General features: G+C 55.3%; 442 protein-coding genes, 2 tRNA genes, 1 other RNA gene, 9 pseudogenes and 1 other annotated feature (1 of these 455 running past the window's edge). Of the genes and pseudogenes, 228 read left to right on the top strand and 226 right to left on the bottom strand.

Annotated features, from left to right (window positions below):
• Positions 1-213: 213 nt before the first annotated feature.
• The gene (locus O1723_RS12855; protein WP_045350086.1) at positions 214-480 is read right to left on the bottom strand and encodes a hypothetical protein; all 267 of its coding nucleotides are present in this window, start codon (positions 478-480) and stop codon (positions 214-216) included.
• 295 nt (positions 481-775) lie between these two features.
• Positions 776-1,186, bottom strand: a complete 411-nt coding sequence (locus O1723_RS12850) for a helix-turn-helix domain-containing protein (protein ID WP_045350084.1) — start codon at positions 1,184-1,186, stop codon at positions 776-778.
• Between the two features lie 131 nt (positions 1,187-1,317).
• Between O1723_RS12850 and O1723_RS12845 the strand changes: the two genes are divergently transcribed.
• The 9 genes from O1723_RS12845 (at position 1,318) to O1723_RS12805 (ending at position 6,963) form a co-directional block, all read left to right on the top strand.
• Positions 1,318-1,545 (top strand): transcriptional regulator, encoded by a 228-nt coding sequence (locus tag O1723_RS12845; protein WP_029485136.1) that lies wholly within the window; start codon positions 1,318-1,320, stop codon positions 1,543-1,545.
• 2 nt (positions 1,546-1,547) lie between these two features.
• The gene (locus O1723_RS12840; RefSeq protein ID WP_045350080.1) at positions 1,548-2,102 is read left to right on the top strand and encodes a toxin YdaT family protein; all 555 of its coding nucleotides are present in this window, start codon (positions 1,548-1,550) and stop codon (positions 2,100-2,102) included.
• Between the two features lie 36 nt (positions 2,103-2,138).
• Positions 2,139-3,197, top strand: coding sequence for a DnaT-like ssDNA-binding domain-containing protein (locus O1723_RS12835; RefSeq protein ID WP_045350078.1), 1,059 nt, complete (start codon positions 2,139-2,141; stop codon positions 3,195-3,197).
• A complete protein-coding gene (locus O1723_RS12830) occupies positions 3,109-3,654 on the top strand; it encodes a replication protein P (RefSeq protein ID WP_122974555.1) in 546 nt (181 codons plus the stop codon). Before O1723_RS12835 ends, O1723_RS12830 begins: the two co-directional genes overlap by 89 nt.
• A gap of 14 nt (positions 3,655-3,668) precedes the next feature.
• A complete protein-coding gene (locus tag O1723_RS12825) occupies positions 3,669-4,088 on the top strand; it encodes a PerC family transcriptional regulator (RefSeq protein ID WP_045350075.1) in 420 nt (139 codons plus the stop codon).
• A gap of 3 nt (positions 4,089-4,091) precedes the next feature.
• Positions 4,092-4,349, top strand: a complete 258-nt coding sequence (locus tag O1723_RS12820; RefSeq protein WP_045350074.1) for a DUF977 family protein — start codon at positions 4,092-4,094, stop codon at positions 4,347-4,349.
• A 247-nt stretch (positions 4,350-4,596) separates the two neighbouring features.
• Positions 4,597-5,294, top strand: a protein-coding gene (locus O1723_RS12815) for an IS1-like element IS1A family transposase (RefSeq protein WP_223826526.1) whose coding sequence is annotated in 2 segments (ribosomal slippage) — positions 4,597-4,846 and positions 4,846-5,294 — 699 coding nt in all. Because the reading frame shifts where the segments join, the coding sequence is not laid out codon by codon here.
• A 195-nt stretch (positions 5,295-5,489) separates the two neighbouring features.
• Entirely contained in the window at positions 5,490-6,434 is a 945-nt protein-coding gene (locus tag O1723_RS12810; protein ID WP_479983835.1) for a diguanylate cyclase, read from the top strand.
• A gap of 280 nt (positions 6,435-6,714) precedes the next feature.
• Complete coding sequence (locus O1723_RS12805; RefSeq protein WP_008500746.1) at positions 6,715-6,963, top strand: GlsB/YeaQ/YmgE family stress response membrane protein; 249 nt, start codon at positions 6,715-6,717, stop codon at positions 6,961-6,963.
• A 127-nt stretch (positions 6,964-7,090) separates the two neighbouring features.
• Here O1723_RS12805 and O1723_RS12800 read toward each other — a convergent pair whose 3' ends face one another.
• Together O1723_RS12800 and O1723_RS12795 are read right to left on the bottom strand one after the other, a co-directional pair.
• On the bottom strand, positions 7,091-7,189 hold the full coding sequence (locus tag O1723_RS12800) for a YoaK family small membrane protein (protein WP_014883431.1): 99 nt from the start codon (positions 7,187-7,189) through the stop codon (positions 7,091-7,093).
• Positions 7,190-7,232: 43 nt separating this feature from the next.
• Entirely contained in the window at positions 7,233-8,252 is a 1,020-nt protein-coding gene (locus O1723_RS12795; protein WP_032645358.1) for a sensor domain-containing diguanylate cyclase, read from the bottom strand.
• A 163-nt stretch (positions 8,253-8,415) separates the two neighbouring features.
• Here O1723_RS12795 and O1723_RS12790 point away from each other — a divergent pair, with 163 nt between their 5' ends.
• Complete coding sequence (locus O1723_RS12790; RefSeq protein ID WP_014883433.1) at positions 8,416-8,670, top strand: putative hemolysin; 255 nt, start codon at positions 8,416-8,418, stop codon at positions 8,668-8,670.
• Between the two features lie 80 nt (positions 8,671-8,750).
• Positions 8,751-9,056, top strand: coding sequence for a nuclear transport factor 2 family protein (locus O1723_RS12785; protein ID WP_014883434.1), 306 nt, complete (start codon positions 8,751-8,753; stop codon positions 9,054-9,056).
• Here O1723_RS12785 and O1723_RS12780 read toward each other — a convergent pair whose 3' ends face one another.
• Positions 9,057-9,401, bottom strand: a complete 345-nt coding sequence (locus O1723_RS12780) for a DUF488 domain-containing protein (protein ID WP_014883435.1) — start codon at positions 9,399-9,401, stop codon at positions 9,057-9,059. It abuts the gene before it with no gap.
• A gap of 101 nt (positions 9,402-9,502) precedes the next feature.
• Between O1723_RS12780 and O1723_RS12775 the strand changes: the two genes are divergently transcribed.
• Positions 9,503-10,210, top strand: coding sequence for a CTP synthase C-terminal region-related (seleno)protein (locus O1723_RS12775; protein WP_023332733.1), 708 nt, complete (start codon positions 9,503-9,505; stop codon positions 10,208-10,210).
• 32 nt (positions 10,211-10,242) lie between these two features.
• On the opposite strand, the gene O1723_RS12770 is transcribed toward O1723_RS12775, so the two are convergent.
• Entirely contained in the window at positions 10,243-11,430 is a 1,188-nt protein-coding gene (locus tag O1723_RS12770) for a CynX/NimT family MFS transporter (RefSeq protein WP_248191093.1), read from the bottom strand.
• A 99-nt stretch (positions 11,431-11,529) separates the two neighbouring features.
• Between O1723_RS12770 and O1723_RS12765 the strand changes: the two genes are divergently transcribed.
• Positions 11,530-12,321: an AraC family transcriptional regulator gene (locus O1723_RS12765; protein WP_014883438.1), complete on the top strand. Its 792-nt coding sequence runs from the start codon at positions 11,530-11,532 to the stop codon at positions 12,319-12,321.
• Here O1723_RS12765 and O1723_RS12760 read toward each other — a convergent pair.
• Positions 12,305-12,751, bottom strand: a complete 447-nt coding sequence (locus O1723_RS12760) for a DUF441 domain-containing protein (protein WP_014883439.1) — start codon at positions 12,749-12,751, stop codon at positions 12,305-12,307. The genes O1723_RS12765 and O1723_RS12760 overlap by 17 nt on opposite strands.
• A 144-nt stretch (positions 12,752-12,895) precedes the next feature.
• On the opposite strand from O1723_RS12760, the gene yoaI reads away from it, so the two are divergent.
• Positions 12,896-13,000, top strand: coding sequence for a small membrane protein YoaI (gene yoaI, locus O1723_RS12755; RefSeq protein WP_248191097.1), 105 nt, complete (start codon positions 12,896-12,898; stop codon positions 12,998-13,000).
• A 16-nt stretch (positions 13,001-13,016) separates the two neighbouring features.
• On the opposite strand, the gene O1723_RS12750 is transcribed toward yoaI, so the two are convergent.
• The 3 genes from O1723_RS12750 to yeaG all read right to left on the bottom strand — a co-directional run bounded on the left by O1723_RS12750 (position 13,017) and on the right by yeaG (position 16,909).
• Complete coding sequence (locus O1723_RS12750) at positions 13,017-13,517, bottom strand: YbaK/prolyl-tRNA synthetase associated domain-containing protein (RefSeq protein WP_023332738.1); 501 nt, start codon at positions 13,515-13,517, stop codon at positions 13,017-13,019.
• Positions 13,518-13,616: 99 nt separating this feature from the next.
• Positions 13,617-14,900 carry a YeaH/YhbH family protein gene (locus O1723_RS12745; protein ID WP_014883442.1) on the bottom strand — a complete coding sequence of 428 codons (1,284 nt, stop codon included), beginning with the start codon at positions 14,898-14,900 and terminating at the stop codon, positions 13,617-13,619.
• 74 nt (positions 14,901-14,974) lie between these two features.
• The gene (yeaG, locus tag O1723_RS12740) at positions 14,975-16,909 is read right to left on the bottom strand and encodes a protein kinase YeaG (protein WP_014883443.1); all 1,935 of its coding nucleotides are present in this window, start codon (positions 16,907-16,909) and stop codon (positions 14,975-14,977) included.
• A gap of 431 nt (positions 16,910-17,340) precedes the next feature.
• Between yeaG and O1723_RS12735 the strand changes: the two genes are divergently transcribed.
• Positions 17,341-18,087, top strand: coding sequence for a MipA/OmpV family protein (locus tag O1723_RS12735; RefSeq protein ID WP_014883444.1), 747 nt, complete (start codon positions 17,341-17,343; stop codon positions 18,085-18,087).
• Positions 18,088-18,165: 78 nt separating this feature from the next.
• Here O1723_RS12735 and O1723_RS12730 read toward each other — a convergent pair whose 3' ends face one another.
• Complete coding sequence (locus O1723_RS12730) at positions 18,166-19,050, bottom strand: D-hexose-6-phosphate mutarotase (RefSeq protein WP_023337142.1); 885 nt, start codon at positions 19,048-19,050, stop codon at positions 18,166-18,168.
• A gap of 75 nt (positions 19,051-19,125) precedes the next feature.
• Complete coding sequence (gene gapA, locus O1723_RS12725; RefSeq protein ID WP_014831506.1) at positions 19,126-20,121, bottom strand: glyceraldehyde-3-phosphate dehydrogenase; 996 nt, start codon at positions 20,119-20,121, stop codon at positions 19,126-19,128.
• 341 nt (positions 20,122-20,462) lie between these two features.
• Between gapA and msrB the strand changes: the two genes are divergently transcribed.
• Together msrB and O1723_RS12715 are read left to right on the top strand one after the other, a co-directional pair.
• On the top strand, positions 20,463-20,876 hold the full coding sequence (gene msrB / locus O1723_RS12720; protein ID WP_014883446.1) for a peptide-methionine (R)-S-oxide reductase MsrB: 414 nt from the start codon (positions 20,463-20,465) through the stop codon (positions 20,874-20,876).
• 41 nt (positions 20,877-20,917) lie between these two features.
• Positions 20,918-21,196: a YeaC family protein gene (locus tag O1723_RS12715; protein WP_479983834.1), complete on the top strand. Its 279-nt coding sequence runs from the start codon at positions 20,918-20,920 to the stop codon at positions 21,194-21,196.
• A gap of 60 nt (positions 21,197-21,256) precedes the next feature.
• Here the strand turns inward: O1723_RS12715 and chiD are convergent, their stop codons facing one another.
• The 4 genes from chiD to sppA all read right to left on the bottom strand — a co-directional run bounded on the left by chiD (position 21,257) and on the right by sppA (position 26,303).
• Positions 21,257-22,513: a chitinase ChiD gene (gene chiD / locus O1723_RS12710; protein ID WP_023337143.1), complete on the bottom strand. Its 1,257-nt coding sequence runs from the start codon at positions 22,511-22,513 to the stop codon at positions 21,257-21,259.
• A gap of 202 nt (positions 22,514-22,715) precedes the next feature.
• Complete coding sequence (gene pncA, locus O1723_RS12705) at positions 22,716-23,357, bottom strand: bifunctional nicotinamidase/pyrazinamidase (protein ID WP_014883449.1); 642 nt, start codon at positions 23,355-23,357, stop codon at positions 22,716-22,718.
• A gap of 9 nt (positions 23,358-23,366) precedes the next feature.
• Complete coding sequence (ansA, locus tag O1723_RS12700) at positions 23,367-24,383, bottom strand: asparaginase (RefSeq protein ID WP_014883450.1); 1,017 nt, start codon at positions 24,381-24,383, stop codon at positions 23,367-23,369.
• A 63-nt stretch (positions 24,384-24,446) separates the two neighbouring features.
• Positions 24,447-26,303, bottom strand: a complete 1,857-nt coding sequence (gene sppA, locus O1723_RS12695; protein ID WP_479983833.1) for a signal peptide peptidase SppA — start codon at positions 26,301-26,303, stop codon at positions 24,447-24,449.
• A gap of 167 nt (positions 26,304-26,470) precedes the next feature.
• Between sppA and O1723_RS12690 the strand changes: the two genes are divergently transcribed.
• The 3 genes from O1723_RS12690 to O1723_RS12680 all read left to right on the top strand — a co-directional run bounded on the left by O1723_RS12690 (position 26,471) and on the right by O1723_RS12680 (position 30,100).
• Positions 26,471-27,022 carry an NAD(P)H nitroreductase gene (locus tag O1723_RS12690; RefSeq protein WP_023337145.1) on the top strand — a complete coding sequence of 184 codons (552 nt, stop codon included), beginning with the start codon at positions 26,471-26,473 and terminating at the stop codon, positions 27,020-27,022.
• Positions 27,023-27,138: 116 nt separating this feature from the next.
• Positions 27,139-28,182: a selenide, water dikinase SelD gene (gene selD, locus O1723_RS12685; protein ID WP_014883453.1), complete on the top strand. Its 1,044-nt coding sequence runs from the start codon at positions 27,139-27,141 to the stop codon at positions 28,180-28,182.
• A 4-nt stretch (positions 28,183-28,186) separates the two neighbouring features.
• Positions 28,187-30,100 carry a DNA topoisomerase III gene (locus O1723_RS12680; RefSeq protein ID WP_014883454.1) on the top strand — a complete coding sequence of 638 codons (1,914 nt, stop codon included), beginning with the start codon at positions 28,187-28,189 and terminating at the stop codon, positions 30,098-30,100.
• Positions 30,101-30,217: 117 nt separating this feature from the next.
• On the opposite strand, the gene gdhA is transcribed toward O1723_RS12680, so the two are convergent.
• Positions 30,218-31,561 carry an NADP-specific glutamate dehydrogenase gene (gdhA, locus tag O1723_RS12675; protein WP_325824592.1) on the bottom strand — a complete coding sequence of 448 codons (1,344 nt, stop codon included), beginning with the start codon at positions 31,559-31,561 and terminating at the stop codon, positions 30,218-30,220.
• Positions 31,562-31,788: 227 nt separating this feature from the next.
• On the opposite strand from gdhA, the gene O1723_RS12670 reads away from it, so the two are divergent.
• A complete protein-coding gene (locus O1723_RS12670) occupies positions 31,789-32,061 on the top strand; it encodes a YnjH family protein (protein ID WP_014883456.1) in 273 nt (90 codons plus the stop codon).
• On the opposite strand, the gene O1723_RS12665 is transcribed toward O1723_RS12670, so the two are convergent.
• Positions 32,021-32,437, bottom strand: coding sequence for a pyrimidine (deoxy)nucleoside triphosphate diphosphatase (locus O1723_RS12665; RefSeq protein WP_023332750.1), 417 nt, complete (start codon positions 32,435-32,437; stop codon positions 32,021-32,023). The genes O1723_RS12670 and O1723_RS12665 overlap by 41 nt on opposite strands.
• Before the next feature lie 75 nt (positions 32,438-32,512).
• Here O1723_RS12665 and O1723_RS12660 point away from each other — a divergent pair, with 75 nt between their 5' ends.
• Positions 32,513-33,082, top strand: coding sequence for a carboxymuconolactone decarboxylase family protein (locus O1723_RS12660; protein ID WP_014883458.1), 570 nt, complete (start codon positions 32,513-32,515; stop codon positions 33,080-33,082).
• Positions 33,075-33,692, top strand: a complete 618-nt coding sequence (locus tag O1723_RS12655; RefSeq protein ID WP_014883459.1) for a CDP-alcohol phosphatidyltransferase family protein — start codon at positions 33,075-33,077, stop codon at positions 33,690-33,692. Before O1723_RS12660 ends, O1723_RS12655 begins: the two co-directional genes overlap by 8 nt.
• Here the strand turns inward: O1723_RS12655 and O1723_RS12650 are convergent.
• The 6 genes from O1723_RS12650 to xthA form a co-directional block, all read right to left on the bottom strand.
• Positions 33,689-34,996, bottom strand: a complete 1,308-nt coding sequence (locus tag O1723_RS12650; RefSeq protein WP_248191102.1) for a sulfurtransferase — start codon at positions 34,994-34,996, stop codon at positions 33,689-33,691. The two genes, O1723_RS12655 and O1723_RS12650, sit on opposite strands and share 4 nt — an antisense overlap.
• Positions 34,997-35,069: 73 nt before the next feature.
• On the bottom strand, positions 35,070-35,690 hold the full coding sequence (locus tag O1723_RS12645) for an ATP-binding cassette domain-containing protein (protein ID WP_479983832.1): 621 nt from the start codon (positions 35,688-35,690) through the stop codon (positions 35,070-35,072).
• Positions 35,690-37,219 carry an ABC transporter permease family protein gene (locus tag O1723_RS12640; protein WP_248191104.1) on the bottom strand — a complete coding sequence of 510 codons (1,530 nt, stop codon included), beginning with the start codon at positions 37,217-37,219 and terminating at the stop codon, positions 35,690-35,692. The genes O1723_RS12645 and O1723_RS12640 overlap by 1 nt, the downstream gene beginning before the upstream one ends.
• Positions 37,192-38,352 (bottom strand): ABC transporter substrate-binding protein, encoded by a 1,161-nt coding sequence (locus O1723_RS12635; protein WP_121528309.1) that lies wholly within the window; start codon positions 38,350-38,352, stop codon positions 37,192-37,194. The genes O1723_RS12640 and O1723_RS12635 overlap by 28 nt, the downstream gene beginning before the upstream one ends.
• A 15-nt stretch (positions 38,353-38,367) precedes the next feature.
• Positions 38,368-39,051, bottom strand: coding sequence for a TVP38/TMEM64 family protein (locus tag O1723_RS12630; protein WP_032645241.1), 684 nt, complete (start codon positions 39,049-39,051; stop codon positions 38,368-38,370).
• Positions 39,052-39,057: 6 nt separating this feature from the next.
• Positions 39,058-39,864, bottom strand: a complete 807-nt coding sequence (xthA, locus tag O1723_RS12625; RefSeq protein WP_023337150.1) for an exodeoxyribonuclease III — start codon at positions 39,862-39,864, stop codon at positions 39,058-39,060.
• Positions 39,865-40,297: 433 nt separating this feature from the next.
• Between xthA and astC the strand changes: the two genes are divergently transcribed.
• The 7 genes from astC (at position 40,298) to ves (ending at position 48,005) form a co-directional block, all read left to right on the top strand.
• Positions 40,298-41,518 carry a succinylornithine/acetylornithine transaminase gene (astC, locus tag O1723_RS12620; protein ID WP_023332757.1) on the top strand — a complete coding sequence of 407 codons (1,221 nt, stop codon included), beginning with the start codon at positions 40,298-40,300 and terminating at the stop codon, positions 41,516-41,518.
• Positions 41,515-42,549 carry an arginine N-succinyltransferase gene (gene astA, locus O1723_RS12615; protein ID WP_023332758.1) on the top strand — a complete coding sequence of 345 codons (1,035 nt, stop codon included), beginning with the start codon at positions 41,515-41,517 and terminating at the stop codon, positions 42,547-42,549. Before astC ends, astA begins: the two co-directional genes overlap by 4 nt.
• A complete protein-coding gene (gene astD, locus O1723_RS12610; protein ID WP_023337151.1) occupies positions 42,546-44,033 on the top strand; it encodes a succinylglutamate-semialdehyde dehydrogenase in 1,488 nt (495 codons plus the stop codon). Before astA ends, astD begins: the two co-directional genes overlap by 4 nt.
• Positions 44,020-45,345, top strand: a complete 1,326-nt coding sequence (gene astB / locus O1723_RS12605; RefSeq protein ID WP_023337152.1) for an N-succinylarginine dihydrolase — start codon at positions 44,020-44,022, stop codon at positions 45,343-45,345. The genes astD and astB overlap by 14 nt, the downstream gene beginning before the upstream one ends.
• A gap of 10 nt (positions 45,346-45,355) precedes the next feature.
• Positions 45,356-46,321, top strand: a complete 966-nt coding sequence (gene astE / locus O1723_RS12600) for a succinylglutamate desuccinylase (protein ID WP_023337153.1) — start codon at positions 45,356-45,358, stop codon at positions 46,319-46,321.
• 337 nt (positions 46,322-46,658) lie between these two features.
• Positions 46,659-47,150, top strand: coding sequence for an ATP-independent periplasmic protein-refolding chaperone Spy (spy, locus tag O1723_RS12595; protein ID WP_014883470.1), 492 nt, complete (start codon positions 46,659-46,661; stop codon positions 47,148-47,150).
• A gap of 297 nt (positions 47,151-47,447) precedes the next feature.
• Complete coding sequence (gene ves, locus O1723_RS12590) at positions 47,448-48,005, top strand: environmental stress-induced protein Ves (RefSeq protein WP_014883471.1); 558 nt, start codon at positions 47,448-47,450, stop codon at positions 48,003-48,005.
• On the opposite strand, the gene cho is transcribed toward ves, so the two are convergent.
• Positions 47,983-48,861 (bottom strand): excinuclease Cho, encoded by an 879-nt coding sequence (gene cho, locus O1723_RS12585; protein WP_014883472.1) that lies wholly within the window; start codon positions 48,859-48,861, stop codon positions 47,983-47,985. The two genes, ves and cho, sit on opposite strands and share 23 nt — an antisense overlap.
• 179 nt (positions 48,862-49,040) lie before the next feature.
• Positions 49,041-49,865 (bottom strand): ammonia-dependent NAD(+) synthetase, encoded by an 825-nt coding sequence (gene nadE, locus O1723_RS12580; RefSeq protein WP_014883473.1) that lies wholly within the window; start codon positions 49,863-49,865, stop codon positions 49,041-49,043.
• Between the two features lie 232 nt (positions 49,866-50,097).
• Here nadE and osmE point away from each other — a divergent pair, with 232 nt between their 5' ends.
• The 7 genes from osmE (at position 50,098) to chbG (ending at position 55,949) form a co-directional block, all read left to right on the top strand.
• Entirely contained in the window at positions 50,098-50,442 is a 345-nt protein-coding gene (gene osmE, locus O1723_RS12575; RefSeq protein WP_010430142.1) for an osmotically-inducible lipoprotein OsmE, read from the top strand.
• Positions 50,443-50,723: 281 nt separating this feature from the next.
• Complete coding sequence (gene chbB / locus O1723_RS12570; RefSeq protein ID WP_014883474.1) at positions 50,724-51,041, top strand: PTS N,N'-diacetylchitobiose transporter subunit IIB; 318 nt, start codon at positions 50,724-50,726, stop codon at positions 51,039-51,041.
• A gap of 79 nt (positions 51,042-51,120) precedes the next feature.
• Positions 51,121-52,479 carry a PTS N,N'-diacetylchitobiose transporter subunit IIC gene (chbC, locus tag O1723_RS12565; RefSeq protein ID WP_479983831.1) on the top strand — a complete coding sequence of 453 codons (1,359 nt, stop codon included), beginning with the start codon at positions 51,121-51,123 and terminating at the stop codon, positions 52,477-52,479.
• Between the two features lie 47 nt (positions 52,480-52,526).
• Positions 52,527-52,874, top strand: coding sequence for a PTS N,N'-diacetylchitobiose transporter subunit IIA (gene chbA, locus O1723_RS12560; protein WP_014883476.1), 348 nt, complete (start codon positions 52,527-52,529; stop codon positions 52,872-52,874).
• Between the two features lie 5 nt (positions 52,875-52,879).
• Positions 52,880-53,722: a transcriptional regulator ChbR gene (gene chbR / locus O1723_RS12555; RefSeq protein WP_071819744.1), complete on the top strand. Its 843-nt coding sequence runs from the start codon at positions 52,880-52,882 to the stop codon at positions 53,720-53,722.
• A gap of 110 nt (positions 53,723-53,832) precedes the next feature.
• On the top strand, positions 53,833-55,188 hold the full coding sequence (locus O1723_RS12550) for a 6-phospho-beta-glucosidase (RefSeq protein WP_248191106.1): 1,356 nt from the start codon (positions 53,833-53,835) through the stop codon (positions 55,186-55,188).
• An 11-nt stretch (positions 55,189-55,199) separates the two neighbouring features.
• Positions 55,200-55,949, top strand: coding sequence for a chitin disaccharide deacetylase (gene chbG, locus O1723_RS12545; protein WP_014883479.1), 750 nt, complete (start codon positions 55,200-55,202; stop codon positions 55,947-55,949).
• Between the two features lie 92 nt (positions 55,950-56,041).
• Here the strand turns inward: chbG and katE are convergent, their stop codons facing one another.
• A complete protein-coding gene (gene katE, locus O1723_RS12540) occupies positions 56,042-58,291 on the bottom strand; it encodes a catalase HPII (protein ID WP_023337156.1) in 2,250 nt (749 codons plus the stop codon).
• Positions 58,292-58,494: 203 nt separating this feature from the next.
• Here katE and cedA point away from each other — a divergent pair, with 203 nt between their 5' ends.
• Entirely contained in the window at positions 58,495-58,734 is a 240-nt protein-coding gene (gene cedA / locus O1723_RS12535; RefSeq protein ID WP_014883481.1) for a cell division activator CedA, read from the top strand.
• 47 nt (positions 58,735-58,781) lie between these two features.
• On the opposite strand, the gene tcyP is transcribed toward cedA, so the two are convergent.
• From tcyP to hxpB, 3 genes are all read right to left on the bottom strand, one after another.
• Positions 58,782-60,173 (bottom strand): cystine/sulfocysteine:cation symporter, encoded by a 1,392-nt coding sequence (gene tcyP, locus O1723_RS12530; RefSeq protein WP_014883482.1) that lies wholly within the window; start codon positions 60,171-60,173, stop codon positions 58,782-58,784.
• 127 nt (positions 60,174-60,300) lie between these two features.
• Positions 60,301-60,891, bottom strand: coding sequence for a metal-dependent hydrolase (locus tag O1723_RS12525; RefSeq protein ID WP_014883483.1), 591 nt, complete (start codon positions 60,889-60,891; stop codon positions 60,301-60,303).
• A gap of 100 nt (positions 60,892-60,991) precedes the next feature.
• A complete protein-coding gene (hxpB, locus tag O1723_RS12520; RefSeq protein ID WP_014883484.1) occupies positions 60,992-61,663 on the bottom strand; it encodes a hexitol phosphatase HxpB in 672 nt (223 codons plus the stop codon).
• A 148-nt stretch (positions 61,664-61,811) separates the two neighbouring features.
• Between hxpB and O1723_RS12515 the strand changes: the two genes are divergently transcribed.
• Complete coding sequence (locus O1723_RS12515) at positions 61,812-62,348, top strand: YniB family protein (protein ID WP_014883485.1); 537 nt, start codon at positions 61,812-61,814, stop codon at positions 62,346-62,348.
• Between the two features lie 36 nt (positions 62,349-62,384).
• Here the strand turns inward: O1723_RS12515 and O1723_RS12510 are convergent, their stop codons facing one another.
• The 3 genes from O1723_RS12510 to pfkB all read right to left on the bottom strand — a co-directional run bounded on the left by O1723_RS12510 (position 62,385) and on the right by pfkB (position 64,677).
• A complete protein-coding gene (locus tag O1723_RS12510) occupies positions 62,385-63,245 on the bottom strand; it encodes a fructosamine kinase family protein (RefSeq protein ID WP_014883486.1) in 861 nt (286 codons plus the stop codon).
• Positions 63,246-63,350: 105 nt separating this feature from the next.
• Positions 63,351-63,641, bottom strand: coding sequence for a type V toxin-antitoxin system endoribonuclease antitoxin GhoS (gene ghoS / locus O1723_RS12505; RefSeq protein WP_014883487.1), 291 nt, complete (start codon positions 63,639-63,641; stop codon positions 63,351-63,353).
• Between the two features lie 103 nt (positions 63,642-63,744).
• Positions 63,745-64,677 (bottom strand): 6-phosphofructokinase II, encoded by a 933-nt coding sequence (gene pfkB, locus O1723_RS12500; RefSeq protein WP_014883488.1) that lies wholly within the window; start codon positions 64,675-64,677, stop codon positions 63,745-63,747.
• 296 nt (positions 64,678-64,973) lie between these two features.
• Here pfkB and O1723_RS12495 point away from each other — a divergent pair, with 296 nt between their 5' ends.
• A complete protein-coding gene (locus O1723_RS12495; protein ID WP_014883489.1) occupies positions 64,974-65,732 on the top strand; it encodes a DUF481 domain-containing protein in 759 nt (252 codons plus the stop codon).
• A gap of 61 nt (positions 65,733-65,793) precedes the next feature.
• Here O1723_RS12495 and yniD read toward each other — a convergent pair whose 3' ends face one another.
• The gene (gene yniD / locus O1723_RS12490; RefSeq protein ID WP_008500658.1) at positions 65,794-65,901 is read right to left on the bottom strand and encodes a small membrane protein YniD; all 108 of its coding nucleotides are present in this window, start codon (positions 65,899-65,901) and stop codon (positions 65,794-65,796) included.
• A 98-nt stretch (positions 65,902-65,999) separates the two neighbouring features.
• On the bottom strand, positions 66,000-66,092 hold the full coding sequence (gene yncL / locus O1723_RS12485; protein WP_071819746.1) for a stress response membrane protein YncL: 93 nt from the start codon (positions 66,090-66,092) through the stop codon (positions 66,000-66,002).
• Positions 66,093-66,413: 321 nt separating this feature from the next.
• On the opposite strand from yncL, the gene thrS reads away from it, so the two are divergent.
• The 14 genes from thrS to selO all read left to right on the top strand — a co-directional run bounded on the left by thrS (position 66,414) and on the right by selO (position 79,061).
• Positions 66,414-68,342: a threonine--tRNA ligase gene (thrS, locus tag O1723_RS12480; RefSeq protein WP_014883490.1), complete on the top strand. Its 1,929-nt coding sequence runs from the start codon at positions 66,414-66,416 to the stop codon at positions 68,340-68,342.
• 3 nt (positions 68,343-68,345) lie between these two features.
• Positions 68,346-68,888, top strand: a complete 543-nt coding sequence (infC, locus tag O1723_RS12475) for a translation initiation factor IF-3 (protein ID WP_059287945.1) — start codon at positions 68,346-68,348, stop codon at positions 68,886-68,888.
• 97 nt (positions 68,889-68,985) lie between these two features.
• Positions 68,986-69,183, top strand: a complete 198-nt coding sequence (rpmI, locus tag O1723_RS12470) for a 50S ribosomal protein L35 (protein WP_001124225.1) — start codon at positions 68,986-68,988, stop codon at positions 69,181-69,183.
• Between the two features lie 50 nt (positions 69,184-69,233).
• On the top strand, positions 69,234-69,590 hold the full coding sequence (rplT, locus tag O1723_RS12465; RefSeq protein ID WP_000124850.1) for a 50S ribosomal protein L20: 357 nt from the start codon (positions 69,234-69,236) through the stop codon (positions 69,588-69,590).
• Positions 69,591-69,707: 117 nt separating this feature from the next.
• Positions 69,708-69,832 (top strand) — a sequence feature (Phe leader region).
• Positions 69,713-69,757, top strand: a complete 45-nt coding sequence (pheM, locus tag O1723_RS12460; protein WP_001386830.1) for a pheST operon leader peptide PheM — start codon at positions 69,713-69,715, stop codon at positions 69,755-69,757. Its footprint overlaps the feature before it by 45 nt.
• A gap of 62 nt (positions 69,833-69,894) precedes the next feature.
• Positions 69,895-70,878 (top strand): phenylalanine--tRNA ligase subunit alpha, encoded by a 984-nt coding sequence (gene pheS, locus O1723_RS12455; protein WP_010426091.1) that lies wholly within the window; start codon positions 69,895-69,897, stop codon positions 70,876-70,878.
• A gap of 15 nt (positions 70,879-70,893) precedes the next feature.
• The gene (pheT, locus tag O1723_RS12450; protein WP_014883491.1) at positions 70,894-73,281 is read left to right on the top strand and encodes a phenylalanine--tRNA ligase subunit beta; all 2,388 of its coding nucleotides are present in this window, start codon (positions 70,894-70,896) and stop codon (positions 73,279-73,281) included.
• 4 nt (positions 73,282-73,285) lie between these two features.
• Entirely contained in the window at positions 73,286-73,585 is a 300-nt protein-coding gene (ihfA, locus tag O1723_RS12445) for an integration host factor subunit alpha (RefSeq protein ID WP_003857805.1), read from the top strand.
• A 103-nt stretch (positions 73,586-73,688) separates the two neighbouring features.
• A complete protein-coding gene (btuC, locus tag O1723_RS12440; RefSeq protein WP_014883492.1) occupies positions 73,689-74,669 on the top strand; it encodes a vitamin B12 ABC transporter permease BtuC in 981 nt (326 codons plus the stop codon).
• A gap of 33 nt (positions 74,670-74,702) precedes the next feature.
• The gene (locus O1723_RS12435; protein ID WP_014883493.1) at positions 74,703-75,254 is read left to right on the top strand and encodes a glutathione peroxidase; all 552 of its coding nucleotides are present in this window, start codon (positions 74,703-74,705) and stop codon (positions 75,252-75,254) included.
• Positions 75,254-76,009, top strand: coding sequence for a vitamin B12 ABC transporter ATP-binding protein BtuD (btuD, locus tag O1723_RS12430; RefSeq protein WP_014883494.1), 756 nt, complete (start codon positions 75,254-75,256; stop codon positions 76,007-76,009). The genes O1723_RS12435 and btuD overlap by 1 nt, the downstream gene beginning before the upstream one ends.
• Before the next feature lie 74 nt (positions 76,010-76,083).
• Complete coding sequence (locus O1723_RS12425) at positions 76,084-76,548, top strand: C40 family peptidase (RefSeq protein ID WP_014883495.1); 465 nt, start codon at positions 76,084-76,086, stop codon at positions 76,546-76,548.
• A 292-nt stretch (positions 76,549-76,840) separates the two neighbouring features.
• Positions 76,841-77,551 carry an EAL domain-containing protein gene (locus O1723_RS12420; protein ID WP_014883496.1) on the top strand — a complete coding sequence of 237 codons (711 nt, stop codon included), beginning with the start codon at positions 76,841-76,843 and terminating at the stop codon, positions 77,549-77,551.
• A 67-nt stretch (positions 77,552-77,618) separates the two neighbouring features.
• Positions 77,619-79,061: a protein adenylyltransferase SelO gene (selO, locus tag O1723_RS12415; protein ID WP_023338257.1), complete on the top strand. Its 1,443-nt coding sequence runs from the start codon at positions 77,619-77,621 to the stop codon at positions 79,059-79,061.
• Positions 79,062-79,105: 44 nt separating this feature from the next.
• On the opposite strand, the gene O1723_RS12410 is transcribed toward selO, so the two are convergent.
• The 5 genes from O1723_RS12410 to O1723_RS12390 are packed head-to-tail and all read right to left on the bottom strand — an operon-like array spanning position 79,106 to position 83,865.
• Positions 79,106-79,861 carry a 3-hydroxybutyrate dehydrogenase gene (locus O1723_RS12410; protein ID WP_248191108.1) on the bottom strand — a complete coding sequence of 252 codons (756 nt, stop codon included), beginning with the start codon at positions 79,859-79,861 and terminating at the stop codon, positions 79,106-79,108.
• Positions 79,862-79,871: 10 nt separating this feature from the next.
• The gene (locus O1723_RS12405) at positions 79,872-81,263 is read right to left on the bottom strand and encodes a GntP family permease (protein WP_014883498.1); all 1,392 of its coding nucleotides are present in this window, start codon (positions 81,261-81,263) and stop codon (positions 79,872-79,874) included.
• 44 nt (positions 81,264-81,307) lie between these two features.
• The gene (locus O1723_RS12400) at positions 81,308-82,489 is read right to left on the bottom strand and encodes an acetyl-CoA C-acetyltransferase (RefSeq protein ID WP_014883499.1); all 1,182 of its coding nucleotides are present in this window, start codon (positions 82,487-82,489) and stop codon (positions 81,308-81,310) included.
• 9 nt (positions 82,490-82,498) lie between these two features.
• Positions 82,499-83,155: a 3-oxoacid CoA-transferase subunit B gene (locus tag O1723_RS12395; RefSeq protein WP_014883500.1), complete on the bottom strand. Its 657-nt coding sequence runs from the start codon at positions 83,153-83,155 to the stop codon at positions 82,499-82,501.
• A 2-nt stretch (positions 83,156-83,157) separates the two neighbouring features.
• A complete protein-coding gene (locus O1723_RS12390) occupies positions 83,158-83,865 on the bottom strand; it encodes a CoA transferase subunit A (RefSeq protein WP_014883501.1) in 708 nt (235 codons plus the stop codon).
• A gap of 140 nt (positions 83,866-84,005) precedes the next feature.
• Here O1723_RS12390 and O1723_RS12385 point away from each other — a divergent pair, with 140 nt between their 5' ends.
• Complete coding sequence (locus tag O1723_RS12385; protein ID WP_023337160.1) at positions 84,006-84,929, top strand: LysR family transcriptional regulator; 924 nt, start codon at positions 84,006-84,008, stop codon at positions 84,927-84,929.
• On the opposite strand, the gene O1723_RS12380 is transcribed toward O1723_RS12385, so the two are convergent.
• The 8 genes from O1723_RS12380 to ppsR all read right to left on the bottom strand — a co-directional run bounded on the left by O1723_RS12380 (position 84,896) and on the right by ppsR (position 93,026).
• Complete coding sequence (locus tag O1723_RS12380; protein WP_014883503.1) at positions 84,896-85,675, bottom strand: heme ABC transporter ATP-binding protein; 780 nt, start codon at positions 85,673-85,675, stop codon at positions 84,896-84,898. The genes O1723_RS12385 and O1723_RS12380 overlap by 34 nt on opposite strands.
• Positions 85,668-86,660, bottom strand: a complete 993-nt coding sequence (locus O1723_RS12375) for a FecCD family ABC transporter permease (RefSeq protein ID WP_023337161.1) — start codon at positions 86,658-86,660, stop codon at positions 85,668-85,670. Before O1723_RS12375 ends, O1723_RS12380 begins: the two co-directional genes overlap by 8 nt.
• Positions 86,660-87,481: a heme/hemin ABC transporter substrate-binding protein gene (locus O1723_RS12370; protein WP_014883505.1), complete on the bottom strand. Its 822-nt coding sequence runs from the start codon at positions 87,479-87,481 to the stop codon at positions 86,660-86,662. The genes O1723_RS12375 and O1723_RS12370 overlap by 1 nt, the downstream gene beginning before the upstream one ends.
• Entirely contained in the window at positions 87,478-88,506 is a 1,029-nt protein-coding gene (locus O1723_RS12365; protein WP_014883506.1) for a hemin-degrading factor, read from the bottom strand. Before O1723_RS12365 ends, O1723_RS12370 begins: the two co-directional genes overlap by 4 nt.
• Before the next feature lie 35 nt (positions 88,507-88,541).
• Entirely contained in the window at positions 88,542-90,524 is a 1,983-nt protein-coding gene (locus O1723_RS12360) for a TonB-dependent hemoglobin/transferrin/lactoferrin family receptor (RefSeq protein WP_248191111.1), read from the bottom strand.
• 72 nt (positions 90,525-90,596) lie between these two features.
• Complete coding sequence (hemP, locus tag O1723_RS12355; protein WP_014883508.1) at positions 90,597-90,785, bottom strand: hemin uptake protein HemP; 189 nt, start codon at positions 90,783-90,785, stop codon at positions 90,597-90,599.
• Between the two features lie 208 nt (positions 90,786-90,993).
• Positions 90,994-92,040, bottom strand: a complete 1,047-nt coding sequence (aroH, locus tag O1723_RS12350; RefSeq protein ID WP_014883509.1) for a 3-deoxy-7-phosphoheptulonate synthase AroH — start codon at positions 92,038-92,040, stop codon at positions 90,994-90,996.
• Positions 92,041-92,192: 152 nt separating this feature from the next.
• Positions 92,193-93,026, bottom strand: coding sequence for a posphoenolpyruvate synthetase regulatory kinase/phosphorylase PpsR (ppsR, locus tag O1723_RS12345; RefSeq protein WP_014883510.1), 834 nt, complete (start codon positions 93,024-93,026; stop codon positions 92,193-92,195).
• A gap of 335 nt (positions 93,027-93,361) precedes the next feature.
• Here ppsR and ppsA point away from each other — a divergent pair, with 335 nt between their 5' ends.
• The 3 genes from ppsA to O1723_RS12330 all read left to right on the top strand — a co-directional run bounded on the left by ppsA (position 93,362) and on the right by O1723_RS12330 (position 99,753).
• Entirely contained in the window at positions 93,362-95,740 is a 2,379-nt protein-coding gene (gene ppsA / locus O1723_RS12340) for a phosphoenolpyruvate synthase (RefSeq protein WP_014883511.1), read from the top strand.
• 233 nt (positions 95,741-95,973) lie between these two features.
• The gene (locus O1723_RS12335; RefSeq protein ID WP_023337162.1) at positions 95,974-97,374 is read left to right on the top strand and encodes an MFS transporter; all 1,401 of its coding nucleotides are present in this window, start codon (positions 95,974-95,976) and stop codon (positions 97,372-97,374) included.
• Positions 97,375-97,377: 3 nt separating this feature from the next.
• Entirely contained in the window at positions 97,378-99,753 is a 2,376-nt protein-coding gene (locus O1723_RS12330) for a glycoside hydrolase family 3 N-terminal domain-containing protein (RefSeq protein WP_023338260.1), read from the top strand.
• A gap of 5 nt (positions 99,754-99,758) precedes the next feature.
• On the opposite strand, the gene rprA is transcribed toward O1723_RS12330, so the two are convergent.
• An RNA gene (gene rprA, locus O1723_RS12325) (antisense sRNA RprA) lies at positions 99,759-99,866 on the bottom strand.
• A 70-nt stretch (positions 99,867-99,936) separates the two neighbouring features.
• Between rprA and O1723_RS12320 the strand changes: the two genes are divergently transcribed.
• Positions 99,937-100,634, top strand: a protein-coding gene (locus tag O1723_RS12320) for an IS1-like element IS1A family transposase (protein ID WP_223826526.1) whose coding sequence is annotated in 2 segments (ribosomal slippage) — positions 99,937-100,186 and positions 100,186-100,634 — 699 coding nt in all. Because the reading frame shifts where the segments join, the coding sequence is not laid out codon by codon here.
• 218 nt (positions 100,635-100,852) lie between these two features.
• Here the strand turns inward: O1723_RS12320 and ydiK are convergent.
• On the bottom strand, positions 100,853-101,968 hold the full coding sequence (ydiK, locus tag O1723_RS12315; RefSeq protein WP_014883514.1) for an AI-2E family transporter YdiK: 1,116 nt from the start codon (positions 101,966-101,968) through the stop codon (positions 100,853-100,855).
• A 200-nt stretch (positions 101,969-102,168) separates the two neighbouring features.
• Between ydiK and ydiJ the strand changes: the two genes are divergently transcribed.
• The 3 genes from ydiJ (at position 102,169) to O1723_RS12300 (ending at position 105,912) form a co-directional block, all read left to right on the top strand.
• A complete protein-coding gene (gene ydiJ / locus O1723_RS12310) occupies positions 102,169-105,225 on the top strand; it encodes a D-2-hydroxyglutarate dehydrogenase YdiJ (protein WP_023337164.1) in 3,057 nt (1,018 codons plus the stop codon).
• Entirely contained in the window at positions 105,222-105,632 is a 411-nt protein-coding gene (gene menI / locus O1723_RS12305) for a 1,4-dihydroxy-2-naphthoyl-CoA hydrolase (RefSeq protein WP_014883516.1), read from the top strand. Before ydiJ ends, menI begins: the two co-directional genes overlap by 4 nt.
• An 85-nt stretch (positions 105,633-105,717) precedes the next feature.
• Positions 105,718-105,912: a YdiH family protein gene (locus tag O1723_RS12300; protein WP_003857766.1), complete on the top strand. Its 195-nt coding sequence runs from the start codon at positions 105,718-105,720 to the stop codon at positions 105,910-105,912.
• A 50-nt stretch (positions 105,913-105,962) separates the two neighbouring features.
• On the opposite strand, the gene O1723_RS12295 is transcribed toward O1723_RS12300, so the two are convergent.
• Complete coding sequence (locus tag O1723_RS12295) at positions 105,963-106,592, bottom strand: helix-turn-helix domain-containing protein (RefSeq protein ID WP_023332791.1); 630 nt, start codon at positions 106,590-106,592, stop codon at positions 105,963-105,965.
• A 69-nt stretch (positions 106,593-106,661) separates the two neighbouring features.
• Positions 106,662-107,321, bottom strand: a complete 660-nt coding sequence (locus O1723_RS12290; protein ID WP_014883518.1) for a helix-turn-helix domain-containing protein — start codon at positions 107,319-107,321, stop codon at positions 106,662-106,664.
• A gap of 418 nt (positions 107,322-107,739) precedes the next feature.
• Between O1723_RS12290 and O1723_RS12285 the strand changes: the two genes are divergently transcribed.
• The gene (locus tag O1723_RS12285) at positions 107,740-108,270 is read left to right on the top strand and encodes a fimbrial protein (protein WP_032645360.1); all 531 of its coding nucleotides are present in this window, start codon (positions 107,740-107,742) and stop codon (positions 108,268-108,270) included.
• Between the two features lie 217 nt (positions 108,271-108,487).
• Here O1723_RS12285 and O1723_RS12280 read toward each other — a convergent pair whose 3' ends face one another.
• Complete coding sequence (locus O1723_RS12280) at positions 108,488-109,456, bottom strand: IS5-like element IS903B family transposase (RefSeq protein ID WP_000654804.1); 969 nt, start codon at positions 109,454-109,456, stop codon at positions 108,488-108,490.
• Here O1723_RS12280 and O1723_RS12275 point away from each other — a divergent pair.
• Together O1723_RS12275 and O1723_RS12270 are read left to right on the top strand one after the other, a co-directional pair.
• Complete coding sequence (locus O1723_RS12275) at positions 109,436-110,092, top strand: fimbrial biogenesis chaperone (RefSeq protein ID WP_248190522.1); 657 nt, start codon at positions 109,436-109,438, stop codon at positions 110,090-110,092. The two genes, O1723_RS12280 and O1723_RS12275, sit on opposite strands and share 21 nt — an antisense overlap.
• A gap of 39 nt (positions 110,093-110,131) precedes the next feature.
• Complete coding sequence (locus tag O1723_RS12270) at positions 110,132-110,482, top strand: FimD/PapC N-terminal domain-containing protein (RefSeq protein WP_479983830.1); 351 nt, start codon at positions 110,132-110,134, stop codon at positions 110,480-110,482.
• On the opposite strand, the gene O1723_RS12265 is transcribed toward O1723_RS12270, so the two are convergent.
• Positions 110,417-111,114, bottom strand: a protein-coding gene (locus tag O1723_RS12265; RefSeq protein ID WP_223826526.1) for an IS1-like element IS1A family transposase whose coding sequence is annotated in 2 segments (ribosomal slippage) — positions 110,417-110,865 and positions 110,865-111,114 — 699 coding nt in all. Because the reading frame shifts where the segments join, the coding sequence is not laid out codon by codon here. The two genes, O1723_RS12270 and O1723_RS12265, sit on opposite strands and share 66 nt — an antisense overlap.
• A gap of 67 nt (positions 111,115-111,181) precedes the next feature.
• Here O1723_RS12265 and O1723_RS12260 point away from each other — a divergent pair.
• From O1723_RS12260 to O1723_RS12245, 4 genes and pseudogenes are all read left to right on the top strand, one after another.
• Positions 111,182-113,443 (top strand): annotated as a pseudogene (locus O1723_RS12260) (fimbria/pilus outer membrane usher protein); the annotation flags it as partial.
• Positions 113,444-113,454: 11 nt separating this feature from the next.
• Positions 113,455-114,402: a fimbrial protein gene (locus O1723_RS12255; RefSeq protein ID WP_038421352.1), complete on the top strand. Its 948-nt coding sequence runs from the start codon at positions 113,455-113,457 to the stop codon at positions 114,400-114,402.
• 11 nt (positions 114,403-114,413) lie between these two features.
• Positions 114,414-114,926 carry a fimbrial protein gene (locus tag O1723_RS12250; RefSeq protein ID WP_023337169.1) on the top strand — a complete coding sequence of 171 codons (513 nt, stop codon included), beginning with the start codon at positions 114,414-114,416 and terminating at the stop codon, positions 114,924-114,926.
• Position 114,927: 1 nt separating this feature from the next.
• Positions 114,928-115,569, top strand: coding sequence for a helix-turn-helix transcriptional regulator (locus O1723_RS12245; RefSeq protein WP_014883524.1), 642 nt, complete (start codon positions 114,928-114,930; stop codon positions 115,567-115,569).
• Between the two features lie 94 nt (positions 115,570-115,663).
• Here O1723_RS12245 and fdhF read toward each other — a convergent pair whose 3' ends face one another.
• The 4 genes from fdhF to ycgZ form a co-directional block, all read right to left on the bottom strand.
• On the bottom strand, positions 115,664-117,814 hold the full coding sequence (gene fdhF, locus O1723_RS12240; RefSeq protein ID WP_014883525.1) for a formate dehydrogenase subunit alpha: 2,151 nt from the start codon (positions 117,812-117,814) through the stop codon (positions 115,664-115,666).
• Between the two features lie 181 nt (positions 117,815-117,995).
• Positions 117,996-118,274 (bottom strand): biofilm/acid-resistance regulator YmgB/AriR, encoded by a 279-nt coding sequence (locus O1723_RS12235; RefSeq protein ID WP_014883526.1) that lies wholly within the window; start codon positions 118,272-118,274, stop codon positions 117,996-117,998.
• Between the two features lie 29 nt (positions 118,275-118,303).
• Entirely contained in the window at positions 118,304-118,624 is a 321-nt protein-coding gene (locus O1723_RS12230) for a hypothetical protein (RefSeq protein ID WP_248190524.1), read from the bottom strand.
• A 4-nt stretch (positions 118,625-118,628) separates the two neighbouring features.
• The gene (gene ycgZ / locus O1723_RS12225) at positions 118,629-118,868 is read right to left on the bottom strand and encodes a regulatory protein YcgZ (protein WP_008500634.1); all 240 of its coding nucleotides are present in this window, start codon (positions 118,866-118,868) and stop codon (positions 118,629-118,631) included.
• Between the two features lie 341 nt (positions 118,869-119,209).
• Here ycgZ and O1723_RS12220 point away from each other — a divergent pair, with 341 nt between their 5' ends.
• The 9 genes from O1723_RS12220 (at position 119,210) to ldtE (ending at position 128,288) form a co-directional block, all read left to right on the top strand.
• Entirely contained in the window at positions 119,210-120,430 is a 1,221-nt protein-coding gene (locus O1723_RS12220) for a diguanylate phosphodiesterase (protein WP_014883528.1), read from the top strand.
• A gap of 188 nt (positions 120,431-120,618) precedes the next feature.
• Complete coding sequence (locus tag O1723_RS12215) at positions 120,619-121,347, top strand: MerR family transcriptional regulator (protein WP_014883529.1); 729 nt, start codon at positions 120,619-120,621, stop codon at positions 121,345-121,347.
• A 314-nt stretch (positions 121,348-121,661) separates the two neighbouring features.
• Complete coding sequence (gene sufA, locus O1723_RS12210) at positions 121,662-122,030, top strand: Fe-S cluster assembly scaffold SufA (RefSeq protein WP_008500631.1); 369 nt, start codon at positions 121,662-121,664, stop codon at positions 122,028-122,030.
• A gap of 8 nt (positions 122,031-122,038) precedes the next feature.
• Positions 122,039-123,529, top strand: a complete 1,491-nt coding sequence (gene sufB / locus O1723_RS12205; protein ID WP_014883530.1) for a Fe-S cluster assembly protein SufB — start codon at positions 122,039-122,041, stop codon at positions 123,527-123,529.
• Between the two features lie 10 nt (positions 123,530-123,539).
• Complete coding sequence (sufC, locus tag O1723_RS12200) at positions 123,540-124,286, top strand: Fe-S cluster assembly ATPase SufC (protein ID WP_014883531.1); 747 nt, start codon at positions 123,540-123,542, stop codon at positions 124,284-124,286.
• The gene (sufD, locus tag O1723_RS12195; RefSeq protein WP_014883532.1) at positions 124,261-125,529 is read left to right on the top strand and encodes a Fe-S cluster assembly protein SufD; all 1,269 of its coding nucleotides are present in this window, start codon (positions 124,261-124,263) and stop codon (positions 125,527-125,529) included. The genes sufC and sufD overlap by 26 nt, the downstream gene beginning before the upstream one ends.
• Complete coding sequence (sufS, locus tag O1723_RS12190; RefSeq protein ID WP_023338265.1) at positions 125,526-126,746, top strand: cysteine desulfurase SufS; 1,221 nt, start codon at positions 125,526-125,528, stop codon at positions 126,744-126,746. The genes sufD and sufS overlap by 4 nt, the downstream gene beginning before the upstream one ends.
• Positions 126,747-126,760: 14 nt before the next feature.
• Complete coding sequence (gene sufE, locus O1723_RS12185) at positions 126,761-127,177, top strand: cysteine desulfuration protein SufE (protein WP_023337174.1); 417 nt, start codon at positions 126,761-126,763, stop codon at positions 127,175-127,177.
• A 97-nt stretch (positions 127,178-127,274) separates the two neighbouring features.
• The gene (gene ldtE / locus O1723_RS12180; protein WP_479983829.1) at positions 127,275-128,288 is read left to right on the top strand and encodes a L,D-transpeptidase LdtE; all 1,014 of its coding nucleotides are present in this window, start codon (positions 127,275-127,277) and stop codon (positions 128,286-128,288) included.
• A 62-nt stretch (positions 128,289-128,350) separates the two neighbouring features.
• On the opposite strand, the gene lpp is transcribed toward ldtE, so the two are convergent.
• The 5 genes from lpp to O1723_RS12155 form a co-directional block, all read right to left on the bottom strand.
• Positions 128,351-128,587: a murein lipoprotein Lpp gene (gene lpp / locus O1723_RS12175; RefSeq protein WP_001082307.1), complete on the bottom strand. Its 237-nt coding sequence runs from the start codon at positions 128,585-128,587 to the stop codon at positions 128,351-128,353.
• A gap of 309 nt (positions 128,588-128,896) precedes the next feature.
• Positions 128,897-130,309: a pyruvate kinase PykF gene (gene pykF / locus O1723_RS12170; RefSeq protein ID WP_014883536.1), complete on the bottom strand. Its 1,413-nt coding sequence runs from the start codon at positions 130,307-130,309 to the stop codon at positions 128,897-128,899.
• 7 nt (positions 130,310-130,316) lie between these two features.
• Positions 130,317-130,511, bottom strand: a complete 195-nt coding sequence (gene ynhH, locus O1723_RS12165; protein WP_418251742.1) for a protein YnhH — start codon at positions 130,509-130,511, stop codon at positions 130,317-130,319.
• Positions 130,512-130,686: 175 nt separating this feature from the next.
• Positions 130,687-131,832, bottom strand: coding sequence for a trans-sulfuration enzyme family protein (locus O1723_RS12160; protein WP_023338267.1), 1,146 nt, complete (start codon positions 131,830-131,832; stop codon positions 130,687-130,689).
• Between the two features lie 10 nt (positions 131,833-131,842).
• Positions 131,843-133,213: a pyridoxal-phosphate dependent enzyme gene (locus O1723_RS12155; protein ID WP_023337177.1), complete on the bottom strand. Its 1,371-nt coding sequence runs from the start codon at positions 133,211-133,213 to the stop codon at positions 131,843-131,845.
• 400 nt (positions 133,214-133,613) lie between these two features.
• Between O1723_RS12155 and O1723_RS12150 the strand changes: the two genes are divergently transcribed.
• From O1723_RS12150 to O1723_RS12125, 6 genes are all read left to right on the top strand, one after another.
• Positions 133,614-134,636, top strand: coding sequence for a methionine ABC transporter ATP-binding protein (locus tag O1723_RS12150; protein WP_023337178.1), 1,023 nt, complete (start codon positions 133,614-133,616; stop codon positions 134,634-134,636).
• A complete protein-coding gene (locus tag O1723_RS12145) occupies positions 134,629-135,297 on the top strand; it encodes a methionine ABC transporter permease (RefSeq protein ID WP_023337179.1) in 669 nt (222 codons plus the stop codon). The genes O1723_RS12150 and O1723_RS12145 overlap by 8 nt, the downstream gene beginning before the upstream one ends.
• Positions 135,298-135,320: 23 nt before the next feature.
• The gene (locus O1723_RS12140) at positions 135,321-136,133 is read left to right on the top strand and encodes a MetQ/NlpA family ABC transporter substrate-binding protein (protein ID WP_003857677.1); all 813 of its coding nucleotides are present in this window, start codon (positions 135,321-135,323) and stop codon (positions 136,131-136,133) included.
• A gap of 110 nt (positions 136,134-136,243) precedes the next feature.
• Complete coding sequence (gene fumD / locus O1723_RS12135; protein ID WP_023337180.1) at positions 136,244-136,453, top strand: fumarate hydratase FumD; 210 nt, start codon at positions 136,244-136,246, stop codon at positions 136,451-136,453.
• A gap of 108 nt (positions 136,454-136,561) precedes the next feature.
• The gene (locus O1723_RS12130; protein WP_014883542.1) at positions 136,562-136,729 is read left to right on the top strand and encodes a hypothetical protein; all 168 of its coding nucleotides are present in this window, start codon (positions 136,562-136,564) and stop codon (positions 136,727-136,729) included.
• 145 nt (positions 136,730-136,874) lie between these two features.
• Positions 136,875-138,281: a DUF1996 domain-containing protein gene (locus O1723_RS12125; protein ID WP_023337181.1), complete on the top strand. Its 1,407-nt coding sequence runs from the start codon at positions 136,875-136,877 to the stop codon at positions 138,279-138,281.
• 48 nt (positions 138,282-138,329) lie between these two features.
• Here O1723_RS12125 and O1723_RS12120 read toward each other — a convergent pair whose 3' ends face one another.
• Positions 138,330-138,470, bottom strand: a complete 141-nt coding sequence (locus O1723_RS12120; RefSeq protein ID WP_003857665.1) for a hypothetical protein — start codon at positions 138,468-138,470, stop codon at positions 138,330-138,332.
• 125 nt (positions 138,471-138,595) lie between these two features.
• On the opposite strand from O1723_RS12120, the gene O1723_RS12115 reads away from it, so the two are divergent.
• Together O1723_RS12115 and O1723_RS12110 are read left to right on the top strand one after the other, a co-directional pair.
• A complete protein-coding gene (locus tag O1723_RS12115; protein WP_023337182.1) occupies positions 138,596-139,378 on the top strand; it encodes an MBL fold metallo-hydrolase in 783 nt (260 codons plus the stop codon).
• Positions 139,379-139,450: 72 nt separating this feature from the next.
• A complete protein-coding gene (locus O1723_RS12110) occupies positions 139,451-140,086 on the top strand; it encodes a carbonic anhydrase (RefSeq protein ID WP_014883545.1) in 636 nt (211 codons plus the stop codon).
• Between the two features lie 28 nt (positions 140,087-140,114).
• On the opposite strand, the gene O1723_RS12105 is transcribed toward O1723_RS12110, so the two are convergent.
• The 4 genes from O1723_RS12105 to mdtK form a co-directional block, all read right to left on the bottom strand.
• Positions 140,115-141,710 carry an FAD-NAD(P)-binding protein gene (locus O1723_RS12105; RefSeq protein ID WP_023337183.1) on the bottom strand — a complete coding sequence of 532 codons (1,596 nt, stop codon included), beginning with the start codon at positions 141,708-141,710 and terminating at the stop codon, positions 140,115-140,117.
• A 118-nt stretch (positions 141,711-141,828) separates the two neighbouring features.
• Positions 141,829-141,905: transfer RNA gene (locus O1723_RS12100), tRNA-Val, on the bottom strand.
• A 4-nt stretch (positions 141,906-141,909) separates the two neighbouring features.
• A tRNA-Val gene (locus tag O1723_RS12095) sits at positions 141,910-141,986 on the bottom strand.
• A 153-nt stretch (positions 141,987-142,139) separates the two neighbouring features.
• On the bottom strand, positions 142,140-143,513 hold the full coding sequence (gene mdtK / locus O1723_RS12090; RefSeq protein ID WP_014883547.1) for an MdtK family multidrug efflux MATE transporter: 1,374 nt from the start codon (positions 143,511-143,513) through the stop codon (positions 142,140-142,142).
• A gap of 224 nt (positions 143,514-143,737) precedes the next feature.
• Between mdtK and O1723_RS12085 the strand changes: the two genes are divergently transcribed.
• The gene (locus tag O1723_RS12085) at positions 143,738-144,379 is read left to right on the top strand and encodes a riboflavin synthase (protein WP_014883548.1); all 642 of its coding nucleotides are present in this window, start codon (positions 143,738-143,740) and stop codon (positions 144,377-144,379) included.
• 31 nt (positions 144,380-144,410) lie between these two features.
• Here O1723_RS12085 and cfa read toward each other — a convergent pair whose 3' ends face one another.
• Both cfa and punC read right to left on the bottom strand, forming a co-directional pair.
• Positions 144,411-145,559 carry a cyclopropane fatty acyl phospholipid synthase gene (gene cfa / locus O1723_RS12080; RefSeq protein ID WP_014883549.1) on the bottom strand — a complete coding sequence of 383 codons (1,149 nt, stop codon included), beginning with the start codon at positions 145,557-145,559 and terminating at the stop codon, positions 144,411-144,413.
• Between the two features lie 298 nt (positions 145,560-145,857).
• Positions 145,858-147,057, bottom strand: a complete 1,200-nt coding sequence (gene punC / locus O1723_RS12075; protein WP_014883550.1) for a purine nucleoside transporter PunC — start codon at positions 147,055-147,057, stop codon at positions 145,858-145,860.
• Positions 147,058-147,171: 114 nt separating this feature from the next.
• Between punC and punR the strand changes: the two genes are divergently transcribed.
• A complete protein-coding gene (punR, locus tag O1723_RS12070) occupies positions 147,172-148,083 on the top strand; it encodes a DNA-binding transcriptional activator PunR (RefSeq protein WP_014883551.1) in 912 nt (303 codons plus the stop codon).
• 17 nt (positions 148,084-148,100) lie between these two features.
• Here punR and purR read toward each other — a convergent pair whose 3' ends face one another.
• Positions 148,101-149,126 (bottom strand): HTH-type transcriptional repressor PurR, encoded by a 1,026-nt coding sequence (purR, locus tag O1723_RS12065; protein ID WP_014883552.1) that lies wholly within the window; start codon positions 149,124-149,126, stop codon positions 148,101-148,103.
• Between the two features lie 297 nt (positions 149,127-149,423).
• On the opposite strand from purR, the gene cydH reads away from it, so the two are divergent.
• Both cydH and O1723_RS12055 read left to right on the top strand, forming a co-directional pair.
• Positions 149,424-149,513 (top strand): cytochrome bd-I oxidase subunit CydH, encoded by a 90-nt coding sequence (gene cydH / locus O1723_RS12060; protein WP_014883553.1) that lies wholly within the window; start codon positions 149,424-149,426, stop codon positions 149,511-149,513.
• A 163-nt stretch (positions 149,514-149,676) separates the two neighbouring features.
• Positions 149,677-150,843 carry an MFS transporter gene (locus O1723_RS12055; RefSeq protein WP_014883554.1) on the top strand — a complete coding sequence of 389 codons (1,167 nt, stop codon included), beginning with the start codon at positions 149,677-149,679 and terminating at the stop codon, positions 150,841-150,843.
• A gap of 39 nt (positions 150,844-150,882) precedes the next feature.
• On the opposite strand, the gene sodB is transcribed toward O1723_RS12055, so the two are convergent.
• Together sodB and O1723_RS12045 are read right to left on the bottom strand one after the other, a co-directional pair.
• Positions 150,883-151,464, bottom strand: a complete 582-nt coding sequence (sodB, locus tag O1723_RS12050) for a superoxide dismutase [Fe] (RefSeq protein ID WP_014883555.1) — start codon at positions 151,462-151,464, stop codon at positions 150,883-150,885.
• Between the two features lie 122 nt (positions 151,465-151,586).
• A complete protein-coding gene (locus tag O1723_RS12045; RefSeq protein ID WP_014883556.1) occupies positions 151,587-152,360 on the bottom strand; it encodes a C40 family peptidase in 774 nt (257 codons plus the stop codon).
• Positions 152,361-152,698: 338 nt separating this feature from the next.
• Between O1723_RS12045 and grxD the strand changes: the two genes are divergently transcribed.
• A complete protein-coding gene (grxD, locus tag O1723_RS12040; RefSeq protein ID WP_003832760.1) occupies positions 152,699-153,046 on the top strand; it encodes a monothiol glutaredoxin 4 in 348 nt (115 codons plus the stop codon).
• A 44-nt stretch (positions 153,047-153,090) separates the two neighbouring features.
• Here the strand turns inward: grxD and rnt are convergent, their stop codons facing one another.
• The 5 genes from rnt to eptA form a co-directional block, all read right to left on the bottom strand.
• The gene (gene rnt, locus O1723_RS12035; RefSeq protein WP_014883557.1) at positions 153,091-153,741 is read right to left on the bottom strand and encodes a ribonuclease T; all 651 of its coding nucleotides are present in this window, start codon (positions 153,739-153,741) and stop codon (positions 153,091-153,093) included.
• A gap of 95 nt (positions 153,742-153,836) precedes the next feature.
• On the bottom strand, positions 153,837-154,244 hold the full coding sequence (gene gloA, locus O1723_RS12030; RefSeq protein WP_014883558.1) for a lactoylglutathione lyase: 408 nt from the start codon (positions 154,242-154,244) through the stop codon (positions 153,837-153,839).
• Positions 154,245-154,344: 100 nt separating this feature from the next.
• Positions 154,345-155,442, bottom strand: coding sequence for an alkene reductase (gene nemA, locus O1723_RS12025; protein ID WP_014883559.1), 1,098 nt, complete (start codon positions 155,440-155,442; stop codon positions 154,345-154,347).
• Positions 155,443-155,495: 53 nt separating this feature from the next.
• Positions 155,496-156,095: a TetR/AcrR family transcriptional regulator gene (locus O1723_RS12020; RefSeq protein WP_014883560.1), complete on the bottom strand. Its 600-nt coding sequence runs from the start codon at positions 156,093-156,095 to the stop codon at positions 155,496-155,498.
• Positions 156,096-156,136: 41 nt separating this feature from the next.
• Complete coding sequence (eptA, locus tag O1723_RS12015) at positions 156,137-157,762, bottom strand: phosphoethanolamine transferase EptA (RefSeq protein WP_014883561.1); 1,626 nt, start codon at positions 157,760-157,762, stop codon at positions 156,137-156,139.
• Between the two features lie 149 nt (positions 157,763-157,911).
• On the opposite strand from eptA, the gene O1723_RS12010 reads away from it, so the two are divergent.
• The 3 genes from O1723_RS12010 (at position 157,912) to sodC (ending at position 159,695) form a co-directional block, all read left to right on the top strand.
• Positions 157,912-158,151, top strand: coding sequence for a DUF1289 domain-containing protein (locus O1723_RS12010; protein WP_014883562.1), 240 nt, complete (start codon positions 157,912-157,914; stop codon positions 158,149-158,151).
• A gap of 48 nt (positions 158,152-158,199) precedes the next feature.
• Positions 158,200-159,096, top strand: a complete 897-nt coding sequence (locus O1723_RS12005) for an aldo/keto reductase (protein ID WP_014883563.1) — start codon at positions 158,200-158,202, stop codon at positions 159,094-159,096.
• 80 nt (positions 159,097-159,176) lie between these two features.
• Positions 159,177-159,695, top strand: coding sequence for a superoxide dismutase [Cu-Zn] SodC (sodC, locus tag O1723_RS12000; protein WP_038421183.1), 519 nt, complete (start codon positions 159,177-159,179; stop codon positions 159,693-159,695).
• On the opposite strand, the gene O1723_RS11995 is transcribed toward sodC, so the two are convergent.
• From O1723_RS11995 to O1723_RS11985, 3 genes are read right to left on the bottom strand one after another with little or no spacing between them, the layout of a single operon-like run.
• On the bottom strand, positions 159,674-161,707 hold the full coding sequence (locus O1723_RS11995; protein ID WP_014883565.1) for an FUSC family protein: 2,034 nt from the start codon (positions 161,705-161,707) through the stop codon (positions 159,674-159,676). The two genes, sodC and O1723_RS11995, sit on opposite strands and share 22 nt — an antisense overlap.
• Positions 161,707-162,567 carry an efflux RND transporter periplasmic adaptor subunit gene (locus tag O1723_RS11990; RefSeq protein WP_014883566.1) on the bottom strand — a complete coding sequence of 287 codons (861 nt, stop codon included), beginning with the start codon at positions 162,565-162,567 and terminating at the stop codon, positions 161,707-161,709. The genes O1723_RS11995 and O1723_RS11990 overlap by 1 nt, the downstream gene beginning before the upstream one ends.
• A gap of 2 nt (positions 162,568-162,569) precedes the next feature.
• Positions 162,570-162,806 (bottom strand): DUF1656 domain-containing protein, encoded by a 237-nt coding sequence (locus tag O1723_RS11985; protein ID WP_014883567.1) that lies wholly within the window; start codon positions 162,804-162,806, stop codon positions 162,570-162,572.
• A gap of 186 nt (positions 162,807-162,992) precedes the next feature.
• Between O1723_RS11985 and slyA the strand changes: the two genes are divergently transcribed.
• Positions 162,993-163,433, top strand: coding sequence for a transcriptional regulator SlyA (gene slyA, locus O1723_RS11980; protein ID WP_021241135.1), 441 nt, complete (start codon positions 162,993-162,995; stop codon positions 163,431-163,433).
• A gap of 37 nt (positions 163,434-163,470) precedes the next feature.
• Here the strand turns inward: slyA and O1723_RS11975 are convergent, their stop codons facing one another.
• Both O1723_RS11975 and slyB read right to left on the bottom strand, forming a co-directional pair.
• Positions 163,471-164,832: a sensor domain-containing diguanylate cyclase gene (locus O1723_RS11975; protein ID WP_023337187.1), complete on the bottom strand. Its 1,362-nt coding sequence runs from the start codon at positions 164,830-164,832 to the stop codon at positions 163,471-163,473.
• 200 nt (positions 164,833-165,032) lie between these two features.
• Complete coding sequence (gene slyB, locus O1723_RS11970) at positions 165,033-165,500, bottom strand: outer membrane lipoprotein SlyB (RefSeq protein WP_014883569.1); 468 nt, start codon at positions 165,498-165,500, stop codon at positions 165,033-165,035.
• Positions 165,501-165,755: 255 nt separating this feature from the next.
• Here slyB and anmK point away from each other — a divergent pair, with 255 nt between their 5' ends.
• The 5 genes from anmK to pdxY all read left to right on the top strand — a co-directional run bounded on the left by anmK (position 165,756) and on the right by pdxY (position 170,338).
• Complete coding sequence (anmK, locus tag O1723_RS11965) at positions 165,756-166,880, top strand: anhydro-N-acetylmuramic acid kinase (protein ID WP_014883570.1); 1,125 nt, start codon at positions 165,756-165,758, stop codon at positions 166,878-166,880.
• Between the two features lie 93 nt (positions 166,881-166,973).
• Positions 166,974-167,297 (top strand): C-type lysozyme inhibitor, encoded by a 324-nt coding sequence (gene mliC, locus O1723_RS11960; RefSeq protein ID WP_014883571.1) that lies wholly within the window; start codon positions 166,974-166,976, stop codon positions 167,295-167,297.
• A gap of 57 nt (positions 167,298-167,354) precedes the next feature.
• Positions 167,355-168,011, top strand: coding sequence for a pyridoxamine 5'-phosphate oxidase (gene pdxH, locus O1723_RS11955; RefSeq protein ID WP_008500575.1), 657 nt, complete (start codon positions 167,355-167,357; stop codon positions 168,009-168,011).
• A 125-nt stretch (positions 168,012-168,136) separates the two neighbouring features.
• Entirely contained in the window at positions 168,137-169,411 is a 1,275-nt protein-coding gene (tyrS, locus tag O1723_RS11950) for a tyrosine--tRNA ligase (protein WP_014883572.1), read from the top strand.
• Between the two features lie 66 nt (positions 169,412-169,477).
• On the top strand, positions 169,478-170,338 hold the full coding sequence (gene pdxY, locus O1723_RS11945) for a pyridoxal kinase PdxY (RefSeq protein WP_014883573.1): 861 nt from the start codon (positions 169,478-169,480) through the stop codon (positions 170,336-170,338).
• Between the two features lie 77 nt (positions 170,339-170,415).
• On the opposite strand, the gene gstA is transcribed toward pdxY, so the two are convergent.
• The 12 genes from gstA to blr form a co-directional block, all read right to left on the bottom strand.
• A complete protein-coding gene (gene gstA, locus O1723_RS11940) occupies positions 170,416-171,021 on the bottom strand; it encodes a glutathione transferase GstA (protein ID WP_014883574.1) in 606 nt (201 codons plus the stop codon).
• Positions 171,022-171,126: 105 nt separating this feature from the next.
• Positions 171,127-172,635, bottom strand: coding sequence for a dipeptide/tripeptide permease DtpA (gene dtpA, locus O1723_RS11935; RefSeq protein WP_014883575.1), 1,509 nt, complete (start codon positions 172,633-172,635; stop codon positions 171,127-171,129).
• Between the two features lie 605 nt (positions 172,636-173,240).
• On the bottom strand, positions 173,241-173,876 hold the full coding sequence (gene nth / locus O1723_RS11930; protein ID WP_008500570.1) for an endonuclease III: 636 nt from the start codon (positions 173,874-173,876) through the stop codon (positions 173,241-173,243).
• The gene (locus O1723_RS11925; RefSeq protein ID WP_023337188.1) at positions 173,873-174,559 is read right to left on the bottom strand and encodes an electron transport complex subunit E; all 687 of its coding nucleotides are present in this window, start codon (positions 174,557-174,559) and stop codon (positions 173,873-173,875) included. The genes nth and O1723_RS11925 overlap by 4 nt, the downstream gene beginning before the upstream one ends.
• Positions 174,560-174,561: 2 nt before the next feature.
• Positions 174,562-175,182, bottom strand: a complete 621-nt coding sequence (gene rsxG / locus O1723_RS11920; protein ID WP_023337189.1) for an electron transport complex subunit RsxG — start codon at positions 175,180-175,182, stop codon at positions 174,562-174,564.
• 10 nt (positions 175,183-175,192) lie between these two features.
• Entirely contained in the window at positions 175,193-176,245 is a 1,053-nt protein-coding gene (gene rsxD / locus O1723_RS11915; protein ID WP_023332821.1) for an electron transport complex subunit RsxD, read from the bottom strand.
• Positions 176,246-178,363 carry an electron transport complex subunit RsxC gene (gene rsxC, locus O1723_RS11910; RefSeq protein ID WP_248190527.1) on the bottom strand — a complete coding sequence of 706 codons (2,118 nt, stop codon included), beginning with the start codon at positions 178,361-178,363 and terminating at the stop codon, positions 176,246-176,248.
• Positions 178,356-178,934 (bottom strand): electron transport complex subunit RsxB, encoded by a 579-nt coding sequence (gene rsxB / locus O1723_RS11905; RefSeq protein WP_023337191.1) that lies wholly within the window; start codon positions 178,932-178,934, stop codon positions 178,356-178,358. The genes rsxC and rsxB overlap by 8 nt, the downstream gene beginning before the upstream one ends.
• Complete coding sequence (gene rsxA / locus O1723_RS11900; RefSeq protein ID WP_014883581.1) at positions 178,934-179,515, bottom strand: electron transport complex subunit RsxA; 582 nt, start codon at positions 179,513-179,515, stop codon at positions 178,934-178,936. The genes rsxB and rsxA overlap by 1 nt, the downstream gene beginning before the upstream one ends.
• A gap of 76 nt (positions 179,516-179,591) precedes the next feature.
• Positions 179,592-180,032 (bottom strand): DUF2569 domain-containing protein, encoded by a 441-nt coding sequence (locus tag O1723_RS11895; protein ID WP_023337192.1) that lies wholly within the window; start codon positions 180,030-180,032, stop codon positions 179,592-179,594.
• An 86-nt stretch (positions 180,033-180,118) separates the two neighbouring features.
• On the bottom strand, positions 180,119-180,334 hold the full coding sequence (gene ydgT, locus O1723_RS11890) for a transcription modulator YdgT (RefSeq protein WP_013096896.1): 216 nt from the start codon (positions 180,332-180,334) through the stop codon (positions 180,119-180,121).
• A 231-nt stretch (positions 180,335-180,565) separates the two neighbouring features.
• On the bottom strand, positions 180,566-180,691 hold the full coding sequence (gene blr / locus O1723_RS11885) for a division septum protein Blr (protein ID WP_168112406.1): 126 nt from the start codon (positions 180,689-180,691) through the stop codon (positions 180,566-180,568).
• Between the two features lie 243 nt (positions 180,692-180,934).
• Between blr and O1723_RS11880 the strand changes: the two genes are divergently transcribed.
• Positions 180,935-181,975 (top strand): oxidoreductase, encoded by a 1,041-nt coding sequence (locus O1723_RS11880; RefSeq protein ID WP_023337193.1) that lies wholly within the window; start codon positions 180,935-180,937, stop codon positions 181,973-181,975.
• A gap of 52 nt (positions 181,976-182,027) precedes the next feature.
• Here the strand turns inward: O1723_RS11880 and add are convergent, their stop codons facing one another.
• From add to malX, 3 genes are all read right to left on the bottom strand, one after another.
• Positions 182,028-183,029, bottom strand: coding sequence for an adenosine deaminase (gene add / locus O1723_RS11875; protein WP_023337194.1), 1,002 nt, complete (start codon positions 183,027-183,029; stop codon positions 182,028-182,030).
• Between the two features lie 96 nt (positions 183,030-183,125).
• Positions 183,126-184,298 carry a MalY/PatB family protein gene (locus O1723_RS11870; RefSeq protein WP_248190529.1) on the bottom strand — a complete coding sequence of 391 codons (1,173 nt, stop codon included), beginning with the start codon at positions 184,296-184,298 and terminating at the stop codon, positions 183,126-183,128.
• A 48-nt stretch (positions 184,299-184,346) separates the two neighbouring features.
• A complete protein-coding gene (gene malX / locus O1723_RS11865; RefSeq protein ID WP_023337196.1) occupies positions 184,347-185,939 on the bottom strand; it encodes a maltose/glucose-specific PTS transporter subunit IIBC in 1,593 nt (530 codons plus the stop codon).
• A gap of 177 nt (positions 185,940-186,116) precedes the next feature.
• On the opposite strand from malX, the gene O1723_RS11860 reads away from it, so the two are divergent.
• The gene (locus tag O1723_RS11860; protein ID WP_014883587.1) at positions 186,117-187,145 is read left to right on the top strand and encodes a Mal regulon transcriptional regulator MalI; all 1,029 of its coding nucleotides are present in this window, start codon (positions 186,117-186,119) and stop codon (positions 187,143-187,145) included.
• Positions 187,146-187,249: 104 nt separating this feature from the next.
• Here the strand turns inward: O1723_RS11860 and O1723_RS11855 are convergent, their stop codons facing one another.
• Complete coding sequence (locus O1723_RS11855; protein WP_023337197.1) at positions 187,250-188,782, bottom strand: YdgA family protein; 1,533 nt, start codon at positions 188,780-188,782, stop codon at positions 187,250-187,252.
• A gap of 99 nt (positions 188,783-188,881) precedes the next feature.
• Positions 188,882-190,057, bottom strand: coding sequence for a mannose-6-phosphate isomerase (gene manA / locus O1723_RS11850; RefSeq protein WP_014883589.1), 1,176 nt, complete (start codon positions 190,055-190,057; stop codon positions 188,882-188,884).
• A gap of 199 nt (positions 190,058-190,256) precedes the next feature.
• On the opposite strand from manA, the gene fumA reads away from it, so the two are divergent.
• Positions 190,257-191,903: a class I fumarate hydratase FumA gene (gene fumA / locus O1723_RS11845; protein ID WP_014883590.1), complete on the top strand. Its 1,647-nt coding sequence runs from the start codon at positions 190,257-190,259 to the stop codon at positions 191,901-191,903.
• 139 nt (positions 191,904-192,042) lie between these two features.
• Positions 192,043-193,437, top strand: a complete 1,395-nt coding sequence (fumC, locus tag O1723_RS11840; protein WP_023337198.1) for a class II fumarate hydratase — start codon at positions 192,043-192,045, stop codon at positions 193,435-193,437.
• Here the strand turns inward: fumC and tus are convergent, their stop codons facing one another.
• The 4 genes from tus to rstA all read right to left on the bottom strand — a co-directional run bounded on the left by tus (position 193,438) and on the right by rstA (position 197,029).
• Complete coding sequence (tus, locus tag O1723_RS11835; protein WP_023337199.1) at positions 193,438-194,367, bottom strand: DNA replication terminus site-binding protein; 930 nt, start codon at positions 194,365-194,367, stop codon at positions 193,438-193,440. It abuts the gene before it with no gap.
• A 73-nt stretch (positions 194,368-194,440) separates the two neighbouring features.
• A complete protein-coding gene (gene rstB, locus O1723_RS11830) occupies positions 194,441-195,739 on the bottom strand; it encodes a two-component system sensor histidine kinase RstB (RefSeq protein WP_014883593.1) in 1,299 nt (432 codons plus the stop codon).
• 75 nt (positions 195,740-195,814) lie between these two features.
• Complete coding sequence (locus O1723_RS11825) at positions 195,815-196,075, bottom strand: hypothetical protein (RefSeq protein ID WP_014883594.1); 261 nt, start codon at positions 196,073-196,075, stop codon at positions 195,815-195,817.
• Between the two features lie 237 nt (positions 196,076-196,312).
• A complete protein-coding gene (gene rstA / locus O1723_RS11820) occupies positions 196,313-197,029 on the bottom strand; it encodes a two-component system response regulator RstA (RefSeq protein WP_032636775.1) in 717 nt (238 codons plus the stop codon).
• 128 nt (positions 197,030-197,157) lie between these two features.
• Here rstA and O1723_RS11815 point away from each other — a divergent pair, with 128 nt between their 5' ends.
• The gene (locus tag O1723_RS11815; protein ID WP_193067322.1) at positions 197,158-197,493 is read left to right on the top strand and encodes a GlpM family protein; all 336 of its coding nucleotides are present in this window, start codon (positions 197,158-197,160) and stop codon (positions 197,491-197,493) included.
• Here the strand turns inward: O1723_RS11815 and folM are convergent.
• From folM to ydgH, 3 genes are all read right to left on the bottom strand, one after another.
• Positions 197,490-198,212: a dihydromonapterin reductase gene (gene folM / locus O1723_RS11810; RefSeq protein ID WP_014883597.1), complete on the bottom strand. Its 723-nt coding sequence runs from the start codon at positions 198,210-198,212 to the stop codon at positions 197,490-197,492. The two genes, O1723_RS11815 and folM, sit on opposite strands and share 4 nt — an antisense overlap.
• 40 nt (positions 198,213-198,252) lie before the next feature.
• Positions 198,253-199,635, bottom strand: a complete 1,383-nt coding sequence (locus O1723_RS11805) for an amino acid permease (protein ID WP_248190531.1) — start codon at positions 199,633-199,635, stop codon at positions 198,253-198,255.
• 185 nt (positions 199,636-199,820) lie between these two features.
• Entirely contained in the window at positions 199,821-200,765 is a 945-nt protein-coding gene (ydgH, locus tag O1723_RS11800; protein ID WP_014883599.1) for a DUF1471 family protein YdgH, read from the bottom strand.
• A gap of 535 nt (positions 200,766-201,300) precedes the next feature.
• Between ydgH and pntA the strand changes: the two genes are divergently transcribed.
• The 3 genes from pntA to O1723_RS11785 all read left to right on the top strand — a co-directional run bounded on the left by pntA (position 201,301) and on the right by O1723_RS11785 (position 205,446).
• Positions 201,301-202,830, top strand: a complete 1,530-nt coding sequence (gene pntA, locus O1723_RS11795; protein ID WP_023330268.1) for a Re/Si-specific NAD(P)(+) transhydrogenase subunit alpha — start codon at positions 201,301-201,303, stop codon at positions 202,828-202,830.
• 10 nt (positions 202,831-202,840) lie between these two features.
• Complete coding sequence (gene pntB / locus O1723_RS11790) at positions 202,841-204,229, top strand: Re/Si-specific NAD(P)(+) transhydrogenase subunit beta (protein WP_023330269.1); 1,389 nt, start codon at positions 202,841-202,843, stop codon at positions 204,227-204,229.
• Between the two features lie 107 nt (positions 204,230-204,336).
• A complete protein-coding gene (locus O1723_RS11785) occupies positions 204,337-205,446 on the top strand; it encodes a mechanosensitive ion channel family protein (protein WP_023337201.1) in 1,110 nt (369 codons plus the stop codon).
• A 40-nt stretch (positions 205,447-205,486) separates the two neighbouring features.
• Here O1723_RS11785 and uspE read toward each other — a convergent pair whose 3' ends face one another.
• From uspE to O1723_RS11750, 7 genes are all read right to left on the bottom strand, one after another.
• Positions 205,487-206,437 carry a universal stress protein UspE gene (gene uspE / locus O1723_RS11780; RefSeq protein WP_014883603.1) on the bottom strand — a complete coding sequence of 317 codons (951 nt, stop codon included), beginning with the start codon at positions 206,435-206,437 and terminating at the stop codon, positions 205,487-205,489.
• A gap of 109 nt (positions 206,438-206,546) precedes the next feature.
• Complete coding sequence (locus tag O1723_RS11775) at positions 206,547-206,729, bottom strand: hypothetical protein (protein ID WP_014883604.1); 183 nt, start codon at positions 206,727-206,729, stop codon at positions 206,547-206,549.
• A 146-nt stretch (positions 206,730-206,875) separates the two neighbouring features.
• A complete protein-coding gene (fnr, locus tag O1723_RS11770; RefSeq protein WP_006174991.1) occupies positions 206,876-207,628 on the bottom strand; it encodes a fumarate/nitrate reduction transcriptional regulator Fnr in 753 nt (250 codons plus the stop codon).
• Positions 207,629-207,811: 183 nt separating this feature from the next.
• Positions 207,812-208,327, bottom strand: coding sequence for a methylated-DNA--[protein]-cysteine S-methyltransferase (ogt, locus tag O1723_RS11765; RefSeq protein ID WP_023337202.1), 516 nt, complete (start codon positions 208,325-208,327; stop codon positions 207,812-207,814).
• Between the two features lie 10 nt (positions 208,328-208,337).
• Positions 208,338-209,864 (bottom strand): p-aminobenzoyl-glutamate transporter, encoded by a 1,527-nt coding sequence (gene abgT, locus O1723_RS11760; protein WP_023337203.1) that lies wholly within the window; start codon positions 209,862-209,864, stop codon positions 208,338-208,340.
• A 41-nt stretch (positions 209,865-209,905) separates the two neighbouring features.
• Positions 209,906-211,351 (bottom strand): M20 family metallopeptidase, encoded by a 1,446-nt coding sequence (locus tag O1723_RS11755; RefSeq protein WP_023337204.1) that lies wholly within the window; start codon positions 211,349-211,351, stop codon positions 209,906-209,908.
• Complete coding sequence (locus tag O1723_RS11750; RefSeq protein WP_023337205.1) at positions 211,351-212,661, bottom strand: M20 family metallo-hydrolase; 1,311 nt, start codon at positions 212,659-212,661, stop codon at positions 211,351-211,353. The genes O1723_RS11755 and O1723_RS11750 overlap by 1 nt, the downstream gene beginning before the upstream one ends.
• 175 nt (positions 212,662-212,836) lie before the next feature.
• Between O1723_RS11750 and O1723_RS11745 the strand changes: the two genes are divergently transcribed.
• The gene (locus O1723_RS11745) at positions 212,837-213,760 is read left to right on the top strand and encodes a LysR family transcriptional regulator (RefSeq protein ID WP_014883609.1); all 924 of its coding nucleotides are present in this window, start codon (positions 212,837-212,839) and stop codon (positions 213,758-213,760) included.
• A gap of 340 nt (positions 213,761-214,100) precedes the next feature.
• Complete coding sequence (smrA, locus tag O1723_RS11740; protein ID WP_023337206.1) at positions 214,101-214,664, top strand: DNA endonuclease SmrA; 564 nt, start codon at positions 214,101-214,103, stop codon at positions 214,662-214,664.
• Between the two features lie 38 nt (positions 214,665-214,702).
• Here the strand turns inward: smrA and tcp are convergent, their stop codons facing one another.
• The gene (gene tcp, locus O1723_RS11735) at positions 214,703-216,364 is read right to left on the bottom strand and encodes a methyl-accepting chemotaxis citrate transducer (protein ID WP_023337207.1); all 1,662 of its coding nucleotides are present in this window, start codon (positions 216,362-216,364) and stop codon (positions 214,703-214,705) included.
• A 144-nt stretch (positions 216,365-216,508) separates the two neighbouring features.
• Here tcp and O1723_RS11730 point away from each other — a divergent pair, with 144 nt between their 5' ends.
• The 4 genes from O1723_RS11730 to O1723_RS11715 all read left to right on the top strand — a co-directional run bounded on the left by O1723_RS11730 (position 216,509) and on the right by O1723_RS11715 (position 219,692).
• Positions 216,509-217,387: an aldo/keto reductase family oxidoreductase gene (locus O1723_RS11730; protein WP_248190533.1), complete on the top strand. Its 879-nt coding sequence runs from the start codon at positions 216,509-216,511 to the stop codon at positions 217,385-217,387.
• A 109-nt stretch (positions 217,388-217,496) separates the two neighbouring features.
• A complete protein-coding gene (umuD, locus tag O1723_RS11725) occupies positions 217,497-217,931 on the top strand; it encodes a translesion error-prone DNA polymerase V autoproteolytic subunit (protein WP_014883613.1) in 435 nt (144 codons plus the stop codon).
• A complete protein-coding gene (gene umuC / locus O1723_RS11720; RefSeq protein WP_014883614.1) occupies positions 217,915-219,177 on the top strand; it encodes a translesion error-prone DNA polymerase V subunit UmuC in 1,263 nt (420 codons plus the stop codon). Before umuD ends, umuC begins: the two co-directional genes overlap by 17 nt.
• A 68-nt stretch (positions 219,178-219,245) precedes the next feature.
• Positions 219,246-219,692: a hypothetical protein gene (locus O1723_RS11715; RefSeq protein WP_032645245.1), complete on the top strand. Its 447-nt coding sequence runs from the start codon at positions 219,246-219,248 to the stop codon at positions 219,690-219,692.
• Between the two features lie 17 nt (positions 219,693-219,709).
• On the opposite strand, the gene O1723_RS11710 is transcribed toward O1723_RS11715, so the two are convergent.
• Positions 219,710-221,146 (bottom strand): aminotransferase-like domain-containing protein, encoded by a 1,437-nt coding sequence (locus tag O1723_RS11710; protein ID WP_014883616.1) that lies wholly within the window; start codon positions 221,144-221,146, stop codon positions 219,710-219,712.
• Positions 221,147-221,241: 95 nt separating this feature from the next.
• Between O1723_RS11710 and O1723_RS11705 the strand changes: the two genes are divergently transcribed.
• Positions 221,242-222,009, top strand: a complete 768-nt coding sequence (locus O1723_RS11705; RefSeq protein WP_014883617.1) for an arylamine N-acetyltransferase family protein — start codon at positions 221,242-221,244, stop codon at positions 222,007-222,009.
• Positions 222,010-222,059: 50 nt separating this feature from the next.
• On the opposite strand, the gene yajD is transcribed toward O1723_RS11705, so the two are convergent.
• Together yajD and O1723_RS11695 are read right to left on the bottom strand one after the other, a co-directional pair.
• Entirely contained in the window at positions 222,060-222,407 is a 348-nt protein-coding gene (yajD, locus tag O1723_RS11700) for an HNH nuclease YajD (protein ID WP_006808895.1), read from the bottom strand.
• Positions 222,408-222,484: 77 nt separating this feature from the next.
• Positions 222,485-223,378 (bottom strand): annotated as a pseudogene (locus O1723_RS11695) (PhzF family phenazine biosynthesis protein).
• Between the two features lie 195 nt (positions 223,379-223,573).
• Here O1723_RS11695 and O1723_RS11690 point away from each other — a divergent pair.
• Positions 223,574-224,598: pseudogene (locus O1723_RS11690) on the top strand (LLM class flavin-dependent oxidoreductase).
• A gap of 110 nt (positions 224,599-224,708) precedes the next feature.
• On the opposite strand, the gene O1723_RS11685 reads toward O1723_RS11690, so the two are convergent.
• A complete protein-coding gene (locus O1723_RS11685; protein WP_014883620.1) occupies positions 224,709-225,743 on the bottom strand; it encodes an AI-2E family transporter in 1,035 nt (344 codons plus the stop codon).
• A gap of 133 nt (positions 225,744-225,876) precedes the next feature.
• Between O1723_RS11685 and O1723_RS11680 the strand changes: the two genes are divergently transcribed.
• From O1723_RS11680 to mdtI, 3 genes are all read left to right on the top strand, one after another.
• On the top strand, positions 225,877-226,047 hold the full coding sequence (locus tag O1723_RS11680; RefSeq protein WP_086527785.1) for a protein YdgV: 171 nt from the start codon (positions 225,877-225,879) through the stop codon (positions 226,045-226,047).
• A 119-nt stretch (positions 226,048-226,166) separates the two neighbouring features.
• Positions 226,167-226,529 (top strand): multidrug/spermidine efflux SMR transporter subunit MdtJ, encoded by a 363-nt coding sequence (gene mdtJ, locus O1723_RS11675; protein ID WP_023337211.1) that lies wholly within the window; start codon positions 226,167-226,169, stop codon positions 226,527-226,529.
• The gene (mdtI, locus tag O1723_RS11670) at positions 226,516-226,845 is read left to right on the top strand and encodes a multidrug/spermidine efflux SMR transporter subunit MdtI (protein ID WP_014883622.1); all 330 of its coding nucleotides are present in this window, start codon (positions 226,516-226,518) and stop codon (positions 226,843-226,845) included. Before mdtJ ends, mdtI begins: the two co-directional genes overlap by 14 nt.
• Before the next feature lie 38 nt (positions 226,846-226,883).
• Here mdtI and O1723_RS11665 read toward each other — a convergent pair whose 3' ends face one another.
• The 9 genes from O1723_RS11665 to puuD form a co-directional block, all read right to left on the bottom strand.
• Positions 226,884-227,705, bottom strand: coding sequence for a trypsin-like serine peptidase (locus O1723_RS11665; protein ID WP_014883623.1), 822 nt, complete (start codon positions 227,703-227,705; stop codon positions 226,884-226,886).
• Positions 227,706-227,807: 102 nt separating this feature from the next.
• A complete protein-coding gene (gene ydgU / locus O1723_RS11660) occupies positions 227,808-227,891 on the bottom strand; it encodes a small membrane protein YdgU (protein WP_086527784.1) in 84 nt (27 codons plus the stop codon).
• Positions 227,892-227,982: 91 nt separating this feature from the next.
• Positions 227,983-228,300, bottom strand: a complete 318-nt coding sequence (gene asr / locus O1723_RS11655) for an acid resistance repetitive basic protein Asr (RefSeq protein WP_032665469.1) — start codon at positions 228,298-228,300, stop codon at positions 227,983-227,985.
• 149 nt (positions 228,301-228,449) lie between these two features.
• Positions 228,450-229,937, bottom strand: a complete 1,488-nt coding sequence (locus O1723_RS11650; RefSeq protein ID WP_023337212.1) for a carboxypeptidase M32 — start codon at positions 229,935-229,937, stop codon at positions 228,450-228,452.
• 150 nt (positions 229,938-230,087) lie between these two features.
• Positions 230,088-231,359, bottom strand: coding sequence for a 4-aminobutyrate transaminase (puuE, locus tag O1723_RS11645; protein ID WP_248190535.1), 1,272 nt, complete (start codon positions 231,357-231,359; stop codon positions 230,088-230,090).
• Positions 231,360-231,383: 24 nt separating this feature from the next.
• Positions 231,384-232,664 carry an NAD(P)/FAD-dependent oxidoreductase gene (locus O1723_RS11640; protein ID WP_023337214.1) on the bottom strand — a complete coding sequence of 427 codons (1,281 nt, stop codon included), beginning with the start codon at positions 232,662-232,664 and terminating at the stop codon, positions 231,384-231,386.
• Positions 232,661-234,154: an aldehyde dehydrogenase PuuC gene (gene puuC, locus O1723_RS11635; protein ID WP_023337215.1), complete on the bottom strand. Its 1,494-nt coding sequence runs from the start codon at positions 234,152-234,154 to the stop codon at positions 232,661-232,663. The genes O1723_RS11640 and puuC overlap by 4 nt, the downstream gene beginning before the upstream one ends.
• Positions 234,155-234,309: 155 nt before the next feature.
• Positions 234,310-234,867 carry an HTH-type transcriptional regulator PuuR gene (gene puuR, locus O1723_RS11630; protein WP_013096835.1) on the bottom strand — a complete coding sequence of 186 codons (558 nt, stop codon included), beginning with the start codon at positions 234,865-234,867 and terminating at the stop codon, positions 234,310-234,312.
• Positions 234,868-234,892: 25 nt separating this feature from the next.
• On the bottom strand, positions 234,893-235,645 hold the full coding sequence (gene puuD, locus O1723_RS11625) for a gamma-glutamyl-gamma-aminobutyrate hydrolase (protein WP_196238017.1): 753 nt from the start codon (positions 235,643-235,645) through the stop codon (positions 234,893-234,895).
• Between the two features lie 226 nt (positions 235,646-235,871).
• On the opposite strand from puuD, the gene O1723_RS11620 reads away from it, so the two are divergent.
• The 3 genes from O1723_RS11620 (at position 235,872) to O1723_RS11610 (ending at position 239,038) form a co-directional block, all read left to right on the top strand.
• On the top strand, positions 235,872-237,290 hold the full coding sequence (locus O1723_RS11620) for a glutamine synthetase family protein (protein ID WP_023337216.1): 1,419 nt from the start codon (positions 235,872-235,874) through the stop codon (positions 237,288-237,290).
• A gap of 172 nt (positions 237,291-237,462) precedes the next feature.
• On the top strand, positions 237,463-237,657 hold the full coding sequence (locus tag O1723_RS11615; RefSeq protein WP_023330285.1) for a YmjE family protein: 195 nt from the start codon (positions 237,463-237,465) through the stop codon (positions 237,655-237,657).
• Positions 237,647-239,038 (top strand): APC family permease, encoded by a 1,392-nt coding sequence (locus O1723_RS11610; protein WP_014883631.1) that lies wholly within the window; start codon positions 237,647-237,649, stop codon positions 239,036-239,038. The genes O1723_RS11615 and O1723_RS11610 overlap by 11 nt, the downstream gene beginning before the upstream one ends.
• Before the next feature lie 75 nt (positions 239,039-239,113).
• Here O1723_RS11610 and O1723_RS11605 read toward each other — a convergent pair whose 3' ends face one another.
• Entirely contained in the window at positions 239,114-240,367 is a 1,254-nt protein-coding gene (locus tag O1723_RS11605) for an MFS transporter (RefSeq protein WP_023337217.1), read from the bottom strand.
• A gap of 121 nt (positions 240,368-240,488) precedes the next feature.
• Here O1723_RS11605 and O1723_RS11600 point away from each other — a divergent pair, with 121 nt between their 5' ends.
• The 3 genes from O1723_RS11600 (at position 240,489) to bioD (ending at position 243,561) form a co-directional block, all read left to right on the top strand.
• On the top strand, positions 240,489-241,394 hold the full coding sequence (locus O1723_RS11600; RefSeq protein ID WP_014883633.1) for a LysR family transcriptional regulator: 906 nt from the start codon (positions 240,489-240,491) through the stop codon (positions 241,392-241,394).
• Positions 241,395-241,514: 120 nt separating this feature from the next.
• Entirely contained in the window at positions 241,515-242,735 is a 1,221-nt protein-coding gene (gene mlc / locus O1723_RS11595) for a sugar metabolism global transcriptional regulator Mlc (RefSeq protein ID WP_023337218.1), read from the top strand.
• 130 nt (positions 242,736-242,865) lie between these two features.
• Positions 242,866-243,561, top strand: a complete 696-nt coding sequence (bioD, locus tag O1723_RS11590) for a dethiobiotin synthase (protein ID WP_014883635.1) — start codon at positions 242,866-242,868, stop codon at positions 243,559-243,561.
• Here the strand turns inward: bioD and clcB are convergent.
• From clcB to O1723_RS11550, 8 genes are all read right to left on the bottom strand, one after another.
• Positions 243,496-244,806 carry a voltage-gated ClC-type chloride channel ClcB gene (gene clcB, locus O1723_RS11585; protein WP_479983828.1) on the bottom strand — a complete coding sequence of 437 codons (1,311 nt, stop codon included), beginning with the start codon at positions 244,804-244,806 and terminating at the stop codon, positions 243,496-243,498. The genes bioD and clcB overlap by 66 nt on opposite strands.
• A gap of 102 nt (positions 244,807-244,908) precedes the next feature.
• Complete coding sequence (gene osmV, locus O1723_RS11580; RefSeq protein WP_014883637.1) at positions 244,909-246,057, bottom strand: osmoprotectant ABC transporter ATP-binding protein OsmV; 1,149 nt, start codon at positions 246,055-246,057, stop codon at positions 244,909-244,911.
• On the bottom strand, positions 246,057-246,704 hold the full coding sequence (gene osmW / locus O1723_RS11575; RefSeq protein WP_014883638.1) for an osmoprotectant ABC transporter permease OsmW: 648 nt from the start codon (positions 246,702-246,704) through the stop codon (positions 246,057-246,059). Before osmW ends, osmV begins: the two co-directional genes overlap by 1 nt.
• Before the next feature lie 8 nt (positions 246,705-246,712).
• A complete protein-coding gene (gene osmX, locus O1723_RS11570; RefSeq protein ID WP_023330290.1) occupies positions 246,713-247,612 on the bottom strand; it encodes an osmoprotectant ABC transporter substrate-binding protein OsmX in 900 nt (299 codons plus the stop codon).
• A gap of 18 nt (positions 247,613-247,630) precedes the next feature.
• On the bottom strand, positions 247,631-248,341 hold the full coding sequence (gene osmY, locus O1723_RS11565) for an osmoprotectant ABC transporter permease OsmY (RefSeq protein WP_014883640.1): 711 nt from the start codon (positions 248,339-248,341) through the stop codon (positions 247,631-247,633).
• Between the two features lie 273 nt (positions 248,342-248,614).
• A complete protein-coding gene (locus O1723_RS11560; protein ID WP_014883641.1) occupies positions 248,615-249,358 on the bottom strand; it encodes a YoaK family protein in 744 nt (247 codons plus the stop codon).
• Between the two features lie 175 nt (positions 249,359-249,533).
• Positions 249,534-250,727 (bottom strand): MFS transporter, encoded by a 1,194-nt coding sequence (locus tag O1723_RS11555; protein ID WP_014883642.1) that lies wholly within the window; start codon positions 250,725-250,727, stop codon positions 249,534-249,536.
• A 50-nt stretch (positions 250,728-250,777) separates the two neighbouring features.
• A complete protein-coding gene (locus O1723_RS11550) occupies positions 250,778-251,905 on the bottom strand; it encodes an alpha/beta hydrolase (RefSeq protein WP_032645247.1) in 1,128 nt (375 codons plus the stop codon).
• Between the two features lie 114 nt (positions 251,906-252,019).
• Here O1723_RS11550 and O1723_RS11545 point away from each other — a divergent pair, with 114 nt between their 5' ends.
• Both O1723_RS11545 and catA read left to right on the top strand, forming a co-directional pair.
• Positions 252,020-252,904: a LysR family transcriptional regulator gene (locus O1723_RS11545; protein WP_014883644.1), complete on the top strand. Its 885-nt coding sequence runs from the start codon at positions 252,020-252,022 to the stop codon at positions 252,902-252,904.
• A 112-nt stretch (positions 252,905-253,016) separates the two neighbouring features.
• On the top strand, positions 253,017-253,691 hold the full coding sequence (gene catA, locus O1723_RS11540) for a type A chloramphenicol O-acetyltransferase (protein ID WP_014883645.1): 675 nt from the start codon (positions 253,017-253,019) through the stop codon (positions 253,689-253,691).
• An 11-nt stretch (positions 253,692-253,702) separates the two neighbouring features.
• Here catA and O1723_RS11535 read toward each other — a convergent pair whose 3' ends face one another.
• Positions 253,703-254,017, bottom strand: a complete 315-nt coding sequence (locus tag O1723_RS11535) for a YebG family protein (RefSeq protein WP_014883646.1) — start codon at positions 254,015-254,017, stop codon at positions 253,703-253,705.
• A gap of 69 nt (positions 254,018-254,086) precedes the next feature.
• The gene (locus O1723_RS11530; RefSeq protein WP_014883647.1) at positions 254,087-254,440 is read right to left on the bottom strand and encodes a helix-turn-helix domain-containing protein; all 354 of its coding nucleotides are present in this window, start codon (positions 254,438-254,440) and stop codon (positions 254,087-254,089) included.
• Positions 254,441-254,776: 336 nt separating this feature from the next.
• On the opposite strand from O1723_RS11530, the gene oqxA reads away from it, so the two are divergent.
• Together oqxA and oqxB are read left to right on the top strand one after the other, a co-directional pair.
• Positions 254,777-255,952, top strand: coding sequence for a multidrug efflux RND transporter periplasmic adaptor subunit OqxA (oqxA, locus tag O1723_RS11525; protein ID WP_014883648.1), 1,176 nt, complete (start codon positions 254,777-254,779; stop codon positions 255,950-255,952).
• 24 nt (positions 255,953-255,976) lie between these two features.
• A complete protein-coding gene (oqxB, locus tag O1723_RS11520; RefSeq protein WP_014883649.1) occupies positions 255,977-259,129 on the top strand; it encodes a multidrug efflux RND transporter permease subunit OqxB in 3,153 nt (1,050 codons plus the stop codon).
• A 66-nt stretch (positions 259,130-259,195) separates the two neighbouring features.
• On the opposite strand, the gene oqxR is transcribed toward oqxB, so the two are convergent.
• Entirely contained in the window at positions 259,196-259,675 is a 480-nt protein-coding gene (gene oqxR, locus O1723_RS11515; RefSeq protein WP_023330297.1) for an efflux pump transcriptional repressor OqxR, read from the bottom strand.
• A gap of 198 nt (positions 259,676-259,873) precedes the next feature.
• Positions 259,874-260,086: pseudogene (locus O1723_RS11510) on the bottom strand (sensor histidine kinase); the annotation flags it as partial.
• Positions 260,087-260,131: 45 nt separating this feature from the next.
• Between O1723_RS11510 and O1723_RS11505 the strand changes: the two are divergent.
• Positions 260,132-260,413 (top strand): annotated as a pseudogene (locus tag O1723_RS11505) (MipA/OmpV family protein); the annotation flags it as partial.
• A 1-nt stretch (position 260,414) separates the two neighbouring features.
• On the opposite strand, the gene O1723_RS11500 reads toward O1723_RS11505, so the two are convergent.
• The 5 genes from O1723_RS11500 to O1723_RS11480 form a co-directional block, all read right to left on the bottom strand.
• Positions 260,415-260,639: a hypothetical protein gene (locus tag O1723_RS11500; RefSeq protein WP_071847083.1), complete on the bottom strand. Its 225-nt coding sequence runs from the start codon at positions 260,637-260,639 to the stop codon at positions 260,415-260,417.
• Between the two features lie 149 nt (positions 260,640-260,788).
• Positions 260,789-261,907: an aspartate-semialdehyde dehydrogenase gene (gene asd, locus O1723_RS11495; protein WP_023338279.1), complete on the bottom strand. Its 1,119-nt coding sequence runs from the start codon at positions 261,905-261,907 to the stop codon at positions 260,789-260,791.
• A gap of 438 nt (positions 261,908-262,345) precedes the next feature.
• Positions 262,346-262,960, bottom strand: coding sequence for a Tat proofreading chaperone DmsD (gene dmsD, locus O1723_RS11490; RefSeq protein WP_014883669.1), 615 nt, complete (start codon positions 262,958-262,960; stop codon positions 262,346-262,348).
• A gap of 93 nt (positions 262,961-263,053) precedes the next feature.
• Positions 263,054-265,492, bottom strand: coding sequence for a selenate/tellurate reductase subunit YnfE (gene ynfE, locus O1723_RS11485; protein ID WP_248190539.1), 2,439 nt, complete (start codon positions 265,490-265,492; stop codon positions 263,054-263,056).
• A gap of 131 nt (positions 265,493-265,623) precedes the next feature.
• Positions 265,624-265,917, bottom strand: coding sequence for a DUF1161 domain-containing protein (locus O1723_RS11480; protein ID WP_014883671.1), 294 nt, complete (start codon positions 265,915-265,917; stop codon positions 265,624-265,626).
• 106 nt (positions 265,918-266,023) lie between these two features.
• Between O1723_RS11480 and O1723_RS11475 the strand changes: the two genes are divergently transcribed.
• Positions 266,024-266,734 (top strand): YnfC family lipoprotein, encoded by a 711-nt coding sequence (locus O1723_RS11475; RefSeq protein WP_014883672.1) that lies wholly within the window; start codon positions 266,024-266,026, stop codon positions 266,732-266,734.
• A gap of 100 nt (positions 266,735-266,834) precedes the next feature.
• Here the strand turns inward: O1723_RS11475 and speG are convergent, their stop codons facing one another.
• Entirely contained in the window at positions 266,835-267,395 is a 561-nt protein-coding gene (gene speG / locus O1723_RS11470) for a spermidine N1-acetyltransferase (protein ID WP_014883673.1), read from the bottom strand.
• Positions 267,395-267,733: a DUF1283 family protein gene (locus O1723_RS11465; protein ID WP_008502414.1), complete on the bottom strand. Its 339-nt coding sequence runs from the start codon at positions 267,731-267,733 to the stop codon at positions 267,395-267,397. Before O1723_RS11465 ends, speG begins: the two co-directional genes overlap by 1 nt.
• Positions 267,734-267,885: 152 nt before the next feature.
• On the opposite strand from O1723_RS11465, the gene O1723_RS11460 reads away from it, so the two are divergent.
• From O1723_RS11460 to O1723_RS11440, 5 genes are all read left to right on the top strand, one after another.
• Positions 267,886-268,212 carry a YnfA family protein gene (locus tag O1723_RS11460; RefSeq protein WP_014883674.1) on the top strand — a complete coding sequence of 109 codons (327 nt, stop codon included), beginning with the start codon at positions 267,886-267,888 and terminating at the stop codon, positions 268,210-268,212.
• Between the two features lie 110 nt (positions 268,213-268,322).
• On the top strand, positions 268,323-269,537 hold the full coding sequence (gene rspA / locus O1723_RS11455) for a starvation-sensing protein RspA (RefSeq protein ID WP_014883675.1): 1,215 nt from the start codon (positions 268,323-268,325) through the stop codon (positions 269,535-269,537).
• A 14-nt stretch (positions 269,538-269,551) separates the two neighbouring features.
• The gene (locus O1723_RS11450) at positions 269,552-270,574 is read left to right on the top strand and encodes a Zn-dependent oxidoreductase (protein ID WP_248190542.1); all 1,023 of its coding nucleotides are present in this window, start codon (positions 269,552-269,554) and stop codon (positions 270,572-270,574) included.
• Positions 270,575-270,644: 70 nt separating this feature from the next.
• Entirely contained in the window at positions 270,645-272,012 is a 1,368-nt protein-coding gene (locus O1723_RS11445; protein ID WP_014883677.1) for an MFS transporter, read from the top strand.
• Between the two features lie 219 nt (positions 272,013-272,231).
• Positions 272,232-273,695, top strand: a complete 1,464-nt coding sequence (locus O1723_RS11440) for a mannitol dehydrogenase family protein (RefSeq protein ID WP_014883678.1) — start codon at positions 272,232-272,234, stop codon at positions 273,693-273,695.
• Between the two features lie 43 nt (positions 273,696-273,738).
• Here O1723_RS11440 and ydfZ read toward each other — a convergent pair whose 3' ends face one another.
• Positions 273,739-273,942 (bottom strand): putative selenium delivery protein YdfZ, encoded by a 204-nt coding sequence (ydfZ, locus tag O1723_RS11435; RefSeq protein WP_014883679.1) that lies wholly within the window; start codon positions 273,940-273,942, stop codon positions 273,739-273,741.
• A gap of 288 nt (positions 273,943-274,230) precedes the next feature.
• Here ydfZ and O1723_RS11430 point away from each other — a divergent pair, with 288 nt between their 5' ends.
• Complete coding sequence (locus tag O1723_RS11430) at positions 274,231-274,662, top strand: universal stress protein (RefSeq protein WP_014883680.1); 432 nt, start codon at positions 274,231-274,233, stop codon at positions 274,660-274,662.
• A gap of 34 nt (positions 274,663-274,696) precedes the next feature.
• Here O1723_RS11430 and O1723_RS11425 read toward each other — a convergent pair whose 3' ends face one another.
• Complete coding sequence (locus O1723_RS11425) at positions 274,697-275,383, bottom strand: GntR family transcriptional regulator (protein WP_014883681.1); 687 nt, start codon at positions 275,381-275,383, stop codon at positions 274,697-274,699.
• A gap of 91 nt (positions 275,384-275,474) precedes the next feature.
• Positions 275,475-276,221, bottom strand: a complete 747-nt coding sequence (gene ydfG, locus O1723_RS11420) for a bifunctional NADP-dependent 3-hydroxy acid dehydrogenase/3-hydroxypropionate dehydrogenase YdfG (protein ID WP_014883682.1) — start codon at positions 276,219-276,221, stop codon at positions 275,475-275,477.
• A gap of 142 nt (positions 276,222-276,363) precedes the next feature.
• On the opposite strand from ydfG, the gene dcp reads away from it, so the two are divergent.
• Together dcp and O1723_RS11410 are read left to right on the top strand one after the other, a co-directional pair.
• The gene (gene dcp / locus O1723_RS11415; protein WP_014883683.1) at positions 276,364-278,397 is read left to right on the top strand and encodes a peptidyl-dipeptidase Dcp; all 2,034 of its coding nucleotides are present in this window, start codon (positions 276,364-276,366) and stop codon (positions 278,395-278,397) included.
• A gap of 297 nt (positions 278,398-278,694) precedes the next feature.
• Positions 278,695-281,265: a bifunctional diguanylate cyclase/phosphodiesterase gene (locus O1723_RS11410; protein WP_014883684.1), complete on the top strand. Its 2,571-nt coding sequence runs from the start codon at positions 278,695-278,697 to the stop codon at positions 281,263-281,265.
• A 78-nt stretch (positions 281,266-281,343) separates the two neighbouring features.
• On the opposite strand, the gene uspF is transcribed toward O1723_RS11410, so the two are convergent.
• Complete coding sequence (uspF, locus tag O1723_RS11405; RefSeq protein WP_014883685.1) at positions 281,344-281,778, bottom strand: universal stress protein UspF; 435 nt, start codon at positions 281,776-281,778, stop codon at positions 281,344-281,346.
• A 145-nt stretch (positions 281,779-281,923) separates the two neighbouring features.
• Complete coding sequence (locus O1723_RS11400; RefSeq protein WP_014883686.1) at positions 281,924-282,214, bottom strand: DUF1330 domain-containing protein; 291 nt, start codon at positions 282,212-282,214, stop codon at positions 281,924-281,926.
• A 71-nt stretch (positions 282,215-282,285) separates the two neighbouring features.
• On the opposite strand from O1723_RS11400, the gene O1723_RS11395 reads away from it, so the two are divergent.
• Together O1723_RS11395 and O1723_RS11390 are read left to right on the top strand one after the other, a co-directional pair.
• Entirely contained in the window at positions 282,286-282,738 is a 453-nt protein-coding gene (locus O1723_RS11395) for a MarR family winged helix-turn-helix transcriptional regulator (protein WP_014883687.1), read from the top strand.
• A 108-nt stretch (positions 282,739-282,846) separates the two neighbouring features.
• On the top strand, positions 282,847-284,055 hold the full coding sequence (locus O1723_RS11390) for an MFS transporter (RefSeq protein WP_014883688.1): 1,209 nt from the start codon (positions 282,847-282,849) through the stop codon (positions 284,053-284,055).
• 19 nt (positions 284,056-284,074) lie between these two features.
• On the opposite strand, the gene O1723_RS11385 is transcribed toward O1723_RS11390, so the two are convergent.
• Entirely contained in the window at positions 284,075-285,064 is a 990-nt protein-coding gene (locus O1723_RS11385) for a 2-hydroxyacid dehydrogenase (RefSeq protein ID WP_014883689.1), read from the bottom strand.
• A 642-nt stretch (positions 285,065-285,706) separates the two neighbouring features.
• Here O1723_RS11385 and O1723_RS11380 point away from each other — a divergent pair.
• Genes O1723_RS11380 through O1723_RS11370 form a run of 3 tightly spaced genes read left to right on the top strand, consistent with a single transcriptional unit; the run spans position 285,707 to position 288,859 of the window.
• Entirely contained in the window at positions 285,707-288,346 is a 2,640-nt protein-coding gene (locus O1723_RS11380; RefSeq protein WP_014883691.1) for a YdbH family protein, read from the top strand.
• Positions 288,343-288,534 (top strand): YnbE family lipoprotein, encoded by a 192-nt coding sequence (locus O1723_RS11375; RefSeq protein WP_010430706.1) that lies wholly within the window; start codon positions 288,343-288,345, stop codon positions 288,532-288,534. Before O1723_RS11380 ends, O1723_RS11375 begins: the two co-directional genes overlap by 4 nt.
• A gap of 7 nt (positions 288,535-288,541) precedes the next feature.
• The gene (locus tag O1723_RS11370) at positions 288,542-288,859 is read left to right on the top strand and encodes a YdbL family probable chaperone protein (protein ID WP_014883692.1); all 318 of its coding nucleotides are present in this window, start codon (positions 288,542-288,544) and stop codon (positions 288,857-288,859) included.
• Here the strand turns inward: O1723_RS11370 and feaR are convergent, their stop codons facing one another.
• Entirely contained in the window at positions 288,860-289,768 is a 909-nt protein-coding gene (gene feaR, locus O1723_RS11365; RefSeq protein WP_014883693.1) for a transcriptional regulator FeaR, read from the bottom strand.
• Positions 289,769-290,008: 240 nt separating this feature from the next.
• Between feaR and O1723_RS11360 the strand changes: the two are divergent.
• A pseudogene (locus O1723_RS11360) lies at positions 290,009-291,507 on the top strand (aldehyde dehydrogenase family protein).
• 87 nt (positions 291,508-291,594) lie between these two features.
• Here O1723_RS11360 and O1723_RS11355 read toward each other — a convergent pair.
• Entirely contained in the window at positions 291,595-292,701 is a 1,107-nt protein-coding gene (locus tag O1723_RS11355; protein WP_023330317.1) for a GGDEF domain-containing protein, read from the bottom strand.
• A gap of 118 nt (positions 292,702-292,819) precedes the next feature.
• Positions 292,820-294,646, bottom strand: a pseudogene (gene tynA / locus O1723_RS11350) (primary-amine oxidase); the annotation flags it as partial.
• Between tynA and O1723_RS11345 the strand changes: the two are divergent.
• Positions 294,600-294,980, top strand: a complete 381-nt coding sequence (locus tag O1723_RS11345) for a dienelactone hydrolase family protein (protein ID WP_248190544.1) — start codon at positions 294,600-294,602, stop codon at positions 294,978-294,980. The pseudogene tynA and the gene O1723_RS11345 sit on opposite strands and share 47 nt — an antisense overlap.
• A 19-nt stretch (positions 294,981-294,999) precedes the next feature.
• Here O1723_RS11345 and O1723_RS11340 read toward each other — a convergent pair whose 3' ends face one another.
• Together O1723_RS11340 and O1723_RS11335 are read right to left on the bottom strand one after the other, a co-directional pair.
• A complete protein-coding gene (locus O1723_RS11340) occupies positions 295,000-295,803 on the bottom strand; it encodes an SDR family NAD(P)-dependent oxidoreductase (protein WP_023337241.1) in 804 nt (267 codons plus the stop codon).
• 68 nt (positions 295,804-295,871) lie between these two features.
• Entirely contained in the window at positions 295,872-296,756 is an 885-nt protein-coding gene (locus O1723_RS11335) for an NAD-dependent epimerase/dehydratase family protein (protein WP_014883717.1), read from the bottom strand.
• A gap of 358 nt (positions 296,757-297,114) precedes the next feature.
• On the opposite strand from O1723_RS11335, the pseudogene O1723_RS11330 reads away from it, so the two are divergent.
• From O1723_RS11330 to O1723_RS11320, 3 genes and pseudogenes are all read left to right on the top strand, one after another.
• Positions 297,115-297,531 (top strand): annotated as a pseudogene (locus O1723_RS11330) (DinB family protein); the annotation flags it as partial.
• Between the two features lie 59 nt (positions 297,532-297,590).
• Complete coding sequence (locus O1723_RS11325) at positions 297,591-298,073, top strand: glutathione peroxidase (RefSeq protein WP_248190546.1); 483 nt, start codon at positions 297,591-297,593, stop codon at positions 298,071-298,073.
• Between the two features lie 155 nt (positions 298,074-298,228).
• A complete protein-coding gene (locus O1723_RS11320; protein WP_086527780.1) occupies positions 298,229-298,663 on the top strand; it encodes a cell envelope integrity TolA C-terminal domain-containing protein in 435 nt (144 codons plus the stop codon).
• A gap of 115 nt (positions 298,664-298,778) precedes the next feature.
• Here the strand turns inward: O1723_RS11320 and O1723_RS11315 are convergent, their stop codons facing one another.
• Positions 298,779-299,180 carry a RidA family protein gene (locus O1723_RS11315; protein WP_023330338.1) on the bottom strand — a complete coding sequence of 134 codons (402 nt, stop codon included), beginning with the start codon at positions 299,178-299,180 and terminating at the stop codon, positions 298,779-298,781.
• Between the two features lie 139 nt (positions 299,181-299,319).
• Between O1723_RS11315 and O1723_RS11310 the strand changes: the two genes are divergently transcribed.
• Positions 299,320-299,934 (top strand): TetR/AcrR family transcriptional regulator, encoded by a 615-nt coding sequence (locus O1723_RS11310; protein ID WP_014883722.1) that lies wholly within the window; start codon positions 299,320-299,322, stop codon positions 299,932-299,934.
• On the opposite strand, the gene O1723_RS11305 is transcribed toward O1723_RS11310, so the two are convergent.
• Positions 299,909-300,349, bottom strand: a complete 441-nt coding sequence (locus tag O1723_RS11305) for a VOC family protein (protein ID WP_014883723.1) — start codon at positions 300,347-300,349, stop codon at positions 299,909-299,911. The genes O1723_RS11310 and O1723_RS11305 overlap by 26 nt on opposite strands.
• A gap of 91 nt (positions 300,350-300,440) precedes the next feature.
• Positions 300,441-301,589, bottom strand: coding sequence for an MFS transporter (locus O1723_RS11300; RefSeq protein ID WP_023337243.1), 1,149 nt, complete (start codon positions 301,587-301,589; stop codon positions 300,441-300,443).
• A 133-nt stretch (positions 301,590-301,722) separates the two neighbouring features.
• On the opposite strand from O1723_RS11300, the gene O1723_RS11295 reads away from it, so the two are divergent.
• Positions 301,723-302,226, top strand: coding sequence for a MarR family winged helix-turn-helix transcriptional regulator (locus O1723_RS11295; protein WP_032645249.1), 504 nt, complete (start codon positions 301,723-301,725; stop codon positions 302,224-302,226).
• Between the two features lie 54 nt (positions 302,227-302,280).
• The gene (locus tag O1723_RS11290; RefSeq protein ID WP_023337244.1) at positions 302,281-303,204 is read left to right on the top strand and encodes a LysR substrate-binding domain-containing protein; all 924 of its coding nucleotides are present in this window, start codon (positions 302,281-302,283) and stop codon (positions 303,202-303,204) included.
• 47 nt (positions 303,205-303,251) lie between these two features.
• On the opposite strand, the gene O1723_RS11285 is transcribed toward O1723_RS11290, so the two are convergent.
• On the bottom strand, positions 303,252-303,722 hold the full coding sequence (locus O1723_RS11285) for a hypothetical protein (RefSeq protein ID WP_023337245.1): 471 nt from the start codon (positions 303,720-303,722) through the stop codon (positions 303,252-303,254).
• A 267-nt stretch (positions 303,723-303,989) separates the two neighbouring features.
• Between O1723_RS11285 and O1723_RS11280 the strand changes: the two genes are divergently transcribed.
• The gene (locus O1723_RS11280) at positions 303,990-304,466 is read left to right on the top strand and encodes a WbuC family cupin fold metalloprotein (protein ID WP_014883727.1); all 477 of its coding nucleotides are present in this window, start codon (positions 303,990-303,992) and stop codon (positions 304,464-304,466) included.
• 64 nt (positions 304,467-304,530) lie between these two features.
• On the opposite strand, the gene O1723_RS11275 is transcribed toward O1723_RS11280, so the two are convergent.
• The 7 genes from O1723_RS11275 to O1723_RS11245 form a co-directional block, all read right to left on the bottom strand.
• Positions 304,531-305,070 (bottom strand): cysteine hydrolase family protein, encoded by a 540-nt coding sequence (locus tag O1723_RS11275; protein ID WP_248190549.1) that lies wholly within the window; start codon positions 305,068-305,070, stop codon positions 304,531-304,533.
• A gap of 337 nt (positions 305,071-305,407) precedes the next feature.
• Complete coding sequence (locus tag O1723_RS11270) at positions 305,408-306,007, bottom strand: NAD(P)H-dependent oxidoreductase (protein ID WP_023337247.1); 600 nt, start codon at positions 306,005-306,007, stop codon at positions 305,408-305,410.
• A gap of 73 nt (positions 306,008-306,080) precedes the next feature.
• Positions 306,081-306,674, bottom strand: a complete 594-nt coding sequence (locus O1723_RS11265; protein WP_023337248.1) for a TetR/AcrR family transcriptional regulator — start codon at positions 306,672-306,674, stop codon at positions 306,081-306,083.
• Between the two features lie 34 nt (positions 306,675-306,708).
• The gene (locus O1723_RS11260; protein ID WP_023337249.1) at positions 306,709-309,798 is read right to left on the bottom strand and encodes an efflux RND transporter permease subunit; all 3,090 of its coding nucleotides are present in this window, start codon (positions 309,796-309,798) and stop codon (positions 306,709-306,711) included.
• Entirely contained in the window at positions 309,795-310,904 is a 1,110-nt protein-coding gene (locus O1723_RS11255) for an efflux RND transporter periplasmic adaptor subunit (RefSeq protein ID WP_023337250.1), read from the bottom strand. The genes O1723_RS11260 and O1723_RS11255 overlap by 4 nt, the downstream gene beginning before the upstream one ends.
• Positions 310,905-310,979: 75 nt before the next feature.
• Positions 310,980-311,594 carry a TetR/AcrR family transcriptional regulator gene (locus O1723_RS11250; RefSeq protein ID WP_014883733.1) on the bottom strand — a complete coding sequence of 205 codons (615 nt, stop codon included), beginning with the start codon at positions 311,592-311,594 and terminating at the stop codon, positions 310,980-310,982.
• A 194-nt stretch (positions 311,595-311,788) separates the two neighbouring features.
• Positions 311,789-312,583, bottom strand: a complete 795-nt coding sequence (locus O1723_RS11245; protein ID WP_014883734.1) for an SDR family NAD(P)-dependent oxidoreductase — start codon at positions 312,581-312,583, stop codon at positions 311,789-311,791.
• A gap of 96 nt (positions 312,584-312,679) precedes the next feature.
• Here O1723_RS11245 and O1723_RS11240 point away from each other — a divergent pair, with 96 nt between their 5' ends.
• The gene (locus O1723_RS11240) at positions 312,680-313,048 is read left to right on the top strand and encodes a MerR family transcriptional regulator (RefSeq protein WP_248190550.1); all 369 of its coding nucleotides are present in this window, start codon (positions 312,680-312,682) and stop codon (positions 313,046-313,048) included.
• Positions 313,049-313,070: 22 nt separating this feature from the next.
• Here the strand turns inward: O1723_RS11240 and O1723_RS11235 are convergent, their stop codons facing one another.
• Positions 313,071-313,982, bottom strand: a complete 912-nt coding sequence (locus O1723_RS11235; protein ID WP_014883736.1) for a LysR family transcriptional regulator — start codon at positions 313,980-313,982, stop codon at positions 313,071-313,073.
• 99 nt (positions 313,983-314,081) lie between these two features.
• On the opposite strand from O1723_RS11235, the gene O1723_RS11230 reads away from it, so the two are divergent.
• On the top strand, positions 314,082-315,185 hold the full coding sequence (locus O1723_RS11230; protein ID WP_014883737.1) for an alkene reductase: 1,104 nt from the start codon (positions 314,082-314,084) through the stop codon (positions 315,183-315,185).
• A gap of 20 nt (positions 315,186-315,205) precedes the next feature.
• Positions 315,206-315,745 (top strand): ester cyclase, encoded by a 540-nt coding sequence (locus O1723_RS11225; protein ID WP_032645364.1) that lies wholly within the window; start codon positions 315,206-315,208, stop codon positions 315,743-315,745.
• 40 nt (positions 315,746-315,785) lie between these two features.
• Here the strand turns inward: O1723_RS11225 and O1723_RS11220 are convergent, their stop codons facing one another.
• Positions 315,786-316,253 carry a nuclear transport factor 2 family protein gene (locus tag O1723_RS11220; protein WP_014883739.1) on the bottom strand — a complete coding sequence of 156 codons (468 nt, stop codon included), beginning with the start codon at positions 316,251-316,253 and terminating at the stop codon, positions 315,786-315,788.
• Positions 316,254-316,357: 104 nt separating this feature from the next.
• Between O1723_RS11220 and O1723_RS11215 the strand changes: the two genes are divergently transcribed.
• Positions 316,358-316,942 (top strand): TetR/AcrR family transcriptional regulator, encoded by a 585-nt coding sequence (locus O1723_RS11215; protein ID WP_014883740.1) that lies wholly within the window; start codon positions 316,358-316,360, stop codon positions 316,940-316,942.
• 102 nt (positions 316,943-317,044) lie between these two features.
• On the opposite strand, the gene O1723_RS11210 is transcribed toward O1723_RS11215, so the two are convergent.
• Positions 317,045-317,815 (bottom strand): hypothetical protein, encoded by a 771-nt coding sequence (locus O1723_RS11210; protein ID WP_014883741.1) that lies wholly within the window; start codon positions 317,813-317,815, stop codon positions 317,045-317,047.
• 1 nt (position 317,816) lies between these two features.
• Complete coding sequence (locus tag O1723_RS11205) at positions 317,817-318,014, bottom strand: hypothetical protein (protein ID WP_014883742.1); 198 nt, start codon at positions 318,012-318,014, stop codon at positions 317,817-317,819.
• Positions 318,015-318,274: 260 nt separating this feature from the next.
• On the opposite strand from O1723_RS11205, the gene O1723_RS11200 reads away from it, so the two are divergent.
• The 8 genes from O1723_RS11200 to O1723_RS11165 are packed head-to-tail and all read left to right on the top strand — an operon-like array spanning position 318,275 to position 324,149.
• A complete protein-coding gene (locus tag O1723_RS11200; protein ID WP_014883743.1) occupies positions 318,275-318,709 on the top strand; it encodes a nuclear transport factor 2 family protein in 435 nt (144 codons plus the stop codon).
• On the top strand, positions 318,706-319,425 hold the full coding sequence (locus O1723_RS11195) for an SDR family NAD(P)-dependent oxidoreductase (RefSeq protein ID WP_014883744.1): 720 nt from the start codon (positions 318,706-318,708) through the stop codon (positions 319,423-319,425). The genes O1723_RS11200 and O1723_RS11195 overlap by 4 nt, the downstream gene beginning before the upstream one ends.
• Positions 319,422-320,681 (top strand): NAD(P)/FAD-dependent oxidoreductase, encoded by a 1,260-nt coding sequence (locus tag O1723_RS11190; protein WP_014883745.1) that lies wholly within the window; start codon positions 319,422-319,424, stop codon positions 320,679-320,681. Before O1723_RS11195 ends, O1723_RS11190 begins: the two co-directional genes overlap by 4 nt.
• A gap of 1 nt (position 320,682) precedes the next feature.
• Positions 320,683-321,405, top strand: coding sequence for a DUF1365 domain-containing protein (locus O1723_RS11185; RefSeq protein ID WP_014883746.1), 723 nt, complete (start codon positions 320,683-320,685; stop codon positions 321,403-321,405).
• Positions 321,402-322,622 (top strand): SAM-dependent methyltransferase, encoded by a 1,221-nt coding sequence (locus O1723_RS11180; protein ID WP_014883747.1) that lies wholly within the window; start codon positions 321,402-321,404, stop codon positions 322,620-322,622. The genes O1723_RS11185 and O1723_RS11180 overlap by 4 nt, the downstream gene beginning before the upstream one ends.
• Positions 322,619-323,104, top strand: a complete 486-nt coding sequence (locus O1723_RS11175; protein ID WP_014883748.1) for a DUF2878 domain-containing protein — start codon at positions 322,619-322,621, stop codon at positions 323,102-323,104. Before O1723_RS11180 ends, O1723_RS11175 begins: the two co-directional genes overlap by 4 nt.
• Positions 323,101-323,625 carry a hypothetical protein gene (locus O1723_RS11170; RefSeq protein WP_014883749.1) on the top strand — a complete coding sequence of 175 codons (525 nt, stop codon included), beginning with the start codon at positions 323,101-323,103 and terminating at the stop codon, positions 323,623-323,625. Before O1723_RS11175 ends, O1723_RS11170 begins: the two co-directional genes overlap by 4 nt.
• The gene (locus tag O1723_RS11165; protein WP_014883750.1) at positions 323,622-324,149 is read left to right on the top strand and encodes a DUF3833 domain-containing protein; all 528 of its coding nucleotides are present in this window, start codon (positions 323,622-323,624) and stop codon (positions 324,147-324,149) included. The genes O1723_RS11170 and O1723_RS11165 overlap by 4 nt, the downstream gene beginning before the upstream one ends.
• A gap of 2 nt (positions 324,150-324,151) precedes the next feature.
• Here O1723_RS11165 and O1723_RS11160 read toward each other — a convergent pair whose 3' ends face one another.
• Complete coding sequence (locus tag O1723_RS11160; protein ID WP_014883751.1) at positions 324,152-324,610, bottom strand: DMT family transporter; 459 nt, start codon at positions 324,608-324,610, stop codon at positions 324,152-324,154.
• Positions 324,611-324,613: 3 nt separating this feature from the next.
• Positions 324,614-325,048 (bottom strand): DMT family transporter, encoded by a 435-nt coding sequence (locus O1723_RS11155; RefSeq protein ID WP_014883752.1) that lies wholly within the window; start codon positions 325,046-325,048, stop codon positions 324,614-324,616.
• A gap of 95 nt (positions 325,049-325,143) precedes the next feature.
• Here O1723_RS11155 and O1723_RS11150 point away from each other — a divergent pair, with 95 nt between their 5' ends.
• On the top strand, positions 325,144-326,076 hold the full coding sequence (locus tag O1723_RS11150; RefSeq protein ID WP_014883753.1) for a LysR family transcriptional regulator: 933 nt from the start codon (positions 325,144-325,146) through the stop codon (positions 326,074-326,076).
• 4 nt (positions 326,077-326,080) lie between these two features.
• Here O1723_RS11150 and O1723_RS11145 read toward each other — a convergent pair whose 3' ends face one another.
• Both O1723_RS11145 and O1723_RS11140 read right to left on the bottom strand, forming a co-directional pair.
• Positions 326,081-327,109: a methionine synthase gene (locus O1723_RS11145; protein ID WP_014883754.1), complete on the bottom strand. Its 1,029-nt coding sequence runs from the start codon at positions 327,107-327,109 to the stop codon at positions 326,081-326,083.
• 23 nt (positions 327,110-327,132) lie between these two features.
• Positions 327,133-328,107, bottom strand: a complete 975-nt coding sequence (locus O1723_RS11140; RefSeq protein WP_014883755.1) for a DUF1852 domain-containing protein — start codon at positions 328,105-328,107, stop codon at positions 327,133-327,135.
• Positions 328,108-328,406: 299 nt separating this feature from the next.
• On the opposite strand from O1723_RS11140, the gene O1723_RS11135 reads away from it, so the two are divergent.
• The gene (locus O1723_RS11135; RefSeq protein ID WP_023337252.1) at positions 328,407-328,946 is read left to right on the top strand and encodes a DUF2058 domain-containing protein; all 540 of its coding nucleotides are present in this window, start codon (positions 328,407-328,409) and stop codon (positions 328,944-328,946) included.
• 7 nt (positions 328,947-328,953) lie between these two features.
• Here the strand turns inward: O1723_RS11135 and O1723_RS11130 are convergent, their stop codons facing one another.
• A complete protein-coding gene (locus O1723_RS11130) occupies positions 328,954-329,640 on the bottom strand; it encodes an RluA family pseudouridine synthase (protein ID WP_014883757.1) in 687 nt (228 codons plus the stop codon).
• Positions 329,641-329,729: 89 nt separating this feature from the next.
• Positions 329,730-330,335, bottom strand: coding sequence for an FMN-dependent NADH-azoreductase (gene azoR, locus O1723_RS11125; RefSeq protein ID WP_248190554.1), 606 nt, complete (start codon positions 330,333-330,335; stop codon positions 329,730-329,732).
• A gap of 205 nt (positions 330,336-330,540) precedes the next feature.
• On the opposite strand from azoR, the gene hrpA reads away from it, so the two are divergent.
• On the top strand, positions 330,541-334,443 hold the full coding sequence (hrpA, locus tag O1723_RS11120; RefSeq protein ID WP_023337253.1) for an ATP-dependent RNA helicase HrpA: 3,903 nt from the start codon (positions 330,541-330,543) through the stop codon (positions 334,441-334,443).
• A 70-nt stretch (positions 334,444-334,513) separates the two neighbouring features.
• Here hrpA and O1723_RS11115 read toward each other — a convergent pair whose 3' ends face one another.
• From O1723_RS11115 to O1723_RS11100, 4 genes are all read right to left on the bottom strand, one after another.
• Complete coding sequence (locus O1723_RS11115) at positions 334,514-335,173, bottom strand: O-methyltransferase (RefSeq protein WP_014883759.1); 660 nt, start codon at positions 335,171-335,173, stop codon at positions 334,514-334,516.
• Positions 335,174-335,275: 102 nt separating this feature from the next.
• Entirely contained in the window at positions 335,276-336,655 is a 1,380-nt protein-coding gene (locus tag O1723_RS11110; protein ID WP_014883760.1) for an efflux transporter outer membrane subunit, read from the bottom strand.
• Positions 336,652-337,734: an HlyD family secretion protein gene (locus O1723_RS11105; RefSeq protein ID WP_023330366.1), complete on the bottom strand. Its 1,083-nt coding sequence runs from the start codon at positions 337,732-337,734 to the stop codon at positions 336,652-336,654. Before O1723_RS11105 ends, O1723_RS11110 begins: the two co-directional genes overlap by 4 nt.
• Before the next feature lie 22 nt (positions 337,735-337,756).
• Positions 337,757-339,409 (bottom strand): MFS transporter, encoded by a 1,653-nt coding sequence (locus O1723_RS11100; protein WP_023337255.1) that lies wholly within the window; start codon positions 339,407-339,409, stop codon positions 337,757-337,759.
• Positions 339,410-339,612: 203 nt separating this feature from the next.
• Here O1723_RS11100 and O1723_RS11095 point away from each other — a divergent pair, with 203 nt between their 5' ends.
• Complete coding sequence (locus O1723_RS11095) at positions 339,613-340,407, top strand: YdcF family protein (protein WP_023337256.1); 795 nt, start codon at positions 339,613-339,615, stop codon at positions 340,405-340,407.
• A 54-nt stretch (positions 340,408-340,461) separates the two neighbouring features.
• On the opposite strand, the gene gap is transcribed toward O1723_RS11095, so the two are convergent.
• Positions 340,462-341,463, bottom strand: coding sequence for a type I glyceraldehyde-3-phosphate dehydrogenase (gap, locus tag O1723_RS11090; protein ID WP_014883763.1), 1,002 nt, complete (start codon positions 341,461-341,463; stop codon positions 340,462-340,464).
• Between the two features lie 190 nt (positions 341,464-341,653).
• On the opposite strand from gap, the gene cybB reads away from it, so the two are divergent.
• A complete protein-coding gene (cybB, locus tag O1723_RS11085) occupies positions 341,654-342,184 on the top strand; it encodes a cytochrome b561 (protein ID WP_014883764.1) in 531 nt (176 codons plus the stop codon).
• A gap of 90 nt (positions 342,185-342,274) precedes the next feature.
• On the opposite strand, the gene O1723_RS11080 is transcribed toward cybB, so the two are convergent.
• Positions 342,275-343,342 (bottom strand): oxidoreductase, encoded by a 1,068-nt coding sequence (locus tag O1723_RS11080; RefSeq protein ID WP_014883765.1) that lies wholly within the window; start codon positions 343,340-343,342, stop codon positions 342,275-342,277.
• Between the two features lie 13 nt (positions 343,343-343,355).
• Positions 343,356-344,099: a DeoR/GlpR family DNA-binding transcription regulator gene (locus O1723_RS11075; RefSeq protein WP_014883766.1), complete on the bottom strand. Its 744-nt coding sequence runs from the start codon at positions 344,097-344,099 to the stop codon at positions 343,356-343,358.
• Positions 344,100-344,837: 738 nt separating this feature from the next.
• Between O1723_RS11075 and O1723_RS11070 the strand changes: the two genes are divergently transcribed.
• The 4 genes from O1723_RS11070 (at position 344,838) to O1723_RS11055 (ending at position 367,727) form a co-directional block, all read left to right on the top strand.
• Positions 344,838-346,175, top strand: coding sequence for a TolC family outer membrane protein (locus tag O1723_RS11070; RefSeq protein WP_023337257.1), 1,338 nt, complete (start codon positions 344,838-344,840; stop codon positions 346,173-346,175).
• Positions 346,176-346,296: 121 nt separating this feature from the next.
• A complete protein-coding gene (locus O1723_RS11065; RefSeq protein ID WP_248190558.1) occupies positions 346,297-364,302 on the top strand; it encodes an Ig-like domain-containing protein in 18,006 nt (6,001 codons plus the stop codon).
• Between the two features lie 72 nt (positions 364,303-364,374).
• Positions 364,375-366,555 (top strand): type I secretion system permease/ATPase, encoded by a 2,181-nt coding sequence (locus O1723_RS11060; protein WP_014883769.1) that lies wholly within the window; start codon positions 364,375-364,377, stop codon positions 366,553-366,555.
• Positions 366,552-367,727: an HlyD family type I secretion periplasmic adaptor subunit gene (locus tag O1723_RS11055; protein WP_014883770.1), complete on the top strand. Its 1,176-nt coding sequence runs from the start codon at positions 366,552-366,554 to the stop codon at positions 367,725-367,727. The genes O1723_RS11060 and O1723_RS11055 overlap by 4 nt, the downstream gene beginning before the upstream one ends.
• A gap of 35 nt (positions 367,728-367,762) precedes the next feature.
• Here the strand turns inward: O1723_RS11055 and O1723_RS11050 are convergent, their stop codons facing one another.
• Complete coding sequence (locus O1723_RS11050; protein ID WP_479983879.1) at positions 367,763-368,647, bottom strand: MarR family transcriptional regulator; 885 nt, start codon at positions 368,645-368,647, stop codon at positions 367,763-367,765.
• Between the two features lie 287 nt (positions 368,648-368,934).
• On the opposite strand from O1723_RS11050, the gene O1723_RS11045 reads away from it, so the two are divergent.
• Positions 368,935-370,398, top strand: a complete 1,464-nt coding sequence (locus O1723_RS11045) for an EAL domain-containing protein (protein WP_248190559.1) — start codon at positions 368,935-368,937, stop codon at positions 370,396-370,398.
• Between the two features lie 24 nt (positions 370,399-370,422).
• Here O1723_RS11045 and O1723_RS11040 read toward each other — a convergent pair whose 3' ends face one another.
• Together O1723_RS11040 and O1723_RS11035 are read right to left on the bottom strand one after the other, a co-directional pair.
• Positions 370,423-370,695, bottom strand: coding sequence for an ElaB/YgaM/YqjD family protein (locus O1723_RS11040; protein ID WP_014883773.1), 273 nt, complete (start codon positions 370,693-370,695; stop codon positions 370,423-370,425).
• Positions 370,696-370,830: 135 nt separating this feature from the next.
• Positions 370,831-371,307, bottom strand: a complete 477-nt coding sequence (locus tag O1723_RS11035) for a GNAT family N-acetyltransferase (RefSeq protein WP_014883774.1) — start codon at positions 371,305-371,307, stop codon at positions 370,831-370,833.
• Between the two features lie 89 nt (positions 371,308-371,396).
• Here O1723_RS11035 and O1723_RS11030 point away from each other — a divergent pair, with 89 nt between their 5' ends.
• Positions 371,397-372,353 carry a LysR family transcriptional regulator gene (locus tag O1723_RS11030; RefSeq protein WP_014883775.1) on the top strand — a complete coding sequence of 319 codons (957 nt, stop codon included), beginning with the start codon at positions 371,397-371,399 and terminating at the stop codon, positions 372,351-372,353.
• Here the strand turns inward: O1723_RS11030 and O1723_RS11025 are convergent.
• Positions 372,350-373,216, bottom strand: coding sequence for an AraC family transcriptional regulator (locus O1723_RS11025; RefSeq protein ID WP_014883776.1), 867 nt, complete (start codon positions 373,214-373,216; stop codon positions 372,350-372,352). The genes O1723_RS11030 and O1723_RS11025 overlap by 4 nt on opposite strands.
• 462 nt (positions 373,217-373,678) lie before the next feature.
• Here O1723_RS11025 and O1723_RS11020 point away from each other — a divergent pair, with 462 nt between their 5' ends.
• The 4 genes from O1723_RS11020 to O1723_RS11005 all read left to right on the top strand — a co-directional run bounded on the left by O1723_RS11020 (position 373,679) and on the right by O1723_RS11005 (position 377,937).
• Positions 373,679-374,527 (top strand): hypothetical protein, encoded by an 849-nt coding sequence (locus O1723_RS11020; protein WP_023337263.1) that lies wholly within the window; start codon positions 373,679-373,681, stop codon positions 374,525-374,527.
• A gap of 133 nt (positions 374,528-374,660) precedes the next feature.
• A complete protein-coding gene (locus tag O1723_RS11015) occupies positions 374,661-374,936 on the top strand; it encodes a metal/formaldehyde-sensitive transcriptional repressor (protein ID WP_003857256.1) in 276 nt (91 codons plus the stop codon).
• A 30-nt stretch (positions 374,937-374,966) separates the two neighbouring features.
• On the top strand, positions 374,967-376,085 hold the full coding sequence (locus O1723_RS11010; RefSeq protein WP_014883778.1) for an S-(hydroxymethyl)glutathione dehydrogenase/class III alcohol dehydrogenase: 1,119 nt from the start codon (positions 374,967-374,969) through the stop codon (positions 376,083-376,085).
• A 160-nt stretch (positions 376,086-376,245) separates the two neighbouring features.
• Positions 376,246-377,937 (top strand): methyl-accepting chemotaxis protein, encoded by a 1,692-nt coding sequence (locus tag O1723_RS11005; RefSeq protein ID WP_248190561.1) that lies wholly within the window; start codon positions 376,246-376,248, stop codon positions 377,935-377,937.
• Between the two features lie 90 nt (positions 377,938-378,027).
• Here O1723_RS11005 and O1723_RS11000 read toward each other — a convergent pair whose 3' ends face one another.
• The 4 genes from O1723_RS11000 to O1723_RS10985 form a co-directional block, all read right to left on the bottom strand.
• On the bottom strand, positions 378,028-380,409 hold the full coding sequence (locus tag O1723_RS11000) for a glucose/quinate/shikimate family membrane-bound PQQ-dependent dehydrogenase (protein ID WP_248190563.1): 2,382 nt from the start codon (positions 380,407-380,409) through the stop codon (positions 378,028-378,030).
• Between the two features lie 250 nt (positions 380,410-380,659).
• Positions 380,660-381,583 (bottom strand): LysR substrate-binding domain-containing protein, encoded by a 924-nt coding sequence (locus O1723_RS10995; protein ID WP_014883781.1) that lies wholly within the window; start codon positions 381,581-381,583, stop codon positions 380,660-380,662.
• A 182-nt stretch (positions 381,584-381,765) separates the two neighbouring features.
• Positions 381,766-382,650, bottom strand: coding sequence for an SDR family oxidoreductase (locus O1723_RS10990; protein ID WP_014883782.1), 885 nt, complete (start codon positions 382,648-382,650; stop codon positions 381,766-381,768).
• A gap of 64 nt (positions 382,651-382,714) precedes the next feature.
• On the bottom strand, positions 382,715-383,104 hold the full coding sequence (locus tag O1723_RS10985; RefSeq protein ID WP_014883783.1) for a YdeI family stress tolerance OB fold protein: 390 nt from the start codon (positions 383,102-383,104) through the stop codon (positions 382,715-382,717).
• 139 nt (positions 383,105-383,243) lie between these two features.
• Between O1723_RS10985 and O1723_RS10980 the strand changes: the two genes are divergently transcribed.
• From O1723_RS10980 to O1723_RS10965, 4 genes are read left to right on the top strand one after another with little or no spacing between them, the layout of a single operon-like run.
• A complete protein-coding gene (locus O1723_RS10980; RefSeq protein ID WP_248190565.1) occupies positions 383,244-383,747 on the top strand; it encodes a hypothetical protein in 504 nt (167 codons plus the stop codon).
• Between the two features lie 9 nt (positions 383,748-383,756).
• Complete coding sequence (locus tag O1723_RS10975; RefSeq protein ID WP_014883785.1) at positions 383,757-384,203, top strand: DUF421 domain-containing protein; 447 nt, start codon at positions 383,757-383,759, stop codon at positions 384,201-384,203.
• Between the two features lie 11 nt (positions 384,204-384,214).
• The gene (locus O1723_RS10970; protein ID WP_014883786.1) at positions 384,215-384,733 is read left to right on the top strand and encodes a 2-oxo-tetronate isomerase; all 519 of its coding nucleotides are present in this window, start codon (positions 384,215-384,217) and stop codon (positions 384,731-384,733) included.
• A gap of 17 nt (positions 384,734-384,750) precedes the next feature.
• Entirely contained in the window at positions 384,751-385,737 is a 987-nt protein-coding gene (locus tag O1723_RS10965; protein WP_014883787.1) for an SDR family oxidoreductase, read from the top strand.
• Here the strand turns inward: O1723_RS10965 and O1723_RS10960 are convergent, their stop codons facing one another.
• The 8 genes from O1723_RS10960 to O1723_RS10925 all read right to left on the bottom strand — a co-directional run bounded on the left by O1723_RS10960 (position 385,738) and on the right by O1723_RS10925 (position 392,274).
• Complete coding sequence (locus O1723_RS10960) at positions 385,738-387,363, bottom strand: alpha-amylase family protein (RefSeq protein ID WP_023337264.1); 1,626 nt, start codon at positions 387,361-387,363, stop codon at positions 385,738-385,740.
• Between the two features lie 8 nt (positions 387,364-387,371).
• The gene (cydB, locus tag O1723_RS10955; protein ID WP_014883788.1) at positions 387,372-388,382 is read right to left on the bottom strand and encodes a cytochrome d ubiquinol oxidase subunit II; all 1,011 of its coding nucleotides are present in this window, start codon (positions 388,380-388,382) and stop codon (positions 387,372-387,374) included.
• The gene (locus O1723_RS10950; RefSeq protein WP_248190567.1) at positions 388,382-389,785 is read right to left on the bottom strand and encodes a cytochrome ubiquinol oxidase subunit I; all 1,404 of its coding nucleotides are present in this window, start codon (positions 389,783-389,785) and stop codon (positions 388,382-388,384) included. Before O1723_RS10950 ends, cydB begins: the two co-directional genes overlap by 1 nt.
• A gap of 68 nt (positions 389,786-389,853) precedes the next feature.
• Positions 389,854-390,726: a manganese catalase family protein gene (locus O1723_RS10945; protein WP_008502274.1), complete on the bottom strand. Its 873-nt coding sequence runs from the start codon at positions 390,724-390,726 to the stop codon at positions 389,854-389,856.
• Positions 390,727-390,741: 15 nt separating this feature from the next.
• On the bottom strand, positions 390,742-391,248 hold the full coding sequence (locus tag O1723_RS10940) for a ferritin-like domain-containing protein (RefSeq protein WP_014883791.1): 507 nt from the start codon (positions 391,246-391,248) through the stop codon (positions 390,742-390,744).
• Positions 391,249-391,272: 24 nt separating this feature from the next.
• The gene (locus O1723_RS10935; protein ID WP_023335667.1) at positions 391,273-391,476 is read right to left on the bottom strand and encodes a hypothetical protein; all 204 of its coding nucleotides are present in this window, start codon (positions 391,474-391,476) and stop codon (positions 391,273-391,275) included.
• 23 nt (positions 391,477-391,499) lie between these two features.
• Positions 391,500-391,994 (bottom strand): YciE/YciF ferroxidase family protein, encoded by a 495-nt coding sequence (locus O1723_RS10930; RefSeq protein WP_023337266.1) that lies wholly within the window; start codon positions 391,992-391,994, stop codon positions 391,500-391,502.
• 94 nt (positions 391,995-392,088) lie between these two features.
• Positions 392,089-392,274, bottom strand: a complete 186-nt coding sequence (locus O1723_RS10925; protein ID WP_014883792.1) for a con-10 family general stress protein — start codon at positions 392,272-392,274, stop codon at positions 392,089-392,091.
• 527 nt (positions 392,275-392,801) lie between these two features.
• On the opposite strand from O1723_RS10925, the gene hglS reads away from it, so the two are divergent.
• Together hglS and O1723_RS10915 are read left to right on the top strand one after the other, a co-directional pair.
• Entirely contained in the window at positions 392,802-394,145 is a 1,344-nt protein-coding gene (hglS, locus tag O1723_RS10920) for a 2-oxoadipate dioxygenase/decarboxylase HglS (RefSeq protein ID WP_014883793.1), read from the top strand.
• A gap of 43 nt (positions 394,146-394,188) precedes the next feature.
• A complete protein-coding gene (locus O1723_RS10915; RefSeq protein ID WP_479983827.1) occupies positions 394,189-395,694 on the top strand; it encodes a carboxylesterase/lipase family protein in 1,506 nt (501 codons plus the stop codon).
• Here O1723_RS10915 and O1723_RS10910 read toward each other — a convergent pair.
• A complete protein-coding gene (locus O1723_RS10910) occupies positions 395,681-396,523 on the bottom strand; it encodes a LysR family transcriptional regulator (RefSeq protein WP_014883795.1) in 843 nt (280 codons plus the stop codon). The two genes, O1723_RS10915 and O1723_RS10910, sit on opposite strands and share 14 nt — an antisense overlap.
• Before the next feature lie 114 nt (positions 396,524-396,637).
• Between O1723_RS10910 and O1723_RS10905 the strand changes: the two genes are divergently transcribed.
• The 4 genes from O1723_RS10905 (at position 396,638) to rimL (ending at position 401,133) form a co-directional block, all read left to right on the top strand.
• Positions 396,638-397,807, top strand: coding sequence for a pyridoxal phosphate-dependent aminotransferase (locus O1723_RS10905; RefSeq protein WP_038421160.1), 1,170 nt, complete (start codon positions 396,638-396,640; stop codon positions 397,805-397,807).
• 10 nt (positions 397,808-397,817) lie between these two features.
• The gene (locus O1723_RS10900; protein ID WP_023330389.1) at positions 397,818-398,591 is read left to right on the top strand and encodes a transporter substrate-binding domain-containing protein; all 774 of its coding nucleotides are present in this window, start codon (positions 397,818-397,820) and stop codon (positions 398,589-398,591) included.
• 242 nt (positions 398,592-398,833) lie between these two features.
• The gene (locus O1723_RS10895; protein WP_014883798.1) at positions 398,834-400,489 is read left to right on the top strand and encodes a glucan biosynthesis protein D; all 1,656 of its coding nucleotides are present in this window, start codon (positions 398,834-398,836) and stop codon (positions 400,487-400,489) included.
• A 104-nt stretch (positions 400,490-400,593) separates the two neighbouring features.
• Positions 400,594-401,133 carry a 50S ribosomal protein L7/L12-serine acetyltransferase gene (rimL, locus tag O1723_RS10890; RefSeq protein WP_023337270.1) on the top strand — a complete coding sequence of 180 codons (540 nt, stop codon included), beginning with the start codon at positions 400,594-400,596 and terminating at the stop codon, positions 401,131-401,133.
• Here rimL and ydcK read toward each other — a convergent pair.
• A complete protein-coding gene (ydcK, locus tag O1723_RS10885; RefSeq protein WP_023337271.1) occupies positions 401,128-402,108 on the bottom strand; it encodes a YdcK family protein in 981 nt (326 codons plus the stop codon). The two genes, rimL and ydcK, sit on opposite strands and share 6 nt — an antisense overlap.
• A gap of 122 nt (positions 402,109-402,230) precedes the next feature.
• Between ydcK and tehA the strand changes: the two genes are divergently transcribed.
• Positions 402,231-403,232, top strand: coding sequence for a dicarboxylate transporter/tellurite-resistance protein TehA (gene tehA / locus O1723_RS10880; RefSeq protein ID WP_023337272.1), 1,002 nt, complete (start codon positions 402,231-402,233; stop codon positions 403,230-403,232).
• Positions 403,232-403,825, top strand: a complete 594-nt coding sequence (tehB, locus tag O1723_RS10875) for a tellurite resistance methyltransferase TehB (RefSeq protein WP_014883802.1) — start codon at positions 403,232-403,234, stop codon at positions 403,823-403,825. The genes tehA and tehB overlap by 1 nt, the downstream gene beginning before the upstream one ends.
• On the opposite strand, the gene pepT is transcribed toward tehB, so the two are convergent.
• On the bottom strand, positions 403,822-405,051 hold the full coding sequence (gene pepT / locus O1723_RS10870) for a peptidase T (RefSeq protein WP_023337273.1): 1,230 nt from the start codon (positions 405,049-405,051) through the stop codon (positions 403,822-403,824). The genes tehB and pepT overlap by 4 nt on opposite strands.
• A gap of 111 nt (positions 405,052-405,162) precedes the next feature.
• Between pepT and O1723_RS10865 the strand changes: the two genes are divergently transcribed.
• Together O1723_RS10865 and O1723_RS10860 are read left to right on the top strand one after the other, a co-directional pair.
• Complete coding sequence (locus O1723_RS10865) at positions 405,163-406,758, top strand: ABC transporter substrate-binding protein (protein ID WP_023338317.1); 1,596 nt, start codon at positions 405,163-405,165, stop codon at positions 406,756-406,758.
• A gap of 135 nt (positions 406,759-406,893) precedes the next feature.
• Positions 406,894-407,568: a DUF3313 domain-containing protein gene (locus O1723_RS10860; RefSeq protein WP_023337275.1), complete on the top strand. Its 675-nt coding sequence runs from the start codon at positions 406,894-406,896 to the stop codon at positions 407,566-407,568.
• A 33-nt stretch (positions 407,569-407,601) separates the two neighbouring features.
• Here O1723_RS10860 and O1723_RS10855 read toward each other — a convergent pair whose 3' ends face one another.
• Positions 407,602-408,498, bottom strand: coding sequence for a DMT family transporter (locus tag O1723_RS10855; protein WP_014883806.1), 897 nt, complete (start codon positions 408,496-408,498; stop codon positions 407,602-407,604).
• Positions 408,499-408,672: 174 nt separating this feature from the next.
• On the opposite strand from O1723_RS10855, the gene O1723_RS10850 reads away from it, so the two are divergent.
• The gene (locus tag O1723_RS10850) at positions 408,673-409,545 is read left to right on the top strand and encodes a helix-turn-helix transcriptional regulator (RefSeq protein ID WP_014883807.1); all 873 of its coding nucleotides are present in this window, start codon (positions 408,673-408,675) and stop codon (positions 409,543-409,545) included.
• On the opposite strand, the gene O1723_RS10845 is transcribed toward O1723_RS10850, so the two are convergent.
• A complete protein-coding gene (locus tag O1723_RS10845) occupies positions 409,435-410,691 on the bottom strand; it encodes a benzoate/H(+) symporter BenE family transporter (RefSeq protein ID WP_023330397.1) in 1,257 nt (418 codons plus the stop codon). The genes O1723_RS10850 and O1723_RS10845 overlap by 111 nt on opposite strands.
• A gap of 92 nt (positions 410,692-410,783) precedes the next feature.
• Between O1723_RS10845 and O1723_RS10840 the strand changes: the two genes are divergently transcribed.
• Together O1723_RS10840 and O1723_RS10835 are read left to right on the top strand one after the other, a co-directional pair.
• A complete protein-coding gene (locus O1723_RS10840; RefSeq protein ID WP_023337276.1) occupies positions 410,784-411,311 on the top strand; it encodes a helix-turn-helix domain-containing protein in 528 nt (175 codons plus the stop codon).
• An 80-nt stretch (positions 411,312-411,391) separates the two neighbouring features.
• Positions 411,392-413,356 carry a peptidase U32 family protein gene (locus tag O1723_RS10835; protein ID WP_023337277.1) on the top strand — a complete coding sequence of 655 codons (1,965 nt, stop codon included), beginning with the start codon at positions 411,392-411,394 and terminating at the stop codon, positions 413,354-413,356.
• Here O1723_RS10835 and O1723_RS10830 read toward each other — a convergent pair whose 3' ends face one another.
• The gene (locus O1723_RS10830; protein WP_014883811.1) at positions 413,357-413,587 is read right to left on the bottom strand and encodes a DUF2554 family protein; all 231 of its coding nucleotides are present in this window, start codon (positions 413,585-413,587) and stop codon (positions 413,357-413,359) included.
• Positions 413,588-413,830: 243 nt separating this feature from the next.
• Between O1723_RS10830 and O1723_RS10825 the strand changes: the two genes are divergently transcribed.
• Positions 413,831-414,193, top strand: coding sequence for a hypothetical protein (locus O1723_RS10825; protein WP_014883812.1), 363 nt, complete (start codon positions 413,831-413,833; stop codon positions 414,191-414,193).
• 230 nt (positions 414,194-414,423) lie between these two features.
• Here the strand turns inward: O1723_RS10825 and ftrA are convergent, their stop codons facing one another.
• Complete coding sequence (gene ftrA, locus O1723_RS10820) at positions 414,424-415,431, bottom strand: transcriptional regulator FtrA (protein WP_014883813.1); 1,008 nt, start codon at positions 415,429-415,431, stop codon at positions 414,424-414,426.
• A gap of 73 nt (positions 415,432-415,504) precedes the next feature.
• Here ftrA and O1723_RS10815 point away from each other — a divergent pair, with 73 nt between their 5' ends.
• The 8 genes from O1723_RS10815 to zinT all read left to right on the top strand — a co-directional run bounded on the left by O1723_RS10815 (position 415,505) and on the right by zinT (position 423,524).
• A complete protein-coding gene (locus tag O1723_RS10815) occupies positions 415,505-415,918 on the top strand; it encodes a rhodanese-like domain-containing protein (RefSeq protein WP_014883814.1) in 414 nt (137 codons plus the stop codon).
• Between the two features lie 156 nt (positions 415,919-416,074).
• Positions 416,075-417,178, top strand: a complete 1,104-nt coding sequence (locus O1723_RS10810) for a cobalamin-independent methionine synthase II family protein (RefSeq protein ID WP_014883815.1) — start codon at positions 416,075-416,077, stop codon at positions 417,176-417,178.
• 203 nt (positions 417,179-417,381) lie between these two features.
• Positions 417,382-418,653, top strand: coding sequence for an urea ABC transporter substrate-binding protein (gene urtA / locus O1723_RS10805; protein WP_014883816.1), 1,272 nt, complete (start codon positions 417,382-417,384; stop codon positions 418,651-418,653).
• Between the two features lie 24 nt (positions 418,654-418,677).
• Positions 418,678-420,252 carry an urea ABC transporter permease subunit UrtB gene (gene urtB / locus O1723_RS10800; RefSeq protein WP_038421156.1) on the top strand — a complete coding sequence of 525 codons (1,575 nt, stop codon included), beginning with the start codon at positions 418,678-418,680 and terminating at the stop codon, positions 420,250-420,252.
• A complete protein-coding gene (urtC, locus tag O1723_RS10795; RefSeq protein ID WP_023337281.1) occupies positions 420,252-421,325 on the top strand; it encodes an urea ABC transporter permease subunit UrtC in 1,074 nt (357 codons plus the stop codon). The genes urtB and urtC overlap by 1 nt, the downstream gene beginning before the upstream one ends.
• The gene (gene urtD / locus O1723_RS10790; RefSeq protein ID WP_023330407.1) at positions 421,325-422,122 is read left to right on the top strand and encodes an urea ABC transporter ATP-binding protein UrtD; all 798 of its coding nucleotides are present in this window, start codon (positions 421,325-421,327) and stop codon (positions 422,120-422,122) included. The genes urtC and urtD overlap by 1 nt, the downstream gene beginning before the upstream one ends.
• 9 nt (positions 422,123-422,131) lie before the next feature.
• On the top strand, positions 422,132-422,830 hold the full coding sequence (gene urtE / locus O1723_RS10785; protein WP_014883820.1) for an urea ABC transporter ATP-binding subunit UrtE: 699 nt from the start codon (positions 422,132-422,134) through the stop codon (positions 422,828-422,830).
• A gap of 52 nt (positions 422,831-422,882) precedes the next feature.
• Positions 422,883-423,524: a metal-binding protein ZinT gene (gene zinT, locus O1723_RS10780; protein ID WP_014883821.1), complete on the top strand. Its 642-nt coding sequence runs from the start codon at positions 422,883-422,885 to the stop codon at positions 423,522-423,524.
• A gap of 47 nt (positions 423,525-423,571) precedes the next feature.
• Here the strand turns inward: zinT and ydeE are convergent, their stop codons facing one another.
• Positions 423,572-424,765, bottom strand: coding sequence for an efflux MFS transporter YdeE (ydeE, locus tag O1723_RS10775; RefSeq protein ID WP_023337284.1), 1,194 nt, complete (start codon positions 424,763-424,765; stop codon positions 423,572-423,574).
• 194 nt (positions 424,766-424,959) lie between these two features.
• Between ydeE and eamA the strand changes: the two genes are divergently transcribed.
• Positions 424,960-425,859: an O-acetylserine/cysteine exporter gene (gene eamA / locus O1723_RS10770; RefSeq protein ID WP_023337285.1), complete on the top strand. Its 900-nt coding sequence runs from the start codon at positions 424,960-424,962 to the stop codon at positions 425,857-425,859.
• A gap of 38 nt (positions 425,860-425,897) precedes the next feature.
• On the opposite strand, the gene marB is transcribed toward eamA, so the two are convergent.
• The 3 genes from marB to marR are packed head-to-tail and all read right to left on the bottom strand — an operon-like array spanning position 425,898 to position 426,984.
• Positions 425,898-426,116: a multiple antibiotic resistance protein MarB gene (marB, locus tag O1723_RS10765; RefSeq protein WP_014883824.1), complete on the bottom strand. Its 219-nt coding sequence runs from the start codon at positions 426,114-426,116 to the stop codon at positions 425,898-425,900.
• A gap of 33 nt (positions 426,117-426,149) precedes the next feature.
• Positions 426,150-426,530: an MDR efflux pump AcrAB transcriptional activator MarA gene (marA, locus tag O1723_RS10760; RefSeq protein WP_008502237.1), complete on the bottom strand. Its 381-nt coding sequence runs from the start codon at positions 426,528-426,530 to the stop codon at positions 426,150-426,152.
• Between the two features lie 19 nt (positions 426,531-426,549).
• Complete coding sequence (gene marR / locus O1723_RS10755) at positions 426,550-426,984, bottom strand: multiple antibiotic resistance transcriptional regulator MarR (protein WP_014883825.1); 435 nt, start codon at positions 426,982-426,984, stop codon at positions 426,550-426,552.
• Positions 426,985-427,240: 256 nt separating this feature from the next.
• Between marR and O1723_RS10750 the strand changes: the two genes are divergently transcribed.
• On the top strand, positions 427,241-427,906 hold the full coding sequence (locus O1723_RS10750; RefSeq protein ID WP_023337286.1) for a MarC family NAAT transporter: 666 nt from the start codon (positions 427,241-427,243) through the stop codon (positions 427,904-427,906).
• Positions 427,907-427,950: 44 nt separating this feature from the next.
• Here the strand turns inward: O1723_RS10750 and O1723_RS10745 are convergent, their stop codons facing one another.
• Positions 427,951-429,147: a sugar transporter gene (locus O1723_RS10745; RefSeq protein WP_248190574.1), complete on the bottom strand. Its 1,197-nt coding sequence runs from the start codon at positions 429,145-429,147 to the stop codon at positions 427,951-427,953.
• A gap of 177 nt (positions 429,148-429,324) precedes the next feature.
• Here O1723_RS10745 and O1723_RS10740 point away from each other — a divergent pair, with 177 nt between their 5' ends.
• The 3 genes from O1723_RS10740 (at position 429,325) to O1723_RS10730 (ending at position 431,498) form a co-directional block, all read left to right on the top strand.
• Positions 429,325-430,113, top strand: a complete 789-nt coding sequence (locus O1723_RS10740) for a PhzF family phenazine biosynthesis protein (protein ID WP_023337288.1) — start codon at positions 429,325-429,327, stop codon at positions 430,111-430,113.
• 27 nt (positions 430,114-430,140) lie between these two features.
• Positions 430,141-430,932, top strand: a complete 792-nt coding sequence (locus O1723_RS10735) for a PhzF family phenazine biosynthesis protein (RefSeq protein ID WP_023337289.1) — start codon at positions 430,141-430,143, stop codon at positions 430,930-430,932.
• Between the two features lie 83 nt (positions 430,933-431,015).
• Positions 431,016-431,498: a GNAT family N-acetyltransferase gene (locus tag O1723_RS10730; protein ID WP_023330415.1), complete on the top strand. Its 483-nt coding sequence runs from the start codon at positions 431,016-431,018 to the stop codon at positions 431,496-431,498.
• On the opposite strand, the gene ptrR is transcribed toward O1723_RS10730, so the two are convergent.
• Entirely contained in the window at positions 431,452-432,330 is an 879-nt protein-coding gene (ptrR, locus tag O1723_RS10725) for a putrescine utilization regulator PtrR (RefSeq protein ID WP_014883831.1), read from the bottom strand. The two genes, O1723_RS10730 and ptrR, sit on opposite strands and share 47 nt — an antisense overlap.
• 98 nt (positions 432,331-432,428) lie before the next feature.
• Between ptrR and sad the strand changes: the two genes are divergently transcribed.
• The 9 genes from sad to O1723_RS10680 all read left to right on the top strand — a co-directional run bounded on the left by sad (position 432,429) and on the right by O1723_RS10680 (position 442,797).
• A complete protein-coding gene (gene sad / locus O1723_RS10720; RefSeq protein WP_023337290.1) occupies positions 432,429-433,817 on the top strand; it encodes a succinate-semialdehyde dehydrogenase in 1,389 nt (462 codons plus the stop codon).
• A gap of 112 nt (positions 433,818-433,929) precedes the next feature.
• On the top strand, positions 433,930-435,519 hold the full coding sequence (locus O1723_RS10715) for a methyl-accepting chemotaxis protein (protein WP_032645254.1): 1,590 nt from the start codon (positions 433,930-433,932) through the stop codon (positions 435,517-435,519).
• Positions 435,520-435,605: 86 nt separating this feature from the next.
• Positions 435,606-436,508: a glutaminase B gene (gene glsB, locus O1723_RS10710; protein ID WP_176602036.1), complete on the top strand. Its 903-nt coding sequence runs from the start codon at positions 435,606-435,608 to the stop codon at positions 436,506-436,508.
• Positions 436,508-436,870: a DUF4186 domain-containing protein gene (locus tag O1723_RS10705; protein WP_023337293.1), complete on the top strand. Its 363-nt coding sequence runs from the start codon at positions 436,508-436,510 to the stop codon at positions 436,868-436,870. The genes glsB and O1723_RS10705 overlap by 1 nt, the downstream gene beginning before the upstream one ends.
• 107 nt (positions 436,871-436,977) lie before the next feature.
• On the top strand, positions 436,978-438,426 hold the full coding sequence (locus tag O1723_RS10700; protein WP_023337294.1) for a GGDEF domain-containing protein: 1,449 nt from the start codon (positions 436,978-436,980) through the stop codon (positions 438,424-438,426).
• A gap of 111 nt (positions 438,427-438,537) precedes the next feature.
• Positions 438,538-439,503: a sensor domain-containing diguanylate cyclase gene (locus O1723_RS10695; protein ID WP_023337295.1), complete on the top strand. Its 966-nt coding sequence runs from the start codon at positions 438,538-438,540 to the stop codon at positions 439,501-439,503.
• 82 nt (positions 439,504-439,585) lie between these two features.
• Positions 439,586-440,113 (top strand): GNAT family N-acetyltransferase, encoded by a 528-nt coding sequence (locus O1723_RS10690; protein WP_023337296.1) that lies wholly within the window; start codon positions 439,586-439,588, stop codon positions 440,111-440,113.
• 116 nt (positions 440,114-440,229) lie between these two features.
• A complete protein-coding gene (locus tag O1723_RS10685) occupies positions 440,230-441,681 on the top strand; it encodes a tagaturonate reductase (RefSeq protein ID WP_032665515.1) in 1,452 nt (483 codons plus the stop codon).
• Positions 441,682-441,882: 201 nt separating this feature from the next.
• The gene (locus O1723_RS10680) at positions 441,883-442,797 is read left to right on the top strand and encodes a bestrophin family protein (RefSeq protein ID WP_023337298.1); all 915 of its coding nucleotides are present in this window, start codon (positions 441,883-441,885) and stop codon (positions 442,795-442,797) included.
• Here the strand turns inward: O1723_RS10680 and O1723_RS10675 are convergent.
• Complete coding sequence (locus tag O1723_RS10675; RefSeq protein WP_014883841.1) at positions 442,785-443,333, bottom strand: GNAT family N-acetyltransferase; 549 nt, start codon at positions 443,331-443,333, stop codon at positions 442,785-442,787. The two genes, O1723_RS10680 and O1723_RS10675, sit on opposite strands and share 13 nt — an antisense overlap.
• Before the next feature lie 134 nt (positions 443,334-443,467).
• Here O1723_RS10675 and O1723_RS10670 point away from each other — a divergent pair, with 134 nt between their 5' ends.
• From O1723_RS10670 to O1723_RS10645, 6 genes are all read left to right on the top strand, one after another.
• Positions 443,468-444,052: a hypothetical protein gene (locus O1723_RS10670; RefSeq protein ID WP_248190585.1), complete on the top strand. Its 585-nt coding sequence runs from the start codon at positions 443,468-443,470 to the stop codon at positions 444,050-444,052.
• 52 nt (positions 444,053-444,104) lie between these two features.
• On the top strand, positions 444,105-444,545 hold the full coding sequence (locus tag O1723_RS10665; protein WP_023337300.1) for a GNAT family N-acetyltransferase: 441 nt from the start codon (positions 444,105-444,107) through the stop codon (positions 444,543-444,545).
• A gap of 145 nt (positions 444,546-444,690) precedes the next feature.
• Positions 444,691-445,686: an alpha/beta fold hydrolase gene (locus O1723_RS10660; RefSeq protein ID WP_248190579.1), complete on the top strand. Its 996-nt coding sequence runs from the start codon at positions 444,691-444,693 to the stop codon at positions 445,684-445,686.
• A 44-nt stretch (positions 445,687-445,730) separates the two neighbouring features.
• Positions 445,731-446,471, top strand: a complete 741-nt coding sequence (locus O1723_RS10655; protein ID WP_023337302.1) for a response regulator — start codon at positions 445,731-445,733, stop codon at positions 446,469-446,471.
• Entirely contained in the window at positions 446,468-447,766 is a 1,299-nt protein-coding gene (locus O1723_RS10650; protein ID WP_023337303.1) for an ATP-binding protein, read from the top strand. Before O1723_RS10655 ends, O1723_RS10650 begins: the two co-directional genes overlap by 4 nt.
• A 135-nt stretch (positions 447,767-447,901) precedes the next feature.
• Entirely contained in the window at positions 447,902-449,092 is a 1,191-nt protein-coding gene (locus O1723_RS10645) for a cytochrome c biogenesis protein/redoxin (RefSeq protein ID WP_023337304.1), read from the top strand.
• An 8-nt stretch (positions 449,093-449,100) separates the two neighbouring features.
• Here the strand turns inward: O1723_RS10645 and tam are convergent, their stop codons facing one another.
• Together tam and O1723_RS10635 are read right to left on the bottom strand one after the other, a co-directional pair.
• Positions 449,101-449,859, bottom strand: a complete 759-nt coding sequence (gene tam, locus O1723_RS10640) for a trans-aconitate 2-methyltransferase (RefSeq protein ID WP_248190581.1) — start codon at positions 449,857-449,859, stop codon at positions 449,101-449,103.
• 83 nt (positions 449,860-449,942) lie between these two features.
• Positions 449,943-450,527 (bottom strand): NUDIX hydrolase, encoded by a 585-nt coding sequence (locus O1723_RS10635; RefSeq protein ID WP_014883849.1) that lies wholly within the window; start codon positions 450,525-450,527, stop codon positions 449,943-449,945.
• Positions 450,528-450,613: 86 nt separating this feature from the next.
• Between O1723_RS10635 and O1723_RS10630 the strand changes: the two genes are divergently transcribed.
• The gene (locus O1723_RS10630) at positions 450,614-451,375 is read left to right on the top strand and encodes a DeoR/GlpR family DNA-binding transcription regulator (protein WP_014883850.1); all 762 of its coding nucleotides are present in this window, start codon (positions 450,614-450,616) and stop codon (positions 451,373-451,375) included.
• Positions 451,376-451,407: 32 nt separating this feature from the next.
• Here O1723_RS10630 and O1723_RS10625 read toward each other — a convergent pair whose 3' ends face one another.
• From O1723_RS10625 to O1723_RS10605, 5 genes are all read right to left on the bottom strand, one after another.
• Positions 451,408-451,770, bottom strand: a complete 363-nt coding sequence (locus tag O1723_RS10625) for a TIR domain-containing protein (RefSeq protein ID WP_023330429.1) — start codon at positions 451,768-451,770, stop codon at positions 451,408-451,410.
• Positions 451,771-451,919: 149 nt separating this feature from the next.
• Complete coding sequence (locus tag O1723_RS10620; protein WP_333490198.1) at positions 451,920-452,279, bottom strand: PACE efflux transporter; 360 nt, start codon at positions 452,277-452,279, stop codon at positions 451,920-451,922.
• Positions 452,280-452,641: 362 nt separating this feature from the next.
• Positions 452,642-453,037, bottom strand: coding sequence for a helix-turn-helix domain-containing protein (locus O1723_RS10615; RefSeq protein WP_004143398.1), 396 nt, complete (start codon positions 453,035-453,037; stop codon positions 452,642-452,644).
• 48 nt (positions 453,038-453,085) lie between these two features.
• The gene (locus O1723_RS10610; protein WP_077253535.1) at positions 453,086-454,432 is read right to left on the bottom strand and encodes an ISNCY family transposase; all 1,347 of its coding nucleotides are present in this window, start codon (positions 454,430-454,432) and stop codon (positions 453,086-453,088) included.
• Between the two features lie 753 nt (positions 454,433-455,185).
• Positions 455,186-456,306 (bottom strand): IS3-like element ISKpn34 family transposase gene (locus O1723_RS10605; protein WP_100245182.1). Its coding sequence is split into 2 segments (ribosomal slippage): positions 455,186-456,048 and positions 456,048-456,306, totalling 1,122 coding nucleotides; the frame shifts between segments, so codons are not numbered across the junction.
• Positions 456,307-456,516: 210 nt separating this feature from the next.
• Here O1723_RS10605 and O1723_RS10600 point away from each other — a divergent pair.
• Positions 456,517-457,086 (top strand): hypothetical protein, encoded by a 570-nt coding sequence (locus tag O1723_RS10600; protein ID WP_023337309.1) that lies wholly within the window; start codon positions 456,517-456,519, stop codon positions 457,084-457,086.
• 42 nt (positions 457,087-457,128) lie between these two features.
• Here the strand turns inward: O1723_RS10600 and silA are convergent, their stop codons facing one another.
• Positions 457,129-460,269: a CusA/CzcA family heavy metal efflux RND transporter gene (gene silA / locus O1723_RS10595; RefSeq protein WP_248191053.1), complete on the bottom strand. Its 3,141-nt coding sequence runs from the start codon at positions 460,267-460,269 to the stop codon at positions 457,129-457,131.
• Positions 460,270-460,279: 10 nt separating this feature from the next.
• Positions 460,280-461,373 (bottom strand): annotated as a pseudogene (locus O1723_RS10590) (efflux RND transporter periplasmic adaptor subunit); it runs 157 nt beyond the window's last position.

Raw genomic sequence — 461,373 nt, 5'->3', positions numbered from 1 at the left:
CTGGCACCGTGCTGGTTTTCTAGCGAAATCGGTCATAGTTGATCTTCTCCTGTTAATGCCTGCCTTTTAACCACCTCAGTCTCGATGGTATGCTGAAATTTGAAATCAGCCTGCAAGGACATAAAAATGGCAACCCGTCCAATAAGTGTTTATTGGTTCAAAAACCGCGACCAATATGATTCCTGCATAGAGTTACTGACAGATTCGTGGGTTCTACCTGACGATTACCGGGATTGGCTTATCCGTTTCAATCAGATGATTGATCGTTATGAACGCAGCGGTATCGAGGTTATCAAAGTAGAGATAGAGCCCAACGAGTTCACCAACTGGTGCCTCGCCAACGGGTGTGAAATAAGCACCAAGAGCTGCAACGACTTCGCTGTTTTCCATGGCGGACGCCAGTCGCTCCGCTACAGAGATTCTGATGGGGGAGATGAGTAAACAAGCTCGCCCTTCAATTCTGAAAATTTCGATATGCATTATTTCCTACCTTGATAGTTAACCTCTATGTCGGGTGAACCAGGGGTGTTAACTCATTTCGCCTTATCGCCGGCTAGCGGAACGTTAAACCTGCTGCGCGATTGTCTTGCCATCTCATCCGGTGTTTCGTATGCCGCCGGCAGCTACTTCGTGGGCGTCCTGCCTCGATGACTCGTTGCGATAGAGATATTATTATCAATACAATCGATATTTGTCAAATTAAATCGATAGATGGGGCGAGAAAAACCTAGGGTCATTGATGACCCGAGCACAAGAGGGTGAATTAAAAGAAAGGCTATTTGGTTGGCGGGATCAGATTACGTTTCTGCAGATAAGTCTTTGCAAAATTATCGAGCTCTTCAAGTCTAAGGTCTATTATCTTGATAATTCGTTCTTTTTCATCATCTGTTGGCAATTGTTCGAATGCTTCCAGAAGTCTTTCTTGAAGTTCTGTTGACGGCTTAACTTTTGGTTTTGGTGCCCAAGGATCGTGCTCTTCGAGGGTCTCACCATCCTCCATAAAGAACCATGAGAGTGGATACCCAGTCGCAGCGGGAAGAAGATTCAGTATTTCAGATCTGGGTAAAATGTCAGAATTGCACCAGCCATTAACAGATTGAGCCTTGACTCCCAGTCTGCGTGCCAGCTCAGATTGTGATATTTCGAGATCTTTTATCGCCTTTTGCAATCTCTTACCGAAGTTCATCTCTTCATCCAATTCATCTAGTTATTAGCAATTATACAGATTTTTTCTGTAGCTCTTACTATCGAAATAATTTGACGATATCGATTTAATTTGTTTTATTGTCACTCATCGTTAACTACTGGGAACAACTGATGAAGACATCAATTCAAAAAAAGCTCTTATCGATTTGCAGTCAGGCTGAGCTAGGACGCCGGATGAAAAGGAGAGCCCAAACTGTAAACGGCTGGTTTAAAAACAAAATTCCCGGAGAGCTTGTGCTCAAAGTGAGTAAGGCCGTTGATTGGCAAGTTACTCCTAATGAATTACGTCCTGATCTTTATCCCAATCCAAAAGATGGTTTACCTCAGAAGGAGGCTTAATCATGCAGTCAGCTACATATCAACATCATAACCAACGCTTGGCCGGACCGCTGAAAACTCAAAATCAATTTATGGCGCATCGGCGAGATAGCTTTAAGCACCGTTCAATACAGGTTGCAGTTCGGGAGTGGGAATCCACTTTGCCCGGCCAGGCGCAGGAAAAAATCGCTCAGTTGGTGGCAGAGCAGTGGACGAAGGAAGGGGGCCGAGGTATCGCGGTCAACAAACAGAATTTATTCCGGTATCTGAAAAACGAAGGTGGTTCGGAAAAATACACCGCTTACATCATGCAACTGTCGGGGGCAATCGTCGCCGCTATGCCTATTGAGATCGCCAGGAAGCATGGCCTCAGTAATGCCAGAACGGAAGCCGAGCTGGTGGCGAGCGCTATCAAAGAATGCAGTGAGGCACATCAGGCGAAGTTGCTGGGCGCACCGCTGCAAAAGCTTGAGAAGGAGATCCGCGAAGCGGCAATCGCGTTATTCAACATGTTACCTGCTGACGCGGCGGGACCACTACTGGCGAGTATCAGCGCCGTAGCGCCGCAATTTTTTTAATCGAGTTTTGATCAATCAATTCTACCCGGAGGCTTCATGAGCATTGATGCAATGCGGTGGGCCAAGAAAGTTAAGACCGGAAAATCCTCCAGTAAGGCGATCCTGACCTGGCTGGCTGATATGTGCGGTGCTGACTTGTGCGCTTATCCATCTGTCGCTGCGCTTGCAGAGGCTACTGAGATGGACAGAAAGACGGTGCTTGCAGGCTTGCAGCATCTGCAGGAAATCGGCCTGGTTGTCGATACAGGTGAACGGCGCGGCAGGACAAAGCAAATTCCTGTGTACAAGCTGCTCGGTGTTGAGGAAAGCATCCCCGATGCCGAACAGACCCAAAAACGGAACTCTTTAAAGGATCCCAAAAACGGGACGGTTAATTTGAACCGTACCGAAAACGGAACTGTTAATACAAACAGTGCCATTAACGGGACTATTTCAGGTGATAAGGGTACCAAAAACGGGATTGTTAACAGTTCGGAATTTAACCAAAGAGTACCGTTTTTCCCTTTAAACAGTCCCAAAAACGGGACACGGAATCTACCAAGGAACCATAAAGATCTAAACCCCACACATAGAGAACTGGTCGAACCTGTCATTCCTGATTATCCGGATCAGCCAGGTATCGGAATTGGGCTACAGCAACCATTCGGCAAATTCCGGATGTTTAAAAACTGGAATCCAACAGCTGACTTTGCTCGACAGGCAAATCTGTGGGGCATGCCGATCAAGGCGGGCATAAATATCGAAGCCGAACTGAGCAGCTTCATCGCTTACTGGCAAGCCGAAGGGAAAGTGTTTCATCAAATTCAGTGGGAGCAGAAGTTCGCTCGCCACCTGGATCGCGCAAAGGTTCTGAAAGCACCACAAACGGGAGGTACCGAGAATGCATCAGTTCGACCACAGCCAGCAGCATCCCGGGCTGTTCAGCAAATACAGTCAGCACACGCAGAGTGGCGACGCCGGAACGGACTTGATGGCGACGGAGACGGCGTGGCGGTTATGGCAGGTGATGGGGGAAATCTTCTCGAACCGCTGGACGCAGAAGAATGGGGCAGAACCCACGGCCCTGTGGATAGCTCAGATAGGTTCGATGACTGAGAACCAGATCAAACTGGTTTGTCAGCAATGCATGGACCGTTGCGCAGTAGGTAATACATGGCCCCCGGATCTTGCTGAGTTCGTTTCGCTGGTTTCAGAGAGTGGTGCCAATCCGTTTGGGCTGACATCTGACCGCGTGATGAGTGAATACCGTCGCTGGCGTAACGAGTCGTATCGTTTTTCGGGTAGTGACAAATATCCGTGGCCGCAGCCGGTGCTATATCACATCTGCATCGAAATGCGCAGAACTGGAGTTGAGCGTCAGATGACCGAGGGGGAACTTAAAAAACTGGCAGAGAAATTATTAACCAAATGGACGAAGCACGTAAGCAACGGGCTTTCAGTTCCACCAATCCGTCGCCAGCTAGCTGCACCGCGGCATCCGGCAGGGCCAACTCCGGCACAGCTGCTGATGGAAGAGTACCAACGCCGTAAAGCGGCAGGTTTAACCAACTAATCGAGTATTGACCAATGACCAAAGTATTAACACAAAAACAGCAGGTAGCAGTGTTTGTGCGCTACCAACCGAACTGCGCCGTAGGGGATGTTGCAGAGGCACTGGATATGTCAGGTGCAACAGCAGGCAAATTGCTTCGTGACTTAAGCGACCAAGGCGTGATCGTTCGTTCGCGGAATAGTGTTCAGTACACATACGAGGCGGTACCACACGCGGATATTCCGGATGTAATCCTTCCGTGTATGGCGGAAAAAAGCGATCCAGTCAGGATGCAGGCCGCAGAGGAGAAAGCGAAGGCGCTTGAGGCAAAAGGCCTATGGCGAAGAGCAGCTGCGGTGTATTCAGAAATGTTTGGCATAGCTGGTAGTGCTGTTGAGGTCGCCCGTATCGCCAAGCGTCGTAAAGACTGCCTGCGTCAGGCGGGGAGGGCGTAACCGATGCCGAGACCAAAAACACAGAGTGAACGCAACCAAATCATATCAAGGATCATTGAGTTGGTGAAAAAGCATGGCCGTATCACGACGAAAGAAGTCGTTGGGATGTTCGATCTGCATCGCACCACCGCAGAGAAATACATACGAATAGCCATTGCACGGGGCGAATTGATCCGCTACGGTCGTTGCGGCATTTTCCGTGACCAACGCACAATAATCGATTTCGACCTGAAACGCTTCACACACCAGAAAGTAAGGTGAATGTAGTAGATGAAAATGCCGCTTAGCCGCGGCATCTCTATGCTCTTGAAGGTCCGCTATGAGCGAGGAGCGGAACTTGGCATTTGTCATAACCGCAGGGATGTAGGACTAACATTGGCGTGTAATAATCAATCGGTAGCCGGTCACGATGAGCGGTTAAGTTCAATACTACTAATTGTTTGATGGAAAACGGGTGATGCTGCCAACTTACTGATTTAGTGTATGATGGTGTTTTTGAGGTGCTCCAGTGGCTTCTGTTTCTATCAGCTGTCCCTCCTGTTCAGCTACTGACGGGGTGTTGCGTAACGGCAAAAGCACTGCCGGACATCAGCGCTATCTCTGCTCTCACTGCCGTAAAACATGGCAACTGCAGTTCACTTACACCGCTTCTCAACCCGGTACGCACCAGAAAATCATTGATATGGCCATGAATGGCGTTGGATGCCGGGCAACCGCCCGCATTATGGGCGTTGGCCTCAACACGATTTTACGTCACTTAAAAAACTCAGGCCGCAGTCGGTAACCTCGCGCATACAGCCGGGCAGTGACGTCATCGTCTGCGCGGAAATGGACGAACAGTGGGGCTATGTCGGGGCTAAATCGCGCCAGCGCTGGCTGTTTTACGCGTATGACAGGCTCCGGAAGACGGTTGTTGCGCACGTATTCGGTGAACGCACTATGGCGACGCTGGGGCGTCTTATGAGCCTGCTGTCACCCTTTGACGTGGTGATATGGATGACGGATGGCTGGCCGCTGTATGAATCCCGCCTGAAGGGAAAGCTGCACGTAATCAGCAAGCGATATACGCAGCGAATTGAGCGGCATAACCTGAATCTGAGGCAGCACCTGGCACGGCTGGGACGGAAGTCGCTGTCGTTCTCAAAATCGGTGGAGCTGCATGACAAAGTCATCGGGCATTATCTGAACATAAAACACTATCAATAAGTTGGAGTCATTACCCACGAAACTTTAGCAGGTCCCCGTAAAGGCGCGGACCGGTCATTCTTTGTCTATCACAAGGAAAATAAAAGCCAGCAGATATTTATTGGCGAGCCAGTGATAAGCAGAACCAATGGTAAATGGGTTATTACCATAAGCCGACGCCTTGAGACTCACACGGGGGCATTTAACGGCGTCGTGGTGGTGACGCTGGGTATCGAAAACTTTCTGACCCTTTATGGACAGATCAATATCGGACACGCGGGCGTTATTGGCTTAACGACACAAACAGGCGTTTTACTGATTCGCTACCCCTTTAAGAATACCTATATCGGTACGATTTTTTCAGATTCTCCTCTCTTCAGGAAATACCTAAAAGTACAAAATACAGGGATAGCCAGCTCCGTTTCCCGGTTTGATAAAATCGAACGCATTTATGCCTATGAGAAAAACAGCCGCTACGGACTGGTCACGACGGTGGCGGTCAGCGCGGATGAAGCCCTTTCCCCCTGGCGCAAGCAGGCGATTCAGCTTGCCTTACTTATTTTCGTTTTTACCGCGATACTCATCGTGGCGTCTTATTTCCTGTATTCCGACTTATCCAGAAAAACACGGGATAACAAAGCGCTAAAGATTATTGCCTCGGAGGATGCCCTGACCGGGCTTTATAACCGACGTATTTTCGATGAAAAAATTCTCTCCGACATCGCGATGTGCGCGGCAGAGGACGCGCCGATTTCGCTCCTCCTCGTGGATGTGGACTACTTCAAAAAGTACAACGATAACTATGGTCACCCGGAAGGGGACAGGTGTCTGGCATTACTGGGAAACTGCCTCAGGGAAAGCCTCACTCGCGACAACCAGCTTGTGGCGCGATATGGCGGGGAGGAGTTTGCATTGATATTGCCTGAATCGGATATCCAGGAGGCGCTCCGCCTTGCACAGACGATTATTCGCAATGTCTTCTCTCTCCACATTGAACACGCGTTCAGTCCTTTCGGGCGGGTCACGGTGAGCGTAGGCATCTCCACTGCGCGTGCTGTCGACATCGCGGGCAGTCAGCAGAATATTATTATTGCCGCGGACCAGGCGCTCTATCAGGCAAAACGCGGAGGCCGTAACCGGCACGCTTTTGTTGGGGTATAACCCAAAAAAAAGCCCACGAAAGCGTGGGCAAGAAATACTGGAAGCAATGTGAGCAATGTCGTACTGAATACCTGAGTATTTCTCTCAACTATTCAGCGTTGAGAAAGATAATCTTTCTCAATAAAAGATGCAACCCCACATTTCCTGGGGAAGGGCATTTTGATGGCAAAATGCGCATCCGCTCAGTGTGAGGCTTATCACAAATTTCCTTTCTCAAATCCTGTGCTATCCTTTTTTGTGTCGTTGATTTAATGACAAAAACCATACAGAGAGGAAAGTTATGGGAATTTTATCCTGGATTATCTTTGGGCTTATTGCGGGTATTCTGGCGAAGTGGATCATGCCGGGCAAAGATGGCGGTGGGTTTATCGTCACCGTAATACTGGGTATTGTCGGCGCGGTAGTCGGCGGCTGGATCAGTACGCTGTTCGGCTTCGGGAAAGTAGATGGCTTTAACTTCGGCAGCTTTGCGGTTGCGGTGATCGGCGCGCTGGTTGTGCTGTTTATCTACAGAAAGATCAAAAGCTAAAACTGAAGCGTTAAAAAAGGCTGCCGGATGGCGGCCTTTTTACATCACGGGTTCACCACCAGCCAAGCTGCGTGCCAGCAAAGGCCACAATGGCGATGATTAACATAATGAGCGTGGTTTTTCTCATTTATGCCCCCGGTGCAGCGTAACCACCGACAAAAAACCACGCCAGAAACACGACCGCCGTAATAAAAATAACGACAGGGAAGAGGATCCCTATTCTCATATCATCACCTTTTTCTTTTTATAACGCCGTAGAGTGTACGGGGTTAATCCATCGCGAGAAAGCGTGTTTTGCTTTTTCCTTTCTTATCCTGATACATCGCCACATCAGCAGCACGTAATGCGCTGTCCGGATCGGTTACGTCTGGGTCCACTTCGATAACGCCGAGGCTGGCTCCCGGATAAATAAGGTTAATGTTACCCAGCCAGTATTCCCCTGAAATGCGTGCGCTGAAGCGCGCTTTGAGCTGATTCATGTGCTCCTCATTGTCGACATGACTCAGAGAGGCCACCAGAAACTCATCGCCGCCCAGCCGACCAATGATATCGTCCTGCTGTTTTTCTGCGGTCAAACGCTTGCCCACTTCAATCAGGAACTGGTCGCCTGCTTCATGCCCATACCGATCGTTAATCAATTTAAAATCGTCCAGGTCGATAAACGCAATGATGGCGTTACGTTTCAGGTGTCGAGCCAGGGAAAACAGAGTAGTCAGATCCTCAAAAATGGCGCGACGGTTGGGCAGGCCGGTAAGGGCATCGGTATAAGAGTGTGCGATGAGCGCCGCGTTGGCTTCCCGAAGCTGGTTCACCAGAGATTCTTTCTGAATGTACTGACCAATCAACCCGGCGAATAATTTTAACATCTGTTCACCGCGCTCGCTGAGCGGCTTTTTAGCCGTGCTGGTGGCGCAAAGCGTACCGTAAAGCGAGCCATCGGCGAGATGAACCGGAATGCTCATGTAAGTGGTAATACCGAGAGCTTTCGCCGCTTCGCACTCCGGCCAGCGCTCGGGGACATCGTTACTGAAGATGGTGTCGCTATCCAGCGCGCGCTTACACAGCGTTTCATCCCAGGGCACGCTCAGCCCCTCCGGGATCGTCATCTGCTTACTGTTTCGGGCATAAAGGATATGCTGCAGCCGCGCCTGGATATCCACCTTCGTCAGGTAAGTCGACTCCATATCGGTGACGATTTCCAACATCTCCAGCAGCTGACGAACGAGACTTTCAAGGGATTGCTCAGTAACGAGGGTTTCTGAAACACGGGCAAGGATAATATCCGACATGACGTAGAAAGACTCCCAGGCAGAAGACGTCTGCATCTGCATGTTATGCTGAATTCTTAGGCTTCAGGCATAGTAAAACATGAATGCAGAAAATTTTATATATGGAGAAAGCGGCGCTGAGCCGTTACCCTTAGGCAAAGATGATGTCACAAGGATCGATGCGATGAGATTTCTGCTTCTGGCGCTGACGCTTCCCCTGGTCGCCTGTACCGCAAAAACAACCCCACCCGATGCGCCCAAACCGCCACAGGCCGTAGGTATGGCGAACCCGGCTTCCGTTTACTGTCTGGAAAAGGGCGGGGAACAGATCCCGATTCAAAGCCCGCAGGGTGTTCGTACCGAGTGCAAGCTGCCGGGTGGTGAAGTGATCGACGAATGGACGCTCTATCGTCGCGATCATCCGCAACCCACCAGGTGACAGAAGGGCAGATGCTGCGATACACTTCTCTTTAGGATTATTCTTAGCCAGTATCTGGCTACTGTTACCGCGAGAGAAGTATGTTTCAGCTTAAACCGGGCTGCATGGCGATGATCATCGGTGCCCGCACGGCGTCTGGCCGTCGCAATATTGGTAAATCTGTTGAGTTGTTTGGTCTTTGCCAGCCTGGCCTGCGTTTTGTAAACCCGGTTAACGGCGTGATGACGCAATTACCCGCAAGTGCGGACCGCGCGCTTTGGCTGGTCACCGGAGACGTCTACGCCTTTGACAATCAGCACGGCTTTGCGTTTGTTCGCGCCGAACATCTGATGCCGCTCACCCCTGATCAAGCCCCGCAAATGCTGGATGAGCTGACAATCAGCTGATCACAAATGACGTAGCCAGTCGGCTAAAACCAGGGCGTGATTCTGTTCCGTGTTTTTCGCGCCATAGAGGAGGGTGAGAGTCTGCTTGTGTGCCACCGCCGCAAGACGCCTTCCCTCGTCCTTGTGCTGCGCCAGTTCTTCCTGATAGGCTTTACTGAAAGTCGCAAAATCAATAGCTTCGCTATGATACTCCTGACGTAATGCGTTCGATGGCGTGAGTGTTTTACACCATTCGTCATGGGCGAGGTCCGTTTTTTTAACCCCGCGCGGCCAGAGTCTGTCCACCAGCACCCGATAGCCATCGTCCTGGCTTGCCTGCTCATAGACGCGTTTGCACTGAATCATAATTCCACCCTCCCAATTTAAGGTATTGTGATAATTGCAGAAGATCGGTAGTCTGAGGTTCCTTATGTTATCTGATAATACTCTGGCATAAGGAAACTTTCATGGAACACCTCCCGGTTAAAACGACGCTCCGCATTGCGCTGGTTGGCGATTACAATCCTGATGTTATTGCACACAAGGCGATCCCGCTGGCCATTGACGATGCTGCGGCCGTTCTTGACCTCACCGCCGATTACGACTGGCTTGCTACCCCGGAATTAACCAGTTCTGAGGATCTGGTGGGCTACGATGCCATCTGGCTGGTTCCTGCGAGCCCCTATAAAAACACAGAGGCCGCCTTTATCGCCGCACGCTACGCCCGTGAAAACAGTATTCCGTTCCTGGGGACCTGCGGTGGGTTCCAGCATGCGCTGATTGAGTATGCCCGTAACGTGCTGGGCTGGCACGATGCGGCACATGCTGAGACGGATACCGAAGGCACTATGGTGATCGCGCCGCTGACCTGCTCGCTGGTGGAAATATCCGATGCCATTGAACTGCGCAGCAATACGCTGATCGCCAAAGCCTACGGCAAACCCGAAATTGAAGAGGGATATCACTGCAACTATGGTGTGTCGCCGGAATTTGCTCAGGCGCTGGAGAGCGGTGATATGCGCGTGACGGGCTGGGACGAACAGGGGGAAATCCGTGCGGCGGAGCTGATAACCCACCCGTTCTTTGTGATCACTTTGTTCCAGCACGAGCGTGCTGCGCTGGAAGGACGTCCGGTGGTTCTCGTACAGGCAATGCTTCGCGCGGCGCGGGGCTAAAACAGGGCAGACCCGATGGTCTGCCTTCGTGTTTAGCGGGGCGCGATTTCCCGGTCGCGCCCGGCAAGTATCCCGCAGACGGCCATGACGATCGCGGCCAGCGCACAGGCGAGAAGGGGGATGCGCCAGTCTCCTACCGAATCGTGGATTTTACCCATCAACGGCGGTCCGCAGGCAGCGAGCAGGTAGCCGATAGACTGTGCCATACCGGACAATGCCGCCGCCTGATGCGCAGAGCTCGCGCGCAGACCGATGAACGTCAGGCCGAGGATCATCGTTGCCCCGGAGCCAAAGCCAAACACCAGCGTCCACATCACCGCCATATCCGGTATAAACCACAATCCCGCTGCGCTTACCGCGCACATCAGCGCCACTGCACCGGCGATCGTCCGCTGATCTTTCAGCCGATGGAGGATCAGCGGAACGGCAAGTCCCGGCACGGCTGTCGCCAGCTGTAAAAGACCATGCACCGAACCTGCCTGCGCCTCGCTGTAGCCGTGGCTAAGCAGTATCGCCGGCAGCCAGCCGATGATGACGTAATAGATAAGGGAGTTAATCCCCAGAAAGAGCGTCACCTGCCAGGCGAGAGCAGAACGCCAGATTGCGCGGTTATGTAACGCGCCTGCGCCTGTTACCGTCGCAACATGTTTCTGACGCCACTGCGGCAGCCAGAGCAGCAAGGCGATTAGCGGAAACACCATCAGCATCAGCAGCGCGCCCTGCCAGCCCGCATGACCCTGGGCCAGCGGCACGATTAGCGCCGATCCTAACGCGGCGGCTGCCCCCATCGTCAGGGAATAGGCACCGGTGAGTTTCGCCACCTGGCCCGGAAAGTCACGTTTAATTAAACCTGGTAACAGCACGTTCCCAAGCGCGATCCCGCAGCCAATCACTGCCGTGCCGATGAAAAGCAGGGCAGCGGAAGGCAGGGAGCGAATGGCTATCCCGGCGCAAATCAGCAACAGGGCGATAAACAGGCTACGCTCCATGCCAATACGTCGGGCCAGACCTGCGGCGAGCGGGGAGATCAGGGCAAAAGCCAACAGGGGCAGGGTGGTCAGCAGACCGGTTTGCGCCGTGCTTAAGCCATAATCAAGGCGAAGGGTATCCAGCAGCGGGGCTGCGCCGGTAAAGGTGACGCGAAGCGTGGTGGCGATCATCAGGATGCCTGCAATCAACAGCGCGCCGTGTTTTCCTGAGGTGCGAATAGCAGTAGTCATTATGTTCTCATACGTTCAAGCGAGCGCACACAATACCGATTTTCCCGGCGGTTGAAATCAGGCTAAAATGACAGTTTATCGCTAAAATCGGACAACATGATGATTGGACTGGGACTGGACGGCTACGATCCTGATAGCCAGCATGATGCGGCCGTCGCCTTTCGCATCCGTGTGGTGGCGGAGGAACAATATATACCCCTGCATCATCACCGCAAGGGACAGCTGATTCTGGCACTTGGCGGCGCGATTACCTGTGAAGTGGAAAATGCCATGTTGATGGTACCGCCCCAGTACGCGGTCTGGATCCCCGGGCAGATGCCGCACAGTAACAGGGCCACGCCGGGGGCGCAGCTCTGCTTTTTGTTCATTGAGCCCGGCGCCGCCAGTCTGCCCGACCGCTGTTGTACGCTGAAAATGACCCCTCTGGTGCGGGAGCTGATTTTATCGCTGGCAGAAAAATCGCAGGCACAGCTTCAGCTTGCGGCCACATCCCGACTGGTCGATGTCCTGTTTGATGAACTGCCGCTCCAGCGTCAGGAGCATTTACAGTTACCCGTCTCACCCCATCCAAAAATCCGGCTGATGAGCGAGAAGATGGCGGAAGAGCCCGCGGCCTGGCAGACGCTGGCACAATGGGCAAGCCACTTCGCCATGAGCGAACGCAACCTGGCGCGACTGGTGGTAAAAGAGACCGGTCTAAGCTTTCGTCGCTGGCGTCACCAGCTGCAGCTTATTGTGGCGTTACAGCATTTGATAAGCGGGAAATCAGTACAGCAGGTGGCACAGTCACTGGGTTATGACTCGACCACCGCGTTTATTACCATGTTTAAGAAGGGGCTGGGCCAGACGCCTGCACGTTACATGGCCAGCCTGACTACGACTTCCCGATAAACAGGGAGACCAGACCGGCTGCAATCAGCGGGCCCACCGGCACGCCGCGAAAGAGCGCTACGCCCAGCACCGTGCCCACCAGCAGACCCGCAACCAGTGAAGGCTGGCTGCTCATCAGCGTAACGCCGCGCCCACCGAGCCATGAGACAAATACACCTACCGCGATAGCCACCAGCGATTTCCAGTTGACAAACGAGTGCAGCAGCGTTGAGGCGGGAAGCGTACCGCTGGCGATGGGCGCCATCACCCCGATGGTTAAAATGATTATCCCGATGGTGAGGCCTTGCTTTTCTATCCACGGGAAAAAGGTATTTAACGGCGTGACGCGAACGATAATCAGCACCAGAATCGAGATGGCGACGGTGGTGTTATGACTGATTAAACCCAGCGCGGCGAGTGCCAGGAGAATGAGCAGAGTAGGGTCAAACATAGGGAATCCTTGCCAAAATAATCGTCCTGCTTACTGTACGCGGAAAAAGGGCGGAGAACAGTTTTAAAAAGATTTTACCGCTGTCATAACCTTGTCATTTACGCGGTTTAAAACGAAGGCAGATATCGCAAAGGGGTCGCTATCATGAACGATCACATGTTTGTTGAAATGCTGATTATCTCCTCATCGTTTTTCGTCATTGCCGCGATTCTCGTCGCCTCCGTGCTGTTGCTGGAGAGAAAAGGCTGACAGTCAGCCTTCACGGTTAGACTTTATGGAAAGTCACCAGCTCAGGACGGGCGATGCGCAGGTAATCCTGGGTATCCATGATCACGGATTTTTCCAGCAGGCCGGCGTTAAATGCGATTTCGTCGAAACGCTCGAACAGCAGCGGGTCGGCGACCAGCGTCAGATCGGGGTGGAAACTAAAAGGCGGGATAGCGCCGAATACGCAGGCGGTAAGGGTACTTACCTCGGCCGGGCTGGCGAGGGAGGCTTTAAGCCCGCCGAAATGGCTGGCAAGCCGGCTCAGGTCGGCCTGCAGATCGGCAGCCAGGATCGCCAGAACATGCTTTTTAACACCGTTCCCCTTCACTTTGCAGACCAGGGCTTTTGCGCCCTGACGCAGATCGGTCCCGCGTATTTCACTTACCGCTTCACATTTCCCGACCGCCTCGTGCTCCATAACCCGAAAACGTGCGCCTTGCCCGGTGAGTAAGGTTATCAGTTGCTGGTGGGTTCCTGTCCCCATAACGTCGTCAGTCATCGCGATTTTCCCGGTGATAATCCAGTATGCAGATGGCTACATTAGCACGAGAAGAACGGCGTCGAAAGAAAACAGCCAGCGCGTTCGCTGGCTGTGAGATTATGCGTTGCTGTTAGCAGACTGCTTGTGGAAGAGCTCCCTGAACACCGGATAAATATCATCCTGGTCACGGATATGTTGCATGGCAAAATTATCAAACATCGATTGCAGATGTTCATATTCCCGCCACAGGGTCTGATGCGCGCGACGGGTAATTTCGATATAGCTGTAGTAACGCACCACCGGCAGAATTTTCTTCGCCAGGATGTCGTGACACAGCGGTGAGTCGTCGGCCCAGTTATCACCATCGGACGCCTGCGCGGCATAGATATTCCATTGCGCCGGGTCGTAACGCTCTTTCACGACTTCATCCATCAGCTTCAGCGCGCTGGAGACGATGGTGCCGCCGGTCTCCTGCGAGTAGAAGAACTCATGCTCGTCGACCTCTTTAGCCTGCGTATGGTGGCGAATATAGACCACTTCCACATTCTTATAGGTTCTGCTCAGGAACAGGTAGAGCAGGATATAAAAACGCTTCGCCATATCCTTGGTGGCCTGGTCCATGGAGCCGGAGACGTCCATCAGACAGAACATCACTGCCTGGCTTGAGGGCTCTGGGCGTTTTTCATAATTCTTGTAACGCAGGTCGAACGTGTCGATAAACGGAACGCGATCGATCTTCGCTCTTAGCTCGGCAATCTCTTTGCGCAGGCGCTCCTCTTCCAGCAGTTGCGCCGGCTCCGTGTTTTCCACGACCTTCAGGCTACTCTCAAGTTCGCGCAGTTCACGACGTTTGCCTGCCGTCATGGCCGTGCGCCGCGCCAGCGAATTCTGCAACGAACGCACGACGCTGATGTTGGCGGGGACGCCGTTGGCGGTATAGCCCGCGCGATGGGTTTTGTACTCGTTAAGCTGACGATGCTGATTCTTTTTCAGATTCGGCAGCGCCAGGTCCTCAAACAGCAGGTCGAGGTATTCATCTTTTGAAATCTGGAAAACGAACTCATCCTGACCTTCACCGTCCTGGCTGGCCTGTCCCTGACCGCTTCCTGAACCACCGCCGCCGCCCTGAGGACGCTCAATTCTGTCGTTCTGAACGAAGTGGTCATTACCTGGGTGTACGCGATGGCGCAGACCGCCTCGCCCCTGATGAAACATCGGTTCGCTGATGTCATCGGTGGGGATGGAAACAGACTCGCCGCTATCGACGTCGGTCACCGAGCGTTTGTTGATGGCCTCGGAGATCGACTGTTTAATTTGCGCTTTGTAACGGCGCAAGAAGCGCTGGCGGTTCACCGTGCTCTTGTTTTTGCCGTTAAGACGCCGGTCAATAAACCAGGTCATATACCCCCCGTACTGCATTTGCCAACTTGCGTTTTTGTTGGCCCGGCAGGCGCTAGCGCTGCCGGGCACTTGTTTTAGGACGATTTACGCACGCGCAGATACCATTCGCAGAGCAGGCGAACCTGTTTGCGGGTGTAGCCTTTTTCCATCATACGGTCGACAAAATCGTCGTGTTTCTTCTGCTCATCGGTTGAGGTTTTGGTGTTGAACGAGATAACCGGCAGCAGCTCTTCGGTATTGGAGAACATTTTCTTCTCAATAACGGTGCGCAGTTTCTCGTAGCTGGTCCAGTTCGGATTGCGTCCGTTGTTATGCGCTCTGGCGCGCAGGACGAAGTTCACAATCTCATTACGGAAGTCTTTCGGGTTGCTGATCCCGGCAGGCTTCTCGATTTTTTCCAGTTCCGCGTTCAGGGATTCACGGTCAAACAGCTGGCCGGTATCCGGGTCGCGGTACTCCTGATCCTGGATCCAGAAGTCAGCGTAGGTGACATAACGGTCGAAAATATTCTGTCCGTACTCTGAATAGGATTCCAGGTAGGCTGTCTGGATCTCTTTGCCAATGAACTCGGCGTATTTCGGAATCAGGTAGCCTTTCAGGAACTCAAGATAGCGTTCAGCCTGCTCCTGCGGGAACTGCTCGCGTTCAATCTGCTGCTCCAGCACGTAGAACAAGTGAACCGGGTTGGCCGCCACTTCCGCATGATCGAAGTTAAAGACGCGGGAGAGGATCTTAAACGCGAAACGGGTGGACAGGCCGTTCATCCCTTCATCGACCCCGGCGTAATCACGATACTCCTGATAGGATTTCGCTTTCGGGTCGGTGTCTTTCAGGCTTTCGCCATCATAGACGCGCATTTTTGAGTAGATGCTGGAGTTTTCCGGCTCTTTCAAACGCGAAAGGATAGAGAAGCGCGACAACGTTTCCAGCGTGCCTGGCGCGCAGGGAGCGTGCACCAGCTCACTGTGGTTGAGCAGTTTCTCGTAAATCTTGATCTCTTCGGAGATCCGCAGGCAATAAGGCACCTTGACGATGTACACGCGGTCAAGGAAGGCCTCATTGTTTTTATTATTACGGAAGGTCACCCATTCGGATTCGTTCGAGTGGGCGAGGATTATCCCGTTAAACGGCAGGGCGGAGATACCTTCCGTCCCGTTATAGTTCCCTTCCTGGGTCGCCGTCAGCAGAGGATGCAGCACTTTGATTGGTGCTTTAAACATCTCCACGAATTCCATAATCCCCTGGTTGGCGCGGCACAGCGCACCGGAATAGCCGTAGGCATCCGGGTCATTTTGTGCGAAGTTTTCCAGCTTACGGATATCAACTTTACCCACCAGCGCCGAGATATCCTGGTTGTTCTCATCACCCGGTTCCGTTTTGGCAATGGCGATCTGCTCAAGGATAGACGGCCACACTTTCACCACGCGGAATTTGGTGATATCGCCCCCAAACTCATGCAGGCGTTTTGCCGCCCACGGCGACATGATGGTGCCGAGGTAGCGGCGCGGAATGCCAAACTCTTTATCCAGAATTTGCGCATCTTCCTGTGGATTAAACAGGCACAGCGGATGGTCGTTCACCGGGCTGCGTTCGCCATTAGCGCTCAACACATAAATCGGCACGCGCTGCATCAGCGACTTCAGGCGTTCAGCCAGCGAGGATTTACCGCCACCGACCGGGCCGAGTAAATAGAGGATCTGTTTCTTCTCTTCCAGACCCTGAGCGGCATGCTTCAGATAGGAGACAATCTGTTCAATGGCATCTTCCATGCCGTAGAACTCTTCGAACGCCGGATATCGGGCGACCACCCGATTCGAAAATAGACGGGAAAGCCGTGGCTCCAGGGCAGTATCAACCATGTTTGGCTCACCAATAGCCATCAATAGCCGTTCTGCCGCATTGGCATAGGCACTGCGATCTTGCCGACAAATGGTAAGAAACTCCTGCAGTGTGAACTCTTCGTCCTTGGCAGCTTCATAGCGCTGGCGATAGTGATCGAATATATTCATGGCATGCCGTCCTTTCGTTTTTTAGCACAGGATAAGAGCCGTTCGTATGAGTAGTGGAGGCTCCCGGAAGAGAATCTCTCGCACCTCACTGCCAGAGCAGCAACCTGTGTGCCAGGTCAGAGGCTAAGAACCGCAGGGCGTTCAGGAAAACTCTTCTTAAAATTAAGCGTAGATGGCATTTGCCAAACTTGCATGCTGAGAAAATCTAATTTCAATGACATATCAATAACTCATCCAAAAATTTCCACCTGGGTTCTAAGGCTTAAGCACGTTTTTCATTCAGTGGTCATATAAATGAAAGCGTGCTGTCATCTGAAAAGTGAAAAATAACGGGTTAATCAGACTGATTAGCAGGCAAAAAATTTTGGGTTGTACGGGAATGGCGGTTACACTTCTCCCGCTGATTATTTGACTACAGGAAAGAATGGATTGTGACCAAACTCAAACTTCTGGCATTGGGCATCCTTGCCGCGACCGCAGTTAGCACCGCTCAGGCGGAAAGTCAGTGGACGGTTGGCGCGGGTGTTGGCGTCATTAACAGCCCATACAAACAGTATGATCGTGACGTATATCCTGTTCCCGTTATCACCTATGAAGGCGAGAACGTCTGGTTCCGCGGTCTCGGCGGCGGCTACTATCTCTGGAACGACACGGCCGACAAGCTCTCTATCATGGCCTACTACGATCCAACGCACTTCAAGCCGGGAGACAGCGACAGCCACGCGCTTCGCCAGCTCGATAAGCGCAAAAGTAGCATGATGGCCGGGCTTTCATACGTGCATAACACCGAGTATGGCTTCCTGCGTACTGCTCTGGCAGGTGATACGCTGGACAACAGCAACGGCTTTATCTGGGATCTGGCATGGCTGTACCGTTATACCAACGGCGGGCTCACCCTGACGCCGGGCATCGGTGTGCAGTACAACAGTGAAAACTACAACGACTACTATTACGGCGTCTCTAAAAACGAGTCTCGCCGCAGTGGTCTGAAAAGCTACAGCGCAGATGATGGCTGGGATCCCTACCTGGAGCTGACCGCGAGCTATAACTTCCTTGGCGACTGGAGCGTCTACGGTACTGGCCGTTATGAGCGTCTGAGCGATGAAGTGAAAGATAGCCCGATGGTCGATAAGTCCTGGGCGGGTATCTTCTCTGTGGGTGTGACCTACAAGTTCTGATTGTGCATTAATTCAGTGCAATCATTGCATCAAAACGGGGCGCTAGCGCCCCGTTTGCTTTTTTGTGGTGCAGGGCGATTATCGCTTAACAATACGGATCGTCTGCCCTAAACGAGACGGTTTTTCTTCGCTCGCTTTCTGCGGCGTGGTCACGCAGGCTGTTTCTACACAAACGAATGTTTTGTAACCGTCATCAGGAATATCGGCCATGCTGACAGACAATGCCGGACCTGGGTTCCAGCCCACCACATTGCTGTGATGATGATGAACGACCTCAATGCCGCGTTTCAGGGCACCATCGTGGATCACGCTGCAGGCTTCCGGGTGGAGATAGACGCGGTCGGTACGATCGGGGAAAGCCTGAACGCCGTCGCTTAGCTTGCCCTCTTTCGCATTATCAACTTTGTCGATAAAGGTATCGCCGAGGCCGCTCACCTTCACTGCGTTGATGTCACCCACGTTGAAGTAGGTGTGCAGGGCAGACGTGGTTTCGAACTCGCCGTGCGCTTCCAGCTCAATTTCGCAGGTTTTACCCAGCTTGAAACGGGCGTACAGGGTGAAATCATGCGGCCACAGGGCGCGGGTTTCATCATTCGCCTGCAGCTCAAAGGTCAGCACGGCACCGTTGTCATCTTCATTGTGCGCTTTCAGCGTCCACTGCTGGTTACGGGCAAAACCGTGAGACGGCAAACCCTGCTGTGTGGACGGGCCGAACCATGGCCAGCAGATGGGGACGCCGCCACGGATAGCAGCCCCTTTTTTGAACGAGGTGGCCTCGCTCAGCCACAGTCCTTCCTCTTCGCCCCCAGGCTTCCAGGAGAGCAGGTGGGCGCCATTCAGCGCCACGGAGGCTTTCACGCGCGGGTGGTCAACGACGATAACATCAGCGCCGTCAATCTGGCGGCGGGAGAGCACAGGGGTAAGTTGTTCGACTACCGGAAGTGCAAATATTTTATTAATCATTAAGCAATCCTCTGTCTAAAAAACAATAAAAAAGGCGACCGAAGTCGCCTTTTTGGATCAAACACTCATCTCAACTTATTTGGAGATGTGAGCGATCAGGTCCAGTACTTTGTTAGAGTAGCCAGTTTCGTTGTCGTACCAGGAAACCAGTTTTACGAAGTTGTCGTTCAGTGCGATACCAGCTTTAGCATCGAACACGGAAGTGCACACTTCGCCGTTGAAATCAGTAGATACAACGTCGTCTTCGGTGTAACCCAGAACGCCTTTCATTGCGCCTTCGGAAGCAGCTTTGATTGCTTTCTTAATTTCTTCATAAGAAGCAGCTTTTTCCAGACGAACGGTCAGGTCAACAACGGATACGTTAGGCGTTGGAACGCGGAACGCCATACCAGTCAGTTTGCCATTCAGTTCTGGCAGTACTTTACCTACAGCTTTAGCAGCACCGGTAGAGGATGGGATGATGTTCTGAGCCGCGCCACGGCCGCCGCGCCAGTCTTTGTGAGACGGGCCGTCAACGGTTTTCTGAGTAGCGGTGGTAGCGTGAACGGTAGTCATCAGACCTTCGATGATGCCGAAGTTGTCGTTGATAACTTTAGCCAGCGGTGCCAGGCAGTTGGTGGTGCAGGATGCGTTGGAAACGATGTCCTGGCCAGCGTAAGTTTCGAAGTTTGCACCACGAACGAACATTGGGGTGTTGTCTTTAGAAGGACCAGTCAGAACAACTTTCTTCGCGCCTGCAGTGATGTGTTTACGTGCAGTTTCGTCGGTCAGGAAGATACCGGTAGCTTCAGCTACAACATCAACACCGATTTCGTTCCATTTCAGGTTAGCTGGGTCTTTCTCAGCAGTAACGCGGATGGTTTTGCCGTTAACAACCAGGTGGCCGTCTTTCACTTCAACGGTGCCGTCGAAACGACCGTGAGTTGAGTCGTACTTCAGCATGTACGCCATGTATTCAGCGTCCAGGAGATCGTTGATACCAACGATTTCGATGTCAGAACGTTTCTGAGCAGCACGGAAAACAATACGGCCGATACGGCCAAAACCGTTGATACCTACTTTGATAGTCATATATTCCACCAGCTATTTGTTAGTGAATAAAAGGTTGCCTGTAAAATTACAAAAACCTTACGCAGCGTCAAGCGGAATCGTGTCAATCATTGCGACAAATCAATCCTGTGACTAACGTTTGTGCGACTGACTCGCCTCACTTTCCCTTTGAGCTTGCAACCACATGGGGGCTGCGCCCGGAATTTTAAAGTCCTCGCAGGATAAAAATGTGAACATGATCACAATTGCCTGACCGCCTTTTCGCGACACATAAGTTTAGAACAAAAGTGCACGCAAGGGTGTTAATGTTTTGTTAGAATCCGGGTTAAAAGATGTCTGTTTCTACAGCGAGATGTAAGCATATGTCGAACCAACGTAACCCTGACGATTTGAAAAAAAACCTCACAGAAATGCAGTTTTACGTGACGCAGAACCACGGCACGGAACCGCCATTCACCGGGCGTTTACTGCACAACAAGCGAGACGGCGTCTATCACTGTCTGGTCTGTGATGCCCCGCTGTTTAACTCACAAACGAAATTCGATTCCGGCTGCGGCTGGCCGAGCTTTTACGAGCCGGTGAGCGATGAGGCAATCCGCTATCTGAGTGACACCTCGCACGGCATGGTGCGCACGGAAATCCGTTGCGGGACCTGCGATGCACATCTGGGGCACGTCTTCCCGGATGGTCCACAGCCAACGGGGGAGCGTTTCTGCGTCAATTCGGCCTCCATGAGCTTCACGGATGATGAAAACGGCGACCAGATCAAGGGTTGAAAAAACGATTCAGCAAATTATTCCTTTGAAAGGGAGAGATCGTGAATATTGATGACATGATTAACGGGATGACCCAGGACATTTATCAGCGTCTGGTCACCGCCGTTGAGCTGGGAAAATGGCCGGATGGCGTGGCGCTTACCCCTGAGCATAAAGAGAACAGTTTGCAGCTGGTGATGCTGTGGCAGGCGCGCAACAATACTGACGCGCAGCACATGACGATCGATACCAACGGCCAGATGGTGATGAAAAGCAAGCGAGAGCTGAAAGAAGATTTTGGCATCACGCCGAAGCCAATTGCGACGCTGAAAATGCAATAACCGTGCGGGCTGATGCCTTCATCCAACCCTCTCCCACAGGGAGAGGGTTTGAATGCGTCGCTACTTTTGCGGGATCCCTAATGACTCTGCCAGCTGCTTCGCTAACTGGTTGTTATCGTCCGCGCCATACTCCCAGAACATCGCCCCGGCGAGACCTTTCTGTTTAATGTAGTCCGCTTTGATCGCCACGGAACGCGGGTTCTCATACGAAATCGCAAAGAGCGCCTTGCCGTCGGCTGCTTCCACGGAGAGCCACGGCACTTTCGCCTGGTCGTCCCAGTGCTCGGTAAAACGCTTCTGCGGATCGTTCAGCAGCTTTTTCACGATATCGTTGTACTTCACGTAGGTATCTTTGGACAGGTCATAGCCGAGCGACCTGAACAAGCCGAGCTCCTGCGGTCCAAAGTAGGGCTGGGTGACCGGATTTTTTTGTGCGTCCGGCTTGCTCCAGTCGATACCCGGCTCAACGGCGCGTTTCGGTACGCGACCGTAAAACCCGATCCCGAGGTTCATCTGCTGTGGTTTCAGTCCCGCGGCCAGATAGTTATTTACCACAAAGTCCACGCTGTATTTATCGGCAGCAGCCACCGTCGGCCAGGCGCTGGAATCATAGAGGTTGGCGTTAAAATACTGGGTACCATACGCCATGTCGTAGGTCATCAGGTTGATGTAGTCGAGCAGGGGAGCGATGGCTTTGACATCCACCCAGCTTTTCGGACTTTCCGCATTGGCGCCTACCGCAATGGTCACCAGCTTTTTCTGCCCGAATGCGTCGCGCATCTCTTTCAGCAGCGCGGTGAAGTTGTCCCTGTCGGCTGGCGTGCTGGCAACCAGTCCCCACGCGCCGTTGACCGGGTACTCCCAGTCGAGATCAATCCCGTCCAGACCGTATTTGTCGACAACCTCCTGGGCGGATCGGATAAACACCGCACGACTCTCTTTGGTGGCCGCTGCGCCAGAGAAACCACGCGCACCCCAGCCGCCAACAGAGAGCAGCACTTTAAGGTGCGGGTTTTGTTTACGCAGAGTGGGGATTAAGGCCAGATCGGATGCCACTTTGGGCGAAAGCCAGATCTGATGCAGTTTCGTCGGATCTTTCAGCGCGGCGTTGGTTTCGTCTTTCTCGTCGTTGTAGACCAGACCAAACGAATAGTTCAGGTGGGTGATCTGGCGGACATCCAGTTTATTAATGTCGCCACCCGGTCCGGCGGTGACATCGCCACCCCCGTTGAAATAGCCGACGGACATCAGGGGTGCAGCGGAAGCCAGTGACGCGCAAAGCAAGGGTAATGCTGCCAGCAAGGGCAAACGTTTCATATAATTTCCTCTTTGACTTAATAAAAATAACCACGCCACAGAAAAGGCGTGGCGAAAAAACAACCTGACGAGAATAGCATTGCCGCTTCGCTGAGGATGCGAGGGAGTTCACTTTATGGGGATTGGAGAAGAAATGCCGGGTGGCGCTGCGCTCCAGAGAAAGTAGGCCGGGTAAGGCGAAGCCGCCACCCGGCTTAAAAGACTACGCCTGCGTTTCCAGCCAGTCTGCCAGGGTATACAGCGTCGCGCCTTCGGCAGCCATCTCCATAAACGCCTGAGCGCTGTCCTGAGGGTGAATGTTCACCCCGCGGCAGCCGTCGGTGATCACGCTGACGGTGTAGCCTGACTGGAGCGCGTCCAGTACGGTAAACTTCACGCAATAATCTGTCGCCAGCCCAAGCACAATCAGCTCCGTGATTTCATGGTGGCGTAACCACGCGTCCAGCGCGGTCTTCTGACGATGACCGTTATCAAAAAACGCGCTGTAGCTATCTATTGTCGGGTTTTCACCCTTATGGAACACCGCGTCGATGGCTTTCTGATTCAGGAGCGGATGCAGCGCCGCGCCTTCCGTTTGCTGCACGCAATGATCCGGCCAGAAGGTTTGCGCCAGCCCGTCGAGTTCACCCTGAGTGAACGGTTCGACGTTGTGCTGGCTGGCAAAACTGCCGTGGTTAGCCGGGTGCCAGTCCTGGCTGGCGACCACCGCTTCACCGCGAGCTTTACACCAGTCAATCAGCGTATTCGCCACGTCAACGGTGCTGTCACCTTCGGCGACGGCCAGCGCGCCGCCGGCGCAGAAATCATTTTGCAAATCGACCAGTAACAGGGCGCGTTGCGTCATGAGGCCTCCTTATTCGTCAGGGGTCAGTTCACCGCGCAGATTTTGCATCATGGCGTTGCGAATGGACTGAATGTCCAGATCCTGACTCAGTAAATAGTGAAGTTTAGTCAGCGTCGCCTCAACGGTCATATCGAAACCGCTGATGACACCCGCATGTGCCAGCGCGTTGCCGGTGGCATAGCCACCCATATTCACTTTGCCGGACATACACTGGGTCAGGTTCACCACCACAATTCCGCGTTCGCTGGCTTCCTGAAGCTCTTTCAGAAACTCACCGTTCTGCGGGGCGTTGCCCACGCCGTAGGAGCGCAGGATCAGCGCTTTCACTGGCTGGCGCAGGAAGTTGCGGACCACGTCGGCGGAAATACCCGGGTAAATGGTAACCACACCGATGGGCTGCGGGGTAATCGGATGCACAATCAGCTCGCCAGCGGTATTCGGTGCAGGCGGCGTGCCCAGACGACGGATATGAATCCCCGCTTCCAGCAGCGGCTGCAGGTTCGGTGAGGCGAAGGCGTCAAAACCATCGGCATGGGCTTTCGTCGTGCGGTTGCCGCGATACAGACGGTTGTTAAAGAACAGCGAGACTTCGTTAATCGGGTAATTTGCCGCCACGTACAGGGAGTTCAGCAGGTTGATCTGCCCGTCGGAGCGTAACTCCGCCAGCGGAATTTGCGACCCGGTGACGATAACCGGCTTGCTCAGGTTCTCCAGCATGAAGGAGAGCGCCGAGGCCGTGAACGCCATGGTGTCGGTACCATGCAGGATCACGAAGCCGTCGTACTGGTCGTAATGCGCTTTAATGTCATCCGCGATGTGCTGCCAGTCTTCTGGCGTCATGTCGGAGGAGTCCATCAGCGGCTCGTATTCATGGATGGTAAAGTCAGGCATTTCCGGACGGTGGAACTCAGGCATCAACGCAAGCTGACGCTGAAGGTGGCCGGAGACAGGAATATAGCCATTTTCAGAGCGCTGCATACCGATGGTACCGCCAGTGTAGGCTACATAAATCGATTTCTTCTGCATGGTAGTGAGTTCTTGTTCTTCAAAAGAAAAAAATCCCCTCTTCGCGAGAAGAGGGGACGGTTTTTAACGGACGTTCGCGCAGGTCAGGCAAAACGCGTAACGACTTTGTGGATCGTTAAAGGCCGCGAGCTTATCGCTTTCCGTCTTCATCGCTTTCGCTGCCGTGGCAACCGGCGCAGGCAGGTAAGCCTGCAGCGCCTCCGGCAGCATGGCGCGAACGGAGACAGACATGCTGTCCATCACCATATCAAAGAATGACGGCTCATCCTGATAATACTCAATGTGCCATTGCTTGAGCTTCGCCAGGTCGGCCGCTTTCTTCACGGCGTCGTCAAAGTCACCCAGACTGTCCACCAGTCCGTTGTTCTTCGCGTCCTGACCTGTCCAGACGTGGCCCTGAGCAATCTGGTCAATCTGTTCAGGCGTCTTTTTACGCGAGTCAGCCACCAGCGTAATAAAGCGCTTATACCCGTTCTCAATGCTCAGCTGCATCATCTCCGACACTTCCGGCGGCAGGGATTTCGTTATCGACACATCTGCCAGCGGCGACGTAGAAACACCGTCGGTGTGCACGCCCAGATAATCCAGACTGTTTTCCACGGTGTTGATCACCCCGAAGATGCCGATAGAACCCGTCAGCGTACTTGGGTTAGCCACAATGTAGTTGGCTGGCGTGGAGATCCAGTACCCACCTGATGCCGCCATTCCGCCCATGGAGACGACGACCGGTTTGCCCGCAGCGCGGGCCGCGGCCAGCTCAGCGCGGATCACTTCGGAGGCGCTCACGCTGCCGCCCGGGCTGTTTACGCGCAGAACAATGGCTTTCACTTTCGGGTCAAGGCGCGCGTCACGGATTTGCGACGCGGTGGTGTCACCGCCGACATTACCCGGGGTTTCCTGACCGTCCATGATGGCGCCGTTGGCAAACACCACGGCCACGCTGTCACCGCTCTCGTCCGGTTTTTTCGCAGCGTAGTCATACATACTGATGGCGCTGTAGTTTTTGTCCTCTTTGCTCCAGCCAAACTGTTTGGTCAGGGCTTTTTCGATATCCGCACTGGTACCCAGCGCATCAACGAGTTTATTGTCGAGGGCATATTTCGCGGTATCGCCGTCAACCTTACGCAGACCCTCCAGCACGCCACGTGCGCCCGGGAAGACCTGCTCAGCGGTAATTTGACGGTTAGCGGCCACGGTGCCCAGATAGTTCTGCCACAGCTCGCCAATCCAGCGGCTGTCCGCTTCACGGGCAGCAGGGGACATATCGTCGCGAATAAACGGCTCCACGGCTGATTTATAGGTGCCGACGCGGAAGACGTGGGTCGTCACTTTCAGCTTGTCGAGCAGCGATTTGTAGTACAGGCCGTTGGTGGCAAAGCCGTGCAGATCGACCGTCCCCTGCGGAGAGAGCCAGATCTTGTTGGCGAAGCTTGCCAGATAATATTGCCCCTGGCTGTAGCTGTCGCCCACGGCGATCACTGGCTTACCGCTGTCGCGGAATTCACGCAGCGCTTTACCGATGTACTGCATTGAAGGCTGGTCGCCTCCGGCAAAATCTTTCAGATCCAGTACGATCCCGGTGATATTTCGGTCGTCTTTGGCCTGACGGATAGTATCGACAATATCGAACAGGGAGTTTTCCTGCAGGCGGTCGGACGTCGCGCCAAACAGCTGACGGCCAATGACCCCCAGACGGTTGCTGGTGGACGGTTTATCCACGATGACGCCGGTGATATCGAGTAACAGCGCCCCGCGAGTTAAATGCTGCGCATGATTCGCATTGCTGATATGCATCCAGATGCCTGCGCAAACCAGAACCAGCAGGATGAAGAAGATGTTCATCACCAGGTTGCGGACGAAGTTGAGCAGTCGCCACGTCCATTTAAAGAAACCGGCAAAGATTCGCCAAAGGGTTCGCATGTATTCTCCCTAACCAGAAAATGACTGTTTCCGTCGCCACTGGACGGTAATGTTGGGTTATCGTAATGACCCAACCGCCACTTGTCAGCAGGAATCGCCTGCCAGGCTGTAACAAAATCTGCGGCCGTGTTAATTTTGTGAGTAAATTTCAATAAAGGAGTTAACTAATGGACGCACTTGAACTGCTTGTTAACCGCCGCAGCGCGTCACGTCTGGCCGAACCTGCCCCGGCGGGCGAGCAGCTGGAAAACATTCTGCGTGCCGGGATGCGTGCCCCCGATCACGGCACGCTGCAGCCGTGGCACTTCTTTGTGATTGAAGGTGAAGGCCGCGATCGTTTCAGCCTGCTGCTGGAGCAGGGCGCGGTTGCCGTCGGGCAGGATGAGAAAGGTATCGATAAAGCGCGCAATGCGCCGTTCCGTGCGCCGATGATCATCGCCGTCGTGGCGAAATGTCAGGCTGGCCACAAAGTCCCGGTCTGGGAGCAGGAAATGTCTGCTGGCTGCGCGGTAATGGCGATGCAAATGGCCGCTGTCGCACAGGGGTTTAACGGTATCTGGCGTACCGGTCCGCTGACCGGGAGCCCGGTAGTCCGTGACGGTTTTGGCTGCGGTGAGCACGATAAAATTGTCGGTTTCCTCTACCTCGGTACGCCGCAGCTTAAAGCCTCCAGCACCATCAGCGTGCCGGACACTTCGCCTTTCGTCAGCCGTTTCTGATAACCCACGCTAAACTGTCTGGATTCTGAGCATCTGCCGCAGAATTCAGACAGTCATACTTACCTCTTTATGGAATGAGCGCTACCATAGCGCGATTGAGATGACAGGAGACGTCCATGAGCGAGCAAACCATTCGTTTAACGCAGTACAGCCACGGAGCCGGTTGCGGTTGTAAAATTTCCCCGAAAGTGCTGGAGACCATTCTGCACAGTGAACAGGCGAAGTTTGTCGACCCGAACCTGCTTGTCGGCAATGAAACGCGTGACGATGCTGCAGTTTATGACTTAGGTAACGGCACCAGCATTATCAGCACCACTGACTTCTTTATGCCAATTGTCGATAACCCCTTCGATTTCGGGCGCATTGCGGCCACCAACGCCATCAGTGATATCTTCGCGATGGGCGGTAAGCCGATTATGGCCATCGCCATTCTGGGCTGGCCAATTAATACCCTCGCGCCGGAAATTGCCCGCGACGTCATTGATGGCGGCCGTTTCGCCTGTCAGCAGGCGGGAATTGCGCTGGCCGGTGGTCACTCGATTGACGCGCCTGAACCTATTTTTGGCCTGGCCGTCACGGGCGTGGTGCCGACCGAGCGCGTGAAGCGCAACAGCACCGCGCAGGCGGGCTGCAAGCTGTTCCTCACCAAGCCGCTCGGCATTGGCGTACTCACGACCGCCGAGAAAAAATCCCTGCTGAAGCCGGAACACAAAGGTCTGGCAACGGAAGTGATGTGCCAGATGAACCTTGCGGGCGCGGCATTCGCCAATATCGACGGCGTGAAGGCGATGACCGATGTGACCGGTTTTGGTCTGCTGGGACACCTCTCCGAAGTGTGTCAGGGCGCGGGCGTGCAGGCACAGGTGTGGTATCAGGACGTGCCGAAACTGCCGGGCGTGGAAGAGTACATTGCACAGGGCGCGGTGCCGGGCGGTACTCAGCGCAACTTTGCCAGCTACGGTCACCTGATGGGCGAGATGCCTGAAGAGTGGCGCAACCTGCTGTGCGATCCACAAACTTCCGGCGGCCTGCTGCTGGCGGTCACACCGGAAGCCGAAGCTGACGTTCAGGCAACGGCCGCCGAGTTTGGCATTACCCTGACGGCGATCGGCGAGCTGGTGACCGCACGCGGTGGCCGACCGATGATTGAGATCCGTTAATTCGATGCGGTTGTTTATTGCCGAAAAGCCGAGCCTGGCGCGCGCCATCGCCGACGTGTTGCCGAAGCCGCACCGCAAGGGCGACGGCTTTATCGAATGCGGTAACGGGCAGGTGGTGACCTGGTGTATTGGTCACCTGCTTGAGCAGGCGCAGCCGGACGTCTACGACAGCCGCTACGCCCGCTGGAACCTCAACGATCTGCCCATCGTGCCGGAAAAATGGCGCCTGCAGCCCCGGCCTTCGGTGACCAAACAGCTGAACGTGATCAAGCGTTTCCTGCACGAAGCCTCTGAAGTGGTTCACGCAGGTGACCCGGACAGGGAAGGGCAACTGTTGGTAGATGAAGTGCTGGACTACCTCGAGCTGGCGCCGGAAAAACGCCAGCAGGTACAGCGCTGCCTGATAAACGACCTCAACCCGCAGGCGGTAGAGCGTGCGATCTCGCGTCTGCGTGCCAACAGCGAGTTTATCCCGCTGTGCGTCTCGGCGCTTGCGCGCGCGCGCGCTGACTGGCTGTACGGGATCAACATGACCCGCGCCTACACCATCCTCGGGCGTAATGCGGGCTATCAGGGGGTACTCTCCGTGGGCCGCGTGCAGACGCCGGTGCTGGGGCTGGTGGTGCGTCGTGATGAAGAGATTGAGAACTTCGTCGCCAAAGATTTCTTTGAAGTGAAAGCGCATATCGTTACGCCTAAGGACGAACGCTTTACCGCCGTCTGGCAGCCGAGCGATGCCTGTGAATCGTACCAGGATGAAGAGGGGCGCTTGCTGCACCGTCCGCTGGCGGAGCATGTGGTTAACCGTATTACCGGTCAGCCTGCCATCGTCACCAGCTATAACGATAAACGGGAATCAGAACCCGCACCGCTGCCGTTTTCACTCTCGGCCTTGCAGATTGAGGCGGCGAAGCGCTTTGGCCTCAGCGCGCAAAACGTGCTGGATATCTGCCAGAAGCTCTATGAAACACACAAGCTGATCACCTATCCGCGTTCGGATAGCCGTTATCTGCCGGAAGAACATTTTGCTGGTCGTCACGCGGTACTGAATGCGATAAGCGTACACGCCGCCGATCTCCTGCCGCAGCCGGTGGTGAACCCGGACACCCATAACCGCTGCTGGGATGATAAAAAGGTGGACGCCCACCATGCAATTATCCCGACGGCACGCGCCAGCCACGTTAACCTGACGGATAACGAAGCGAAGGTCTATAACCTCATCGCCCGTCAGTATCTGATGCAGTTCTGCCCGGACGCGGTGTTCCGCAAATGCGTCATTGAGCTTGAGATTGCCAAAGGTAAGTTTATCGCCAAAGCGCGTTTCCTCGCGGAAGCGGGCTGGCGCACGCTGCTCGGCAACAAAGAGCGTGACGAGGAGAACGACGGTACGCCGCTGCCGGTAGTCGCCAAAGATGACGAGTTATTGTGCGAGAAAGGTGAAGTGGTTGAACGTCAGACCCAGCCGCCACGCCATTTCACCGATGCGACGCTGCTGTCTGCCATGACCGGGATCGCCCGATTTGTGCAGGATAAAGATCTGAAGAAAATCCTGCGCGCCACCGACGGTCTGGGTACGGAAGCGACGCGAGCGGGGATCATCGAACTGTTGTTCAAGCGCGGCTTCCTGGAGAAAAAAGGACGCTATATCCACTCCACGGAGCCGGGTCGGGCGCTCATCCACTCCCTTCCGGAGCTGGCCGCGAGGCCGGACATGACAGCGCACTGGGAATCCGTGCTAACGCAAATCAGTGAAAAGCAGTGCCGCTACCAGGACTTTATGCAGCCGCTGGTGGGGACGCTGTATCAGTTGATCGATCAGGCACGCAGTACGCCGGTGAAGCGGTTCAGAGGGATGGTTGCGCCGGGTAGCGGCGCGAAGAAGCCCTTTAAAAAGAAAAAGAGCGCGGCAGCTTCTTAAACCGTAGGCCGGGTAAGGCGAAGCCGCCACCCGGCGAAAAGCAGCTCTGCGGCCTGAAAAAAAGCCCGGTGGCGTCTACGCCTTACCCGGCCTACAGGGCGAGAACACAGTGAAAGCTTAAATCACACCCTGCCCAATCATCGCATCCGCCACCTTCACGAATCCGGCGATATTCGCTCCGCGCACGTAGTTAGTTTGCGACGCTTCACCGCCGTACTCCACGCAGGCGTGGTGAATATCCAGCATGATATGGTGCAAACGGGCATCCACTTTCTCCGCCTTCCAGCCAAGACGCGCGGCGTTTTGCGCCATCTCAAGGCCGGAGGTTGCCACGCCGCCCGCATTGGCGGCCTTGCCTGGGGCAAACAGCACGCCCGCTTCGAGGAACAGATCCGTCGCATCGATGGTGGTCGGCATATTCGCCCCTTCGGCCACAGCCTTCACGCCGTTGCCGATCAGCGTGCGCGCGGCGTCCACGTCCAGTTCGTTTTGCGTGGCGCAAGGCAGGGCAATATCCACCGGAACACCCCACGGCTGCTTGCCTTCCAGATACGTCAATCCAAATTCCTGGGCATAGTCTGCGAGCCGCCCGTCGCGGCTGGCTTTAATTTCGCACAGGCGCGCCAGTTTTTCTGCCGTAAAGCCCGCTTCATCCACCACCGTGCCACGGGAGTCCGAGGCCGTCACCACGCGGGCGCCAAACTGCATCGCTTTTTCGATAGCGTATTGCGCCACGTTACCGGAGCCGGACACCGCCACGCGCATCCCTTCAAACCCTAACCCGTGACGCTTGAGCATCGCCTCGGTGAAATAGACCAGACCATATCCGGTCGCCTCCGGGCGAATCAAACTCCCGCCAAACGACAATCCTTTGCCGGTAAAGACGCAGGCGCTGTTGTTGGAAAGCTTTTTCATCATCCCGGCCATAAAGCCCACTTCGCGGGCCCCCACGCCGATATCCCCCGCCGGTACGTCGGTGTCCGGACCAAGGTGGCGCCAGAGCTCGGTCATCAGCGCCTGACAGAAACGCATCACTTCACCTTCGCTTTTCCCCTTAGGATCGAAGTCACTCCCGCCTTTCCCGCCGCCCATCGGCAGGGTGGTGAGCGCGTTTTTAAACGTCTGCTCAAAGCCGAGGAATTTCAGGATCGACAGGTTCAGGGAAGGGTGGAAACGCATGCCGCCCTTAAACGGGCCGATGGCGGAGTTAAACTGCACGCGCCAGGCGCGGTTGACCTGGACCTGATTGCGGTCATCCACCCAGGTCACGCGGAACTGGATCACCCGTTCTGGCTCAACCAGACGTTCCAGCAGCGACAGTTGACGATAACGCGGGTTTTCTTCAAGGAAAGGCCACAGGGTGGTCATCACTTCACGAACGGCCTGAGCGAACTCGCTCTGATGCGGGTCGCGCTGCTGAACATGGGCAAGAAAGCTTTCCAGAGAGCGTGTCTGATCCATAGATATAAGAACCCCTTATAGTCATTTATGTATATTGCTTATGCGATTTGTGTTGTTTTTTTGACTATACCACCCGTACTGCTTTGTGAAGCAAGCAGAAATGTAGGGTGAAAGGGAAATTAATGACCCGCGCTGCGTCATAACAAAAAGCGATGATGTGTGAAATTAAAGATTCTGCCCGATTAACCGTTATAGTCATTATCAGGACATAACAGGAAGACAAGTCTATGAATCGTTACGTGATGGCTGCATTTTCGTTGATGTTGACCGCTGGCGCGCAGGCTGACCGCATTCGCCCGGACGTGGAGGTGAATGTCCCGCCGGAGGTCTTTAGCTCCGGCGGCCAGCGTGCGCAACCCTGTAACCAGTGCTGTATCTATCAGGATCAAAATTATTCTGAAGGAGCAGTGGTAAAAGCGGACGGGGTTTTGCTGCAATGCCAGCGTGATGAACGCGCGATCAGCACGAACCCGCTGGTCTGGCGGCGCGTAAAAGAATAAACGCCTCCAGCAGCGGAATATCCGCCGGGGCCAGGTCGTAGCTCAACGCCTCTTCCGGCGTGCACCACGCCAGCGCGCTGTGGTAGTGTGCGGTTAACGCTCCGCTAAAGGCAGGAACATACCAGGCGTGCAGGTGGATTAACCGCTGCGACACTTCGCGCTGGTGGCTTGCCACATACTGCACGGGCTGCGCCTCAATACCCAACTCTTCACGCAGCTCGCGGATTAGCGCCTGAGGCTGGGTTTCACCGGCCTCGACTTTTCCGCCAGCGAATTCCCACATTCCCGGTTGATCGGCGTGAGCAGGGCGCTGCGCCAGTAAAATTTTGTCGTCTTTTTCGATGATGGCCGCAACGACATCGACTGTTTTTAGCATGGTCGTCAATACTTGATAGCGAAAAACGACATATTATCGAGCCCTTTCAAAGAGTCCAGTCATCAGGAGAAACAGGTGAAAGAGTCGTCCACCTGGGTAGAACCCATCCCAACCCTTCCGGCGAGCGTAAAACCGATTGCCGCCATGCAGCGAAAACACTTTGGTGCAGTCCTGAATCCCACGCGCTGGTGGGGGCGCATGCCGCGTCTGTTCTGGCTGGTCGCATTGTTTGTCGGTTTTCTGGAGCGAAGAAACGCGCGCCTGACGCCGCAACTCCGCTCGCTGCTGATGACGCGGGTATCGCAGCTGTGCCACTGTGCTTTTTGCATTGATGCTAACAGCCTACGTCTGGCCGAGCGCAGCGGGGCGCTGGATAAAGTCCAGGCCGTGAGCGACTGGCCAGACTCTGACCTGTTCAGTGAACAAGAGCGCGCGGCGCTGGCCTATGCTGAGGCGGTCACCGCCACGCCACCCAGGGTGGATGAAGCAATCAAAACGGCGCTGAAACGCCACTTTACCGATGAGGTTATTACTGAAATGACGGCGCTCATCGCCTTTCAGAATCTCTCCGCCCGCTTTAACGCCGCGCTGGATATCCCGGCACAGGGGCTGTGCGCCACGTTTAAAGGGAAGCCTGATGCTTGACCGTCACCTGCACCCACGGATAAAACCCGCGCTGAATCGTCTGGTCTCTGCGCTGGATAAGCCGGGCATTACGCCCGACGGACTTACCCTGGCGGGGTTTGCCATCGGCCTGCTGACGTTGCCATTTCTGGCCCTCGGCTGGTACCCGGCAGCACTGGTCGCCATCGTCCTGAACCGACTGCTGGATGGTCTGGACGGTGCGCTGGCGCGCCGGAGAGGGCTCACGGATGCGGGAGGGTTTCTGGATATCGCGCTCGATTTCCTGTTCTATGCGCTGGTGCCGTTTGGCTTTGCGCTGGCGGCACCTGAGCAGAATACGCTGGCTGCCGCCTGGCTGCTGTTCGCATTTATTGGCACCGGGAGCAGCTTTCTGGCCTTTGCGGCACTGGCGGCGAAGCACAATATCGACAACCCCGGCTATGCGCACAAGTCGTTTTACTACATCGGCGGGTTAACGGAGGGGACGGAGACCATCGTGCTGTTCGTGCTCTGCTGCCTGTTTCCGGCCCATTTTGCCGTGTTCGCGTGGATATTTGGCGCGTTGTGCTGGCTGACCACCACAACGCGCATCTGGAGCGGTTATGTGACGCTAAAGTCACTCAAACCTTAACGCGTACTCTCGGGCCCGCGCTCACCGCGGGAGACCGGGTTCTGCGGGTGACTGCTCCACTCATACCAGCCGCCGTCATAGACGGCGACGTTCTTCCAGCCCATCGCCCGGGCGTACATAAAGGTTTCAGCCGCTCGCCAGCCGGTGCCGCAGTAAAAGGCGACGTGCTGCTCCGGCAGGATATCCCACGTTTTCCACATGGCGGTGATGTCGTCGGCGCTGCGCATGGTGCCGTCCGGGTTGTGGAAATCTTCCATGTGGGTGGCATCGCTTCCCGCGTGGCCCCAGCGGGCGCCGGCAATGTCACCTTTTGGCTTGATGTAGCTGTAGCCGCTGGTTTCGCCGATAAATTCCGGCCACGAACGAATACTGACGAGAGAGGCATCCTGGCGGTGCAGCATACCGCGCGCCTGTTCCATATCCACCATCAGTTGCGGCTGACCGGGGATCGGTGCGCCAAAATCAGGGGCGGGTTTCACTTTCCCTGGCGTACCGCGTTCAACCGGCAGACCCGCATCTGACCACGCCTTCCAGCCGCCATCGAGTATGCGCACATCCTTCACGCCTGCATACAGCATAATCTGCGCCACGCGCGCGGCGGCGTAAACGTCACGACCATACAAAATGACGGTGGTACCGTGACGGATCCCGTGCTTCGCCAGCATCGCTTTCAGCTTGTCGTCGGAGACTTTATTCCACAGCGGCTCGCTTTCCACTTCGTTGGTGTCGATGTATCCCGCGCCGGGAATATGGTTCAGCAGATAAAACTTCGGCGCGCCCCAGGCCGCTTCTATGACTTTCCATTCACCCGCGGGCGCGGCTGTCACCGGTTTACCCTGCTGGAGCAGGTGGATCCACTGCGGATAGACCAGCTGTTCAAAGTGCGGCAGACGCTGCAGGCGGTCCGGGGTTTGCAGGGCATCGCTGAGCAGCGAGATAGCGTGATATCCGGCTTTCTCCAGGCGCGCTTTCACCGCCTGGTTGGCGCTATCGTCGCCGTACAGCGCGACAGGCGTCGCAGGCGAAAGCTGATGCTGTTTAGCCCAGCGCGCCAGTTGTTCGTCGCTCATTGCGTCAAGCCAGCTGGCCGCAAGGTTGAGCGCTGCGGGTTCATGCCCGGAAGGACCGCTGAGGGTCTGCGGCCAGCCGTTGTAGAACGCGCTGGCGCGGGTGTCGACAGGCGTACCGTGCTGCGCCTGAAGCTGGGACAGCGTGAGTGAATTGGCCATTTCAGCCGCCTGAGAGGAAAACGAAGCGAGGCCGCAGAGCAGGGCCAGCGCGGTCAGTTGAGAAACACGTTTCATCGAATAACCTGACGTCAGTAAAAGAGGGGGGCATTGTCGTCTCTCCCGAAACGGAAAACATTGCGTTAGCACATTATTGCCAGCGAGAAATCTCAATCACCTCGCCGGCGGGCGGAATATCGTCCTCATCATGGGTGACCAGCACCACCGGAATATTGCGCGCCCGGACGGTGTCAAACACCCAGGCCCGAAACGTCGTGCGTAACGCTTTATCGAGGCGGCTGAAGGGCTCATCCAGCAGCAGTGCCTGCGGTTCAGCGAGCAGGGCGCGCAGCAGACTGACCCGGGCGCGCTCACCGCCGGAAAGGGTTGCCGGGTCGCTGGCGTAACGGTCGCCAAGCCCGGCGGAATTCAGCGCCAGCTCGACGGCTTCCCGACGTGCGCGTCCGGCGATCCGCTCAGGCAACGCCAGCAGCAAATTTTGTCCGACGCTGAACGCGTCAAACAGCAGCGCGTCCTGAAAGAGAATGCCCAGCCCGCGAGATTCGACGGGAAGGCCGTCGCAGCGACGCTCATCGAGCCACAGCTCGCCCCGTGCCTGAAAATCATCTGACAGCGCGCCGACCATCCAGGAAAAAAGGGGCGATTTTCCGCTGCCGGAGGGGCCCATCAGGGTGACGATCTCCCCGCGGGGAACGCAAAAATTGACCTCGCGGAAAAGCGGTTCGATGGTGAGATCCTTTACCTTCAACATTAACGTAATCCCTGACGATAGCGGCCCGCAAGGCGGGAGAAGAGTGAGGCCAGACCGAACACCGTGCCCGTGACCAGCAGTAAACCCAGCGCCCGGTTAGCGAGAACCGGGATGCTGCCCCCGCTGCTGAGCGCGACGGTCTCGGTGGTCAGCGTGGCGAAACGACCTGCGCCCAGCCACAGCGTCGGCATATATTGCGCCATGCTGACTGAAAAACCGGTGGCAAAGGCCAGCAGCGCAGGGCGCACCAGCAGAGGGCATTTCAGCAGGCAGAAGATTTTTGCCCGCCGCCAGCCGAGCGTCCTGGCGGTAAGAATAAGCCGGGGATCGAGCCTTTGCCAGGCCGGTTGCAGCACCAGCAGCATCCAGGGGAGTACCCAGAGCAGATGGCTCCAGAGCACGGCGGCATAGTGCCCGTCGAGGCCCAGATGTAACGCAATGGCATATTGCCCCGTGACCAGCGGTAGCGCCGGGAGCGCGAGCGGTAACCACACCCACGGAGCGCCTCGCTGCGGCCCCCATTCCAGCCAGAGAAAAATGACGATCAGGGCGACAAGGCTCGACAGCAGACCGAAAGAAAGGCTGGTACTCACCGGGCCAACATCGTCCCGTTGGGCCAGCATCAACAGCACCGCGGCGCAAAGTATCCCGCACGCGGGCAGAAATCCGCTGAATACACGCTCTGGCAGGGCGAGATGTGACCTGTGGCGTGCGCCCGTCGGATGTGCAAACGTGCGACGCCACACCTTCCGCAGCCCGTAGCCCAGCGCAGCAAGCGCGGCCAGCAGCAGAAGGAGAAGCAGGCACAGCAGCGTCCCTTTTGCCTGCTGCTGTACGTCTCCCTGGCTCAGCCACTGCCAGGCCAGCACGGCCAGCGTCGGCGGGTTACCGGGCCCGAGAACGATCGCCACGTCCACGACGGACAGCGACCACGCCAGCACCGCCAGCATCACCGCGCCGAGTACCGGCGCGATCGCCGGAAGGAGCAGCCAGTTAAGCGTCTGAAAACGCCCGTAGCCGAAGGTCTGCAGGACAATCTTCTGCGGTGCGAGCCGTTTTTCCGGCAGCACGGCGTAAATCGCCCACAGTACAAACGCGCTCTCTTTGACCGCGAGCGTCAGACCCAGCCCGATGCCGTAGCGGTCATACGGAGGTGAACAGACGGTGCAGACCTGATAAAACAGACCGCCTTCGGCAAACAGCAGCAACGCGCTGGAGGCGAAAGCCACATGGGGCACGGCCAGCAGCCACGGCAGGCGCGTACTGAGACGCCGCCAGCGTTTGCCGGGCCAGAAAAGGGCCACGAGAGAAAGGGCGATAAACAACGCCCCCAGCGTGGCGATAAGCGTTGAAACCAGGGTGGCGATGGCTGCCTGAGGCAATTGTGGGTCGTTCAGCAGCCGCTGCCAGTTAACGACAGAAAATGCCAGAGCAAGCAGCATGGCACCGGCGGGCAGGAGCGGCAGATAAATAATCGCCATCGCCAGCCAGACAAGCCAGCTTAACGGGTGCCGTAACGACGCAGCCATTCCTGCTCCAGCGCGTTAACCCAGGCGGACTGCGGCTCTGCCAGAACCTTCGGCAGCCCCTGCGGCGTATGAGCCAGCAGCTGTTTTGCTTCATCTTCGGGCAACGTTTTCACATCCAGCACGCTCGGGTCACCCCAGATGGCCGGGTCGGCCTTGCGGATTTGCGCCCGCGGTGACAGCAGGAAGTTGGCGACGACTTTTGCGCCAGCGCTTGCGCTGGCATTGGCCGGAATCGCCACAAAATGGACGTTGCCGAGCATCCCGTTGCGAAAACCAAAGCTGTAGCTGTCGGCAGGCAGTTCGCCGCTCGCCACTTTCTGCTGCCCATGCGCCGGGTTAAAGGTCAGCGACAGATTCAGGCTCCCGCTGGCAAGCAGGGTATCCATCCGGGCGGGTGAGGGAGGGAAGTCTTTCCCTTCACGCCACAGCAGCGGGTGCAGTTTATCGAGATACGCCCAGAGCGGGGCGGTCACCTGAGCAAAGGTGTCATCGGGTGCTTTTTGCAACGCATCCGGATGAGCCGTGAGCGTCATCAGCAGCTGCTCAAGGAACGCGGTACCGGTAAAATCGGGCGGGCGGGGATAGCTGAGCTTGCCGGGGTTCTGCCTTGCGTAATCCAGCAACGCCTGCGGATCTTCTGGCGGCGTCGGCATGCTGGTTTTGCGGGCGATAAAGGTTAGCTGCGCGCCGCCCCACGGCGATTCTGCGCCGTCTGTGGGAATGGCGAAATCTTCGGTGACAGGTTTGCGGGTATCGACATAGCGCCAGTTGGGCAACCTCTGCGCCCACCCGGTTTGCAGGAGATTAGCCTCTTTTAGCGTGCGGAAGTTTTCGCCGTTGACCCACAGCAGGTCGACCGAGCCATTCGTTTTGCGCCCCGCGGCGGCTTCGGTCTGGATCCGTTTTACCGCATCGGCAGCGTCGGCCAGCGGGACGATTTTAAGGGTAATGGCGTAGTGCGTTTGCATCTCGCCGCTCACCCACTCAAGGTAGCGGTTGACCGCCGGATCGCCTCCCCAGGCGTTAAACCAGACAGTCTGCCCGTTGGCTTGTTGCTGGATACTTTGCCAGCTGTCGGCGGCATACAGGGGGGCGGCCAGCAGCAGGCCTGTCAGAAACGTGCAAAAACGCACACGGCGCATAATGCCTCACTTTTTGAACGAAGAGGTGTAACGGGAATACAGCCAGCGGGTAGCCAGCGGCAATAACCCCAATAGTGTAAAGGCGAAGACCATACCCGGCGATACAATATCGTGCAGCGATGTCACTTTTCCCAGCTCGCGCCCGGCGTTGAGGAAGACAACCGTGGCGGGCAGCATGGCGACCTGGCTAACCCACCAGTAGCGCCTCACCGTGATGCGGGTCACCCCCATCAGCAAATTCACCACAAAAAACGGGAACAGCGGCATCAGGCGCAGGGCAAAAAGATAGGCCGTACCCTCGCGTGCCATACCGGTATTCACCGTATTCATCTGTCGGGCAAAGCGCTGCTGAACCCAGTCGCGAAGGAGATAACGGCTGGCAAGCATGGCCAGCGTAGCCCCGAGCGTAGAGGCAAACGAGACCAGCACGGTGCCTTCCCACAGGGAAAACAGTGTCCCGCCCAGCAGGGTCAGGATCGTCGCGCCGGGAAGCGACAGGGCGGAGACCGCTACGTAGAGTGCAAAAAAGATCATTGCGCTCTGCAGCGGCGCGCGGTCGACATGGGAAAGTAACGTCTGCTGGTGAGTTTTAATCCCTTCCAGAGAGAGCGTGCCCGGTGGCAACATGACAAACGTCAGAATAAATGCGCCCAGAAGGGCGCACAGGAAGAGTAGTTTTCGACTGTTCACGCGCGATCAGAGCTTGAATTTAGCCCACACCGGCGCATGGTCCGATGGCTTTTCCATGCTGCGAATATCGTAGTCGATCCCGGTTTCGATGCAGCGTTCAGCCAGCGGCGAGCTGGCCAGCAGCAGGTCGATACGCAGGCCACGGTTGTCGTCAAAGCCTTTTGAGCGGTAGTCAAACCACGAGAAGCGATCCTGGGTTTCAGGGTTCGCATGGCGGAAGGTATCCACCAGGCCCCAGCCCAGCAGGCGTTCCATCCACTCGCGCTCTTCCGGCAGGAAGGAACATTTGCCGGTACGTAGCCAGCGCTTGCGGTTCTCTTCGCCTATGCCGATATCCCGATCCGTCGGGCTGATATTCATGTCGCCCATGATCAGCACCGGATTCTCTTTTTTCAGTTCGGTTGTCAGGTAGTTCTGCAGATCCTGATAAAACTTCGCTTTGGCGGGGAATTTTGTCTCGTGGTCACGGCTTTCACCCTGTGGGAAATAGCCGTTAATGATCGTGATATTGCCAAGTGCAGAGGGCACTTCCGCCATGATGATACGGCGCTGCGCTTCTTCATTGTCCCCGGGGAAGCCGCGACGCACGGAAACCGGGGTTTCTTTGGTGAGCAGCGCGACGCCATAGTGACCTTTCTGACCGTGGTAGAAGACGTTGTAACCCAGTTTCGCGACTTCTTCGAGGGGGAACATGTCGTCGTGAACCTTGGTCTCCTGCAGGCCGATAACATCGGGCTGATGTTGCTCAACAATGGCTTCCAGTTGATGAGGACGGGCGCGCAGGCCGTTGATATTAAAAGAGACAAATTTCATAGTCGCTGCCAGTGCAAGGTGAATAGTGCATGGATGGTAGCAGAATTTGCATCAACTGTTACCGGGTTCGACCAATAACTGCGACAGATAATGCCGGTGGTGCAATATTTGCACCATCCTGACGCGTTTTGCCCCCGGACAGGGCGTAAATGGCCGGGAAATTTCGCGAGCGATCACAATTCCAGAATTATATTTGGCCTTTGCATACTCTTTCTTATTTTCATGCGGTAAAGCGCCGCTTATCGTAAAAATATTCACTTTTTATGCAGTAACAGTGAATAACTCCATATCATAACTCATTGATATTCTGTTGCCTCAACCCGTTTATGCATTTTTATCGCTGGCTGGCACGAAGGCTGCAATCTACATTCACAGTGCAAACACTCAATTATTTAATATTCAAATAACCTTTTATTTACCGGATGAGGTCGCTATGTCTCTGTCAATTACGCGTGAAAATTTCGATGAATGGATGATGCCGGTATACGCGCCGGCGGCGTTTATTCCGGTTCGCGGGGAAGGCTCACGCCTGTGGGATCAGCAGGGGAAAGAGTACATCGACTTTGCCGGGGGGATTGCGGTGAATGCGCTGGGCCATGCGCATCCGGCGCTGCGTCAGGCGCTGAACGATCAGGCCGCGAAGTTCTGGCATACCGGTAACGGTTTTACCAACGAGCCCGCGCTGCGTCTGGCGAAAAAGCTCATTGACGCGACGTTTGCCGAAAAAGTCTTTTTCTGTAACTCCGGGGCGGAAGCCAACGAAGCGGCGCTGAAGCTGGCACGTAAATATGCCCACGACAAGTTCGGTACCCACAAGAGCGGGATTGTGGCATTTAAAAATGCCTTCCACGGACGCACGCTGTTTACCGTGAGCGCGGGCGGTCAGCCCTCTTATTCGCAGGATTTCGCACCGCTGCCGCCGGATATTCGCCACGGCATCTATAACGATCTGCAGTCTGCCAGCGAGCTGATTAACGACACCACCTGCGCGGTGATCGTCGAACCGATGCAGGGCGAGGGCGGCGTGCTTCCGGCGCAAAAAGCATTCCTTCAGGGGCTGCGCGAATTGTGCGATCGCCATAATGCGCTGCTGATTTTCGACGAAGTACAGACCGGCGTCGGCCGCACCGGCGAGCTGTATGCGTATATGCACTACGGCGTGACGCCGGATATTCTCTCAACCGCCAAAGCGCTGGGCGGCGGCTTCCCGATTGGGGCCACGTTGACGACCGATAAATTCGCCAGCGTGATGACCGTGGGCACCCATGGCACCACCTACGGCGGCAACCCGCTGGCGACCGCTGTGGCCGGACAGGTTCTCGACATCATTAACACCCCTGAGGTGCTGAAGGGCGTTAAGCAGCGTCACGACTGGTTTGTTGAACGCCTGAACGCCATCAATGGCAAGACCGGACTGTTCAAGGAAATTCGCGGCCTGGGGCTGTTAATTGGCTGCGAGCTCACCCCTGAGTTTGCCGGAAAAGCTAAACTTATTTCACAGGAAGCGGCAAAAATGGGCGTGATGGTGCTGATTGCCGGTGCCAACGTGGTGCGTTTTGCTCCCGCGCTGATTGTCAGCGAGGAAGAGGTGCAAACCGGTCTGGATCGATTTGCACTGGCGTGTGAAAAAGTGAAGTCCGGGGTGTCATCATGATGGTCATCCGTCCCGTTGAGCGCGGCGATATCGCCGGGCTCATGCAGCTTGCCGGTAAGACGGGAGGCGGGCTGACCTCGCTTCCTGCCGATGAAAAAACGCTGTCGGCGCGCATTGAGCGCGCCCTGCAAACCTGGCAGGGGACGTTGCCAAAAAGCGAACAGGGCTACGTGTTCGTGCTGGAAGATACCGAGACGGGGACGGTGGCCGGGATCTGCGCCATTGAAGTGGCCGTCGGTCTTAACGACCCGTGGTATAACTACCGCGTTGGCACCATGGTTCACGCGTCGAAAGAGCTGAACGTCTATAACGCGCTGCCGACGCTGTTTCTCTGTAATGACCACACGGGTGCCAGCGAACTCTGCACGCTGTTCCTTGACCCGGCGTGGCGCAAAGAGGGCAACGGTTATCTGCTCTCCAAATCGCGCTTTATGTTTATGGCTGCCTTCCGCGATCGCTTTAACGAAAAGGTGGTCGCCGAGATGCGCGGCGTGATCGATGACACCGGCTACTCGCCGTTCTGGGAGAGTCTGGGAGAGCGCTTCTTCTCTATGGAGTTCAGCCGTGCAGACTATCTCTGCGGCACCGGCCAGAAAGCCTTTATTGCCGAGCTGATGCCGAAGCATCCTATCTATACCCATTTCCTTAGCCCGGAAGCGCAGGCGGTGATCGGCGAAGTGCATCCGCAAACCGCGCCAGCTCGCGCAGTGCTGGAGAAAGAGGGCTTCCGCTACCGTAACTATGTCGACATCTTTGACGGCGGACCGACGCTTGAGTGCGATATCGACCGCGTTCGCGCGATCCGTAAAAGCCGCCTGGTAGAGGTCTCTGAAGGTCAGCCCGCTCCAGGCGACTGGCCGGCATGTCTGGTGGCGAACGAAAATTACACCCACTTCCGCGCCATGCTGGTGCGGACTAACCCGAAATGTGAACGTCTGGTGCTGACGGCTGCAGAACTGGATGCCCTGAAATGTAACGCCGGCGATACGGTTCGTCTGGTGCGTCTCTGCCCTGAGGAGAAAACAGCATGACATTATGGATTAACGGTGACTGGGTAACGGGCGAAGGCGAGCTGCGCATAAAGACCAATCCGGTAGGCAATGAGGTGCTCTGGAAGGGAAATGACGCCAGCCCCAGCCAGGTGGAACAAGCCTGTCATGCCGCGCGTCGTGCGTTTCCGGCGTGGGCCAAACAGCCTTTCGCCACGCGCCAGACCATTGTTGAAACGTTTGCCGGGCTGCTGGAGGCGAACAAAGCTGAGCTCACGCGCATTATTGCTTCCGAAACCAGTAAGCCACGCTGGGAAGCAGCAACGGAAGTGACGGCGATGATCAACAAAATCGCCATTTCGGTGAAGGCATACCATACCCGCACCGGCGAGCAACACACCGAGATGCCGGACGGCGCGGCGACGCTGCGCCATCGTCCGCACGGCGTGCTGGCGGTATTTGGCCCGTACAACTTCCCGGGACATCTGCCGAACGGCCACATTGTTCCCGCACTGCTGGCGGGCAATACCGTTATTTTCAAGCCGAGCGAGTTAACCCCCTTAACCGGCGAGGCGGTGGTGAAGCTGTGGGAACAGGCCGGGTTGCCGCCGGGCGTGCTGAACCTGGTGCAGGGCGGTCGTGAAACCGGTCAGGCGCTCAGTGCGCTGAGCGATATTGACGGTCTGCTGTTCACCGGCAGCGCCGGAACGGGCTATCAGCTGCATCGCCAGCTGGCGGGACAGCCGGAAAAAATTCTGGCGCTGGAGATGGGGGGCAACAACCCGCTGATTGTTGAAGACCCCGATGATATTGACGCCGCGGTGCACCTGACGATCCAGTCCGCCTTTATCACCGCCGGACAGCGTTGCACCTGTGCCCGCCGCCTGCTGGTGAAACGAGGCGCACAAGGGGATGCCTTCCTGAAACGCCTGGTCGACGTGAGCGCACGTCTGGTCCCCGCCGCGTGGGATGCCGATCCGCAGCCGTTTATGGGTGGACTGATTTCCGAACAGGCCGCGCTGAATGTGCTTAACGCCTGGCAAAACCACGTTGCGCGCGGCGCGAAAACCCTGCTGGAACCCAGGCAGGTACAGCCGGGAACCTCGCTGCTGACGCCGAGTATTGTTGAGATGAGCGGCGCGAGCAACGTGCCGGATGAAGAGGTCTTTGGCCCGCTGCTGTGCGTCTGGCGTTACGACGATTTTGATGCGGCGATTGCGATGGCAAACAACACCCGCTATGGCCTGTCGAGCGGACTCATTTCGCCGCATCGCGAGAAGTTTGATCAACTGCTGCTGGAAGCGCGCGCCGGGATTGTGAACTGGAATAAACCGCTGACCGGTGCGGCGAGCACCGCGCCATTCGGCGGCGTGGGTGCGTCGGGTAACCATCGCGCCAGCGCGTGGTATGCCGCGGATTACTGTGCATGGCCGATGGCGAGCCTGGAAACCCCGGCGCTGACGCTGCCGGAGACGCTCAGTCCGGGGCTGGATTTTAGCGAAGGGGATCGTCATGAAAGCGCGTGAAGTCAACTTTGACGGGCTGGTGGGGCTGACCCACCACTATGCCGGTCTCTCCTTTGGTAATGAAGCCTCGACGAAGCATCAGTTTCAGGTCTCCAACCCGAAACTGGCGGCGAAGCAGGGCCTGCAGAAAATGAAAGCGCTGGCAGATGCCGGGTTTCCGCAGGCGGTGATCCCGCCGCAGGAACGGCCGAACGTGGCGGTGCTGCGCCAGCTCGGCTTTACCGGGAGTGATGAGCAGGTGGTCGAAAAAGCGGGCACGCAAACGCCGCATCTGCTCTCGGCGGCGAGCTCCGCCTCCTCTATGTGGGTGGCGAACGCGGCGACCGTCGCACCGTCAGCCGATACGCTGGATGGCAAAGTCCATCTGACGGTGGCTAACCTGAACAACAAATTCCACCGCGCCACCGAAGCGGAAACCACCGAGCGCGTGCTGCGCGCTATTTTCAACCATGACGCCCATTTTGAGGTGCATCAGGCTCTGCCGCAGGTGGCGATGTTCGGCGACGAAGGCGCGGCCAACCATAACCGTCTCGGAGGCGACTATGGCGAGCCTGGCGTACAGGTGTTTATCTACGGGCGCGAGGAGGGCGGTCATTCTGCCCCCGTTCGCTATCCTGCCCGCCAGACGCTGGCCGCCAGCCAGGCGGTCGCTCGCCTGAACCAGGTCAATCCTTCACAGGTGATTTTTGCCCAGCAGAACCCACAGGTGATTGACCAGGGCGTGTTCCATAACGACGTGATTGCCGTTTCCAACCGTCAGGTGCTGTTCTGCCATGAGCAGGCGTTTGCGCATCAGGAGAAACTGCTCGCGACACTGCGCGAACGCGTACCCGGCTTTATGCCCATTCAGGTGCCCACGCAGGCCGTCAGCGTGCAGGACGCGGTTGAAACGTATCTGTTCAACAGCCAGCTGCTGAGCCGCGATGACGGCAGCATGATGCTGGTGCTACCGCAGGAGTCACAGGATCATAAAGGCGTCTGGCAATACCTGACGCAACTGGTTAAGGCCGATAACCCCATTGACGAACTGTGCGTGTTTGATCTGCGTGAAAGCATGGCTAACGGCGGCGGTCCTGCCTGCCTGCGTCTGCGCGTGGTATTAACGCCGAATGAAATGCAGGCCGTTAACCCGGCAGTCATGATGAACGAAGCGCTGTTTACCACCCTTAATGACTGGGTGGATCGCTACTATCGCGACCGGTTAACGCAGGCGGATCTGATTGACCCGCAGCTTCTGCGTGAAGGGCGCGAGGCGCTGGACGCGTTGACATCAATCCTGCAACTGGGATCGGTTTATCCGTTCCAGCGCTAAAGGAGTGGGTATGGAAAATTTACTGGCGCTGACCCTGGCCGATGAAACGCCGGAACAGAAAGAAGGGGACGGCCCCTCATTCCGCTGGCGGTGGCTGGGGCGCGGGGTGCTTGAGCTGACGCCGACTACCGACAGCGAGCTGTCGCTGCTGCTCTCAACGGGCATTCACGGCAATGAAACGGCGCCCGTTGAGATTGTCGATTTGCTACTGCGTGCGTTATATCGCGGAGATATCACCCTTACGTGTCGCGTACTGGTGGTGCTGGGCAATCCGCCTGCGCTGGCGCAAAACAAACGCTACCTGGTGAGTGACATTAACCGCATGTTTGGCGGTCGCTGGTCGCAGTTTCCGCAAAGTGAAGAAACGGCAAGGGCCGCGTGGCTTGAGAATGTCGTGACCGCGTTTTTCTCCACGGCGGGGCCAGTGCGCTGGCATCTTGATCTCCATACCGCGATCCGCGCGTCTTACCATGTGCGCTTTGGCGTGTTACCGCAGCGGAATCAGCCCTGGGATGAAGCTTTTCTACGCTGGCTGGGGGACGCCGGGCTGGAGGCGCTGGTCTTTCATCAGTCGCCGGGCGGAACGTTTACCCATTTTACCTGCGAACATTTTGCTGCCCTGGCCTGTACGCTGGAATTGGGAAAAGCGCTTCCTTTCGGTGAGAACGATCTGACGCGTTTTGCTCCCACGCATCTCGCGCTGCGGGCTCTGCTCGGGGGCGAGGCTCCCGACCATGAGCATCCGCCCGTTGAACGGTATCGCGTCGTACAGCAGATCACCCGCCGCAGCGATGCTTTCCAGCTTCATATGGCCGCGCACACCCTGAACTTCACGCCGTTTCGCAAAGGAGCGCTGCTGGCGGAAGATGCTGGAGAACGTTACGAAGTGCAGAAAACAACGGAATATGTGTTGTTCCCTAACCCTACCGTCGCGTTTGGCCTGCGAGCCGGTCTGATGCTGGAAAAAATATCATGAACCTTTCCCCTCTCATCATCCGGGAGGGGAAAGTAAAAACGTTTCTTAACGTTTAAAGCGCTGGTCCTTGTTTTGCGGAATATTCCTGGTGAATTGCTTTATTATTCATCTTCACTTCGCTATACTTTTTAGAAATTGCTTTAAATTCATCGTTTTGAATATTTTTTGTTGCAACTCTCCACGCTTTATCCTTATTTCCTCCACATTTGGCGAAAAATTGTTTTTTACACTTTCATTGTTTTACTGTTGCTCTGACTAATTGACGATAAACCCCGTAAAGTTAATCTCGTCAACACGGCATAGCGCCGAAGAATAACTGAAAGAAAGGAAATAAATTATGCGTAAGTTTACTGCACTGTTTGTTGCTTCTACCCTGGCTCTGGGCGCTACCAGCATGGCGTTCGCCGCAGATACCGCAACCACGACTGCCGCACCGGCCGAAGGCAAAATGATGATGCATCATAAAGGCCCGGGTATGCACAACGAGATGATGATGTTTAAGGGGCTCAACCTGACGGATGCGCAGAAGCAGCAGATCCGCGACATCATGAAAAGCCAGCGCGATCAGATGAAGCGTCCTCCGCTGGAAGAGCGCCGCGCAATGCATGACATCATTGCCAGCGACACCTTCGATAAGGCGAAAGCCGAAGCGCAGATCGACAAAATGGCCGAGCAGCATAAAGCCCGCATGCTGGCCCACATGGAAACGCAGAACAAGATCTACAACATTCTGACCCCGGAACAGAAAAAACAATTTAATGCCAATTTTGAGAAGCGTCTGACAGAACGTCCGGCGATGGAAGGTAAAATGCCAGCACCGACCGAATAATCGGTTCAACATCTTAAGACCGCCGGGATCCTGTCCACAAAAGCGCAACCGCTGTGGACAGGACCGGCGGTTTTTCTTTCCTGCCCTCTTGTCTGCCGCTGCCAGCGCGGTATTCTCCTGTAGTCGCTTCAGAGAATGTTTGTAGAGTCATGGCGTTAGCAATTTTATTGACGTTCCGCTAAGGCCTGTCCGCTTTGCTGCCGATACTGTGTCTGTGAATACCTAACGATAACAAACAAGACTGCAAGGGTAGCGATATCCTTGCCCTGGCACGGGTTGTGCCATTCAGGAGTGGTAATGGAGTTCTTTGATATCCGTAAAATGCCGGTCAGCCTCTGGCGTAATGGTGCTGGCGAAACGCGAGAAATTTGTTGTATCCCTCCCGCAACGCGCGATTTTTGCTGGCGAGCCAGTATTGCGACGATCGCCAGCAACGGCGAATTCTCCGCTTTTCCCGGAGTTGACCGGGTCATTACCTTGCTGGAGGGCGGGGAGGTGACGCTGGATGCCGGACAGGCGTTCCGCCATACTCTTAAACCGCATCAACCTTACCATTTTGCCGGCGATTTGCCGGTAAAGGCATTGCTTTCCGATGGCAGGATGGCGATGGACTTCAACATCATGACCCGGCGTGACTGCTGCAAGGCGAAAGTGCGCGTTGCCGACCGTACCTTTACTACGTTTGGCTCGCGTGGCGGCGTGGTGTTTGTGCTAAGCGGGGCGTGGCAGCTGGGTGATAAACTGCTGACGGCCGATCAGGGCGCCAGCTGGGAGGAGGGGACCCATACTCTGCGTTTGCTGGAGTCTCAGGGTACCCTGCTGTTCAGTGAAATTAACTGGCTGCCGGGTCACTGAGCATAATGACCTCAAACTTGCCGGTTAAAACGGGCTTGCAGAGGATTTTATAGCCATCCTGATCGAACCCGGCGGGGGTGCGTAACAGGGTTGCCGCGTCGCTTAAATCATCGACAGCCCCCAGCCAGAGCCAGTTATTGACGATGTGATACTGCGTCATCGTTTCACCCACTTCTTTTAGCGCCACGGCGCCCTCCCACGGCCAGCAGTTGATGCTGATGGCCGCAAGACCGCTCAGGAGGCGGGCGTGATGCGCCTCAACGCTCTCTTTGCCGCAGCAGGCGCCTGCGCAGCGCTTCAGCGCGGAGCGAAAACAGGCGCGGCCACGCGTGGTGCCTTCTAAACCTAAAAGGCTGTAGCAAAGCTGTAGCTCGTCGGCCAGTGTTTGCAGAGCCTGAAGGGCCGCGCGTTTGTTGGCAAATAATCCAAAAAGGTTTGGCGCATGAGAAAAATCGACGTCGCGGGCGTAAACCACCTGCGGCTTACCGTCGCTGATCTGCAGGGAACAAAGCTGACGGTTGCGGCGCAGGCGCTTATTAAAGAGCGGTTGTTGCTCTTTTATCAGCCGGGCCTCCAGCAACAGCGCACCCATTTCTCCCGCCGTCTGAAACCAGGTGATGCGCCGCGACTGGCGCAGCATGGCGGCCTCATCCGGGGTACGCAGGTGGGATAACACCCGGCTGCGAATATTGACGCTTTTGCCGATATAAAGCGGCAAGGTGTCGCTTTCACCGTGAAAAATGTACACGCCAGGCTGTTTTGGCAGCGCCTCAAGCCAGGGGCGAAGGTGCTCGGGATATTCGTAGATAGCCGCCGCTTCAAACTCAAGACGCGGGGCGGATTGACGCCTGCTCACATATTACTCCGTATACTGTTCAGGTATACAGTGTAGCAGGTGCGCTGTGGTTAAAAAAGAGCCGGGTGGTGGCTACGCCTTACCCGGCCACATCGTGCGGTCTGTTGCCCTCACCCCAACCCTCTCCCACGGGAGAGGGGGCAAACACTAAAAACGGCAACGGGGTTGCCGTTTTGCGTTTATTTCCAGAAGTCGTCAAACACCGTAATCGGCGTGTGGCGCTTGTGTTCGGTTTTCAGATACCAGCTTTCAATGATCTTCGCGGTACCTTCATCCAGCGGTTTGCCTTCCAGATAATCATCAATATTGTCATAGGTGACGCCAAGGGCCGCTTCATCCGGCAGGGAAGGGCGATCGTCTTCCAGATCCGCCGTCGGTGCCTTTTTATACAAGTGCTCAGGACAGCCCAGCGCGGCAAGCAGCTGTTTACCCTGACGCTTGTTCAGACGGAAAATCGGGTTAATGTCGGTGCCGCCATCGCCATATTTGGTGAAGAAACCGGTGATGGCTTCTGCCGCATGGTCGGTGCCGACAACCACGCCTTTGGTCATTCCGGCGATGCTGTACTGGGCTTTCATACGCTCGCGAGCTTTCTCGTTGCCGCGAACAAAATCGCTCAGCTCAATGCCCGCTTCGCGCAGTGCCTGCTCGCTTGCCAGCACCGCCCCTTTAATATTGACGGTGAGTACGCGATCGGGCTGGATGAACGCGATGGCATCCTGGCAATCCTGTTCATCGGCCTGCACGCCATAGGGAAGACGCACGGCGATAAACTGCAATTTCTCATCGCCCGTTTCTTCGCGAAGCTCTGAAATCGCCATCTGACAGAGTTTACCGGTCAGGGTGGAGTCCTGCCCGCCGCTGATGCCCAGCACCAGGGATTTCAGGAAAGCGTTCTTTCTTAAGTACGATTTTAAAAAATCCACGCTACGGCGGATCTCTTCATGTGCATCTACCGCGGGCTTCGCGCCCAGTGCCTGAATAATCTCGTGTTGCAGAGCCATCACGCCCTCCATATGCAGAACATAAACAGAATGTGTTAACTGTTAAAACTAACCCTTTGGACGAGAAACGACAAGGATCGCAGTTTCGAGTGCGCTAATTTGCGCCGATTTAGCAGGTTATCGTTGTTTTATTAGAATTTTCCGAAATTCGTCTGGCGTAATTCACAAAGTTGAACAATAGTACTTTTTATTCCATGCTTAGATAACACGCTGATAAACAAGAGGACGGAATATGAACAAGAACGTAGCAGGAATTCTTAGCGCAGCGGCAGTACTGACGATGCTGGCAGGGTGTACGGCTTACGATCGCACCAAGGATCAGTTTACACAGCCCGTGGTTAAAGACGTTAAAAAAGGGATGACCCGTTCGCAGGTCGCTGCGATCGCCGGTAAACCTTCTTCTGAAGTGACAATGATTCATGCGAAAGGGACCTGCCAGACCTATATCCTGGGTCAACGTGATGGTAAGGCAGAGACCTACTTTGTCGCCCTGGATGACACTGGTCATGTTATTAACTCCGGTTATCAGACCTGTGCTGAATACGACACCGATCCCCAGGCTCCAAAGGCTCAGTAACCCAGCTTGTCTGAAGATGTTAACGAACCGGCCCATGGGCCGGTTTTTTTGTGTATACGTAAATCTTATTTCTTTGCGCGAATTATTTGCCCGAAATGTGAAGGTAGTCAACAAGCCAGGTCAATGAGAGACAATTTCAACCTGTTCAGAATTATCCCCTGTCTGTACCATTGCGTATACTCACTCCAACGACAAACAACAGTATGCAAACTACCTGTCTGCCGGGACAGCAAGTCGAGTGATAGCGCGATGGCAGGTAGACCTACAAGAGGGAAATTACGATGGAAAAGAAACATATCTACCTGTTCTGCTCAGCGGGCATGTCAACCTCACTGCTGGTGTCAAAGATGCGTGCGCAGGCTGAAAAGTATGAAGTCCCTGTGGTGATTGAAGCGTTTCCAGAAACGCTGGCGGGCGAGAAAGGCCAGAAAGCCGATGTTGTTTTACTGGGGCCACAAATCGCCTATATGTTGCCCGAAATACAACGACTGCTACCCAACAAACCGGTCGAAGTGATCGACTCGGGGCTGTATGGCAAGATTGATGGTTTAGGTGTTCTGAAAGCTGCTGTGGCAGCCATTAAAAAAGCTGCTAATTAATTTTTATTTTTCCCGTCAAAGAGTTATTTCACACACAATACGCCGTAACACGAGTTACGGCATTTAAGGGTATTTACCTATGAGTAAAGTCATCGCTTCACTTGAAAAGGTACTCCTTCCTTTTGCTGTTAAAATAGGAAAGCAGCCTCACGTTAATGCCATTAAAAACGGCTTTATTAAATTAATGCCGTTGACGCTGGCCGGGGCCATGTTCGTTTTAATTAACAACGTTTTTCTGAGCTTTGGTGAAGGTTCCTTCTTTTATTCATTAGGCATTCGGTTAGACGCTTCCACAATTGAAACCCTTAATGGTTTTAAAGCCATCGGCGGCAACGTATATAACGGTACGTTAGGTATTATGTCGCTGATGGCGCCTTTCTTTATTGGCATGGCACTGGCAGAAGAGCGAAAAGTGGATCCGCTGGCTGCCGGGTTATTATCCGTTGCTGCATTTATGACCGTCACGCCTTACAGCGTAGGGGAGGCGTATGCCGTCGGCGCCAACTGGTTGGGTGGGGCGAACATCATCTCCGGTATTGTTATCGGTCTGGTGGTGGCGGAAATGTTCACCTTTATTATTCGTCGCAACTGGGTTATCCGCTTGCCGGATAGCGTACCGACGTCCGTTTCTCGTTCATTTTCCGCGTTGATTCCGGGCTTTATTATTCTCTCCATTATGGGGATTATTGCCTGGGCGCTCTCTCACTGGGGCACGAACTTCCACCAGATCATCATGGATTCTATCTCCACGCCGCTGGCGTCGATGGGTGGTGTGGTCGGTTGGGCGTATGTGATTTTCACCTCTCTGCTGTGGTTCTTCGGCTTACATGGTTCACTGGCACTGGCTGCGCTGGATAGCGGAATTATGACCCCGTGGGCACTGGAAAACGTGGCACTTTACCAGCAGTACGGCTCCGTTGACGCGGCGCTGGCAGCAGGTAAAACCTTCCATGTGTGGGCGAAGCCGATGCTTGACTCCTATATCTTCCTGGGTGGTACCGGGGCGACCTTGGGTCTGATCATCGCGGTCTTTATTGTCTCTCGTCGTGCTGACTATCGTCAGGTAGCTAAACTGGCGCTGCCATCAGGTATCTTCCAGATTAACGAACCGATTCTGTTTGGCCTGCCAATCATCATGAACCCGGTCATGTTCATTCCGTTCATCCTGGTTCAACCACTGCTGGCAGCCATCACCCTGACGGCTTACTACATGGGCATTATTCCGCCGGTGACCAACATTGCACCGTGGACCATGCCAGCGGGGCTGGGCGCGTTCTTCAATACCAACGGTAGCGTCGCGGCCTTCCTGCTGGCGATATTCAACCTCGGGATTGCGACCCTGCTCTACATGCCATTCGTGGCAATTGCGAACAAAGCTGCCACCATCATTGATGAAGAAGAGAGCGAAGAGGACATTGCCCTCTCACTGAAATTCTAAGATTGACCGACGCGGGGAAACCCGCGTCAGCCACAAGGAGCTTAAACATGTTAGATTTGGATAGTATCGTCGCAGACGACGCCGCAGAGAACGATCTTGAAGAAGTGGTGATGGGGCTTATCATCAACTCCGGGCAGGCCCGCAGCCTGGCGTATGCCGCACTGAAGCAGGCCAAGCAGGGTGATTTTGCCGCCGCGAAAACCATGATGGAACAGTCCCGTACCGCGCTGAACGAAGCGCACCTGGTGCAGACAAAGCTTATTGAAAGCGATCAGGGTGAAGGGAAGATGAAGGTCAGCCTGGTGCTGGTACACGCGCAGGATCACCTGATGACCTCCATGCTGGCGCGCGAGCTGGTGGCGGAGTTGATTGAGCTTCACGAGAAAATGCACTAAGTCGGATGTTGCAGCAGGAGGTCAGCACGATGGAAATTAAAACCGCACTTGAACAGCAGCTGTTTAATGGCAAAAATTTTCACGTGGTTATCTACAACAAGACGGAGAGCGCCAGTGGTCTGCACCAGCATGACTACTACGAGTTCACGATTGTTCTGACCGGCCGCTACTACCAGGAGATCAACGGTAAGCGCGTCCTGCTTGAGCGAGGGGATTTTGTCTTCCTGCCGATGGGGTCCTATCACCAGAGCTTTTACGAATTCGGTGCAACCCGCATTCTGAATGTCGGCGTCAGCAGGCGCTTCTTTGAAAAGCACTATCTGCCGCTGGTACCGTTCTGCTTTGTGGCGTCTCAGGTTTATCGCGTGAAAAACGAGTTCATGACCTGGATTGAAACGGTTATTGCCTCGCTTAACTTCCGTGAAAATGAATTTGACGAGTTTATTGAAACGGTGACTTTCTATGTGATGAACCGGCTGCGTCATCATCGTGAAGAGCAGCAGGTGACGGATGATATTCCACAGTGGCTGCGCAGCACTGTTGAACTGATGCACGATAAAGCCCAGTTCAGTGACAATGCGCTGGAGAATATGGTTTCCCTGTCGGGAAAATCCCAGGAATATCTGACCCGCGCGACGCAGCGGTATTATCGTAAAACACCTGTGCAAATTATTAATGACATTCGCATTAACTTTGCCAAAAAACAGCTGGAAATTACTAACTACTCGGTCACCGATATTGCTTACGAATCGGGATACAGTAGCCCCAGCCTGTTTATTAAAACGTTTAAGAAATTAACGTCATTCACCCCGAACAGTTACCGCAAAAGTTTGACGGTAATGAATTAACTTTCGGCGGTTTTATCCGCCACGAATATTGCTTTAATGGCTTGCCCAAATAGCGGGAAGAGTACGCTATACATTGCAGGCGATTAACCTGATACGCAAAGGGAGATATTATGCAAAAGAAATTAAAAGTCGTAACCATTGGTGGCGGCAGCAGCTATACCCCGGAAATACTTGAAGGTTTTCTGAAACGTTATCATGAATTACCGGTCAGCGAATTATGGCTGGTGGACGTGGAGGAAGGTCAGGAGAAGCTGAATATTATTTTCGACCTGTGCCAACGCATGGTTGAGAAAGCGGGCGTACCTCTGACCGTGCATAAAACGCTGGATCGTCGACTGGCGCTGAAAGATGCAGATTTCGTAACCACCCAGCTGCGCGTTGGCCAGTTGAAAGCGCGTGAACTGGACGAGCGTATTCCGTTGAGCCACGGTTATCTCGGTCAGGAAACTAACGGTGCCGGTGGCCTGTTCAAAGGCCTGCGTACCATTCCGGTTATTTTCGACATCGTTAAAGACGTGGAGGAAATCTGTCCAGACGCGTGGGTGATTAACTTCACTAACCCGGCAGGGATGGTGACCGAAGCGGTCTATCGTCATACCGGTTTCAGGCGCTTTATTGGCGTCTGTAATATTCCAGTCGGCATGAAAATGTTTATCCGTGACGTGCTGGAACTGACCGATAATGACGATCTCTCTATCGATCTGTTCGGTTTGAACCATATGGTGTTCATTAAAGATGTCATCGTGAACGGAACATCGCGTTTTGCTGAACTGCTGGACGGGGTCGCCTCGGGTCGTCTGACCGCTGCGTCTGTGAAAAACATCTTTGACCTGCCGTTCAGCGAAGGGCTGATCCGCTCGTTGAATCTGCTGCCGTGCTCCTACCTGCTTTATTACTTCAAGCAGAAAGAGATGCTGGCCATCGAAATGGGCGAGTATTACAAGGGGGGCGCGCGGGCGCAAATCGTTCAGAAAGTTGAGAAGCAGCTGTTCGACTTGTATAAAGATCCGAACCTGAACGTCAAGCCGAAAGAGCTTGAGCAGCGCGGCGGGGCCTATTATTCCGATGCGGCGTGTGAAGTGATCAACGCCATCTACAACGACAAGCAAGCGGAGCACTATGTTAACGTGCCGCACCACGGCCACATCGACAATATCCCGGCTGACTGGGCCGTTGAGATGACCTGCATTCTGGGACGCGATGGCGCTAAACCGCATCCGCGCATTACTCATTTTGATGACAAAGTTATGGGTCTTATCCACACCATTAAAGGCTTTGAAGTGGCGGCAAGTCAGGCGGCGCTGAGCGGCGAGCTGAATGACGTGCTTCTGGCACTGAACCTCAGCCCGCTGGTGCATTCCGACCGCGATGCGGAGCAGCTTGCAGCAGAGATGATCCTGGCGCATGAAAAATGGTTGCCGAACTTCGCCGCCACGATCGAGAAGCTGAAGTTCAAACACCACTGAGAGGACGCACAATGGAAAACCTGCTGATCGTTAATGCTGATGATTTTGGCCTCTCGAAAGGTCAGAACTACGGCATTATTGAAGCCTGTCGCCGGGGGGTTGTGACATCCACTACGGCACTGGTTAATGGTGAAGCGGTTGAACATGCGGCGCAGCTAAGCCGCGACGTGCCTGAGCTGGGCGTCGGGATGCATTTTGTGCTGACGCTCGGTATGCCGCTTACGCCAATGCCGGGCCTGACCCGTGACGGACAGTTAGGTAAATGGATTTGGGAACAGGCGGAGCAGGACGCTCTGCCGCTGGAAGAGATTGCCCGCGAGCTGGACTGTCAGTTCAACCGCTTTGCTGATCTGTTTGGTGGTCTGCCAACACACATCGACAGCCATCACCACGTGCATATGATCCCGGCAATTTTCCCGATCGTTGCGGCGTTTGCTCAACGCAAAGGCGTAGCGATGCGCGTGGATCGTGAGGTGCAAGGGTTGCCGGACAGTGCGGTGACAACCACCGCAGGGTTCAGCAGCGCGTTTTACGGCGAGGCGATCGACGAAGCGCTGTTCCTGAAGGTGCTGGATGATTCTGCAGCCCGGGGAGAAAAGTCACTGGAGGTCATGGCGCACCCCGCATTTGTCGATAATATCGTGCGCAAGAGCGCGTACTGCTGGCCGCGCCTGGCGGAGCTGGATGTGCTGACGTCGTCGTCGCTGAAATACGCGATTGCCGAACGTGGGTATCGGTTGGGGACATTCCGGGATCTGTGAGAAGTGCCGGGGGGCGGCTTCGCCTAACCCGGCCTACGAACGACCTGCAAACTGTTGTAGGCCGGGTAAGCGCAAGCGCCACCCGGCTTTTTTTACGCCGGGATCTGGTCAATCTTGCTGCTGCGTGACCAGATGCGGTGCGCGGCGAGCAGGTCAAACAGCTTCGTCATAAAGGCGTCGTCCACGTTATCGCCCTCGACAATGCCGTCCTCACCTTGCTCGGCAACCTTCAGCTGGGATTTAAACTGACGCGCATCGCCGGACAACGCGATCGGTTTCAGGTGCTTATAAGCTTCCAGCAGGTAATAGACGGCGTCACCATTGGTCAACAGGCTGGCAATATCCCCGCACGGCACAATCACCGCATCGACGGTCAGCGAGGGTGCCCCGGCAAAGGTCGCAGCCACCGGCAGCACGGAACCGTCATCAGCTGTCACTTCACCCATTCGGGAATAAAGCAGTTTGGCGTGTACGCCCTGGGTTTTCAGCGCCTGCATAATGCCCAGTACGTCACTGGCCCGGGTTTTATCGTTCAGCAGGATGGCGACCACGCGGCCTTTAATTGAGCCACCTGGCACCGCATACAGACTCAGCGAGGGATCTTTCTTTACGCCGTTGACCTCTTTTGGCGGAGCAAGGTTGCGCTGCTCGTCGGTGAGGGTAATACCCAGGTTATCCGCCACGCTCTGGGCGAGCTGAATATCAATGTGCGCAAGCTGATCGACCACGCGCTCGCGGATGTAGGTGCGCACCACCTTACTTAACTCGAAGCTAAAGCCGCCGATGATGTGCTGCTGCTCAATCGGCGTCTGGCTGTTCCAGAACAGGCGAGGATGGGCGTAATACTCGCCGAAGGAAGGGCTGCGCTCGCGAATTTTGTTGCCATCGATACGCTCCTGGTACGACTCAAAACCTCCGCGTTTCGGGCCTGGCGGCGTTTCGCGCGGCCAGTTATCGTTGATCGAGTTAGGCTCGTAGTTAGCCGGATTGGTATCAATATCCTGACGATGCATCCCGTCGCGCTGGAAATTGTGGTACGGACAGGTCGGACGGTTAATTGGAATTTCGTGGAAGTTCGGCCCGCCAAGGCGGCTGATCTGCGTATCGGTGTACGAGAACAAACGTCCCTGTAAGAGCGGATCGTTGGTGAAATCCAGTCCCGGCACGATATGCCCCGGGTGGAACGCGGCCTGCTCGTTCTCGGCAAAGAAATTATCCGGGTTGCGGTTGAGCACCATTTTCCCCACCAGTTGAACCGGCACCAGCTCCTCGGGGATCAGTTTGGTCGGGTCAAGAAGGTCGAAATCAAACTTAAATTCGTCCTCGTCCGGAATGAGCTGCAGGCCCAGTTCATATTCAGGGAAATCGCCGGCTTCAATGGACTCCCAAAGCTCACGACGATGGAAGTCTGGATCGCGCCCGGTCAGCTTCTGCGCCTCATCCCACACCAGCGAGGCTTTGCCCGCCACCGGCTTCCAGTGGAACCGGACGAACGTGGCTTTTCCTTCCGCGTTAATCATACGGAAGGTGTGAATACCAAACCCCTCCATCGTGCGATAGCTGCGCGGAATACCCCGGTCAGACATCGCCCACATCACGTTGTGTAACGTTTCAGGTTGCAGAGAGATATAGTCCCAGAAGGTGTCGTGCGCACTTTGTCCCTGCGGTATGGCCCAGTGGGGCTCCGGTTTTACCGCATGGACAAAGTCAGGAAATTTATGCGCATCCTGAATGAAAAACACCGGGGTGTTATTGCCCACCAGATCAAAAATACCCTCTTCGGTATAGAACTTGGTGGCGAAACCGCGAATATCACGCACCGTGTCTGCCGAACCCGCGCCCCCCTGTACGGTGGAGAATCGGACAAACACCGGGGTAATTTTATCCGGGTCGGAGAGGAAATCTGCTTTGGTGATCGCTTTCAGGCTCTTGTACGGCTGGAAGTAGCCATGCGCAGCCGAGCCGCGCGCGTGAACGATACGTTCCGGAATTCGCTCGTGGTCGAAATGGGTAATTTTTTCCCGCAGGATAAAGTCTTCCAGCAGGGTGGGGCCGCGCGAGCCGGCGCGAAGAGAGTTTTGATCGTCAGCAATGCGCACGCCCTGATTGGTCGTGAGTGCAAAACCTTCACCACCTTTACGGTGTGGCTCAAGCGATTTCAGCTTCTCGTTCCCGGTGTCCGGCGATTTCATGCTTCCCGGTGCGGTAGGCTGTTCGCCGGGGGCGGAAGGGCCTGGCGAGGGGCGGTGAGAGCCGTCAGCAGGGGCGAGAGAGTCCATACCCGGTTGAGATTCTTCAGTGCCATGAATCGGTGATTGATGTGTATTATCTTTGTTCGACATTGCACGCTTCTCCTTTATCCATTGCTAAAAACCCTATTAAGGATAGAACAATGTCGTGAGATAGCTCGCGAACTAAGAGTTTTCACATGCCGCCCTTAACGAAAGGAGCCCTCTCAGCCATTCGGAGCGCGACGGAAGGGAGCAGAATCGGCTATCATAGAATTTTCCTGCTTCAAGAATTTGCTTTAGTGAACCCGTCGCTTATGAAACCTCTTCGTCAACAAAACCGCCAGGTTATTAGCTATGTGCCCCGCGTGGAACCCGCGCCGCCTGACCATGCCCTGAAAGTGGAGGGTTTTCGTGATGTCTGGCAGCTTCGTGGTAAATATGTGGCGTTTGTCCTGATGGGGGAGCATTTCCGTCGATCGCCGACGTTTTCCGTGCCGGAGTCTGCCCAGCGATGGGCGGTGCAAATCCGCCAGGATGAAGAGGTTGAAGAATAACAGCCATAAAAAAACCGCCATCAGGCGGTTTTTTTATTTCCCGGCGATTACCGGTGCGCCAGTTCGGCGTCGTCTTCACTTTCCAGAATGGCTTTGTCGGTCTGCTTCAGCCACTGGCTGGTCAGCGTACCGGCGGTCATGGAGCCGCTCACGTTCAGCGCGGTACGACCCATGTCGATCAGCGGTTCAACGGAGATCAGCAGCGCGACCAGCGTCACTGGCAGACCCAGTGCAGGCAGCACAATCAGCGCAGCGAAGGTTGCGCCGCCACCAACACCGGCAACACCGGCGGAACTGATGGTCACAATGCCGACCAGCGTGGCGATCCAGACCGGATCCAGCGGGTTGATACCCACGGTCGGGGCAACCATCACCGCCAGCATCGCCGGGTAGAGACCCGCACAGCCGTTCTGACCGATGGTGGCACCAAAGGACGCAGAGAAGCTGGCGATAGATTCTGGCACGCCCAGGCGACGGGTCTGCGCTTCAACGTTCAGAGGAATAGACGCGGCGCTGGAGCGGCTGGTGAAGGCAAAGGTCAGTACCGGCCAGACTTTGCGGAAGTATTTCAGCGGGCTGACGCCGTTCACGCCCAGCAGGATACCGTGCACCACGAACATGATGCCCAGGCCCAGATAAGAGGCGACGACAAAACTGCCCAGCTTAATGATGTCCTGCAGGTTAGAGCCCGCAACCACTTTGGTCATAAGCGCCAGCACGCCGTATGGCGTCAGCTGCATGACCAGACGCACCAGCTTCATCACCCAGCTTTGCAGGGTATCAATCGCCGTCAGCACACGCTCGCCTTTCGGCGCATCGTCTTTCAGCAGCTTCAGTGCGGCCACACCGAGGAATGCCGCGAAGATCACCACGCTGATGATGGACGTTGGGCTGGCGCCGGTCAGGTCAGCAAACGGGTTCTTCGGAATGAAGGAGAGCACCATCTGCGGAACCGTCAGATCGGCCACTTTACCCACGTAGTTGGTTTGAATCGCGGTCAGGCGTGCTGTTTCAGCCGTGCCCTGCACCAGACCTTCGGCCGTCAGGCCAAACAGGTTGGTTACCAGCACACCCACCAGCGCGGCGATCAGCGTGGTAAACAGCAGGGTACCAATGGTCAGAAAACTGATTTTACCCAGTTGAGTGGCGTTATGCAGGCGGGCAACGGCACTCAGAATAGAGGCGAACACCAGCGGCATCACGATCATCTGCAGCAGCTGGACATAGCCGTTGCCGACAATGTTGAACCACTGAATAGAGTCTTTCAGAACTGGATTATCGGAGCCATAAATCGCCTGCAACGCCAGACCAAATACGACACCCATGGCCAGACCAACCAGCACTTTTTTCGCCAGGCTCCACTGTTTGTGGCGCGTCTGCGCGAGAAGCAATAGCAATACAACGAACACAACAACGTTCGCGATGAGTGGAAAATTCATCCCCGTTCTCCTGATTTATTATGGGATCGGTTTTTCCCGATCCTGTTGGCGGAAGGTTAGCAGAAGTGTGATGTCGCGCTTATATCCAAATGGAATGGTTTATGACAAACGGAATGATTTTGTTGGTTTACTGTTCAATCTGGTGATGAATAAAGCGATTGAACTGAAATTGCAGCGAATTGATCATCTGCGAAGACCAGCGCACTGCACTGTTTTCGGGCAATGTCTGTGGCATCCAGACGGCGTAAGCGAAGAGCGCCATGCACAATACGCGCTCAAGCTGGTTCCCTTTCTGTGGCGCAAGGATGGGAAAACGAAAGCGCCAGCGACACGGCCAGAGAAGTGGAACGCCAGCGGGCGTCAGCATATCGGCAAGAATATGGCTTAAGTAGCCGAGCACCATCCCCTGAATGGCATCAGCAGGGACGATCCAGCTTTCGGGCACTTTTAAATAAAAAAGGGTAAGCAGCCCAAAAACGGCCAGCAGGCTGTGCGTAAACCCCCGGTGGCCGAACGCGCGGGCGATGGGTTTCGATACCCACTTCAGGCGTTGTCCAAGAAATGATTTGGGATGATCAATATCGGGCAGCAGACAGGTCAATACGGCGGAAGGGACAATATGCCACCAGTCCCCCTGTGCGAGCACGGGAGTGAGTTCAGCGTTTTTGGCAAATACTGCGCACGCTATGGAAAAAAGGAGGTGGCCTTCCGCCGTCATGATAAAACCCACGAAACTGTCAATTCATACAGTATAGGGTTTTTATACAGTAGGCGGAAGAGGTGACGGTGTAACTGTTTGTCACAAATGGAGCATGTTGTTAGCCGCCCTTAAGGTGATGCGCCGTGAGTTCTGTCAGCGAATTAAGCTTCACATCGGCAAGGGCAAAACGGGGATCGTGGCGGCCTTCCTCTGCCGGAACCACAATGGAGCGCATACGTGCGGCTTTGGACGCGACCATGCCGTTAACGGAATCTTCCAGCGCGACACAGGTAAGCGGATCAAGACCCAGCTTAGCGGCACAGTCCATATAGACCTGCGGGTGCGGTTTGCTGTAGGGCAATTTTTCAGCTGACGCCAGGGCGTCAAAACTGTCGCGCAGCTCAAACATAATGAGCACTTTTTCCAGCATATGCAGCGGTGAAGCGGAGGCCAGGCCCACCTTCAGCCCCTGAGCCTTACACAACGCGACCGCTTCACGCACGCCAGGCAATAGCGGCTTGTTCTCCTCCACCAGCGCGATGGCGCGGCTGATAATGCGCGCGGTGACTTCGTCGCGATCTGGGCCACTCCACGGCTGGTGGGCGTACCAGAGGTCTACGACCATATCAATGCGCAGGCCCAGCGTGTCGGGAAGTTCATTACGGCGGCTGATATCAACGCCCAGGCTGGCCATCACGTCCAGCTCGGCGCGATCCCACAACGGCTCGGAATCAATCAGTAATCCATCCATGTCAAAAATAGCGGCAAGTATCTGGCGCGGTGTCGACATCACAACGTCTCCTTATCCAGGGTGTTCGACAGACGATAAGTGCTAAGCACACTTAGCAATTTAGCATATTGCTTTCAAAGATCGGGCGAAAATGCTGTCCAGCAGGTAGACTTAGCCACAAATAACGCGTCTTTATGAAGAGGAACTGATGACGTATCAACAAGCTGGACGCATTGCTGTCTTAAAACGTATTGCTGGCTGGGTGATTTTTATTCCCGCCGTCATCTCTACGCTGATTTCTGTGCTCAAATTTATGTACGATCACAGCGAAAAACAGCCAGGCATTAATGCCGTCATGCTTGATTTTGCGCATGTCATGATTGAGATGATGCGGTTCAACACCCCGTTCCTGAATGTCTTCTGGTTCAACTCGCCAACGCCGGATTTTCACCAGCAGCTTAATATTGGGTTCTGGGTCATCTATGCGTTGATTTTTATTGCCATGGCGTTACAGGCATCCGGTGCGCGAATGAGTCGCCAGACCCGTTTTCTGCGCGAAGGCGTTGAGGATCAGTTAATTCTGGAACAGGCGAAAGGCCCGGAAGGAATGAGCCGGGAGCAGATTGAATCCCGCATTGTGGTACCGCGTCACACCATTTTCCTGCAAATTTTCCCGCTCTATATTTTCCCCATTATCATCATTGTGGCGGGATACTTCTTCTTCTCTCTGCTGGGTTTTCTCTGACAGATGAGGGTGGCGGCACGGCCACCCGATTTGTCCCTATGCCGCAAGTACGCGTTCAAGCGCACGCTGGGCGTTGACCAGATGCTGCCCGCCAAAAAGGATAGCGCGGTTCATCAGCGTATAAAGCTGATACACCGGTTGGCGCTCGAGAAAATCGGACGGCAGAGGGGAGACTGACTGATAGCCATCATATATTTGCGGGGGCTGCTCTGGATGCAGGGGCAGCATGGCCAGATCGCACTCTCTGTCACCCCAGTAGCAGGCCGGGTCGAAGATATAGGGGCCGTTGGGACCCAGCGCGCAGTTGTCGGACCATAAATCGCCGTGCAGTAGAGATGCCTGCGGCTGATGGGAGGCCAGGCGCTGTTGTACATGCTCAACGATGGCATCAATATTGCCAAATTCCAGCCCTTTTTCGGCGGCCAGTTCAAGCTGCCATCCGATGCGCTGTTCGGCAAAAAACGTCGACCACCGACGCTGCCAGGCGTTGGGCTGTGGGGTAGTGGAAAGGTCGTTGTCAAAATCGAGGCCAAACTGGGGCTGGTCGCTCCACTGGTGCAGGCGCGCGAGCTGTTGTCCAAGAATGAAGGCGTTATGGGCATCCAGCGGGCGGGGAGGGAGATAGTCCATGACCAGGAAACTGTAGTCCCGGTCGCTGCCCAGAGCCAGCACCTGCGGTACTGTCACCGTTTTACTGCGAGACAACAGTTCCAGCTGGTCGGCTTCAGCGGTGAATATCGGGAGCAGTTCTCGCTCATCACACTTCACGAAAAGATCGCGTCCTGCGTAGCGTAAATGCCACGCGGCGTGGATCTCTCCGCCTGGCAGTTCGTTACGCAGTTCAATTTCACCTTCACCCAGTTGCTCACTTAAAAGATGACTGATAGCCTGCCACATGTTGACTCTCCCATGTTGTCTGCCAGATCATAAAGTTAGCGCATAATTGCGGTAAAAAAATACGAACTAACGCACACCTGAGCGGTTTAAATTCATGCAGCGCACTTATTGTTCTTTTTTGTGCCAGCTTTCCCACGTTTCCACGGTGATGTCGGCGGGCTTGTCGGTCACACTTTCCACCAGGCTGGCGGCCAGGGCGTGAACGTCTTCTTCACTCAGGGCCGCGATCAAACCAAATGTCAGCGTGCCTAAATCATGAATATGGCCGTCATCGTCCGTCAGCGTGAGCAGAAAATTCGCGCGAGTAAAGGCGTTATTGAGCTCGTTCAGCTCGGTCAGTGACGCTTCACGAAGATTGATGGTTGCGACATAGCGGGTGATATCACCACTGCTCATAATTCACCTCGTTGTTATTCTGAAAGTTTTTTTAGCATAGTCGATATGCCATATTTGGCGACTTTAAGGTAAATTCCCCTTCGATTGGGAAGGGGAATAGAGGTCAGTCTTTTGAAAGGTAATCGACGATTTTCTGCGTATCGGCAAGCGAACACAGCCGCGTCCCCTGATTAATGGTGGCGGCACTCCCCGCCGCGACGCCATAACGCGTCATTTCCAGAAGAGAAGCACCCTGCGCCAGTTTTAGCGCCATCGCGCCGACCATGCTGTCGCCCGCACCCACGGTACTCTGGCTTTTCATGGGCGGCGGCACAACCTGCACAAAGCCCGTCTTGTCGACAGCCAGTGCCCCCTGAGGACCGAGAGAGACGACCACGCGGTGCGCTTTGCCGCTGCGAACCAGTTCTTCTGCGGCGGTGCGCACGTCATCAGGCTGGTTAAGTTCGCGATTCACAAGCGCGCTAAGCTCTTTCTGGTTAGGTTTAACGAGTTCAAGATGCCCGGGGACTAACGCTGCCTGCAGGGCTTCACCTGAGCTGTCGACGATGCAGCGGATACCACGCTGAAGCACTGCCTTAACCAGCGCCGTCAGCTTTTCCGTTTTGACGCCTGGCGGCAGACTACCGCTAATAACCAGCAGTGAGCCGCTTTCAATGGTCAGTACCTTCTCTTCCAGTTGACGAAACTCATCATCGCTCAGTCTGGCGCCCGGCATCACGAAACGATACTGCTCCCCGCTGGATTCGACGTGGACATGCAGATTCTGCCGGGTCCAGTCCTGGGCCGCTACGGTGTCTACGGCAACCTGTTCATCCGCCAGCAAAGAGACAAGATGTTCCCCCGTGGCACCCCCGGAAGGGAATATGGCGGTGGCTTTACCGCCAAGATGGGTAATGGCGCGCGCCACGTTAATGCCGCCGCCGCCCGGCTCAAACACAGGGGCGCTACAGCGTAGTTTACCTTCAGGGTAAATGTGCGGGGTGATAGTCGCGGAGTCGAGGGAAGGGGAGAGTGTCAGCGTATAAATAGAAGCCATCATAACCTCCTTTTAGTATGGGTTCTTTTAAGCCTGGCACCGATCGACAGGAAGGCAATGTAAATAACAGTATGATTTTAAAAATGAATGCTGAAACAAGCGTGATAAAAGATATATAAAATAAAACGCGCTTTGGGATCGTTCTTATTCAAAAAATGAAATAAGAAAATATTGCTATGTTATTTGCGCCTTTTTATAATTTGTTACCTTTCTCTGGACGCCTTGTCATTGATCCTCAAGAAAGTTTCCGAGACCGTGGTGGTCTCTTTTTTTGTTGTACGGACTCCTTAAATAAAATGAAGCTTTTGAAGACAGTACCCGCAGCACTGATGCTGGCGGGTGGCGTATTTGCATCACTGAATGCAACCGCCGATGACACCGTTTTTACTGTCATGGACGATCCCTCCACTGCCAAAAAACCCTTCGAAGGTAATCTGAATGCCGGGTATCTCGCGCAATCAGGTAACACAAAAAGCTCTTCTCTGACGGCGGACAGCACCCTGACCTGGTACGGTAATACCACAGCATGGTCGCTGTGGGGGAATGCCAGCAACACGTCCGCTAACGATGAACGCTCTTCCGAGAAATATGCGGCAGGTGGACGTAGCCGTTACAACATGACCGACTATGACTACATATTCGGTCAGGCAAGCTGGTTAACCGACCGTTATAATGGCTATCGCCAGCGTGATGTATTCACGACGGGTTATGGTCGTCAGTTCCTGAATGGGCCTGTACACAGCTTCCGTTTTGAATTCGGTCCTGGTGTTCGCTACGACGAGTACACCAACGGCGAAGATGAAACCCAGCCGCTGGGTTATGCGTCAGGTACCTACGCATGGCAGATGACCGATAACACCAAATTCACTCAGGGTGTGTCTGTGTTTGGTGCCGAGGATACAACGCTGAACTCTGAAAGTGCCCTGAACGTGGCTATCAATGAACACTTCGGTTTGAAAGTGGCCTACAACGTGACCTGGAACTCTTCACCACCAGCAAGCGCGCCTGAACATACCGATCGCAGAACCACCGTTTCACTGGGTTATAGAATGTAATCATGGCGGGCCGAAAATATCGGCCCGTTTCTCATCTCTGCCAGACGTCCCTTCTGATTCTCTAACCCCAAATCATTGCCGCCCAACGAAGTAGCAGCATTGCGCCGCAGATGGCAATCAGCACCAGCACCATTTTCCAGTGTTTTACGGCAAATCGTTTTGTTGGCATAACCTAATCCTTGTCCGTTGATACGCATAGTCTATCAAACGGGGCCGAAATATGCCCCTTCCTGGGAGCAATCGTGTTATGCCGGTATGGGGTTCAGCTCAGAACCAGTGGAATCGATCGGCGAGAATCAACAATAAACCGGTTGCTGACAGGATATTTAATATCACTACCGTTCTACTGGATACGTTCATGGTAAGCACCTGTGGATGTTAAAGGCCTGTTCAAAGTTAGCTCAGCATCGGCGAAATGCGAGTGCCAGAGAGACGCAATCTGCAAATATCTGCAACATGCCAGTCCTTCATTGTGGCAGCAGAGGGTGCAATCCCCTTGCTGTTAGTGTTAACATTAAGTCCCTTGCCGTAAACCCGCATTTATCTGAATTCGGCAGGTGCAGGATAACGAACCAATTTGACGATTGTTGGTCAGATGTTTCGTAATCTACTGTTTAATCACGATTATTTTCTTTGTATATGCTCTTATGTGTGGGGCATCACTGCAAATAAGGATATAAAATGCCTGTAATTACTCTTCCTGATGGCAGCCAACGCCATTTCGACCGCGCTGTTAGCCCAATGGATGTTGCCTTGGATATCGGTCCTGGCCTCGCGAAAGCGACCATCGCCGGCCGTGTGAACGGTGAGCTGGTTGATGCGTCCGATCTGATTGAAAACGATGCGACGCTTGCAATCATCACCGCGAAAGACGAAGAAGGTCTGGAGATCATTCGTCACTCCTGTGCGCACCTGTTAGGTCATGCTATCAAGCAGCTGTGGCCAAACACCAAAATGGCGATTGGTCCGGTTATCGACAACGGCTTCTACTATGACGTTGACCTTGACCATACCCTGACCCAGGAAGATATCGACGCGCTCGAAAAACGTATGCACGAGCTCGCCGAAACGAACTATGACGTCATCAAGAAGAAAGTCAGCTGGCACGAAGCGCGTGAAACCTTCGTCAAGCGTGGCGAGAGCTATAAAGTCTCTATTCTTGACGAGAACATCTCTCATGATGACAAGCCAGGCTTGTACCATCACGAAGAATACATCGACATGTGCCGTGGACCGCACGTGCCGAATATGCGTTTCTGTCATCACTTTAAACTGATGAAGATCGCAGGCGCCTACTGGCGTGGCGACAGCAACAACAAAATGTTGCAGCGTATTTATGGTACCGCATGGGCCGATAAAAAAGCCCTGAACGCCTATCTGCAGCGCCTGGAAGAAGCGGCGAAGCGTGACCACCGTAAAATCGGTAAACAGCTTGACCTGTATCACATGCAGGAAGAAGCGCCGGGTATGGTATTCTGGCATAACGACGGCTGGACCATCTTCCGTGAACTGGAAACGTTCGTACGCTCCAAGCTGAAAGAGTACCAGTACCAGGAAGTAAAAGGCCCGTTCATGATGGACCGTGTGCTGTGGGAAAAAACCGGCCACTGGGACAACTACAAAGATGCGATGTTCACCACCTCGTCCGAGAACCGTGAATACTGCATTAAGCCAATGAACTGCCCGGGCCACGTTCAGATCTTCAACCAGGGTCTGAAATCCTACCGTGACCTGCCGCTGCGTATGGCGGAGTTCGGTAGCTGCCACCGTAACGAGCCATCAGGTGCGCTTCACGGTCTGATGCGTGTTCGTGGCTTTACTCAGGATGATGCGCATATCTTCTGTACTGAAGATCAGGTTCGTGATGAAGTTAACGCCTGTATTCGTATGGTCTACGATATGTACAGCACCTTTGGCTTTGAGAAGATCGTGGTCAAACTCTCAACGCGTCCGGAAAAACGTATCGGTAGCGATGAGACATGGGATCGCGCAGAAGCGGATCTCGCCGTGGCGCTGGAAGAGAACGGTATTCCGTTCGAATACCAGCTGGGCGAGGGCGCATTCTACGGTCCGAAAATTGAATTTACCCTGTATGACTGCCTCGATCGCGCATGGCAGTGCGGTACTGTACAGCTGGACTTCTCCCTGCCGCAGCGTTTAAGCGCCTCTTATGTTGGCGAAGACAACGAACGTCAGGTACCGGTTATGATTCACCGTGCAATCCTCGGTTCACTGGAGCGCTTCATCGGCATCCTGACCGAAGAGTTCGCGGGCTTCTTCCCAACCTGGCTTGCGCCAGTGCAGGTAGTGGTGATGAACATTACCGATTCTCAGGCAGATTACGTTAAAGAATTGACGCAGAAACTACAAAATGCGGGCATTCGCGTAAAAGCAGACTTGAGAAATGAGAAGATTGGCTTTAAAATCCGCGAGCACACTTTACGTCGTGTCCCGTATATGTTGGTCTGTGGTGATAAAGAGGTGGAAGCAGGCAAAGTTGCCGTTCGCACCCGCCGTGGTAAAGACCTGGGCAGCCTGGACGTAAGTGAAGTGATTGAGAAGCTGCAACAAGAGATTCGCAGCCGCAGTCTTCAACAACTGGAGGAATAAGGTATTAAAGGCGGAAAACGAGTTCAAACGGCACGTCCGAATCGTATCAATGGCGAGATTCGCGCCCAGGAAGTTCGCTTAACAGGTCTGGAAGGCGAGCAGCTGGGGATTGTGAGTCTGAGAGAAGCAATCGAAAAGGCTGAAGAAGCTGGAGTAGATTTAGTTGAAATCAGCCCTAACGCCGAACCGCCAGTTTGTCGTATCATGGACTACGGCAAGTTCCTTTATGAAAAGAGTAAGTCTTCTAAGGAACAGAAGAAGAAGCAAAAAGTTATCCAGGTTAAGGAAATCAAATTCCGTCCTGGTACCGACGATGGCGATTATCAGGTAAAACTCCGCAGCCTGATTCGCTTTCTGGAAGATGGCGATAAGGCCAAGATCACACTGCGTTTCCGCGGTCGTGAAATGGCCCACCAACAGATCGGTATGGAAGTGCTTAACCGCGTCCGTGAAGATCTGAGTGAACTGGCAGTAGTCGAATCCTTCCCTACGAAGATCGAAGGCCGCCAGATGATCATGGTGCTCGCTCCTAAGAAGAAACAGTAAGGCCTTCAAGCAGCAAAATCTGTGGAGCCTTCGGGTTTCATAGGTTTTGTTCGCCTATGTTTCGTTTATTTAACAATGCGAAGTGGAAGTTATTAAAATGCCAAAAATTAAGACCGTACGCGGTGCTGCTAAGCGCTTCAAAAAAACCGGTAAAGGTGGTTTTAAGCACAAGCACGCTAACCTGCGTCACATTCTGACTAAGAAAGCTACCAAGCGTAAACGTCACCTGCGTCCAAAAGCCATGGTTTCTAAAGGCGATCTGGGCCTGGTAATCGCGTGCCTGCCGTACGCATAAGTCGTTAACGTTTAACTTTTTTAACTTAGAATAGATACAGGAGAGCACACATGGCTCGCGTAAAACGTGGTGTAATTGCACGTGCACGTCACAAGAAAATTTTGAAACAAGCTAAAGGCTACTACGGTGCGCGTTCACGCGTATACCGCGTTGCCTTCCAGGCTGTTATCAAAGCAGGTCAGTACGCTTACCGTGACCGTCGTCAGCGTAAGCGTCAGTTCCGTCAACTGTGGATTGCGCGTATCAACGCAGCAGCACGTCAGAACGGTATTTCTTACAGCAAATTCATCAATGGCCTGAAAAAAGCCTCTGTTGAAATCGACCGTAAGATCCTGGCTGACATCGCAGTATTCGACAAAGTAGCGTTCACCGCTCTGGTCGAAAAAGCGAAAGCAGCACTGGCATAAGCCAGTTGAGAGAGGGGGCTTTGCCTCCTCTTTTCATTTAACACCATCAGAAGATTGACATTTATCCGTGCAGGCTTTTCAATAAGTTCTCAACGGTTTTTACCCAACAAGGTAACGCAAGCATGAATGCTGCTATTTTCCGCTTCTTCTTTTACTTTAGCACCTGACTCCAGGAGGCTAGCGCGTGAAAGATGAAACGAAAAACAGCGCCAGATAAGCCTCCCGATGGAGGCTTTTTTTGTATCTGAATTTGAGAGAATAACTCCACCAAATCGGTGTCTGCACCGACATAATGAGGAAAATCATGTCACATCTCGCAGAGCTGGTTGCCAGTGCAACAGCCGCCATTAATCAGGCCTCAGATGTTGCCGCGTTAGACAATGTCCGCGTCGAATATCTTGGGAAGAAAGGGCACCTGACCCTTCAAATGACAACCCTGCGTGAACTGCCGCCAGAAGAACGCCCGGCAGCGGGTGCGGTGATTAACGAAGCTAAAGAGCAGGTGCAGCAGGCACTGAACGCACGTAAAGCCGAGCTGGAAAGCGCGGTGCTGAATGCGCGACTGGCCGCAGAGACGATCGACGTTTCTCTGCCGGGTCGCCGTATCGAAAACGGGGGGCTGCATCCGGTTACCCGTACCATCGATCGCATTGAAAGTTTCTTCGGTGAGCTCGGCTTTACCGTGGCGACTGGCCCGGAAATTGAAGATGATTATCACAACTTCGATGCCCTGAATATTCCTGGCCATCATCCGGCACGCGCTGACCACGACACTTTCTGGTTTGACGCCACGCGTCTGCTGCGTACCCAGACCTCTGGCGTACAGATCCGTACCATGAAGGATCAGGAACCGCCAATCCGCATCATCGCGCCGGGTCGCGTTTATCGTAACGATTACGATCAGACCCATACCCCAATGTTCCACCAGATGGAAGGTCTGATTGTTGATAAAAACATCAGCTTCACCAACCTGAAGGGCACGCTGCACGATTTCCTGAACAACTTCTTTGAGGAAGACCTGCAGGTTCGTTTCCGTCCATCCTACTTCCCGTTCACTGAACCGTCTGCGGAAGTTGACGTGATGGGCAAAAACGGCAAATGGCTGGAAGTGCTGGGTTGCGGCATGGTGCATCCAAATGTACTGCGCAACGTCGGTATCGATCCGGAAGTGTACTCCGGCTTTGCCTTCGGTATGGGCATGGAGCGTCTGACCATGCTGCGTTACGGTGTGACCGATTTACGTGCATTCTTCGAAAACGATCTGCGTTTCCTCAAACAGTTTAAATAAGGGCAGGACAGAACAATGAAATTCAGTGAACTGTGGTTACGCGAATGGGTCAATACCACGCTGGACAGCGACGCGCTGTCTGACCAGATCACCATGGCGGGCCTGGAAGTTGACGGCGTTGAGCCGGTTTCCGGTGCCTTCACCGGCGTCGTGGTCGGTGAAGTGGTCGAGTGCGGCCAGCATCCGAACGCCGACAAACTGCGCGTGACAAAAGTGAATGTCGGCGGCGACCGCCTGCTGGACATCGTTTGCGGTGCGCCAAACTGCCGTCAGGGCCTGAAAGTCGCCGTGGCAACCGTGGGTGCGGTATTGCCGGGTGATTTCAAAATTAAAGCGGCTAAACTGCGCGGTGAGCCGTCTGAAGGCATGCTGTGCTCCTTCTCCGAGCTGGGTATTTCCGACGATCACAACGGCATCATTGAGCTTCCGCTGGATGCGCCAATTGGCACCGATATCCGCGAATACCTGAAGCTTGATGACAACACCATCGAGATCAGCGTTACGCCAAACCGCGCTGATTGCTTAGGTATCATCGGCGTGGCGCGCGACGTGGCCGTGCTGAACCAGACCGAACTGAACGCCCCGGAGATCGTACCGGTAGAAGCGACCATCAGTGACGTACTGCCTATTCAGGTTGACGCCGCGGATGCTTGCCCACGATACCTCGGCCGCGTGGTAAAAGGCATCAACGTGAAAGCGCCAACACCACTGTGGATGAAAGAGAAGCTGCGCCGCTGCGGCATTCGCTCTATCGACGCGGTGGTTGACGTCACCAACTACGTTCTGCTGGAACTGGGTCAGCCAATGCATGCGTTCGATAAAGATCGTATCGAAGGCGGTATTGTTGTCCGTATGGCAAAAGAGGGCGAAACCCTGGTTCTGCTTGATGGCACCGAAGCGAAGCTGAACGCGGATACGCTGGTGATTGCTGACCACAGCAAAGCGCTGGCGATGGGCGGTATCTTCGGTGGCGAACACTCTGGGGTAAATGACGAAACGCAAAACGTCCTGCTGGAATGCGCCTTCTTCAGCCCGCTCTCTATCACCGGTCGCGCACGCCGTCATGGCCTGCACACCGATGCGTCTCACCGCTACGAGCGTGGCGTTGACCCTGCGCTGCAGTACAAAGCGATGGAGCGAGCGACTCGCCTTCTGATCGACATCTGCGGCGGTGAAGCCGGTCCGGTTATCGATGTCACTCACGAAGCGACGCTGCCGAAACGCGCAACCATTACCCTGCGCCGCAGCAAGCTCGATCGCCTGATTGGTCATCATGTTGCCGATGCCCAGGTGACCGACATTCTGACGCGTCTGGGCTGTGAAGTGACCGAAGGTCAGGACGAGTGGAAAGCCGTTGCGCCATCCTGGCGTTTTGACATGGAAATCGAAGAAGATCTGGTGGAAGAAGTGGCCCGCGTATATGGCTACAACAATATCCCGGACGAGCCCGTTCAGGCCGGTCTGGTGATGGGTACCCATCGTGAAGCCGACCTGTCCCTGAAGCGTGTGAAAACCATGCTTAACGACAAAGGCTACCAGGAAGTGATCACCTACAGCTTTGTTGATCCTAAGCTGCAGCAACTGATCCACCCGGGCGAGGAGGCGTTGATCCTGCCAAGCCCAATCTCCAGCGAAATGTCCGCAATGCGTCTGTCCCTGTGGACCGGGCTGCTGGGCACTATTGTTTACAACCAGAATCGCCAGCAAAACCGCGTGCGAATTTTCGAAAGCGGTTTGCGCTTTGTACCGGATAATCAGGCAAATTTAGGCATCCGTCAGGATCTCATGCTGGCTGGTGCTATCAGTGGCAACCGTTATGAAGAGCACTGGGACCTGGCAAAAGGTACGGTTGATTTCTACGATATGAAAGGCGATCTGGAAGCCATTCTGGATCTGACCGGTAAATTATCTGAAATTGAATTCCGTGCAGAAGCGATTCCAGCCCTGCATCCGGGCCAGAGTGCGGCGATCTATTTAGACGGCAAACGCATTGGTTTCATTGGTGTTGTTCATCCTGAGCTGGAGCGTAAGCTGGACCTGAACGGCCGTACCATCGTGTTTGAGCTGGAGTGGAGCCCGGTTGCAGACCGCGTCATTCCTCAGGCGCAGGACGTCTCCCGCTTCCCGGCAAACCGCCGTGATATCGCGGTTGTGGTCGCGGAAAACGTTCCCGCAGCAGATATTTTGGCCGAATGTAAGAAAGTTGGCGTAAATCAGGTAGTTGGCGTAAACTTATTTGACGTGTACCGCGGCAAGGGCGTAGCAGAAGGTTTCAAGAGCCTCGCTATCAGCCTTATCCTTCAGGATACCAGCCGTACACTCGAAGAAGAGGAGATTGCCGCTACCGTCGCCAAATGTGTAGAGGCATTAAAAGAGCGATTCCAGGCATCATTGAGGGATTGAACCTATGGCGCTTACAAAAGCTGAAATGTCAGAATATCTGTTTGATAAGCTTGGGCTTAGCAAACGGGATGCCAAAGAGCTGGTAGAGCTGTTTTTCGAAGAGATCCGTCGTGCTCTGGAAAATGGTGAGCAGGTAAAACTCTCCGGTTTTGGCAATTTTGATTTGCGAGACAAAAACCAACGTCCGGGCCGTAACCCGAAGACGGGGGAAGATATTCCCATTACAGCCCGCCGCGTGGTGACCTTCAGACCCGGCCAGAAGTTAAAAAGCCGTGTCGAAAACGCAACGCCCAAAGCAGAGTAATATGAACTAACCAAAAAGGCCGCCTACGCGGCCTTTTTTCTTTGCGCTCTCTGGCAAACCGACCGTAAAATCAAAGACATCACACGCTAATAAAACCACGCTCATGCTTGATTATGCTCATCGCCAACACCGTTCCGACCGACGTCGCCTGCTATTGCTGGCGCTGTTGCTGATTGTCGCCGCGGGTATCAGCCTCTGCGCGGGCGACAGCTGGATTGGGCCCGAACGCTGGCTGGGGCCTGACGGGCAACTCTTCGTCTGGCAAATTCGTCTGCCGCGCACCGTGGCGGTGATGCTGGTCGGTGCTGCACTGGCGCTGTCAGGTACCGTTATGCAGGCGCTGTTTGAAAACCCGCTGGCGGAACCCGGGCTGCTCGGGGTGTCGAACGGTGCAGGCGTCGGGCTGATTGCGGCGGTAATGCTGGGCGGAGGAGAACTCTCCGGATGGAGTATTAGCCTCAGCGCCATTTTCGGTGCATTACTGATCACCATCATCCTGCTTCGCTTTGCCAGACGGCACTTGTCGACCAGCCGCCTGCTGCTTGCCGGGGTTGCGCTGGGGATCATCTGCAGCGCGCTAATGACCTGGGCGGTTTACTTCTCGACCTCCTTTGACTTGCGTCAGCTGATGTACTGGATGATGGGAGGCTTTGGTGGCGTTGACTGGCATCAGGGCTGGCTGATGGCGCTTCTGGTGCCTGGGATTGTATGGGCAGCCCTGCAGGCGCAGCCGCTGAACATGCTCGCGCTGGGGGAAATCTCAGCCCGTCAGCTCGGCATGCCGATGGCGTTCTGGCGTAACGTGCTGGTCATTGCCATCGGTTGGCTGGTGGGCGTGAGCGTGGCGCTGGCGGGAGCGATTGGTTTTATCGGGCTGGTTATCCCGCATATGCTGCGTCTGTGTGGCTTCACGGACCATCGAACCTTGCTTCCGGCTTCGGCCGTGGCCGGAGCCGTCACGCTGCTGGTGGCTGATATCATCGCTCGTCTTGCCCTGACAGCCGCGGAGTTACCGATTGGTGTGGTAACCGCCACGCTGGGCGCGCCAGTCTTTATCTGGCTACTATTAAAATCCGGACGTTAAAAAACGACCCGTAAGACAACCTGAGGGAATGCTATGCAGACTGATATCCTGAATACCGAAGTGACGACCATTGATGGCGAGAAAACCACGCTGGAAAGCTACAAAGGCAACGTGTTGCTTATCGTCAACGTGGCGTCCAAATGCGGCCTGACGCCACAGTACGAACAGCTGGAGAACATTCAGAAAGCCTGGGAGAAAGACGGTTTCACCGTGCTGGGCTTCCCGTGCAACCAGTTCCTGGGCCAGGAGCCGGGCAGCGAAGAAGAGATCAAAACCTTCTGCAGCACCACCTATGGCGTAACGTTCCCGATGTTCAGCAAAATTGATGTTAACGGCGAAGATCGCCATCCGCTGTACGCGAAGCTGATTGCTGCCGCGCCGAAGGCCGTTGCGCCTGAGGGCAGTGGTTTTTACGAGCGTATGGCCAGCAAAGGCCGCGCGCCGCTCTATCCGGACGATATTCTGTGGAACTTCGAAAAATTCCTGATCGGTCGCGACGGCCAGGTCGTTCAGCGCTTCTCGCCGGATATGACGCCTGAGGATCCGATTGTCATGGAATCGATCAAGCTGGCGCTGGCAAAATAATGTCACTGCTGATGCAGCTCACGGACGTCGCCGAGAAGGGGCGTCTGGAGCCGATGACCGGCGCTATCAATGCGGGGGAAATCCTGCATCTGGTTGGGCCAAACGGCGCGGGAAAAAGCACGCTGCTGGCGCGGATGGCAGGGCTGACCACCGGGCCCGGGCAGATCACACTGCTGGAACATCCTCTTGCCGACTGGTCTCCCGGCTCGCTGGCCCACCGGCGCAGCTATCTGGTGCAGCAGCAGGTACCGCCGTTTGCGATGCCGGTCTGGCATTATCTGATGCTGCATTTGCACGACAAACAGGATACGGCACTGCTTACGGAGGTGGCGGCGGCGTTAGGACTGGAAGATAAACTGCCCCGCCATGCCAGCCAGCTTTCCGGCGGTGAATGGCAGCGAGTGCGTCTGGCGGCGGTCATTCTGCAGATCCACCCCGCAGGCAACCCTCACGGGCGGATGTTGCTCCTGGACGAACCCATGAGTGGTCTGGATGTCGCCCAGCAGGCGGCGCTGGATTCGCTGTTAAGCGCGTTGAGCCGGAAAGGTATTGCCGTGGTGATGAGCAGCCACGACCTTAACCATACGTTGCGCCATGCCCATCGGGTGTGGCTACTGTCGCGCGGCAGGATGATTGCCAGCGGCGCGCGGGACCAGGTTCTTACGCCGCCACATCTGGCACGTGCCTATAACATGTCGTTCCGCAGGCTGGATATCGAGGGACATAAGATGCTGATTTCTACGGGGCAGGAGTAACCGTTTCTTGCCTGTTAACACAATTGCGCGCTAAATTACCGGAAGAACAATAAAAGCAGAGGATTCGTCTGAAAATGCGATTCTGGTTTATCCTGGTGGCGGCACTCTTTCTTGCGGGATGCAGCAGCCATCGTGCACCGCCGCCTAATCCGCGGCTTTCAGATTCTATCACCGTCATTGCCAGTCTGAACGACCAGCTGAGCAACTGGCGCGGGACGCCTTATCGCTACGGCGGTATGAGTCGCGGCGGGGTGGACTGCTCTGGTTTTGTGCTGATGACGTTTCGTGACAAGTTTGATTTACAGCTTCCGCGCGAAACGCGCAAGCAGGCTGAAATTGGGACTGAAATTGATAAAGACGACCTGCTGCCGGGAGACCTGGTCTTTTTCAAAACCGGTTCGGGAGAAAGTGGCCTGCATGTCGGCATTTATGACACGGACAACCAGTTTATTCATGCCTCAACAAGCCGTGGGGTGATGCGCTCTTCTCTGGATAATGTTTACTGGCGTAAAAATTTCTGGCAGGCACGACGTATTTAATCTGCCCGAACACGTCTCACTGCCGGCAGGGTAACTATTAAATCATGCCGGTTTTTCTTGAATAAGCTGATTAAAGTTAAATTTACCTAAAATTAGCGTCATCCTTATGTGTCTGTTTTATCTAAAACTGGCTATTACTCTGTAACCAGGATAAGATTATTTTAGATTCAGGGATAAATCTGAAAATTAATACGGAACTAATGAAATTAAACTTATTAAAATCAAGACAGTGGAATTGTGTCGGCAATTGCTCCAGGATGTCCTCTCTCATCTTTAATGCGGGGCGAGTGCAATGATGATTACGCTAGATAATGCATACCAGTCTGAACTGATGCTTTTGCCAGCACGTAATAGTGCTGGCGAGCTTAAAGGTTTAGAGGTTCTGGTTAACTTTACTGGCGTCGGCACCGATGTGAGGATCCCCACTGAGCTCGTTATCCCCCGGCTTTCAGCGGCAGAAGAGTTAGCGCTGTTTAACGAAAAACTGCAATTGCTTGATACCTGTAAACTGTTTTTTATTCAGCATCAGTTAATTGCATGGATCAATATTACACCGGCTATTGTTGAATTTTTATTAAGTAATGGGAATGCTGTTTCAATTCTTGAGCGGTATCCTTTTCTTGAGTTTACTGTTAATGAGAATTATCCAGGTTTAAATAACGGAAAGGATGATCTGCAACTGGCGAGAATGGCGATCCATTTCCCGCTGGTCCTCGCAAACTTTGGTGCAGGCGCGGCATCGCTCAAAGCTGTCTATGATGGATTATTTAAACGGGTCATTCTCGATAAAGGTTTCATCCAGCAGCGGGCTTCAGAGCTCTCTTTCGAACCTTTTATGCGCGCTATCCTCTGGCAAATAACGCCGCACTGCCAGTCGGTGATCGTCTCAGGTATTGACGACCACGGTCTGCTGCAACGCGTCTTGTCCTTCAATTTTGGCGCCATGCAGGGCACGCTGTGGCCCGCTGTCCCGGCGGAGCACGTCACGACGCTGGTTCAGTAGCGATAACCCTGTCTTTCGCCCGTGTTTAAGTTCGGGCAAACCCTCTACACTAAAAGCAGGAGGACTTATGACCCTGTCTTTTACTGCTCACTGGCATGACGAGTTGCCTGGCTTTTACACCGCACTCAAACCCACACCGTTACACAATTCACGTCTTATCTGGCACAACGACCGGCTGGCCGATGAACTGGCCGTTCCGCCTGAGATGTTTAAGCCTTCCGGGGGCGCGGGCGTCTGGGGAGGCGAAACGCTTCTTCCCGGTATGCAACCCCTTGCCCAGGTCTATAGCGGACACCAGTTTGGCGTCTGGGCGGGACAGCTGGGCGACGGCAGGGGGATCCTGCTGGGCGAACAACAGCTTTCCAACGGAGAGACGGTTGACTGGCATCTGAAAGGTGCAGGTCTTACCCCTTATTCTCGGATGGGCGATGGCCGCGCAGTATTACGTTCAACAATACGTGAATGCCTGGCATCTGAAGCCATGCATGCTCTGGGGATCCCCACCACGCGCGCGCTGTCGATTGTCACCAGCGACACGCCGGTTATGCGCGAAACGGTAGAAAAAGGGGCGATGCTGATGCGTATCGCACAAAGCCATCTGCGCTTTGGCCATTTTGAGCACTTTTACTATCGTCGTGAGACGGACAAGGTTCGTCAGCTCGCGGACTACGCTATTCGCCGCCATTGGGCGCATTTGCAGGATGAGGCTGATAAATACGTTCTCTGGTTCCGGGACGTGGTCGCCCGTACCGCCAGGATGATTGCTCGCTGGCAAACGGTGGGCTTTGCCCATGGGGTAATGAACACTGACAATATGTCGCTCCTCGGGCTGACCTTTGATTATGGGCCGTTTGGTTTTCTGGATGATTATCAGCCGGGGTATATCTGCAACCACTCTGACTATCAGGGACGTTACAGTTTTGACAACCAGCCAGCGGTTGGGCTATGGAACCTGCAGCGGTTTGCGCAAACATTGTCGCCGTTTATGGATGTCGATGCCCTGAATGATGCACTCGACAGCTATCAGGACGTTTTGCTGCGAGAATATGGCACGCTGATGCGCAACAAGCTGGGGCTGATGACCCAGGAGAAAGGGGATAACGAGATCCTGAACGATCTGTTTGCACTGATGGCGCGTGAGGGGAGTGATTATACCCGCACTTTCCGGATGCTGGGCCAGACGGAGCAGCACAGTGCTGCCTCGCCGCTGCGCGACGAGTTTATTGACAGGCAGGCCTTTGACGACTGGTTTGCACGTTACCGCTCCCGCTTGCAGCAGGAACAGGTCGATGACGCCGCCCGTCAGACGCAGATGAACGCGACGAATCCCGCGATGGTGTTGCGCAACTGGCTGGCGCAGCGGGCGATTGAACAGGCAGAGCAGGGAGAGTATGACGAGTTGCACCGTCTGCACCTGGCGTTGCGCACGCCGTTTGCCGACCGGGATGATGACTATATCAGCCGCCCGCCAGACTGGGGCAAACGGCTGGAAGTGAGTTGCTCAAGTTAAACATTTCTGGCCGGGTAGCGGCTTCGCCTTACCCGGTCAGAAACTCACTGTGCCACCCAGCCGCCATCCATATTCCACGCGGCGCCGCGAACGTTAACGGCGCTGTCGCTGCATAAAAACAGCGCCAGTTCGCCCAACTGCTCCGGGGTGACAAATTCACCTGAAGGCTGCTTTTCCCCGAGAAGCTGGTCTCGCGCCAGTTCCGGCGGGACGCCATCCGCGATGCGCTTATCAATTTGCTGTTGTACCAGCGGGGTCAGTACCCACCCCGGGCAGAGGGCATTGGCGGTCACGCCGGTGCGTGCGGTTTCCAGCGCCAGGGATTTGGTGAAGCCCACCACGCCATGCTTGCCGGCAACGTAGGCGGACTTCTCTTTCGACGCAACCAGCCCGTGAACGGAGGCGATATTAATGATGCGTCCCCAGTTTTGTTCACGCATGGCGGGCAACGCCAGCCGGCTGGTGTGAAACACCGCAGAAAGGTTAATGGCGATAATGTCGTTCCATTTATCCACCGGAGCCACATGCTGTATCCCGGCATTGTTAACAAGAATATCCACGCCGCCAAACTGCGATTCGGCGTAGCGCATCATGGCTTCAATCTGCAACACGTCACGCAGGTCGGCATCGTGGTAGCCCGGCTTTTTGCCCAGTTGTGCAATTTCTTCTCGCGCTGATCCGCTGTCACCGAAACCGTTGAGAATCAACTGCGCCCCTGATTTCGCCAGCACGCGAGCGATCCCCAAGCCAATGCCGCTTGTCGAGCCGGTCACCAGGGCGATTTTACCGTTCAGATTCATTTTTCTCTCCTTACACAATGCCGGTCAGATAGAACACGGCAATGACAAAAAGCACTGCCAGGCTTTTAATGATAGTGATAGCGAAAATGCCGCCGTAGGCCTGACGATGGCTCAGGCCGGTGATGGCCAGCAAGGTAATCACCGCCCCGTTATGGGGAAGCGTATCCATCCCGCCGCTTGCCATTGATGCCACGCGGTGCAACACCTCAAGCGGGATATTGGCCGCGTGGGCGGCAGCAACAAAGGTGTCCGCCATGGCCGCAAGGGCAATACTCATTCCGCCGGACGCTGAGCCGGTGATCCCGGCGAGAACGGTCACGCTGATGGCTTCGTTCAGCAACGGGTTCGGGATGGCCGACAGCGCTTTAGATAACACCAGAAAACCGGGCAGGGCGGCGATAACCGCGCCGAAACCGTATTCGGACGCGGTATTCATCGCCGCGAGGATGGCGCCGCTCACCGCCGTTCGGCTGCCTTCTGCCAGACGTCCCCGGATATTGCGAAAACCAAAAATCAACACCAGCACAATACCGGAGATCAGCGCCGCCTCCACGGCCCAGATGGCGGTGATCTTGCTCACCTCGGTCACAATCGGTTTCGCCAGTCCTGGCAGGGTAAGCTCATGACTCGTACCGTACCAGCCGGGGATCCAGCGGGTAAACAGCAGGTTCAGTATGCCCACGACCAGCAGCGGGGAGAGAGCAATCAGCGGATGCGGGAGATGAATATTGTCCGGCGTTTCAGGTTCGTTTTTCAGGTCCGTGCCATAACCTTCATTGTTATTGATCGCCTTACGCCGCTGCCGCTCCAGCCAGAGCAGGCCAAAGAAGATAATAAACAGAGAGCCGATAAGACCCAGCCACGGGGCCGCCCAGGCGTTAGTGCCAAAGAAGCTGGTGGGAATAATGTTCTGGATTTGCGGCGTGCCGGGCAGGGCGTCCATGGTAAACGAGAACGCCCCCAGCGCCACGGTAGCGGGGATTAACCGTTTAGGAATGCCGCTCTGGCGGAACAGTTCGGCGGCAAACGGGTACACCGCAAATGCCACCACGAACAGCGACACGCCGCCGTAGGTTAACAGCGCACACACCAGGACTATCACGGGGATAGCGTGCCGACGACCGAGGATCTGGATCGCGGCGGCAACGATGGATCGTGAAAAACCGGAAAGCTCAATCAGCTTGCCAAACACCGCCCCCAGCAGGAACACCGGGAAATAGAGTTTAACGAAGCCGACCATCTTTTCCATAAACAGGCCAGTAAACGTCGGGCCGACGGCACCCGGATCGGTCAGCAGCACGGCACCAAGCGCCGCAATCGGCGCAAACAAAATCACGCTGTATCCGCGGTAGGCCGCCAGCATCAGTAATCCCAGCGCCGCCAGGGCTATTAACACACTCATTACGACTCCTCACTTTAATTATTATTCGGGTACCAACGAGAGGTTTAACGCTCAACGGTCAGGGCAATGCCTTGTCCGCCGCCAACGCACAGGGTGGCAAGTCCCTTTGTTACCCCCCGGCGCTGCATTTCATGGAGCAGGGTCACCAGGATGCGACAGCCGGATGCGCCAATCGGATGGCCCAGGGCGATGGCGCCACCGTTAACGTTGACGTTCTGTTCATCCCAGCCAAGCTCTTTGCCCACCGCCAGTGCCTGTGCGGCAAAGGCTTCGTTGGCTTCAATGAGATCGACGTCGTCGAGCGTCCAGCCCGCCCGCGCCAGCGCCGTCCGGCAGGCGCTGACCGGGCCGATGCCCATCACCGACGGATCAACGCCCGTCACGGCGTAACTCACAATGTGGCCAAGGACAGGTAACCCGCTTTCCCGCGCCTTTTCCTCGCTCATCAGCAGTACCGCGGCGGCCCCATCGTTAAGGGTGGAGGCGTTCCCGGCCGTGACCGTGCCCTCGTCATGCAAAAATGCGGGGCGAAGCTGTGCAAGCTGCCCGGCGGTGGTTTCCGGGCGTGGCTGTTCATCATGGCGGACAATCTGTGGCGCACGTTTGCCCTGTTTCACCGTCACTGGCACTATCTCGGCGTCAAACCGACCAGTCTCAATGGCGGACGCTGCCTTTTGCTGTGACCGGAAGGCGAAGGCATCCTGTTGCTCGCGGGAAATGCCGTACTCACGGGCGACGTTTTCCGCAGTGATGCCCATGTGGTAATCGTTGAAGGCGTCCCACAGGCCGTCGGTGATCATGCTGTCCTGCAGGCCCGTATGCCCAAAACGCAGCCCTGAACGTGCGCCATCCAGCAGATACGGGGCGTTACTCATGCTCTCCTGGCCGCCAGCGATAACCACGTCTGCGTCACCGCAGCGGATTGCCTGGGCGGCGAGCTGTACCGCTTTCAACCCCGCGCCGCACACCAGATTGACCGTTGTCGCCGGGGTGCTGACGGGTAATCCGGCAGTGATGGCCGTCTGGCGGGCGGGGTTTTGCCCGCACCCGGCCGTCAGCACCTGACCGAAAACCAGTTCGTCTATTTGCTCTGGGTGAAGACCGCTGCTCTCCAGCAGACGCTGTACCGTGACGGCACCCAGCTCAATGGCTGAAAGGGGCGAGAGCGATCCGCGAAAACTGCCAATGGGGGTTCGCGTTGCCCCGACAATCATGACCTTTTTCATGTTGAGTCCTCAGTTGAAGCGCATCTCGCGAACGTCGTCCGCCACAATGATTTTTCCGGCCGTTTTACGGACAATCTCGTCGATACCGACACCCGGGGCGTACTCCCGCAGGATGAACGCGCCGTCCGCTATCTCCAGCAACGCGAGATCGGTCAGGACCCGACGGATGCAGCCCACACCGGTGAGCGGCAGCGTGCAGCGCGGCAGCAGTTTGGAGTCACCGTTTTTTGCCGCGTGGGTCATCACCACAATGATGTTCTGCGCCCCGGCAACGAGATCCATCGCGCCACCCATCCCTTTCACCATCTTTCCGGGGATCATCCACGAGGCAATGTTGCCCTCGACATCGACTTCAAATGCGCCCAGCACGGTCAGATCCACATGACCGCCGCGGATCATGGCAAACGACTGGGCCGAGTCGAAAATGGCCGCGCCGGTCCGCGCAGTGACCGTCTGTTTACCGGCGTTGATCATGTCGGCATCAAGGCTCTGCTCATCGGGAAAAGCCCCCATTCCGAGCAGACCGTTTTCCGACTGCAGCATCACGTCCATTTCCGGGGGAATATAATTCGCCACCAGCGTAGGGATGCCGATCCCCAGGTTGACGTAATACCCGTCGCGCAGTTCGCGGGCGACGCGCATCGCCATCTGTTCTCGGGTTAACATCGTCAGACTCCTTGCGCGCGCAGCGTGCGCTGTTCAATGCGTTTTTCAAACTGGCCGACAATCAGCCTGTCGACGTAAATTCCCGGCGTATGAATAGCCGACGGAGGCAGTTCACCCGGCGGAACAATCTCTTCCACCTCCACAACCGTGATTCGGCCCGCCGTTGCCATCAGTGGATTAAAATTTTGCGCGGTATGGCGATAGATAACGTTGCCGTACCAGTCCGCTTTCCAGCCCTTAACCAGCGCGAAATCACCGGTAATGGCCTCTTCAAGAATGTAATTTTTACCGCCAAACTGGCGCACATCTTTGCCCGCTGCCACGGGGGTGCCATAACCGGTAGCCGTATAAAACGCCGGAATACCGGCCCCGCCCGCGCGGACCTTTTCTGCCAGCGTCCCCTGCGGAGTAAGTTCGATTGCCAGTTCCCCGCTCAGTACCTGCTGCTCAAACAGCGCGTTCTCGCCGACGTAAGACGCCACCACTTTGCGAACCTGGCGCGTTTCGAGCAGTATCCCCAGACCGAAACCATCCACGCCGCAGTTGTTCGACACGACCGTCAGATCTTTCACCTGACGGCGTCGAACCTCTGCAATCAGGTTCTCAGGAATACCGCACAGCCCGAAGCCGCCCGCCAGCAAGGTCATGCCGTCCGTCAGCCCATCCAGCGCCTGCGCATAGCTGCTGACGCGCTTATCCAGTCCTGCCATAGTCATCCCTCCCGTTAACCGTGCCGGTATCATTAGGGGTGGCGACTCATTTGTTAATTTTGAATTTGTGACCCACTCATTTGGATTTCTTATTAATTTCCTGTTAACTAAATTTTTTCAATTAGTTAACAGGATGAAAAATGAGAATGAGTGTCAAACAGTTACGCGCGTTTTTAGCGGTAGCTCACACTCTCAATTTCGCGCACGCCAGCGAACGCTTAAATCTTTCCCAGCCAGCGCTGAGCCTGACGATTAAAAGCCTGGAAGATGCGCTCGGTGGGCAGCTGTTGCAGCGGAGCACGCGCAAGGTTGCCCTCACGCAGGAGGGAGAAACATTTCTGCCGATGGCGCGGCAGCTGCTGGCCGACTGGGATAACGTGGAAGAGGCAATGCGCCAGTGCTTTACGCTCCAGCGCGGCAAAATCTCGGTCGCGGCGATGCCGTCGTTTGCCGCCAACGTTTTACCGGAAGTGCTGAAAGCGTTTCGCGATCGCCATGCCGGGGTTAACGTCACCGTGCATGATGTCATCAACGAGCAGGTGATTGAGATGGTGCGGGAAGGGCGGGTTGAGATGGGAATAGCTTTTGAGCCGGCACCCACGCATACCCTGCTGTTTACGCCGCTGGGGCTGGACAGGTTTGTCGCCATTGTGCCGAAAGATTCCGCGCTTGCGGGAAAAAAACGCCTGGCATGGGAGGAGTTGCTGACGCTGGATTTCATCACCCTGCAGCGCCCTTCGGCGGTACGTCTGATGATGGAGGAGGAGCTGGCGCGGAGCGGCAGAAAGCTGGACGTGGCGCTGGAGAGTCATCAACTGGTGACGGTAGGGCGCATGGTCGCCAGCGGGCTGGGTGGCAGCGCCGTGCCGGCGCTCTGCGAGGCGCAGATGGCTTCCCTGGGTGCGGTCTGTATTCCGCTGGATAACCCGCCCATTGAAAAGTGCATCGGGGTGATCCATCCCGGGCACACGCAGCTCTCTAAAGCGGCGCATGCCCTGCTGGAAACGCTGAAGGACTTTTATCACCCCGCTCAGGGAGCGAGGAACACCTGCGGCACGGCATGAGCCGGATGGTTGCCGACCAGCACCTGCGCGCCATACCAGCGCGCCAGCGTCCCGGCCTGCAAAACGTCCTCAGGTGTCCCCCTGGAGACCAGCCTCCCGTTATGCAGCAGCAGGATACGATCCGCCCACAGTGCCGCCAGATTAAGATCGTGCAGAACCACGCAGACGTGGAGATGCCCCCGACGGGTCAGGGTTTTCATCAGGCGCAGCAGATGTTGCTGGTGGAAGAGATCCAGTGCGGAGGTCGGTTCATCAAGAAACAGCCAGCCGCGTGGGGCGCCGTCGCACCAGAGTTGGGCCAGCGCCCGAGCGAGCTGGATCCGTTGCTGCTCGCCTCCGGAGAGTGCCCAATAGCGTCTGCCCGCCAGGGGTAAGCAGCCTGTGATCGCCATGACCTCCTCAACCACTGACGCCTCAGGGGAGCGCGTCCAGGGGGCGCGCCCCATACCGACCACGGCTTCCACCGGCCAGTCGAATCCGGGCTGCGTATTTTGACGCATCACTGCCCGGTAGCGGGCGAGGGTCTCCGTTGGCCAGTCCGCAAGCGGCGTGCCTGCCAGACTGCACCGCCCGCTTGCGGGTGTGAGATAGCCGGTCAGCAGCCGTAATAATGTCGATTTCCCGGCACCGTTAGGGCCAATCAACGCGACCAGCTCACCCTGAGATAAGGTCAGTGATACATCGTCGATCAGCGTCCGTTGCCCGGCGTGAAAGACCAGGTTTTCCGCACAATAGCGTTCAGCCATGCGCACCTCCACGACGAAAGATAAGCCACAGGAACCACGGCGCACCGAGAAGGCTGGTCAACAACCCGACGGGCATTTCCGCCGGGGTGACCAGAGTGCGCGCCAGCGTATCGGCAGCCAGCAGCAGTAACGCTCCGGCCAGCACCGAGCCGGGGATCGCGGCCCGGTGGTCGGCCCCCAGCCACATACGTATCAGGTGTGGGGCCACAAGGCCAACAAAGCCAATCACGCCGCTGATGGCCACCGCCGCAGCGACCAGCAGGGCGCTGCACAGCAGCAGGATCCGCTGTACCCGGGCAACATCCACCCCGAGATAGTGCGCCTCTTCATCACCCAGCTGCAGCAAATTGAGTGGACCAGCCAGCCGCCAGATAATCAGAACCGCAGGCACCATCAGCGAGGTCACCGCAAGCAGGGTGGACCACTGCGCCTGCCCGAGGCTGCCCATTCCCCAGAGCGAAAGCTGGCGAAGCTGCGCATCGTTGCTAAGCCAGGAAAGGAGACCGACGGCCGCGCCGCACAGGGCGTTGATGGCGATCCCCACCAGCAGTAAACGGGACAGGGAACCGTGACGCTGCTGGCTGAGCAGGAAGATCACAACGGTTGCAGCCAGCGCGCCGAGGAATGCCGCAACCATCGGGGCGTAAAGCATCATCAGGGCCGGCAACGTGACAGGAATAACCACCCACAGCGCGACCGCCAGCGCCGCGCCGCTGCTGATCCCAAGCAAACCCGGGTCTGCCAGCGGGTTGCGGAACAGTCCCTGCATCACGCACCCGGCCAGCGCCAGCGCGCCGCCAATCACCAGCGCCAGCAGCACGCGGGGCAGGCGAATGGTCAGCCAGATCTGACGCATCGCCTCATCGCTGCCGTTCCACAGCAGGCTTACCGGCAGAGGCAATGCCCCAAAGCCTGTTGCCGTAAGGGTCATGATGCTCAGAATTGCGGCCAGCATCCACAGCGACAGTGCGATCCGCCGGGACATCAGGGCAGTTGCTCCGCTTTAGCACGCAACTGCCGGATGGCTTCCGGCGTGCGCACGCTGAAACCCAGCAGCGCCATGTCATCAATCGCCAGCAGCTGTTTGTGCCGTCCCGCCGGGGTTTGCGCCAGTCCGGGCAGCTTCCACAGATTCGCCTCGCCACCCAGCGCGTTCACGCCGTCCTGCGAAATCACCACCATGTCGGGCTGGCTGGCAATAATCCCTTCCTGCGACAGCGGCTGATACCGCGTGAAACCCTGCATCGCGTTCTGTAACCCGGCGGCACGGATGGCGGCATCGGCGCCGGTTTGCTGTCCGGCGGCCATGGCGGTCATTCCCCCGTGGTTGAGGATAAACAGCACCCGCTTGTTGAGCGGTTCTGCGGGCAGAGCCGCCACCGCCTGACGTAGCGAGCGGCGCAGGCTCTCTCCCTGCGCTTCACGGTGCGTGGCCTCGGCAATAATGCGGATCTTTTCGTCAATGACGCTCAGATCGTTGCGGCCAGGAACGGTAATCACCCTGACGTGACTGCGTTCAACCTGCTTTAGCGCCAGAGACGGCTGCGCCTGGTCGCTGGCCAGCACCAGCGTGGGACGCATGGACAAAATCCCTTCGGCGTTAAGCTGGCGCAAATAGCCCACATCGGGGAGCGCGTTCGCTGCCTGCGGCCACTGGCTGGTACTGTCGCGAGCGACCAGCGAAGAGTCCGCGCCAAGCGCATAGACAATCTCCGTGACGTCGCCGCCAAGGGTGACAATTTTCTCCTGCGCGGCGGCAAACGCCACCAGCGGCAGGGCACTCAGCAGGGCAAACCACGTCTTCATGCGGCCAGCCCTTTTGGCGTCAGGGCATCAATCTGGCTACGCCACTGGCTCTGCTCCGGCTCGCCTTCCGTACGCTGACCATAGAGTTGGGCAATTTGCGTGCCGTCTGCGGCAAACAGTTCCAGGCTGGTGACGTGACCGTCTGCAGTTGGTTTGCGCGTGACCCAGCTCTCCGCAATCGTCTCCTCCAGCAGATGCAGGGTAAAGGTGGGGTTAAAGATGTTCAGCCAGCCTTTCATCGGCACGACTTTTTCCACCGCGCCGGTGAAGATCTGCACGCAGCCGCGGTTACCCACGAAGATCATGATTTCGTTGCCGTGCTGGCGCGCGGTTTCGAGCAGCAGTGCCAGCGCGTTGTTTTCAACCTGGCAGGCGAGGTCGTCGCCCACCAGGCGAAATGCCTGCTGGCGGCTGAGGTTGTGGCGTTTCAGCAGGCCGAAGAACTGGTGCACGTCAGTCATCGCACGCCACGCTTTGTCCACGAGGGCGGCATCTGCATTTTCGGCATGCAGCGGGGTCTCGGCAGCCTTCAGCTCAAGCGGCGGGTTATCGGCAAAGATAAAGCGGGTCAACACGTCAGCCCAGGCGGCGAGGTCGGTGTTGTCCGTGGTGTAAACTTTCAGTACGGCATCACCCTGATGATCGAAAAACTGAATGCTCTGCCGCTCGCCGCGTGCGGTGGTTTCGCTGAGGTGAAACGCGCTTGCCCACTGGTTGAGGAACAGGCGCAGATCCAGTCCGCGCGGGTTCAGCACCAGCCCGGCGTGGCCGTTCAGGTGCTGCTGGGTGAAGCTGCCTGCCTGCTCGTGAACGGCATAGTCGTTGCGGCAGATGCATTTTGTTTCCCCTACGGCTTCAAGCGCGCCTAAGATCTCGCGAATTTCACCGCGCAGTCGGCAGGCATCATGGCCCACGCGCGCAAAGGTCAGTTCTGCTTCACTGAGGTTCATTAACCCTGCAATATCGCGCGCATACTTACCCGGGTTTTCTTCTTTTAGCGCCAGCCAGCGCGTGTAGTGATCCATTGTCTTTTCCTTCTGAATAGTTGCCCCGCGGGGAATTACCACTGATAACTCACAAAAATCTTGCCGTTACGACCGTCCTGCGGAATACCCTGAGGAGACCAGTACTCCTTGTCGAAGGCGTTACCCAGCACCAGCGTGGTGGTGATGCCCTTGAGCTGCTCCTGGCTCTTATAGTTGATGTAGATGTCGTTGACCGCATAGCCCGGCTGTTTGCTGTAACTGCTGCTGACATGGGTTGAACGATCGACAAAGGTGCCGATCCAGCCCACGGAGAAGCCGCTTTGCGCCACCGGAATATCCAGCCTGCTGGTGACGGTGTCCGGGTTGATGCTGGAGATGTAGTCGCCGGTATCGGTATCTTTTCCGCGCGTGCGGTTATAGGCCAGATCGAGGTTAAACAGGTCAGCCGAGTATTTTGCCATCACGTCCCAGCCCCAGATTTTGGCGTTCGGAACGTTGTACGACATGGTGGTCGCCGCGGCAAAATTGACGGTGGTGGAGATGTAATCTTTGGCTTTGGTATCGAAATAGCTGGCCTTGAACTCCAGCCCATCGTTGGCGAGCATCAGGTCGTCAAAGCGCAGGCCAAAACCAAACTCCTGCGTTTCGTTGGTTTCCGGGCGCAGGTTCGGGTTTGGCACCCAGTAGTTAGTGTAGAAACTGCCGATGGAGAAGTGTTTGGCGTCGTTATACATCTCGCCCATGGTCGGGGCGCGAAAGGCCTGAGCGTAAGAGCCAAACAGCATCAGCCAGTCGGTAGGGCTGACGGTTAACCCGGCGCGGGAGGACCACTTGTCGGCATCCACGTCGTCGTAGCCCTCGCTGCTACCCCGATAGTTGTCATAGCGCGTGCCGCCCAGCAGGGTAACGGGCAGATCGCGCAGGGTGATTTCATCCTGCAGCCAGCCGGAGCTAAAGTCGATTTTCGCCTCCGGGAAGCCGGTGGTGGTGCCACCCGGACGTTGTTCCTGACGATAATATTCCCCGCCGTAGGTCAAAAGGTGAGAGGCAAAGGTGTCGCCAAACAGGCGGGTACGGTTTTCTACTTTGCCGCCTTTGGTGGTCTGCTTGCGGAACTCACCGGTGCTGTCGATGTTCTGGGCATTTATGCGCGCCTCTGACCAGTAAACTTTTGCATCGGCGTTCAGCCAATCGTTCCCTTCCGGCGCCAGACGGTAACCCAGCTGTGCATCACGCTGGATGGTGGAGCGGTCGGTGATGGGGTTGCTGCTGGTGGCATCGGGGGTTTGCGGGTTTTTCGGCTCCTGCGCGGCGTTGTTGTAGTAGCGCAGGGAGCCGCTTAACGTCTGAGCCGGGTCGATTTTCCAGCTGCCTTTCGCCAGCATGTTATTAATGGATTCGTCGTTTGGTGCACGCTTGCCGTCGCTCTGGCGGATATCGCCGCGGTCACGGCTGGACCATGACACCAGACCGTCAAGCGTATCGGTGCGGCCATAGGCGCTGGCCCCCATCCCGAGGCTATGATCGCCCGTCGCACCGGTACCAAACACGCGGTAACCGCTGTTTTTGCCCGGTTCCAGGAGATCTCTGGCGTCAACGGTGTCATAGGAAATCACGCCACCCAGCGCACCGCTGCCGTAGAGCAGCGCCGACGGACCGCGCACAACTTCGATACGTTTGATCAGCGCCGGGTCGAGGAACGTGCTGTTGAGGTGTCCGGTGTCGGTACCCTGACGCACGCCGTCAACCAGCACCAGCACGCCGCGTCGGTCATAACCGCGCAGATTAACGTCCTGACCGTTGGTGCGGCCGGTGCCGTCCAGCGTCAGGCCTGGCACGTTACGCAGCAGGTCGGCGGCAGAGCTGGCGGTCTGTTTTTCCGGGGCAGCGGCGTCAATCACGCTCACCATCATTGGGGCTTCGAAGGCGCTACGGGCGTTGCCGGTCGCGGTGACGGTTATTTCATCTGCGGCAGCAAACGCGACGCCCGGCAGGGTACTGACAATCGCCAGCGCCAGAAGTGACGGGCGTAAACATGCGGTATGCAGGTGTGGCATAGCAACTCTCCATAAAGAATCGAAAGCGCTGGCTGCCTGGGGATCACCTGGGTGGCTTGCGAATGTTTTGGTTTATTTTGTGAGGATCAATTTTCCGGCATTCGTCTGGCGCAGCAGGTAGTGCTGGCCGTCATGCTCGATAATCACCCGGCCCTCATCACCCAGCAGGCTTTTGCTGTCGATGCGACGATCGGTGGAGGCAGGGGCGGGCGCTGTGTGTTTGTTAGCTGGCGTTGCCGCGCGGTTATCCGTAGGTGACATAATGTTTATAAATAACAATCAATGTAACAATGATAATCATTATCAATAAACTGCAATTTCACGGCAAGCGTTTTTGTGAAAATAATGTGACGGGATCAAATTTTGGGGGAAGGTGCGGTCTGATGCCCTCACCCCGACCCTCTCCCACAGGGAGAGGGAGAAGGGCACGAACCGTAGGCCGGGTAAGCGCAGCGCCACCCGGCGGGGGTCAGAAGCGCGTATCTATCGCAGACGCCAGCTTTTCCAGCAGCAGTTCGCTGTCTTCCCAGCTCAGGCACGGATCGGTGATTGACTGGCCGTACACCATCTGCTGTCCGGCAACGATTTTCTGCGTGCCTTCCTTGATAAAGCTTTCGGCCATAATACCCGCGATGGCGGTTGAACCGCTGCGGATCTGCTGGCAAATTTCATCGCAAACGTCCAGCTGGCGGCGGTGCTGCTTCTGGCAGTTACCGTGGCTAAAGTCCACCACCAGATGTTCCGGCAGATCGAATTCGGCCAGTGTTTCGCAGGCGGCGGCGATATCGTCGGCATGGTAATTGGGTTTCTTCCCGCCACGCATAATGATGTGCCCGTAAGGGTTACCGCTGGTCTGGTAGATAGTCATATGACCACTTTTATCCGGCGACAGGAACATGTGGCTGGCACGCGAGGCGCGGATCGCGTCAACAGCGATACGGGTGTTGCCATCGGTCCCGTTTTTAAAGCCGACCGGACAGGAGAGGGCGGAGGCCATCTCGCGGTGGATCTGGCTTTCAGTGGTGCGTGCGCCGATCGCGCCCCAGCTGATCAAATCGGCAATAAATTGCCCGGTCACCATATCGAGAAATTCAGTCGCCGTTGGGACGCCCAGCTCGTTGACCTGGAGCAGCAGCTTGCGTGCCAGTTCGATACCGTGATTCACACGATAGCTGCCGTTGAGATCGGGATCGGAAATCAGCCCTTTCCAGCCCACCACGGTACGCGGTTTTTCAAAGTAGGTGCGCATCACAATTTCAAGGCGATGCTGATACTTATCCCGCAGTCCCTGAAGGCGTTTGGCATAATCCAGTGCTGCATCCAGATCATGGATAGAGCAAGGGCCAATCACGACCAGAAGACGCTTGTCTTCACCATTCAGGATTTTTTCAATACGTCGGCGGGAGGCCGTAACATGTTCCGCAACCGCGGCGGAAACGGGATGCCGCTGAGCCAGTTCAGCCGGTGTGACCAGGCTGTCAATGCGCGCCGTGCGGAGTTCGTCGGTTTTATTCATGATTTGTCTCAGAAAATTTTTGCTTCATCGGCAGACTACCGGGAAGTGATGGGCATCACATTAAACCAATCCCTGCTGATTTCAAGTTCGGGGCGATACCGCCCCGTTGTTGCAGAGGATGATACCCGAATCTGAGTTAATGTACTAGCATATTAGTACATGCGACGATTAAGTCCCATGATGTCGAGAATTTTGGTGGCGATCTCTTCTACCGAATAGTTAGTGCTGTTCAGCCACGGGATCTGGTTTTTGCGGTAGAGCGCTTCCACTTCTGAGACTTCCATGCGGCACTGGCGCATGGAGGCGTAGCGGCTGTTCTCGCGGCGCTCTTCGCGGATCGCGGCCAGACGCTCCGGGTTAATCGTTAGTCCGAACAGCTTGTGCTGCAGCGGCTTGAGCGCAGCGGGCAGCACCAGGTTATCCATGTCGTCGGCAATAAAGGGGTAGTTGGCGGCGCGAATGCCGAACTGCATCGCCAGATAGAGGCTGGTCGGCGTTTTACCGCAACGCGACACGCCAAGTAAAATCACCTGTGCCTGGTCGAGATTGCGCAGAGAAATACCATCGTCATGCGCCAGGGTGTAGTCGATGGCGGCAATACGCGCATCGTATTTGGTCAGGTTGCCAGGGTTCAGCCCATGGGTACGGTGGGCGATAGGCGTCGGGTCAAGCTTCAGCTCGCTCTGGAGCGGGGCCACCAGCGCCTGGACGATATCCTGGCAGAAGCCCTCGCTTTGCAAAATGATGTGGCGAATTTCGGGGATAACGATGGAGTAGAACACCAGCGGACGGACGCCGGTCTGCTGGTAGATGGCGTCGATCTGGTCCTTCACCGCTTTGGCGCGGCTCTCATTTTCCACGAACGGCAGCGTGATGCTGTTAATCGATACGGGGAACTGCGACATGACCGCGTGGCCCAGCACCTCGGCGGTGATCGCCGTACCATCAGAAATATAAAAAACGTGACGATCGACAGCATTATCCATTTTACCCACCCTGAATATCATACGTAATTGTCTGAAAGCATAAATTAAAAAAGTAATTTCCACAGCAAAGAACTTATCCTAATTATGAATGAAACACTGTTTTTGATTTTCCTGAAAAGTGGATTTCATTTTTCAAATAGCGACTTTATTTTTGTGGTTAACGGCTGAATATAGAGGAATCATCGGGTTAATCGCTGGTGGGAAACTATCCGAAAAGTTGAAAATTTAAATTGCTTACACGATTCACCGTTTTTTTAGCGCAAATAAATATGCCAGTATAAATACGTAGTCAGGTGTTACTTACTCCGATCAAATATCACAAAAGGATTGTTTCGATGTCCAACAATGGCTCGTCACCGCTGGTGCTTTGGTATAACCAACTCGGCATGAATGATGTAGACAGAGTTGGGGGCAAAAATGCCTCCCTGGGTGAAATGATTACAAATCTGTCCGGTATGGGTGTTTCCGTACCAAACGGGTTTGCCACAACCGCCGATGCGTTTAACCTGTTTTTAGACCAGAGCGGTGTAAACCAGCGCATTTACGACCTGCTGGATAAAACGGATATTGATGATGTGACCGAGCTTGCTAAAGCCGGGGCGCAGATCCGCCAGTGGATCATCGACACACCTTTCCAGCCGGAACTGGAAAAAGCCATTCACGATGCTTACAACCAGCTCTCCGCTGACGATGCGCAGGCCTCCTTTGCCGTGCGTTCTTCCGCAACCGCAGAAGACATGCCGGACGCGTCGTTCGCCGGGCAGCAGGAAACCTTCCTGAACGTTCAGGGCTATGATGCGGTGCTGGTGGCCGTGAAGCACGTATTTGCTTCCCTGTTCAACGACCGCGCCATCTCCTATCGCGTGCACCAGGGCTACGACCATCGCGGCGTCGCGCTCTCCGCTGGCGTCCAGCGCATGGTGCGTTCAGACGTAGGCTCATCCGGCGTGATGTTCTCCATTGATACCGAATCCGGCTTCGACCAGGTGGTGTTCATCACCTCTGCATGGGGTCTGGGTGAGATGGTGGTGCAGGGCGCAGTGAACCCTGACGAATTTTATGTACACAAGCCGACGCTGGCCGCGGGTCGCCCGGCGGTGGTGCGCCGCACCATGGGCTCGAAAAAAATCCGCATGATCTATGCCCCAACCCAGGAGCATGGCAAGCAGGTTAAGATTGAAGATGTGCCGCAGGAGCAGCGCGACCGCTTCTCCCTGACCGACGCCGAAGTGCAGGAACTGGCGAAGCAGGCGGTGCAGATTGAAAAACACTACGGCCGTCCGATGGATATCGAATGGGCGAAAGACGGGAACACCGGCAAGCTGTTTATCGTCCAGGCGCGTCCGGAGACCGTCCGTTCTCGCGGTCAGGTGATGGAGCGTTATACGCTGCACGCCCAGGGCAAAATTGTGGCGGAAGGTCGCGCGATTGGTCACCGCATCGGTGCCGGTCCGGTAAAAGTGATCCACGACATCAGCGAGATGAACCGTATTGAGCCAGGCGACGTACTGGTGACCGACATGACCGACCCGGACTGGGAACCGATCATGAAAAAAGCAGCGGCCATCGTCACCAACCGCGGCGGTCGTACCTGCCATGCGGCGATCATTGCCCGCGAACTGGGTATTCCTGCGGTTGTCGGCTGCGGTGACGCAACCGAACGCATGAAGGACGGACAGAACGTAACCGTCTCCTGTGCCGAAGGCGATACGGGCTACGTGTATGCCGATATCCTCGACTTCAGCGTGAAGAGCTCCAGCGTGGATACCATGCCGGATCTGCCGCTGAAAATTATGATGAACGTCGGTAACCCGGACCGTGCGTTTGACTTCGCCTGCCTGCCGAACGAAGGCGTTGGCCTGGCGCGTCTGGAATTTATCATCAACCGCATGATCGGCGTGCACCCGCGTGCGCTGCTGGAGTTTGACGACCAGGACGCGAAGCTGCAGAACGAAATCCGCGAGATGATGAAAGGCTACGACTCGCCGAAAGAGTTCTACGTTGGCCGTCTGACCGAAGGGATCGCCACGCTGGGCGCGGCGTTCTACCCGAAACGCGTGATCGTGCGTCTGTCTGACTTTAAGTCAAACGAATACGCCAACCTGGTCGGCGGTGAGCGCTACGAGCCGGAAGAAGAGAACCCAATGCTGGGCTTCCGCGGCGCTGGACGCTACGTGTCCGACAGCTTCCGCGACTGCTTCGCGCTGGAGTGTGAAGCGGTGAAACGCGTGCGCAACGACATGGGGCTGACCAACGTCGAAATCATGATCCCATTCGTGCGTACCGTGGATCAGGCGAAAGCGGTAGTGGACGAGCTGGCGCGTCAGGGGCTCAAGCGCGGCGAAAACGGGCTGAAGATCATCATGATGTGTGAGATCCCGTCCAACGCCCTGTTGGCCGAGCAGTTCCTCGAACACTTTGACGGCTTCTCTATCGGCTCGAACGACATGACGCAGCTGACGCTGGGCCTGGACCGCGACTCCGGCGTGGTCTCTGAGCTGTTCGATGAGCGTAACGAGGCGGTGAAAGCGCTGCTCTCCATGTCCATCCGTGCGGCGAAGAAACAGGGTAAATACGTCGGGATTTGTGGTCAGGGTCCTTCTGACCATGAAGACTTTGCCGCCTGGCTGATGGAGGAGGGGATTGATAGCCTGTCCCTGAACCCGGACACCGTGGTGCAGACCTGGCTGAGCCTGGCGGAACTGAACAAGTAACGCCAGCATGACCCGAAAAGGCGAGGATATTATTCCTCGCCTTTTTTATTTGTTTTCTTATTTGCTCCCCATCACAAATAAAGTAAAAAACCAAATATCATAATTTGTCTGTTAATTTAGACAATTGTTAGCGCGCAAAGCGTTGCTAATACTTGAGCCTTACTGCGCATTTCTCTTCAGAAGATGCGCAACTGGTTGAAATACGTTTTAACCTGATAAAAAGGCAAATAACAATGACACTTTCCTCTGTATTGCGTACCAAAGATAAAATAGGTTATGGCTTAGGTGATATGGCCAGCGCGCTGGTCTGGCAAACGGCCACGTTATTTCTTGCTTACTTCTATACGGATGTTTTTGGTTTACCCGCGGCCATTATGGGGACCATGTTTTTAGTGGTGCGCGTGGTTGATGCGTTTGTCGACCCGTGCATTGGCGCACTGGTTGACCGCACCCAGACGCGTCATGGTCGTTTCCGTCCCTGGCTGCTGTGGTTTGCCATTCCTTTTGGCGTAAGCTGCCTGATCACTTTCTATGTACCGGACGTCGGGCCGACGGCTAAAATCGTTTATGCCTGCCTGACCTACGCTATCCTGAGCCTGATTTACTCCGCGGTTAACGTGCCTTACTGCGCCATGCCGGGCGCATTGACGCTGGACCCGCGCGAGCGTCACTCCCTGCAGTCATGGCGCTTTGGTCTGTCATTTATTGGCGGGTTGATTGTGACGGTTATCGCATTGCCGCTGGTCTCACTGCTGGGCCAGGGCAACGTGCAGAAAGGCTATTTCTATGCCATGAGCCTGATGGGGCTGCTGGGCATTGTGCTGTTCTTCTGCTGCTTCCTGATGACCCGCGAGCGGTATTCTCCGCGCAATGATACCTCCGGCTCCATGCTTACCGATTTAAAACTGCTGGGCCGCAACAGCCAGTGGCGTATTGTGTTCCTGTTTAATATTTTGCTGCTGACCGCGGTGGTAACGCGCGGCTCCGCCACGATGTATTATGTGAACTACGTGCTGTTGCGCCCGGATCTGGTATTTGCCTTTATTGTTTCCGGAATGGTTGCCTCCTTAAGCGGCGCATTATTATCTGAACGGCTGCTGGGGAAATTTGACCGCGTTCGTGCTTACCAGTGGACGATTATTTCCTTCGTCATTTTCGGCGCGCTGATTTTCTTCCTGCCGCCTTCGCAGGTCAGGCTGATCTTCGGCCTTAACATTGTCTTTAGCTTTATTCAAAACCTCACCACACCGCTCCAGTGGACCATGTTCTCCGATGTGGTCGATTACGAAGAGCATCGCAGCGGCCGTCGCCTGGACGGGCTGGTCTTCTCCACCGCGCTGTTTGCCATCAAATTTGGCCTGGCGCTGGGCGGGGCGGTGGTGGGCTGGGTACTGGGCATGGTGGATTATGCGCCGGGCCAGGCAGCCCAGACGCCGCACGTGCTGTCGACCATTAACGCGCTTTTCACCCTTATCCCATGCGCGCTGTTCCTCTGCATGGTGGCGCTACTTTCCATCTACAAGCTTAACAGCCGGCTGGTGGATTCCATCGCCCGTGAGCTGGCCAGCAAGCGTGAGCTCAGACCCGAAGCGGGGCAGCTCAGCCCGGCAACCCCTTCCGCACTACAGGAGTAAAACATGACAGCTATCTATAAGGACGCGGGACGTCCCGTGCACGAGCGCGTCGCCGATTTACTGGCGCGTATGACCCCGGAAGAGAAGTTCGCCCAGATGCATGCCTACTGGCTGATCCTCGACGAAAACGGTAACCACCGCGAGAGAAGCGATCTGAGCGACGAATTCGCCGGTGTGAGCGAACAGGCGTCGCTCGGGGAACGGCTAAAACTGGGCGTCGGGCAGATCACCCGCCCGCTGGGCACCCATATTGTTGACGCAAAAACCGGCGTGCGCGCGGCGAACCGCCTGCAACGTATGATGATGGAAGAGACCCGTCTCGGCATTCCTGCGCTGTTCCACGAGGAGTGTCTGGTAGGACTGCTGTGCAAAGACGCAACGCTGTTCCCGTCCTCGCTGAATTACGGTTCCACCTGGAACCCTGAACTTGTGCAGCGTGCAGCAGAGCAGATTGGCAAAGAGGCGCGCTCTGTGGGCTGCCAGCAGGGGCTGGCCCCGGTACTGGACGTTTCCCGCGACGTGCGCTGGGGCCGCACCGAAGAGACCTTCGGGGAAGATCCGTGGCTGGTGGGGGTGATGGCGACGGCATACGTCAAAGGGTTGCAGAGCGATAAGCGCGATCTGCTGGCGACGCTTAAGCATTACGTGGGTCACTCGTTCAGCGAAGGGGCGCGCAACCATGCTCCGGTCCACCTGGGCTTTAGCGAGCTGAACGACACCTTCCTGCTGCCGTTTGAAATGGCGGTCAAGCTGGCCAATGCCGGTTCGGTGATGCCCGCCTATCATGACATTGATAATCAGCCGGGACACAGTGACAGCTTCCTGTTGACCACCGTGTTGCGTGAGCAGTGGGGTTTCGACGGCATCATTGTCGCGGATTATGGCGGCGTCAGCCTGCTGCATCAGCACCATGGCATTTCCCACGATGCGGCGGAATCGGCCGCACTGGCATTCAACGCCGGGCTTGATGTTGAACTGCCGAAAGATGACTGCGCACGACACCTCGCAGAGGCCGTTGAGCGTGGGCTGATTTCCATGGCAAAAGTCGATGAAATCGTGGGGCGCGTGCTGACCGAAAAATTCCGGCTGGGGCTGTTTGAACACCCGTATGCCGACGAAAACGGGATCGATCTGCAAAACGAGGCAACCCGCCAGGTCGCGCGGGACGTGGCGACGCAATCTGTCACGCTTCTGGAAAACAACGGCATTTTGCCCCTCGGTGGAAAACCGCGCGTGGCGCTGGTGGGCCCGACCGCAGACGATCCGCTGGCCCTGCTCAGCGGCTACAGTTTCCCGGTTCACCTGATTATCAGCGATATGGTGGAAGAGACTTCGCAGGTGACGACTCCGCGCGCGGCGCTGGAACATTACCTGGGCGCAGCGAACGTGCGCTACGCCAAAGGGTGTCACATTATCGAAAAACGCATGGCGGGTGCACCTGTCTTCCCTGGCGACAGCGGCGGTAAACCGATGCAGCAGTCACCGGTTTCGCAGAGTACCGCCTTGATCCCCGAGGCGGTAAACGCTGCGCAGCAGAGTGATGTGGTGGTGGCCTGCGTCGGCGACCTCGCAGGGCTGTTCCAGAGCGGCACGGTAGGGGAAGGCTCCGATACCGACTCGCTAAACCTGCCCGGCGTGCAGCAACAGCTACTGGACGCGCTGGTGGCAACCGGAAAACCGGTCATCGTTGTCATGACCGGCGGGCGTCCCTACAACCTGCAGGGGCTGGAGGATAAGGTCGCGGCGTTGATGATGGCATGGGCGCCAGGGCAGGAAGGTGGCTGGGCGATTGCGGACGTGTTAACCGGTCGCGCCGAGCCGCAGGGACGACTGGTGGTGAGCGTGCCGAAAAGCGCAGGCGCGATGCCGTATTACTACAATCACAAGCTGAAAAGCGGCGGGACGCCGTTCGCGTTCCACTTCGGTGCACGTTATCCGTTTGGTTTCGGTCTCGGCTGGACGCAATTTAGCTGGGGAGCCGCGAAGGTAGAGGCATCGAGCGTGCCAGTCGACGGCGAGGTGGTCATCAGTCTGGATGTCACCAATAACGGCGAACGCAGCGGCAGCGAAGTGGTGCAGGTTTACGTCAGGGATAAGGTCGCCACGCAGGTACGACCGCTCCAGGAGCTGAAGGCCTTCCAGCGCGTCACGCTCTCGCCGGGGGAGACCGCCACGCTGAACTTTACGCTGCCGGTGGAGATGTTTAACTTCACCCGTCGTGATGGCAAGCGCATTGTTGAGCCGGGTGAGTTTGAACTGCAGATTGGCGCATCGTCGGCGGACATCCGTGAGATCGTGTCGGTCAACGTCACCGGGGAGACGCGGGTTGTGCCCGCTGAATGGCGGATGCTTAGTACCTGTGAAGTGACACGCGCGTAGTCAGGATAAAAAAAAGCCCATCGTGGGAGATGGGCAAAGACTACACACAGCAATTCGTTGTTTCACTCAGGGGATTTCCATGCTTATAAATCAAGGTGTTGATCTATAACCGTGAGCTAATAGTAGGCGGTGATGCTGCCAACTTACTGATTTAGTGTATGATGGTGTTTTTGAGGTGCTCCAGTGGCTTCTGTTTCTATCAGCTGTCCCTCCTGTTCAGCTACTGACGGGGTGTTGCGTAACGGCAAAAGCACTGCCGGACATCAGCGCTATCTCTGCTCTCACTGCCGTAAAACATGGCAACTGCAGTTCACTTACACCGCTTCTCAACCCGGTACGCACCAGAAAATCATTGATATGGCCATGAATGGCGTTGGATGCCGGGCAACCGCCCGCATTATGGGCGTTGGCCTCAACACGATTTTACGTCACTTAAAAAACTCAGGCCGCAGTCGGTAACCTCGCGCATACAGCCGGGCAGTGACGTCATCGTCTGCGCGGAAATGGACGAACAGTGGGGCTATGTCGGGGCTAAATCGCGCCAGCGCTGGCTGTTTTACGCGTATGACAGGCTCCGGAAGACGGTTGTTGCGCACGTATTCGGTGAACGCACTATGGCGACGCTGGGGCGTCTTATGAGCCTGCTGTCACCCTTTGACGTGGTGATATGGATGACGGATGGCTGGCCGCTGTATGAATCCCGCCTGAAGGGAAAGCTGCACGTAATCAGCAAGCGATATACGCAGCGAATTGAGCGGCATAACCTGAATCTGAGGCAGCACCTGGCACGGCTGGGACGGAAGTCGCTGTCGTTCTCAAAATCGGTGGAGCTGCATGACAAAGTCATCGGGCATTATCTGAACATAAAACACTATCAATAAGTTGGAGTCATTACCATAGTAGGCATGTGCGCTTTTAGCGTCGATCAGATTCGTCTCAATAGTTAAAGAGAAGTAAAGATTTCTTGAGGTTTATAGCAGACTTACTGTTGAAAGGGCGGGTCTGACCAGTGTACAACGAATAAATACTTTAGCGGCGTTTAAGTATTATGGGGAAGAATGTAGGCCGGGTAAGCGTTAGCGCCACCCGGCAACAAAACTTAATGCGTGTTCTTCTCTTCCAGCTCTTCCAGTTCGCCCAGAATCACGTCCGGGTCAGTTTCCGGCGGTGGAATTTCATGCACCCAGGCGGAGAACAGACGCCAGGTCACGGCGAGCAGTACCGGGCCAATAAACAGGCCAATCATTCCGAAGGCAATCAACCCACCGATCACCCCGGAGAGGATCAGAATCAGCGGCAGGTCTGCGCCCATGCGGATGAGGATGGGGCGAATCACGTTATCCATGGTGCCGACCACGCAGCTCCACACCAGCAGAACCGTTCCCCACGTGGTGTCACCTGTCCAGTAAAGCCAGATGATGCTGGGAACCAGCACCAGTAAGGGGCCCAGTTGCGCAAGACAGGTCATCAGCATGACAACGGTAAAGACGGTCGCGTACGGTACGCCGGAAATCGCCAGGCCGATACCGCCCAGCACCGCCTGTACCAGGGCCGTTACCACCACGCCAAGCGCCACGGCGCGCACAGCCTGTGCCGCCAGCAGCACGGCGGCATCGCCGCGTTTGCCCGCCAGTCGGGTGGCAAAGTGACGCACGCCTAACGCCACCTGCTCGCCGCGCCAGTAGAGCAGGGCGCTGAACAGCAGCATCAGGGTACAGTGCATCATAAAGCGACCAATATGGGCCGCCTGACCCACAAACCAGGTGGTGGTGGTGCCAATATACGGACGCACTTTCGCCATCAGCGCGCTGCCGCCCATCTCCAGCAGGCTGTGCCAGCCGCTATAGAGTTTGGCACCCACAACAGGGATGCTGTTCAGCCAGGCGAGATCCGGCAGCGTCAAATCGCCACTGGTAACGGCACGAATCACCGGACCACTGGAGTCCACAAGGCTATTAACCAGCAAGGCAATCGGAATAATAAACAGCAGGAACAACAGTAGCGTCATCACCAGTACGGCGAGACCGCGACGGCCGAACAGCAGTTTCTGCAAACGCAGCAGCAAAGGCCAGGTAGCCACCACAACGGTTCCGGCCCAGGCGAAGCCGAGAATAAAGGGTTGAACGATCCACAAGCAGGCAATAATCATGAGGGCCAGGAACAGCACCGACAGCAAAATTTGCGCAACATCCCTGGGCTGGCGAACATTGACCATAAATAAAACTTTCCTTAAAAGAACGCCAGTATGGCTGGCGGGAACGGAAAACCGCGTCTCTCTAATCATTAATGATCTCAGCGGTTTTTGACAGGCGGATTTTGCCCGTAATTCTACGAAGCACATAAGAAAAAAATGTGATAAAACTTTCCAGACACAACGCAAACGATTTCACATTACTCTAATTAGGGTCGACAGTAATGATCCCACAGATTTCTCAGGCACCTGGCGTCGTTCAACTGGTGCTTAATTTTTTGCAGGCACTGGAGCAACAGGGTTTTACAGGTGATACCGCCACGAACTATGCCGACAGGCTGACGATGGCCACCGATAACAGTATCTACCAGCTTCTTCCCGATGCCGTCGTTTTCCCTCGTTCAACCGCCGACGTGGCGCTGATTGCCCGGCTGGCCACGCAAGAGCGGTTCGCCTCTCTGGTCTTTACGCCGCGTGGCGGCGGCACCGGGACCAATGGTCAGGCGCTGAACCAGGGCATTATTATTGACATGTCGCGCTATATGAACCGCATCATTGAGATCAATCCTGAAGAGGGATGGGTGCGGGTTGAAGCGGGCGTCATCAAAGATCAGCTAAATCAGTATCTCAAGCCTTACGGTTACTTCTTCGCGCCGGAACTCTCCACCAGTAACCGTGCGACCCTTGGGGGCATGATCAATACCGATGCGTCCGGTCAGGGGTCGCTGGTCTACGGAAAAACCTCCGATCACGTGCTGGGCGTGCGTGCGGTTCTGCTGGGTGGCGATATTCTTGATACCCAGCCGATGCCGGTCGAACTGGCGGAAACGCTGGGTAAAGACAACACCACCATCGGGCGTGTTTATCGCACGGTGCTGGAGCGCTGTCGTGACAACCGCCAGCTGATCCTCGATAAATTCCCCAAACTGAACCGCTTCTTAACGGGCTACGACTTGCGTCACGTCTTTAACGACGATCTGACGCAGTTCGATTTAACCCGGGTGTTGACCGGCTCTGAAGGCACGCTGGCGTTTATCACCGAGGCGCGGCTGGATATCACCCGTTTACCGAAGGTGCGTCGCCTGGTGAACGTCAAATATGACTCCTTCGACTCCGCGCTGCGTAATGCACCGTTTATGGTTGAGGCGCAGGCGCTGTCGGTAGAAACCGTCGACTCTAAAGTGCTGAATCTGGCGCGGGAGGACATTGTCTGGCACTCCGTGCGGGAGCTGATTACCGACGTGCCGGATAAAGAGATGCTGGGTCTCAATATCGTGGAGTTTGCTGGCGATGACGCGGAACTGATTGAGAGCCAGGTGACGACGCTCTGCCAGCGTCTGGATGATCTTATTGCGCAGGGTGAAGGCGGCGTGATTGGCTGGCAGCTCTGTAACGATCTGGCCGGTATTGAGCGTATCTATGCGATGCGCAAAAAAGCCGTGGGCCTGCTCGGTAATGCAAAAGGCGCAGCGAAGCCGATTCCGTTTGCCGAAGACACCTGCGTGCCGCCTGAGCATCTGGCGGATTATATCGTTGAGTTTCGCGCGTTGCTGGACAGCCACGGCCTGAGCTACGGCATGTTCGGCCACGTCGATGCCGGGGTGCTGCACGTGCGACCGGCGCTGGACATGTGCGACCCGCAGCAGGAGATCCTGATGAAGCAGATCTCTGACGATGTGGTGGCCTTGACCGCCAAATATGGCGGTCTGCTGTGGGGGGAGCACGGGAAAGGGTTCCGCGCGGAATATAGCCCGGCCTTCTTCGGCGAACAGCTCTATGCGGAATTACGCAAGGTCAAAGCGGCCTTCGACCCGCATAACCGCCTCAATCCCGGAAAGATCTGCCCGCCTGAAGGCGTGGATGCGCCAATGCTGCAGGTGGATGCCGTAAAACGCGGTACCTACGACAGGCAGATCCCAATTGCGGTACGTGCCTCCTGGCGCGGCGCGTTGGAGTGTAACGGCAATGGCCTGTGCTTTAACTTCGATGTGAAAAGCCCGATGTGTCCGTCGATGAAAATCACCAGCAACCGTATCCATTCTCCGAAAGGGCGGGCGACCCTGGTGCGCGAATGGCTGCGCCTGCTGGCCGATCGCGGCGTTGATCCGCTCAGGCTGGAGCAGCAGATACCGGAAAAACGGGCCAGCCTGCGCTCGCTGATGGAGCGCACCCGCAATAGCTGGCATGCCAGTAAGGGCGAGTATGATTTCTCCCATGAGGTGAAAGAGGCGATGTCCGGCTGTCTGGCCTGTAAAGCCTGCTCGACGCAATGCCCGATTAAGATCGATGTGCCGGAATTCCGCTCGCGCTTCCTGCAGCTCTACCACACGCGCTATCTGCGCCCGGTGCGAGACCATCTGGTGGCAACCGTGGAAAGTTACGCACCGCTGATGGCGCGCGCGCCTAAGACCTTTAACTTCTTTATCAACCAGCCGCTGGTGCGCAAGCTCTCCGAAAAGCATATCGGTATGGTCGATCTGCCGCTGCTGTCGGTGCCGTCTCTGCAGCGCCAGCTTGTCGGGCATCGCTCGGCAAACATGACCCTGGAACAGCTTGAGGCGCTCACCCCCGAGCAAAAAGCGAATGTCGTGCTGGTGGTGCAGGATCCGTTCACCAGCTACTACGACGCCCAGGTGGTCGCGGACTTCATCCGCCTGACCGAAAAACTGGGGTATCAGCCCGTGGTTCTGCCGTTCTCGCCCAACGGCAAGGCGCAGCACATTAAAGGCTTCCTGACGCGTTTTGCGAAGACCGCGCGGAAAACCGCTGACTTCTTAAACCGTGTGGCGCAACTGGGTATACCCATGGTCGGCGTCGATCCGGCGCTGGTGCTTTGCTATCGCGATGAATATAAACAGACGCTGGGTGATAAGCGCGGCGAATTCCACGTCATGCTGGTGCATGAGTGGCTGCCGGCAGCCCTGGAAGCGCGCGCGATTCAGGATGTCAGCGGTGAACCGTGGTATCTGTTCGGCCACTGCACGGAAGTGACGGCGCTGCCCGGCGCCCCGGCGCAATGGGCATCCATTTTTGCCCGGTTCGGGGCGAAGCTGGAGAGCGTTAACGTGGGCTGCTGTGGGATGGCCGGTACGTACGGTCATGAAGTGAAAAACCACGCCAGTTCGCTCGGCATCTATGAGCTGTCCTGGCACCAGGCCATGCAGCGTTTGCCGCGAAACCGCTGTCTGGCGACGGGCTACTCCTGTCGCAGCCAGGTGAAACGGGTAGAAGGTAACGGCGTACGCCACCCATTACAGGCTTTACTGGAGATAATTGGATGATCTGGAAACGTGCCGTCACGCTGCAGGCGCTGAATGCCATGGGAGAGGGGAATATGGTGGGGCTGCTGGATATCCAGTTTACCCGCATTGGCGACGATGATATTGAGGCCACAATGCCTGTCGATCATCGGACTCATCAGCCGTTTGGTTTATTGCACGGCGGTGCGTCCGTCGTGCTGGCCGAAACGCTGGGCTCGGTTGCAGGGTATCTCTGCACCGAAGGTGAGCAGAAGGTGGTCGGGCTTGAGGTGAATGCTAACCACATTCGCTCAGTGCGCAGCGGACGCGTACGCGGTATTTGCCGCGCGCTCCATGCCGGCAGCCGTCACCAGGTGTGGCAGATTGATATCCTCGATGAGCAGGATCGCCTCTGCTGCTCGTCGCGTCTGACGACGGCGGTCGTGTAAAGTTTTCAGATGAATTGCCTTTGGTCAAAAACTAGCCAGCAGGTTGTGATATACTGGTCAGGATTTGTACATAAGCGAGGACATCATGGATACTGAAATAACCCCAACACAGCTGGCAATTGAATATTTACGTCGCGATAAGAGCAACCTGTCTCCGGCGCAGTACCTGAAAAAGCTGAAACAGCTTGAGCTGGAATTTACAGATTTGCTGGCGCTCTCTTCGAATGAACTGAAAGAAGAGATCTACTTTGCCTGGCGGTTGGGCGTTCACGTCCATTGAGTGAGTGTTGTTGAAAAGGCCGCAATTGCGGCCTTTTTTGTGCCTGACATTCAGTATCTGGCAGGAAGTTTGTTGATTTTAAGGAGACGACCTTCTTCCATTTCGATAAACCCGCCGGTTTTTAAATCGGCCAGAATGCGCATGACCCCGCTTCGGGAGAGCTGGGTTTTCTCCCTGATATACCTTTCCGCCGTCACGCTGCCGCGATAGCTCTCATCTTCCTCCATCAGCTTTATGAGCTGCTGGCGAATCATCTCATACGCCGTCGGTGCCCCCTGAGGCATCACGTTGTTATAAAGACGGCTATAAACAAACATGAGCTGTTTTGAAAGCAGCCCCCACAAGGACTTTTCTTTGATGATGTCATTAACCCGCTCGGCGGTGAGCGTGCCTATCAGGCAAGGGCTTACGGTCTTGAGGTAGTCATTAAAATAAATGTCGGTCAGATTAGCGAGGCCGAAGAGGGCGGGGCTGCGGGCCGTGGAGAGCATCATATCGTCGCTTCTTCTGTAGATAGCGACCGTCCCTTCAAGAATTAAATAGCACATTCCCTGACCATCGATCTGAAGGTCAAGTCGCTCGCCGCGAGCGGTTTGTCGTGTCGTACAATCAGGCAGTAAGTGAGAAATAAGCTCTTGCGCGTAGGGGGAGCCACGTTGAGGCGTTTCTGGAAGGGACATGGTCGCTGCTAACCTTTAAATAAACCTGGCTAAGTATAGCGTCTATCGTCTCTGGCGGCACGGTGGCGGTCAATATTTTCGTGGCAGATGATGAATGTCGAGCAACACGCCACGCTCCATGGTGATGTACTTCCCGGTGCGCAGTTCCGAGAGGATACGCATAATTCCGCTGCGCGAAAGATAGGTCCGGCTTTTGATGTAGGCTGCCGCCGTCGTATTTAACCGGATTGCGTCGGGTTCCTGCATCAGTTCTACAAGCTGGAAGCGGATAATATCGTAGGCCGACATTTGCGATATTTGCGCGCAATGTTCGTAGACCCGCGAGGCGGTATAAATAAGCAGCTTAGAAAAGTGCTCCCATAAATTATGTTGCGACACAATTTGATTGAAGCTCTCCAGCGGCACGCGGGCGATCTCTGCGGTCTCCAGCGCCCGGACATACAGGTGCTCAGAGGAAAACTGACTGCTGACACCGAGAATAAAAGGAGTAGATTCAGAGTTTAAAACAATGCCGTCGCCGCGCCGATGAAGCGCCACGCTTCCCTGGAGAAGCAGAAAGCATTGCCGAATATCATCTTTATAATAATGTACCGTTTCGCCACGGCCGATGATCATTCTGTTGGCCACAGGCAAAACATGTTTAATCAGCGTGTCTATATGGGCGAACGGTTTTAAATCCAGAACTGAGGACTGGTGATTATTCAGTTGGGTGGTTAAACGCGTATTCATAAGATACCTCACAGCGACGCTTTGTATGATCAATTTTTGATCTGCGAAGGGAATTATCTTAAAAATGAACAACTCAGGGAATATTCCCCGCAGGTCTAAAAGTAGACCGGGGGATCTCAGGAGTCTAACGTTCTGAATCACAGGAGAAAGTGTGTCGGGTCTACAATTAGACTCGCTCACTATTCGATAATTTTCTGCTGTGATAAATGTTGTTTTTTCGTTAAATCACAGTCTACAGCTAGACCATCAAAAAGTTGTTTTCAGGAAAATGATTATATAAATTTTATCCAGTCAGTCAGAAAGACCTTATGCCATCGATTGGGAAATAAAAGAATGTTAACTGGTTCTTTTATCGGCTTTCTGCTACGTGAATTTCAATAATAAATAAAGTTATCCAGTAAACAGGAACATGATGATTATGAAAAAGAATATTATTTTAGCAATGGTAGCGGCAGGTTCCGCCTTAATGATGGGCAATGCCTTTGCGGCTGCGGGCACCGTAAACTTTAATGGCAACATCCTGGATTCAGCCTGCGATGTTGCGGTGGCCTCTCAAAACCAGGTGGTGGTATTAGGTGATTATTATAAAACAGAATTTCCAACCACCGGTTCAAGAACGGCGGCAACGAAATTCAATATTATTCTGAAGAATTGCCCGGTAACCGTGACCAGTGCCAAAGTCCGTTTTGACGGCACGCCCGATATGACCAATACGGATCTGCTGGCGATTGATACGTCCGTCGCCGGTGCCGCAACCGGGGTTGCCATCAATTTGATGACTGCTGATAAAGCCGACCTGCCGCTGCATAGCAGCAATAGCTACAACTATTCGTTAAGCAGCAGTGCTGACAATACGTTGGATTTCTATGCGCAGTATATTTCAACGGCGGCAGCGGTAACATCCGGTCCTGCAAACTCCGTCGCTAACTTCTCTGTTGTTTATAACTAATTACTCAGCAGCAAAAAGTCCGCTCCGCAAGGTGTTGTCTGGGGGCAGGTGTTGCCCCCTTGTATCAAGAGGTTCAAAATGAATGTTATTAGCAAAGCCCTGCTGAGCGCGGCTGTTATTATGGCGTCGCTGTCACAGGCTTCTGCCGGGGTTATTATTGGGGCTTTGTTGAATAAATCAGATTTCGGGTAAGTCTCCCCCGTAGCGGGTTGTGTTTTCAGGCAATACGCACGCTTTCAGGCATACCTGCTTTCGTCATTTTGTTCAGCGCTCGTACCAGGGCCATAGCCTCTGCAACCTGACCATCGTAGTCACGCAGTGTCAGTGAACCCCCGAACAGCTGTTTTACCCGGTACATCGCCGTTTCCGCTATCGAGCGACGGTTGTAATCTGTTGTCCATTTCCACCGCGCATTACTCCCGGTCATTCGCTGATTAGCCACTGCACGGTTACGGTCTGCATATTCACCGGGCCAGTAACCCGCACCTTTTCGGGGAGGGATAAGCGCGCTGATTTTCTTACGCCGCAGTTCATCGTGACATAGCCGGGTATCGTAAGCGCCATCGGCGGCGGCTGACCTGATTTTCCGGTGGGTTTGCCGGATTAACCCGGGGAAGGCCTCTGAGTCCGTAACGTTGTTCAGCGACAGGTCAGCGCAGATGATTTCATGTGTTTTACTGTCAACGGCGAGATGCAGCTTACGCCAGATACGGCGGCGTTCCTGGCCATGCTTTTTGACTTTCCACTCGCCTTCACCGAAGACCTTCAGCCCGGTGGAATCAATTACCAGGTGTGCGATTTCACCCCGGGTGGGCGTTTTGAAACTGACATTAACCGACTTTGCCCGCCTGCTGACACAGCTGTAATCCGGGCAGCGTAGCGGAACGTTCATCAGAGAAAAAATGGAATCAATAAAGCCCTGCGCAGCGCGCAGGGTCAGCCTGAATACGCGTTTAATGACCAGCACAGTCGTGATGGCAAGGTCAGAATAGCGCTGAGGTCTGCCTCGTGAAGAAGGTGTTGCTGACTCATACCAGGCCTGAATAGCTTCATCATCCAGCCAGAAAGTTATGGAGCCACGGTTGATGAGGGCTTTATTGTAGGTGGGCCAGTTGGTGATTTTGAACTTTTGCTTTGCCACGGAACGGTCTGCGTTGTCGGGAAGATGCGTGATCTGATCCTTCAACTCAGCAAAAGTTCGATTTATTCAACAAAGCCTATTATTGGCGGTACCCGCGTTATTTTTGATGGTGGAAAAAAAGAAGCCTCCATCAGCATCAATAATGCGGATGAAGCCCCTTACTTAATCCAGTCCTGGATTGAGATGCCAGAAGGTAATGCTAATAAATCGCCTTTTATCATCACCCCACCGCTCTACAGGCTTAACGGTGGTCAGCAGAATATTGAACGTATTTTGCTCACCGGCTCGTTGCCGCAAGATAAGGAAAGTCTGTTCTGGCTGAACATTAAAGCGATACCGTCAGCCACGAAACAGGTTAATTCATTGCAGATTGCCGTGAAGACACGCATCAAGCTTATTTATCGTCCGGAAAAGCTGAAGGCGTCAACGCCGGAGGAACAGGTAAATAAATTAACCTGGTCCCGCAGCGGAAATAAAATCCAGGTCTCTAATCCTACACCCTATGTCATTAACTTTAATGACATAAACGTCGGGGGTAAAAAACTGGAGGAGGCCTCATGGGTGGCGCCGGGCGCAGTGGCTGCATTTAGCTTACCGCCCGGCATTTCTGGCAATCAGATCCAGTTCAGCGTGATTAACGATTATGGCAGCCCGGGAATAAGACACCAGGCCAGTTTTTAATAGTTGAAAAACGGGCGCTCTCATTAGTGGGTCAGGTTTATGATGATGGCAACGAAAAATATAAAAATGCAACCCGCGCGTCTGGCTGTTTATATCACCTTCGCGCTGACGCATGCTGTATCTGTGGCGCATGCCCGGGAAACCTTTAACGCCGAGCTGGTGGAGCTGGATAATCCCGGGATGGCAAAAGCCGATTTATCTGCGTTTGAATCCGGTTCGCAGGCACCAGGGAAATACCATGTTGATATCATTCTTGACGACCAGCTTATTGAGACGGGCGATATTGATTTTATTGCAGTAAACGATGAGGGTAATGACTCCAACTTATTGATAGTGTTTTATGTTCAGATAATGCCCGATGACTTTGTCATGCAGCTCCACCGATTTTGAGAACGACAGCGACTTCCGTCCCAGCCGTGCCAGGTGCTGCCTCAGATTCAGGTTATGCCGCTCAATTCGCTGCGTATATCGCTTGCTGATTACGTGCAGCTTTCCCTTCAGGCGGGATTCATACAGCGGCCAGCCATCCGTCATCCATATCACCACGTCAAAGGGTGACAGCAGGCTCATAAGACGCCCCAGCGTCGCCATAGTGCGTTCACCGAATACGTGCGCAACAACCGTCTTCCGGAGCCTGTCATACGCGTAAAACAGCCAGCGCTGGCGCGATTTAGCCCCGACATAGCCCCACTGTTCGTCCATTTCCGCGCAGACGATGACGTCACTGCCCGGCTGTATGCGCGAGGTTACCGACTGCGGCCTGAGTTTTTTAAGTGACGTAAAATCGTGTTGAGGCCAACGCCCATAATGCGGGCGGTTGCCCGGCATCCAACGCCATTCATGGCCATATCAATGATTTTCTGGTGCGTACCGGGTTGAGAAGCGGTGTAAGTGAACTGCAGTTGCCATGTTTTACGGCAGTGAGAGCAGAGATAGCGCTGATGTCCGGCAGTGCTTTTGCCGTTACGCAACACCCCGTCAGTAGCTGAACAGGAGGGACAGCTGATAGAAACAGAAGCCACTGGAGCACCTCAAAAACACCATCATACACTAAATCAGTAAGTTGGCAGCATCACCAACGATGAGAAGGGAAATGACAGCCTGCTGCCTTGCCTGAGTATTGCACAGCTAAAAAGCTGGGGCGTCAAAACCGCACTGTTCCCCGGCCTGACGAGCGAAACGACATCCTGTGTCAACCTGCAGGCAATCCCGCATGCCAGTACCGATTTTCAGTTCGGCGCGCAGCGGCTGGTCATCAGTATTCCTCAGGCCGCGATCGATCTGCCTGCACGAGGGTATGTTTCCCCGGAACAATGGGATGAAGGGATCACCGCCGCGATGCTCAACTACAGCCTGAGCGGGGCGAACAGCCGGGCAAAACAGGCCGGCATTAAGAACAGTAACAGTCAATACGCCAACTTACGCCCGGGCATTAACGTTGGGCCGTGGCGGCTGCGCAACTACACCACCTGGTCGCGGGATGAGACGGGCCAGGACACGTGGGATACCGTCTACACCTACGCACAGCGGGCCATTATATCGCTCAACGCACAGCTCACCCTGGGCGATAGCGCCGCGCCCGCAGACGTGTTCGACAGTATGCCGTTTCGCGGCGGACAACTGGCTTCCGACGACGACATGCTGCCGGATTCGCTGAAAGGCTATGCACCCGTAGTTCGCGGTATCGCGCGGACCAATGCCCAGGTGGTGGTGCGGCAAAATGGCTATCAGATTTATCAGACCTATGTTGCGCCTGGTGCATTTGAAATTACGGATATGTACCCCACGGGCGGCGCGGGCGATCTGGATGTCACCATTAAGGAATCTGACGGCAGTGAGCAACATTTCACTCTACCGTATGCCTCGTTGCCGGTATTGCAGCGCGAGGGGCGCCTGAAATATGCGCTGACCGGGGGCCAGTACCGCTCTTATAACCATAACGTTGATAAGACGCCGTTTGGGCAAATCACCGGGATCTATGGTCTTTCGCGGGGCGTCACGCTCTACGGTGGGTTGCAGGCGTCGAGCAAATACCAGTCTGTCGCAGCCGGGCTCGGGAAAAACATGGGCGATTTGGGTGCGATTTCTGCGGACGTGACCCAGGCCTGGTCCACCCCGCAGGACGGCAAAAAATCCAACGGGCAATCCTGGCGCGCGCGTTACAGCAAGAACTTTGTGGGGACCGGAACCCAGTTTTCGATTGCAGGCTACCGCTACTCGACCCGCGGTTACTACGGCATGCAGGAGATCCTCGATTCCTGGGGTGACAGCACTGCGCTTCAGGACCGGCGTCGCAACCGGGCCGAACTGACGATGAGCCAGACGTTAGGCAACAATCTGGGTTCGCTGACCCTGAGCGCGGCCCGTGAAGACTACTGGAATTCGGGTAAAACGATGGCGTCATACAGCCTGGGTTACAACAACTACTGGGACAACATCAGTTACGGACTGACCTGGACTTACAGTAAAAACGGCAGTGCGGGTTCTTATGATGGTAATAAACGATACGACAGCGATCGGCTCGTGGCTTTCAACGTCAGTATTCCCCTTGAGAAATTTTTGCCGCAAACCTGGGCTAACTATGGCGTGAGCGCCAGTCAGCATAACGGCACCACACACAACATCGGTCTGAACGGGGTGGCGCTGGAAAACCATGCGCTGAACTGGAACGTGCAGCAGGGGTACGGGTCGGATGGCGTGGGCTACACGGGCAACCTGAATGGTGATTATAAAGGAACCTACGCTGAACTGACGGCGGGCTACAGCTACGACAAAAACAGCGAGAGCCTTAACTATGGCCTGCAGGGAGGCGTTCTCGCTCACCGGGAAGGGATCACCTTCTCACAGCCTCTCGGTGAGACCAATGTGCTGGTTAGCGCCCCGGGTGCGCACGATGTTGATATCCGTAATCAGGCGGGGGTCAAAACGGATTACCGGGGCTATACGGTGGTCAGTAATCTCTCCGTTTACCGTAAAAATGAGATCGCCCTTGCTCCGGAAAGTATGCCGGATGATGTTGAGCTGGAGATTAATACCCGCACAGTGACCCCGACGCGTGGCGCGATCGTGGTGGCTGATTATCAGGCGAAGGTGGGGCGCCGGGTGTTGTTTAATTTAACGCATAACGGCCAATTTGTTCCCTTCGGGGCAATGGCGAGCCTGAACGGTGTCGATAACAGCAGCGTTATTGTTGGCGATAAAGGACAGGTCTATCTCACCGGTCTGGATGCGCGGGGAACCGTCATTGTGACCTGGGGTACGGAAAGCGACCGGCAATGCCGCGCACCGTTCGTCCTCCCTCCGCCATCATCGGCAGGCGGAATTACCGAACTCAACGTCAATTGTCTTTAGGGTTTTTTAAAATGCGCTTAATTACGATGATATTTCTGCTGTGTATCGCAGCAGGCTGGAGCAGTGCCCATGCAGGCACCTGCACGACGATTACGCCCCAGGAATCTACGTTGTCCATCGGCACCATTACGGTGCAGCGCGATGTGGCCGTTGGTACCGTTTTATTTTCGCGTAATGCGTCAATCACCAGCGCCTATTTAACGGGATGCACGAGTCCGGTAATGCTGGGATTTAGCATGCGATATCTGAATGCAACCCAGAGCGCTTTCGGAAATCACGTCTATGACACAAACGTAAGTGGAATTGGTATTCGTTTTTCATCTGGGGGATATTTTGAAAATCCGACCAATACCTTTTCCTATACCGCGCAGGCCAGCTATGTCGAATGGTGGGGCGGTAAAATAGAACTTATCGTGACCGGACCGGTCGCGTCAGGTTCACTCACGCCGGGAGTACTGGGCGTGGTGATGCTGCAGGGGAGCGATGGCATTTACCGTGATGCTCTGACGACCACGCTGCTGGGGGGAACGGTTAACGTGCTGGCCTGCAGCATCACCACCCCGCAGCTGACGTTCCCTATCGGCGATATTTCTGCGGCGACGTTTGGCTCGACGGTGGGCACCACACCGGCGGGCGCCCGGAATACGCAAAATCTTGGACTTAACTCAGATCCTGGCGCCAACGTGAATGTTTCGATCAGCGGTATTCAGAACCCGGACGTTGCGACGACGAGCGTGCTGGCACTTACGGGGCAAGGGAATACCGGCACGGCGAAAGGGGTTGGCGTTCAGTTGCTCTATAACGGCACGCCGCTGGCGTTAAATACGCGCCTGCCGTTAACCGTTGCCGCGGGCGGTCAGCAGACATTTCCGTTAACGGCGCGTTATTACCAGACAAAAACGACGGTTGAGCCCGGCACGGCCAATGCCTCTGCGACCTTAAATTTGACGTATCAGTGATGGATAAAGCGATGAATATTTTGCGCACGGCCGCGCTCGCCGCCACAGTAATAAGCAGCAATATCTTTGCGGCGGACAGCGTTAATGTCAGCGTTACCGGCAATATTATTGCAGCTCCGTGTATATTTAATGGAGGGAATGCCAGTCTGAATATTAATCTTGGCAATATACAGGCATCAAATATGGCTACGCCGGGATCTTCATCCGATCCTATGCCCTTTAACCTGTTATTTACCCAGTGCCCGACGGGGACGCGCAGCGTGACGGTCTCCTTTACCGGCACTCCCGATCCGGATGCGGGAGCGGATTATTACATGAACAGCGGTTCGGCCACGCACGTTGCGATTGCGATGAGTGAGGCCGCGACAGGCGTGCTGAAAGGAACGGGTGCAAGCCTCACTCAACCTGTTTCAGCAGACAGAACGGCAACGATAGCCATGCTGGCATCGGTCAGATCCTTCACCGGCGGTGCGACGCCGGGGAGCATCAGTGCCGTCGTGGTCATGACGATGCAGTACAACTGATATGCTGAATATTGTGATTAAAGAGACCGACGCATTTTTCAGAGCGGGATTGCAGTGTTTTCTTGAGGATTTCTTCTTTCATAATTTCAAACATCTGCTTCACTTTGACGGCGAACTTTCTCATGAAAATGTCAGTGCCGCCGATATTATTTTTCTCTCTTTATGTCAGGGGGAAACCCTGACCTGTTATCCTGAATTACAGGCGCGGAAAAAAGGAATTGTGGTTGGGCTGGTGGATGATGAACACCGTTTCTCTACATATCCGTCCTGTTTTCAGGATATGATTTTTATCTCCCGCCGCGCTTCGCTGGACAGGATCACCGAGGCGCTGTTTATCGCATGGTACCGCACACAGCTCTCAAGCTTTCACTGGAGGAAGAGAAGCTGCAGCGAATGCCAGCATAAAATATTATCGCCACAGCAAATTCGCGTTATGGTGAATTTTTACAGAGGATTATCGGTAGGGCAGATCGCGAATAAGCTTAAAACAAGTGATAAAACTATTTTTACCCATAAATATTTGCTGATGCAAAAATTCAACCTGCGCAGTGATTTTGAGCTGGTGGCCTTGATTCACAGGATGGTGGAGAAGAATACCCTTGGAAACCGGTTGCGAGACTATCTGACTCACCATCATGGTTAACCAGTATTCCCAATATCATACCAGGGGCGCAATAGTGTCATTCATTATCGCGCCCCTGTTTCTGCGAATTACAAAACCGTTAAGCCTCTTTTCCTTACACGTTCACGGCATTGATCAACCGCGTTTTCATCGTCTGGTAAGACGATGCCGCAAAATCCTCCGCCCAGCGCTGGTCCTCAATGGCTTCCAGCGTTACCGCGCAGTACTTGGTTTCCGGCGTTTTAGAGACAGGGTCAAGGTTGTCCTGCGTTAACTCGTTGCAGGCGCCAATCCACCACTGGTAGGTCATATAGACCGCACCGGCGTTGATACGCTCACTGATGCTGGCGCGGGTGATGACCTTGCCCCTGCGTGAACGAACCCACACCAGCTGGCCGTCACGGATGCCCAGCTTATCCGCATCGGCTGGATGCATCTGTACCCGGCCAGGTTCGTCGGCCAGGCTTTGCAGCGCGGCGCAGTTCCCGGTCATTGATCGGCACGAATAATGTCCCACTTCACGCACCGTGCAGAGCACAAGAGGGTAGTCATCATCAGGGGTTTCTGCCGGTGCGCGCCACGGTGCAGCAAAGAGCTGCCCCTTGCCGGTTGGGGTGTCGAACTGATTGTCTTTGTACAGGTATGGCGTTCCCGGATGATCCAGCGTCGGGCACGGCCATTGCACGTGGCCCATTTCGCCCATTTTTTCATAGGTCACGCCATAGAAAAGAGGGCACAACGCGCGCATCTCGTCCCAGATCTGCTGGTTATCGTCGTAGTGCATCGGATAGCCCATTTCGGTGGCGAGCAGGCTGATGATCTCCCAGTCACGCTTAACGTTGCCGCTGGCCTGAATGGCCTGGCCAAAACGCTGGAACCCCCGGTCGGCACAGGTAAAGACGCCGCCGTGTTCCCCCCAGGAGGTGGCAGGGAGCAGCACGTCAGCCACTTCCGCCGTTTTGGTCATAAAGATGTCCTGAACCACGACAAAATCGAGAGCGTCAAAACCGCTGCGGACCAGGCCGAGATCGGCTTCCGTCTGGAGCGGATCTTCCCCCATGATGTAATAGGCTTTGACCTTGCCTTCCAGCGCCAGGTGAGGCACTTCGGTAATGCGCGTCCCGACGCGATCGTCCATCTTGTTGACGTCAATTCCCCAGGCATCGGCGAACTTCTGTCTGACGGCGGGATCGGTCACATCCTGATAGCCGGGGAACATATTCGGCAGCACGCCCATGTCACAGGCACCCTGAACATTGTTTTGTCCACGCACGGGACCGACGCCGACGGCAGGACGGCCGAGGTTGCCGGTCAGCAACGCCAGGCTGGAAAGTCCTTTAACCACATCCACAGCCTGACCAAACTGGGTCACGCCCATTCCCCACATCACGGTGGCGGAAGGGGCCGCCGCGAACGTACGCATTGCCTGACGAACGTCACTGGCGGAAATGCCGGTGAGGTGTTCAACCCGCTCTGGGGCATACTCTTTGACCGTCTGCCGATAGGCTTCAAGCCCTTCAGTAAAGCGTGCGACGTAGTTTTTGTCGTACAGCTCCTCTTCCAGCAGCACATAGCCAAAAGCGTTGACCAGCGCCATGTTACTGCCGTTTTTCAACTGCAGATGCTGGTCGGCAATGCGCGCCGTTTCGATGCGGCGCGGATCGCAGACGATGATTTTTGCACCGTTTTCCCGGGCTTTCAGCACGCGACGGGCGACGATAGGGTGGGAGTCTGCGCAGTTGTAGCCAAATACCAGCAGACATTTTGAGTTTTCAATATCGTTGATTGAATTACTCATTGCGCCGTTGCCAAGCGTCTCCTGTAAACCGGCCACGGAAGGGCCGTGACAAACGCGCGCGCAGCAGTCTACGTTGTTCGTGTTCAACACCGCACGGGCAAATTTTTGCATCACGTAGTTGGTTTCATTACCGGTGCCGCGTGATGAACCGGTGGTCATGATCGCGCGCGGACCGAATTGCGCTTTGATACTGCTGAGCTTGTGGGCGGTGTAGCGGATAGCCTCTTCCCAGGTCACGGGGGTGAATGCCTCTCCCTTACGATAACGGATCATCGGTTGGGTCAGGCGGGGAGTGAGCAGACGGGTGTCGTTGAGGAAGTCCCAGCCGTAAAATCCTTTCAGGCACAAGGTCCCCTGGTTTGTGACCCCCTCTGCCGCTTCGGCGCGGAGGATACGGTTATTTTCAACAACAAGGTTTAATTTGCAGCCTGCACCACAGTAAGGGCAGACGCTGGCGATTTTTTTCATCAATAACAGACCTGTTAATAAATGAAGCAAAATGACTGGTAAGCCCAGTCCCGTAAAAGGGATTAAGCAGAAACCATGCCATCTTTAAAGTGCTTGTTTTACAGGGTGTTATGAGGGCGGGGGCGTGTCATCGTCAAATGTTCGTCAGTTTTGACGATGACACGAGAGCAGCGGCTGGGAATTAAAGGTCGTCCATGGTGTAACCCACGACGATTTCAAGCGTCTTACGAATAACATCCGCCTGAACAACATCATGGGTGGCTTCCAGCGTCTGGATGAGCCACAGAATGATGGCTTTATTTGACAGATGGCCTTCGGAAGCCAGAACACAGCGTACTGCAGTAGAAAAAACAGCGGACTCTTCAGCAAAACGATCGCCTGCGTGACGGAAATACTCCGACAGCGCGCTTTCTAAAAAAGCAGAATGGTATTCGGGTTGAAGCTGAATATTTTGTCTCATTTGTTCTCACCGTAGCTGTTAAATTGCAGTCAATGTATTTTTTTGGGATCGGACGGTTTTCCATTTCCAAATAACGGCACTACATTGTCTCGGTTATCATTGAGAGGTCCCTCTCTTGTTATTCGTCCTTGCGCGGTTCTGCGACGTTTTAATGGGAAGCTGTTTGAGCCGATTTCGGCAATCACCTTCACCAGTGTCTCCCGCCGCCGGGGATCCTTTTCATGTATTTTCATATCCCGCAGACGCTGTACAAGAGCCTCAGTGGTGATCGGGCCGTGCTCTTTCAACAGAGAAAGAACGGCTTCCCCAATCAACTGGTCAGTCAGCTTATCTGCGTCACTGCTATTCATAACCTTACCGTTCGAAGAGCAGACCAAGCAGCATGTGATAGTGCTCTTCCTCTTCAGGGCCATCGGCTTTTTCGAGGCGGCTTAACAGCTTGGTACAGAGCGATTTGCGATTAAGGTTTCGCCCGTCGCTCAGGATTTCAACCACAACTTGTCCCAGCGTTTCCTGTTGAGTGGGAAGCGCGGCTTTTTCGAAGTACTGTGCGATCGCTGCTGCGGAATCTGCGACGTAACCTTTCTGCTGCATGTTTCGCTCCTGTAAAATTTTGTAATCAGTAACGTTACATTTAAGGTATACACAATTTCCAAATCTGTACATGAAAAATGTACAGATTTTTAATGAAATTAGGATATATTTTATAAATTACTTATTTTTCAATCTGTTGTGTGTTGTTCATGAAACGGTAACGTTACAGAATATATTGTACAAATTGACGAGCCACTGTTAAGTTGTACAGCGCCCCATAAATGCACCATTAACGGTCGTAAATGATTGAGATGTAAATTATTTGTCAGGCAATTAATGTGCTATAAAAAGAAGTCTCTCCACATGTTTTTGTGGTCAAACCTTAACCCCCCAGGACTCGCATGCTTACAACCATCATTTACCGCAGTCACATCTGCGAGGACGTGCCAGTGAAAGCGCTGGAAAATATGGTCGCTGCTGCAAATAGTAAAAACCGGCAATCCAGCGTCACGGGGATCTTGCTGTTCAACGGCACACATTTTTTTCAATTGCTTGAAGGGCCTGCGGAAAACGTAACGTCCATCTACGAACAGATCTGCTCTGACACGCGCCACCATAATGTGGTCGAGCTGATGCGCGATCACGGGCCTTCACGGCGTTTCGGTAAAGCGGGTATGGAACTCTTTGATTTGCGCCAGTACGACAGGGAAGAGGTGCTCCAGCAGGTGCTTGATAAAGGCACAACCCGCTACCAGTTGACCTACAACGACCGTGCGCTGCAGTTTTTCCGCACCTTTGTCGAGGCCACAGAGAAAGCCAACTATTTTGAGCTGCCGCCTGCGGATTCCTGGGATTTCGTCCCGGAAGAAACGCGCTTATCTGCGCAGCCTGAAGTCGTGGCAAAAGGGGCGGACTGTAGCTTTGCGTTTCAGCCTATCGTCGATCCTTTCATGCAGCAGGTTGTCTCCTGGGAAGCGCTTCTGCGCACTCCATCCGGTGACTCACCGGGAGCGTATTTCGCCAATCGCACGCGTGAAGAAGTGCATGCTTCTGATTTGCAAAGCAAACAGGTGGCTCTCTCCATGGCCAGCGCGCTGGGGTTACAGGATCAGACTTTATCCATCAACCTGCTGCCTATGACGCTGGTCAACGTGCCCAATGCCGTGGACTTTCTGCTCACCGCTATTGATGCAAATGGCTTTGTGCCGGAGCAAATTGTGGTGGAGTTTACCGAAAGTGAAGCCATTTCCCGTTTCGATGAGTTTACGCATTCGGTCAGACAGCTAAAAAGTGCGGGTATCAGCGTAACCATCGATCACTTCGGTGCCGGTTTTGCCGGGTTGCAGCTCCTGGCGCAATTCCAGCCGGACAGAATTAAGATTAATCGCGATCTGGTCGCGAACGTGCATAAAAGTGGCCCACGCCAGGCCATTATTCAGGCGATAATCAAATGCTGTGCCTCACTGGAAATACAGTTTTGCGCGGTGGGCGTGGAGAAGGCGGAAGAGTGGATGTGGCTGGAGTCTGCGGGCATTTCTCAGTTCCAGGGGCATCTTTTTGCCAGCCCCCGACACGGCGGTATCCCGGCTATCGCATGGCCAGAGAAAAAATACGATTTCTGACGAAGCTGTACAAAAACCTGCAGACTTGACTGTACGACAGGCAAAATTTGTACAACAATGTAGTAACAGCTGGATGGCCTTGCAGGCCATTCACCCGTGCAAAATGAGGTCTGAATTCTACAAATGGGTTGTACAATCTGATAAGGTTGGTGTAGTTAGGTATGGAAGTTCTGAGCGTGAGGGAGTTAATGGCCTATTACAGTATCGGCGAAGTGGCCGAACGATGCGGTATCAACCCCGTTACGCTGCGTGCCTGGCAGCGCCGTTATGGATTGTTGAAGCCGCAGCGCAGCGAAGGGGGTCATCGTCAGTTTGACGACGAAGATATCCTGCGTATCGAAGAGATCAAGCGCCTGATGAAAAGCGGCGTTTCGGTCGGAAAAGTAAAATCCTTGCTGGAAAATAAGGAAGTGATGACTCAGGGTAACTGGGCTTCTTTCCAGGAAGAGATGATGACCGTTCTGCGTTACGCCAGCCCGGCAAAGCTGCGCGCCAAAATCGGTGAATTCCGCCGCGATCACGCGATGGATGCGCTGATCGATAACATCATTTCACCCGTCCGTCAGCGAATGAATCAGGATCAAAACACCGTACGCCATATGGCGAGTCTGTTTGACGGTGTCCTGATTGAATTTGCGATTGCAAGCCTCGCGGAATCGCGCAAGAAAGCGGGTAAAGACGCACTGCTGATTGGCTGGGAATGCGATGACCGTACACATCTTTGGCTTGAAGCCGCGCGTTTAGCCCAGAAAGGCTGGCATATTGACGTGCTGGCGGAACCCATTGATTCGCCGCGTCCTGAACTGTTCCCCGGGCAAAAAATCTTCGTCTGGACGGGAACATCGCCAACGCCCCGTCAACAGGAACAGCTCGATCACTGGCGTGAGCAGGGATTTAGCGTTTCATTTCACCACTGATTATCTGAGGCCTTGCGGCCTTTTTTTTGTTTTTTCTCCTTTCCAGAGCAAAAGCTATCTTAAAAATAGGCATTTCCGATGCATATTTTACGTCCTCGTTTTGCGCTTTCTCGCTGATTAAATAAGCCATTATTTTTCAAAGTATTGAACAATTACATCCATCCCGCCCGCATCTTCAGACAGGGTCTATGCTTAATAAAAGTAGACAAAAAGGGCGGTTTAGCCGAATGCCCCTGCTGACAGAGGGTTGAAGTGATAATCGTTATCACTAACATGGTGTTATGCCCTGATGGCTAATCAGATGAGGTGGACCTATGGAACTGCATTCAGAAACCTTCAATCCTGCCGATTTTGCCTGGCGCGGTTTGACGCTCACGCCTGCGGCGGCAGCGCATATCCACGAGCTGGTGGCGAAAAAGCCCGAGATCCTCGGCGTACGTTTAGGCGTTAAGCAGACCGGCTGCGCGGGCTTTGGCTACGTGCTGGATACTGTCACCGAACCCGAAAAAGATGATCTGGTCTTTGAAACCGACGGTGCGAAGCTGTACGTCGCGCTGCAGGCCATGCCGTTTATCGACGGCACGGAAGTGGATTATGTACGGGAAGGTTTAAACCAGTTATTCAAATTTCATAACCCGAAAGCCCAGAACGAATGCGGCTGCGGCGAAAGCTTTGGGGTATAGGCGGTACTATGTCTCGTAATACTGAAGCAACGAGTGATGTAAATACCTGGAGCGGCGGGCACCTTAATTATAAAGAAGGGTTCTTCACGCAGCTGCAGACCGATGAGCTGGCGAAAGGCATCAACGAAGATGTCGTGCGCGCCATCTCGGCTAAACGCAACGAACCCGAGTGGATGCTGGAATTCCGCCTGAGCGCTTACCGTGCCTGGCTGGAGATGGAAGAACCGCACTGGCTGAAAGCCCATTATGACAAGCTGAATTATCAGGATTACAGCTACTACTCTGCGCCATCCTGCGGCAGCTGCGATGATACGTGTGCTTCGCAGCCCGGTGCAGTACAGCAGACCGGTGCGGAGAACAGCTTCCTCAGTAAAGAGGTGGAAGAAGCGTTCAATCAGCTCGGCGTCCCCGTGCGTGAGGGGAAAGAGGTCGCCGTAGACGCTATTTTTGACTCCGTTTCGGTGGCGACTACCTATCGTGAAAAGCTGGCGGAGCAGGGGATTATTTTCTGCTCCTTTGGCGAAGCGATTCATGACCATCCTGAGCTGGTGAAAAAGTACATCGGCACCGTGGTACCGAGTAACGATAATTTCTTCGCCGCGCTCAACGCGGCGGTGGCGTCGGACGGGACCTTTATCTACGTGCCGAAAGGCGTGCGCTGTCCGATGGAGCTCTCCACCTATTTCCGCATTAACGCCGAAAAAACCGGACAGTTCGAACGCACTATTCTGGTGGCGGATGAAGGTAGCTACGTCAGCTATATCGAAGGGTGCTCCGCCCCGGTGCGCGACAGCTATCAGCTGCACGCGGCGGTCGTTGAAGTCATTATTCACAAAGACGCTGAGGTCAAATACTCAACGGTGCAGAACTGGTTCCCCGGCGACGGCAATACCGGTGGGATCCTGAACTTCGTCACCAAGCGTGCGCTGTGTGAAGGTGAAAACAGCAAAATGTCGTGGACGCAGTCTGAAACCGGCTCAGCCATTACCTGGAAGTACCCGAGCTGTATTCTGCGCGGGGATAACTCCATCGGTGAGTTTTATTCTGTGGCGCTGACCAGCGGACATCAGCAGGCCGATACCGGCACCAAGATGATCCACATCGGTAAAAACACCAAATCCACCATCATCTCGAAAGGGATCTCCGCCGGGCACAGCCAGAACAGCTATCGCGGGCTGGTGAAAATCATGCCAACGGCGACCAACGCCCGTAACTTCACCCAATGTGACTCGATGCTTATCGGGGCCGACTGCGGAGCGCATACCTTCCCGTACGTCGAGTGCCGTAATAATTCAGCGCAGCTGGAGCATGAGGCGACGACGTCGCGTATTGGGGAAGATCAGCTCTTCTACTGCCTGCAGCGCGGGATCAGTGAAGAAGATGCCATTTCGATGATTGTGAACGGCTTCTGTAAGGACGTGTTCTCTGAACTGCCGCTGGAATTCGCCGTTGAAGCACAAAAACTCCTCGCCATCAGTCTTGAACACAGCGTCGGTTAAGGGAAAGCACATGTTACGTATTAAAGATTTACAGGTTAGCGTGGAAGATAAAGCGATCCTGCGTGGCCTCAATTTTGACGTCAAGCCGGGTGAAGTTCACGCCATCATGGGGCCTAACGGCTCCGGGAAAAGTACGCTTTCAGCGACGCTGGCGGGACGTGAAGATTACGAAGTGACGCACGGCTCGGTCGAATTTAACGGCAAAGATCTTCTGGAGATGTCGCCGGAAGATCGCGCGGGTGAAGGTATCTTCATGGCCTTCCAGTATCCGGTCGAAATTCCGGGCGTCAGCAACCAGTTCTTCCTTCAGACGGCGCTGAATGCGGTGCGCAAGTACCGCGGACTGGAAGCCCTGGATCGCTTCGACTTCCAGGATCTGATGGAAGAGAAGATCAAACTGCTTAAAATGCCGGAAGACCTGCTGACCCGTTCGGTCAACGTTGGTTTTTCCGGTGGCGAGAAAAAGCGTAACGATATTCTGCAGATGGCGGTGCTGGAGCCACAGCTGTGCATTCTGGATGAGACCGACTCCGGTCTGGATATCGACGCCCTGAAGATTGTCGCTGACGGGGTGAACTCCCTGCGTGACGGCAAGCGTTCGTTCATTATCGTCACTCACTACCAGCGTATTCTCGACTACATCAAGCCGGATTACGTCCACGTGCTTTACCAGGGACGCATTGTGAAATCCGGTGATTTCACGCTGGTTAAACAACTGGAGGAGCAGGGTTATGGCTGGCTTACCGAACAGCAGTAATGCACTCCAGCAGTGGCACCGGCTGTTCGAGGCGCAGGGGAATCGCTCTGAGCTGGCGCAGCAGCACCTGCAGCAGATGCTGCGCCTCGGCCTGCCGACGCGTAAACATGAAAACTGGAAATATACCCCGCTAGATGGCCTGCTGAGCGGCGAGTTTGTGGCGCGTCCGGCGGCGATCGGTCCGGAGCGACGAGATGCCCTGGCGTTGACCGTGGATGCGGTACGGCTGGTCTTTGTCGACGGCGTTTATCACCCTGAACTGAGCGATGACACCCGGGAGAGCGGTTACGGGATTGTGATTAACGACGAACGCCAGAGTCTGGGCGCCCCGGTTCAGCCGGAGGTTTTCCTGCATTTGACCGAGAGCCTCGCCCGCAGCGTGACGCATATCCAGGTTAAGCGTAACCAGCGTCCGGCCAGGCCGTTGCTTCTGATGCATATCACCCAGGGCGTAGAGGGCGATGAAATCAACACCGCCCACTATCGCCACCATCTTGAACTGGCCGAAGGGGCCGACGCGACGGTGATTGAGCATTACGTGAGTCTTAATGACACCCGCCACTTTACCGGGTCGCGTCTGACGATGAACGTTGCCGCCAATGCGCAGCTCCACCACATTAAGCTGGCGTTTGAGAACCCCCAGAGCCACCACTTCGCGCATAACGATATCCTGCTGGGACCGGATGCCGCGGCGTACAGCCATAGCTTCCTGCTCGGCGGTGCGGTGCTGCGCCATAACACCAGTACCCAGCTTAACGGTGAAAATACCACGCTGCGTATCAACAGCCTGGCGATGCCGGTCAAATCAGAAGTGTGCGATACGCGCACGTGGCTTGAGCACAACAAAGGTTACTGCAACAGCCGCCAGCTGCACAAAACCATCGTCAGCGATAAAGGACGCGCGGTATTTAATGGTCTGATTAACGTCGCGCAACACGCCATCAAGACTGACGGGCAGATGACCAACAACAATCTCCTGCTGGGACGCCTGGCGGAGGTCGACACGAAGCCGCAGCTGGAGATTTACGCCGACGACGTAAAATGCAGCCACGGCGCCACGGTCGGGCGGATCGACGACGAACAGATGTTCTACCTGCGTTCCCGCGGTATCGACCAGCAGGCGGCGCAGAAAATGATTATCTATGCCTTTGCGGCGGAGCTTACGGAAGCGCTGCATGATGGCGTACTGAAGCAGCAGGTGTTGGCCCGTATTGGTCAGCGTCTGCCCGGAGGCGAAGCATGAGTTTTCCCGTAGAGAAAGTACGGGCAGATTTCCCGGTTCTGACCCGTGAAGTGAACGGTCTGCCGCTGGCTTATCTCGACAGCGCGGCCAGCGCGCAGAAACCGAATCAGGTAGTGGATGCGGAGGCCGAGTTCTACCGCCACGGTTATGCAGCAGTACATCGGGGGATCCATACCCTGAGCGCGGAAGCCACCCAGCGCATGGAGAACGTGCGCACGCAGGTGGCTGCCTTCCTCAATGCGCGCTCGCCGGAAGAGCTGGTGTTTGTGCGCGGCACCACCGAGGGGATTAACCTCGTCGCTAACAGTTGGGGTAACGCTCAGGTGCATGCCGGGGATAACATCATCATTACCCAGATGGAGCACCATGCCAATATCGTACCGTGGCAAATGCTGTGTGAGCGCGTTGGCGCGCAATTACGCGTCATCCCGTTGAACCTGGACGGAACGTTACAGCTTGAGCAGCTTGACGCCTTGCTGGACGATAAAACGCGGCTGGTGGCGGTCACCCAGGTCTCTAACGTTCTGGGTACTGAAAACCCGGTTGCGGAGATTGTCGATAAGGCCCATCAGGCCGGGGCGAAAGTGCTGATTGACGGTGCACAGGCGGTAATGCACCACGCGGTGGATGTCCAGGCGCTGGACTGCGACTTCTACGTGTTCTCTGGACACAAGCTTTATGGCCCAACCGGTATCGGCGTGCTGTATGTGAAAGAGGACATCCTGCAGGCGATGCCGCCGTGGGAGGGGGGCGGGTCAATGATCGCTACCGTTAGCCTCTCGGAAGGGACCACCTACGCCCGTGCGCCGTGGCGTTTTGAGGCGGGCACGCCCAACACCGGCGGGATCATCGGGCTGGGGGCGGCGGTGTCTTACGTTTCCGGAATTGGCCTTGATGCCATTCAGGAGTACGAACAGCTGCTGATGCATTACGCGCTGCAGGAGCTGGCCAGCGTGCCGGACCTGACCTTGTACGGGCCGGCTGACCGACAGGGTGTGATTGCCTTTAATATGGGACAACACCACGCCTATGACGTGGGCAGCTTCCTCGACAATTACGGCGTGGCCGTGCGTACCGGGCACCACTGCGCCATGCCGCTCATGGCCTTTTACCAGGTTCCGGCAATGTGCCGCGCATCGCTGGTGATGTATAACACAATGGAAGAGGTCGACAGGCTGGTGGCGGGGCTAAAACGCATTCACCAGTTGCTGGGCTGACAAAGAGGCGAACGATGGCAGAACTGCCGGATAAAGAGAAATTGCTGCGCAACTTTGGGCGTTGCGCAAACTGGGAAGAGAAATACCTCTACATCATTGAGCTGGGGCAGCGTCTGCCGCCGCTTAGTAAAGAGGCGCATACCCCGGAGAACAGTATTCAGGGCTGTCAAAGCCAGGTGTGGATTGTGATGGCGCAGTCTGACGATGGCACGATAACCCTGCAGGGTGACAGCGATGCGGCAATAGTAAAAGGGCTGATTGCGGTGGTCTTTATTCTTTATCACCAGATGTCAGCGCAGGATATTGTCGCCTTCGATGTCCGCCCGTGGTTTGAAAAAATGGCCCTCACCCAACACCTCACCCCGTCTCGTTCCCAGGGACTGGAAGCGATGATTCGCGCCATTCGCGCCAAAGCGGAAATCCTTAGCTAGACTTACAGAACAGCATTCATTCTGTTTCGCGAGGTGGTTCCCGCCTCGCTGGTTTTTCAGCTTTCTGGCATTCTGCCAGTGAATAAGGAATCTCAGCATGAAGCGCGCGTCTCTCATAACTCTATTACTCCTCAGTTCGCTCGGTGCACTTAATTCGGCCCGCGCGATGGACTATCCGTTGCCGCCCGCAGGCAGTCGCCTGATTGGGCAAAATCAAACCTACACCATACAGGAAGGGGATAATAAGCTGCAGACCATCGCCCGCCGGTTTAATACCGCAGCGCAGGTGATCCTCGAAACGAACAATACGATTGCGCCGGTAAACCCTGCACCGGGAACCGTTATCACGATCCCGTCGCAGATGCTGCTACCCGACACGCCGCGCGAGGGCATTGTTGTGAACCTCGCTGAGTTGCGGCTTTACTATTTCCCGCCGGGAGAGAACATTGTCCAGGTTTTCCCACTTGGCATCGGGCAACTGGGGCTGGAAACACCGGTGAGCACGACCCGCGTCAGTCAAAAAATCCCGAACCCAACCTGGACGCCGACGGCCGGTATCAGAGCCCGTTCGCTGGCGCAGGGAATTAAACTGCCTCCTGTGGTTCCCGCAGGGCCAAATAACCCGCTGGGACGCTATGCCCTGCGTTTGGGTATTGGTAATGGGGAATATCTTATCCACGGAACCAGTTCGCCAGACAGCGTTGGCTTGCGCGTCAGTTCCGGCTGTATGCGAATGAACGCCCCGGATATTAAAGCCCTGTTCGAACAGGTACGGGTTGGTACCCGGGTACAAATCATCAATGAGCCAGTGAAATTCGCGGTTGAGCCGGATGGTAAACGCTATATTGAGGTCCATCGTCCGCTGGCGCAGGTGGAAGGTGAAAACCCACAGATTTCGCCCATTACGCACTCCGCCGACTTTGCGACCTTTGTTTCACAGTCCGGAAGCGATAAGGCGCTGATCGATAAAGCCCTGGCGCGCCGTGCGGGGATCCCGGTTGTGGTTTCTGCGGGAAGCGGCCCGTCGGCCAGTAACAGCGTATTGTCAGTGCAGAACAGTCGTGTGTCCGAGGCGGTAGCGGAAGAGGCAGGGGAGAAGATGACGCAGTAGAGCCGTTTGACGCAGGCAAAAAAAATGGCGCACAATGTGCGCCATTTTATTAACAGGTACTATTACTTACGGTATTTAGTAGCCTGGTTGTCCAGACGCTGGTTAGCGCGAGCTGCGTCGTCTTTAGCAGCCTGAACGTCGGAACGCATTGCGTTCACGTCGTTGCTCAGCTGGTCAACTTTAGCGTTCAGAGTCTGAACGTCAGAAGACAGCTGATCGATTTTAGCGTTGCTGGAGCAACCAGCCAGCAGAGTAGAACCCAGGATTACCGCGCCCAGTACCAGTTTAGTACGATTCATTATTAATACCCTCTAGATTGAGTTAATCTCCATGTAGCGTTACAAGTATTACACAAAGTTTTTTGGGTTGAGAATATTTTTTTGATGGGAATACGCCTATTTTTGATCGTTCGCTCAAAGAAGCATCGAATCGGCCCTTTTTGAGTAAAAAGCTATGTAAAAAAAGGCATTTTTCATCGGATTCATCTTAGATAATTCGCAATTAAATAGAAAAACCCGATTTGCTTTTTGAATGAGTTTGGCTAATGACAGGAATAAAAAAAGCGCCCATTGGGCGCTTTTTATCAAAATTAATTCGTTCGTGAATTATTACAGCACGTGAACGGATGCAGTATTGGTCGTTCCGCTTGGTACCAGCGCACCAGAAACCATAACCACAACGTCGCCTTTCTGTGCCAGACCGCTTTCCAGAGCCATGGCTTTACCCTGAATGTAGAAATCGTCAGTAGAGGCAATCTCTTTAACCAGGTGTGCAACGACGCCTTTGCTCAGCACCAGCTGACGCGCGGTGGTTTCGTTGGTGGTCAGGGCCAGGATAGTGGCATCCGGGAAGTATTTACGCACTGCACGCGCAGATTTACCGCCCTGGGTCGCAACCACAATCAGTGGCGCTTCCAGTTTCTCAGCAGTTTCTACCGCACCGCGGCAAACGGCTTCGGTGATGCGCAGCTTGCGGCTGTCGTTATTGAAGTCCAGACGGCTGGTCATCACGCGGTCAGTACGTTCACAGATGGTCGCCATAATGCCAACCGCTTCCAGAGGATATTTCCCTTTTGCGGATTCGCCGGACAGCATAACAGCATCGGTACCGTCGAGGATGGCGTTAGCCACGTCGCCTGCTTCAGCGCGGGTTGGGCGTGGGTTTTTGATCATAGAGTCCAGCATCTGCGTAGCGGTAATAACCACTTTACGCGCGCGAACACATTTTTCGATCATCATCTTCTGCGCGAAGATCACTTCTTCAACCGGGATTTCAACGCCCAGGTCGCCACGTGCAACCATGATGCCGTCAGACGCTTCGAGGATTTCGTCGAAGTTGTTCAGACCTTCCTGGTTTTCGATTTTGGAGATGATCTGGATCTTCTCGCCGCCGTGCGCTTTCAGGTGCTCGCGAATTTCGACCACGTCAGAACGCTTACGGATGAAGGACGCTGCAACGAAGTCAACGCCTTGTTCGCAGCCGAAGATCAGGTCTTGCTTGTCTTTTTCAGCCAGTGCTGGCAGCGCGATAGAAACGCCCGGCAGGTTAACGCCTTTGTTTTCGCCCAGGTCGCCGTTGTTCAGCACTTTACAGATAACCTTGTTACCTTCAATCGCGGTCACTTCCATACCGATCAGACCATCGTCGACCAGGACGGTGTTACCGACGGACAGATCGCTGGTGAAGCCTTCATAGGTGACCGCAACGATTTCGCTGTTACCCACAACGGATTTGTCCGTGGTGAAGGTGAACGTCTGGCCTGCTTTCAGAGAGACGTCGTTGCCGCCTTCCAGTTTGATGGTACGGATTTCCGGACCTTTGGTGTCGAGCAGGATAGCCGCTTTTTTACCGGTTTTGCTCATCACGTTGCGCAAGTTCTGGATACGCTGACCGTGTTCTGCATAGTCACCGTGAGAGAAGTTCAGACGCATCACGTTCATGCCGGCGTCCAGCATTTTGCTCAGCATCTCTTCGGATTCGGTTTTCGGGCCGATAGTACAAACAATTTTCGTCTTTTTCATGACAGTCTTAGTCTTTAAGTTGGGAAGGATATGGAAATCTCGCTCCGGGGGCGCACCGCCGCAGAGTCAAACCTGTGTTGCAAAAGAGTATATGACACGCACTAAGGATAGGAGACATCAAATGAGCGTGCAGAAGAAAGTGTGCCTGAGTGACAGCCCAACGAAGGAGAGGAGAAGTTGTACGTTGTTTTTTGTATTCCAAGCGCTGAAACCATTCACCAGGGATTTGGCGCGCATTATACGCTGATTTTAAGATAAAAGGAAAATGGAAACGGTGTTTCAGAAATAATCAATGCCGTTTTACATAATATTGTTATCAACGCGTTAAGCCATGATGACAACTTATCGCGGCAGGTGATTGACCTGCCGCATTTTGCTTATTTTTGCAGCGCCTGACTGAGGTCGGCGATGAGGTCTTTAGGATCTTCAATCCCCACCGACAGGCGAATCAGCTGTGGCACAATACCGTTTGCCAGCCGTTGCGCCAGCGGAATCGAGGCGTGCGTCATGCTGTAAGGCTGGCTCACCAGACTCTCCACGCCGCCCAGGCTTTCCGCAAGGGTGAACAACGTCAGGTTGCGAATCACCGCTGTGGCGCGTTGCGCATCACCTTTCACCACGACAGAAATCATCCCGCCGGGCAGCGCCATCTGCGTGCGGGCAAGCTGATATTGCGGGTGCGACTCCAGTCCGGGATAAAAGACCCGTTCAACCAGCGGATGCTGTTCCAGCCATTGCGCAATCGCCAGCGCGTTGCTGCTGTGTCTCTCTATGCGCAGCGAAAGGGTACGAATACCGCGCAGGGTCAGGAAGCTGCTAAACGGGTCCAGTACGCCGCCAACCGCGTTCTGCAGGTAGCCAAGCCTGTCCGCCAGCGCCGGATTATCACCCACCACCGCCAGCCCGGCCACCACGTCAGAGTGGCCGTTAAGGTATTTGGTTGCTGAGTGCACCACGATGTCGAAACCCGACGCCAGCGGACGGTGAATGACCGGGGATGCGAAGGTGTTATCCGCCACGCTGATAACGTTATGACGACGGGCGATGTCAGCGATAGCCGCTAAATCCGCCAGCTTCAGCAGCGGGTTGGTGGGTGTTTCAACCCAGATCATGCGGGTGTCCGGGCGAATAGCCGCCTCAAGCCCGGCTAAATCGTCCGGCTTAACCCAGCTGACCTGCAGACCGGTGCTGCGTTTGCGGACATTTTCAATCAGGCGATATGTGCCGCCGTAGACGTCATCAATGGCGACAATATGGCTGTCTTTATCCAGCAGTTCAAGCACGGTGGAGATGGCGGCGAGGCCGGATGCAAAGGCGTAGCCGCGCGTTCCGCCTTCCAGTTCGGCGATGGCGGTTTCGAGCGCATGGCGCGTCGGGTTGCCGCTGCGGGAATACTCATAGCCGGTATGCTCCCCGGGAGAGGGTTGCGCAAACGTCGAGGTGGCGTAAATCGGCGGCATAACGGCGCCATGCTGATCATTGAACGCGCCGCTGTGGACGCTCAGGGTTGCCAGGTTTTTCATCATCGGTTCCTTATGGCTGAAGACGGTTGCGCCACGCGGTCAGCACGTCGCTGCGCGTAATCAAACCGAGAAAACGGTCGTTGTCATTAATGACGGCCACCAGACCGCGGTCGAAGATGGCGTGCAGGGCGCTTTCCGGGGCGCGTTTATCGAGAAATTCCACCTGACGCGTCATGGCCTCTGTCACGGGAAGGGCGAAGCGGTCAGCTTCACCGCCGATATGCCGCAACAGATCCCACTCGTCGATAATGCCGACGACCCGACCGTTTTCCAGTACCGGCAGTTGGGAGATGTCGTACAGGCGCATGCGTGCCAGAACGGTGGAGAGCGTGTCATCCGGGGCGGCGGTGACGGTAGCGCCTTCATCGTGGCGCAGGGCAATGTAATCAGAGAGATCGCCTGCCTGAGGGCGCGTGATGAGCCCCTGCTGGCGCATCCAGTCGTCGTTGAACATCTTCGAGAGATATTTATTGCCGCTGTCGCAGGCGAAGGTCACCACGCGTTTCGGCGTGGTTTGCGCCTGGCAATATTTCAGCGCCGCCGCCAGCAGGGTACCGCTGGAGGAGCCCGCCAGAATGCCTTCCGTTTTCAGCAGTTCACGCGCGGTGGCAAACGCTTCGCGGTCGGTAATGCGCCAGGCGCGGTTCACGCCTTCAATGTGGGCCAGCGGCGGAATAAAGTCTTCGCCAATGCCCTCAACCAGCCAGGCGCCCGCATCGTGGTAGCGACCGGTCTCGACCTGATCGGCGAGCACAGACCCGGCCGGGTCGGCCAGCACAAACTCCGTATGTGGAGAATGCTCGGCAAACCACGCCTGCAGGCCGCCCAGCGTCCCGCCTGAGCCGACGCCGACCACGATGGCGTCAATCCGGCCGTCAAGCTGCTCATACAGTTCCGGTGCCGTGGTGGTACGGTGTGCCAGCGGGTTGGCCTCGTTATTGAACTGGTCGATATAAAACGCGCCGGGCAGTTCATCGGCCAGGCGCTGGGCGTAATCCTGGTAATAGGCCGGATGCCCCTTATTGACGTCGGAACGGGTCAGTACCACCTGGGCACCCAGCGCGCGCAGGTGGAAAATCTTCTCGCGGCTCATTTTGTCCGGCACCACCAGGATAAGCGTATAGCCTTTCTGGGCGGCGATCAGCGCCAGCCCGAGGCCGGTATTCCCCGCCGTTGCTTCAATAATCGTGCCACCCGGCCGTAGCTGGCCGGTACGCTCCGCGTCGTTAATCATCGACAACGCCACGCGATCTTTAATGGAGCCGCCGGGGTTTTGGTTCTCCAGCTTCAGAAACAGCGAGCAGGGACCGGTATCAAGCTTGTGCAGCTGGATCAGCGGTGTCCGGCCAATCAGTTCGGTGACGGAGTGGTAGATCGTCATGATGTTTTCCTTTCTGGGTGTCATGACGGGATGATAGGGCGGAGAAATTTTCGCAATAAAGAACACTTCACTGCTTTTTATAACAGACGGGAATATCAGTGCTGTTTTTGGATGTAAGGACAGCAAGACGTAAAGTTGTCTGGAAGTGAGGATGGCTATCTCGGCATAAAATGCTGCAATAATGACCGTTTTTTTCGCATGTCAGTCAAGCGTTATGCGTCTGGCAGATAATCATTGCTGAAATCAATCTAAATACTTCCCGCCGTGTAGCGTCGTTGTTTATTACTGAAAGTTATAACACATGCTTTTTTGTTCATTTAAAAACTGATAACGCCTGTTTACTATCGTTTGGACATCCATACTTCTAAACCGCCATTGGCGGATCGGATAATGAATTAGAATGATTGTACTCAGAAATATTTCGAAGGTTTTTGACAACGGTAAGGCGGCGCTCACAGCCGTTGATAACGTCAATTTGACGATTGAGCAGGGACAGGTTTACGGCATTATCGGCTACAGCGGCGCCGGGAAAAGCACGCTGATTCGTCTGCTGAATGGTCTGGAGAAACCCAGCGCTGGCAGCGTCACGATTAACGGGCAGGACATCTCCGCCGCAAAAGGTGAAGCCCTGCGTCAGGCACGCCTGAAAATCAGTATGGTGTTCCAGCACTTCAACCTGCTGTGGTCGCGCACGGTAAGTGAGAATATCGCGTTCTCCATGCAGATCGCCGGTGTGCCAAAAGCCAGAATCAAGGCTCGCGTGGAGGAACTGGTGGCGCTGGTGGGTCTGAAAGGGCGTGAGAATGCCTACCCGTCACAGCTGAGCGGCGGACAAAAACAGCGCGTGGGGATTGCGCGCGCGCTGGCTAATAACCCGGACGTTTTGCTGTGTGATGAAGCCACGTCCGCACTCGACCCGCAGACCACCGATCAGATCCTCGATCTGCTGCTGGATATCAACCGTCGTTTCAAGCTGACCATCGTGCTGATCACCCACGAAATGCATGTGGTGCGCAAGATCTGCGACCGCGTGGCGGTGATGGAAAACGGTAAGGTGGTGGAAGAGGGGGATGTGCTGAGTGTATTCACCCATCCGCAGCAGCCGATTACGCAGCAGTTTGTCCGCCAGGTAAGTCAGTTCGCCGAGGAAGAAACCTTCAATACCGAACTGGCAAACGATCTGGAGGGCACGGTCATCCGTCTGACCTTTACCGGCCACAGCACGCACAAGCCGGTCGTGGGTGAGCTGACCCTGCGCTACGGTCTGCCGTTTAATATCCTGCACGGGAAAATGACGCAAACCGCCCACGGCGTTTTCGGCCAGCTCTGGGTCCACGTCGTGGCATCTGATGAACAACTGAACAATATCCTCGCCGACCTGAAGCACAGCGATATTGAAGGCGAGGTCATTAAACATGGCTGAGAATCTCTTCCCGCACCTCAAATGGGATCAGCTCTGGGCGGCGACGCAGGAGACGCTGTACATGACCGCGCTTTCCGGGGTGGCGACCTTTGTGCTGGGGATCGTGCTGGGCCTGGCGCTGTTCTTAACCGCGCGCGGCGGGCTGTTTCAAAACCGCACGGTCTACAGCGTGATTTCGATTGTGGTGAACGTGTTTCGCTCAATACCGTTCATCATTCTGATCGTCCTGTTGATCCCGTTCACCAAGACCATCGTCGGTACCATTCTTGGTGCCAACGCGGCGCTGCCGGCCCTGATTGTGGGGGCCGCGCCGTTCTACGCACGCCTGGTGGAGATTGCCCTGCGCGAAGTGGACAAAGGGGTAATCGAAGCAACGCGCTCAATGGGCGCACGACTGAGCACGCTCGTTTTTCGGGTTTTACTGCCGGAATCATCACCTGCACTGGTATCAGGGATAACGGTAACGCTGATTGCGCTGGTGAGTTACAGCGCCATGGCGGGGGTGATTGGCGCCGGCGGTTTGGGAAATCTGGCTTATCTGGAAGGATTCCAGCGCAACCATGGTGACGTCACGCTGGTGGCAACGGTGACCATTCTAATCATCGTTTTCATTATCCAGTTCTGCGGCGACGCTATTACTTCTCTGTTAGATAAACGCTAATAAATACACACAGGAACCACATCATGAAAAAAACACTGACACTGATCGCCGCAGCCACCCTGAGCGCCCTGAGCTTCGCCTCCTGGGCGGATACGCTGACTGTGGGCGCATCCAACACCCCGCACGCCGAAATTCTGGAGCAGGCAAAGCCGATTCTGGCGAAGCAGGGGATTGACCTGGAGATTAAACCGTTCCAGGACTACATTCTGCCCAACACCGCGCTGGCGGGTCATGACATTGACGCCAACTATTTCCAGCATATTCCTTACCTGAACAGCGTGCTGAAAGATCACGCGGGCGATAAGGATTACGATTTTGTCAGTGCGGGTGCTATCCACATTGAGCCAATCGGTATCTACTCCAAAAAGTACAAGTCGCTGAAGGACCTGCCGGAAGGCGGTAAGATCATTATGCGTGATGCCGTTTCCGAAGAAGGCCGTATTCTCTCCATCTTTGAAAAAGAGGGCGTGATCAAGCTTAAGCCCGGCATCGACAAAGTGACGGCGCGTATCAGCGACATCGTTGAGAACCCGAAGAAGCTGCAGTTCACGCCTAACGTCGAAGCCTCTCTGCTGCCGCAGATGTACAACAACGATGAAGGCGCTGCGGTCGTGATTAACGCCAACTATGCGATTGACGCCGGTCTGGACCCGGTGCACGACCCGATTGCGGTAGAGAGCGGTGAAAATAACCCGTACGCCAACATCATTACCGTGCATCGCGGTGACGAGAAGAAGAAGGACATCGTCGCACTGGTGAACGTGCTGCACTCCAAAGAGATTCAGGATTGGATCCGCACTAAATACAAAGGTGCTGTGATTCCGGTTAATAACTAATTAGCTGATTTTACAGATGAAGCCCGGCGAGATCCTCGCCGGGCTTCTTTTTTGTATCCGGCAGGAGAATCATTTAAGCTCAACGTTTAAAAGGCAACGGAGTGATGACGATGGGTAACGTGACCAAAGATGAAGCGCTGTACCAGGAGATGTGCCGGATGGTCGGTAAGGTGGTGCTTGAGATGCGTGATTTAGGGCAGGAGCCGAAGCATATTGTCATTGCGGGTGTGCTGCGCACGGCGCTGGCGAACCAGCGCATCAAGCGCAGCGAATTGACAACCGAAGCGATGGAGACGGTGGTTAAAGCGCTCGCCGGGTGATGCACCCGCGTTTCTCAGATCCCGCATATCAACAGTCGTTATTGTTATTTCCCCTCCATTGTTAATGGGTGTTTTACTGAACGCAGGTGAAGCAAGAGGGGCAAGACGATGAAAAAATGGATCAGCACGTTACGGCGGTTTTTTGCCACCCGACCTGTGAATGCGGAGAACAGCGCGCAACGTGTTCTTGAGTCAATACTGCCTGCCGCCAGCCTGTACGGCGTGGACGTTGCTAACATAGACCCGGAGTGGTTCCATGATAAAACGTCACGCTGAACTGCGCCGCACGCGCGAAATGTACTGGAATGAGCTGTGCGTTACGTCTGTAAAGCCACAATGAGGAGAAAAGTACGCGGTGAATCATTCGGTTAATTAACCCGTTGTTTGTTACCTATAGGTCCTTTCATTAATGGAGATAATGATGAAACGGACCACGTTAACCACGGCTCTTTCAGCCCCTGCGTTACTTCTCGCCATGCATGCGGCACACGCTGCGCCACAGGCTCATGTCGTCTGCGGCTACTCCCATACCCTTGGCGATGATGCCATTATGATGTTTGGCAGGCCCAACGAGGCCATGCTGCATGACTTCTTCGGCAACACGCACACCGATGCCAGCTCGACCAGGGAAACCCTGCGCAAGCTGGAAGAAACCACCTGCGATAATAAAGCGGATAGCTCGGCATACTGGGCACCTTCGCTGCGGCTGCCTGATGGCACTATCGTAAAACCCGCGTATCAAAAAACCTATTATCAGGCCTCGAATGTGGAAACCTGGCCGCTGCAGCCTTTCCCGGCGGGGCTATCACTGCTGGCGGGGGATCACCATGGTTCAGAGCCTAATCCGCATATCACGTTCTTATGTGCTAACGGCAAAGGTTACACGACAAAAACAGGCGAAGTGTGCGGGCTACGCAAGGCGGGAGACGCCGTGCAGTTTAATATCGGTATTCAGTTTCCCAACTGCTGGGATGGCGTGAATCTCAAGCCCGCTCACGGTGTTGCCAATGCGACGTACGATACGAAAGGGCAATGCCCGACCGCGTTTCCGGTGAAAATTCCGACCGTGAACATGAACATCGCTTATGTGCTTCCGACAATTTCATCCCTTGATACCAGCAAAGTACAGCTTTCCCTCGATCCCATTATGCATGGTGACGAACGCGAAGAACGCTGGGGAAGTCTCTACACTGCGCATGCTGATTTCATGAATGGCTGGACGGAAGAGGGTGCGCGCTTTATGACCGAGCTGTGCATGAATCGCGGGCTGGACTGTGGCACGACCGTGCCATATGCCTATTCAAAAGCGCAGGCAAACGTCTGGCTAAGCAGCCTTGAGCCGGAGCTCTCCCAGCCTCAGCCGCAGGCTTTGCTGGTGCAGGATAACTGGCAGAACGGAGGCCGAACGCAAAACAGTGAAACCCTCTCACTGGTGAAGTTTACGATCCCGCCGCTGCCAGCGGGACAGGATCCTTCTCTGTTTAAATATCGCGTTCGCATTTACGGCGGTAAGGTGGAAACTGACGGCGCCGATCAGATCTTCTTCTATCCGGCCAGCAACGACTGGGATCCTGCAACGGTGAACTGGGCTGACCGCCCGGCCTGCAGCTATCGATCCGATGCTGTGCTGTATCTCAACCACTCGCGCGAGTACAGAATGGTGGATGTCGACAAAGCCGTGCGCAAGGCGCTGGCGGAAGGGAAAACCGAAATATCGTGGTATATCGGCGGCGACCGCCAGGGGAACCATTACCAGTTTGAACCGGCTTCTTCGGCGCAAAGCCTTGTACTGATGCTGACGGGGTTTAAAAAGACGCCTGAACTGTAGCTTTCCGTTGAGTGCCAAAAAAAAGCACCGGCTGACCGGTGCTTTTTATCAGATCTTGCAGGCATCGCCGCAGTCGTCGTCGGCGACAATCGCCTGGGCTTTTTTGTCCGCGTCATCCAGACGTTCCGCGTTGCGTTCTTCCGCTTCATCCAGTCCGTTAAAAACCAGGTTATCGAGATCAATTTCCATGTTGCACCTGCTATGTTCAGTTATTGATACGGGCACAGTATAGGGCAAAAAAAGCCAGCAATGTACCACGCAGCACATAAGGATAATCCCTGCCATACTCAGTGCTTTATCACTGAGGAGCGCTCATGATTACACTCTGTAAAACCTGCGGTACCTCCTACGATGCACAGCCGGAAAGATGCCCGATTTGCGAGGATGAACGGCAGTATGTCCCGGCCAGCGGCCAGGCGTGGTTCGAGTATGAGACGGTAACGGCCACGCACGCGAATAAATGGCAGCAGCTGGAGCCGCAGTTGTACAGCATCAAAACGGTACCGTCTTTTGCGATTAACCAGCGCGCGTTGCTGCTGCGTACCCCACACGGCAATATTTTGTGGGACTGCATCGCCAACCTTGACCCGGCCACCCACGCTATCATCACCGCGCTCGGCGGCCTCCGCGCCATTGCGATTTCCCATCCGCACTATTACACCACCATGCAGGAGTGGGCCGCGGCGTTTGATGCGCCGGTCTATCTGCACGCCAGCGATCGCGAGTGGGTGATGCGCGCCAGTCCGGCGATTAATTACTGGGAGGGCGATGCGCTGGAGATCGTGCCATCGGTTACTTTGCTGCGTCTCGGCGGCCATTTCGCAGGCGGCACGGTGCTGCACTGGCAGGAAGGCGAGGGCGTTTTGCTGGCGGGGGATATTCTGCAGGTCACCCCCGGGAAGGATGCGGTGTCGTTTATGTGGAGCTACCCGAATATGCTTCCGTTGCCTGCCCGCAAAGTTGAGGAGGTCACCCGGCGCCTGGTGGGCAAATCTTTCGCCCGTCTTTACGGCGCGTTCGAAGGGCAGAACATTCCGGCGAATGCCGACGCTATCGTACAGCGGTCGGGCCAGAAATATATTGCTTGTCTGAAGTGAAGCGCGATGGGTAAAATTTACGAGTGTGATCGCGATCATACCTAAACTAAAACAGATAAAAGAGAAATTGCTATGCAACATATCATTGAAGGTTTTCTCAGCTTTCAAAAAGAGATTTTCCCGCAACGTAAAGAGCTCTTTCGCAGTTTAGCGTCCAGCCAGAATCCCAAAGCGCTGTTCATCTCATGCTCCGACAGCCGTCTGGTCCCGGAACTGGTTACTCAGCAAGAGCCGGGACAACTCTTTGTCATTCGTAATGCTGGTAATATTGTGCCGCCGTTCGGGCCTGAGCCTGGCGGTGTCTCTGCCACTATCGAATACGCGGTTGTGGCGCTGGGCGTGACGGATATCGTCATCTGCGGCCACTCCAACTGTGGCGCGATGAAGGCGATTGCCGATAACGCGAACCTGGAGCCGATGCCTGCTGTTTCACACTGGCTGCGCTATTCCGATGCGGCCAAAGCCGTGGTTGAGAAGAAAACCTGGGATAAGCCGCTCGATAAAGTGAATGCGATGGTGCAGGAGAACGTGTTTGCGCAACTGAGCAACATTAAGACTCACCCGTCCGTCGCGGTGGGGCTGCGTAACAACTCCCTTCGCCTGCACGGCTGGGTCTATGACATTGAAAGCGGCGAAATTCGTGCCCTGGATAAAGCGACGAAAACCTTTGTCTCGCTGTCTGAAAACCCGGACGTCTTCTTCGAGTAATATCGCGTTGCAGGGCATGGAAGCCCTGTCAGTTCTCTACGTACGGTAATCGACGCCGTAAACCTGTGGCCGGTTTTTCAGCCGCCCTGGCCATCGCCTCTGCAATCTCTGCACACTCCGCCAGCCCCTGAACAAAGGGATGATCGTGCATCAGCCACGGTATCGCGCCAAACGCGATGCGCCCGCGAACCGTTTCAGGCGCATTTAGCGTGTAATCTTCACCGACATCGGGTATCTCGTCGCCGGTCGTTTCCAGCGCTCTGCGCAGTGAGGGGAAAGGCAGATCTTTGGTTTTGAGCGGCTTTTGCCCGCGTGCATCGATGAAAACGTCAAAGCGGTAAACGGTCTCTTTTGTGGACACCACCGTGCGGTCGCTGCCAACATCCAGCGTATAGTCGTCGCCCAGGGCCGCCACGCTGATGATGCCAGCCTCGCGAAGCGCAAGCAGTCTGCGGATAGACTGCGGAGGGATCGCCGCATAGTTGTCGATAAACACGCGGGCCAGCCCGTTTTTGAAGCGCTCTCTGTCCTGATCGCTAAGATGGGGAACAATCTCCTGAACGACCTCATGCAGCCGAAGGACGGTATAGCGCCAGGCGACGGTGCGCCGTTCGCGTTTGTTCCGTTCAACTTCATTGAGGTTCTCTTCCGCCCAGCTAAACGGACCGTGCTGTTGACGATCCTCAAACCAGGCGTCACGCAGGCTGTCGGCGTTGTGGCGTTGCAGAGAAATTTTCTCGCACCATGCCGGGTCGGCACGTTGAAGTTCTTTCACCATCAGGGCAAAAATGCGGTCAAGCAGGCCATCCGATCCTTTGGCTATCTCGCCTTCAACCACGGATGCGGTTAAAACGGACAGCGGTTCGTAAGGGATAGGGCAGTAAAAATCGGCTTCCGGCAGAATGCCTGTCCGCGACATCAGCGTAATGTTTAACGCTTCACTGCCTTCGTCCAGGATGAATTTACCGTCACGGAACTCACCGTGCTGCATCACCACCGCCATCGCCGCATCCAGACCGCTTAACGATGTTCCCATAATGCCAACGCGGCAAGGGGGAATGCGGGCGTCCATCAGACCGGACCACGGGCTTGGGAAGAATGTGCGCATGGCTTCGTCCTCGTCTGGCCAGACGTGACCGGTGGCAATAACCGCAAGGTCAAAGCGTTCAGGAAAGACGTTGCCATTGACGGAAAGCGTGACGCCGGTTGAGGAGGGAATGACGTCGGTAACGGCTGCGGATTCATGGATGTTAACCTCGAACCCCTGCTTTTTAGCTTCTTTGACGATGGTTCGAAAGCTGTCGCGAAAATATTCACCCAGCAGGATCCGGGGCAGGAACTGCCGATCGTGGAGCGTGGTTTTATCTACCTTAAAACGCGCCAGGTGCGCTTCGCTCTGTCCCTTCAGCCAGTCGAGGTAGGTCATAAAAATGGGCGGGATTTCAATGCTCGCAATGTTCGCCAGCATCAGGCGAGAATTATCGTCGTCGTTATAAGGCATGCCCACGCCAGCGTCATCGGCCTGTTCAAAGACGGAAACTGAGAGCGGGGTGCTGTTTTTAAGCAGATGATAAAAGGTGTAAATCCCTGTGGGGCCGGAGCCGATAATGGCGATACTCTTCATCAACGCGCTTCCTGTATTTTTTCCATAAGAAAAGCGTAGCAGGAGAATAATGATGAAAATAAGGGATTAAGAAAAATCAGGGTATCTGAAGAGGATTTGCACCATTTCAGGACTGAAATGGTGCGTCCGAGTGGACTCGAACCACCGACCCCCACCATGTCAAGGTGGTGCTCTAACCAACTGAGCTACGGACGCAGAATGGTGCGTTCAATTGGACTCGAACCAACGACCCCCACCATGTCAAGGTGGTGCTCTAACCAACTGAGCTATGAACGCAACGTGTTGTCGGTGACAACGGGGACGAATATTAGCGGCACAGCATCAAGGTGGCAAGAGGGAAAATGCATTTTTCTCTCTGATTTCACGCGATTGCTTCATTACCGCGCAAAGTGAAGAGAAAGTAGCCGCCAGCAGACGGCTACTGCGTATTTAACGCGCAGCGCGTTGCAAAATCACGGTTGATGGCTGGCGCTGCAGGAAGCGCATGCGCATCATCATCATGATCGCGGCTGACGTCAGACCAATGATAAAGCCCATCCAGAACCCGGCGGGTCCCATGCGGTCAACCACCAGATCGGTCAGGGCCAGGATGTAGCCGCACGGCAGTCCCAGTACCCAGTAGGCGATGAAGGTGATAAAGAAGATGGAGCGCGTATCTTTGTATCCGCGAAGCACGCCGCTGCCAATCACCTGGATAGAGTCTGAAATCTGGTACACCGCGGCGAGCAGCATCAGGTGCGAGGCCAGTGCCACCACTTCCGGGTTGTCGTTATAGAGCAGGGCAATTTGCTCGCGTAATGCAACGGTAAAGAGCGCCGTACAGACCGCCATGCAGACACCGACGCCCAGCCCGGTCCGTGCGGCCGTTTGCGCATCCAGCGTCGAGCCCTGGCCCAGGCGGAAGCCGACGCGAATCGTCACCGCCGCCGCCAGCGACATCGGCAGAACGAACATCAGGGAGCTGAAGTTGAGCGCAATCTGATGCCCGGCCACGTTAACGATCCCCAGTGGGGAGACCAGCAGGGCGACGACGGCAAAGAGCGTCACTTCAAAAAACAGGGCCAGCGCAATCGGCAAGCCTAACTGCATCAGGCGCGTCATGATGCTCCAGTCCGGCGTACTGAATCTTTTCTCATTACGAATATCGCGCATAGAGCGGGCGTGTTTCACAAAGGTAAGCATACAGAAGAACATTACCCAGTAGACCGCCGCGGTTGCCACGCCGCAGCCGACGCCGCCCAGCTCTGGCATCCCGAAATGACCGTAAATAAAGATATAGTTCACCGGAATATTCACCAGCAGGCCGATAAAGCCCATCACCATCCCGGGCTTGGTTTTCGCCAGGCCTTCGCACTGGTTACGCGCTACCTGGAAGAAGAGATAGCCCGGTGCCCCCCAGAGCAGGGCACGCAGATAGCCCACGGCTTTGTCAGCCAGTGCCGGGTCAATGTTATCCATCGCGCGAATGATATGACCGGCGTTCCAGAGCACGACCATAATCAGCACGGAGACAAATCCGGCCAGCCAGAACCCCTGGCGGACCTGATGGGCAATGCGTTCGCGACGTCCCGAACCATTAAGTTGAGCAATAACCGGCGTCAGCGCGAGCAGCAGACCATGGCCGAACAGGATGGCCGGAAGCCAGATTGATGTACCGATGGCGACGGCCGCCATATCAGTGGCGCTATAGCCACCTGCCATGACGGTATCCACAAATCCCATTGCGGTCTGGGCCACTTGCGCGATGATCACTGGTATCGCCAGTGCCAATAACTGCCGCGCTTCATTCATGTACTTCTGCACGTGAACACCTTTATTTTGTAGTTATAAGAGAGACTAAAAAAGCCGCCGTAACGGGCAGCAAGAAGAAAATGCGGGGGGTGCCAGCTATTGTAGCGGGCTTTAGCTATTTATCTAGTGAAAAAATCGCCAGAAAATGCGCTCCGCTGGCAACCTCTTTTTCCAACTGTTATTGTGGTGGGATTAAACGGTGTAACCACCGTCCGGAGAAAACAGGAGTTGTAAGCATGTTTACTGGTATTGTGCAGGGCACTGCCAAAGTGGTGTCCATTGATGAAAAACCTAATTTTCGTACGCATGTTGTAGAGCTGCCGGAATATATGCTTGATGGCATCGAAACCGGCGCCTCGATTGCCCATAACGGCTGCTGTCTGACCGTCACCGAAATTAATGGCAACAAGATCAGCTTTGATTTAATGAAAGAGACCCTGCGTATTACTAATCTGGGCGAGCTGGCTGTAGGTGATACCGTCAACGTTGAGCGTGCGGCGAAGTTCAGTGATGAGATTGGCGGCCATCTGATGTCGGGGCACATCATGACCACGGCTGAAGTGGCGAAAATCGTGACATCGGAAAATAACCGTCAAATCTGGTTCAAAATGCAGGATCCGTCATTAATGAAATACATCCTCTATAAAGGATTTATTGGCATTGATGGGATTAGCCTGACGGTTGGAGAAGTGACGGCAACGCGTTTTTGCGTGCATTTAATTCCTGAAACGCTGCAACGCACCACGCTGGGTTCGAAAAAACTCGGGCATCGCGTGAATATCGAAATCGATCCGCAAACCCAGGCGGTAGTGGATACGGTTGAGCGCGTGCTGGCGGCAAAAGAAGCGGCAATAATAACGAGCACAGAAGACGAATAAAAAATAACCCCGGGTAACCGGGGTTATTTTTTTAGCGGGCGACCCGCAAGCCGTGCTCAATCCCTCGGCTGAAAACAACCTGCCAGAGCTGAATATCCCGCGCGCGAAACGCCCCCGCGCAGGCATTCAGATAATAGCTAAACATCCGCTTGAATCGTTCAGAGTAGTTGTCCGCAATCTCCGGCCAGGCTTCCTGAAAACGTGCATGCCATGCCATCAATGTGGTGTCGTAATCCGCGCCAAAGTTATGCCAGTCTTCCATCACGAAATGGGACTCGCTGGCGTTGGCAATCTGGCGCACGGACGGTAAACAGCCATTCGGGAAGATGTATTTGTTGATCCACGGGTCGACGTTGTTGTCGGTGCGCTTAGACCCGATGGTGTGCAGCAGGAAAATGCCGTCTGGTTTCAAATTGCGATCCACGACGTCAAAATAGGTGTCGTAGTTTTTCGGGCCAACATGTTCGAACATACCCACGGAGACAATACGATCAAACTGTTCGTTCAGGTCACGGTAATCCTGCAGCCGGATGTCAACATCAAGACCCTGGCAGCGTTCTCGCGCCAGCTTTTGCTGTTCTGCTGAAATCGTGACGCCGACGACGCTGACGCCATAGTGCTTCGCCATAAAATACGCCAGCCCACCCCAGCCGCAGCCGATATCCAGGACACGCATTCCGGGCTCAAGCTGCAGTTTCTCGCTAATCAGACGCAGCTTGGCCTGTTGCGCCTCTTCAAGCGTCGATGCCTCTTTCCAGTAGGCGCAGGAATATTGCATGAAGGGGTCCAGCATACGGCTGAACAGGTCGTTGCCAAGGTCGTAGTGCTCTTTGCCGACGATCCAGGCGCGTTTTTTACTTTGCAGGTTAAACAGGCGGGCTGAGGCGACGCGCAGGGTGTCTTTCAGATGGCGAGGGAGTTGATTTTCCAGACCAGCACGCAAAACGCGGGTGAAAAATATATCCAGCCGTTCGCATTCCCACCAGCCATCCATATAACTTTCTCCCAGGCCTAACGATCCCTCTCGTAACACGCGTTTAAAAAAGTCGGGATGTTTAACCTGAGGATCGGATGGCGATGATCCATTAATCGTGATGCCTGCTCGACCTAACAGTTCACTGACGATCCGGGACCAGTTATCGTCCGGAACGCTGACTTCTTCAATACACGATGAACTCATAGCTTCTCCATCACCCTACTGTGATCAGAACCTTCAAACAGCGTAGACGCTTTTTTTGGTTTGTGAGAAATCTCACGGTATATACCGCGAGGCTAGTATCCGACGTAGAACAGAGGAAGGGAGATAACCCTTGCCGAAATGCCTTCCATGGTAAAACGGGAGCACTCCGGCTCCCGTTAACACTTAATATTTATCGTATTTAATCGAACCAAATTTAGTATAGGCCGCAAAATTTGTTGATTCAATAGAAAATTGTTAGCAACCTAATCACCGAAAAGTTACATAATTTTTGCAGTAATTACGCATGTGACGTTTCTGCCTGCGCGCGGTTATCCTGCGCACGCTGCGCGGCTGCCTGCATACGATAGCCCATGCCGGCCAGCGCAACGGTAACCAGCATCACGCTGGTGGTGGTCAGGAGCGGCGTGGCAATCAGCGCCGAGACCACCAGACTGGCCAGGAAGCACAGCCCCAGTTGCAGCGTATTCTGAAGTGCGGCCGCACGGCCTGTCGCCTGCGGGAAGGGACGAAGCGCCTGCGCCACAACGATAGGGTATATCGCGCCGTTCGCGATGGCCATTACGCAGAATGGAATCAAAATTTCAGCCAGACCGACGCCGGGAATAAAGCCGACGGCCCAGGTCCCGATAACGCTCAACGCATACAGCACCAGCAACCACGGCAGCATCTGCTGGCCTTCCCATTTTTGCAGCGCCGCGCGACAGCCGTACCCGCCAACCAGGAACGCGATGGTCTGCGGAACATAGCTTAGACCGATGGCCGCCGGGCTGTAGCCCATATCGTGCAGAATAAAGGGTGAACCGGTCAGCCATGCGAAGAAGCTCGCCGAGCAGGCAGCATAAATCAGCACATTACCGCGATACGCTTTGGCGCTCAGCAGGGAGGCAAAGGTAATTGGGCTGGCGTCGGCATGCGCCTCTTTTTTATGCGCGGGCTTGAGGGCGAACGCCGGCAGCATCAGGATCAGCGTGATGGCAAACAGCGTGGCAAAGATGGCCTGCCAGTCGAAGTGCGCGAGGATCCAGCTACCCAACAGCGGGGCGAGGGCAGGGGAAAGCCCCACCAGCGGCATAATGGTCGCGAAAATTCGGTTTGTACGGTTCGCCGGATAGTAGTCGGTCACCAGCGCCTGCCAGGTGACGGCCGCGGCGCAGACGCCGACTGCCTGAATAAAACGCAGTACCAGCAGCCAGGTGGCGTCGCGAACCCATAGCATCCCCAGACAGCCCATGGCAAAAATGGCCAGACCCAGCAACAGTACCGGCTTGCGGCCAAAGCGATCCGAGAGCGGTCCCCAGAGCAGCTGCGCGAAGGCAAAACCGGCGAGGAACAAACTCAGGCTGGCGCTGATCGCGGCGGCAGGGGTTTGCAGATCTTCCTGCATGGCGGCGAAAGCCGGCAGGTACATATCGGTGGCTAAAAAGCCCAGCACGCTTAAGCCGCCGAGCCAGACTAAAAAACCTTTCCTGGGTTGCATTATTTTCTTCTCCTGAGGAGGCAGGTGTACATTGGCGCAGAGTGTAGGGAGTGCAAAGCGGCTTGTGAAACGCTAATATTTGGCGGGTGCATTCAAATTTTTTGCAGGCAGAAAATGTGGTCAGATTATTCTCTTGAAGTGGTCGATGCTGTCGCGCGTAACGGCAGCTTTAGCGGTGCAGCGCAGGAGCTGCACCGCGTCCCGTCGGCAATCAGCTATACGGTGCGTCAGCTAGAAGAGTGGCTGGCCGTTCCGCTGTTTGAACGGCGACATCGTGATGTGGAATTAACGCCTGCCGGGGCGTGGTTTTTGAAAGAAGGGCGTTCTGTTATCAAAAAAATGCAGATCACCCGCGAACAGTGTCAGCAGATCGCTAACGGCTGGCGGGGGCATCTTTCCATCGCGGTCGATAATATCGTGAAGCCGGAGCGCACCCGGCAAATGATCGTCGATTTCTATCGTCATTTTTCTGACGTTGAGTTGCGTGTTTCGCAGGAAGTGTTCAACGGCGTGTGGGACGCGCTGTCGGACGGCAGGGTAGAAATGGCGATTGGGGCGACGCAGGCGATTCCGGTTGGGGGACGCTACGCCTTTCGCGATATGGGGATGCTGAGCTGGAAATGCGTAGTGGCACGCGATCATCCCCTGGCGGCCATGGAGGGGCCGTTAAGCGACGATACCCTGCGTAACTGGCCGTCGCTGGTGCTGGAGGACACCTCCCGCTCGCTGCCCAAGCGTATCACCTGGCTGCTGGATAACCAGCGTCGCGTGGTCGCCCCGGACTGGGAATCGTCGGCGACCTGCCTCAGTGCAGGGCTGTGCGTCGCGATGGTGCCCGTTCATTTTGCGCGCCCGAGAATCGACACCGGCGAGTGGGTTGAACTGACGCTGGAGAATCCGTTCCCGGATGCGGCTTGCTGCCTGACCTGGCAACAAAATGATGTTTCACCTGCTATGGCCTGGCTGCTGGATTATCTGGGGGACAGCGAAACGCTTAACCGGGAATGGTTACGGGAGCCAGTGTGACTGGCTCCGTAAAGCGATTAACGACGGTAGTCGCGGAACGGACCATCCGCAACGGAACGGCGTTCGATGAGGCGCGGGTGGACTTCAATGGACTGCGACTCTTCACGTTTGTTGACGATCCTGTCGAGCAGCATGTTGAAGGCCGTTTCACCCAGCGAATCTTTCGGCTGGTGAATGGTGGTCAGCGCAGGGGTAAAGAAGCGTGCGTTGCGCACGTTGTCATAGCCGATCACGGAAATGTCCTGCGGGACGCGCAGACCCAGCTCATCGGCCGCACAGAGCGCGCCCATCGCCATGATGTCGCCCCCGCAGAAAACGGCGGTAGGACGATGTTGCTGGGAGACAATCTGCTGCATCGCGCGGTAGCCTGATTCCGGCTCAAAGTCACCCTGTACGATCCAGTTTTCTGGCACGGTGATCAGCGCTTCTTCCATTGCTTTCATAAAGCCAGCCAGACGACCTGCACCGGTGTTACGCTCAAGCGGACCCGGGATCACGCCAATCTCACGATGACCGCGTTCGATCAAATAACGGCCCGCCATATAGCCGCCTTCAAAGGCGTTGTCGATAACGGAATCCGTGAAATCCGCACGGGCTTCACCCCAGTCCATCACCACCATCGGGATATGTCGATACTCTTCAAGCATCGACAGTACGGATTCCGGGTACTCGGAACACATCACCAGCAGGCCATCCACGCGCTTCTGCGCCATCATGGAGAGATAGGCTCGCTGTTTTTCAATGCTGTTCCACGCGTTGCCCAGAATCAGGGTATAGCCTTTCTGGAAGCAGTTTTTCTCTACCGCCTCAATGATCTCAGCAAAATAGGCCGCTTCGCTGCTGGTCGCCAGCAGACCAATCGATTTGGTGTGATTCACCTTGAGGCTGCGCGCAACCGCACTTGGCGAGTAGTGCAGCTCTTTGATTGCTGCCCAGACGGCGTTGCGCGTCTCTTCCGCCACAAAGCGGGTTTTGTTAATTACATGTGATACGGTTGTAGTGGAAACGTTTGCGCGTTTTGCTACGTCTTTAATTGTTGCCATTAAATGTCACTCCAGACCATATCCTAAACTCCTGAAATACTTGAAGGTAAACGTTTGCCTTCTCTCACCCTTATCACGCAATTTTAGATTGCGGTACGCCAGGAAAACGACACGGGACGTCAGGAGGGGGTCAATGGCCGGTACGCTAATAAATTTAGCGTGGAATTTTGTCCTATCTTGATGAAAAGGGGAAGAGGTAAAGTGGTTATCAGCTTAAATCCGGGAAGATTTTTGACGTAAACTGTGCAAAAATGAGCAAGCTCACTTTTCGTGGGGGGATTAAAAGGAGAAAAATTGATGAGTTCCGATCTGAAGTTTTCGCTGTTCACCACCATCGTTGTGCTGGCGCTGATTGTGGCGGCTGGCCTGACGGCTGCGCTGCACTGATTTACGCGGAGGGAGAATCTTCTCCCTCCCGGTTTACCGGATTGTTACTTCTCAGGCAAAAATCTTTTGCCATTTTGTTAACTTCTCATTTTTTGTGATTGATGTCATGCTTTCCGCTTCTTTGTTCTGTGTCACGACATGACACGGTATCCGGAGTTGACGCATGAAAATCAATTTTCCCCTGCTGGCCCTGGCGATTGGCGCTTTTGGGATTGGCACCACCGAATTCTCCCCGATGGGGTTGCTGCCTGTTATCGCCCGGGGCGTGGATGTCTCGATCCCTGCGGCCGGGATGTTAATCAGCGCTTATGCCATCGGCGTGATGGTGGGGGCGCCGCTGATGACGCTACTGCTTTCACACCGCGCGCGCCGTAATGCGCTGATTTTCCTGATGGCGATTTTCACCCTGGGCAACGTGCTCTCTGCCATTTCACCTGACTACACCACCCTGATGCTGTCGCGCATTTTGACCAGCCTGAACCATGGCGCGTTCTTTGGGCTGGGCTCGGTCGTGGCCGCAAGCGTGGTGCCGAAACATAAGCAGGCAAGCGCCGTGGCGACCATGTTTATGGGGCTGACGATTGCCAACATTGGCGGCGTACCGGCTGCGACCTGGCTGGGTGAAGCGATCGGCTGGCGTATGTCATTCCTGGCAACCGCCGGGCTGGGCGTGGTGGCGATGGTGGCCTTGTTCTTCTCCCTGCCGAAAGGCAGCGCGGGTGAACGTCCGGACGTGCGCAAAGAGCTGTCGGTACTGGTGCGCCCGCAGGTGCTTTCTGCACTGCTGACCACCGTGCTGGGGGCCGGGGCGATGTTTACGCTCTATACCTACATTTCACCGGTGCTGCACGATATCACCCATGCAACCCCAATCTTTATTACCGCGATGCTGGTATTGATTGGCGTAGGGTTCTCAATGGGTAACTACCTTGGCGGGAAATTTGCTGACCGTTCAGTGACCGGAACGTTGAAAGGCTTTTTAACCTTGCTGATTGCCATCATGATCGCGATTCCGTGGCTGGCGCGTAACGAGTTTGGCGCGGCCATCGCGATGGTTGTCTGGGGCGCAGCCACCTTCGCCGTGGTGCCGCCGCTGCAGATGCGCGTGATGCGTGTCGCCCACGAGGCGCCGGGTCTCTCTTCTTCAGTGAATATCGGTGCGTTTAACCTGGGGAATGCCTTGGGTGCTGCGGCGGGCGGCGCCGTCATTTCTGGCGGTCTGGGATACAGCTTTGTGCCGGTGATGGGGGCGATTATTGCCGCGCTCGGCCTGCTGCTGGTGATGATGTCCGGCCGGAAACAGCCAGAAGCCGTTTGCACGGCGGAATAATAAAAATAACGCAGAAGGGGGACCCCTTCTGCGTCTCTCTTACGCGGTGAAGTTCTTCGCGACGAAGTCCCAGTTGACCAGTGCCCAGAAGTGCTCCAGGTAGTTCGGGCGCGCGTTACGGTAATCAATGTAGTAAGCGTGCTCCCACACGTCCACGGTCATCAGCGGCGTAGCGCTGGTGGTCAGCGGGGTGCCTGCATTAGAGGTGGACACGATTGCCAGTTTGCCATCCGCTTCTTTTACCAGCCACGTCCAGCCAGAGCCGAAGTTCTTGATGGCGGCATCCGTAAACTTCGCTTTGAAATCGGCGAAGCTGCCAAAGGCGGCGTTAATCGCGGAAGCCAGTTCACCGGCAGGTTCACCACCGGCATTGGGTGCCAGGCAGTGCCAGTAGAAGGTGTGGTTCCACACCTGAGCCGCGTTGTTAAATACGCCACCCTCTGAGCTACGGACGATCTCTTCCAGCGTTTTGCCTTCGAAATCGGTGCCTTTGATCAGATTGTTCAGGTTGGTGACATACGTCTGGTGATGTTTGCCGTAATGGTATTCCAGGGTTTCCGCAGAAATGTGCGGTGCCAGGGCGTCTTTTGCATACGGTAGTGCAGGTAATTCGAACGACATTGCTTCTCTCCTTATTGTATTTAGCGTTGCCAATAACCACACAGACAACAAGGACAGGATAGCAAATTGAAAGGGTATGCAAAAGAGGAACTTACCCTGCCACGGATGCGGCAGGGCAGGGGTTAGCGAATAGTTTTCGGCGTCATCACGCGACGTGCGCCGACGTAGTGACGCACCCAGTAATCTTCACTCAGGGAGGTGATCTGAATATCCTGGCCGCTGCGCGGTGACTGGATAAATTTCCCGTTGCCGACATAGACACCCACATGGTCAGCCGTGCCGCGGCCTTGCGTGCGGAAGAAGACCAGATCGCCGTTTTCCAGCTCACCACGGCTCACCGGAGAGGCGTCGCGCAGGTGGTACATCTCATTAGCGGTACGCGGAATGCGGAACTTAACCAGATCTTTATAGGCGTAATAGACCAGGCCGCTACAGTCGAAGCCGGTTCGTGGCGAACTGCCACCCCATCGATAAGGTTTGCCAATTTGCCCCATCAGTTTATTCATCGCGGTTTTTTGCGCTTTCTGTACACGGACTTTATGTACTTCCGCGATTTTCGTGACTTTGGTGCATTTCGCTTTGTGGCCTTTACGCGTAATGCATTTTTCAGTGACGAGGTTAGCCGCGGTCAGCGAAGTTTTACTTTTGGTGGTGTGGGCAGTGCGGGAAGATTTTGTTTTGGTCTTGCTGGAAGCGGTTTGTGTCGTCTTGGTGGTCGTCTTTTTCTTTTCGTTCTTTGTGGTGGTTTTTTTCTTACGTTCTGTGGCTTTCACCAGATGGCTTTTTTGTACAGCAGAATGCCGCGCCTGCTGAGAGGCGTTTGCCACTGGCGTGAGAGTGAGTGATGTAAACAGTAAAGCACAGAGCGTGATCGAGATTTTTGTTATCCGCGCCACTGGGCAGTCCCCTGATAAATGCAGGTCATCAATAATACCCGCGAGTGATTTACAAAGCCCGTCGATTCTAATCCATAAAAACCCGAGAAGTTAATAGCATTTTTCAATCTAAAAACCTGTTTCGTTAGCAAGTGCAAAAAAATTCATCGTTCTGTCGCACAATTGTTCACTCCCTAAGCAAAACCCTGACTGCCGCAGGGTTAAACACCATTTGCAATGCAACTTTTGTAGAGTCGCGGTAAAATGTATAAACGTGACGAAAATGTTATTTTCCGATGCCAGCCTGACCCGCTACAATGTCAGACTATTGCCGTAACAGAAGTTAAAGGAAGCAAGACATGAGCACCACTATTGAAAAAATCCAGCGCCAGATCGCTGAAAACCCGATTCTGCTGTATATGAAAGGTTCTCCGAAGCTGCCAAGCTGCGGCTTCTCCGCGCAAGCGGTTCAGGCGCTCTCAGCCTGTGGTGAGCGTTTTGCTTACGTTGATATCCTGCAGAACCCGGACATCCGTGCTGAGCTGCCAAAATACGCTAACTGGCCAACCTTCCCGCAGCTGTGGGTAGACGGTGAGCTGGTAGGCGGCTGCGATATCCTGATTGAAATGTATCAGCGCGGTGAACTGCAGCAGCTGATCAAAGAGACCGCGGCGAAGTACAAAACCGAAGAGCCGGACGCAGAGTAAGTTTGCTGCGCAAATAAAAAAGCGACCTGTTAAGGTCGCTTTTTTTATTCTTCGCTGTCACCTGTCGGCAGCGGCCAGCCGCCCAGTCGCTTCCAGCGGTTGACGATCTCACAGAACAGCTCTGCGGTGCGCTCCGTGTCATACAGAGCCGAGTGTGCCTGCGTGCCGTCAAATTCAATACCCGCCGTAATACAGGCTTTTGATAACACCGTTTGTCCCAGCGCCAGACCGCTCAGTGCAGCCGTGTCGAAGGTGACAAACGGGTGGAAAGGGTTGCGTTTGAGCGAGGCGCGCTCCGCTGCGGCCATGGTAAAGGTGTGATCGAAGGTGGCGTTATGCGCCACCATGATGGCGCGGCTGCAGTTACTCTCTTTCATGCCTTTACGCACCATTTTAAAAATGGCGTGCAGCGCATCATATTCGCCTACCGCACCGCGCAGTGGGTTATGCGGATCGATACCGTTAAAGGCCAGCGCTTCCGGCTGTAAGTTTGCCCCTTCGAAAGGTTCAACGTGGAAATGCAGCGTGGTGTCTGGTGTAAGCCAGCCCTGTTCATCCATCTTCAGCGTGATGGCGGCAATTTCGAGCAGCGCATCGGTTTTAGCGTTAAATCCGGCTGTTTCTACATCAATGACAACGGGATAAAAACCACGAAAACGGTCGCACAGACCGCTAAATTGAGCGTTATCGGACATCAGGGTCTCTTACAAGGGGAAAAAGCAGAGCGCATTATGGCAAATTTTGCGGGGTGATGCAGTAAAACTACGGGCGCATATTGCGCCCTGAGGGATCAGTTGCCCAGACCACGACCGGCATCTTTGGCTTCAATCAGCTCGATTTTGTAACCGTCCGGATCTTCCACAAATGCAATCACAGTGGTGCCGCCTTTAACCGGACCCGCTTCACGGGTGACGTTACCGCCGTTGCTGCGGATGCGTTCGCACGCTTCGGCTGCGTTGTCCACTTCCAGCGCGATATGGCCGTAGGCGTTGCCGAGGTCATAGCTGTCCACGCCCCAGTTATAGGTCAGCTCAATCACCGCTTCATCCGTTTCCGGGCCGTAACCCACGAACGCCAGCGAGTATTTGTATTCCGGGTTTTCGCTGGTGCGCAGCAGTTTCATGCCCAGTACGTTAGTGTAGAAATCAATAGAACGTTGCAGATCGCCAACGCGCAGCATGGTGTGAAGTAGGCGCATAATTTCCTCATTAACCAATGGATTTGAATATTTTTTTGAACAGAAACGATGTTTTAGTATAGCGGCGAAGTGTCGCCGCTATCAATGAACAATGGTGAGATTAGAGAGAAGGGTAGTCGGTGTAACCTTCAGCGCCGCCGCCGTAGAAGCTTTCAGGACGCTGCGGGTTCAGAGCGGCTTTCTGTTGCAGACGGGCAACCAGGTCCGGGTTGGCGATATAGTCGCGGCCAAACGCGACGGCATCGATCAGCCCTTTGCCGATCAGGTCTTCCGCTTTCTCTGGCGTATAGGCACCCGCACCGATGATCACCCCGTGGAAGCGCTCACGCACTTTCTGACGGAAGGCTTCCGTATAGGGTTTACCGCCGGCCCAGTCTGGCTCAGACATGTGCAGATAGGCGATACCGCGTTTTGCCAGCTCTTCAATCAGATAGAGCGCATCCGCTTCTTCGTTCGGGCCGTTGTCGACGTTCTGGAAAGAACCGATCGGGGAGACGCGAATGCCGATACGATCCGGGCTCCACTCCTGGCATACGGCATCAACCACTTCCAGCACCAGACGGGCGCGGTTCTCGACGCTGCCGCCATACTGGTCGGTACGCTGGTTAGATGACGGTGACAGGAACTGGTGCAGCAGGTAACCGTGCGCGGAGTGCAGCTCAATCAAATCAAAACCTGCTTCACGGGCGTTGGCCACGGCCTGACGGAAATCGTTCACGATACCCGGGATCTCATCCAGCTCCAGGGCGCGCGGCGTTGAGGTATCGACGCGGATCGCGTTACCGTTTTCATCACGCAGCGAGGTGCGGGTGTTAGCATTCAGGGCAGAGGCTGAAACCGGTGCCTGGCCGCCAGGCTGAATGCTGCTGTGGGAGATACGACCGGTGTGCCACAGCTGGACGGCAATGCGCCCCTCTTCAGCATGCACGCCCGCGGTAATTTTCTGCCATGCGGCGATCTGTTCCGGGCTGTGCAGCCCCGGCGCACCCGCATAACCTTTAGCCTGAGCAGAAATCTGCGTAGCTTCGGTGATGATCAGGCCGGAACTGGCGCGCTGACGATAGTATTCACCCATCAGTGGGGTGGGGATGTCACCCGGCTCAATGCTGCGCAGACGGGTAAGCGGAGCCATGAACACGCGGTTTGGCGCGGTAACGGCACCCACTTTTAAGGGGGTAAATAATTTTTCAGCTGACATAAAGACTCCTGAGTAGACCAGTCGACTAGTAATAAGATAAATAAAAACGCCTGTTAAATGCCAGGCGCAGTAATTGTGTTTTTCACATGTGCCAGCGCGCTTTCCAGCGGCACGGCACTGCGCGAAATCTTGGCCTGCAGGTTAGCGCCTAACCATAGCGCGTATAACACCTGCGCCTGAGTCAGAGGCTCACCCGAAAAGGCCAGCGTTTTTTCATTGCGGCCTTTTTCCAGCGCCTGGGCCAGCAGGGCGATAACACCGCTGGCACCTTTATCCATCGCCGTGCGCATATCTTCGGAGAGATCGCACACTTCGGCAGACAGTTTTACCGTCAGGCATCCGCTGATAATGCCCTGCTGACAGAACTGATTCAGCGTTTCCTGATAGTAGTTCAGAACACGATCCCGATAGTTACCTTCACCCGTGGCGAAGTGGGTTGCGAGACGCTGATGGTAGCCCGCATAGTGCCGCTCCAGCATCGCCACGCCAAACGCCTCTTTGGACCGGAAGTAGTGATAAAACGACCCCTTCGGTACCTCAGCGGTTTTTAATAGCTCGCTTAACCCCATGCCGGTGAAACCGCGATGCATGCAAAGCCGCTCGCCAGTCGCCAGTAGATGTTCGCGGGTATCGTGTTCAGTATTTCTGCTCATGGCCTCACTCTAATAGACCGTTCGGTCTAATGCAAGCCTGTTTACTGCCGACAACCATTCAGAATATCCAGCTGCTGTTGATAAACCTTTGATTTAATGTCCATCATACCCAGCACCGTTGAGAATAAATTGTCCTGCGAAACCGCATTTTTTGCCGCATAGTCGCGTAAGCACTGCGCGTTGATGCCAAAGTTTTTTGCATAATCCGGCGATAGCCAGAACATAAACGGGATGTGCGTTTGTTGCTCGGGTGCCAGCATGTATGGCGTACCGTGCAGGTAAATACCGCTTTCACCCAGCGATTCACCGTGGTCTGACAAATAAATCAGGGCGGTGTTCATGTTCGCCTGACGGGCTTTCAGTGCGTCAATGGTTTTGCTGACCATGCTGTCGGTATACAGGATGGTGTTGTCATAGGTGTTCATCAGCGCCTGATGATCGCAATCCTGAATTTCGTTCGTGTCGCAGGTTGGGGTGAATTTACGGAAATTGTCCGGGTAACGGCGATAGTACGCCGGACCGTGGCTGCCCATCAGGTGGATAACCAGCACCGTATCTTGCTTCACGCCATCCAGCACGTTGTCCAGACGGTAGAAGTTCACATCGTCAATACAGGATTTGTCTTTGCAGAACTGATCCAGATTCCACTGCGTCATGTCGGTATGAGGCACGCGATCGCAGGCGCCTTTACAGCCGCCGTCGTTATCGCGCCACAGCAGGTTGACGCCCGCGTGCCTGAGCACGTCAAGCAGCCCTTCCTGATGCCGAGCCAGGTCGGCATCGTATTTGCTGCGCGTCATGCCGGAGAACATGCAGGGAACGGAAACCGCGGTTTCGGTGCCACATGAAGAGGCCTGCGGGAAGTTAATCACGTCCTGCTTTTTCAGCTCGGGGTTGGTTTCGCGCCCGTAACCGTTCAGGGAGTAGTTTGCCGCGCGAGAGGCTTCGCCGACGACAAGCACCAGAACGGTTTTCTTTTGCTGACCCGCAATCAGCGAGCCTTTATGCGCATCTTCGCCAATGCGCACCAGCGTTTGATCGCCGGCAAACCAGCGCATTTTGCTGTACTTCACCACGGCGCTGACATAGTTCGCCGGGGTAACCATTTTGACGATGCTTTTGTTATTGCGGAACAGCGACGCGTAATCTTTATAAAACAGTGCGGCAATCAGGATGATTACCAGCAGAGCGCCCAGCATCGCGGCTACGCGCGTCAGCAGCGCGTACCACCATTTTCCGGTACGAATTCGGGTGAGAGCCAGCACCACGGAGGGCACGAGGCCAGCAACAACAATCCACAGAATCATCTGCGGGGTAACCAGGGCGGTGGCTTCCTGAGAGTTGGTTTCGAACACGTTGACGATCATGTTCTGATCGATGACCGCGCCGTAGGTATACATAAAATAGGTTGCCGCAGCGCAACCGACAGTTAAAACGATCAGCAGCGGCTTACGGATGTACGGGATATTGAGCAGGCTAAAAACAATTACCCAGCCACAAAACAGCACCACCGGCACGGACGCGGCAAAGAGAATGTCGTGCAGATGCGCAGGGGCAATAATGGCCCAGCTGCGCTGGATAAACAGCCCGTTCAGCAGAGTAAAAAAGAGTGCACAGCCCAGAGTAAATTTAATATCGTTACATTGTAACTTTTTGATTAACTGCATCGATCGAAAAACCTGTTCTTATGATGATGGGCTGAGTATAGAGAGGGAAGATTAGTGAAACCTTAATGCCACAAAACTGTGGTAAAGCCCTTGCACCTGACGCGTTTAGCGTCTTCACTGTAGGTGAGAGTGGTCATGCGGAGGTCAGTGTGGCAGAGCAACTGGAGTTTTTCCCCATCCAGAGCCCGTGCCGGGGTATTTGTCAGGTAGATGAACGCGGATATTGCCGCGGGTGCATGCGCACCCGTGACGAGCGCTTTAACTGGCAAAACTTCAGCGACACGCAAAAACAGGAGGTGCTCCGGCTATGCCGGCAGCGACTTCTGCGCAAAATCCGCGCAAACAAAGCCGCTGAGACCGAAGAACCTCAGCAACCTTCACTGTTTTAACACGGTAATTGCGTATACTCATGACATCACGTCCTTGAGGAAAATGTTATGGTTCAGCGAATTACCCTTGCCCCCCAGGGGCCAGAATTCTCCCGTTTTGTGATGGGCTACTGGCGCCTGATGGACTGGAATATGTCCCCCCTCCAGCTGGCGAGCTTTATTGAAGAGCATATCGATTTAGGGGTCACGACCGTCGATCATGCGGATATTTACGGTGGCTACCTGTGTGAAGCTGCATTCGGCGAGGCGCTCAAGCTTGTTCCGGCACTCCGCGACCGCATGGAGATCGTCACGAAGTGTGGGATTGCCACCACCGCAAAACCTGAGCACGCCCTCGGCCATTACATCACCGACAGCGCGCATATCATCAAGAGCGCTGAGCAGTCGCTGGTCAATCTGGCGACGGATCGCATCGATCTGCTGCTGATTCACCGCCCAGACCCGCTGATGGACGCCGATGAGGTGGCGGAAGCGTTCCTGCATCTGCATCAGAGTGGGAAAGTGCGTCACTTCGGCGTCTCAAACTTTACCCCGGCACAGTTTGCACTGCTTCAGTCTCGGCTGCCGTTTACCCTGGCCACTAACCAGGTGGAAATTTCCCCTGTCCATCAGCCGCTGCTGCTGGACGGTACGCTCGACCAGCTGCAACAGCTGCGTATTCGCCCGATGGCCTGGTCCTGCCTGGGAGGCGGACGCCTGTTTAATGATGAGGCGTTCCAGCCGTTGCGCAATGAACTGGAAACCATCGCCCGTGAGCTGAACGCGGAGAGCATTGAACAGGTGGTGTATGCGTGGATCCTGCGTCTGCCGTCAAAACCGCTGCCGATTATTGGCTCCGGAAAAATCGAACGCGTTCGTTCTGCACTGGCCGCGGAAGAGCTGGAGATGACACGTCAGCAGTGGTTCCGCATCCGCAAAGCCGCGCTGGGTTACGACGTGCCTTAAACCGCCATAATCTGACTTTCCGGTGAAATCTTTGCCTCTGGTATACACTTAAGGGGCAAAAAATAACCCGCGGAGGTCATATGAAGCGTTTTACTCTGGCATTGGTCACGCTGGTTGTTTGCGCAGGAGCGCAGGCAGCCAGCGACGAAGTGGAAATGAATCTCGTCACCTCTCAGGGTGTGGGTCAGTCTATCGGGACGGTGAAAATCACTGAGACCGACAAGGGGCTGGAATTCGCGCCCAATCTCAAAGCACTCCCGCCCGGCGAACACGGCTTTCATGTTCATGCCAAAGGAAGCTGCCAGCCTGCAATGAAAGAGGGTAAACCGTCCGCGGCGGAAGCCGCCGGGGGGCATCTCGATCCGCAACATTCAGGCAAACATGAAGGGCCAGACGGTATGGGGCACCTTGGCGATCTGCCGGTGCTGGTGGTGAACAATGACGGTAAAGCCACCGATCCGGTCGTGGCCCCGCGCCTAAAAAAACTGGATGAAGTAAAAGGCAAAGCGCTGATGATCCACGTGGGCGGCGATAACATGTCCGATCAGCCTAAACCGCTTGGCGGCGGCGGGGCACGTTATGCCTGCGGCGTGATCTGATCCCCAATGGTGCCCGGTGGGGGAGCCTGTTCCAGCTGCGACAGCGAGCAGTGCAGGCGCCAGATGATTGAGGCTAAATCACGGGCTGCGGGAAGATGGTGATGCGCGAGGGTATCGCAGATCCGTTGCAGTTCAGCCAGCGTGACCTCCAGAGGCCGCTGCTGGACACCGCGTTCACTCATCACGTCGCGTAGCAGGGAAATGCAAACATCGCGCACCTGCGACAGCGGGTCGGACCGCGTTTCCCATGCGCGAAGCTGCCAGACCACATGCGAACAGTTCAACAGCACCACGCCCCAGCGCAGCAGCCAGCGGCGGGAAAGTGCGTCATGGCTGTTATTGAGCTGGCTGACATGGTGATACACCAGCGATTCATACTCGCTTTCACGCAGATGTGGTTTGCGGCTGAGCTGGTCGACAAACCCTCTGCGTAATTCCCTGATATGTCGTCGGCTCTTACGTGCATCAGAGCCGGGACGCAATACCGCAAATGCGAGCCATGCCAGCCCCACGCCCAGGATCTTTGCCAGGTTATCATTGAGAAAATCGGCGTAATCATACACCGGCGGATTCGTCACGGAGATAAACGAGCCCATAAAGACAATCAACTGGCCCCACAGGCCCGCCAGTTTCGGCATTTGCAGCTTGAGGAGTTGCATCGTCGTTAACAGCGGAAACAGGAACAGCAGGAACTGCCAGAGATCGCTTATCTGCACCATCAGGCCAAACTTCACGGCGAAACTGAACAATGACAGGAGTACCAGCGTGCGCAGCAGTAGCGTAAGAGAGTTAAACGGCGAGGCCGCGACGGAGTAAAGCACGCAGCTGATGGCGGCAAGCGTCAGGGCCGCGGCACCGGATTCCCACTGCGTGGTGATGCTCCACGCCCCAACCAGCGTCAGCGCACAAAAGGTGCGAAAACCACTCCACAGTGCTTCCAGATAATCGGTATGTCGGGCGAGAGCCGGGCTGCCGGGGACATTAAATTCCGTTACCGGCGTGGCATTCTCGACGGCATTAATCCAGCGGCTACTGCGCAGATATAACCGGCAAAAGTAATTCAGGCGCTGCCAGAATGCGCGATGGCGATAATCATACTCATCCGTCGGGGCGAGCGGGGCGATGATCTTCGCGACGGTGTAAATATCCGCGTCAGGACGCGCAAGCGTCGCGAGCAGCGTCTCAATGACGGCGCGGGTATTTTCAGGGGGCGTTGGCCAGTTGAGCAGCATCCGGCGCAGGCTGGAGATGGCGCTGGTCATACGCAGCTGCTGGTGCAGCAAATAGTTGAGCAGCGTGTTCTGACGACGAAAACGGTAATGACTCCAGAAAGCCTGTATGCGCAACAGGTTCATGGTCAGGATCTGCCCGATAACCTTTTCATGCGCGAGACGGATGTCATCACTGGTATCCGGTTGCCACAGCAGGCTTGCATGTTCCAGCAACCGGGTATGCATGGTCTTCAGCGCGGTAATCAGCGTCGTACCGTCGGAGGTGCTGGGCAGGATCATCATCATAAACCCGCCGCTGAGGATCCCGACAATCACCTCACAGACGCGCGCCTGTGCAATATCCCACAGTTCGGTGGTATCGAGCACATTGACGACCGGGAAGGCAATGATGGCCGCGGTATAGCCCGCTAACTGGAAAGCGTAGGCCACGTTATTGGTAAAATGGGCGCAGGCCCAGGTACAACATCCCAGCCACGCCGCCATGCTCAGCAGGAATAGCCACGGATCGTTCAGCGTATGCCCCGCGATAATTAACGCCGCGGTGGCGCCTAACAGACTCCCCGCGATGCGCCCAAGGCTTTTGCTGATCACTCCGCCAACGGTAGGGAAACTCACCACCGCGGCTGAGGTCATCGCCCAGTAGGGTTGGTCAAGATTCAGGTAATAGGCGACCGTCAGCGCCAGACACATGGCGATGCCATTACGCAGCGCGTAGCGCCACTGAGGACGCGTCGCTTTCATCCACGGCGTGTTTTGCCAGGAGAGCGCCTGCAGCTTCATTAACGGCTTCCGATGGAGACGGTGCAGGTGGTGCCGGATACCAGCGTGATGCCCTCGGGTAAACGGTCAAACTCCACGCGCACAGGCACACGTTGAGCCAGGCGCACCCAGGGGACGTTCGGCTTTATGTCCGGTACGAGGCCGGAATCAGTTTCAACGCTTTGATCGTAAATGGCGCGACCGATGCTGGAGACGTGACCCTGTAACGTTTGCGAACCGCTGTAAAGGGTAATGGCCGCAGGTGAACCCTCGCGAATGTGGCGAAGCTTGGTCTCTTCAAAATAGCCCACCACGTAGAAGGAGTGGCTGTCGACAAGGGCAAAAACAGGCTGGCCGGTGGTGGCGTAGTTACCCACCCGGGCAGAGAGGTTAGTCACCCATCCATCTACAGGTGCGGTAATCACGGTTTGGGTCAGTTCCCACTGTGCCTGCTTAAGCGTCGCCTGAGCTACGTTGACGCTTGCCTGCATGGCCTTGACGTTAAGGTTGGCGGTATCCAAATCTTCCGCTGAGATGTAGTTTTGCGATAAGTGACGGCGGCGATTGGCTTCGTTATTGGCCTTCGCCAGGTCTGACTGGGCTTTCGCCAGCTGCGCCTGGGCATTCAGAACGGCAATATGGTAGGGGGTATCGTCGATACGGAACAGTTCCTCTCCCTTTTTAACATACTGGTTATCCTTCACCAGGAGCGTGGTAATACTTCCCGACACCTGCGGGGTGATGCTGACCTGCTCGGCGCGAACTTTGCCGTCACGCGTCCAGGGGGACTGCATATAAAAATTCCAGAGCCACCAGCCGGCGATCAGCGCGAGGACCAGGACAAACAGGGTGGAAAAGTACTTCAGCGTTTTCAGAGGCATATTCACCACACGGTCAAAACAGCAAGGCCCAGACTGACACAGAGGGCGAACAGGGAGAGATCCATCAACATGGGATGCCAGATTTCGCCGGAATACATCCAGTCGCGAAGCAGGCGGTGCGCAACGAGCCAGAGGATAAAGCCCACCAGCACGGCTTTAAACAGGGGAGGAAAGTAGACTGACGCACCGAAGATCAGGTCCTGGAGGGGTAAACCCTCTGAGCGATGAAAAAAGGTCACAAGCAGAGATCCTTTGCAGTGAACAGAATGCCGCGTTGGCTTGTCTGAGTATAAAGAAGCATCAGAATTCAGTGTAAGTCATACTTTTGAGTTAGATGAATGCAGTATTGCATTTGTTTTGCCAATACAAATGCTGCACACTATTCTAAAATCAGTATAATAACTTAGCAAGCTAATTATAAGGAGATGAAATTGGAATCGCCATTAGGTTCTGATCTGGCAAGGTTGGTACGCGTCTGGCGTGCTCTGATTGACCATCGCCTGAAACCTCTGGAATTGACACAGACGCATTGGGTCACGCTGCACAACATTCATCAGTTGCCGCCTGACCAGTCGCAAATTCAACTGGCAAAAGCGATAGGTATTGAGCAACCGTCGCTGGTGCGTACGCTTGATCAACTGGAAGAGAAGGGGCTGATCTCCCGGCAAACCTGCGCCAGCGATCGTCGCGCCAAGCGGATTAAACTCACTGAGAAAGCAGCGCCCATTATTACCGAAATGGAAGCTGTGATTACCAAAACGCGCGGTGAAATCCTTTCAGGCGTTTCACCTGCGGAGCTGGAAATGCTCATCAGCCTCATTGCTCGCCTTGAGCAGAACATCCACGAGCTGCAGTCTCGCGACTGACCAGACAACAAGGCCTTGCATCTGCAAGGCCTTTTTCCTATCTAAAGACAACGACGCGGTTTCGGCCAGTCTCTTTCGCTTCATACATCGCTTTATCGGCGCTTTCCACGCACTCTTCTGCGGTCACGGACGATGATGTTGCCGTAAACACACCCATGCTGATGGTAATGGGCTCCGGTAGCTGACCTTCACTGGTGGTTTTATCAAAGCTGCTCAGCTTCAGCCGTATGCGTTCCGCCACCTGGCATGCTGCGTCTGAAGGGGTATTTGCCAGCATCAGGACAAACTCTTCACCACCGATACGCGCCGCGATGTCCTGCGGGCGCACGGAATCCACCAGCAGATTGGCGACAAACTGTAAGACTTTGTCCCCCTGCAGGTGACCGTAGTTGTCGTTGATACGCTTGAAGCGATCGAGATCGCTGACGATAACCGAAACAGGGCGGCTGGATTTTGCGACATCCAGCGCCTGATTTAACGATTCATAAAAATAGCTGCGGTTATACAGGCGCGTAAGCGGATCGCGAATCGAATTCTGATACGACTGCTGATACTTTAAATGCGATTCACGGTACAAGCTGAAGACATCGCAGAGCAGAACAAAAATAATCAGCAGCGTGGCGACGGTTTCAAATAACCGGGCGCGATACCACGATATGTCTTCGGCATGTCCACCTAATAACAGCATTGAGAGCGTGACGATGTAGCAGACACAAAGAAAATTACCGGTCACCCAGAACAGATTACGTACGCGCGTCATATACATCAGCGTAGCTAATGTCACCACCCAGAGGACAATTAATGAAATATTAATGCTGTGGCTCCAGAGAACCATAAACTGCCGCGTTTCATTATCAACCAGGTCGAGGGATAAAAAATCAAAATGGCTGGAATACATCCACGCCAACATCACGCCACCGGCAGTAAAAAGAAATGTCGTGCTGACGATAGCGATATGCGTCAGCCTCGAAAGGGGCTGATTACGCAGGGGAAACAGCAGGGCCGAAGCGATGAACAGGACCGCCATGATGAGATGGCGGAACATATAGTAGATCATCGCATCGTTATAGTTCACGACGTTGAACTGGTAGAGATCCAGCCAGGCGGGAAAACTGGACAACGTTCCAATCATTAGCAATGCCGAACCGGCAAAGGCAAAAGCGATGGCAACCAGATACAGACGCCTCTTATCACACCAGTATTTCATTGCCATAAAACAGGCAATAAACAGGTGAAATACCAGTAAAAAAATGGTGAGCGTGGGGAACAACAGCGGCGAAAAGGAAGGAACCCATTCAACCAGTGTTGAAAATAAACCCTGTAATATTCCGATGACAACAACACAACCGAAACAGAACGAGAGATAACGACCTTTTACGGTAAGACTATTCGCAAGCATATAAATTTTTTTAAATAATTAAAGATGAATGAACAGGAGGTAATAGCGAAGAGTCTAATCAATTGAAACAATAATTACTTTGCGCAGAAACAATATACGGTTCGGTAAATAATGGGGGGGTGAATATATTTTGTAAATATATTCATGAAAATGATATATATTGTAAAGGGATGTGGCCTGATAGCCACATCCCGTTTTAATTAACGTGGGGAAACGGTCACCTGGCTTCCGTTGCTTGCCAGCACGACACGCTGACCAGCAGAGAAACGGGTATTCCCCTGTTTCTGAACAACCATAATGGTGCTGCCGTCGTCTTTACGAATTTCCAGCTCAACACCCTGCGTTTTGTTCATTGCACCCTGAACGCCCTGGCCTGCAACACCACCCGCCACAGCGCCCGCAGCGGTCGCCAGAGAACGGCCTGTACCGCCGCCAACGGTATTCCCGAGGAAACCACCCAGAACAGCACCGCCGATTGCGCCCATAACGTTGTTGTCATCGCCACCCTGAATTTGTACAGGACGGGCGTTAACAACGGTACCGTAAGTCACGCTCTGAACCTGTTTTGCTTCAGAAGCGCTGTAAACGTCGCCAGACAGTGAGCTGTCATTCACACAGCCAGCCAGGGTTAAACCAATCAGCGAAACGCCCAGTACACGTACAATCATTTGAATCTCCTGTTCACCAAAAACGCCCAATTGGAGGCATCCGTTATGGCTAAATTATATGGCATAAGGGGCCATAGTTCATATCTTTGCACTAACAATAAGAAAATTGTACTTGAATTTGACTTAACGAGACATAAACAGGTTCTGCTCATGTCACCCGCAGGACATTGTTAAAAAATATTATCGCTGGATGGCAAAGCCGTGCTGTTTATGGTTGAGTGGATAACCTTAGCCCACGCAACGTAAGGAAAGCGCATGAAATCGGGTCGCTACATTGGTGTGATGTCGGGCACCAGTCTGGATGGGGTAGATGTCGTTCTGGCCGCCATTGATGAACGTATGGTCGCTCAGCAGGCGAGCCTGACCTGGCCCATTCCCATTTCACTGAAAGAGGATATTCTGAGTATCTGTCAGGGGCAGCAATTGACGCTCTCTCAGCTAGGGCAACTTGACGTCCGCCTGGGAGCACTGTTTGCTGATGCGGTACAGGCGTTAATGCAAAAAGAAAATCTTCGACCGCAGGATGTGGTTGCCATCGGATGCCATGGACAGACCGTCTGGCATGAGCCGGTTGGTGATGCGCCGCATACGATGCAAATCGGTGATAACAACCAGATTGTGGCGAAGACGGGCGTCACGGTCGTCGGCGATTTCCGTCGTCGCGATATTGCGCTTGGCGGCCAGGGGGCACCGCTGGTGCCGGCGTTCCATCAGGCGCTACTGGCACACCCTTCAGAACGCCGGATGGTGCTGAATATCGGCGGAATTGCCAACCTGTCAATGCTCATTCCCGGGCAGCCTGTCCGGGGCTACGATACCGGTCCAGGTAATATGTTAATGGATGCCTGGATCTGGCGGCAGTGCGGGCAACCCTATGATAAAAACGCCGAGTGGGCGAGCGAGGGTAAAGTGATTCTCCCGCTGTTGCAGTCGATGCTCAGCGATCCCTACTTTGCTTTACCGGCGCCGAAAAGCACGGGGCGTGAATACTTCAACGTTGGCTGGCTTGAACGTCAGCTGGCGCCATTCCCGGCACTGGCTCCGCAGGATGTCCAGACGACGCTTGCCGAATTAACGGCGGTGTCGATCTCTGAGCAGGTACTTCTCAGCGGCGGATGCGAACGTCTGCTGGTGTGCGGCGGTGGAAGCCGAAATCCGCTGGTGATGGCGCGTCTGGCCGCGTTACTGCCGGGTACGGAAGTGACCACGACAGACGAGGCGGGTATCAGTGGGGATGATATGGAAGCGCTGGCTTTCGCCTGGCTTGCCTGGCGCACCATCGCCGGGCTTCCGGGTAATTTACCGTCGGTGACCGGCGCGCGCGAGGCCAGCGTCCTCGGGGCGATTTACCCGGCAAATCCTCGTCATAATCAGAGTTAACTGAAATTCAGCGCGGCGTCTCGTCGTTAGAATGGAATGAAACAGGAGGGCAGCCATGCCCTCCAGGACCAGGAAAGTCTTCGGAATACGCCCATGAAAAAAATTCTTCTTATTGTCGCGCCTTTATTGCTGTCAGGATGCAGCGTCTACAACCAGTTCCTTGAGCGTATGCAGACCGATACGCTGGAGTATCGCTGCGATGAAAAACCGCTGACCGTGAAGCTGAATAATCCACGTCAGGAAGCCAGTTTTGTTTATGACAATAAACTGCTGACCCTCAAGCAGGGCATGTCGGCCTCCGGGGCACGTTATTCCGACGGTATCTACGTCTTCTGGTCGAAAGGGGATAGCGCCACGGTCTACAAACGCGACCGCATCGTGCTGAACAATTGCCAGCTTGAAAATCCGAAGCGTTGAGATTTTTACAGGGGCGGCGCACAATAGCGCCACCCAATCTCAACGTCAGCTAACGCCATGTCAGATAACGACGAACTGCAGCAAATTGCGCATCTGCGCCGTGAATACACCAAAGGCGGCCTGCGTCGCCAGGATCTTCCCGCTGAACCCCTCGTGCTTTTTGAACGCTGGCTGAAACAGGCCTGCGAAGCGAAACTGGCCGACCCAACGGCCATGGTTGTCGCAACGGTAGATGAAAACGGTCAACCGTATCAGCGCATCGTCCTGCTCAAGCATTATGATGAGAAAGGGCTGGTGTTTTATACCAACCTCGGCAGCCGAAAAGCGCACCATTTAGAAAACAATCCGCGCATCAGCCTGCTGTTCCCCTGGCACATGCTGGAACGTCAGGTCATGGTCACCGGCAAAGCGGAACGTCTCTCGACCCTTGAAGTGGTGAAATATTTCCACAGCCGTCCGCGTGACAGCCAGATTGGTGCCTGGGTTTCAAAACAGTCCAGCCGAATCTCTGCCCGCGGTGTCCTGGAGAGCAAGTTCCTGGAACTGAAACAGAAGTTCCAGCAGGGGGAAATCCCACTGCCAAGCTTCTGGGGCGGCTTCCGTATCCCGATTGAGCAGATTGAGTTCTGGCAGGGCGGTGAACATCGCCTGCACGACCGCTTTTTATACCAGCGCGAGAATGGCGGCTGGAAAATCGACAGACTGGCACCGTAATCCCCGAAATTTGTTGATTTAAGCGCTAGCGCACACCGCGCTTGCGCTTTATTCTATGGTCCTTTCGCATCAGGCGAAAAGTCGTGTACCGGCAAAGGTGCAGTCGTTTATACATGGAGAATTTGATGGCAAGCAGTAACTTGATTAAACAATTGCAAGAGCGGGGCCTCGTGGCCCAGGTGACGGACGAGGAAGCGTTAGCAGAGCGACTGGCGCAAGGCCCGATCGCGCTCTATTGCGGCTTCGATCCCACCGCTGACAGCTTGCATTTGGGGCATCTTGTTCCATTGTTATGCCTGAAACGCTTCCAGATGGCGGGCCATAAGCCTGTTGCTCTGGTGGGTGGTGCAACCGGTCTGATTGGTGACCCAAGCTTTAAAGCCGCTGAGCGTAAACTGAATACCGAAGATACCGTGCAGGAGTGGGTGGATAAGATCCGCAAACAGGTTGCACCGTTCCTTGACTTCAACTGCGGCGATAACGCTGCCATTGCTGCCAACAACTATGACTGGTTTGGCAGCATGAACGTGCTGACCTTCCTGCGTGATATTGGCAAGCACTTCTCTGTTAACCAGATGATTAACAAAGAAGCGGTGAAGCAGCGCCTGAACCGTGACGATCAGGGTATCTCCTTTACCGAGTTCTCCTATAACCTGCTGCAGGGCTATGACTTTGCTTGCCTGAACAAACTGCATGGCGTTTCCCTGCAGATTGGTGGTTCTGACCAGTGGGGTAACATCACGTCCGGTATCGACCTGACCCGTCGCCTGCACCAGAACCAGGTCTTCGGCCTGACGGTTCCACTGATCACCAAAGCAGATGGCACCAAATTCGGTAAAACGGAAGGCGGCGCGGTGTGGCTGGATCCGAAGAAAACCAGTCCGTACAAATTCTACCAGTTCTGGATCAACACGGCGGACGCCGATGTTTACCGCTTCCTGAAGTTCTTCACCTTCATGGATATTGCAGACATCAATGCGCTGGAAGAAGAAGACAAAAACAGCGGTAAAGCACCGCGTGCACAGTATGTGCTGGCCGATGAAGTGACCAAACTGGTTCACGGTGAAGAAGGTCTGGCGGCGGCGAAACGCATTACGGCAAGCCTGTTCAACGGTACGCTGAGCGATCTGAGCGAAGCGGACTTCGAACAGCTGGCGCAGGACGGCGTGCCGATGGTTGAGATGGAAAAAGGGGCTGACCTGATGCAGGCGCTGGTGGACTCCGAGCTGCAGCCGTCTCGCGGGCAGGCGCGTAAAACCATCGCGTCTAACGCGATCACCATCAACGGTGAGAAACAGGCTGACCCGGAATACACCTTCGTTGACGGCGACCGTCTGTATGGACGCTACACGCTGCTGCGCCGCGGTAAGAAAAATTACTGCCTTGTTTGCTGGAAATAATTAACAGTCTCCAGGGGCGTGGGAAACCACGCCCTTTTTGTTTTTTCAGGGTTTGGTAAGAAAAAGATGAAGAACATCCTCGCCATTCAGTCCCACGTTGTTTTTGGCCATGCGGGCAACAGTGCAGCGGAATTCCCGATGCGCCGCCTCGGTGCTAACGTCTGGCCCCTCAACACCGTGCAGTTTTCCAACCACACGCAGTATGGTAAATGGGCCGGCTGCGTGATGCCGCCCTCGCACCTCACCGAGGTGGTTCAGGGCATTGCGGATATTGACCAGCTCAAACGCTGTGACGCCGTTCTGAGCGGTTATCTGGGCTCAGCCGAGCAGGGGGAGCACATCCTTGGCATTGTGCGTCAGGTGAAAGCAGCGAACCCGGCGGCAAAATACTTCTGCGACCCCGTCATGGGACACCCGGAGAAAGGCTGTATCGTAGCGCCCGGTGTTGCAGAGTTTCACGTTCGCCATGCGCTGCCTGCCAGCGATATCATTGCGCCAAACCTTATTGAGCTGGAGATCCTCTGCGAGCACCCGGTTAACAGCGTAGAAGAGGCGGTAAGCGCGTCTCGCGAGCTGATAGCCCAGGGGCCAGAGATTGTACTGGTAAAACATCTCGCCCGCGCCGGGCTGAGCCAGTCGCGTTTTGAGATGCTGCTGGTGACGAAAGATGACGCCTGGCATATTAGCCGTCCGCTGGTGGATTTTGGCCTGCGTCAACCAGTGGGAGTGGGGGATGTGACCAGCGGTCTGCTGCTGGTGAAACTGCTGCAGGGTGCAACGGTCAGAGACGCGCTTGAGCATGTGACTGCGGCGGTGTACGAAATCATGATTGCGACGAAAGAGATGCAGGAATATGAACTTCAGGTCGTCGCGGCACAGGATCGTATTGCGAAGCCGGAGCACTATTTCAGCGCCACCCGGCTTTAAACGATGCCGGGTGGCGCTGCGCTTACCCGGCCTACAAAATCCGTAGGCCCGTGCAAGCGAAGCGCCGCCGGGCGATATTAGCTAAGACCTTCCGCTTTCAGCGCCGCAGCCACAGCAGGGCGCTCCGCCATACGGGTCATATACGATGTAATATGGTCTAAGCCTTCCATATTGAGCTTAACCGCCCGCGCCCAGCGCAGCACGGTAAACAGATAGGCATCGGCAATCGTGAAACGGGAACCACAAATCCACTGATCGTCTTTCAGCGACGCGTTTACATACTGCAGCTTTTTCTCAAGAAGCGCGCGCAGGGTCGGTTTGTACTCTTCCGGCGTATCCGGGCGGAACAGGGGAGTAAAGCCTTTATGTAACTCGGTAGCGATATAGTTTAACCACTCCAGGGTCTTATAACGTGCAATGCTGCCGGTGGGGGCAAGAAGCTGGCGATCCGGTACGTTGTCCGCCAGGAATTGCATGATGGCAACGCCTTCTGTCAGCAGAGTTCCGTCATCCAGCAACAGCGCTGGAACTTGTCCCTTCGGGTTAATGGCAAGGAAATCATCACCATTCTCCAGACGCTTTTTCATCAGATCAACGCCATCGAGCGTGAAATCTTTGCCGCTCTCGCGCAGGGTGATATGGGAAGCAAGAGAGCACGCGCCCGGTTTGTAGAACAGTTTCATCGGTAACTCCTTTTTGCTGAGGTTTCAGCTATGTTAGTGCGCGAACAGGCAAAAAAAAAGCCGCTAATGCATTAGCGGCTTCTCAACAGTCGTTTCTCAATAATCTTACGCAGTCGCGGTTTCGCTTGCCTTGGCCGTCTTGTCGTCGTCCTGAGTCATACGATTCAGTTTCGGTGCGGTCAGCAGCATCAGAACTGCAATCACCGCTGTCGCGATACCAATCTGCATGAACACGGTGCCGTAGACATTCAGGGAGACCAGTGGGTCAGTGACGTTTTCCGGCACGGCCATCAGGTTCGCAATCTTACCTGCGATAATTGCTGCACCGGCAGTGGTCAGGAACCAGCTACCCATAATGAAGCCCATCAGACGCTGTGGAACCAGCTGTGCCACCATCGCCAGACCCAGACCGGAGATCATCAGTTCACCGATAGACTGCAGCGCATAGCTCAGAATCAGCCAGTTTACGGAGACGATACCGGCGTCGGTCGCAAATTTGGTACCCAGCGGCAGTACCAGGAACGCACCGGAGCACAGCACCATACCAATCGCAAACTTGTGCGGCATTGGCAGACGGTCGCCCATCTTGTTATAGATAGCCGCCAGAATCGGGCTGCCAATCATGATCCAGAACGGGTTCAGCGCCTGATACTGCTCCGGCTCGAACGCGATACCCAGGATAGAGTGCTCAACGTTACGAATGGCGAAGAAGTTCAGAGAGGTTGGCATCTGGCTGTACAGTACGAAGAAGATAATCGCTTCCAGCATCAGAATGAAGGCCACAATCATCTTACGGCGCGCAGCACCCTGCATCGCGAACGCTTCTTTCGCGAAGATAACCACGATACCCAGCGCAACCACGCCCAGCACCGCACGTGCGATACCCTGGTTGTGCAGCAGCCAGGTGGCGATTGCCGCCAGAATCACAACGCCCACGATGGTCGCCAGCAGTTTGCCCATATGGACGGGTTCGAAATCGGGTTTTGAACCGTAGTCTTTGACCCAGTTGCGGCAGAACAAGAAGTTCACTACGGTGATCAGCATGCCCACGAAGCTCAGCGCAAACGCCACGCTCCAGCCGAATTTAGCGGCCAGCCATGGTGTTGCCAGCATGGAGAAGAATGAACCGATGTTGATGGACATGTAGTACATGGTGAATGCACCGTCCAGACGTGGGTCATCTTTGCTGTAACAGGTAGAGAGCAGGGAAGACGGGTTCGCTTTAAACAATCCGTTACCGACCGCAATGGTCGCCATACCCATATACACCACTGCGGCGTCATGGCCAGACCATGCGACCAGCCCATAGCCAATCGCCAGAACAATGGCGCCCAGCATGATGACACGTTTGGTGCCGAGAACTTTATCACCCAGCCAGCCGCCGATTGCAACCAGGCCGTATACGAGGGCACTGAAGGAGGAGAACAGCGTGATGGAATCGGCTTCGGACATACCCAGCTGTTTTACCAGGTAAACCGCCATGATCCCTTGCAGGCCGTAGTAACCAAAACGCTCCCATAACTCGATAGAGAAGATGAGATAAAACGCTTTCGGTTGTTTAAAAGCGTTAAGACTCACGCTTTCATCTGTTGGTTTATTGTTTGCAGTCGACACATATACCTCTTTTTTTACATCCCATATTAACGGGGGTGTTCATAGCGTGATGGCCGTAGTCCATCCGCCTTATAGTTATATTGGGAGGAGAAACGGCGGGTAATGTTCACTATCCTGACCCGTCTGGCAATACGTTTGTAATAATCTGTTACATTTATCTGGGGTGGTATAATCGTAGGTTCATGCAAATGTTATTCAGCGTTAAATTTCATACGGTGAGTAAAGGTAGTTTTTTCAACTGGTATTCCCCCTCTCCGATCGGCTTTTGGCGATATGTTCTGCTATTTGCCGTTTGTGGCAGTGATATAGCCCATATTCTGAAAAATAGCTGGTCTTATCTTCCGGTTATGATCGGTTATATCTTGTCTGGCAAAGGCTTTGGGATGATTTTGACAACAAAAAATCAACATGAAGTTATCAGAGTGATCGCGATCACAGATGTATAGAAATTTTTGGCTATGAAAAAAGTATTAACCTGTTTGAGCGTTAACGCGCCGAACAAGTGACAAGTCAGCAGGGGCAAGAGGCGGATGATTTATGGTCAGGAGAGGGACGTTTGGAAGGCCTTCTCCTGATGTGGGATTGCGATTGTTCAGACCAGCAATTCAGGGATAAACCTTTTCTTTGTATTCGCAGAGGTCTTCAATAATGCAGGAGCCGCAACGAGGTTTACGGGCGATGCAGGTATAACGGCCGTGCAAAATCAGCCAGTGATGGCAGTCAACCTTGAATTCGGCGGGCACCACTTTTAACAGCTTCTCTTCGACCTGCTCAACATTTTTACCGGGGGCGAAGTTGGTGCGGTTAGAAACACGGAAGATATGCGTATCCACGGCGATCGTCGGCCAGCCGAACGCCGTATTAAGCACCACGTTCGCGGTTTTGCGTCCTACACCCGGCAATGCTTCCAGCGCTGCGCGGTCTTCCGGCACCTCACCGCCGTGCTGTTCCAGCAAGATCCGGCAGGTTTTAATCACATTCTCTGCTTTGCTGTTAAACAATCCGATGGTTTTGATATAAGACTTCACGCCTTCCACGCCGAGCTCCAGCATCGCTTTTGGCGTATTAGCGACCGGATAGAGCAGGGCGGTCGCTTTATTGACGCTCACATCGGTAGCCTGTGCAGAGAGCAACACGGCGATCAGCAGCTCAAACGGGGAGGTAAAATTCAGCTCCGTCGTCGGATGCGGGTTCTCGTCCCGCAGACGGGTCAGGATCGCAATGCGCTTTTCTTTATTCATGAGGCCTTCTCGGGTATCCCTTCCTGGACGCTACGCTCTGCTGCGCGGCGCTTACGTTTTTCATCAATCAGGTATTTTACTGCCAGCATCATGCCAAGGCCAATAAACGCGCCAGGTGGCAGCATCGCCAGCAGGAATGGCGTATCGGTATGGAACACCTCGATACGTAGCGATTTGGCCCAGCCGCCCAGCAGCGCATCGGCACCGTCAAACAGCGTCCCGTTGCCGAGGATCTCGCGCAGTGAGCCGAGCACGAACATCGCACCGGTCGCACCCATACCAATCGAAAAACCATCCAGCGCCGACATGGCCGGACTATTTTTCACGGCGAAGGCTTCCGCACGCCCGACCACAATACAGTTGGTGACGATCAGAGGGATAAAAATCCCGAGCGACTGATACAGACCGAAGGCGTAGGCGTTAATCAGCATCTGGACGATACTGACCACCGACGCAATGATCATAACGTAAATCGGAATACGGATTTCCGACGGGGTCCAGCGGCGCAGGGCGGAGATGGAGAGGTTGGTCAGAGTCAGCACCAGCGTCGTTGCCAGACCGAGACCAAGAGCATTGGTGGCCGTTGACGTCACGGCCAGCAGTGGGCACATCCCCAGCAGCTGAACCAGCGCGGAGTTGTTCTTCCACAGTCCCTGGACAATAACCTCTTTAACCTGGCTCATGATCACTCTCCACAGGCCGGAAGATTGTTGATTTGCGCGGGTAGCGTTTCAGCATACAGCCCGGCCCGTTTTACGGCGTTCACCACCGCGCGCGGCGTGATGGTCGCGCCCGTGAACTGGTCAAACTCCCCGCCGTCTTTTTTCACCGCAAACGCGGTGTCACCTTCACCATGGATCACTTTACCAGCGAAAGCTAAAATCCAGTTGCTCAGACGGGTTTCAATTTTATCGCCCAGGCCCGGCGTTTCATGATGTTGCGTCACGCGGGTGCCCAGTATGGTGCCGGAGAAATCGCTGCCGACGAGCAGCTGAATGGCGCCGGAATAGCCGTCGGGCGCCGTCGCCTCCATTACCGCGCCGACCGGTTTATCCCCTTTGCGGGCGATAAACAGGCGGTGTGGGCCTTTTCCAAGCTGCGGCGCGTCTACCACGAAGCAGCTCTTTTGCAGGTCATTATCGTAAAAATCCGACGGGATCACCTGATCGAACAGCGCTTTTTGCTGCTTCACCGCTTGTTCATCAATGGTCGATTTGGTCAGCTCATTCACCAGCGCCGTCATTCCGGTGAGTACGGCGGCGAAAACGGCCAGCGTGACGCCATGTTTTTGCATTGTTTTCAGCATCGCGACACCCTTAACGATGGCCGTACACGCGCGGGCGCGTGTAATAGTCGATGAGTGGAACGGTGATGTTGGCGAGCAGGACGGCAAACGCCACCCCGTCCGGATAACCGCCAAAGCTACGGATGAGCCAGACCAGCAGTCCTGCCAGCGCACCGAAGATCAAGCGACCACGGTTAGTTGTAGACGCCGTCACCGGATCGGTCAGGATAAAGAACGCGCCCAGCATCGTTGCACCGGAGAGCAAATGCATCTGCGGGCTGGCCAGCGACTCAGGGGAGAAGACCCAGCCAAGGGTGGCACAAACCGCCAGCGTCACGAGGAAGCTGACCGGAATATGCCAGCGGATGGCCTTCTGCTGCAGCAGGAACAGGCCACCCAGCAGATACGCCAGGTTAACCCACTGCCAGCCTGCACCCGCGAGCATACCGCTGTAGATGGCGGATTTCATGATTTGCTCGACGCTGTGCCCGGCATGCAGGGACGTTTTGAACGTATCGAGCGGCGTCGCCTGGCTGATGCCGTCCACGCCCATACGCAGCGCGTTCATATCCGCGCCGAGCGCCGTATGGCCGGTAAAGATCACGTGCAGGGCATCCATAAAGCCTGGCACCGTGGCGGCAATGTCATGCGGTGGCAGCCAGCTGGTCATCTGTACCGGGAAGGAGATCAGCAGCACCACATAGCCGATCATCGCCGGGTTAAACGGGTTATGGCCGAGCCCGCCATACAGCTGTTTGGCAATAATCACGGCAAAAACGGTACCGAGGACGACCATCCACCACGGGGCAAACGGCGGAATACTGATGGCCAGCAGCAGGCCGGTCAGCAGCGCGGAGTTGTCGGCAAGAATGCGGGAGACCGTCATCTTGCGAAGCTTCAGCACCAGCGCCTCTGCCGCTACGGCGCTGATACAGCCCAGGGCTATCTGGAACAGGGTTCCCCAGCCGAAAAACCAGCACTGAACGGCAATACCCGGCAGCGCGGCCAGGCAAACCAGCATCATAATACGCGATGTCTGACGCTGATTATGGGTGTAAGGGGAACTTGCGATTCTGAAAACCATTTAATCCTCGTTAACGGCTTGCTGTGCGGCTTTCTTCGCCTGAACGCGCGCAATCGCGGCAGCGACGGCGGCCTTGCGCGGGTCATCGTTAGCGGCCTGCGGCTGCTCTTCCTGCTGCGCTGCTTTACGGGCTTTGGCGCGGGCTATCGCCGCTTCAACGGCAGCTTTACGCGGGTCAACCGGTGCTTCTGGTTCTGCTGCAGGTGCCTGCTGCGCCGCTTTACGCGCTTTGGCGCGGGCAATCGCGGCTTCAACAGCGGCTTTACGCGGATCAACCGGTGCTTCTGGTTCTGCTGCAGGTGCCTGCTGCGCTGCTTTACGCGCTTTGGCGCGGGCAATCGCGGCTTCAACAGCGGCTTTACGCGGATCGACCGCGTCCTGTTCAACCATCACCTGCTGATCCCCGGCCTTACGGGCTTTGGCACGGGCAATCGCCGCCTCGACAGCGGCTTTGCGTGGATCGACCTCCCCATCCGGTTGCACTGTTTGCGCTTTTTCTGCCTGACGTGCGCGAGCCGCAGCCTTGCGTGCTTCACGCGCGGCGATGGCTTCACTGTTGTCGGGCTTCTCGCCTGCAGGGATCACCACCGTCTGGGCAGCATTGGTTTTTTTCTCGCGAACGCGCGCCAGGGCGGCGTTAATGGCATCCTGATCTTTTTCGCCAGGCTGGACGGCGGCCTGCTTATGACGCTCCTGACGGGCCGCTTTTTCACGTTCCAGCCGTGCCTGACGTGCTTCAAAGCGCGCTTTGGCTTCTGCTGCACGTTTTTCTTCCATGGAGATGGCATAAATTTCGGCCTTCTCCTGGCGGAAGTATTGCACCAGCGGAATATTGCTTGGGCAGACCCAGGCGCAGGCGCCGCATTCGATGCAGTCGGCCAGGTTATGCGCTTTGGCTTTATCGTGTAGCTGGCCTTTGCTGTACCAGTAAAGCTGCTGCGGGAGCAGATCCGCCGGACAGGCATCGGCACAGGCGCTACAGCGGATGCAGCCTTTCTCTTCCTGCACTTCGCCCATCTCGGTGGAAGAGGGAGCAAGCAGGCAGTTCGTGATTTTGACTACCGGGACATCCAGCCATGGCAGGGTAAAGCCCATCAGAGGGCCACCCATGATCACCATCTGATCGGTACCCGGGCAGAATTCAGCCTGCTCCAGCAAATGACGCACCGGCGTACCGAGGCGCGCCCAGACGTTACCCGGACGGGAGACCGATTCGCCAGTCAGCGTCACGACTCGTTCGGTTAACGGCTCGCCGTCAATTACCGCACGTTTCACGGCATAAGCTGTGCCGACGTTTTGCATCAGCACGCCGATATCCGAAGAACGTCCGCCGTGCGGCACTTGCTTCCCGGTGAGGATTTGCGTCAGCTGTTTTGCGCCGCCAGACGGGTACTTGGTCGGAATGACGCGCAGGGCGATATCATGGCTACCCGCCAGCACGGCGCGCAGCATGGAGATAGCCTGCGGTTTATTGTCTTCGATACCAATCAGCACTTCTCGCGGCTGCAAAATATGCGCGAGGATACGGATGCCTTCCACTACCTGAGCGGCGCAATCCTGCATCAGACGATCGTCGGCGGTGATATACGGCTCGCACTCTGCGGCATTGATAATCAGCGTCTGGATTTTATCGCTACCGCCGCGCAGCTTGACGCCGGTAGGGAAGCCCGCGCCGCCCAGCCCGGCAACGCCGAACTGGTGAATGCGCTCGATAAGCGCTTCGCGGCTCTGGCTGCGGTAGTCGCTCCAGCCGTCACGTTCGATCCAGCGATCTTCGCCGTCGGCTTCAATGATCACGCTCAGCTCTGACAGTGCCGACGGATGCGCCACCGTATGAGGGGCAATCGCGATCACTTTACCGGACGTTGGGGCGTGTACAGGCAGCATACGTCCGCGACCAAAGGTCAGCGGCTGACCGCGAAGGACGGTATCACCTTCTTTTACGCACAGCTCACCTTCCGCGCCGATATGCTGCTTGAGCGGCATGACGTAACGCGTCGCCAGCGGAATCTGGCGCAGCGGCGTGCCGTTAGACTGGGTTTTCATCTCCGGCGGATGAATACCGCCGTCAAAGTCCCAGATCTTCTCTTTTCTGAAAGCAGAAAATAACTTAAGCATGTTGTTCCACAGGAATGTTGCGAACCGGAATGGTTTGAAGATCCCACTTCCAGCTTTCGGTAGTCGCTTCAACCGGGCGCAGCGTAATACATTGCGTCGGGCAGGGGGCTACGCAGAGGTTACAGCCGGTGCACAGATCCGCCACGACGGTGTGCATGGCGCGGGTGGCACCCACAATGGCGTCAACCGGGCAGGCCTGAATACATTTAGTGCAGCCGATGCAATTCGCCTCGTCGATCACGGCGAGGGCGCGGACCGGCTCCTGCACATCCGCATCGCCATCAACGGGCTGTGGGTCAACGTTAAGCAGGGCCGCAATTTTCAGCATCACCGCTTCGCCGCCGGGCGCACAGCGGTTAATTTTCTCACCCTGAATGCCCACCGCTTCAGCGTAAGGGCGACAGCCAGGGTAGCCGCACTGCCCACACTGGCTTTGCGGCAGAAGCTCATCAATTTTTTCTACAACGGGATCGTCCTCTACCGCGAAACGGCGGGAGGCGTAACCGAGGATAAGGCCAAACGCTAACCCCAGGACGCTAATAGAGGCGATGGCAATCCAGATAGCATTCATTACAACTTCACCAGACCACTGAAGCCCATAAAGGCCAGAGACATTAAACCCGCGGTGACCAGCGCAATCGCGTTACCGCGGAAAGGCGCAGGGATATCCGCAGCGGCCAGACGTTCGCGAATCGAGGCGAACAGGACCATTACGAACGAGAAACCGACGGCTGCGGAAAAACCGTACAGCGCCGACTGCATAAAGTTATGGCCAAGGTTGATGTTCAACAGCGCCACGCCGAGTACCGCGCAGTTGGTGGTGATCAGCGGCAGGAAGATACCGAGCAGGCGATAGAGCGCCGGACTGGTTTTACGCACCACCATTTCGGTAAATTGCACAACAACGGCAATGACCAGAATAAAGGCCAGCGTACGGAGGTAGATTAACCCCAGCGGGATGAGGATCCAGGTATCTATCAACCACGCGCAAATCGATGCCATCGTCATGACGAAGGTGGTTGCCAGCCCCATGCCCATCGCCGTTTCCAGCTTTTTGGAAACGCCCATAAACGGGCACAGGCCAAGGAACTTCACCAGAACGAAGTTGTTAACCAGCACAGTGCCGACAAAGAGCAGTAAGTAATCGGTCATTATTTAGCCTGAAATAAAAAAGCCGCCTATTATCGGACAAACCGGGTCAGGCGACAACAGGTTATCTGTAAGGTTATTACGGGTTCACGAAGGTGTTTTTTACCCGCGTCGACCGTTTGAAATAGGGCACCAGCAGCGCCGCGGCCAGTAACGGGAAAAGTAGCTGGCGGACCGCAAGCACGTCAGACACCGGCGAGAACGCAAACGCCTTGACTGCCAGCAGGACTGAGATTAACAGCCAGATAATATAGTGCTTAGGCACCCCTTTGCGGCGTTTGAAGAAGGCGATGGTCAGCCACAGGGTGTAGTACCACATGCCGATCGCGAAAACGAAGGACACAAACCACATCGCAATATTAAGCACACTTTGCGACATCAGGGTCTGAATAGCGTGAGGGGTGATCAGTGCGGTAGTATAAAGCAGCAGCGCAAGCGATGCGCTTAACAAGGCAACCAGCAGCCATGCCAGTGGGGCGATTAACCAGCCTCCAATGCGTTCTCCAGGCGTTGCGGTCATGAACTCTCCCATAATCTGCGCGAAATGTTGTACAGCCAGTTTGCAGGGCGGAGAGTATATAACATTTCGCGCGGATGGCTACTTTCTTATAAAACGTAACGCCAGACAGACTTAGGCACTTCACCGACGTTGAACAAACGACCGCCGGAGACCAGCTCCGCACGGCGATGATCGGCGGCGCGATACATATTGATGATGTCCTGATTATCCGACAGGGTGTAGTTCAGGTGGTCAAACAGTTTTTCCAGGCTCTCAAGCGAATTGATCTTGCGAAATTTTAATAAATAGTCCTGAACTGTCATATTAATAAGTTTCCATATAAAAGTGAGTAATACCCGTTAAGGTAATTCGTTCGAATAATAAACGGATTAATAAAGACGTAAACAGCCCACTCAGGTAACGCGACGAAATTAGGAGTTTTCTTTGCTGAAATTCAGGCATCAGACGATGCCTGGAAGAGAAGGTTAACCGTGTTCACCTGGGCTGGCAATATGTAACTGACATAATATGTCACTCGTTATTGCAGTAACCGGTTACTTAGGTTGGGCGACTGTGACAGGCTCCGGCGGCTGGTAGTTATCGATGTGGCTGGCAACGCCGAGCAAAATGACCGATACCCCAAGAACAATCCATCCCGCTAATTCAATGATTCGATTAATAATTGATGTCATGACTCGTAATTGTACTTTATCCATAAATACAGGGCGCAAATGTTACAGCGAGGCCTCACCAACGGCAAGCGCTTTGGGAACGGTTCCCTTAAACAAAATCAGAAGGTTAATACTATGTAACGAAAACAACCGCCACAACCTGCTATTTTAAGTCATACGGCACATTATTAATCTGCGCTTATGCCAGGCTTGCCAGTGTGAAATAAGAACGTCATAAAAGAGGACGGCACTATGAGTGATAATATCCGCGTCGGTCTGATAGGTTATGGGTACGCGAGCAAAACGTTTCATGCACCTCTGATAGCCGGAACGCCCGGAATGATGCTGGCAGCAGTATCCAGTAGCGATGCTACCAAAGTCCATGCCGACTGGCCTTCCGTGCCGGTTGTCTCTGAGCCAAAACATCTCTTCAACGATCCGAATATTGATTTAATTGTCATCCCTACACCTAACGACACGCATTTCCCCCTGGCAAAAGCCGCGCTGGAAGCAGGAAAGCACGTCATTGTTGATAAACCTTTCACGGTGACGTTGTCACAGGCGCGTGAACTGGACGCGCTGGCAAAAGGCCTGGGCAGACTGCTTTCCGTTTTTCATAACCGCCGTTGGGACAGCGACTTCCTGACGGTAAAAACGCTACTCAGCGAAGGTACGTTAGGCGAGATCCTCTTTTTTGAATCGCACTTTGACCGTTTTCGCCCGCAGGTAAGAAACCGCTGGCGGGAGCAGGCCGGTCCGGGGAGCGGCATCTGGTACGATTTAGCCCCTCATCTTTTGGACCAGGCTGTCAACCTGTTTGGTCTGCCGGTGAGCATGACGGTCGATCTGGCCCAGCTCAGACCCGGGGCGCAGACGACCGATTACTTCCACGCGGTGTTAAGTTATCCGCAGCGCCGCATCGTGCTGCATGGAACGATGGTCGCGGCCGCGGAATCTGCCCGTTATATCATTCACGGCACGCGGGGAAGCTATGTGAAGTTTGGCCTCGATCCACAGGAAGACCGTCTTAAAAACGGTGAGCGTTTGCCGCAGGAAGACTGGGGCTATGATATGCGCGACGGCGTGGTCACGCGGGTTGAAGGTGAGGAACTGGTTGAGGAAACGTTGCTGACGATGCCGGGCAACTATCCGGCCTATTATGCGGCTATTCGCGATGCGTTGAACGGAACAGGAGAAAATCCGGTTCCGGCCAGCCAGGCGATTCAGATTATGGAGCTGATTGAGCTGGGTATCGAATCTGCCAAACATCGCGCCACGCTCTGTCTGGCATAGGGTTCAGATACTGTAGGCCGGGTAAGGCGCAGCCGCCACCCGGCAAAAAGGCTTACGCGGTTGCCACTTTATTCCGCAGAGCCTGCTTCTCTTCCGGCGTCAGGAACGCAATTTCCAGACCGTTGATCTGCGCCTGACGGATCTGCTCGCGGCTCAGACCCGCCTGCGGTGCGGCGTTATTGTACTCGTGGATGATATCCACGCCCTGTACCGCCGGATCGTCAGTGTTCAGCGAGGCCAGCACGCCGTGTTCCAGGAAGGTTTTCAGCGGGTGCTGCGCGAGCGTTGCCACGGTGCTGGTCTGAATATTGGACGTCAGGCACGATTCAATCCCGATACGCTGTTCTGCGAGGAAATCCATCAGGGCGCGGTCTTCTACCGCCTTCACGCCGTGACCGATACGCTCGGCGCCGAGCTCACGAATGGCCTGCCAGATACTTTCCGGGCCTGCCGCTTCACCCGCATGAACGGTAATGTGCCAGCCGGCATCGCGTGCGCGGTTGAAGTGAGAGAGGAACAGACTGCCCGGGAAGCCCAGTTCATCACCGGCGAGATCGACGGCAGTGATGGCATCGCGATGGGCCAGCAGCGCCTCCAGCTCCTGCAGGCAGGCCGCTTCGCCAAACGTACGGCTCATAATACCAATCTGACGGGCCTGGACATCGTAGGTTTCACAGCCCTGGCGGACGCCTTCAATCACGGCTTCCACCACGCCTGCAACGGGCAGGTTGTGGGTCATCGCCATATAGCCCGGCGAGAAGCGCAGCTCAACGTAGTGCAGGCCGTTACGGGCCGCATCTTCAATGTTCTCAAACGCCACGCGGCGGCAGGCATCCAGCGAGGCCAGCATCTTCACGCCCCAGTCGAGTTTGCTCAGGAAGCTGACGAGGTCAGGTTCATTTGAGGTGACCTGAACGTGCGGAATAAGAGACTCAAGCGTCTGAGCGGGAAGCGTTAAATTGTACTGGCGGCCAAGATCGAGGATGGTTTGGGCACGAATGTTACCGTCAAGGTGACGATGAATATCAGTTAAAGGCAGGCGTGTATCAATCATGGTCGCACTCTTTTCTGGTTAAAGTGCGCCATATTATAAAAACAAAACGGGGTAAAAAGCTATTTGCGCAAGGGAATATTCCGTTGCGCAAACTGATTACAGGAGCGTGTTAATCCCGGCAATGAGGCGTTTCACCCCTTGTTCCAGCTTGCTGCGCGGGCAGCCTGCGTTCAGGCGCACGAAACCGTTACCTTCGTTTCCGTAGGTATATCCCGGCATGATGGCCACTTTTTGGTGCTCAATCAGTACTTTTTGTAGCGCGCGGTCATCAATATTTAGCGGGCGCAGATCAACCCAGGCCAGATAGGTGGCCTCCGGCGGCTGCCAGTTCAGTTTCGGAAAAGCACTGTTTAATTCCTGCGCGATATACAGCAGATTTTCTTCGAGATAGTGCCTTAGGGCATCCAGCCACGACGCTCCCTGCTGGTAGGCGGCGATATGCGCCGTCAGTGCCAGTACGGAGGGGGAAGGGAGTCCGTCCCGGCCTTTTAAAGCACTGAGATAGCCGTTACGGCTCTCTTCTTCACCTATCAGGCCGTAAGCGCCCGTCAGCGCCGGGATATTAAAGCTTTTCGAGCCGGAGGTTAGCAGCGCCCATTTGCCGCGCGCCACCTCATTCCATGGCGTGTGACGATGCCCACCCCACACCATGTCCATATGAATTTCATCGCTGATGACCGCAACGTTATGGCGCGCGCACAACTCTGCCATGTGGGTCAATTCTTCGCGGGTCCAGACCTTACCGGTTGGGTTTTGCGGGCTGCACAGGAGCAGGATTCTATTTTCCGGTTTCGCCAGTGCCGCTTCCAGAGCAGCCATATTGCCCAGCCAGCCAGAAGCATGCTTTTCCATCTCAACCGGCACCACATGACGCCCATTGCCTTCAATGGCTTTGTAAAACGCATCGTATGCCGGGGTGTGCACCACCACGCCGTCGCCAGGAGCGGACCAGAGACGAATCAGCTCGGACACCATGTAGATGACGGAAGGGCCATACACGATGGTTTCGATATCAATGTGGCTGTTAAAGCGCTGGTGGAACCAGTGCGCGACGGCGGCGAGAAATTCATCGTTTTTCCAGCGGCTGTAGCCAAACACGCCGTGGTTGATGCGCTGATGCAGCGCATCAGTAATGCAGGGGGCGGTGGCGAAATCCATATCCGAGATGGTGAAGGGCAGCAGGTCGGGCGCGCCAAAACGGTCGGCGACGTAGTCCCACTGTGTACACCAGGTGCCGTGACGATCCACGACGGTAGAGAAATCAAACATCACGTGAGTCCTTAAAGTAAAACCCCCTCAGAGCGAGGGGGCGGGGCATCAGGCTTCTACTGTTCGCATCAGGGTTGCCAGCTCATCTTTCACCGACTGTACCTGCGGGCCGATAACCACCTGCAAATTGTGCTGATTTAACTGTACCACGCCGATCGCCCGGTTGGCTTTCAGGGCGTTGGTATCCACTTTTGACATATCCGCCACCGACAAACGCAGGCGGGTAATGCAGTTATCCAGCGAGGTAATGTTATCCGCACCGCCCAGCGCCGCCAGAATGGCAGGGGTGTTATAGCCGGATTTGCCCACGGTTCCTGCAACTGCCTGTTCGACGCTGGTGGCTGTTTCAACATCACGGCCTGGCGTTTTCAGGTTGAAGCGGGTAATGGCGAAGCGGAAGATGCCGTAGTACACCGCAAACCAGATGGCCGCCACGACCGGTACCAGATACCACTTGGTGGAAAGACCATGCAGGATACCGAACACCACGAAGTCAATCACGTTGCCGTCGGTATTACCGATGGTGACGCCCAGCACCGCCATGACGGTAAAGCCCAGACCGGTCAGCACGGCGTGGATGAGATACAGCACCGGCGCAACAAACAGGAACAGGAATTCGATAGGCTCAGTGGTCCCGCCGACGACGCAGGCGATCACGCCGGAGATCAGCAGCCCTTTAATTTTATGGCGGTTTTCCGGACGCGCGCAGTGGTACATCGCCAGTGCCGCACCCGGCAGGCCGCCAAGGAAGGCTGGCATTTTACCCTGAGACAGGAAGCGGGTGGCGCTTTCAGAGAAGCCATGAGTGGTCGGGCAGCTCAGCTGCGCCTGGAAGATGGTCAGCGCGCCGCTCACATCGTGACCGCACACCTCCATGGTTCCGCCCGCTTCGGTGAATCGAATCAGGGCGACCAAGATATGCTGCAGGCCAAACGGCAGCAGCAGACGCTCACCGGTACCGAAGATCATCGGACCAAAATCGCCCGCGCCGTTAATGATGCGGCCAATACCGTTGATGCCCATCGCAAAGACTGGCCAGATCAGCGGAATGATCAAACCAAACAGACCCATCACCACCAGGGTAATAATTGGTACAAAGCGGGTACCGCCGAAGAAGGCCAGGGCATCCGGCAGGCGGATATTGTGGAAGCGTTCGTGCAGCATCCAGATAATCACCCCGGCGATCACCGCGCCGAGGATCCCGGTATCAATCGACTGGATACCAATCACGCTCTGAATGTTATTGGCTTTCAGCACGGCAGCGTCGGTGGTCGGCAGAATGCCTTTCGCGGTCAGCCAGAAGTTAACCGCCAGGTTCATCACTGCGTAACCCACAAAACCGGCAAACGCCGCCACACCTTTGTTCTCGCGCGCCAGGCCCAGCGGGATAGCGATACAGAACATCACAGGCAGGAAGCTAAATGCGAAGGAGCCGACTTTACTCATCCAGATGAAAATCGCCTGCAGTATGGGGGTACCGAGGAACGGGATTAGGGTAATGACGTCTTTACTGCTCAGTGAGCTGCCGATCCCGAGCATGATCCCACAGAACGAGAGGAGTGCCACGGGCAGCATAAAGGTTTTACCCAGTTGCTGGAAAAACTCCCACAGCGATATTTTTTGTGCTGCTTTCGCCGTCATAAAACGACTCCTTTATTGTTAAAATCAGTTTATCTGCTTCAATGCTGCGAGAAGATAAAACGTTTTATCAAAGTTTAGTGCGCGCTAAATCACATTCTCAGGCTTTAACTGGTAGTATAAAGATAACGTATTGATAAAACGTTTTACCGATCTCATTTCAGGGAGTCACGCCGACACATGGCTGTAGCGAAAAAAATCACCATCAACGATGTCGCGCTGGCGGCGGGGGTCTCCGTCAGTACCGTTTCTCTGGTGCTGAGCGGAAAAGGGCGCATCTCGCCTGCCACCGGGCAGCGAGTTAACGAGGCGGTTGAACAATTAGGCTTTGTGCGTAACCGCCAGGCGTCGGCGCTGCGCGGTGGACAAAGCGGGGTGATTGGCCTGATTGTCCGGGATCTGACGTCTCCGTTTTATGCAGAATTGACCGCCGGGTTAACCGAAGCGCTTGAAGCGCAGGGGCGGATGGTCTTTCTGCTGCACGGCGGACGCGAAGCCGATCAGCTCCTTTCCCGGCTGGATATGCTGCTCAACCAGGGCGTGGACGGGGTGATCGTCGCCGGGGCGTCGGGCGTGGGTAGCGAACTGTGCGAGCGTGCCGCCGAAAAAGGCGTGCCGCTGGTCTTTGCTTCGCGCGCCAGCTACCTGGACGAAGCGGATACGCTGCGCCCGGATAACATGCAGGCCGCGCAAATGTTGACCGAGCATCTTATTCGTCGCGGTCATCAGCGCATTGCCTGGCTGGGGGGTAAAAGTTCGTCCCTGACCCGCGCCGAACGGGTCGGCGGCTACTGCGCGACGTTGATCAAATACGGTCTGCCGTTCCACAGTGAATGGGTTGTTGAATGTGAATCCAGCCAGAAGAAAGCGGCTGAAGCGATAAATGCGCTGTTGCGAAGCAACCCGACGATCAGCGCCGTGATTTGCTACAACGATGTGATTGCTATGGGGGCCTGGTTTGGCCTGATCCGCGCCGGGCGGCAGAGCGGTGAGGGCGGGGTGGAAACCTTCTTTGGCCACCAGGTCTCGCTGGGGGCGTTCGCCGACGTCGGTGAAAACGCGCTGGATGACCTGCCGATCGTCTGGGCCACCACCCCCGCGCGGGAGATGGGTTATACGCTGGCGGACAGAATCATGCAGCGCATCGAGAATACGGATGTCCAGGCCGGGCACCAGATTGTGGCGGCGCGCCTGGTCACCGTGAAATAGACGCCTCTGCACATCGCCCGGCGGCAACGGCCCCCGATCGTAGGCCGGGTAAGCGTCAGCGCCACCCGGCAATAAAAAACCCCTCATGCGAGGGGTTTTGACGTTTACTGCTGCGGTGCCGCCGGTTCGGCTGGCGCTGCGGGTTCAGCCGGTTCCGGCATCCCCAGCGTCGGCATACCAAACATGCCGACGAAGTCTTCCAGCGGCATTTTGTCGCCGTTGAGCGTAACCTGACCATTGGTGTACTGCAGGCTGGTGGAGATGGTATTGTTTTCCACCTTCGTGATGCGGAACATCTGGCCCATCGCCGCCAGGCCTTTCACCTGCTGGTTCGCCAGTTTACCGGCGTCTTCGTCGCCGTAGCCTTCCAGCTTCGCAATCTGGGTCATAAACTCGGTTGCCATATCCATCGGGATAGTCAGCTTGCTGTCGAGGGACTTCACGCTGCGATCCACTTCCTGCGCCAGCGTCTGCGGTTCACCCGTTGCGGTTGCCGGATCTTTCAGGAACAGAGACAGGTTGAAGTTGGTTTCGCCTTTGCTGTTTTTCCAGCTCAGCGGTGCAACGGTTACCACCGGCTCGCCTTTCAGCAGGATCGGCAGGTTGTCGAACAGCACCGCCATCGCCTGCTGCTGATACGCTTCCGGGTTCTGTTGCAGAGCGGTATTGGTCAGCAACGCCTGGCTCTCTTTGCTGTATTTCTGGCTAAATTCATGCCACGCCTGGCCGTCGATATTGCCGATCTTCAGCGAGAGTTTGCCGGTGCCCAGATCCTGGTTCTGGACCTTCAGGCTTTTCAGCGTGTAGTCCAGCTGAGTGTTGATGCTTTTACCGTCTTTGGAAACGTCGGATTTGCCGTTGACGTCCATGCCTTCCAGCACGGCCATCTCTTTACCTTCAATCGCGATAGCAATCTTATCAACGGAGAGCGTCTGATCGCCGATACGCTCTTTAAAATCGGTCATACGGCTGTTGCCGTCGGCCTTCAGCTTATTAAAGGTGAGCTGAACTTTTTGGTTGTATTCGTTTACGGCGTTGACCAGGCCGCTTTCCGCTTCACCCGTCAGGGAGAAGACATTGCCATCCCGATCCGCGTCGACTTTGAAATTGCCGCCGCTGAAGGCGACTTTCTCATTCTCTTTCTCATAGTTCAGCGCTTTTAGGGCAATATCGGAACTGGTATCACCGGAGTAGCTGATGCGGGTGTTAATGTCGAAAGGGGATTCATTCTTTGCCAGGTCAAACAACGGTTTAGTGACGTCGTTATTCACCAGCACGGTGTGAACTGATGCCATGGACGGTATCAGATTAAACGATTTCAACTGTGCCAGCGGGAGCGGACCGTGGCTGACCACTTCATCCAGCACCACGCTCTGGCCTGGCTTCAGCCAGCCGTTTTCATTACCGGCCACTGGCTTCACCACCAGCTGCATATGGCTGGTGAACACGCCGCGCTGATAGTTCTGATAGCTCAGTTCCAGACCTGCTTCCGGCGCGCTGCGCTTAATCTCTCCATTAGCCTGTGCCACCATCTCAGCCAGACGGCCTTCCAGCTGTTTCCCGGTAAACCAGGAGGCACCCGTCCAGACCACGCCTAACGCTACAATCACTCCAACCGCTACGACCGATTTTTTCATTGCGACTATCCCTAAAATGAAACCAGGCGGTAAAAACCGCCCGGAGATATTAAGCCTGCAACTAGCTTAGCAAGAGTTGTTAAAAAATTCAGTAAGTGCTTAAAGCTTATTGAAAACGCGCGCCAGGCGACCGGTGCCGCTTACGCTAACCGGAGACTCATTCGCTGCAACGAACGCTGACTCACCGGGCTTAAGTACCAGACGCTGTTCACCTTTGTGCAGCGTGGCTTCGCCTTCGACACAGAACAGGATTGCTGCACTCTCCTGCGCAATGGTGGTTTCGGTCGGGCTCAGGTCGTGCAGGGAGAAGGCAAAATCGTCCACCGGGATCGGGAAGTCCAGCTCTGCACCTGTTTTGACAGGCTGGGTGAGCAGCTCACCTGCCGGTTTTGCCACAAACTTCACGTTGGCAACCAGCTCAGGAATATCGATATATTTCGGCGTCAGGCCCGCGCGCAGCACGTTATCGGAGTTGGCCATCACCTCCAGCGCCACGCCCTGCAGGTAGGCGTGCGGGGTTTCCGCGAACAGGAACATCGCTTCGCCCGGGTTCAGTTTCACCACGTTCAGCAGCAGGGGAGAGAACAGGCCGCTGTCGTCCGGGTAGAACGCGGAAATCAGACGGATGGTTTCCCACGGTTCACCGTGCTGGCTGTCCAGCGTCGCTTTCAGAACCGCCAGCGCGTGAGATTTCTCTTCACCCTGCATATTCAGCAGGCTGGCAAACAGCTGGCTCAGCGCGTCGGCATTCGGGTTTTCAAGGAAGTGGGCGATAGCCTTGTTAGCGCCCGCGACCGGTTGCAGCAGGGAAACGATCTCGGAAAATTCGCGGAATGCGTTCATCGCCAGGAACGGGGTCAGCGCAAAGACCAGTTCCGGCTTGTGATTCGGATCTTTGTAGTTACGCTCGGCAGCATCTAACGGGATACCCGCCGCGTTCTCTTTCGCAAAGCCGATTTCAGAGGCTTTTTTGTTCGGGTGAACCTGGATGGAGAGCGGCTGGTCGGCACACAGGACTTTAAACAGGAACGGCAGTTCACCGAAGCGCTGAGCAACGTTGTCGCCCAACAGCGCGGATTTATCGGCGTCGATCACGTCACGCAGGCTGCGTACCTGGCCGCTGGCGTCTGCAATTTTTGAGCTGCTCTTCGGGTGTGCCCCCATCCACAGCTCTGCCATCGGCAGATTGTTTGGATTAGCGATACCGTAGAGATCCGTTAACGCAGTTTTACTTCCCCAGGCGTAGTTTTGCACTGAGTTAATGAGTTTTTGCATTATCAAGCCCTGATTCAATTGTGGAATTAACTTCGGGTATTAAAGCAATAAACCACATGGAAGTAACCTGTGGATGTAAAAAGTCGTACTAGTCTCAGTTTTTGTTAAAAAATTGTGTAGGATAAGCTGACTCGCTTTTAAGCCGGGCAGCGGAACATCTGCCCTGAATAAACAGACCGAAGCAGTAAGTGAGAGAACAATGTCGAATAAACCCTTCCATTATCAGGATCCTTTCCCCCTCAGTAAGGATCAGACCGAGTATTACCTGTTAACCCGCGATCACGTCTCCGTTTCTGAGTTTGAAGGACAAGAGATCCTTAAGGTGGATCCGCAGGCGCTGACGCTGCTGGCGCAGCACGCTTTCCACGACGCCTCGTTTATGCTCCGTCCTGCGCACCAGCAGCAGGTTGCCGATATTCTGAGCGACCCGGAAGCCAGCGAGAACGATAAATACGTTGCCCTGCAGTTCCTGCGTAACTCCGATATCGCGGCGAAAGGCATTCTGCCAACCTGTCAGGACACCGGCACGGCGATTATCGTTGGTAAAAAAGGCCAGCGCGTCTGGACCGGCGGCGGTGATGAAGCGGCGCTGGCCCACGGTGTTTACAACACGTATACCGAAGATAACCTGCGCTACTCGCAAAACGCGGCGCTGGATATGTACAAAGAGGTCAACACCGGCACCAACCTGCCCGCACAGATAGATCTCTACAGCGTCGACGGTGATGAGTACAAATTCCTCTGCATCGCCAAAGGCGGCGGTTCGGCCAACAAAACCTATCTCTACCAGGAAACCAAAGCGCTGCTCACCCCGGGCAAGCTGAAGAACTACCTGGTCGAGAAAATGCGTACTCTCGGTACGGCTGCATGCCCGCCGTACCACATCGCGTTTGTGATTGGCGGTACCTCGGCTGAGAGCACGCTGAAAACCGTCAAACTGGCCTCAACCAAATACTATGACGGTCTGCCAACGGAAGGTAATGAACACGGCCAGGCATTCCGCGACGTGCAGCTTGAGCAGGAGCTACTGGAAGAAGCGCGTAACCTGGGGCTCGGCGCACAGTTTGGCGGTAAATACTTTGCTCACGACGTGCGCGTGATCCGTCTGCCGCGTCACGGTGCATCCTGCCCGGTCGGCATGGGCGTTTCCTGCTCTGCGGATCGCAACATCAAGGCGAAGATCAACCGCGAAGGCATCTGGATCGAAAAACTGGAAAACAACCCAGGCAAATACATCCCGGAAGAACTGCGTAAAGCGGGTGAGGGGGAAGCGGTTCGCGTTGACCTTAACCGTCCGATGAAAGAGATCCTGGCCCAGCTTTCTCAGTACCCGGTGTCGACTCGCCTCTCTCTGAACGGCACGATTATCGTCGGCCGTGACATTGCGCACGCGAAGCTGAAAGAGCGTCTGGATAACGGTGAAGGGCTGCCGCAGTACATTAAAGATCACCCGATCTACTACGCAGGACCGGCCAAAACGCCTGAAGGCTATGCTTCCGGCTCGTTAGGTCCTACCACGGCGGGCCGTATGGACTCCTACGTTGACCAGCTGCAGGCCAACGGCGGCAGCATGATCATGCTCGCAAAAGGCAACCGTAGCCAGCAGGTAACGGACGCATGCCATAAGCATGGCGGTTTTTACCTGGGCAGCATCGGCGGCCCGGCGGCGGTCCTTGCGCAGGGCAGCATCAAGAGCCTGGAATGCGTGGAATACCCGGAACTGGGTATGGAAGCCATCTGGAAAATTGAAGTGGAAGATTTCCCGGCGTTTATCTTGGTGGATGACAAAGGTAACGACTTCTTCAAGCAAATCCAGTCGTCCCAGTGTTCAGCGTGTGTGAAGTAAGTTAAAACCTTGTCGGGTGGCGTTAGCGCCACCCGACTCCAAGAAGAGCGCACAAAGCGCCATAACGTTTCTCAGAAGTCATCAATACTTATCTCTTAAGCATGTGAGCAATCCCGACAGTGTTATCAAGGAGAAAGTAATGACAACGGTACGCCATGAGAAAGACTCTATGGGCGCAATCGAGGTTCCGGCTGACAAGCTATGGGGTGCGCAAACCCAGCGTTCGCTGGAGCACTTCCGTATTTCGACCGAAAAAATGCCCGTCTCGCTGATTCAGGCGTTGGCACTCACCAAACGTGCAGCGGCAAAAGTAAATCAGGATTTAGGCCTGCTGGGCGCAGATAAAGCCACCGCCATCATTAATGCCGCCGACGAAGTGCTGGCTGGTAAACATCCCGACGAATTTCCCCTCGCCATCTGGCAAACCGGTTCCGGTACCCAAAGCAACATGAACATGAACGAAGTGCTGGCGAACCGGGCAAGTGAACTGCTGGGCGGCGTGCGCGGCATGGAGCGTAAGATCCACCCGAACGATGACGTTAACAAAAGCCAGAGTTCCAACGACGTCTTCCCGACGGCGATGCACGTAGCGGCGGTGATCGCGATCCGCGAGCAGCTTATTCCGCAGCTCAACGTGCTCAAAACCACGCTCAACGAGAAAGCGCAGGCCTTCCGCAACATCGTTAAAATTGGCCGTACTCACCTTCAGGACGCTACGCCACTGACGCTCGGTCAGGAGATTTCCGGCTGGGTGGCGATGCTGGAACATAACCTGAAGCATATCGAGAACAGCTTGCCCCATCTGGCGGAGCTGGCGCTCGGTGGCACGGCGGTCGGTACCGGGTTAAATACGCATCCTGAGTACGCGGTGCGCGTGGCGAAGGAGCTTGCGGCCATTACCGGCCAGCCATTCGTCACGGCGCCCAATAAATTCGAAGCGCTGGCGACCTGCGATGCGCTGGTTCACACCCATGGCGCGCTGAAAGGTCTGGCGGCTTCGCTGATGAAAATTGCCAACGACGTCCGCTGGCTGGCCTCAGGGCCGCGCTGCGGTATCGGTGAAATCAGCATTCCGGAAAACGAACCGGGCAGCTCCATCATGCCGGGTAAAGTCAACCCGACCCAGTGCGAAGCCATGACCATGCTCTGCTGTCAGGTGATGGGCAACGACGTGGCCGTTAACCTGGGCGGCGCGTCCGGCAACTTCGAGCTGAACGTCTATCGTCCTATGGTGATTCACAACGTGCTGCAATCTGTTCGTCTGCTGGCCGACGGGATGGAGAGCTTTAACGAGCATTGTGCGGTGGGCATAGAGCCAAACCGCGAGCGCATCAGCCAGCTGTTAAATGAGTCTCTGATGCTGGTCACCGCACTCAATACCCATATCGGCTACGACAAGGCCGCCGAGATCGCCAAAAAGGCGCACAAAGAGGGGCTCACGCTGAAAGCTGCCGCTCTGGCGCTGGGTTATCTAACGGAGGCGGAATTTGACGCCTGGGTTCGCCCGGAAGCGATGGTCGGCAGTCTGAAATAATCATCCCGCCACATACAGGTGCAGCCGCGGAATAATCAGCTGTAGCGGCTGCGCCTGAGGCCGATAACGGTGCTGAACATTTTCAGCGTCGTAATTCAGCAGCTCACCAATATCCGGCACGATGGCGCCCTGATCGGCATCATAAAGCGCAATCATCGGCGTCGGGCAGGCATATTGTACCTGTTTTTGCTGACCGGAATACCAGACGCGAGCGATAGGCTGCACCTTTACCGGACGCTTAATTTTGAGGCGCGTATCCGCCGGTAACGAGGCGATGCTGTGATACTCCTGCTCCAGACGCTCAATCCACTGTTCACGCGACCACGGTGCAACGGTACGCGGTGCCTTAAGACTTTTTTCCAGCTGCGCCAGCACCTCATCCCGGGTGAAGTTTTTAATGATGTGCTTATTCGCCCAGCCGAAGCGTAGCGTGGCAGGGTGACGCAGTACGGTCAGCGTGCGGTAGGCATTAAGGGTAATTAATCCCGGAAGCTGGCGGTGCACCCACTCAAACCGGGCGGCCGGAGCGAGGCCGGACTCTTCGGTCACAATCTTCTCAAACGTTGCTTTCAGGGCGTTGATATGCGCAATCTGGTTTTCCAGCGCCTCGCGCGTGGTGGCATCGGTTTGCAGGCAGATCACGCCCGGCAGGCGCACCGCCGCCTTGCTGCTGCGCTGTTCCGACTGCTGCTGAATAAAAAGGTGGCGGTAGTGCTTCAGGGCCAGCTCAAGCGCGGCGCTGCCGATATGCTGCTTCACCTCAATGGCGTCGAGCGGATCGTGCTCCGCGCCTTTGGCGATATCGGGCAGGGTAAAGACGCGCGCGGCCAGCAGGCGGCAGGTTTGTAAACGCGCGGTCAGCGTCAGCAATTCGTGTTCTATTTCGCGGAACGTGCTGTTCAGCCGTTCGATGAGATCGTAGGTTGCCATAAACACTCTCATTAGTTACAACATACTTATCATATAGCACAGCACGCCGGGTCAGGCCAGCGTGCGGTTAAGGTCAGACAGGGACGGGAAGGGCGATGTTATGGTACACCGGCCAGTTAAAGCAGAAGCGTGCGCCGCCGAGTTCGCTCTCCTCACAATGCACCGTGCCGCCCATGGCCTGCGCAATAGAGTAAACAATGGCCAGCCCCAGTCCGCACCCGCCGGTGGCGCGATCGCGGCTGGGATCGAGGCGGACAAACGGTTCAAATACGGTTTCTCGTGCTTCCGGGGCAATTCCCGGTCCATCGTCTTCAACTGTCAGGCTTGCCTGGTTACCCTGCAAATCCAGTCCAATCTGAAGCGTACTTTCGCTGTAGCGCATGGCGTTGTTCAGCAGGTTATCAAGCACGCGCTCCATCAGCCGCATATCGAGCGCGCCGTAATCGCCGGGCGTGACGCGCGTCAACAGCGTGCGTTGCGGGTTCACGCTCTGGACATCATCAATATGGGTTTGCAGCCAGGCGGGCAGATCTGGCGCACTGAGGTTCAGCTCGTTTTGTGGGCGGTCGAGGCGCGCGTAGGTGAGCAGCTCTTCAATCAGCGCTTCAAGCTGACCAATATCGCGGTTTAGCGCGAGTGACTCCGCTTCTGTCAGATTCTCGCTCATCTCCAGACGATAACGCAGGCGAACCAGTGGCGTGCGCAGCTCGTGGGCAATACCGTCGATTAGCTGTTTTTTACTGGCGATCAGGGCATTGATGTTATCGGCCATCTGGTTAAAGGCCACGCCCAGCCGTTCAAAGCTGGAACCGCTGTCGAAGTGAATGCGCTCGGTGAAATGCCCCTCGCCAAAACGCTGTGCGGCGGATTCCAGTTTCAGCATGTCCTGCCAGTGGGGACGCATCCAGATAAAGACCGGAAACGCGAGCGAAATGGCGATAAAGGCCATCAACGCCATGTCCAGCAGGCGCATCTGGTGAAGATAATAGAGATAAGGAACCGGCCCTACAGCCAGCACATAATGGCTGCGCGGAATACGCTGGATAAAGGTGTATTTCTCATCCAGCGCCACGATATCGCCATCGCGCAGGCGCTGCATTGCGGGCGGATCTAACTCGAAATCTTTTAATGGCTCGATGCGTAAATCAAATGACAGGTTCAGATCGAGTTCTTTGAGGGTGTTCGCCCAGTCGTGCGGCGGGATCTCTCTGAGTTCGCTCCGCATCAGATACAGCGAGCTTTTCATCAAATCGTCCAGCGACTGCCTGCCCGCACGTTCGGCGGTAAATTTATAGACCAGCCCGACCAGCATGGTCATGACCAGGAAGCAGACAAACAGTAAAAGATAAAACTGCACAAACAGCTTTTTCATTCCATCTCACCGGAAAAACGCGATAGGCAGAATATACATGAAAAACCTCACCTGTTTTCATGTCTGTGACGCCTCTTACATTGCGTGCGCACTTCTTTTGACCTTGGCGATGAGTTTTTCCGTGACGGCCAGGCCTTCCGCAATGTGCGTATCAATCACGTCCGTTCCGAAGTCCCTGATTAAGTCCAGGAGCATTTCGTAAGACTGAATCAGTTCCAGCAGGTCAAAGAGCGCTTTTAGGTCGGTACCTGAGGGGGAGGATTGCTTAAAGGTTAGCTGATTAACAATCCATTCAAGATTGGTTTTGATGGCTTCTACTTCATGGTAGCTATACATATTTCATAGGCTTAAATCCTCACTTCAAGATTTCATGGGAGGGAATGTGCGGAACAGGTGTAAGCAGGTAGCGGGGCCGGTGCGGCCTGAAGAAGAGACAATTGAACTTTAATTATGGATTAGATAGCGTGCTTAGCAAGTATTTGTTGCGCAAACGGGTAATTAAACGCGAGAAAGAGAAGGCATCGCGATGTAATGCCTTCATTTCGAGCATGTTTGGTTAGCCGGTGAGCGTAATCAGGTTTCCCAGGCGTGCGGGGCAAACAGATAACCTTTGTTACGCACGGTTTTAATGCGGTAGGGCTCGGTGGCATTATCCTGCAACTTTTTGCGCAGGCGCGAAATCGCAACGTCGACGCTGCGGTCCATGCCGTCATAGCTCACGCCACGCAGGTTTTTCAGCAGCGCGTCACGGTCCATGATTTGCCCGGCATGCGTTGCCAGTTCCCACAGCAGGTCAAAGTCGGCGGTGGAGAGGGCGATAAGCTCGCCGGAAAGCAGCACCTGGCGGTTGATCGGATCGATAGACAGCGTACCAAAACGCATCGCTTTGTGCGGCGTCAGAGAGGGGGCGGGCGATTCGCGTTCGACACTCGCGTGCTGGCGCAAATGCAGGCGCAGACGGGCAAGCAGAACGGCAGGCGGTGTGGTTTTCAGAATGTAATCGTTGGCACCCATCTCCAGCGACAGGATATGGTTCATATCGCTGTCCAGAGAGGTGAGCAACACGATAGGACCTTCCCAGCGGGCGCGCAGGTCGCGGCAGAGGGTCATGCCGTCTTTGCCAGGCAACATGATATCCAGCAGCACCAGGTCCGGGTTTTCACGGACGACCACCTCTTCGGCCCGATCGCCGCGAGGCTCAACAATGACGTCCATATCATGTTTGCCCAGATAGGCGGCGATCAACTGCCCGACTTCGGGTTCGTCTTCAACATAAACAATCTTATTCATACAACGTCTGTTTTCGTGAAAAAAGCCAACATACACCGCGGAACCTTAACCTTCCATTAATCTTTCAAAATTAACGCCGCTTCCGTTATTCTGGCTCATATTGTTATTTGATTGTTATAGGAAAAAGTATGGGGCTGGTGATCAAAGTGGCGCTGGGAGCGCTGGTGGTGTTACTGATAGGCATTCTGGCAAAAACCAAAAACTACTATATTGCCGGGCTGATCCCGCTTTTCCCGACCTTTGCGCTTATTGCCCATTATATTGTGGCGTCTGAACGGGGAACCGAGGCGCTACGCACCACCATTGTGTTTGGTATGTGGTCTATCATCCCCTATTTTCTCTACCTGCTTTCGTTATGGTATTTCACCGGTTTTCTACGGCTTCCCCTGGCGCTGGGCGGGGCAGTGGTTTGCTGGGGGCTCAGCGCCTGGGTGTTAATTTTCTTCTGGAGCCGCTTTCACTAGCGTAACGGGCGGCCGCCGTCCACGGCAAAGGTTCTGCCGGTGACATAGCAACTGGTGAGCAGGTAATCCACAAGGTCGATCACCTCTTTCTCGCCTGGGGCTATTTTCATGAGCGACTTATTGAGCGCCTGCTGGCGATACTCCGCATCATCGTTTTCATTAAATAAAATCATCGCCGGAGCGATGGCATTCACCTTCACCTCAGGCGCGAGCTTGCGGGCGAACGAACGCGTCATGTTATCCAGCGCGGCTTTACTGGCCGCATAGGCGATGTGCTTGTCGCTGCCGCGTTCCACTACATAGTCGGTGAAGTGAATAATGTCCCCCGCAGCATGACCATGGCCACGCAGCAGATCCTGCAGGGCGTGGTTAAGCAGATAAGGGGCATTGACGTGGATCTGCAGCATCGCGGAGAGCGTTTCGCTGAGTGACGTGCCGGGTTTCTCGGCCCGCCAGGCGCTGGCGTTATGGATCACGGCGCGCAACCCCGTGGTGGTGGCTTTCACCTTCTCAGCAAAGGCCAGAATGCCCTCATCAGTGGAAAAATCGGCCTGAATACAGACGGCTCCGGCTTTGCGCAAACCCTCAATTGACGGGTATTCCGTACGGTAACTTACAATGACCGGATGGCGAAGGTTGAGAAAATGATGGGCGAGGGCGAGGCCGATACGGCGGCCTCCACCCGTGATCAGTATTGGGCGAAGCGGTGTATTTCCCATCGTATTCTCCTTTACAGTTCAACAATGGGAAAGACGAGGGCTATCCCATTAACATCCAGGTTGCCGGAACGGCAGCAACCAGTAACAGTCCGATTAAGGCCATCTCACGCCGTCTCAGCGCGTTCTCCAGCTGATGCGTACGGCGGGCGTAGATAAACACCAGCAGACCCGGCGCATACAGCACTACCGACAGCAGCAGATGCATAGGCCCGGAAGCATACAACAACCACAGACCGTAAATACAGGCCCCGATACCCACGATATAATGCGCCGGACGCGTGGCGATTTTTAACAAATACGCGCCCACTAAGAAATAGGGTACCAGAATCATCTCTGAGGCGATGGTCAGCAGGGTGTTATAGTCTGAACCTGTGAGCCAGATCAGCACCAGACAGACCTGAACGCTAATATTGGTCAGCCAGAGAGACGCTGAAGGGGCATTATTTTGGTTTTGACGGGCAAACAGGCGTGGAAACGCTTTGTGCGTCGCGGCCAGGAACGGCACTTCAGCCGCCATGATGGTCCAGCTCAGGTACGCGCCGCAGACGGAGACGATCAATCCCGCGGCAAGCACAACGTCACCCCACGGGCCAAGCATTTTCACCATCAGCCCGGCCATTGACGGGTTACGCATTTCGGCCAGTTCAGGACGCGCCACCACGCCCAGCGACAGCAGCGTGACCAGCAGATACACGCCCAACGCTGCCAGGACAGCCAGCAGCGTGGCACGGCCCACATCACGTTTGTTACGCGCGCGGGCAGAGACCACGACTGCCCCCTCAACGCCGATGAATACCCACAGGGTGATCAGCATCGTGTTTTTCACCTGCTCCCAGACCGGAACGCCCAGCGCAATGCCGCTGAAATCAAGCGTAAACACATCAAGACGAAACGCAATAAAGGCCAGTACGATAAACAGGCCGAGCGGCACCAGTTTCGCCAGCGTTGCCACCAGGTTGATGCTGGCGGCGGTCTGGACGCCGCGCAAAATCAGCCAGTGAACGACCCAGAGCAGCACCGAGGCACCGACAATTGATTGCCAGGTATTGCCGTCACCAAACAGACGCAGTTCAGGCGTATCGGTAAAGAAGCTGAGCGCTGAGAAAACGATCACCAGATAGGAGACGTTGGCGATCACCGCGCACAGCCAGTAGCCCCAGGCGGAGCAGAAGCCGATCAGCTCGCCAAATCCTTCACGCGCATAGGTGAAAATACCGCCGTCCAGATCGGGGCGAATGCGGGTGAGCAGCAGCATGGCGAACGCCAGCAGCAATATCCCGACGCCGGTAATCCCCCAGCCGATGAGTAACGCGGCGGGGCTTGCGACGGCAGCCATGTTCTGCGGTAAACTGAATACGCCCGCACCCAGCATTGAGCTTAAAACGAGTGCAGTCAGAGCACTCAGGCCAAGTTTCTTTTCCATTGGCTTCCTGTTATGAAAAGTCCAAATCCAGAATAATTATTTCGCTGCGGCGCATAAAAATGGTGGATTACACTAAGGCGCGGGATTTTACGGAGTGTCACGTAAGCATGCAATGATGTGTGGCAGAAATTCGAAAAAAGTAACAAAAAAAGGCGGCATTGCGCCGCCTTTGGTCAATGATTTTGTTACTTGTACAGATCGGCGCTGATGGTCACGTTGTTACCACGTTCCTGCCACTGGCGGGTGATATGGTAATACTTCGCCCCTTTCTTCGCCGCACGCTTCGCGACCTGGTAAGAGACTTCCGTCATGTTGCCGTAGTTGCCGGTAAACTTGATGCTGTCGAACGGCACCATCTGTGCAGCAGTGGCTTTGTTCAGCTCTTCAATTTTGGTGCCGTCTGGCAGCGTCACGGAATAGCGGCCACCTTTCGTGGATTGCGTTTCAAAGAAACGGCCCACTTCAGCGCTTGGTGCCGCAGTCGTCGCTACGCCTGGAATTTCAACTTTCTTCGCTTCTTCGCCGCCTTTCGCTATCGCCGCGCGACCCGCTTCGGAGTCAGCAGGGATGGCATCCGGGCTCTGCAGAACGCGTTTCTTCGCATCTTCTTTATAGATGAATGCGGTAATACGCTGGTTGCCGCCCTGGTTAGCATCCACCTGGCGCACGATATAGAACGAGTAGGCCCCTTTCTCTTTCGCGGCTTTGGTGATGGCATCGTTCACTTCAGGCTGGCTGCGATAGAAGCCCTGAACGGTAACGGTGTCGTACGGTTCCAGCTCAATCGCCTGATCTTTTGGCAGCTCAACGATACCGTTAATCACACGGTTTTTCGGTGCGTCTGCTTTTGGCGCATTGTCTTTATACAGCGCAATGGTTACGCGCTGGTTGCCGCTGTTGCCATAATCAGACTGGTCAACAACGTAAAACGAGGCCGCCCCGTTTTTATCAGCGGCTTTTGATGCGGCGGCGACGGCATCGCCAATAGAATTATAACGACCCACAATGACCGTATGGTCAAAAGGTTTTAACGCTGCCGCTTGCTCTGGCGTTAACTCTGTTGCGGCATTCGCAGACAGGGCGGTCGCACAGAGAAGTGCGGACGCCAGGAGTGTGTTCTTAAGCTTCATAAAAATAATCCTTCGCCTTGCGCAAACCATGTACTGGTATTGTTGTTAATTTGAGACGGCCCCGATTATGGCATTTAAAACCCGTCGCTGTCTGCGCCATTTTTCACTGCCTGTGCTCACTGAATTAACGAATTCGATAACATTTAGTGATATGTTGAAAAAACAGGCGTTTGACAAGTAAAACTGATAAAGCATATGACTTTTACAAGTTAATTTAATGTTAATAACTTGTTCTCTTATGGCGCTATATCATGTTTTTACCGCTTCGCTTGCGCTATTTATCGGTTCTGGCGATGAATTTAAGGTAAATATCACTGTCAGTGACGCCGATCGCTTATTTTTCACAGATAAAGTAAGAAATAGTGTTTTCTGGCGGTAGATCACGGGCGCTATTTTCAGTAGGTTATAGACAGTTTGTTACTGTTTTATTTTCCGGGGTTAATCATCTCTCATCGCTATGAGAATGGCGAAAATTGATACAAACCGCGGGCATTTATCGACAAACCATCATCAAAAACCGATGGAAGGGAAAACTATGCGTATTGGGGTACCAAAAGAACGGTTAGCCAATGAAACCCGCGTAGCGGCAACACCGAAAACGGTGGAGCAACTGCTTAAGCTGGGTTTTACCGTCGCGGTTGAAAGCGGCGCAGGCAAACTGGCGAGTTTCGATGACGAGGCCTTTATCCAGGCGGGTGCGGAAGTGGTGGACGGTGCTGAAGTCTGGCAGTCGCCGGTTATTCTGAAGGTTAACGCACCGGAAGAGAGTGAGATTGCGCTGCTGAATCCGGGCACCACGCTGGTGAGCTTCATCTGGCCTGCGCAAAATCCAGCGCTTATGGAGAAGCTGGCTGCACGTGGCGTGACCGTGATGGCGATGGACTCCGTGCCGCGTATTTCGCGCGCGCAGTCGCTTGATGCCTTAAGCTCCATGGCTAACATTGCGGGTTATCGCGCGATTGTGGAAGCGGCTCACGAATTTGGTCGTTTCTTTACCGGTCAGATCACCGCGGCGGGGAAAGTCCCTCCGGCAAAAGTCATGGTGATTGGTGCGGGTGTGGCAGGGCTTGCCGCAATCGGTGCGGCAAACAGCCTCGGCGCTATCGTGCGCGCATTTGATACCCGTCCGGAGGTGAAGGAACAGGTCCAGAGTATGGGTGCCGAATTCCTTGAGCTGGACTTCAAGGAAGAAGCGGGCAGCGGTGACGGTTACGCGAAAGTCATGTCCGAAGCCTTTATCAAAGCCGAAATGGAACTCTTCGCCGCTCAGGCGAAAGATGTCGACATTATTGTGACCACCGCGCTGATTCCGGGTAAACCTGCGCCGAAGCTTATCACCCGTGAGATGGTGGATTCCATGAAGCCGGGCAGCGTGATTGTCGACCTGGCGGCGCAAAACGGCGGTAACTGTGAGTACACCGTTGCTAATCAGGTGACGACCACCGCCAACGGCGTGAAGGTGATCGGCTATACCGATCTGCCAGGCCGCCTGCCAACGCAGTCGTCTCAGCTGTACGGCACCAACCTGGTTAACCTGCTGAAGCTGCTGTGCAAAGAGAAAGACGGAAACGTCACCGTTGATTTCGACGATGTCGTGGTGCGTGGTGTTACCGTTGTCCGTGATGGTGAAATCACCTGGCCGGCACCGCCGATTCAGGTTTCTGCTCAGCCTCAGGCCGCGCCGAAAGCGGCACCAGAGCCAAAAGAACCCGCTAAACCGGCGTCTCCATGGCGTAAATACGCCATCATGGCGCTGGTCATTATCCTGTTCGGCTGGCTGGCTGACGTCGCGCCGAAAGAGTTCCTCGGCCACTTTACCGTCTTCGCGCTCTCCTGCGTGGTCGGTTACTACGTGGTGTGGAACGTCTCCCACGCGTTGCACACGCCGCTGATGTCGGTGACCAACGCCATCTCCGGGATTATCGTGGTCGGGGCGTTACTGCAGATTGGTCACGGCGGCTGGATCAGCTTCCTGAGCTTTATTGCGGTGCTGATCGCCAGTATCAATATTTTCGGTGGTTTCACCGTGACTCAGCGCATGCTGAAAATGTTTCGTAAAGGCTAAGGGGTAGCATATGTCTGGAGGATTAGTCACAGCCGCATACATTGTTGCTGCAATCCTGTTTATTTTCAGTCTGGCGGGGCTTTCCAAACACGAAACGTCTCAGCAGGGGAATAACTTTGGTATCGCCGGGATGGCGATTGCGCTGATCGCCACCATCTTCGGGCCGGACACCGGCAACGTGGCGTGGATCCTGGTGGCGATGATCATCGGCGGCGCGATCGGTATTCGCCTGGCGAAACGCGTTGAAATGACCGAGATGCCGGAGCTGGTTGCTATTCTGCACAGCTTTGTGGGTCTGGCGGCCGTGCTGGTGGGCTTCAACAGCTACCTGTATCACGAACCGGGTCTGGAACCGATTCTGGTCAACATTCACCTGACCGAAGTGTTCCTCGGCATCTTTATTGGTGCGGTGACCTTCACCGGCTCAATTGTGGCGTTCGGCAAACTGCGCGGTAAGATTTCGTCTAAACCGCTGATGCTGCCAAACCGCCACAAGCTGAACCTGGCGGCGCTGGTGGTATCGTTTGTGCTGATGGTCATCTTCGTGCGTACCGAAAGCGTGGGCCTGCAGGTGCTGGCATTACTGGTGATGACCCTCATCGCGCTGGCATTTGGCTGGCACCTGGTGGCGTCTATCGGTGGTGCGGATATGCCGGTGGTGGTCTCCATGCTGAACTCCTACTCCGGTTGGGCGGCGGCGGCGGCAGGCTTTATGCTGAGCAACGACCTGCTGATCGTCACCGGTGCGCTGGTGGGTTCATCTGGTGCGATCCTGTCTTACATCATGTGTAAGGCGATGAACCGTTCGTTTATCAGCGTTATCGCCGGGGGATTTGGTTCTGACGGCTCCTCTACCGGTTCTGATGAAGAAGTGGGTGAGCACCGTGAGATCAGCGCGGAAGATACCGCAGAGATGCTGAAAAACTCGCACTCGGTCATTATCACCCCGGGCTATGGCATGGCGGTGGCGCAGGCGCAGTATCCGGTCGCAGAAATTACTGAGAAGCTGCGCGCGCGTGGGATCAAGGTTCGCTTTGGTATTCACCCGGTGGCGGGACGTCTGCCAGGCCACATGAACGTGCTGCTGGCGGAAGCGAAAGTGCCTTACGACATCGTGCTGGAGATGGACGAGATCAACGATGATTTCGCCGATACCGACACCGTGCTGGTCATTGGCGCTAACGACACCGTTAACCCGGCGGCGCAGGACGATCCGCGCAGCCCAATCGCGGGTATGCCGGTTCTGGAAGTATGGAAGGCGCAGAACGTGATTGTCTTCAAACGCTCTATGAACACCGGCTATGCTGGCGTGCAGAACCCGCTGTTCTTCAAAGAGAACACCCACATGCTGTTTGGCGACGCCAAAGCCAGCGTGGATGCGATTCTGAAAGCACTGTAATTTCGCTTCACCCTGACAAACCGCTCTTCGGGGCGGTTTTCTTATTTCTGCGGTCAGCTTTTCTCCTCTGTCTATACTTTACCCTTTGTGTAAGACGAGGAGGTGTAATGCAATTTCTGTCCCGCTTCGACATCATCGCGTTGATGATGACGCCGACATTTTGGGTAGGCGTCGCCACGGTTGTCTTTGTCACGCTGCTGGTGTACTGGCTGCTGACGCGCCTGATCGCGTTCGTTAAGAAAGGGATCACCACCTGGGGCGACAAACACCCGACCACCAACCGGATGCGTTTTATCCTGAGCGATATGCTTAACAGAACGAGTCGGATCCTGCTTTTTGTCGTAGCACTTCTGTTCAGCCTGCGTTTTGTTGACTTACCCGATCATCTTTTTGGCACGGTCAGCCATGCCTGGTTCCTGGTTTTCGCGATTCAGGTGGCACTGTGGATGGATCAGGGCGTTGTGTCGTGGCTACGTCACGTCATGCTGGCACCGGGAAGTCATAAAAACCCGGTTACGCTGGTGATCACGGGGCTTATTCTCCGTGCCATTGTCTGGTCAGTGATGCTGCTGTCTATTCTTGCTAACGCGGGCGTCAACATCACTGCTCTGGTTGCCAGCCTTGGGGTGGGGGGGATTGCCATCGCTCTCGCCGTACAAACGATCCTGAGCGACGTGTTTGCCTCCCTGTCCATTGGTTTTGATAAGCCGTTTGAAATTGGTGATTTTGTGGTGTTCAACGACGTGGCGGGGACGGTAGAGCACATTGGCCTTAAAACGACCCGCATACGCAGCCTGAGCGGGGAGCAGATCGTCTGCGGCAACGCCATTTTGCTCCAGCAAACGCTCCACAACTACAAACGTATGCAGACACGTCGTATCGTCTTTACCTTTGGCGTGGCCAGCGACACGGCGCCTGATAAGCTGCGCTACGTGGGGGATATGGTCAGGCAAATCATCACCGATGTGGGTGAGACAAAATTCGATCGTGCCCATTTTCTCGGATTTGACCGCGACCGTCTGACGTTTGAAGTCGTTCATATCGTCAATACCGCGGATTACAACAAATACATGGATATCCAGCAGGAGATCAATATCCGTATTCTTGAAGGGCTGAATGCTCAGGAGATTAAGCTGGCACTGCCGAGCATGGTATTGCACGCGCCGTGGATGCAGGATGAGCCGGGTGAACAGCCGAAGCCGGTGATGGAGAGCTGAAAAAAAAAGCCCGCCGGAGCGGCGGGCTGACAGGGTTATATTAATCGTCTTCCGGATCGTCCAGCTCAATCGGCGTCTGGAACTCATCTGGCTTAATGACCAGCAGGTCACAGCGCAGATGGTCGATCACCTGTTCGGCGGTATTGCCGAGGAACGCGGCAGAAATACCGGTCCGGCCAATGGTCCCCAGGACCACAATCCCGGCCTGCAAATGTTCTGCTAAATCCGGGATCACCTCTTCAGGCAGCCCTTTCTCTACGTGCGTCATGTTCTCGTCAATGCTGAACTTCTGGCGCAGCGCTTTCATGGCCAGCAAATGCTGGCCGCGAATGGCGTCGTTATAGACGCTGGGGTCAAATTCAGGCAACTCAATGGCGATATTGATTGGGGTGACTGGATAGGCGCCCACCAGATGCACTTCAGTGTGATTGACCTGGTCAGCGAGCTGGATGGTTTCCTTCACCAGCTTCTCGTTGAGTGAATTATGATAATCCTCTTCGCTGGCGAGGTTTACCGCCACTACGGCTTTCCCGCCCTCCGGCCACGGCTGGTCTTTCACCATCCAGACCGGGCAAGGGCATTTACGCAGCAAGTGCCAGTCGGTTGGGGTGAAGATCACGGATTCCAGCTTGTCGTGCTGGTGCGCCATCTTCAGCAGCAGGTCGTGTCCACCAGCAACGACTTCCTGGATAATGGCTTCAAAAGGTCGGTTATGCCAGACCACTTTGATATCAATAGGAACCCCCGCTTCAAGGTAATACTTCGCCTGTTCACGGATCCACGCGGTACGCTGACTGATGACGCCCTGACGCATAGCGGTGCGCTCGTCAGGCGACAGAAGGGTGGTCATCTCATACGAGAAGTCATAGATCGGCAAAAACGCTTTGATTTTGCCGCCAATCCGTTGATGTAGATACACAGCACGTCGTAATGCCGGCTGATCGTCCTGATTAGGATCGATAGCTACCAGCATGTTTTGATACTTGGCCATACAGGTCTCCTTACTACTGTCACCACAGTCTGTAAGTAAAAGAGTAACCTATATATCCTGAATGAAACAGAGGAGAGCTTTTGTCAGATCAATAATTCATGAAAATTTATCAGAGGAAAAGCACCGTGGTTGTCACCGCGATAAACGCAATAAACAGCAGCACCATCACCGCTATTGCAAACGTCGTGGAGTCCTGCACGTAGGTTTTTTCCTCCCCCTTCATTGGGCCGACAAGCATGATCCAGATGAAGATAAAGGTCACTGAGGCAATCACGACTGAAACGAAAAACAAACTTTCTCTCAATTCATAACCTCAACGACAACCTTTCAGGCGCTGTGTGGGGATGTGCTACGGTGAAGACGGCTTAAAGCGGAAGTGATTATACCAGACTAATAAATCATGTGAATTTATCAGTCTGGTGATCAACATGCGGAGAGTTATGCCACGTTGCGGGCATGACCGGCAAGCACGGCCAGTGCTTCACCGTTTTCGATAGTGATGTATTTACCCTTAACGGCCAGCATCCCGCTTTTCTGGAAACGACCCAGCAGACGGCTGATGGTTTCCACGGTCAGGCCCAGGTAGTTACCGATATCACCACGGGTCATGGTCAGACGGAATTCGCGCGGCGAGAAACCCCGTTCGGCGAAGCGGCGAGAGAGGTTGTAGATAAACGCGGCCAGGCGCTCTTCTGCATTCTTTTTAGAAAGCAGCAGAATCATGTCCTGATCGCCTTTGATCTCACCGCTCATCAGACGCATCATCTGCTGACGCAGGTTAGGCATCTTACCGGACAGGTCGTCCAGCGTTTCAAACGGGATTTCGCAAACCATAGAGGTTTCAAGCGCCTGAGCAAAGCTCGGGTGATGGCCTGTGCCGATGGCATCAAAGCCCACCAGGTCACCCGCCAGATGGAAGCCGGTGATCTGCTCATCACCCTGTTCGGTGATGGTATAGCTCTTGATGGTGCCAGAGCGGATAGCATAGAGCGATTTCAGTTCGTCTCCGGCTTTAAACAGCGTCTGCCCTTTCTGAATAGGCTTTTTGCGCTCGATGATATTATCAAGCTGATCGAGTTCATGCTCATTCAGGGTAAACGGGATACAGAGCTGGCTGATGCTGCAATCCTGGCAATGGATAGCACAACCGCCAGACTGAATGCGTCGTATAATTCGCTTTTCCGGGATCATAGGTTTGCTCAAGCCTTAATTGATATTGGTCAATTTTAACATCTTTTTGGTAAGTACGTAAGCCTGACAAACCATCAATAAGGACAAGAGACGGCAATGTGTCGCCATCTTCTTGAAATTCCACAGCTTGATTATGGATTTTTAGCCTAACCGGTAGAAAATTAAGCACAAAAAGCCTGGGATCTACAGCAGAAGATATCCTTCGTGACGCAGCAACCACTCCTTGCGCTGCACGCCACCGGCATAGCCGGTCAGGGTACCGTTGCGTCCGATGACGCGATGGCAGGGAACGACAATACTAACGGGATTAGAGCCATTGGCGGCCCCCACCGCACGCGCGGCGCCTGCGCGGCCCAGCTCCTCCGCGAGCTGGCCGTAATGCATGACCTGCCCGCAGGGAATGGCCCGCAGCGCCTGCCACACTTCACGCTGGAAAGGGGTTCCAGCCGTGGCGGTGGGGAGTGTATCGATGATGCTGAGATCGCCCTCGAAGTACGCCGCAAGCTTATCGCTCAGCCCACCCGGATTGGTGGCGCGGATACGTTCAAAACCTTGCGCCCGATAATGAATGTTCAGCAGCTCTTCCATGCGGTCGCTGTGCTCTTCCCATTCAACGGCGCGCAGACAAGACTGCTCGTCCGCGATCACCCACAGCGGCCCAAGCGGCGTCGCAATTTTATCTTCGAGTAATCTCAGCATCCTCATTCCTTTAGTTCAGCCTCGGGTAGATCCCCGGCCCAATCGGCAGGCCGACAAGATACCATGCCACCAGCATCACCAGCCATACCCCTAAAAAGATAAGCGGGTAGTGCAAAACCAGCGAATAGTAGGTACCCAGTTTTGCCTCGGGTTTATAGCGCTGCAGAAAGCCTAAAAACAGCGGGACAAACGGCGAAACCGGTGCAAGCGGGATCACTGACGAATCGGCGATGCGGAACAGGATCTGCGCAAACGCCGGATGGAAGCCCAGCATCATAAACATCGGCACGAAGATGGGGGCCAGAATCGACCAGATGGCGGAGCCGCTGGCGATGAACATGCACAGCAGGGACGACAATAGCGCCAGGCCGACAAACGCCGGTACGCCGCTTAATCCGGCAGCTTCCAGCGCGTCGGTCAGGCCCACGGCCATAAACTTGCCCATGTTGCTCCAGTTAAACATCGCCACAAACTGCGCCAGCGGGAACACCATGACGATAAAACCCGCCATCTCTTTCATCGGTTCGATCATCAGCTGCGGCAGATCGCCCTGACGGCGAATTTTGCCGGTGGCGATACCATAAGCGAGCGAAACGACAAAGAAGAAGAGAATGATCAGCGGCACAATACCCTGTATAAACGGCGAGGGCAGGACGGTATGTTTAACCGGATCGCGCAGAATACCGTTTTCCGGCACTACCATCAGCGCGACCATGGCGATGAATATCAGCGAGACAATACCGGCCACGCGCAGGCCGAATTTCTGCTCTTTGCTCAGCGTCTCCAGCGTTTCATCGCTACGGCCTTCCCATTTGCCCAGACGCGGCTCGATGATCTTGTCGGTAATCAGCCCGCCGACAATCGTCAGAACAATCACTGAGCTGGCCATAAAGTACCAGTTGTCAATTACGCTGACGTGCATTGCTGCGTCAATGGTTTTCGCCGCCTCCGTGCTGATGCCCGAGAGCAATACGTCGGTGGTGACAATCAGCAGGTTGGCGGTAAATCCGCAGCCGACACCCGCAATTGCCGACAGCAGGCCCGCCACCGGGTGCCGCCCGACGGCGAGGAAGATCAACGCCCCCATTGGCGGCATGATCACCAGCGCGGCGTCGGAGGAGATATGGCTGAAGAAGGCGATAAACAGCACCATATAGCTGGCGTAACGTGCGCTGACGTGGGATGCCATTTTTACCATCAATGCAGGCAGCAAACCCACGCGCTCTGCCAGCCCGGCCCCTAATACCAGTGCCAGAATGGCGCCCAGCGGGGCGAAGCCGCTGAAGTTTTTTATGACGTTAGGTAAAAACCAGTGCAGCCCGTCAACGCTGAGCAGGTTTTTCACCGCCACCAGGCTGCCATCGGCCGGACTTCGCACGCTCACGTCAAAGGCGGAGAGCACGGCGGTGGCAACCATCAAAATGACAATCAGATAGATAAACAGCAGGAAAGGGTGTGGCACTTTATTGCCGATCCTTTCAACCCAGCCATAGAGCTTACCGGATGGGGAATGCGAAGGTATGGATGACATACTCATGGGCGTTCCTCGAGAGTGTTGTGTTGTTGTGTTGTGTTTTTTTATTTTAAAGGTGACGGTGTCACGCCCTGTGGGATCGGACACACGTACGGTTTTTCTTGTATTTGTTGTTCGAACTCTTCACGACATTTTTTTAGCAGGGCTGCATCCTGCAGCAGATTCAGTGCCGTGGCGCCCATGACTTTCCCGGCCAGCAGCATGCCTTTGTGAGCAATGGAGGTTCGCCCCTGTGCCACCAGTTGCCAGGTATGCAGCGGCGTCCCCACGGTAAAGCAGGGGCTGAAGCACTGGGCGACCGGCATTTTCCAGCTGACGTCACCCACATCCGTTGAACCCGCCAGCACGTTGTCGGTAATGGCATAGGGCGCAATCTCATCCACCAGGAGTGTCTCCTGATGACGGCGGGCAAAGGCTTTACCGGCGTCTCCGCCCGTGGCGGCTATATTTTTGAGGCTGTTCTGCAGGTCGTTGGGCGTGAGCGTAGCGCGGATCTCACGGGCAAAGTCGCGCTCTTCAGCAGTCCACGCCGGCGTGCCGTAGTGTTGTAACGCCCGATACATTGCCGCCTCAAGCGTGCGGTTTGGCAGGTAGCTGGAGCAGGCTTTATCAAAGCGACACTCCACGGTGGTTTCGGTCATCATTGCCGCGCCCTGGGCGATTTTCTCAATGCGTTCGTAGATCTGCTGCGCATCGGCCATTTCCGGGGCGCGGATCAGGTACAGCACTTCGGCCTGGGCCTGCACCACGTTGGGCGAAATCCCGCCGGTATCGGTGATGGCGTAATGGACACGCGCTTTCTCAATGATGTGTTCATTAAGGAAGTTGGTGCCGGTCGTCATCAGCGTCACGGCATCCAGCGCGCTGCGCCCCAGATGAGGGGAGTTGGCCGCATGCGCCGCCACGCCGTGAAAACGCCAGGCGGCCTGAATATTGGCCAGGGTGCTGACGTTAAACATGCCGGCAAAGGCTTCCGGGTGCCAGGTGACGGCGGCATCGACGTCATCAAACAGTCCTTCCCGCACCATAAAGGTTTTGCCGGAGCCGCCTTCTTCCCCGGGGCAGCCGTAAAAACGCACCGTTCCGCTACCGCCATGCTGTTCAAGCCAGCTTTTTACCGCCACCGCACCGGCCAGCGCCGCGGTGCCGAGGAGGTTATGCCCGCAGCCGTGACCATTCGCTCCCGGCGTGGCGGATTGCGCGGTTGCACAATGCGCCTGCTGGCTTAGCCCGGCCAGCGCATCGTATTCACCGAGCAGGGCGATAACCGGTTTCCCACTGCCGTAGCTCGCAATAAAAGCGTTTGGAATACCGCCCGCCTCGCGAGTCAACGTAAAGCCTTCGGCTTCCAGCGCCCCAGCGAGTCGTTCGGCGGACCAAAATTCTTCAAAGCGGGTTTCAGGGTGATCCCAGATGGCATCGGCTATATCGGTTAGCGTCTGACATCGCGTATCGATGGCATCGGCAATAAAAGCGTAGTTCTCCTGCATTACACACCTCGCGTCCACGGAAAATTGAGCGCAGTACGCGCCAGCGTTTCGATGGCGATAGCCATAACCTGTTCATCGAAGTCGAATTTTTCGTTGTGATGGCCGGCGCTCAAATCCGTGCCGAATACCATATACGACGCCATGCCGCCGTTTTGCTGCACGCGGGCCATCATCAGCGTGGCGTCTTCGGAGCCGGCGGGGGCTTTGACCTTATCGATAGCGCGATCAATGCCGGAAACCTGGCTCGCCTGTTCGCGCAGATAATCAACCCAGGCCGGTGTGGGCGCGCTGGAGGTGGCGGCCCCCATCAGACGCATCTCCGCCTTCACGCCGTAGAGTGCGGCCGCCCCGGTAATGACGGCCTGCGCGCGTTCAAAGACATACTGATTTATGGCTTCGCTTTCCCCGCGGGTTTCCACTTTGATGAGCGCATTCGCGGGCACCACGTTGCGGCCGCTTCCGGCCTGCATGACCCCGACGTTGACGCGGGAAGCCCCTTCACTGTGCGGTGCGATGCTGTGTAAGGCGAGAGCGGCCTGCGCGGCGGCGAGCAGGGCGTTTCGCCCGTCCTCCGGTTTTCCGCCTGCGTGTGCGGCAACGCCCGTAAAACTCACGTCGAACTTGGTGGTCGCCATAAAGTTATCGCTGCCGCAGATCGCCGTTCCGGCAGGCACGCCGGTACCGATATGGATGGCAGTAAAATAGTCCACGCCATCCAGCGCCCCGGCGGCAACCATAGCGCGTGCGCCGCGCGTCCCTTCTTCGGCAGGCTGAAAGATGAGCCTGATGGTGCCGCTGAGCTGCGCTTCATTCTGCTTAAGCACCTGCGCCAGTCCCAGACCAATGGTGGTATGGCCGTCATGCGCGCAGGCGTGCATCATTCCCGGGTTGCAGGAGGCAAAACCGTCGCGGAACGGGCGATGGCTGTTGTCCTGCGCTTCGCTTAAATCAAGGGCATCCATGTCTACGCGAAACGCCAGGGTTGGCCCCGGGCGGCCGGTCTTAAGGGTCGCCACAATGCCGGTAAATCCGCCTTCAAACGGAGCCAGCCATTTTTCGGGTGCGCCTTGCGCACGCGCTCGGGCAAATTCTCGCGCCAGCGTTGCGTCATCGGGCAATCCCATTCGGCTTTCGGCATCCACCACATCACGCCCCATCGCCAGTTCGTACCCCAGCGAATCAAGAATTTCAGCGACTTTCGCTGCAGTTCTAAACTCTACCCAGCCGGATTCCGCAAAATGGTGAAAATCGCGACGCCACGCGCTCAGCTGCGGCGTTAATGTCTGGATGTACTGCGCCAGTGTGTCCATATCTCTTCCCGTCATCATTAAAAAATGTGAACTGCTTCACGCTGTGATAGTTTTTACTTATCACTAACCGATTTTTCACAGTTTTAACCGTTCAGGAATTACCCTCGCACATCCCTTTCCATTAAAGTAGATGACAGTTTCTTTACTCTGATAAACAACGGTTATCGGTCGGGCTATGACATTTCAGATTAAATTTCATCAAATCCGGGCGTTTGTTGAAGTCGCGCGTCAGGGCAGTATTCGCGGTGCCAGCAGGACGCTGAATCTTTCGCAGCCAGCGCTGACCAAATCGATCAAAGAGCTGGAAGAAGGTATGGCGGCACAGCTTTTTGTGCGCCGGAGTAAAGGTGTTGCCTTGACCGAGTGTGGCGAGGGCTTCTACCAGCGCGCCAGACTGATTCTGGAAGAGTTGCGTGCGGCGCAGGATGATATTCGCCAGCGGCAGGGGGAACTGGCCGGGCAGATCAATATCGGGATGGGCGCCAGCGTTTCACGCAGCCTGATGCCCGCCGTTATTACGCGCTTTCATGCACAACACCCCCAGGTCAAGGTGCGGATTATGGAAGGGCAGCTGGTGTCGATGATCAATGAATTACGCCAGGGTGAGCTGGATTTCACCATTAACACCTATTATCAGGGGCCTTACGACCATGAATTTACGTTCGAAAAGTTGTTTGAAAAACCGTTTGCGGTATTTTGCCGGGAAGGGCATCCGGCGACAGGGGCAACATCCATTAATGAACTTTTGCATTATAACTGGACAATGCCGACGCCGCGGGGAAGCTATTATAAGCAATTAGAAGATCTATTTCGCCACCGCTCGCAAATACCGCGAATTGGGGTGGTGTGTGAAACATTTTCGTCCTGTATAAGCCTGGTTGCGCAAAGTGATTTTTTAAGTATCCTGCCGCAGGAGTTGGGCTCTGACCCGCTTCTGGCGCACCGTCTCGTCATTCTGCCGGTTGTCGAATCGCTTCCAAAAGCCGCGTATTATTTAATTCAGCGACGTGATTCACGTCAGACACCTCTTGCCGAATCCTTAATTACGCAATTCAGAAGGGAAGCGAGAAAAATAGACGCAGCGGAAAATTCAAAATAAAAAAACAGAGTCTGCCCGACATCAGACAGACCCTACAGTACACACAGCAGTACGTCCTTTTGCCAGTCCTGAGTATTATTTCCATGGGGCAGGTTTATTTAGTTATAACACCTTTTCCGAAAAAAGACAGGTTGACGAGTGATTGATTTCACGAATTTTTAACGTAAATCACTTATTTTACCTTCACTGGAGTTTTAGTTAAGTCTGGTTTAAGTGCGTATCACCCTTATTATATATTCGCCGGGTAAATATATATGCCGTGAGTGGGCCGCTGACGGTTATTGAGACACATGTCTGGCACAGGTATAGTACCTCCCTCAGAAGTAGCCGGAGGATCCCCATGAACCCTGACGACAAATCACTTTTTCTTGACGCCATGGAGGATGTCCAGCCCATGAAGCGCTGCTCGGATATCCACTGGCAGCCGATGAGAAACGCACGGGCGCGGCAGGAGATGGATACTGAACAGCTGGACAACTTTCTGACGCTGGGGTTTCTGGAACTCCTGCCCCTTGAAGAACCGCTGGCGTTCCAGCGCGAAGGGGTACAGCAGGGCGTTATAGAGAAGCTGCGTTCGGGGAAATACGACCGACAGGCCAGCTTAAACCTGTTGCGTCAGCCCGCCGAACGCTGCCGACAGATGCTGTATTCCTTTATCAGTCAGGCCCGTCGTGACGGATTACGTAACCTGATCATCATTCACGGGAAAGGGCGCGAACAGAATTCGCATCCCAATGTGGTGCGCAGCTATCTGGCACGCTGGTTAACTGAGTTCGAGGAAGTGCAGGCTTTCTGCGTGGCGCTGCCGCATCACGGCGGCAGCGGGGCATGTTACGTTTCACTGCGGAAATCCGATGAAGCGAAACAGGAGAACAGGGAACGGCACGCCAAGCGCAGCCGTTAAGGCGGTTTTCGCGGGCGAGGCGATCGCCCGCCTGTGACTCAGAAGGTTTCCCAGTGACTGTCAGGCGTGGCGTTAGCCGTTGCCGGACGCAGTAGCTGCGGCGTTTTCACATTTGCCGGACGTGAGGCGACCGCGTGTTCTTTTCCGTTCAGACGAAACGCGGCCACAGCCTGACGCAGCTGTTCGGACTGATCTTCCAGTGCCGCCGCCGCCGTCGCGGACTGCTGCACCAGCGCGGCGTTTTGCTGCGTCACGCTGTCCATTTGCGAAACGGCCAGGCTCACCTGTTCAATACCGCGGCTCTGCTCATCGGAGGCCGACGAAATCTCACCCATGATATCGGTTACGCGGGTCACGGCGGCGACAATCTCCTTCATGGTCGCGCCCGCTTCGCTAACCTGCTCAGAACCGGTATTCACCCGGCTGACGGAGTTCTCGATAAGCCCTTTGATCTCTTTCGCCGCCTGTGCACTGCGGCTCGCCAGCGTACGGACTTCGCCTGCGACGACCGCAAAACCACGCCCCTGTTCCCCGGCGCGTGCGGCTTCTACCGCGGCGTTAAGCGCCAGAATATTGGTCTGGAACGCGATGCTGTCAATCACGCCAGTAATGTGGGCAATCTGCTGGGAACTGTCGGCAATTTCGGTCATGGTGCGAACCACGTTATCCACGACGTGGCCACCACGTGCTGCGGTTTCAGAGGCATTCTTCGCCAGTAACGTAGCCTGACGGGCGTTATCGGAGTTTTGTTTAACCGTCGCGGTCAGCTCTTCCATGCTGGCGGCCGTCTCTTCGAGCGAGGCGGCCTGCTCTTCGGTGCGAGCGGAAAGATCGTTGCTGCCTGCGGCAATTTCACCTGCGCCGGTGTAGATGGAGTCGGTACTGCCGCGCACGGCGCTGACGGTAGTCACCAGAGATTGTTGCATCTCATGCAGGCCTGCGGCCAGTTGACCCATTTCATTGCGGCCAGAGAGCGCGATATTCTGCGTCAGGTCGCCCCCCGCAATGGCGCGAATATGGTTCATAATGGTGTTGAGTGGTTTTAACAGCAGGTGTTGTAACCCCTGCCAGATGACCACCAGCACGGCGATAACGGCCAGGAAAATGACTGCCAGCGTCCACTGCATTTGCGTAAAGCTGCTTTGGTTCTCTTCGGTTGCCGCTTTCAGCAGCGTGTTGTTTTCGGCGCGCCAGCGGTTATAGACCGCTTCCATATCATCCTGAGCCTGCTGAGCATCCAGATCGCCATAGGCCTGGTAGTTGTCGGCGCGAAGATACTGAATCGACAAACGCATGACCTCATGCATCTGATTCCAGGATTTTTGCATCTCGTCAGTTAACGCCGCATTCTGGCCGTTAACCTGCGGCAGTTTCTGCCACGCTTTGTTATAGGTTTCTGCTTTAGCCAGCGAGTTACTTGCGGTATCAAGCAGTTTGTTGATCGCGGCAAGGGAAGCCGGATCGCGCTGGTTTTTCAGGTAGCGGATCGCCACGCGGGTCACGGTGACGCGCGTTTTTACCAGCGTGTTTACGCTGTCGCTCAGATTTTCCTGCTGGGCATTGAGCACGCCGGAGTTCTGGAAGTTATGGCGATCGTTGCTGACGGCGGAGTAGAACAACCCTCCCGTGACAACTTGCAGCAGACAGAATATGGTAAGGGCAAAGATAATACCGGTAATCACGTGCAGATTTTTCAGCATAGCGGTCGTCCGTTAGAGAAGAGGCAGAGGTACACCAATACTATCGTCGTATAGAATTTAAACTTTAATTTAACTCGCGCTTAACGAAGGGCTCCGGTCAGGAACCTGTTGTAAATCCGGATCATTTTTATGAGGAAGGTCAACATGAGCAGCATTGATAAAAGCGGGACGTACGCGCTCGGTACGCGGACGGTTAAACGACTGGGGTACGGCGCGATGCAGCTTGCCGGACCGGGCGTATTTGGCCCTCCGAAAGATAAAAATGCCGCGCTGGAGGTGTTACGCGAAGCCGTGGCGGCGGGGGTGAATCATATCGATACCAGCGATTTTTATGGTCCCCATGTGACCAATCAGCTGATCCGCGAGGCGCTTCATCCGTACCAGGACGATCTCACTATCGTCACCAAGATCGGGGCCCGCCGCAACGATAAAGGTGCCTGGCTGCCGGCCTTTTCCGCGCAGGAGCTGACTCAGGCGGTGCATGATAACCTGCGTAATCTGCAGGTGGATGTACTGGATGTGGTGAATCTGCGGATCATGTTTAGCGCTCATGGCCCGGCAGAAGGATCGATTGCTGAACCGCTTTCCACCCTCGCAGAGTTACAGCAGCAAGGGCTGGTACGCCACATTGGTCTGAGCAATGTCACGGCCACTCAGGTTGCGGAAGCGCAGAAGACGGTGCCTGTTGTCTGCGTGCAGAACATGTACAACATAGTGAACCGCGGCGACGATGCGCTGGTGGATTTACTGGCGCAGCAGGGGATTGCCTATGTGCCGTTTTTCCCATTGGGCGGCTTTACGCCACTGCAATCCAGCGATCTGCAGGCCGTCGCGGATTCCCTTGGCGCAACCGCGATGCAGGTTGCGCTGGCATGGCTGCTGCAACGTTCCCCGAATATTCTGCTGATCCCCGGCACCTCTTCCGTGGCGCATTTGCGGCAAAATCTCGCAGCAGGAGAACTGCAACTGCCGCCTGACGCTCTGGAAACGCTGAATACGCTGGTAGGCCGATCGTTGAACTAAATCCGTTCAAACTTCAATACGTTCGGCTTCACCGCCGGAAAGCATCTTGATCCTGGCCCATAATCCGTAATACTGTATTTATATACAGTATTACGGCAGGAAAGCATTTATGGGCACTCTCTTTTCTTATCACTCTAATCAAGTCATTGAATTACCTCTCTTTCTGGAGCGCGTCGCCTGCGGCTTCCCCAGCCCGGCGCAGGATTATGTGGAGGATCGTCTCGATCTTAACCGGCTGGCGGTCAGGCACCCTAGTGCGACCTACTTTATAAAAGTGAGTGGTGACTCGATGATTGGGGCTGGGATCGGCGACGGCGATCTGCTGGTGGTCGATCGTTCGTTAAATGCCGAACATGGGGATATCGTCGTGGCGTCGGTTGCCGGTGAGTTTACGGTGAAAGAGCTACAGACCCGTCCGGTTTTGAGGTTGCTGCCGCATAATGCCCGCTATCAGCCGATTACCTTCCAGTCAGAAGAGGAGCTACAAATCTTCGGCGTTGTCACTCACACCCTCAAAACGTATAAACATGTTCGCACTGGTTGATGTGAATAGCTTTTATGCCTCCTGCGAGAGGGTGTTTCGCCCCGATCTGGAGGGCAAACCCATCGTGGTGGTCTCGAACAACGACGGCTGCATTATTTCGCTGTCGCGGGAGGCCAAACAGTTCGGCATAAAAATGGGTGAGCCCTACTTTAAATTCAAGGAGAAGGGTTATCCGGCGCGGGTGTATGTTTTTAGCTCGAACTATGCGCTGTATGCCGATCTCAGCAGCCGGGTGATGCAAACGCTGACCGATCTTGCTCCGGCAATTGAGATCTACTCGATTGATGAAGCCTTCGTGAACGTGTCGGGCGTCAGCCGCTGCATGTCGCTGGAGGCTTTTGGCCATCAGATGCGCAACCAGGTCGCTAAAAATACGGGGTTGACCGTTGGGGTCGGTATTGCCCCGACCAAAACGCTGGCGAAGCTGGCCAACTATGCGGCGAAGCGGTGGTCTGCCACCGGCGGCGTGGTCGATCTATCGGATCGCGAACGGCAGCGTAAGCTGCTGGCGAAGGTGCCGGTAGAGGAAGTGTGGGGTGTCGGGCGACGCATCACGAAAAAACTCAACGCCATGGGGATTACCACGGCGCTGGAGCTGGCGGAAGCGTCCTCCTGGGTCATTCGCAAACATTTTAACGTGGTAATGGAACGCACGGCGCGCGAGCTTCGCGGTGAGCCTTGTCTTGATCTGGAAGAGTTTACCCCGACGAAGCAGCAAATTATCTGTAGTCGTTCGTTTGGACACCGTATTACGCAATACGAAGAGATGCACCAGGCCATTTGTGCCTACGCGGAGCGTGCCGCCGAAAAACTGCGCGGCGAGCATCAGTATTGCCGCTTTATCAGCGTGTTTGTGCGCACCAGCCCGCATGCCGACAACGAAATTTATTACGGCAACCAGGCCTCAGTCACCCTGATGACACCCACTAATGACACGCGCGATATCATCCGTGCTGCCACGGAGGCGCTGGGGCGTATATGGCTTGACGGGTATCGCTATATGAAAGCGGGGGTGATGCTGGCGGATTTTTTCAGCAGCGGCGTCGCCCAGCTGAATTTGTTTGATGATAACCGCCTGTGTGCCAATAGCGCAGCGCTGATGGAGATAATCGACAGCGTAAACCATTCCGGCAAAGGGAAGATATGGTTTGCCGGGCAGGGGATTGAGAAATCCTGGGCGATGAAGCGTGAGATGCTGTCACCGGCGTATACGACGCGGTACGCAGATTTGCCGGTGGCAAGGTAGGATATTGTCATAAACGATCGCCGCGTTATACTCACGGCGTTAATAAGAATGTATGACGGGGCAGGGATATGTACGAGAGCCTAAAAATGATATCAGTCGCGCTGCCCCTCATTGCGCTTTTCATCCTGTTAAGATTTGTTGTCAGACGTATTCGCCAGGCAAAGCGCCTTATTTCAGATCATAACGGGATGAAAAAGATATCTGCTAACCCCTCAAATTTTGGTGGGAATGCAGGTAAAACATGGTTTTATGATGACCAGTTTTTATATGAAGTTAAAAACAACGCCACCCGTAAGATTGCGCTGGCTACTATCATTAAAATCGGGCCGGGGAATACCGAGATAAATAGCCGACGGGTCTGGATTGTTATTTACCGTGACGGTGCTAATGAAAAGCAGGTGCAGTTTTATAATAATCTCACCCTCTGGAATCATAACTTCACGGCTTTTCTGGCCGCGATAAAAAGAGCCAATCCTGACGCTGTCGTTAAAGAGCGCGCAATCCTCAATTTGTGAAAAAGGACCGCAGACCGTCACGGCCGCGCATCCGCCAGTTCATAACACAGCGCCCCAATCCGCTCCACGGCATTCAGCAGGCGGGGCGTCGGTTCGTTTGCGCAGTTTAGCCGCAAAAAGTGAGACAGCTCTGCGGCAGGGGAAAACAGCGGGCCGGGGCTGACGCCAATACCCAGCGCCAGCGCGCGACGATGTACCTCCAGCGCGTTGACCTGCAAAGGAAGTTCTACCCACAGCAAGTAACCCGCGGCGGGCGCGTTAACACGCGTGCCGGGAGGAAAACTTGCCTCGACCCGCGCCACGACGGCGTCTATTCCCTCCGCAACGCGACGCTTGAGCCGCCGCAGATGGCGATCGTAATCGCCGCTCGCCAGGACTTCGCTGGTTGCGGCTTCCAGCAGCGGAGCGCCTGCCCAGTCTCCGGCCATGCGGGCCTGTAAAACCTGCGGAAAGTAGCGTCCGGCGGCAACCCAGCCGATTCGCCAGCCGGGCGCAAGCGTTTTAGACAGGGAGCTGCAATAAATGACATTTCCACTCTGGTCGAACGCTTTACAGGCTGGGGGACGTTGCCCCTCGCCGACAAGATCGCCGTAAACATCATCTTCAATGAGAGGAATATCTGCCGCGTCAAGCAGGGCAACGAGTTCCTGCTTACGCGTGACGGGCATACTGGCGCCCAAAGGGTTTTGCACCGTAGGGGAGGCCAGAACGGCGGCCGGGCGGTGGCACCGAATGGCGTCCGCCAGCGGTTCCAGCAGCAGGCCCTCAACAGGATCGGTGGGGATCGATAAGGCCTTCAGACCCAAATCCTCCAGCAGCAGGAGCGTACCAAAGTAGGCTGGCTGCTCAATCGCCACCACATCACCGGGCTGGCACACGGCTCGTAGCGCAAGGCGCAACGCCTGCGTCGCACCTGCGGTGATAATAAGGTCATCCGCGCTGAAACGGGCTCCCCACTGTGCAGAACGCGCGGCAATCTTGCTTCGCAAATCACGCCTTCCCGGCGGCAGGCTATAGCTCTGACCGTGCGCGTCCAGACGTCGGCCCGCGGAGTGCAACGCCCGCTGTAGCGTCTCGCCCGGCAGCCACGCAGGATCGGGCAGGGCTGCACCCAGAGGCACCAGACGGGCTTCTGAACTGCTGAACAGCGACCGGGCCATGGCCGACAGGGTGACGGGAACCGGGCCTGGCGGAGAACGAGAAGGCTCCACAGGCTGCGGAAGGCTTGTCTGGTGGATGTAATAACCTGAACGCGGACGTGCAACAATCAGCCCCTCGGCCTCAAGGCAGCGCAGCGCTTCAAGCGCCGTCGGAAGACTGACATGCTCGCGTTCGGCCAGTTTACGCGCGGAGATGATCTTGTCACCGGCTCGCAACGCGCCAGACGTAATCGTAAGACGCAGCATATCCGCAATACGGCGATAGTGAGGAGAGGACGGGGATGGGGCAGACATGGTATCTGTTCAGGCTAATTTTCGATAAAACTGACTATACAGCCAATAATGCACGCCATCTATAGTGTCCGACATGTTCAGGACAAGGAGGCATTATGCACAGCGATAATTTTGATATTTCCACGTATTTCAAACGCATAAACTACACCGGCCCCGCGGCTACCGATACGGGTACCCTGCATGCGCTTATGCGTCATCAGCTTTTTGCAATCCCGTTTGAAAATCTGGATGTACAGGCGGGGAAAATTGTCTCGCTGGCACCTGACGATATTGCCGATAAGCTGTTAACACCTGGGCGCGGCGGCTACTGCTATGAGGTGAACGGGCTGTTTGCCATGGCGCTGGAGGCGTTAGGTATTCCTTACCGTTTTGTGGCGGCACGCCCGATGTTCTACCCCGTACGGCGGCCAAAAACCCATATGGCGTTAATTGCTGAGGTGGAGAGCCGACAGTGGCTTTGCGACCTCGGGTTTGGCAGCTATGGGATTCGTGCGCCAATGGCTCTGGACACGCTTGATGTTGATATCGCACAGGATTTTGACACATTCCGGCTTAGCCGCAGCGCTGAGGGCGAATATCTGCTTCAGGCGAAGGTGGCGGGAGAATGGGCCCGTCAGTACGGCTTTGATCTCACCCCACAGGAGTGGATTGATTTCGTTCCGGCCAACTATCTTAACTCCACGCACCCGGATGCCATTTTTGTGCAGAAGCGTGTGGTGGTGCAGCATCGACCGGAGGGACGCGAGATTTTACTGGGGAATATGCTGAAAATCATTACGGCGAAGGGCACGGAAACCCGGCAGCTGGCGGAGGACGACATCCCCCGTATTCTGAAAGAGCGTTTTGCGTTGATCGCGGCGTAAAGCAGAAGGGGGCCTGTGCCCCCTGAGCCTCCCGCACCGCGGTTGAAGCATTACTTCTTCTTGTTCATCATCGCTTTTAAATCGGCAAACGGGTTAAACGTGGCGACGCCCACGTCTTTTTGCGCGTCTTCCCCGGCGACCACGGTGGTACCGTACTGATCCGCTTCGGTGTATTTCGAATGTTCGTGATCGTGGCAAAACAGGCACAACAGCTCCCAGTTACTGCCATCTTCCGGGTTGTTGGTATGGTCGTGATCGATATGGTGAACCGTCAGTTCGCGCAGATTGGAATAGACAAACTCGCGCGAGCAGCGTCCGCATACCCAGGGATAGATTTTTAACGCTTTTTCGCGATAGCCACTTTCAAGTCTCGCGTAGTTTTTGGGGATCAGAGCCATTGCTGGTTTTACCTGTGATAAAAATAGTGTGCCAATATATCCCATCAGGCACGGTAAATGTACAGGACCTTCCTCCGCTAGAGCGAGAATGTGCCTTCAAGCGTCATCACGCAATTTCCGCCAACGCGAACCACCGCCTCTCCCGACGAGGCATCGTATCCCGCGAACAGCACGCTTGCTCGTCCCATATCAACGCCCTGACTGACGTTAAGGTTAAGCGTTGTTTTATTGCGGTGCAACGCCAGCAGCGCTGTCGCAGCGGCAGTCGCGCTGCCTGTGGCAGGATCTTCTGTCATGCGGGGAGTAAACATGCGGGCCTGCACATCATGAGGTTCATCAGCATTCGTATCCAGGGTGTAGGCATAGAGGGAAACGGCGCCATCCAGCGGTAAGGTCGCGCGAAAACCCTGTAAATTCGGCACGCATCGACGAAGCGCCTCACGAGAAGCCAGCTCGGCTATCAGAAAGGGCAGACCTACCGACGCGACCACAGGCCTATGTACCTCGGTACGGATATCTTCCGTGTTCAGGGATAAGCAGGCAGCCACGCTTTCCGGGCTGACTTCAGAGCGGCACGAGAGTGCCTCAGGCACCAGGAGTTCTGCGCCAGTGACCGTATCGTTGTCGCGCAACAGACGAACGGGCACCACACCAGCTATTTCCTCGAAGTGTAGCGTATCAGGCAGGCGCTGATGATTCATCGCGGCGTAATGGGCAAGCACGTAAGCCGTTCCAACATTCGGGTGCCCGGCGAAGGGGATCTCGCGCGAGGGCGTAAAGATTCACACGCGTGCTGTATGGGAAGGATTGTCTGGCGGCAAAACGAACGTGGTTTCGCTGTAGCCAAATTCAACGGCGACCTGCTGCATTTGTGCTTTGTTCATGCCTTGAGCATCGAGTACGACGGCAACAGGGTTACCCAGAAACGGAGTGTCAGTAAAAACATCCGCAACAACATAGCGTCTTTTCATTTTCTGTCCGATGTAAAAGTCCTGATATAGAGATGTAACGTTAAATCAAACCGATAACCAGCCGTTTTTCACCCGACGGACCTGAAAAAAATTCAATCAATTTATTTGAATCATTCCGTTAAAGAAACGCCATTTATTCTCCACAGGTAATGCGTACAGTAGGGAGAACGCAACGCATTATCAGGACACAGGATTATGAAAAAGATCGGCTTTTTATCGTTTGGTCACTGGACGCCTTCTCCGCAGTCCGGCACGCGCTCGGCAGCAGACACCCTGCTGCAGTCCATCGACCTGGCCGTAGCAGCCGAAGAGCTGGGGGCGGACGGCGCCTATTTTCGCGTGCACCACTTTGCTCGTCAGCTGAGCTCTCCGTTCCCTCTGCTGGCCGCAATTGGGGCCAAAACGAAAACCATTGAGATCGGTACCGGCGTGATTGATATGCGCTATAAAACCCGATGTACATGGCCGAGGATGCCGGTGCGGCGGATCTGATTTCCGGCGGTCGTTTGCAGCTTGGCATCAGCCGGGGCTCCCCGGAGCAGGTCATTGATGGCTGGCGTCATTTCGGCTATGTCCCGCAGGAAGGTGAAAACGAATCAGATATGGCACGCCGTCATACCGAGGTGCTGCTTGAGGTTCTGCGCGGCGAAGGATTTGCGAAGCCGAATCCACAGCCGATGTTTCCGAATCCACCGGGGCTGCTGCGACTGGAACCCTATTCCGAAGGGCTGCGCGAGCGTATCTGGTGGGGCGCCGGTTCGAATGCGACCGCAGTATGGGCCGCTAAGCTCGGCATGAATCTGCAAAGTTCTACGCTGAAAGACGATGAAACCGGTGAGCCGTTCCATATTCAGCAGGCAAAACAGATCCGCGCGTACCGCCAGGCGTGGAAAGAGGCAGGGCATACGCGTGAGCCGCGCGTGTCGGTCAGCCGCAGTATTTTTGCCCTGATGGACGACCGTGACCGGATGTACTTCGGTGCCAGCCGCAACGACAGCGATAGCGTGGGGTATCTTGACGAGAAAACGCGCGCGATCTTCGGACGCAGCTATGCGGCGGAGCCGGACAAGCTTATCGAACAGCTGAAAAAAGACGAGGCGATTGCTGAAGCGGATACGTTATTGTTGACCGTACCGAACCAGCTCGGTGTGGATTACAATGCGCATGTAATTGAGTCCATTCTCAAACATGTCGCACCGGCAATGGGCTGGCGCGAGTAGTCGACGCGCTGGGATAAGCCCCGTCGCCGCACGTGGCGTGAATCTTCATTTGTAACTATTCGGGCGCTTATCGCGAAGACAGGAGGATCTATACATTCCTCCTGTCAGCGCTATTTCTGGCTCATATCGCTCAGCAGCACGGCGATGCTTTGTCCGCCCTCGGTCTGTTCCAGACCAATCTTCACAATGATGGTCAGCGGAACGGAGAGCAGCATACCGACGGGACCGAGCAGCCAACCCCAGAAAATCAAAGACAAAAAGACGACCAATGTGGATAGCCCCAGCCCGCGTCCCATCATCCGTGGCTCAAGAATATTGCCGAACAGCAGGTTAATGGCCAGATATCCGGCCAGCAGAACCAGCGCATCATACAGCCCGCTGAAAACCAGCACCTGAAGGATAGGGGGGATCGCTGCCAGCACGGAACCGATGTTGGGAATGTAGTTGAGCGCGAAGGCCAGTAATCCCCAGACGAACGCGAAGCGGACGTCCAGCGCCAGCAGCATCACCCAGACGACACCACCCGTAACCAGGCTAATGGCGGTTTTCAGCACCAGATAGCGTGAGACGCTGTCCAGCGCGCGTTGAATCGCCCCCATGCCCTCAACCGGACGGACCATTATCTGCTGCAGCTTTGCCGGCAGTTGAGGCACCTCCAGCAGCATAAACACCACCGTTAGAAACAGCAGAAAAATGGAGGTCATGGCATTCGAAAGCTGCGCCAGCAGGCTGGTGACGATCGTCATGGCCGCATTGGGGTCGATATATTTAAGGAGTTCCTCAACCGAGACTTCAATACCTGCGCGTTGCAGCCAGGGTTCAAGCTGCAGCAGCGGTATCGCCAGCGACGATCGGTACTTCGGTAACGTGCGCGCCAGTTCATTCAGCGAGGTGCCGAGATAGGCAACCAGTAATACCATGGCAACAATAATCACGCTGATGAGCAGCGTAATCGCCAGCACGCGCGGGATGCGTAGCCGCGTCATGCGCCGTACCAGCGGGTTAAGGATCACCGCAATGAACAGCGCCAGAATAAAGGGCACGATGATGTCGGCTGCAAATCGCACGCCCGTCAGTATGATCACCAGCATGCCCAGCATGATGACAATTTTTAACCCGTTCAGGGTAATAATGGGTTTAGCCATGGTGACTCCGAAATACGCTTTTTATTTATAATAAAGGCGAAACGCGTTGCAATAAACTAACCAAAATCAAACGGTATGGGTAAAGAATTGCAAAGACTTTGAGTAAAATCCTGGCTTATGGTACAAATTTAGCGTGTTTAACTACCGAGGACAATTTTCATCCGCAAAGACGAGAAGCAACAACGCGGATAATTGTAATTTTATGGACAATGTGTTCAGGACGTATTCTTCAAACAACACCGCTGTATTTTTCACCTCCTTCTGCCTGGTTGCTGGTGAGCAACACTGGCGCACCGCCCTATAGTTATCTCTTCTGCCTGAGCTGGCGCTAAGCGCTTAGCTGTCTGATTTAATTTCATATTTTTTTTGGTTTGCCGCATGCGGCGGGCCACGATGGATTATATTCTCAAGCAGGAGAAAAACATGTTTTACTGGATTTTACTCGCTCTGGCTATTATCGCTGAGATTACCGGCACGCTGTCGATGAAGTGGGCGAGCGTCAGCGATGGCAATACCGGTTTTATTTTAATGCTGGTGATGATTTCACTTTCCTATATTTTCCTCTCATTTGCGGTGAAAAAAATTGCGCTGGGTGTGGCGTATGCGCTGTGGGAAGGGATCGGTATTTTATTGATTACGCTCTTCAGCGTCCTGATATTTGACGAAACATTAACAACAATGAAAGTCGCCGGGTTAACGACGCTGGTCGCGGGTATTGTGCTGATTAAATCAGGTACCCGTAAACCGAACAAACAGCAGAAGGAGCAGAACCATGCAACAGTTTGAATGGGTTCATGCGGCCTGGCTGGGTTTCGCCATCGTGCTGGAAATTTTCGCCAACGTTCTGCTGAAATTCTCCGACGGTTTTCGTCGTAAAGTCTATGGCCTGATGTCGATAGCCGCGGTTCTGGGGGCGTTCAGCGCCCTGTCGCAGGCGGTCAAAGGTATCGATCTTTCGGTGGCCTATGCGCTGTGGGGCGGTTTTGGTATCGCCGCCACCCTTGCCGCCGGTTGGGTACTGTTCGGCCAGCGGTTAAATAACAAAGGCTGGATAGGACTGATATTGCTGCTGGCGGGTATGGTCATGATAAAACTCGCCTGATAACCCGTTACCCCTTTTTCTCCCGCAGCCGCGCTGGCTTACTCTTGAGCCAGCGCTTCCAGCTTATCGCGAAAACCGGTGACGGATAAGGCCCGGTTATCGGCTCGCCATCGGTCTTTCGCCGCCGGAGCGGAGCTTTGAACACCAATCAATTGCCAGCCGTTATCGGTTTTCAGCATCAAGGGCGAACCACTGTCACCCGGTAATGTATCGCACTGGTGCGACAGCACGCTGGTTTGTGCCCAGCCCGTTACAACACAGTCGGTATGGGTGTAAAGCGCATCCAGATGATCGACCGGGTAGCCTGACTGCGTGACCTTACGGTCGGCGGCTTTCAGCGCGGCGGTGAGCGCCGCTTTATCTCCGTCGAATAACGGCAGTGGCGTAATGCCTGAAGGCGGGTAGCGCAGAATGATCAGGCCAAAATCCCATGACGCTGCCGCGGGCGGCACTATCCAGCCATCACCATCCGGTTTCAGTCGTTTACCCAGAGAAGGATCAACCCGGCCTTCGATGCCATGGATTTCATAGCGCCAGACACCTTTTTGCGACACAAACCGTAAGGCTACCGCTTTGTCTGGCTTTCCGTTAGGGGGCGTCAACAGGCAGTGGCCTGCCGTCAGGGCTAATTGCGGGGTGATCAACGTCGCGGTGCACAGATTGCCGCTGGCGGTTTCCAGTTGTCCAATAGCATCCCAGGGGGCCTGTGTTGGGTCGGTGACGCGAGTACGATCGTCATGACCGAAAAAAAGCGTCTTAAGCTCTTTCGCGCTAATGGCGTCATCGCCGCCATCATCCGCCTGTGAAAATCCAGAAAAAAGACCAAACGTTCCCAGCAACAACACAACAGATTTACGCATATCACACTCTGGTGGGGGTAATTATGATTATTAAAAGTGAACCCTATGAAAATACTATAGACGGGACAGCACGAAAGTGGGAGTAAAATCAGCGTGCTACAATCAGGAAAGATAAAAATGGCTTGCGATGAGCGCGCATAAAATAAGCAGGAACAGAATGAGCTCAAACCGATAGCGTCGCAGCATACGCCCTCCGGATAAAAAAACGGCGCAGAACCTTTTCCGGTTCAGCGCCGGTTTACCAACGTGCCCCGAAGGGCACGGTTAAGCTTGTACCTTACGCAGCTGGCTGAGCAGTTGGTTTAGCAGCTTCGTGTTTTACTGCTTTTTTGTGATGCTTTTTAGCGGCCTGGGCTTTCTGCTCTACAGCAGGTTTAGCGGCTTTTTTATGGTGCTTTTTAGCGGCCTGGGCTTTCTGCTCTACAGCAGGTTTAGCGGCTTTGTGGTGTTTTTTATGATGTACAGTTTTTGCTGGCGCAGCAGTGGTCGTTGCAGTTGGCGCAGCGGCCGCTGGTGCAGCAGTGGTTTCAGCAGCAAACGCAGCAGAAGACAGACCCATAGCAGCGGCAACAACCAGAGCTAATACTTTTTTCATGTTCATACCCTCGAATTTGGTTTTTCATTTAACCCCACTGCGGGGCCGTTGAAATAACTATATCCCTGTAAATTCGAGGTTTCCGTGAGTGATTGGTATCGGCGTGTAACCATATGTACAACGCCGGGGGAGTCTCCCCGGCGTTGTTATTACAAATAGCGCGAGGTGAGATGTTCGCGGAAGTAGCGGATATTCAGATCTTCGCCCGTTGCCTGGGTGATTAATTGCGACGTGCTGAAGCGGCTGCCGTGCTGCCAGATGTTCTGACGCAGCCACTCAAACAGCGCCGAAAAATCGCCCTCGGCGATAGAGGCCTGTAGTCCCGGCAGGGCGGTTTTTGCGGCATGGAACAACTGTGCAGCATACATAGCGCCCAGCGTGTATGACGGGAAATAACCAAACCCACCGTCGGTCCAGTGGATATCCTGCATACAGCCGTTGCGATAGTTGTCTTTGGTTGATAACCCGAGCCAGGCCTGCATTTTTTCATCCCACAGGGCGGGAATATCGTCCACCTCGATCTCGCCGTTAATCAGCGCACGCTCAATTTCATAGCGCAGCACCACGTGGGCCGGGTAGCTCACTTCGTCTGCATCAACGCGGATGTAACCTGGCTTAACGCGCTGATTCCATGCGATAAAGTTCTCTTCGCTGAAGGCGGCCTGGCTACCAAAGCGGGCGTGAACGGCAGGGAGCAGATGCTTCAGGAAAGCCTCGCTGCGTCCCAGCTGCATTTCAAAAAACAGGCTCTGAGATTCGTGGATGGCGGTTGAACGCGCCAGCGCCACGGGTTGTCCTGCCCAGGCTCGCGGCAGGTTTTGCTCGTAGCGCGCGTGTCCGGTTTCGTGGATCACGCCAAACAGCGCGCTGAGCAGCTCGTCCTCGTCATAGCGCGTGGTGATACGCACATCTTCCGGCACGCCGCCGCAGAACGGGTGGGCACTGACGTCCAGACGACCGCCATTAAAATCGAAGCCGAGCATCTTCATGGCTTCCAGTCCGAGTTCACGCTGGGTAGCCGTCGGGAAAGGGCCTTGTGGCGGGACGAACGACCGCTGAGCCTGTTTTTCCACCACGTTCGCCAGCAGGTCCGGCAGCCAGGTTTTCATATCACCAAACAGCACGTCCAGGCGCGCGCTGGTCATGTCCGGTTCGAAAATATCCAGCAGGGCATCGTACGGGGTACAGCCTTTGGCCTCGGCGCGAAGACGGGCTTCTTCACGGCTGAGTTTGACGACGTCTTTTAGATTGGCGGAAAAACCCTGCCAGTCGTTAGCGGGACGCTGAGTACGCCAGGCGTGCTCACACTTGCTGCCCGCCAGCGATTTGGCTTCAACCAGCGATTCCGGCAGCAGGGTCGCCTGCTGGTAGTGGCGCGTCATTTCACGCAGGTTAGCCTGTTCGACGTCATTCAGATCTTCCTCTGCCGCTGCGGTCAGCCATTCGCCCACTTTTTTATCGGTAAGGAGCTGGTGCTGCAGGACGCTCATTTCCGCCAGCGCTTCACCGCGCGCGGCACTGCCGCCGGGCGGCATCATGGTAAACATGTCCCAGCTGGCGATGGAGGAGAGATGCGAGAAGCGGGAGAGGCGCTGGAAGGTTTTCACAAGTGACTGATAGGCGGATGGATTTTGCAATTCTTATTTCCTCTTGCCAGGGATGTGTTTCAGGGAGCATACAATGAAACAGGCCAAATTCCCCAACATTTCCCACACGGAGGAAATCAATGCAGATCTCCTCCGTTGAAACCGTCGCCCGAATGCCACAGGACGGTTCTCAGTGGGCACTTATGCCTTATCACGCATAACCTGTTGCAGGATCGCCAGCGCCTGGGTGAACTGGGCATCCGGAATGGTCAACGGATAAAGGAAGCGGATCACGTTTCCGTACTGGCCGCAGATCAGTAACAGCAGGCCCCGGGAAAGTGCCTTTTGCTGAATCTCCTGCGCGATGGCGGCCGACGGTTCACGGCTCTCGGGATCAAAAAACTCTGCCGCAATCATCGATCCTCTTCCTCTAATCGCCACGAGCGCAGGGAAGGTACCCTGAATCTCCTCCAGCGTGGCGCTCAGTCGATCGCCCAGGTGACAGGCGCGCGCGCACAGTGACTCGTTGTCGATAATATTCAGCACCGCGTGCGCGGCGGCCACCGCAAGCGGATTGCCTGCATAGGTTCCCCCGAGTCCACCGGGGGCTGGTGCATCCATGATCTCAGCGCGGCCCACCACGCCGGACAGCGGCATTCCGCCTGCCAGGCTTTTGGCCATCGTCATCAGGTCAGGCTTGTCAGCGTAGTGGTCCATGGCAAACAGCTTACCGGTACGGGCGAAACCGCTCTGCACTTCATCGGCAATCATCACGATCCCGTGCTCATCACAGATGCGGCGGATGGCGGCCACCAGCTCTGGCGGCGCGACGTTGAATCCGCCTTCACCCTGAATGGGTTCAAAAATAATCGCCGCTACCTGTTTCGCCTCAATATCTGCTTTGAACAGGCGCTCAATCGCCGTGATGGCATCCTGCGTCGTGATGCCGTGCAGCTCGGAGGGATACGGTACGTGATAAACCGACCCGGGGAAGGGGCCAAATCCCAGCTTATAAGGCGCGACCTTGCCGGTTAACGCCATGGCCATATAGGTTCGGCCGTGAAAACCTCCCCCAAAGGCAATCACGCCAGGCCTGCCGGTGTGGGCCCGGGCGATTTTAATGGCATTTTCCACCGCTTCCGCGCCCGTCGTGAAGAACGCGGTTTTAGCCGGGCCCTGTACCGGGGCCAGCTCGTTAAGTTTTTCGGCCAGGGAAACGTAGCTTTCATATGGCACAATCTGGTAGGCCGTGTGGGTGAACTGGTGCAGCTGTTTTTCCACTGCGGCCACCATTTCAGGATGACGATGGCCGGTATTCAGTACCGCGATCCCGGCGGCGAAATCAATATAGTCATTGCCTTCCACGTCGGTAAGCGTGGCATTCTCCGCCGTGCGGGCAAAGAAATTACACATTACGCCTACGCCGCGCGGGGTGGCCGAAAGTCTGCGCTGATGAAATTCCTGGTTACTCATGTCAGATACCCTTTTGTCGAATGATCAAACGCCAAGACGATCGCGCAGGCTGTAATACGCCGCGCCCATCGCCGTAAATGGAATCCGCAGGCTGCGACCGCCCGGGAAGGGGTAGTGCGGGAGGTTGGCAAACGCATCAAAGCGCTCTGCGTCACCGCGCAGCAGTTCCGAAATCAGCCGTCCGGCCAGGTGGGTGCAGGTCACGCCGTGGCCGCTGTAGCCCTGCATGTAGTAGATGTTTTTATCCAGACGACCAAACTGCGGCATGCGCGACAGGGTCAGCAGGAAGTTGCCCGTCCAGCGGTAGTCGATTTTGACCCCTGCCAGCTGAGGGAAGGTTTTCAGCAGCTTTGGCATCACCAGACGCTCGACATCGTCCGGATCGCGCGCGCCATAGACTACGCCACCGCCGTACAGCAGGCGGTTGTCGGCGGTGAGCCGGTAGTAGTCCAGCAGGTAGTTGCAATCTTCAACACAGTAGTTATTGGGGATTAGCGTGCGGACGACCTCTTCCGGCAGCGGGGCGGTGGTCACCACCTGGGTCCCGCAGGGCATGCTGCGTTTTGCCAGTTCTGGTTCGACCTTATCGCCCAGATAGGCATTTCCGGCGACGATCACATAGCGGGCCGTCACCTGACCATGCTGCGTGCTTACCACAGCCGGGCTGGTGTGCTGAATGGCGGTCACCGGGGATTGTTCATACACCCGCCCGCCGTTAAGGCGAATGGCGTCCGCTTCGCCGATCGCCATGTTGAGCGGATGAATATGTCCCCCGCTGCGGTCCAGCAGCGCGCCGGTATAGCGTTCGCTGTCGACTTCCCGGCGGATCGCGCTGGCATCCAGCAACTCCAGCTGCGTGTTGCCGTAGCGTTCCCAGTTGGCTTTTTGCTCTTCCAGCGTCTCCAGCTGCTTATGGTTCAGGGCAACAAACAGCCCGCCGGGACGATAGTCGCATTGGATCTGATAGCGCTGAATACGCTCCCGGATGATTTCCCCGCCTTCAAACATCATGCTCCCAAGGACTTTGGCAGCATCGGGGCCATAGTTTTTCTCAATCACGTCGATATCGCGGCTGTAGGAGTTAACCAGCTGGCCGCCGTTGCGTCCGCTGGCACCGAAGCCGATCCGCGCCCCTTCAAGGAGCACCACGTCGTAGCCCATTTCAGCGAGATGCAGTGCGGAGGAGAGGCCGGTATAGCCGCCGCCTACCACGCACACGTCACAGCTGATTGATTCGCTAAGCGTCGGGAATGGTTCGTACGCGTTCGCGCTGGCCGCATAATAGCTGGTGGTATGTTCGGTCATGATTGAGGCTCCAGGGCAATCCAGATGGTTTTCAGTTCGGTAAATTTTTCCAGCGCGTGCAGAGACTTATCGCGGCCGTTGCCGCTCTGCTTATAGCCACCAAACGGTACGGTCATATCCCCGTCGTTATAGTTATTGACGAAGACCGAGCCTGCTTTCAGGCGACGGCTCATGCGGTGTGCGCGGGAGAGGTCGCGTGTCCATACCGCCGCGCCAAGCCCATATTCACTGTCGTTGGCCAGCGTTAAGGCTTCCTCTTCGGTTTTAAAACGGGTGACGACCAGAACAGGCCCGAAAATCTCTTCCCGGCACAGCGGGGAGGCAGGGTCGATGTCGACAAAAATGGTTGGACCTACCGCAGAAGGCCAGGATTGTGCCCGCCCGTCCAGCAGCAGCGTACCTTTCCGGGCGCCCTCGCGAATAAACGTGTGAACGGTATCGGCGTGCGCGGCGTCGATGAGCATTCCCATCGTGCTGTCGGGATCGAGCGGATCGCCCGGCTGCCAGTGGCGGGCCTGCACTTTCAGCTTTGCCAGAAAGTCATCGGCGATGCTCTCCTCAAGCAGCAGGCGGGTCCCGGCGATACACACTTGCCCCTGGTTATAAAAAATCCCGGCGGCGGTCGCGCTCACGGCCTTGTCCAGGTCCGGACAGTCGGCAAAGACAATGTTGGCGCTCTTGCCGCCAGCCTCCAGCCAGACGCGCTTCATGTTGCTTTCGCCTGCGTCCTTCAACAGCTGTTTGCCGGTACGGGTAGAGCCGGTAAACGTCAGCACCTCAACGTCCGGATGCAGAGCCAGTGCCTGTCCCGCTTCGTGGCCGTAACCGCTTATCACGTTCAGCACGCCGTCCGGCAGGCCCGCCTCTTTCGCCAGCCCGGCCAGCCGCAGGGCGGTGAGGGGCGATTTTTCGGACGGTTTCAATACCACGCTATTGCCCGCGATCAGCGCCGGGCCCAGCTTCCAGCAGGCCAGCAGCAGCGGGAAGTTCCAGGGGACGATGGCGGCGACAACCCCGATCGGCTCGCGCACAATCATCGCCAGCTCGTCCGGCCCCGTAGGCGCCACTTCGCCGTAGACTTTATCCGCCGCTTCGGCGTACCAGCGAATGGCGCGCGCCGCGCCGGGAATATCGTCGCGCAGGCTGTGGCGGATGGGTTTACCGGTGTCCAGGGTTTCCAGTAAGGCCAGCTCTTCGCCGTGGCGTTCCATCAAATCGGCGAACTTATTGAGAACGTATTTGCGCTGCGCCGGAGACGCCTGCGACCAGTCGCCACGGTCAAATACCTCACGCGCAGCCTGAACCGCGCGGTCTACGTCCGCCTGCTTGCCCCGGGCCACATTCGCCAGCGTCTGACGGGTAGCGGGGTTGACGGTTTCAAACGTGGCCTTATCGGCGGCGTCACAATAGGCACCGTTAATAAATAACCGGGTCTCAATGGCACTGTTTTTTGCTTTATCCTGCCAGTAAGTCAGGTGCTGAAAATGCATATTCACTCCTTTCTTTCGCAATCAGATAAATAAAGGCATGGCCGTTTCAGGCAATACGAAGCCGTGAGGCATCCCGGGGATTAACCCGTAAAATGCCGACATTGATCGTTTTTATTTGCCCCGGCGTAAGTCTTTACGCCGGGGCTGAGTGGTCATCAGAACGTGGTGGGGGTGTGGGCACTGATAATGCGGCAGATGCCTGCCGAGGTATTGCTGAAGCTGTGCGGTATGCCGGTATTAATGGCATAGCTTTGCCCCGCAACCAGGTGATAAGGCTGGCCATTAATGGTCAGCACAATTTCACCTTCCAGTATCGTACCGATCTCCTCACCCTGATGTTTGATCCTCTCTCCGGTCGTGGTTCCAGGCTGGTAAGTTTCAAAAATCATCGCCAGCGTACGGTTCGGATTTCCGTTGTGAACCAGCTTCATCGAAACCCCCTGACTGCCTATTTCGATAAGGTCTTCCTGATTAATAACCACCTGCGGTTCATCAGGTTTTTCCGGTTCCGAAAAGAATTCCGAGAGCGACAGCCCATAGACTTTCAGCAGCTTCTGAAGCGTACTGATGGCAGGACTGACTTTATCCTGCTCGATGGTGCTGATGGCACTGTGTGTTAACCCAGACAGTTCGGCGGCACGCCGCTGCGAGAGACCCAGTTGCTGGCGGATCTCAGACAGACGTTTCCCTGGCGCCAGTCCGTCATCGCTCATAGTTGCATTTCCTTTACGGTAGTGGTCAAAGTCGTTGCTTCTCGGCAATGTGGCTTTGACAGGCGGTGATAAAACCTTCAAACAACATACGTGACAGGGCGTACTCGCTGCTGTTCCATTCGGGGTGCCATTGCACGCCGAGGGCAAAAGGATGGTCATGCACGCTGACCGCTTCAACCAGCCCGTCCGTCGAGCGGGCCTCCACGCGAAGCCGTGGTCCTAACGTTCGTGCACCTTGCCCGTGTAACGAGTTTACCCAAAATGTGTTACAGCCTGGTATTAATTGAGACAGCAGTCCTCCCTCCTGAACCTGAACTTCATGAGACGGGGCGTATTGTAGCTCAACCGGCAGTTCAGGATCTTCCCGGTGCTCAAGCAGGTCATTCTGCTCGAACAGGCGACGATACAGCGTCCCTCCCGTCGCAACAACCAGTTCCTGCAGCCCCCGGCAGATGGCGAAAATGGGGATGCGCCTTTCGAGCGCGGCGGCAATCAGCGCCATACTCAGAAGATCACGCCCGGGATCGGCGTCAGGCTCATCGCCGTTTTCACCATAAAGGTGCGGCTGCACGTTACTTGGGCTGCCCGGCAGGTAAATCCCGTCCAGGGTTGGCAGCAGAGTGGTAAGCAACTCTGGCTCTGCCAGCGCATGCGGTAAGGCAATGGGTAAGCCCCCCGCATTGATAATGGCATTCAGGTACTTTTCTTGCAGGGTCTGGGTCTCATGACCCTTAAGCCTGTTTCTGCACATCACCACGCCAATGACTGGCTTGTTCATTATATTTTCCATGATCGCCCTCACAAAGTGGACTAAATTTAGGCCAGTTTCACCTGTAAAACGGCCTTTTCGTTCAATATTTTCTCAATCTAGCAACGAGATCTGCCTTTTGCAAACTTAATTTAACATTTGACAAACAATTTATTTGCATACAGATTCGATAGGGTGGACATTATATTTGACAGTCCTGAGCAGCGAACGCAAATCCCAAAAACGGTGGTAAATCATGGAAACCAATATCGTAGAAGTTGAGAACTTTGTTCACTACACGGATGAGAGGCGGGGCAGCGCCTTTACGCAGGAGGTGAAGCGCTATTTAGAACAGTATCCGAACACCCAGTTTATTGATGTCCTCCTGACCGATTTGAACGGCTGTTTTCGCGGTAAACGTATTCCGGTTGCCGGACTGAACAAACTCGAAAAAGGCTGCTATTTCCCGGCGTCGGTGTTCGCCATGGATATTTTGGGTAATGTGGTGGAAGAGGCGGGCCTGGGGCAGGAGCTCGGCGAGCCTGACTGTGTTTGTGTGCCGGTGCCGGGCACCCTGACACCGTCCGCCGCGGACCCGGAATACATTGGTCAGGTGCAGCTCACCATGGTCGATGAAGATGGCGCTCCCTTTGACGTTGAGCCGCGGAACGTACTCAACCGGCTCTGGCAGCAGTTGCGCCAGCGCGGTCTGTTCCCCGTGGTAGCGGTAGAGCTGGAGTTCTATTTACTTGATCGGAATCGCGATGCCGAGGGCTATCTGCAGCCACCCTGCGCGCCGGGCACCGACGTGCGTAACACGCAAAGCCAGGTCTACTCGGTTGATAATCTCAACCACTTTGCTGACGTGCTGAACGACATTGACGAACTGGCGCAGCTGCAGTTGATCCCCGCGGATGGCGCAGTGGCTGAGGCCTCGCCGGGTCAGTTTGAAATTAACCTGCACCATACGGAAAACGTGCTTGATGCCTGTGATGATGCGCTGGCGCTAAAACGTATCGTCAGGCAGATGGCAGAAAAACATAAGATGCATGCCACGTTTATGGCGAAGCCGTATGAAGAGCATGCGGGCAGCGGGATGCATATCCACATCAGTATGCAAAACAACAGAGGCGAAAACGTGCTCGCGGACGCCAGCGGCGAGGATTCCGCGCTGCTGAAACGCGCGCTGGCCGGGATGATCGACCTGATGCCAGCGTCCATGGCGCTGCTGGCACCGAACGTCAACTCGTACCGCCGTTTCCAGCCGGGTATGTATGTGCCGACGCAGGCGTCATGGGGACACAACAACCGCACGGTTGCCCTGCGTATTCCCTGCGGCGATCGCCATAACCATCGTGTCGAATACCGGGTGGCAGGGGCAGACGCGAATCCGTATCTGGTGATGGCGGCGATTTTTGCCGGCATTCTGCACGGGCTGGATAACGATTTACCGCTGCAGGAAGAGGTTGAAGGCAATGGCCTGGAGCAGGACGGCCTGCCGTTTCCGATTCGTCAGAGTGATGCGCTGTGGGAGTTTATGCAAAACGATCGCCTCCGCGAGCGGCTGGGCGAGCGTTTCTGCCACGTGTATCACGCCTGCAAAAATGATGAATTACTGCAGTTTGAACGCCTGATTACCGAAACAGAAATCGAGTGGATGTTGAAAAACGCCTGATAACGTGCCCCGGTAAGGGGCCGCTTTGTTTCATCTCATACGTATCACCATACGGCCTGCGCGGAGCCTGGCCGAACTGTTCGCTGGCACGCCAGCTATCTCCCGGGAGTCGCGTTATGGAGCGCAGGCGGCACAGGGACTTTCTTAACGACACTGTGTGACGAGGTAGGAAATGATGCAGATGTTCAACTATCCGCAGGGCGAAGGAGGCCAGTCAGGCTTCCATGGTGAATGCGAGCCAGAGACGGTGCGCTGGTACGGTCGCGTTTGTTCTTCACAACTTCCCCCTTTGCTAAGCAGGTTTGCGTTAAGGTCAACGCGATTGCAAACCACGGTAAGCATGGGGGGGACGGTGTATGGCGACTAACACGTCTCTTGACGCGCCGGGCATGGCCGGCAGAACCCGACTGCGCAGTTCCCTTAAGCTCTGGCAGGTGGTGATGATGGGGCTGGCTTACCTCACCCCCATGACCGTGTTTGATACCTTCGGTATTGTGTCCGGTATCAGCAACGGCCACGTGCCCGCCTCGTATCTCCTGGCGCTGGCTGGCGTCATGTTTACCGCCATCAGCTACGGTAAACTGGTACGGCAGTTCCCGGAAGCGGGCTCCGCGTATACCTACACGCAGAAATCGATTGGACCCCACGTGGGCTTTATGGTCGGCTGGTCATCGTTGCTGGACTATCTCTTCCTGCCGATGATCAACGTGCTGCTGGCGAAGATCTACCTTTCCGCGATGTTCCCTGAGGTCCCGCCGTGGGTCTGGGTGGTGGGGTTTGTGACGATCCTGACGCTGGCGAATCTGAAGAGTGTTAACCTGGTCGCCAACTTTAATACCCTGTTTGTGCTGGTGCAGGTCGCGATTATGGTGGTGTTTGTCATCCTCGTGGTGCATGGCTTGCACAAGGGAGAAGGGGTCGGCACCGTCTGGTCGCTGCAGCCGTTTATCAGCGAGAACGCACATCTGATCCCTATTATTACCGGCGCGACCATCGTCTGCTTCTCTTTCCTCGGCTTTGATGCGGTTACCACGCTTTCGGAAGAGACGCCAAACGCGGCACGGGTCATTCCCAAAGCCATTTTCCTGACCGCGCTGTACGGCGGGCTGATATTCATTATTGCCTCGTTCTTCATGCAGCTCTTTTTCCCAACCATCGCGCGCTTCAAGAACCCGGATGCCGCGCTGCCGGAAATAGCACTGTACGTGGGCGGTAAGCTCTTCCAGTCGGTGTTTTTATGTACCACCTTTGTCAATACGCTGGCTTCGGGCCTGGCCTCGCACGCCAGCGTCTCGCGGTTATTGTATGTGATGGGGCGTGACAACGTCTTTCCGGAGCGGGTGTTTGGTTATGTGCATCCGAAATGGCGTACCCCGGCCCTGAACGTCATTATGGTGGGGATAGTGGCCCTGTCGGCGCTGTACTTTGACCTCGTGACCGCAACGGCGCTGATCAACTTTGGCGCACTGGTGGCGTTTACGTTTGTTAACCTCTCGGTGTACAACCATTTCTGGCGGCGTAAGGGGCTGAACAAAACGTGGAAAGATCGTTTCCACTATCTCCTGCTGCCGCTTATTGGGGCGGTAACGGTCGGCGTGCTGTGGATAAACCTCGAAGCGACGTCCCTGACGCTTGGCCTCATCTGGGCGGCACTGGGGATCCTTTACCTGACATGGCTAACGCGCCGTTTCCGAAAACCGCCTCCGCAGTTTGAAGCCGGTAAGATAGAGCAGGCCTGGGATTCCTGAACGATAAACGGCACCAGTACGCTGGTGCCGTTTAGGTCGCTCGTACGTCTTACCGGACATCAGCCCGCACGTTTATTATCTCAACCGTTGATGAAGACTTGCCCCCACCAGCAGCGCGGCACAAAGCATCAGGGCGATAAACCCGCCCACGCCGTTCCAGCCGTAGTGATGCCAGAACACGCCGCCCAGCGTCCCGGCGATGCTGGATCCCAGGTAATAGCTAAACAGGTACAGCGACGATGCCTGTCCTTTGGCTCGACGCGCGCGCGGGCCAATCCAGCTGCTGGCGACCGAGTGCGCGGCGAAGAACCCGGCGGAGAAGAGCAGCATCCCGGCAAAAATCAGCCACAGTGAGGAGAAGAGCGTCAACAGCAGGCCGAGCAGCATTACCGCTGTGAAGACCAGCATGACCGGCCCGCGGCCGAAGCGTGCGGTCATCGCCCCGGCTTTCGGCGAACTCCACGTGCCGGTGAGATAAGCCACAGAAAGCAAACCGACCATGGCCTGATTCAGATGCCACGGCGAAAGCATCAGGCGATAGCCAATATAGTTAAACAACGTGACGAATGACCCCATCAGCAGGAAGCCCATCAGGAACAGGCGTGGCAACCCTTTATCACGCCAGTGCAAACGGAAGTTAATAAACAGCGTTTTCGGGCGCAGAGAAATCGGGCGGAAATGGCGTGATTCCGGCAGGATTTTCCAGAACATCAGTGCAGATGCCAGCGCGAAACACCCGATAACCGCCAGCGCAATACGCCAGCTAAAGAAGTCCGTAAAGACCCCGCTCAGCAGACGCCCACTCATGCCGCCAATTGAATTCCCGCTGATGTACAGCCCCATCGAAAAGGCAACGAAGCTCGGATGGATCTCTTCGCTGAGATAGGTCATCCCGACCGCGGCCACGCCGCTGAGCGACAGCCCGATCAGCGCTCGCATCACCAGAATGCCGTGCCAGCTGGTCATCATGGTCGAGAGCAACGTACAGACCGAGGCCAGCATCAGGGCAGTGACCATCACCGGTTTACGGCCAATGGCGTCGGACAAAGGGCCGGTAAAGAGCAGGCCAATTGCCAGCATCGCGGTTGAAATCGAGAGCGAAACGCTGCTGCTGGCGGGCGATACGCCAAACTCATGGGAGAGAACGGGGAGGATCGGCTGAACGCAGTAGAGCAGGGCAAACGTGGCCAGACCGGCCGAAAAGAGCGCCAGGGTAACGCGCATAAATTGGGGAGTACCACGTTTAATGAACTGAACCGGCTGCGATGCTACGGGTAAATCATTGATATCGCTGGCCGGAGAGATATCAATGGAGGTTGTACGACTCACACAGTTTCCTTGCTTAAACATCCCCGTGATTTCGGGTGACGGGTATGACCACACGATCAGGGTAGGAAAATGTAAATATTCTGTCTAATATATTAATTATCTCAAATGATACTTTAAAAATATGAATATCGAACTGCGTCATCTTCGCTATTTTGTCGCCGTTGCTGAGGAGCTGCATTTTGGCCGCGCGGCGGCACGGCTGAATATCTCTCAGCCCCCGTTAAGCCAGCAGATTCAAATCCTCGAACAGCAGGTGGGCGCGCGCCTTCTGGCCCGCACCAACCGCAGCGTGAGCCTGACGGCGGCGGGTAAGCAGTTTCTGACCGACAGCCGACAAATCCTGAGCATGGTTGATGACGCCGCCGCCCGTGCAGAGCGGCTTTACCTCGGAGAAGCCGGTGAGCTGCGAATCGGGTTCACGTCGTCCGCGCCCTTTATCAGCGCCGTCTCCCAGACGCTTTCCTCATTCCGCCGCCATTTCCCGGATGTGCATATTCAGACGCGCGAAATTAATACCCGCGAGCAAATTGCACCGCTGAATGAAGGCGCACTGGATTTGGGGTTGATGCGGAATACGCAGCTGCCGGACACGCTGGCGTGGCAGGTGATTCTGCATGAACCCCTGATGGCTATGATCCCCCTTGACCACCCGCTGGCCTCGCGTCCGGCGGTATCGCTCGCAGAGCTGGCAAAAGAACCCTTTGTCTTTTTTGATCCTCAGGTCGGAACGGGCCTGTATGACGACATTCTGGGACTGATGCGTCGCTACGATCTTGCTCCGGTTATCACCCAGGAGGTGGGCGAGGCGATGACCATTATTGGGCTGGTCGCCGCCGGACTGGGGGTCTCTATTCTTCCGGCCTCCTTTAAACGGGTACAACTGCGCGAAATGCGCTGGGTTCCCATCGCCGAAGAGGATGCCGTTTCCGAGATGTGGCTGGTCTGGTCAAAACATCGTGAACAGAGCCACGCCGCGCAGCGCTTCAAACAGCAGTTAATCAGCGCTTCAGGTGGGCAAAACCGGTAGGGAAAAGGGATAAAAATGTGCGGTAAATCACAGAGCTAAGTAAATATTTGACGACAGCTATGGAAGTGCTTCACCATAGCCCAAAGTTTATTTCGAAGCTCGAAAATAAGGGAGTACGAGGTGGTTGCTGATAGTCAGCCAGGGCACATTGATCAGATTAAGCAGACCAACGCTGGCGCGGTATACCGCCTGATTGATCAGCTTGGTCCGGTTTCGCGTATCGATCTTTCGCGCCTGGCACAGCTGGCACCTGCCAGTATCACCAAGATTGTCCGTGAAATGCTGGAAGCGCACCTGGTCCAGGAGACGGAAATTCAGGAGCCGGGCAGCCGTGGCCGTCCGGCGGTCGGGCTGGTGGTTGAGACGGAAGCATGGCATTACCTGTCACTGCGCATCAGTCGCGGGGAGATCTTCCTCGCGCTGCGCGATCTGAGCAGCAAACTGGTGGTGGAGGATCGGCTTGAGCTGCCGCTCAACGCGGAACAATCGCTCCTCGATGCCATTGTCTCCCATATCGATAACTTCTTTATCCGCCATCAGCAGCGGCTGGAACGCTTAACGGCAATCGCTATCACCATGCCGGGCATTATTGATACCGAAAACGGCATCGTGCACCGCATGCCGTTTTACGACGATGTCAAAGAGATGCCGCTGGGAGAGGTGCTGAAAAACCATACCGGCGTGCCGGTCTATATTCAGCATGACATCAGTGCCTGGACCATGGCGGAGGCCCTGTTTGGCGCGTCGCGCGGTGCGCGTGATGTGATTCAGGTGGTGATCGACCATAACGTTGGGGCGGGTGTCATCACCGACGGACGTCTTCTTCACGCCGGGAGCAGCAGCCTGGTGGAAATCGGGCACACTCAGGTCGACCCATACGGGAAGCGCTGTTACTGCGGGAACCATGGCTGCCTGGAGACTATTGCCAGTGTAGAAAGCGTGCTGGAGCTGGCGCAGGTCAGGCTCAGCCAGTCCATGAGCTCCTCGCTGCACGGCCAACCCTTAACGGTCGATTCCCTCTGCGCCGCCGCGCGTCAGGGAGATTTGCTGGCGAAGGATATTATTACCGGGGTGGGGAATAACGTTGGCCGCATCCTGGCGATTATGGTGAACCTCTTTAACCCGCAAAAAATCCTGATTGGCTCCCCGCTCAGCCAGGCGGCGGAGATCCTCTTTCCGGCGATCTCGGCCTGTATCCATCAGCAGTCGCTTCCCGCCTACAGCAAGAATATTGTGGTGGAAAGCACCCAATTCTCTAACCAGGGCACCATGGCAGGTGCGGCGCTGGTCAAAGATGCCATGTATAACGGCTCGCTGCTTATCCGCCTGCTACAGGGTTAACTCTTTTCCGCAGATGTACGAAAAATTGCGCTATCTCAAGCCGGGTAGCGCACGCATCCCGTAGACTTCCTCCACTGAATTATTTACCTGGTTTATATTTTCGAAGCATACCCAAGAGGTGGAGTGAGTCATGCTTAAGCGTTTCTTTGTTACTGGTACAGATACCTCTGTCGGCAAGACCGTCGTATCCCGCGCATTGCTGCAGGCGCTTGCAGCAAGCGGTAAACGCGTGGCAGGGTACAAACCGGTCGCAAAAGGGAGTAAAGAGACGCCAGAGGGATTGCGTAATAAAGACGCCCTGGTGCTGCAAAGCGTCTCGTCGCTGGAACTGCCTTATCAGGCGGTCAATCCCATTGCCTTAAGCGAAGAGGAGAGCAGCGTGGCGCACAGCGGTCTGATTAATTATCCCCTGCTGTCCGATGGGCTGGCGAACCTGAGCGAGAAGGTTGATCACGTGGTGGTCGAAGGGACGGGCGGCTGGCGCAGCCTGATGAATGATTTGCGTCCGCTCTCTGAGTGGGTCGTCCAGGAACAGCTTCCGGTGGTGATGGTGGTGGGTATCCAGGAAGGGTGCATCAACCATGCGCTACTGACAGCGCAGGCGATTGCCAATGACGGCCTGCCGCTGGTGGGCTGGGTGGCAAACCGTATTAACCCGGGCCTGGCGCACTACGCGGAGATCATCGACGTGCTGAGCGCCAAACTGCCTGGGCCGCTGGTGGGTGAGCTGCCTTATCTGCCTCGTGCCGAGCAGCGCGAGTTAGCGCAGTACATCGATCTCTCTGCCCTCGGCGGCGTGTTGGCCGTAGATCGAGTCGTGGCGTAACGTCCGCGACAGCACGGACGCCACCACACAGGCGACCAGTAAACCGGGCAGTAAAACATACTGTCCGGTCATTTCACAGACCATCAGCGCCGACATAATGGGCGCATGCGTGGTCGCAGCAAGTAGCGTTGCCATTCCCGCCAGTCCCAGCAATATTGCCGTCTCTGAACCCGGTAACCACAGCGCGAAAAGCTGCGCAAACAGCATCCCCGTCGCCATGCCGACAAACAGCGTGGGCGTAAACACGCCGCCTGGCGCACCCGAACCGCTGCTGGCCAGTACCGCCAGCAATTTACAGATAAACACTCCGGCAATCACCGACAGCAGCGGCGGGGCGAGCAGAAAAGCCTGAACCACGCTGTAGCCATTCCCCCATACCTTCGGCGTAATGAGGGACAGCAGCCCGACGATCAACCCCCCCAGCGCCAGCTGCCACGGCGGCGAAAGTTTGAGACGCAGAAACAGTCCGTGGCTAAACGTCATCAGCCACATCAACAGGGGGCCGCAAAGACCTGCCAGCAGACCCATGGCGACCAGCAGGGCATAATCTGTCGCGGTCAGTATGCCGCTCAGATGGACTTCATAGAGCGTGCTGGCGCCGGGTGCCAGCACGCGGGTGGTCAGAAGCGCCACCACCGCCGCAATAACCACGGGGCCGAGTGAGGCCAGCATGAGCGTGCCAAACAGAATCTCTGCAATAAACAGGCTTCCGGCTAAGGGGGCATGATAAGCGCTGGACATCCCGGCCGCGGCACCACAGGCGATCCAGAGCTTCCATTCGGATTTGGGCGTAAAACGGCGAGCGAAAAAGGAGGCGGCGAGAGCGGCAAGTAGGATCATGGCCCCTTCGCGCCCGATGGCGCTTCCGCTGGCGACGACCAGCAGCGACGCCAGGGATTTTACAAGGCTGGCACCGTAATCAAACTGGCCGTCCCCGGTCTCCAGCGCCTCCATGTAATCGGTTGGTGCGTGAGGGCGCTGGGCGGTCAGTCGTTGCCATCCCCAGAGCAGTACCCCGGCGGCCAGCCCACCCAGCGCAGGCGTCAGCGCGCGCCGCCAGGACGAGAGCGATGCGGCGGCATTCACCAGGCTATCGCTGTCGTTGCTGAGAAGCAGCCACTCCAGCAGGTACATGCTGTGACGAAACACCGCAACGGCCAGCGCCGCCAGCACGCCGGTGACGGTGGCAATCAACAGTCGGCGAAACATCGCCCGGATGTCGGGGTAAGCATGAAGACGTTGCATGGGTCGCGATTACAGGGGAACGATACAATATTGTGGCGGGAAATCGCGGGGTTAGCAAAAGGTATGCGTGCGAAAGCGCCGGGCGAGGCCCGGCCAGAAGGGTTAACTGTCGCTATGAATATTCAGTGCCCGACGCGTACGCCCGGAACTCAGGTACTCGGCAATATAGTCCTGCGAAATCTCGCCGTTGTAACGCCCGTCCTCATCCACGATCGGCATCCAGCTGGTATTGCTTTCATACAGACGTGACAACACGACGCGCAGGTTGTCTTCCGCCTTGCCGGTCATGCGGAACGGATGCAGGATGTCGGCACAGGTACCGCTGGCGTTGCGCGCTTCGCGACGTTTCACAAAGCCGAGCGGTTTTCCGTGCTCGTCGACCACGGTAATTGCGCGAATGTCATTGTCGTCCATCGTGGCAAAGGCTTCAGGAAGCGGCGTAGAGCTCCGCGCCGTAATGGTCGGCTGCTGGTCGGTGACGTCGCCTGCGGAGACCAGCAGCAGCCGCTTCAGCGTCCTGTCCTGACCAACAAACGAGCCGACAAATTCATTGGCCGGTTTTGCCAGCAGTTCATCCGGGCTGGCGCACTGCACGATTTTCCCCTGACGGAAGACTGCGATTCGGTCGCCGAGCTTCAGGGCTTCATCAATATCGTGGCTGACCAGCATCACCGTTTTCTTCAGCTTGCGCTGCATCTCCAGGAACTGGTTCTGGATCACCTCGCGGTTGATTGGGTCCACCGCGCCGAACGGTTCATCCATCAGCAGTACCGGAGGATCCGCCGCCAGGGCGCGGATGACGCCGATACGCTGCTGCTGGCCGCCGGACATCTCGCGCGGATAGCGGCTAAGAAACTTACGCGGATCCATTGCCACCATATCCATCAGCTCTTCGGCGCGGGTTTTGCAGCGCGCTTTATCCCAGCCCAGCATGCGCGGTACAACGGTGATGTTCTCTTCGATAGTCATGTTCGGGAACAGGCCAATCTGCTGGATCACGTAGCCAATATTGCGGCGCAGGGTCACCGTGTCCATCCCGCTGGTGTCTTCACCGTTAATGAGGATTGTTCCGCTGCTGGGTGTGATAAGGCGGTTAATCATCTTCAGGGTCGTGGTTTTCCCACAGCCGGAAGGGCCGAGCAGGACACACATTTCCCCTTCGGGGACGTTCAGGTTGACGTTATCGACGGCCTTAAAGGTCTGGCCATGCTTCTGTGAAAAGTGTTTGGTGAGGTTTTCCAGTTTTATCATTATCGAATCCCCTTTGGAGTCAGAACCACCTGCAAACGGTGCAGCAGCCAGTCGAGCACAATAGCTAAAAGACAAATCATCAGCGCGCCCGCAATCAACATGCGAATATCACTTCCGCCAATACCGTTGAGCAGCAGCAGGCCCAGGCCACCCGCGCCGATTACCGCGGCAATCGCCATCACGCCAATATTCATGACGACGGCGGTACGGATCCCACCGAAAATTACCGGCAGCGCCATCGGGATTTCCACCCAGCGCAGACGCTGCCAGAAGGTCATGCCGATGCCCCGTCCGGCTTCACGCAGCCCCGGCGGCAGGCTGTCGAGCGCCGTATGGGTGTTACGTACAATCGGCAGCAGCGAGTAGAGAAACACCGCCGTAATCGCGGGCAGGGCGCCGATACCCTGACCGATCAGCGAAAAGAGCGGGATCATCAGACCAAACAGGGCGATGGACGGAATGGTCAGCACGATGGTAGCGATGCCCAGTACTGGCGTTGCCAGCCATTTATGACGGACAATCAGAACGCCCAGCGGGACGCCGATGAGGATGGCTAAACCCACGGCCAGCGCCACCAGCCACAGGTGCTGCAGCGTCAGGGTTAACAGATAGTCCCAGTTATCCAGGATGTAGTGAACGGTATCCATAGCGCCTCCTACAGCAACTGTTTGCTACGCAGGAAATCACGGGCGACCTGCTGCGGTGACTGATGGTCGATATCCACCTTCTTGTTCAGGTCGGTGATAACGTCGTTGTTGAGCTGGGCGGAGAGGGTATTGAGCGCCTCTTCCAGACCCGGATTAGCCTCCAGCGTGTCTTTACGCACCACCGGAGTGACCGCATAGCTCGGGAAGAAGCCTTTATCATCTTCCAGCACCTTCAGGTCAAAGCCCTTCACGCGCCCGTCGGTGGTGTAAATCAGACCGGCGTCGACAAAGCCGTCGCGCACCGCGTTATAGACCAGTCCCGGGTCCATCTGACGGATCTGCGGGCGGTCCAGCGTCATGTTATAGGCGGCCTGCAGCGGCTTCATGCCGTCGCTGCGCCCGGCAAATTCCAGGTCCAGGCCCAGCAGCCAGTTTTTGTCCGGGTTGGTTTGACGGATCTGCTCAATCTTCGCCACCATCTCTGACATGGTGTTGATGTGTTCCGCCTCGGCGCGCTTGCGCTGCATGGCGAAAGCATAGGTATTGTTCATGTCAGCGGGCTTAAGCCATACCAGACCGTGCTTTGCGTCCAGGCGTTTCACCGTCTCGTAAGACTCCTGCGGCGACATGCGTTTGTTGATGTGGTTAAAGATGATTAATGACGTGCCGGTGTACTCCCAGGTCATATCGATCTGTTTGTTGATCATCGCGTTACGGGAAATCACCGTGGCGATATTGGTTTGCGGCTGTACATGGAATCCTTTCTTCTGTAAATACTGCACGGTCATTGCCGAGAGAATATGCTGCTCGGTAAAGCTTTTGGTTGCCAGGATCAGCGGGGCTGCCATTGCCTGGCTGGTGAAGAGCGCCGCGGCGCACAGCGCCGTCAGGCCGGAAAACAGTCTCATAAAAGCTCCTTGTTATTGTTATTGAGCGAGATGGGGGCTCATCACGCGACCCAGCGCCGCCAGCAGGGTGTCGAGGATCAGGGCGAACAGGGCGGTGGCCGCCGCGCCGAGGATCAGGGTCGGAAAATCGTTCAGGTAGATGCCGGGGAAAATCAGCTCACCGTAGCTGCTGGCACCAATCAGGAAGGCCAGCGGCGCGGTACCGACGTTGATGGCGGTGGCGATGCGGATCCCGGAGAGCATGACGGGCCAGGCGTTGGGCAATTCAACCTGAAGCAGACGCTGCCATTTGGTCATCCCGATCCCGTTTGCGGCTTCAAGTAACGATGCCGGAACGGAACACAGTCCCGCGTAGGTATTGCGCACAATGGGCAGCAGCGAAGCAAGAAACAGCGCGATGATGGCGGGCGTATCGCCGATGCCAATCACCACCATCGCCAGGGCCAGCACGGCCAGCGGTGGCAGCGTGTTACCCACGTTGAAAATTTGCATCACATATTCGGCGATACCCCGCGCGGCCGGGCGGCTCAGCAGGATACCGGCCGGAATACCGACCAGCAGGGCAAAAAACATCGACGAGAAAACCAATATCATGTGCTGTTGCCCGAGATAAATCAGGTCAACCTGACGCGCCTTGATTGTCTCAAGTCCGATCCCCCAGATGAGAAGGGCAAGAACCACGATAATCGCGCCAACAAACAGCAGCGAACGTTTGAGTAATGGGTGCATTGCGGTGTGTCTCCCTGTGCGCATGCGTTATAGCAACCACCGGTTGCCTGTTGTTATGCCATGTTTCGGCAGGGGTAATTGACCTATAGCAAGCGTTTGGGAAGGGTTCCAGCGAAGGGGGAAAATCAGTAACCCTATGAAAAGCGTGACAACCTTAAGTCAGGCCCTATGGCGTAAGGGCTGAATATGGCGCAGGCAGAATAGTCCTAAAGCGCAGCCCATAAAGTGACAGGGTCACGTATCACGATGTTCCTGTCACCCTGCCTGAGAGCTTTATCTGCTGAGTAGGGGGCGTACACGGCGAACACGCACTGAGATACTGATAATCGATACGGTCGCGACAACGGAGAGCATCAACCCGAGCGCCAGCATGGCGTTGAAGCCAACCCATCTGAAGAGCAGTAACCCGGCGATACCCCCGGTAATGAACGAGAAAAGGGTGGTTAAGTGGGTTTTCAACTGACTTTTTTGTGCCGCGGTATCTTTGGAGTAATCCCTGCGAAGCATGGCAACCGTGACGGAGGCCAGGGAAATTCCCGCGTCCGTCAGCGTGCCGGTAATGTGCGTCGATCTCACCCGTCCGCCGGAAAGCTGTGTGGAGGTTGAATTATGAATGCCCATCAGACAGCACAGGAAAATAATAATCTCGCGGTTGCTGGTGAGCGCATGGAAATACATCTCGTAGAGAGATACGCCGGTTAATAATATCCCTTCGACAAAAAGGATTTGGCAAAAAACCAGCCTGACATTATGGATAATGCCCCATATCACGATAAGACGCGCAAGGATTGCACCCGCCACAAAGGAGAGAATAATCGAGCCAAAGAAAATGATATCGCTCAGATCGGTGGAGGAGACTTCGCTGGATAATTGTGAGGTGTTGCCGGTCATATGAGAGGGGAAAAAGCCAAAGGCCCCAAGGGCGATGGCGTTGAGTAAACCTGCTGAGGTCGCCAGCCAGAGAGCAAGCCGGCGATCCTCCTGGTGCGTTCGTTCTTTCTTGAGTTTAATCAGCAAGAATACCTCCGGGGTGAGCTTTGCCTGAATAATCAGGCTAGCAAAGCGTGTCGACGGGCTGTCCAGGATATTGCTTAATTATTATTCCCTCTGGCGACGTTGAGGGTTTAGTAATTAAATAAAATATCCTTACGAAAAGTATTCCAAACTGAAACCTCACGCTACGCCGTTATTTTCATGAGGCGCTTTCGCGGAGGCGTGAAAGCATAAACGTCAACGCAGCCGCACAAAGCAGCACTATGCCGCTCAGGGCAAACGTGCTCTGCCAGCCGAGGCGATCAAACACCATACCGCCCGCCGTTGAACCCAGTGCAATGGCGAGTTGGATCACCGCGACCATTAACCCTCCGCCCGCTTCGGCATCCTCCGGTAGCGTTCGGGCGACCCACGCCCACCAGCCCGTCGGTGCTGCCGTCGCCAGCATTCCCCACAAGCCTGACAGCAGGGCAACAATCCACACGTTATGCCCGGTCAAAATCAACGCGCCAGCGATGGCGGCCATCAGCAGTGGAATCGCTATTAACGTCAGGTAAAACGCCGCGTTCAGAACCAGAGTAACGAGAAGGGTGCCAACAAATCCGGCAATGCCGATGGCGAGCAAAATCAGCGATAGCCCGGAGGCGCTGACGTGCGTGACGGTCTCGAGAAATGGGCGCACATAGGTAAACAGCGCAAACTGTCCCATAAAGAACAGGCTGCAGGCTATCAGACCGACGGATACGACAGGCTGGCGAAATAACCGAAAGACGCCTTCACCTGACGCACCGTTTTTACGCCCGCTCATATTTGGCAGGCTAACGTACTGCCACAGGAATGCCGCGATTGCCACGGGCACCAGACAAAGGAAGGCACCGCGCCAGCCAATGGTTGCACCCAGGTAGCTGCCTAGCGGGGCGGCCACGACCGTTGCCAGCGCGTTACCACCGTTGAAAATAGCCAGCGCGCGCGTGACCTGATGATGGGGAACCAGGCGAATAGCCGTTGCCGCCGACATGGACCAGAACCCGCCGATGGCGATACCGATCAGCGCGCGACCAGTCATATACGTCTGATAGTTCTGGGCGAAGGCAATAATGAGCCCCGAGAGCGCCATCAGTATCGTCATGCCCAGCAGAAGGTGTTTACGATTCATATTCCCGGCAAGCCGGGAGAGGAAGAGGCTGGTCAGTACTGCCAGCGCGCCGGAGATAGCAATGCCCTGGCCTGCAAGCCCCTCCGTCACGCCTAAATCTGCGGCAAGTGGGGTGAGCAGGCTCACGGGCATAAATTCCGAGGCAATCAGGACGAATACGCAAAGGGTCATGGCAAAAATGCCTCCCCAGTACGCATGTTCCTCATGCTGTGAAGTGGTGTGGTTTAATGTGGACATCGTCTGATTTCGCGAAGAGAGCCGCCCGTCGAAACGGGCAGCAGGGAGGTTTATTTCAGGCTGTTTTTAAAGAATTGTTCAAACTGAGCGAATGGGATCTTCCCGGCAGCATTGTCGTAGAGATCGACATGGTTGGCGCCCGGGACAATCACCAGTTCTTTCTGCTTGCTGCCGACCGCGTTAAACGCATCTTCGGCGAAATAACGGGAGTGCGCCTTTTCGCCGGTCACGATAAGCGTCGGGATAGCGATCTCTCCGGCATAGCTCAGCAGCGGCATGTTCATGAACGAGAGCGGCATAGTTGCCGTCCATGCGCCGGTTGAGTTGACGGAACGCGCGTGGAAGCCACGCGGCATGCGGTAGTAGTCATAAAACTCTTTCAGCACCGGATTCGGGTTGGCGGGCAAGGCTTCTGGCAAAATACGTTCTGATGCGGTCACTTTGCCGTTCTCGTCAACATAAATGTCATGGCCGCCCTGTGCAAAGGTGCCGTTCCCGGCATCCTTCCAACGCTGTTCATTCAGGTACTGCAGCACAGCATGGCGATCTGCCGAAGAATAACGATCTTTGCCGTCGCCTACGCCGTGACCCATCGCCCGGCTCATGTCATACATTACGCTGGTGGCGACAGCTTTGATGCGCGTATCCATGGATGCCGCATTCAGCGCCATACCGCCCCAGCCGCAGATCCCAAGGATGCCAATGCGCTTACGGTCGACCTCTTTCTGCACGCCCAGGAAATCAACCGCGGCGCTAAAGTCTTCGGTGTTGACGTCCGGTGACGCGACGTTGCGCGGCTGACCGCCACTTTCGCCCGTCCAGGAAGGGTCGAACGCCAGGGTTACAAACCCTTTTTCCGCCAGGGTCTGCGCGTAGAGACCGCTGGACTGTTCTTTGACCGCGCCAAATGGCCCGCTGACGGCAATCGCGGCCAGCTTACGGTCGCCACGGTTTTTAGGAAGATAGAGATCGCCTACCAGGGTAATACCGTAACGGTTCTGGAAGGAGACCTTACGGTGGTCAACCCGGTCACTTTTGGCAAAGGTTTTGTCCCAGGTTGTGACCATCGAGACGGGGGCGTTAGGATTGGTGGCTTCTGCATAACTCATGGTTGTCACTCCACTTAATGATGCGCATAGCAGCATCGCAACAGACAGTTTTTGGGTGAATGTTTTCATGTATCGATACCCTGCGGTGTTGTGTTGCGGCCATTATAGTTAGCAGGATGAGTGATGATTAGAGGCCATAATCTGCTAAAATTAATATCAAATTGTTATGAATTGCGGGGCGTGATGGCGAAGCGAGAAAACTACAATGAGCTGTATCTGTTTATGCAGGTGGTGCGGGAGGGAAGTTTCACCGCGGCTGCGCAGCGGCTTGGGCTGGCGCAATCCGGGGTGAGCCGCTCGGTGCGCGAGCTGGAGGAGCGGTTGGGCGTCCAGCTTCTCGTTCGCACCACGCGTAAGCTGTCGTTAACCCACGCCGGAGAGCAGCTCTATCAGACAGCCGAATCCGCGTTCGATGCACTTGATTCGGGTCTGGCGATCCTCGCACATTATCGTCAGACACCGTCCGGCACGGTGCGCATTAACGCCAGTCAGCACGCCATCGACAAATGCCTGCTGCCAAAGCTCGCCATTTTTAAACAGCGTTACCCGGATATCAGGCTGGAACTCATAAATGAAAGCCGCTTCGTCGACATCATCACCGAGCGGTTTGATGCGGGTGTCAGGCTGGGAGCTGAGGTCAGTCAGGGAATGATTGCGGTGCGCATCACGCCCGATATGGAAATGGCCGTAGTGGCTGCACCGGGGCACTTCAGGCGTTATGGTTTTCCCCAGACGCCAGCTGATTTAGTGGCGCATCCCTGTATTGCCTATCAGTTTGCTGATGGAAGTGATTATCAGTGGGAACTGGTCGAGGACGGGAAAAAAATCACCCATCGGCCAGAAGGGCAGTGGGCATTGTCAGACAGCTATATGGAAGCCCAAGCCGCCCGTCTTGGGCTTGGGCTGGCTTATGTTCCGCTTGAGCTGGTGGCTGATGATCTTGAAAAAGGAACGCTTATCCGCGTATTGCAGCGCTATAGCCTGCGCATGGACGGGCTGTATCTTTATTATCCCCACCGCAACGTGTCGCCGGCTTTGAGGGCCGTTATTGATACGCTGAAAATGTAATTTCTGTGAACGTGTTTTTCTTCGACATGTGAACTGCAGGCCCCTGCTTGCTTAAGTCAGGAAAAAAACTTAGGCTAACGTCAAGATCTGCTTGCTCAACAAAGGCTTAAAAATGGAAAAAATAATCCCGGAATATACGGCTGTTAATTTATCCCGTTGGGCAAGAAAGGAGCATTTTGAGGTATTTCAGGGGTTTGCTCAATCGACGTTTAACCAGACTGTGTTGGTCGATATTACCGTGCTGCTAAGCCATATTAAAAACGTTGGCTGGAAGTTTTATCCGACGATTATTTTTCTCGTTGCTAAAATCGTTAACCGTCACCCAGAATTCCGTATGGCCATGAAGGACAATGAGCTTGTCATATGGAATGAAATTCATCCAAATTATACGATTTTCCATAATGAAACAGAGACCTTTTCATCATTATGGAGTCATTACGATGGCGATATACAGCACTTTCAGAAAACCTATTCTGAAGACATGGCTCGCTATGGCGATAAACTTGCGTATTGGCCAAAAGAAGAATCCAGGGAAAATATCTTTTTTATATCCGGCATTCCGTGGGTAAGTTTTACGAGCTTCAGCGTTAGCGTGGCTAATATGAAAAACTTTTTTGCCCCTATGTTTACGCTTGGAAAATATTACGAGCAAGAGGGCAGGGTATTATTACCTCTCGCCGTTCAGGTACATCATTCTGTCTGCGATGGTTTCCATGTGGCAAGGTTTTTTAATGAGTTACAAGAGGTCTGCGATGCGTTACCACAGCAGACCGGGCAACAGGAATGATGATGTGGCCATCAGGCCGCTTTAACCGCCCTGATTTTTTTACTGTCAGCTGCACCTGACTCGGTTTTATCGTCAGCAGGGGTATCAAGAGCCGGGAGCTTACTGGTTCGCAAAATATGCTGCACGGCATCTTTCTGCTCGGCGAGATACAGGCCAAGATCTTCAGCCTGCGTTTCATCCATCTGCATTCCGCTTTGCAAAAGCCAGTCGGTAAACGCCTCTGCCATATCAAGCAGTTTGTCGTGAGCGTCAGCCTCTTTCTTACTGGCAAATGTCATTTTCTCTTCACCTTTTCTTACGACAACATATTTTGTTTCAACAGCCATCATGCACCTCTCATACTGTATTTATGTACAGTATAACAGAGGCCGGAAAAAGTTGCAGCAAAATGTGCGTTACGTGTGCGCCTGCTGGGTTTCACGGCAGGCCACACTGCGCCGCCATGCGCCTGGAGCCTGGCCATATTGCCGTTTAAAACTGCGGTTGAAGGATTGCTGAGAGTCAAAACCCAACGCGATCGCCACGTTCAGAATCGGTTCGTCGCTGTGGGTTAAGCGCTCAACGGATTTTTGCAGCTTTTGCGCGCGAATGTACCCGGCGAGAGGGTAGCCCGTATGTTCTTTAAACAGTCGCTGAAGGTGCCATTTCGAATAGCCGGAGCGCCTGGCGACGGACTCAATATCCAGACGGCTATCAAGGTTGTTGTCAATCCAGTCGAGTAAATCATGCATAAATGCGCCCGTGTTCATCGGGTTACCTCCACGCAGCCTGTTAAATGGTATCTTTATCTGTTGCATTTAAAGGTGGCGCGTTTTTGCAGTAATTGCAAGTTTTATTGTTGCATTTAAATCCTTACCTGAAACGGGCCTTTTTAACATCCGAACGAATAGCACATAAAGTGCAACAATTATTCTTGCACTTAGTTAAGCGCCTTCCTACAATCGCCGCGAATAGTGTATTCGCAACTGTTACAGTTTTGTGGCGATGAACGACACAAATGGCCTTAAGCCAGCCCGGACAAAGGAAGTGGCGCGGTGCCTCCTGCCGCGTCTTGCCCGGCGGCTACAATTACCGGAATAAAAATAATGAGCCTGCAAAAAACCTGGGGAAACGAACCTCTGCATGCGCTGGGAGCGATGTTGCTCTCCCTGTTGCTTGTCGGATGTGATAACAGCGTCGCGCAAAATGCTGCACCCCCTGCGCCCGCCGTCAATGCTGCTGATGTGGTTGTGAAATCCATTAGTCAGTGGGATAGCTTTAACGGCCGGATCGAAGCCGTGGAGAGCGTTCAGCTTCGCCCCCGCGTCTCTGGCTATATCGACAAAGTGAATTTCACCGACGGCCAGGAGGTGAAGAAGGGTGAGGTGCTGTTCACGATTGATGACAGAACCTATCGTGCCGCGCTGGAGCAGGCGCAGGCGACGCTGGAGAGAGCCAAAACGCAGGCCAGCCTGGCACGAAGCGAGGCTAACCGTACCGATAAACTCATCAATACCAACCTGGTATCCCGTGAAGAGTGGGAGCAGCGCCGTGCGGCCGCCATTCAGGCGCAGGCCGATATTCGCGCCGCGCAGGCTGCGGTAGACGCCGCTCAGCTTAACCTCGATTTCACGAAAGTAACGGCACCGATTGATGGCCGCGCCAGCCGCGCGTTGATCACCAGCGGTAATCTGGTCACGGCGGGCGACAGCGCCAGCGTGCTGACAACGCTGGTCTCGCAGAAGACGGTGTACGTCTACTTTGACGTGGATGAGTCAACCTACCTCCACTATCAAAACCTCGCCCGCAGCGGGCAGGGGGCGTCCAGCAATCACACTGCGCTACCGGTTGAAATTGGCCTGGCGGGTGAGGAAGGGTATCCCCATCAGGGCAAAGTGGATTTCCTGGATAATCAGCTGGCGCCGAGTACCGGTACGATCCGTATGCGCGCGCTGCTGGATAACGCGCAGCGTCAGTTCACGCCGGGTCTCTTCGCTCGCGTTCGCCTGCCGGGCAGCGCTGAATTCCAGGCCACGCTTATTGACGACAAAGCGGTGCTGACCGATCAGGATCGCAAATATGTTTATATCGTGGATAAAGAGGGCAAAGCACAGCGACGCGATATTACGCCAGGGCGCCTGGCGGACGGCTTACGCATCGTGCAGCAGGGGCTGAAACCCGGCGATAAAGTCATCGTCGATGGTTTACAAAAAGTGTTTATGCCGGGTATGCCGGTTAACGCGAAAACCGTCGCCATGACCGCCAGCACCGCCCTCAACTGATCATCTGACCTGAGAATCCTACCCATGGACTTTTCCCGCTTTTTTATCGACAGGCCGATTTTCGCTGCCGTCCTGTCGATTCTGATTTTTATCACAGGATTAATCGCCATCCCGCTGTTGCCGGTGAGCGAATACCCTGATGTCGTACCGCCAAGCGTACAGGTGCGCGCGGAGTACCCGGGCGCCAACCCGAAAGTGATTGCTGAGACCGTGGCAACGCCGCTGGAAGAGGCGATCAACGGCGTTGAGAACATGATGTACATGAAATCCGTCGCGGGTTCTGATGGCGTGCTGGTGACGACCGTCACTTTCCGTCCTGGAACCGACCCGGATCAGGCGCAGGTTCAGGTACAAAACCGCGTGGCGCAGGCCGAGGCGCGTCTGCCGGAGGATGTGCGCCGTCTGGGCATCACGACGCAGAAACAGTCTCCTACGCTGACCCTGGTGGTGCATCTGTTTTCGCCTGGCGGTAAATACGACTCTCTGTATATGCGCAACTACGCCACGCTGAAAGTGAAGGACGAACTGGCGCGTCTGCCCGGTGTCGGCCAGATCCAGATTTTTGGCTCAGGCGAATACGCGATGCGCGTCTGGCTGGATCCCAATAAAGTAGCGGCGCGCGGGCTGACCGCCTCGGATGTCGTCACGGCGATGCAGGAGCAAAACGTGCAGGTTTCGGCCGGGCAGCTGGGCGCCGAGCCGCTGCCGAAGGAGAGCGATTTCCTGATCTCCATTAACGCCCAGGGGCGTCTGCATACCGAAGAAGAGTTTGGCAATATCATTCTCAAAACGTCTCAGGACGGGTCGCTGGTACGCCTGCGCGACGTGGCGCGTATTGAAATGGGATCGGGCAGCTATGCGTTGCGTTCGCAGCTTAACAATAAAGACGCGGTCGGGATCGGTATCTTCCAGTCTCCTGGCGCAAACGCCATCGATCTGTCTAACGCGGTGCGCGCTAAAATGGCGGAACTGTCCACCCGTTTCCCGGAAGATATGAAGTGGGCGGCACCTTACGATCCGACGGTATTCGTGCGCGATTCCATCCGTGCGGTGGTGCAAACGCTGCTGGAAGCGGTAGTGCTGGTCGTACTGGTAGTGATCCTCTTCCTGCAAACCTGGCGTGCGTCGATCATTCCGCTGATCGCGGTGCCGGTTTCGGTCGTGGGGACGTTCAGCGTTCTCTACCTGCTGGGCTTTTCGCTTAATACCCTGAGTTTGTTCGGGCTGGTATTGGCTATCGGTATCGTGGTGGATGATGCCATCGTGGTGGTGGAAAACGTCGAGCGAAATATCGAAGAGGGGCTTGCTCCGCTTGCGGCGGCGCATCAGGCGATGCGTGAAGTGTCCGGGCCGATTATCGCGATTGCGCTGGTATTGTGCGCGGTGTTTGTGCCGATGGCGTTCCTTTCTGGCGTCACCGGCCAGTTCTACAAACAGTTTGCGGTAACGATTGCCATTTCGACGGTGATCTCCGCTATCAACTCGCTGACGCTCTCGCCAGCGCTGGCTGCTCTGCTGTTAAAACCGCACGGCGCACCGAAAGATTTCCCGACCCGGCTTATCGATCGTCTGTTCGGCTGGATTTTCCGACCGTTTAACCGCTTTTTCCATCGTAGCTCGACTGGCTATCAGGGGCTGGTGGGTAAAACGCTCGGCCGACGTGGCGCGGTGTTTGTGGTGTATCTGCTGCTGCTGTGTGCCGCAGGCGTCATGTTTAAAGCGGTTCCCGGTGGCTTTATTCCGACACAGGATAAGCTGTACCTGATTGGTGGCGTGAAAATGCCCGAAGGCTCGTCGCTGGCGCGTACTGATGCGGTGATCCGCAAAATGAGCGAAATCGGGATGAATACCGAAGGCGTGGACTATGCGGTTGCTTTCCCGGGTCTGAATGCGCTGCAGTTCACCAATACGCCGAACACCGGGACGGTCTTCTTTGGCCTGAAGCCGTTCGACCAGCGTAAACACAGTGCTGCGGAAATTAACGCTGAAATCAACGCGAAAATTGCGCAAATCCAGCAGGGCTTTGGCTTCTCCATTCTGCCGCCGCCGATTTTGGGGCTGGGGCAGGGGTCGGGCTATTCCCTGTACATTCAGGATCGTGCCGGTCTTGGCTATGGCGCATTGCAGAACGCGGTGAATACCATGTCCGGTGCGATTATGCAGACGCCGGGGATGCATTTCCCGATCTCGACCTACCAGGCCAACGTTCCACAGCTGGACGTGCAGGTTGACCGTGACAAGGCGAAAGCGCAGGGCGTGTCGCTGACCGATCTGTTCGGTACGCTGCAAACCTATCTGGGCTCGTCTTATGTGAATGACTTCAACCAGTTCGGGCGTACCTGGCGTGTAATGGCGCAGGCCGACGGACCGTACCGCGAGAGCGTGGAGGATATTGCGAACTTACGTACCCGTAATAACCAGGGTGAAATGGTGCCGATTGGCAGTATGGTTAAGATCAGCACCACCTACGGGCCGGATCCGGTGATCCGCTACAATGGCTACCCGGCGGCTGACCTGATTGGCGATGCCGACCCGCGCGTACTCTCGTCCGCCCAGGCGATGACGCAGCTGGAAGGTATGTCTAAGCAGATATTGCCGAACGGAATGAATATTGAATGGACGGATCTGAGCTTCCAGCAGGCGACACAAGGTAATACGGCGCTGATCGTCTTCCCGGTTGCGGTGCTGCTGGCCTTCCTGGTGCTGGCGGCACTGTATGAAAGCTGGACGCTGCCGCTGGCGGTGATCCTTATCGTGCCGATGACAATGTTGTCCGCGCTGTTTGGCGTCTGGCTGACCGGTGGCGATAACAATGTGTTCGTGCAGGTAGGGCTGGTGGTACTGATGGGGCTGGCGTGTAAAAACGCGATTCTTATCGTGGAGTTTGCCCGCGAGCTGGAAATTCAGGGCAAAGGTATCATGGAAGCCGCGCTGGAGGCCTGCCGCCTGCGTTTACGCCCGATTGTGATGACCTCCATTGCCTTCATCGCCGGAACCATTCCGCTGATCCTTGGCCACGGCGCAGGCGCAGAAGTGCGCGGTGTCACCGGGATTACGGTCTTCTCCGGGATGCTGGGCGTCACGTTGTTTGGCCTGTTCCTGACGCCGGTGTTTTACGTGACGCTGCGTAAATTCGTTACGCGCGGTAAAGAGGAAAGGGAGGTTCTGCCTGCATAGGGATGTTGCAGAAAACAAAAAAGCGCCTTCACAGTAAGGCGCTTTTTTTTCACATCAGATCAACCGTTAAAACGTTTCTTTATACTGGGCCATAAGCTCAGGTACCGGATCGCAGCCGCTGCTATCGGCTTTTTTGACCTCTTCCAGCGCGCTTGCCACGGTGTGTCGGGCTAATACCGCCAGCGAAGCCTGCTCAGCTTCTTCGGATACCGATTTAAAGTACCAGCAGGCGTTAGCGCTGACCACACAGCGAGCCGGTACGTCAGGACGCGACGCCCACAGCTTTTTATCTTCAGTGACCGAAAGGTAGATGTCACGCAGGGTGATCTCTTCCGGCGGGCGCCCAAGATGAATGGAGCCGTTGCGGCCAAGCGTGGAGACGATAATTCCGTCACGCGTAAGGGGAACCATCAATTTGCGGATAAAGCTCGGGTTGGCTTCCAGGCCGTAGGCCAGAACGCCACTCGTCGAACGTTTACCTAATTGCTCCGCCATCGCTACGCTGAGGACCATCTGCAAAGCTGTCGGGAAGCGGTAATCTAACATTTCTCTGTCCTGGGTCGCGGTGAATCTTGTTCTTTTTGGCACCGCAGAGGTGAATAAGCAATAAACAACAATATAACAAATAGGGTAATTTTTTTGAAGCAATCTGCGGCATTTGCGATCAAACACCCTGTTCTGGTTTAGCTAAACGTGCGGTTCGGGAAGGCAACCGTCACCAGGAGGCCACCTTCTGCGGACGCACTCAGGGCTGTACTTCACGGCATTTTCAATCAGATTGTCTATCAGCGATATCAAACTTTGCCTGACGCCGCTAATCCGGATGTTCTTCTCGGCGAAGAATTCCAGTTCAATTCTGCGCGCTGAGGCTAACGGTTCCAGCTCGGCCATTCGCTCCGGTATGAGCGACGTTAGCGGCACGGACTCCGTCGCGGTGTCAATGCGCGCCTCACTGTGCTGTGGTACGGCTTTTAAGGGGGAGAGATCGTCAGGTGTGCGTAAAATGCGGTAACGCTGGCGCTGACCGGCAGTTGGGGCTCCAGCAAGTATATGCAAACGTATTACGGCGTGAGCGATGCCCAGTCGGCGGCATCGGGGTTTGCCCGACATGACGCCGGCGCAGGGATTTACGCCTGGTCGATGGATCTTGACTGGAACCACAAGCTCACCGCCCGCTGGAGCGTGCTTGCCGCAGCGGGCGTAACGCAGTTGACGGGAGAGGCAGGCGATAACCCGATTGTGCAACGAAAAACGTCGCCCACGGGGAGTTTGAAAGTGACGTATCTTATCTCATTAATACCTGAAACAGCTGAACAAAGATATATATTGTCGCTGCCACTTGTATCGTCCGGAACCCCCATCTGAAATAGCGCCATTCATGGCGTTCTCTGGCATCAGCTGCTTCAATAGCGGGGTCAGAACATTTTCTTTTCCTGGCCCTGAATGCACTGATTATGCACAAGATGAGAAGAAAGATGACGATGGTTTTCTCAAGGATTGGATTACCCACAAAATGTGACTCCGTCCTGCCCGCGGTTACAAGCAGGATGGATGAACTACCTTCACATAGCAACCACTAAATGTAGGGGTAATATTCGTTTTCGCTCTGGTGGATTTGCAGTGATTCCGTCACGAGATGTTTTACTCGTAAAATTCGACTTATATTTTGCCAAGCAAAATATTCAACATCCGGCGCAACGGTTCTGCCGCCCCCCATAATAGCTGATCGCCCACCGTCAGAACCGAGTAAATAGGGTCATTATTCAGGGACATTTTTTTGTAACGGCCAACGCTAACTTGCAGCGAACCGCTGATGTAAGCTGGGGTCAATCGACTGACACTTTCATCCTTGTTATTGGGTACGTAGTTAACCCAGGGGTGGGAATGCGTTACTAAGCTTGCGAATTCTTTTTCGCTGACTTCACGCTTGAGCTTCAGGGTGATGGCAGCACTATGGCACCGGATCACGCCGACACGAATACACAAACCGTTTACCGGGATTGTACCTGGAGAAAGCCCAAGAATCTTGTTCGTTTCTGCCTCACCTTTCCACTCTTCGCGGCTATTCCCATCGCCTAAATCGCTATCAATCCATGGAATGATGCTGCCCATAAGAGGTACGCCGAAATTCTGGATGGGCATGTCAGCACTGTTAATAAGCTCACTAACTTTATTGACTAAAGGAAGCACCGATCCTGATGACATGAGTTCATCTGAGGATAAATGCTGACTGATATATGCGCTTTGAGCGATTAATTCTCTAACATATTTAGCCCCTGCACCTGATGCAGACTGATACGTCATTACGCTCATCCATTCGATTAAGTCAGCCTTTATCAGTCCAGCAAGCCCCATAAGACTCAGGGTGATGGAGCAGTTGCCACCAACAAAAAGTTTAATTCCTTCTTTGATTGCACGATCAATATTAGAACGATTGACGGGGTCGAGAATAATACAGGCTTTCTCATCCATCCGTAACGCTGAGGCCGCATCAATCCAGTAGCCTTTCCAGCCATGATCAATCAAATCAGGATATATTGCTTTAGTATAATCACCGCCCTGACAGGTTATAATGATATCCATTTCGGACAGGGCATTGATTGAATTAGCATCTTTTAGCGTATAGCCGACGCCACCAATGACAGGACCGGCGACACCTGCACTTGAAGTACTGTAAAAATGCACAGAAATACCGTCGAAGTCGTTCTCTTCGACCATTCGCTGTAACAAAACAGAACCTACCATTCCTCGCCAACCGACGATGCCAACCTGCTTCATTTGCTTAACCTTTGTAATGTTATGATATTGTTAACTTGTGTTCGGGGGACGTTATATCGCATCTAAAGTTGAAGGTCATTACGTATGGCATCAGATTTAATCATTATTAAAATGTTTCATACGGCATCAGTGATTTTTATAGCTAAATCAGACAAAAAATTCACATTCACCGGGTATTAAATAAATAATCATGGGCTGGCGCGTCATACATAAGTAATGAGCGTTAAGCATTTAGAACAATTGCGGACATACGAGCCACACATATTACGTCGCTTTCATTAAGGGCTAAGAAGGGCTCTGAATGGTTAAGGTTGAGGAAATAAAAATGAGGAATTCACCTGCCTGGATGAAGAGGTTTATCTGTTATCTTTTTTTAAAAATCCGCTTCCGGCACAAGCAAGACCGCAAGCGGACAATCTCAACACCTCATCACATCCCTTAGCGATACAGCGTCTTTTCCGCAACAGGGATAACCAGCGCGGATCGCCAGTCCGCCAGCGTCAGCTGCGCAAGCCTGCCCAGCGCGGTGTAAAACGGATGACCCGCATTGTCGACAAATACCGACAGGAAGCGGGTACTCCACGGCAGCAGGTGCCACGCCAGGAGCTGGTCGCACTCCGAATCGCGGCCATTCTCAATCAGCCACGCCGCCAGCAGCAGCAGGGTACCGAAATGATCTTCCGGTTCGTTCTGCTGCATCTCAAAAGCGATGCCGTTTTCACGCATCCACTGGCGCAGCGCAAGGGTTGAGTCACCAAACAGCACGGATTCGCGATCCAGCCATACGGAACCCCACGGCGGCGCGGGCAGGGCATAAGGGCCAATAAACAACCGTTGCCAGGCGTCCGTCAGCGGCTCATCGGAAGACGTGGCAAAGGTATCGGCAACGGGCTGCAGCGTTTCCGGAGACAGGGGCCAGTCCTGAACCCATTCGCCAGCGATAAGAGCCTGTACCAAGGGCGCAGTCTGCTCGCTGTCAGGAGCGAAATAAAACAGCGCGCCCAGCACCCGGGCGCTGAACGCGAACGATTCACGCTGTAAGACGTCTTTCATTAAACCTTCCTTGCTTGCGCGGGGCACGCCCGCGCGACTGTGTTAATCAGTAATACACACCATAGAATAAACCACGGCCATCCGTTTCACCCCTTATACCTTCTCAATCTGTACCAGGTTGGTGTGCTGCGGGTTGCCCTTGGCCAGCGGAGACGGGCGATGGGTCGTCAGGGTGTTGATGCAGGAGCCGTGGTCGATACGATCGCCATTCATATTGGCGTCATGCCAGGCGCCCTGGCCCATGGCACTCACGCCGGGCATGATGCGAGGCGTGACTTTCGCTTCAATTCTCACCTCACCGCGATCGTTAAACACGCGCACCGTATCGCCGTTCTTAATGCCGCGTTTTTCGGCATCGAGAGGATTAAGCCAGACCTCCTGGCGGCAGGCCGCTTTCAGCACGTCAACGTTACCGTAGCTAGAGTGGGTACGGGCTTTGAAATGGAAGCCAAACAGCTGCAGAGGATACTGCGCGCGCGCGGGGGCATCCCAACCGTCAAATGTTGAGGCATAGACGGGAAGAGGGCTGATGGTTTCGTCTTTTGCCAGTTCCCAGGTCGCTGCAATTTCAGCCAGCTTACTCGAGTAAATTTCAATCTTACCCGATGGCGTTTTCAGCGGATTGGCTTCCGGGTTTTCGCGGAACTTTTTATACGCCACAAAGTGTCCGTTCGGATCTTTGCGCTTATAAATGCCCATTTTCTTCAGCTCATCATAGGACGGCAGTTGAGGGTCTTTTTCGAGCATTTTGGCATACAGATACTGCAGCCATTGCGCTTGCGTCCGTCCTTCGGTGAATTTCTGATGGATATCCGGCCCAAGACGTTTCGCCACTTCACTCATGATCCAGTAGATGGGCTTGCGTTCAAACTTCGGTGCGGTGACGGGCTGGAGAAAAATCAGGTAACCCATGTTCCCGGCGTAATCGTTAGGAATAATATCTTCCTGCTCGACGGTCATTAAATCCGGCAACACGATATCGGCATACTTGGCTGACGACGTCATGAAATTATCGATGACGACAATCATTTCGCACTTGCTCTCATCCTGCAGGATATCGTGGGTTTTATTGATATCGGAGTGCTGGTTGATGATGGTATTACCCGCGTAGTTCCAGATGAACTTAATCGGCACATCCAGCTTATCTTTACCGCGCACCCCGTCGCGCAGGGCAGTCATTTCCGGTCCGCGGGCGATGGCGTCCGTCCAGCTAAAGCAGGAGATCTGCGTTTTGACCGGGTTTTCCGGCAGCGGCATCCGTTCGATGGTGATGGTGTACGTCGACTCACGCGCGCCGCTGTTACCGCCGTTGATCCCTACGTTGCCGGTCAGGATCGGCAGCATCGCGATGGCGCGGGACGTCAATTCGCCGTTCGCCTGACGCTGTGGACCCCAGCCCTGGCAGATATAGGCTGGCTTCGCAGAACCGATTTCCCGGTCAAGCTTAACGATGCGATTGGCCGGTATGCCCGTAATGCGCGAGGCCCACTCCGGGGTTTTCGCCGTTCCGTCATCGCCCTGGCCGAGAATATACGCTTTGTAGTGCGCGTTAGCCGGCGCGCCTTCCGGCAGCGTTTTTTCGTCGTAGCCGACGCAGTACTTGTCGAGGAAAGACTGGTCGACCAGATTTTCGTTAATCATTACCCATGCCAGACCGGCCACCAGCGCGGCATCGGTCCCTGGACGAATCGGGATCCATTCATCTTCACGTCCGGCTGCCGTGTCGGTATAGCGCGGATCGATGACAATCATACGCGCGTTGGACCGCTCGCGAGCCTGCTCAAGATAATAGGTAATCCCGCCCCCGCTCATGCGCGTTTCCGCCGGGTTGTTGCCGAACATCACCACCAGTTTGGTGTTTTCGATATCCGAGGTGCTGTTACCATCATTGCTGCCGTAGGTGTAAGGCATTGCACAGGCGATTTGCGCCGTGCTGTAGGTGCCGTAGTGGCTCAGGAAACCGCCGTAGCAGTTCATCAGGCGCGCCACCAGCGACGCGTAAGGGGAGGAGCGGGTAATATTGCCGCCGACAATCCCGGAGGAGTAGTTGATGTACACCGCTTCATTGCCGTATCTGGCGACCACGTCTTTCAGGCTGGCGGTGATGGTGTTGAGCGCTTCATCCCAGCTGATACGCTCGAACTTGCCTTCACCGCGTTTGCCCACGCGCTTCATCGGGTAGTTCAGACGGTCAGGGTGGTTGATGCGACGGCGAATAGAACGTCCGCGCAGGCAGGCGCGAACCTGGTGATTGCCGTAGATATCCTCGCCGGTGTTATCCGTTTCGACCCAGTACACCTCATCGTCGCGGACGTGCAGACGCAATGCGCAGCGGCTGCCACAGTTAACCGAGCAGGCGCCCCAGACGACTTTATCGTCAGCAGGTTTCGTGGCGCTTTGCACTGCGGCGGCAACGCGTTTCACGCCAAAAGGCAATGAGACGCTACCGGCGGCGAACGCCAGCGATCCTATCGCCGTAGATTTCACGAGTGTTCGACGGCTAATCCCGCCGTGATGTTCGATATCGGACATGGCTCACCCCACCAATGTAATTGCGTATTATTTTTCCCGAAATGATAACCGGGCTAATGGTGGGGTGAGTGTTACTGATTTAGGGGTAGTAAATATTAATCCTTATCAAATCAAAGGGGATTGAGGGGAAATTACTGCGGTTCAGTTGGCGCATTATCCTGACTGGCGGATGCCGCTCCGCTCCGTGTGCGGGTGTAGAGAATTTTAAAGGTGTCGTTGGCACAATGGCCTACCACCTGTGCGTCCGGCTGATCGGCCTGATCGTTCGGCACAATGTTCAGCGTGAATCCTGACTCCGGCACGCCGTTGTTGATGATCTTCTGCTGAATATCGCTTTTCACGCGCTCGCAGGAATCGGGTGCCGCCAGGGCGGCCGTTGAAGCACTCATTAACAGCAGGGCGGTAATCCAGGGTAACCGTTTCATCTGTCGCTCCTTTTCTCTGTGTGTAGACATTAATTTTAGCAGGCTTCGTGTAAACAACTGTATTTGCTAATATGATTGGGAATAATCTCTCTGTACGGTAATCAATGTGAAGAAATATGCAGCGATAACGCTCCTGGCAGCCACTCTCGTGGGGTGTGACAACAACTCCGCACCGCTGTCGTTTACGCCGGAGATGGCGAGTTTCTCGAACGAATTTGATTTTGACCCCCTGCGCGGCCCGGTTAAAGACTTTACCCAGACGCTGTTCAACGAGAAGGGCGAAGTGTCTAAACGGGTGACGGGCACCGTGTCGACAGAAGGGTGTTTCGATACGCTGGAACTGCACGACCTGGAGGCCAACACCGGCGTGGCGCTGGTGCTGGATGCGAATTACTACATTGATGCCGAAACCCAGCAGCGCAAAGTGAAGCTGCAGGGGAAATGCCAGCTGGCCGAACTGCCGTCAGCCGGGGTGACGTGGGATACCGACGATAACGGTTTCGTGGTGGCGGCGCACGGCAAAGAGATGGAAGTGAAATACCGCTATGATGCCGATGGTTACCCGTTGGGCAAAACCACCGTCTCCGGGGATCAGCATCTGTCTGTCCAGTCGACACCGTCTAAAGACGTACGCAAAAGGATGGATTACTCGGCAGTGAGTTTGTTAAACGACAAGCCGCTGGGTAACGTGAAGCAGAGCTGCGACTACGATCGACACAACAATCCGGTGAGCTGCGATCTGATCATCACCGATGACAGCGTCAAGCCCGCCGTTGAGCGCAAGTACACCATCAAAAACACGATTGAATACTACTGAGCAATGTATTGATATTATTGCACAATGTAGGCCGGGTAAGCGCAGCGCCACCCGGCAAGGAAGACGGCGCAATTGTTGATGACAGGGGTTGTCATCAAACTCACTGCGCGGTTGGTTTCAGCAGGCTGGCGCCTGAGGGTTTATGCCCGGCCAGGTGCTGATGCTGGAAGATGCACATGCGGATGGTATTGCGGTATTCACCGTTGATAAAGAACTCGTGAATCAGCTCGCCTTCCACCATAAAGCCCAGCTTGCGGTAGATATGGATCGCTTTCTCGTTCTCTTTGTCCACAATCAGGTACAGTTTGTAGAGATTCAGAACGTTGAATCCGTAATCCATCGCCAGCTTCGCCGCACGTGAGGCCAGACCTTTCCCCTGGTGCTCAGGCGAAATGATGATCTGGAACTCTGCCCGACGGTGAACGTGGTTGATTTCAACCAGCTCCACCAGCCCGGCTTTTTCGCCGCCACACTCCACCACAAAACGACGTTCACTTTGATCGTGAATGTGTTTGTCGTACAGATCCGACAGCTCGACAAAGGCCTCGTAAGGCTCTTCGAACCAGTAGCGCATCACGCTGGCGTTGTTGTCGAGCTGATGGACAAAGCGCAGGTCTTCACGCTCCAGCGGACGGAGCTTAACGTCACACGAAGCCGACATTATGGGGCTACCGTACGGCCAGTGCGGCGGTCCAGGCAGCGCAGGGTGTTAGGCTCCCAGTAGGCATTGACGTTTGCACTTTGCTGACACTTATCGCGTGCGTCAAAAGCGACATCTTCTTTATCCCACTCTTTTTCAGCGCGTTTGTTGACCTTCTGACGAAGGCTACGGGTGTCATTCCATTGTTCTTTGTCCATGGCGGCGTTCTGGCGGCTTTGCGCGCTGTCACCAGACTCAATAATGAGTTTGCTGGTTTCCGCTGTCGCAGAGGCGGCAAAAGCGAACGATGACAGCGCCAGCAGGGCTGTCAGACAAAGGCGTTTGCTTAATGTTGTCATAGCGTTTCCTTTTAAATGGGTGCAGATAATCAAGTAACCCCTTACAGATTCTACACCAAAGCGAAAAGACGGCATACCCGCAGCGCAGGTATGGAAAAGTTATCGCCATCATCGGGTATGATGTTTAAATAAATCCTCACCTGAAGTGAAATATGCTCAAAACCACGCTGCTTTTTTTTGCCACCGCGCTCTGCGAAATCATCGGTTGCTTCCTGCCCTGGCTCTGGCTGAAGAAGGGAGGTAGCGCATTATTGCTAATCCCGGCGGGCGTCGCGCTGGCCCTGTTTGTCTGGCTCTTAACGCTGCATCCGGCGGCAAGTGGGCGCGTCTACGCGGCCTACGGCGGTGTATATGTCTGTAGCGCGCTACTGTGGTTACGCGTGGTGGACGGCGTCAGGCTTAGCGCATATGACTGGGCCGGCGCGCTAATTGCCCTGTGCGGGATGCTGATTATCGTGGCGGGATGGGGGCGGGCCTGAGCCCCTGGTTTTGTGATCGCCAGCTGATTTTATGATCATTATACTTGTATGGTAGTATTGCAATTGAGTAAATTTCCGACATCACAACGAACGATGTAAGGAAAGGAATTATGAAGATTGTCGCGGCTGACGTGTTTGTTACCTGCCCGGGGCGGAACTTTGTCACCCTTAAAATCACCACCGATGACGGGATTGTCGGCCTCGGTGACGCTACGCTGAACGGACGCGAGCTTTCCGTCGCTTCGTACCTGAAGGATCACCTCTGCCCGCAGTTAATTGGCCGCGACGCGCACCGTATCGAAGATATCTGGCAATTCTTCTATAAAGGCGCCTACTGGCGTCGCGGACCGGTGACCATGTCGGCCATCTCCGCCGTTGATATGGCGCTCTGGGACATCAAAGCCAAAGCGGCCAATATGCCGCTCTACCAGCTGCTGGGCGGCGCCTCCCGTGAAGGCGTGATGGTCTACTGCCACACGACCGGTCACACCATTGACGACGTGCTGGAAGATTACGCGCGTCATAAAGAGATGGGCTTCAAGGCGATCCGCGTGCAGTGCGGTGTGCCGGGTATGAAAACTACCTACGGCATGTCGAAAGGAAAAGGGCTGGCCTACGAGCCTGCCACCAAAGGCGACTGGCCGGAAGAGCAGCTCTGGTCGACCGAGAAATACCTCGATTTCACACCCAAACTGTTCGACGCGGTGCGCAGTAAATTTGGCTTCAATGAACACCTCCTGCACGATATGCACCACCGTCTGACGCCCATTGAGGCGGCGCGCTTCGGTAAGAGCATCGAAGACTTCCGCATGTTCTGGATGGAAGATCCCACGCCTGCCGAAAACCAGGCCTGCTTCCGTCTTATTCGCCAGCACACCGTCACGCCCATTGCGGTGGGCGAGGTGTTTAACAGCATCTGGGACTGCAAGCAGCTTATCGAAGAGCAGCTTATCGACTATATCCGCACCACAATCACGCATGCGGGCGGCATCACCGGCATGCGTCGCATCGCTGACTTTGCGTCGCTCTACCAGGTACGTACCGGTTCGCACGGCCCGTCGGATCTGTCGCCGGTGTGTCATGCCGCCGCGCTGCATTTTGACCTGTGGGTACCGAACTTTGGCGTGCAGGAATATATGGGCTATTCCGAACAAATGCTCGACGTCTTCCCGCACAGCTGGCGCTTTGATAACGGCTATATGCACCCGGGTGACAAGCCAGGGCTGGGCATTGAGTTTGACGAGAAGCTGGCGGCGAAATACCCGTACGATCCGGCGTACCTGCCGGTGGCACGTCTTGAAGACGGTACGCTGTGGAATTGGTAAACGAGGAGCGAACGATGAAAAGCATAGTCATTCAACAGCCGAACCAGCTGGTCATTGAAGCGCGTCCAAGCCCGCAGCCAGGTGCAGGCGAAGTGCGCGTCAAAATCACACTCGCCGGGATCTGCGGTTCGGACAGCCACATCTACCGCGGCCATAACCCGTTTGCGAAGTATCCGCGCGTGATTGGCCACGAGTTTTTTGGCGTGATCGATGCCGTTGGCGAGGGCGTGGATCCGTCCCGGTCAGGAGAACGCGTGTCGGTTGACCCGGTGATCAGCTGCGGACACTGCTACCCGTGCTCCGTCGGAAAACCAAACGTCTGCACCTCGCTGGTGGTGCTGGGCGTTCACCGCGACGGCGGTTTCAGCGAATATGCAACGGTACCCGCAAAAAATGTCTGGCGCATCCCGGATGCGATCCCGGATAAACACGCCGTCATGGTTGAGCCATTTACCATTGCCGCCAACGTGACGGGGCAGGCCAACCCTGGGGAACAGGACGTGGCGCTGATCTACGGCGCAGGCCCGATGGGGCTGGTCACCGTGCAGGCGCTGAAGGGCGTCTATAAGGTGAAACAGGTGATTGTGGTTGACCGCATAGACGAACGCCTGGCAATGGCCCAGCGCAGCGGCGCGGACTGGGTCTTTAATAACGGCGAGCAGTCGTTGCAGGCCGCGCTGGACGAAAAAGGCATCAAACCGACGTTAATCATTGATGCCGCCTGTCATCCGTCCATTTTACAGGAAGCGATAACCCTGGCCTCGCCGGCGGCGCGCATCGTGCTGATGGGCTTCTCCAGCGAACCGAGCCAGATTGTTCAGCAGGGCATCACCGGCAAAGAGCTGGCGATTTTCTCCTCGCGCCTGAACGCCAATAAATTCCCGGTCGTCATCGACTGGCTGACAAAAGGACTGATCGACCCGGAAAAACTGATCACCCATACCTTTGACTATCACCATGTAACAGACGCCATTGAACTGTTTGAGAAAGACCAGAGGCAGTGCTGCAAGGTCCTGCTCACGTTCAACCCAGAATAATTCACGCGGTGAAGAGCCCGCGAAGACGGGCTCTATGTGGTACGCATCTTACCTTTCAGAGATAGCCATTATGACGCAAGCACAACCTCAAAGAACCACCTCCGATCTGGTGAAAGCCGCCGTTTCAGGCTGGCTGGGCACCGCGCTGGAGTTCATGGATTTCCAGCTCTACTCGCTGGGGGCCGCCCTGGTATTTCATGAAATCTTCTTCCCGGAACAGTCCGCTGCGATGGCACTGATCCTGGCGATGGGAACCTACGGCGCAGGCTATATCGCGCGTATCGTCGGCGCCTTTATTTTTGGTCGCATGGGCGACAGCATTGGCCGTAAAAAGGTACTGTTTATCACCATCACCATGATGGGGATCTGCACCACGCTGATTGGTGTGCTGCCCACCTACGCACAGATCGGGATTTTCGCGCCCGTACTGCTGGTGACGCTGCGCATCATTCAGGGACTCGGGGCAGGGGCAGAGATCTCCGGGGCCGGGACCATGCTGGCGGAGTACGCACCGAAAGGTAAACGTGGCATCATCTCGTCGCTGGTGGCGATGGGGACTAACTGCGGGACGCTGAGCGCGACCGCTATCTGGGCCGTTATGTTCTTTGCCCTCGACCGCGAACAGCTGCTCGCCTGGGGCTGGCGCGTGCCGTTCCTCGCCAGCGTCGTGGTGATGATCTTTGCCATCTGGCTGCGTATGAACCTCAAGGAAAGCCCGGTCTTTGAGAAAGTGAACGATGCTCAAACCGCGCAGCCGGACACATCGTTAGGTGCCATGGTGAAAAGTAAATCTTTCTGGCTGGCGACCGGTCTGCGTTTCGGTCAGGCGGGCAACTCGGGTCTGATTCAGACGTTTCTGGCCGGTTATCTGGTCCAGACTCTCCTGTTCGATAAAGCCATTCCCACCGACGCGCTGATGATAAGCTCCATTCTTGGGTTTATCTCTATCCCGCTGCTGGGCTGGCTGTCCGATAAAGTGGGACGCCGTCTGCCGTACATTATCCTTAATATTTCCGCCATTATTCTGGCGTACCCGATGCTGTCGATCATCGTCGATAAAAGCTATGCGCCGGGAACCATTATGCTCTCCATCATCGTTATCCATAATTTCGCGGTACTGGGGCTGTTTGCGCTGGAAAATATCACCATGGCGGAGATGTTTGGCTCGCGAAATCGCTTTACCCGGATGGCTATCTCCAAAGAGGCGGGCGGTCTGGTGGCGGTGGGGTTTGGTCCGGTGCTGGCGGGGATCTTCTGTAACATGACCGGTTCCTGGTGGCCGATTGTGGCCATGCTGGTGGCTTACTCAGTGATTGGTCTGGTCTCGGCCTGCCTGATGCCCGAAGTGCGGGATCGTGATTTGAGCGCAGCGGAAGATGCTGCGGAGGCCACGCCAAAAGAGCCTGTGGCCTACGGCACGGTATCGTCACGGCGGTAATGGTATACAGCCTGCGTGACTTGTCACACAACCTTGCCTTTGTGTCACACCACCTGAACAAAAGTTAATATAAATCAAAATCTCAAATGGCAGTATCAGTATGGTGGATGGCAGAGATTTTTTACCCCAACTGCCATTCTAGTTGGTGTAGTCAGCAGACGCTGCCGCTTTATAACAAGCGGCAGCGATCCACAGCTTTCTAATTAACGAGTCTTAATCATGGAAAACACGTTATTACAGGCCAAAGCGACGCTGCCTCAGTACAATCGCGACAGCCTTAAAGCACGCATTGTTCATTTAGGATTTGGCGCTTTTCACCGCGCGCATCAGGCGGTGTATGCCGACATCCTCGCGTCTGATTATGGCAGCGACTGGGGCTACTGTGAGGTCAACCTGATTGGCGGCGAGCAGCAAATTGCCGACCTGAAGGCGCAGGATAATCTCTATACCGTAGCGGAGATGTCCGCCGATGCGTGGACATCCCGCGTGGTGGGCGTGGTCAAAAAGGCCCTGCATGCGCAGGTTGACGGGCTGGAGACCGTACTGGCAGCGATGTGCGAACCGCAGGTGGCGATTGTTTCACTGACCATTACCGAGAAGGGCTACTGTCACTCTCCCGCAACCGGGCAACTGATGCTCGATCATCCATTCATCGCCGCCGACCTGCAAAACCCGCATCAGCCGACGTCCGCACCGGGTGTGGTGGTGGAAGCGCTGGCGCGTCGCAAAGCGGCGGGGTTACCGGCCTTTAGCGTGATGTCCTGCGACAACATGCCGGAAAACGGTCATGTGATGCGCAACGTAACCTGCTCCTATGCCCGGGCGGTAGACGGCGAGCTGGCGGACTGGATCGAGGCTAACGTCACGTTCCCGTCAACCATGGTGGATCGCATCGTACCTGCGGTCACGCCTGATACGCTGGATAAAATCGAACAGCTCACTGGCGTGCGTGATCCGGCGGGCGTGGCCTGTGAACCCTTCCGCCAGTGGGTGATCGAAGATAACTTTGTGGCGGGGCGTCCTGCGTGGGAAAAAGCCGGGGCCGAGCTGGTATCAGACGTCATTCCGTTTGAAGAGATGAAGCTGCGCATGCTTAACGGCAGCCACTCCTTCCTGGCTTACCTGGGGTATCTGGCCGGTTATCAGCATATCAACGACTGCATGGAAGATGAGAATTACCGCGTTGCGGCTCACGCGCTGATGCTCCACGAGCAGGCGCCGACCCTGAAGGTGAAAGGCGTCGATTTAGGACATTACGCCGATCTGCTGATTGCCCGCTACAGCAACCTGGCTCTGCGTCATCGCACCTGGCAAATCGCGATGGACGGCAGCCAGAAGCTCCCGCAACGCATGTTAGATTCCGTGCGCTGGCATCTGGTGCATCAGAAACCTTTCCCCCTGCTGGCGCTGGGCGTGGCGGGCTGGATGCGCTATGTCGGCGGAGTGGATGAACAGGGTAATGCCATCGAGGTGAGCGATCCGCAGCTGGCGGTGATTCAGGAGGCAGTGAAGGGAAGTGCTGAAGGGGAAAGCCGCGTGCGTGCGCTGCTCGGCATTGAGTCTATCTTTGGCAAAGAATTACCGCGTGAGACCGTCTTTGTTGATGCTGTGATGACCGCGTACCGGTCTTTGGTGCAAAAGGGCGCGAAAGCTACCGTGGCGCAGTACGCGTCTCAACGGTAATTCAGTACATGCCGCCGTGCGCGGCGGCATGTCAGCGCACAACTTAGTGCATACCCAGACGAATCAGCTCAATCGGCTCGAACTTACCTTCGCATCCTTCCACTTCCACCGTTTTGCTGCGGCGCACCTGCGCGGCATCCAGCCCGTCGCTGTGGATCGCTTTAATCACGCCAGTTTTGCCTGTGCCGCTAATCATCACGCGGCTGCCAGTGGTAATTGCATTGCGGTTACGGTCGTATGTCATCATGGTATTTTCTCCTCTCTAACTTATCCGTTACGGCGGTATTTCAGGTTTCACCGTTCACGGGGCATATAAATACGCCTGTCTGCAAGTGATGTTTTTGTTTTTGATCAAAGTCACACTTTTTTCTTAATGACATGAGGTGCTGACGGTTCGCGACAGCAATTTACAAAGCAGACCGTTATTTTCATTTATTGATAGTTTCAACATGGAAGCGTTTAGGGTTGGTTTATATTCCTGCTGCCATTCTGGGTACAGGAAATAACCCTTTCATCGGAATAAGGAGTCAGGCTTATGTATAAGAACATTTTGATGCCTGTAGATGTGTTTGAAATGGATTTGAGCGACAAAGCGGTTCGCCACGCGGCAAGCCTTGCAAAGGCAGAGGGGGCATCAATTACCCTGGTCAACATTCTGCCTGCAAGCAGTCGGTCTCTCCTGCGCGGGTTCAATGCCGATATCAAAAAGTTTGAAGAGTATATGACCGCGGAATCCGCGAAGAAAATGAACGAATTAAAAAGACTGTTTGATATTGCCCCAGAGAATATTCACAGCATGGTTCGTTTTGGCAACGTTCGCGATGAAATTATCAAGCTGAGCAAGGAGGGGAAATACGATGCGATTGTCATCGGGTCGAAAAACCCGAGCATCACCACCCATCTGCTGGGATCGAATGCGGAATCCATTCTGCGCTACGCCACGATTCCGGTGTTAGTCGTTCGCTAAACCCAACGCCGTGCCCAACAGGGTGCGGCGAATATTATTCCTCGCTAAACCACTCGCTGTTTTCCTGACGAATAAGCTGCACGGATTCGCTGATTTCCTGCAAATGCAGCGTCATCGCTTTCTCCACGCCGTCCGGGTCGCGTTTTTCCAGCGCGCTAAAAATATCGTGATGCTGTCTGAGCAGCATTTCCGGCGGGGAGACATGATCGAGGCTCATATAACGCACGCGGTCGATGGTGGCCTTGATGTTCTCAATGGTATCCCAGGCCAACTGACAATCCGCTATTTGTGCCAGTTTCTGGTGGAATTCATCATCGAGCTGGAAGAAATCGTTGAGCTGCTTACGGTCGATCGCTATACGCTGCTGATGCAGGTTCTGCTCCAACAGGTAACACTGGTTGTCATTGATAAGCGTTGCCGCCCGGCGGGCGACCGCGCATTCAATGGCCTGGCGAACGAAACAGCCGTTACGCACCTGAGAAAGTGAAATTTTGTTTACGTAGCTGCCGCGCTGCGGGCGGATCTGAATCAGGCCGTTTTCAGCAAGCTTAATGAACGCTTCACGCACCGGCTGACGGGAGACGTCAAAACGCACCGAGACCTCTTTTTCAGAAAGCGGCGTTCCCGGCGGAATCAGGCAATGGACAATATCACGTCGCAAAATGCGATAGATTTGCTGGTTTACGGGCTGGGTGGGATTGAGTTGCGATTCAGCGGCCATGAGTTGTCATTTCTCAGAGAGTTAGCCTGAACATACTACCATTCTTTTCGAACCCGAAACAGACCCGGCCCGCAGGCCGGGTGGGGCTTATTTAGCCACGATGGACGTTAAGTCCGGCAAAACTCTGGGTGACTGGCATCATTTCTACGGTATTGATGTTGACGTGCTTAGGCAGCGTCGCCACCCACCAGACCGCTTCAGTGACATCTTCCGGCGTCAGCGCGTTAGCATTTTCGTAGGTTTTATCCGCTTTCGCATCGTCACCCTTGAAGCGCACGTTGGAGAATTCGGTGCCGCCCACCAGACCCGGCTCGATATCGGTAACGCGAATGGCGGTGCCGTGCAGATCGGTGCGCAGGTTCAGGCTGAACTGACGGACAAACGCTTTGGTCGCACCATAGACGTTGCCGCCCGCGTAAGGCCAGCTCCCGGCGGTAGAACCAATATTGATAATGTGACCGCGATTACGCTCAACCATGCCCGGCAACACCGCGCGAGTCATATAGACCAGCCCTTTGTTGTTGGTGTCGATCATGTTTTCCCAGTCTTCAACGCTGGCTTTGTGCGCGGGCTCCATGCCCAGCGCCAGTCCGGCGTTGTTGACCAGCAGATCAATCGCGCGCCACTCGGCAGGCAGGTTAGCAATCATCTCTTCAATGGCTGCGCGGTTGCGCACGTCCAGCTGTGCGGTCAGGATGCTGTCACCTAATTCGTCTTTCAGCTCCTGCAGGCGCTCCTGACGACGGCCCGTTGCAATCACCTTGTGCCCGTTGGCGACGAAGCGACGCGTGATGCATTCACCAAAACCCGCCGTTGCCCCGGTAACTAAAATAATCATCTCACTGTTCCTCAACGCTTTTTGTGTTGTACTAACATAGCACGGCCGCAGAGGGTGCGTTAAGGCAACATTTGTATGACAGCATTGCAGGTGATGGCGGCCTGGCCTACTCTGGGAAGATATCCGTTCTGAGGAGTGAAAGATGACGGCCACGAATCCTTTTTTTGAAATCAGTCTGTTGCCTTACCAGGCACCCCATTTTGATCAGATTAACGACAGTCACTATCGTCCGGCGTTCGATGAAGCGCTGCGTCAGAAGCGGGCGGACATTGATGCGATTGTCTCGCAAACCGCCGCGCCAGACTTCAATAATACCGTGCTGGCGCTGGAGAAAAGCGGCGTTATGCTCTCGCGCGTCAGCAGCGTCTTTTTCGCCATGACCTCTGCGCATACCAATCCGTACCTGCAAGAGTTAGAGGAGCAGTTTTCCACTGAACTTGCCGCGCTGGCGAATGACATCTGGCTGAATGACACACTTTTCGCCCGCGTTGAGAGCGTCTGGCAAGATCGCGGTGCGCTGGATGCCGAGTCCCGTCGGCTGGTCGAGGAGACGTACCAGCGGTTTATTCTGGCCGGTGCGCGTCTGAATGAGACAGAAAAAGCCGAGCTGAAGGCGCTGAACACCGAGGCAGCCTCCCTGACCAGCCAGTTTAACCAGCGTCTGCTTTCCGCCGATAAAGCGGGTGGGCTGGTGGTGGATTATGCGCATCAGCTTGAGGGGCTCAGTGCAGAAGAGATCGCCGCCGCCGCGCAGGCGGCCGCGGAAAAAGGGCTTAACGACCGCTGGCTGATCTCGCTGCTGAATACGACTCAACAACCTGCGCTCTCTGCGCTGCGGAATCGGCAGACGCGTGAAAACCTGTTCAACGCAGGCTGGACGCGTACCCAGAAAGGGGATGAAAACGATACCCGCGCGCTGATCCTGCGTCTGACGGCGCTCCGTGCGCGTCAGGCTCGCCTGCTCGGCTTTGAGGATTACGCCAGCTGGAGTATTGCCGACCAGATGGCGAAAACCCCCGACGCCGCGCTGGCCTTTATGCGCGGCATTGTGCCTGCCGCCCGTGCCCGAGCGGAGCGCGAACAGGCCGATATTCAGAAAGTGATTGATGACGAGCAGGGCGGTTTCACCGTGCAGGCCTGGGACTGGACCTTTTATGCCGAGCGCGTGCGCCAGGCGAAATATGCGCTTGATGAGTCGCAGATCCGGCCCTACTTTGCGCTCAATACCGTGTTGCATGACGGCGTGTTCTGGGCGGCCAGCCAGCTGTTCGGTATCCGCTTCGTGGAACGCTTCGATATTCCGGTTTATCATCCGGACGTTCGCGTATGGGAAATTTTCGACCATACCGGCGAAGGGATGGCGCTGTTTTACGGCGACTTCTTTGCCCGCGATTCCAAGCAGGGCGGAGCCTGGATGGGCAATTTCGTCGAACAATCTTTTGAGTTTTCTGCCCGCCCGGTTATCTACAATGTCTGTAACTACCCAAAACCGGGTAACGGGGGCACCGCGTTACTCTCCTGGGACGACGTAATTACCCTGTTCCACGAGTTTGGGCATACCCTGCACGGTCTGTTTGCCCGCCAGCGCTTCGCCACGCTGTCCGGTACCAATACGCCGCGTGATTTCGTTGAATTTCCGTCGCAGATCAATGAACACTGGGCCAGCCATCCTCAGGTATTTACCCGCTACGCCCGTCACTACGAAACCGGTGAACCGATGCCGGATGCGCTGCGGGAAAGCATGCTCAACGCGACCCATTTCAACAAGGGTTATGACATGACGGAGCTGCTGGGTGCGGCATTGCTGGACATGAACTGGCACGCCATCAGTGAAGCCGTATCTGACGTTGAAGCCTTTGAAACGGCAGCGTTGAAAAAAGAGGGGCTGGACCTGCCCGCGGTACCCCCGCGTTATCGCAGCAGCTATTTTTCCCATATCTTCGGCGGTGGCTATGCGGCGGGGTATTACGCCTACCTGTGGACGCAAATGCTGGCAGACGATGGCTATCAGTGGTTTGTCGAGCAGGGCGGGTTGACGCGTGAAAACGGACAGAAATTCCGCGAGGCGATTTTGTCGCGCGGGAACAGCACTGATTTAGGTGAACTTTACCGGAGCTGGCGCGGGCACGATCCGAGGATTGAACCGATGCTGGAGAATCGTGGGTTAAGTGAATAGTGTCCATTTGGGCTGAAAAAAAGAACCGGGCGTGAAGCCCGGTTTTTTATACCCTTTAATCAGCGATATTTTAGCATGCTTTTGAAAGATAACCGGTGAAATTGAACGCGCCGATAAAAGGATTTTTTATTAACAGAGACAAAGCTCTACATTCGAGAACTGTTAATAATTTGATCTGGCTTGTAAGAAATAAAATCTTCTTTCAAATGTCTTTTTTAATTCTAAATTTTTGCCCTTTTATGCCGATAAATGAGGATAACAAAAAAATCGACGTTATAGCAGTTAAGAAGGCGAAAGATGACCCTACCTCTGACCACTCCTGGCTTTACGGATGCTGAGCATTCTAAGAGGCTGATAAATAAAACCTTTACCTATGTTGTAACGTTGCTGATCGCTATTTTTGCGGCGGCAATAATTTCTTTGTTGATAATAAAAAATAATGTTAATGAAATCAGCGATTCGCATGATGATTTCTTACTAAGAAAAGCGTTAGATACCCGACAGGAGAGCATCCGTAGCCATTTGAAAGACTATGCGGAGTGGGGGGATGCCTACAAACATCTTCATCAGAATGTTGACATGCACTGGGCATGGGATAAGCAGAATCTTGGCAAGTCTCTGTATGATAACTTTGGCTATGAGGGGGTGTTTGTTCTCTCTCCGGAAGGCGCCACGCGCTACAGCGTGATTTCCGGGAAACGGATACCTGAAGATCTGGAGCGTTGGTTGGGTCAATCCACAAAAGACCGTTTACTCAGTGAACTGAGCAGAAAAAAGGGATTGCCGGTGTCTATGCTAACGCTTATCGACGGCATACCGGCCATTGTTTCTGCTGAATGGATAACAACGGGTGATGATTCGAGTGTGCAACCGTTACCGGGCAGGCCTTCAGTCATGGTGTTTGTCGACAAATTAACGGCTAAAAAACTCCTTGCGATTGGGCATGATGCCGCCATCAAAAATGTTCGCATTTCACCCAATGAAGTTAATAATCAGACGTCATTGACCATAAGCACGCCAAATGGTGATGTGCATATTTTATGGGACAGTGAAAATCCTGGCCAGGCGCTGATCGTTTATTTCCTGCCATTACTCATTCTTTCCGTACTGCTGACAATATCGATGACGGTGATCCTTATGCGTCATATTATGCACAAGGCGAGAATTCATGACGAAAATGCCTTTCTCCTTGAGCAGGCACGATTGAATCTTATCACCAGTGAAAAACGATTCAGGGATGTCAGTGAAACAACCAGCGACTGGTTCTGGGAAACTGACTTATCGTTAAAGATTACATGGCTATCAGGTCGTTTCTCAACGGTAACGGGATATGAACATAGTCAATGGATAGGCCGCAGGCTGGATGAGCTCTTTCCGTCGACAAGTCACTTACTTCATGATCGTGTCCGCCACCGGGAATTAACTGGACGCTTCGAATTTAAGAATTGCCCTTATATTAACTATCAGCAATCCACGTCCTACTGCACGCTTCTGGCTAAATTTTCTTCTCAGCCTGATGGTTCGGTGGTTTTACGGGGCGCGGCAACAGATGTCTCTCTGGAAGTGGAAGCAACTAAACGTGTGGAATTTCTGTCACGGCATGATGAATTAACGGGGCTTCCAAACCGGTATCATATTAAGGAGTTTCTGGCGGGCCGGTTAGCGAATGAAGGCGTCAATAATTATCCCTTTGCAATGATTTGCCTGGATCTGGACAAGTTCAAACCCGTCAATGACATTTTTGGGCATTCCACCGGCGACGCTCTGCTTGGCGAAGTCGCCTTACGTCTTAAAAGCTGTATTCGGAGCGGTGATTTTGTTGCACGACAGGGCGGGGATGAATTTATGCTGCTCCTCGGTAACACCAGCCAGACGGACCAGATTGAAGAGGTGTGCCAGCGCATCGTGTCAGAACTCAACCGTCCTTTCACCATTGATGGCAATGATGTGACAATAGGGGTAAGCATGGGGATTGCACTGGCCCCACAAGACGGCAACAGCGCAAACGATCTTCTGCGCTATGCTGACATTGCGCTTTACCAGGCAAAACAATCCGGGAGAAACCGATGGGTCTATTATCGCCAGGATATGTCGGAAAAGCTGACCGAACGCAGAAAACTCGAACTGGAGCTGAAGACCGCCATTCGCGAAGACCAACTCTATCTGGTTTATCAACCGCGTTATAACCTCCGATATTCGAAAACAGATGCCGTCGAAGCGCTGGTCCGGTGGCAACACCCTGATCGAGGAACCATGATGCCCGATCAGTTTATCCCGTTGGCTGAAGAAACAGGGCTGATTATTAGCCTCAGCAACTGGGTCATTCGTAAAGCGTGTACGGAGGCCAAAGATCAATTGCCAGGGTTATCGGTATCAGTCAACATTTCGGCTATTGAATTCCAGGCGAGCGATCTGGCTGAAAGAGTAAAAGAAATTCTTCACGAAACGGGACTTGAACCCACCAGGCTGGAAATAGAAGTGACTGAAAATGTCACGCTTTCCGATCCAGAAAAAACGTTGCACACCATGAAAGCCCTCAAAAAAATGGGCGTACGGATTCTGATCGATGATTTCGGTACCGGCTATGCCTCTCTGAGCTATCTTCGAAAGTTTCAGTTTGATGGGCTAAAGCTCGATAAAAGCTTTATTTTTACCTTAGCGGATTCGCCACAGAACCAATCGGTAGTCGAGAAGATAATCGATTTGGGTAAAGCCTATTCCATGGAAGTGACCGCTGAAGGAGTGGAGACCAGCGAACAGCTGGCTTTTCTTAAAAAAAATAAGTGTGATGAAGTTCAGGGGTATTTACTTGGAAAACCCGTCGCCATTGCCGATCTCAATTTAAACGGCAACCTGGTGAATACATAAACGCGTTTTTGCATCTTCCGCGCCCCCTGAAACAGGGAAGCGTCAGCGAAAAAAAAACCGGGCTTTTCGCCCGGTTTTTTATCTTACGACCAGCACAGGGCATTTTGCGTGGCGCACCACTGCCGCCGCATTTGAACCTAACAGATACGTTGATATGTCCGGTTTATGGGAGGCGATGATGATCAGGTCGGCGCCGATGGTGTCCGCGAGTTTAAGGATCTGATCTTTTGGCGATCCCGTAACGGCGTGCGTCTGCACTTTTTCTGGCGGAATTTTAAATTGCTTAACGATTTCATCCAGTTTTTCTAAAGCCGTATGCTGGAACTCTTTTATCTTCGGCATCTCCACGGAGTAGGCCAGGCCTAAAGAAGAATAATAAGGTAGCGAAGGAATGACCGTAAGAAAATGGACTTTAGCTGTGTTAAGTGCGGTATGAGCCTGAACGAAAGGAATCACCATATGCGTCAGGCTATCTTCGGAAATATCAATTGGAACCAAAATTGAATTGTACATGTGTCCCTCCTGAGTGTTTTTTACACAATTCAGGTTAGACCGTTAATTCCAGGAAAACAGAGAGCAGGTTGTCATAACGGAGACAAATTTCGGTTCTGTGATAGCTATACAGGCGAACGTTCCCGGCATGGGGTCAATGACGCGTTCAGCCTGTCGTGACGATGAACATCCTGGCCTGCTGGGCTAGCTGGCGTTCAGCCTTAATCGGCGCATACTTTTCTGAATGATAGAAAGCAAGCGCCTGATCTAAAGTCGGGAATTCAAAAATGCCAGCATAGGGTAACGGGGCTTCATCGCCTTCGAGTACTTCTGCAACCGAACCAAAATGCACAATTTTCCCTCCCGCTTCCTCTAACGCTAATGTGAAGCGGGGGGCAAGGCTGGCCTGTCGCGCAGGGTCAATAATACGTAAGTTGATGTGGACGAATGCGGGCATCACTTTTCCTCAAATCTGATTAATAGTGTATATACAGTATTTGAGATTGTATTGATTGTCGAGATGAAAAGATGAACAACATCGATGTGGCGCTGCTGAAGACCATTCCGGAAGTCTGTCCTGTGTTTCAGGCGCGAGCCACTGCCCGGGCTATTACACGCTATTACAACGCCTGCTTAAGACCGTTTGGTCTGACCGCAGAGCAGTTCAGTCTTTTGGTTGGGATCGGAGGTGCACCCAATGAAACCGTTACAGAACTGGCCGCAAGGGCGGGGGTAGATGCCACCACGCTGAGTCGAAATATAGGTAGTATGGTGTCCCGCGGCATTATCGACGCGGTGGGAGGCCGGGGGCGTGCCGGTAAACGACTCACCCTCACAGCAGAGGGCTGGAGCCTGCTCGAACAGGTCATTCCGGTATGGAAGGCAGCTATGGAAGAACTGTCCCATCGAATGGGGAGCGAACAACTTAGCATGACGACGAATATGATGAGAAGCCTGGGCAAAGCCACCGCTTCGTTATGACGCGAACTGCACGACAATCCGTACCTGTAACGCGACGTATCAAACCGCGCAATGCCGGGTATACTACGTTTTAATTTTTTCAGGCGACCCTTTGTAAAGGCAGGCAGTATGTCTCTTCGTTCGCTGCGGGCGTTATGCCTGACCAGTTTTTTCATTGCGGATGTCCGCGATGGCCTCGGCCCTTTTCTCGGTATTTTTCTCACCGAACGTCACTGGACGCCTGATGATATTGGTATTCTGATGACGGCGGGTGGGCTGGCGGGTTTACTGGCCACGCTCCCGGCGGGATTCATCACCGACACCTCCCGAAACAAACGCGCTGTACTCGCGCTGCTTTGCCTGTTGATCACCCTGAGCACGCTTCTGCTCTGGTTTAGCCAGCAGAGCGGCGTTGTCGCCGTTTCACAAATTATCACCGGCATCTGTGCGGCGTTTGTGGGGCCATTGATCACCGGAATTACCTTAGGGCTGACCGGCCAGAGTGGGTTCAGCGCGCAGATGGGCAAAAATGAGGCGTTTAATCATGCGGGCAATTTTATGACCGCACTGATGGCTGGCGGCATTGCCTGGTACTGGGGCGTCGGCGGAATTTTCCTGCTGATGACCTGTACGACGTTGCTAACGTTGTGTGCGCTGCTTGCCATTCGCAATAAGGATATCGACAACAATGCCGCGCGCGGGTTGTCCTCTCCAGCGAACCTGCCTGTTCCGGGCTTTGCGGTGCTGATTAAAAACCGGGCGCTGTTTGTTACCGGATTGACGCTGCTCCTGTTTCATCTGGCGAACGCTGCGCTGTTACCGATGCTCAGCATGAGGGTTGCGGCGGCACCCGCCTCAATCAACCCCGGCTTGTATGCAGCGGGCACTGTCATTATTTCTCAGGCCGTGATGATCCCCGTCGCCATTTGGGTCGCACGGAGAATAGAACACTACGGCTACTGGCGATTAATTATGCTGGCGCTGCTGGTGATGCCGGTGCGTGCGGCGCTGGCGGCGTCCACAGACGCGCCGTTGATGATGATCCCGGTGCAAATTCTCGACGGGCTGGCCGCTGGCATCCTCGGCGTCGTGGTACCGTCGTTTATTGTTGTGCTGTTGCGAGGGAGCGGGCACGTCAATGCCGGGCAGAGCGTGGTGATGTTGATGCAGGGCGTTGGGGCATCGATGAGCCCGGCGTTAACCGGCACGATAGCCGGGCATTACTCCTTTGCGACGGCATTCAGCGTGCTGAGCGCGATTGCGCTGGTGGCCGTCCTGCTCTGGTGGCGCGTTGCTCACCGAACCTGGGAAACAGACAGTACGCCGGGTGGGGCATAGCCGCCACCCGGCGTCATACTTATGCCAGCTCGTTAGGGCAGGTTTCGCCTTTTTCCAGCTGCTGCAGGTTACCCAGCGTGGTTTCTGAAATGCTGATCAGCGCTTCAGCCGTCAGAAACGCCTGGTGACCGGTAAACAGGACGTTATGACAGGCAGACAGGCGGCGGAACACGTCGTCCTGAATCACATCGTTGGACTTGTCTTCAAAGAACAGATCGCGTTCGTTCTCATACACGTCCATCCCGAGTGCGCCAATTTTCTGGGTTTTCAGCGCTTCGATAGCGGCCTGAGAGTCAACAAGGCCACCACGGCTGGTGTTGATGATCATCACGCCGTCCTTCATCTGGTCAAACGCCGCCTGGTTCAGCAGGTGATAGTTTTCCGGCGTCAGCGGGCAGTGCAGGGAGATCACATCAGACTGCGAGAACAGGGTCGGCAGGTCAACATATTCCACGCCCATCTCCAGCGCCGCGGCGCTTGGATACGGATCAAACGCCAGCAGACGCATGCCAAAGCCTTTGAGGATCCGCAGGGCAGCGACGCCAATTTTCCCGGTCCCGATCACCCCTGCGGTTTTACCGTACATGGTAAAGCCGGTCAGCCCCTCCAGCGAGAAGTTGGCATCACGGGTGCGCTGATAAGCGCGGTGAATACGACGGTTGAGCGACATCATCATGCCAATCGCATGTTCCGCGACGGCTTCCGGGGAGTAGGCCGGAACGCGCACCACCTTCAGCCCCAGCTCTTTCGCCGCATCGAGATCCACGTTGTTAAAGCCTGCACAGCGCAGGGCGATATACTTCACTCCCTGTTTTTTCAACTCTTCCAGCACCGGACGACTGCCGTCATCGTTAACAAAAATGCAGACGCCTTCACAGCCGTGCGCCGTTTTGGCGGTTTTTTCGGAAAGCAGAAAGTCGAAAAATTCAAGCTCAAACCCGTAAGCTTCGTTAACATGTTGCAGATACTTTTTGTCGTACTGCTTTGTGCTATATACCGCGAGTTTCATAAGACTTTCTCCAGTGATTTTGCATTCACGTTAGCATGATTAAAATTATCTTACAATTTCTAAAATATTATTGAATTCAATAAGTTCTATGAATTATTCTAGAGCATCTTGTTACCCTAACTCCATGATATTCTTAATGCCAGAAACATCAGGAATCGGGTGGATTTTCAGGCAGAGATGGAGAGTAATGTATGCCGTTACAACTGGAGTTGTCTTTATCCCCGCCAACGTTGCCTGCCTTGTACTATTTCATTATATCTATTGCGTTTTTATTGTTGCTGTACAGAGGTAAACTCAAAGTTGAAAGAGCTAGAAAATATCCTCTTTTCATTGCTTACACCTTGTTTGTGTTAGCCAGTGCTGCCATACAACTCAACGTGTTCGCCAATGGCCAGGACTTTGTGAGCGGTTTTCTGCATATCATCTTTGACCCATGGCGGTATGACTCCGTGTATTGGGGGTCATTAATATTTGCCATGCTTTACCTCTTGGCGATACCTCGTAACAGGTACTAGCTTCGCAACTTAACGCTACAGCTTCTATCCTTAAACTTGCCTTTGGCTTCAATTGACCCGCTAAACATGCGACAATGTTCAGCATTGCTGGCTTAATTCTTTCGCTAAATCAGGATATTAACTGCCCATGAAGGGTAAATACAAAGCCGCACTTGCGCTTTTACTGCTGTTCATTTTATTGCCGCTGACGCTGCTGATGACGCTCGCTCAGTGGGTACCGACGCTTGCCGGAATCTGGCTTCCCGTCGGGACGCGTATCGCTTTCGAAGAGAGTCCTAAACTGACTCGTCATGCGCTGGTGATCCCCGATCTCCGCTATCTGGTAGAAGAGTGCGAAATTGCTCGCATTGAGAACGTGACGCTGTCACATCCGAGCCGCTGGCAGCTGGATATCGGCGCGCTGGATCTTAACGCCGTCTGCCTCAGCAAAATTCCCCAATCCGCGCCGTCGACCGTTGCCCCCAAAACGCTGGCGCAGTGGCAGGCGGTGTTACCGAATACCTGGCTGACCATTCACCGTCTCACCCTCTCGCCCTGGCAGCAGTGGCAGGGTGAGCTGAAGGCCTCGCTGACCCCGTCCAGCCAGGAGATAGCCTATAAAGGCGAGCGGGTGAGCATTCAAGGAACGCTTCGCGGCCAGACGCTTTCGGTCAGCCAGTTCGATGTTCAGCTACCCGATCAGCCGCAGCCCATCAAACTGGTGGGGGAGTTCACTCTGCCGCTGGTGCCGGATGGCGTGCCGGTAAAAGGCCACGCGGTGGCGACCTTTAACGTGCCACAACTGACGTCTCTCGTCGATGCCGATCTGGACTGGGAAGACAACCGTGGACAACTGGTGGTGATGGCACGAGACAACCCTGATCCACTGCTCGATCTGCCGTGGCAAGTTACGGCGGAACAGCTGAACATCAGCGACGGGCGCTGGAACTGGGATCTGTCCGGTATGCCGCTGAGCGGACGCGTTTCGCTTCGCGCCGATAACTGGCAGCAGGGGCTTGAGAAAGCCACCCTGACCGGGCGTTTGAACGTGCTTACCCATGGTGATGCGGGGAAAGGCAACGCGGTACTCAATATTGGGCCCGGCAGGCTCAGTATGGAAAACAGCGACATGCCGCTGCATCTCAGCGGTGAGGCGAAGCAAAACGACCTCATTCTTTATGCCAAATTGCCGGCAACACTGACCGGCAGCGTATATGAACCGCAACTCGCCTTTGAACCGGGCGCACTGCTTCGCTCGCGCGGGCGCATCATTGACTCGCTTGATATCGATGAAATCCGCTGGCCGCTGGCAGGTGTGAAGCTGACGCAGAAGGGGGTGGACGGGCGTTTACAGGCTATCCTGCGTGCCCATGAAAACGAGATGGGCGATTTTGAACTGCATCTGGACGGGCAGGCGAACGACTTTTTACCCGACAGCGGTCTCTGGCAGTGGCGCTACTGGGGAAAAGGGAGTTTTACGCCGATGCATGCCCGCTGGGATGTCGCCGGGAAAGGCGAGTGGCGTGACAAACTCATTGAGCTCACGGCGCTCTCCACCGGTTTTGACAAGCTCCAGTATGGAACCATGGAGGTCGGCACGCCGCGTCTGGTGCTGGATCAACCCGTGCGCTGGTTCCGTGACGCCGAAAAGCCGACGTTCAGCGGCGCGCTGGCGCTCAATGCCGGGCAAACCCGTTTCTCCGGTGGCAGCACGCTGCCACCGTCGGTGCTGACCTTTAGCGTCGACGGCACCGATCCGACGGTGTTCCAGTTTAAGGGCGACCTCCATGCAGAGAAAATCGGCCCGGTACAGGTGAATGGTCGCTGGGATGGTGAACGTCTTCGCGGGCAGGCCTGGTGGCCGAAACAGTCGCTCACCGTGTTCCAGCCTCTGATCCCTCCGGACTGGAAAATGACGCTGCGTGACGGGGAACTCTATGCGCAGGTGGCTTTCTCGGCGGCGGCCGATCAGGGCTTTGAGGCGGGGGGGCACGGCGTGCTGAAAGCCGGTAGCGCCTGGATGCCGGATAACCAGATCAACGGTGTCGATTTTGTGCTGCCGTTCCGCTTCAGCAAGGGGACCTGGTCCCTGGGCACGCGCGGCCCGGTTACGTTGCGTATTGGCGAAGTGGAAAACCTGGTGACCGCGCGCAATATTACCGCCGATCTACAGGGGGATTATCCCTGGACGGAGGACAATCCGCTGCTGCTTACCAACGTGAAAGTGGAAACCCTCGGCGGGAAGATTACGATGCAGCAGTTGCGGATGCCGCAGCACGATCCGGCGCTGCTCCGCGTGGACAATATCTCGTCAAGTGAACTGATCGGCGCCGTCAATCCGAAACAGTTTGCCATGTCAGGCCCGGTAAGCGGGGCGCTGCCATTCTGGCTGGACAATGAAAAATGGATCATTAAAGATGGCTGGCTGACCAACCCTGGCCCAATGACGCTGCGTATCGACAAAGATACGGCGGATGCCATCGTGAAAGATAATATGGTTGCGGGTGCCGCGATCAACTGGCTCCGCTATATGGAAATTTCTCGTTCGTGGACAAGAATCAATTTAGATAACCTGGGTGAATTAACCATGCAGGCGACCATCAAGGGAACCAGCCGTGTGGATGGCAAAAGCAGCTCCGTCAACCTGAACTATACCCATGACGAGAATGTCTTTACCCTCTGGCGCAGCCTGCGTTTTGGAGACAACCTGCAAACCTGGTTTGAGCAACACGCGGCGATACCCGGTCTCCGCAGTTCGACTGGCAAGGAAAGTGAGGAACAACAATGAAAAAGATGGCTGGTGTACTCACCGTTGCCGTTGCTGCGCTAATGACCGGCTGTACGCCGCGTATTGAAGTCGCTGCGCCGAAAGAGCCGATTACCATCAATATGAATGTCAAAATCGAACACGAGATCCACATTAAGGTCGATAAAGACGTTGAAACCCTGCTGAAATCGCGCAGCGATCTGTTCTGAGGATGCCATGAAACGTTTAGCTCTGATTCTACTGGCTCTGGGGATGAATGCGCAGGCGGCTGTGCTGACCTTAAATGATGCCCGGGCGCAGGGGCGCGTGGGGGAAACACTCAGCGGGTATATTGCCCCGATCCAACAGGATGCAGAAACGCTGGCGCTGGTAAACCGTATTAACGCGGCACGCACCGAGAGCTATCAGAAGCTGGCCGACAGCAATAATTTACCGGTCGATGAAGTGGCGAAAATGGCGGGGCAAAAACTGGTTGCCCGCGCGCAGCCGGGCGAATACGTGAAGGGAATTAACGGCAAATGGCTGAAAAAATAGCTAGCGGTGGCGCTTGCGGTATTCGCCGGGCGAGACGCCAAAACGCTGCTTAAAGGCCGTTGAAAAATGGCTATGGTCGGTGAACCCCCAGCTGTAGCCAATTCCCGCCAGCTTTTCATCATCCCCGGCAGAGCGCAGCACCTGCGCACAGAGATCCAGCCGACGGTTTTTAATGTACTGCGCGACCACCAGCCCCTTCTCGGCAAACATGCGGTAGAGGCTGCGCACGGACATCCCGCTCTCGGCGGCAATCCACTCCGGACGCAGAGAGTCAGACTGAATATGATCGTCAATCAGCGCCACGACATGCTGGAACTGGCGTTCCTTGCGCGGCTGAATCACGTCGCGTTGCTGAAACGCGGGGCGCAGCAGGCAGACCATGGCTTCGAGCGCGGCTTCGCTCTCCCGGTCACTCAGGTCGGCGTTGTTCATGCTTTCCATCAGCAGGCGATGGCTCAGCTGTACCGTTGGCAGCGAGCGAGAGAGGGCGAGCGCGCAGCTAATCTCATGGAAACGACACTGTTGCTCAATAATCTGGCGGGGTACCAGCAGCGAAATCTGGCGGGATTTTTCCTGCCAGTTGATTGAGCAGGGCCGGGAGGCGTCAAGCAGCGTGATATCGCCTGTTCGGAGCACAGCGCGACGGTCATCCTGTTCAATTTCCGCACTGCCCTCAAGCTGGAAGACGGTATAGAACCAGGCATCATTACTCTGTTTGATCTCCTGACGGGAGCGGAACAGATTTACGCCGCCGGCGGTGACGGTGCTGAGCTTCAGGCTGCGCGCATAGCTGGTCTCCAGTTCGCCGACGAATTTTCCCCCGGTGGGCTGTGCATTAAAACGCCCGCACACCTGGTTAATCTGCGCCAGCCACTGCTGATACTGTTCCTGCTCGCTTGCACACGCCATCGTTTCTCTCACTGCACCGTCAATGTTTTCGCATTGTTGCATTTATGTTGCGTTTTGTCAGAGCTCTGGGCTGACTATAGGAAAGAACACTCATCGGGAACAGCGATATAAGGTGGAATTATCACGATTTGCGGCACCTGTCACAGGTGGCAAAGCGAATGTCACAGAGACAAAAGCGAGAATGCGAAACCCCTCTTAGACTGGATGAACACCCTGCGAATAATAACGAAGGAGTATCCTATGTCCGAATCCCAGGTGGCTATTCAGCCTGCCGTGCAGCAGTTTTTAGACCGACATCATGGCCTGTGGATTGAAGGGCGTCAGGCCGCGTCGGACAGCGAAAAGCGGCTCAACGTCTATAACCCGGCCACGGGCGAGGTGATTGCCTCGACGGCCGATGCCAGCGTCGATGACGTTGACCGTGCCGTCATGTCCGGCTGGCGTGCTTTTGTTGCCCGCAGCTGGGCCGGAAAATTACCGGCGGAGCGCGAGCGGATCCTGCTCCGTTTCGCCGATCTGGTTGAACAGCACAGCGAGGAGCTGGCCCAGCTTGAAACGCTGGAGCAGGGGAAATCGATTAACATTTCCCGTCTCTTTGAAGTGGGTTGTACACTGAACTGGATGCGCTATACCGCCGGGCTGACCACCAAAATCGCAGGCAAAACCCTCGACCTTTCTATTCCCCTGCCACAGGGGGCGCGTTATCAGGCATGGACACGTAAAGAGCCGGTTGGCGTGGTGGCCGGGATTGTGCCCTGGAACTTCCCGCTGATGATTGGGATGTGGAAAGTGATGCCTGCGCTGGCGGCGGGGTGCTCGATTGTCATCAAGCCATCAGAAACCACGCCGCTGACCATGCTGCGCGTGGCGGAACTGGCCAGCGAAGCGGGCATTCCGGACGGGGTATTCAACGTGGTGACCGGGAGCGGCGCGGTGTGCGGCGCAGCGCTGACCTCGCATCCGCATATTGCAAAGGTTAGCTTTACCGGCTCAACGGCGACGGGCAAGCAAATTGCCCGCGCGGCGGCAGATACCCTGACAGGCGTGACCCTGGAACTGGGGGGCAAAAACCCGGCTATCGTACTCAAAGATGCGGACCCGGCGTGGGTGATCGAAGGCTGATGACCGGGAGCTTCCTGAACCAGGGGCAGGTGTGTGCGGCGAGTTCCCGTATCTACATTGAAGCGCCGCTGTTTGACACGCTGGTCAGCGGCTTCGAACAGGCGGTGAAATCCCTGAGCGTCGGGCCGGGTATGTCCCCGGAAGCATTTATCAACCCGCTGGTGTCGCGTGCGCATTGTGACAAGGTGCAGACTTTCCTCGATGAAGCGCAATCTCGCCACGCAGAGCTGATTGTCGGTAACCGTGGCCCGGAAGGGAAAGGCTATTACGTTTCGCCGACGCTGGTGGTCAACCCGGATGCCGCGCTGCGCTTAACCCGCGAAGAGGTGTTTGGCCCGGTGGTCAATCTGGTGCGCGTTGCCGATGGTGAAGAGGCGCTTCAGCTGGCAAACGACACCGAATATGGCCTGACCGCCAGCGTCTGGACGCAGAATATCAGCAAGGCGCTGGAGTACACCGACAGGCTGCAGGCGGGCACCGTCTGGGTAAACAGCCATACGCTGATCGACGCCAACCTGCCGTTCGGCGGCATGAAGCAGTCCGGCACAGGTCGCGACTTTGGCCCGGACTGGCTGGACGGATGGTGTGAGACGAAGTCGGTTTGCGTGCGGTATTAAGAAACAAGCCGGGTGGCGGCTACGCCTTACCCGGCCTACTTTCTCTGGTTTTGTAGGCCGGGTAAGCGCAGCGCCACCCGGCATTATTCAAAGCGACCACCGATCCCGCCCGGCCTCTTTCGCCCGATAAAGCGCCGCATCGGCGCGGGCGATTATTTCGGTGCCGGCTAACCCCTCCGTCATGCCGGCAATCCCCATGCTCACGGTCACATGGTCGCTGACAGTCGAGGCGCCATGCGGTATGGCCTCCGTGCGCAGCCCGTCCTGAATACGCATGGCAACCTTTTCTGCGATGTTTAGCGGGCAATTGAAAAGGATCACCACAAACTCCTCGCCGCCGTAACGTGATACGACGTCGTCCGGCGTTCGTACCGACTGCTTCAGCACCCGCGCCACGCGCGTCAGGCAGTCATCACCCGCCTGGTGGCCGTAGGTGTCGTTGTAGCGTTTGAAATAGTCGATATCCAGCATAATCAGCGAGAAAGGTTTCTTCTGCTCGACCGCGTTTTCCAGCACCACCTCCATTCTCCGGCGGTTGGCGGTTTTGGTTAGCGGATCCTGATGCGCCAGCGCATCCAGCCGTGAGATCAGCAGTTGATTTTGCTGATTACGACGCCAGGCTTCATCAAACCAGCTCAACAGGATAAAACGCCCGCAGATCAGAATCAGGGTAAACACGCTCCAGATGATGACAAAGTGAAGGTTGAGGCCATCGTTAAGTATCCAGCTTGCGACCGGCAGGGTGATCCAGAGCGGAAGCACAAAGGCGAGTAATCCCTCAGGGTAAAAGTAGAGCGCCGTTAACCCTGCGAGTAACAAAATCACGCACAGCGGCCAGACGTGGGGCAGCAGCAAATAGGTAATAAACAAAAAACAGGATACCGACCAGATGGCGCTACAGATAAAGAGCACCACGCTGATACCCGCAATACGCCGCCAGGCCATCAGGATCAACGCGGCAGAGAGGATAATAATGCCGAGCATCGAGGCATCGACCAGGGTCGTCAGTTGCGGTATATGAGGATAAAGCGGATCGCTGGCCTTAAGCAGGACGTGTCGCAGCAGGATCATCACGGCGAAGCTGACGTTGACGAACGCCAGCCAGGGCAGGTTCATCGCCAGCCCATGCATGACCATCGCGTGGCGCGTCGGCCAGGTAGCGCGTTCCAGTGTCGGTTTTTTTCTTTTTTCCATAAAGCCCTTTCCCGTCCGGGGGATAAATCATGCAGGTGAGATATCTGTAACTATAAGCAAGCATGGACGATCCTCAAACGGCAGGGCAAAAAAAACCGGGCGATTGCCCGGCGGTGGGTTATTTTTCGTCTTTTTTCTTTCCGAGCGTTGGCGTCTCGTCGAAGAAGTTCCACGGTTTAAGCAGGGCATGCACCCATTCCGTTGGCATGATCGGCCACTCTTCCGCGCGGGCGACGTGGGTCGTGCCGGTGGTCATCCAGACTACGTCATCCTGATCGTTAAGTGACTCGTTATCTTTGCTGTACTGCCCCAGTCCCGTGTCGTGGATGGAGCGGTTAGGGAATTTACCTTCCGGATAGCGTTCATCCGGGTGGTAACGGGTCACCCACAGCTGTTTATCCATAAAGCTCAGGCGATGGTAGATCCACTCATCCGGGGCAAATTTCGCGCCGGTTGCCACCGGATGGGTGCCGCCCGCGTAGGGAATAATCTGATACGAGACCGGGTTGCCCATGCGGTTCTCTTTACGGGTGTTGCTCAGCAGGCGAATAGTGCCCGGGTCAAATTTCTGTGCCGCCTGCTGTTCGGTATCAATGTCGTACTGATTGACCTGCATGGTACTGGTGCGCGGGCCACCGGCGGTATTAGGTTTCACTTCCGGATCCATCGCCACCAGCTTGTTGTTAATACCATCGACATCCATATCAAGACGGAAGTTATAGATGTGCTGGTGCGTGGTGCCCACAATGTTGTGGTCAATCAACGTGCCGTATCGGGTATCGTCTTTGGCGGTGGCGTCATGCATGGTTTTGGCCTGAACGCCTTTCACGGCTTCGATACCCGTCGCGCCAGCATCAATGCCGAGGGTGCCGTTCTCATGGAATACCCAGTCGAAGATGTAATCGTAGTTACCGACGGTACTCACCCAGCGCACCACCAGTTCACGACGCTCGGCGCTGACGTTTGGCTGACCCATCTCCTGATGCTTGTATTCCGGCCCCGCATAGCGTTCGAAAATGGCGATTGCTCGCGGGATCTCCATCGGCGCGCCGGTATAGTCCGGGATGGTTTCATTGAGCATCACGGCGTTGGACGGCACGTCTTTACCCCGCACCAGCGGCGAGGTCAGGGTGCCCATGCCGTAGTCGCCGGAGTCGAGATAGGCTTTAAAGTACCAGCCCACGTCCGGATCGCCGTAAGGGACAATCATGCCGCCGAGCGACCCCTGATACATCACCTGACGTTTCTTGCCGTTGTCGTTATACGTGACGGTTGAGATCATCGGGCCCACGCGCGAGTCCAGGCTCAGATGGAAATCCCAGTTCTGCCAGTGCACTCTGTCGCCGGTTATGGTGTAGTTCTTGCCTTCCGGTTCAATAATGTCGAGCGGTTTTTTGGGTGTCTCTATGCGGTCGCGGCCATCATAGGGACGTGGGGTCAGAGGAACCGGGATAACGGCGCCTTCTTCAATCTTCTGGATCTTCTTTTGCTCAAGGTCGACCACCGCCACCAGGTTTTCAATCGGATGTGCCCAGTAGTTGCCGTCGCCGACATCCAGATAGCTCACCACTTTCAGCAAACGGTCTTCCTGCTTAAGGCCATCTTTACCGTCGAAATAGCCGACGGTCAGCGGCGTGGTAATCACTTTTTTCGGGTCGGTTATGCCGTGCTTTTTAAGCACCTCAGCAAATTCAGTACTGTCGTTAATGATCTGCTGAACCGCGGTGAAATCATCCAACAGCACCATGCCGTGCGCGTCTTTGACCGGTTCCCAGCGCAGAATTTTTTTATCCTTCAGATCCACCAGGCTCTCGATGACATGCTTTCCGTCGAGCATGACGATCTTCGCCTGGCGAGGGGCATCGACTGCCGTACCGTTGAGCACATAGTCCCACACTTTGGCTTTCTCTGGCTCCGCAAGGGCGATCTGGGTAAAGCGGGTACTCGAACTGGCACGCAGCGGTGCGCCTCTGGCCGTCACGGCATGCTTTCACGGGACGCTTGATACCCGCACCCCTGCTGAGAAAGGGGATATCAGGGGCAAGGTCGCTGTGTTAAATGGGGCCGATGATCCGTTTGTTTCCGCAGAGCAGATAAAAGCTTTTGCCGGTGAAATGGCGTCCTGCGGATGTGACTTTCAGCTGACGAACTATGCCGGTGCGGTTCACTCATTTACCTATCCTAAGGCCGATGTTCCGGGCAAAACGCATTACAATGCGGCTGTCAGCAATCATGCTTTCAGTGTTGTATTTACGCTGTTGAAAGAGGCGCTGGGCTGATGCCCGGCGCCGTGCGGGTTTACTTTTTGGTGGCAGAATCGGGTTCAGAAATGATGCGGTGACGCTGAGCCTTATGTGACTCACTCATCATTCTGTTCATCACCTCGCTCTCATACTCGGCATACTCACTGCCATAGACAAATTCGTGTCCTGTCATCAGGGCATACCAGGCACGTTTTGCCACTTCTTTCGGATCGTCCTTTTTCATCGAACCTACGGTCGTGCTGGCCTGTCCTGCATTTTTGAAAAAATTGGTCTCCGTTGCCCCAGGCATCAGAAGCGTCATTGATAAACCGCTCCCCATCAGCTCGTTACGTATGGCGTAAAAAAAGGAGTTGACGAAAGCCTTTGACGCCCCGTAAACCGCTTCGAAAGGTATGGGCGCCGAGCCGGAAAGCGACGAAGTGATAAGAACGTGCCCGTTACCCTTCTCTACGAGCCGCGGGATAAATATTTTAGAAAGATGTACCACAGCATCAACGTTGAGCCGGATTAATCTAAGCTCTTTTTCAAGATCGGTACCGTCGATAAACGCGCCGCCGAGCCCCTGACCGGCGTTGATGACCAGTGCATTAGGGGCTAAACCGGCCTCATCCATTCTGACCTGGAGATCTGTTATCTGGTCATACTCACTCAGGTCAGCACTGAACGCGTGTACGTTAACTGAAAAACATTTTTGCAGGTTTTCACCCGCGGCTGAAAGTTTTTTTTCATCCCTGGCGACGATGACAAGATCGTATCCGTTAGCTGCAAATTCTTCAGCAAGTGCAAGGCCGATACCGTTGCTCGCACCAGTTATCAGAGCCAGCTTTTTCTCACTCATATGATTCTCCGGTTAAAGGGGTAACCGGCCCTGTACAGGCCGGTGGCAAAATGAGGGGGCAATTAGCATCACACGCTATCGGTCCAGCGATGCGCAGGACGGTATCCCAGGACGCGCATTGCCTTTTCGCTGCTCAGCACGGATTCATTACCTGCTAATTTTTTACGCTGTTCAACGTCAGGATAGTAACGGTCAAGAAGTTCCTGTGTAGGTGTCCGCATACAGGTGACATCGCTGGTAATAAAGAACTCATCTTTGCCCCTGACATCATATTCAACAGCTTTTTCAATCGCCTGAGCAACGTCCCGAACGTCCACGTAGGTCCACATGTTCCATTGCCTGACGGCAGGTTCGTCCTGCCAGCTTTCAAACTGCGCGTATTCTTCCGGTGCCATAACGTTAGAAAGTCGCAGACAGGTAATGCGTATGTCAGCGTTATTAAGGCAGAACTGACGGGCCATCTCTTCACCCAGCACTTTAGTTAGCGCGTAAATGCTTAATCCGCGGGTAGGGTAGTGCTCATCCACCGGAACATAGGGGGCATCCCACTTGTCGTAAGGCACGCCGGTAGGAACTTCGCTCGACGACCAGATAATATTTTTTATTCCCAGCCGCCTGGATGCCTCAAACACGTTGAAGGTGGCCAGCATATTATTTCTGAACTCGTCAGAATCAGGGATCATTCGGGGATGAGGAATACTGGCAAGATGAACCACGGCATCAAAGGCTGCCGCTTCGGGTCGTGAATAAACGTCCTCCCCCACGGAGGAAAGTGCATCAAGCGTTGCACCAAAATCCTCTAAATCCGCGATCATAGCTGGATGAGCATCGGTGACGGGGTCTTTTTTATCGATGAGAAACAGTTTATAACCCGCTTTCTCAAGCCACTCTACTGTAACCCTGCCAATTTTCCCTGAAGCACCGGTTATGGCTACACGTTTTTTATTTGACATACTTTGTCCTTATGGTTGAGGTGCAAATCAGCCCTAAGTTTTGTCGACAAAAAACAATATGTGATTAGCCAGACTAAAAGCTTCTGTTAATTCAATTCATCAATCCAGGTTTGTTTACAGAACAGGTGAATCCGTGAACTGACAAGGTTGATTACACTGAGGTCTCCATAAGGGAATATCTGCTTATCGCTCAAAGCAGACCTGAAGACCAGCCAGCCTGGCCTCTGCGAGCCAACAGCAGACGTTAAGCGTTAGTTGACGGATCATACTCCCACTGCGATTCGTCACTGTAAATCGTACCATCATCATCCATTACTTGGGCATTAAGGTGTCTTGCAATCCGCAACATCTTTCTATACAGGTAGATACGTTAGCGAATGCTGATAAGCATCATCTGATGCTCAGGCTTATGAACCATGTTTATGTCGTTGATATGATTTTCAGAGCCAACATTACTGGCCAAAAGCACCAATACACCGCGTTAAATACGCCAGAAACCCCGACTGCAGACGAGCTTCTGACAAAGATGTTTGAATGCACTAAATGGTATATTCAACACGTCGGTATAATAATGAACACGTCTGATCTTTCTGAAATCGTTAAATTTCGTTTCGTCGATGGTGGGTATGGTGAAATGAAGGCAGGAGATATGCTTAATCATGTCCTTTTTCACGGTTCATATCATCGCGGCGCGGTGGGCTGGATGCTTTCAGAAACGGGAATAACCCCTCCTAAGGATGTGTTAACCGTTTTCCTGAGGGATCATCACTCGTGATTCAACCTGTGGGTTAACCAGATTTCACGCCGAACCGTTTCTCTTTTAAGGATGCCAGTATGACGAATTTTCATCAACTTACCGCCACCAGCCTGGATGGCCGTCTTATCTCAATGGACGACTATGCGGGTAAGGTGGTTTTGGTCGTGAATACTGCCAGCCAGTGTGGCTTCACGCCGCAATACGCGGGCCTTGAAGCGCTCTACACGAAATACGCCAGTCAAGGGTTAGTGGTGCTTGGCTTTCCCTGTAACCAGGTTGGGAAGCAGGAGCCCGGCGGCGCCGATGAAATCTCGAAGACTTGTTACATTAACTACGGCGTAAGTTTCCCCATGTTCGAGAAAGTTGAGGTAAACGGTGGCGCAGCGCACCCGGTGTTTCGTTATCTGAAAAAGGAATTGCCTGGCGTGCTGGGAGGACGGATCAAATGGAATTTCACGAAGTTCCTGATCGGACGCGATGGGATACCCCTCAAGCGTTTTGCACCGATGACGACGCCCGAGAAAATGGAGGATGCAATTCTTGAGGCACTGGGGAGGTGAGCGCTTTGGTAGTGATTTAGCGTGCATGATGAACGACGACATCGCAGGTTATTATCCTTGCGCCATAAAAAGGTTCATTGGAAGCATCGGGTTGTGTGAAAAATTGGTAGTTGAAACATGACCAGTCAATACAGAAAAATAGATCACTATTTCTGATGCTTAAATGGACTGAGAGGCAAGAAGTGAGCGTGTCTGAAACAATAAAGAAAATTGTTATGGTGGCATTAGTGGTGAACATGGTCGCAGGATGTGCGCCGTTACATCCTTCTGGATGCCATAAGACCACGGCAACGGGCAGTTGCAGCTCAGGACGCTGGGACGATCAGGATGAGTGGGGCGCGCAAGCGCGGGCAATCAGGGCGGCAATAAATGCCAAACTGGATGAGCCGCAAAACTGGAAAGGGAAAAAATGCAGGCTGCATATTGAATTTGCTCAGGATGGCACGCCTTTAAACATATCCACCAGCAACGGCAATAAAGCCTATTGTGAAGCGATAAAATCAGCAGCCCAAAAAGCCAAATTCCCGGCATTCAACAATCCGGAAGTCTACAGAGATTTTCAAAAATCCGGTTTCGATATGCGCGGGTAACATGCTAACCGCCCTTTGTAAGGTAGCGTCACTCTGAGCTAACACTCACTATGTCGGCCCCGGTTTCACATTTACACACAGATACCGGTTCTTCTGATAGCTGTGTGCAACGTGTTCATTCCTGATGTTCAGGGATCCGGGCGATAACCTTTATCTCAAAATCAAATCCCGCCAGCCAGGTAACGCCCACGGCTGTCCAGTTCGGATACGGTGGCTTAGGGAAAAGCGTTTGTTTCACCTGCATAATGGCTGGAAATTGATTCTCCGGATCGGTATGAAAGGTTGTCACATCAACAAGATCGGCAAACGTACATCCTGCAGCGTCAAGCGTGGCCTTGAGATTATCGAAGGCACGCTCTACCTGCATTGCAAAGTCGGGTTCGGGTGTACCGTCTTCCCGGCTACCCACCTGTCCGGAAACAAACAGTAAATCACCAGAGCGGATCGCTGCAGAATAACCGTGCTGCTCATACAGCGCGTGGCGATTTGCAGGGAAAACGGGTTTCGGTTGGTTCATAACGGATCCTTTCTTTGGACAGGGACAGTGGATGCGCGGCATAAATAAATGAATTAAGATACGCGGCGTATGTCAACTTAATCACACATACGCCGCGTATGTCAAACGACTTGCGTGGTGTAGATTGCAAGGAGTTCTTATGGCAGCCAAACGCCGCGCCGAAACGATGGAAGAAACCCGCACTAAATTGATTGCGGCTGCACGTAAAGCCTTTGCCGAAAAAGGGTTTGCCGCAGCCTCGATGGATGATTTAACCGCCAGCGTGGGCCTGACGCGCGGGGCCCTGTATCATAATTTTGGCGATAAAAAGGGGTTACTTGCCGCTGTCGTTACCCAGATTGATTCTGAAATGGCGCAAAGCGCCAAAAGTGCAGCGGCGCATGTGAAGGATGACCAGCAAAAGCTTCTGGCAGAAGGGATAGCCTATATCGAGATGGCGTTGGATGAAGAAGTCCGTCGCATCGTTCTGCTTGATGGTCCGGCTTTTCTTGGGGACCCGGGAAAATGGCCGAGCCAGAATAACTGCCTCGACGCTACGCGTAAGAGCCTTTCCGACCTGATTGAACGCGGCTTAATCGAACCGGTAGATGTTGATGCCACCGCCTGGCTGTTAAACGGTGCCGCACTGAATGCCGCCCAGTGGGTGGCCGCCAGCGAAGATCCGCAGCAGGCATTACCAAAAGCGATTCAGGTTTTTACCCTGCTGGTAAATGGCCTGGTGAAGGGCGTCATACCTCCCGAAGCCACGGCGTAATCGTTAATCCCGTAAGCAAGCCCTCCGGGCTGAGCAGGCGGGTGACGGTTTGCCCCCATGGTTCTGTGCGGTTTGCCACCAGCAACCGATAGCCTTTTTCAGTCAAAATACGGGTAGCCGAGTCCAGGTCCTGAACCTCGTACTCAACCCATCCTTGCGGTATCGGGTGCTCAGCGGGCCATTGTTCTTCTCCAAAGCAGGACATTGCCGCCTGTGTAAGCGGCCAGACGGCGAAATGCTTCACGCCTTTCAACTGGCCCACTTCTGCGAGCAGATAATCACTGTTCCCCTCCATCGGCTTAAGCGGAAGGCCGAGTGTATGGATATAAAACGCGGCGCTGGACGCTGTATCCCGTGAAATGGGCCCGAACCCAGCGACAAATAAAACATCAATTTCCGGTAACGCTTGCGGCATATCCCCTCCTGTATGACGTAACACTCACGCTGAATTTATCTTACGACCAGTTGAAATACGACTCTCAATTCTGGCATCGCTTTCACCGTGTCTACACGTTCCCGACGGGTTTAAACTTCAACGCGATGACGATCAGCAGCACCACTCCCGCACTCATCACCAGCCAGGCGCTGGTCAATGAAACCGCACTGTCGCGAACAATCCCCGCGATTAACGGCATCAGCGCGGCAATCATATATCCGCCCCCCTGAACTCTGGAGAGTAACTTCCCGGCCTCAGCGGGCGTGCGGGCGTGATCGAACGTGACGATGAGCGACAGTGGGAAAAGGGCGCCGATCCCTGTGCCAAGCAGCAATGTGGATACTACCGGCGTTGTACCCGGTGCAAAGACCAGACACAGTAATCCTGCCAGCAGTAGCGAGAGCACAGCGATCAGCGGCACACGGCGGTCAGGGCATTTACCAATCAGCGCGGAGACGGCAAACCCGGCGACCACTTCGGTCAATGTCAGCCAGGCCAGCATATAGCCACTGCTGCGTGCGTACCATCCCGCCTGAATATAGAGTGGGGGCAGCCAGGCTAAAACCAGCGTGTAGGCGCCAGTTCCCACACCGAAAAAGAGCAACAGTAGTCCTGTCCGGGAGGAGGAGAGCGTCACGGTTTCGTGTACCGTTTGTTCTTGCTGAGGGCGCTTAACGAGGGCCAGCCACAGTATCAAAGCAAGCAGCGCTAATACGCCTGCCATCGCCAGCGCGGGCTTCAGCGTGAGCCATGAAAACAACGGCTCGGCACTGGCGGCGGCTAATGCCGCGCCGGCCATAATGCCCGTGCTGAAGAGCGACATCACCGTGCTGGCCGTTTGCGTATAGTCCTTTTTTATCAGGGCAGGCATTAACGCCTGGATCACGCCTATGCTGGCCCCACCCAGTAACGCGGTACCCATAAGGCTCGCCAGTGAAGCGCTAAAACCCCGTAATAAACAGGCCGCAAGCAGGATGAAGAGTCCGAACGCGATCCCCCGGACGGCGCCGATCCTGGCTAAAAGCCAGGGGCCGCATAAGGCGGCCAGGCCCATCATCGCGACCGGCAGGGTGGTCAGCAGGCTGAATTCCGTGGCCGACAGCCCAACTTCATGCTGCAGCACGGAGAACAAGGGGCCGACAGAAGCCAGGACAGGGCGCAGGTTCAACCCGACGATAAAAGCAATAACGGCGAAGAGTAAAGGTGACGTGCGTTTCAACGTGGAATCCTTTTCGATTGTGTACGGCCAGGGCAAAATGCCACAAGCATTTATCTTAACGTTAAGATAAAATCCTTTTTTGTGTAAGATGTAGCGCACAACACGATAAATAACCACTCAACACGGGGGGAAAATGAAAGACCATGTAGATTTTGTTGTCGACCAGTGGAGTCGTGCCATGCCTGAGCTGGACGTCTCGTCGATGAAAATTTTTGGACGAATGCTCAGGCTGATAAAGCATCTGGCAAAAGCGCGCGCGCAGGCCATGGCGCAGTTTGGTTTTCGCGAGGGGGAGTTTGACGTCCTCGCCACGCTGCGTCGCGCCGGTGAGCCGTACTGCCTTTCGCCCACGCAGCTGTACAAAGCGTTGCTGATTACGTCCGGGGCGATGACGAACCGGCTCAGCCATCTTGAACAGCAGGGGCTTATCAGGCGAATCGCCGACCCGAAGGATAAGCGCAGCACGCTCGTGAGCCTGACGTCCAGCGGGAAGGATCATATTGAACAGGCGTTGCTCGTTCACACGGAAACGCAAAATGCAGTATTGAGACATTTATCTGGTATGCAACATGCGCAGCTTGAATCCCTGCTCAGGGAATTACTGCTGACGTTTCCGACTGAGGAACGGGGTGAATAGTCCCCGGGTGCCGATAAAAAAGCTACATGATTCAACCTCATCGAAAGGGAAAATATGTCATTACCGCCACTGTACGCGCTACGCGCGTTTGAAGTCGCCGCGCGGCTGAACTCCTTCAGCAAAGCCGCTGAAACCCTGAATATCACGCCGGGAGCGGTCAGCAGGCATGTTAGGACGCTTGAACTGTGGTTTGACTGCGAGCTTTTCAAACGGCAGGGGCCGAGAGTGGAGGTCAATGAAGCCGGACGTATTCTGGCCGGACAGCTTGGCGAAAGCTTCTCGAATATGGAGTGGGCATGCCGGGCATTCAAAAGTGAAAATCACCTTCTGCGCCTTAAAGCTCCCAGCACCCTTACGATGAGATGGCTCCTGAATGTGCTTAAATCTTTCCGCGAAAACCATGCGAAGCCTAAAATCGAAATCGCCAGCGTCTGGATGGACTTCGATACCGTTGACTTCAGCCGTGAGCCATACGATTGCGCGATCCTCCTCGGTAATGGCTATTTCGGCGAGTCAACAGAAAGCCGGCTGCTCTTCAGTGAATGGCTCATTCCGGTTTGTCCCCCGTCTTTGCTTGAATCTGCCCGGCACCAGCTTGCTCAGTGCGATCTTATTCATCCCTCACCGGACAGACGGGACTGGAAACGCTGGTTGAAAAGGACAGGGTTATTCCCCGGGCTCGACATGAGCGGCGGGCTTGTGTTCGACACCCTGGAGCAGGGCAGCCTTGCGGCCATGCACGGTCACGGTGTGGCGATGGCTGACCTTCGACTCACGCTGGACGCACTAAAAAGTGGCCTGCTCGCACTGCCCTTCAGGGAAGCGATAGCAACCGGGGATGGCTACTATCTTGTCTGGCCGAAAAATTCGCTCAGAAGACAGAGTATTGAACGTTTGCTGGCGTGGCTTAACCTTAACGCGCCTGTGGTGCCTTCTTTGAATATCGTCTGTCTTGATTACGATGATAATCAGGTTTAATAAATAGCGGAATATTAATTGTGGGGTATTCCGCATCCTGAACGTATTTATGCGTAGGGAATATTCGCCATCTTTTTATATCTTTCCGGCAGGGCGCTGTTCAGGCTAAGTAATTTATCCAGAATATAAAGCGCAGGCGTCCCCTTTGCGCGCTCTGCGTCGATCAGCGCCGTGCGTAACAGATTGGCAGCCGAGGTCATGTCACGGAAATACTCCTCCGATTCACGCGTTTGATCTTCGCCCGACGCGGCGTAACGCACCTTTGGCCACTCCGCAAAGTCAAGCAGCGGAAGGATCCCATCTTCTTTTGGTAAATGCGCTGAGAGCAACTCTTCGGCGTTACCCGGATTGCTTTGGGCGAAAGCCAAAAGATGCAGTCGATGGATGAAAGGCGATAGCGCTTCTGAGCTTTCCTTTTCTGCTGAAAGTAACGTTATCAACTCATGCAAATTTGCATTGAGGCTATATTTATGAGGCGAGATAATATTCAATACAGGGAATAAAGCATCGAGTGTCATAGCTGCTCCATACAGGCTTAATATTATTTATTTTTTCTATCCCAGGGATGAATGGATGGTATTGCAGGGCTATCGCTTTTGAAAAACGATAAATAGTGGGAATAAATGTGAGTTTTACTCAACGTTGCGCTTTGGAGTGCGATCACGCACATCCTCACGCTGCAGCGTTTTGTTTCACAAACGCCATCGCTCATCGACCGTCCAGAATGGTATAACGTCGTGCGGCTAAAGGGTGGCCGCCCGCTGACTCCATTCACAAAGGTGTATATGAAACAAATTACGTTCAGTGACCTGCAGCAACAAAGCGAGCAGGCTGCCAATTCTCCTCGCTTACGCGCGCACCGCAATTTACATCCCGAACTGAGCGACCCGGTACAACGCCTGGCTATCGCGATGGAGCCAGGTACCTATGTTCGCCCTCATCGCCACCCGCACACGTTTGAACTGCTGACGGCTCTGAGCGGTCGCTTTCTGGTGTTGAATTTTGATGACAGCGGTAACGTGACCCAGCGCGTGGTGTTAGGTGAAGACTGCAAAGTGCTGGAGATGGATGCCGGTACCTGGCATGCCGTGCTGTCGCTGGATAAAGGCGGCGTCATTTTTGAGGTGAAACACGGCGGCTATCAGCCTGTTCCGGAGCACGATACCGCTCCATGGTCACCGGCTGAGAACGCGCCCGGTAGTGCGGAGCTGATGAAATGGTACGCTCAGGCACAGGTGGGTGATGGAGGTTTTACCCTGTAATTTTCTCTACTTTTCCCGACGCGCGGAAAGGCGCGCCGGGATAGAGAGAGACGCTCCCGCCAACTCAACTGACCGTATTAAAATGCCAGTCGCAGGCAGTCGACAGCATCACGAACGGGCCGGCCAGCGTGCTGTTGTGATGCGCAATGATGTCAGTGGCGGGTAAATGTGCGTTATCCATTGTGGTATGCGCATCTGAAATCAATATCGTCCTGAAGCCCAGCTCCGGCGCGGCCCGGCAGGTGGTGTCGACACAAAATTCTGTTTTCATCCCGGCAATGACCAGCTGTTTGATGCCTCTCTGATTAAGTTCACGCAGCAATTCGGTATCCCGAAAACAGCTGGGATGGCGCTTGGTGAAAACAACATCCTGCTCCTTCACGTCCAGCTCGGGTATCAGCTGCGTCAACGGCCCCTGCGCTGAAAAGGGCGAGTCGTCTGGTCCAACATGGCGGGCAAAAAAGACGGGTACCTGAGCGTGGCGCGCGTTGGCTATTAACAAACGGATATTTGCCAGAACGGCATCGGCGGAATAGGGTGAGACCGGGCCCCGGAAGAGGCCCTGCTGCATGTCGATAATTAAGAGAGCATTGTCAGAAATCATTTTCTTTCTCCATTCAGAGGGCGGTGAACGGAGAGGTATTTCCCCGTCCAGTTAGGCGGGGATTGAGGTTCTGTTTGTCAGTCGTTTGCTACAGATACGCTCATGCCGCCGAAGGTGCCGGTGGTGGTGAGGGTGGTTGTTGGCTGAACTGACTGATACATGGAATGACCTTTGTTTATTCATTACGCTATATGCGGAATTATCACGTTAGTTATAGCGTTGATTAACTCATTGCTTCAAGACACCAACTTGAGTAGGGGTACGATGCAGCGGCAGGAAGCTGTCAGCAAAGGCTCGTAACCTGCTGTGCACGCCTTTGCTGACTGAATAGCCGGGATTATTTAAGGCCCTCTAGTCCCTTCAGGAACTCCTCCACCTGCTCAGGCATCGCCGTGTCTGCCTGGTAAAGAATATCGAGTTTGACGTTCTTCAAACCGCAGAAGCCGAAAATGCCCTCGACTATTTGAGTCTGAATCGCCGTCGAATAACCATGTTTATCGAAACCGTTAAGATCGCTGCCAGCAGTCGCAATAAGGCGAACGGGAACGTCGCGCAAATTGCCCACAATCCGGCCGTCTTCTGCCACTTTATACGCCCAGTTCAGGGTTAATACGCGATCGAACCAGCCTTTCAACAGGCCGGGAACGGACCACCAGTACACCGGGAAAACGAATACCAGCATATCCGCCCGCTCGACCCGCTGCTGCTCGCGCAGAATATCTTCAGAAAGGGCGCTCGGATCGCCGTGGTACAAATCAAGATCGGCGCGGGACATGGCCGGATTAAACCCTTCGGCATGCAGATCGGCCATCTCCACCTGCGTACCCTGTTCACGCAGTTTCCCGGCAATGCGGGCGGCCAGCGCATGGGATAACGAATTGTCGACAGGGTGAGCCGTCACGATCAGTGCATTATTAATGGCATGTGTAGCAGACATAGCGACCTCGAATGGGTGAGAATTGACGTTTATATTACTATTGGTAACTTAGCTGTCAATCCGCACCCAACGATCATTTTGTGCTATTCACGTAGGTCTCCAGCACCCCGGTGATGGCGCCGCTGAGGGTATCTTCCGCAACATTTCGGGCGAGCACGCCGTTACACGCGGCGGTGCTGAGCGCGTCCGCCGCACCAATGATGGCCGTCAATACCGCTTCTCCCTGAACGCCTTTCAGGACGACAAAAGGGGAAAGCGCGGTACGCAGGCAGTCGGCGCATTCGGCAACGCACGCCTCACGAAACGACTGCAACGCGCGAGAGCTGGACAGCGCCGCGGCGATGGGCCCGGTTTCGGGCCCGGCGGTCATGGCGCAATCAATATAGGCGGCGCTGAAAAAGCGGATCGTCTTGTCCAGCGTTTTGCTGTCTACCGCCAGCGTCTCACGGAATTTCGCCAACTGCCGATCGCTATAATCCTGATACAAGGCCATCAGCAACCCTTCACGATCGCCAAAATGGTCGTAGGGGATAGGCTTGGTCACGTTGGCCCGCTCCGCCAGGTAACCCAACGTCAGTGCCTCCGTGCCTTGCTGGCGGACAATTCCGCGCGCCACTTCCAGCAGCTGTACGCGGCGATCCTCTTTTCTTAAGCGCTTAACAACCATGCTTTCCTCGGAACAGTTATCTACTTAGGGTAGTTTACACGTTTTCTGCCGGGGACTGCACGCGCTGTTCCGCAGGGCGGATCCGGAACCAGATCGCATACATCGCAGGCAGGAACACCAGCGTAATGGCCGTACCGCCTAAGGTTCCGCCAATCAACGTGTAAGCCAGGGTTCCCCAGAATACCGAATGCGTCAGAGGAATAAACGCCAGCACGGCGGCAAGTGCCGTCAGCAGTACGGGCCGGGCTCGCTGAACCGTCGCCTCGACCACCGCGTGGAACGGATCGAGACCGTCCTTCTGGTTATGATCGATTTGCCCAATCAGGATCAGCGTATTGCGCATAAGAATGCCTGAAAGGGCGATCAACCCCACCAGCGCGTTGATGCCAAACGGCTGATTGAAAATCAACAGGGTCGGCACCACGCCAATCAGCCCCAGCGGCGCGGTAAGGAACACCATCACCATCGCCGAGAGCGAACGCACCTGCAGAATGATGATCAGCAGCGTCAGCGCAATCATTATCGGGAACAGCGGAATCATTGCCTGCGTGGCTTTGCCCGATTCCTCAATCGAACCGGCCATCTCAATGCGGTATCCGGCCGGCAATGTATCTACAATCGGCTGGAGCTGTTTCATGATGGCGACCGATACATCCGGTGGCTGAAGATTGTCGGCGATATCACCCCGCACGGTAATGGTCGGAGTGCGGTCGCGGCGGCGCAAAATCGGGTCTTCCATACCGATCTCAATCTTGCCAATTTGAGACAGCGGAACGCGCTGCCCCGCATTGCCGACGAGGGTAAAACCCTCAATTTTTGCCGGGTCGAGACGGATATCCCCCGCGGCACGCCCCATGACCTCTACCGAGCGAATATCTTCCCGCACGGCGGTAATTGGCACGCCTGAGAGCAAGAACTGAAGCTGCTCAGCCACGGCACTGGACGTTAATCCGGTGGCCTGCAGACGGTTTTGATCGAGGGTGAAATGCATTACCGGAACGCGTGATCCCCAGTCGGTATTGACGGTACGCATCATTGGGCTTGCCTGTAGCACGCCTTTCACCTTGTCTGCAATATCGCGTAAAGTACCGACATCCGGCCCCGAAACGCGCCAGGCAACCGGGAAGGGCGAGTACGGGCCAAAGACCAGCTGCGTCACCCGCACGCGGGCGTCAGGCGCAAGGCCGCTGGCGACAGCCTCCCTGAGCCTGAACTTGAGCGCTTCGCGTGACGTCTCGCTGTCCGTCAGGATCACGATTTTTGCAAAAGACGGGTCAGGTAATTCGGGGGCCATCGCCAGGTAAAAGCGGGGCGATCCCTGGCCAATATAGGCCGTCACGATGTTGGCCTCAGGCTGCTGGCTCAACCATGCTTCTATTTTTGCGGTTGCGGCACGGGTCTGTTCGATTGAGGTGCCATAGGGCATCTGCACTTCAACCAGCACTTCCGGGCGATCGGATGTCGGGAAAAATTGTTTTTTTACCAGTCCCATGCCGAATATGGCGAGGATGAAAATAGCGACCACGGCACCGGCCACCCGCCATTTTCCGGCGATAACGCGGCTCAGCATCCCGCGAAAACGGTTATAACGCGGCGTGTCATAGATGGCGGCATGGCCTCCTTCCACTTTGGGAATGGCCGGGAGGATCTTCACCCCAAGATAGGGGGTAAACACCACGGCGACAAACCACGATGCAATCAGGGCGAGGCCGACAATCCAGAACATATTGCTGGTGTATTCCCCGGCGGTTGACTGGGCAAAACCGTTTGGCATAAAGCCAATTGCCGTCACCAGCGTACCCGCCAGCATTGGCGCGGCGGTATGGCTCCAGGCGTAGGCGGAGGCTTTGATCCGGTCGTAACCTTCCTCCATTTTGACCACCATCATTTCGATGGCGATAATGGCATCATCAACCAGTAAGCCGAGGGCAAGGATCAGGGAGCCCAGCGTGACGCGGTCAAAGTTTATCCCCGCGGCTTCCATCACCACGAAGACCACCGCCAGCGTCAACGGTACCGCCGCTGCAACCACCACCCCCACGCGCCAGCCCATGCTGACAAAACAGACCACCATCACCACCAGCAGGGCGACGAAGAATTTGATCATAAACTCATCCACCGCCGAGCTGATGTTCACTGACTGGTCGGTGACTTTGCTCAGGGTCATGCCCAGCGGCAGACGCGCGTTTATTTTTGCCGTTTCGGCATCCAGCGCTTTACCCAGTGCCAGACCATTCCAGCCCTCACGCATGACGATACCCAGCAGAAGGGCGGGTTCATGCTGGTTACGTATCAGCATCGTAGGGGGATCTTCATAGCCCCGTTCAACCGTCGCCACATCGGACAGCCTGAGCGTTTTGCCCTGAGCTACAACGGGTGTATCGCGGATCTTCTGCAACTCATCAAACGCGCCGTCGAGGCGGATAAATATCTGGGCGCCCCGGGTCTCAATAGAGCCCGCTGCTTTTAACGCGTTCTGATTGTTAAGGGTGTTGAAAATATCCTGCGGCGAGAGACCCATCGTGGCCAGTCGGTCATGAGAAAAAGCGATGTATATCCGCTCCGCCTGTTCGCCGATAATGTTCACTTTCTTCACGCCGGGTACGTGCAAAAGTTGCTGGCGCATAGCTTCTGCATCACGTACCAGCTGCCGCTGGGGTTCACCTTTCGCTTTCAGGGCAAAAAGGGCAAAGGTGACATCGGCAAATTCGTCATTGATCATCGGGCCGATCGTCCCGGCAGGGAGATTCAGGGATTCGTCTCCCAGCTTTTTCCGCGCCTGATAGAACTCCTCTTGCACTTCTGCGGGGGGCGTTTTGTCTTGCAACGATAAGGTGATAAACGCCATGCCGGGGCGGGTATAAGTTTCCGTCCGGTCATACCATTTGAGCTCCTGGAGGCGTTTTTCCAGCGGTTCGGCGACCTGATCCTGCATCTCCTGCGCGGTTGCGCCGGGCCAGACGGATATCACCGTCATTTGCTTCACCGTAAAAGGGGGATCTTCCGCGCGGCCAAGCCCAAAAAAGGCGTAGATACCGGCAATCGTCACAAGGACAATCAGAAACAGGGTGATGGAGCGCTCGCGCACGGCAAGCGCTGACAGGTTGAAGCGACTTCCGCTCATGGCGTGTTCTCCGCCAGCGCGGCATTGCGTTGTTCTGCAAGCCTGACGATTTCACCCTCGTGCAAAAGGTGTGCGCCCAGCGCCACAATCTTCTCGCCTGGCTTCACGCTGCCCGTGACCTGCGCGGCATCTTCACCCACGCTCAGCACCTTCACCGGCGTCCAGGTAACCTTTGCCGGCCTGGCGGAAATGCGCCAGACACCGGGGCCTTTGCCAGCATCGTAGAGTGAGGCGAGCGGAACCTGCATGACCTGACGTTCCGCTTTTGGGTCCTGAACGTTCAGCGTGACGGTTGCCCCCAGCGGCGCGTTTGCCAGGTCACCATTCAGCACGTAGCGGGCTTCATAGGTGCGGGTTGTGGCATCGGCTGAATCAGACAGCAGGCGCAGCGTTGCGCTGACCGGGTGTTTTTCATTGCCATAAAGTGTGGCCAGTGCAGGGCTGCCAACGGCAGGGCGCAGGGTCTCCGGGAACTGCACGAGCGCTTCACGTTGTCCCGCCCTGGCGAGTCGGATCACCACTTGCCCGGCACTCACCACCTGACCCGGCTCGGCGAGGGTTTCCATCACTACCCCGTCTGAATCCGCCAGCAGTACGGCATAGCCCGTTGCGTTTTGCGCCACGTTAGCCTGCGCCCGGGCTGCGCTGAGTTCCGCTCTGGCGGAATCGGCGGCGGCTTTGATCTGATCATACTCCGAGGCGGACACGGCGCCGGACGCCACAAGACCGCGATAACGTGCCTCATCGCTGGACGCTTTTCTCGCACGCGCCTGGGCAGCATCCACCGTGCGCTGCTGTGCCTGGGCCTGTAATTTCAGGTCAGCCGGATCGAGGCGCAGTAACGGCTGACCCAGTCTGACGGTTTGCCCGGTATCGACGAGTCGCTCAAGGATTTTCCCCTGAACCCTGAAACCCAAATCACTTTGCGTTCTCGCCACCACCACGCCGGTAAAGGCGTGAGCAGTATTGTTCGCAAGCTCGATGGCGGCGGATCTGACAAGAGGTGGCTTTGTGCGCGGATCGTCACTCGCAGAATTATCGCCGCACGCCACGAGGACAAACGGCAGAAGGCTAACGGCAAGGCGGGCTGTATTGAGCCTGAGCATGGGAAACCCTTATAGAAGTAACAGGACAGTTTCCGCATTCTCAGTCTAGTGACCAATAAAGTCAATGGTCACCAATCAGGGGGCCAGGCTTCTTAATACCAGCGAAGAGAGAAGCACCGCCGCAGTGGGGGCCGTTTCGAGGTTATATTGCAGCTGTATGGGATTGATATAAGGGCACATCACCATGTGGATAGCCTGCGTGACCTCATCCAGCGGCGTTTTTCTTTCGAATTCACCCGCCTGCCTGCCTTCAATAATGATGCTCTCAATCAGCTTCATCAGGCCGTCTGTATATCTTTCAGTAGACGGCCATTTGTCCCGAGCGGCGACGGCGGCAATGTCGTAAAGCTTCCGATCGTGGAAAAACAGCTCGCTTCCGGCCTCGGTAAGCGCTTTGAAAAGACGGCGTAATTTTTCGCTGGCTGACGGCGCATCCTCGATGGCAGAAAGCACCGCCGCCATGATCAGCTCCAGGCGGTTAGCGCAGATCACTTCGCCAATAGCCTGTTTGGAATCGAAAAACTTATAAATGTAGGACTTAGAAAAACCGATGGATTTCGCCAGTTCGGCGACGGTGGTTTTTTCATAGCCGTAATGCCCGAAGTGCTCAAAAGCCGCTTCGACGATTTGCTCTCTGACAGAATGGTCAAGTGGACCACGTATTGATGGGGCGTTCATATTTTTAGTCATTATTTAAGCTTAGCGTGACAGGCCAGGATTGACAACGAGTGACCATATCGTAATTTGGTTACTGTTGTTTCCTCATGAGTTCAAACGGGAAAACCCACCCGGTGGGGTAAGTGTATCACTGTTTTTCGCGCATTAAGGCATCTATCTGTCAGCGTTTCAGGGCAATCCTTTGCACTGAAATGACACGGTTTTGCTTAAGTCGATCGTGGACGCAATATTTTTTCAGCGATGAGTAACAGACGCTTACGCGTGACAAACCGGTATAACTGCCCCAGAAGCCAGTTACTGCATCCGGTGATCAGGTAGTTACGGTTGGTATCGACCGCCTTCAACGCCAGCGTAACCACCTTATCCGCTGGCATCCTTTTACCCACCGAGGCTTCTTCCGCATTCACCACATCAAAAAAAGCCGTATCCGTTGCCCCAGGGCAAAGCGCCAACACGCGAATGCCCTTTGCACGGTACTCTCCCCATAGCGCATTTGAAAAGGAGAGCAGGAAGGCTTTGGTCGCGCCATAAATTGCCATATAGGGGTCCGGTTGTATCGCGGCCGTTGAGGCCACATTAATTACCACCCCGGCACCTTTGCGGAGCATTTCCGGTAGCATAGCGTGAGTCAGTGCCACGGGGGCCACGCAGTTCACGTATATCTCATCACGTTGCCTGTCGATCGACTGCGCTTCGAAGGGGCCATAGGTGGCGAACCCGGCGCAGTTAATCAGAATGTCGGGGAAGCGCCTCAGGATCCCCAGCCGTTCCGCGATGCGGGGAACGGCATCTGATTCCACTAAGTCCTGCACGATAATAGTGATTGATACGCCATGCTTTTTGGCCAGCTCTGTGGCAAGCGTCTGTAGCTTTGGCTCCGAGCGGGCAACCAGGATCAACGACACGCCGCGGGCAGCGAGTTGCCTGGCGAAATCACGACCTATTCCCGACGATGCCCCGGTAATCAACGCTATTTTTCCCGAATAATTAAAAATATTCATACCTCAAATCCCGTTTCCCTGATATGTGTATCTCAGGATAAACCGTGCACTTTAGTACACGGTCAAGCGTGATTTTGAAAAGGGGAGGACAACGCGATGCGCATTGGCGAACTGTGTGTGAAAACGGGCTTATCGAAAGAGACGGTCCGTTACTACGAAAGGCAAGGGTTGCTGGAGAAAATCCCGCAACCGAATCGCAGCAATAACTACAAAGTCTACTCCGCCGTCGATTTACAGCGTTTGAAAATGATCAAGCATGCCAAAATGCTGGGCTTTACCCTGGCCGAAATTTCGGATGTTTTAGCTGTCTGGGTCGACGATAAATTTACCGCTGAGCAAAAACAAAGCGCGCTGCGCCGCAAGTTGCAACAGCTGGGAGAGAAGGAAGCCGCATTAACTGAACTCAGATCCAGGCTGGTCAACGCCCTGGAAAAGGTGGGTCAGCCTTGTGTCGATGAATTTTAAGCGGGTCTAACCAACATTCACGCTACCGTTTTTTTAGCCAGTCGAGAAAAAACTGGCTAAACGCCGTGACCTGAAGCGGCTGCAGTTTACGCTGCGGGTAAACAAACTGTAGCCCGACATCTTTGCGGTCGTATCGGCTAAAACCGGTAAAACTGTCAGCAAACAGGACGGTGAGTCTTCCGGCCTCAACATCGTCCTTCACATCCCACCAGGATTTCCCCGCAATGCCAGCGCCGCTGAGCGCCCACTGACGAAGCAATGCCCCGTCGTCGCACACCATGGCTGGCTCTACGCGAACGACACTTTCCTCGCCATCTTTTTCAAAGCGCCATTCGTTCATCACCACGCCCTGAGACTCAAGCGCCAGGCACCGGTGATGGGCTAACTCCGTAAATGTGGCGGGGACGCCGCGGTTGCTAAGATACGCCGCAGAGGCCACCAGCACCCGATGATTTGGGCGGATGTTTCTGACGACCAGGCTGCTGTCCGGCAGGTTACCGAAACGCACGCTCATATCCAGCCGGTTAGCGACCAGATCTTCAACATGTTCTCTTAACGCGATGAAAAATTTCACGTCAGGATGGTGTCGGGAAAATTCCACCACGGCGGGGCTAAGATACTGTCTGCCAAAATCCGAGGGGGCAGAAAGGCGAATATTGCCGCTGAGGACGCCCTCTTTTTGCGTCAGGAGCGACTCGGCATGGCGCATCTCTTCCAGCACGCGCAGCGCGGCATGATAAAACTCTTCTCCGGCACGGGTCAGCGTGATGGATCGCGTTGAACGGTGAAACAGGCGAGTCTGGTAACGTTCTTCAATCGCCTTCAGTCTGGCCGTCATGGTCGCAGGAGAGAGCGACAGCCGTCGTCCGGCGGCGGAAAGACCACCAGCCTCGGCCACTTCAACCAGCAATGCCATATCTTCAAGCTTGCCCATTATTCATATTTTCCGAAAAGTGCATCAGTTTTCAGTGTAATTATCAAAATGCAATACCGCCTGTAAAGTGATTTCATCCAAACGATAAGGGATGAAAACATGAACCGTTCCTCACTTTTTGACCGTTACCGGTTGGGTCAGCAGGACCTGAAAAATCGTATCGTTATGGCGCCAATGACCCGAGCGCGTTCCCTTCAACCAGGCAATATTCCCTCGTCGCTGATGGCGGAATACTACCGGCAGCGGGCCTGCGCGGGATTAATCATCACCGAAGCCACCCAGATCTCCCCGCAGGGCCAGGGATACTCCTGGACTCCCGGCATCCATTCGCCGGAGCAGGTTTCAGGATGGCAACTCACGACGGGGGCCGTGCATCAGGCGGGCGGGGTGATTTTTTCTCAGCTCTGGCACGTCGGGCGAATGTCGCACGCCAGTTTTCATCAGGATGGTCTGCCCGTGGCCCCGTCAGCGCTGGCACCGGACGCGAAAGTGTGGGTGGTGAACGAAAAGGGCGAAGGCCAAATGGTTGACTGCCCGCAGCCAAGAACGCTGACGCGCAAAGACATTCACGGCATCATCGCGGACTATCGCCAGGCGGCACTGAATGCCGTCCAGGCCGGCTTTGATGGCGTGGAAGTTCACGGCGGAAACGGCTATTTGATTGACCAGTTCCTGCGTCAAACCTCCAATAAACGCACGGACGAGTATGGCGGCACGCTTGCTAACCGGATCCGCTTTGCCCAGGAGGTCTTGAACGCGATTGCGGAGGCCATTGGGCCCGAGCGTACGGGCATCCGCCTTTCGCCGTTTATTACCCAGCGGGGGATGAATGACCCGCAGGTGATCGATGGCATCCTCGCTCTGGCGGCCTGGTGCGAACAACACGGGATAGCATTCATCCACCTGGCGGAAGCCGACTGGGACGACGCGCCGCAGGTACCCGACACTTTCCGTCAATCCCTGCGCGAGACGTTTAGCGGAACCCTTATCGTCGCGGGCAACTATGATCTTAACAAAGCCGAACAAATACTTACGGCTGGCTATGCCGATTTGATTGCCTTCGGACGGCCATTTATTGCCAACCCGGATTTACCCCACCGGCTGGCGCACAAGTTGCCGCTGGCCCAGGTGCGCGATCCCGCCACGCTGTTTGGTGGCAGTGCGACGGGATATACCGATTATCCCACCTTGCCGTTATCCTGATAAATGATTGAGAGAAAATGATGAACTATTCAACCTCTTTTCGTTCTGTTTTATTGCCGCTTATTATTATCGGTCTGTCGGGCGCCGCTTATTCGGCGCAGGAGGAGTGGGTGAAACCACAGCAGCTGATTGTCGATAAAAGCCTGCCGCAGGCGCAATTAGCCGCGAATGAGGTTGCAGCCAGAAAATATGCAACGTTCTGGAATACGGGGACGCCGTCTCTGGCGCGTGAAGCGCTTGCGGTTAACTTTATTGATAAAACGCCGCCGGAAGGGCGTAAACAGGGACCCGAGGGCGCTATTTTAGCCTCCCGGGCATTTCGTACTGCCGTACCTGATTTACGCTGTGACGTTGAGCAGATGATTATTTCCGGTAATCGTGTGGTCTCCCATTTACATTTTCACGGCACGTTTACCGGAACATTTGGCGAGCTGAAAGGAAAGGGGCAGAAAATAGATTTTATCGCCACGGATATCTATGAAATTAATGACGGTAAAATTGTGGCTAACTGGCATATTGAGGACAACCTGACGCTGATGAAACAGCTGGGCGCACTGTAAATTCATCACTCCGGGGGCGCCCCGGAGTGATGCGAAAATCCTATAACCCCAGATCGCTCAGCGAGGGGTGATCGTCCGGGCGTCTGCCCTGCGGCCAGTGGAACAGTCGCTCAGATTCTTTTATTGGCATATCGTTCACGCAGGCAAAACGACGCTTCATCAACCCGTCCGCTTCAAACTCCCAGTTTTCATTGCCGTAGGAACGGTACCAGTTGCCGGAATCATCATGCCATTCATAAGCATAGCGCACCGCGATCCGGTTATCCGTAAATGCCCAGAGCTCCTTAATCAGGCGGTAACCCAGCTCTTTTTTCCACTTCCGTTCCAGAAACGCCTGCGCTTCTTCACGGTTGGTGGCGAATTCTGCGCGGTTGCGCCATTGGGTATCCAGCGAATAGGCCAGCGCGACTTTTGCCGGGTCGCGACTGTTCCAGCCGTCTTCGGCGAGTCTGACTTTTTCGATGGCGCTTTCACGGGTGAAGGGCGGTAAAGGAGGGCGTGTATTCATGGCGATTACCTCAGTGTGATATTATGTAGACAGATCTGTCTGCTTGCGTTAATCTATGCCTGAAAAATAACGTTGTCAACATCCCTTTTTGAGGCTGCCGAAAAATGAAAACAGAACCCGCAAGCAACGAGACAAAAATCAGCGTCAGGGATAAAATATTACGTACCGCTCACGACCTCTTTTATTCCACGGGCTTCAAGGCAACGGGCGTGGATACGTTGATTAAAGAGGCGAAAGTGACCAAGGTAACTTTCTATCGCCACTTTCCGAGTAAAAGTTTATTGATTCTCGCCTATTTGCACTATCGACATGAAATATGGATGAACTGGTTTGAAGCCTCATTGCGGCGTAATCTCAACGCAGGTCAGACATCGTCAGAGGCATTATCTGCCACGCTTTACGAATGGTTTGTTTCACCCGAGTTTCACGGCTGCGCGTTTATTAACGCCAGTACAGAGGCGAAGTCTGAAGATATTGAAAGTGAAATAAAGGCGATATGCCGTGACCATAAATCAGAAACCAGGAAAATCATTTTGCTGCTGACGGGGATAACTGATGAGCAGATCGTCAATCAAATAATGTTGCTCATTGACGGTGCCATTATTCATGCGCAAATGGGCATGGATACCGATGCAGTAATAAGCCCGTTAAAAGCGGGTATCCGATTGCTGACAACGCGGATGTTGTGAGTGCCGCCCGGCGGCGCTACGCTTGCACGGGCCTACAAACGGCTCAGAATGGTAGGCCGGGTAAGCACAGCGCCACCCGGCAGGAAGGGGCGGGTTTTGGCATCAATGGTCCTTCACATCCCGCTGCGCCAGAGACAGCGCGCTGGCGCTGGCGGGATCGAACAGTGAGAGGCTCTCTATCTGATTGAGTAAAATCACCTTTCGGAATGACATAGCGCTGCGGGGTTCGGAGTCGAGCGTAATGTCATGCTCCGCATACCACTTGCTGTAATTATTCTCGATGCGCAAATTCATTGTCTTCTCGTCTCTGTACCCGCTTAACATCGGTATCAGCACAATATTGGCCGTGTTTTCGTATTCCAGCGTCGCGGTGTGGATCATGCCGATATATATCCGCCGCGACCGAAGCGTCACCTGCGCCAGCTCGCCTTGCTCCATACACTGATAGAGCAGTTGTTCAATACCGCTCGACTGGGCAAGCCGTTTGTAGAGCTTTTTCCGGCTTTCACCGTCCAGCCTGGCGCTGCCTGCCCAGTTGGAGCGATAGAGGCAAAACAGGATGGCAAACGCCAGCATCACTACCACTGGCGCCTGAATGCCTAAAAAACTCCAGTTCATAAAGTCGATTTGCCAGTCGGTATATTTCGGTGAGGCAAAGTGAAAGGCGTTATTGGCGGCAGAAAGGGCGAGAAGCAGGAGCCAAAGCAGTCCCGTGGCAACCACGCCCTGCAGCACGAAAATACAGCCATAAAGCGCAACAAGGAAATAGACGTCCCAACCGAAAGAGCGCTTGATTTTAAAGCGCGTCGACAGATCGCGACTGGTGTACCAGTACCCGCACACCATCAGCACCATAAATATCGCCGTTCCCATATCAGGCCCTCTTCAGCGCGTTGACGTGCCGCAGAAAATCCTGCCGTACCTCATTGCTTTTGTAGTTCACCGATGCATTCCCGTCCTGGTCGATGATGATGCGGTCACCATCCTCCACGGCTTCGATGATCTCCTGCTGACTCATCACCTGCAGCAAGGATTCAGGGCTTGAGAAAAGAGAAAGAAAAACGCGTTTCATGTCGGGCATCCTGATGAATTTAAAAGGATAAGCCTGGAAGAGGATGGGGGAATTTGCCTTAAGGTTAAACTGAAAAAACAATGCCTGGTGGCGGCTATGCTTTATCCAGTCTACAAAATCTACTGTTTTGGGTGACAATCAACTTATTGATAAATAGGCAAAATAAAAAATATAGTTGCACAAACTTGGACAAATAACGTTAATTGTGTAAGTTTTAATTATGCGATTACGCCACGTTGTTTACAGCCAGGATGTGACCCATGAGCACTTTGCCCTCTGTCGTGAGTCGGTTTGTTGAGTACTACAGCGCACTGGATAGCCAGCCGCCCTCCGCACTGGTCGGGCTTTATCATTCGGATGCCACGCTAATCGATCCGTTCGGCGAGCACGACGGTATCTTTGCGCTTCAGCGCTATTTCACCCATCTGCTGGCGAATGTCGAAAACTGCCGTTTTACCATCGATCCACCGCTGTGCAGTGAAAACCGCTTTGTTGTGACCTGGGTGATGCACTGGTCGCACCCGCGCATCGCCGGAGGGGACCCGCTCGAACTGCCGGGCTGTTCGGTGGTGGACACGGAAAAGGGGCTTATCACGCGTCAGCGTGACTACTACGATGCGGGAGAGATGATCTACGAACATCTTCCGCTGCTGGGCTGGGCGGTACGCGGCGTGAAGCGGAGGGTGAAATCATGAAAACGGTACTGATCACCGGCGCAAGCTCGGGTATTGGCGCCGGGCTGGCGACCTCCTTCGCCGCGGAGGGCTACCACGTGATTGCCTGTGGGCGGGATCCTGCGCGCCTTGAAGCCTTGCATCAGACCTGCCCCAATCTCACGGTTCGCCTGTTCGATATGACAGACAGGGACGCCTGTCGCCAGGCGCTGAGCGGCGTTTACGCCGATCTGGTTATTCTCTGCGCCGGTACCTGCGAGTACCTCGATCGGGGCGTAGTGGACGCGGCGCTGGTGGAGCGGGTTATGAACACCAATTTCCTCGGCCCGGTGAACTGTCTTGCCGCGTTGCAGCCGCAGCTGGTTGCCGGCAACCGCGTGGTGCTGGTGAGTTCGATGGCCCACTGGCTTCCGTTCCCGCGGGCAGAAGCCTACGGCGCGTCTAAAGCCGCGCTGAGCTGGTTTGCGGACAGTCTGCGCCTGGACTGGGAGCCCAAAGGGATTGCCGTCACGGTGATCTCCCCAGGCTTTGTCGATACCCCCCTGACGCGCAAAAACGATTTCGCCATGCCGGGCAGGGTGAGCGTTGACGAGGCGGTCAAGGCGATCCGTTCCGGACTGGCGAAAGGGAAAATGCACATCGCGTTTCCCACCCGGTTCGGCTTCATTTTGCGGCTGCTCTCCAGGCTACCCGCGTTTTTGCAGCGCACACTGCTGCGCAGGATGGTACGTTCATGAAGATTGCGATTATCGGCAGCGGAATTGCCGGGCTGACCTGCGCCTGGCGGCTGGCCGGTCACCATCAGGTGACCCTGTTTGAAGCGGGCGCCACGCCTGGCGGCCATACCGCAACGGTAGATGTCTCGACGCCACAGGGCACCTGGGCGATTGATACCGGCTTTATCGTCTACAACGACCGGACCTATCCGCGCTTTATGGGCCTGCTCAGCGAGCTCGGCATCAGCGGGCAAAAAACGCAGATGAGCTTTTCGGTGCACAACCCCCAGACGGGGCTGGAGTACAACGGACACACCCTGACGTCGCTGTTTGCCCAGCGCCGAAATCTGGTGAATCCGGCATTCTGGCGTCTGCTCGGAGAGATCGTCCGCTTTAATCGGCTGGCAAAACAGGCGCTCGAAGGGGACGTGGATCCGCACGCCACGCTGGAGACGTTTCTGCAACAGCATGGTTTCACGCCGTTTTTTGCGCGCCACTACATTCTGCCGATGGGCGCCGCCATCTGGTCGTCGTCGTTGCAGGAGATGAAGCGTTTCCCGCTGCCGCTCTTCCTGCGCTTTTTTAATCATCATGGTCTGCTGGATATTACCCATCGTCCGCAGTGGTACGTGGTACCGGGCGGCTCGCGGGAGTACATCCGCGCCATGCTGGAAAAGCTGGGCGACCGCCTGACGTTACGCCTGAACGCGCCGGTGCAGCGTGTCAGCCGCCACAATGACGGGGTCACGCTTCAGCTCGAAAACGCCAGCCATACCTTCGATCAGGTGATTTTTGCCTGCCACTCCGCCGAGGCGCTGGCCATGCTTGAGGCGCCGACGCCAGCAGAGCGCGAGGTGCTGGGGGATATCGGCTGGCAGCGCAACGAGGTGATTCTGCACAGCGATCCGCGCTGGCTGCCGGTACGCAAGCGCGCGTGGGCCAGCTGGAACTACCGCCTGAGCGAACATGAGCAGGCCAGCGCCTGCGTCACCTACAACATGAACATTCTGCAAGGGCTGCCAGAGGGGAGCCCGCTGTTCTGCGTCACCCTGAACCCGGAAACGCCGGTGGATGAACGCTTCGTGTTACAGCGCTTTGTTTATGAACATCCGCTGTTTAACCCGCAAAGCTGGCGGGCGCAGGCGCGTCGCGGTGAGATCAACGGTCACCAGCGAAGCTGGTTCTGCGGGGCTTACTGGTACAACGGTTTTCACGAGGATGGCGTGCGCAGCGCGCTGGACGTGGTCAACGCGATCGCGGCCGGAGAGGGGAACTGAGATGAACAGCTGCCTCTATCACGGCGTATTACGCCACCGCCGCCTCCAGCCGAAAACCCACGAATTTCGCTACAGCGTCTTTATGGCCTGGCTGGATCTGGATGAACTGCCACTGCTGGCTGACGTCGGCGTACGGCGCAATCGCTTCGCCGCCGCCGCGTTTTATGACACGGACTATCCGCTGGGTACGCCGCTCAAAGAGAACGTCCTCAACACGCTGGAGGGGCTCACCGGAGAACGTCCCGGCGGACGAGTCATGCTCCTGACGCAGCTGCGCTATTTCGGGTTTCATTTCAATCCGGTCAACTTTTACTACTGCTATGACGAGAAGGGGACGTTGGGCTGGGTGCTGGCGGAGGTCCGCAACACGCCGTGGAACGAGCGGCATTACTATGCCGTCAACGGACAGGACGCGCAGCCGACGGAAAAAGCGTTTCACGTTTCCCCCTTCAACCCAATGGACATGATCTACCACTGGCGCTTCAACAACCCGGATAACACGTTGCATATGCACATTGAAAATCATCAGGACGCGAAGGTGTTTGACGCCACGCTGGCGCTACGCCGGGAGCCTCTGACGCGTCCGGCACTGCGTGCGTTACTGCTGCGCATTCCACTGATGACCCTGAAAACCGTTTTCGCTATTTACTGGCAGGCGCTGAGGCTGTGGCTCAAGCGCGTGCCGCTGCATAACCATCCCGTCAGCAGGAGTGAACGCTCATGACCGATCCCGTCTTTGCGCTAGAACCCGATATCCCGCGCAACGTCCGCATTGCGCGTTGGCTGCTTTTCCGTCTGTTAAGCGGTATTCGTGGCGGCTCGCTCACGCTGCGTGAAGGGGCACAGACATTCCATTTTGGCGAGACATCCTCCGCGCTGCACGCCGACATTCAGATCCTCGCGCCCGGCGTCTACTGGCGCGTCTTAACGGGCGGGAGCCTTGCCGCCGCAGAAGCCTGGATGGATGGCGAATGGGAAACCACGCAACTCACGCCGCTTCTGGAAATCCTGGCCCTTAATGGCGAGGTGCTTGGCCGTCTGGAGAAAGGGTTCCGGCTGCTCGGTAGACCGCTGGAGCGGCTGCGCCACTGGACGCGGCGCAATTCCCGGGCCCAGGCGCGTGAAAATATTGCCGCGCATTACGACCTGGGCAATACCTTTTATTCACATTTTCTGGATAAGGAGCTGCTTTACTCCAGCGCGCTGTTTACTGCGGATGAGCAGGATCTCACGGCGGCGCAGCAGGCCAAAATGGCGCGTCTGTGCGAACAGCTGGCGCTGTGTGAGTCCGATCACCTGCTGGAAATCGGTACCGGCTGGGGGGCGATGGCGGAATACGCGGCACGTCACTACGGCTGTCGGGTAACCACCACCACGCTGTCGCAGGAGCAGTATATCTGGGCAACCGAGCGGATCGCCCGCGCCGGGTTGCAGGACCGCGTTGAGGTTCTGCTTTGTGATTATCGCGACCTCACCGGGCAGTACGACAAGCTGGTCTCGATAGAGATGATTGAAGCCGTCGGGCAACGCTATCTGCCCGTGTTCTTCCGAACCTGTCAGGCGCGGCTGCGCCCGGGTGGCCGGATGGCGATTCAGGCCATTACCATTCAGGACCAGCGCTACCGCGACTACAGCAAAAGCGTCGATTTTATCCAGCGCTACATTTTCCCCGGCGGCTTCCTGCCGAGCATCACAGCGATGAATGAGCTGATGACGCGCCATACCGATTTTGTGGTCCGTAACCTCTTTGACATGGGGCCAGACTATGCCCGCACGCTGGCCCACTGGCGGCAGCGCTTTGTTCATGCCTGGCAGGAGATTGAAAAGCTCGGCTTCGACGAACGGTTCCGCCGTATGTGGCTGTACTACTTTGGCTACTGCGAAGCCGGGTTTAACGCCCGCACCATCAGCGTGGTGCAACTGACCGCCGAACGCGTATGAGACGTTATCTTCAGGTCTTTCTGCTGGCCGTCGGGTTCGATCTTTACTGGGCGCTGGTGGTGATCTTTCGTGAGCAGGGCCTGATTATCTGGCTTGCGCTGGCGGTGCTCGCCTGCCTGTTTTTGCCGCCGGTATACCGCCTTTACGCCATCGGTCTGGCTGCAGCGGGCAGCGTACTGGATGCGCTCTGGGCGTTGACGGGGCTGATTGCCTTCACCGGCGAGTCCCTGATGCCGCTATGGATGGTGGCATTGTGGCTGATGTTCGCCACCGTCTGGACACAGCTTGCTCGCACGACCACGTTACCCGGCTGGCTGCTGACGCTGCTGGCCGCCGTGGGAGGGCCGGTGGCGTACCTGATTGGCGAGCGGCTGGGTGCTATCACTTTTCAGGAGCCGACCTTTATCGTCGTCAGCTGGATGGTGCCGGGCTGGCTGGTATTAATGTTGTTTTTCCACCTGCTGATGGGGAGACAAAAATGAGAGCAGCGGTTTTCCTCCTTTGGCTGACGATGGTGATCCCTGCGGCCCACGCCGCCGACTGGCTGGCCTGGCGTAAGGTGGGTGACGCCACGCTCACCTGGGGCCCGTTTACGGTTTATACCTCCCAGCTGCGCACGCCGGACGGTCGCTACCGCGCGGCGGATCAGGATCAGGCGTTGATTATCACCTACGCGCGCGACATTGAACGTGATGAACTGGTGGAGGCCACGCGCGATCAGTGGCAGGCGCAGGGGATTTTGCAGCGGGAGCCGCAAAGCGAAGGCTGGTTACAGATGCTTCGTTCGCTGTGGCCGGATGTCCGGCCGGGCTCACAGCTGGCGTTTGTCCTCGATGATAAGCAGGGACAGTTCTGGTACCGCGCGTCAGCAACGCAGAAAAGCTTTATTCCACTTGGCCCGCGCCAGTCAGAAGCATTCAGCACGCGCTTTCTGGCCATCTGGCTCGATCCCCGCACGCAATATCCTGAACTGCGTCAGCAGTTACTTGGAGGACAAAAATGAAACGTTTCCTGATGATGGTGCTGGCATTGACCATGCTGCTGGCAGGCTGTAGCACAGAGGTGGCCGAGTATCGCCAGCAGCAGCCACGGCTTGATATCTTCGACTACTTCCAGGGGAAAACCGAAGCGTGGGGCATGGTGCAGGATCGCAGCGGTAAACAGATCCGCCGCTTTCACGTGGAGATTGCCGGGGATGTTATCGGCGATACGCTGACGCTCAATGAGCACTTCGTGTATGACGATGGCGAGAAGCAACAGCGGGTATGGCACATCCGCAGGCTGGGGAACGATCGCTACGAGGGAACGGCGGGGGATATCGAAGGGGTCGCTACGGGGCAGGCGGCAGGTAACGCCTTTAACTGGCATTACAGCATGAAAGTGAAAGCCAACGGCAGTAGCTGGCTACTGAAGTTTGACGACTGGATGTACCTGCAGGATGAGACCCATCTGTTTAATAAAACCGAGATGAAGAAATTTGGCGTCACCGTCGCCACGGTGACGCTGTTCTTCACCCGGAAGACGTGAGTCTAGTCGCGGGTGCTGTAGATTTTGCTGCTCGAGTAGATGAAATACAGTGCAATCCCAAGGCAGATAACCGCGCCCAGACGGCTCGGCGAAAAGGGAATAGCGGGATTACCCAACCAGCCAAAGTTATCTATCAACATGCTCATGGTGAGCTGGCCGAATATCACCGCCACCGTGGCGACGGCGGTGCCGATGCGCTGTACGGCAAGCACCATAATCACGATATAGGGCACGCCAAACATCGCGCCGAGGAGCTGCCATTTGGGTACGTCCAGCAGCGTGACCGCATGCTTAGGCTCAAAGAAAAATATGAGCAGGGCGGTCACCAGTGCGCCGACGGAAAAGGTCAGAAACGCGCTTTTGAATACCCCCACGCTGCTGCCGAGCTGTCCGTTAATCGCGGCCTGAATGCTCAGCGTAGCGCCGCCGCAAACGGCGAGAAGAATCATAATCAGTGTCATACGTTACCCCTGTGCGACCAGAACCAGTGCTGCAATGATGAACCCCAGTGCAATAATGCGCTTCGCATTTATCTTTCTGTGCGGCGAGCCCAGCAGACCGTAGTGGTCAATGATCAGGCTTTTAAAGACCTGACCGGCCAAAATCCCAATCATGGTCATTGCGATGCCGATGGCGGGTGTCGCAACGGTCAGGATGACCACGTACACCGGGCCGAGCACGCCGCCGAGCAACTGCCAGCCGGGCTGGGCAAAAAACGAGGGGCTGTTACGCGGGCTAAAAAACAGCATCAGTAAAAACGTCAGTGCGGCACCGACCCCAAAAATGCTGAACGTGGCCCATAAGTCGCCCACTTCGCCCCCCAGTGGCCCCAGTAATCCCGCCTCAATGGAGAGACCCATCCCTCCGGCTATCACCAGTAAAATCAACACAAACTGCATAACGCTTCCTCCGTTTTAAGGCGAAGAAGATTACGTCGGTCGTCCAGTGAGAAAAATGCCATAATGCAGGAAACACCTTTGCAGGAAATGCATTAATGTTCGATGCCAGTAATATCAACGTCCGCGCGCTGCTGATCTTTATTGAGGTCTATGAAGCGCAGAATTTCTCCATCGTCGCGCGGCGGCAGGGGATATCAGCCTCACAGATATCGCGCGTTATTCACCAGCTTGAGGATGCCCTCGGTCAGCAGCTGTTCTACCGCAATACGCGCGCAGTGATCCCCACCGAAAGTGGTCATCTGTTTATCCGCTATGCCCGGGCGATGGTCGAAAACGTCGAAGAGGCGCGGCGTGAGCTGGATGAACGTTCGTCGGAACCATCCGGCACAATCCGCATTAATGGGCCGGTATTTTTTGGGCAGAGGCATGTTGCGCCAGGCCTGGCGGAGCTGACCGAGCGTTATCCGCGGTTAAACATTGAGCTCACACTGACCGATGACTTTATCGACCCGCACCGGGATGCGGCCGATCTTATCTTTCGCATTGGCATGTTGACGGACTCGACGTTCCACGCCCGCATTTTTGGTCAGCAGCGTTACCACCTTGCCGCGTCGCCCGCGTATCTGCGCAAACACGGTGTGCCGGACGATCCGGCCACGCTGAGCGATCATCAATGTCTGGTCTATCGCGGTTCGTCCGGGCCTAACCGCTGGCTGGTGCGTCGCGAGGGGGAGAACTGGATACACTATCCGGTGGTGGCGCGGATGACATCCAATAATGCGGAGTCGTTGCTCACTGCCGCGCTGGGCGGGATGGGGATCGTCCTGTTTCCGGACTGGCTGATTGGCGACAGGCTCCAGCGGGGAGAGCTTGTCGCACTTCTGCCGGAAATGGCGTGTGCGATCAACACGGAGCCGCTGAACATTGCGGCGATCTATCCACATGCACGTCATCCGCCCCTGAACGTCAGGGCGGTGATTGATTATTACGTCGAACGCTTTGGTACGCCGCCGTACTGGCAAACGTAAAGGATTACGCGCCGAGCTCTTTGCGGATAATCTCTGCGCCTGCGCTGAGGGCTCTCAGCTTACCGTTTGCGACGTGACGGGAAAGGGGGGCCATGCCGCAGTTGGTCGAAGGGTAAAGCTTGTCGGCATCGACAAACTGCAGCGCTTTACGCAGGGTATCGGCGACTTCCTCCGGCGTTTCAACGGTGTTCGTTGCCACATCAATCGCGCCAACCATCACTTTTTTACCGCGGATCAGCGCCAGCAGATCCATCGGCACGCGGGAGTTGTGGCACTCCAGAGAGATAATGTCGATGTTCGAGGTCTGCAGCTTAGGGAAAGCCTCTTCGTACTGGCGCCACTCAGAGCCGAGCGTTTTTTTCCAGTCGGTATTGGCTTTGATGCCGTAGCCATAGCAGATATGGACCGCAGTTTCGCACTTCAGCCCTTCAATGGCGCGTTCCAGCGCGGCGATGCCCCAGTCGTTGACCTCGTCAAAAAAGACGTTAAATGCCGGTTCGTCGAACTGGATAATATCCACGCCTGCAGCCTCTAGCTCCCGCGCTTCCTGATTGAGGATTTTGGCGAATTCCCAGGCCAGCTTTTCGCGGCTTTTATAGTGCGCGTCGTAAAGGGTGTCGATCATGGTCATCGGTCCGGGGAGGGCCCATTTGATCGGCTTATCCGTGAGCTGGCGCAGGTACTTTGCATCGTCGACGAATACCGGTTTCTGACGTGCCACAGCAGAAACCACGGTCGGCACGCTGGCGTCATAACGGTTACGAATGCGTACCGTCTGGCGGTTTTCAAAATCCACGCCGCTCAGGTGTTCGATAAAGGTGGTGACGAAGTGCTGGCGGGTCTGTTCGCCGTCGCTGACAATGTCGATTCCCGCACGGATCTGCTCATCCAGTGACAAACGCAGCGCATCCTGTTTTCCTGCCAGTAATTCCTGATCCTCTAATTTCCACGGAGACCACAGCGTTTCAGGTTGTGCAAGCCAGGTCGGCTTAGGCAGGCTGCCAGCCGTAGACGTCGGGAGCAATGTTTTCATAATAAAAGACCTATTTTGATGAATTAAAGCGTGTAGTTATCAGACCACTGCTCAAGAATGTGTTTATAAGGCTTAATAAAGTATTCTTCGGTGAATCGACCCTGTTCAATCGCCAGACGGCTTCGTTCTTCACGGTCATAAACAATTTTGGTGAATGAGTGATCCTGCTGGTTCAGATCCGGTCGGAAGCACAGTCCCGCCGACGAGTTGGCGTTATAAATTTCTGGGCGATAGATTTTCTGAAACGTTTCCATCGTGCTGATGGTGGCGATCAGTTCAAGATTGCTGTAATCGTTCAGCAAATCACCGGTATAAAAGAACGCAAAAGGCGCCACGCTGTTTTCTGGCATGAAATAGCGCACCTTCAGGCCCATTTTGGCAAAGTACAGTTCCGTTAATGACTCGCCATCCGGCTGATACTCAATGCCAAGTACAGGATGCTGGTTGCCGGTGCGGCGGTAGGTGTCTTTGCTGGAAACGCTGAGGCAGATCACCGGTCCTTTTCTGAAGTTCTCTTTGTATTCCGGCGAACTCACAAAATGGCGGAATATGTTGCCGTGCAATTCACCAAACTTTTCCGGAACGCTGAAGTGCTGTTGGTTCTTGTTATGTTCCAGCAGCAGAACGCTGAAATCATAATCCCGCACGTAAGACGAAAAGTTATTGCCGACAATTCCCGGGATACGCAGGTTGTTTTTCTTGTCGACGATGGTGGTTTGCAATATCTCAATGGCCGGGAACGGCTTATCCGCACCAATGTTCAGATCGACGGAGATAATTTCAAGCTCAACCGCGTAGCGATCGGCGTTGGGGTTATCCCAGCGCGCCAGTGCGTTGAAGCGGTTATTGATCATCACCAGGGTATTGCGCAGGTTTTCCTGACGCTTTTCTCCGCGCGCCAGGTTGGCAAAGTTGGTGGTGGTACGCGTATTTTCTGACGGGTTGTAATTCTCATCGAAGCAACTGCGCTTAAGGGTATAGGTGAAAGCTTTGCTCATTGTCGTTATGCATCCTAAGTTCATGTTGCTAAGAAGTTACCGATGCATAATTTATGCCTGACCCCGCGGCGCAGGGGAAGTGACTTAATTTCACTGCAACATGAGCGAAGTTCATGAAGCGTGATACTCGCCTGTCGCTGCCTTCTTGCCGGGTGGCGCTGCGCTTACCCGGCCTACGGTTCAGCGTCGTATATGTGCTTTGCCGTTGCCGTTAACCCGCTGTAGAGGATTGGCATTTTTTTATTTCTGTTCAATTCCCGCTATAATCCCCAAAATTTCCAACCGGTTTAGAAACGATCATGACAAAACTCACCTTACAAGAGCAGATGCTGAAAGCGGGCCTCGTTAGCAGCAAGAAAGCGGCGAAAGTGCAGCGTACGGCAAAGAAATCACGCGTTCAGGCTCGTGAGGCGCGCGAAGCAGTGGAAGAGAATAAAAAAGCGCAGATCGAGCGTGACAAGCAGCTCAGCGAACAGCAGAAGCAGGCCGTGCTTGCAAAAGAGTTTAAAGCACAGGTGAAGCAGCTGATTGAGATGAACCGCATCACCGTGGCGAAAGGCAATATCACCTTTAACTTCACTGACGGTAATCTGATCAAAAAACTCGACGTCGACAAGCAAACCCAGACTCAGCTGATCAACGGCCGTCTGGCGATTGCCCGTCTGGTGATTAATGCCAACGGCGACTGTGAATACGCGATTATCCCGGCAGTCGTGGCCGATAAAATTGCCCAGCGTGATGCCGACTGCATTGTGTTAAACAGCGCGCTCAGTCAGGAAGAGCAGGATGAAGACGATCCCTACGCGGACTTCAAAATCCCTGACGATTTGATGTGGTAAACCGCCGTCAGAATGGGGCGGTGTGACGGGCAGTAACCGGCTCGCCGCTCACCGGATGAATAAAATTCAGCTCGCAGGCATGCAGCATCAGCCGGGGCGTGATTTCCGCCCCCGGCGCGTCAAGACCGCCATACAGATCGCAGCCCAGAATCGGGTGCCCCATCTGCTGGCAATGAATACGCAGCTGATGGGTTCGCCCGGTTTCCGGGGTAAGCGTCACCCGCGTTAACGGCACTCCCGTTCCCTGATAAAAACGTTCCACCACCCGATAGCGGGAGCGGGCGGGTTTACCGTTAATGGCGCAGATTGACATCAGCGGGAACAGCGCCGGATCTTTGGCAATCGGGGCATCTATCACGCCCTCATCGTTTTCCAGATGTCCGCAAAGCAGGGCGCTGTAAACTTTCTCCACGCTGCGCTGGCTGAACTGCTGGCAGAGCGCCGCATTGATCGCTTTATTACGCGCAATCACCATCAGCCCGGACGTGCCGAAATCGAGACGATGTACCAGCGTGCAGCCCGGGAAAGTCTGAACCAGACGATAATGGACAGAATCAAGGTTTTGCGGATTTTTCCCCGAGAGGCTGAGCAGACCGGAAGGCTTATTGATCAGCAGCAGATGTTCATCCTGCCAGAGGATCTCGATGTCGTCATGACACGGTGGGGCAATAAAAGAATCAATAATCGCAGACATCAGGCCGCCCGGCTGGAGAGTGGGAGCGGATGATAACGAAATGTGGAGAAAAGAAAAACCCTCCCACCGGGCGGTGAGAGGGGGAAATCTTAGGCGGCAACCAGGTTGTCGATCGCGGCTTTCGCGTCGGTCTGCGCTTTCGTCGCCACTTCAGGACCGTAAGCGATGCCTTCCGCGAACACGAAGTTCACGTCAGTGATGCCGATGAAGCCCAGGAACAGGCTCAGGTACGGCGCAACCAGGTCGGTTGGGGTGTCTTTATGGATACCGCCGCGGCTGGTCAGTACGATCGCACGCTTGCCTTTCACCAGACCTTCAGGGCCGTTTTCAGTGTAACGGAAGGTTACGCCAGCACGCGCCACCAGGTCGAAGTAGTTCTTCAGCTGAGTAGGGATGTTGAAGTTGTACATTGGGGCGTTAATCACGATAACGTCGTGCGCCTGCAGCTCAGCAATCAGTTCGTCGGACAGGGCCAGGGCTTCCTGCTGACGCGGGCTCAGCGGAGCATCGCTCGGACGCAGCGCGCCAACCAGTTCACCGTCCAGCACAGGAATAGGGTTTGCCGCCAGGTCGCGCACGGTGATTTCGTCAGCGGAATGCTGTTCACGCCATTGTTCAACGAAATAATCAGACAGCTGACCAGACTGAGAGTACCCTGCCAGAATACTGGATTTCAACACTAATACTTTGCTCATGGGTGATTCCTGTTTTTGCATTTGATTGAAGGGGGTTGCCCCGTTGCTTGTTGACACTCTATTCACAATCCTGCCACAGAGATAGCGCAATATATCGAAGCCTATGTTCGAATTTTTTGAATAAGGCGCAGAAAGCGTCAATGTGGTACTCTATAGCAATCATTAAAAAGAGATTTTACCCGGCAGAGCACTGCCCATTAACGTTATGACAGAACACCAAAAAATCACCTTCCCGATGCTCTTGCAAAGGCTTGATGCCCTGATGCTGCGCGATAAACAGCGGTTTGCGCGTCGTCTGCACGGTGTGAAGAAGGTTAAAAATCCTGATGCACAACAGGCCATTTATCAGGAGATGGCGAAAGAGATTGAACAGGCAGCAGGGAAAGTTGTGCTGCGCGAAGCTGCACGTCCGGCAATTACCTACCCGGAAAACCTGCCTGTCAGTCAGAAAAAACAGGACATCCTGGAAGCCGTGCGCGACCACCAGGTGGTAATTGTCGCAGGGGAAACCGGTTCGGGGAAAACCACCCAGTTGCCGAAAATCTGCATGGAGCTGGGGCGCGGGGTGAAAGGTCTGATTGGCCACACCCAGCCGCGTCGTCTGGCGGCGCGTACCGTGGCGAACCGTATTGCCGAAGAGCTGCAAACCGAGCCGGGCGGCTGCATCGGTTACAAGGTGCGATTCAGCGACCACGTCAGCGATAACACCATGGTCAAGCTGATGACTGACGGTATCCTGCTGGCGGAAATCCAGCAGGATCGCCTGCTGATGCAGTACGACACCATCATCATCGACGAAGCACACGAGCGCAGCCTGAACATTGACTTCCTGCTCGGTTACCTGAAAGAACTGCTGCCGCGTCGTCCGGATCTGAAAATCATCATCACCTCCGCGACCATCGACCCGGAGCGCTTCTCGAAGCATTTCAACAATGCGCCGATAATTGAAGTGTCAGGACGCACGTACCCGGTGGAAGTGCGCTATCGCCCGATTGTCGAAGAGGCGGATGATACCGAGCGCGACCAGCTCCAGGCCATCTTCGACGCTGTCGACGAACTGGGCAACGAAAGTGCGGGCGACATTCTGATCTTTATGAGCGGCGAGCGCGAAATTCGCGATACCGCCGATGCGCTCAGCAAGCGCGATCTGCGTCATACGGAGATCCTGCCCCTGTACGCGCGCCTGTCGAACAGCGAGCAGAACCGCGTGTTCCAGCCGCACGGCGGACGCCGCATTGTGCTGGCGACCAACGTGGCGGAAACCTCGCTGACCGTACCGGGGATCAAATACGTAATCGACCCGGGCACAGCGCGTATCAGCCGCTACAGCTACCGCACCAAGGTGCAACGCCTGCCAATAGAGCCGGTTTCTCAGGCGTCGGCCAACCAGCGTAAAGGCCGCTGCGGTCGTGTGTCGGAAGGGATCTGTATTCGTCTCTATTCCGAAGACGATTTCCTGTCGCGCCCGGAGTTTACCGACCCGGAAATTCTGCGCACCAACCTGGCGTCCGTTATCCTGCAGATGACCGCCCTGGGGCTGGGCGACATCGCGGCGTTCCCGTTCGTGGAAGCGCCGGACAAACGCAACATTCAGGATGGTGTCCGTCTGCTGGAAGAGTTGGGGGCCATTACCACCGACGAGCAGGCGACGGTCTATAAACTGACGCCGTTGGGTCGTCAGCTTAGCCAGTTGCCGGTCGACCCGCGTCTGGCGCGCATGGTGCTGGAAGCCCAGAAGCACGGCTGCGTGCGCGAGGCGATGATTATCACCTCTGCGCTCTCCATTCAGGATCCGCGCGAGCGTCCGATGGATAAACAGCAGGCGTCAGATGAAAAACACCGTCGCTTCCACGACAAAGAGTCCGATTTCCTCGCCTTCGTGAACCTGTGGAACTATCTCGGCGAGCAGCAGAAAGCGCTCTCCTCGAACCAGTTCCGCCGCCAGTGCCGCGTGGATTTCCTCAACTACCTGCGCGTGCGCGAGTGGCAGGATATCTACACCCAGCTGCGCCAGGTGGTGAAAGAGCTGGGCATTCCGGTGAACAGTGAGCCTGCGGAGTACCGTGAAATTCATATCGCGCTGCTGACCGGCCTGCTCTCCCACATTGGGATGAAGGACGCAGAGAAGCAGGAATATACCGGCGCGCGCAATGCCCGTTTCTCCATCTTCCCCGGTTCCGGCTTATTCAAGAAGCCGCCGAAGTGGACCATGGTGGCCGAGCTGGTGGAAACCAGCCGCCTGTGGGGACGCATTGCCGCGCGGATCGACCCGGAATGGGTTGAGCCAGTCGCGCAGCATCTGCTGAAACGCTCATACAGTGAACCACACTGGGAGCGTGCGCAGGGGGCAGTGATGGCGACCGAGAAGGTTACCGTTTATGGCCTGCCGGTGGTGGCCGCGCGTAAGGTCAACTACAGCCAGATTGACCCGGCGCTCAGCCGCGAGCTGTTTATCCGCCACGCGCTGGTGGAGGGCGACTGGCAGACGCGCCATGCGTTCTTCCGCGAAAACCTGAAGCTGCGCGCCGAGGTGGAAGAGCTTGAGCATAAATCCCGCCGTCGCGACATCCTGGTAGATGACGAGGCGCTGTTCGAATTTTACGATCAGCGCATCAGTCACGATGTGATTTCCGCCCGCCACTTTGACAGCTGGTGGAAGAAGGCCAGTAAAGAGACGCCGGACCTGCTCAATTTTGAAAAGAGCATGTTGATTAAAGAGGGGGCGGAGTCGGTCAGCAAGCTCGACTACCCGAACTTCTGGCATCAGGGCAATCTCAAGCTGCGTCTGACCTATCAGTTTGAACCGGGGGCCGATGCGGACGGCGTGACCGTCCACATTCCGCTGCCGCTGTTAAACCAGGTCGACGAGAGCGGGTTTGAATGGCAGATCCCCGGCCTGCGCCGCGAGCTGGTCATTGCGCTGATTAAATCGCTGCCGAAACCGATGCGGCGTAATTTTGTGCCTGCGCCGAACTACGCGGAAGCGTTTTTGGGCCGCGTCACGCCGCTGGAGCTGCCGCTGCTGGACGCGCTGGAGCGAGAATTCCGCCGCATGACAGGCACCACCATTGACCGCGAAGACTGGAACTGGGAACAGGTACCCGATCACCTGAAAATCAGCTTCCGCGTGGTGGATGATAAAAACAAAAAGCTGCTGGAAGGGCGTTCCCTGAGCGAGCTAAAAGAGGCGCTGAAGGGGAAAGTCCAGGAGACGCTCTCTGCGGTGGCGGACGACGGTATCGAGCAGAGCGGGCTGCATATCTGGAGTTTTGGTCAGCTTCCGGAAAGCTACGAGCAAAAACGCGGTAACTATAAGGTGAAAGCCTGGCCAGCGCTGGTGGACGAGCGCGACAGCGTGGCGATCAAGCTGTTTGATAACCCGCAGGAACAGCAGCAGATGATGTGGCGCGGGCTGCGTCGCCTGCTGCTGCTGAACATTCCGTCGCCGATTAAATATCTGCACGAGAAGTTGCCGAACAAGGCCAAGCTGGGTCTGTACTTTAACCCGTACGGCAAAGTGCTGGATCTAATTGACGACTGCATCTCCTGCGGCGTGGACAAACTGATCCACGAGGCGGGCGGTCCGGTCTGGACGGAAGAGGGCTTTGCTCAGCTTCATGAAAAGGTCCGCGCGGAGCTCAACGACACCGTGGTGGAGATTGCCAAACAGGTCGAGCAGATCCTCACCGCCGTGTTCAACATCAACAAGCGCCTGAAGGGGCGCGTGGATATGACCATGGCGCTGGGGCTGTCGGACGTGAAGGCGCAGATGGCGGGGCTGGTGTATCGTGGCTTTGTCACCGGCAACGGCTTCAACCGTCTCGGCGATACGCTGCGCTATCTGCAGGCAATTGAAAAACGTCTGGAGAAAATGGCCATCGACCCGCACCGCGATCGCGCGCAGATGTTGAAAGTGGAAAGCGTGCAGCAGGCGTGGCAGCAGTGGCTGAACAAGCTGCTGCCGGCGCGCCGCGACGATGAAGACGTGCAGGCGATCCGCTGGATGATCGAGGAGCTACGCGTCAGCTTCTTTGCCCAGCAGCTCGGTACGCCGTATCCGATTTCGGATAAGCGTATTTTGCAGGCGATGGAGCAGATCTCTGGCTAAAAGCCTTGCCCGATTTTCTCCCTCTCCCTGTGGGAGAGGGTCGGGGTGAGGGCATCAGCCCGCACAATTTTCACCCGTTCACAATCGCCAGCGTAAACCCATCCCATCCCTTAACCCCCACCGTTTGCAGCGCGGTGGCGGTTAAGCGCGGGTTATCTCCAGTCATCTCGATAAAACGCCGCACGCCCTGCACGCGCGCGTCGTCGCTTTGCCCGTTAACGACTTCACCCTCGCGCACCACGTTATCGCCGATAATTACCGTACCGGGACGGGAATAGTGCAACGCCCACTCCAGATAGCCGGGATTGTTCGGCTTATCGGCATCAATAAAGATCAGGTCGAACGGCGGAACGTCACCAAAATTTTCGAGCGAGCTCAGCGCCGGGCCTTCAATCAGTTCAATGCGATCGTTCAGCCCCGCGAGGTGAATATTCTGACGCGCAACGTCGGCATGACTCGGGTCGGCCTCCAGCGTGATCAGCTTTCCGTCAGGCGGCAGGGCGCGCGCCATCCAGATTGAGCTATAGGCACCCAGCGTCCCGATCTCGAGAATGCGTCTTGCCTGCGTCATGCGCACGAACAGCGCCAGCAGCTGCCCCTGGTTGGCCGCCACGTCGTGTTCGGGCAGCCCGGCGTGCTTGTTGTTTTCCAGTACCTGACTGAGTACGTCATCGTTAGGGATCAGCGAAGAAATCATGAAATTATCTACTGCAGACCACTGTTGTTGCATAGATTGACTCCTTGGGAAGGATTGCCGGGTGGCGGCTACGCCTTACCCGGCCTACGGGTGCGAAATCCAGGACCGGTAAGCGACGCGCCACCGGGCAGGATTTCAGGCACTGCCCCAGCCGCCGCCCAGCGCCCTGTATAAATCAATCTGCGCCAGCAGCAGGTTATTTTTCACCTGCACGACGCTGGTCTGGACCGAGAACAGCGTGCGCTGCGCGTCCAGCACGTCCAGATAGGAAGAATAGCCGTTGCGATAGCGATTCTGCGCAATGCGCAGCGTCTCCTGCGCCACAGCCTGCTGGGCGAGTAGCTCCGTCAGCTGTTCCTGATAGCGCGTAATGGCATCAAGGCTGTTGTTCACTTCCGCAAACGCGTTACGCACGGTTTTTTCATAGGCGTACAGCGCCTGGTTACGCTGAGACTGGGAAATATCCACCTGCGCATTCAGCGCCTGGCGGTTCAGCAGCGGGGCAAGAATACTGCCCCCGGCGCTCCAGAGCTGAAGCGGATTGTCCAGCAGGCCAGAAAGGGTGCGATCCTGAATCGATCCGGTGGCGGTCAGGTTGATCGATGGCAGCAGGCTGGCGCGAGACGCGGCAAGGGAGGCATCCGCCGCCACCAGCTGGCGTTCAGCCTGAACGATATCCGGCCGACGGTTCAGAAGCGTGGAAGGCAGCTGCGACGGCAGCTTCAGCGGCGTTAGCCTTGCAAAGCTTTCGCTGCGCGCTACCGCGCCGGGATTGCTTCCCAGCAGCAGGCTAAGCGCATTTTCCTGCTGCGCAATCTGATGCTGTAACACGGGCACCTGCGCCCGCGTTGAACGTAATTCGGAGTCAGACTGCATCAGCTCCAGGCGCGAACTGTAGCCGGTTTCAAACTGACGTTTCGCGAGGTTAAACGCCTCCTCGCGGGACTTCAGCGTGGATTCGGTCACGCGCAGCTGTTCGTCAAGTGAGAGCAGGGTGACGTACCCGGAAGCCACGGACGAGGCGACAGTCAAATCCGCGGCGGCAGCGGCGGCTTTTTGCGCCTCCAGCGACGCCTGAGCGGCATTCGCCGTGCTGCGGTTGACGCCCCAGATATCAACGTCGTAGCTCGCCGTCAGGCTGCCTCTGTACACCGTACCGTAGACGGGCAACCCGGTCGCAGCGGATTGCGAACGGGCGCGCGTCCCCGTGACGCCCGCGTCAAGCGAGGGAAACAGGCTGCCGTCGGCCGCAAAGACCCGCGCCTGATACTCGTTTATCCGTTCGCGGGCGATCAACACGTCACTGTTATTCTTAAGCGCCTGGCCCACATAGCGGTTCAGGTGGTTGTCATGAAAGTTACGCCACCAGAGCTGTTCCGTCGGGCTGGCTGGCCCCGAGGTGGCCCGCCATTGCGCAGGAATGTGCAGCGTGGGCTGCGCCGGTTTGACGTCGACGGACTGGCATCCGGCCAGCATCACCGCCACGACCAGTCCGGCTATCGGACGCAGGATCATGGTTTCGCCTCCCGCGTATCAATTGTTACCTGCACCGACATGCCCGGACGCAGCAGGGCGGATTCCTCTGGCTTACCGAGTACCTCAATGCGCACCGGAATTCGCTGGGCAATTTTGACAAAGTTACCGGTGGCGTTATCCGGCGTGATCGCGCTGAATTCCACGCCGGTTGCGGGAGAGATGCTCTCCACGCGGCCCTGATACGCTTTGTCGTTCAGGGCATCGACGGTGAATTTCACCGGCTGACCGACGCGCAGCTCCGCGAGCTGGGTCTCTTTGATATTGGCAATAACCCAGTGCTGGGGGGGCACAAGGGTGGTGAGATGGGTCCCGGCGGTCACATACGCCCCGAGACGCACGGCAATCTGCCCCAGCTGGCCATCACGCGGGGCCACAATGCGGGTGTTTTGCAGATCGATCTGCGCCAGCTCCAGCGCCGCTTTGGCGTTCTCAACGTCCGCCTCCAGCGCCCCGCGATTGACAATCACCGTCTGCAGATCCTGACGCGACATCTCAAGCGTTGCTTTCGCCTGGTCGATATCGGCGCTGCCCTGAGCCGCGCTTGCCAGGGCGGCATCGCGTTCGCGAACGGAAAGTGACCCATCCGCCGTCAGATCCTTCACGCGCTTCAAATCCGCCTGGGTTTTCAGGCTCTGGGCGCGGGCATTTTTCAGCGCGGCTTCATTTTTGGCAATCGTCGCTTCGGCGCTTTTACGCTGCTGCAGGTTATTATTCAGGGCGGCAATTTTCATCGCCAGCTGCGCCTCGGCCTGATGCACCCGCTGACGGTAGATGCGGTCATCAATCTGCAGCAGCAGATCGCCTTTTTTGACCTGCACAAAGTCCTGAACCTTCACCTCTGTGATATAGCCATTCACCTGCGGGCTGATAAACGTCGTTTGTCCCCGCACGTAGGCATTGTCGGTAAACTGCACGTGTCGGGTAAAGGGGGGTAACTGCCAGGCGTAAAGGATCACCAGCACGCCGACAAGACCGATGGCAGCGGCGGTGAAAACGGAAACAATGCGCACATTTTTGCGGGTGTTGGCCTGCTCTTTGGCGGCATCCTGCTGACTCATAAATTCTCCAGAACTCTTTCAATTACTTGTTGCCGGTGGCGTTCTTCAGCGCCATACGGGCAGTGATGCGCAGACGCAGCAAGCGCCATAAAATCCAGACCAGCGTGGCGGCAGCGATGCTTGCCGTCAGAAGATAAGTATCGTTGTAAGCCAGAATGTTTGCCTCAAGGGCGGTGACGCTTTGTAGTTGGGTAATTGCCTGAGTCCCCAACAGCGAACTGTCACCGATCAGGCTTTTATACATCTGGGTATAAAGCTGAATGCGCTCGTTGACCAGCGGGTTGAGCGTGGTGAGCTGGTCTGCCAGCAGGCTGGAGTGGTACTTCTCACGCCAGGTCTGGAAAGTACCGAGGATCGCCGACCCGAGCAGACCGCCGAGATTCTGGCTCATGCCAAACATGACCGAGAAGCTGACCAGATTACGCGGGTCGGCGATCACTCCGCCAATGGCGGCCAGCATGGCCGGGGCGAGGAAGAAGGCGCTGCCGAAGCCCAGCAGGAACTGGCTGACCATCAGCTGGTCCGGGCGGGTCAGGTTATTGGACTGGCTGTCCAGCAGCGAAGCAATGATCATCAGCGCCAGGGAGGTGATAATCGGCCACGCCAGTTTTGTGGGCTTGATGGTGAGACAGCTGGTGACGATCCCGCAGACGATCCCGGCGAAAATGGACCACGCCAGATGGGTCATCTGCTCATTCTGTAATCCCACATACTGTAACCAGCCAATCACCCCGGTATTTTGCTCCGCCAGCACGATGCGGATCAGCAGCATAATCAGTCCCAGACGGACGATGCTGCCGCTCGACAGCCAGCGGGTATTCAGCAGTGGGTTAGTGCGGTTATGTTCAAAGACGATGGCGGACACAATCAGCACCAGCGATAACGCCAGCGACCAGCCGATCCACGGCGCTTCAAACCACCAGTCCAGACGTCCCAGCGACAGCACCGCGCACAGCAAGGCCATGCCCGGCGCCAGCAGAAAGAAGGTGACAAAGTCTTTCTTCTCAAAGACCTTGCGTCGGTCGCCCGGCGGCAGCTTCAGTGCGATCACGCAGGCCAGGGAGATCAGCGCCAGCCCCAGTTCAAAGAAATACAATCCGCGCCACTCGTCCAGCTGGAGCAGTTCAGTCGAAAACAGCCGCGCCAGCGGAATGGCGAGTGACGAGCCGGTAATGCCGATGGTCAGCGCCTTCAGGCGATGTTTCGCCGGCCAGGCCTGGATCTGGTAGTAAATCCCCAGCGAGCTGAGCGCGGCGGCCACCATCCCGTGCGCGGCGCGCACCATCAGCGCTGAGCTGAGATCGTTAACAAACAGATGGAAAAAGGTGACCAGCACATACAGCACCAGAAACCCTTCGGTGAAGGCGCGCAGACCGTACTGCTGGCGGAATTTGACCAGCAGCAGGTTGATGGAGATGTTGGTCATCACATAGACCGCGGGCAGCCAGGCGATTTCCGTTGACCAGGCGCCGAAGGTGCCCTGCAGGTTTTGCAGATTGGCGGTCACCACCGCATTACCCAGCGCCCCCGTCAGGCACACCAGCAGGCCCACGACGCCGTAGGCAATCCGTTTGGGCGTGCTGTGTTCAGGTGTGGAAGGCGACCCCAGCAGAGCGGGTTTCTCATGTGGCTGCCACTCGCGAGGAGCATAAGGATCGCGTTCGGGCAGGCGCATAACGTTGTTTACCTTAGAAATAATGGAAAAATGTGTCGACTGGCGATTCTACGTCTGCCGCAAATGATAATTCAAGTGAATATGATTTACGCATGTTAATCAAATGTTGAGAGGGCTTTTAAGGAAAAAGAGCGGCACAGCACCCCCGTTGTGTTGATAAGTCGAAGTCGCTACCCTGAGGTAACACTGAGGAGGAGTTCACCATGGTTCAGCCCCATTTCCCCGTCCTGCCGGACGCTACGCTTACGGCCATCAATACTGTCGGTGAATGGCTGGCGCAGGACGATCTCCGCGGCACGTCTCAAACCCCGGATGTTGATGGGGTGATTCTGGCAGGAAACGCGGTGATCACGACCATTGAAGCAGCCTGCCGAATTGCCGCAGAAAAGCAGGTTCCGCTGCTGATTAGCGGCGGTATCGGCCACTCGACAACGTTTTTGTATGATGCGATCCGTCACCACCCCCGTTATCACCCACTGCCGGTGTCCGGGCGGGCGGAAGCAAGCATTCTTGCCGACATTGCGCGGGAGTTCTGGCAGATCCCCGAGTCGCGCCTGTGGGTTGAAGATCGCTCCACTAACTGCGGAGAAAACGCCCGATTTAGCTGGAACATGCTGAAACAGCACCAGCGAACAAGCGGACGAATGCTGGTGGTTCAGGATCCGACGATGCAGCGCCGTACGATGGCGACATTCGCCCGCGTTTGCCGCGATGAGCCCGTTTCTCCGCAGTGGATTAGTCACCCGGGAATGACGCCAATACTGCAAAACGGCAAAAACGGCGTGGTATTTAGCGAGGGTAACGCAGGGCTGTGGGCCGTTGAGCGTTACCTTTCGCTGGTGATGGGGGAACTGCCGCGTCTGTATGACGATGAGAACGGCTATGGCCCGGCCGGGCGGGATTTTATCGCGCACGTCGAATTCCCTGAGGCTGTCACCGAAGCCTGGAAACAGCTTCAGCAGGATCCGGTCCTGAAGGTGGCGCGTAAAATCATCTGAGCACGGGGCAATCCCCTCGCCCCTTTGGGGAGAGGGTCAGGGTGAGGGGGAATTTCACAGCGCGGCGAACTTATCCAGCGTACGCACCAGCTGCGTCACGAAACCATACTCGTTGTCATACCACGCGACGGCCTTCACCAGTTGCAGGTCTCCCGCTTCCGACACCTCCGTCTGTGTGGCGTCGAATACCGAACCGTAGTGCGAACCAATCACGTCTGACGACACAATTTCATCATCGGTATACCCGAACGATTTATTCCCCTGGGTCGCCTTTTTCAGCGCAGCGTTGATCTCCTCAACGGTAACTTTCTTGCCAAGAATGGCGACCAGCTCGGTGACGGAGCCGGTTTTTACCGGCACGCGCTGCGCGTGGCCTTTCAGCTTGCCGCTGAGCGCAGGGATCACCAGGCCGATGGCTTTTGCCGCACCGGTCGTGTGCGGAATAATGTTCTCAGCTGCTGCCCGCGAGGCGCGTAGATCTTTCCCGCGCGGTCCATCGACCAGCGCCTGGGTGCCGGTGTAGGCATGGATGGTGGTCATGGTGCCCACTTTTATTTCAAACGCATCGTGCAGGGCTTTTGCCAGCGGGGCCAGGCAGTTGGTGGTGCAGGACGCGACGGAAATAATGGTGTCACTGGCGTTAATCGTGTCGTCATTCACGCTATAGACGATGGTTTTCATGTCACCTGCAGGTGCCGAAATCAGCACTTTTTTCGCACCTGCGTCCAGATGTGACCGGGATTTCTCTTCAGAGGTGTAGAAGCCGGTGCACTCCACGACAATATCCACCCCCGCCGTTTTCCATGGAATATGCTTTGCCTCTTTCTCCGCGTATACCGCAATGGTCTTACCGTCGACGATCAGCGCATCTTCAGTGAAATCTACGCTCCACGGGAAGCCCCCGTAGTTGGAATCATGTCTTAGCAGGTAAGCCAGTACTTTCGGGGAGGTGAGGTCGTTGATGGCGACGACAGTATTACTGTCCTGAGTTTCAAGAAGGCGGCGCAGAACAAGGCGTCCAATGCGTCCGAATCCGTTAATGCCAATTTTACTCATTGTGTTCTCCTGTGAACATGTCGATACGACAGTTTGAACTCATCCAGGCTTAGACCATCACGGACAGGGCGGCAATTGAAGATACTTCATCCGCAGGGAAGTGACTGAAAAGTCATACAGAAAAGTTAATGAATTTTTAAGGAAAGGAGATTATGTTGGCGCGGTGACTGTTTTTTTTTCAGGAAATCCCATGCGTACTAAATATTCAAGCCTGCAGATTGCGATTCACTGGCTGGTGTTTTTGTTAGTTGTCGTCGCCTACTGCGCGATGGAGTTTAGAGGCTTTTTCCCGCGTACCGATCGCCCGGTGATAAACATGATCCACGTCTCCTGCGGGATCTCGGTGCTGGTGCTGATGGTGGCGAGATTGCTCATCCGCCTTAAATATCCCGCACCGCCTATTCAGCCGAAACCCAAAGCGATGATCACCGGTATGTCGCACCTTGGGCATCTCATCGTTTATCTGCTGTTTATTGCGCTGCCGCTGATTGGCATTGTGATGATGTATAACCGCGGAAACGACTGGTTTGCCTTTGGCCTGCTGATGCCGCATGCGGCGGAAGGGAATTTTGATCTGGTGGATATGCTGAAGGAGTGGCACGAGACGCTCGCCAATCTCGGCTATTTCTTGATTGGTCTGCACGCGGCGGCGGCGCTAATGCATCACTATTTCTGGAAAGACAATACGCTGCTGCGCATGATGCCGAAAAAGCGTCAGTAGTCTTTTCGCCCGGCGGCGCTTCGCTTGCACGGGCCTACAAACGGCTCAAACTCGTAGGCCGGGTAAGCGCAGCGCCACCCGGCTTGTTTTTTAACGCAGCAGAGCACGCTCTTCAGCCGTTAACGCCAACGTCTGCGTTATCCCGGTCTCTGATGATTTCACCGCCGCTTCCAGCACAGCCATGACCGCTAACGCCTCGACAGGGTGAACAGGATGGGGGATTTCCCCGCGCAGCGCATCACGCACGTGGATGTAATACTGGCGCTGGTCGCCTTTCGGCGTGACAACCGTCTGCGTTGCACCGTCTGCCCCGAAGAACACCATGCTGTCGCTGTCTTCTCCCCAGGTTTCGCTGCCGGGGATCACACCCGCAAGCAGTTGTGCTTCCTGCTGATCGATTCTGGCCTTCACCACGCTGCCTTTATCCCCGTGAACGGTAAAGCGCGCCGTCCCGCCAGCGACCAGCATGCTGGCGTGCAGAATAACCTTGTGCGCCGGGTAATTTAAAACTACATGCGCCCAGTCGTCGATCTCCGCACCCTCGCGCAGCGTCGCGATATTCCCCTGAACCGACTCAGGCAGGCCAAACAGCTGTAGCGTCTGGTCGATCAGGTGCGGCCCCAGGTCAAACCACAGACCGCTACCGGGAACGTTCTGCTCGCGCCAGCGCACGCGGACTTCCGGACGGAAGCGATCAATATGCGACTCCAGGTGCTTGACCTTGCCGAGCGTGCCTTGCGCAATAATCTGTTTAATGCCGAGGAAATCGCTGTCCCAGCGGCGGTTATGAAAAACAGAGAGCAGGAGCTGTTTTTCATCCGCCAGCGCGATCAGGTCGCGGGCTTCCTTCATGTCGAGGGTAAAAGGCTTATCCACGACGACATGTTTCCCGGCGTTCAGGGCCAGCGTAGCCAGCGGGGCGTGAGTGGCGTTAGGCGAGGCAATCACCACCACGTCGATATCAGGATGCTGAATAGCCTCTTCCGGTGTCGCGACCACAAGCACATCCGGAAGATCGCGTTTTACCTTCTCTTCATCACGGGAAGAGACCACCGCCAGCCTAAGCCCGTCCACGGACTGGATCAGCGGAGCATGGAAGGTTTTACCCACAAATCCATACCCGATCAGCGCAATGTTGATTGTTTGAACTTTACTCATGACCTTCTCCACGTTATTGCGCGCATACGGTGACCTGTAATGCGCCAGGGTCCCCAAGCTCAGGCCAGGGACGATCTAAAAAGAGTTGATGAATGTCGGATAACCCCGAAACCAGATACGGTTCACAGCGGTTAACTTTCAGATGGTCGGCCACGATCCAGTGTTCATGGCTTGCGGCGAGCATCGCACGTTTCACCTCAGCATCGGCCTCTTTACCGGCACTCAGACCGAGTTCGGCATGAATGGCGCACGCCCCAAGAATGGCGATATCTGCCCGATAGCGGGAGAGCAACGACAACGTGGCGCTTCCGGCAAACAGGCGCTGTTTCGGGTCCCATTTCCCGCCGAGCAGGATCAGATCAATGTCTTCCCGGTCGCTAAAATGCTGGGCGATGTCCAGCGAAGTGGTGATCACGGTGTGAGGCCCCTGAAGAAAGGTCGCGACGGCCATCACCGTGCTGCCGGCATCCAGAAAGAGGGTGGAACCGGCTGGAACCGCCTGCGCGACCTGTTTCCCCAGGCGTTGCTTGGTTTCAGGCAGCAGCGTGTTGCGGCCCTGACGATTCATGGCGGAAAGATTAAGGGCGATAGCGCCACCGTGGTTCTTCTGGGCCAGCCCCTGATTTTCCAGGTCGGTGAGATCCCGACGGATGGTATCTGCTGAAACCTGCAGCTTTTCTGCCAGCTCAGTAATGCTGGCCTGACCTTGTTCGCTCAAAATATCAAGGACATAACGTTGACGTGCGGTCTTGTGCATGGCTGCACTCCTGCAAAATGTCGCAATAATTCGCATAATACAGCATTTTTGCGCAGAGGGAAGCAGGGGAGTGGGGTAAGCGGTCGGGAGGTGCAGTCATTCCGTTAGGTGATTATTACATTTGTATTAAGCAGATATCATTAAGCCGTTTTGAATGTTAACCACAGTGTTATTGTTATGTTTTATTTAATGATTTGGGTTATGTAACCATTATAATACCATTGCATGGAATAAAACTCTGTAAATAAGATTTATAATGGCGATTAATCTCTTACTTTAGTTTTTTAATGGATTTTTATTTTGGCGTGAGGTCGGTAATAACTTAAATTGACACTTCTTTGAAAATCTTTGTGTCTGACGCTCCTGGAAATTAACGCAAAAATGTACAGAGAGTAGATTAGGAATTTTCCTTAAATAACAGAGGGTTTATATGTTTCATTTGAAATACCCCTTTTATGGTTTTGTCCAGAAACCCCATCTTTTTTCTTATTTGTAACACCACATTAACATTGTGGGTGTAGTGGCCTATACCACATTTTGTTATGCTGCAAATCAGTTTAAGAAATAAGTAAATTCTTAATTGAAATAAGACGACGGACTTTCTCACTTCCAATGGAAATGGGTATGGGGGAGTTTTACCTGAAATTCAGTGAGGACGCTAAAGAAGATATTTGTCTAATTATCTATACCTCTTTTTGGGTAATTGCCTGAGTTTGGCTCAGAGTCAGGGAGATAAAAATGACGATATTGCGAAAGCCTATGTTACGCCGATTTACAACAGCACTGGCATTAATTTCATTCGCCATAAATACGGCTTATGCCAATAGTCACCAGGCAGGGATTGCCGCAGTGGCAAAGACGACCTTAAAAGAAAGTATTCTTTTTGCTATCGATCGCGATCCCTCAATTAGTCAGCAGGCCGCGCAATTAGGTATTGGTCAGGCGCAAATAGATGAAGCGCGTAGCGGCTGGATGCCACAAATCGCGTTGAACGGGAGCACGGGTCATAGCCAGACCACCGATTCCAGCGGATCGCTGAAGAATTCTGCGGCCTGGGGGATTAGCCTGACCCAGCTGCTGTACGATTTCGGGAAAACCAATAACAGCATCAGCCAGTCTTCCGCCCAGCGCGATAGTTACCGCTACCAGCTGATGAGTACGCTCTCTGATGTGGCGGAGAAAACGGCACTCAGCTACGTGGAAGTTAAACGCTATTCCGATCTGCTCCAGGCGGCAAAGGACAACGTTCAGGCGCTTAAAAATGTTGAGCAACTGGCAAAACTGCGTGCGGATGCAGGGGTGAGCTCCACTTCCGATGAACTGCAGACCCGCACGCGTATTGCTGGCATGCAGGCAACGGTCGCGCAGTATAACGCCGCCTTAAACAGCGCCCGCGCAAGGCTTGCGGTCTTAACCGGGATGCAGGCTGATGCTTATTCGCCCGTGCCTGCGAACCTCGCCGTTGAGCCTGATTCGCTTAACCGCATTGATTATTCCTTGATACCCACGGTGTTAGCGGCGCAGAACCGGGAGCGTTCGGCCCAGTACGGCGTGGAAACGGCGAAGTCCCAGCACTGGCCGACCTTAAGCCTGAAGGGGGGGCGTACCCGTTATGAGTCGGACAACCGTTCTTACTGGGACGACCAGATCCAGCTCAATATTGATGCACCGCTATATCAGGGCGGCGCGGTCTCCGCACGTGTGCGTCAGGCAGAAGGCGCACGGGCTATGGCCTCTTCTATGGTTGATCAGGCGCGCTTCGATGTTCTGCAAAAAGCCTCCGTTGCGCAGGCTGACTGGACCGGTGCACGGGGAAGAATGGAAGCCGGTAAGCTGCAGCTGGAAAATGCACTGCGTGCCCGTGATGTTTATAAAAATGAATACACCCTGAGCAAGCGGAGCATTAATGATTTGCTTAGCGTTGAGCAGGATGTCTGGCAGGCCACGTCGGCAAAAATAATCGCTGAGTATGATGGGTGGAGTTCGGCAATTAATTATGCTTCCGCGGTTGATAATTTAATGTCGCTTATTGGAATAGAGAAAAACGCTGCCGCAAAATTACCCGATTTGAGTTAAAAAAAGACGCGCATAGCTGCGCAAAATAAGACTGAAAATAATGGGTGTTTTTTCCCAGGGATAGCTACATCCATCTGGTGGACATATCCACAGGAATCCGCACACCTGCAAGGAGAAGAATATGAGTAACGTAAAGGTTGTTGATGTCATCATTCGCAAAACGGCAGAAAAAACGAAATTAACCGGAGACGGAAATCTCTCGGTATCCATTTCATCGCCGAGTGTGATTGAAATCCAGGGCTCAGCTCAGGATGTGGTGCGTTATGTCCGCCAGGGTAAAGACCTTCTCATTTATATGAAAGATGGCAGCGTTATTCGCTGTAATAACTATTTTGTCGAAGATCCTGAAACCCATCATCAGTCAGAGCTGGTATTCAACGATCATCAGGAACTGACGCATATTTCTTTTGCCGATGCCGGGGAAGTGTCTGGCGCTGCTGTCACTGAGTTAACCGCCCAGGCCACACCCATTAGCAGCATTGAACCTTTCCTTGAGCAGGAAAGTGTCCTGAGCGATGCGCCGTGGGGCTGGATTGCGGGTGCTGCCTTAGGCGGTGGCGCCATCGGGGCGCTGCTGGCCAACGGTGGTGACGGCGAAACGAAAACGAAAGTCATTGATAATACCAAAGAAGTGGAAAGTGCCACGCCGACCTTTTTGCTGTCGGACAAGGTGGGTGACAAGCAGGGTGTGCTGAGCGCGAACGCGATCACGGACGATAACACCCCGACCTTTAGCGGTAGCGGCCAACCGGGCGCGACCATTCAGATCAAAGACAGCAGCGGAAGCACCATTGCCAGCGCGATGGTGGGTAAAGACGGCACCTGGACGGTGAAACTCCCGACCCAGTCTGACGGAGAGCATACGTGGTCGGTCGTGCAGATCGACGGCAGCAAAACCACCTCTGCAGGCAGCATCACGGTAACCGTCTCCACGGCCGAGGCCACCATTACGCTGGCGACAACGGCGGGTGACAACGTGATAAACGCCAGCGAGCAGTCTGCCGGTTTTACGCTGTCCGGCAGCAGCCAGCATCTGGCGAAGGGAACCGACGTTTCCGTGACGCTGAACGGTAAAACCTACACGGCGGAAGTAGGGGCCAACGGCGCGTGGAGCGTAAAAGTGCCAGCGGCAGACGCGCAGGCGCTGGGCGATGGCACCTGGACGGTCAACGTCAGCGGCAAAGACGCGGCGGGGAATACCGTGAGCGGAAGCCAGACGATTGGCGTGGATACCGCTGCGCCAACGCTCTCTGTCGATACGCTCGCGCAGGACAATATCATCAATGCCGCCGAGCACAACCAGCCGCTGACGCTGACCGGTAAAACCAACGCGGAAGCCGGACAAATTGTGACGGTAACGCTGAACGGCAAAAACTATAACGCCACGGTGGGCAGCGATGGCACCTGGTCCGTCACGCTTGCCGCCAGCGAGGTGCAGGCTCTCAGTGAGGGCAACCACACCCTGACGGTGAACGTCAGTGACAAAGCGGGTAACGGTACATCAGCGACGGCAGATTTCTCGGTTCATACTGCGGCGCCGGTCATTACCATTCACACCGTGGCGGGCGATGATATTCTCAATACCAGCGAGCAGGGCCAGGCACAGATTATCTCCGGCCAGGCGAGCGGTGCCGCCGCAGGCGATGTGGTGACCGTGACCGTGGGCGGTAAGACCTTCACCGGCGTGGTGCTGGCAGACGGCAGCTGGAGCGTAGGCGTCCCGGCGTCCGTTGTGGGTGCGCTGGGAGAAGGCCACCACACCCTTTCGGTGTCCGTGACCAATGCGGCAGGCAACACCAGCAGCGCCACGCACGGCATCACGCTGAGCGGCAACCCGCCGGAATTCACGATTGACGCCATCAGCCAGGATAACGTGCTGAATGCCCAGGAGACGATGCAGCCGCTGAGCCTGTCCGGCACCAGCAATCTGCCTGACGGCAGCACCATCACCGTCACGCTGAATAACGTGAATTATCCGGCCACCGTCGAAAACGGTATCTGGTCCATCCAGGTGCCGGTTTCCGACGTGTTGAATCTGGCGAACACGCTTTACACCGTTACCGTTAGCGGCACCGACAGCGTGGGCAACAGCGGTTCTGCCGAAGCGAATCTGCTGGTGGATACCGTGCTGCCGCAGGTCATTATCAACACCTTTGCAGGCGACAACCTGGTCAATAACGCCGAAGCGGGCGTGGATCAAACCCTCAGCGGTCGCGTTACCGGCGCGGCGGCGGGCGATACGGTGTCTGTTACCGTGGGCGGTAAGAGCTACAGCGCCACGGTAGGCAGCGATCTCACCTGGAGCGTCACCATTCCGTCGGCGGATCTTCAGACGTTCGGCGATGGTGATTTAACCTTCACCGCATCGGTAACCAACGGGCACGGTAATACCGGCACCGGCGAGCGTGATATCAACATCAACGCTCAGCTGCCGGGTCTGCGCGTGAACACCATTTCCGGCGATGACGTGATCAACGCCATCGAACAGCAGCACGATCTGACCGTCACCGGTGCCAGCACCCATCTGGCTGCGGGCACACAGATTGTCGTTACCATCAATAGCGTCGAGTACGTCACCGCGGTTAACGCCAGCGGCAACTGGCAGATTGGCGTTCCGGCTGCGGATCTTCAGGCCTGGACGGCGGGCGAGGTGACGGTCAACGTCAGCGCGAAAGATGCCTGGAACAACACCGTTTCGGCAGAACACCCGATTGAACTCGACCTCAACGCCGTGGCGGTCACCATTGATACCGTCTCCAGCGATGACATGCTCAACGCGACAGAAAAAGGCAGCGATTTAACCCTGTCCGGCCAGACGCAGGGCGTGGAAGCGGGGCAGACCGTGGTGGTGAAATTCGCCGACCAGACCTTCACCGCCCAGGTGCAGCAGGATGGCTCCTGGAGCCTGACCGTACCGGCCAGCGCGATGGACACGCTGATCGACGGTCGCGCACAGGTGAGCGTCAGCGTCACCAACATCAACGGTAACACTGCCGACGCGTCGCGCGTGGTCACGGTGGATACCCTGCCGCCAGCGATTACCCTCGATAACCTGACCGCGGATAACATCATTAATGCGGCCGAAGCGCAGCAGGATTTAGTCTTAAGCGGCAGCAGCACGGCAGAATCGGGCCAGACGGTCACCGTAACGCTGAACGGCAAAACGTACCAGACCACGGTCCAGACGGACGGTACCTGGCAGTTGAGCGTTCCGGCGGCTGACGTTGGCGCTCTGGCCGACGGTATCGTGACCGTGACGGCCAGCGTGAGCGACGTGGCGGGTAACACCAGCAGCGCCGATCGCGTCGGTCTGGTAGACGCAACCGTGCCGCAGGTGACCATCAACGACTTTGTCACCGCCACCAACACCATTAACCAGCTTGCCCATTCTCAGGCGCAGATCCTGAGCGGCTCCGTGACCGGCGCGGCAGCGGGCGACCGGGTGACCATCACCATCAACAATGTGGATTACACCACCGTGGTGGATGCGGCGGGCAACTGGAGCCTCGGTCTGCCAGCGTCCGTGGTGCAGGGGCTGGCCGACGGTACCTGGACCATCGACGTCTCCGTGACCGACAGGTCCGGTAATACCGGAAGCAGTTCGCTGGATGTGGTGGTGAATACCGTGACGCCGGTCATCGGTATTAGTACCCTGGCAGCAGATGACGTGATCAATGCGACCGAGAAAGGTCAGGATCTGCAACTCTCCGGTACCAGCAACCAGCCGGAAGGAACCCGTATCACCGTCACCCTGAACGGCATCGACTACACGGCTATTGCAGATGCCAGCGGTAACTGGAGCGTCACCGTACCGGCGACGGCGGTAGGTGCACTGGGCGAAGCGCATTACACCGTGACGGCGAACGTGACCGACAGCGTGGGCAACAGCGCCTCTGCAAGTCACGATGTGCTGGTGGACAGTTCGCTGCCGGTTGTGACGATCAATACCCTGGCGGGCGATAATATCGTTAACGCAGCGGAGGTTGCGGCAGGGCAAACCCTGACCGGTAAAGTGACTCACGCGGCGCCAGGTGACACTGTCACGATTATCCTTGGCGGCCCGACATACACGGCCACCGTGCAGGACGATCTCACCTGGAGCCTGCCGTTAAGCGAGGGCCAGTTAACCGCGCTCGGCAATGGCGATTTGACGCTGTCAGCCAGCGTCACCAACGCCCACGGTAATACCGGCTCATCCTCTCTGGACTTCACCATCGACGCCCAGCTTCCTGGACTGCGTATTGACACCGTGGCGGGCGATGACGTGATTAACATCATCGAACACGGTCAAAACCTGATTGTGTCCGGCTCCAGCACCGATCTGGTCGCGGGCAGCACCGTCACGGTAACCATTAACGGCAGCAACTATTTCGCCACCGTGCTGGCGGACGGCACCTGGAAGGCGGCGATCCCGGCCGCGGATGTGTCGCAGTGGGCGGAGGGTGCGCTCGATATCAAGGCAAGCGCACAGGATACCTCCGGCAACCCGGTGACTATAGGCACCGTTGTGGATGTCGATCTCGCGCCTGTCGCCATCACCATCAGCAGCGTGACCGACGATAACGTGCTCAACGCGGCGGAAAAAGGTCAGGATCTGCTGCTTTCCGGCACCACCTCCAATGTGGAAGCGGGTCAGACCGTGACCATTACCTTTGCGGGTAAAACCTGGACCACGACCGTAGATGCCAACGGCGACTGGACGTATACCGTACCGGCAGCCGATCTGAGCGGCCTGAAAGACGGCGACGCCAGCGTGCAGGTTAACGTCACCAACGCGAACGGCAACGCGGCATCGTCCGCGCAGGAATTCAGCGTCGATACCACTGCGCCAACGGTCAGCATCAACACCATCAGCAATGACAATATGCTCAACGCGGCTGAGGCGGGGCAGGATTTGACCCTGAGCGGCTCCACCACGGCCGAAGCCGGCCAGACGGTGACGGTCTCGTTCAACGGCAAGCAGTACACCGCGCAGGTGCAGGCGGACGGCAGCTGGACACTCAACGTGCCGGCGGCGGATCTGGCAGGCATCAGCGACGGTAACGCCACGGTCACGGCATCGGTTTCCGATAAAGCCGGTAACCCGACAAGCGCGGATGCCTCCGTTCTGGTGGATACCACCGTGCCACAGATTAGCTTCAACATCGTCGCGGGCGATGACATCGTGAACATTGCTGAGCACGGTCAGGCGCTGATCGTCTCCGGTAAGGTGACGGGCGCGCAGGCGGGCGATGTCATCACGGTGACCCTGAACGGGAAAGACTACACCGCAATGCTGGATGCGTCCGGGAGCTGGAGCGTGGGCGTTCCGGCAACGGACGTGGGCGCGCTGGTGAACGGCAACCTGACGATTGCGGCGACACTCACCGATAAAGCGGGTAACAGCACCACCGCAACGCATGACGTTGAGGTCTCCCTGACCGCGCCGGTGATTGCCATCAATACCCTGGCGGTTGACGACGTGATCAACGCGGCCGAAAAAGGCCAGGACCTGCTGGTTTCCGGCAGCAGTAACCAGCCGGACGGCACCACCATTACGGTGACCCTGAACGGCATCAGTTACACCGCCATCACGGACGCCAGCGGCAACTGGAGCGTCACCGTACCGGCGGCAAACGTCTCGGCGCTGGGCGAAGCGAGCTACGCCGTGACGGCAAACGTGACCGACGCGGCAGGTAACAGCGCGAGTACCAGTCACAGCGTTGTGGTCGACAGCGCGCTCCCGGTGGTGACCATTAATCCTGTCGCCACGGATGATGTGATTAATGCGGCAGAGGTCGCCGCAGGCCAGACCCTGAGCGGGAAAGTGAGCGGGGCAGTGAGCGGTGACACTGTCACTATTTCCATCGGTGGCAATATCTACACCGCCACGGTACAGGACGACCTGAGCTGGTCGGTCAACGTGCCGTCCACGGTCTTAACCGCCATCGGTAACGGCGATCTGACGGTGTCCGCCAGCGTCACCAACGGCCATGGCAATACCGGCACCGGCGAGCGCGACATCACCATCGATGCCAGCCTGCCCGGTCTGCGCGTCGATACCGTCGCGGGCGACGATGTGATTAACAGCATCGAACATGCGCAAAACCTGATTATCACCGGGTCAAGCGATGGCCTGGCAGCCGGTTCGGCACTCACGGTAACCGTCAACGGAAAAACCTACGCGGCAACCGTGCTGGCAGACGGCACCTGGGCGGCGGCGATCCCGGCGGCAGACGTTAGCGCGCTGGGCACAGGCACGGTCACCGTAACGGTTAACGGCCAGAGCACGGCGGGCACGCCGGTCACCATCAGCCACGACGTGAAGGTAGATTTGGCCGCAGTCGCCATCAGCATTAACCCGATTGCCACCGACGACGTGATTAACGCGACGGAAAAAGGCGCGGACCTGGTCCTGTCCGGCTCCACCACCAATGTGGAAGCTAACCAGACCGTCACCATTACCTTCGGCGGCAAGTCGTACACCGCGACGGTCGATGCCAGCGGCAACTGGACGACCACCGTACCGTCTGCCGATTTGGGCAGCCTGAAAGACGGCGACGCCAGCGTACAGGTGAGCGTGACCAACGTGAACGGCAACAGCGCGTCAGCTGGCCGTGAGTACAGCGTGGACGCGACGGCGCCGACGGTCTCGATTGACATCATCAGCGACAACAACATCATCAATGCGGCCGAAGCGCAGCAGGATCTGGTCATTAATGGCGTGACCAACGCCGAAGCGGGCCAGACGGTGACGGTCACGCTGAACGGTAAAGACTACACCACCACCGTAGCGGCAAACGGCAGCTGGAGCGTAACCGTGCCGTCTGCGGATCTGGGCGCGATTGCTGACGGTAACTACACCGTCAGCGCCGCCGTCGCGGATAAAGCGGGCAACCCGGCCTCTACCGATCGCGACGTGCTGGTTGATACCACCGTTCCACAGCTGACCATCCACACCGTATCCGACGACGATGTGATCAACAGCGCCGAACATGCGCAGGCGCTGATTGTCACCGGTTCTGTGTCCGGCGCGGCGGCGGGTGATGTGGTCACCGTGACGATCAACAACAAATCATACACAGCCACTCTGGATGCCTCCGGCAACTGGAGCGTGGGCGTACCGGCGGCGGATGTGACCGCGTTGACCGCGGGAGATTACACCATCACCGCGGCGCTGACCGATAAAGCGGGCAACAGTAACAGCACCACACACAGCGTGGAGGTAAACCTGAGCGCGCCGGTGCTGACCATTGACACCGTTTCCGGTGATGATGTGATCAACAGTTCAGAGAAAACCCAGGATCTGACGATCTCCGGTACGGCTTCCGGCCTGGCGGCAGGCGCGGCGGTGACCGTGATGCTCAACGGCAAAGCGTACGGCGCAACGGTGGACGCTAACGGTAAATGGACGACCACGGTTCCGGCGGATCAGGTCGGTCAGCTGGGTGAAGCGCTTTACACCGTTACCGCGTCAGCAACGGACGGCGTTGGCAACAGCACCAGTACCTCTCATACCGTGAATGTCGAGTCCGTTCTGCCGGGTGTCATTATCAACACCGTGGCGGGCGATGACGTCATTAACGCAGCTGAACTGGCGGCAGGCCAGAGCATCAGCGGCTCGGTAGTCAATGCCGAAGCAGGCAACACGGTTACCGTGACTCTCGGAGGCAAAACGTATACCGCGACGGTCCAGAGCGATCTCACTTGGTCCGTTAACGTGACGCAAGCCGAACTGACAGCGCTGGGCAACGGCGAGTTGACCGTATCTGCCAGCGTAACCAACGGCGTGGGTAACAGCGGCTCCGCTGAGCGCGATATCACTATCGACGCTAACCTGCCTGGGCTGCGCGTCGATACCGTCGCGGGCGACGATGTGATCAACAGCATCGAACATAATCAAAACCTGATTATTACGGGTACAAGCGACGGGCTGACGGCGGGCACGGCGCTGACCGTCACCGTGAACAATAAAACCTACCCGGCGACCGTCCTGGCTGACGGCACCTGGAGTGCGGCGATCCCGGCGGCGGATGTGGGTGCCCTGGCGGCAGGCACGGTGACCGTTACCGTGGCAGGCCAGAACGGTGCGGGTAACCCGGTTTCCATTAATCACGATGTGACGGTGGATCTGGCGACCGTTGCCATCAGCATTGACGCCATCGCTTCAGACGATGTGATTAACGCGGCCGAGAAGGGCGCGGAGCTGGTGCTCTCCGGCACCACCTCGAACGTGGAAGCAAACCAGACCGTCACCATTACCTTTGGCGGCAAGAATTATACCGCCACGGTGGATGCTGAGGGTAAATGGACCGCCACGGTGCCAGCGGGCGATCTGGCAGGTCTGAAAGACGGCGACGCCAGCGTACAGGTGAGCGTCACTAACGTGAACGGCAACAGCGCGTCGGCGGGCCGCGAGTACAGCGTGGACGCCACTGCGCCGTCCGTGACCATCAACACGATCGCGGGTGACGACATTCTCAATGCGGCCGAAGCGAAGAGTGACCTGATCGTGTCCGGCACCAGCACCGCCGAGGCGGGCCAGACGGTGACCGTAAGCCTGAACGGTAAAGACTACACCGCAACCGTCAGCGCGGACGGCAACTGGACGCTGAACGTTCCGGCGGCGGATGTTGCGGCGCTTGGCGACGGCAGCGTGACCGTGACCGCGAGCGTGAGCGACAAAGCGGGTAACCCTGCTTCCGTTGACCATAACCTGACGGTAGATATCACCGTGCCAGCGGTCACCATCAACACCGTGGCGGGCGACGACGTGATTAACATCGCGGAGCACGCTCAGGCGCAGATTATCAGCGGTTCCGCCACCGGGGCGGCAGCGGGCGATAAGGTCACCGTCACCCTCGGCGGCCAGACGTACACCAAGGTGCTGGACGCGGCGGGCAACTGGAGCGTGGGCGTCCCGGCGAGCGTGATTTCCGGCCTTAGCGACGGCACCGTAACCGTCACGGCGTCAGTCACCGATGCCGCAGGCAATACCGGCACCGGCAGCCATAACGTGACCGTCGATACCGGCCTGCCGTCGGTCGGCTTCAACACCCTCAGCGGCGACAACGTGCTGAACGCGGTGGAGAAAGGCCAGGACCTGAGCGTCAGCGGCACCAGCGCCAACCTGGCAGAAGGCACCGTGGTCACCGTGACCCTGAACGGCAAGCAGTACACCGCCACCACGGCGGCGGACGGCAGCTGGAGCCTGACGGTTCCGGCGGCAGATCTGGCGGGTCTCGGTCAGGCCAACTACACCCTGAGCGCGACGGCGACCAACGGCGTGGGCAACAGCGTCAGCAACACCGCGAACCTGCTGGTGGATACTGCGCTGCCGACCGTCACCATCAACACCGTGGCGGGCGATAACGTTATTAACGCGGCGGAAGTGGCGGCCGGGCAAACCCTGAGCGGTACCGTGGCGAATGCCGAAGCGGGTAACACCGTGACCATCACCCTTGGCGGCAATACCTACACCGCGACGGTACAGAACGATCTGAGCTGGTCCGTAAACGTACCGTCTGACGTGCTGACCGCGCTGGGCAACGGCAGCCTGAGCGTGACGGCGACCGTGACCAACGGCCACGGCAACACCGGTTCCGGCGAACGCGAAATCGTTATAGACGCTAACCTGCCGGGCCTGCGCGTCGATACCGTGGCGGGCGACGACGTGGTCAACAGCATCGAACATGCGCAAAACCTGATCGTCACTGGATCCAGCGACGGACTGGCGGCGGGCACGGCGCTGACCGTCACCGTTAACGGCAAAGATTATGCGGCTACGGTGCTGGCGGACGGCACCTGGAGCGCGGCGATCCCGTCTGCCGACGTGAGCGCGTGGCCGGAAGGCAGCGTGAAAATCAGCGTCACCGGCGACAGCGCGGCGGGTAACACGATTAGCATCAGCCACGACGTGACGGTGGATCTGGCGACCGTTGCCATCAGCATCAACGCCATCGCCACCGACGACGTGATCAATGCGGCGGAGAAAGGGGCAGATCTGGTGCTGTCCGGTGCGACCACCAACGTGGAAGCCGGGCAGACCGTGACCCTGAGCCTGAACGGCAAGATCTACACCACTACCGTTGATGACAGCGGCAACTGGACGTATACCGTACCGTCCGCGGATCTGGCACACCTTAAGGACGGCGACGCCAGCGTGCAGGTGAGCGTCACAAACGTTAACGGCAACAGCGCCTCGGCGGGCCGCGAGTACAGCGTGGACGCCACCGCGCCGTCCGTGACCATCAACACGATCGCGGGTGACGACATTCTCAATGCGGCCGAAGCGAAGAGCGATCTGACCGTGTCCGGCACCAGCACCGCCGAGGCGGGCCAGACGGTGACCGTAAGCCTGAACGGTAAAGACTACACCGCAACCGTCAGCGCGGACGGCAGCTGGACGCTGAACGTTCCGGCGGCGGATGTTGCGGCGCTTGGCGACGGCAGCGTGACCGTGACCGCGAGCGTGAGCGACAAAGCGGGTAACCCTGCTTCCGTTGACCATAACCTGACGGTAGATATCACCGTGCCAGCGGTCACCATCAACACCGTGGCGGGCGACGACGTGATTAACATCGCGGAGCACGCTCAGGCGCAGATTATCAGCGGTTCCGCCACCGGGGCGGCAGCGGGCGATAAGGTCACCGTCACCCTCGGCGGCCAGACGTACACCACGGTGCTGGACGCGGCGGGCAACTGGAGCGTGGGCGTACCGGCGAGCGTGATTTCCGGCCTCAGCGACGGCACCGTAACCGTCACGGCGTCAGTCACCGATGCCGCAGGCAATACCGGCACCGGCAGCCATAACGTGACCGTCGATACCGGCCTGCCGTCGGTCGGCTTCAACACCCTCAGCGGCGACAACGTGCTGAACGCGGTGGAGAAAGGCCAGGACCTGAGCGTCAGCGGCACCAGCGCCAACCTGGCAGAAGGCACCGTGGTCACCGTGACCCTGAACGGCAAGCAGTACACCGCCACCACGGCGGCGGACGGCAGCTGGAGCCTGACCGTTCCGGCGGCAGATCTGGCGGGTCTCGGTCAGGCCAACTACACCCTGAGCGCGACGGCGACCAACGGCGTGGGCAACAGCGTCAGCAACACCGCGAACCTGCTGGTGGATACCGCGCTGCCAACGGTCACTATCAACACCGTGGCGGGCGATAACGTCATTAACGCGGCGGAAGTGGCTTCAGGCCAGACCATCAGCGGCAGCGTAACGAACGCGGAGGCGGGTAATATCGTCACCGTGACCCTTGGCGGTAACAGCTACACCGCGACGGTGCAGAACGATCTGACCTGGTCCGTGAGCGTGCCGGAGTCTGTTCTGACGGCGCTGGGCAACGGCGATTTGACGGTGTCAGCGACCGTGACCAACGGCCACGGCAATACCGGGGCGGGCGAGCGCGAAATCGCTATAGACGCCAGTCTGCCGGGCCTGCGCGTTGATACCGTCGCGGGTGACGACGTGATCAACAGCATCGAACACGGTCAGAACCTGATCGTTACCGGCTCCAGCGACGGGCTGGCGGTGGGAACCACGCTCACCGTGACCGTCAACGGCAAAACGTATGCCGCCTCCGTGCTGGCAGACGGTACCTGGAGCGCGGCAATCCCGGCGGCAGACGTGGGTGCGCTGGCAGCAGGCACGGTCACCGTTAACGTGGCAGGCCAAAGCACCGCGGGTAACCCGGTCTCCATCAGCCACGATGTGAACGTGGATCTGGCCGCGGTCGCCATCAGCATTGATGCGATTGCTACCGACGACGTGATTAACGCGGCGGAGAAAGGCGCGGATCTGGTGCTTTCAGGTAGTACGTCGAACGTTGAGGAAAACCAGACCGTTACCATCACCTTCGCCGGGAAGACGTACACCGCGAAAGTGGATGCCGACGGCAACTGGACGGCTACCGTGCCTTCCGCAGATCTGGCGGGCCTCAAAGACGGCGATGCCAGCGTGCAGGTGAGCGTGACTAACGTGAACGGCAACAGCGCCTCTGCGGGCCGCGAGTACAGCGTGGATGCCACCGCGCCAGCCGTCACCATTGATACGGTCGCGGGCGATAACGTGATCAACGCCAGCGAAGCGTCCGCAGGCGTGGCCATCTCCGGTACCACCACCGCGGAAGCCGGGCAGACGGTTACCGTGACGTTGGGCGGTAAGAGCTACACCGCGCAGGTGCAGCAGGGCGGTATCTGGAGCGTCAACGTGCCGGGCACCGATCTCTCCGCACTGGCGGATAACGGCTATACCGTGCAGGTCAGCGTGAGCGACGCGGCGGGTAACCCGGGCAGCGCGGGTAAAGCGATTACGCTTGATACCACGCCACCGACCGTCAGCGTTAACGTTGTGGCGGGCGATGACGTGATCAACAGCGTGGAACACGGACAGGCGCAGATCGTCAGCGGCACGGCAACCGGCGCGAACGTCGGGGATAAAGTGGTCATTACGCTGGGTTCGAACCAGTACACCACCACCGTTGACGCCAGCGGCAACTGGAGCGTGGGCGTGCCGGCCAGCGTGATTTCCGCCCTGACCGACGGCACAGTGACGCTGAGCGCAACCATTACCGACAGCGCGGGCAACAGCAGCACCCAGACGCACGACGTGGTGGTCAACACCGCCTCCGTGGCGTTGACGGTAAATACCCTCAGCGGCGATGACGTTATCAACGCGGCAGAAGCGGGTAATGCGCTGGTGATTAATGGCTCCAGCGCCCAGTTTGCCAGCGGTACGCAGGTGACCGTGACCCTGAACGGCAAGACCTACACCGCCACGATTCAGAGCGACGGCACCTGGACGACTACCGTCCCGGCCGCCGACGTAGGCGCACTGGCCGATGGCGCACGCTATCAGGTGTCTGTTTCGGCGCAGGACAGCGCGGGTAACAGCGCCTCGGCAACGCACGACATCAGCGTAAATACCACCGCGCCGGTGGTAAGCATTGCGACGCTGTCGGGTGACGATGTGCTGAACGCGGCAGAAGCGCAGCAGCCGCTGACGGTTCACGGTGCCTCCAGCGCCGAGGCCGGCCAGACCGTTACCGTGACGCTGGGCGGCAAAACCTATACCGCTACCGTGGCCAACGACGGCACCTGGACGGTGGACGTACCCGCGGCGGATCTGGCCGCGCTGAGCCAGGGGGCGCTGACGATGACCGCCTCGGTCAACGACAAAGCCGGGAACAGCGGTCAGACGACGCACACCTTAACGGTGGATACCGTCGCGCCGACCGTGACCATCAGCACCGTGGCCGATGACGACATCGTTAACAATGCCGAGCAGCTGACGGGCCAGACCATCAGCGGTACCACCACGGCGGAACAGGGCCAGACGGTGACCGTCTCCTTCAACGGGCACAGCTATCAGGCCACCGTCGGGGCAGACGGATCGTGGTCGGTCTTCGTGCCGGGCCGTGACTTCCTCGGCCTGAGCGACGGGCAGTACGCGATTACCGCCACGGTGAGTGATAAAGCGGGTAACCCGGGCAGCGCAACGCACGACGTAACGCTGAACGGTGACGTCCCAACTATCACCATCAACACCTTTGCGGAAGATGACATTGTCAGCGCCGCCGAACACGGCACGCCGCTGGTCATCAGCGGCACCACCGACGCGCCTGCGGGCCAGACGGTGACCATCACGCTGAACGGTAAAACCTACACGGCGACCGTTCAGAATGACGGTACCTGGCGCTATACGGTCGGAAGCGCAGACGTGACCGCGCTGGCGGACGGCGGTTCGTACGTCATTAACGCGCAGGTCAGCAACACCATCGGCAACAGCGGCAGCGATAACCACAGCGTCACCGTGGATCTCACCGCGCCGTCGATGGGCATCAGCATTGATTCTCTTCAAAACGACACCGGCCTGAGCGCGAGTGATTTCATCACCAACGACGCTCAGGTCGTGGTCAACGGCTCGCTGACCGCGCAGCTCGGCAATAACGAGAAGGCGCAGATCAGCCTCGACGGTGGCACCACCTGGATTGACCTGACCGTGACCGGCACCACATGGCGTTATACGGACGGCCGCACCCTGACCGACGGGACCTATCAGTATCAGGTGCGGGTGATTGATAATGCGGGCAACGTGGGGTCAACGGACAGCCAGGACGTGGTCATTGATCTGACGAAACCGGCGGCAACGACCATTACCGTGGATTCCGTTTCCCAGGATACCGGCCTGTCCGACAGTGACTTCATCACCAGCGACAACCAGATCAGCCTGAAAGGGACGCTCGGCGCGGCGCTGGGCAGCGGTGACCACGCGCAGATCAGCCTCGACGGCGGTCTGACCTGGACCGACGTCAGCGTCAGCGGGCTGAGCTGGACGTATGTCGATGACCGTACGCTGGCCGACGGAGATTACAACTACCAGCTGCGCGTGATTGACGACGCGGGGAATATCAGCGCCACCACCAGCCAGGTAGTGACCATTGATACCGTCGCGCCGGACGCCAGCAAAACCATCGTCATCGACCGCATCAGCGACGATACCGGCCTGAGCAGCAGCGACTTTATCACCAACGATACGTCCCTGACGCTGCACGGCTCGCTCGGCGCGACGCTGGCTGACGGCGAGTACGCCCAGATCAGCATCGACGGCGGCGTCACCTGGCAGAACGTGATTGTGACCGGCAACAGCTGGTACTACGTCGACAGCCGCACGCTCGGGAACCAGACCTATGACTACTACGTTCGCGTGGTGGATGCGGCGGGCAACGTGGGGGCCAGCGCTCATCAGCAGGTGACCGTTGATACGGTCGCCCCGGATGCGGCGATTACGGTGACCGTGGATAACATTACCGTCGACACCGGGTTTGACAACAATGACTTCCTGACCAGTTCGACCTCGTACACGCTGCACGGCACGCTTGGCGCAGAGCTGGGGGCGGGTGAGTTCGTTCAGGTGAGCATGGATGGCGGCACCACCTGGGTGTATGCCACCGTGAGCGGGACCCAGTGGAGCTACAGCGATACGCGTACCCTGACCGACGGTAGCCATAACTACCAGGTGCGGGTGATTGACCAGGCGGGTAACGTCGGGGCAACTACCTCGCAGGCGGTGACGGTGGATACTCAGGCGCCGCAGTATGGCATCACCATCGACAGCATCAGTGAAGATACCGGTCAGTCCGGGAGTGATTTCATCACGATGGACACCACGCTGACCATTAACGGCTCGCTGGGCAACGCGCTGGCAAACGACGAGCGCGTGCAGATAAGCCTTGACGGCGGGAATACCTGGTCTGACGCCACGGTCACCAACCAGCGCTGGAGCTACACCGATACCCGCGATCTGGCGGACGGCGATTACACCTACCAGGTGCGGATCATAGACCAGGCGGGCAACGTGGGCTCTACCGCGTCGCAGGTGGTGACGGTGGATACCACGCCGCCAGACACGGTGGGAACGGTCGTGAGCTATACCGACGTTGAAGGGGAACGTACGGGCACCTTTGGCAGCTCGGTCGCCACTGACGATAACTCACCGGTGATCAACGGGACGCTCAACCGCGCCCCGGACGACGGCGAGATCGTCCAGCTTTACCGCGATGGCGTCTTGCTCGGCCAGGTGACCATGAACGGCAGCGCAAGCTGGTCCTTCCAGGATAACGGCCTGAGCGATGGCAATCACACCTACATTGTGCGTGTCACCGACAAGGCCGGTAACTATACGGAATCGGACGGCTTTGTGCTGAGCGTGGATACCAGCATACCGACCACCACGGCGGCGATTACCGCGCAGACCACGTCGGATACCACGCCGATCGTCAGCGGGACCGTCTCCGCCGATCTGGTGAACGGTGAGTATCTGGTGGTGACGGTGAACGGGAAAACCTACACCTCTCAGACGGGCGGTGCGGTGGTGGTCGATCCGGATCACAACACCTGGTATCTGCAGATCCCGGACAGCGATGCGCTGAACGTCGCGAGCTACAGCGTGACGGCGCAGGTGAAGAGCAGCGCGGGTAACGGCAATACCACCGGGACGACCACCGGCAGCCTGGTGATTGACACCACCACGGTGAATACCGACTGGGCAACCACGGCGGGGAACAGCAACAACTCCACCATGACCCTTGGCATGAACAGCAGCGGTCTGTGGAATATCATTGCGAACGGCCAGTCTTACTCCAGCAGCGATAGCTCGACCTATGCCGGAAATACGCTGACCAACACCCGTAATTACTACGTGGTGAGCCAGACCGCCGCTGACTTTGACCGTAACGGCACGCAGGACATTTTCGCCACGGAGAACACCTACGCGGGATCCACGCAGGTGATGTGGACCTACGATGGTAGCACCTATAACGCCAGCCAGCTGGGAATGGGCACTACCATCTGGTACGGCGGCGTGATTGCGTACGACAAAACCGGTGATGGTTATCTGGATTTGGCCTACGGCGATGCGGGTGCAGACTCCATTACATACCTGATCAACAACAACGGGGTACTGTCGCCCGACGGCACCAACGGCGGCGCAGGTTTCTGGGGACAATTCACCACCATGCGTGAAATCTCCGGCGTTGACCTGAACAACGACGGTACGGTGGATATTGTTCAGCACACCAACCGCAGCGGCGCGTACTCGTTAACCGTAATCAACAACAACGGCAACGGCACGCTCTCTATCGGCCAGAACCTGACCAACGTGTTTGTGGTCAACGCCGCGAACACCACCACGGCGGCGTCCATGACGTGGGCAGACTTCAACGGCGATGGCTACATGGATCTGTACCTGGGCAGCAGCTACAACAACAACGGCGGGGTGATCTACTACAACGACGGCACCGGGAAGCTCTCAACCACCAAGAGCGCGGTGGAAGCCTCTAACGCGTCGGCGGGGTATCTGTCGGTGGCGGTGGACTGGAACGGCGACGGGCAGATGGACATCATCAAGCTCAGCACCTACGGCGCGTCACAAACGGCGACCCTGTTCACCAACAACGGGTACGGTTCCACCTGGACCTCCAGCCAGCTGGCATCCGGTATCGCCTACGCTACCGGCGTGGCCGCGGTGGACTACAACTGGGACGGCGCGAAGGATCTGCTGGTGTCTCAGCAGAACGGCAAGGTGGTGCTGGTTCAGAACAGCAAAACCATTGCGGACGGCACCGCGATGCATCTGCACATTGTCGATAGCGAGGGTATCAACGCTTACTACGGCAACACGGTCAACCTGTATAACGCCGCTGGCGTGCTGGTGGCCTCGCAGATCATCAACGCCCAGTCCGGTATCGGGTCGAACGATACCTCTGCGCTGGTGAGCTTCTACGGTCTGGATCCGAATGAAACCTACTCGGCAGAGATTGTGAAGATCACCAACGGTGTGTCGGATAACGTCACGTGGAGCGGTCTGGACGCGGGCAACGGCAAAGAGGGCTACGTCCTGACGGCCGAAGCGGCGACCGGCGGCCACAGCGGGACAATCACCGGGACCGGGTATAACGACACCTTCATTGCAGAAGATGGCACCTATACCTACAACGGCTCCGGCGGCTGGAATACCCATTCCGACTACGACACCTGGAGCAACACCGGTGGGATGGACGTGGTGGATTACCGCAATGCGACCTCCGGCGTGACCGTTGACCTGCGCCTTTCAACCGCACAGGACACTGGCTTTGGTACCACACGGCTGTTGAATATTGAAGGCATTAACGGTTCGGACTTCGACGATGTTATCACCGGCAACAGCGCTGATAACCGGTTCGAAGGCCGCGGCGGGAATGACACCTTCAACATCGGCAGCGGCGGTCACGATACGTTGCTCTACAAGCTGATCAACGCGTCGGATGCCACGGGCGGTAACGGTCACGATGTGGTGAACGGCTTTACCGTCGGCACCTGGGAAGGGACGGCGGACACGGACCGTATTGACCTGCGCGATCTGCTCTCAGACAGCGGCTATACCGGCACGGGCTCAGCGAGCTATGTGAACGGCGTGGCGACGCTGGACAGTAGCGCGGGCAATATCACCGATTACATCCGCGTGGTGCAAAACGGCAGCAATACCGAGATCCAGGTTGACCTGGACGGTACCGGCGGCCAGTTCTCGCCAACCACTCTGGTGACGCTGAACGGCGTGCAGACGGATCTGGCGACGCTGCTGGCAAATCATCAACTGTTAATTGCGTAAAACCCTGCCGCGGGGAGCGATCCCCGCGGCCTTTTGGCATTTCTATACACGAATAGCGTTAACCCGGAGATTATGAAGACACATCCACAGTACGAACCCTGGCTGCAGGGCATGCTGATCATCGCGAAGCACTATCGGCTGGACTTTTCCGCGGAACATGTTCGGGTCACGATTAACCATGAAAGTCAGTCTCCGCGCCAGCTGGTGCTGGAGGAGATGGCGCGCCAGCTAGGGCTGGGGATGCGTGTAGTGGCGGCGGAAGCGGTCTCTCTCGATCCGTGGCGTTTACCGCTGCTGGCGGAATTCACCGGCGGACAAATCGCAGTGATTACCCGCATGGACAACGAAGGCAACGTCAGCCTGCAGTTTAGCGGAGACGGTGGCCTGGAGACGACGCTGACGCTGGAAGCGCTCGGGACACGGTTAAAAACCCTGCTGGTGCTGCGCCCGCTGGAGTCCACACCGGATGCCCGCGTGGACGATTACATTAAACCGTATGAGAAAAACTGGTTCTGGCAGCTGGCGCTGAAAGACTGGCGACGCTACAGCGACATTATGCTGGTGGCGCTGGTGGCTAACGTACTGGCTCTCTCTGGCATGGTCTTTTCCATGCAGGTGTACGACAGGGTCGTACCGTCGCAATCAGAAGCCACGCTGTGGGTGCTGTTTGGCGGCGTCATGATTGCCATTGTCTTCGAATTCGTAATGCGCATGCTGCGCGTGCATATATCTGACGTGGTGGGGAAACGCGCCGACCTGCGCATTTCAGAGCGTGTGTTTGCCCACGCGCTGCGGATTAAAAATGGCGCACGCTCCAAATCAACCGGTTCGTTTATTGCGCAGATCCGCGAGCTGGAGTCGGTGCGTGAACTCATCACCTCCACTACCATTGCGGCGATCTCCGATCTGCCGTTCTTCCTGCTGTTCGTCTTTATTCTGTGGATGATTGGCGGCCCGCTGGTGCTGGTGGTGCTGCTCGCCGTGCCGCTGTTGCTGATTCCGGGCCTGCTGGTGCAGCGCCCGCTGGGCAAACTCTCCAGCGAGGGGATGCGCGAATCCGCGATCCGTAACGCCACGCTGGTGGAGGCGGTGCAGGGCATTGAGGACATCAAGCTGATGCGCGCCGAGCAGCGTTTTCAGAACCAGTGGAATAACACCAACGATGTCGCCGCCAGCGTCGGCATGAAGCAGCGCTGGCTGACGGGCCTGCTGCTGACCTGGACCCAGGAAGTGCAGTCTATCGTCTATGCGGTAGTCCTGCTGGTGGGCTGTTATCTGGTGATCAGCGGGGATATGACCACCGGTGCGCTGGTAGGAACCTCAATTTTGGCGTCGCGCACCATCGCGCCGCTGTCGCAGATCTCAGGCGTGCTCTCCCGCTGGCAGTCGGCAAAAGTGGCCCGTAAGGGGCTGGACGACCTGATGCAGCGACCGATTGACGATCCGCAGCACGGGAAGAAGGTGCATAAAGCCCATCTGCGCGGCGACTACGTGCTGGAGGACGTCGGGTTTTACTACGATGAAGAAGAGAAACTCAGCGTGCTTAACATCAGCAAGCTACAGATCCGTGCCGGGGAGCGCGTGGCGGTGCTTGGCCGAAATGGCTCCGGCAAAAGCACGCTGCTGCAACTTCTGGCGGGCATGCAGGAGCCGCAGCAGGGCAGCATCCTGCTGGACGATATCGCGCTTAACCATCTGGACCCGGCCGATCTGCGTCGCGACATGCAGTTGCTCAGCCAGCAGGCGCGGCTGTTCTTTGGATCCGTGCGGGACAATATCCTGATGGGTAACCCACTGGCGACTGACGAAGAAATTCATCAGGCGCTGGTGAACAGCGGCGCGCTTGAGTTTGTGCGCAAGCAGAAAATGGGGCTGAACACCCTTATCAATGAAGGCGGCACGGGGCTGTCCGGCGGGCAGCGTCAGGCGCTGCTGCTGGCGCGCGCGCTGATCACTTCTCCGACGATTCTGCTGCTGGATGAGCCTACCGCCTGGCTGGATGAAGTGAGCGAGAAGCAGTTTATTCAGCATCTTCACCAGTGGCTGGGCAAGCGCCGGACGCTGGTGGTGGCCACCCACCGCCTGCCAATTCTGGACCTGGTTGACCGCATCATTGTGCTGGAAAACGGCAAGGTGGTGATGGACGGCCCGCGCGACGCGATCCTGCATCAGCACGGTATGGCGACGCCAAAAGCCGCGCAGCGCACCGTGACCATGAAAGCGGCGGCGGTTGCAGAGGAGGGTGTGGCATGAATGATTTAACCCGTTTTAATAGCCGTCTGAAAGAGCCACGCCTGCCGAGGTCGTCGCTGGTGGCATGGGCGCTGTTCGCCCTGCTGGCGGTATTTCTCGCCTGGGCGAGCCTGTTCGAGCTTGATGAAGTCACCACCGGCAGCGGCAAGGTGATTCCGTCTTCGCATGAGCAGGTGATTCAGTCCCTGGAAGGGGGCATTATTCACAGCCTGATGGTGCGCGAAGGCGACATTGTCGAACGCGGTCAGCAGCTTGCGCAGTTAGACCGGACAAAAACCGAGTCCAGCGTGCTGGAGAGTGAGTCCCGTCTGAATGCCGCGCTGGCAACGGCGGCGCGCCTGAAGGCCGAGGTCAACGACACGGCGCTGATTTTTCCCGAAGAACTGGATGACGACGTTGAGCTGGTCAAACAAGAGACGGCGCTCTATCAGTCCCGTCGCGAAAGCCTGGAAAAAGGGCTGGCCGGCCTGCGTCAGGGGGCTGAACTGGTGCAACGAGAACTGTCGTTAACCCGTCCGCTGGTGACCCAGGGGGCGGCCAGCAAGGTGGAGGTGTTACGTCTTGAGCGTCAAAAAAATGAGCTTGAGAATAAAATCACCGAGATGAAAAACCAGTATTACGTTCGCGCCCGTGAAGAACTGGCAAAAGCCAACGCGGAAATTGAAGCTCAGCGTTCGGTGATGAAAGGGCGTGAGGATTCCCTGACCCGGCTGACCTTCAATGCGCCTGTGCGTGGCATCGTGAAGGATATTGACGTGACGACCGTGGGAGGCGTTATCCCGCCGAATGGCAAGCTGATGAGCCTGGTGCCGCTGGACGATCAGATGGTGGTTGAGGCAAAAATCTCCCCGCGCGACGTGGCATTTATCCATCCCGGGCAGAAAGCGCTGGTAAAAGTGACGGCCTATGACTATTCCATTTACGGTGGGCTGGAAGGGGAAGTGACCATGATTTCACCGGATACTTTGCAGGATGAGGTGAAAAGGGATGTTTACTACTACCGCGTTTATATCCGCACCGACAGTAACCATCTGACCAATAAGCAAGGTAAGGAATTTCCTGTCTTTCCGGGGATGATTGCGACGGTGGATATCAAAACCGGCAGTAAAACCATTCTTGATTATCTGTTGAAGCCGCTCAACAAAGCGAAAGAAGCGCTGCGGGAGAGATAAGGGCAGGGCGTTCGGGGAACCGAACGCCATTTTTATTATACCGTTAATGTGACGTTGTTGGGGTGGCGTCGTTCTTTCGGTACCACGTTAATGTAATGGGTGACATACGCGAAATAGAGTCCGGCATAGTTTTCGACCAGTTCGAGAAAAGCCGGATACACCGACAGGCGACCGTCACCGCGATCTTTCAGATATCCTGCCTCTTGCGCTGTTTTGATAATCCGGTTGACGTGGATCCGCGAAACAAAGAATTCTTTCGCGAGCGTGCTGGCAGAATAATCAATCACTGCACCATGAGCAGATTTGTTTTTTATGGCCTGCAGATAAAGATAAAGCATAATCATGCGTCCGCCATCTTTATCGATAAATAATCCTACCTCGGGTAACACTTTCCTGAAGGTTAATCCCCGGAAGAGATATTCCGCTGCGCGGCGGAAAAAATTATTTCTCAATGTGTCATTATCCAGCAGGTTTACATCAATATTAAACGTCGGATAAAGAATGCTGACGGGCAAAAATGCACCGGACATATAGCGTTTAAGCTCACTCAATCCTTTTTCGGTCGGGGCTATTCGTGTTTTTCGACGGTCATCCGTACAGCGCCAGGTCCTGATGCGCCCCGTGGTTCTGAGAAGAGTAATGATCGCAATCACACTATTAGGGCTGGATATTTTATAGCGGGAGCATAGCTCTTTAATCTCAGATACTGACTCGGCCTGATTGCCAAATATAAAACAACACATGGCGAGAATAATGTTGAACCGCGCTTCCTGAAGCATTGTCTTGTAGAACAAAGGTTGTTTTTTATAGATGGTGTCATTAATTGTGTAGTGCTCTAATATTGCCTCACCAAATCGTGGGTTACTCTTTATAACATCCCGTCGATGTAGCAAGGCCCTGGATGAGATGTGATTATCCATAGCATTTTTCTCGTGTTTGATGAACCGATAGATGAAGTATCCAGTCTTCTTTTTCGGAATTTTCATTATACCTGAGAAACAGTGTTTTGCCGTCGTTATTTGAAAAGAAAGATATATTTACATTTGTCGACAGAAGAGAGAGTGATTAACGCAAAAATGTTCCGGTGCGGAACGTTGATAACAGTATCTTAACCTGATGGCGTACTGTAAAATTATTCTATACACCAGCTGTATTACATATTCCGTATTCATAATAAGAATGGCGATTTTGTGCCCAGGAGCAGGTTATGACCCACAAAATTTCTCACAGAAATGTTGCTCGCGACGATCGGCGGTTTGTCATCTCAACCTGCGGTTTTACCTTCCAGGGGTATGCTTTGCTCCTGAAAAAGTACGGCATAGACGCTTCGCATATCCACTTTGAGGGAGATGATGTCTGCCAACGGGATGGAGAAAATATCCTTAATAATCAACAAGCTCACATTGTTGTGTTTCCGGGTAAAGGGATTGTCACTCTGCTGGAAAGTCTGACTCGACTGGCATCAGTTCTGAATGCATTGCCTGTTATCCGATGCGTGACCCTCTATAGTGATATACCTGACAGCTGGTTATATCGCACCCTGGGTAGCCTTTTACATAACAACCATCAATTATCACTTATTCGGATCGCCAGCGTTTCTGATGTCATCAACTGCTTCCACACCCATAATAAGGGGTTTAAAGACCACTCGCGATTATTACGCGATCACTGTCTGGGGTATTCTCCGCAGGAAAATCTGAAATGGCTAACAAGAAGAGAAATTGACGTTTTATTAAATTTCTACCGCGGTATGTCCGTAAAAGATCTGTGCGAAAAGCTGGGGCTTTCAAATAAAACGGTTTATACCCATCGTAAGGAAGGTGTGCAGAAGTTACATTATATTAAACGATGGTTAAACGATCCGCATAACTTCAAAGCGGAAAGAAGTCACAAAAACCATCGTCTTAAAGCAGAATTCACGGATAAAGAAGCAGATATTTTTAATGCTCTGGTGAAAAGGGAGATCTTCCCGGCCTACCAGATCATTACCGATCGCGACAAAAAAGGGGTGGGCTTTGAGATACTGATCCGCTGGAATAAAAACGGCAAAATAGTCAAGCCAGCCTGTTTTCTTAATGACATTTCAAATCACGAGATATGGTTAAAAATAACGGCCCTGGTGATCCACGCTGCCGTGTCCGGGATTAATAAATATAATGGGAAATTCTATTTTTCAGTCAATATTCCGCCTCGTCTCGCTTCCGGGAAAGCGTTGCCGGAGATGGCCCGAAAAGCCATCGGCATGTTGCTCAAACCCCAGTGGGCGGAAAAGCTTGTCTTTGAATTTGCAGAAGATATCGATGTGACTAAAGACAAGAAGATCCCTGAAACCATGCGGCATCTGCGTAATACCGGGTGCAGACTGTTTCTGGATGACTGCTTCTCTAACCATCACACCATGTTTCCTGTCAGGCAGGTGCATTTTGACGGGTTGAAACTGGACCGCGACATCGTCGAGCATTTTGTGGCGAACGACAACGATTATAATCTGATTAAAGCGATTCAGATATACAGCGACATGACCGGAACGGACTGCATTGCTGAAGAGGTGGACAGTGAAGAGAAATTTGAAAAATTAGTCGAGCTGGGTGTGAAAAACTTTCAGGGATATTATCTCTCACGGGCTGTGAAGGAGGAGGAATTAGATCGCATGGTAAGACAGTTTAGCTAAAAATAAAGCCCCGAAGGGCCTTGATTATTTACGACCCAGTAGCAGGCCGAGAACAATACCGACGGCACCGGCGGCGATAAGGCCGGTTAGCGGGTTATTTCTGACCGCTTCTGTTACATCAGAAACCGCATCGCTGGCCTGTGCGGCATATTTTTTAGCCGCGCCTTTTACCTGGTGCTTTGGTGAATCGACGAATTCACCAAACTGCTGCTGTGCAGAACCTGCAATTTCATCGAGCTTATTTTTTGCTTTATCTTCAGCAAACTGGGTGTTTTTATCAGTACCGAAATCAGACATCTTTGCCTCCTTGTGTTGATAATTAAAGGATAGCCGCTCTTTGCAGATATGAGAGACGAAAGGTTAATTTCGGCACCTGGCAGGGCTGTTTTCGGATATATCTCTGTGCGAAAGGACTCGCACAGAGAGACGCTGTTATTCGGCAAAACTCAGCAGCGCGTCGCCATCAAGGCGATAGCGCACCCATTCAGACTGCGGCAGCGCGCCAATGCTCAGGTAAAAATCAATGGCGGGCTGGTTCCAGTCCAGAACGCTCCATTCCAGGCGACCACACTGCCGCTTTACCGCGAGTTGCGCGATATGTTTCAGTAACGCTCTTCCCGCACCTTTACCGCGATACTCCGGGGAAACGTACAGGTCTTCCATATAGATCCCGTTGCGTCCGAGCCAGGTTGAATAGCTGGTGAAGAACACGGCATAGCCGATGATGTTGCCTTCATACTCAGCGATCAACGCTTCGGTGTTACTTCCCGCGCCAAAGAGCGTTTCACGGATCTCCTCTGGCGTGGTAACCACTTCTTCCGGCGCTTTTTCATAGACTGCCAGCTCGTAGATCATGGCGTAAATGGCCGCGGCATCTTCGGGACGGGCCTGACGAAGGATAATGCTCATTGTTATTCCTGCTTTCTGTCTGTTTCGCGATTGATGGCGTTAAGCATACGGAGTATTGTCCGAAGAATTAAGTGCAATGAAATCAACAAATGATGAATATTATGCATCCGACTTTACGACGTCTTGATTTAAACCTGTTGCCCGTTTTCGACGCGATTTACCGCCATCGTTCTGTTCGTCTGGCAGCCGATGAGCTGGCGATGAGCACATCGGCACTGAGCCATGCGCTTTCGCGTCTGCGCGCGACGCTGAACGATCCGCTCTTTTTCCGGGAAGGGCATCGTATGTCCCCCAGCGTGTATGCTTCTCAGCTCGCACCTTCCATCGCTTCCGCACTGTCATTCCTGAATCATGAGCTGACCCCGCAGCCGGAGTTTGACGCCCCCAGCAGTACCGAGAGCTTACACATTGCGATTACGGATTTTACCGCGCTTTGCGTTTTTCCGACCCTGATGCACTCCTTGCAGCATGCTGCCCCTGGTTTGCGTTTTGAATTGCGTTATTTGCCCCACAGCCCGGCGCTGACGGAACTATTAGCCGGGGAAGTGGATCTGGCGCTCGGGTTCAGTACCTCGGAGGATATTCGTCATCCGGAACTGGAGGAGATAGGCTGGTTCGAAGATGAGTATGTGGTCATCAGTAACGCCAGCCGGACACGGCTGACGCTGGAGGATTATCTCGCGGCCCGACATCTGGTGGTCACGCCCTGGAATGAGAAACAAGGGGTTCTGGATCTGCGGCTTGAACAGTTGGGCTATACCCGGCACATAGCGATCAAAACGCCGTCGATGCTCAGCGCCCCGTTTATCGTTGCACAAAGCGATCTGCTGATGGCGATCCCGCGGTTTGCGGCTGAGAAGCTGGTCGCGGCTGCGGATCTCAGGATATTTGCTTTACCGTTTTCAATCCGCGCGTTTGAAGTGAAAATTTACTCGCATAAACGCAGCGGCCAGCGGGGGGCGACCCGCTGGCTTAAGGAGGAGCTGCATAAACTGGCGCAGGCGGTAAGACGTTCAGCTGATGGCGGGGGAAGTCATCCGTCTTAATTTAACGGCAGATAGATATCCGTTTGCAGCGCATGTTCCGGCACCTCGTGGACAAAATTGAGGTAGTGGAAAAATACCGGTGCATCGCGCAGCGTTTCGCCGCTGTCTGGTAGCCAGTCGCGGAACATCGCCCATACCGTGTTGGAGATCGTATCCAGCGAGCCGGTGTGACGCCCGACAGCGTATCGTCCGCCTTTGATTTCACCATTGGCAACCCCGAACGCATTTTCTGGTACTGCCTCCGTAACGCTGCCACAAATATCGAAGCGAAAGGCATCGGCAGGTGTGGTTGCCGGGTCGTCCCAGGCGATGCCAAACGTGCTGCTTTCGCGTACTGGCGATAGCCCCGTGGCCTTACGCCAGGCGATAAATGTCGCCGCGCTGTCATTAACCCGATCCGGGCTGCCACGGTGTTGCAGCATGGCCACGTGAGTTTGGGGGAAATCAACAATCTTAACGTCCATCGATTTTTGCTCCTGAAAGGTCATTTTCGGTACGCGCTGGTGCCAGCTTAGCCAGTCCGGCTGCTGCCGGAACTGACGCGGGCTCTTTCCAAACGCGGTTTTGAAGGCGCGGCTGAACGATTCGGGGTTCTGGAAACCGGCATCGAGCGCAATATCAATCACCTTATCCTGCGGATTAAAGGCCAGTCGCCAGGAGGCTCGGCGCAGGCGTAGCCACTGGATATAGCGATACAGCGGCTGACCACTGAACGCCAGAAACTGACGATGAAAATGATAAGGTGAAGAGCTGGCTATCGCGCTGAGCTTTTCCAGCGTGAGCGGTTCATCCAGGTGGTGGGCAATATAGTCGCACACCCTATATAAGCGCTCACGGTATGCCGATTTGGCTGCATCGTTCATGACATCCTCCTGATGACCTACTTTGCCTGCGCGGTCGGGCAGGATCCTGACCGATCTTGCTTATCAGATTCATTATTGACGAAGTTTTTTCATGACAGTGCGATTATGGGGGGATTCCAGCAGCATAACATTGCACGGGAGCAATGACCCTCTCATCAAAGATACTCTGTTCAAAATGATGACTCGCAACGGTGACGGGAAAAATTTCCATTAAGCAAAAGGTTCGTCATGGCTATCTTTAACGAAGGCCATGATAACAAACGGCACAAAAGCGCTTGATTAGAAGCGAGAATGTGCTATTTGAGGGAATATTGCTTGCGTTGAGGTGTTAGTCACATATAACAAATGACAGAACAACTATTAGACATTGAAAATATAATATTTCCTTTGGTTAACAATTCCACCATGGCCGTTAAAATGTTATCTTAAATCCTCCTCATCATACGGACTAAAGGACTATCTATGTCTTGGCAAGGTGTACCGTTCAAACTTCTAAATGTAGGCGATGTTGAACAATTTTTTTTAAAAGTTTCGTCTCTTCCTAAAATAACTATCGATACGCCTACTGATTACAATCAACTCTGGTTAACGGTTGGTGCTACGTTCCTTGGTGGTATAATTCCAGCTTTGATCGCGTGGAGAACATTTCATGTAAACGCAGAAAACGTTAGAAAAGAAAGAGACGAGCAGCAGCGTTTCTTAAAGTCTGAAAGGGCAAAGCAGCAGCTATTTATGATGGGTGAGCGTGCCTCGCAATTTGCCTCATTGAAAGAAGAACGTGAAATACAAAAAACGCTTGCTCAAAAAACAATTAATGCTCAAGTAATCTCAACCAATAGGCAAAAATGGATTAATGATTTTCGTGATAATATCGCCGAATTTTGTTTATTAATATTCAGTCATTACGATGCCCGCTCAAGTTATCTGATTACTGAGCGTAAGTTACGGACAATAGCTGATATATATAAAGAAACTAATTATTCTGAGGATTTTAGAGTTCGTTATCAGGAGGCAAGTGACGAATTTTCACGTTGTCTGGAGAAATCGCAGTCAACTCATAATGCTATGGATAAAATGAAGTTTCTCATATTGCTAAGTATGAATCCACAAGAAAAAGAAACTCAAGAAATTAAACGATTGATTAATTTTTTAAAAACGTCGATTAATAAATTAATTATTGATGACGTTTCGGGGGGATTAGCCAATGTTAGAGAGGTTTATGCTGAATTATTAAACGGTTCGGAAGAATTAATGGGGGTAGTAGGGGGCATTCTAAAGAGAGAGTGGGAAAGAGTGAAGTTATGTGAATAAGACGTACGCACGTATGAGGGTTCAACGTGGGTTTAAAAATTTCGAGTAAATGCGTAATAACCCTATATAACTTACTGTTTACAGACAGTTGATTGTATTGATACCATACCCCCCTATAGTATCAGGAGGGCGTATGCCGCATTCACCCGAAGATAAAAAACGTATTCTTACTCGCGTCCGTCGCATTCGGGGCCAGGTCGATGCCCTTGAACGCGCGCTGGAGTCGGGCGATCCCTGTCTGGCTATCCTGCAGCAAATTGCCGCCGTGCGCGGTGCTGCCAATGGCCTGATGGGCGAAATGGTAGAAATTCATCTCAAAGATGAGCTGGTGACGGGAGAGACAACTCCGGATCAGCGAGCCGTGCGCATGGCAGAAGTCGGCCATTTGCTGCGCTCTTATCTAAAATAAACCCACACACCTGACAAAAAGGGAAGACCTATGAAATCTCGCGCTGCTGTTGCATTTGGCCCCGGCCAGCCGCTGAAAATCGTTGAAATCGACGTCGCACCACCGAAAAAAGGCGAAGTGCTGATCAAAATTACCCATACCGGCGTTTGCCATACCGATGCGTTCACGCTGTCCGGCGACGATCCGGAAGGTGTTTTCCCGGCGGTACTGGGACACGAAGGCGGCGGGATCGTTGTGGAGGTGGGCGAGGGCGTGACCAGCCTGAAGCCTGGCGATCACGTTATCCCGCTGTACACGGCGGAATGCGGCGAGTGTAAGTTCTGTAAATCCGGCAAGACCAACCTCTGCCAGGCCGTCCGCGCCACGCAGGGAAAAGGGCTGATGCCGGACGGGACGACCCGTTTCTCTTATAACGGCGAGCCGATTTACCACTACATGGGCACCAGCACCTTCAGCGAGTATACCGTTTGCGCGGAGATCTCTCTGGCGAAGGTGAACCCGCAGGCGCCGCTGGATAAAGTCTGCCTGCTGGGCTGCGGCGTGACGACCGGCATTGGCGCGGTCCATAACACGGCAAAAGTCAAAGAGGGGGATACCGTGGCGGTGTTCGGTCTCGGCGGCATTGGTCTGGCGGTGATTCAGGGCGCGGTGCAGGCGAAGGCCGGGCGTATTATTGCGGTCGATACTAACCCGGAGAAATTCAAACTGGCGGGTGAAATGGGCGCGACCGATTTCGTTAACCCGAAAGATCACGAAAAACCGATTCAGGATGTCATTGTTGAGATGACCGACGGCGGCGTGGACTTCAGCTTTGAGTGTATCGGCAACGTTAACGTCATGCGTTCCGCGCTGGAATGCTGCCACAAAGGCTGGGGCGAGAGCATCATTATTGGTGTGGCCGGCGCGGGTCAGGAGATTAAAACCCGTCCATTCCAGCTGGTCACCGGACGCGTGTGGCGCGGCTCCGCGTTTGGCGGCGTGAAGGGCCGTACCCAGCTTCCGGGGATGGTTGAAGATGCTATGGTCGGTAAGATTCAGCTCGATCCGTTCATTACTCACCGTTTGCCGCTAGAGCAGATCAACGAAGCGTTTGATCTGATGCACGACGGAAAATCTATCCGTACCGTTATTCATTTCGGCGACAAGTAACTCTTCTGCCAGCGGTTTTTAGCCGCTGGCATTTCTTTAATAATCTTCTCTAAAGTGTGACCAGTGCGGCGTTTTTAGCCGTAATCTAAATCTCTGCCGTGCCGATGACTATCTAACAGGCGTGTTTTTACGCATCTTACCTATAAGAGAGTCGACGGTCATGGACAACACTACTTCGATGCAGGCGCAGCGTAAGCTGGGCTTCTTGCATCACATCAGGCTGGTTCCGCTGTTTTCCTCCATTCTCGGTGGCATTATTTTGCTGTTTGCCTTGAGCTCGGGTCTGGCGGGATATTTCCTGCTGCAGGCCGATAACGATCTGCAGGATGTCACATCAGAGATTCAGGTGCGTATGGGGCTGTCGAACAGCTCAAACCATCTGCGCACCGCGCGTATCAATCTGATCCACGCCGGCGCGGCAAGCCGTATCGCAGAGATGGATGCGATGAAGCAGAATATCAGCGAGGCGGAAACGCGTATCAAGCAGTCCCAGGATAGCTTTAACGCGTATATGAATCGCTCCGTGCGTACCGCTGAAGACGAAGCGCTGGATGCTGACCTGAAAGCGCGCTACGACGCCTATATCGCGGGCATGCAGCCGATGGTCAAATTTGCCAAAAACGGCATGTTCGAAGCGATCATCAACCACGAAAATGAAACCGCGCGCCCGCTGGATGACGCTTACAATGCCGTGCTGCTGAAGGCGATTAAGATCCGCACCGACCGTGCCAATGCGCTAACGGCGCAGGCGCACAGCCGCACGCAGCTGGGGCTGATGTTTATGGTGGGCGCGTTTGTGCTGGCGCTGGTATTGACCGCGATGACCTTCGTTGTGCTGCGCCGCACGGTCATTCATCCGCTACAGCGTGCCGCGAAACGTATCGAGAATATTGCAAAAGGTGACCTGACGATGCCGGACGATGTGGCCGGACGCAGCGAAATTGGCCGTCTGACGCGCGATCTGCAAACCATGCAGCACTCCCTCGAAACAACGGTTGGCACCGTGCGTCAGGGCGCGGAGGAGATCTATCGCGGAACCAGCGAGATTTCTGCCGGTAATACTGACCTCTCTTCGCGCACCGAGCAGCAGGCCGCGGCCATTGAGCAGACCGCCGCGAGCATGGAACAGTTAACCGCCACGGTGAAACAGAACGCTGATAACGCGCATCATGCCAGCAAGCTGGCGGAAGATGCCTCCGGAAAAGTCAGCCGTGGCGGCCAGATGGTCTCCGGCGTGGTCAAAACGATGGGCAACATCTCCAGCAGTTCGAAGAAGATCTCTGAGATTACCGCCGTGATTAACAGCATTGCTTTCCAGACCAATATTCTGGCACTGAACGCGGCGGTAGAAGCGGCGCGCGCGGGTGAACAGGGGCGTGGATTTGCGGTGGTAGCCAGTGAAGTGCGTACGCTGGCAAGCCGTAGCGCCAACGCGGCAAAAGAGATCGAAAGCCTGATCAATGAGTCGGTTTCCCTTATCGATCAGGGGTCGGGTGAGGTGGTGGCTGCGGGTAACACCATGAATGAAATCGTCGACGCGGTTAAGCGCGTGACCGACATCATGCTGGAAATTGCCGCCGCATCGGATGAGCAGAGCCGCGGTATTGTGCAGGTCAGCCAGGCGATTTCGGAGATGGATAAAGTGACCCAGCAGAACGCCTCGCTGGTGGAAGAAGCATCTGCAGCCGCGGCATCCCTGGAAGAACAGGGCGCTCGTCTGACCGAGGCTGTGGGGGCATTTCGTTTAAGCGGCGCGAAGCCTGGCCGCGCGGTGACGTCTGTGCCAGTGGCGAAGAACACGCCGTTGCGCCCGGCGGCGACGGTTTCCGGAGATAACTGGGAGACGTTCTGAGTCGCCAGCAATGTCGGGTGGCGCTTCGCTTACCCGACCTACAAAATCGACCTACAAAAAAAAGGGACCCTTCGGTCCCTTTTTCACAGCTTATTTCTTATCAGGTAACGCGTATGCGATAACGTAATCACCGCGATCTGGTGACTGGCGAGCGCCCCCGGCGTTAATGATGATGTACTGTTTACCGGTTTTCGGTGAGACGTAAGTCATCGGGCCGGACTGGCTGCCAACCGGCAGTCGGTCTTTCCAGATCTCTTTCCCGGTGGCGGTATCAAACGCACGCAGGTAGAAATCCTGAGTACCGGCGAAGAACAGCAGGCCGGACTGGGTTGAGAGCGACGCGCCCAGCGTTGGCATCCCGATTGGGATAGGCATGTGCATGCGAATGCCCAGAGGGCCGGTGTCTTCCACCGTACCGACAGGCACCTGCCACACCAGTTTGCCGGATTTCAGATCGACCGCGGACATGGTGCCGAACGGCGGTTTCTGGCACGGAATGCCGAGCGGTGACAGGAAACGTTCACGCATTGCGCCGAACGGCGTGCCGTCCATCGGGACGATGCCCATCTCAATGCCGCTGGCGTCTTTCGCCACGTTAGCGCGCGGCACCATGTAGTTTGCCAGTCCGAGGCGCATATCGTTGACGAACATCAGGCTGTTGTTCGGGTCAACCGAGACGCTGCCCCAGTTCATTCCGCCCAGCGAGCCAGGGAACTGCAGGGAACGGTCAAGACCCGGCGGGGTGAAGACACCCTGATGACGCATCTCTTTAAACTGAATACGGCACAGCAGCAGGTCGACAGGCGTCGCGCCCCACATGTCGGATTCAGTCAGCGTCTGGTTGCCAATCATCGGCATGCCGACGGAATACGGCTGGGTGGGTGAGTAGCGTTCACCTTCAACGTTACCAGCCGGTACCGGACGCTCTTCTACCTTCGCGACCGGCTTACCGGTTTCGCGGTTGAGCATAAAGATCATGCCCTGCTTGCTGGTCTGCACCAGTACAGGCGTGGTGCCGCCTTTGCCGTCAGGCAGGTCATACAGCAGCGGCTGGGAAGGCAGGTCGAAGTCCCACAGATCGTGGTGGGTGGTCTGGAAATGCCAGCGCACCTGGCCGGTGGTGGCATCAACGGCGACGATAGAAGAGCTGTATTTATCGTCCAGCGCGGTACGCTCACCCGCCCAGAAATCCGGGGTGGCGTTGCCGGTTGGCAGATAAATCAGGTTCAGTTTGGCGTCGTAAGACATGGCCGACCAGACATTTGGCGTACCGCGGGTGTAGGTCTGTCCTTCCGGCGGCAGGCCGGTCAGGTTCGGATTACCCGGATCCCACGCCCAGGCCAGCTTACCGGTGTGAACGTCATACGCACGTACCACGCCCGGGGGTTCGCCGGTGGAGAAGTTATCCGCGACGCGACCGCCGACGACGACCACGTTCCCGGCGACCAGCGGCGTGGAGGTCTGCTGATAATATCCCGGCTTGATCTCACCCATACCGATGCTCAGATCCACGGTGCCGTGGTCGCCAAAATCTTCGCAGACCTTGCCGTTATCCGCATTGATGGCAATCAGGCGGGCATCGGTGGTCGGCAGGAACAGACGGCGAGGGCATGCGGCAGGCTGCGCGGTTTCCTGTGACGTTGTCACGTTCTGGTGGTCTTCAAAATAGCCCAGACCGCGGCAGCGCTGCCAGTTAGGCGCGGTGGCTTTAGAATCGTAGCGCCATTTTTCTTTCCCGGAGTCCACGTCCAGCGCCAGCACTTTACTGTACGAGGTACAAACGTACAGCGTATCGCCAATCTGTAAAGGCGTGTTTTGGTCTTCCGCGCCAGAGCCGTTGCTCTGTGGAATATCGCCGGTATGGGCAACCCAGGCGACTTTCAGTTCGCTGACGTTTTGCTTGTTAATTTGATCCAGTGCGGCGAAGCGGTCACCGTGTGTGGTGTTGCCCCAGTGCGCCCAGTTCTTTTGCTGCTCACCGGGTGCGACGGGTTTAACCGGAACGGGTTCATTCGCCGCCACGAGAGTCTGGGGCTTAAACATCCAGCCAAGGCTAACCAGCATCGCCACGGCCAGGACCGCCGCAACGCCAAAAGCAGGCGCCTTGTTGGGGGAATTGTGGTTTGCTCCACGCAGGTAAGGCCAGACGATGGCACAAAGGAAAGCCAGTACGGCGAAGGTAAACAGGCGGGAGAAGAGCGGCCAGAAATCCCAGCCCGCATCGCTTACCGCCCAGACCAGCGAGGCAATAAACGCGATGCTGTAAAGGACAATCCCGCTGGTGCGATTGAGGAAAATCAGGATCGCGGCAATCACCATTACCACGCCCATTATCAGGAAGTAACAACTTCCGCCCACGGTGGCGAGCTTAAACCCCAGCCCGCCGACGGCCAGACCGATGAGCAACATCAGTCCGGCAAGAAGCCACTGCAGGATACGCGGTATCCCACGTGGCGCGCTGCCAAATGCCATTTCTGTCTCCTTAGATCCCGCCGCTATGCCGGGTGTACCAGTTGGGTAATAAAATCGGCGGGAATAATGATTAACACGGGTGAATTCATCTTTATCAAAAGATTTACGAACCATTTGGTGAATTCGTGGCTATGATAAAACTGTTAAATTGTTTTACGCAATTGTTAATGAATCATTCCGCATTATTTGATTAGCGCACAGGACAGATCCCTCGCCCCGTTGGGGAGAGGGTTAGGGTGAAGGGAAGAATTCACACCGGCATGGATTTACGGATGGCGCTCAGCAGCGTCTGCGCACCCGTTGAGAGCGGCGTGTCTACGCGGGTTAAAATGCCGATAGGTTCACCGGCACCCGGGGCGGTCACCGGCAGAGCGGTCAGGGTTCCCTGACGCAAATCATCTTTTACCGCACCGGAGGGAACGAACCAGACGTAGTCATAATCGAGGGTGAGCTGGCGTGACAGCGAGGCCGACAGCGTTTCGATACACCCTGAGGGTAGTGTACATCCCTGCATTTGCAGCAAGTTTTCGGCGGCCTGGCGCGGGACGGTGCCTTTCGGGCAGACCACCACGGGCCATTCCATGACGCGGCTTAACGTCACGGTATCCTGCAGTAAAGGATGGTCGGGACGCACCACCAGCTTCAGGGATTCCAGAAACAGCAGTTCGTAATTGAGACCGCCCATCAGTTCAGGGTCAGACATACGACCGATACCCAGATCCAGTTCCCCCGATTTGAGCCCCGCGAGCAGCATGGTGTTATTCATGGTGGCAACCTGAATCGTGGTATGCCGTTGCTGCTTGTGGAATTGACCAATCACGGGCGGCAAAATGCCCAGCGCCGCGGTAGGCAAGGCACCCACACGTACCACGTCACTGGTGTGCTCTTCTTTTCTGTGCAGGGACTGGCCTGCGGTGTTGAGCGCATCCAGCACCTTAACGGCGTGCGTCAGGAATTGTTCGCCCACAAGGGTAAGCTGTGCGCCCAACCGACCGCGATCGAAAAGACGGGCGCCGGTGAGCTGTTCCAGCTCGTTAAGGGTTTTTGAGAGCGCAGGCTGGCTCAGATTAAGGGTTTCAGCCGCTCGCCCCAGCGTTCCCTGCTGAGCGACGGCCACAAATGTATGCAAATGGCGCAAGCGTATGCGCTGACTGAACAGACCATTTTTTTCCATAGGCGATGTTAAAAACAGAGCGATGCGGGTGACAAGTTAAGTTGTTTAATTTTGATAACCTGATAGCAAAATATTTTTAACATTTGATCTGTTTGAGTTACAACATGTTTTTCAGGAGGGGCTGCAGGCGAACGTCCTTGTTCATTTATTGCTCATTGCTGAGGGGTTACATCAGTAACCCATTAGATCACGCCATCCCCGCCGTCAGAACACCACACCTGACCGGACGTATAGGAACACGCATCCGAGGCCAGCGTGACGTACAGCGGAGCAATTTCTACCGGCTGACCCGGACGCCCCAGTGGCGTATCGCCGCCAAACTCCTTCACTTTTTCCATTGGCTGACCGCCGCTTGACTGCAGTACCGTCCAGTACGGTCCAGGCGCCACCGCGTTGACGCGAATGCCTTTTGGGCCCAGCTGTTTGGCTAAGGATTTAGTAAATACGGCCAGACAGGCTTTCGTCTGGGCGTAGTCCAGCAGCACGGGGCTGGGCTTCACTGCCTGAACCGAGGAGGTGTTAATGATAACGGACGACGCCTTCAGATGGCGCAGCGCCGCCTTGGTGATCCAGAAGGGGGCATAAACGTTGGTTTTAAATGTCGCGTCAAAGTCTTCGGTGGTGAGCTCTTCCAGAGACTCCCGGTACTGCTGACGGCCCGCGTTATTGATCAGAATATCCAGGCCACCCAGCTTCGAGACGGCTTCCTCGACCAGATTCTGACAGAAGGTTTCATCCCGGATATCCCCCGGCAGCGCGATGGCTTTGCGTCCTTCCGCTTTGATCAGCGCGATCACCTCTGCGGCGTCTTTTTCCTCTTCAGGCAAATAGTTGATGGCAACGTCAGCCCCTTCACGGGCATAGGCGATAGCCACCGCGCGACCTATCCCGGAGTCACCCCCGGTGATCAGCGCTTTTTTGCCGGTAAGGCGGCCATGCCCTTTGTAGCTTTTTTCCCCATGATCGGGTACAGGTTGCATCTCTGATGCCAGTCCCGGCGGCGTTTGCGGCTGTTCCGGGAACGGGGGTTGCGGGTAAGCGTTCGTACGTTGTGTAGTATCACTCATAGCTAACTCCTTAAGCCAAGGGGTGAGATTTGATGGATAGTTGCAGCGTTAACGCTTCGCTGAATTATTTCTGCAAACGATCAACACGGACGACGGCAGGAGATGATTTTTTATCAAGCGAACCGTTGATACTGATCATCTGGTCGGGTTTTACCGTTCTGCCGTCGAAGACTGCCTGGGGAATAATAACGTCGATTTTTCCGGTTTTATCCTGGAATACAAACTTATCGCCGCTACCGTCAATAAGATTACCGCGTAATGAAATTGTCGCACCGTCATGCATTTGTTTTGCCTGATCGATGGTCATAATACGCGCATCATCGGTTCCACGATATCCGCTATCCAGCGCGTGAGGTGGGGGCGGCGCGTCACCTTTTTGTAACCCGCCGTTATTATCTGCCCATGCTGATGGAACCAAAAATATCAAAAAAGCGGAAATAAGTGATAATTTCATCTGATATCCTTCATTTTTGGGTGTCTTGACTTATTAAGTATTGTTGCTATTCCTTTATGTGGCAAATGTGATAAGTCTTAAAAACAATCTCTTTTGAAATCAAAACACTCATAAAATAAGCGAAACGGTGACGACAACCATGAAGCGTGAAAATGAAAAGTTACCCGGGATAGATGAGAGTTATCGCTTGCTCAGGTTTGAATATGCATTTCGCCAGGTGGGTTTTGTGCTGCTTTTAGGTATTATCATCGCAGCGATGGCCGGTCTGTTTTCCAGCGGCATGGTGAGCGACACGTCCAGGACCAATTCTGCTAAATCTCTGACCATTCACTATGAACGCTTTGGCCGTCGGGAGACCGAGTCAAGGATGCAATTTACGTTTCCGGTGAAAACGGCGGGTCACTTCACGCTCAGCATCACCAGCGAGCGCAGCGACGTTTACGAACCCGGCAGCGTCTGGCCGCAGCCGGACAGAATGTATAGCCGTGGGAAAACCCTCTATTTCGTCTATAACACGCTCCAGAAGTCAGACAGGTTCTCCGTGTTGTACTTCACGACCCCGACCCGGGCCGGTAAGTGGAATACTGTCATCCGCGCAAACAACGAGCCGGAGATCACCGTCTGGCAATTTATTTACCCGTAGGAGGCTGATATGGATATGGTCTTTCGTGCGCTGGCGATTTATCTGTTTCTCGTGGTGGTATTTAAAGTGGCGGGGCGACGCGCGCTGCTACAGATGACCAGCTTTGATCTTATTCTGCTGTTAATTATTAGTGAAGCCACGCAGCAGGCGCTTCTGGGGCAGGACTTTTCTGTCACCGGGGCGATGATAACGATTACCACGCTGGTGGTAGTGGATATTCTCTTTGGGTTGATGAAGAAATATTTTTCCCCGGTGGAAAATATTCTGGATGGTAATCCCGTCATTCTGGTCGAGAATGGTGTGCCTTTAGCGGATAAACTTAAAAAAGTCGACGTATCCTGTGATGATATTCTGGTGTCAGCGCGTCAGAATAATGGCATTACAAAAATGAGTGAAATCAAGTATGCCATATTCGAACGTAATGGGCATATTTCAATCATTCCTTTTGAGAAATAAGAGGCGGCAAAATGAGCAATCTGTTTCACGACGATCATTATACCGTAAGTGAATTAACGAAAAAGCTGGCGAGTAAATTAACCGATGCCGGGCTGCGCTTAACCACGGCGGAATCCTGTACGGGGGGAAAGCTCTCGGTCGCGTTGTGCGCAGAAGAGAACACCGCCGATTTTTATGATGTCGGGCTGGTGGTGTTCAGCGATGAAGCAAAAGCGCGGATCCTCGGCGTGCGTTCTGAAACGCTGGCGCGCTATACCGCCGTCAGCGAACCGACGGTGGGCGAGATGGCCGCCAGTATCCGCGATATGGCCCAGGCGGATATCAGCATTGCCATCAGCGGATACGCAGGCCCTGAAGGGGGCGACGATGGGACGGCGGCAGGGACGGTCTGCTTTGGCTGGAATATTTGCGGCGAGACGAAAACCCGGACCGTTCTTTTCTCCGGTGACTGTCAGGACGTGGTGGAAAAAGCGGTGCATTTTGCGCTGGCTGAACTGGTAACAACCTTGTCGGACGACAATATCGGGTAAATTCACGTGGAGGTTGTATGGCTGTCATAGTGATTACTGGCGGGACGGCGGGCGTGGGAAAAGCCACGGCACTGCACTTTGCAAAGGCGGGCTACGATGTGGGACTTATCGCCCGCGATGAAGCCAGCCTGCACTCCACTCAGGAGGAATTAAAGCGCTTTGGGGTCAATGCCCACGCGGTGCAGGCGGACGTCGCCGACAGTCAGGCGGTGGTGGATGCGGCTAACGAGATTGAGTATCGCCTTGGGGCGATTGACGTGTGGGTTAACAATGCCATGGGCGCCGTGCTGGCACCGTTTCGCACCCTTACGCCGGATGAGTTTCGTCGTGTGACTGACGTGACCTACCTCGGCTTTGTCAACGGCACTCGCGCCGCGCTGGAGCTGATGGTGCCCCGCGACAGAGGCGTGATTATCCAGGTGGGATCCGCGCTGGCCTACCGTTCCATTCCTTTGCAGTCCGCTTACTGTGGCGCCAAAGCGGCGATCCGCGGCTTCACCGATGCGGTGCGTACCGAACTGATGCATGAAAACAGCCGGGTTCAGCTTTCGATGGTTCAGATGCCGGGGCTTAACACGCCGCAGTTCGAATGGGCGAGGAATAAGTTCGCCTGGGCGATGCGCCCGGTGCCACCGGTTTTTGAGCCCGAAGTCGCCGCCCGCGCCATCTTTAAGGTTGCACAAAAACCGGTACGGGAACTGTGGGTGGGAAGCAGCACGATTCAGTCGATCGTCGGGCAATTTCTTTTCCCGGGTTTACTTGACCGGCTGATGGTTAAAAAAGCCTGGGAAGGTCAGATGACCGACGATCTGAACGCACCGGATCGCCGGGACTATCTTGACCAGCCGGTTAATGATCTGCACAAAATCCATGGCCGTTTTACAGACGAGGCGAAGAACCGAGCCCCGTCTGTCACCTCCGGTATGCCTGGCAAGGTGGCACTGGGCGCCCTCGCGGTGGCGGGGATTATGCTGACCCGCCTGATAATTCGAGGGAGAAGATAATCAGCGCAGCGCGCTACGGTGGGTCCAGAACCAGCGGTAACCGTAGCCGCCAAGAGTGAGCTCGACGGTTTTGCCGCACACCAGCGCGTCGTCGTAGCGTTTGTCCGCGAGACAGGCAGTCCAGGTGGCATTGCGGATCCCTTTTGCGGCGAACTTCACCGGCTGGTCGCTGAAGTTGACGAAGGTCAGGATGCTGCGTTCATCGGTCTCGTAATACAGCCCCAGCACCGCGTCGTGATCGAGGGTAATGAGACGAAAGGGCGCAACGGCAATTTCGGGGAACTCTGAGCGGGTATTGGCAATATCCATGATGCGGTGCAGAAGCGAGTTGCGGTGAAGCAGCGAATCAGCGACGTTGATTTTCTGATAGCGATACGGGCCGCGATCGATGATGGGGGCAATAAATTTTTCCGGGTTGGCCGCGGAAAAACCGCCCCCCGCCGATCCGGCCCACTGCATCGGCGTACGAACGGCGTAACGCTCTTCCAGTTCCAGGTCGTCGCCCATGCCGATCTCATCCCCGTAGCGCATCACCGGGACACCCGGCAGGGAAAAGAGCACGGCGTGACAGAACGCCAGCCGCTTGTGATCGCCATTCAGCATCGGCGCCAGGCGGCGGCGGATCCCGCGCTGATAGACGTTCATCTCTTCGTCAGGGGCGAAGGTATCAAGGACAAACTGCTTATCTTTCTGACTAATGCCCTCCAGATCCAGCTCGTCATGATTGCGCAGCCAGTTGGCAAAACAGCATGAGTCGGGCGGGACGATCATCTTTTTCACCGCATTACGCAGCGGACGGGCGCTTTTCCTCGCCAGGCTGACGTAAAAATACTTATTGAGCCAGAAATTGAGCACCAGATTCAGGCGTTCGTTATTGCCGAAGTAGTCTTTATACGTCTTGACGTCGACGTCGACTTCACCCAGCAGGATCGCGTCTGGATTACGTTGCTCAATAAGACGGCGCATATGCTCCAGGATCCACAGCCCCTTTTTTTCGTCACCGTTTCCTGCCTGTCTGGTGAGGTGGGTGGCGGCGTCCAGGCGAAAGCCCGACACACCCAGCTTAAGCCAGAACAGAATGATGTTCTCAATCTCTTTAAGTACCGCAGGCGAGGTCAGGTTCAGATCCGGCTCATGGCGGTAAAACATATGCCGGTAGTACTGTCCCGCCTCGTCGTCCCAGCTCCAGACGCTCTTTTCCACGCCGGGAAACATTGGGGGCGTGTCGTCATCGTCGTTGTCCGACCAGAGGTAGTAATCACGATAGGGGGATGCCGGGTTTCGGCGGGCCTGCTGGAACCACGGATGCGCGTCTGAGGTATGCTGGATCAGCAGCTCAATTATGACCTGCATGCCCAGCTCCCGGGCCTGTTCGATAAAGGCGATGATATCGGCCAGTTTACCGAAGCGCGGATCCACCTGCAGATGGTCGCTAACGTCGTAGCCTTCGTCCAGAAAGGGGGTGAGGTAAAATGGGGTGATCCAGATAACCGTCGCGCCCATGCGGCGGATATAACGCAGCTTGGCCGCAATTCCGGCGATGTCTCCACAACCATCGCCGTTCATATCATAAAACAGTGCGGTATCAATTTGATAAATAATGGCCCGTGTATGCCAGTCTGTCATAGCGTTCCTCAGTGATAGCCTTCAGTATCCGACACTTTGCCCCGGAAGACGTAGTAGCTCCAGGCGGTGTACACCAGAATCACCGGAATGATCAGCAGGGTGCCGACCAGCATAAATAGCTGGCTGGCGGGCGGTGCCGCGGCTTCCCACAGGGTGATATGGGGCGGAATAATGTTTGGCCACAGGCTGATACCCAGGCCGCTAAAACCGAGGAAGATCAGCCCCAGCGTGAGCAGGAACGGACGCGAGTGGCTTGCCGGGTTGCGGGTCAGCCGCCAGATCAGCACCGTAAACAGCCCTACCAGCAGGGGAACCGGCAGGAACCAGAAGAAGTTGGGCAAGGTAAACCAGCGGTCGGCCACGTACTGCCAGCCAAGCGGCGTCCAGACGCTGACCACCGCAATAACCACCACCAGTGCCAGCAGCACGTGGCGCGTCAGCTCGCGCATGCGGTTTTGCAGTGCGCCTTCACTTTTCATTATGAGCCAGGTGGTCCCCAGCAGCGTATAGGCAACGACCAGCCCGATGCCACAGAAAAGATTGAAGGGCGTCAGCCAGTCAAGCGCAGAGCCGACAAAGCGCCGGCCTTCCACGTCAAAGCCATTGATCACTGCCCCTACGACGATCCCCTGGCTGAAGGTGGCGAGCAAGGACCCGCCTGCGAAGGAGTAGTCCCAGAATTTGCGGTGTGAGGGCGTCGCTTTAAAACGGAACTCAAAGGCGACGCCGCGAAAGATGAGGCCGATGAGCATGGCGGTGAGGGGGATGGTCAACGCATCAATAATCACCGCGTAGGCCAGCGGAAACGCGCCGAACAATCCCGCGCCGCCGAGTACCAGCCAGGTTTCGTTACCGTCCCACACCGGGGCCACGCTATTAACCATCACATCGCGTTCCCTGGCATCGCCCACGAAGTTGAACAGCAGACCGATGCCCAAATCAAAGCCATCCATAATGATGTACATCAGCGTGGCAAAGACGATGATGGCAAACCAGATAACAGCGATATCAACGCCCATCAGATTCTCTCCTGTTCTGAAACGGACTCCGCGGCAGACAGCGGACGGGCGGGAGTGCCCGACGTGTTTGACGTCAGCGTATCGACGGGCTGCGGACCTTTGTTAATCAACCTGATGAGGTAAACATACCCCACGCCGAACACCGACGAGTAAACAACGAAGAAGGCCAGCAAGCTGATGCTCATTTGCAGAGTACTGTGCAGGGAGACCGCATCAATCGTGCGCAGATAACCATAGACCACCCACGGTTGACGGCCCACTTCGGTGGTTACCCAGCCGGCGAGCAGCGCCAGCAGCCCCGCTGGCCCCATGCAGAGCGCAAACCAGTGGAACGGGCGCGAGTGGAAAAGCCGGTGACGGTAGCGTAGCCAGAGGCTGAGCAGACCGAGGGTAATCATCAGCAGCCCCATCCCGACCATGATGCGGAACGACCAGAAAACGATGGTCGAGTTTGGGCGATCTTCTTTCGGGAAATCTTTCAGGGCCGGAACCTGTTTATCCAGGCTATGCGTCAGGATCAGGCTGCCGAGCGCGGGGATCTCGAGGCCGTATTTGGTGCGTTCCTCCTCCATATCCGGCAGGCCAAACAGCAGCAGTGGGGTGGCCTCGCCGGGCGGATTTTCCCAGTGTCCCTCAATGGCGGCGATTTTGGCGGGCTGATGCTCAAGCGTGTTCAGGCCGTGCATATCGCCCACCACCGCCTGGATGGGGGCGACCAGCAGTGCCATCCACATGGCCATCGAGAACATGGTTCGGATGGCGGGCGTATCGTTACCGCGCAGCAGGTGCCAGGCACCCGACGCGCCGACAAACAGCGCGCTGCTCAGAAACGCGGCAATAGCCATATGAATCAGGCGATAAGGGAAGGAGGGGTTAAAGACGATTGCCAGCCAGTCTTGCGGAATGACCTGTCCGTTCTCGATGGTGAACCCCTGCGGCGTATGCATCCAGCTGTTGGAGGCGAGGATCCAGAAGGTCGACATTAGGGTGCCGAGCGCGACCATGCAGGTGGAAAAGAAGTGCAGGCCCGGTCCAACCTTATTCCAGCCGAACATCATCACACCCAGGAAACCGGCTTCCAGGAAGAAAGCGGTTAAGACTTCATAGGTGAGGAGTGGACCGGTGATACTGCCCGCGAACTGTGAGAATCCGCTCCAGTTGGTGCCAAACTGGTACGCCATGACCAATCCGGAAACGACCCCCATACCGAAGTTAACGGCAAATATCTTTAGCCAGAAGTGATACAGCGATCGCCAGACGTCGTTTTTGGTGCGCAGCCACATGCCCTCCAGCACAACCAGATAGCTGGCGAGGCCGATGGTGATCGCAGGAAAAAGGATATGAAACGAGACGGTAAAAGCGAACTGAATTCTGGCCAGATGGAACGCGTCGAGTTCGAACATGGTCCGTACCTCTGAAACGATGGGGCACGAGAATTGCCGGGCAGTTTATGGCTGCCCGGCAAAACCGATTACGGTTTAGTCTTACCGGCACCCAGCTCGGCACCGGTCAGCGGGTCGGAATGTGGATCGGACTTCGTACGGGCAGACATCGCCTTGACCAGGGTTGCCTGTTCGGTCGTGAGCGTGACGCTTGCGCTGCCATCGCCGCCGTCAACCGCAGGCTGGGGGGACTCAACGTAATCGAAATGTTTATCGCTGTTCCAGCTTCCGCGAACCTCTCCACCTTCAGACATATTGTAGTACTTGTTGGTGAATTCCTCGATTGGCGGCAATTTTCCCGGTGGGAAATTATTACGGATGGACTGCAGCGCCTTCTCAAAGGAGAGCTGATGCGCCGCCTCGCGCGTCATCAGAAACGCCAGGGCATCCTTTACGCCGGGATCGTCGGTCACGTTGATCAGACGTTCATAGATGATTTTCGCTCTGGCCTCTGCTGCCACGTTTGAGCGCAGGTCCGCCGTTGGCTCGCCGATGGTGTCCACGTAGGCCGCCGTCCAGGGCACGCCCGCAGAGTTAGTGAGCGGGGTGCCACCACCGTAGAGCAGGGAGGTAATATGGCTGTCATTGCCGTTTTCGGTCATGGACCGATACAGCTCGGCCTCGTTTTCCACCCCTTCCGCCAGCGCGCCTTTCGCGCCTTTATTCAGCATGCCCACCAGGGTACCGATGATTTCGAGGTGGCTTAACTCCTCGGTCGCGATATCCATCAGCATATCTTTACGGCCCGGATCGTCATCGCTCAATCCTTGCGTAAAGTACCGGCAGGCGGCAGCCAGTTCGCCCTGCGGCCCACCGAACTGTTCCAGTAAAAGATTGGCGAGGCCTGGGTTCGGTTCAGCAACGCGAACCGTGTATTGCAGCTGTTTAACGTGTCGGAACATGGCGATTCTCCCTGATTATTTTTTTGCTTCGACGCCCGATGCGTCTGAACGCAGCAGGAACTGTTCCGTGGTCTGCGGAATATGACGAATCAACCAGTCGGCCATTTCGCGCTCTTCGGCGAGGATCGTTTCAATAGCGGGTATCGAGGCGGTATCGCCCGCTTTTTTCGCCGCCGCGAGCAGGGAGGTATAGCAGGCGATTTCAAACTGTTCGAAAACATAGCCGCTGATCGACCCCTTAACGATCTCATCAGACGGGAACATGCCGCCGATGGACTGCCCCAGCGCCGCCATTTTGCTCATCGAGTCTTTTAAAACTGAACGAGAAATATCATTCCGGTCGAGGATTTCTTCCAGCAAGGTTATTTGCCGTTTTGTCTCATTAATATGCTGCTCAATTCTGGCGCGAACATCAGGATAATTATCAATACGGCTGGCCATGGATTCCAGCATAGATTCGGCTTGCTTTTCCATCGCATGGGCATCGCGTAGCCAGTCATGGTAGTGTTCTACGTGATTCATCATTGTATCCTCATTAGGGTTCGCTTATTTAGTCTCACTTTCAGCAGCCTGATCGGCACGCGCGGCACTGTAGCCAGACAAATGGCCGACAATATTAGCGTAGATGCTGATGATAATGACCCATAGTACGCTGCTCTTCCACCATATTACGGAAGGGATAGCGAGAATGAACCATATTATAGCTGCCGTTAAATGGCACCGTTTAATTGTCCTGGGACTGATGCTCATTTTATTTAACCTGTGTTATAGCGTCATTTTTGCGCTTTTTGGTTAATATTCCCTACGGCCAGATCGGTGAGTTTAAGGTCGGTCTCTTTTTCTTCTTCCAGTGTTTCTGCAAGAAGCTTAACGGCTTTTTTATAGCCAAGCTGCTCTGCCAGGGTGGCAAGGGTACCGTAGCTGGCAATTTCGTAATGCTCCACTTTTTGGGCTGCGGCAATTAACGCGGCATCACGCACTTCATTTTTTTCCGTGCTTTCGATGACTTCGTTCGCCTCTTCAATTAAGCCTTCCATTGCCACGCATTTCATGCGCTTGAGCTTGATACCGTCTTCCTGCTCGATAATCTGATCGATGCGTTCGATCTGACCCTGCGTCTCCTCGAGGTGTGCGGTAAAGGCGGCGCTCAGTTTCTCACTGGACGCGGCCCGCGCAAGCTTGCTTAATGCCCGGGTAAGTTGCTTTTCTGCGCTGTAGGTATCCGACAGAAGATGAATAAATACATCCTCTACACTTTTCATATTCATAATTATTACGCTCCGGTAAAATAAAGAAAGGGTACTGCGAGCTTTTCAGCCCGCAGCATGCTCTCTGGTTTTATTAAAAGAGTACTAAATAAGATCAGGAGTTATCAGATTTACGGCCTCCGCCGTGACTGTTCTGTCCCCCTTTCTTACCCGCTTCAGATGCGCGTTGCGGATCGTTTTTAAAATTACCACCGCTGTGCTGGCCACCTTTACGACCAGCTTCTGATGCTTTTTCACGGTCTTGCGCGAAATTACCTGAACCACCACGATGCTCTGCCATATTAAACCTCATGTTCATATATTGGTTATGTCAGTACGATACGAATATATTTCGTATCACTCGTCGTTCGAGTAATAACTCTAGTCGCTGAGCGCCATTCGTCAAATGCGCTTTGCTATTTGCGGTATCGTTATTTTGAAATAATTAAGGCTTTACGCTTCGCTTACCTTGAAAATATGAAGAGGTGGGAAGGACTTGTAAGCGAAGGGTGGGATTAGTCCTAAGTTTGCACTAAAAATTTGAAAGCTGAGGGTAAAAACCACGGTATGCTCAATCCGATTATTTTACAGACGGTAAGACCTGAAAAACGTACTCCTTTATAGCTATAAAACAGCACCAAAAATAATTATAGGGAAATTCCAGAGAAAAATAACGAGGCGGCAGAACCGTCCTGATAAGGTCTGCTCAAGCTCCGGTAGCACACGGTTTGACCACTGTCGTCTTAAGATCACAAATCAGAAATTCTTCCCCCCGGAAGGAACGGGTTTCTCTACACTCCAGGTAATATTCACTGGAGGCATGACATCATGGCGAACACCATCACGGCTGATGATATTCGGGAACATTTTTCGCAGGCTATGTCGGCGATGTACCAGCAGGAAGTTCCGCAGTACGGCACGTTGCTCGAACTGGTCGCGGACGTAAACCTGGCGGTTCTGGAAAATAACCCGCTATTACATGAACAACTGGCGAACGCCGATGAACTTGCCCGTCTGAACGTGGAGCGCCACGGCGCGATCCGCGTCGGCACGGCGCAAGAGCTTTCCACCCTGCGTCGTATGTTTGCCATTATGGGCATGTATCCGGTCAGCTATTACGATCTCTCTCAGGCGGGGGTGCCGGTTCACTCAACGGCGTTTCGTCCGGTAGATGATGCGGCGCTGTGCCGGAATCCGTTTCGTATCTTTACCTCACTGCTGCGCCTTGAGCTGATAGAAAACGTCCCGCTACGCGAGCGCGCGGCGGAGATCCTTGCTCAGCGGAACATTTTTACCCCGCGCTGTCTGGCACTTCTCGATCTCTGGGAATCAGAAGGGCAGTTTACTGACGTCCAGGCGCGTGAGTTTGTTCAGGAAGCGCTGGAAACCTTCCGCTGGCACCGCCATGCGACGGTCGATCAGGAAACTTATCTGGCACTGCATAACGAACATCGCCTGATTGCGGATGTGGTCTGCTTCCCGGGGTGCCATATTAACCACCTCACGCCGCGCACGCTGGATATTGACCGGGTGCAGGAGCTGATGCCGAAGTATGGTATTGAGCCCAAAATTCTGATCGAAGGGCCGCCGCGTCGTGACGTGCCCGTGTTATTGCGTCAAACCAGCTTCAAGGCGCTCGAAGAGCCGGTGCTGTTTGCCGGTGAACATAAGGGCACCCACACCGCCCGCTTCGGTGAAATAGAACAGCGCGGCGTGGCGCTGACGCCGAAAGGCCGTGAACTGTACGATAGCCTGCTGGCTAAGGCCGGTACCGGCAAAGATAACCTGACGCACCAGCTTCATTTGCGTGAGATTTTCAGCGCCTTCCCGGACAGCGAGCTGTTAATGCGCCGCCAGGAACTGGCTTATTTCCGCTACCGTCTGACGCCCGCCGGGGAAGCCCATCGTCATGCGTTCCGTCCCGGCGACGATCCGCAGCCGCTGATTGAGCGCGGGTGGGTCGTTGCCCAGCCGATTACCTACGAAGATTTTCTTCCGGTCAGCGCCGCCGGGATTTTCCAGTCCAATCTCGGGAATGAAACTCAGGCGCGCAGTCACGGTAATGCCAGCCGCGACGCGTTTGAAGCCGCGCTCGGCTGCCCGGTGTATGACGAATTCTCCCTCTATGAGGAGGCTGAAACGCGCAGCAAACAGCGTTGCGGTTTGCTCTGAAACCGTTACTCTGCAGGGGTGTGATGGAAAAAATAAGGTCGTTATGCAAAATCCTTCCGCCCCTGTGGTTGAAACGCGCCATGGCGCACTGACTGGTTTAACCGATGAAAATGTCCACCGCTGGTGCGGTATTCCCTATGCTGCACCGCCAGTGGGTGACTGGCGCAGGCGCTCACCGCGTCCACCAGAACGCTGGGATGGCGTTCGCGATGCCACTGCATTTTCGGCCTCAAGTTGGCAAAGCAGCGAATATTGTCAGGAGCTGGGCGGGGGCGATCCCGGCCAGTTCTCTGAAGACTGTCTCTATCTGAATGTCTGGTCCCCCGTCGACCGCCCGGGATCGCTTCCGGTGATGGTCTGGCTGCACGGGGGCGGGTTTACGATTGGTGCCGGTGGCTTGCCACCGTATCACGGCAAATCGCTGGCCGCGCGCGGCGTGGTTGTGGTCACGATTAACTACCGTCTCGGCCATCTCGGCTTTTTCGCCCATCCCGCGCTGGAGGGGGAAGAAGAGCGGGTAGTGCATAATTTTGCTCTGCTTGATCAGATTGCCGCGCTTGAATGGGTGCGGGAGAATATCACCGCGTTTGGGGGCGATCCGCATAACGTGACCCTGTTTGGTGAGTCCGCTGGCGCCCGCAGCGTGCTGTCGTTGCTGGCCTCGCCGCTGGCGGAAGGGCTGTTCCATAAGGCGATAGTCCAGAGTGGATATACCTTGCCCGACACGCCGCGCCAGCTGGCACTGCAAAAAGGGGAAGCACTGGCCGCCCATTTTGGACTGGAAAACGCGACGGCAGAGCAGCTGCGCGCGATCCCGCCTGAGTCATTCTGGCCGCTGACCGCGCCACTCAACATCGCCCCGGCGCCGATCGTCGGGGATTGCGTACTGCCGGAGGCCATGCTGGATGTTTTTTTCGCTGCCCGCCAGCACCCTGTGCCGGTGATGATAGGTTCTAACAGCGATGAAGCCAGCGTCATGGCGGTGTTTGGCATCGATCTCGCCGGGCAAATCCAGAAACTTCGCCGGGAGCGCCGTTTTGGGCTGGGGCTCATCAAGCTGCTTTATCCGGGTGTGAAAGGCGACGAAGAGCTGGGCAGACAGGTGTGTCGCGATATGGCGTTTACCACCATGGGCTATGTCGTGATGCAGGCGCAGCAGCGTGTCGGCGGGCTTTGCTGGCGTTACTGGTTTGACTATGTCGCTGAAGCGGAGCATGCCACCTATATCAACGGCGCGTGGCATGGCAATGAAGTGCCCTACGTGTTCGATACCCTCGGCCAGGTGGAGCCTTCACGTCAGTATGTCAACGAACGGGATTTACAGTTTGCTGCCAGGGTAGCCGATTACTGGGTAAGCTTTGCGCGCGATGCCGGAACGCATGATAGCCTGTCGGGGCCGACGCACTGGCCCGCGTGCCGCAAAGGACGGGACGTGCTGCTACGTATCGGTGTGAATAAACATGCAGGTTTCAGGCTTGAAAACCGCTTTATGCGCGCGCGCATGAGCCTCTTTAAACGGGTGATGAAGCACCACGTCAGCCTCGATTAAGTAAACAGGCGCGAAACGCCGCCAGACCATTTTCTTCGTCAGGCGTTTCGCGCAGCACCAGCCGGTAGCTCGCGCCGGTTTTTACGCTTGTCTCATAGGGCCGCATCAGCCTTCCGGCACCCACATCTTCTGCCACCAGCGTTTCGTCGGCAATGGCGACGCCCAGCCCCTGAATGGCGGCGGTAATGGCGAGATCCATCGTATCGAAGTGTTGATTTTTGTGCATAACAAACCCGGGACCTTCCTGCTTCGCCAGCCACAGTGACCAGTCGGTCTTATCCCGCGTCGGGTGAAGGAACGTCAGTGAACCCAGCGTTGTACCTGCCCGCACCGGGCTGATGACCGGCGTGAGCGCCTCTTCGAACAGCAGATCGCCTGCGCTCATATGCGTGCCAAACACAATGGCCGCGTCGTAAGATTCGGTTTTGAAATTGACGTTATGATCGGTGGTGGTCGTCAGCGCGATCTGCAGATCCGGATGCGCGTGCTCCACCTCCAGCAGGCGCGGTACCAGCCAGCGCATGGCGCAGGTAGGGGCCTTAAGCCGGATCACGGTATGCTGGCTACGGGCCTGGTCGGCCACGGTCAGCAGCTGTTCGAAAGTGGATTGCAGCTCCGGAAGCAGGGCGCTGCCCTGCGGTGAGAGGCGCAGCCCGCGGGCGTGGCGCTCAAACAGCGGAAAGCCAAACCACGCCTCAAGGGAGGCGATCTTACGGCTCACGGCCCCCTGGGTCAGACACAGCTCTGCGGCGGCATGGGTAAGATTCAGATGACGCGCGGTGACTAAAAATGCGTCGATGGCGTTAAGGGGGAGCGAACGGCGAGACATTGAAACACCTCAGCTATGCATTTTTCTCATGGCTATTATGACAACAATTCGATTGTCCCGGCAACGCACTTGTTGTTTGAATAGTTATGCAATGTCCATGAGAAGGGAAAGAGGATGACTTTACGAACGCCGGTACAAACGCGCTCCAAACTGCCAGATGTGGGGACCACCATTTTTACCGTTATCGGCCAGCTTTCGGCACAGCATAACGCCATTAACCTTTCTCAGGGCGCACCGAATTTTTCCTGTGACCCGAAACTGATTGCAGGCGTCACCCGAGCGATGGCGTCAGGGCATAACCAGTACGCGGCGATGACCGGCCTGCAGCCGCTGAAAGAACGCATTGCCGATAAAATTGCCACGCTCTACGGCACGCAGTATGACCCTGCCAGCGAGGTGCTGGTGACCGCCAGCGCCAGCGAAGGGCTCTATTCAGCGATAAGCGGTCTCGTGCACCCCGGTGATGAGGTGATCTACTTTGAACCGTCCTTTGACAGCTACGCGCCGATTGTCCGTCTGCAGGGGGCTACCCCGATTGCTATCAAACTCACGGTGCCGGATTTTGCCGTCAACTGGGATGAGGTGCGTGCCGCGATCACCCCGCGCACGCGCATGATCATCATTAACACGCCGCACAACCCGAGCGGTCAGGTCTTCTGTGCCAATGACCTGCAACAGCTGGCGGCGCTGACGCGCCAGACCGACATCATTATTTTGTCTGACGAAGTGTACGAACACGTGGTTTTTGACGGTGAACCGCATCATGGAATGGCCACGCACCCGCAGCTGGCGGAGCGCAGCGTGATTATTTCATCTTTCGGAAAAACCTATCACGTCACCGGCTGGCGCGTAGGGTATTGTGTCGCCCCGGCGGTACTGATGGATGAGATTTGTAAAGTCCATCAATTTTTAATGTTCTCTGCCGATACGCCAATGCAGCACGCCTTTGCGGAGCATATGGTCGATCCGCAAACCTGGCTGTCGCTGTCGGCGTTTTACCAGCGTAAGCGCGATCTGCTGCACGGTCTGCTGGCCGATTCGCCGTTTACCCTGCTACCGAGCGCCGGGTCGTTCTTCATGCTGGCGGATTACAGCGCGTTCAGCGATGAGCGCGACAGCGAGCTGGTGAAACGGCTGATCGTGGAGTACGGCGTTGCCACTATTCCGCTGTCGGCGTTTTATGCGGACGGTAAGGATAATAAATTGATTCGTCTCTCTTTTGCGAAAGATGAGGCGACGTTACGGGCAGGTGCCCAGGCCCTGTGTCGGGTTAAATCACGCTGAGGAGTATAAGATGAAATTACGCGCGTTAGTCGTCGGCATGGGATTGCTGTGTACCTTTTCGTCCTTCGCGGCGACCGAGCTGCGTTATGGTCTGGAAGCGGAATATCCGCCGTTTGAAAGCCGTAATGCCTCAGGCGAACTGGAAGGGTTTGACGTTGAGCTGGGGAATGCCATTTGCAAAGCGGCAGCGCTGAAGTGCAGCTGGGTGGAAACCTCGTTTGACGCGCTGATCCCGGGCCTGGTGGCGAAGAAATTCGACGCCATTAATTCGGCGATGAATATCACCGAGCAGCGCCGCAAGAGCATTGATTTTACCCAGCCGATTTACCGCATTCCGTCGCAGCTGGTCGGCAAGGCCGGTACGGCGGTAGAAGCGACCCCAGAAGGGCTGAAGGGGAAAACCATCGGCGTGCTGCAGGGCTCAATTCAGGAAACCTATGCGAAAGAGCACTGGGAAAAGCAGGGTGTCACCGTGGTGTCTTATAAAGATCAGAATATGGCCTGGGGCGACCTGCTTAATGGCCGTATCGACGCCTCGCTGGTGATGTCCGCGGCCGGGCAGGCAGGTTTCCTCAGCAAGCCGCAGGGGAAAGGGTTTGGCTTCATCGGCAAACCGGTGTCTGACGACACTATCCTCGGGAGTGGGATCGGTTTTGGGTTGCGTAAAGGTGACGAGGCCACCAAAAAGCAGCTTGATGCCGCGATTGATAAAGTGCGTGCCGACGGCACGATCGCTAAACTCGCTGATAAGTACTTTCCGGGTATCGATGTCAGCGTAAAATAACCGCCTCATTTGCCCCGGCGATCGATGTCGCGTCGGGGCATTTTTCTACACATTTTCCAGGCTTTCTTTACACCACTTTCGGGCCGTTCTGGTCGACAGAAAATATTTCTCACTTTGTTCATATAATCACCGGCCAACAATTGGATTCTTAACCATTTTTGTTTAGGCTGTGCGTTCTTTCTTGCCGTCATTTCGCCGAGCGCGAAACACATTCACACGACCATAAGGACGTTTTTCCAGGCATGAATCGCAGACGTTTTCTAAAAGGCTCGCTGGCAGTGGCAGCCCTGAGCGGCACCTCTGGCCTTGCTTCCCTGTTTTCCAAAGCGGCATACGCTGCTGACTCTGACATCGCTGACGGTCAGAGCCGTCGTTTTGACTTCTCCGTACTGCAATCCATGGCGCATGACCTGGCGAAAACCCCGTGGGGTGGTGCGCCACGTCCGCTGCCGGACACGCTGGCCACCATGACGCCGCAGGCGTACAACGCCATCCGCTACGATGAGAAGCAGTCTCTGTGGAACAACATTGAAGGGCGTCAGCTGGACGTGCAGTTCTTCCATATGGGAATGGGGTTTCGCCGCCGCGTGCGGATGTTCTCGCTGGACCAGTCGACCTCTATGGCGCGTGAGATCCACTTCCGACCGGAGTTGTTCAGCTACGGTGAAACCGGTGTGGATACCAAACAGCTGGAAGGGCAAAGCGATCTTGGCTTTGCAGGCTTCCGCGCCTTTAAGGCGCCGGAACTGGCGCGTCGCGATATCGTCTCTTTCCTCGGCGCAAGCTATTTCCGTGCGGTTGACGATACCTACCAGTACGGCCTTTCCGCGCGCGGTCTGGCGGTAGACACCTTTACTGACACGCCGGAAGAGTTCCCGGACTTCACCTCCTTCTGGTTTGAAACCGTTAAGCCAGGTGACACCACGTTTACCGTCTATACGCTGCTGGACAGCCCGAGCATTACCGGTGCCTATAAGTTCGTGATCCACTGCGAGAAGAGCCAGGTGATCATGGAGGTGGAAAACCACCTCTATGCGCGTAAAGACATTAAACAGCTCGGCATCGCGCCGATGACCAGTATGTTCAGCTGCGGCAATAACGAACGACGCATGTGCGACACCATTCACCCACAAATCCATGACTCAGACCGTCTGGCGATGTGGCGCGGCAACGGAGAGTGGATCTGCCGTCCGCTGAACAACCCGCAGAAGCTGCAGTTCAACGCCTATATGGACAAAAACCCAAAAGGGTTTGGTCTGCTGCAGCTGGATCGTGATTTCTCGCACTATCAGGACGTGATGGGCTGGTATAACAAGCGTCCAAGCCTGTGGGTAGAACCGCGCAACGACTGGGGTAAAGGCGCGGTTGGTCTGATGGAGATCCCGACCACCGGTGAAACGCTGGATAACGTGGTCTGCTTCTGGCAGCCGGAGAAAACGGTGAAAGCGGGCGACGAGCTGGACTTTAAATATCGCCTGTACTGGAGCGCAATGCCGCCGGTGCGTTCCCCGCTGGCTAATGTTTTCGCCACCCGCACCGGCATGGGCGGTTTCCCGGAAGGCTGGGCGCCGGGTGAAAATTACCCGAAAGTGTGGGCGCGCCGCTTTGCTATCGACTTTGTCGGTGGCGACCTGAAGGCCGCTGCGCCAAAAGGCATCGAGCCGGTGATTACTCTCTCCAGCGGTGAGGCGAAGCAGGTTGAGATCCTGTACGTAGAACCGTTTGACGGTTATCGCATTCTGTTTGACTGGTACCCAACCTCGGATTCGACCGAGCCGGTAGATATGCGCCTGTTCCTGCGCTGTCAGGGGGATGCCATCAGTGAAACCTGGCTGTATCAGTATTTCCCGCCAGCGCCGGATAAACGTCACTACGTTGATGACCGGATAATGCGTTAATCCTTGTGGGATTGTGCCGGGTGGCGCTAACGCTTACCCGGCCTACAAATGCGTCCAGAGTAGGCCGGGTAAGCGTTAGCGCCACCCGGCAATTGAGGGGCACCATGTCTGCAGAAATTATCCCCGTTACCCAGAATATCGAGCTTCGCGCCGTCGAAGAGCGCTATACCGCCGATCTCCATCACCTCGTCGTCAAAAACAAAACCTGGCTGCAAACTGCCTTTGAATGGGCGCAGCACGTGGGCGCGGAAGAGGATACCCGCCGCAATGTGCTAAGTAACCAGATGCTGCACCAGCGCGGCTACGCCAAAATGTTTTTGATCTGGCGGGATGATGCGCTGGTCGGCGTGCTGTCGTTTAATTCGATAGAGCCTGCCAACAAAGCGGGTTATATCGGTTACTGGCTGGACGAGGCGCACCAGGGGAAGGGGATCCTCTCTCAGTCATTGCAGGCGTTTATGCGCTATTACGCTGAGCGCGGCGAGATCCGCCGTTTTGTGATTAAGTGCCGGGTGGCGAATCAGAGCAGCAACAACGTTGCCCGGCGCAACGGTTTTACGCTGGAAGGGTGCCTGCGGGAAGCGGAATACCTGAATGGCCGCTTTGAAGATGTGAACATCTACGGGAAGATTTTTACCCTATAGCGCCCCCAGCAGCGGTGTGCGGGTGATGCGCTGGTCGCCGTTAATCACCTTTTCGCCACGCAGGTGAATGCTCTCACCCGAAAAGGCTTCAATGACTGCATCGTCGGTGATTTCAACCCGATGCTCGATCAACACATCGCCGCTGATCCGGGCGCGTCCCTGAATCACCACTTTATCGTCAAGCATGATCGGCCCCCCGCGCAGCCATGCCTGACCGCCGATCAGGACGTGGTGCTTAATGACGCAGTTGCCTTCCACGACGGCATTTTCCGCCACCTGCGAACTGTAGCGCACGGTGGGGATGGCGTCGTCGTCGAAACCGGCAATCAGACGGGCGTTACCGTATACCTTTGCGCAGTCGCACACCCAGACGTTATTGAGATCGTTCCCTTCGAGGATCGCACTGTCGAATACCTCAGCGCGGTGTTCAATAAACGCATTGTTCACCATCGCTTCGCCGTAGATCTGTGCCTGATGCACAACGCGCGACCGGCTTACCGTCGCTTTGTCATAGATTTGCAGGATCTGGTCGTGGTCCGGCGTCAGTCCTTTGGCGGCGATGATGACGCTGTTATGCAGGATGCGCGCGTCGCCGAAGATGTGGCACTCACCCCGCACGCAGGAGTGCTGAATGGTGACGTTGTCACTTATCCGCGCGCCGTGACTGACTTCGGCGCTGTCCAGCCAGCAGTGACCGCTGATGCGGGCGTCATGGCTGACGGTACAGGGCAGGGTCAGGCGCGCGTGATCCGACACGGTAGCACCGGCGAACACCACGCTGTTCTCGTCATAGATCCAGCAGTCTCCATCCTGTGACAGGGCGCGCGCGTCATCAATCCAGCCACCTTTCGTACCGGCCGTGACATCGTTAAAATCTGCCGTGGCGATGATCTGCCGTAAGGTTGTCGTGTGGGTTGTTTCGCCGCTTTTCCATTGCCAGAGGCGGGTTTCATCGCTGAGCCGATACTTTTTCATCGTGTGATCCCTGATAAGCGTCTTCACTAAACGTAGCAAACTTTTGGTTTTTCGTTGTGCTGGCATCCGTTGCGGAAACCCCTTAAAATGGCATTTAAAATACATTTTAAAAATTAAAATTAATGGATAAACTCAATCCCCCTCAGAAAGTGCTTAACTTGCCCGCTGGGTATTTTGGCATGGTGCTTGGCATCATTGGCATGGGTTTCGCCTGGCGATACGCCAGCACGCTCTGGCCGGTGACACGGTGGCCGGGTGATGCGCTGGTGGCCCTTGCCGTTACGTGCTGGTTTTTGCTGACGGTGGCCTTTATCACCCGCGCGATCCGTTTCCCGCGCAGCGTGCTGGCAGAGATGAGGCATCCGGCGATGAGTAGCTTTGTCAGCCTTTTTCCGGCGACGACGATGCTGGTCGCCATCGGTTTTGTGCCCTGGTGCCGCCCGATTTCAGTCGTGCTTTTTGGCGTGGGGGTGGTGATACAGCTGTCTTATTCCGCCTGGCAAAGCGCGGGACTCTGGCGCGGCAACCATCCGCAAGAAGCCACGACGCCGGGTTTATATTTGCCAACCGTGGCGAATAATTTTATTAGCGCCATGGCGTGCGGCGCCTTGGGGTTTAACGACGCTGGTTTCGTGTTCCTGGGGGCGGGTGTCTTCTCCTGGCTCAGCCTGGAGCCGGTTATACTTCAGCGCCTTCGCAGTGCCGGAGAACTTCCGACCGCGCAGCGCACCTCTTTGGGGATTCAGCTTGCGCCCGCGCTGGTGGCCTGTAGCGCCTGGTTTAGCGTTAACGGTGGTGAAGCCGACACCTTTGCCAAAATGTTGTTCGGTTATGGCCTGTTGCAACTGCTGTTTATGCTGCGTCTGTTGCCCTGGTACGTATCCCAGCCGTTTAATGCCTCTTTCTGGAGTTTCTCCTTTGGTATATCCGCACTGGCAACCACCGGGCTGCATCTGGGGCACAGCAGCCCGTCGGGCTTTTTCCACGTGATTGCCGTACCGCTTTTTATCTTCACCAACGTCATCATTGGGATCCTGTTGGTCCGTACTTTTATTCTGCTGTTTCAGGGCAAACTTCTGCTGCGCACTGAAAAAGCACTGCTTATGCAATCTGAGGAAAAATAATGTCCGTCGATGAAAATTACTTCACAGAGAAATATGGTTTAACCCGTACACACTCAGAGGTGGTGTACAGCGCGGGGATCGTGAAACCGGGTAAAACCCTGGATCTGGGCTGTGGCAATGGCCGTAACAGCCTTTATCTGGCGGCCAACGGGTACGAGGTCACTGCCTGGGATAAAAATCCGATGAGCATCGATAATATCGAGCGCATCAAAGCGGCAGAAGGCATTGAGAATCTTCACTCGGCCATCAAGGATCTCAACAACCTGAGCATTGACGGCGAATATGACTTTATTCTGTCTACCGTGGTGCTGATGTTCCTGGAGGCAAAAACCATTCCGGGTCTTATCGCCAATATGCAGCGTTGCACCAAACCTGGCGGTTATAACCTGATCGTTGCCGCGATGGACACGGCGGATTATCCGTGCACCGTCGGCTTCCCGTTTGCGTTTAAAAGCGGTGAACTGAGCAACTACTATGAAGGCTGGGAGTTGCTCAAATACAACGAAGAGGTTGGCGAACTGCACCGCACCGATGAACACGGCAACCGCATCAAGCTGCGCTTTGCTACGATGCTGGCGCGCAAGCCTGCTTAACGCGCGGCCAGCAGGCAGAGTTGCAGGGCAGTGTGGTAAGACGCCTCGAACGACGACAGCGGCAAGAATTCAAACTTCGAATGGAAGTTATGCGCGCCGGTGAAGAAGTTCGGGGTGAGCAACCCTTTTGCCGAGAGCGCTGCGCCGTCTGTACCGCCGCGCATCGGCGTCGGTTTTGGGGTGATACCCAGTGATTCCATCGCCGCAAACATCAGATCGATGGCACGCCTGTCTTCGCCAATCGCATTGCTGATATTGCTGTAAGTCTCTTCAATGCGGTAGTCCACTTTTGCCGTCGGATACCGGGCGGCGATCCGGGCGGCGACATCAGCAATCTGCTGCTTGCGGGAAGCAAAGTTGTCCTTGTCAAAGTCCCGAATATTGGCCTTCAGAACGGCCTCGTTCTGCCCGGCCTGAATGCCGTTAAACCAGATGTAGCCTTCACGGCCCTCCGTGCACTCTGGCGTTTGCTGGCGGTCAAACTGGTTGATAAAGTCGGTCGCCATTAATAACGGGTTTACCAGCACCCCTTTAGCAGACATCGGGTGCGCCGTTACGCCGGTAAAGCGGATCTCAGCGGCTGCTGCATTAAAATTCTCATAGACAATCTCCCCCAGCTCGCAGCAGTCGATGGTCCAGGCAAAGTCGACGTCAAAGCGTTTCAGATCTAACGCTTTTGCCCCCTTAAGGCCAGTCTCTTCGTCGGGTACAAACGCGACCACAATGTCGCCATGTTTATGCTCAGAGGTCAGGTTTTCCAGCACGGTCATGACCACGGTCACCGCTGCTTTATTATCTGCGCCTAATACGCTGGTACCGTCGCTAAAAATAATCTCTTCATTCGGGTAAGACAGAATTTCCGGATGCTCACTTACCCGTAGCCAGATCCCTTTCTCTTTATTCAGACAGAGATCTTCACCGGTAAACGTTAATATTTGTGGATGAATATCTGGCGATAATCCCACGTCCACGGTATCAATGTGAGTAATAAATCCAATGCGCGGTGCGCCGGGTACATTACCTTTTTTAACCGCCGTTACCGTGGCGAATTCGTCGATCACAATGTCGTCTAAACCCAGCTGTGCCAGCTCCTGCGCCAGCTCTCGTGCCATCTCGTGCTGCCCCGGTGTTGAGGGTAAGGTTTTGACGCTGGGATCGCTCTGACTGGTGATGGCGAGATAACGGAAAAAGCGATGTGTTAATTGTCTGGAAAGCGGCGTGCCCATAGTGTTTTCTTCCTTATTTATTTTTCGGGTGTTTGCCACATCACTTTAATGTTATTTATGAAATGGCAAAAGAATTAATTAGCCGTCGAATTAAAAAGACAGGAATAAATGATGACAAGCAAACGCACAACATTAATGCTGGCACTTGCTGCGCTTACGGTCAGTTCCTCCGTTGCCGCGAAAACGCTGGTGTATTGCTCCGAAGGGTCACCGGAAAATTTTAATCCTCAGTTATATACCTCAGGCACCAGCGTGGATGCCAGCGCCGTACCGGTCTATAACCGGCTGGTCGATTTCAAACCCGGCACCACAGAACTGGTGCCGAGCCTGGCAGAGCGCTGGGAGGTGAGCGATGACGGTAAGGTTTACACCTTCCATCTGCGCCAGGGCGTGAAATTTCAGAGCAATAAATCCTTCACGCCGACCCGGGACTTTAACGCCGATGACGTGATCTTCTCGTTTATGCGCCAGAAAGACGTCAATCATCCTTATCACAACGTCTCTAACGGCAGCTACTCCAACTTTGAAAGCCTGGAGTTTGGCAGCCTGATAACCGCCATTGATAAAGTCGATGACCACACCGTGCGCTTTACCCTGGCACACCCGGAAGCGCCGTTTGTCGCCGATCTGGCCTGGTATTTTGCCTCGATTCTCTCTGCCGAGTATGCCGATGCGATGCTGAAAGCAGGCACGCCGGAGAAGGTGGATATGGAGCCGATCGGCACCGGGCCGTTTAAGCTGGCGCAGTATCAAAAAGATTCCCGCATCCTGTTCACGGCGTTTGCCGACTACTGGCAGGGCAAATCAAAGCTGGACCGGCTGGTGTTTACCATCACGCCGGATGCCTCCGTACGTTCTGCCAAAATTGAAAAGAACGAGTGTCAGGTAATGCCGTTCCCGAACCCGGCGGACCTGCCGCGCATGAAAGCCAATAAAAATATTAACCTGATGAGCAAAGCCGGGTTGAATACCGGTTTCCTGGCGTTTAATACGCAAAAACCGCCGCTGGATAATGTGAACGTCCGCCGGGCGCTGGCGATGGCCATCAATAAGCCCGCCATTATCGACGCGGTGTTCCACGGCACCGGAACCGTCGCGAAAAATCTGTTGCCGCCCGGCGTCTGGAGCGCCAACAGCGAGCTAAAGGATTACGCGTACGATCCTGAAAAAGCAAAAGCGTTGCTGAAAGAGGCGGGTCTTGCTAACGGCGTGAGCATTGACCTGTGGGCGATGCCGGTGCAGCGGCCCTATAACCCGAATGCGAAACGTATGGCCGAGATGATTCAGGCTGACTGGGCGAAAATCGGCGTACAAACCCACATTGTCACTTACGAATGGGGAGAATACCTCAAGCGGGTGAAGGGCGGGGAGCATCAGGCTGCGCTGATGGGCTGGACGACCGCAACGGGCGATCCTGACAACTTCTTTGGTCCGCTGTTTACCTGTACGTCGGCAAATGGCGGCTCCAATTCGGCGAAATGGTGCTATAAACCGTTTGATAACCTCATCGCCGAAGCAAAATCGATAACCGATCACGATAAACGTGTGGCGCTGTATCAAGAGGCCCAGCAGATGATGCATGACCAGATGCCGGCGGTCATGATTGCCCACTCAACGATTTTCGAGCCGGTGCGCAAGGAGGTGAAAGGCTACGAAATCGATCCGTTTGGCAAACATATCTTCTGGCAGGTGGATATCAATCCGTAATTTTTCGCTGCCCGGTATGAAGCCGGGCCTTCTTTTTGCAATTTGTGCTACTTACATCATTTTTTGTCACAACAAACCCGCCTGACTTTTGCTATAACTTCAAATGCATACTTGCAGATAACATGGAAAACTATCATGCGTACTCAAACTTTTTTTAAAGTTGCAGTGCTTACTGGTTTATTGGCCCTGGCAGGCTGTTCTTCAAAAGTCGCCGCCCCCGAACAATATTCAGGCTTTTTAAAAGATTACTCCGGCTTGCAACAGACGACATCTGCGACGGGTAAACCGACGCTGCGCTGGGTCGATCCTAATTATAACGAAGCGAATTACGACAGTATTATCTGGACGCCGATTACCTATTACCCTACGCCTAAACCGACCACTCAGATTGGGCAGAAAACCCTTGATGAGCTGTTGAACTACACCAATACCAAAATGAAAACGGCTATTGGTACTCGTAAGCCTATAGTGGCGACACCAGGTAAACATAGCCTGATTTTCCGGGGTGCCATTACAGGGGTGAGTTCGCAGAAAGAAGGCCTGCAGTTCTACGAAGTGGTGCCTGTCGCGCTGGTGGTGGCGGGGACGCAGATGGCAACCGGCCATCGCACCATGGATACCCATCTCTTCTTTGAAGGTGAGCTGATCGACGCAGCCACCAACAAACCGGTGATGAAGGTGGTTCGTAAGGGCGAAGGTAAAGAGCTGAGCAACGAAAATACGCCAATGACCTTTGCGACACTGAAGCAGGTTGTGGATGATATGGCGACGGATGCCACCATGTTTGATGTGAAAAAAACCACGAAATAATGTAAAACGGCCTGCTCTGCGCAGGCCGTTTTTTTATGCTGTTCGTAAGCGCCTGAACCAGGTTTCGGGTTTAGTGAACATCACCATATTCCCACCCAGAATCAGCAGTAAACCGACGATACCGTTGAGATGCCAGACGTAGCCCTCATACACCGTTGAGATGGAGAGCGCCACCAGCGGGAAGAGTAGCGTGCTGTACGCCGCTTTCCCGGGGCCAATACGCCCGACCAGCGTGAAGTAAGCGCCGAAAGCGATCACCGAACCAAACAGAGCCAGATAGAGCAGTGCGCCGATGTAGGTTACCGTCCATTCCGGAGTAAAGCTGTCCCCTCTGAAGAGGGCAATGCAGCCCATCACCAGCGTACCGTAAAGCATTGCCCAGGCGTTGGTGGTCATGGTTTCCAGGCCTCTGCGCTGATGGCGCATGCTGATCATGTTGCCCAGCGAGAAACCATAGGTTCCGAGCGCAGAAAGGCCAATGCCCGTCAGAAGCGATACGCTCCAGCCGCTGGCAAGCAGATCGTCCCAGAAAAGGGTAATAATCCCGACCAGACCCAATGCCGCCGCCGTCCAGAAACGCGCGGGCGGGCGCTGCCCAAAGAAAATAAAGCTATTAATGGCGTTATAGAGCACCGCCATGGAGAAGATGACTGATTCCAGCCCGGTATTGATGTGCGCGGCCGCGGTATAAAAGCACCAGAAGTTAAAGCAGAAAACGCAGCATCCCTGAAGCATGCAAAAAAGGTGATCCCGTAGCGCCAGCTTACGCAGTCGACGCAGGGCAAGTAACACCACCATCATCGTGGCGCTGGCCACGGCGAAACGCCAGAAAATCGACACCGGGGCCGCCACGGGACCTTGCTGCAGGAAAATGGCAATCCAGGTGGTTCCCCAGATGACCACGACCAGTCCGTATAATAATGCGTTCATATCATTTCTCTTCTCAAACCACGAAAGCCCGCAGTATGGCGCTGAAATGCGCCGTGGGCTTTCACCGGCTTGCGGCAGACTTGCAAAATCTTGCGCTTTTTTCTCTCCGGGGGACTGGCAACGGGGAACAACAATTCTTAGACTGACAGTTCGATCACTCACGCGCTAACGGTTATGTCTCACGCTTACGATACCTTTGAAACGCTTAGTCAGCAGAATGCCGTCCTGCGGGAGACGGTCTCGCTGAACTCGGGTATTCAACTGGCGGCGTGGTACAACAAGCACGATACGATAACGGTTAAAAGCAATCATCACACCCTGAGCCTGTACGTGGCCGACGGTTATGAGAGCTATCAAAAAACGCCGGGCGGCTGGAAGAACGGCGGGGGACCGGACCGTTTCTGCCTGATGCCGAAAGAGAGTGAATCGACGTGGGATATCCGTGATGACCTGTCGTTTGTCCATCTCTACTGCACCGATGAACACCTGCGCGACGTGGGCGAAAAAATCTGGGATAAGCGGCCGCTGTCGCTGACGCTGGACGAACGCATTTTTGGCAGTGACCCGAAGATCACCGCGCTGTATCGCCAGTTTTTACTTGGCTGCGACTGGCAGCAGCAGGCCAATCAGCTCACCCTGAGTACAGCATCCACGTTGCTGATGACCCATCTGCTGCAAAACTACTCCAACGTTCAGTGGAAGCTGCCGGTCGTCACCGGCGGGTTATCGCCTTTCGTTCTGCGCAACGTGCTGGCCTTCATAGAAGAGCATCTTGGCCAGCCGTTAACCCTGGCCGAGCTGGCGGCGCAGGCAGCCCTCAGCGAATACCATTTTGCCCGCATGTTCCGCCAGTCGACGGGGCTGGCACCGCATCAGTACGTGATGCAGCGACGCATGGAAAAAGCAAAAAACCTGGTGCAGCATAGCGCAATGCCACTAACGGACATCGCGCTGGCCTGCGGATTTAACTCCGCCAGCCACTTCAGTAACCGTTTCCGCAGCGTGATGGGTATGACGCCGTCCCAGCTGCGCGCGGCGAGCGCGTGAAAACAGGGCATAGCATATCCCGCCCAGCACCAGCCCCCAGAATGCCGAACCGATGCCCAGAAGGGTGACGCCGCTCGCGGTCATCAGAAACGTGACGATGGCTGCGTCACGTTCGGCTTCATGATTCAGGGCCTGAAATAAACTCCCGCTGAGGGTTCCAAGCAACGCCAGCCCTGCCAGAGTCTGGATCCAGCTCAGCGGCAGTGCAGCCATGATCCCGGTAATAGACCCGCCGAAAACTCCAGCCAGCAGATAAAACCCACCGGCTGCAATGGCCGCCAGCCAGCGTTTAGTCGTATCCGGGTGGGCATCAGCGCTTTGACAGATGGCGGCGGTAATGGCCGCGATGCAGATGGAGAAGACGCCAAAGGGGGAAAGCAGCAGCGCCAGGCCACCGGTAACGATGATGAGCGGTGAGACCGCCAGCGAGTAGCCGGAGGCTTTCATCGTGGCGAAGCCCGGCGCATTCTGTGAGGCCATGGTCACCAGGAAGAAGGGCAAACCGATACTCACCAGGCTGGTAAAAGTAAAGTCGGGGGCAATAAACTCAGGCATCACAACGGAGAGGCTGACTTTATCGGTGGCAACGTCACCACTTATCCATGCCACGAGACCACCTGCCAGCAGCGTAACCACGATGGCATAGCGCGGCGCCAGCGCTTTTGCCAGCAGCCACGCGGCAATCATGCTACCGCACAGCAGAAAGTGGCCGTCAAGATGTGCAAACGCGTGCAGGCCAAACTGCAGAAGCACGCCTGCCAGCATGGCGGCCGCGAGCGAATGGGGGATCAGCGTCATCAGACGAGCGAAAAGCCCCGTAATACCGCAGAGTAAAATAAGCGCGTTAGCGAAGATAAACACACCGATAGTTTCAGACAGCGTCACCCCTTGCAGGCTGGTGGCGAGCAGGGCGGCTCCGGGGGTTGACCAGGCCGTCAGTACCGGCGCTTTAAACCACCAGGAGAGCGCCAGCGTGCTGACCCCCATCCCAATCCCCAGCGCGGTCATCCAGCCCGCGATTTGCTGCGCGCTGGCACCTGCCGCGGCGGCGGCTTGCCAGATAATGGCGGCCGAACTGGCATAACCCACCAGGACGGCGACAAATCCAGCCAGTGTGACTGGAATAAGATGAGAGGAAGGGCGCATGGCAACTCCGTTGTGCGTTATAACGTCCGTATTACGGTAGCACTGTGCGTTATAGCGTACAAGTGGTATGATCATCGGCACCAGGAGGGAACATGGACATCACACAACATCTTGCAGCAACACTGAAAACACTGCGTCAGGCCCGCGGCTGGAGCCTGTCAAAGCTGGCGGACGAGGCCGGTGTGTCGAAAGCGATGCTCGGCCAAATTGAGCGCAATGAATCCAGCCCGACGGTATCGACCCTGTGGAAAATCGCCACCGGGCTGAACGTTCCGTTTTCCGCGTTCATCACGCCAGAGGCAGACAGGCAGGCTGTGTTTGATCCCCAGCAGCAGGCGATGGTCGTCAAACCGCTCTTTCCGTGGGATGAGACCCTGAGGTTCGATCATTTCTCTATTACGCTGGCGGCGGGTGCCCTGAGCGAATCCACGCCCCATGAGGTGGGCGTGATTGAACATGTGGTGGTCATTAGCGGAGAACTGGAGATGAAAATCGACGGCGAATGGCAGACGGTTTATGCCGACTCGGGCGTCCGTTTTGCCGGTGATAAACCGCATGCCTACCGCAACAGCAGCGACCGGCCGGTGCATTTTCACTCTCTGATCCATTATCCCCGCTGAGGCTACGCAAAACTGTTTCGCTGTCGTAGACTTCTGACTACAATAGCCGCCATTTTGACCATAACGGATAACGACGAAGTATGCGCCTGCAATCCCATCATCTTGAACTTTTAAGCCCGGCCCGTGACGCCGCCATTGCCCGTGAAGCGATCCTTCACGGCGCGGACGCCGTCTATATTGGCGGCCCTGGCTTTGGTGCCCGCCATAACGCCAGCAACAGCCTGCGCGATATTGCCGACCTGGTGCCGTTCGCCCACCGTTTCGGGGCGAAAGTGTTCGTGACCCTGAACACTATTCTTCATGATGATGAGCTGGAGCCTGCGCAACGACTGATCGCCGATCTCTATCAGACCGGCGTCGATGCCCTGATTGTTCAGGACATGGGGGTTCTGGAGCTGGATATTCCGCCGATTGAACTGCACGCCAGTACCCAGTGTGATATCCGCACGGTGGAGAAGGCGAAGTTCCTCTCCGACGTCGGCTTTTCGCAGATCGTTCTGGCCCGTGAGCTGAACCTGAATCAGATCCGTGATATCCACCAGGCGACAGACGCGACGATCGAGTTCTTTATCCACGGCGCGCTGTGCGTGGCCTATTCCGGTCAGTGCAACATTTCCCACGCCCAGACGGGCCGTAGCGCCAACCGTGGCGACTGTTCGCAGGCCTGCCGTCTACCGTATACCCTGAAAGACGATCAGGGCCGCGTAGTGGCGTTCGAAAAACACCTCCTCTCCATGAAGGATAACGATCAGACCGCCAACCTGGGCGCGCTGATTGATGCGGGCGTCCGTTCCTTCAAGATTGAAGGGCGTTATAAAGACATGAGCTACGTGAAGAATATCACCGCGCACTACCGTCAGATGCTGGACGCCATCATCGAAGACCGCGGCGATCTGGCGCGCGCGTCGGCAGGTCGTACCGAGCATTTCTTTATTCCGTCGACGGACAAAACCTTCCACCGCGGCAGCACGGACTATTTCGTGAACGCCCGTAAAGGCGATATCGGCGCGTTCGACTCACCGAAGTTCATCGGTTTACCGGTCGGTGAAGTGCTGAAGGTGGCGAAAGATCATCTTGATGTTGAAGTGACGGAGCCGCTGGCGAATGGCGATGGCCTGAACGTGATGATTAAGCGTGAAGTGGTGGGCTTCAGGGCTAATACGGTCGAAAAAACCGGTGAAAATCGCTATCGTGTATGGCCGAATGAAATGCCTGCCGATCTCTACAAGGCGCGTCCGAACGCGCCACTTAACCGTAACCTCGATCATAACTGGCAGCAGGCGCTGCTGAAAACCTCCAGCGAGCGTCGTATCGCGGTGGATATCGAGCTTGGCGGCTGGCAAGAACAGCTGATTCTGACCATGACCTGTGAAGACGGTATCAGCGTGACGCATACGCTGGATGGCCTGTTCGAGGTGGCAAACAACGCGGAAAAAGCGCTTAACAGCCTGAAGGATGGCGTAGCGAAGCTGGGGCAGACGATTTACTACGCGCGCGCTATCGAGGTTAACCTGCCGGACGCGCTGTTTGTGCCGAACAGCCTGCTTAACCAGTTCCGCCGTGAAACGGCAGAGCTGCTGGATGAAGCGCGTCTGGCCCAGTATCCACGCGGTAGCCGTAAAGCGGAAGTGGTTCCGGCCCCGGTATACCCGGACACGCATTTATCTTTCCTGGCAAACGTCTACAACCATAAGGCGCGTGAATTCTATCATCGCCACGGTGTGCAGCTGATCGACGCGGCCTATGAAGCGCATGAAGAGAAGGGCGACGTGCCGGTGATGATCACCAAGCACTGTCTCCGCTTCGCCTTCAATCTGTGCCCGAAACAGGCAAAAGGCAATATTAAGAGCTGGAAAGCGACGCCCATGCAGCTGGTCAACGGTGATGAAGTCCTTACCCTGAAGTTTGACTGCCGTCCCTGCGAAATGCATGTTATTGGCAAGATGAAAAACCATATTTTCAAAATGCCGCAGCCGGGCAGCATTGTCGCTTCCGTCAGTCCTGACGATCTGATGAAAACCCTGCCAAAACGTAAGGGGAGCTAACTACCTTACGTGCGTCTCCGGTTTGCGCGATTTCTGCCACAGGTGGTGTTCGCGCAAACCCTCCGCTGACTCTTCCGCTGCGCTGCGTAATTCATCGCTGTCGGCCTCGTGCCGCAGCTGATGCCCCACATTCTTTACCCATACATATTCATGCCCTTTGTGCCCGGCCATAAGCTGCCCTGAAAACAGCGCACAAATAAGCATGACGAGAGATAACCCTTTTTTAATCATGGTTTCACCGCTGAGTGACGTTGCGGGGATAATCATGGCGATTATTTCTTAGTGTTATTATTCAATAATTCAAAGTACGGCAAAGAAAATGTCAAATAGTGTTGGCTCAGAATTGTTTTTAAGAAATATCCTAAATGCGCCTAAAGCACTGTCAACTACCACTTCTGGACCATAAACAGGCGTTTGAATTAGGGATAATCCTATATAATAGGGATTCTCTGGCTAAGGAATGAGTCTTAATAAATGAAAAAAATAATCGCGTTTGCGCTCCTCGTGGCTGCCGTGGGTGCTACGGCAGGGGTTCGCTATATCGGGAATGACGAACCAGAATATATTCAGTCCGCAGAAACTCGTGTTGGTTCATATTTAACCAGCGATTACGGGCGTGTAGCCTGCAATAGCAAAAAAGTAGACGATCAACGCTGGGAATTAGATTGCCTGCATCAGGCAAGAGGAAAAGTATTCCAGTTTGCGGTGTATCCTTCTGAAAAAGCCCCCTATGGTGTTTCGCGTTCGTTTTATCTCGAAGCGATTAATGATGAAGCAAAACAGAGCGCCGAACAGGGTCTGATGCGTTATTTGCAAATCAACACGAAGGCGAGTTAATAGAGCTGTTTAGCTTTCGTTAAGTTAATCAGTGTTAGTTTGTAAGGGATCCGCAGCCCGACCATGGAGCGTCGGGGACGTAGAGACCAAAATACAAATCTATCCATGCAAGCATTTACCGCCAGATAATGGCGGTTTTTTTTTGCCATTTCGCGTATGTGCCCCCTCATCCCAGCCCTCTCCCTCAGGGAGAGGGGGCGTCTGTGTCGGTATTATGTTGTGGGGATCCCTCAGCGGGCAGGACCTGGACGCAAAAATTGCTTGCGGTACTGGGCCGGCGAAAGGGCAAATTGCTGACGAAAGTGGTGGCGCAACGTCGCCGCCTGTCCAAAACCGGTCTGTTCAGCGATGCTGTCGATGCTCATCCGACTGCTTTCCAGGTAATCTTTTGCTCTCAACAGACGCTCATTGATCAGCCAGCGCGACGGTGTCGTTCCCGTTGCCGCCTCGAAGCGACGAAGGAAGGTACGCTGGCTCATGCCCACCCGACGCGCCAGCGAGTCGACGCTGTGCGGTTCAACGAGATGGTTGTGCAGGAAATCAAACAGCTGTCCCAGACGCTGGCTCTCCCGTAGCTGTGCCACCGGGCGGCTCAGCTGTTGCGGCTGCGAACCATCCCGGTGGGGAGGAATAACCAGCCGACGCGCCACGCTGTTGGCGGTTTCCATGCCATAATCCCGGCGGACGACGTGCAGACAGAGATCGATGCCCGCCGCGCTACCAGCAGAAGTCAGAATATCCCCCTCATCCTGGTAAAGTACGTCTTCAACCACGTCGATGTCAGGGTGGCGGGCTTTAAGCGCCTCGATGTAGCGCCAGTGGGTTGTGGCTTTGCGCCCGCTCAACAGTCCCGTTGCGGCCAGCACAAACACACCCGAGCAGATGGACAGCAGCTGGCATCCACGAGCGCTGGCCTGGCGCAATGCGTCGCACAGTGCCCTGGGAACCGGCGCGTCCAGCCCCCGCCAGCCGGGAACCACGATCAGATCCGCAGACTCAAGCAGGCTCAAATCACCATCAGTCACCATGCGGATCCCGCCCGTCGCCCGCATTTCTCCGCTATCCACACCTGCCACAGCAAAGCGATACCAGGCGTCGCCCAGCTCAGGACGTGGCAGGCCAAAAATCTCAACCGCCACGCCAAACTCGAAGGTACAGAGGCCGTCATACGCCAGCACCACCACCTGAGGGCGGGTAACCTGTCTTAAGTTTGTCATCTTTTTGCTGTTTTCTGGCATAAGCAAGCGCATTCATGGGCTGAATTTGTGGATAGATTAGTGTTAACACAAACGCCAAAGATGAGGAAGGATCATGAGCTATGTTACTGAATTTCCGGCTGCCGAGCCGCAGGAAGCCGTTACCCATTTTCTGCGTCGCCTGAGTGTCGAAACCGACTGTGCCGATGTGCATCATGCCATCGCCAGTCATGAGCAGGACTTCGTGCTGCTGCATGTGGTAGGGAGTGCGGAACAATTCGCCCGTCGTCATGTCCCCGGGGCACTGCACATGCCGTGGAGCCAGATTACTGCTGAACGCATGGCCCGGTGGCCGGACGGCACGCTGTTTGTCGTTTACTGTGCGGGGCCGCACTGTAACGGCGCGGACAGGGCTGCGCTGAAGCTGGCGCGACTCGGGTTGCCGGTCAAAATCATGCTGGGCGGGATCACCGGCTGGGAAGATGAACGCTACGCGTTTGCCAGTCAGGGATCCGTTTCCGCCCTGTAAAGATGAATTTTTTTCAACACCCGTGAAATTTTCTCGTTTGCCGGAGCCGGTGAGGTATGACATCTTTTTTGGATATTTAGACGTCCAGAAGTCTAAAGATTCAAATAATGAATTATCACTGCCGGCAATTATTACCGTCAGACAGAGGAGATTTCCATGCAACGACAGCACGCCCCATACCGCGCCGATGTAGTAGGCAGTTTTTTACGTCCGGATGCCATTAAACAGGCCCGCCTGAAGTTCGCCAGCGGTGAGATAGATGCCGGACAGCTTCGCGCGGTGGAGGACGATGCCATTCGCCACGTCGTCGAGCAGCAGTGTGCGTGCGGTCTGCATGTGGTGACCGACGGTGAATTTCGCCGTGCCTGGTGGCACTTCGATTTCTTCGATGGCCTGCAGGGGGTTGAGCGTTACGATTCGCAGCAGGGTATTCAGTTCAACGGTGTACAGACCAAAGCCCACGGCGTGCGCGTCACCGGCAAGCTGGGCTTTGGCGATCATCCGATGCTGGACGATTTCCGCTATCTGAAAAGCATCAGCGGTAATGCGCAGCCGAAGATGACCATTCCCAGCCCAAGCGTGCTTCATTTCCGCGGCGGCCGCAAAGATATCGACGCGACGGTTTACCCGGACCTGAACGTCTATTTTGACGATCTGGCGACCACCTGGCGTGACGCTATCCGGGCCTTCTATGATGCAGGCTGCCGTTACCTGCAACTTGACGACACCGTCTGGGCCTACCTCTGTTCGGACGATCAGCGTCGTCAGATCCGCGAGCGCGGCGATGATGCCGATGAGCTTGCGCAGATCTACGCCCGCGTGCTGAACAAGGCGCTGGAAGGTAAACCGGACGATCTGACCATCGGGCTGCATGTCTGCCGCGGCAACTTCCGTTCAACCTGGATTTCGGAAGGGGGATACGAGCCGGTGGCGGAAGTGCTGTTCGGTACGGTGAACGTAGATGCCTTCTTCCTGGAATATGATAACGACCGCAGCGGTGATTTTGCGCCACTGCGCTTTATTCGCCCGGGCAAGCAGCAGGTGGTGCTGGGTCTGATAACCACCAAAAACGGAGAGCTGGAGAACCCGGAAGGGGTTAAAGCCCGTCTGGAAGAGGCGGCAAAATACGTGGCCAAAGAGCAGATCTGCCTCAGCCCGCAGTGCGGCTTTGCCTCGACCGAAGAGGGCAACAGCCTGAGTGAAACTCAGCAGTGGGACAAAGTCCGTCTGGTGACACAGATCGCCAGTGAAGTCTGGTAAAAACACCGTCCCAGCGCTGCATTATAAAAGTGCAGCGCTGTGCCATTCTGAGTCGTTCTCTTTACATCCCGCGTTCAATCTCCCGCCATAGCGTAATGTTCATTCTGGCATCCTTTTTGCTCCTGCTTCGCTGACACATTTTTTTTCCGCGTCCATGCCGTAACGGACGTTTTTGCACAGCGTTCTTTTTCAGGAGTGAAAATATGCAGCGTCGTACCTTATTAAAAGCCTTTGCGTTATCCGCGTCCGTCGTGGCGATGGGAATGAGTTTTGGTGTGCAGGCGGCCGATACCATCAAAGTGGGGATCATGCATTCTTTGTCCGGCACGATGGCCATCTCCGAAACCCCGCTGAAAGATGTCGCGCTGATGACCATTGACGAGATCAACGCCAAAGGGGGCGTACTGGGGAAAAAACTGGAGCCGGTGGTGGTGGATCCCGCTTCAAACTGGCCGCTGTTTGCCGAGAAAGCGCGTCAGCTGCTGAGCCAGGATAAAGTCGCGGTGGTGTTTGGCTGCTGGACCTCCGTTTCGCGTAAATCGGTGCTGCCTGTCTTTGAGGAACTGAACGGCCTGCTGTTCTATCCGGTGCAGTATGAGGGTGAAGAAATGTCACCCAACGTCTTTTATACCGGTGCCGCACCGAACCAGCAGGCCATCCCGGCGGTGGAATACCTGATGAGCGAAGACGGCGGCGCGGCGAAGCGCTTCTTCCTCTTGGGCACCGACTACGTCTACCCGCGCACCACCAACAAGATCCTGCGCGCGTTCCTGCATTCGAAAGGCGTTGAGGATAAGGACATCGAAGAGGTTTACACCCCATTTGGTCATAGCGACTACCAGACGATTGTCGCCAACATCAAGAAATTCTCCGCAGGCGGCAAAACTGCCGTAGTCTCGACCATCAATGGCGATTCCAACGTGCCGTTCTATAAAGAGCTGGCAAACCAGGGGCTGAAAGCAACCGACGTGCCGGTAGTGGCGTTCTCCGTTGGTGAGGAAGAGCTGCGCGGTATCGACACCAAACCGCTGGTGGGTAACCTGGCGGCGTGGAACTATTTTGAGTCCGTGGACAACCCCACTAACCAGGCCTTCGTGGCGGATTACAAAGCCTATGCGAAAGCACACAAACTGCCGAATGCCGACACTGTCGTCACCAACGACCCAATGGAAGCCACTTACGTAGGGATCCATATGTGGGCGCAGGCGGTGGAAAAAGCGGGCACGACCGACGTAGATAAAGTGCGTGCCGCAATGGCCGGCCAATCGTTTAAAGCGCCTTCCGGCTTTACGCTCACCATGGATGCCACCAACCATCATCTGCATAAGCCGGTCATGATCGGTGAAATTGAAGGCAACGGCCAGTTCAACGTGGTGTGGCAGACGGAACAGCCGGTCCGCGCGCAACCGTGGAGTCCGTTCATCGCCGGGAATGACAAAAAGCCCGACCAGCCGATGAAAACCGCCAGCAACTAAGCCATCACCTCAGGGAGACAAGCCATGAACGTCATGCGCACGATCGTCGCTCTTATATGGCTTACCGGACTGCTGCCAGGGATGGCGCAGGCATCGGATGCCGATCGTTTCGTTGCCGCCAGCCGCACCCAGCAGGCGGAATTACTGACGCAGTGGGCCGCCGCGCCGGATGCCGCCAGGCTGACGCTGCTTCAGGCGTTGCAAAAGGAAAACCTGTATACCGACAGCCAAAAGCACGCTTTTGCGCAGCGTAATGGCGGAATGGTTCCCCTCGGTGAAGCAAAGGCGACTGAAGGGCAGACAAAAGCGGTCCGGCTGACGAACCGACTGCGCGTACTTGCTGCCACGGCTATCGCTACGCATCAGCTGGTCAGTGACAGTGTCACGGAAAGGCGGGCGGCGGCCCGTCAACTGCAGCGAGATGCGCAACCTGCGATGCTCGCTTTTCTGGAAAATCGGGTAAACCGTGAAACGGATGCGGTAGCGCGTCAGACGCTGCTGCTGGCGGTGGCGAATCTCCAGCTGGCAAGCCCGCAGGCGGAGGTGCGTCGCCACGCTGCTGAACTGTTAGGCCAGTCCGACGATCCGGACGTGGTGTCCCGACTCACCCCGTATACCCAGGCGCAGACCGAGCCGGACGCCGGCGTTCGCGCCGCTGCCGAAGAGAGCCTTAACCAGATAACGCACCGCCTGATGTGGGGCGATCTGCTGGGTCAGGCGTTTATGGGGCTTTCCCTCGGTTCGGTGCTGCTGCTGGCTGCGCTGGGGCTGGCTATCACCTACGGCCTGCTGGGCGTCATCAATATGGCGCACGGTGAAATGCTGATGCTGGGCGCGTATGCCACCTGGATGGTGCAGCAGGCCATGACCAGCCTCGCGCCACAGTGGCTGGCGCTCTATCCGGTTATCGCCTTACCGGTCGCGTTCTGCCTGACGGCGGCAATCGGAATGGTGCTGGAGCGCACCGTGATCCGTCATCTGTACGGTCGTCCGCTGGAAACGCTGCTGGCAACGTGGGGCATCAGCCTGATGCTTATCCAGCTGGTGCGCATGACGTTTGGCGCCCAGAACCTGGAGGTGGCGAACCCGGCATGGCTTTCCGGCGGGGTACAGGTTTTCGCCAACCTGACGCTGCCGTGGAACCGTATTGTGGTGCTGTGTTTTGTGCTGCTGGTACTGTTCTTTACCTGGCTGATTCTGAATAAAACCCGTCTGGGGCTAAACGTGCGCGCGGTGACGCAAAACCGCAGCATGGCTGCCTGCTGTGGGGTGCCGACAGGGCGTGTCGATATGCTCGCATTCGGGCTGGGCTCCGGCATTGCCGGGTTAGGCGGCGTGGCATTATCGCAGCTGGGTAACGTCGGACCGGAGCTGGGCCAGGGATACATCATCGACTCGTTCCTGGTGGTGGTGCTCGGTGGCGTGGGCCAGCTGGCAGGGAGCGTGGCCGCGGCCTTTGGTCTGGGCATTTTCAATAAAATCCTTGAACCACAGATGGGCGCGGTGCTGGGCAAGATCGTGATTCTGGTGGCGATCGTGCTGTTTATTCAGAAGCGTCCTCAGGGGTTATTTGCGCTGAAAGGGAGGGTTATTGACTGATGAGCCAGCCGCTTACCTTAACGCTGGCGCGCAAAGCGCCACGCACAACGCAGATCGCAGGCAGCCTGCTGGTGGCGTGTCTGCTGATATTACCGTTTTTCGCCTTACTGCCTGCAACGCATCCGCTGGCGTTATCGACCTGGATGCTGACGCTGACGGGCAAGATCCTCTGCTATGCCACCGTTGCGGTGGCGCTCGATCTGGTGTGGGGCTATGCCGGTATGCTGTCTCTTGGGCACGGTATCTTTTTCGCACTCGGCGGTTATGCGATGGGCATGTATCTGATGCGCCAGGCGGCGGGTGACGGTCTGCCCGCGTTTATGTCATTTCTCTCCTGGAGTGAGCTGCCGTGGTTCTGGTGGGGCACCCAACACTTCGCCTGGGCGCTGGTGCTGATTGTCATGGTGCCGGGGCTGCTGGCGCTGGTGTTTGGCTGGTTTGCCTTCCGCTCGAAGATCAAAGGGGTCTATTTCTCGATTATGACCCAGGCGCTGACCTATGCCGGGATGTTGCTGTTCTTTCGCAACGAGACCGGTTTTGGCGGCAATAACGGCTTCACCGGCTTTACCACGCTGCTCGGATTTTCGGTGACGGAAACCTCCACGCGTATTGCACTGTTTCTGGCGACCGTACTGTTGCTGCTCCTGGCGTTGGGGACGGGATTTGCGCTGGCAAAAAGCAAATTTGGCCGAATCCTGACCGCCGTTCGTGACGCAGAAAACCGTCTGACGTTCTGTGGTTACGACCCGCGCGGGTTCAAACTGCTGGTCTGGACGCTCTCCGCGGTGCTGTGTGGCCTGGCGGGGGCGCTCTATGTCCCGCAGGTGGGCATTATCAACCCCGGTGAAATGTCACCGACGAACTCGATAGAAGCCGCCATCTGGGTGGCGCTGGGCGGGCGCGGCACGCTGGTGGGGCCGGTGATTGGCGCGGCGCTGGTGAACGGGGCGAAGAGCTTTTTCACCGTCGCCATGCCGGAGTACTGGCAGCTGTTCCTGGGGCTGATTTTTATCGCCGTCACGCTGTTCTTACCACGCGGTGTCTACGGTCTGTTTCGTAAGGGAGAGAAATAATGCAGCCAACGGAAGGGTTATTTACCCGCCAGTTGCCCGGCGACCGCTACCGTGACCAGACGGATCCGGTGCTTCAGCTTGAGGCCATTAACGTCAATTTCGACGGTTTCCAGGCGCTGACCGATCTCTCGCTGAATATCGGCGTGGGCGAGTTACGCTGCGTGATTGGCCCCAACGGAGCCGGTAAAACCACGTTGATGGATGTGATCACCGGCAAAACGAGACCAAAAAGCGGGAGGGCTATTTACGATCAATCGATCGACCTGACCGCGCTGGAGCCTGCGGCCATAGCCCGTCAGGGGATCGGGCGAAAGTTCCAGAAACCCACGGTCTTTGAGGCGCTGACGGTGTGGGAAAACCTTGAGATCGCCATGAAAACCGATAAATCCGTCTGGGCGAGCCTGCGGGCAAAACTCAACGGTGAGCAACGCGATCGCATTGATGAGATGCTGGTTTTACTGCGTCTTGGCAACGAACGCGATCGCCGCGCCGGGCTGCTGTCGCACGGTCAAAAGCAGTTTCTGGAGATAGGTATGCTGCTGGTCCAGGATCCGCATCTGTTGCTGCTGGACGAACCCGCCGCCGGGATGACCGACGCAGAGACGGAATACACCGCCGAGTTGTTCAAAACCCTGGCGGGTAAACACTCCCTGATGGTGGTGGAGCACGACATGGGCTTTGTCGAAACCATTGCCGACCACGTGACGGTATTGCATCAGGGGCGCGTGCTGGCCGAAGGCTCGCTTCGCGAGGTGCAGGCCAACGAGCAGGTGATTGAGGTCTATCTGGGGCGCTAAGGAGAGAAGATGTTACAGGTTAACGAACTGAATCAGTATTACGGTGGCAGCCATATCCTGCGCGGCGTCAGTTTTGAGGCCGCCACCGGAGAAGTCACCTGCCTGCTGGGGCGCAACGGCGTCGGGAAAACGACGTTGCTGAAGTGTCTGATGGGGCTGATCCCGGCGAAAACCGGGGAGGTCATCTGGCAGGGTAAGACGATCACCCACAGCAAACCGCACCAGCGGGTACAGTCTGGCGTGGCGTATGTCCCGCAAGGACGCGAGATTTTTCCGCGCCTGACCGTGGAAGAAAATCTTCTGCTGGGGCTGTCGCGCTTTTCCGCCCGCGAGGCGAAGCAGGTACCGGAGGAGATCTGGCAGCTTTTCCCGGTGCTCAAAGAGATGAAGCACCGCCGCGGAGGCGATCTCTCCGGCGGACAACAGCAGCAACTGGCGATTGGCCGTGCGCTGGCAAGCCGCCCGCAGCTGCTGATTCTGGATGAACCGACGGAAGGCATTCAGCCTTCGGTGATAAAAGAGATTGGCCAGGTGATCCGCACGCTGGCGAACAGAGGCGATATGGCGATCCTGCTGGTCGAGCAGTTTTACGACTTTGCCGCCGAGCTGGCCGATAGCTATCTCCTGATGTCGCGCGGCACCATTATCCAGCGTGGACGGGGGGAAAACATGGCGCAGGAGGGCGTTCGCGGGCTGGTTGCGATTTGAAATGTTATAATATAACATTCTCATTCTTATAAAACGGGATGAGGGGGTTATTTTGGCTGCACATGCTGGTAAATGGATCATGACTCTGGGGGCGCTGCTGGTCAGCGGCCAGCTGTTAGCGCACTCGCACGGTCATCAGATGACCGAAGCGGAGCAGAAAGCGGCGAACGGCGTGTTTGAGGATAAAGACGTGAAGGACAGAGCGCTGTCTGACTGGGACGGTACCTGGCAGTCCGTTTATCCTTTCCTGCTGGATGGATCGCTGGATCCGGTCTTTAAACAGAAAGCGCAGAAGGATAAAAGCAAAACCTTCGACGAGGTGAAAGCCTATTATCGTAAAGGCTATGCGACGGACGTGGATGCCATTGGCATTGAAAATAACGTGATGGAGTTCCACAAGGGCAAAGCGGTTAGCCGTTGCCATTATAATTACAGCGGCTACAAAATTCTGACCTATGCGTCAGGCAAAAAAGGCGTTCGCTATCTGTTTGAGTGTCAGGATGCCAGCAGCACGGCGCCGAAGTTTGTGCAGTTCAGCGACCATACCATCGGGCCGAAAGCGTCCTCGCACTTCCATATTTTTATGGGCAACACTTCCCACGAGGCGTTGCTGAAAGAGATGGATAACTGGCCGACCTATTATCCGAATGAGATGTACAAAGAGCAGGTGGTAGAAGAAATGTTGCACCACTGATGCTTTATTGCCGGGTGGCGGCTACGCCTTACCCGGCCTACAAGTTGCTACGCTACCTTGGGTGACTCGCACCACGCCTTCACGCTCATCCCACGCAAAATCATCAGCCACGCAATGACGATGGCGACCATCATAATCACAAACAGCGACCAGTGCGGCAGGTTGGTCAGGATAATCCCGGTGATCATCGGGTTTGCGGCCGCGCCCAGCCAGCCCAGCGCCTGTGCGGAGAAATAGCTTGCCTTCATACCCGGCGGGGCGATGTTGTCGATCAGCATGTATTCACCCGGCGCATAAATAATCTCACCCAGCGTAAAGATCGCGGCAGCGATACCCCAGTAAATCAGATTCTCCCCGGAGAACATAAAGCCCCCCAGCCCCAGGATAAAAAACAGCGTCGCGGCGGTCATCAGGGGGCGAATATTGCTGGCGGAAATCTTGCGCCCAAGCGCGTATTGCAGCGTCACCACCACGGCGGCGTTAACGGGCAGCACCACGGCGACGACCTTCTGCGCGAAATCGCTGTCGGCGTGGGCGGCCAGAACATACTGCGAAATGCAGCTGGCGAACGATCCGCCCACGTACGACGCGAGCAGGCCGGAGAGGGTGAACCAGAACAGGGCGCGGTCTTTCAGCAACACCGACGGCTGCCAGGGCATTTTTTCCTCGGCGGTATCCAGCGCGACGCTTTTTTGCACAAAGAAATGGATAAACGCGAGCGGCAGCGCGGCGCAAAAAGCGGCCAGCCAGAAGGGCAGCTGTAAGCTGTACATCACCAGCAGGGTGCCGATGGGCGGGCCGACCGTCCAGCCAATGTTCAGGAAGCTATAGTTGAGCGAGAAAACACGCGCTTTTTGGCTTGAGGTGAGCACGTCGGAGAACCAGGCTTTCAGCACCGTCGAAAATACGGAGTAGGCGCAGTTGATCAGGGAAAAGAACAGCACCACCAGCGTGACGTTATCCACCAGCGGGATCGCGACAAATCCGGCAATAAACGCCACGATCGCAATCAGCATGTAGCGTTTTTTATCAAACTTATCCGCCAGAATGCCAAATCCCAGGCTGAACACCACGCCGATGGTCAGCGCAATCGTCAGGGCATAACCAATATTCTCGACGCTCATGTTGTAGACGCGCGTGAGATAAATGGTCATGAACGGCAGCGTCGCTCCCCGACCGATGGTTAACAACAATGACGATGCCAGCAGCGCTGCGGTTGAGCGCCTGAGAGATGGTTTCATATTTCTGCCCGACAGTTGCTTATGCTTTTATTAGAGGTGTGTTAACAGGATTACCATGACATAAGGGGCTTGTATAGCACCTGGTTTATCCGTAAGTGCTTCAGCTGCCTGCCAGAATTAATGATCTTCTCGCAGCGTCCTTTTTTCTGTTACCTTGAAGTGTTAACAAATTATTAATAATTCAGGGGCAGGGTATGACGCGTAGAGACGGACTGCTGGCGTTGCTGGTGGTCGTAGTATGGGGGCTCAATTTTGTCGTCATTAAGCTGGGATTGCACAATATGCCCCCGCTTATGCTGGCCGGTTTGCGTTTCATGTTAGTGGCGTTCCCGGCGATCTTTTTTGTTGCGCGTCCAAAAATCCCGTTCAAATTACTGCTGGGCTATGGCCTGACCATCAGCTTTGGCCAGTTCGCGTTTCTCTTCTGCGCCATCAAGTTTGGTATGCCTGCCGGTCTTGCCTCGCTGGTTTTGCAGGCGCAGGCGTTCTTTACCATCATTCTCGGTGCGTTCGTATTTGGCGAACGTTTGCAGGGCAAACAGCTGGCGGGGATTACGCTGGCGGTGTTTGGCGTACTGGTGCTGATTGAAGCCAGCCTGAATGGTCAGGATGTGGCGCTGCTGGGCTTTATGCTTACGCTGGCGGCGGGGCTGAGCTGGGCGTGCGGGAATATCTTCAACAAGCTGATTATGCAGCACGCGGCGCGGCCGCAGGTGATGTCGCTGGTGGTCTGGAGCGCGTTAATTCCGGTCATCCCGTTTCTGGCGGCGTCGTTTATTCTGGATGGCCCGGATGTGATGCTGAGAAGCCTGGTCGATATCGATTTGACCACGATCCTTTCTCTGATTTATCTGGCCTTTGTCGCCACGATTGTGGGCTATGGGATCTGGGGTTCGCTGCTGGGGCGTTATGAAACCTGGCGCGTGGCGCCCCTGTCTCTGCTGGTGCCGGTGGTTGGGCTCGCCAGTGCGGCGCTATTGCTGGATGAAACGCTGAGCGCGCTGCAGTTGCTGGGGGCCGTGCTGATTATGGCGGGGCTGTATATCAACGTGTTTGGCTTGCGGGTACGGCGGGCGGCGCGCGTCAGAGGCTAGAGCATAAAAAAGCCCCGCAGTGGCGGGGCAAAAACGAATCAGAAGCCGTGCTGATTATAATAAGGCACGCCTAATTCGTCGGATTTGTCGCTACCAGTCCCCATGTGGTTGAAATCATAGGGTGACTGGTCATGTGCTGACGGCAAAATCATCGTGCCACGATTATTTTGCTGCGTTGCACCTGGGGTTTGCTCCGCGAAGGTCTGGCTGGAAAACAGCACCAGCAAGGCGAGGGCGGCGGAGGCGATAACTTTCATGATTTCCTCGGTTACGTCTTTTACAGGCGATGATTAACTACAATGTTTTAACGGATACAGGTATCGGGATTCTCCGGGTACGCTGGTGATTCGGTACTTATGAGGCGGCACGTCAAAATAGTTCTTAAACGTACGCGTCAGGGTTTGCTGTGATTCAAATCCGTAACGCTCTGCCAGATAAAGGATCGGCTCATTGCTTTCTTTCAGTTTCTGGGCAATTTCCGTCAGCTTGCGACTGCGAATATATTGACCTAGTGAATGGCCGGTCTCTTTTTTGAACATCCGTTGCAGGTGCCATTTGGAGTAACCTGAACGCTCTGACACTTTTTCAAGGGAGAGCGGCGATTCCAGGTTATCTTCGATCCAGTCCAAAATGCTATGAATGGTGATAGCGTCAGTATTGCGTCTGGACATCGTCATACCTCTTTTCTGTTTACGGCAGTATTTTCTTCAGCAAAAGCTCAAGGGTTGCCACTTCATCTGCCGTTAAGTTTTTTGTTAGTTCCTGATGCAGTGTTTGTCCTACTAATTGATGACATTGCTCGCACATGGCCGCGCCATCGCAGGTGAGCTTGACCAGCACGCCGCGTTTGTCATTCGGGTTAGGGCTTCGTTCTACCCATCCTTTGCAGACGAGACGATCCAGCATGCGGGTTAACGCACCCAGATCGACAGAGAGCACCTTTTTCAGCTCAACCGGCGTGATACACACTTCGCAGCGAATGGAACACAGCACTTTGAACTGTGTTGCGGTGATATCCAGCGGTGACAGATAGTCATTGAGCAGGCGATCTTTTTTCTGGTTAACCATATGAATAAGACGACCCAGCGGAACAACGTCGTTAAAGATATCACTGGTGCTTTTCACAATGGTTGCCCTGGCAAGTAGTTTAGTCACGGCAGATATTATTGCTCAGGCAAGTATAAGTCAACTGAATGAATCAGCCGATGCCACGAATTGCTAAAACGTTTCATGAACTTTTTTTGAACGCTTTCAAATCATATAGATAACTCAGGGTTATCCTTACTTACGGAAAATAATCGTTACGTTGCGCAGATGGCTTAACGTCACACTTTCCCCCTATACTTGCGGGGATGAATATGGATAAGGACGACGATGCATTATGTTGGATTTAATTAAAGCAGTGAGTCTTGGGCTGGTGGTGCTGCTGCCGTTGGCAAACCCGTTAACGACGGTGGCGCTTTTCCTCGGGCTGGCAGGGAATATGAACAGCGCCGAGCGTAACCATCAGTCAATGATGGCTTCCGTCTATGTGTTTGCCATCATGATGGTGGCTTACTATGCGGGGCAGGTGGTGATGAACACCTTCGGGATTTCCATCCCTGGCCTTCGCATCGCCGGGGGACTCATTGTCGCCTTTATCGGTTTCCGCATGCTGTTCCCGGCGCAGAAAGCGCATGAGTCGCCGGAAGCCAAAAGCAAATCCGAAGAGCTGGAAAGCGAACCGAGTGCAAATATTGCCTTTGTGCCGCTGGCTATGCCGAGCACGGCGGGGCCGGGTACCATCGCGATGATCATCAGTTCCGCCTCTACGGTACGTGATAGCGCCACCTTCCCGGACTGGGTCCTGACGATTGCGCCACCGCTGATTTTTGCGATTATCGGGATCATTGTGTGGGGGTCACTGCGCAGTTCCGGTGCGATTATGCGCTGGGTAGGCAAGGGCGGTATCGAAGCTATTTCACGTCTGATGGGCTTCTTACTGGTCTGTATGGGCGTGCAGTTTATTATTAACGGCGTGCTGGAGATTATTAAAACTTACCACTGAGGTGATTGCCGGGTAAGCGCAGCGCCACCCGGCACAAACCAACGTCACCCGTGCTGACCTTGTTCCTCCAGCGCCACCGGCCATTTGCGGAAGATGAGCACTGACCAGATAAGCGCGACCAGGGCCGGAATAGCGCCCAGATACCCAATCGCCGACATCGAGACATGAAGGCTAATCTGATTTCCCACCAGCGCGCCCGCGCCGATGCCCAGATTAAATATCCCCGAGAACAGTGACATGGCAACGTCCGTCGCGTCCGGTGCCAGCGCCAGCACTTTTACCTGCATGCCAAGGCCGATGATCATGATCGCCACGCCCCAGAACAGGCTCAGGATCGCCAGATGGTTTTCGCTGCCCGCGGCGGGCATCAGCAACAGCAGGCAGGCGAGCAGCAGGCCAATGGCGCCGCTCACAAGCAAGGAAGCATGCTGATTACCCAGCTTGCCAAACAGCACGCTGCCGATAATGCCCGCACCGCCGAGGATGAGCAGTAACAGGGTGGCAAAATTGGCGCTAAAGCCTGCCACCACCTGAACAAACGGTTCAATGTAGCTGTATGCCGTGTAATGGGCGGTCACCACGATTACGGTAAGCAGATAGATACTCAGCAGCGCAGGGCGACGCATCAACAGCGGCAGGCTTTTCAGCGAGCCAGAGTGTTCGCTCGGCAGCGCGGGCAGCAGCTTAATCAGACACACCAGCGTAACCAGTGCCCCCATGCCGATCGCGAAGAAGGTCGTACGCCAGCCGAAGTATTGCCCCACGATACGGCCAATCGGCAGACCCAGCACCATCGCCAGCGCGGTGCCGGTGGCAATCAGGCTCAGCGCCTGGGCGCGTTTACCCGCCGGGGCCAGGCGTATAGCCAGCGACGCGGTGATCGACCAGAACACCGCATGGGCGAATGCAATGCCAATCCTGCTAATGACCAGCACCGTAAAGTTCCACGCCATAAACGACAGAACATGGCTGGCGATGAACAACACGAAGAGACCGATCAGCAGTTTGCGCCGCTCCATCTGGCTGGTCAGCAGCATAAACGGCAATGACATCAGCGCCACCACCCAGGCGTAGATGGTCAACATAATGCCCACCTGAGCCGTTTCCATCTGGAAACTGTCGGCAATGTCAGACAACAGCCCAACCGGAACAAACTCTGTGGTGTTGAAAATAAACGCGGCAATGGCCAGCGTGACCACGCGTAGCCACGCAACCCTGCGGGAAACTGTGTTCGTTGTCATAGGGATGTCGGAGATTCGTTGCTGGAAAGAAGAGGAGACGATCTTAAAACGTCAAACGGCGAAAACTCAACCATTATGTGACGCAGATCTCAATGTTTACCTTGTGAAAGCGGTAGCCGGGGAGGGTGTTTTCATTGAATATAAAAGAACAACACAACAAAAACAGGCGGTAAGACAATGCAGGAGATTGATTTTTATCTGGTAGATGCGTTCAGCGATACGTCGTTTGGTGGCAATCCGGCGGCGGTTTGTCCGCTGAAAGAATGGTTACCCGATGAAACGCTACTGAAAATGGCGCAACAGCATAATCAATCGGAAACGGCCTTTTTCGTCTGCAGCAAAGGGGGCATTGAGCTACGCTGGTTTACAACGCTCACCGAAGTCAATCTCTGCGGGCATGCCACTTTGGCCGCCGCGTACGTCCTGTTTCATGAACTGGATTACCCCGACTCGCGGATCCACTTCGACACCGCATCTGGCCGCCTGACGGTCAGCCGGGAGGGAGAGTGGATGACGCTGGATTTCCCGGCGTGTCCGACACATAAAGAGACGCCACCGCCAGAGATGATCGCGGCGCTGGGTATCCGCCACTACGTTGACGCCCGTAAAGGGCGCGCGTGGGTGATCGTCCTGGAAAACCGCCAGCAGGTTGAAGCCCTTATGCCGAACCTGTCTGCGATGACACCGGGTGAGCACAAAGTTAGCGTGACGGCACCGGGCGAGGGGGAATATGACTTTGTCAGCCGCTTCTTCTCACCGGGCGTTTCCGTCCCGGAAGATCCGGTCACCGGGTCCGCGCACACGATGCTGATCCCCTACTGGAGTGAAACACTGGGCAAAACGACCCTGTTTGCCCGTCAGGTGTCGGCGCGGGGCGGTGACGTGCGTTGTGAACTGAGAGGGGAACGGGTGCTGATGAGCGGTCAGGCGTCGTGCTACCTGAAAGGCACGGTGTATCTGCGCTAAAAACTGATAACAAGAGAGGGAGAGACAATGCAGGAAATTGATTTTTATCTGGTGGATGCCTTCAGCGACAGGGCGTTTGGCGGTAATGCGGCGGCGGTTTGCCCGCTGGAGGAGTGGCTGCCCGATGAGACGCTGCTTAAAATGGCGCAGCAGCATAATCAGTCTGAGACCGCCTTTTTTGTGCGAACCGACGACGGGTTTGAACTGCGCTGGTTTACCACGCTGCACGAAATTAACCTGTGCGGACACGCGACCCTCGCGGCGTCACACGTGATTTTTGAATATCTGGATTATCCGCATACCGAAATTCACTTTACCACGCGCTTCGTGGGCGAGCTGACGGTCAAGCGCAGCGGCGACTGGCTGACGCTGAATTTCCCTGCGTGGCCGACGGAGGCCGTCGATAATCCCCCGGCAGCGTTGTTCACCGCGCTGGGCATCACAAAGGCGAAAGAGGTACGCGCCGGACGAGACTATATCGTGGTGCTGGAGAGCCAGCAGCAGGTGGAGGCGCTCACGCCGGATATCGCGGCAATGGTTCCGCTGGGGAAAATGGTCTGCGTAACGGCGCCTGGAGAAGACTATGACTTCGTCAGCCGCTTTTTCTGCCCGGGCGAAGGGGTGCCGGAAGATCCGGTTACCGGATCCACGCACAGCATGTTGATCCCCTACTGGAGCGAAAAGCTGGGAAAAACGTCACTGAACGCACGTCAGGTGTCGTATCGTGGCGGCGATCTGCGCTGTGAACTGAAGGGCGATCGCGTGTTGATCGCCGGTCAGGCCACGTTGTATCTGAAAGGCCGTATCTTTTTGCGCTAGCCGGGCAGCGCGATAAGTTAATACTATGAAGCACCATGGCAGAGCTGCGCTATTTTAAAATAAAAAACAGCAAGGAGCCTGCCATGTATTCCATTACCTCTGAATCCGCTCGTCATCCGGACATCCTCACACTGATTGCAGCCCTTGACCGCTATCAGAGCGAACTCTATCCCGCAGAGAGCAATCATCTTCTCGATCTTTCAGCGCTGCCCGACGCATCGCTTATCCTGATGATCATTCGCGACCAGCAGCTTCAGGCCGTTGGCTGTGGAGCCATCGTGCTTAACGGGGATGGAACCGGTGAGATGAAACGGGTCTATATTGACCCGACCCACCGGGGACAGCATCTGGGAGAGAGGCTGCTGGCTGCTCTTGAAGATGAGGCCCTGAGCCGTCATTGCCACACGGTACGGCTGGAGACAGGGATAAAACAACACGCCGCGGTTCGTCTGTATGAACAGTGCGGGTACGAACTGCGCCCGGCATTTGCCCCCTATGTTGACGACCCGCTTAGCCTGTTTATGGAGAAGGCGCTGGTTGAAGACGTTCGTTTAGCAGCGCTATAAACGCTTCCAGCTGGCGGGTCATCGCCCCCCGTCGCCACACCAGCCAGGTGGTGAGCCAGCGCCAGTTTTCAGCCAGCGGCCAGGCCTCAATCTGATGATGTCCTGGCATACTTTCCAGCATGGAGCGCGGCATCAGCGCGATGCCCGCGCCCGCAATGACGCAGGCGAGCATGCCGTGATAGGACTCCATCTCGTGAATGCGGCCAGGCGTCGCGCCGTCTGCATGAAACCAGCTCTCCAGATGTCGGCGATATGAGCAGTTGGCGCGAAAGGCATAAACGTCACTGCCGCTCACCTGCGTGGCGCGTGTGACCTCCGTATGCCCGGCAGGCGTGACCAGCATCATCTCTTCCCTGTAGACCGGCATCCCCTCCAGTTCCGGGTGTGACAGCGGTCCGTCAACAAAGGCGGCGCTCAGCGTTCCCTCCAGTACACCCTCTATCATCGTTCCGGAAGGGCCGGTAGAGAGGGCAAACTGGATGCGCGGATAACGCTGGTTAAACTGCGCCAGCGATTCAGGGATGCGCACGGCAGCGGTGCTTTCCAGCGCGCCAAGAGCAAATAACCCCTGTGGTTCATCCCCCGCGACGACCATGCGCGCTTCATCCACCAGCGCCAGAATCTGTCTGCTATAGCGCAGGAAGTTATGCCCGGCGGGAGATAACCGCAAACGCTGGTTCTCACGAATAAACAGCTCAACGCCGAGATCGGCTTCCAGCTGGCGGATTCGTGTTGTCAGGTTCGAGGGAACGCGATGCACCTTCTGCGCCGCCTGGGTGATGCTCCCCGTCAGCGCGACGGCGTTAAACATTTCAAGCTGGGTTAAATCCATAGCATTCTCATTTCGTGAATAAGGTGGTTAGTATTATTCATTTCTAAGAAATAGCAGAGTGAGCCACAATTAATCAACCGAAATGCGTGGAGAACATCATGACTTATTCATCTGCTACACATGCCCTGTCTGTTAACCCGGCTACGGGTGAAACGATCGCCGCGTATCCGTGGGCGACAAAGGAAGAGGTTGAACAGGCTATCGCCCGGGCTGATGCCGGTTTTCGTCAGTGGCGGAGCGAAAGCGTCGCCCGGCGGGCGCAGAAGCTGCGCGATCTCGGTGCTGCGCTGCGTCATCGTGCGGAAGAGATGGCCCGGATGATGTCCCGGGAGATGGGCAAACCGGTTCTGCAGGCGCGGGCGGAAGTGGCAAAATCTGCGGGTCTGTGTGACTGGTATGCGGAACACGGCCCGGCCATGCTGAATGCAGAGCCAACCCAGGTGGAAAACCACAACGCGGTTATTGAATACCGCCCGCTGGGACCGATTCTGGCGGTGATGCCGTGGAACTTCCCGCTCTGGCAGGTACTGCGCGGGGCGGTGCCGATCCTGCTGGCAGGTAACAGCTATCTGCTTAAGCACGCGCCGAACGTGCTCGGCTCGGCGGATCTAATCGCGCAGATTTTTGCGGATGCCGGTTTCCCGGAAGGCGTTTTTGGCTGGGTTAATGCCACCAATGACGGCGTAAGCCAGGCGATTAACGACCGTCGCATTGCGGCGGTGACCGTGACCGGCAGCGTGCGTGCCGGGGCCGCAATTGGTGCCCAGGCTGGCGCAGCGCTGAAAAAATGCGTGCTTGAGCTGGGCGGCTCTGACCCGTTCATCGTGCTCAACGACGCTGACCTGGATCTCGCCGTGAAAGCGGCGGTGGCGGGTCGCTATCAGAATACCGGGCAGGTGTGCGCGGCCGCCAAACGCTTTATTGTTGAAGAGGGTATTGCGGATATCTTTACCCAACGCTTCGTCGCGGGCGTAGCCGCCCTGAAGATGGGCACACCCGATGAAGAAGAGAACTACATTGGCCCGATGGCGCGTTTTGACCTGCGCGATGAACTGCATCAGCAGGTTCAGGCCACCCTGGCTGAGGGGGCCACGCTGCTGCTGGGCGGAGAGAAAATCAGCGGCGAGGGGAATTATTACGCGCCTACCGTGCTGGCGAACGTCACGCCGTCGATGACGGCCTTCCGCCAGGAGCTGTTTGGTCCGGTAGCGGCTATTACCGTCGCGAAAGATGCTGAGCACGCCCTGACGCTGGCAAACGACAGCGACTTTGGCCTCTCTGCTACGGTCTTCACCGCCGACGCCGCGCTTGCGGATAAATTCTCTCGCGAGCTGGAGTGCGGTGGGGTGTTTATCAATGGTTACAGCGCCAGCGATGCGCGCGTGGCCTTTGGCGGTGTGAAGAAGAGTGGTTTTGGCCGCGAGCTTTCCCATTTCGGCCTGCATGAATTCTGTAACGTGCAGACGGTGTGGAAGAACAGAGTGTAATTCGTTTGTAGTGGCCCTCAATTTGAGGGCCACTGTCATTTCTCTGCAATGGTTCTGTCATTTTCGTTTCGTAGACTCGCACGCGTCTAACGTCTTGTTACTGAAGAAAATCATGAACCTAACGCAAATTTTTCGTCGTATTGCGCAGCGCTGTATCCCACGTCAATTTGGCCTGCTGACGGGTATCTTTTGTATTATTGGCCTTTTCTCCGCACTGCAACTCTCCTCATCTTTTCTGCTTAACGCCTCCCTGAAGGACGCTCAGCGCAACGAGCAGCAAAATCTGCTGGCGTATCAGCAACAGAGCAAGCTTGATCTGGCGCGTGTCTCCCTGCTGGCGGCAAGCGATCTGCTTAACCGCTCCGGCGTCTGGTTTATGCAGGATAAAGAGACCGGTTCAGAAGGAAGCTGGCACAGTCTGATGGATGAGGCGCAAGCGTCGCTGGCGGTTTCTCAGCAGGCGTGGCAAGCCTGGCGGGCACTCAATCCGCCGGAAGATGAGGCCCTGGTGAACAGCTATCAGCTTTTCTACGGTGCCATTAAAGAGCAATCGGAAGCGCTTGTCAGAACCCACACCATTGATGCCTTTTTTGCTGTCCCGGCCCAGGCGTTTCAGAACGACTTCAACGATAACTACGCCCGTTATCAGCAGGCCAGCGAGAAGCAGGCCATGCAGGGGCGTCAGGGACTTATGACGCAGCTTTCAAGGCTGCAAACGTTGTTCCTGTTTGCGCCGGTTTTACTGCTCGCCATCGCGGTTGCCGTCTGGTTCGGCATGTCCAGGTGGGTGATCACGCCGTTACGTCGACTGATTGCGCATATTAACCAGCTGGCAGCCGGAGATCTTTCCGGTACGCCGCCTGCCGTCAGGCGTTTTAATCGTGAGACGGGGCAGCTTAGCGACAGTATCGCCACCATGCAGCACGGTCTGCAGCAGTTGGTGACCCAGGTCAGCCATGCCACGACCGCAATGGTTGAAAATATCGGCTCCCTGGCGCAGGGGAATCAGAAGCTGTATCAGCAATCGGCGCGTCAGGCAAAAGAGCTGGAAGAGGTCACGACCCATATCGCGACGCTGGAAACGCATGTGGAAGGGAATACCGGCTACGCCAGACTCGCCAGCTCGCGCGCGGACGAAGCGCGTCAGGCCGCGGTAGGCGGTGACCAGATGATGTCGACCGTGAATGCGTCCATGCAGGCGATCGTCGAGCGATCTTCTGAAATGCGCGGGATCGTGGCGATGATCGACAGCGTGGCGTTTCAGACCAATATTCTGGCGTTAAACGCCGCCATTGAAGCCGCCCATGCCGGTAACCATGGACGCGGGTTTGCCGTTGTCGCCCGGGAAGTCGGCCTGCTTGCCAGAAAGAGTAGCCACTCAACGCAGACCATCCAGGAACTTATCAATCGCTCTTTGCAGGGCATTGAAGATGGATCCCGGGCGGTGAATTTAATGGAAGACAATTTGCAGCAGGTCACCGGTCTGGTCGGTAACTTAAGCAGTTTGCTGAATGAAATCTCAACCGCTACGCTCAGCCAGGGGGAGAGTATTCACCAGATGACGCGTCAGCTTCAGGCGCTGAATCAGGTTTCCCGCCAGACGGATCTGCTGGTTTCTGACGCCTCAGAGGCCTCTGAGCGACTGCAAAAGCAATCCGATCTTTTATTGCAGGCCGTTTCGCGTTTTCGTCTTAGCGCCTGACGCAATACATAAGCCTCTGTTATACTCGCAGCCCGTTTTAGCCTGAGGGCAAGGAGCAAAGAGTGGCTGCGGTCATCCATAATCAGATGCTGGACGAGATTCTGGCTCAGGTTCGTCCGTTATTGGGAAAGGGTAAGGTTGCCGACTATATTCCGGCTCTTGCCTCGGTCAGCGGGAATAAGCTGGGGATTGCTATCTGTACCATCGACGGACAGCGATACCAGGCAGGGGATGCCACTGAACGTTTTTCGATTCAGTCAATTTCGAAAGTGCTGAGCCTGGTTGCGGCGATGCGCCAGTACGAGGAAGACGAGATCTGGCAGCGTGTCGGTAAAGATCCGTCCGGCCAGCCTTTTAACTCACTGCTTCAGCTTGAAATCGAGCAGGGTAAACCGCGTAACCCTTTTATCAATGCCGGGGCGCTGGTGGTCTGCGATATGCTGCAAAGCCGTCTCAGCGCACCGCGTCAGCGAATGCTGGAGATTGTTCGTCAGCTCTCGGGCGTTGACGATCTTGCCTATGATTCGGTAGTGGCCCGCTCGGAGTTTGAGCACTCCGCCCGTAACGCGGCCATCGCCTGGCTGATGAAATCCTTCGGCAACTTTCATAACGACGTGGCGACCGTACTGCAAAACTACTTCCACTACTGTGCGTTGAAAATGAGCTGCGTTGAGCTGGCCCAGACGTTCCTGTTTCTGGCGCATCAGGGGCACGCGCCGCATCTCGATCAGGACGTCGTTTCCCCACTGCAGGCGCGGCAGGTCAACGCCCTGATGGCGACCAGCGGCATGTATCAAAACGCGGGCGAGTTTGCCTGGCGGGTTGGGCTTCCGGCCAAATCCGGCGTTGGCGGCGGGGTCGTGGCGATTGTGCCGCATGAAATGGCGATTGCCGTCTGGAGCCCGGAGCTGGATGAAACGGGAAATTCACTTGCCGGTGTGGCGGTGCTGGAGAAACTGACCCAACGTCTGGGACGTTCCGTATACTGATGTCCGATCTGGATCCGCTTTTTTCCCGCCTGGCGCGATCGACGTTTCGCTCGCGCTTTCGTTTAGGCAATAAAGAACGGCAGTACTGCTGGGACAAAGGACCCGACACCATTGACCAGCATGCCGCGGATTTCGTTAAAAAACGCCTTGCACCGGCGCAACCTGCCAACGACGGTAAACAGACGCCCATGCGCGGTCACCCGGTATTTATCGCCCAGCATGCCACGGCGACCTGCTGTCGGGGCTGTCTGGCAAAATGGCATAATATTCCCCAGGGCGTGCAACTGACTGCGCAGCAACAACATTATATCGTCAGCGTGATCCACCACTGGCTGGTGATACAGATGAACAGCCAAATTTGACGAGTTATGATCCTGTTGTAATTGTGTTATAGATGCAGGTTAAGTTAGTCCCGATCATGCTGACGACCGCAATATTTGCCATAAGCATTCATATGGAATGATATTTAATGCGTTCTGCTCTCACCGCCTTCAGGTTGTTCCAACCCGACACGCCGCTGCGTAATGCCTCGGCGATATTTATTCTCACCACTCTCTTTTATTTTGTGGGCGCGGAATTGCGGCTGGTCGAGGCCTTATCCCTGTTCTGGCCACTGAATGGCGTTATGGCAGGGATCTTTGCCCGTTATGTGTTTCTGCATCGCCTGCATTACTACGCGGTATGTTATGTCGCGATGCTGATGTACGACGCGGTGACGACTAACTGGGGAATGGCCTCGGTGGTCATAAACCTGTCTAACATGATCTTTATCGTCGTTGTCGCCGTGCTGGTTCAGCGTGACAGACGGTTGATGAAGAAAACCCCCGATCCGCTCAACGCATTACGGCTGTTTAACTACTGCCTGATTGCTGCGCTGCTGTGTGCCTTGCTCGGTGCGTTCGGGTCCGTGGGGATAGACAGTCATACCTTCTGGCCGCTGTTTGCCGACTGGTTTAGCGAACAATTCTCCACTGGCGTACTCGTTGTGCCGTGCATACTTACCCTCGGTTTGCCGGTGCGGGAACTCAGGGTAAATCTGGAGAAACTGTTACCGATCATCGCGCTGGTTGTTTCGGTGGCTGCCTCGGTGGTGATTGGCGGAGCGGGAAGCCTCGCATTTCCGCTGCCTGCGCTTATCTGGTGTGCGGTACGCTACTCGCTGCCTGCGACCTGCCTGCTGACGTTTATTACAGGGGCGATTGAAATCATTCTGGTCGCCAACTCCATCATAAATATCGCCGTGGCGACGCCGCTCTCGACCCCGATGATGTTTTCTGCGCGGCTGGGTATTGCCACGATGGCGATCTGCCCGGTGATGGTCTCCGTCAGCATGGCGGCGATTAATTCCCTGATCCGTCAGGTATCCCTGCGGGCGGATTATGACTTTCTGACCCACGTCTACTCGCGTTCCGGGCTTTACGAGGCGCTAAAACGCGAAGAAACGCACCGTCATCCACGTTTTCTGACCGTCATGCTGCTCGATATTGATTACTTCAAAAGCATCAATGATAACTACGGTCATGAGTGCGGCGACCGCGTGCTGGCATCCTTTGCCCGCCAGGTTCAGCAGGTCGTTGGTGAAGACGGGATGGTGGCCCGCATGGGGGGAGAGGAGTTTGCTGTGGTCGTTAATTCGGGCGATGAACAACACGGCTATGCACTGGCGGAACGTATCAGGAGTACCGTGGCCAGCCATCCTTTCACCTGGCGTCAGCAGACGCTTTATCTGACGGTCAGTATTGGCCTTGGAAGCGGAAAGGCGGAGTCATGGCAGTTGACGGAGGTCTTCAACAAGCTGATGGCCGAGGCGGACGATCATCTTTATCGTTCAAAAAAGGCGGGTCGAAATCGTACCAGCGCCCGGCTGGCGGATGAGCAACTTGCCGCCAGTGCCGGGAGTGAAACTGAGCTGCGTTAATCGTTATAAGGCATTGACGTGAATTAGATAGCGGCTTAACAGGATATTCGCACACTGACAATGTCTCTGTTTAAGCTACGCTTTGAGTAACGCTTTACGTCAGGAGACATTATGAAAGCACCTGCAACACCTGAAAATGAAACAGACCGACTTCACTCGCTGCGCGAATCGGGTCTGCTTGAGATCGACAGTTCCCCGGCGTTTGACCGCTTAACGCGCCTGGCGAAACGCTTTTTCCAGGTGCCACTGGCGATGGTCAATCTTATTGATGAGCACTCGCTGATCGTGAAATCGGCGGATGGACAGGCACCCGGTTCCGTTCCGCGTAACATATCTTTCTGTGGCCATACGATCCTCGCTGAAGCTCCGCTGGTGGTAGGGGATATGCGTCAGGATGACCGGTTCGCGGATAACCCGCTGGTGGCCGGTGAGCCCGGCGTGCGTTTTTACGCGGGCTTCCCGCTGCGCTTACGAGACGGCGCAAGCGTTGGCTCGCTTTGCCTGATTGATTACGCTCCTCGCGAGTTTTCAGCGGCCGATCTCGCCGTACTGGGTGACCTGGGCGCGCTGGCTGAGGATGAGTTTGCCGCCATCAGCGCGGCGACCACGGATGAGTTAACCGGGTTATTCAACCGACGCGGCTTTAATCAGCTTGTGCGGTTCACGCTTTCCATTGCCCGACGCCGTGCTGAGCCGTTGACGCTGGGCTGGCTGGATCTGGATCGGTTCAAGGAGATTAACGATCGTTACGGGCATGAGGAGGGGGATAAGGCGCTTAAAGTCATGGCGCAACTGATGCGTACCTCTTTCCGTGAAGCGGATCTGCTGGTTCGTTTCGGTGGCGATGAGTTTGCGGTGCTGTTTGCCGACACGGATGAGCAGGGGGCGTGGATTGCCATGCAGTATCTCGCCGAGCAGGTAGAAAACTACAATGCGCGCAAGTTACACCCATGGTCGCTGAAGTTCTCCTGGGGGCTGAGTGAATTTGATCACAACAGTAACGACCTGCAAAAGTGGCTCAACGATGCCGATGCAAAAATGTATGCCATGAAGCAGCAGCGGCAGCGCGGGCGGTGATATAACAAAAGCGTATGACTGACCCGATTGCGTTAAGAAAATGTTAAATGCAAAGTGTGGGTATTCAACGTAAGGACAAACAATGAATACCTCACTGCATATCCAAAACTTCACCCGTGACGACATTCTCACTCATCTTGATGCGCTGGCCGGGATCCTCGAAAACTGCGTGACCGGCGGCGCATCCGTCAGCTTCATGTTGCCGTTTAGCCTCGAGAAGGCTCGTTCATTCTGGCTCGGTATTGCTGAACGCGTAGGGCGCCATGAGCGCCTTGTGCTTGCCAGCATTGATCCCCAGCTGGGCGTTATCGGAACGGTGCAACTGATTACTGATCAGCCTGAGAATCAGCCTCATCGTGCCGATGTGGCAAAACTTCTGGTACATGAAAAAGCGCGTCGCAAAGGGGCCGCGATGGCGCTGATGGAAGCGCTTGAGGCTGAAGCCCGCGCCAGAAATATTTCGGTTCTGGTACTCGATACCTCCACCGGCAGCGGCGCTGAGACGTTTTATCAGCGTGCCGGCTGGCAAAAGGTCGGTGAGATCCCGCGCTACGCCCTGATGCCGGACGGTGCCATGACGGCGACGTCCGTGTTCTACAAATTCTTATAATTTTCGTCACAACCACGCCGTGAATTGATCGAAACAGGGTTCCTGGTCGGAAAGTTTTGATAAGTTATCGTACCAATCTTATCAGGCTGTATGACTAATCATAAAAGGAACCCATTGTGAACACGCTTAACCGTCGTGATTTTCCCGGTGCTCAATACCCTGAACGCATCATCCAGTTTGGTGAAGGCAACTTCCTGCGTGCGTTTGTCGACTGGCAAATTGACCTGCTCAATGAACATACCGATCTCAATGCCGGTGTGGTTATCGTTCGCCCCATTCAGAGTGCTTTCCCGCCCTCGCTGAGCACCCAGGATGGCCTCTATACCACCATCATTCGCGGCCTGAATGAGCAGGGCGAAACGGTAAGTGAGAGCCGTCTTATCCGCTCGGTTAACCGGGAGATCGACGTCTACAGCCAGTATGATGCGTTCCTGAAACTGGCCCACAACCCCGATATGCGTTTTGTCTTCTCGAACACCACCGAGGCCGGGATCGGCTATCACGCGGGTGACAAATTCGACGATGCGCCTGCCGTGAGCTATCCGGCGAAACTGACGCGCCTGCTGTTTGAGCGCTTCAGCCACTTCAATGGTGCGACCGATAAGGGCTGGATCATCATTCCGTGTGAGCTGATAGACTACAACGGAGACGCCTTGCGTGAACTGGTCTTGCGTTATGCGCAGGAGTGGGCGCTGCCTGCCGCTTTCATCCAGTGGCTAAATGAAGCAAACCATTTCTGCTCAACGCTGGTTGACCGTATCGTGACCGGCTACCCGCGCGATGAAGCGGCCGCGCTGGAAGCTGAGCTGGGATATCACGATGCATTCCTGGATACGGCAGAACACTTCTACCTGTTTGTTATTCAGGGACCAGCATTCCTTGCTCGAGAACTGCGTCTGGATAAGTATCCGCTTAATGTGCTGATTGTGGATGACATCAAACCCTACAAAGAGCGCAAAGTCGCCATCCTGAATGGTGCGCATACGGCACTGGTGCCGGTAGCGTTCCAGGCGGGGCTGGATACGGTCGGTGAGGCGATGAATGATGCCGATATCTGTGCTTTCGTCGAAAAAGCGATTTATCAGGAAATTATTCCGGTCCTCGATCTGCCACGTGATGAACTGGAATCGTTCGCCAGCGCGGTAACAGGGCGTTTTCGGAACCCTTACATCAGACACCAGTTGCTCTCGATTGCGCTCAACGGCATGACTAAATACCGCACCCGCATTCTGCCGCAGCTGTTGGCCGGGCAGAAGGTCAGGGGGCAGTTACCACCCCGTCTGACGTTTGCGTTAGCGGCCCTGATTGCGTTTTATCGCGCGGAGCGTAACGGGGAGGGCTATCCGGTACAGGATGATGCGAACTGGCTGGAATGTTATCAGCAGTTATGGGCGCGGCACCGCGATAATCAGATAAGTACCCGTGAACTGGTGCAGGCTGTGTTGAGCGAGAGAGAGCACTGGGAGCTGGACCTGACGCAGGTGAACGGCCTGGTGGACCAGGTGACGCTGGATCTTGATGCCATTCTGCTGAAGGGAATGCGCGCAGCGGTGAAGCCACTTTGCTAATCACGTCACCCGGCTGCGGCCGGGTTTAAATAGAATCTGTTTTAGTTACAACATACTATTTACTCCGTTTTTAAAAAAGAGAATCAGCACCGTGCATATTTCGCTTTGCAGAGGGGAAAATGCAATGTCCCGTTAACATGCTTGCAACCGTGAGGGGGATCACGTTTAATAGCCACGCTCTTTTCTTGCCTGAAACTCACTATGATTGTTCGTCCTAAACAGCACTGGCTACAACTGATTTTTGTCTGGCACGGTTCGGTACTTCCCAAAATCTATACCCGACTGCTGCTCAACTTCCTGCTTTCTATCGCCGTGATCCTGATGCTGCCGTGGTACACCTCGCTGGGCATCAAATTTACCGTCGCGCCCTTCAGCATTCTCGGCGTGGCGATCGCTATCTTTCTGGGTTTCAGAAACAACGCCTGTTATTCACGTTACGTCGAGGCTCGACTGCTCTGGGGGCAGTTGATGATAGCGGCACGCTCGCTGTTTCGCGAGGTAAAAAACACCTTGCCTGACGATAAACATCTGGGTGAGTTTGTCCGCCTGCAGATTGCCTTTGCCAACTGCCTGCGAATGACCTTGCGCCGGGAACTGAACGCTGACGAACTCGCTCGTTATCTTGCTGCGGATGATTTACGGCACGTGATGGCTGCCAACTCGCCGGCCAACCGTATTCTACTGATCATGGGGGAGTGGCTTGCCGTGCGGCGGCGTAACGGACAGCTTTCGGACATCCTTTTCCATAGTCTGAACAACCGCTTGAACGACATGTCCATCGTCCTTTCCGGCTGCGAGCGTATCGCGACGACGCCAGTGCCGTTTGCCTATACGCTGATTTTGCACCGCACGGTATATCTGTTCTGCATCATGCTGCCGTTCGCGCTGGTTGTGGACCTGCATTACATGACACCGTTTGTCTCCGCGCTGATCTCTTACACCTTTATCTCGCTGGATACTTTGGCAGAAGAGCTCGAAGATCCGTTTGGTACGGAAGATAACGACCTGCCGCTGGACGCCATCTGCAACAATATGGAACGCGATCTGCTGCAGATGAACGATGAAGAGAACATTCCTGAAAGGTTGATGCCAGATAAGCATTATCAGCTGACCTGACGGGCGTTCCACTCGTCGCGGGTGATCTCCCACAGTTCGGAGTCAAGCATACCGCTGACGTAGGCTTTCTTTTCCGTTCTGACAAGCCGCATGCCGCTGCTGTCTGAAATACGACGTGAGCGGCTGTTGGCGGCGGCCTTCGGCGCACGCAACACCGCTTTGTTCAGCGTATTGAACCAGTAATCCGTCGCCGCAATGCTCGCCTCCCGCATATAGCCTTTACCCTGAAACTCCGGTGCCAGCCAGAATCCGCGGTTGTTATCTTCAATATCGTACAGGCAGATAATACCCATGAGTTCATCCGGTACTTCGCGACGTCGGATGCTCCAGAACCAGGCAATCCCTTTTGCCATATCGGGCAGCGCCACGTTGTTAACATAATTTTCCGCACCGTTATCCGGGTAAGGCCAGGGCACCGAAGAGACCATATAACGCACGATCTCCCACCGCGGATATAGCTTCTGTATCTGGACAGCATCTTCGGCAACCAGCGGTTTTAACAGTAAGCGTTCAGTCGTGAGCGTAGGTATTGTCATCCGCGGATCTCCGTATTTAAGCGTTATGTTTTTGTTTGGGTTCTGGTATTTTTATCTCTATCACATTCCAGTGCGCTGCGCTGTGGTTATTGACCACCAAAATCGTTTCCTTTTATTTGATGGTGATATTTTTGATGAGATTGCTGCCACTTTTAAACGGACGCGTTTTCTGTGATCTCCTGCATCATGGCTGGGAGATTGAGAAGACTATCGCCCGAGGCGAGGCTCATCTATTGAACCATTCCACTCCCGAGCTTGAACGTTATTTTTCCCGGCCGGTCAATGAGCTTCCACGTCAAAACCCTTATCCGGTCGCGGTGCTGCTTCCCCTGTTTTTAGTGGCTTTTGCATTTAATCTTCTACCGTTTCTCCATGCGTTTCCGGGCTTATCACCTTTACACCATGCACTGAGCTTTTTCTTACCGTCATTGGTCATGATTGGCGCGCTCATCATCACAAGCGTACTTCTGGCTCGGGGATTAACGTCAGGGTTAGCTGGATTTCTGGCGCTGTTCTTTATTTTGCTGATAATAACCGTCGTTCAGGCGGTATATCTCTTGCTTGCCCATCACGGAAGTAGTTGGCCACTGGTCATTGCCTTCTTCGCGTTGGTACTTTGCAGATTGGTGATGAATGGAAGAGGGTTCGTGCTCTTTACGCTCTACTGCCGTACGCAGCGTCTTGCCCGTCTGGCCCGCAAAATGCGATTAAAAAGGTGATAAGACCCTACGCTGTTTCGATATGGCAATTAACAGGTATTGCGAGGAACACATGGCAGTTAAGGTAAGACCGCTACGCGAAGATGATTATTCTCAATGGCGACCGCTGTGGGATGGCTATACCCATTTCTATGAGTGCTATCTTGAGGAATCCGTTACCGCATCAACCTGGGAGAGGGCGCTCTCAGCGCAATCGTCGATGTTCTGCCGCGTGGTAGAGAAGGACGAAAAAGTGATCGGTTTCGCAATGTGTATTCTGCACGAAGGAACCTGGTCAACAGCGCCCATTTGCTACCTGGAAGATCTGTTTGTTGATGCTGCTGAACGCGGCGCGGGGGCGGGCAAAGCGCTTATAGATGCCCTGATTGCAGAAGGTAAGCGTGAAGGGTGGTCAAAACTGTACTGGGCCACCCGGGAGAATAACCCGGCGCGTAAACTCTACGATCAATACGGTGAGGCCGACGATTACGTTCGCTATCGCCTCTCCCTGTAAAGCTAAAACGCCTGTGTTTGTATCACACTGTATCTGTTTTCCTGATACATACACAGGCTTGCAATAAACCCGCTTTCGCACATATCCGCTATACATAGAGGTGTTGTTATATCCCCGTGAATTGTACTCAATCGGAGATACCAATATGTTCAGCAAACTCGCTTACTCAACCCTTGCACTGACCGTTTCTCTTGGCACCGTGATGTCCTGTCAGGCCGAAGTCACCGGCACCAGCTTCACGGCAGCCTTTGACCACCCGCAGCAAATTAACGCCGGCGACCTTAACGTCGGGTATGTCGACATCGGCCCGAAAGACGGTCAACCGGTCATTTTATTACACGGCTGGCCCTACGATATTCACAGCTATGCTGAAGTCGCTCCCGCACTCGCGGCAAAAGGTTACCGTGTCATTGTGCCTTCTCTGCGCGGCTACGGCACCACTCGCTTCCTGTCAGCTAAAACCCCGCGCAACGGCCAGCCGTCTGCGATGGCGAAAGATATTGTTAATCTGATGGACGCCCTGAATATTAAACAGGCCGTATTTGCAGGCTACGACTGGGGTGCCCGCACCGCGGATATCGTTGCGGCGCTGTGGCCAGAACGCGTTAAGTCGCTCGTTTCGGTGAGCGGGTATCTCATCAGCAGCCAGCAGATTGGCAAACCACCGTTGCCGCCAAAAGCAGAGCAGCAGTGGTGGTATCAGTTTTACTTCGCCACCGAGCGCGGTGCGGAAGGCTACGCTAAAAACACGCATGACTTCGCCCGTTTGATCTGGTCGCAGGCCTCACCGGACTGGAAATTTAGCGATGCAACCTTCAACGCCAGCGCCAAATCGCTCGATAATCCGGATCACGTCGCGGTGACGCTCAGCAATTACCGCTGGCGCTTAGGGCTAGAAAAAGGTGAGCGCAAATACGACAGCTACGAGCAAAAACTGGCCACGTTGCCGAATATCACCGTACCAACGATCACCATCGAAGGCGGAAACAACGGGGCACCGCATCCGGCACCACAGGCCTACGCGGGTAAATTTACCGGTAAGTATGAACACCGCACCTTTGGGGCGACTGTGGGTCACAATCCACCTCAGGAAGATCCGCAAGATTTCGTTAACGCTGTGGTCGACGCAGATAAACTCTGAAATGTGCTATTTTCAATACGTTACCCTTCAGTCTGGAGATTTCGGTGGAGCATATTGACCATATCCTTGTCGTCGATGACGACAGGGATATTCGTGAACTGATTGTCGACTATCTCGTTAAGTCCGGTTATCGCGCCTCCGGCGCGGCCAACGGCAAGGAGATGCGCGCCGTGCTGGATAAACAGCATATCGACCTGGTGGTGCTGGACGTCATGATGCCCGGCGATGACGGTCTTACGCTGTGTCGGCAACTGCGTGTCGGCAAACATAAAGATCTGCCTATCCTGATGCTGACGGCGCGTAATGAGGAGACGGACAGGATCCTGGGGCTGGAGATGGGGGCGGATGATTACGTTGTGAAGCCTTTTGTTGCGCGCGAATTGCTGGCGCGAATCAAAGCGATTTTACGCCGTTTTCGTACAATGCCGCCCAATTTACAGGTAACAGAAGCAGGGCGACTGGTGACGTTTGGTGAATGGGAGCTCGATACCGTTGCCCGCCACCTGATAGACCCGGAAGGGGTGATTGCGGCGCTCAGCGGGGCGGAGTATCGCCTGCTGCGCGTTTTCCTCGATCATCCTCAGCGCGTGTTGACTCGCGATCAGCTGCTCAACCTGACGCAGGGGCGCGACGCCGAACTGTTTGAACGTTCTATCGATCTGCTGGTCAGCCGGGTACGTCAACGCCTGAATGAAGATGCGCGTACACCCGCCTATATTAAAACCGTGCGCAGCGAGGGCTATGTGTTTACCATGCCGGTCACGATCAAAGAGGCGAACGAATGAGGTTCTGGCCACGCTCACTGTTGGCCCGTTTGCTGATCATTGTGCTTCCCGGCCTGTTGCTGGCCAACGCCCTGAGCCTGACGCTGGTCATGATAGAACGAATGCACAGCGCCCGCACGGTGATGCTCGGTAACCTGGAATACGATGTCGCGACCAGCGTGGCCATTTTAGACCGCTTGCCGGCCACTGAACGGGCGGCCTGGCTGCCGCGCCTTGAGCGGGGTAACTATCGTTATATCCTCGGTCCGGGTGAGCCGGGCAACGCACCGACGGATAAGCGTTCCCGGGATGCCATCCGTACCCTAAAAGCGACACTGGCAGCACAATACCCGCTCAGCTTTACGGCTGTTCCTGGCGCCATTTCACATATCCAGGCGCATCTTACGTTACACGACGGCGCGCCGTTGACCATTGATCTGATCCCGCGCATGCCACCGGTCGCCAGCTGGCTGCCCGTTGTTCTCATCCTGCAACTGTTGCTGCTCGCGGCCTGCTCCTGGTTTGCCGTGCGGCAGGTAGTGCGGCCTTTTTCACAGTTTACCCGCGCGGTTGACGCCCTGAATCCGGCGGCCAATACGCCAATGACCGAGAAAGGGCCGCTTGAGGTACAACGGGCTGCCCATGCCTTCAACGCCATGCAGGCACGTATTCAGTCTTATCTCCGGGAACGTGCGCAGATTCTGGCCTCCATTTCGCACGATCTCCAGACGCCGATTACCCGCATGAAGCTGCGGGTCGAAATGGCGGAACACCCTGAACTGCGCGACAAGCTCATGGATGACCTTGATAATATGTCGCGTCTGGTGCGCGAGGGAATTGCCTATGCCCGGTCATCAGAATCACTGGAAGAGACATCGCTGAAGCTGGAACTTAATGCCTGGATAAACAGCATCGCCTGTGATTATCAGGACATCGGTAAAAACGTGCAATTTCAGGCGGGCGAATCCCGTTTGCCGATTGTCACGCGTCCGCAGGCGCTTCGCCGGGTGATGACCAACCTGCTGGATAACGCCCTGAAATTTGGCGAGCGCGCCAACATTGTCATTGATGATTCATCCGCCAGTGAGGTGGTGATCCACATTATTGATGGCGGCCCGGGAATACCCGATGCCGAACTGGAGGCCGTATTGCAGCCGTTTTATCGGGTTGAAACATCGCGCAACCGTGATACCGGTGGAACCGGACTGGGTCTGGCAATTGCTGCGCAACTGACCGCACAGCTGGACGGCAAGCTGAAGCTGGTGAACCGCGCCGAGGGCGGGCTGGATGTCTCCGTTACGCTCCCACGACGTTAATTGTATGGCTTTGTATCTGCCTTCCGGGAAGATACAGAGCCAGACAAAACCCGCGCTTTTACACATATCCTGAACACATCCGCACGATGAAATAGCCTCACTGCAGCGTCGCAGGACTTGTATCGTGAGGTCTCTATGTTTTTGATAATTGCTTTTCTGGGCGGGATGATAAGCCTGCTCAGTCCATGTACGCTCCCGGTTATTCCCCTCCTGTTTGCCGGTTTTCAGGGGCAAAGACGACATATTATGGCACTGCTCGCGGGGATGATCGTGATGTTCACCCTGGTTGCGATGGTTGTCACCGTCGCCAGCGAGTGGATAGCTGAAGCCACCGTCGTTGGACGCTGGATCGCGCTTATCATTCTGGCTACGGCCGCGCTGGCGTTAATTTTTCCCTCCTTTGCCCAGCGAATTGCCGGGCCAGCAGTCAGCGCGGGAAACGTCCTGAACACCCGAAGCGGACAAACACGCGGCATGGCATCTGCTTTTCTGGCCGGGCTGGCGGTCGGGTTGCTCTGGTCCCCCTGCGCAGGTCCCATTCTGGGGGCGATATTCAGCCTTAATATTGCGGGACATTCAGCCATCGCGACAGGGGCGTTACTTGCCGCCTACGGCAGTGGATGCGCGTTAATGCTGGGTTTACTCGTTCTCGGAGGCCGCACGCTGATGGCACCACTGAGAGCAAAATCGGCGCTGATGGCGAAGCTTCGCCAGGGGGCTGGCGTGGTGATGTTAGCGGCTGTCGTCTTTAACGCGACCGGAATGACGTCTGTTCTGAAAGGCGCAAATGGGGTGGCGGACCGTCTTGAAACCACGCTGCTGAATCTGGCAAAACCCGCTACACAAGCGGTGAAGCTCCAGCCGGTGGTGATGACCGAGCCGAGTAGCCAGCTGCCGTCGTTGAGCGGTGGAACAGGGTGGATAAACGGTGACACTGTCACGTCTGAATCACTGCGCGGGAAGGTGGTCCTGATTGATTTCTGGACCTGGGACTGCATTAATTGCCAGCATACGCTTCCGCATGTGCGCGACTGGGCCACAAAGTATCAGTCGCAAGGTCTGGTCGTGATTGGGGTTCATACCCCGGAATATCCGTGGGAGAAACCGATTTCGTCGGTAAAAAATGCGGTGAATAAATGGCAGCTGCCGTATCGGGTTGTGACGGATAATAATTACCAAATCTGGAATGCTTTCGGCAACCAGTACTGGCCAGCGCATTATTACTTTGATGCTAAAGGGCAGCTGCGCTACACCTCCTTTGGGGAGGGAAATTACGATGAACAGGAACAGGTGATCCAACAACTGCTGAAAGAAGCCCGTTCCTGACTACCACCTCAGGGTTGACGCTGAGCAACCATAAACAACCGAGGAAAAGCCAGCAGTATCTGCCCGTTTTCCTGGAGCGGATACTGCTCTTCCAGTAGTTCATGGTAGCGTTTCAGGAAACGTTTCTGTTCGTGCTCGTTCAGTTCCTGGAGCCATGGGCGTAACACGGTGGCGCTGACCCAGTCAATGATGGCCTGATGCGAGCGCATTTTATGGAAATAGGTCGTCCGCCAGATATCCACCTCACACCCGGCTTCGGACAAAATGTCATAGTAGGCATGGACCCCAGGCAGCGGTTCTCTACCGCGGTCAGGATAGTCTTGCTCCAGGGCCACTTCGCGCATGGCTACGTGAGTAGGCTCAAGCCAGTTGTCCGGCATCTGGATCGCCAGGACGCCATTAAGCGCGAGGAGAGAAACAAGGTGAGGCAGGAGATCGTAATGGTCCGGAACCCATTGCAATGACGCATTGGCATAAATCAAATTCAGCGCCTGGTCCGGCTTATACTGGCGGATATCGGACTCAACAAAGCGGCAGCCCGGCAGCGCACTGCGCGCCTCTTCCAGCATGGCAGGCGAGTTATCGACCCCGGTAATCTGTGCGTTCGGCCAGCGATGGCGCAACAGCGCCGTGCTGTTTCCCGGACCACAGCCCAAATCGGCGAGGGTGGCGACGTCATCCAGTGGGATTCTGGCGAGCAGCTCAGCGGCAGGACGCGTGCGTTCAGCACCGTATTGCAGATAAAGAGAAGGGTTCCAGTCGGCCATCTTTAGATCTCCTTTTTGCGTGTACCAGCAAGGATAGCACAGGCCGGCACCTGCACCGGGACAGGTGCCGCAACAAGGTCAGATTACAGAATGCCTTTCAGTGCAACATGATAGAGCAGCATGATGGTTTTCCCGTCGACAATCATGCCCGTTTCAATGCCCCGCAAAGCGTCCTCAAAGGGGAGCTCCAGCACGTCGATATCCTCACCCTCCGCTTTGATACCGCCGCCTGCGCTGGTTTTATCCTTTGGCTGATATTCGGCAAGGTAGAAGTAGAGTTTCTCCGTAACGGAACCCGGGCTCATATAGGCTTCAAAGATTTTCTGCACGCTCGACACCTTAAACCCGGTCTCTTCTTCCGCTTCTGCCTTTATTCGGCTCTCTGGATCCATATTGTCGAGCAGGCCCGCAGCAGCCTCGATCAGATCACCCTGATGACCATTGATAAAGACCGGGAAACGGAACTGGCGAGTCAGAATCACCGTTTTTTTATCACGGTTGTAGAGCAGAATAGTCGCGCCATTCCCCCGGTCATAAACTTCACGCGTTTGTCGCTGCCATTCGCCATCGCGTCGTTGATGGTCAAAGGTATATTTTTTGAGTAAGTACCAGTTATCTGACAATATTTCATCGTTAATGATGCGCACATCTGCACGTTTCGATTGCACGTTTTGTCCTCCTTACGTAGAGTAACGATCAATAACAGCATTAACGTGCAGTTTCAAGATTTATCATGCAATATCAGGAATCCAGAATGCTCACCAGTCAGCGAAAACAATTGATACTTGAGAAGCTCGGCGCCGAAGGCCAGGTCCAGTCTAAAGCGCTCAGCATTCTCTTTGATGTCTCTGAGGACACCATCCGGCGTGATTTACGCGAGCTGGCGGCAGAAGGGCGTTTACAGCGTGTTCACGGCGGTGCGCTGCCGTCGTCTTCCGCTATTGTGCCTTTTGCGGAGCGTCAGTCCGTTAAAATGGATGCCAAAAGAAAGGTGGCGCAGAAGGGCGCGCAGCTGATTTCTTCGGGCCAGGTAGTGATCATTGACGGTGGAACGACCACCTCTGAACTGATTACTTTCTTACCGCCTGATTTGCGTATTACCGTGGTGACGCACAGTCCGAGCATTGCTCTGGGGCTGGTTAATCATCCCGCTATTGAAGTGATTCTGATTGGCGGCCGTTTGTATAAACACTCGATTGTTGCAGTCGGCGCGGCGGCCATCGAAGGTATCGAAAACATTCATGCCGATCTGTTCTTTATGGGCGTGACCGGGATCCATCCGGAAGCAGGGCTGACCACGGGCGATTTCGAAGAGGCGTGCATCAAACGTGCATTTTCCGGCAGAGCGGCCGAGACGGTTGTTCTGGCTTCACCGGAAAAAATCAATACGGCGTCATCGTTTGTGATTGGGGACGTATCCTTAGCGAATACGCTTGTCGTCGAAGACGATACCGATCGTGGCTGGGTGCATACGCTATCCGAAAAAGGGGTATCGGTCGTACTGGCTTCCTCATGAGCCAGTCAGATGACTGACTGGCACGGTCATCGTTAAGCCTGAGGAATGCTCTCCAGCGTAGTATAAATCGTGAGGCCAAGTTCCCTGGCCACTTCAATGTCCATATCCGCCCCCTTAGACGCACCGGCAATCCGATAAATCGCATCGCATTTAGCGATGAGCCGGTGAGCTACGGGGTAAAGCATTGATTCTGCGATGTCATCTCCCAACGATGTCGAGCCTGCGGCCTTCGCCAGTGGCAGAGCCAGCCATTCGCCAATGACCGGAACGTGACCACGCTGGTATACGGCTAATGCGGCGTTTTCGAGACGCGCAAGATTCTCATCAATGCGCGCCTGAAGGCCATCGGTGCCGCTTCGATAGGGGCCGGCAATTAAAATGAGCTGTTGTGTCATAGATACCTCTGTCAGTGTGATTGCATGAAGTTGCACGTTTGCAGACAATATCTTACGAGATTACCGCTGCGTTATGAAATGTTTTCGTGCATTTACGTGCAAAAACATGCATAACAAAGCATGTAATCACTTAGGCAGAAGGGCTATTGCTACGAAGCCGAACGCCTCCGTCCAACGAACATCCAACGCAGGTAATCGTATAGCCAGTTAAACAGCATTGTGTATGGCAGGAAAAACAGCACCAGCCCAATCTCAACGAAAAAGGCCTCAGTGATGGGTAAATCCAGCATAACCATCGCAACGGGGATTAAGGTGATGATCAGTCCTGTTTCAAAACCCACCGCATGGATAGCACGAACAAGGAAGGTTCGTTGAAAGCGGTATTTTTTCTGCAGCGAGTCAAAGAGTTTATTAAAAACAAAATTCCATGCCGTCGCGGTCAGTGCAGATATCACGGACAGCGAGCCAGACTGGAGTATCGAAACGTTCATCAACCAGGCAAGCGACAGCGCGATGATAACGTTAGCTAGGACTTCAAAAATGACAGCATGGAAGATTCATTCTTTAACGCTTTTATTTAATTCAATTTCCATTTGCTTAGGGCTGCGTTTTCCAAAAGCCGAAGTATATCAGGCATCGTTCAACTCTTTCTAAATATGCAGGATTGAAACTCTGAGCAAAAGCGGAAGGCACTGTGAGATGGTCAACGGAGACGCTTTCAGAGACTATCAGCATTCAGGACAATGACAGCCACATAACGCCAGATTTCTCCTTACTTAATGTATGTCTAGCCAATGTTGAAATGTCGTGCTGAAAACAAAGCTGACCTGACGTCAGTGGAGAGTCTGGACAATGCCTTTTTAAGGTTGAGTCAGGCTTTGGAGGAAGAACGTGGTTGCCAGGTTTTCTCGGCTATCATCAGTTTACGTACGGTCTCTTTTGAAATCCGGACACCGTATTCTGTGGTCAGAATTCGCCAGATGGCTGACGGATTCATACCCCGGCCGCGTGAGCGAATAAGCTGCAGTGCCTGATCTCTGATGGTGGTGTTTAACTGATGATTGCCGGGCTTTCCACGGCGCCGGCTGACCAGACCGGCTGGCCCCAGCTCGCGATAGCGCTTAATCAGGCGGGAGCACTGACGACGGGTGAGCTCCATGGACTCTGCCACTTCTGCCAGCGTGATTTCCCGCGCCATATAGGCTTCAATCAAATCCAGGCGTAGCGCTTCGTGAAGTGTCAGGAGCACTGGTTTGTTGTCGTCCATTTTTCTCTCATCTGTCGGCCATATCAGATCCACAGGTGAGGGAAGGGCTCATCGCTTCAGGCTGGGGATAAAATCCTGCGGACTGGCCAGCACCGGGTTGATCGCCCTGAGCTCTTCCAGTGCACGCTCCTGAGCGCGCCTGCGGGGCATTTTTGTACTGCGCATTCGCTTTCCTTCAGCCTCCAGCTCGTCCTGTTTCTGCTGTGCCAGCCTCAGAACGGCACCCAGTCGTTTGTTATCAACAACCGCCCCCTGATCAACGCAGGTCAGTTTATCGAAAATCTTATAACCCAGTGGCCGGTGCTGATGCCGGAAAGTAATGCTTCCGTCAGGGTAATCATAAACGGTAATTTTTTCACCTGCTATGCGCGTATTTTGTTCGGTGGGTTCAATGATATACATGACTTTATCATACTGAAAAGTCAGTGCTTTCGATAAGGTCCGTAGCTCCTGCCAGGCGAAGATATCATTCAGCTCCAGTGGACTCTGTGTGACCGCACGGTGCAGATCTTTAGGGTATTTTGCCGGCCGGGAGAAACGACGGTTAAAATCAGACATGAAATGTTCAATCCACTGATTGGCTTCAGCAACCGAGCTGATGTTCTGCAGGCGCATCTCTTTAATCAGTCGATCCTGGAGCGTTTTATTTACCCGTTCCACGCGACCTTTTGCCTGGCTGCTGTTGGCACAAATCAATTCGATCGCCAGTTCCCGGAGAGCCCGTCCGAACTGGGTTGTGCCGGTACGTCGGCTCTCGGGTCCGCTGACCCTGAACACCGCATGCTTGTCGCTGTAAAATGCGACAGGTTTACCATGTTTATCAATGTATTGCCGGGTAGCCATCATGTAGTCAAACGCGTTTTCTGAATCACAGAATCGCAGGTGCATCAGGCGACCTGTGGCGTCATCCATGAAGACCAGAAGACAGCATTTTGGGGCTCTTCCTTCGAACCAGTCATGGTGAGAGCCATCGATCTGAACCAGTTCGCCGAAACAGTCGCGACGATAGCGCGGCTGGTAAACCCGGGTTCGCCGGCGGGAATGAGGACGCCAGAGACCGTCGGCTGTCATCCAGTTACGGATGGTTTCAACGGAGAGATATATATGATGGCGTTCAGCCAGTTTTTCGGTTGCGAGCGTTGGGCCAAAATCTGAATAGTGGCACCGGATCAAATCCAGGGCTTTACAGCGTGTTTCTTCATCGATCCGGTTGTTTGCAGGACGTCCACGGCGGGAAGATGCAAATGCGGTTGCGCCATCTGTCCGGTACAGACGCACAAGACGCTGCACCTGACGAACACTGAGCTTAAGTATGTCTGCTGCGTCGCGCTGAAGCAAAGCCCGGTCAAATACTCGCTGAATGATGCCAAGCCGGTAAAGTTCTTTGTCTGTCATAGTCACCAACATAAGATCGCGGTCCTGTGCTGAGCAAAATGAAGGCTTAGCGTACACGACGCGTGTGAATTGTGCTGAGACGACAATAACGCTTTGTGCTGACAAATGTAAATGCGCATAATGTATATTATGTTAAATATGGTGGGTTTGCTCTTAAGTTCATGAGTCCCTCTCTTTCAGGAACTTACCGATGAATCAGTCAGTTGCCAAAGTTTAGTTGTGGACTTACGATGACTTCATAACACAAAAATTACGGGGCATCCGCTAAGTTCATGGCATATACCATCTTACATTTATCGAGGAACAACCAGAGAACTCATCTCATAGTTGATGATGTGACTACCCTACCGGTCATGTTCGCCACAATTTATGGAATGAATGAACTGAGCAAGAAAAGCCTAGGGACTCAAGAAAACATTTTGTGTTCGCTGCGTTTCTTTTACGTCTATTACTATAAGAAGCATAAACAAACATTTGACTACGATTTCTATCGGTCTGGCTACAATATCTCCTGTTTTATCAGGGAGCTTGATGGCTTCTTTACTTATCTGCTCGGGAAGCAGCACCTGAGTGACGAGACCGACATAATCTCTAACGGGTTTTTACATTCGGCACTCTCCAGAACCAACAAGTCCACCTATGGTAACCACGTCAGAAACGTTGGCCGATTCCTTAAGTATCTCAACTATAGATATATGAATCTGGCATACCAAGATATGTCACCTGACCTGCCCCCAGAGTTAGATACAACCTTCAGTTAGTAATGTCGGTTGGTTTTTCTTCATATTTCCCGTTTCGCCAGCCCGCTGCAAATTCAGCCGGCGTCAGGTAATTCAGTGATGAATGTGGTCGACACTCGTTATAATCCAGTCGCCAGTCATTAATGATCTTCCTGGCGTGAACAATATCGCTGAACCAGTGCTCATTCAGGCATTCATCACGAAAGCGTCCGTTAAAACTCTCAATAAATCCGTTCTGCGTTGGCTTGCCGGGCTGGATAAGTCGCAGCTCCACACCATGCTCAAAAGCCCACTGATCGAGTGCGCGGCAGGTAAACTCCGGGCCCTGATCGGTTCTTATCGTAGCCGGATAGCCGCGAAACAGCGCAATGCTGTCCAGAATACGCGTGACCTGCACGCCTGAAATCCCGAAGGCAACAGTGACCGTCAGGCATTCCTTTGTGAAATCATCCACGCAGGTCAGGCACTTGATCCTGCGACCTGTGGCCAGTGCGTCCATGACGAAATCCATTGACCAGGTCAGATTGGGCGCCATCGGGCGGAGCAGCGGCAGACGTTCTGTTGCCAGCCCTTTACGACGTCGTCTGCGTTTTACACTCAGGCCATTAAGTTGATAGATGCGGTAAACCCGCTTGTGGTTAACGCAAAGACCTTCACGTCGCAGAAGCTGCCAGATACGCCGGTAACCAAAACGGCGGCGTTCAAGTGCCAGCTCTGTGATGCGTAGAGACAGCTGCGCGTCAGCAGCCGGACGCTGAGCCGAATATCGGCAGGTTGACAGGGACAGACCTGCCAGCCCGCAGGCACGACGTTGCGACAGACCCTTAGCCTCGCACATGACTTCCACGGCTTCCCGCTTCTGGTCTGTCGTCAGTACTTTCGCCCAAGAGCCACCTGAAGCGCCTCCTTATCCAGCATGGCTTCAGCAAGCAGCTTCTTGAGTCTGGCGTTCTCTTCCTCAAGCGACTTCAGGCGCTTAACCTCAGGCACCTCCATACCGCCATACTTCTTACGCCATGTGTAAAAGGTGGCGTCGGAAATGGCGTGCTTACGGCAGAGCTCACGGGCAGAAACGCCGGCTTCGGCCTCGCGGAGAATACATATGATCTGTTCGTCGGAAAAACGCTTCTTCATGGGGATGTCCTCATGTGGCTTATGAAGACATTACTAACATCACGGTGTATTAATCAACGGGGAGCAGGTCAAACAAAACCTTCATAGTTGCCTTCCCTTCTACTATCGCTTATCGAGATACTTATTAAAAAATGCCGTGATGCTCTTGAACGGAATCTTTTCCATACGATCATATAAATCAACATGTGTGCCTAATCGCTGAGTATTCAAATGTTTAATGTTTTATCCCGTCGACTGCAACACTGTAACAAGGTGGCCGTCAACATAAACAATGCCGCCCCGACGCAGCTGCAACAGATCAAGACGCAGCTGGCCGAAGAAATGGGTAAGCCTGTAGGCCTACATACCATGGGTATTCCGGCGGCGGTCAGTACGCTCGGGGTGATTGTCAGTTTCGCCATTCCGCAGCTGTGGCTGGGTTACGGCATACTCACCGCACTCGACCAGCCAGCCGAGCGCGTATTCGTGTGGGTTGTGCTGGTCGCCCTGCTGTTCGCTGGCCTTAACGGTGTGACGATGTTTATGATTGGCAAAGGCAGCATGCGCGCTGTGCGGTTACATTTTACGCTGACGGTGATAAGCCTTTTGTTAACAGCAGCTTATCTGCTTGCCGCGCTGAGCGAGAGTACTTCTCCGGGCGTCAGTCTGACCGCGGCGCTAGTGAGTATCGTCATGTTACTGCTTAGCGGCAGCTGTATTTTTTCCACCGCCTTTTATAAGATGCTGCTGTTTACTCTGCATAACAGAGCCTGGCGCAAGCTTATCAGCCAGGCGCGTTAAGCATTCATCTCGTAAAAATCCCGCCATTACAGCGGGATTTTTTTATGGCTTTTTATGCCTGCGCAACCAAATCAACTTGTAAGCCGCAGGAATGATAAACAGCGATAACAGCGGCGCTGTGATCATCCCGCCGATCATGGGTGCCGCTATCCGGCTCATAACTTCCGAACCGGCACCAGTCCCCCAAAGTATTGGCAGCAGGCCCGCAATGATCACCGCGACGGTCATGGCCTTTGGCCGCACACGGAGCACGGCACCATGATAAAGTGCTTCATCAAGCCCTTGTTCTGTGAACGTTTCCCGATGGGACAGTTCCGGTTGCGCTTCAATGGCATGACGTAAATACATCAGCATAACGACCCCAAATTCCGCTGCGACCCCGGCCAGGGCGATAAATCCGGTTCCGGTTGCGACTGACATATGGAAACCCTGCCAGTAGAGAAACCATATTCCACCGACCAGGGCGAACGGCAGACTCATCAGGATCAGCATTGCTTCATCCACGCGACGGAACGCCAGGTACAGTAAAATGAAGATGATCATCACCGTCATCGGTACCATCAGTTTCAGCTTCTTATTGGCATGTTCGAGAAGCTCAAATTGTCCGGAGAAAGACACGCTGGTATCTGGCATCAGCTTCACGTTCTGACTGATGGCCGTCTTAATGTCGTTCACCACCGATACCATATCCCTGCCCCGTGCATCAATGTAAATCCAGCTGGCTGGCCGGGCATTCTCCGTTTTCAACATCGTGGGGCCGGAAACAACCTTAATATCAGCCACATCGCCCAGCGTGATCTGCTGTTTCATCGGCGTCAGGATAGGCATCTGTTTTAACGCATTCGGGCTGTTCCGGTAGTCCTGAGGATAACGAATATTGATCGGGTAGCGGGCGACGCCTTCCACCGTTTCACCTACCGTTGCGCCGCCAATGGCCGAAGAGACAAACAGCTGCACATCGCCCACCGTCATTCCGTAGCGGGCGGCTTTTTCCCGGTTAATATCCACATCAATGTAACGCCCGCCCTCCAGACGTTCCGCCAGAGCAGACACCACGCCAGGCACCGTTTTGGCGACCGCCTCGATGCGCTGCGCCGTGGCGTCGATATCAGACAGAACGGTACCGGACACTTTGATACCTATCGGGCTTTTGATCCCGGTGGAGAGCATATCAATGCGGTTACGAATAGGCGGAACCCACAGGTTAGCCAGGCCTGGCAAACGAACGGTGTTATCCAGTTCGTCAATAATCTTGTCAATCGTCATGCCGGGCCGCCACTGATCCTCTGGTTTGAGCTGAATCGTGGTTTCCACCATTTCAAGCGGTGCGGAATCCGTTGCCGTTTCTGCCTTACCTGTCTTGCCGAAAACAGACGCCACTTCAGGCACCGTTTTGATGAGTTTGTCCGTGGTTTGCAGGAGCGCCGCCGCTTCTGCCGGAGACACACCGGGCAAGGTCGAGGGCATATACAGCAGGTCGCCTTCGTTGATCTTCGGTAAAAACTCACCGCCAACCTGGCTCAGCGGCCAGATAACCGTGAAGATAAATAAGGCTGCAACCAACAGGGTGGCTTTTGGCCAGTGGAGAACCCTGATCAGCAGCGGATGATAGGCGTTAATCAGCAGTCGGTTCAGCGGGTTACTGTTCTCTGCGGGGATTTTTCCGCGGATCCAGAAGCCCATCAGGATGGGGATAACGATGATGGCGAGCATGGCCGCCCCCGCCATGGAGTACGTTTTCGTGAAGGCCAGTGGACCAAACAGTCGCCCTTCCTGTCCCTCAAGGGTAAAGATGGGAATAAACGATAAGGTGATGATCAGCAGGCTGATAAACAGTGCGGGCCCCACTTCCACAGAGGCATTGGTGATCACCTTCCAGCGGGTGGCGTTGTCGATCTGCTCTTCCGGATGCTGATGATCCCACTCTTCCAGCCGTTTGTGCGCGTTTTCAATCATCACAATGGCCGCATCCACCATCGCACCGACGGCAATGGCAATGCCCCCCAGCGACATGATGTTGGCGTTCAGTCCCTGAAAATGCATCACAATAAAGGCAATACACAGGCCGAGCGGCAGAGAGACAATCGCCACCAGTGCAGAGCGGACATGCCAGAGGAACAGCGCACAGACGATGGCCACCACGATAAACTCTTCAAGCAGCTTGCCGCTCAGGTTATCGATAGCTCTGTCGATTAACTGGCTGCGATCGTAGGTCGTCACAATCTCGATGCCTTCCGGCAGGCTGGCCTTTAACGTTTCCAGCTTATACTTCACCGCCGTAATGACTTCACGCGCATTTTTGCCCGAGCGCAGGATCACCACGCCACCCGCCACTTCCCCCTGCCCGTTCAGCTCAGCAATACCGCGGCGCATTTCCGGCCCCGTTTGTACGCGAGCAACATCGCGCAGGTAAATCGGGACACCGTTCTCACCGGTTTTCAGCACGATATTATTGAAATCGTCTATCGTCTGAAGGTAGCCGCTGGCGCGGACCATATACTCCGCTTCCGCCATTTCAACCGACGATCCCCCTGCTTCCTGGTTCGACGACGCAAGAGCCTGCTTAACCTCCGGCAGGCTTATGCCGTACTGGGCCAGTTTTAACGGATTGACCTGGATCTGATACTGCTTAACCACGCCGCCAACCGATGCCACTTCAGCCACGTTGGGGATGGTTTTTAACTCAAATTTCAGGAACCAGTCCTGCAGAGAGCGCAATTCTGCGAGATCGTGCTTACCGGAACGATCGACCAGCGCATATTCAAATATCCAGCCCACCCCCGTGGCATCCGGGCCGATTTGTGAACTCACGCCAGCAGGCAGTTTACCCTGAACCTGGTTCAGGTACTCCAGTACGCGCGACCGGGCCCAGTACAAATCAGTACCGTCTTCAAAAATGACATACACATACGAATCACCAAACTGAGAAAAACCGCGCACCGTTTTGGCACCGGGTACCGACAGCATGGTGGTAGTGAGCGGATAGGTCACCTGATTTTCAACTATCTGTGGGGCCTGGCCAGGATAGCTGGTTTTGATAATCACCTGAACGTCAGACAGATCGGGCAAGGCATCGACCGGTGTGTTGATGATGGTCCATGCGCCCCAGATGCTAAGAAACAGCGCCCCCATCATCACCAGGAAACGGTTGGCGACGGACCGCCGGATAATCCATTCAATCATCATCGTCCCCTTAATGACCTGAATGCGTGTTGTCTGCTGTTTCAGCGTGACGCATGCGCTCCAGCGCGCCGGTAATATTGGCCTCGGAGTCAATCAGGAACAGGCCGCTAACCACCACCGTCTCCCCTTCGTTGAGGCCTGAACCAATACCGGACTGCTGCTGAGATTCATGCAGAACGTGGATCGGTTTCGGCACAAAATGCCCCTCTGCATCGACGGTAATCACGCGCTGTTCCTTTCCGGTATCAATAACGGCCTGGGACGGGATCAACAGCATCTCCGGACTTTGCGTATTCAGTTTGAGATACGCATTCATGCCCGGTTTCAGACGCTCGTCTTTGTTGGAGACCTGCAGGCGCACCTGCAGCGTACGGGTGCTGGGATCCACACTCGGCAGAAGGTTCCATTTTTCAACCGAAAAGGATTTATCAGGGTAAGCGGGTACTGAAATCTCAAACTGCGACGTGTCTTTCAGCAGATAAGCAATAGACTCAGGGACCGCCGCGCCGATCCAGACCGGATCCATCCCCTGAATTTGAGCGACCACCTTATCTTTTGAAATATTCATGCCGGTGCGCAGGTCAAACGCCGTGATAACCCCGTCAATGGGAGCCTTAATGGTAAATCGGGTCTGGATAGTTCGGGTCGCCCGTAGCTTCTGAATATCTTCATCCGGCATCCCGGCCAGCCGAAGACGTTCAAGTACGCCTTTGATTTGCACAGGCGTTCCACCGGTACCGGATAGCAGCAAAAACTCACTCTGCGCCTCTACCCAGTCCGGAATGGTGATATCAATCAGCGGCGTGCCTTTCCTGACATGGTCGCCGGTCGTCAACGGGTATACTTTCTCAACGAAACCTTCCGCGCGCGCCTGCACAATAACAAACTGATAGTCGTTATAACTGACATTGGCTGGGATCGTCTGGCTATAATTCAGCGTTCCGCGAGTGACTTTTTGCGTTTTTAACCCCAGGTTCTGGACCTGCGTGGGGTCAATGCGTATTCCGGCACCGCTTTTATCATCATTTTCATCCGCATATTTTGGCACCAGATCCATATCCATAAACGGTGATTTGCCAGGTTTATCGAATTTAACGTCTGGCT

This window comes from Enterobacter cloacae complex sp. HYC080_NIDB (assembly GCF_056673325.1).
The sequence above is the reverse complement of the archived record's forward strand: the minus strand, read 5'-3'. Positions and strand labels throughout refer to the sequence as shown.

Coding starts and splice junctions, on each gene's coding strand:
- O1723_RS12855 (WP_045350086.1), bottom strand. CDS start 480: ATGCATATCGAAATTTTCAGAATTGAAGGGCGAGCTTGTTTACTCATC.
- O1723_RS12850 (WP_045350084.1), bottom strand. CDS start 1,186: ATGAACTTCGGTAAGAGATTGCAAAAGGCGATAAAAGATCTCGAAATA.
- O1723_RS12845 (WP_029485136.1), top strand. CDS start 1,318: ATGAAGACATCAATTCAAAAAAAGCTCTTATCGATTTGCAGTCAGGCT.
- O1723_RS12840 (WP_045350080.1), top strand. CDS start 1,548: ATGCAGTCAGCTACATATCAACATCATAACCAACGCTTGGCCGGACCG.
- O1723_RS12835 (WP_045350078.1), top strand. CDS start 2,139: ATGAGCATTGATGCAATGCGGTGGGCCAAGAAAGTTAAGACCGGAAAA.
- O1723_RS12830 (WP_122974555.1), top strand. CDS start 3,109: ATGGGGGAAATCTTCTCGAACCGCTGGACGCAGAAGAATGGGGCAGAA.
- O1723_RS12825 (WP_045350075.1), top strand. CDS start 3,669: ATGACCAAAGTATTAACACAAAAACAGCAGGTAGCAGTGTTTGTGCGC.
- O1723_RS12820 (WP_045350074.1), top strand. CDS start 4,092: ATGCCGAGACCAAAAACACAGAGTGAACGCAACCAAATCATATCAAGG.
- O1723_RS12805 (WP_008500746.1), top strand. CDS start 6,715: ATGGGAATTTTATCCTGGATTATCTTTGGGCTTATTGCGGGTATTCTG.
- O1723_RS12800 (WP_014883431.1), bottom strand. CDS start 7,189: ATGAGAATAGGGATCCTCTTCCCTGTCGTTATTTTTATTACGGCGGTC.
- O1723_RS12795 (WP_032645358.1), bottom strand. CDS start 8,252: ATGTCGGATATTATCCTTGCCCGTGTTTCAGAAACCCTCGTTACTGAG.
- O1723_RS12790 (WP_014883433.1), top strand. CDS start 8,416: ATGAGATTTCTGCTTCTGGCGCTGACGCTTCCCCTGGTCGCCTGTACC.
- O1723_RS12785 (WP_014883434.1), top strand. CDS start 8,751: ATGTTTCAGCTTAAACCGGGCTGCATGGCGATGATCATCGGTGCCCGC.
- O1723_RS12780 (WP_014883435.1), bottom strand. CDS start 9,401: ATGATTCAGTGCAAACGCGTCTATGAGCAGGCAAGCCAGGACGATGGC.
- O1723_RS12775 (WP_023332733.1), top strand. CDS start 9,503: ATGGAACACCTCCCGGTTAAAACGACGCTCCGCATTGCGCTGGTTGGC.
- O1723_RS12770 (WP_248191093.1), bottom strand. CDS start 11,430: ATGACTACTGCTATTCGCACCTCAGGAAAACACGGCGCGCTGTTGATT.
- O1723_RS12765 (WP_014883438.1), top strand. CDS start 11,530: ATGATTGGACTGGGACTGGACGGCTACGATCCTGATAGCCAGCATGAT.
- O1723_RS12760 (WP_014883439.1), bottom strand. CDS start 12,751: ATGTTTGACCCTACTCTGCTCATTCTCCTGGCACTCGCCGCGCTGGGT.
- yoaI (WP_248191097.1), top strand. CDS start 12,896: ATGAACGATCACATGTTTGTTGAAATGCTGATTATCTCCTCATCGTTT.
- O1723_RS12750 (WP_023332738.1), bottom strand. CDS start 13,517: ATGACTGACGACGTTATGGGGACAGGAACCCACCAGCAACTGATAACC.
- O1723_RS12745 (WP_014883442.1), bottom strand. CDS start 14,900: ATGACCTGGTTTATTGACCGGCGTCTTAACGGCAAAAACAAGAGCACG.
- yeaG (WP_014883443.1), bottom strand. CDS start 16,909: ATGAATATATTCGATCACTATCGCCAGCGCTATGAAGCTGCCAAGGAC.
- O1723_RS12730 (WP_023337142.1), bottom strand. CDS start 19,050: ATGATTAATAAAATATTTGCACTTCCGGTAGTCGAACAACTTACCCCT.
- gapA (WP_014831506.1), bottom strand. CDS start 20,121: ATGACTATCAAAGTAGGTATCAACGGTTTTGGCCGTATCGGCCGTATT.
- msrB (WP_014883446.1), top strand. CDS start 20,463: ATGTCGAACCAACGTAACCCTGACGATTTGAAAAAAAACCTCACAGAA.
- chiD (WP_023337143.1), bottom strand. CDS start 22,513: ATGAAACGTTTGCCCTTGCTGGCAGCATTACCCTTGCTTTGCGCGTCA.
- pncA (WP_014883449.1), bottom strand. CDS start 23,357: ATGACGCAACGCGCCCTGTTACTGGTCGATTTGCAAAATGATTTCTGC.
- ansA (WP_014883450.1), bottom strand. CDS start 24,383: ATGCAGAAGAAATCGATTTATGTAGCCTACACTGGCGGTACCATCGGT.
- sppA (WP_479983833.1), bottom strand. CDS start 26,303: ATGCGAACCCTTTGGCGAATCTTTGCCGGTTTCTTTAAATGGACGTGG.
- O1723_RS12690 (WP_023337145.1), top strand. CDS start 26,471: ATGGACGCACTTGAACTGCTTGTTAACCGCCGCAGCGCGTCACGTCTG.
- selD (WP_014883453.1), top strand. CDS start 27,139: ATGAGCGAGCAAACCATTCGTTTAACGCAGTACAGCCACGGAGCCGGT.
- O1723_RS12680 (WP_014883454.1), top strand. CDS start 28,187: ATGCGGTTGTTTATTGCCGAAAAGCCGAGCCTGGCGCGCGCCATCGCC.
- gdhA (WP_325824592.1), bottom strand. CDS start 31,561: ATGGATCAGACACGCTCTCTGGAAAGCTTTCTTGCCCATGTTCAGCAG.
- O1723_RS12670 (WP_014883456.1), top strand. CDS start 31,789: ATGAATCGTTACGTGATGGCTGCATTTTCGTTGATGTTGACCGCTGGC.
- O1723_RS12665 (WP_023332750.1), bottom strand. CDS start 32,437: ATGCTAAAAACAGTCGATGTCGTTGCGGCCATCATCGAAAAAGACGAC.
- O1723_RS12655 (WP_014883459.1), top strand. CDS start 33,075: ATGCTTGACCGTCACCTGCACCCACGGATAAAACCCGCGCTGAATCGT.
- O1723_RS12650 (WP_248191102.1), bottom strand. CDS start 34,996: ATGAAACGTGTTTCTCAACTGACCGCGCTGGCCCTGCTCTGCGGCCTC.
- O1723_RS12645 (WP_479983832.1), bottom strand. CDS start 35,690: ATGTTGAAGGTAAAGGATCTCACCATCGAACCGCTTTTCCGCGAGGTC.
- O1723_RS12640 (WP_248191104.1), bottom strand. CDS start 37,219: ATGGCTGCGTCGTTACGGCACCCGTTAAGCTGGCTTGTCTGGCTGGCG.
- xthA (WP_023337150.1), bottom strand. CDS start 39,864: ATGAAATTTGTCTCTTTTAATATCAACGGCCTGCGCGCCCGTCCTCAT.
- astC (WP_023332757.1), top strand. CDS start 40,298: ATGTCTCTGTCAATTACGCGTGAAAATTTCGATGAATGGATGATGCCG.
- astA (WP_023332758.1), top strand. CDS start 41,515: ATGATGGTCATCCGTCCCGTTGAGCGCGGCGATATCGCCGGGCTCATG.
- astD (WP_023337151.1), top strand. CDS start 42,546: ATGACATTATGGATTAACGGTGACTGGGTAACGGGCGAAGGCGAGCTG.
- astB (WP_023337152.1), top strand. CDS start 44,020: ATGAAAGCGCGTGAAGTCAACTTTGACGGGCTGGTGGGGCTGACCCAC.
- astE (WP_023337153.1), top strand. CDS start 45,356: ATGGAAAATTTACTGGCGCTGACCCTGGCCGATGAAACGCCGGAACAG.
- spy (WP_014883470.1), top strand. CDS start 46,659: ATGCGTAAGTTTACTGCACTGTTTGTTGCTTCTACCCTGGCTCTGGGC.
- ves (WP_014883471.1), top strand. CDS start 47,448: ATGGAGTTCTTTGATATCCGTAAAATGCCGGTCAGCCTCTGGCGTAAT.
- nadE (WP_014883473.1), bottom strand. CDS start 49,865: ATGGCTCTGCAACACGAGATTATTCAGGCACTGGGCGCGAAGCCCGCG.
- osmE (WP_010430142.1), top strand. CDS start 50,098: ATGAACAAGAACGTAGCAGGAATTCTTAGCGCAGCGGCAGTACTGACG.
- chbB (WP_014883474.1), top strand. CDS start 50,724: ATGGAAAAGAAACATATCTACCTGTTCTGCTCAGCGGGCATGTCAACC.
- chbC (WP_479983831.1), top strand. CDS start 51,121: ATGAGTAAAGTCATCGCTTCACTTGAAAAGGTACTCCTTCCTTTTGCT.
- chbA (WP_014883476.1), top strand. CDS start 52,527: ATGTTAGATTTGGATAGTATCGTCGCAGACGACGCCGCAGAGAACGAT.
- chbR (WP_071819744.1), top strand. CDS start 52,880: ATGTTGCAGCAGGAGGTCAGCACGATGGAAATTAAAACCGCACTTGAA.
- O1723_RS12550 (WP_248191106.1), top strand. CDS start 53,833: ATGCAAAAGAAATTAAAAGTCGTAACCATTGGTGGCGGCAGCAGCTAT.
- chbG (WP_014883479.1), top strand. CDS start 55,200: ATGGAAAACCTGCTGATCGTTAATGCTGATGATTTTGGCCTCTCGAAA.
- katE (WP_023337156.1), bottom strand. CDS start 58,291: ATGTCGAACAAAGATAATACACATCAATCACCGATTCATGGCACTGAA.
- cedA (WP_014883481.1), top strand. CDS start 58,495: ATGAAACCTCTTCGTCAACAAAACCGCCAGGTTATTAGCTATGTGCCC.
- tcyP (WP_014883482.1), bottom strand. CDS start 60,173: ATGAATTTTCCACTCATCGCGAACGTTGTTGTGTTCGTTGTATTGCTA.
- O1723_RS12525 (WP_014883483.1), bottom strand. CDS start 60,891: ATGACGGCGGAAGGCCACCTCCTTTTTTCCATAGCGTGCGCAGTATTT.
- hxpB (WP_014883484.1), bottom strand. CDS start 61,663: ATGTCGACACCGCGCCAGATACTTGCCGCTATTTTTGACATGGATGGA.
- O1723_RS12515 (WP_014883485.1), top strand. CDS start 61,812: ATGACGTATCAACAAGCTGGACGCATTGCTGTCTTAAAACGTATTGCT.
- O1723_RS12510 (WP_014883486.1), bottom strand. CDS start 63,245: ATGTGGCAGGCTATCAGTCATCTTTTAAGTGAGCAACTGGGTGAAGGT.
- ghoS (WP_014883487.1), bottom strand. CDS start 63,641: ATGAGCAGTGGTGATATCACCCGCTATGTCGCAACCATCAATCTTCGT.
- pfkB (WP_014883488.1), bottom strand. CDS start 64,677: ATGGCTTCTATTTATACGCTGACACTCTCCCCTTCCCTCGACTCCGCG.
- O1723_RS12495 (WP_014883489.1), top strand. CDS start 64,974: ATGAAGCTTTTGAAGACAGTACCCGCAGCACTGATGCTGGCGGGTGGC.
- yniD (WP_008500658.1), bottom strand. CDS start 65,901: ATGCCAACAAAACGATTTGCCGTAAAACACTGGAAAATGGTGCTGGTG.
- yncL (WP_071819746.1), bottom strand. CDS start 66,092: ATGAACGTATCCAGTAGAACGGTAGTGATATTAAATATCCTGTCAGCA.
- thrS (WP_014883490.1), top strand. CDS start 66,414: ATGCCTGTAATTACTCTTCCTGATGGCAGCCAACGCCATTTCGACCGC.
- rpmI (WP_001124225.1), top strand. CDS start 68,986: ATGCCAAAAATTAAGACCGTACGCGGTGCTGCTAAGCGCTTCAAAAAA.
- rplT (WP_000124850.1), top strand. CDS start 69,234: ATGGCTCGCGTAAAACGTGGTGTAATTGCACGTGCACGTCACAAGAAA.
- pheS (WP_010426091.1), top strand. CDS start 69,895: ATGTCACATCTCGCAGAGCTGGTTGCCAGTGCAACAGCCGCCATTAAT.
- pheT (WP_014883491.1), top strand. CDS start 70,894: ATGAAATTCAGTGAACTGTGGTTACGCGAATGGGTCAATACCACGCTG.
- ihfA (WP_003857805.1), top strand. CDS start 73,286: ATGGCGCTTACAAAAGCTGAAATGTCAGAATATCTGTTTGATAAGCTT.
- btuC (WP_014883492.1), top strand. CDS start 73,689: ATGCTTGATTATGCTCATCGCCAACACCGTTCCGACCGACGTCGCCTG.
- O1723_RS12435 (WP_014883493.1), top strand. CDS start 74,703: ATGCAGACTGATATCCTGAATACCGAAGTGACGACCATTGATGGCGAG.
- btuD (WP_014883494.1), top strand. CDS start 75,254: ATGTCACTGCTGATGCAGCTCACGGACGTCGCCGAGAAGGGGCGTCTG.
- O1723_RS12425 (WP_014883495.1), top strand. CDS start 76,084: ATGCGATTCTGGTTTATCCTGGTGGCGGCACTCTTTCTTGCGGGATGC.
- O1723_RS12420 (WP_014883496.1), top strand. CDS start 76,841: ATGATGATTACGCTAGATAATGCATACCAGTCTGAACTGATGCTTTTG.
- selO (WP_023338257.1), top strand. CDS start 77,619: ATGACCCTGTCTTTTACTGCTCACTGGCATGACGAGTTGCCTGGCTTT.
- O1723_RS12410 (WP_248191108.1), bottom strand. CDS start 79,861: ATGAATCTGAACGGTAAAATCGCCCTGGTGACCGGCTCGACAAGCGGC.
- O1723_RS12405 (WP_014883498.1), bottom strand. CDS start 81,263: ATGAGTGTGTTAATAGCCCTGGCGGCGCTGGGATTACTGATGCTGGCG.
- O1723_RS12400 (WP_014883499.1), bottom strand. CDS start 82,489: ATGAAAAAGGTCATGATTGTCGGGGCAACGCGAACCCCCATTGGCAGT.
- O1723_RS12395 (WP_014883500.1), bottom strand. CDS start 83,155: ATGTTAACCCGAGAACAGATGGCGATGCGCGTCGCCCGCGAACTGCGC.
- O1723_RS12390 (WP_014883501.1), bottom strand. CDS start 83,865: ATGGCAGGACTGGATAAGCGCGTCAGCAGCTATGCGCAGGCGCTGGAT.
- O1723_RS12385 (WP_023337160.1), top strand. CDS start 84,006: ATGAGAATGAGTGTCAAACAGTTACGCGCGTTTTTAGCGGTAGCTCAC.
- O1723_RS12380 (WP_014883503.1), bottom strand. CDS start 85,675: ATGGCTGAACGCTATTGTGCGGAAAACCTGGTCTTTCACGCCGGGCAA.
- O1723_RS12375 (WP_023337161.1), bottom strand. CDS start 86,660: ATGTCCCGGCGGATCGCACTGTCGCTGTGGATGCTGGCCGCAATTCTG.
- O1723_RS12370 (WP_014883505.1), bottom strand. CDS start 87,481: ATGAAGACGTGGTTTGCCCTGCTGAGTGCCCTGCCGCTGGTGGCGTTT.
- O1723_RS12365 (WP_014883506.1), bottom strand. CDS start 88,506: ATGGATCACTACACGCGCTGGCTGGCGCTAAAAGAAGAAAACCCGGGT.
- O1723_RS12360 (WP_248191111.1), bottom strand. CDS start 90,524: ATGCCACACCTGCATACCGCATGTTTACGCCCGTCACTTCTGGCGCTG.
- hemP (WP_014883508.1), bottom strand. CDS start 90,785: ATGTCACCTACGGATAACCGCGCGGCAACGCCAGCTAACAAACACACA.
- aroH (WP_014883509.1), bottom strand. CDS start 92,040: ATGAATAAAACCGACGAACTCCGCACGGCGCGCATTGACAGCCTGGTC.
- ppsR (WP_014883510.1), bottom strand. CDS start 93,026: ATGGATAATGCTGTCGATCGTCACGTTTTTTATATTTCTGATGGTACG.
- ppsA (WP_014883511.1), top strand. CDS start 93,362: ATGTCCAACAATGGCTCGTCACCGCTGGTGCTTTGGTATAACCAACTC.
- O1723_RS12335 (WP_023337162.1), top strand. CDS start 95,974: ATGACACTTTCCTCTGTATTGCGTACCAAAGATAAAATAGGTTATGGC.
- O1723_RS12330 (WP_023338260.1), top strand. CDS start 97,378: ATGACAGCTATCTATAAGGACGCGGGACGTCCCGTGCACGAGCGCGTC.
- ydiK (WP_014883514.1), bottom strand. CDS start 101,968: ATGGTCAATGTTCGCCAGCCCAGGGATGTTGCGCAAATTTTGCTGTCG.
- ydiJ (WP_023337164.1), top strand. CDS start 102,169: ATGATCCCACAGATTTCTCAGGCACCTGGCGTCGTTCAACTGGTGCTT.
- menI (WP_014883516.1), top strand. CDS start 105,222: ATGATCTGGAAACGTGCCGTCACGCTGCAGGCGCTGAATGCCATGGGA.
- O1723_RS12300 (WP_003857766.1), top strand. CDS start 105,718: ATGGATACTGAAATAACCCCAACACAGCTGGCAATTGAATATTTACGT.
- O1723_RS12295 (WP_023332791.1), bottom strand. CDS start 106,592: ATGTCCCTTCCAGAAACGCCTCAACGTGGCTCCCCCTACGCGCAAGAG.
- O1723_RS12290 (WP_014883518.1), bottom strand. CDS start 107,321: ATGAATACGCGTTTAACCACCCAACTGAATAATCACCAGTCCTCAGTT.
- O1723_RS12285 (WP_032645360.1), top strand. CDS start 107,740: ATGAAAAAGAATATTATTTTAGCAATGGTAGCGGCAGGTTCCGCCTTA.
- O1723_RS12275 (WP_248190522.1), top strand. CDS start 109,436: ATGCGTGATCTGATCCTTCAACTCAGCAAAAGTTCGATTTATTCAACA.
- O1723_RS12270 (WP_479983830.1), top strand. CDS start 110,132: ATGATGATGGCAACGAAAAATATAAAAATGCAACCCGCGCGTCTGGCT.
- O1723_RS12255 (WP_038421352.1), top strand. CDS start 113,455: ATGCGCTTAATTACGATGATATTTCTGCTGTGTATCGCAGCAGGCTGG.
- O1723_RS12250 (WP_023337169.1), top strand. CDS start 114,414: ATGAATATTTTGCGCACGGCCGCGCTCGCCGCCACAGTAATAAGCAGC.
- O1723_RS12245 (WP_014883524.1), top strand. CDS start 114,928: ATGCTGAATATTGTGATTAAAGAGACCGACGCATTTTTCAGAGCGGGA.
- fdhF (WP_014883525.1), bottom strand. CDS start 117,814: ATGAAAAAAATCGCCAGCGTCTGCCCTTACTGTGGTGCAGGCTGCAAA.
- O1723_RS12235 (WP_014883526.1), bottom strand. CDS start 118,274: ATGAGACAAAATATTCAGCTTCAACCCGAATACCATTCTGCTTTTTTA.
- O1723_RS12230 (WP_248190524.1), bottom strand. CDS start 118,624: ATGAATAGCAGTGACGCAGATAAGCTGACTGACCAGTTGATTGGGGAA.
- ycgZ (WP_008500634.1), bottom strand. CDS start 118,868: ATGCAGCAGAAAGGTTACGTCGCAGATTCCGCAGCAGCGATCGCACAG.
- O1723_RS12220 (WP_014883528.1), top strand. CDS start 119,210: ATGCTTACAACCATCATTTACCGCAGTCACATCTGCGAGGACGTGCCA.
- O1723_RS12215 (WP_014883529.1), top strand. CDS start 120,619: ATGGCCTATTACAGTATCGGCGAAGTGGCCGAACGATGCGGTATCAAC.
- sufA (WP_008500631.1), top strand. CDS start 121,662: ATGGAACTGCATTCAGAAACCTTCAATCCTGCCGATTTTGCCTGGCGC.
- sufB (WP_014883530.1), top strand. CDS start 122,039: ATGTCTCGTAATACTGAAGCAACGAGTGATGTAAATACCTGGAGCGGC.
- sufC (WP_014883531.1), top strand. CDS start 123,540: ATGTTACGTATTAAAGATTTACAGGTTAGCGTGGAAGATAAAGCGATC.
- sufD (WP_014883532.1), top strand. CDS start 124,261: ATGGCTGGCTTACCGAACAGCAGTAATGCACTCCAGCAGTGGCACCGG.
- sufS (WP_023338265.1), top strand. CDS start 125,526: ATGAGTTTTCCCGTAGAGAAAGTACGGGCAGATTTCCCGGTTCTGACC.
- sufE (WP_023337174.1), top strand. CDS start 126,761: ATGGCAGAACTGCCGGATAAAGAGAAATTGCTGCGCAACTTTGGGCGT.
- ldtE (WP_479983829.1), top strand. CDS start 127,275: ATGAAGCGCGCGTCTCTCATAACTCTATTACTCCTCAGTTCGCTCGGT.
- lpp (WP_001082307.1), bottom strand. CDS start 128,587: ATGAATCGTACTAAACTGGTACTGGGCGCGGTAATCCTGGGTTCTACT.
- pykF (WP_014883536.1), bottom strand. CDS start 130,309: ATGAAAAAGACGAAAATTGTTTGTACTATCGGCCCGAAAACCGAATCC.
- O1723_RS12160 (WP_023338267.1), bottom strand. CDS start 131,832: ATGAAAAACCTGGCAACCCTGAGCGTCCACAGCGGCGCGTTCAATGAT.
- O1723_RS12155 (WP_023337177.1), bottom strand. CDS start 133,213: ATGACGATCTACCACTCCGTCACCGAACTGATTGGCCGGACACCGCTG.
- O1723_RS12150 (WP_023337178.1), top strand. CDS start 133,614: ATGATTGTACTCAGAAATATTTCGAAGGTTTTTGACAACGGTAAGGCG.
- O1723_RS12145 (WP_023337179.1), top strand. CDS start 134,629: ATGGCTGAGAATCTCTTCCCGCACCTCAAATGGGATCAGCTCTGGGCG.
- O1723_RS12140 (WP_003857677.1), top strand. CDS start 135,321: ATGAAAAAAACACTGACACTGATCGCCGCAGCCACCCTGAGCGCCCTG.
- fumD (WP_023337180.1), top strand. CDS start 136,244: ATGGGTAACGTGACCAAAGATGAAGCGCTGTACCAGGAGATGTGCCGG.
- O1723_RS12130 (WP_014883542.1), top strand. CDS start 136,562: ATGAAAAAATGGATCAGCACGTTACGGCGGTTTTTTGCCACCCGACCT.
- O1723_RS12125 (WP_023337181.1), top strand. CDS start 136,875: ATGAAACGGACCACGTTAACCACGGCTCTTTCAGCCCCTGCGTTACTT.
- O1723_RS12120 (WP_003857665.1), bottom strand. CDS start 138,470: ATGGAAATTGATCTCGATAACCTGGTTTTTAACGGACTGGATGAAGCG.
- O1723_RS12115 (WP_023337182.1), top strand. CDS start 138,596: ATGATTACACTCTGTAAAACCTGCGGTACCTCCTACGATGCACAGCCG.
- O1723_RS12110 (WP_014883545.1), top strand. CDS start 139,451: ATGCAACATATCATTGAAGGTTTTCTCAGCTTTCAAAAAGAGATTTTC.
- O1723_RS12105 (WP_023337183.1), bottom strand. CDS start 141,710: ATGAAGAGTATCGCCATTATCGGCTCCGGCCCCACAGGGATTTACACC.
- O1723_RS12085 (WP_014883548.1), top strand. CDS start 143,738: ATGTTTACTGGTATTGTGCAGGGCACTGCCAAAGTGGTGTCCATTGAT.
- cfa (WP_014883549.1), bottom strand. CDS start 145,559: ATGAGTTCATCGTGTATTGAAGAAGTCAGCGTTCCGGACGATAACTGG.
- punC (WP_014883550.1), bottom strand. CDS start 147,057: ATGCAACCCAGGAAAGGTTTTTTAGTCTGGCTCGGCGGCTTAAGCGTG.
- punR (WP_014883551.1), top strand. CDS start 147,172: ATGTGGTCAGATTATTCTCTTGAAGTGGTCGATGCTGTCGCGCGTAAC.
- purR (WP_014883552.1), bottom strand. CDS start 149,126: ATGGCAACAATTAAAGACGTAGCAAAACGCGCAAACGTTTCCACTACA.
- cydH (WP_014883553.1), top strand. CDS start 149,424: ATGAGTTCCGATCTGAAGTTTTCGCTGTTCACCACCATCGTTGTGCTG.
- O1723_RS12055 (WP_014883554.1), top strand. CDS start 149,677: ATGAAAATCAATTTTCCCCTGCTGGCCCTGGCGATTGGCGCTTTTGGG.
- sodB (WP_014883555.1), bottom strand. CDS start 151,464: ATGTCGTTCGAATTACCTGCACTACCGTATGCAAAAGACGCCCTGGCA.
- grxD (WP_003832760.1), top strand. CDS start 152,699: ATGAGCACCACTATTGAAAAAATCCAGCGCCAGATCGCTGAAAACCCG.
- rnt (WP_014883557.1), bottom strand. CDS start 153,741: ATGTCCGATAACGCTCAATTTAGCGGTCTGTGCGACCGTTTTCGTGGT.
- gloA (WP_014883558.1), bottom strand. CDS start 154,244: ATGCGCCTACTTCACACCATGCTGCGCGTTGGCGATCTGCAACGTTCT.
- nemA (WP_014883559.1), bottom strand. CDS start 155,442: ATGTCAGCTGAAAAATTATTTACCCCCTTAAAAGTGGGTGCCGTTACC.
- O1723_RS12020 (WP_014883560.1), bottom strand. CDS start 156,095: ATGAGCAGAAATACTGAACACGATACCCGCGAACATCTACTGGCGACT.
- eptA (WP_014883561.1), bottom strand. CDS start 157,762: ATGCAGTTAATCAAAAAGTTACAATGTAACGATATTAAATTTACTCTG.
- O1723_RS12005 (WP_014883563.1), top strand. CDS start 158,200: ATGGTTCAGCGAATTACCCTTGCCCCCCAGGGGCCAGAATTCTCCCGT.
- sodC (WP_038421183.1), top strand. CDS start 159,177: ATGAAGCGTTTTACTCTGGCATTGGTCACGCTGGTTGTTTGCGCAGGA.
- O1723_RS11995 (WP_014883565.1), bottom strand. CDS start 161,707: ATGAAGCTGCAGGCGCTCTCCTGGCAAAACACGCCGTGGATGAAAGCG.
- O1723_RS11990 (WP_014883566.1), bottom strand. CDS start 162,567: ATGCCTCTGAAAACGCTGAAGTACTTTTCCACCCTGTTTGTCCTGGTC.
- slyA (WP_021241135.1), top strand. CDS start 162,993: ATGAAATTGGAATCGCCATTAGGTTCTGATCTGGCAAGGTTGGTACGC.
- O1723_RS11975 (WP_023337187.1), bottom strand. CDS start 164,832: ATGCTTGCGAATAGTCTTACCGTAAAAGGTCGTTATCTCTCGTTCTGT.
- slyB (WP_014883569.1), bottom strand. CDS start 165,500: ATGATTGTACGTGTACTGGGCGTTTCGCTGATTGGTTTAACCCTGGCT.
- anmK (WP_014883570.1), top strand. CDS start 165,756: ATGAAATCGGGTCGCTACATTGGTGTGATGTCGGGCACCAGTCTGGAT.
- mliC (WP_014883571.1), top strand. CDS start 166,974: ATGAAAAAAATTCTTCTTATTGTCGCGCCTTTATTGCTGTCAGGATGC.
- pdxH (WP_008500575.1), top strand. CDS start 167,355: ATGTCAGATAACGACGAACTGCAGCAAATTGCGCATCTGCGCCGTGAA.
- tyrS (WP_014883572.1), top strand. CDS start 168,137: ATGGCAAGCAGTAACTTGATTAAACAATTGCAAGAGCGGGGCCTCGTG.
- pdxY (WP_014883573.1), top strand. CDS start 169,478: ATGAAGAACATCCTCGCCATTCAGTCCCACGTTGTTTTTGGCCATGCG.
- gstA (WP_014883574.1), bottom strand. CDS start 171,021: ATGAAACTGTTCTACAAACCGGGCGCGTGCTCTCTTGCTTCCCATATC.
- nth (WP_008500570.1), bottom strand. CDS start 173,876: ATGAATAAAGAAAAGCGCATTGCGATCCTGACCCGTCTGCGGGACGAG.
- O1723_RS11925 (WP_023337188.1), bottom strand. CDS start 174,559: ATGAGCCAGGTTAAAGAGGTTATTGTCCAGGGACTGTGGAAGAACAAC.
- rsxG (WP_023337189.1), bottom strand. CDS start 175,182: ATGCTGAAAACAATGCAAAAACATGGCGTCACGCTGGCCGTTTTCGCC.
- rsxD (WP_023332821.1), bottom strand. CDS start 176,245: ATGGTTTTCAGAATCGCAAGTTCCCCTTACACCCATAATCAGCGTCAG.
- rsxC (WP_248190527.1), bottom strand. CDS start 178,363: ATGCTTAAGTTATTTTCTGCTTTCAGAAAAGAGAAGATCTGGGACTTT.
- rsxB (WP_023337191.1), bottom strand. CDS start 178,934: ATGAATGCTATCTGGATTGCCATCGCCTCTATTAGCGTCCTGGGGTTA.
- rsxA (WP_014883581.1), bottom strand. CDS start 179,515: ATGACCGATTACTTACTGCTCTTTGTCGGCACTGTGCTGGTTAACAAC.
- O1723_RS11895 (WP_023337192.1), bottom strand. CDS start 180,032: ATGACCGCAACGCCTGGAGAACGCATTGGAGGCTGGTTAATCGCCCCA.
- ydgT (WP_013096896.1), bottom strand. CDS start 180,334: ATGACAGTTCAGGACTATTTATTAAAATTTCGCAAGATCAATTCGCTT.
- O1723_RS11880 (WP_023337193.1), top strand. CDS start 180,935: ATGAGTGATAATATCCGCGTCGGTCTGATAGGTTATGGGTACGCGAGC.
- add (WP_023337194.1), bottom strand. CDS start 183,029: ATGATTGATACACGCCTGCCTTTAACTGATATTCATCGTCACCTTGAC.
- O1723_RS11870 (WP_248190529.1), bottom strand. CDS start 184,298: ATGTTTGATTTCTCTACCGTCGTGGATCGTCACGGCACCTGGTGTACA.
- malX (WP_023337196.1), bottom strand. CDS start 185,939: ATGACGGCGAAAGCAGCACAAAAAATATCGCTGTGGGAGTTTTTCCAG.
- O1723_RS11860 (WP_014883587.1), top strand. CDS start 186,117: ATGGCTGTAGCGAAAAAAATCACCATCAACGATGTCGCGCTGGCGGCG.
- O1723_RS11855 (WP_023337197.1), bottom strand. CDS start 188,782: ATGAAAAAATCGGTCGTAGCGGTTGGAGTGATTGTAGCGTTAGGCGTG.
- manA (WP_014883589.1), bottom strand. CDS start 190,057: ATGCAAAAACTCATTAACTCAGTGCAAAACTACGCCTGGGGAAGTAAA.
- fumA (WP_014883590.1), top strand. CDS start 190,257: ATGTCGAATAAACCCTTCCATTATCAGGATCCTTTCCCCCTCAGTAAG.
- fumC (WP_023337198.1), top strand. CDS start 192,043: ATGACAACGGTACGCCATGAGAAAGACTCTATGGGCGCAATCGAGGTT.
- tus (WP_023337199.1), bottom strand. CDS start 194,367: ATGGCAACCTACGATCTCATCGAACGGCTGAACAGCACGTTCCGCGAA.
- rstB (WP_014883593.1), bottom strand. CDS start 195,739: ATGAAAAAGCTGTTTGTGCAGTTTTATCTTTTACTGTTTGTCTGCTTC.
- O1723_RS11825 (WP_014883594.1), bottom strand. CDS start 196,075: ATGTATAGCTACCATGAAGTAGAAGCCATCAAAACCAATCTTGAATGG.
- rstA (WP_032636775.1), bottom strand. CDS start 197,029: ATGAATAAGATTGTTTATGTTGAAGACGAACCCGAAGTCGGGCAGTTG.
- O1723_RS11815 (WP_193067322.1), top strand. CDS start 197,158: ATGGGGCTGGTGATCAAAGTGGCGCTGGGAGCGCTGGTGGTGTTACTG.
- folM (WP_014883597.1), bottom strand. CDS start 198,212: ATGGGAAATACACCGCTTCGCCCAATACTGATCACGGGTGGAGGCCGC.
- O1723_RS11805 (WP_248190531.1), bottom strand. CDS start 199,635: ATGGAAAAGAAACTTGGCCTGAGTGCTCTGACTGCACTCGTTTTAAGC.
- ydgH (WP_014883599.1), bottom strand. CDS start 200,765: ATGAAGCTTAAGAACACACTCCTGGCGTCCGCACTTCTCTGTGCGACC.
- pntA (WP_023330268.1), top strand. CDS start 201,301: ATGCGTATTGGGGTACCAAAAGAACGGTTAGCCAATGAAACCCGCGTA.
- pntB (WP_023330269.1), top strand. CDS start 202,841: ATGTCTGGAGGATTAGTCACAGCCGCATACATTGTTGCTGCAATCCTG.
- O1723_RS11785 (WP_023337201.1), top strand. CDS start 204,337: ATGCAATTTCTGTCCCGCTTCGACATCATCGCGTTGATGATGACGCCG.
- uspE (WP_014883603.1), bottom strand. CDS start 206,437: ATGGCCAAGTATCAAAACATGCTGGTAGCTATCGATCCTAATCAGGAC.
- fnr (WP_006174991.1), bottom strand. CDS start 207,628: ATGATCCCGGAAAAGCGAATTATACGACGCATTCAGTCTGGCGGTTGT.
- ogt (WP_023337202.1), bottom strand. CDS start 208,327: ATGCTGAGATTACTCGAAGATAAAATTGCGACGCCGCTTGGGCCGCTG.
- abgT (WP_023337203.1), bottom strand. CDS start 209,864: ATGAGTATGTCATCCATACCTTCGCATTCCCCATCCGGTAAGCTCTAT.
- O1723_RS11755 (WP_023337204.1), bottom strand. CDS start 211,351: ATGCAGGAGAACTACGCTTTTATTGCCGATGCCATCGATACGCGATGT.
- O1723_RS11750 (WP_023337205.1), bottom strand. CDS start 212,661: ATGGACACACTGGCGCAGTACATCCAGACATTAACGCCGCAGCTGAGC.
- O1723_RS11745 (WP_014883609.1), top strand. CDS start 212,837: ATGACATTTCAGATTAAATTTCATCAAATCCGGGCGTTTGTTGAAGTC.
- smrA (WP_023337206.1), top strand. CDS start 214,101: ATGAACCCTGACGACAAATCACTTTTTCTTGACGCCATGGAGGATGTC.
- tcp (WP_023337207.1), bottom strand. CDS start 216,364: ATGCTGAAAAATCTGCACGTGATTACCGGTATTATCTTTGCCCTTACC.
- O1723_RS11730 (WP_248190533.1), top strand. CDS start 216,509: ATGAGCAGCATTGATAAAAGCGGGACGTACGCGCTCGGTACGCGGACG.
- umuD (WP_014883613.1), top strand. CDS start 217,497: ATGGGCACTCTCTTTTCTTATCACTCTAATCAAGTCATTGAATTACCT.
- umuC (WP_014883614.1), top strand. CDS start 217,915: ATGTTCGCACTGGTTGATGTGAATAGCTTTTATGCCTCCTGCGAGAGG.
- O1723_RS11715 (WP_032645245.1), top strand. CDS start 219,246: ATGTACGAGAGCCTAAAAATGATATCAGTCGCGCTGCCCCTCATTGCG.
- O1723_RS11710 (WP_014883616.1), bottom strand. CDS start 221,146: ATGTCTGCCCCATCCCCGTCCTCTCCTCACTATCGCCGTATTGCGGAT.
- O1723_RS11705 (WP_014883617.1), top strand. CDS start 221,242: ATGCACAGCGATAATTTTGATATTTCCACGTATTTCAAACGCATAAAC.
- yajD (WP_006808895.1), bottom strand. CDS start 222,407: ATGGCTCTGATCCCCAAAAACTACGCGAGACTTGAAAGTGGCTATCGC.
- O1723_RS11685 (WP_014883620.1), bottom strand. CDS start 225,743: ATGGCTAAACCCATTATTACCCTGAACGGGTTAAAAATTGTCATCATG.
- mdtJ (WP_023337211.1), top strand. CDS start 226,167: ATGTTTTACTGGATTTTACTCGCTCTGGCTATTATCGCTGAGATTACC.
- mdtI (WP_014883622.1), top strand. CDS start 226,516: ATGCAACAGTTTGAATGGGTTCATGCGGCCTGGCTGGGTTTCGCCATC.
- O1723_RS11665 (WP_014883623.1), bottom strand. CDS start 227,705: ATGCGTAAATCTGTTGTGTTGTTGCTGGGAACGTTTGGTCTTTTTTCT.
- ydgU (WP_086527784.1), bottom strand. CDS start 227,891: ATGCTGCGACGCTATCGGTTTGAGCTCATTCTGTTCCTGCTTATTTTA.
- asr (WP_032665469.1), bottom strand. CDS start 228,300: ATGAAAAAAGTATTAGCTCTGGTTGTTGCCGCTGCTATGGGTCTGTCT.
- puuE (WP_248190535.1), bottom strand. CDS start 231,359: ATGAGTAACCAGGAATTTCATCAGCGCAGACTTTCGGCCACCCCGCGC.
- O1723_RS11640 (WP_023337214.1), bottom strand. CDS start 232,664: ATGACCGAACATACCACCAGCTATTATGCGGCCAGCGCGAACGCGTAC.
- puuC (WP_023337215.1), bottom strand. CDS start 234,154: ATGCATTTTCAGCACCTGACTTACTGGCAGGATAAAGCAAAAAACAGT.
- puuR (WP_013096835.1), bottom strand. CDS start 234,867: ATGAGCGATGACGGACTGGCGCCAGGGAAACGTCTGTCTGAGATCCGC.
- puuD (WP_196238017.1), bottom strand. CDS start 235,645: ATGAACAAGCCAGTCATTGGCGTGGTGATGTGCAGAAACAGGCTTAAG.
- O1723_RS11620 (WP_023337216.1), top strand. CDS start 235,872: ATGGAAACCAATATCGTAGAAGTTGAGAACTTTGTTCACTACACGGAT.
- O1723_RS11615 (WP_023330285.1), top strand. CDS start 237,463: ATGATGCAGATGTTCAACTATCCGCAGGGCGAAGGAGGCCAGTCAGGC.
- O1723_RS11610 (WP_014883631.1), top strand. CDS start 237,647: ATGGCGACTAACACGTCTCTTGACGCGCCGGGCATGGCCGGCAGAACC.
- O1723_RS11600 (WP_014883633.1), top strand. CDS start 240,489: ATGAATATCGAACTGCGTCATCTTCGCTATTTTGTCGCCGTTGCTGAG.
- bioD (WP_014883635.1), top strand. CDS start 242,866: ATGCTTAAGCGTTTCTTTGTTACTGGTACAGATACCTCTGTCGGCAAG.
- clcB (WP_479983828.1), bottom strand. CDS start 244,806: ATGCAACGTCTTCATGCTTACCCCGACATCCGGGCGATGTTTCGCCGA.
- osmV (WP_014883637.1), bottom strand. CDS start 246,057: ATGATAAAACTGGAAAACCTCACCAAACACTTTTCACAGAAGCATGGC.
- osmW (WP_014883638.1), bottom strand. CDS start 246,704: ATGGATACCGTTCACTACATCCTGGATAACTGGGACTATCTGTTAACC.
- osmX (WP_023330290.1), bottom strand. CDS start 247,612: ATGAGACTGTTTTCCGGCCTGACGGCGCTGTGCGCCGCGGCGCTCTTC.
- osmY (WP_014883640.1), bottom strand. CDS start 248,341: ATGCACCCATTACTCAAACGTTCGCTGCTGTTTGTTGGCGCGATTATC.
- O1723_RS11555 (WP_014883642.1), bottom strand. CDS start 250,727: ATGTCCACATTAAACCACACCACTTCACAGCATGAGGAACATGCGTAC.
- O1723_RS11550 (WP_032645247.1), bottom strand. CDS start 251,905: ATGAAAACATTCACCCAAAAACTGTCTGTTGCGATGCTGCTATGCGCA.
- O1723_RS11545 (WP_014883644.1), top strand. CDS start 252,020: ATGGCGAAGCGAGAAAACTACAATGAGCTGTATCTGTTTATGCAGGTG.
- catA (WP_014883645.1), top strand. CDS start 253,017: ATGGAAAAAATAATCCCGGAATATACGGCTGTTAATTTATCCCGTTGG.
- O1723_RS11535 (WP_014883646.1), bottom strand. CDS start 254,017: ATGGCTGTTGAAACAAAATATGTTGTCGTAAGAAAAGGTGAAGAGAAA.
- O1723_RS11530 (WP_014883647.1), bottom strand. CDS start 254,440: ATGAACACGGGCGCATTTATGCATGATTTACTCGACTGGATTGACAAC.
- oqxA (WP_014883648.1), top strand. CDS start 254,777: ATGAGCCTGCAAAAAACCTGGGGAAACGAACCTCTGCATGCGCTGGGA.
- oqxB (WP_014883649.1), top strand. CDS start 255,977: ATGGACTTTTCCCGCTTTTTTATCGACAGGCCGATTTTCGCTGCCGTC.
- oqxR (WP_023330297.1), bottom strand. CDS start 259,675: ATGTTAGATTACCGCTTCCCGACAGCTTTGCAGATGGTCCTCAGCGTA.
- asd (WP_023338279.1), bottom strand. CDS start 261,907: ATGAAGCAGGTTGGCATCGTCGGTTGGCGAGGAATGGTAGGTTCTGTT.
- dmsD (WP_014883669.1), bottom strand. CDS start 262,960: ATGAAAGACGTCTTACAGCGTGAATCGTTCGCGTTCAGCGCCCGGGTG.
- ynfE (WP_248190539.1), bottom strand. CDS start 265,492: ATGTCCGATATCGAACATCACGGCGGGATTAGCCGTCGAACACTCGTG.
- O1723_RS11480 (WP_014883671.1), bottom strand. CDS start 265,917: ATGAAACGGTTACCCTGGATTACCGCCCTGCTGTTAATGAGTGCTTCA.
- speG (WP_014883673.1), bottom strand. CDS start 267,395: ATGTCGGCTTCGTGTGACGTTAAGCTCCGTCCGCTGGAGCGTGAAGAC.
- O1723_RS11465 (WP_008502414.1), bottom strand. CDS start 267,733: ATGACAACATTAAGCAAACGCCTTTGTCTGACAGCCCTGCTGGCGCTG.
- O1723_RS11460 (WP_014883674.1), top strand. CDS start 267,886: ATGCTCAAAACCACGCTGCTTTTTTTTGCCACCGCGCTCTGCGAAATC.
- rspA (WP_014883675.1), top strand. CDS start 268,323: ATGAAGATTGTCGCGGCTGACGTGTTTGTTACCTGCCCGGGGCGGAAC.
- O1723_RS11450 (WP_248190542.1), top strand. CDS start 269,552: ATGAAAAGCATAGTCATTCAACAGCCGAACCAGCTGGTCATTGAAGCG.
- O1723_RS11445 (WP_014883677.1), top strand. CDS start 270,645: ATGACGCAAGCACAACCTCAAAGAACCACCTCCGATCTGGTGAAAGCC.
- O1723_RS11440 (WP_014883678.1), top strand. CDS start 272,232: ATGGAAAACACGTTATTACAGGCCAAAGCGACGCTGCCTCAGTACAAT.
- ydfZ (WP_014883679.1), bottom strand. CDS start 273,942: ATGATGACATACGACCGTAACCGCAATGCAATTACCACTGGCAGCCGC.
- O1723_RS11430 (WP_014883680.1), top strand. CDS start 274,231: ATGTATAAGAACATTTTGATGCCTGTAGATGTGTTTGAAATGGATTTG.
- O1723_RS11425 (WP_014883681.1), bottom strand. CDS start 275,383: ATGGCCGCTGAATCGCAACTCAATCCCACCCAGCCCGTAAACCAGCAA.
- ydfG (WP_014883682.1), bottom strand. CDS start 276,221: ATGATTATTTTAGTTACCGGGGCAACGGCGGGTTTTGGTGAATGCATC.
- dcp (WP_014883683.1), top strand. CDS start 276,364: ATGACGGCCACGAATCCTTTTTTTGAAATCAGTCTGTTGCCTTACCAG.
- O1723_RS11410 (WP_014883684.1), top strand. CDS start 278,695: ATGACCCTACCTCTGACCACTCCTGGCTTTACGGATGCTGAGCATTCT.
- uspF (WP_014883685.1), bottom strand. CDS start 281,778: ATGTACAATTCAATTTTGGTTCCAATTGATATTTCCGAAGATAGCCTG.
- O1723_RS11400 (WP_014883686.1), bottom strand. CDS start 282,214: ATGCCCGCATTCGTCCACATCAACTTACGTATTATTGACCCTGCGCGA.
- O1723_RS11395 (WP_014883687.1), top strand. CDS start 282,286: ATGAACAACATCGATGTGGCGCTGCTGAAGACCATTCCGGAAGTCTGT.
- O1723_RS11390 (WP_014883688.1), top strand. CDS start 282,847: ATGTCTCTTCGTTCGCTGCGGGCGTTATGCCTGACCAGTTTTTTCATT.
- O1723_RS11385 (WP_014883689.1), bottom strand. CDS start 285,064: ATGAAACTCGCGGTATATAGCACAAAGCAGTACGACAAAAAGTATCTG.
- O1723_RS11380 (WP_014883691.1), top strand. CDS start 285,707: ATGAAGGGTAAATACAAAGCCGCACTTGCGCTTTTACTGCTGTTCATT.
- O1723_RS11375 (WP_010430706.1), top strand. CDS start 288,343: ATGAAAAAGATGGCTGGTGTACTCACCGTTGCCGTTGCTGCGCTAATG.
- O1723_RS11370 (WP_014883692.1), top strand. CDS start 288,542: ATGAAACGTTTAGCTCTGATTCTACTGGCTCTGGGGATGAATGCGCAG.
- feaR (WP_014883693.1), bottom strand. CDS start 289,768: ATGGCGTGTGCAAGCGAGCAGGAACAGTATCAGCAGTGGCTGGCGCAG.
- O1723_RS11355 (WP_023330317.1), bottom strand. CDS start 292,701: ATGGAAAAAAGAAAAAAACCGACACTGGAACGCGCTACCTGGCCGACG.
- O1723_RS11340 (WP_023337241.1), bottom strand. CDS start 295,803: ATGAGTGAGAAAAAGCTGGCTCTGATAACTGGTGCGAGCAACGGTATC.
- O1723_RS11335 (WP_014883717.1), bottom strand. CDS start 296,756: ATGTCAAATAAAAAACGTGTAGCCATAACCGGTGCTTCAGGGAAAATT.
- O1723_RS11325 (WP_248190546.1), top strand. CDS start 297,591: ATGACGAATTTTCATCAACTTACCGCCACCAGCCTGGATGGCCGTCTT.
- O1723_RS11320 (WP_086527780.1), top strand. CDS start 298,229: ATGCTTAAATGGACTGAGAGGCAAGAAGTGAGCGTGTCTGAAACAATA.
- O1723_RS11315 (WP_023330338.1), bottom strand. CDS start 299,180: ATGAACCAACCGAAACCCGTTTTCCCTGCAAATCGCCACGCGCTGTAT.
- O1723_RS11310 (WP_014883722.1), top strand. CDS start 299,320: ATGGCAGCCAAACGCCGCGCCGAAACGATGGAAGAAACCCGCACTAAA.
- O1723_RS11305 (WP_014883723.1), bottom strand. CDS start 300,349: ATGCCGCAAGCGTTACCGGAAATTGATGTTTTATTTGTCGCTGGGTTC.
- O1723_RS11295 (WP_032645249.1), top strand. CDS start 301,723: ATGAAAGACCATGTAGATTTTGTTGTCGACCAGTGGAGTCGTGCCATG.
- O1723_RS11290 (WP_023337244.1), top strand. CDS start 302,281: ATGTCATTACCGCCACTGTACGCGCTACGCGCGTTTGAAGTCGCCGCG.
- O1723_RS11285 (WP_023337245.1), bottom strand. CDS start 303,722: ATGACACTCGATGCTTTATTCCCTGTATTGAATATTATCTCGCCTCAT.
- O1723_RS11280 (WP_014883727.1), top strand. CDS start 303,990: ATGAAACAAATTACGTTCAGTGACCTGCAGCAACAAAGCGAGCAGGCT.
- O1723_RS11275 (WP_248190549.1), bottom strand. CDS start 305,070: ATGATTTCTGACAATGCTCTCTTAATTATCGACATGCAGCAGGGCCTC.
- O1723_RS11270 (WP_023337247.1), bottom strand. CDS start 306,007: ATGTCTGCTACACATGCCATTAATAATGCACTGATCGTGACGGCTCAC.
- O1723_RS11265 (WP_023337248.1), bottom strand. CDS start 306,674: ATGGTTGTTAAGCGCTTAAGAAAAGAGGATCGCCGCGTACAGCTGCTG.
- O1723_RS11260 (WP_023337249.1), bottom strand. CDS start 309,798: ATGAGCGGAAGTCGCTTCAACCTGTCAGCGCTTGCCGTGCGCGAGCGC.
- O1723_RS11255 (WP_023337250.1), bottom strand. CDS start 310,904: ATGCTCAGGCTCAATACAGCCCGCCTTGCCGTTAGCCTTCTGCCGTTT.
- O1723_RS11250 (WP_014883733.1), bottom strand. CDS start 311,594: ATGACTAAAAATATGAACGCCCCATCAATACGTGGTCCACTTGACCAT.
- O1723_RS11245 (WP_014883734.1), bottom strand. CDS start 312,583: ATGAATATTTTTAATTATTCGGGAAAAATAGCGTTGATTACCGGGGCA.
- O1723_RS11240 (WP_248190550.1), top strand. CDS start 312,680: ATGCGCATTGGCGAACTGTGTGTGAAAACGGGCTTATCGAAAGAGACG.
- O1723_RS11235 (WP_014883736.1), bottom strand. CDS start 313,982: ATGGGCAAGCTTGAAGATATGGCATTGCTGGTTGAAGTGGCCGAGGCT.
- O1723_RS11230 (WP_014883737.1), top strand. CDS start 314,082: ATGAACCGTTCCTCACTTTTTGACCGTTACCGGTTGGGTCAGCAGGAC.
- O1723_RS11225 (WP_032645364.1), top strand. CDS start 315,206: ATGAACTATTCAACCTCTTTTCGTTCTGTTTTATTGCCGCTTATTATT.
- O1723_RS11220 (WP_014883739.1), bottom strand. CDS start 316,253: ATGAATACACGCCCTCCTTTACCGCCCTTCACCCGTGAAAGCGCCATC.
- O1723_RS11215 (WP_014883740.1), top strand. CDS start 316,358: ATGAAAACAGAACCCGCAAGCAACGAGACAAAAATCAGCGTCAGGGAT.
- O1723_RS11210 (WP_014883741.1), bottom strand. CDS start 317,815: ATGGGAACGGCGATATTTATGGTGCTGATGGTGTGCGGGTACTGGTAC.
- O1723_RS11205 (WP_014883742.1), bottom strand. CDS start 318,014: ATGAAACGCGTTTTTCTTTCTCTTTTCTCAAGCCCTGAATCCTTGCTG.
- O1723_RS11200 (WP_014883743.1), top strand. CDS start 318,275: ATGAGCACTTTGCCCTCTGTCGTGAGTCGGTTTGTTGAGTACTACAGC.
- O1723_RS11195 (WP_014883744.1), top strand. CDS start 318,706: ATGAAAACGGTACTGATCACCGGCGCAAGCTCGGGTATTGGCGCCGGG.
- O1723_RS11190 (WP_014883745.1), top strand. CDS start 319,422: ATGAAGATTGCGATTATCGGCAGCGGAATTGCCGGGCTGACCTGCGCC.
- O1723_RS11185 (WP_014883746.1), top strand. CDS start 320,683: ATGAACAGCTGCCTCTATCACGGCGTATTACGCCACCGCCGCCTCCAG.
- O1723_RS11180 (WP_014883747.1), top strand. CDS start 321,402: ATGACCGATCCCGTCTTTGCGCTAGAACCCGATATCCCGCGCAACGTC.
- O1723_RS11175 (WP_014883748.1), top strand. CDS start 322,619: ATGAGACGTTATCTTCAGGTCTTTCTGCTGGCCGTCGGGTTCGATCTT.
- O1723_RS11170 (WP_014883749.1), top strand. CDS start 323,101: ATGAGAGCAGCGGTTTTCCTCCTTTGGCTGACGATGGTGATCCCTGCG.
- O1723_RS11165 (WP_014883750.1), top strand. CDS start 323,622: ATGAAACGTTTCCTGATGATGGTGCTGGCATTGACCATGCTGCTGGCA.
- O1723_RS11160 (WP_014883751.1), bottom strand. CDS start 324,610: ATGACACTGATTATGATTCTTCTCGCCGTTTGCGGCGGCGCTACGCTG.
- O1723_RS11155 (WP_014883752.1), bottom strand. CDS start 325,048: ATGCAGTTTGTGTTGATTTTACTGGTGATAGCCGGAGGGATGGGTCTC.
- O1723_RS11150 (WP_014883753.1), top strand. CDS start 325,144: ATGTTCGATGCCAGTAATATCAACGTCCGCGCGCTGCTGATCTTTATT.
- O1723_RS11145 (WP_014883754.1), bottom strand. CDS start 327,109: ATGAAAACATTGCTCCCGACGTCTACGGCTGGCAGCCTGCCTAAGCCG.
- O1723_RS11140 (WP_014883755.1), bottom strand. CDS start 328,107: ATGAGCAAAGCTTTCACCTATACCCTTAAGCGCAGTTGCTTCGATGAG.
- O1723_RS11135 (WP_023337252.1), top strand. CDS start 328,407: ATGACAAAACTCACCTTACAAGAGCAGATGCTGAAAGCGGGCCTCGTT.
- O1723_RS11130 (WP_014883757.1), bottom strand. CDS start 329,640: ATGTCTGCGATTATTGATTCTTTTATTGCCCCACCGTGTCATGACGAC.
- azoR (WP_248190554.1), bottom strand. CDS start 330,335: ATGAGCAAAGTATTAGTGTTGAAATCCAGTATTCTGGCAGGGTACTCT.
- hrpA (WP_023337253.1), top strand. CDS start 330,541: ATGACAGAACACCAAAAAATCACCTTCCCGATGCTCTTGCAAAGGCTT.
- O1723_RS11115 (WP_014883759.1), bottom strand. CDS start 335,173: ATGCAACAACAGTGGTCTGCAGTAGATAATTTCATGATTTCTTCGCTG.
- O1723_RS11110 (WP_014883760.1), bottom strand. CDS start 336,655: ATGATCCTGCGTCCGATAGCCGGACTGGTCGTGGCGGTGATGCTGGCC.
- O1723_RS11105 (WP_023330366.1), bottom strand. CDS start 337,734: ATGAGTCAGCAGGATGCCGCCAAAGAGCAGGCCAACACCCGCAAAAAT.
- O1723_RS11100 (WP_023337255.1), bottom strand. CDS start 339,409: ATGCGCCTGCCCGAACGCGATCCTTATGCTCCTCGCGAGTGGCAGCCA.
- O1723_RS11095 (WP_023337256.1), top strand. CDS start 339,613: ATGGTTCAGCCCCATTTCCCCGTCCTGCCGGACGCTACGCTTACGGCC.
- gap (WP_014883763.1), bottom strand. CDS start 341,463: ATGAGTAAAATTGGCATTAACGGATTCGGACGCATTGGACGCCTTGTT.
- cybB (WP_014883764.1), top strand. CDS start 341,654: ATGCGTACTAAATATTCAAGCCTGCAGATTGCGATTCACTGGCTGGTG.
- O1723_RS11080 (WP_014883765.1), bottom strand. CDS start 343,342: ATGAGTAAAGTTCAAACAATCAACATTGCGCTGATCGGGTATGGATTT.
- O1723_RS11075 (WP_014883766.1), bottom strand. CDS start 344,099: ATGCACAAGACCGCACGTCAACGTTATGTCCTTGATATTTTGAGCGAA.
- O1723_RS11070 (WP_023337257.1), top strand. CDS start 344,838: ATGACGATATTGCGAAAGCCTATGTTACGCCGATTTACAACAGCACTG.
- O1723_RS11065 (WP_248190558.1), top strand. CDS start 346,297: ATGAGTAACGTAAAGGTTGTTGATGTCATCATTCGCAAAACGGCAGAA.
- O1723_RS11060 (WP_014883769.1), top strand. CDS start 364,375: ATGAAGACACATCCACAGTACGAACCCTGGCTGCAGGGCATGCTGATC.
- O1723_RS11055 (WP_014883770.1), top strand. CDS start 366,552: ATGAATGATTTAACCCGTTTTAATAGCCGTCTGAAAGAGCCACGCCTG.
- O1723_RS11050 (WP_479983879.1), bottom strand. CDS start 368,647: ATGGATAATCACATCTCATCCAGGGCCTTGCTACATCGACGGGATGTT.
- O1723_RS11045 (WP_248190559.1), top strand. CDS start 368,935: ATGACCCACAAAATTTCTCACAGAAATGTTGCTCGCGACGATCGGCGG.
- O1723_RS11040 (WP_014883773.1), bottom strand. CDS start 370,695: ATGTCTGATTTCGGTACTGATAAAAACACCCAGTTTGCTGAAGATAAA.
- O1723_RS11035 (WP_014883774.1), bottom strand. CDS start 371,307: ATGAGCATTATCCTTCGTCAGGCCCGTCCCGAAGATGCCGCGGCCATT.
- O1723_RS11030 (WP_014883775.1), top strand. CDS start 371,397: ATGATGAATATTATGCATCCGACTTTACGACGTCTTGATTTAAACCTG.
- O1723_RS11025 (WP_014883776.1), bottom strand. CDS start 373,216: ATGAACGATGCAGCCAAATCGGCATACCGTGAGCGCTTATATAGGGTG.
- O1723_RS11020 (WP_023337263.1), top strand. CDS start 373,679: ATGTCTTGGCAAGGTGTACCGTTCAAACTTCTAAATGTAGGCGATGTT.
- O1723_RS11015 (WP_003857256.1), top strand. CDS start 374,661: ATGCCGCATTCACCCGAAGATAAAAAACGTATTCTTACTCGCGTCCGT.
- O1723_RS11010 (WP_014883778.1), top strand. CDS start 374,967: ATGAAATCTCGCGCTGCTGTTGCATTTGGCCCCGGCCAGCCGCTGAAA.
- O1723_RS11005 (WP_248190561.1), top strand. CDS start 376,246: ATGGACAACACTACTTCGATGCAGGCGCAGCGTAAGCTGGGCTTCTTG.
- O1723_RS11000 (WP_248190563.1), bottom strand. CDS start 380,409: ATGGCATTTGGCAGCGCGCCACGTGGGATACCGCGTATCCTGCAGTGG.
- O1723_RS10995 (WP_014883781.1), bottom strand. CDS start 381,583: ATGGAAAAAAATGGTCTGTTCAGTCAGCGCATACGCTTGCGCCATTTG.
- O1723_RS10990 (WP_014883782.1), bottom strand. CDS start 382,650: ATGAGTGATACTACACAACGTACGAACGCTTACCCGCAACCCCCGTTC.
- O1723_RS10985 (WP_014883783.1), bottom strand. CDS start 383,104: ATGAAATTATCACTTATTTCCGCTTTTTTGATATTTTTGGTTCCATCA.
- O1723_RS10980 (WP_248190565.1), top strand. CDS start 383,244: ATGAAGCGTGAAAATGAAAAGTTACCCGGGATAGATGAGAGTTATCGC.
- O1723_RS10975 (WP_014883785.1), top strand. CDS start 383,757: ATGGATATGGTCTTTCGTGCGCTGGCGATTTATCTGTTTCTCGTGGTG.
- O1723_RS10970 (WP_014883786.1), top strand. CDS start 384,215: ATGAGCAATCTGTTTCACGACGATCATTATACCGTAAGTGAATTAACG.
- O1723_RS10965 (WP_014883787.1), top strand. CDS start 384,751: ATGGCTGTCATAGTGATTACTGGCGGGACGGCGGGCGTGGGAAAAGCC.
- O1723_RS10960 (WP_023337264.1), bottom strand. CDS start 387,363: ATGACAGACTGGCATACACGGGCCATTATTTATCAAATTGATACCGCA.
- cydB (WP_014883788.1), bottom strand. CDS start 388,382: ATGGGCGTTGATATCGCTGTTATCTGGTTTGCCATCATCGTCTTTGCC.
- O1723_RS10950 (WP_248190567.1), bottom strand. CDS start 389,785: ATGTTCGAACTCGACGCGTTCCATCTGGCCAGAATTCAGTTCGCTTTT.
- O1723_RS10945 (WP_008502274.1), bottom strand. CDS start 390,726: ATGTTCCGACACGTTAAACAGCTGCAATACACGGTTCGCGTTGCTGAA.
- O1723_RS10940 (WP_014883791.1), bottom strand. CDS start 391,248: ATGAATCACGTAGAACACTACCATGACTGGCTACGCGATGCCCATGCG.
- O1723_RS10935 (WP_023335667.1), bottom strand. CDS start 391,476: ATGAGCATCAGTCCCAGGACAATTAAACGGTGCCATTTAACGGCAGCT.
- O1723_RS10930 (WP_023337266.1), bottom strand. CDS start 391,994: ATGAATATGAAAAGTGTAGAGGATGTATTTATTCATCTTCTGTCGGAT.
- O1723_RS10925 (WP_014883792.1), bottom strand. CDS start 392,274: ATGGCAGAGCATCGTGGTGGTTCAGGTAATTTCGCGCAAGACCGTGAA.
- hglS (WP_014883793.1), top strand. CDS start 392,802: ATGGCGAACACCATCACGGCTGATGATATTCGGGAACATTTTTCGCAG.
- O1723_RS10915 (WP_479983827.1), top strand. CDS start 394,189: ATGCAAAATCCTTCCGCCCCTGTGGTTGAAACGCGCCATGGCGCACTG.
- O1723_RS10910 (WP_014883795.1), bottom strand. CDS start 396,523: ATGTCTCGCCGTTCGCTCCCCCTTAACGCCATCGACGCATTTTTAGTC.
- O1723_RS10905 (WP_038421160.1), top strand. CDS start 396,638: ATGACTTTACGAACGCCGGTACAAACGCGCTCCAAACTGCCAGATGTG.
- O1723_RS10900 (WP_023330389.1), top strand. CDS start 397,818: ATGAAATTACGCGCGTTAGTCGTCGGCATGGGATTGCTGTGTACCTTT.
- O1723_RS10895 (WP_014883798.1), top strand. CDS start 398,834: ATGAATCGCAGACGTTTTCTAAAAGGCTCGCTGGCAGTGGCAGCCCTG.
- rimL (WP_023337270.1), top strand. CDS start 400,594: ATGTCTGCAGAAATTATCCCCGTTACCCAGAATATCGAGCTTCGCGCC.
- ydcK (WP_023337271.1), bottom strand. CDS start 402,108: ATGAAAAAGTATCGGCTCAGCGATGAAACCCGCCTCTGGCAATGGAAA.
- tehA (WP_023337272.1), top strand. CDS start 402,231: ATGGATAAACTCAATCCCCCTCAGAAAGTGCTTAACTTGCCCGCTGGG.
- tehB (WP_014883802.1), top strand. CDS start 403,232: ATGTCCGTCGATGAAAATTACTTCACAGAGAAATATGGTTTAACCCGT.
- pepT (WP_023337273.1), bottom strand. CDS start 405,051: ATGGGCACGCCGCTTTCCAGACAATTAACACATCGCTTTTTCCGTTAT.
- O1723_RS10865 (WP_023338317.1), top strand. CDS start 405,163: ATGACAAGCAAACGCACAACATTAATGCTGGCACTTGCTGCGCTTACG.
- O1723_RS10860 (WP_023337275.1), top strand. CDS start 406,894: ATGCGTACTCAAACTTTTTTTAAAGTTGCAGTGCTTACTGGTTTATTG.
- O1723_RS10855 (WP_014883806.1), bottom strand. CDS start 408,498: ATGAACGCATTATTATACGGACTGGTCGTGGTCATCTGGGGAACCACC.
- O1723_RS10850 (WP_014883807.1), top strand. CDS start 408,673: ATGTCTCACGCTTACGATACCTTTGAAACGCTTAGTCAGCAGAATGCC.
- O1723_RS10845 (WP_023330397.1), bottom strand. CDS start 410,691: ATGCGCCCTTCCTCTCATCTTATTCCAGTCACACTGGCTGGATTTGTC.
- O1723_RS10840 (WP_023337276.1), top strand. CDS start 410,784: ATGGACATCACACAACATCTTGCAGCAACACTGAAAACACTGCGTCAG.
- O1723_RS10835 (WP_023337277.1), top strand. CDS start 411,392: ATGCGCCTGCAATCCCATCATCTTGAACTTTTAAGCCCGGCCCGTGAC.
- O1723_RS10830 (WP_014883811.1), bottom strand. CDS start 413,587: ATGATTAAAAAAGGGTTATCTCTCGTCATGCTTATTTGTGCGCTGTTT.
- O1723_RS10825 (WP_014883812.1), top strand. CDS start 413,831: ATGAAAAAAATAATCGCGTTTGCGCTCCTCGTGGCTGCCGTGGGTGCT.
- ftrA (WP_014883813.1), bottom strand. CDS start 415,431: ATGCCAGAAAACAGCAAAAAGATGACAAACTTAAGACAGGTTACCCGC.
- O1723_RS10815 (WP_014883814.1), top strand. CDS start 415,505: ATGAGCTATGTTACTGAATTTCCGGCTGCCGAGCCGCAGGAAGCCGTT.
- O1723_RS10810 (WP_014883815.1), top strand. CDS start 416,075: ATGCAACGACAGCACGCCCCATACCGCGCCGATGTAGTAGGCAGTTTT.
- urtA (WP_014883816.1), top strand. CDS start 417,382: ATGCAGCGTCGTACCTTATTAAAAGCCTTTGCGTTATCCGCGTCCGTC.
- urtB (WP_038421156.1), top strand. CDS start 418,678: ATGAACGTCATGCGCACGATCGTCGCTCTTATATGGCTTACCGGACTG.
- urtC (WP_023337281.1), top strand. CDS start 420,252: ATGAGCCAGCCGCTTACCTTAACGCTGGCGCGCAAAGCGCCACGCACA.
- urtD (WP_023330407.1), top strand. CDS start 421,325: ATGCAGCCAACGGAAGGGTTATTTACCCGCCAGTTGCCCGGCGACCGC.
- urtE (WP_014883820.1), top strand. CDS start 422,132: ATGTTACAGGTTAACGAACTGAATCAGTATTACGGTGGCAGCCATATC.
- ydeE (WP_023337284.1), bottom strand. CDS start 424,765: ATGAAACCATCTCTCAGGCGCTCAACCGCAGCGCTGCTGGCATCGTCA.
- eamA (WP_023337285.1), top strand. CDS start 424,960: ATGACGCGTAGAGACGGACTGCTGGCGTTGCTGGTGGTCGTAGTATGG.
- marB (WP_014883824.1), bottom strand. CDS start 426,116: ATGAAAGTTATCGCCTCCGCCGCCCTCGCCTTGCTGGTGCTGTTTTCC.
- marA (WP_008502237.1), bottom strand. CDS start 426,530: ATGTCCAGACGCAATACTGACGCTATCACCATTCATAGCATTTTGGAC.
- O1723_RS10750 (WP_023337286.1), top strand. CDS start 427,241: ATGTTGGATTTAATTAAAGCAGTGAGTCTTGGGCTGGTGGTGCTGCTG.
- O1723_RS10745 (WP_248190574.1), bottom strand. CDS start 429,147: ATGACAACGAACACAGTTTCCCGCAGGGTTGCGTGGCTACGCGTGGTC.
- O1723_RS10740 (WP_023337288.1), top strand. CDS start 429,325: ATGCAGGAGATTGATTTTTATCTGGTAGATGCGTTCAGCGATACGTCG.
- O1723_RS10735 (WP_023337289.1), top strand. CDS start 430,141: ATGCAGGAAATTGATTTTTATCTGGTGGATGCCTTCAGCGACAGGGCG.
- O1723_RS10730 (WP_023330415.1), top strand. CDS start 431,016: ATGTATTCCATTACCTCTGAATCCGCTCGTCATCCGGACATCCTCACA.
- ptrR (WP_014883831.1), bottom strand. CDS start 432,330: ATGGATTTAACCCAGCTTGAAATGTTTAACGCCGTCGCGCTGACGGGG.
- sad (WP_023337290.1), top strand. CDS start 432,429: ATGACTTATTCATCTGCTACACATGCCCTGTCTGTTAACCCGGCTACG.
- O1723_RS10715 (WP_032645254.1), top strand. CDS start 433,930: ATGAACCTAACGCAAATTTTTCGTCGTATTGCGCAGCGCTGTATCCCA.
- glsB (WP_176602036.1), top strand. CDS start 435,606: ATGCTGGACGAGATTCTGGCTCAGGTTCGTCCGTTATTGGGAAAGGGT.
- O1723_RS10705 (WP_023337293.1), top strand. CDS start 436,508: ATGTCCGATCTGGATCCGCTTTTTTCCCGCCTGGCGCGATCGACGTTT.
- O1723_RS10700 (WP_023337294.1), top strand. CDS start 436,978: ATGCGTTCTGCTCTCACCGCCTTCAGGTTGTTCCAACCCGACACGCCG.
- O1723_RS10695 (WP_023337295.1), top strand. CDS start 438,538: ATGAAAGCACCTGCAACACCTGAAAATGAAACAGACCGACTTCACTCG.
- O1723_RS10690 (WP_023337296.1), top strand. CDS start 439,586: ATGAATACCTCACTGCATATCCAAAACTTCACCCGTGACGACATTCTC.
- O1723_RS10680 (WP_023337298.1), top strand. CDS start 441,883: ATGATTGTTCGTCCTAAACAGCACTGGCTACAACTGATTTTTGTCTGG.
- O1723_RS10675 (WP_014883841.1), bottom strand. CDS start 443,333: ATGACAATACCTACGCTCACGACTGAACGCTTACTGTTAAAACCGCTG.
- O1723_RS10670 (WP_248190585.1), top strand. CDS start 443,468: ATGAGATTGCTGCCACTTTTAAACGGACGCGTTTTCTGTGATCTCCTG.
- O1723_RS10665 (WP_023337300.1), top strand. CDS start 444,105: ATGGCAGTTAAGGTAAGACCGCTACGCGAAGATGATTATTCTCAATGG.
- O1723_RS10660 (WP_248190579.1), top strand. CDS start 444,691: ATGTTCAGCAAACTCGCTTACTCAACCCTTGCACTGACCGTTTCTCTT.
- O1723_RS10650 (WP_023337303.1), top strand. CDS start 446,468: ATGAGGTTCTGGCCACGCTCACTGTTGGCCCGTTTGCTGATCATTGTG.
- O1723_RS10645 (WP_023337304.1), top strand. CDS start 447,902: ATGTTTTTGATAATTGCTTTTCTGGGCGGGATGATAAGCCTGCTCAGT.
- tam (WP_248190581.1), bottom strand. CDS start 449,859: ATGGCCGACTGGAACCCTTCTCTTTATCTGCAATACGGTGCTGAACGC.
- O1723_RS10630 (WP_014883850.1), top strand. CDS start 450,614: ATGCTCACCAGTCAGCGAAAACAATTGATACTTGAGAAGCTCGGCGCC.
- O1723_RS10625 (WP_023330429.1), bottom strand. CDS start 451,770: ATGACACAACAGCTCATTTTAATTGCCGGCCCCTATCGAAGCGGCACC.
- O1723_RS10615 (WP_004143398.1), bottom strand. CDS start 453,037: ATGGACGACAACAAACCAGTGCTCCTGACACTTCACGAAGCGCTACGC.
- O1723_RS10610 (WP_077253535.1), bottom strand. CDS start 454,432: ATGACAGACAAAGAACTTTACCGGCTTGGCATCATTCAGCGAGTATTT.
- O1723_RS10600 (WP_023337309.1), top strand. CDS start 456,517: ATGTTTAATGTTTTATCCCGTCGACTGCAACACTGTAACAAGGTGGCC.
- silA (WP_248191053.1), bottom strand. CDS start 460,269: ATGATTGAATGGATTATCCGGCGGTCCGTCGCCAACCGTTTCCTGGTG.